The organism is Mesorhizobium sp. WSM2240 (assembly GCF_040438645.1).
Taxonomy (GTDB): Bacteria; Pseudomonadota; Alphaproteobacteria; order Rhizobiales; family Rhizobiaceae; genus Allomesorhizobium.
Window position 1 is genome coordinate 1819067 of sequence record NZ_CP159253.1, and the last position, 455860, is coordinate 2274926.

Genomic DNA, 455860 nt, shown 5'->3' on the forward strand with positions numbered 1-455860 from the left:
TGGCCTAACAAATGGTCATTTTTGGCTCAGGATTTTCAAACTCTTGCCGATTCCGTCATTCCACTTGACCTCACTAAAATAATCGCCTTCGATGCAGTTCGTGAACGGGAGCGCAGTGGCAACGCAGCAGGCGGGGCGACGTTTCGGAAGTGGGCCGAGACGGCAATGCTGCTTTCGCACGAAAAAAAACAGGGATTTGATCCCGAACAACAGAAAAGGGTTAGTGGGTATGAAACACACTGTGAAAGTCATTCTCGGCGCGGCCGCGCTCGGAATGGCGGCCTCGGCCGCTTCCGCCGCCACGCTTGACGATGTCAAGGCGAAGGGATTCGTCCAATGCGGCGTCAACACCGCGCTGGCGGGCTTTTCGGCGCCGAACGACAAGGGCGAATGGACCGGTTTCGACGTCGATCTCTGTCGCGCGGTTGCGGCTGCCGTCTTTGGCGATCCGACCAAGGTGAAATTCACCCCGACCAACGCCAAGGAGCGTTTCACCGCGCTACAATCCGGAGAGATTGACCTTCTCTCCCGCAACACGACCTGGACGCTGAGCCGCGACACCTCGCTCGGATTCAACTTTGCCGGCGTCAACTACTACGACGGCCAGGGCTTCATGATCAACGCCAAGAAGCTGCCCGGCGTGAACTCCGCCCTGCAGCTTTCCGGCGCTTCGGTATGCGTTCAGACCGGCACGACGACCGAACTCAACCTCGCCGACTATTTCAAGGCCAATAACCTCGAATACAATCCGGTGGTGTTCGAGAAGCTCGAGGAAGTCAATGCCGCCTATGATTCCGGACGCTGCGACGCCTACACGACCGACCAATCGGGTCTCTACTCGATTCGCCTGACGCTGGCTTCTCCGGACGATCACGTTGTCTTGCCTGAGATCATCTCAAAGGAGCCACTCGGCCCCGCCGTCCGTCAGGGCGACGACCAATGGCTCGACATCGTGAAGTGGACGCTCTATGCGATGATCCTTGCCGAGGAGCACGGCATCACACAGGCGAATGTCGACGAGATGAAGAATTCGCCGAATCCCGACATCAAGCGCATTCTGGGCCAGGAAGCCGATTCCAAGCTCGGCACCGACCTCGGCCTTAGCAATGATTGGGTCGTCAACATCATCAAGGGCGTCGGCAACTACGGCGAGAGCTTCGAGCGCAACATCGGACAGGACAGCCCGCTCAAGATCGCTCGCGGCCTGAACGCGCTGTGGACCAAGGGTGGACTCCAATACGCGATGCCAATCCGCTGAGTTGAGTAAACTTGGCGATCCGGAAGGCGGAAATCCGCCTTCCGGTCTCCGTGCAAAGGAGACAATATGGCTTCGCAGGATGTAGCCGGGCGGGCTGAGAGCTCACTCGCATCGTATGTGAATGATCCGAAGATCCGCGGGATCGTCTATCAGATTCTGCTTTTCGCTGCTCTTGTGTTCTTCGTTTACTGGGTCGTCGGCAACACGGTCGAGAATCTCAGACGCTCGAACATAGCGTCCGGTTTTGCGTTCCTGAACGGTCGCAGCGGTTTCGATATCAGTCAAAGCCTGATCTCATTCTCTTCCGACTCGCGCTACTCACGCGCATTGGTCGTAGGACTTCTCAACACTCTGCTCGTAGCCGCGGTCGGTATCGTGACGGCGTCGATCATCGGCTTCATCGTCGGCGTCGGGCGGCTCTCCAGGAACTGGCTGATCCGCAAGCTCTGCATGGTTTATGTCGAGGTGTTCCGGAACATTCCGCCGCTGCTCGTCATCTTCTTCTGGTATTTCGGCGTAATCTCCGTGCTGCCGGCGCCGCGTGACAGCATCGCGCTCGGCATTCCGCTGGGTTTCGAGACCTCGCGCGGCCATTTCGGGCTGGATTATTTTCTGAGCTTCGGCTCGTATCTCAACAATCGCGGTTTCTTCCTGCCTAAGACGATGTGGGGCGAGGGCGCCTGGCTCATAGCCGCCGCAATCGTCGTCGCGATCGCCATGATCTGGTTCGTCGCCCGTAAGGCGCGCCAGCGGCAGGAAGCGACCGGGCAGCAATTTCCGGTTTTCTGGACTTCGGCAGCATTGCTCATAGGCCTGCCGCTCTTGGCCTTCGCGCTGGCCGGCTTTCCGCTGACGCTGGAGTTCCCGACACCCTCGACCTTCAACTTGGTCGGCGGTTTCCAGGTGAAGCCGGAGTTCCTGGCGCTCTACCTCGCTCTATCGTTCTATACCGCGGCGTTCATTGCCGAGATCGTACGAGCCGGCATTCTAGGTGTCAGCAAAGGCCAGACGGAAGCGTCCTACGCGCTCGGCCTGCGCTCGGGGCAGGCGCTGCGGCTGGTCATCATTCCGCAGGCGATGCGCATCATCATTCCCCCACTGACCAGTCAATACCTCAACCTGACCAAGAACTCGTCGCTGGCCATCGCGATAGGCTATCCCGACCTTGTGGCTATCGGCGGGACCATCCTTAACCAGACCGGCCAGTCGATCGAGATTGTCGCCATATGGATGGTTGTCTATCTCGGCCTCAGCCTTGCGACATCCGCCTTCATGAACTGGTTCAATGCCAAAATGGCGCTGGTCGAGAGGTAGGATCATGCAGGAACACGATCTCTCCTACGTCCGTGCCGAAATGGTGAATGCGCAGGCCGCGCCCGCCGGCGAGCGCGGCCTCGTTCGCTGGCTGCGCATCAATCTGTTCGCTACGCCGGCCGACGCTGTCATGACGCTGATCGGTCTCGTTGTCGTGGCGCTGGCGCTGCCGCCGCTCGTCAACTGGCTGTTCATAAGCGCGCAATGGACCGGCCCCGACCGCAGCGTCTGCGCCACTATCTCGCAGGGCGGCCTGCAGCCGGATGGCTGGTCCGGCGCCTGCTGGGCGTTTATCAACGCCAAGTTCGAACAGTTCATGGTCGGCCGCTACACGATCTCGGAGCGCTGGCGCGTATGGCTGGTGGCCATCATGTTCGTGGCCTTGCTCGTCCCGCTGATGATCCCGCGCGCTCCCCACAAGGGATTGAACGCCATCGTGCTTTTCGGCGTCTTTCCGATCGTCGCGTTCGTCCTGCTTGTCGGCGGCGTGTTTGGCCTGCCCTATGTCGAAACGCAGCTCTGGGGCGGTCTGATGGTCACGCTGGTCCTGTCCTTCGTCGGCATCGCCGTGTCGTTGCCGCTCGGGATAGTCTTGGCGCTTGGCCGGCGCTCGAGGCTGCCGGTGGTCAAGATGATCTGCGTCATCTTCATCGAAGCTATACGCGGCGTGCCCCTGGTGACCGTGCTGTTCATGGCAAGCGTCATGCTGCCTCTGTTCCTGCCAGCCGGCATGACCTTCGACAAGTTCCTGCGGGCGCTGATCGGAGTGGCGATGTTCGCTTCGGCCTACATGGCGGAGGTCGTCCGCGGCGGACTGCAGGCCATCCCGAAAGGTCAGTACGAAGGCGCCGATTCCCTCGGCCTCAGCTACTGGCAAAAGACCGGGCTGATCATCCTGCCGCAGGCGCTGAAGCTCGTCATCCCCGGCATCGTCAACACCTTCATCGGCCTGTTTAAGGACACCAGCCTCGTCTACATCATCGGAATGTTCGACCTGCTCGGCATCGTCCGGCAGAATTTCGCCGACGCCACCTGGGCGTCCGCTCAGACGCCGATGAGTGGATTGGTCTTTTCGGGTTTCGTGTTCTGGGTGTTCTGCTTCGGCATGTCGCGCTATTCTATGTACATAGAACGCCGGCTCGATACCGGCCACAAACGATAGAAAAACAAGGGGAACGGCCGATGGCCACAGAAAACGCTGTAAGCGCCGAAGACATCAGGGTCGACGCCGCCAAGATGCACATCTCGGAGACGGATGTCGCCATCGACATCGTCAACATGCACAAATGGTACGGCGATTTCCATGTCTTGAAGGACATCAATCTGAGGGTGATGCGCGGCGAGCGCATCGTCGTCTGCGGACCTTCCGGTTCGGGCAAATCGACGATGATCCGCTGCATCAACCGTTTGGAAGAGCACCAGAAGGGCAAGATCATCGTCGACGGCAAGGAACTCACCAATGATCTGAAGAAGATCGATGAGGTCCGCCGCGAAGTCGGCATGGTGTTCCAGCACTTTAACCTGTTTCCGCACCTGACGATCCTCGAAAACTGCACGCTGGCGCCGATCTGGGTGCGCAAGACGCCGAAGAGGCAGGCCGAAGAGATCGCCATGCATTTCCTGACGCGGGTGAAGATCCCCGAGCAGGCCCACAAATATCCGGGTCAGCTTTCGGGCGGCCAGCAGCAGCGCGTCGCCATTGCGCGTTCGCTCTGCATGAACCCACGCATCATGCTGTTCGACGAGCCGACTTCGGCGCTCGATCCCGAAATGATCAAGGAAGTGCTCGAAACCATGGTCGGCCTCGCCGAGGAGGGCATGACCATGATCTGCGTGACACACGAAATGGGATTTGCCCGCAAGGTTGCGAACCGGGTGATCTTCATGGATCAGGGTCAGATCGTCGAGCAGAACACGCCGAGCCAGTTCTTCGACAACCCGCAGCACGAGCGCACGAAACTGTTCCTGAGCCAGATACTGCATTAGCCGAACGGTTCTTCGATCGGAAGGCCGGCGCGTGAGAGCGCTGATTTTGCGCTTGCTGGCCGTCATCCAGCGGCTCGCTTCACATAGTACTTCGTCCAGGGGATTATGAGAAAGATCGCAAGACGGTTCTTCCTGATGATCTTTGCCGCGGCGTTGTCGGTTGCCTTGGGGATGCTTATCCCACGCCCAATCTTTTCCGCCGCCGAAGCCGAGGGCACCGACACAACCCGGCGTATCCTGGTGCTGACCAATCCGATCCACACCGATATCGCGGTCTCCATCGATGCCTTCATCCGAGAAAAGTTTGGATTCCTGGAGCATGCCGGTGTCCCTGCCGGACACTCGGACGCCCGCTGGCTGATCTTCGGGTGGGGCGGCCGCGCCTTCTATCTGGAAACGCCGACGTGGAGCGAGTTGAAGCCGCTGCCCGTGCTCAAGGCGCTGACGCTCGACCGCTCGGTCATGCACGTCGACGTGGCGGGCGACATCGCCGAACCGCACCCGGCGGTAACTGGCTTCGACGTGAGCGAGGCCGAGTTCGTCCGGCTGATCGACTTCATCGCAGACAGCTTTGAGCGAGGAGAGGGCGGGCCGATCGTCATTGCAGGCGCCGAATACAGCTCAGATGACCGCTTCTTCGAGGCGAAGGGGTATTTCAACGCATTTTTAGGTTGCAATACCTGGACGGCGCGAGCCTTGCGCGAAGCGGGCCTGCGGACCGGATGGTGGAACCCTCTCCCAGTGACATTGGCCGCATCGCTGCGGCTCCACAATTGACCAAGGACTACAGTTCCGGCGGCTCCCAGCCGTAGAGCCAGTCGAGGTCGACAGCGAGTTTTTCGGGCGGGCGGGTCTTCAGCACGAGGTTGCGCGCGAGCGCAACCGGCCCCGATGCGTGCCAGGCAAAACGGTTGAAGGCGCCGCGCCGCGCGACTTTTTCGACGCGCGGGCGTCGCTCGGCTTCCCATCTGGAAAGCGCGCTCGCGAGATCGCCCGGAGCAGCGGCGACGTTGGCGGCCAGTGTCCAGGCGTCCTCGATGGCCATCGCAGCCCCTTGGGCGGCGAACGGCGTCATCGCATGCGCTGCGTCGCCGATCAGGGCCACGCCGTCGGGCAAGGTCCATGGCGGTCGACGGTCGACCGTATGGATGGGCCAAGCTGTCCAAGGCCCGGCTTCGTCGGCAAGCCGGGCGAGCGCCGGCGCGGTGGTGCGCATCGCGTGCCGCAGCGGTGCCACGTCCACAGCGCCGGCCCGGTTGTCGGCAAGCCCGTCGCTCGCCGTGAAGGCAGCGAGGTTGATTGCCGCGCCTCCGCGTACAGGATAGGCGATCAGGTGGAAGCCGCTGTGGAGGAAGGCGACCACCGCTTCGGGACTAGCCGCTTCGCGCAGCGCCCGGCCGGCGGCGCTGTCGGCAGGCAGGGTGGTTCGCCAGGCGACTTCCCCCGAATAGCGGCTCTCGCGCGGCGTGCCCAAAAACGCCCGGACCGCTGATCGGACGCCGTCGGCCCCGACAAGCAGCAAACCGCCTGCTTCGGTGCGGCCAGCCTCACCGGCGATCGTCGCTGCGACGCCGACGCTTGATTGCGCAACGCCGGTTATGGCCGCGCCCGTTACCAAGCAGATGCTGGGTGTTTCGAGCACCCGTGAAAGCAAGGTGTTTTGCAGGTCTGCGCGGTGAAGCGCGAGATAGGGCGCGCGCCAGCGCTTTTCGGCGGCCTCGCCAAGCGGCACCCGGGCAAGTTCGGCGAGCGTGCGGCCATCGCGCAAGAGAACGGCGCTCGGCCGCACTGCGGTTTTCAGCAACGCCGGCAGCACGCCGAGCCGGTCGAGGATGCGGGTCGCATTGGGCGAGAGCTGGAGGCCGGCGCCGACTTCTTCCAGCTGCGGCGCACGTTCAAACACCTGGACGGAAAAGCCGCGCGACGCGAAAGCCAGCGCGGCGGCAAGCCCGGCGATGCCTGCGCCGGCAACGATGATGTCAGCGGGGCGTGCGCCGTTCACCGGACGGCCAAGTGGCCCGATCAGGCGGCGCGATGATAAAAACTGCCTTCCGGTCGGGTCTCATCGGCCTTCAGCGTCTTGTTGAACCGAAAGAGCGTGGAGCAGTAGGGGCAGACCTTTTCGTCGTCGCTACCCATGTCCAGGAACACGTGCGGATGGTCGAAGGGCGGGTTGGCGCCGACGCACATGAATTCCTTGACGCCGATTTCGATGACGGGATGGCCCGCATCGTTCTGGAAGTGGGGAATGGTGCCGCCGGCCATCGTCGTCTCCTGTCGCTTGCGCGTCGCGTCATAGCAAGCGCTTGCAGCATAGCCAATCCGTTTGCAAGCCATGTGAAATCAAACTGTCGCAAAAGCCTGTCAGAAGCTAAGCTGAGCCGGATAACGGCCGAGAAGCGATGAAGGGCAGCGGCAAACAATGAACGAGCTAAAACCGGTCCAGTCTGAATTCACCACGGTCGCGGCGGACGGCGACGCCCGGTTGGGCAATCCCGACCGGTTCGTCAACCGCGAGTTCTCTTGGCTGCAGTTTAACCGGCGGGTGCTGGAGGAATCGCTCAACTCGAACCATCCGGCACTGGAGCGCGTGCGCTTCCTGTCGATCTCGGCCGACAATCTCGACGAGTTCTTCATGGTCCGCGTCGCGGGCCTCGCCGGCCAGATCCGCGAGGGCATCACGCTCAGGAGCCATGACGGACGAACTCCGGAACAGCAGCTCGAGCAATTGCTGCTCGAAGTCGGACGCCTTCAGGAGGACCAGCAGAAAAGCCTGTCGGTTCTGATGGGCCTTCTCAAGAAGGAAGGCATCGAGATCGTCACCGCCGAGGCGATGAACAAGGACGAAAAGAGCTGGCTGGAAGACCATTTTCTGGAACAGATTTTTCCGGTTCTGACGCCACTTTCAATCGACCCGGCGCACCCGTTCCCGTTCATTCCCAATCTCGGCTTCTCGATTGCACTGCAGCTTCGCCATCGCAAGAATAGCGAGCAGATGACGGCGCTCCTGCGCCTGCCCGTCGCCCTCAAGCGCTATATCAGGCTGCCCGACCGCAAGGGCGCGGTCCGCTTCATCCCGATCGAGGAAACCGTCGGCGTCTTCATAGGCAAGCTGTTCCCGGGCTACGAGGTAAGGGGGTCGGGCACTTTCCGCATCATCCGAGACAGCGATATCGAGGTCGAGGAAGAGGCCGAGGATCTGGTGCAGCTCTTCGAAACGGCGCTCAAGCGGCGGCGGCGCGGTTCGGTCATCCGCATCGAATTCGACGCGCAGATGCCATGGGAATTGCGCGACTTCGTGGCCGGCGAACTTGGCGTTGCCGCCGGGCGCATCAGCGTGCTGACCGGCCCGCTGGCGCTCAGCCAGATCTCGGAGATCGTCGCCGTGCCTCGCGACGACCTGAAGTTCCCGCCCTACAATCCACGTTTTCCGGAGCGCATCCGCGAGCATGGCGGCGACTGCTTCGCCGCCATCCGCGAGAAGGACATCATCGTCCATCACCCCTACGAATCCTTCGATGTGGTCGTGCAGTTCCTGCGCCAGGCCGCCGCTGACACGGAAGTGGTGGCGATTAAGCAGACGCTCTACCGCACCTCCAACGACAGCCCCATCGTGCGCGCACTGATCGATGCGGCCGAAGCCGGCAAGTCGGTGACGGCGCTGGTCGAGCTCAAGGCGCGCTTCGACGAGGAAGCCAACATCCGCTGGGCGCGCGACCTCGAACGCGCCGGCGTGCAGGTGGTGTTTGGATTCCTGGAACTGAAGACCCACTCGAAAATATCGCTGGTGGTTCGCCGCGAGGACGGCCGCCTGCGCAACTACGTCCATCTCGGAACGGGCAACTACCACCCGATCACGGCGCGCATCTATACCGACCTGTCCTTCTTCACCACCGACCCGAAGATTGCCCGTGATGTGGCGCAATTGTTCAATTTCATCACCGGCTATGCCGAACCTGCCGGGGAAATGCGCCTTGCGATTTCGCCGTTTACGCTCCGAAGCCGCATTCTCCAGCATATCTCGGACGAAATAGCGCATGCGCGTGAAGGTCATCCGGCGCGCATCTGGATGAAGATGAACTCGCTGGTCGATCCCGTTATAATCGACGCACTTTACGACGCCAGCCGCGCCGGGGTGGAAATCGACCTTGTGGTTCGGGGCATCTGCTGCCTGAGACCGCAGGTACCCGGCCTGTCGGAAAACATAAGGGTCAAGTCGATCGTCGGGCGCTTCCTCGAGCACAGCCGCATCTACTGCTTCGGTAACGGCCATGGTCTGCCTTCGGACGAGGCGATCGTCTATATCAGCTCGGCCGACCTGATGCCGCGCAATCTCGACCGCCGAGTCGAGGCCATGGTGCCGATCACCAACCCGACTGTGCACGAACAGGTGCTCGGCCAGATCATGCTCGGCAACATTATGGACAACCAGCAAAGTTTCGAAGTATTGGCTGACGGTACCTCGCGGCGCGTGACGCTGGATGAGGGCGAAGAACCGTTCAACGCGCAGGAATATTTCATGACCAATCCTAGCCTTTCGGGACGGGGTGACGCGCTGAAGTCGCATGCGCCCAAGCGCATTGCGCAGTTCAAGCGCCGCAAGAAATCCATCGCGTCCGTCGACTGATGATCGCCCAATCCCAGGGCCGGCTGCAGAATCGCCGGCCGCTGTCGATCATCGACATCGGATCGAACTCGATCCGCCTCGTCATCTATGAGGGCATCGCCCGTTCGCCGACCGTTCTGTTCAACGAAAAGATGCTGGCTGGTCTCGGCCGCGGCATCGTTTCGACCGGCAAGCTCGATCCGGAAGCGGTAACCCGCGCCATCGAGGAGTTCCGCCGCTTCCGGGCACTGTCCGATCAGGCCGGCGCCGAGGAACTTTGCGTGATCGCCACCGCGGCGGCGCGCGAGGCGGTGAACGGTCCCGATTTCATCCATCGCGCCGAAAAAATCCTCGGCACGGAAATCCGCGTTCTCAGCGGCCGCGAGGAGGCCTACTACTCGGCGCTCGGAGTCATATCGGGCTTTCATCCGGCCGACGGCATCGCTGGAGATCTCGGTGGCGGCAGCCTGGAACTGGTCGATGTTGCCGGCGAAGCCATCGGCGACGGCATCACCCTGCCGCTCGGCGGATTGCGATTGCAGGACATGTCGAGGAACTCGCCCGGCGTTGCGGCCCGGATCGCTCGCGAGGAGCTTGCGAAGGCCAAGCTACTCAACGCCGGGCAGGGCAGAGTGTTTTACGCCGTTGGCGGCACATGGCGAAATCTTGCCCGGCTGCACATGAACATGACGGGCTATCCGCTAAGCGTCATGCATCATTACGAACTCGGCGTCGAAAGCTCCGCCGGCTTCCTGCGGCAGGTCGCGCGCGGCGAAATTGACAAGATGAAGGGGATCGAGGGCATTTCCAAGAACCGCCGCGCGCTGCTGCCTTATGGCGCAGCGGTGCTGCTCGAGATCATCGCCGCAATGAAGCCGTCGAAGATCGTAGTTTCGGCGCTCGGCGTGCGCGAAGGCTTCCTGTTTTCGCTGTTGTCCAAAGAGGAGCAGCGCCTCGACCCGCTGGTTACGGCGTCCCAGGAGCTTGCCGTGCTGCGTGCCCGTTCGGTCACGCATGCGCATGAGCTTGTCCGATGGACGAGAGAATCCTTCGCAGCCTTCGGCATCGAGGAGACAGAGGAGGAGGCGCGCTATCGCCACGCCGCCTGCCTGCTCGCCGACATCGGCTGGCGCGCGCATCCGGAATATCGCGGCACGCAATCGCTGAATATCATCGCCCACGCGTCGTTCATCGGCGTGGATCATCCCGGCCGCGCTTTCCTGGCGCTGGCAAATTTCTACCGTCATGAAGGGGTGTTCACCGAAACGGCGGCCGCAGAACTGAAGGCGCTGGCGACGCCCCGCTACGTGGAGCGCGCGCGGCTGCTCGGCGCGATGCTGCGCGTCGTTTACCTGCTGTCGGCTTCCATGCCAGGCGTCATTCCGAAGCTCAGATGGGAAAGCCGGGCCAATGGCGCCCTGGCGCTGGTCATACCGGCAAGCCATGCCGGGCTGGATGGCGAGCGACCGGCCGGGCGTCTGGCGCAACTGGCCAAGCTCACCGGGCGCAGGCTCGAACTTGTCGTGGGAGGCGAGCAGGCTATCTTCGCGGCCAAGTAAGTCGGACCGTCGCGGGTTAGCCGCGCTGCGCGTCGATCGACAGCGAGCCGGGTCCATGAATAGCGAGGACCAGGAAACCGCCGGCAATTGCGATATTCTTCATCAGCGCCTGCATGTTCATCAGGACCAGCACCGGATCGTCACCGCCCTGGCCGTAGTGGCCGATGAAAGCGGCCGCGATGCAGAAGGCGGCTAGCAGCCAGGCAGCCATCGTGGTCTGAAAGCCCACGAGGATACACAGTCCGGCAATCAGTTCGAACAGACCGCTGACCCATGTCATTACACCCGGCATCGGTAGGCCAAGGGCGGCGAAATAGCCAGTTGTGCCCTCGATATCGCCGAACTTGTCGAAGCTGGCGAGGATGAACATGGCTGAAAGAAGAATACGGCCGACGAGGACGATCGCGCTGCCGGTCATGGTGATTCATCCAATTGCAGATTGGGGCAAGATACCGCGTTTTCTTTTGCGGGCGAGTCACGGTTGAGCGAGCTTCTGGACGCAAAAAGCCCGGGCGAGCCCGGGCTTTTTGCTAGCGATGCGGAGAAGATCAGCCGCGGCGGCCGTCGACCGAAAGCGCTCCGGCGCCGAAGGCGGCAAGAACCGCCAGGCCACCGGCAATCGCCAAATTCTTCTGGAAGAACAGAAGCTGGACCTGATCGGCGAAGTCGAGATGCGCGATCAGCGTGGCGCCGATAGTGAAGAGCGCAAGAGCGATCGCGGCGATACGCGTCTTGTAGCCTACCAGAATGGCAAGGCCGCCGAAGAGTTCGAGCAAGCCGACGAGCACCGCAACGACCGTCGGGAAGGGCAGGCCGATGCTGCCGAACCAGCCCGCTGTTCCGGCGATGCTGGTAAGCTTGGCGAAGCCGGCAAGGATGAAGATCAGCGACAGCAAGACGCGCCCGACCGCGATCAGGGCGGCGTTGTTCGCGAGGAAGCCGCCTTGGACGACCGCGACGTTGGAAGAAGACATGGGTGATTCTCCTGAGGGGTTTGTTCCTCCCCCAGATAGACAAATCCGGCTGTTCACCAAAGTCCGGAATCTGGCGACAGATCGTTCACCACAGGAATAGTTAGCCGGGCCGCGTCATGTCCTCGGGACGAACCAGCCGATCATATTCCTCGGCGGAGACAAGGCCGGTGGCGAGCGCCTCCTCGCGCAATGTTGTCCCGTTCTTGTGCGCAGTCTTGGCGATCTTGGCGGCATTGTCGTAGCCGATCGTGGGCGCCAGCGCCGTGACCAACATCAGCGAACGATCGAGCGCGGCCTTGATGTTGTCCTCCCGCGCCTCGATGCCCACGACGCAATTATCGGTGAACGAGACCGCCGCATCGGCCATCAGCTGCACCGACTGCAGAAAGTTGTAGGCCATCAGCGGATTGTAGACATTGAGCTCGAAATGGCCTTGGCTGCCGGCGAAGGTGATCGCCGCATGATTGCCGAACACCTGAACGCAGACCTGTGTCAGCGCCTCGGACTGGGTCGGGTTGACCTTGCCCGGCATGATCGACGAGCCCGGCTCGTTTTCCGGCAGCGCCAGCTCTCCGAGGCCCGAGCGTGGGCCCGAGCCGAGGAAGCGGATGTCGTTGGCGATCTTGAAGAGCGCCGCCGCGGCCGAATTGATGGCGCCGTGCGAGAACACCATGGAGTCATGCGCGGCCAGCGCCTCGAACTTGTTGGGCGCGGTGACGAAGGCAAGTCCGGTGATCGCGGCGATGCGCTCGGCGACCTTTTCGGCGAAGCCGACGGGCGCGTTGAGGCCGGTGCCGACAGCCGTGCCGCCCTGCGCCAGTTCCATCAGTCCCGGAAGGGTCAGTTCGATCCGCTTTATCGACGAGGCGACCTGTGCGGCGTAGCCGGAAAACTCCTGGCCGAGCGTCAACGGCGTGGCGTCCTGCGTGTGGGTGCGGCCGATCTTGACGATCTCGGCGAAGTCCCTGGTCTTCTCCTCCAGCGCCGCATGCAAGTGCCGCAGGGCGGGCAGCAAGTGGTGAGCGATCCGCTCGGCGCAGGCTATGTGCATCGCCGTCGGATAGGTGTCATTCGACGACTGGCTCATATTGACGTGGTCGTTGGGATGCACGGGCTTCTTCGAACCCATGACGCCGCCCAGCATTTCGATGGCACGGTTGGAGATGACCTCGTTGGCGTTCATGTTGGACTGCGTGCCGGAACCAGTCTGCCAGACCACGAGCGGGAAATGCTCGTCGAGCTTGCCTTCTATGACTTCCTGTGCCGCCTTGACGATCGTCTCGCCCAGCGCCGGATCGAGGCGGCCGAGTTCCATGTTCGCTTCCGCGGCGGCGCGCTTGACGATGCCCAGCGCCCGCACAATCGAAAGAGGCTGCTTTTCCCAGCCGATCCTGAAATTGCCCAGCGAGCGCTCGGCCTGCGCGCCCCAATAGCGGTCGGCCGTGACCTGGATCGGACCGAACGTGTCGGTTTCGGTTCTGGAATTCTCAGCGCCCACGGCCGTCTCCCCGGAAATTTTGCAATGCCGGCAACGGCCTACCGCTTTGCACAATGGGCTTCAAGCAGAGATTGGGCGCTCTCCCGATGCAAATCGGTTCAAAGCAGCGAACGCTCTGTTCGCGCGAGCCTGAGCGTTCCCGATGGTCTGGAATAATGCCTCTCCAGGTGGGGGAGCAGGTCGCCTTGCCAAACCGCGGAATTGGCCAGTGCGGTTTCATGGCGCGCATGCGCCGCCGCGTTGACGAAGCGGAAGAATGCGACGAAGACATTTTCGTCGGTTCGGACCGGCAGACGCGGAAAGCTGTTTTCGGCGTGCTCGGTGACGAAGGCGGCGAGAAGCGGCGCGCCGAGATCGGCAAGCAACGGCGCTACCTCGTTCCGGAAAAGCTCTACGAAATCCGCTTCTCCGGCATGTTCGACATGAAAGATCCTCGCCGTGACGATCGCGTCTGCCGGGTCACGCCTGCCGCGCTTGGCGCCGGCAAGGTCGAAGGCTGAATCCGGCCAGGCCGGCGCAAGCTGCAGCACGTCGTCGGACGAGATCATCGTCGCATTGGCGGCGTCCTTGTACTCGGCCCAGACCGGCCCGCCATAAAAGGCACTCAGCGAAGCCCGCCGCGACTCCATGTCGTCGAAGCCGCGCAGCCAGACGAAGCTGTCATCCCGGTCCAGGTCACGGAACTGGCCGATGACCTTCATGCCTGTCTCTTCCTGCGTTTCGACGAGATGGTTGTCGAAGACATCGATCAGCGCATCGCGCCTGCCGGGATGAAGCGTATACTGGCGAAGTTCGACAACCGGCGAAAAGGTGGCCTGTGAGACGGCGGCGGATGCGGCTTCGTCCTGTGCGTGCTGGTGCAAACGCTTTCTCCAAAACAGGTTAATCATCCTGTTTATAACAGACCGGTTGTCCGGTTTTGTCAATGTGCTAATTTCGCGGTGAAGGAGACACTATGGCCGAAACGCGAGGATCTGCGCGCAAGCGGACAAACGATCCCGAAGGCATGCGCCAGAGAATCCTGGACGTGGCCGAACTGGCCTTCCAGGAGCGGGGCTATCACGCGACGAGCCTGGGCGACCTGATGCAGGCGGCCGGCGTGACGGGAGGTGCACTGCATCATCATTTCGCGACCAAGAAGGCGCTCGGCATGGCGGTGATCGCCGAGCGGGTGGCGGCCGCGGTCGAGGAGACCTGGCTGAGGCGGGTCGAAGAGGCTCCGTCGGCGCGCGAGGGCGTTGCCCAGGTCTTCGCGGCGGTGGCCGAGGAACTGGAGCGCCAGGGTTTCGTGCGCGGCTGCCCGCTGAACAACCTGGCGCATGAACTGTCGCTCGCCGACGATGACTTCCGTATGGTGCTTGCCGGCATTTTCGAGGCGTGGCGGACGGCCATTGCCGACAGGATGCGCCTAGACCAGGAAGCCGGGACCGAAGTAGGCGTCGACCCCGACCGCTTCGCAGCGCTGACCGTCGCGGCTTACTCAGGGGCGATGTCTATGGCCAAGACCGACCAGGATGCGGCCATGCTGAGGGTGTGCGCCGACGCCTTGGCCGCGAGGCGCTGAAACCGAGGCAACCTCCGTCAGACGAAACCCAGCTGCTGGACCGTCTGGAACAACGCCAGCAGCATGATGAGAAAGCCGACAAGCCGCAGAAGCGTCCGTTCGGCAATCGCCTTCACCATCCATCCGGCGAGCGGCGCGGCGACTATGCCGCCCACGATCAACCCCAGCACCGAACTTGCATGCGTCGACAACGCTCCCGCTTCCTGCCAGTGCCCGGTTACGAGCGCGAGGATAAAGGTGATGGACACGGCGAGCGTGATCAGGAACTCGGCGGCATTGACGGTGCCTATCACGTAACGGGGCGGCGCGCCGGCGCCGAGCAGGCCGGTCACGACCATCGGTCCCCATCCACCGCCGCCCGCCGCGTCGAGGAAGCCGCCGACGGTGCCCAGCGGAGCTATCAGTCTTCCCGGGACCGGATTGCTCGGAATCTTGCGAAACGACCGCAGGAACAGCCAGAGCCCGATCACGGCGAGATAGGTTGTGACGTAGGGCTTCACCATGTCGCCGTCGAATGAGGTCAGCACGAACGCGCCGAGGCAGCCGCCGAGGATGCCGAATGGCGCAAGCCGCCAGAACAGTTTCCAGTCGATGTTGCGGTGGTAGTGGTGCGCCGTCCCGGAAGCGGCCGTGGTGAACACTTCCGCCGCATGCACGGCAGCGGAGGCCTGCGCCGGCGGAACGCCGAAGGAGAGCAGCACGGTGGAGGAGATCGCGCCGTAGGCCATGCCGAGCGCGCCGTCGACCGCTTGGGCAAGAAAGCCGACTATGGCGAACAGAATGAATTCAGTCATTGAAAGTGCGCCATATGGCTTGTGAATTGGGCTTGCCCTTCCGCACTGTAGAGCACGCTGGCCACCTGTGGGCAAAGTACGATATTCCAGAGACGGCTGCCGGCTTGGCGGAAATATCGTGACGCCGTGCAAATTTTTGAAAAGCGAATCCTAGAGGCTCAAGGCAAAGGCAATTTCGCCGGATGGTTCGGGATTCGCCGTGCGCCATCGGTCGTGTTTGCTCATATGAAAAAGCGCCCCTCACAGCTTTTAGGTGCGGGGGGCGCCTTTTTGTCAAATTCGTTTCTTCGGATTTCTCTTCCGAAACTCCTCTGACATCGCGCTAACGCCGACCCCGGTCGTTGGTTCCAAAAAAATTTCGCAAGCGCCGAACTTTTTCCAACCGGGTTCGCCGCAAAGAAAAAGGGCGGCATCGCTGCCGCCCTTCCGAGATTTTCGAGATGCGTGGACCTTAGAAATCCATGCCGCCCATGCCGCCCATGCCGCCGCCGGGCATGCCGCCCGGCATGCCGCCAGCGGACTCCTTCTTCGGAGCCTCGGCGATCATGGCTTCGGTGGTGACCAGCAGGCCGGCGACCGAGGCCGCATCCTGGAGAGCCGTGCGAACGACCTTCATCGGATCGACGATACCCATGGCGATCATGTCGCCATACTCGCCGGTCTGGGCATTGAAGCCGTAGGTCACGCTCTTGTTGTCGAGGATCTTGCCGGCAACGATCGAGGCTTCGGCCCCGGCGTTAGCGGCGATCTGACGAGCCGGCGCCTGCAGTGCGCGCCGCACGATGTTGACGCCGGCTTGCTGGTCCGAGTTCACACCGGTCGCCTTGATGGCCAGTGAAGCGCGCAGAAGCGCTACACCGCCGCCAGCGACAATGCCTTCTTCAACGGCCGCACGCGTCGCGTTCAGCGCGTCGTCGACGCGGTCCTTCTTCTCCTTGACCTCGACTTCGGTCGCACCGCCGACGCGGATGACGGCAACGCCGCCGGCCAGCTTGGCGAGACGCTCCTGCAGCTTTTCACGGTCGTAGTCCGAGGTGGTCTCCTCGATCTGCTGCTTGATCTGGGCGACGCGGCCCTGGATCTCGGCCTTCTTGCCGGCGCCGTCGACGATGGTGGTGTTCTCCTTGGAGATCGACACCTTCTTGGCGCGGCCGAGCATGTTGAGGCCGACATTCTCAAGCTTGATGCCGAGGTCTTCGGAGATGACCTGGCCGCCTGTCAGGATGGCGATGTCTTCCAGCATGGCCTTGCGGCGATCGCCGAAGCCCGGAGCCTTGACGGCAGCGATCTTCAGGCCGCCACGCAGCTTGTTGACCACCAGCGTGGCCAGAGCCTCGCCCTCGACGTCCTCGGAGATGATGAGGAGCGGCTTGGAGGTCTGGACGACAGCCTCAAGGATCGGCAGCATCGCCTGGAGGTTGGACAGCTTCTTCTCGTGGAGCAGGATGTAGGCGTCTTCCAGGTCAGCAACCATCTTGTCAGGGTTGGTGACGAAGTAGGGGCTGAGGTAGCCGCGGTCGAACTGCATGCCTTCAACGACCTCGAGCTCGGTCTCGGCGGTCTTGGCTTCCTCGACGGTGATGACGCCTTCGTTGCCGACCTTCTGCATCGCCTTGGCGATCATTTCGCCGATGTCGGTCTCGCCGTTAGCGGAGATCGTGCCGACCTGTGCGACTTCCTCGGAAGTCTTGATCTTCTTGGTGTTCTTGTTGAGGAACGCCACTACCTCGGTCACGGCCAGATCGATGCCGCGCTTCAGGTCCATCGGGTTCATGCCGGCGGCAACGGCCTTGTGGCCTTCCTGCACGATCGACTGGGCGAGAACCGTGGCGGTCGTGGTGCCGTCGCCGGCGATGTCGTTGGTCTTCGAAGCGACTTCGCGGACCATCTGGGCGCCCATGTTCTCGAACTTGTCCTCAAGCTCGATTTCCTTGGCGACGGTGACGCCGTCCTTGGTGATGCGCGGGGCGCCGAACGACTTGTCGATGACGACGTTGCGGCCCTTGGGGCCGAGCGTCACCTTCACCGCATCGGCGAGGATGTTGACGCCGCGCAGCATGCGCTCGCGGGCGTCGCGGGAGAATTTTACGTCTTTAGCAGCCATTTTTTAGCTCCTGGGCTCAGTGCCCTTAAAGGTCTGTTGAAGAGGCGAACTGGTTTCGGCGATTCAGCCGATGATGCCCATGATGTCGGATTCCTTCATGATCAGAAGGTCTTCGCCATTGAGCTTCACTTCGGTGCCGGACCACTTGCCGAACAGGATGCGGTCGCCCGCCTTGACATCGAGCGGAACAAGCTTGCCCGCTTCGTCGCGCGCGCCGGAGCCGACGGCGATGATCTCGCCTTCCTGCGGCTTTTCCTTTGCGGTGTCGGGAATGATGATCCCGCCGGCGGTCTTCGCTTCGGACTCGACGCGGCGAACGACCACGCGGTCATGCAGCGGCCGGAAATTCGACTTTGCCATTTTTGGATGTCCCTGGTGCGGATGTTGAACGGTGCTCCGTTGCCGGAGCGGGGGTTAGCACTCATTGGAGGCGAGTGCTAACGTGGCGGTGAAATAGGCTCTCGGCAAATGCGAGTCAAGATGGGAGAGCAGCGGCGAGAAGCAAAGTTTTCGCGTGGCTGCGGCAGCGGAGGGGCGGTTTTGCGGCCCCTCCAAAGGTGAAAGCGTTTCCTGTGTTGCGGGCGGGCCGACAGGCGCAGTTTGGCTGCCAGCCGCTTGTTCCGCTGTCTCACAGCACGTCCGCCAGCACCGGCGGGCAGGTGAAGTCGGCAGGCAAGGGCTTGAACCGCAGCTGATTGAACGACCCTTCGGCGAAGAACATCGCGTGAAGATCGTCAGGACCGGCGCGCAGCAGGAAAAAAATCATGCTCATCGCCAGCGCCTGGGATCGCGGCGTGTCGGTGAGGCCGTCAGGCGACAGAGCGTCGCCGGTGAGCAGCGCCGAGAGCCGGTGCGCAAGGACGATGAGGCGCTCATAGGCCGCACCGCATTCGGGACTGAACTCGATGTCTTGTCTGCTCTTTCTGGTCATGTGTCGGTCTTTCCTTGTTTGAGGCCAAGCGGAAGCGTTCCCGCGCTTCATCTCGAAGCCGGGGTGTGGGGAGCGGCGCATGGCAGCGACGCCTAATCAATAGTTTAGTTGACGCGCTGCCATGCGCCGCCGGCGTTTTCTCCCCTGATCGCAGTCCGGCCCATCGCTCTGTCCCGGTATTTAAGGGACGGAGCGCGGGCGCTCAGGCGCGACCCGGGGCCGGAGAGACCCGCGCGACCCAGCGGGCATCGTCTCCGGCGCCACACTTGCCTGGATGCCGGTCGTGTACACCCGTCCCCACCAGCAAGCTGCCGGGAGTTAGTATGAGGGAGCGGCCGGATGTGTGAACAAACAGGAGGGTGAAGATTCCTGAAGAATCTTACATCCCATTGATCCGGAAGCAATATTTCTTCGTTTTGGCCGGAACGGGAGTGAATTCCATCCACAACGGAAGCTCGTGTGGCGGGTCAGGAGTACACGGAGAGGGGACCATGCGAAGCATGGTAGAGGGGCGAGAACGGCACCGCCAAACCGCCAACTTTGGCGATTTGCTGCAAACCCCTCAGCGCTGCGCCTCGGTCGCCATCCTGAGCGCCAGGCCGGCGAGCACCGTACCCATCAGCCAGCGCTGAACGACCAGCCAGAGCGGCCGTCCGGCCAGGAAAGCGGCGATTGAACCCGCCATGACCGCGATGATCGAATTGACGGTGACGCTGATAGTGATCTGCACCCCGCCGAGCACCAGCAGTTGCGCAAGAACGCTACCCTGCTCGGGGCTGATGAACTGCGGCAGCAGCGACAGATACATGACCGCCACCTTGGGGTTCAGGAGGTTGGTCATGAGCCCCATCATGAACAGTTTTCTGGCGCTATCCTTCGGCAGTTGCCGCACCTGGAACGGCGAACGGCCGCCCGGCCGCACCGCCTGCCAGGCAAGCCACAGGAGATAGAGCGCGCCGCCGAAGCGCAGCGCGTCATAGGCATAGGGCACGGCGAGCACCAATGCGGTGATGCCGAAGGCGGCGCAGAGGATGTAGAAGACGAAGCCCACCGCTACGCCGCCCAGAGAAACCAGCCCGGCTATCGGCCCCTGCGACAGCGAGCGCGAGATCAGGTAGATCATGTTGGGCCCGGGCGTCAGCACCATGCCCAGCGCAATCAGGGCGAAGGCTGCGAGATTCGTAAGCTCGGGCATGGAAAAATCCGGAACCGGGATTGCGGCGGGCGGATAGCCCAACCGCGCGGACCATGGTCCAGCTGCGCTCGATCCTCAAGTTCCTGGCGCGGAAAAGGATTGCGCCACGCCAGGATTGTCAAAGCCGTCGACGAAAAGCAAAACGCCCCACCGGAAGGGCGGGGCGTCGTCGTCCGCGGCTTGAAATTGCGCTATCCGACGATGCGCAGGTTCGAAAGTTCGTCGGCGATCTCCTTGAACTTTTCCGCGAGATTGCTGCCGGTGGCATTGTAAAACAGCTTCTTCGGCGTTCCATCCGCGTTTTTCTTGAAACGGGAGTCGGAGGCGCACTTGGTCAACGCCTCGATAGCCTTCTTCTCGCTCGCCACGCTGGTGCTCAAATCGAGCGAGACGGTCACCACGATGATGTTGCCTTGGTCGGGAGCCTTTGCGTTGGCGCAGACCATCTGCAACTGCTCGTCCATCGCCGCCTGATAGTTTGTGCTCGTATAGGTCGATTTGCCGACATTGCCAGACGTGTCCATGAACATGCGCGTGATGCCGGTGCCGTTGTATCCCTTGCCGGTATAGCCATAGGCCGCGTAGGTCGATCTAAGTCGGGCAAGATCATAGCCGCTGTTGTCGGATAGATCGCCATAGGTGTTTGCGCCATCGGTTAGCACGATGATGACCTTGTCATTGCCTTTCTCGATCTCGGGACGGCCTTCCGTGAAGGGCGCGCCGTGGGAGACCACGCGCCAACCCCACGCAGTTCCTTCCGGTACGTTGGTGTTGCCGCCCGGCTTCATGCTATCGATCGCGCCGAGGATCACCTTCTTGCCCTCGGCGGTCGTAACGTCGTGCAGGGGTGTTATGGGATTGGTGGTGCATGAGGAATTGGGTCCGTCGCCAGAATCCGGATTGGTGGACCCGAAAGGCTTGACCCGAAAGTATTTGCGCATGTCGGTCAGCCGGGAAACAGCGCCGGCGGTCGTGTAGGCCGTGTCGGCCCAGTCGGTCCACCAATTGTTCGAGTAGTAGAAATCGTCCGCATTGAGATCGGCGACGCCGTCACGGTCCAGATCGCGCCAAAGATGTTTGGGTTCGTCCGGAGCAAACATCGGCACGAACAGTGTGGCGGGATTGGAGCTTGTTGGCGTCGCGTCGTTGTTGTTGTAGGGAGCGGGTCGAGCCTCGATGCAACCCTGCCACGATGCAAACTGGCTTGTTATATAAGTATAGTCCCAGCTATACTGTCTGCACGTGCCGTTGCTCCACCATTTGACGCAATGACGCGAGCCGGGAACCTCTTCCCGTCCGGTTTCCGCGATTATATCGGCGTAAAGGCTGAAGCGGGTGAGCGGCTGGTCTTTTGTTTCACCCCAGCCCACGCCACGCTTGTACCAGACGTCGCCGACCTTTTCGGCGTATTTGTTCGGGTCCCTGGCGGCGGTCATAGTTGACCAGTCGAAATTTTCGTGATGGACGGGCGAAATGCCCTTCGTGTCCATCCAGGGCTCAGCATCGTTATCGGGAGCGATGTTGACCGAGGCGGCAAACGGCACCAGCCCGAACTGGACCGGCTTCGGCACCTGCTTCATCATGGCGGCCTGATTGGCCATCGTTTCGACCAGTTGCTTGGCAGCGGCCTTTAAGAGAACAATTCGCTGCTGGCCGGTGCCCGAGCCGTATTCGGCCATCGATCCGGAATTGTCGAGAACCAGCGCCACTTCGAGCGTGTTCTTCAGCCGCACTTCCGACTTGGCCGCGACATTGACCGTACTCTGATCGCGCGGCTGCCCGATCAGTTCCGTGAAGGCCGGCAGGAAGTACGGTTCATATTTCAGACCCGCCGTCAACTTAAGCGTACCGCCGCCGGCATTGTTGTTTGGCAACCCGACGGAGAGCGTGGTGTTTGTCGGCTTCACCGGCCCGAGATTGGCTACGAAAAAATCCTGGGCGTATTTCTTGATCGCCGTCTCATAGGCGACCGGGTCGGCAGAACTGACGCTGCCACTGATTATATGGGCGCCAGTCGCGACCGCCGCGGCGTCCAGCGCATTGAGGACTATCTGCCGCTGCCTGGACAGTTCCGAATAATCGACGGCAAGCGCCAGGCCGCCCAGTATCGGGACGGTTGCGATAACCATCATCATTGCAAAATTGCCGCGCTGGTCCCTCGCAAATCTGCGTAACATGTCGCACCCCAAACCTGGCCCTAGGTTCAGGCAGAATCTCATGAATCGTTAAAAAAACCGGCGCGAAAAACCGTTGAAATGGCGGGATGCGGCTCACCCGGCATTAACCAAAACGGGCCTGGAGGATTGGGGATGTCGGCCGGCGAAGTCAGAGATTTGCGAAGCGCTCGGCGGGGCCGGCTGCTTCCGGACTGTATTCGGAGCGGCTCGCAAAGCGCGGGCCGGCCATCAGGTTGACGCCGAGGTCGATCAGTCGGACGGCGTCTTCGTCGCCCGTGACATCTGTCGCGACGACCGGCAGGTTCACGGCTGCCGCGCGGCCGAGAAGTGTTTCGACAGCTTGCGCTGAGGCCGGCGGCTGGTCGAGCAATTGCGCCGCCGGGAGCTTCAGCATGGAGACACCATGGCCGCGCATCGCCTCAAGTTCCTCCGGCGAACCCGACCATCCTTCGGCTGCGAGGCGCGCGCCGGTCTCGGCAAGGAGCGCCAGCGCCTGACCGTGCTGGCCATCGGCGATAGCGGCCGCCGGCGCCGAGAGGATAATGGAGCGCGACAAAGCAGGATTCTGGCCAAGCAGGGTGAGCACGGCGGCGAATTCGGAGCCGTGGTCGAGCAGGGCGCCGGAAATGGCGACGTGCAGCGGCATCGCCTCGCCGGAATGGCCGGACCGGCGCTGGACGGCCGCGGCCGCCGCAAACACCATCAGCCGCTCGCACGAAGCCGCCGAAATGCCGGGCAGGTCGAAATCGGCGCGACCGAGCCGGACCGGTTCACCGCCAGCCGGCTCCACCAGCCCGACCGCCTCGTGCCCGACCGCCATGCCTTGCGATATCGAGACGATCGGCTGCAGGTCGAGTTCGATCCGATCTGCAGCCAGAGCCCGCTGGATGGCCGCGCGAAGGGCGGTGTTGGCAGCCGGCCCGGCCTCGACCGGCTGTAGCCGAATGGCCGGATGCGGCACGACTGTTGCGCTTTTCGTCGTCGCCGGCCGCGGCTGGCGCGCGGCCAGGCTTGCCGCGAGCGCATCGAGCCGGCGCGACAGGGAACCGTCGATCTCGCTAATGGTGACGGCGTCGCCGTCGCTGCGCGCCGAAAAATCGCGCAGCGCCACCTCGACCGAAAGCGCCACGCGGCGGATCTCCTGGTTGGAGACGTTGGCTCGCACGAGCGCCATCAGGCTGAAGGCCGCCGCGACTACCGCAAGCGTGAGTGCCGCCGCGCAGGTGGCGAGCACGATCTCCTCCAGCGCGCGGCCACTGCCGACCATCCCCTGCAGGAAATAATAGCACAGGCCGCACAGCAATGCGGCCGAAGCGACGACTGACAGTCCGCGCGACATATTTTAGAACTTCCCCAAAAGCGCCCTGGCGCTTCTTCGCAAACCCCTGACATTGGATGAGCCTATGCCGACGCCTAATTTCGCATGGCGCGCGGCGGCTGTCAGCCGAAAGCTCGTGACAGGGTGAAGAGGTTCGGTTAATTGCGCATCGGCCCGGCCGGGCATCCGGCCTGAAACCGATGAGCGAACGGACGAGGAAGATCATGGCGGCTTCGCCCGAAAACATCGCATCGCTGGATGCTGTCGCCGGCAGATATTCGGCGCTGCTCTGCGATGTCTGGGGCGTCGTCCATAACGGGGTTGATGCCTTTCCCGACGCCAGCGCGGCGCTTAAGCGGGCGCGCGAAAAGGGCGTCGCTGTTGTGCTCATCACCAATTCCCCGCGTCCGCATGAAGGGGTAGAGGCGCAATCGCGCACGCTCGGCGTGCCGGACGATGCCTGGGACCGCGTTGTGACTTCCGGCGACGTAACGCGCGACCTGATCCGCGAGGCGCCGCGAAAGCTCTTTCATCTCGGGCCGGAGCGCGAACTCGCGATCTATGACGGCATCGATGTCGAACTGGTCGAGGAATTCGAAGCGCAGGCCGTGGTCTGCACCGGCCTGTTCGACGATGAGACGGAGACGCCGGAGGAGTACGCGGAAATGCTGCGGCGGTTCCGGTCGCGCAACCTGCCCTTCATCTGCGCCAATCCCGACATCGTGGTGGAGCGCGGCGAGCGGCTGATCTGGTGCGCCGGCGCGCTGGCCCGCGACTATTCGCAGCTCGGCGGCCGCACGCTGGTTTCGGGCAAGCCGCACCGGCCGATCTACGAGGCGGCGCTGAAGGCAGCGAGCGAGGTGCTCGGCCGCGAGATCGTACGCTCCGAGGCGCTGGCGATCGGCGACGGCATGCTGACCGACATAAAGGGCGCGGCCGACCAGGGCATCGGCGCGCTCTATGTTTCCGGCGGCATCCACGCCAGCGACTATGGCCATCCGCTGGCGCCCGATCAGGAACGCCTTGCGGCTTTCCTGCAAAAGCACGGCGCCACGCCCGTCGCCGTCATTCCGCGTCTGCGCTAGGCGGCTAGGTGATGGGCGACGGCTTCAGGCGCATTCCCGGAGATGAAAGGTTGCCAGCCGCCCTGCGCGGCGGCGTCGTGGCGATCGGCAATTTCGACGGCGTGCATCGTGGGCATCAGGCCGTGCTGCAGCGCGCGCTGGACGAGGCGCGCCGCCGCGGCGCGCCGGCCCTGGTGCTGACCTTCGAACCACACCCGCGCAAGGTCTTTCGGCCCGACGTGCCGCTGTTCATCCTGACGCCGCCGCCGATGAAGGCGCGGCTGCTGGCGCATCTGGGCTTCGACGCGGTCGTGGAGCAGGCGTTCACGCGCGATTTCGCCAGCCTCGACGCCGAGGAGTTCGTGACGCGGGTGCTGGAGGAAAACCTCGGCATCAGCCATTCGGTGACCGGGTTCGACTTCCATTTCGGCAAGAACCGCCAGGGCGGCCCGGCCTATCTGATGGCGGCGGGCGAGCGGCACGGTTTCGGCGTGACGCTGGTCGATGCCTTTCGCGACGAGGGCGCCGAGATCGTTTCCTCCAGCCGCATACGCGAGCTGCTTGCCGAAGGCGACGTGGCGCAGGCGGCGGGCCTGCTCGGCTACCGCTTCACGATCGAGGCGGAGGTGACCCAGGGAAAACAACTCGGCCGCACGCTGGGCTTCCCGACCGCCAACATGGTCCTGCCGCCGGAGGCCGAACTGAAGCATGGCATCTATGCTGTGCGGCTGCGCCGCTCCGACGGCTCGCTGCATGTCGGCGTCGCCAGTTTTGGCCGCCGCCCGACAGTGGACGAGGACGGCGCGCCGCTGCTCGAAACGTTTGTGTTCGACCATTCCGGCGACTTTTACGGCGAGACCTGCCAGGTATCGCTGTTCGGCTACCTGCGCGGTGAGGAAAAATTCGACGGGCTCGAAGCGCTGGTGGCGCAGATGAAGCGCGACGAGGAAGAGGCGAGGGCGCTGCTGGCGGGCGTCAAGCCTCTCAGTGACCTGGACGCCAAGGTGGCGTTCGGGTGATGGGCCTGTACAAACAGAGCTTCGCAAAACCCCTTTATTCCCGGCCGCGCCTCCGCTAAAAGCGCCGCCATGACATTTTTCGCGCGCTTCATAGCTGCCATACGAATTACTAGCCCGGTCTTCCGGGCAGGCTGAGCGCTCGCTCGCCTGCCGGAGGCTCCGGGAGTTTTTTGGCGGCGCACCCTCGCGCTTTTTCCAGATCGTGATAGTTGAACGCCCGAGGCCGCGCGGGGCCGGGCAAACTCATGGCTAGATGATGACCGACACGTCCGAAAAGATCGATTACTCGAAAACGCTCTATCTGCCGCAGACGGAATTTCCGATGCGCGCCGGCCTGCCCGAAAAGGAGCCGCTGCTGGTCAAGCGCTGGCAGGAAATGGGCATGTACAGGCGCCTGCGTGAGGACGCCGCCGGCCGCGAGAAATACGTGCTGCATGACGGTCCGCCCTACGCCAACGGCAACATCCATATCGGCCACGCGCTGAACAAGATCCTGAAGGACGTCATCACCCGCTCGTTCCAGATGCGCGGCTACGATTCCAACTATGTGCCCGGCTGGGACTGCCACGGCCTGCCGATCGAATGGAAGATCGAGGAGGAGAACTACCGCTCGAAGGGCAAGGCCAAGCCCGACCTTTCCGAGCCTTCGGCGATGATCGAATTCCGCAAGGAATGCCGAGCCTATGCACAGCACTGGATCAAGGTGCAGACGGAAGAATTCAAGCGGCTCGGCGTCGTCGGCGATTTCGAGAACCCGTATCTGACGATGGCCTTTCACGCCGAGGCGCGGATCGCCGGCGAGCTTTTGAAATTCGCCATGAGCGGCCAGCTCTATCGCGGTTCCAAGCCGGTGATGTGGAGCGTGGTGGAACGCACCGCACTGGCGGAGGCCGAAGTCGAGTACGCCGACTACGAGAGCGACACGATCTGGGTACAATTCCCCATCAAACATTTTGACGGTATGGTCGAGGAAAAGATCATCCGAGAGACTTTCCCGGTAGAGCAGATCAGCTACGGATTTGACGACTACAGTCTCAAGGATGCTGATGTCGTCATCTGGACGACTACGCCGTGGACCATTCCTGGTAATCGGGCGATCAGTTACTCACCTCGCATTCCGTACGGGCTGTACGAGGTTAGCGTGCCGAATTTCGACCCTGCGACATCGAGTAGTGCGCCAACGCGCCTTAAGCGGATCGTCATCGCTGACGCACTTGCGGACGATGCCTTTGCGAAAGCGAAATCCGACGAGCATCGGCGCCTCAGAACGGTTCTGAAGGAGGAACTTGCGGCCATTCTTTGCGCCCATCCGTTCGCTGACATGGGCTATGGATTTTGGGTGCCCCTTCTCCCCGGCGAGCACGTCACCGACGATGCGGGCACCGGCTTTGTGCATACCGCTCCCAGCCATGGCCGCGAAGACTTTGATGCCTGGATCGATGCGGCGAAGGACCTGCGCGAGCGCGGCATCGACACGGCCATCCCGTTCCCGGTCGACGATGCGGGATTCTTCACCAAGGACGCACCCGGTTTCGGCCCGGACCGGCCGGGCGGGGCGGCGCGCGTTATCGATGATTCCGGCAAGAAGGGCGATGCCAACAAGGCCGTCATCGACGCGCTGATCGAGAAGAATATGCTGTTCGCTCGCGGGCGGCTGAAGCACCAGTATCCGCATAGCTGGCGGTCGAAGAAGCCGGTTATCTTCCGCAACACGCCGCAATGGTTCGTCCACATGGACAAGGAATTGGGCGGGTTTGGGCTCGCGACCTCCTCCCCCGCAAGGGGGAGGGAGGGCGCCAACCCCGACACGCTCCGCTCCCGCGCCCTTGCAGCCATCGACGCTACGCGCTTCGTGCCTGCTGCAGGGCAGACGCGGCTGCGCGCCATGATCGAGGAGCGGCCGGACTGGGTGCTTTCGCGCCAGCGCGCCTGGGGCGTGCCGATCTGCGTCTTCGCGGACGCCGACGGCAATGTGCTGAAGGACGAAGCGGTGAACGCCCGCATCGTCGATGCCTTCGAGAAGGAGGGCGCCGACGCCTGGTTCGCTGAAGGCGCGCGCGAGCGCTTCCTCGGCTCCCGCGCCAACGAGCCGTGGACGATGGTCAAGGACATCCTCGATGTCTGGTTCGATTCGGGCTCGACGCACGTCTTCACGCTGGAGGACCGGCCGGACCTCAAATGGCCGGCCGACGTCTATCTGGAAGGCTCCGACCAGCATCGCGGCTGGTTCCACTCCTCGCTGCTGGAAAGCTGCGGCACGCGTGGCCGCGCGCCTTACGACACAGTCGTCACCCATGGCTTCACCATGGACGAGGACGGGCGGAAAATGTCGAAGTCGCTCGGCAATACGGTCGTGCCGCAGGACGTGATGAAGCAGTCGGGCGCTGACATCCTGCGCCTCTGGGTGATGACGACCGATTATTGGGAAGACCAGCGGCTCGGCAAGAATGTGCTGCAGACCAACATCGACGCCTACCGCAAGCTGCGCAACACGATCCGCTGGATGCTGGGCACACTCGCCCATGACGAGGGCGATGTCGTCCCGCTGAAGGAGATGCCCGAACTGGAGCAGCTGGTGCTGCACCGGCTGGCGGAGATCGACGAGATCGTGCGCGCCGGCTACGACGCGTTCGAGTTCAAGCGCATCACCCGGGCGCTGATCGATTTCATGGTGGTCGAACTCTCGGCCTTCTATTTCGATATCCGCAAGGACGCGCTGTACTGTGAGGCGCCGTCGAGCCTGAAGCGCAAATCGGCGGTGCAGGTCGTGCGCCATTTGTTCGAACGGCTGACGACATGGCTCGCGCCCATGTTGCCCTTCACCATGGAGGAAGCCTGGCTCGAGCGCTATCCGGATGCGGAGTCGGTGCATCTCGAACAGTTCCGCCAGACGCCGGCGGAATGGAGGAACGAGGCGCTGGCCGAGAAGTGGAGAAAGGTCCGCCAGGTTCGGCGCGTCGTTACAGGCGCGCTGGAGATCGAGCGTGCGAAGAAGACGATCGGCTCGTCGCTGGAGGCGGTGCCGGTGGTCTATATGGCCAACGCCGCGCTTGAGGCCGCCATCAGCGATGTCGACATGGCCGAAATGGCTATCACCAGCGACCTCATCATCTCGCATGAGAACGCGCCCGCGGCCGCCTTCAGGCTGGACGATGTGGCCGGCGTTGCGGTGGTAGTCGAAAAGGCGGCGGAGCGCGGGCTGGTCAAATGCGCGCGCTCCTGGCGCTATACAGATGATGTCGGCAGCGATCGGGAATTTCCGGACGTTTCGGCGCGCGACGCGGCCGTACTCAGGGAATTGCAGGCGCTAGGCCGGCTTTAAGCGGTGCAAAAAGGCAACGGCGGGCGGGGCATTGCCGCCCGTGCGTTGCCGTTAACAAACGGTTGAGGTACAAGCGCGAAACTCGGGCCGACAAATTGTCGCCGGATTTTCGTCGGATGGACATAGCCGGCAAGGCTCGGCTTTTGGGTCGCCAACAATCGCGAGGCGGGGGTTCAGTGAAGTTTTCTGGCATGATCGAGAGAAATCGGTTGGTGCTGATTGCGCCGCTCGTCGTCTCGGGGCTCGCGCTTTCGGGATGCATGAGCTCTCCGACCTATGGCACCGACAAGACCGCCAGCGAGCAGCTTGTCGGCGACGTGACCGGCATTCTTTCGCTCGGTCCCAAGGAGCGCCAGAAGATCGAATACAAGCCGCGTCCGGAACTGGTGAAGCCGTCCCCCGCCGCAGTCGCCAATCTGCCCGCCCCGCAGGCGCCCGCCACCGCCGAAAACCCGAACTGGCCGGAATCGCCGGAGCAGAAGCGGGCGAGGGTTATTGCCCACGCCACCGAGAACCGCGACAAGCCTGGTTTCAGGCCCGAAATAGTAAACGACATTGCTGATGGGCCGGCATCGTCGACCCCGATCGGCGGCAATGCCAGGGCCCAGGATTCAGGCCTGTTGTCGGCTGTCAACAAGGATCAGCAGCGCGAGGCGTTCAACAAGCGCCTGGCCGAAACGCGCCAGGGCAGCGAGACGTCGCGCAAATATCTGAGCGAGCCGCCGCTGGTCTATCGGGCGCCTTCCCCGACCGCGCCGGTGGACGATATCGGTGAAGATGAGCTCAAGAAGGAACGCCGGCTCAAGGCCGCGGCCCGCAAGAGTGGCGACTGGTCCTGGCGCGACCTGATCCCGGGCGTCTAGGGTGTATTGATATTCAGGTGAGGCCGGCCTGCAAACGGCGGCTTTCTGCGCTTCCGGTGCTCACGGACCCGAACGTCCGCTCCGCTCCGGTTCTCGAAATCCACCATTTTCGGCACGGCCTGACCTGAATCTCAACACACCCTGGCTAGTTTGATCCGGCGTGATTAGTTGTCGCGCCGCAATCTGAAGAAATCGCGTAGGATCGCCGAGGCTTCCCGCTCGGCAATGCCCGGATAGATTTCGGGCGCGTGGTGGCAAGTGGGCGAGGAAAAAAAACGCACGCCGCTGACCACCGCGCCGCCCTTCTCGTCGGCTGCGCCGAAATAGAGCCGCCTGATGCGGGCAAACGAGATGGCGCCGGCGCACATGGCGCAAGGCTCGAGCGTCACGTAGAGATCCACGCCGCCGAGCCGTTCGGACGAGAGTTTTTTCGAAGCCTCGCGGATGACCAGCATTTCGGCGTGAGCGGTCGGGTCGCTGAGTTCGCGGGTGCGGTTTCCGGCGCTGGCGACGACTTCGCCGTTGCCGGCGATGACCGCGCCGACCGGCACTTCGCCGCGCGCGGCCGCGGCCTCCGCTTCGGCCAGCGCCAGGCTCATGAAATCCGGACGCTTCACGTTTCGCCCATCCCTGATTCTCCTCGCAACCCCACGACGTTCCTGTTATCTACCGCCCCGGAAAGGCAAACGCCACATGGCCGACGACGACAAGAAATTTACCCGCAAGAGCGGCCCGAAACCGTCCGGCCCGCGCGGCGGCCCGAAGAAGGGCGGCAAGCCCGGCTTTGCCGGCAAGCCGCGTTTCGAAGGCGGCAAGCCGTTCGAGAAGCGCGACGGCGCGGCCAAGAAGCCGTTCGCCAAGCGCCGCGACGAGGCAGCCGGCGACGAGCGCCCGAAGCGCGAATTCAGGCGCGACGACCGCCCGCGCGCGGCTGGCGATGCTCGGCCGGAGCGCAGCGGCGCGCCGTTCCGCAAGGGCCCGCGTCCTGAAGGCAAGCCGTATCAGAAGCGCGAGGACGGCGCGGAAGCACGCCCCGGCCGGTTCGAACGCAGCGCTCGTGAGGGCCAGCGGACGGAGGGCGGCGAGAGAACGTTTCGGCCACGGCCGGACGGGAAGCCATTCGCCAGGCGCGATGAGCGTGGCGAGGAAGCCGGCGGCGAGCGGCCCGCCCGCCGCCTCGACCGTGCGCAAAATGCGCGCGACGGCGCTGCCGACAGACGCCCGAGGCCCGAGGGCTTCAAGCCGGGCGGCGACCGCAAGCCGTTTGCCAGGCCCCGCGAGACGGCCGAGGATGCGCCCGGCGAGCGCATTGCCAAGCGGCTCGCCCGCGTCGGCATCGCCTCGCGCCGCGACGCCGAGGAACTGATCGCCGCCGGCCGCGTCAGGGTCAACGGCAAGGTGCTGGCGTCGCCGGCCTTCAACGTGATGCCGGACGACACGATCGAGCTTGACGGCACCGCCATCCCGCCGATCGAGCGCACCCGGCTGTTCCTGTTCCACAAGCCGGCCGGCGTGGTGACCACGAATCGCGACCCGGAAGGGCGCAAGACCGTCTTCGATCTGCTGCCCGACAATCTGCCTCGCCTGATGACGATCGGCAGGCTGGACATCAACACCGAGGGCCTGCTGCTTCTGACCAATGATGGCGGGCTGTCGCGCGTGCTGGAGCTGCCGGCGACGGGCTGGCTCAGGCGCTATCGCGCGCGGGTGCATGGGAAGGTCGACGAGAAGCAGCTTGCCGGCCTGAAGGACGGCATGGCCGTCGACGGTGTGTTCTACGGCTCGATCGAAGCCTCGCTCGACCGTGAACAGGGAACGAATGCGTGGCTGACCATCGGTCTGCGCGAAGGCAAGAATCGCGAGGTGAAGAATATCCTCGGCGCGCTCGGCCTCGACGTGACGCGGCTGATCCGCTTCTCCTACGGGCCGTTCCAGCTCGGCGAGCTGCCGGAAGGCCATGTCCAGGAGATCAGCGGCCGCATGCTGCGCGACCAGCTCGGCGAGCGGCTGGTCGAGGAGTCGGGCGCGAATTTCGACGCCGACATCGTAAAACCGTTCTCGAACAAGCCGGTACGGCGGGAGTACGCGAAACCGGTTGAAGTGGGTCCCGATCGCAGGCCGTCGCCGCGGCGGCCGGAGCGGATCGGCGAGGGCGGCCTGATCAAGAACCGCAGGCGCGACAATGAGCGCCACCGCGAGGACATGCTCGGGCGGCTGCAGACGAAGCCGGATCGTCCCGCGCGACCGGATCGCGGCGAACGACCGGAGCGCGGACCGAAGCCGGGATACGGCGACAAGCCGCGCGGCAAGAAAGCCGGCGAGCGCGAGTCGCGCCCGATCGAACCGCCGGGCGGGCGGAAAGCCAATGTCTGGATGGCGCCGGGCGCGAGGCCGATCGGCAAAGGCCGGGCCGCAGCGGAAAAGGCCGAGCACGAGGCCCGCAAGGCGAGCAAGGCAAGCTACGGCAAGCCGGGCGGCGGCAAACCCGGTTTCAGCAAGTCTCGCGGCGAGGATGCCAGGGGCGGTGACAGGCCGCCGCGCGGCGATCGGCCGTCGGGGCCGCGCAAGGGAAGGCCCGATGCGGATCGTCGGCGGTGAGTTTCGCGGCAGGCCGCTGGCCACGCCGCGCACCAATGCCATCCGCCCGACCACCGACCGTACGCGGGAGGCGGTGTTCAACGTCCTGGCGCACCGTTTCCCGGACCGGCTTCAGGGCGCGCGCGTCCTCGACCTGTTTGCCGGAACCGGCGCGCTCGGGCTGGAGGCGATGTCGCGCGGCGCGTCGTTCTGCATGTTCATCGAGGATTCGGCAGAGGGCCGCGGCCTGATCCGCGACAATGTCGAGGCCTTCGGGCTCACCGGCCGCACCAAAATATTCCGGCGCGACGCGACCGGCCTCGGCGAGGCCGGGACAGTGCAGCCTTTCGGCCTGGTCTTTGCCGATCCGCCCTACGGCAAGGGGCTGGGCGAGCGGGCGCTGCGCTCGGCGCGAGCCGGCGGGTGGCTTTTGCCAGGCGCGCTTTGCGTGGTGGAGGAAGCGGCGACCGCTTCATTCGATCCCGGCGAGGGCTTTTCGGTCATCGACGAGCGCGACTATGGGGAAACCACCATACGCTTCGTCGAATACGCGTGAATCCGGCCCTCTCAGTTCCCACATGACGAACAATTAACTTTCCGTGGGCTTGCCGCACTGCATATACCCGTCCCAGCTATTGATGCGCAGGAGCCGCCGATGAATTTCAATGCTCAATCCCTGCCACAATCCGGTCGGCGCATTCTTGCCGGTTGCCTGCTGCTGGCGGCGGCATTTGCGCCGGCAGCGGTTGCCTTTGCCGAAACGGCGAGTCAGCCTCAGCAGCAGCCCCAACAGCAGCAAGTCGAGAACTTCCTGCTCGGCAACGGGATGGAAGTTGTGGTGATCCCGGATCACCGCGCCCCGATCGTCACCCATATGGTTTGGTACAAGATCGGCAGCGCCGACGAGCCGGCCGGCAAATCCGGCATCGCGCATTTCTTCGAGCATCTGATGTTCAAGGGGACCTCGACGCACAAAGCCGGCGAGTTCGGCCGAAAAATCGCCGAGATCGGCGGCAGCGAGAACGCATTTACCTCCTACGACTACACCGCCTACTACCAACAGGTTTCGCCCGAAGCGCTCGAGACGATGATGTCGTTCGAGGCCGACCGCATGCGCAATCTGATCCTGACCGATCAGGTGATCGGCCCGGAGCGAGACGTGATCCTGGAGGAGCGGCGCTCGCGCGTCGACGGCAATCCGGAAGCGCTGCTCAGCGAGGAAGTCCAGGCGACGCTCTACCAGAATCATCCCTACCGCATCCCGGTCATCGGCTGGATGCATGAGATGGAAAAGCTGAACCGTGACGATGCGGTGGCCTTCTATGACCGCTACTATGCGCCCAACAACGCGATCCTGGTGGTGGCCGGCGACGTCGAGCCGGCGACGGTGCGCACCCTGGCCGAAAAGACGTATGGCGAGGTGCCGCGCGGCCCGGACCTGCCGCCGCGGGTGCGTCCCCAGGAGCCTGAGCAGAACACGAAGCGCACCGTGACAATGACCGACGAGCGTGTGTCGATCCCGAGCGTCTCCAGAAACTGGGTGACGCCTTCCTACACCAGCGCCGAGCCCGGCGAAGCCGAGGCGCTGGACCTTCTGTCTGAAATACTGGGCGGCGGCACGCGCAGCCGGCTCTATCAGGAGCTGGTGGTGAAGAATCGTATCGCCGCCGGTACCGGCGCCTATTTCAGCGGAACGATGCTCGATTCATCGAGCTTTACCGTCTACGGTGCGCCGCATGACGCGGAAGGTCTGGAAAAGGTGGAAGCCGCGATCGAGGCGGAGATAGCCCGGATCATCAGCGGCGGGGTGACCGACGCGGAACTCGACGCCGCCAAGGACCGTTTCGTGCGCAGCATGATCTTCGCGCGAGACAACCAGTCAAGCATGGCCAACATATATGGACAGACGCTCGCCACGGGCGGAACGGTCGAGGACGTGCAGGAATGGCCCGACCGGATAAGGGCCGTGACCGCCGACCAAGTCCAGGCCGTAGCGGCGAAATATCTGAAGCCGGACGTGGCCGTGAGCGGATATCTGCTTCCCGAAGAGACAGCGCGGAATTGAGCTTCAAATGAACGGCATGACATCCATTGCGGATCTGCGATTGCGGGCGAACGCGCTTGCCGCGACCTTCTTCCTCTCCTTGATATTCCTCGTGCTGCCGGCTGTGGTGGCCAAGGCCGAGGTCCAGATCCAGGAGGTGACGTCGAAGAGCGGCGTCACGGCGTGGCTGGTCGAGGACTATTCGGTCCCGATCATCGCCATCCGCTTCGCCTTCGAAGGCGGCAGCACGCAGGACCCGCCGGGCAAGGAGGGGCTTGCGAACCTGATGACGGGACTGTTCGACGAGGGTGCGGGCGATCTCGACAGCGAAGCCTTCCAGATCCAGCTCGACAATGCCGGCGCCGAGATGCGGTTCAGCGCGGGCCGCGACCATGTTTACGGATCGATGCGAATGCTGGCCGACCGCAAGGACGAGGCGCTTGCGCTTCTGCAAGTCGCGATCGAGAAGCCGCGTTTCGATGCGGCCCCAATCGACCGCATTCGCAGCCAGATCGTCTCGGGCATCGTTTCCAGTCAGCGCGATCCTGAAACGGCAGCACAGTATCAATGGGCGGCCGCACTCTACGGCGACCATCCCTATGCGCGCCGCGACGAGGGCACGGAGGCGTCGCTGGCCGCTATCAGTGCCGAGGATCTTAGGGCATTCCACAAGGCAAACTTCGCCCGCGGCAATTTGCATGTAGCGGTGGTGGGCGCAATCGACGCCGAGACACTCGCCAAAGAACTGGACAGGCTGTTTTCCGGCCTGCCGGAGAAGCCGGCGTTGAGGGCGGTCGACTATGTAAAGCCGAAGCTCGACCAGGAAATCCGCGTCGAATATGCATTGCCGCAGGCCTCACTGCAGCTTGCCTATCCCGGGATCGAGCGCGAGGAGCCGGAATTCTTCGGAGCCGTGCTGATGAACCATGTGCTCGGCGGCGGTTCGTTTTCGTCGCGTCTGTTCGAGGAAGTGCGTGAGAGGCGCGGCCTCACCTACGGGATCAGCTCTTCGATCGTCAATCGCGAGCATGCCGCGGCGCTGGTGATCGGCACCTCGACCCGCGCCGACAAGGCGGACGAAACGCTCTCTGTCATTCGCGACGTGGTGCGGAAGATGGCCGAAGATGGGCCGACCGAGGCTGAACTCGAAGCGGCGAAAAAGTATCTGATCGGCTCCTATGCCATCAACAATCTGGATTCGTCGGCGGCAATCGCGGCCACGCTGGTGGAGTTGCAGATAGAGGATCTCGGCATCGACTACATGGACCGGCGCGCCGACCTGATCAATGCGGTGACCCTGGACGACGCCAAAGCGGCGGCTCGGAAGCTGCTCTTGGCTGAGCCCGCCGTGCTGATCGTCGGGCCGGCAGTGACGGACGGGAACAAGGAATGAACCCGACCTTCGCGATAGCTTTCGGCGGCGGCGGAGCACGGGGCCTCGCCCACATTCATGTCATCGAGGCGTTGGACGAACTTGGCATCAAGCCGGTCGCAATATCGGGTTCGTCGATCGGCGCTATCATGGGCGCGGGGATGGCTGCGGGGATGACCGGCAAGGAAATCCACGACTTTGCCCGCTCGATCCTGTGCCGGCGCACGGAGGTGGCGAGCCGCATGTGGCGCGCCCGTCCGGGCAGCTTCGCCGAAGTGATGGAAAGCGGAATACGCGTCAGCCAGTTCAACATCGAACGCATTATCAAGGCGTTCTTGCCCGACGCGATCCCCGATACCTTCGCCGAACTGCAGATTCCGCTCAAGGTCACCGCCACCGATTTCTTCGGCCATAGCCTGGAAGTTTTCAGCGAAGGGGACCTTCACTCGGCGCTCGCCGCGTCGGCGGCGATACCGGCCATATTCCGTCCGGTCCGCCGCAACGGGCGGCTGCTGATCGATGGCGGAATTTACAATCCCGTCCCATTCGACCTCGTGACCGGCGAGGCCGACATCGTGATCGCAATCGACGTCGTCGGCGCACCGGACGAAAACGGCCGCAAGAAACCCAATTCGATCGACCTGATGTTTGGCGCGTCGCAATTGATGATGCAGTCGATCATCGCCGCCAAGCTGCTGCAAAGTCAGCCCGATATATTCCTGCGGCCGCCGGTTTCGCGTTTCCGCGCGCTCAATTTCCTGAAGATCGACGCTGTGATGCACGAGACGGCGGCGATCAAGGACGAACTGAAACGCGCGGTGGAGAAGGCGGTCGGCGTGCGCGAAAAGGTGGCGCAGTTATAGGCATCGCGCGGTCCGAACCGGCCATCCAAGACGAAATGACGAGCCATCGCCGGTGACGGCCTGTGGCTTCTTGCGCCATTGCACAAGCAGGGGCAGGGCAATAGATGGTTCTGGCAAGCGCACGCGCCGCTCTGCGAACCGAACAGGAATGACCAAATGAACGAAGCGCCCGATGCCGCGAAACTGACCGACCAGGTCGCGGCCCTGGTGGAGGCCGCCAAGACGGCCGGCGCCGACGCAGCGGATGCGGTCGCGGTGCGCGGCCGCTCGACCAGTGTCTCGGTGCGTCTCGGCAAGGTCGAAGGAACCGAAGCTTCCGAAAGCGATGATGTTTCGCTGCGGGTCTTCGTCGGCCAGCGGGTCGCCAGTGTTTCGGCGACCGCAGCTTCCGATCCGAAGACGCTTGCTGAACGAGCCGTGGCGATGGCCAAGGTTTCGCCCGAGGATCCGTATCAGGGCCTTGCCGACGCCTCGTTACTGGCCTCGAAAATACGCGATCTCGATCTCTTCGACCCGACTGCCGTCTCAGCCGAAAAGCTGAAGGAGGATGCGCTCGCCGCCGAAGAGGCGGCGCTGGCTGTGCCCGGCGTCACTAATTCGAGCGGCAGCAGCGCGAGCGCCGGCCTTGGCGGGTTGGTGCTGGCTACATCGCACGGCTTTCTCGGCCATTATGTCGGTTCGCGCTTTTCGCGCTCGGCCAGCGTCATCGCCGGCGAGGGCACTGGCATGGAGCGCGACTACGAGTTTTCCTCGCGCCAGCATTTTGTGGACCTCGATTCGCCGCAATGGGTTGGACGCCGGGCGGCCGAACGTGCGGTGCGCAGGCTGAACGCACGCAAGGCCAAGACCGGGCCAGTGGACGTGGTGTTCGATCCGCGCGTGGCGCGGGGCATTGCGGGCCATCTCGCCAGCGCGATCAATGGCGCGTCGGTCGCGCGCAAGACCAGCTTTCTGCGCGACATGATGGGCAAGCAGGTGGCGGCCTCCGCCATTACCGTGATCGACGAACCGCTCCGTGTGCGGGGCCAGGCCTCGCGGCCGTTCGACGGCGAGGGAGTCGAGGGACAGAAGCTGACGATGGTCGAAAATGGGGTGCTCATGCACTGGTTTCTGTCGACCTCGGCGGCGAAGGAACTCGGGCTCACGACCAATGGCCGCGGCGCCCGCAGCGGCTCGTCGGTGTCGCCGTCCTCGACAAACCTCTCGATCGAGCCGGGAGAAAGAACGCCGGAGGAACTGATCGCGTCGCTGAAGACCGGCTTCTACGTCACCGAAGTGTTCGGCCAGGGCGTCAACATGATCACCGGCGAATACAGCCGCGGCGCTTCGGGCTTCTGGATCGAGAATGGCGAGCTCGCCCATCCGGTTTCCGAGGTGACTATCGCCTCCAACCTCAAGGACATGTTCCTGAACATGGCGCCTGCGAGCGACCTCGATCGCAATTTCGCCACCGCCGCGCCGACGCTGCTGATCGAAGGAATGACCCTTGCCGGTAGTTGATCGAGTGGACGCGGCCGAAACGACCAGCGATCTGCCGCTGTTGCGGGAGGCGGCGCGCGAGGCCGGCAAGATCGCGCTGCGTTACTTCAGGCAAAGTCCGGAAGTGTGGATGAAAACTGGCCAATCCCCAGTCAGCGAGGCCGATTTCGCGGTCGACCGCTATTTGCGAGAGACGCTGCTGGCGGCGCGGCCGGACTATGGCTGGTTGTCTGAAGAGACGCTCGATTCGGCAGAGAGGCTTGGCTCGCGGCGTCTCTTCGTGGTCGATCCGATCGACGGAACACGCGGCTTTCTCGATGGCCGGACCGCATGGTGCGTCAGCATCGCTGTGGTGGAGGAAGGCGCGCCGATAGCGGGCGTGCTCGAATGCCCGGCGCGCGACGAAACTTTTTGGGCCGCGCCAGGCATGGGCACCAGGAAGAACGGAGCGGCGCTCGAAGTGCGCGACATCGGCGATGCGCCTGAAATCGCCGGCCCCAAGCAGATGATCAATGCAATGCCGCAGAACTGGCGCGACCGTTGCCGGCCGATAGCCTACATACCATCACTGGCCTACCGGATAGCGATGATCGCCGACGGCAAGCTCGATGCGACATTCATCAAACCGAACGCCCAGGACTGGGATCTCGCCGCCGCCGACCTGATATTGCGCGAGGCCGGCGGCAAGGTGCTGACCTACAAGGGCAAGCCGCCGGTCTATGGCGGCGCGGTCACCACGCATGGCAAGCTCGTGGCCGGCAGCGGCAGGTTGCTGGACGTGATGGGCCGCGTGATCGCCGAGCAGGCGTAGGTGTGTCGAGATTCAGGTGAGGCCGGCCTGCAAATGGCAGATTTCTGCGCTTCCGGTACTCACGTATCAAACGTACGCTCCGTTCCGGTTCTCGAAATCTACCATTTTCGACTCGGCCTGACCCGAACCTCGATACACCCTGGCGGGTACAGACCAAACCAGCTGGAAATAGTTTCAAACCGAACCGAACTGCTTTAGACAGTTGCCGTTTGCCGAACATGGATTCAAGGAAGACGATGCCCGAGAACGACGGAAACAAACAGCTTTTGCATCTGGTGTTCGGGGGCGAACTGAAGTCGCTGGGCTCGACCGAGTTCCGCGATCTCGACGCGCTCGATATTGTCGGCATCTATCCCGACTACGCGTCGGCGAAGTCGGCCTGGAAAGCCAAGGCGCAGGCCAGCGTCGACAACGCTCACATGCGCTATTTCGTGGTCCATCTGCACCGCCTGCTGCAGCCAGAGGCCAAGGCATCCGGTTCGAGCTGATGACGTCCGGACCAGGCGCGCCGACGGCCATCCGGGCCAAGGCCAAGAAAAAGCGCGACGCCGGTGCGCTGAAGACCTTCTGGCGCAAGGCGCGCAAGCCGCTGGCGCAGTCGCGCTTCGTCAAAGGCGCCATCGCCACGATGCTGGTGCATTGGCTGCGGCTCGTCAGGTTCACCAATCCGCTGGCCAAGGGCTCCGCCGACCTGGAGAAGGCGAACGCCGAAATGGCGCCGGCTATCGTCGCGATGTGGCATGGCCAGCACTTGCTCGCGCCGGCGGTCTATCCGCGCGGGCGAGGGCTGGTGGCGATGGTTTCGCGCAGCGCCGATGCCGAGCTCAACGCGCTGGTGGTCGAGAAATTCGGCCTGCAGGCGGTGCGCGGTTCGGGCGGCCGGGTCGACAAGCGCCATCTCGACAAGGGCGGCGCGCGTGCGCTCATCGCCCTGAAAAAGGCGCTCGATGCCGGCATGAATGTCTGCATGATCGCAGACATTCCGCATGGGACACCGCGTCAGGCCGGACTCGGCATCGTGACGCTGGCGCGGCTGACCGGTCGGCCGATCGTTCCGGTGGCGATAACCACCAGCCGCCGCAAGGTGCTGGAGAAGAGCTGGGACAAGACGACCGTCAACATGCCGTTCGGGCGCTGCGCCGTGACGGTCGGCGAGCCCGTCCTTGTTTCCGCTAAGGCGGACGAGGCCGAGATGGAATTGAAGCGCCAGGAGGTGACCGCCTCGCTCAACGCCGCGACGGAAGACGCCTACCGCATCGCCGACGGTGCCCGATGAGTGAACGCTGGGCGCGCGCATTGCTGTCGAGCTACCGCCTTGCGGGCGCCGCCGTCTATCCGCTGATCGGCACCTATGTCGCCTGGCGCGCCTCCAAGGGCAAGGAAGACCGCACTCGCCGCCGTGAACGCTACGGCCTGGCGGGCAGGGAACGCCCAAGCGGGCCGGTGATCTGGGTGCATGCCGCGAGCGTCGGCGAGACGATCGCCGTCGTTCCACTGGTGCAGCATATACTGGGCTACGGCGTGAACGTGGTGCTGACGACCGGCACGGTAACCTCCGCGCATGTGGCGGAAGAGCGCCTGGGAAACAGCATCATCCATCAATATGTGCCGCTTGATCTGAAGCCGGCGGTAAGCCGCTTCCTCGACCATTGGCAGCCCGATCTCGCCATCATTGCCGAATCCGAAATCTGGCCGATGACCATACTGGAACTCGGCTCGCGGCGGGTGCCGCAGGTGCTGGTCAATGGACGGCTTTCGGACCGTTCCTTCAAATCGTGGAAGAAGCGCGCCTATCTGGCCGAGGCGCTGTTCGAGAATCTGGCGCATGTGGTCGCCCAGTCGGAGGCGGACGGCGAGCGCTTCCAGGCCCTGGGCGCCAGGCCGGTCACCGTGTCGGGCAATCTGAAGGTCGACACCGTGCCGCCGCCCGCAGACGGAAAGGCGTTGGCATCGCTGCAGCGTCAGATCGGCCGGCGTCCGACCTGGGCGGCCGTCTCCACCCATGACGGCGAGGAGGCGGTGGCGGCGGAGGTCCATGCGATGCTGCGCGGACGCCATCGCGGCCTCCTCACCGTCATCGTACCACGCCATCCCGAACGCACGGACGCGATCGCCGCCCAGTTCACCGCCATGGGCCTGAACGTCGCCCGGCGCAGCGCCGGCGCGAAGGTAACCGCAGACACCGACATTCTGCTCGGCGACACGATCGGCGAGATGGGGCTTTACCTCCGCCTGACCGAAATCGCCTTTGTCGGGCGCTCGCTGACGTCGGAAGGTGGACAGAATCCACTGGAGCCGGCGATGCTCGACACCGCCGTCCTGGCAGGCCGCAACGTGCAGAATTTCCGGGAAGCCTATCAGCGGTTGATCGACAGCGGCGGGGCGAAGCTGGTGCGCGACCGCGACATGCTGGCCGGCGCGGTCAATTACCTGCTCGTCAACGAGGTCGCCCGCCATGAGATGATGGCGGCAGCCGCGGCGACCGTCGACCAGATGCGCGGCGCGCTCGCCATCACGCTCAGGGCGCTCGAGCCGTTCATCCAGCCGCTGGTGGTCAAGGCGCGGCTCGAAAGGCCGGGCAGGTAGTATGACCAGCGAAGCGCCTCCCTTCTGGTGGCAGAAGCCGGACTGGCGCGCTTATGCGCTGTCGCCGGTTTCGGCGCTTTATGGATACGTGGCGAGCCGCAGGATGGCGGCGGCGAGGCGGGAGAAGGTCGGGCTGCCGGTTCTTTGCATCGGCAATTTCACGGTCGGAGGCACCGGCAAGACCCCGGTTGCCATCGCGCTGGCCAGACAGGCGAAGCGCATGCGGCTGAAGCCCGGCGTCCTTTCGCGAGGCCATGGAGGCAGCTTCGCCGAGCCGCATATCGTCGATCCAGCGCATGACAGCGCCAAGCATGTCGGCGACGAGCCGCTGCTTCTCGCCGAACATGCGCCGGTGGCCGTGACGCCGAACCGGGCGGCCGGCGCGGGGCTGCTCGTCGAACAGGGGTGCGATTTCCTGATCATGGATGACGGCTTCCAGAGCGCGCGCATCCATATCGACTACGCGCTGTTGGTGGTCGATGCGCGCTACGGTCTCGGCAACGGCCATGTCATTCCCGGCGGCCCGATGCGCGCGCCGCTTGTGGATCAGCTGCGTTTCGCCGACGCTCTCCTAAAGATGGGAACGGGCAGCGGCGGCGATGAGGCGGTGCGCAAGGCCGCTCGCGCCGGCAAGCCGGTGTTCGAGGCGGCGACGCGGCCGAAGGATGCCGGCCGGTTTTCCGGTAAGCGGTTCCTTGCCTTCGCCGGCATCGGACATCCCGAAAAATTCTTTGATACCGTCGCCGATGCGGGTGGCGTCGTCGCGCTGACGCGCGCATTTCCCGACCATCATTTCTACAGCGACGACGAATTGCAGGAACTTGCCGCCACCGCGCGCGCTGGACAGTTGCGGCTGGTGACGACCGCCAAGGATGCGGCCAGGCTGCGCAATGGCGGAGCGCCGGCGGATTTCCTGAAGCGTCTGGATGTCCTGGAGATCGAAACGGTGTTTGACCTCGACCACGCGCCTGCACGCATCATCGAAGAGACGCTGGCCGCCTGGCGTCGGCGGCGCAACGGCGGCTGAGCCATACCTACCGTTTGCGCAGGCTTGGATCGGACTCGATCTCGCGCGTCAGCGAGGCTGCGGCGTTGAGGTAAGGCTCCTGCCGCGCGACGCTCCAGTATTTGAGCTCATCGAGCGGGATCTGCTCGCCGGTCACAGCGCAGCGGACGAAGGATCCAGGGCTGGTGACCTGGAAATCTCCGTCGAGGTAGCGAATGCGGGCTTCCCTGGCGCCGGGGCCTTCGAAGCGGTTCATCATCGGACGTACTCTGGCGCTGTCACCCGTTTCTTCCGCCACAAATCCAGGACGAGGTCAAGGCGAGACGCCCACGGCGGCGACATTTATGCTCTCCGGATTCCGGCCGCGCGAAGTGGTGATCAGGCTGCTCTGATCCGGCCCGGCACCGGGTGCCTTGGCTCGTAGAGCCCAAGCTTTCCGCCGCCAGGAAGCGGGACATGAGTCAGCAGACCCCATCCTTCGTCGGTTACCGCGGTGCATTCGACATTGCTCGAATTCAGCTCACGGACGGCGGCGTTGATGTCGTCGCACATCAGGTAGAGTTCGTGGGTCTCGCTCTCCGCCGTCGGGTGGATCGCGACTTCGGCGGGAGGCAAGGCGAATATCAGCCAGCCGCCGCCGGCATCGACACCGGGAAACCGCAAAGTATCGCGGAAGAACGCCCGGTCGGCATCCGCGTCGTTGCTGTAGATGATCACATGCGCACCCGTAATCATGGCTCTCCTCCGTCATGCCCTGAGGGAGGATGTAGCGCGCCGGCGGGTTGCAGACAGATCGGGCGTTTCAGCGCCGCCCGAACAGCCGCTCGAGGTCAGCGAGCTTCAGCTCGATGTAGGTCGGGCGACCGTGGTTGCAGGTGCCGGAGCCCGGCGTCGCCTCCATCTGTCGCAGGAGCGCATTCATCTCCTCCGGCTTCAGCCGCCGGCCGGAGCGCACCGAGCCATGGCAGGCCATGGTCGCGGCGATGCGGTCAAGCCGGTCCTTCAGCGTGTCGGTGGTGTCGTTGTCGGCGATTTCGTCGGCGAGGTCGCGGACGAGCTGCTGCACATTGGTCTCGCCGAGCATGGAGGGGGTCTCGCGCACCGCGACGGCGCCCGGCCCGAAGCGCTCGACGCCGAGCCCGAATTTCTTCAGCATGTCGGAATGCGCCGCGATGCGCGAGGCGTCGTCCTCGGGCAGGTCGACGATCTCCGGCAGGAGCAGCATCTGCGCGGGAACCGGCCGCGAATGCAGCGCCTGCTTCAGCGCCTCATAGACAAGGCGTTCATGCGCCGCATGCTGGTCGACGATGATCAGCGAATCCTGCGTCTGCGCGACGATGTAGTTTTCATGCACCTGTGCTCTTGCAGCGCCCAGCTGCGCCTGCAGCAGCTCTTCCGCCACTTCGCCATGGCCGCCGCGCGAATCCGCACTGGCGAGCGGGCCTGCGTCGAAGGCCGTCTGCGCCGGCTCGGCGAAGCCGTCGAGCGGGCGGTGCGGCGAGCGCCTCGCCTCGAAACCGGCCGAGGTCGAGGCGCGGAAGCCCGGATTGAAGGAGCGGTGGCCATTGGCCGGACCGGGATGGCCGTAGGGCGCCGGACCCGGGCGGAACGCGCCCATCATCGCCGCCGCCCCCGAGGTTGCCGCGCGCATGCCGGCATTGGCGAGCGCCTCGCGGATCGCGCCGACGATCAGCCCGCGCACCAGGCCGGGGTCGCGGAAACGGACATCCGCCTTGGCAGGGTGGACGTTGACGTCGACGGTCGCCGGATCGAGCGTCAGGAACAGCACCGTCACCGCGTGGCGGTCGCGCGGCAACACGTCGGCGAAAGCGCCGCGAATGGCCGAGGCGATCAGCTTGTCGCGCACCGGGCGGCCGTTGACATAGGCGTATTGCTGCAGCGCGTTGGCTCTGTTGTAGGACGGGATCGAGACATGCCCCGTAAGCCGCACGCCTTCGCGCACAGCGTCGATTGCGATCGAATTGTCGGGGAATTCCGCGCCCATGACCTGCGCGATGCGGCTGAGTCGGCCCTCGGCGCTGTCGTCGGCGGCCGGAAACTCCAGCGTCGAGCGATCCGGGCCGGAAAGCGTGAAGCGCACCGCCGGAAAGGCGATGGCGATGCGCCTGACGATATCGGCCGTGGCCGTGCTCTCGGCGCGTTCGCCCTTCATGAATTTGAGGCGCGCCGGCGTTGCGAAGAACAGATCGCGGACCTCGACCGTGGTGCCGCGATTGGCTGCGGCCGGACGCACCGGCGCGAGGCGGCCGCCCTCGACCGCGATCTCGGCGCCGCTGTCGCTTGTCGCCGTGCGCGAGCGGATCGTCAGCCGCGCTACCGAGCCGATCGAGGGCAGGGCTTCGCCGCGAAAGCCGAGCGAGCGTATGTCGTGTATGTCGGTGGAGAGCTTCGACGTGCAGTGGCGCGCCACCGCCAGTTCCAATTCGTCTTCCGGAATGCCGGAGCCGTCGTCGCTGACGCGAACCAGATTGAGCCCGCCGCCGGCCGTGACGATCTCGACGCGGGCTGCCCCCGCATCGATGGCATTTTCCACCAGTTCCTTGACCACGCTCGCCGGACGCTCGATGACCTCGCCGGCGGCGATCTGGTTGATCATCGTTTCTGAAAGCTGGCGTATCGGCATGGCCGCATCATATGCGGATTCTGCGCTTGAGCGAAAGCGCCTCACGCCTGCGCGGCGAGCCAGTCGCGCACCTTTCTCGCGCTGGCCGACAACTCGCGATTTTTCGGCCAGACGACGTGGAAGGCCTTGCCGGTCCTCATCACATGGTCGGTGACCTGAACCAGCAGACCGCTCTCGACCAGCCTGTCGGTCAAGTGCCGCCAGCCGAGCGCGATGCCCTGGCCCCCCATTACCGCCTGGATGACGGGGACATAGTCATTGATGAGCAGCCCGCGATTGGCCACTGCGCCGTTGATGCCGGCCGATTGGAACCATTCATTCCACGTCGCGGCCTCTCGGAACGGCTCCTCGAGGTGGATGAGACGGTGGCGCGTCAGCTCGGCAACCGATTTAGGCGCGCCGTTGCGGCCGGCATAGGACGCGCCCGCCACGGCGTAGATCTCCTCCTGCGCCAGTGGCAGGCACTCGTAGAATGGAAAATCCGCCGGCGCCCCGCCGCGAATGCCGAGCGGGATGCCTTCGGCGATGAGGTCTATGTCCCGGTCCGAGGTCTGGATGCGCAGATCGGTGCCGGGCAGGTCGTCGCGGAACTGCTGCAGCCGCGGCATCATCCAGAAGGAGGCAAAGGCAGTGGACGCCGAGAGCGTCACATGTCCGCCGCCTGCGAAGGCGCGCAACTCTTCGGCCGACTTGCGAATATGCGAGAGACCGAGCGTGACGTCGGCGAAGAAGCGCTCACCGGCCTCCGTCAGCCGCACCTGACGATGCTTGCGCAGGAACAGGGTCACGCCGAGTTGCCGTTCCAGTCCGCGGACAGCGTAGGAGACGGCGGCCTGCGTCATGCCGAGCTCTCGCCCGGCGGCGGTAAAGCTGCCAAGCCTTCCGGCAGCCTCGAAGACAATGAGGGCGCCCGCGGAGGGGAGGAGATGGCGGAGGCTTTGCATAAGCGCAGCTTATAGAAGCCATGAGGATTTTCCAGCGTCACAACGACAGAACGTGCGGCTAGCTTCATGAAAACAAGGTCGATGATTTGCCGGAGGCGAAATGGCCGAAACGACGGGCGAAATGATTGAGAAACCGGCGCCCCGCCGCGAGCGCGGCGGCGGCAGGGTCGCGCGGCGCGAACTTCGCTCGCACGGCAGCCAGGGCCACGGCCGGCCCTATATCGCCCGCAACATCCCGACCTACGATATTTTGTCCGAGGAGAACTTGCTTCGCATCGAGGCGACGGCAGATCGCATCCTGGCCGAGATCGGGATCGAGTTTCGCGACGACCCGGTTGTGCTCGACCACTGGAAGCGGGCGGGGGCGAACATCAATGGCGCGCTGGTGAAGTTCGAACCCGGTATGCTGCGCGAGATATTGAGGACAGCGCCGGCCGAATTCACGCAGCATGCTCGCAATCCCGCCAATTCGGTGAAGATCGGCGGCAAGAATGTGGTCTTCTCGCCGGCCTACGGCTCGCCCTTCGTCATGGACCTCGACAAGGGCCGCCGCTACGGCACGATCGAGGATTTCCGCAATTTCGTGAAGCTGGCGCAGTCGTCGCCCTGGCTGCACCATTCCGGCGGCACGATCTGCGAGCCGGTCGATGTGCCGGTGAATAAGCGCCATCTCGACATGGTGTATTCCCACGTCAAATATTCCGACCGGGGCTTCATGGGGTCGGTGACGGCGGAGAGCCGGGCGGAAGATTCGATCGACATGGCGCGCATCGTCTTCGGCGAGAAATTCGCCGACGAGAACTGCGTCATCCTCGGCAACGTCAACGTCAACTCGCCGCTGGTCTGGGATGCGACGATGACGACGGCGCTGCGCGCTTATGCCCGCGCCAACCAGGCGGCGGTGATCGTGCCGTTCATCCTCGGCGGCGCCATGGGGCCGGTGACCAACGCCGGCGCCATCGCCCAGTCGCTCGCCGAAACCATGGCCGGGTGCGCGCTGACGCAGCTCGAACGCCCCGGAGCGCCGGTGATCTTCGGCAATTTCTTGTCCTCCATGTCGCTCCGCTCGGGCTCGCCGACCTTCGGCACGCCGGAGCCGGCAATCGGCTCGATGGTGATCGGGCAGCTTGCGCGGCGGCTGAACCTGCCGCTGCGCTGTTCTGGCAACTTCACCACGTCGAAGCTGCCGGACGCGCATGCGATGAACGAGGGCACCATGTCGATGCTCGCCGCGGTCCATTGCGGCGCGAATTTTATTCTCCACTCAGCCGGTTTCCTCGACGGGCTTTTGTCCATGTCCTACGAAAAGTTCGTCATGGACGCGGATTTCTGCGGCGCGCTGCACACCTATCTCGACGGCGTCAGGATCGACGACAACCAGCTTGCGCTGGACGCCTTTAAGGAGGTTGGGCCGGGCAGCCACTTCTTCGGCTGCGCCCACACCATGCAGAACTACGAAACCGCGTTCTGGGATTCCGAGGTCGCTGACAATGAGCCTTTCGAGAAATGGGAGGCGGCGGGAAGCGAAGACGCCGCCATCCGCGCCAACAAGCGCTGGAAGAAGGCGCTCGCCGAATATGAGGCCCCGCCGCTCGACGAAGGGATCGACGAAGCCCTGAAGGACTTCATGGCGCGCCGGAAGGGCCAGATGGACGACGCCTGGTACTGAGGCGGCGAGCACAAGCAACAAGGGAACATTGGGAGGAACACATGGCATTCTTCAGGAGCAATGAAGACCGCGTCCCCGCGGTCATCGAGCAAATGGCCGAGGCGGCTCGGGCCGGGCGCATGGATCGGCGCGAATTCCTGGCGATGGCGAGTGCGATGGGCGCATCGACCGCATTCGCCTATGGCATGATCGGGCTGGCCGCTCCCACGCGGGCGCTGGCCCAGGAAGCGAAGAAGGGCGGCGTGCTGAAGGTGGCTATGGCCGTGAAGGCGCAGAAGGATCCGCGCACTTATGACTGGGTGGAGATGGCGAACATCACCCGGACTTTCCTGGAACCGCTGGTCAAATACACGCGGGAATTCACTTTCGAGCCGGTTTTGCTCGAAAGCTGGGACGTGAATGACGAAGCCACCGAATATGTCCTGCACGTCAGGAAAGACGTGACCTGGAACAATGGCGATGAGTTCAATGCCGACGACGTGATCTTCAACCTCAACCGCTGGTGCGACAAGGCGGCCACGGGCAACTCCATGGCCGCGCGGGTGGGCTCGCTGATCGACGAGGCGACCGGCCGTGCCAGAGAAGGCGCCATCACCCGCGTCGACGACCACACGGTGAAGCTGGCGCTCAATAACCCGGACATTTCGATCATTCCCAACCTGACGGACTATCCGGCGCTCGTCGTGCACCGGAACTTCGAGGCGGACGGCGCCGATCCGATCGCCAAGCCGATAGGCACCGGGGCGTTCGAACTCGTTTCTTACGACGTCGGCTCCAAAGCCGTGGTCAAACGCCGTGAAAATGGAAGCTGGTGGGGCGGGGAGTCGCTGCTGGACGGAGTCGAATTCATCGACTACGGCACCGATCCGGCGGCGATGCTGAATGCGTTCGAATCCGGAGAGATCCAGGCCAATTTCGAGACGCCGGCCGATTATGTGGACATACTCGACGGCATGGGCCTGGTGAAATCGGAAGTGGCGACGGCGACAACGCTGGTGGCGCGCACCAACGTGACCCACAAGCCATACGACGACCAGCGGGTGCGCAATGCCCTGCAGATGGCGGTGGACAATAATGTGGTGCTGCAACTCGGCTATAGCGGCCGCGGCACGGTGGGAGAAAACCACCACGTCAGCCCGATTCATCCCGAATACGCGGAACTGCCGAAGAAGCAGCGCGATCTGGAAGGTGCAAAAAAGCTTCTGGAAGAGGCCGGGCAGATCGATTTCGAGCACGATCTGATAACCGTCGAGGACGACTGGCAGAAGAACACAGGCGACGCCATCGCGGCGCAACTCCGCGAAGCCGGAATCAAAGTGAAGCGCACGGTTCTGCCGGGCTCCACCTTCTGGAACGACTGGACGAAATATCCCTATTCGATGACCATCTGGTACATGCGTCCGCTAGGGGTGCAGGTCCTGGCGCTTGGCTACAGGACGGGAGAGGCCTGGAACGAGAGCGGCTACTCCAACCCTGAATTCGACGCCAAGCTCAATGAGGCGCTTGCGATCGTCGATCCCGAAAAACGCCGCGAGGTCATGAGGGAGGTCGAGCAGATACTCCAGGACTCCGGCGTCATCATCCAGCCATTCTGGCAATCTCTCTATTGCCACATGGCCGAGGCGGTGAAGGATCATGGCATCCATCCGACCTTCCAGATGGACCTGCAGAAGGTTTGGCTTGAGACGGCATGACGGCGCCGTGATTGACGGCGCTCTTGGGCGGCGATCGACGACCCGCCGCAGGGCTGAGTGACGCTTGGTGTTGAGGGCTGTGCGATGAAGATCACCAATATCCGCGTCACCCATGTCAACGTGCCGCTGGATGCCCCCTTCTGGTGGACCGCCGGCCTCTATGGCGGCGCCTCGAAATCAATCGTCGAGGTCGAGACTGACGCAGGCGTGGTGGGTCTGGGCGAAGCGCCGTGGTGGCATTTCGGCGAGGTCATAAAGGCCGAGATTGCGCCGGCGCTGATCGGCGCCGACCCTCTCGACCTCGCCGACTGCGAGGCACGCTGCGTGCCGCCGTGGCAGATCACCGCCAACACCGGGGAGAACGCTTCCTCGGTTGCCTTCGGCGCGGTCGAGCTTGCGCTCTGGGACATCCGCGGCAAGGTTTTCGGCATGCCGCTTTACAAGCTTCTCGGCGGCGCGGTCCGCAAGGACATCCCGTTTTCCGAATATTTCGCCTTCCGTCCCGCGCATGACGGCGCCGGCGGCGAGATGACGCCGGAGGCCATCGTCGATTATTGCCTCAAGATGCGGGAGGAGCATGGCTCCACGATTTTCGAGGGCAAATTGATCATGGGCGATCCGGGGCTGGAGATCCGGACCGTCAGGAAACTGCGCGAGGCGCTGGGGCTGGATGTCCAGCTCAAGCTTGATTCCAACATGCAGTGGTCGCTCACGACGGCGCGCCGGGTGCTTCGCGAGATCGAGCCTTACGACATCCGGAACTACGAAGACCCGGTGGCTACTTTCGAGGAAATGGCGGCGCTGAGACAGCACTCGACCATTCCTTTCTCAACTCATATCCCGGATTTGAGGCGGGCGGTGGCGCTCGGTGCGCCCGACTATTTCGTCTGTAACTTCGCGGCGCTCGGCGGGTTGTCAAAGACGCTCAAATTCATCGCCGCCTGCGAAGCGATGGGAAAGGGCTTCTGGTGCTATTCCAACGATCTCGGCATCATGACCGCCGCCTATCTGCACGTCGTCGCGGCGACGCCCTGGATCACGGAGGCATCGCAGTCGCTGTTTCGCTGGCAGATCGGCGATGTGGTCAGAAATGGCCCTTTCCGCCAGACGAACAACACAGTCCGGGTGCCGGAAGGCGACGGGCTAGGTGTCGAGCTTGATCCGGAAGCGATGAGCCGCTGGGCGAAGCATTTTGCCGAGAATGGCCCGATGGGCCATTTCAGTGATCCCGACAATCCCGGCCGCTACCGCCGGCTGCCGCTGCACTGATGTAGGCGGGTTCGCAGATGCTTAGAGCCTCTCCCCTTGCAGTGCTGGTGCCCCTGACGCTGCTTGGCGCGGGACTATGGTCGGTTGGTTCCGAGGCGATTGCGCGTGTGCCGCGGGCGGTTCTCAGGCCGCCGGCTGATTTTCCCCTCGAAACGGTTGCCCTCGCCGACCTGGCGCGTCCTGAACTTTCCGGATGGGTGGCCGAGCGCCCCGGCAGCTGCGCTGTTGTCGTGCTTCTCCATGGACGAGGTGCGAGCAAGGCCGACATGGTCGCGCGCGCAAAGCTGCTTTTTGCCTTCGGCTATTCGGTCGCGCTTTTCGATCTCTCCGGCCACGGCGAAAGCGCCGGGACCATGCGCGGCTTTGGCTATGCAGAGGCTGAAGATGTGCACCGCATCCTTACTTTTGCGAAGGGCCGCTTTGACGGGCAGCGGATCGGCGCCGTCGGATCATCCCTTGGCGCGGCCGCCTTAGTCTTTGCCGCCGACAAAGAGCCAGCGGACGCCTACGTTCTGGAACAGCTCTACGCGACGCTTATCGAAACAACCGCCTTACGGTCGCCAATCCCCTTCGCCCGCAAGCTGCAGGCATGGCTGCTCCTTTCGCAAATGCCGCTGAGACTTGGCTACGGCGCGGCGGATGTCAGGCCAATCGACCATATGGGCGGGATCGGCGGACCGGCACTGCTACTTGCAGGCGCGTCCGATCCCTTCATCGATCCGAGCCAGACGCACGCGCTGAAGCAGGCTTCGCACCTGCGTGCGGAGTTGGTGTGGTTCGAGGGCGCCGGGCATGTCGATCTCCAGCGCTATGATGCGGGCAAATACCGCAATGCGGTTGTTCCCTTCCTCGAGAAAAATCTCTGCCGGAACGGGGTAGATCCGAAATGACGGGCAGCGTGGCGCACCGCTTAACCCCGCCCGCGATAGGGCGCGACGCCGGTATCCGGCAGCCAGGCGCCTTCCGGCGGGGCGCCGGTCTGCCAGAACACGTCGATCGGAATGCCGCCGCGCGGATACCAATAGCCGGCGATGCGCAGCCACAGCGGCTTGGTCGCCTCGATGATGCGCCGGCCGATCATGACAGTGCAATCCTCGTGAAACGCGCCGTGATTGCGGAACGAGGTCAGAAAAAGCTTCAGCGACTTCGATTCCACGAGCGCGGCGTCGGGTGCGTAATCGACGACGATATGCGCGAAATCGGGCTGGCCGGTCACCGGGCAGAGCGAGGTGAATTCCGGGCAGGTGAAGCGCACGATCGCCGGCGGACCGTCGCCGCGCGTATACGGCACGGTCTCCAGGGTGGCGGTTTCCGGCGAGGCAGGCGTTTCCACACGCGCGCCGAGTTGGGTAAGGCTGTCGGTTTCGGTCATCTTCTGCTCCTCTCATTCCTATGCAACCGGAATGAGACTTGTTGATTGGCCGCATGATCTCGTCCGGAAAGTCTGCGGGATCATGCTTTAGCGGGCGCTTATAAGCATATTGTGTCGGAACAAAAGACCATGATGAGCAACGATCCGCTTCTTCAGCCCTATCAGCTGAAACACCTGACGCTCAAGAACCGCGTCATGTCGACAGCGCACGAGCCGGCCTATTCCGAAGACGGCATGCCGAAGGAACGCTACCGGCTCTACCATGCCGAAAAGGCCAAGGGCGGCATGGCGCTGACCATGACGGCGGGCTCGGCGATCGTGAGCAGAGACAGTCCGGCGGCCTTCGGCAATCTCCAGGCTTATCGCGACGAGATCGTGCCCTGGATGCGCGAGCTCGCCGATTCCTGCCATGAGCACGACTGCAAGGTGATGATCCAGCTCACCCATCTCGGCCGCCGCACAGGCTGGAACAGGGCCGACTGGCTGCCGGTGCTCTCGGCTTCGCCGGTGCGCGAACCGGCGCACCGCTCGTTTCCGAAGATCGCCGAGGATTGGGATCTGGACCGCATCGTCGCCGACTATGCGTCGGCCGCGCAGAGGATGCAGGCGGCAGGCCTCGACGGCCTGGAGTTCGAGGCCTACGGCCATCTGATGGACGGGTTCTGGTCGCCGGCCACGAATTTTCGCGACGACGAATATGGCGGATCGCTCGACAACCGGCTGCGCTTCACCTGGCGGGTCATCGATGCGGTGCGCAAGGCGGTCGGCGATGAGTTCATCGTCGGCATCCGGATGGTGGCGGACGAGGATTTCGAAAAGGGCCTGTCGAAGGACGAGGGCGTCGAGATCGCCCGGCGGCTGGCGGCGTCCGGAAAATTCGATTTCCTGAATATCATCCGTGGCTCGATCCAGACGGACGCCGCACTGACCAATGTCATCCCGATAACCGGCATGCGCTCATCGCCGCATCTCGATTTTGCCGGCGAGGTGAGGGCGGCGACGAAATTTCCGACCTTCCATGCTGCCCGCATCGCCGACATCGCGACGGCGCGGCACGCCATCGCGGGCGGAAAACTCGACATGGTCGGCATGACCCGCGCGCATCTCGCCGACCCGCACATCGTCCGCAAGGTCATGGAAGGCCGCGAACACGAAATCCGCCCATGCGTCGGCGCCACCTACTGCCTCGACCGCATCTATGAGGGCGGCGAAGCGCTGTGCATCCACAACGCCGCGACCGGCCGCGAGGCGACTATTCCGCATGTTATTTCCCGAGCGGACGGTCCGCTGAAAAAAGTCGTGGTGGTGGGGGCAGGCCCGGCGGGGCTCGAGGCGGCCAGGGTGGCGGCCGAGCGCGGCCATTCGGTGACGGTGCTGGAGGCGTCGGGGCAGGCGGGTGGCCAAGTCAGGCTCGCGGCGCAGAACATGCGCCGACGGGAACTGATAGGCATCGTCGACTGGCGGCTATCCGAACTGGAGAGGCTCGGAGTCGAAATCCGCTACGACACATGGGCGGAAAAGGACGACGTGCTGGCGCTTAAACCCGATGTGGTGATCGTCGCCACCGGCGGCCTGCCGCAGAACCCGCCGCTGGAAACGGGCGACGACCTCGTCACCTCGAGCTGGGACATCGTCGCGGGCAGCGTGAAGCCGGCCGAAAACGTGCTTCTCTACGACGACAATGGCGGCCATCAGGGCATGACCGCGGCCGAACTGATCGCCAATGCCGGCTCGAAGCTCGAACTCGTTTCGCCGGAGCGGTTCTTCGCGCCGGAAATGGGCGGCATGAACCACGTGCCCTATATGGGCGCCTTCCACGAGAAGGGCGTGACCATCACCATCAACACCCGGCTTCATGCGGTACGGCGCGAAGGAAATCAACTGGTTGCGACGCTTTCCTCGGATTTCGCCAAAGGCTGGCGGGATGAGCGCCGCGTCGACCAAGTGGTGGTGGAGCACGGCACGCTGCCGCTCGACGACCTCTATCTCGCGCTGAAGCCGCTTTCGAGGAACGGCGGCGCGGTCGACTACGAGAAGCTGGTCGAGGGCGGCGAGATTTTCCCGCTGAAAAGCCTCGATGCCGGCTTCACGCTGCTTCGCATCGGCGACGCGGTTGCAGCGCGCAACATACACGCGGCGGTCTATGACGGGATCAGATTCGGGATACGAATCTAGCTCCTCAGCGGCCAGAGCGATCTATTGCGGTAGATTCTCCGCGATGAAGTCGCCGGTCTTGACGATCAGTTCGTCGACCGTCTTGGCGTCCTGGAAGGCGTTGAAGACGTGGTCCATCGGGCGGACCCACAGTTCTTCCGGGCCGTCATGGTAATCGAGCAGCACTTGGCCTGCCGCCGGTTGCGGGAAGACGACGTCGTCCTTGGTGCCGACCGCGACCAGAAGCGGCCCGTCATATCGGGTGATCTCCGCCACGGGGTCGATCGCATAGAGGCTATCGAAGAAGCCGGTCTTGAGCGAGACCTCGGCGCCCCAGGGCAGCTTCGCGCTCACCGGCTGGCCGCCGCTGGCGAGGCCCTGTTTGACGGTCTCATGGCCTAGTACGAAGGCCATCGAACCGGCCATATTGGTGCCCGGCGCCCAGAGCGAGACCGAGGTAAGCTCGTGTTCGGTACGGCCGGCGACTGCAGACGCAACCGCGCCGCCCATGCTCCAGCCGACCAGTGCGATCCTGTCCTTATCGACTTCGCCGCCGGCTGCAAGAAAATCGAGCGCTGCCAGCGCGTCCTTTATCTGCCCGTCGAGCGTGGTGTCCTCGAACTTGCCTTCGCTCTCGCCGCTGCCGCGGAAGTCTATACGGAGGCTTGCGATGCCTTTGTCCGCCCACATGCGGGCGGCGCGCTCGAAAATGCCCTCCTTCTCGGAAGGGATCTCCAACTCGTCGCGGCTGCCGGTAAAGCCGTGCAGAAGGAGGACGGCCGGCGGCGCTGTGACGCCGTCAGGCAACGCCAGAGTGCCGATCACCTTTTGCCCGTCGACAGTGAAGTCGACCATCCGTTCCGCGGATTGCGCGGCCGGCGCAAGAAGGATCGAGGCGGCGAGGACGACGAAATGGGCATTCAGCTTCGGCATGATTGTTCCTCTTGAAGACGGCTTCTTTTCCGTTCGCCTCTAGCGGTAGCATGGCCCGCCTCGTGGGCAAATCCGATCGTGGCAGCGGAATTGCGATGCCAGCATGTCAGGAACATCCAGTCTCGGCGCGCGTTGGCCAAATTCGAAAAAAACCACGGGAGCGTTGAACATGCTTACCCGCATCCGTCCATCGCAGGTCGCGCAATCGAGATCGGCCGCGCTCCAGGCAATGGCCGTAGGCGCGGTAGCGGTCGGCGCGCTCGCCTTCGGGGCTATGGCAATCGGCCGTCTTTCAATCCGCAAGGCGCGGATACGATCACTGGAGGTCGATGATCTGACGGTGCGCAATCTCAACATCGTCGAAGGCGCACGGCCCGGCGGCGGGGCTCGAAAGCGGTAGAGCACGGCACATAGCGGACAGCACCCGACACAGGATAGCGATTGGAAGGTCTCGCTTGACCGAATTTTTCGGTCCCGAGCGAATCCTTTCGCATGTCCCGGACGTCTTTTTGGCAAGACACACAAATGGAGCAACTTGCCATGAAACGAACTTTGGTACGATATCGGACCAAGCCGGAAAGCATCGCGGAGAACGAGCGCCTGATAAAGGATGTGTTCAAGGAGCTTCACGCTCAAGCGCCGGAAGGCATCCGCTATATGGCCCTGAAGCTCGCTGACGGTTCTTTCGTGCATCTGGTGGAGAGCGACGGCGGCGACAGTCCTCTCCCCAAACTGGATGCATTTCGAAAATTCCAGGCCGATCTCAAGGAGCGTGTGATGGAGCAGCCGCAGGCGAACGAGGCGACCATAGTCGGCGACTATCGGATGCTCGGCGCGTGAACGAGAGTCCCGCCAACGCGCCGCGGGCCGACCAGCCGGAGGGAAGCGAGGCTTTTGCCCGGCTGTTTCGCGAATTGCGGCCAAAGCTGCACCGCTATTGCGCGCGCATGACCGGCTCCGTCATCGACGGCGAGGACATTTTGCAGGAGGCGCTGCTGCGGGCCATGGAAGCCCTGCCCAAGGCGGGACCAATCGCCCGGCCGGAGGGCTGGCTGTTTCGCATCGCGCACAATGCGGCGCTCGATTTCCTGCGCCGCCGCGCCCGGCGAGACGCCGTCCAAACCGACGAGGAAACGGAAATGATCGCCGATCCTGTATCCGCCGTGGACGATCGCCAGGCCGCCGCGGCAAGCCTGCGCACCTTCATGCGCCTGTCGGTGGCGCAGCGCAGCAGCGTCATCCTGATGGACGTTCTCGGCTATTCGCTGCAGGAAATCGGCAGCGTTACCGGCCTGACCATGCCGTCGGTCAAGGCGTCCCTGCATCGCGGCCGCATGCGGCTGCGCGAACTGGCCGGCGAGCCTGACGACCTTGCGCCGCCTGTGCTGGAGGAGCGCGAGCGCAGGTGCCTTGCGCTTTATGTCGACCGCTTCAATGCGCGCGACTTCGATGCGCTGCGCGACCTGCTGGCCGACGAGGTCCGGCTCGAACTCGTCAACCAGAGCCGGATGAACGGCCGGCGCGAGGTGGCTAACTATTTCGGCAATTACGCGCGAATCGCCGGCTGGCGTCTCGCTGCGGGTTTTGTCGAGAGGCGTCCCGCGGTGCTGGTGTTCGACGACGCCGACCCTTCCGGCGCGCCGAGCTACTTTATCCTGCTGCAATGGTCGGGTGGCGAGATCCTGAACATTCGCGACTTTCGCTACGCCCGATATGCCATCGCGGATGCGGATGTGATCGCCGTGGATTAATCGGCGAGAGCAATCGGTTCGCTGAGCCTCCGAGCGCCGCTACTTCAGCCATCCTCCTTACTTGCAGCCCGCCCTAGGCCGCCGCCTCGAGAGGCTGTAGTATTGCGCCGTTCCCGTTGAATGAGGTGAAGCGATGGATCGACGCTTGGCCGCCATTCTCTCTGCTGACATTGCTGGTTACAGCCGTTTGATGGGAGAGGACGAGGAGGGTACCGTCCGCGCTCTGCAGGACCATCAGGCTGCCGTGCTTCCGGTGATCCGGGAAAATGGTGGACGTGTCATCAACGTTGCTGGAGATGGCATGCTGGCCGAATTCGGCAGCGTGTTGGGCGCGGTCCGCGCCGCAGTCGCAATCCAGAAGCTGCTAGCCGCGCGCAACGCCGAAATCGCTGTATCGCGCCGTTTGGAGTTCCGGATCGGCGTCAACCAGGGCGAAATCGTAGCCGACAGTAACGAGGTCTATGGAGACGGCATCAATGTCGCCGCAAGGCTTCAGGCGTTGGCTGAACCCGGAGGAATAGCAATTTCGGGCCGCGTTCATGAAGACGTGGCCGGCAAGCTCGACCTAATATGGCGGGATTCCGGCAAGCAAAGCCTGAAGAATATCGCCCGGCCGATACGCGTCTGGCAGTGGTCGGAAGCGGGCATACCCGAACCGCCCCGCCTGCCGCTGCCGGAGAAACCGTCCGTCGCTGTTTTGCCGTTCGACAATCTGAGCGGAGGGGGCGGCGATACATTCTTCAGCGACGGCATAACTGAAGACATCATCACCGGACTTGCACGGTTCCGTTCGCTTTTCGTCGTCGCCCGCAATTCGTCATTCGCGTTCCGGGGCAAGTCGGTCGGGCTGACTGAGATCGGCCGGCAGCTTGGCGTGTCCTATCTTCTGGAGGGAAGTGTCCGGCGTGCTGGAGAGCGCATCCGCATCACGGCGCAGCTTGTCGATGCGGCGAGCGGCGTTCACGTCTGGGCCGACCGCTACGATCGCGATGCAGTCGAAATCTTCGAAGTGCAGGACGAAGTCGTCGCGATGATCGTATCGACCCTCGTCGGAAGGATAGAGGAAGCGAATTATCAGCGATCCGTACGCAAGCCCCCGACGAGTCTCGCCGCCTACGATCTTCTTCTGCGCGGCATCGTCCATTTCAGGGGCTATGCCGACGACGACAACAGCCGGGCCTGCGACTGCTTCGAAAAAGCCATTGCCTTGGACGAGCGATACGCTCTGGCCTATGCATATCTCGCGCTCGCCAGATTGGCCCTGCATGGTTACATTGCCGCTTCGGCCGACGTGAAGAAAACATCATGCGCAACGGCGAGGCGAGCGGTCGAACTGGACCCGCAAGACGGACGCTGCCATCGCGCGCTGGGGCACATTCTGCTCTATGTTCGCGACTATGACCTTGCCGAACATCATACAAGGCGGGCCGTCGATCTGAACCCCAGCGACGCCGACTGTGCGGTATCCATGGGTTTCCTTCTGGCGGTCCGAGGGCGCTCGGCGGAAGGTGTGGTGTGGATCGAAAAGGCAATGCGGCTCAATCCGTTCCACCCGCCATGGTACCATGTGCAACTCGGGGTGGCGCTTTACTCGCTCCGCCGATTCTCTGACGCTGCACAGGCTTTCAGGCGCACGCCGCATATCGGCGGATGGTCCTACCGGCTTGCGGCATGCTACGGCCAGCTCGGGCAGGCTCGAGAGGCAGCGGAAGAGGTGGAAGCTGTCCTGCGGTCCAACCCGGATTTCTCGATCGACCGCTTTCTGGAGAACTATACCCTGCTCGAACGGCTAGAGGATCGTGAACTTCTGCGCGAAGGAATGATCAAGGCGGGCCTACCAGAATAACCCTAAGCCCGGCTCCCCTGCAGCACCGTCAGAACGGGCCTTTTCGGCGCGCGCGACATCAGCCATTCGCGCGCCTTGTCGTCTGGCATGGGGAAGGCGATGTGGTAGCCCTGGACCTGGTCGCAGCCGATCGACACGAGGGAATCGAGCTCGGCCTCGGTCTCGGCGCCCTCGGCGATGATCGAGATGCCGAGCCCGCGCGCGAGTTCGGTGATGGCGCGCACGATCTTGGAGTTGTCGCCGTTTGAGTTGATGTTCTGGACGAAGCGCCGGTCTATCTTGAGGCGGTCGATCTCGTTGGGATTGACGTGGCTGAGCGAGGCGTAGCCGGTGCCGAAATCGTCAAGCTCCAGATGCACGCCGGCCGAGCGGATGTGGCGCAGTTTCGCGGCGATGCCGGTCTTTTCGTCATCCAGGATGACGGATTCGACGATTTCCAGCGACAGTTTTTCCGGCGGCAGCCCGGCTCTTTCCAGGGTCTCGAACAGGAAGCTGTCGAAGTCGTTCTCGCGCAGCTCCGAGCCTGAGACGTTGATGGCTATACGGCCGAAGCCGATGCCGGCGCGGTGCCATTCGGCCGCCTCGTTGATCGCCTTGCGCACGATGATGCGGCCGATCTCGGCCATCAGGCCGGATTTTTCCGCTACCGGTATGAACTCGCCCGGCGAGACCATGCCGCGCTCGGGGTGCTTCCAGCGCACCAGCGCCTCGACGCCGGTGATCGTGCCGTTCGATATCGAAACCTGCGGCTGGTAGTAGACGCTGAACGATTCCAGCGCGATCGCCGCCTTGAGGTCGGCTTCGAGCTGCTTGCGGTGCTCCAGCTCGCGACGCAGCTCCTCCGAGAAGAAGGAGAACGCGCCGCCGCCAAGCTTCTTGGCGGAATAGAGCGCGAGATCGGCATGCACCAGCAGGTCGGCCGCATTGTCGGCGTCGACCGGATAGACCGCGATGCCGGCGCTGGCGCCGGGGTGGATGGTCGCACCCTGGAAGCTGATCGGCTCGTTGATGCATTCGAGAATGCGCTTGGCGACCATGTTGATGTCTTCGGTGGCGCCGGCGCCGTTCAGGATCATGACGAATTCGTCGCCGCCGAGCCGAACGCAAAGGTCGGAGGCGCGGCAGGAATCGCGCATGCGCTGGGCGGTCACCACGAGCACGTAATCGCCTGCGGCGTGTCCGAGCGTGTCGTTTATCTGCTTGAACCGGTCGAGGTCGATCTGGACGACGGCGAGGCGTTCCTGGCGCCGGTGCGCGCCCTTTATCAGCGTGTCGAAATGATCGGTCAGGAAGGTGCGGTTGTAGAGGCCGGTCAGGCCGTCATGAATGGCGATGAAAGCCATGGAATTGCGCGCGTCGACCAGTTCGTGGGTCCGCCGCAGGATGACGTCCGACATCGGCCGGAAGATGAAGAGCGCGACCATGACGATGATGCCGATCGTCGTGTAGAACAGCGTGCGGTGGAGGTCGAGCAGGCTTTCCAGGCGCTGGTCGGCATTGAAGGCGATGCGCTCGCCAAGGGCTGCGTAGCCGTCTAGCGTGGCGCGAGCGGCGGTCTCGTCGAGCCGCGCGCGCTCCCGGCCGGCCATGTAGTCGACGCCGGAAGTGCCGATGCCGAGCTGCGATTCGAGCGCGGCGACGAAGCGCCAGCCATTCGCCGCCAGGCCCGCCGAGAAGAAATCGAGGTGGTGCGGTTTGGCAAACAGCACGGCTTCAACCGACTGCGGGTCGTGACGGGCCGGAGACAGCGGATCGGCCCCGGTGCGCGCGAGCAGCAGGTCGTAGTTCTTCTCGAACTCGTTTGTCGCCTCCTTCAGTAGGCCGACCAGCGCCGGCTGCTCGTTGCGCGGCGCGGTCTCGGCGGCGTTGGCCAGGAACACGATGCGTTGCGAAAGCGCTTTTTGGGTGCCGGTAAGTGCCAGTAGCGCCTGATCGTGCTGCTGCGCGGCCATCAACTGCTGCAGAACCATGAAGGAGGCCATCGCCATCGCCGCGATGATCAGAAGCGCGATCCAGTAGGCGCTCTTGAAGTGCAGGATAAGCCTTCGAGCGCTGGTGTTTGCCGGCTGCTGCGACATGTGAAAATAGCCCCTGAAACCCAATGCCCCGATACGTCATTGGACCATGTCCGGCAAAGGGTTAACAGGTCGGCAAATCAAGCCGGAGCAGCGTCGCCGTTCGCTGCAAACACGGATGCTGGTTAGCGATGCGTTGCGGGAATAGGGAGGATTTGGCGGATTCGCGGCGGCGTGCCTCGATAATAGGCATTTCACTGCCGGACATTACCCATTAAACTGTCCGTCGAACCCCAAGAAAAATTTCGGAAATGATCATGAACATTGAAAGCAGGACGGCCAAGGCCGCCGCGTCCTTCGTCTGGAACGACCCATTCCTCCTCGAGGATCAGCTCTCCGAGGAAGAGCGGATGATCCGCGACGCGGCCGCAAGCTTCGCCGCCGACAAGCTCGCGCCCCGCGTCGAGGAAGCCTATCTCAACGAAGTCACGGACCCGTCGATCTTTCGCGAGATGGGCGAGGCGGGCCTGCTCGGCATCACCATTCCGGAGGAATATGGCGGCATCGGCGCCGGTTACGTGACCTATGGGCTGGTTGCGCGCGAGGTCGAACGCGTCGATTCCGGCTACCGCTCGATGATGAGCGTGCAGTCGTCGCTGGTGATGTATCCGATCCACGCCTACGGCTCGGAAGAACAGCGGAAAAAATACCTGCCGAAACTGGCCTCGGGCGAATGGATCGGCTGTTTCGGCCTGACAGAGCCGGATGCGGGCTCCGATCCGGGCGGCATGAAGACGCGCGCTGAGAAGACCGCGAACGGCTACCGTATTTCCGGCTCGAAAATGTGGATCTCCAACTCGCCGATCGCCGACGTTTTCGTCGTCTGGGCCAAATCCGCCGCGCACGACAACCAGATTCGCGGCTTTGTCCTAGAAAAGGGCATAAAAGGGCTCTCGGCGCCGAAGATCGGCGGCAAGCTCTCGCTGCGGGCGTCGATCACCGGTGAGGTGGTGATGGACGGCGTGGAAGTCGGCGAGGAGGCGCTTCTGCCTAACGTCTCGGGCCTGAAAGGGCCGTTCGGCTGTCTCAACCGCGCGCGCTACGGCATCTCATGGGGCGCGATGGGCGCGGCCGAGGATTGCTGGCACAGGGCGCGGCAATATGGCCTTGACCGCAAACAGTTCGGCAGGCCGCTGGCGCAGACGCAGCTTTTCCAGAAGAAGCTCGCCGACATGCAAACCGAAATCGCGCTCGGCCTGCAGGGGTCGCTTCGCGTGGGCCGGCTGATGGACGAGGGCAAGATGGCTCCAGAGATGATCTCGATCGTCAAGCGCAACAATTGCGGCAAGGCGCTCGACATCGCCCGTCAGGCCCGTGACATGCATGGCGGCAACGGCATTCAGATCGGTTATCACGTCATGCGCCACGCGCAGAACCTGGAAACGGTCAACACCTACGAGGGCACGCACGACGTGCATGCGCTGATCCTCGGCCGTGCGCAGACCGGACTGCAGGCGTTTTTCTGAGTCGCAATCGCTCCGCGTTCTAAAGCTTGGCGACGAAGATCGGGTCACCCAGCGCCGCCGTATCGACCTCGACGCCAAGTCCCGGCCCGCCGGGCGGCGTCATTGCGCCGTCGGCGATGCTGAACTCGGCCCGGGCGTTCGAGACGGTCACCCAATTGTGGAAATCGACCGTGTGCTGCCTGAGCGCCTCGGGCGTCGACAGCATCAGCCCGGAATAGGCTGCGGTATCGATCTCTGCGCCGCCGGTGTCCTCGATCGTAACCTTGATGTTGCGCGCGATGGCGATATCGCGCAGCAGTTTTGATTTGGTCAGCCCGCCGACGCGGGCGAGTTTTATTGTGATGCCGTCGGCAAGCCCGTCAGCAATGGCGCGCAGCAGAACGTCCGTGCCGTCGATGGTTTCGTCGAGCACCAGCGGCCGGTCGCAGGCGCGGCGAATGGCGAGGTTTTCCTCATAGCTCGCGCAGGGCTGCTCAAGCGTATAGTCGAGATGCCGCGTCGCCATGAGGAAGCGCCGCGTCTCTGCGGTTCCCCAGCTCGCATTGGCGTCGCAGAACAGCACGGTGCCTGTCGGGACTGCCGCATGGGCCGCTTCAAGCCGAGCGATGTCCTCGTTTACATCGAGCCCCACTTTCACCTGCAGCCGGCGATAACCTTCCTCAGCATATTTTCGCGCCCGCGCCGCCATATCGTCCGGCGATTGCTGGGCGATCGAGCGGTAAAGCGCGATACTCTCGCCTTCCGCGCCGCCGCCCATCGCCGCGAGCGACAGGCCGCTTCGCCTGCCGGCGAGATCCCACAGCGCCATGTCGATGGCCGATTTCGCGTAGGGATGGCCCTTGAGCAGCAGGTCCATGCGGCGGTTCAGCGCCTCGATGCCTCTTGTCTCGCAGCCGAGAAGCTGCGGCGCAAGCTCGCGCATCGCCGCCCGCGCGCCCTCGGCGAAAGCGGGGTCGTAGAAGCTGCCGAGCGGCGCCACCTCGCCATGGCCGCGATGGCCGTCACGAGTCATGATCTCGACGATGGTCGAATCGAAGCCCTCGGCGCTGCGGCCGCCGGAACAGCGATAGGTGCCGTCGCGAAAGGGCTGCCACTGACGGTAGAGGGTGATGCTGGCGATCGTCACGCTTATGGTCCCCGGTTTTGACCTGAGACGAGGCTAGACGGAATCCCCGTAAAATGAAGCCAGGGAAGCGTCGCGGGCGCCGGTCGCATTTGTAACAGCGCGGAGCTCCCCTACTTGGTCGTCGCCTGGAACTTGCTCATCAGATAGGGACCGGACAGAACCGGCTTGTATTTCGGCGATTCGCCGGGCGCGAGGCATTGTTCGAGGCAGACGATCTCGGCATCCCAGTTGGGCTGGTGGAAGAACGCCAGCGACTGTCGGCGCGCCATGCCGCCATCCTGCGGCGACGGATTGACCACCCGATGCATGGTCGACACCCAGCGGTCGTTGGTCCAGCGCGCCATCAGGTCGCCGATGTTGATGATGAAGGCGCCGGGCACCGGCGGAACGGGCGTCCAGGCGCCGTCCGGCGCAACGATTTCGAGGCCTTTCGATCCCTCCTGCGGCAGAAGGATCGTGAGGCTGCCATAATCGGTATGCGCGCCGGCCCGCAGTTGGCCGGGCTTAGGGGCGACCGTCTGTTCGGGATAGTTGAGCGCTCTCATCGCGCTGATCGGCGTATCGATAAAGCCGACGAAATGGTCTTCCGGCAGTTTCAGCGCGACTGCAAACAGGCGCATGATCCGCGCCGCGAGATCTTCGAGCGCGGCATAATAGGCCTTCCAGGCCTCGACGAAGCCCTCCGGGGCTTCCGGCCAGATCGTCGGCGCATAGCAGAAAGCGAGCGCGTCCTTGTCCGTCATGCCGGCGGGCGCGGAGGCAGGCCCGCCGTTAAAACTTTCCTTGAGGTCGGGCGGGCTGTCCACGTCACGAGACCTGGCCAGCGCCTCGAGTTCCGGCCCGAGATAGCCATAGGGATAGCCCTTGTAAGGCGCCTTCGCCCGCTGTTTGACCTCGGCGGGCAGGTCGAAGAAGTCACGCGCCTTGCGCCAGACGCCGTCGATCACCGCCTGCGGCACTCCGTGATTGGCGATGGCCAGGAAACCGGTCGAGCGGCAGATTTCGTCGACCTTAGCTCCCATTGCGCGCCGCTCTTTCGAAGCCGCGCGTTCGAAGCGGGCGAGGTCGAATACGGGAAAGGTCGAAGCGGACATGGCGGACTCCGGAGCGCGGGATTCGTTCATGCTAGCTGCCGTCCGGTCGTTTCTCCAGCCGATTGACCTATATCCGCCAGCAGCGGCTGCTGCCGGACATTGCTCGGCGCGCCGCGAACACCTGCAGCATGGCCGGCGGTCGTATTTCCGATAGCTTTCTGCCATATGTGGCGCGAATGTCGGACGTGACTTCCAACAAGGCGGTTTTTCATGAGCGGCGCGTTTCTCTCCCATCTGTCATCTGAGCTCGACGGGCTGAAGGCGGCCGGCCTCTACAAATCCGAGCGAGTGATCACTTCGCCGCAATCCGCCGAGATCGAGGTCGGCGGCAAGGCGTTGCTGAATTTCTGCGCCAACAATTATCTCGGCCTCGCCGACAGCGAGGAGCTGCGCGAGGCGGCGAAGTCGGCGCTCGACCGTTATGGCTACGGCATGGCCTCGGTGCGCTTCATCTGCGGCACGCAGGAAGAGCACAAGCAGCTGGAAGCGAAGATCTCCGGCTTCCTCGGCATGGAGGACACGATACTCTACGGCTCGTGCTTCGACGCCAATGGCGGCCTGTTCGAGACGCTTCTCGGCGAAGAGGACGCCGTCATTTCCGACGCGCTGAACCATGCCTCGATCATCGACGGCGTCAGGCTCTCCAAGGCAAAACGCTTCCGTTACGCCAACAACGACATGGCGGCATTGGAGGAAGAGCTGAAGAAGGCCGAAGGCAGCCGCTTCAAGCTGATCGCCACCGACGGCGTCTTTTCCATGGACGGCATCATCGCCAATCTGCGGGGGGTGTGCGACCTGGCCGAGAAATACGATGCCATGGTGATGGTCGACGACAGCCACGCGGTGGGTTTCGTCGGCGCCAATGGCCGCGGCTCGGCCGAGCATTGCGGCGTCGAGGGCCGCGTCGACATCATCACCGGCACGCTCGGCAAGGCACTCGGCGGCGCGTCGGGCGGATATACCAGCGGCAAGCGGCAGGTGGTTGACTGGCTGCGCCAGCGCTCCCGGCCCTATCTCTTTTCCAATACGCTGATGCCGGCGATCGCCGGTGCCTCGCTGAAGGTTTTCGACATGATCGAGACGGGCGATGGGCTGCGGAAACACCTATATGAGAATGCGATGCGCTTCCGCGCCGGCATGGCGAAGCTCGGCTTCACGCTGGCGGGTGCCGATCACCCGATCATACCGGTGATGCTCGGCGAAGCCACGCTGGCGCAGCAGATGGCTGAAAAAATGCTGGAGCGCGGCATCTATGTGATCGGCTTCTCCTTTCCCGTCGTGCCGAAGGGTCAGGCGAGGATCAGGACGCAGATGTCGGCCGCGCATTCGCCCGAAGACATAGACCGGGCGATCGAGGCGTTCGGAGTGGTTGGAAAAGAGTTGGGCGTCATTTCCTGACGCCGAAAGAATTCTGGATCAAGGATTCGGAGAAAATTTGTATGTCCAACATGATGCGCGCCCTGGTGAAGGCAAAGGCCGAGCCGGGAATCTGGATGGAACAGGTGCCGGTGCCGGAGATCGGCCCCAACGACGTGCTGATCAAGGTGAAGAAGACCGCGATCTGCGGTACCGATGTCCACATCTACAATTGGGACCAGTGGGCGCAGAAGACGGTGCCGGTGCCGATGGTCACCGGCCATGAATTCGTCGGCGAGGTCGCCGATTTCGGCAAGGCGGTGACGGAATACAAGATCGGCCAGCGTGTCTCAGGCGAAGGACACATCGTTTGCGGCCATTGCCGCAACTGCCGCGCGGGCAGGGGGCACCTCTGCCGCAACACGCTCGGCGTCGGCGTCAACCGGCCGGGCGCGTTCGCCGAATATCTCGCCATTCCGCAACACAATGTCGTTCCGATCCCCGACGATATTCCCGACGAGGTGGCTGCGATCTTCGATCCGCTGGGCAACGCCGTCCACACGGCGTTGTCATTCGACCTGGTCGGCGAGGACGTGCTGGTCACCGGCGCCGGGCCGATAGGCATTATGGGAGCGCTGGTGGCGCAATGCGTGGGCGCGCGAAAAGTCGTCATCACCGACATCAACCCGGCGCGTCTTGCACTGGCGAGGAAGCTAGGCGTCCATCATGTCGTCGACGCCTCGAAGGAAAAGCTGCGCGACGTGATGCGCGAGGAGGGCATGACCGAGGGGTTCGACGTGGGCCTCGAAATGTCCGGCTCGGCGGCCGCCTTTCGCGACATGATCGACACGATGAACAATGGCGGCAAGATCGCCATTCTCGGTATTGCGCCGACCGGCTTCGAGATCGACTGGAACAAGGTCATCTTCAAGATGCTGATCCTGAAAGGCATTTATGGACGCGAAATGTTCGAGACCTGGTATAAGATGATCGCGCTGGTGCAGGGCCCGCTCGACGTCACCGGGCTTATTACGCACCGCATCGGCATCGATGACTATCAGGCCGGCTTCGACGCTATGCGCAGCGGCAATTCGGGCAAGGTGGTGATGGATTGGTGAGGGTCAGTCCGATTCCGCGAGGCAGCCCCATTCTCGGACTGGTTTAGTCGAAAATTCCACCCTAGCCAAAAATTCGGAAAACCTTGCGTTGCAAAAGCCTCGTGACGATTGCTAACGAGGCGGACTTTCGCTCCGGATCCGTGCATGCGCCGCCACATTCGAACCTTTACCGCCAGGCATGAGCCGGGCGGACAACTCATCCTGCACCTCAAATCCGGCTCCGGCGCCGTCGCGGGCATGTCGCTGGTTGGCGCACTCGCTTCCTTCACCGGGTTGCCCATGCTGATTGCGCCGCTCGGGGCGACGGCGGTTCTGCTGTTCGGCCAACCGGCAAGCCCGCTTGCGCAGCCGATAAACATTTTCGCAGGCTACCTCGTCGCCTCCCTGATCGGCGTCGGCGCCGCCATCCTGTTTCCGGGGCTCTGGGTGGCCGCCGCGGTGGCGGTTGGCCTGTCGATTGCGCTGATGCTGATCCTGCGCGTCACGCACCCGCCGGCCGGCGCCATTCCGCTGGTCGCGACCGCGTCTCCCTATCAGGGTTCGACGCTGTTCGTCGTGGTTCTGCTGGGCTGCGTCAGCCTGCTGGCGCTGGCGCTGGTGCATCACCGGATTCCGCCTCGGGTCCAGTATCCGCGAAGCCTGGATTGAAGCGCGAGACGGCTTTTTTGCGGCGTCGGCTGCCCGCGCTTGCGATTCATGATCCTGTCGACGGCTTCCCATCAGTTCGATCTGCCTCGAGCGCTTCGAGCGCCATTGAAACGGCGTCCCTCTGCGCTGCGTTCATCTTCCGCAGTAGATTGGCCTCGAACGCTTTCGCTATCGGCACCATCTCCCTGTAGGTGCGCAGGCCCTCCGCCGTCAGCGCGAGATGCTCCACCCGCCGATCGCCTTCATCGGCCGATCGCGTCAGCCATCTGCGCTTTTCCAGGGCCGCGACGGCGCGCGAAACCTTGGTCTTGTGCATGGCGGAATGCGCGCCGACCGCGGTTGCGGTCATCGTGCCATACTGGCCGAGCGTCGCGAGCAGCCTCCATTCCGGCCGGGTCAGGCCGTAGCGATCGCGATAAATCCTGGAGAATTCGCGGCTCACCGCGTCGGCAAGCCGGTTGAGCCGGTAAGGCAGAAAGGATTCGAGAGCGAGGATTTCGTTTTCCATGCTGTTCCGCCCCCGGAGTGGGTGGTTTTGGTGCGTCCTTGATAGTTACATTTTTGATGGTTACAAACGCAACCATCTGCTGTCAATCGACGGAGGCGCGCCATGAGCTATTCCTATATGCCGGGCTTCGGCAATGATTTCGAAACCGAGACGCTTCCCGGCTCGCTGCCGCAGGGCCGAAATTCGCCGCAGCGTCCCGCCTACGGCCTTTATGCCGAGCAGCTTTCCGGCTCGCCCTTCACCGCGCCGCGCGGAACCAATGAAAGGTCGTGGCTGTACCGCATCCGGCCCAGCGTAAAACATACCGGCCGCTTCAAGCGGACCGATTTTTCCGACTGGAAGACCGCGCCATACCTTCCCGACCACGAACTGGGGCTCGGCCAGTATCGCTGGGGACCGGTGGCAATGCCGACCGTGCTGACGGATTTCGTTTCCGGCGTCCGAACCATGACCACGGCCGGCGACGCTCTCGGCCAGGCGGGGATGGCGGCGCATCTCTATACCGCCAATGCCGACATGGTGGACGACCATTTCTTCAACGCCGACGGCGAATTGCTGGTCGTGCCGCAGGTCGGCGGCGTCCGCTTCGTCACCGAGATGGGCGTGATGGAAATCCGGCCGGGCGAGATCTGCGTGCTGCCGCGCGGGCTGGTGTTCAAGGCCGAGCTGATCGATGGACCCGTGCGCGGCTATATCTGCGAAAATTACGGCGCGAAGTTCACGCTGCCCGACCGCGGTCCGATCGGCGCCAACTGCCTCGCCAATCCGCGCGACTTCAAGACGCCGGCCGCCTGGTTCGAGGAAAAGGAGACGCGGTGCCGGCTGATCGTCAAATGGTGCGGCAAATTCCACGTGACGGAGCTCGACCACTCGCCGCTCGACGTGGTGGCGTGGCATGGCAACTACGCGCCTTACAAATATGATCTTGCTACCTATTCGCCGGTCGGGGCGATCCTGTTCGACCATCCCGACCCGTCGATCTTCACCGTGCTGACGGCGCCGAGCGGCGAGGAGGGCACGGCCAATATCGACTTCGTGATCTTTCCGCCGCGCTGGCTGGTGGCTGAAAACACCTTCCGCCCGCCCTGGTATCACCGCAACATCATGAGCGAGTTCATGGGCCTGATCCACGGCCAGTACGACGCCAAGGAGGAAGGTTTTGTCCCCGGCGGCATCAGCCTGCACAATCTGATGCTGGCGCATGGTCCCGACGCTTCCGGGTTCGAAAAGGCGTCTCGGGCGGAACTGAAACCCGCAAAGCTCGAAAACACCATGGCCTTCATGTTCGAGACGCGCTTTCCCCAGATGGTCACGCGCTACGCCGCCGAACTGGAGACGCTGCAGAAGGACTACATCGACTGCTGGGCCGGCCTGAAAAAACGCTTCAACGGCACGCCGGAAGGCGAGTGGTCTTGAGCGCCAATCCGGCGGGAGATCGCCTGGTTCTGCTCGGCTCCAAGGGAGGTCCGGCGATCAGGCCCGGCGGGCCCAGGCCGACCTCGTCGCTGCTCGAGATCGGCGGCCGGAACATCGTCGTCGATTGCGGGCTCGGCGTAACGCGGGCGCTGACCGACACGGGCGTGGGCCTGAAGGCGCTCGACCTGGTCTTCGTCACGCATCTCCATTCCGACCACATCCTCGAGCTCGGTCCGCTCATCCACACCGCCTGGACCGCCGGGCTGGCGACCTCGGTCAGGGTGTTCGGGCCCGCCGGTACGCGGGACTATTGGCGGAATTTTCTGCAGGCGATGGCATTCGACATCGACACGCGCATTGTCGATGAAGGCAGGCCGGATATTCGCGATCTGGTTTCGGTTGCGGAATTCGGCCAGGGCGTCGTGCTGGAGGAAGGCGGGCTGGTCGTAACGAGCCTGCGCGTCGATCACCCGCCGGTCACCGACTGCTTCGCCCTGCGCTTCGATTGTAGCGGCAGGAGCGTCGTCTTCTCGGCCGACACCGCATACTTCCCGCCATTGGCCGGCTTTGCTCAAGGCGCGGATATTCTGGTCCACGAGGCCATGCTGGAGGAGGGCGTCGACAGGCTGGTAGCCCGCACCGGCAATGGCGCCAGGCTGAAAGAACATCTGATGGCGAGCCACACGCTGGCGGCCGATGCCGGGCGGATCGCCGCGTCCGCCAACGTCGGCCGCCTGGTGCTCAACCATCTCATTCCGGCCGACGATCCTGGGGTCGGTGAGGCCGACTGGATCGAGGCTGTCAGGAAAACATGGGATGGAGCCTTGACGATCGGCCGCGATGGCCTTGTTGTGGCTCTTGCGGACGCTCCGCGCATGGCCCTGAAAAGTTGAAGATTTTTTCGAAGGATCATGCGGAGCCAGAGCTGCGTAACGGGAGGACTGCATGAAGCTTGCAACGCTGAAGAATGGCACTCGCGACGGGAAACTCGTCGTCGTCTCGCGCGACCTGACGCGGTTTACCGACGCGTCCTTTCTTGTGCCGACGCTGCAGGCCGCTCTCGACGATTGGCAACGGATTTCGCCACATCTGGCGGCGATGGCGGAATCGCTGGAGGCCGGCGCGGTGCCCGCTTCCCGCTTCCACGAGCACGACGCCCACTCGCCTCTGCCGCGCGCCTACCAATGGGCCGATGGCTCGGCCTACGTCAATCACGTCGAACTTGTGCGCAAGGCGCGCGGCGCGGAAATGCCTGAAAGTTTCTGGACGGACCCGCTGATCTATCAGGGCGGCTCGGACGCCTTTCTGGCGCCGCGCGATCCGATCGTCGCGGCCGACGAGGCCTGGGGCGTCGACATGGAGGGCGAGGTCACGGTCATCGTCGACGACGTCCCAATGGGCGCGAGCGTCGACGAAGCGCGCGAGGCGATCCGGCTGGTCATGCTGGTCAACGATGTGTCGCTGCGCGGGCTGATCCCGGCCGAACTGGCGAAAGGTTTCGGCTTCTACCAGTCCAAGCCGGCCTCCGCCTTTTCGCCGGTGGCGGTTACGCCGGACGAACTGGGCGGCGCCTGGGACGGCGGCAAGGTGAGCTTGCCGCTCTGCGTCGATCTCAACGGCAAGCCGTTCGGCCGCGCCAATGCCGGCGTCGACATGACCTTCGATTTTCCGCAGCTTATTTCGCACGCGGCAAAGACCAGGGCGCTTGGCGCTGGCTCGATCATCGGCTCGGGCACAGTCTCCAACAAGCTCGACAGCGGCCCCGGCAGGCCGGTTTCGGAAGGCGGCGCCGGCTATTCCTGCATCGCTGAAATCCGCATGATTGAAACGATCGCCGGCGGGACAGCGACAACGCCGTTCATGCGCTTCGGCGACACCGTGCGTATTGAGATGAAGGACCGCGCTGGCCATTCGATCTTCGGCGCCATCGAGCAGACGGTGCAGAGATACGAAGGCCAGTGAAATTTGGGGAGGTCAGGAATGGATCTCGTCAGTCACAACCGAAAAATGGCGCGGAACAATCGCTGGTCCAACGACCGTCTTTACCGGGCCGTCCTCGCCTTGCAGCCCGGCGAGTTCGAAGCTGCGCGGACGAGTTTCTTCCCGTCGATCAGGGAAACGCTCAACCACATGCTGGCGGTCGACCTGCTCTACCTGGGTTTCCTGGAAGAAAGCCGCGTAGGCGCCGCCGCTTACGACGATTTTGCCGGCTATGACGACCCGGCGAAGCTCGCCGAAGCGCAGGCGGCAGCCGACTGGCGGCTGATCGCCTTCTGCGACGGACTGTCGGAAAGCGATCCCGATCGCCGCGTCGTCACGGACCGGCGCGAGAATGGCATGATCCCCGAACGCATCGCCGATCTTTTGGCGCATTTGTTCCTGCACGAGATCCACCATCGCGGGCAGGTGCATGCGATGCTCTCCGGCACGACGGTGGCGCCGCCGCAACTCGACGAGTTCCTGCTCGATTATGACCTGCATTTGCGCCGCGAAGAGGTGGAGCGGCTGGGGCTTGGAGATTCGGGCCGCAGCAAGCAGCCCTGAATGCGGCCGAGGCAAAGCGCTGTGTACAGGCAGGATGAAGGGATCGCCCCAAGATTCCCGCAGCGCTGTGCCGGTTTCGTCTCCGCCCTACGTGTCTCCGCCACTTCCATCCACGATGGTTGGCTTGGGTGCAGGGGTGTTGCCTGAGACGCGCCGACGAGAAACAAGCCGCGCACCCGCAAAGTGCGCGCGACATGGTTAAGAAGTCGTTTCCATAGATAGAAAACGACGCCGTACCTCGGGGCTGCGAGATGCTTTGGCTTTGATGGGGATTGTCGGGGAATTTGGTCGGAGTGGCCGGATTCGAACCGACGACCCCTTGACCCCCAGTCAAGTGCGCTACCGGGCTGCGCTACACTCCGGACCGCGAAAACCCCTATATTCTCAAGGGTTGTAGTGCAAGGGTCAAAGTGACGCTTATCAAAGGAATCGGAACAAAAGGCGTCCTGGTATCCCTTTGATGACTCAAAGCCACACCGGATACCAGTTGTTGCCCGACATCTTTTAACGCGTTCGACTCGAACGATAACCGGACCGGGCCCCCAAAAATCGAAACGTTACCAGTCGCTTGGCCGAGTATGATGATCCCGGGCTGAGGAACGCGGCCGTCGCGATAGCAGCGAAGGGACAGGTCTCTCTCGCCTGCGGCGAAACCTCGACCAGCGCGCCGTTGTGTTTTTCGTCTCTGGTGGGTTGACCTTTTCCGAGGGATACGCGAAAGGCGCGTAATTGTATAACATACATTTGGAGTCCGTAATGCATATCGCACGCTTGCTTGCCGCCGCCCTTGTGATCGGCTTCTCGGCTGTCGGAAATTCGGGCCAGGCTCAGGCTCAAGTCCTCAAGGTGGCCGGCCCTTGGGAGATCGGTGGCATTGACCCGGCGCAGACAGGATATGTGTTCAGCCGCCTGCAAGTGGCCGAGACGCTGGTCAGCGCAGATCCCAGCGGCAAACTCGTTCCGGCCCTGGCCGAAGCATGGTCGGTCAGCGATGACGGCCTCACCTGGCGTTTCACCATGCGCACGAACGCGATCTTCCATGATGGCACGCCAGTGACGGCGGAAGCCGCCGCCGCAGGCTTGAAACAGGCCCATGCGGGCGTTGGCGTTCTCACCCAGGCCCCGATCTCCAAGATTGCAAGCGACGGCAGGGACGTCGTCATCCAGCTGGAAAAGCCGTTCGCTGCCTTGCCCGCCTATCTCGTCCACTTCAGCACGATCATTCTTGCTCCCTTGTCCTTCGACGATTCCGGCCGCGTTGCGAAGATCATCGGCTCCGGCCCGTACAAGGTGAAGAGCCTGACGCCGCCGCTAAAGCTCGAGTTGGAAGATTCGGGGAAGTGGTGGGGCGGCGCGCCCGGCATCGGTGACGTGAGCTATCTTGCCGTCGGCCAGGGCGAGACGCGCGCCCTGATGGCCGAAGCCGGCGCGGCCGATCTCGTTTTCTCGATGCTGCCCGTCTCCGTTGACCGTCTGAAGCGCAATCCCATGCTCGACGTGCGGATCGCCACCATTCCCCGCACGCGCATCCTGAAGGTGAATGCGGGCTCTTCCTTCTTCGACGATGCGGAGGAAAGACAGGCACTCAGCTACGCCATTGACCGGGCGGGGATCACGAAGGTCATCCTGCGCAACGCGGAACTTGCCGCCACTCAGCTCTTTCCGCCCGCGCTGCCGGGCTGGCACATGCCTGATCTGCAACCGCTTACGCGCGATCTCGACCGTGCCAGGCAGTTGCTTACCGAAGCAGGCTGGACGCCCGGCGCCGATGGTATTCTCGAGCAGGACGGCGAACGCTTCAGCGTCACGCTGCTGACCTATTCCAGCTGGCCGGAGCTCCCGCCCATCGCCACGGCGCTCCAGGCGCAGCTGAGGGAAGTGGGAATCGACGTGAAGGTCTCCGTGGGCAACAGCTCCGAGATCCCCAGCCGGCATCAGGACGGGACGCTGGAAATGGGCCTCATTTCCCGCCTCTACTCCATCGTGCCGGATCCGGTCGGAACCCTGCTCCAGGACTACGGCCCGGGCGGCAGCGACTGGGGCGCGATGGGCTGGTCCAACGACGAACTCCATTCCGTAGTGGAGCAGCTTGCCGTGACTACCGATCCCGAGGAGCGTGCGCCCCTCCAGCGCCGGGCGGTCGAGATCCTGCAGGAGGAGCTGCCAAGCATCCCGGTCACCTGGTCGGAACTCGCGGTCGTCGCCAACAAGCGCATCACCGGCGTGCAGATCGATCCTCTAGAGGTCAATTACGGGCTCGCCTCCATCCGCTGGGCTGAGTGACGGAACGGCTCTGATGAGACGCTTTCTTCTTACGCGCCTGGCGCAGGCCGGCATTGTAGCGCTCGTCGTCGGTGCGCTTTCCTTCGCGCTGATGCACGCGCTGCCCGGAGATCCCGCAATGCGCATCGCGGCGGGGCGATACGGCCCCGACGCGCGGATCGTGGATGCTGCCGAAAAGGTGCGGCTGGAACTCGGCCTGGACCGACCGTGGGCAGTTCAGCTCACGGACTGGATTGGCAGTCTCGCCCGCTTCGATCTCGGCCACTCCCTCGTCACCGGCGCTCCTGTTCTCGAGGAACTGAAGGTACAGCTCGGAGCCTCCGTGTGGCTGGCCGGTGCCGCGCTGCTCCTTTCGCTCTTGATCGGCCCGACCATCGGCGTGTTCTCAGGCCTAAGGCCTGGCAGCCTAACCGACCGCCTTGGCCTTGTCGGCGCGGTGATCCTGCGCGCCATGCCGCCCTTCGTGCTCGGCCTCATCCTGATGCTCGTCTTGGCGATTTGGCTCGGCTGGCTTCCGCCGGCGGGCTTCGGATCCTGGAGAGAACTCCTTCTGCCGGCTTTGACGCTGGCGCTCGGTCTCGCGGCAGTCTCGAGCCAGGTGACGCGCAACGCGATCGCCGCCGTGGCAAAGGCTCCGTATTTCGCTTTCGCAAGGCACAAAGGCCTTCCGGAAGCTGTGGTCGTGCGCCGGCATGGATTGCGCAACGCGGCCATTCCGGTCGTTTCCTTTCTCGGGTTGCAGGCGATCTACCTGGTTGAAGGCGTTGTGGTGGTGGAATCCATCTTCGCCTATCCCGGAATCGGACACGCGCTGGTCCACGCGATCATTGAGCGGGACGTGCCTATGGTCCAAGGGACGGCGCTCGTCATGGGACTGATGTTCGTCGTCCTCGCGGCGACCGTCGACCTGGCTTCGGCCTGGCTCGATCCGCGGCTGAGGAGCACGCAATGAGCACCGACATTGCTTCTGTTCCTCTCTTGCGCCGGCCACTCAATGGCGCCCGTCTCTTCGGCTCGGCACTCCTTGTCGTCCTCGCGGGCTTCGCGATCCTCGGCCCTTGGCTGGTTCAGGCGGATCCTGCCACGCAGGACTTCGGCGCCAGCCTTGCTCCGATCGGCGGCGACTATCTCCTGGGTGCGGATCACTATGGCCGCAGTCTGCTGGCGCGGCTTGCCTATGGCGCCAGGCTGTCCTTCGGCATGGCCTTTCTTACTACGCTCGCCGCCGCAATTCCCGGCGCTCTGCTCGGCCTTGCGGCTGCCTGGTACGGCGGCTGGATTGAACGCGGGCTCGAACTCCTCGCGACCGTCGTGCTGGCGCTTCCCGGTCTGATGCTCGTCCTTCTCCTCCTCGCCTTCGCGCCCGGCAATTTCGGGCCGCTCTTCCTCGGCCTGGCGCTTACCTTGTGGGTCGAGTTCTACCGGGTGACGCGCGCCACGACGGCGGCGATCCTAAGACAACCGCATATCGAGGCGGCGAAGCTTCTGGGCTTCGGGTCCGGCTATATCCTACGCTGCTATATCATGCCTGTTATCGCCCCCACGATCGCGACGCTGGCCGCATTCGCCATGGCCACCGCGATCATCGCAGTCTCCACGCTGAGCGCCATCAGCGTCGGGCTGCAGCCGCCGACGCCCGAACTCGGCAGCATGATTGTGGAATTGCTTCCCTACTATGCCGAGGCCCCGGTCCATGTCCTGCTGCCGGCAGTGCTCATTTTCCTGCTCGTGCTCGGCCTGCAACTCGTCGCGCAAAGGAGCGACCGATGAACGCTCCCGTCAGGCTCCGCGAACTCACCGCAACCGCGCTCGCCATCCACGCCGGTGCCGGGCACATTGTCTCGGACGTCTCCTTTTCCGTCCGGCCGGGCGAGCCGCTGACGCTGCTCGGCGAGAGCGGGTCGGGGAAATCCCTCGTGGCACAGGCCGTGATGGGGACCTTGCCGCCGGAGTTGAAGGCGTCGGGAACAATCCACCTCGACGGCGCAGATCTCCTTGCGGAACCGCTACAGGAGCGACGCAAGCTCTGGGGACGCTCGATCGCGCTCCTCCCGCAGGAGCCGTGGCTCGCGCTCGACCCCACCATGCGCATTGCTCCGCAGCTGGCGGAAGTCCACCGCTTCGTCGGAGGAAAGACAGTGCGGGACAGCGATGCTCGCGCCCTGGACAATCTCGGCGAGGTCGGTCTTGACCACGCTGGTTCGCTCTATCCGTTTCAGATGTCGGGCGGCATGTGCCAGCGCGCGGCGATTGCCATCACCCATGCTGCCGGCAGCGGGCTCCTCATCGCCGACGAGCCGACAAAAGGCCTGGATGCCGAGCTGCGACAAGGCGTCGTCACGCGGCTCAAGCAGGAGGTCGAGGCCGGCAAGCTCCTTCTGACCATCACGCACGACGTCGCGGTGGCCCGGGCACTCGGCGGGACGATCGGCATCATGCTGGACGGCCGCATGGTGGATTATGGCCCGGTAGATGAGGTGCTTGCCGCTCCAAGCCACCCTTACAGCCAGGCGCTCCTGGCCGCCGACCCCGAGACGTGGGACCGCCGGGCGCCGGCGGCATCAGGAGACGTGGTGCTGGCGGGCCGCGGCCTCGCCAAGGCATTCGGCGATCGCGTCCTGTTCGGTGACCTGGATCTGGAGGTGCGGAAGGGCGAGATCGTTGCCGTGGTCGGCCCCAGCGGATGCGGCAAGACCACGGTCGGCAATATCCTCCTCGAGCTGGTCAAGCCCGATGCGGGGAACGTGGAGAGGCGCTCGGGCATCTCGCCGCTGCGCTTCCAGAAACTCTACCAGGATCCGCCGGCGGCCTTTGCGCTGCACCAGCCGATCAGCAAAGGATTGCGCGATCTCGTGAAGCTGCACCGGCGCGAGTGGAGCGACGTGGAGAGGCTGCTTGCGCGTCTTCGGCTGCGCGGCAGCCTGCTCGACCGTTTGCCCAGCCAGATCTCCGGAGGCGAACTGCAACGCTTCGCGCTTCTCCGCGCATTGCTGCTCGAACCGGTTTTCCTGTTTGCGGATGAGGCCACATCGCGCCTCGACCCGGTCGGCCAGAAGGAGGTGATCGAATTCCTGCTTGAGATCGTGCAAGAGACCGGGCTAGCCGTTTTTCTGGTCACGCACGACCAGGCGCTTGCCGAAAGAATTTCCACAAGGATGCTGCACCTGGCTGGCGGTGAGATTTGATTAAAGGCTGAACGGCCGCCGACCGGAAAGAGGCCGCTGCGGGACAGGCAGGCTTCTCTAACCGGTAAGCAAGCCACGCTGATAGCGATACTCAAGCCCCATGCCGGCCCAGATCAGACCCAGCAGCAGGTAGAAATGCCGCCAGTGATCGGTGTCGATGACCGTGCCGAGGGCGATGTGGCCGATGAAAACTACATAGGCGCACAGCACATAAGGCTGCCACGGCCGGTTGCGGAACAGGATTCGGAAGCCGCCGGCAAGCGTCCAAGCGATCAGGATGATGTAAGAAGCAAAGCCCAGCCAGCCATAATCGAGCAGCGCCTTCAGCCAGATGTCGTGCGTGTCCTCGCCGAGCATCTGGCCGAATACCAGCGGGCCGATGCCGAACGGGTACTCCATCGCCATCTGGAAGCCGATGCCGAAGCGGGCAAAGCGCCCCAGGCGCGCACTGTCATAGTCCTGGACGAGTTGGGCGCGGGCGGTGAACAGTTCCGCAACAGCCGGAATCTGCAGGGCGACCAGAAGTGCGGCGGTCAGAAGAACGGCGGCGGCGATGCTCATGACGACGATTCGCAGGCGGAACGAGCCGCTCGAACTCTGTAGGAACAGCGTCGCTGTAAGCAGCACGGCCGACGCGCCGAACAGCCCCCATGCGCCACGCGAGAAGGAAAGGAAAATGCCGCCTACGATGATCAGCAATGGCACGGCGTAGAATGCCATCTTCGCGGGGCTGCCCGTCAGCAGGCGGTAGAGCAGGTAGATGCCGGGGAGCGTCAGGAACGGACCGAACACGTTCGGATCCTGAAAGGCGCCGGCGGCGCGTTCGAACTTGGTAAACATCTCCGCGCCGGGGAAGGCGTGAAAATAGCCGAGGATGCCGAGTGCAGCCGTGCCGATGGCGGCTATCACCCAGGCTATGAAGATCACGCGGTAGAGGCCGGGCTGCCGCTCCACGGCGGCGGCGAAGAACACGGCTGTCAGTGCCAGGAACAGCGACACGGCTATGTAGAGCGGCGCGTCCTTGAGCGCCGACATCTGCGTCATGGCAATCATGCCGCCAATGTTGAAGGCGACGAGCAGCACCAGCAATGGCGCTATGGTGCGTGAAATCCTGAGGCCGAACAACGCCCATACCGCGATCAGCCCGGCCATATAAAGCTCGTAGGGGGCAGGCTCACGGATGACGAAACCCGACAGCAGGACGCCCAGCGAGATCGCGCCGGCCGAGATCAGCGCGACGAGCTTGGCGTTGACCGCCTCGCGCGGCAGCTCATGCGTGATCGCGGTCAATAGGCATTTTCCGTGTTCAGCAGGCGGATCGGTGTCAGCAAGAGGATCTTCAGGTCGAACCAGAGCGACCAGTTCTCGATGTAGTAGAGGTCGTATTCGGTGCGTTTGCGGATCTTCTCGTCGGTGTCCATCTCGCCGCGCCAGCCATTGATCTGAGCCCAGCCGGTCACGCCGGGCTTGACCCGGTGGCGGGCGAAATAGCCGTCGACCACCTCGTTGTAGAGGAGGTTGTGCGACTGCGCGGCGATCGCATGCGGACGCGGGCCGACCAGCGACAGCGAGCCGAATAGCGCATTGAAAAACTGCGGCAGCTCGTCGATCGAGGTCTTGCGGATAATGCGGCCGACGCGGGTGACGCGCGGATCGTTCTTGGTCACAGCCTGCCTGGCGCTCGGGTCAGACAGTTCCGTGTACATCGAACGGAACTTGTAGACCTCGATCACCTCATTGTTGAAGCCGTGCCGCTTCTGGCGGAAAATGACCGGGCCCTTGCTGTCGAGTTTTATCGCGATCGCGGTGATCAGCATCACCGGCGAGAAGATAGCGATGCCGATCAGGCTGAGCACGATATCGAAGGCGCGCTTGGCGACAGAGTCCCAGTCGTTGATCGGCTTGTCGAAAATATCGAGCATCGGCACCGAGCCGATGTAGGAATAGGAGCGGGGGCGGAACTGCAGCTGGTTGGAATGCGCCGACAGGCGGATGTCCACCGGCAGCACCCAGAGTTTCTTGAGCAGCGCCAGAACGCGCGTCTCGGCGGTGATCGGCAGCGACACGATCAGCATGTCGATGCGGGCGATGCGCGCGAACTCGATCAGCTCGGCTATGTTGCCGAGCTTCGGGTAGCCGGCCACGATGGACGGCGAGCGCTTATCGTCACGGTCGTCGAAGATCCCGCAGATGCGGATGTCGTTGTAGGGTTGCTGCTCGACCGAGCGGATCAGCGCTTCGGCGGCCTTGCCGCCGCCGACGATGACGGCGCGCCGTTCCATCGCGCCGTTGCGCGCCCAGCGGCGGATCATGTTCGACAGCACCAGCCGCAGTCCGAAGACCAGCGCAAAACCGATGACGAACCAGCCGCCGAACAGAAGACGCGAAAATTCCTCGGAAACCTTCATGAAGAAACCGGCCAGCGCCAGAAGCGCGAAGGCGCCCGACCAGACAAGCAATATGCGGCCGAGATTGCGCACTGGCCGCATCAGCGCCTGGACCTGGTAGCAGTCGCTCAATTCGAGCAGGATGACGGTGGCCAGCGACACCGCTGCGATGATTGCCGCATATTCCCAGAACAGGTGTGTGTTGAGACCGACGCGATAGGCGAACAGTACGAAGCCGGAGGCGAACAGCAGCGCGAATTCGACGAGCCGCAGCACGCCGCTGACCATCACCGGGGACATGGTGTCGCGGCGATATTGCGAGGCGACCTGGCGCGCGACCTTGTTCAGCCGGCCGACGGGTTCGCCACCCGTGCCCTCTACCTTTTGCACCGCATCCAGCGAAAAACGATTTGCCGGGTCGATCTCGTTCATTGGCCATGATCCTTGAGCCTGGATCCTTACGAAAGAGGAGCTAAGAAACCCTTGCGTGGACCGTTCGCTTTGAAGCGGTCGGGCAGAAGCTTTTCGGAAGATTTCTCGGCACAGGTGTGCCACGGTTGCGGAAGGTCCACCGGAGGTGCAGCGACGCGATGTCGTTTACTCAATCTAGAATTTGCAAAGGCTGCTGGCAGCAGATGCGTCTGCCTGTGCCGCTTCGTGGACCGGCTTCTATCCCGTTTCGCGCCTTCGGCATCCGTCCGAGCCGGATGAATCCGAACACCTGCACGATTTGCGAACTCATGTTTACGCGCGTGATGAAAGCCCGCCAGATCAGGGTGGACGTGTCAGTGCTTTTTGTGGATCTGAGAGGTTATACGACGCTTTCGCAGTCGCTTCCGGCAAATACCGTTTCGTCGCTGCTGGATGATTTCTACGATGAATGCGCAGCAGCGATCTGGGAGTATGACGGGCTTCTCAACAAGACCGTTGGCGACGCAATTATGGCGATATTCAACTTCCCGGTCCGCCATGACGATCATGTTCAACGCGCCGTGGGCGCTGCGCAGGAGATCCAGCGCCGCTGCCGCCATCTGAATGAGCATCATATATCCGAAGGTGCTGAAGGGAGTGGAAGCGGGTTCGGCGTTGGTATTGGCATAGATGCCGGCGAGACGAGCTTTGGGGAATTCGGCCGGTCGCACCGCGACCTGACCGCCATCGGGACGGTAGTTAACACTGCGGCGCGTGCGCAGTCAGTTGCCGAGGCAGGCTGTATTCTCGTCACCAAGGCCGTTTGCGATCGGGCTCCTCAACAAACGGCCGAGAGACGAAGTCGGGAATACCACCTGAAAGGCTTCGAGAAGCCAACCGAACTTTACGCAATCTGAGCAAGTTCCGGGTCAAAGGCCATTTCTACCGCCTGAGCGCGGCGAAATAGGCCCTCTCGATCGCGGCCGCCATTACATCGGCGCCGAACCGCGCCTTGAGTTCTGCGGGAGCGGGCATCAGGGTATGGTAAGATGCCGGGTCGGCCAGCGCCTCGGCCATCTTTTCCGCAAGTTCGCCGGCATCGGGATGGACCAGCGCCGGTGAGTTCTGCCCGAAAATCTCCGGAATGCCGCCGACGGCGGTCGCCGCCATCGGCAAGCCGGCGGCCAGGGCTTCGAGGACTATGTAAGGCATGGCCTCGGCGCGGGAGGGAACGACGATCAGCCTGCCGAGCGCGAAGGCGTGGCGTGCCGGCATGGGATCGAGGAAGCGCACCCGGCCGGCGAGGCCCTGCCTGTCGACCTCGCTCTTGTAGCGGGGCAGATCCTCGCCGTCGCCGACCATGACGGCTGTTACCTCGCGGTCGAGCCGCGCTTCGACTTCCGGCAGCGCGGCGATGAACAGGTCCGGGCCCTTCAGGTCGCGCATCATGCCGATATAGAGGAGGTCCGCGGCGTCAGCCTCGGCCCGCACCGGGTCGAATTCCGGCGCGGTCAGGCCGTTGTAGACCAAGCTGTTGGCCACGCGCGGCGGTCCGATCTTGCGGACGAAGGTACGCCGCTCATAATCGGAGACGAAGAGCAGATGGTCGGTGAAACGCTCCATCAAGCGTTCCAGACCGAAGAACAGTTTCCCCGTCGTCGTCCCTTCGTCATAGTGCAGGCTGCCGCCATGCGGCGAATAAAGGCGGGCTACGCGAGACCTTGATACCCGCAACAGTGAGCCGAACATCCGTGCATAGACGCCGCCTTTGGCGCCGTGGCCGTGCAGAACGTCCGGCTTCAATTCCTTGATGATCCTGTAGGTTCGCCAGGCCGAGGCGATGTCGCCCGGACCGACATGGCGCTGCATCGGCGTGCGCGATACGCCGAGCGCCAGCATCTCCTTCATCTCCGCGAACAGGCGCTCCTCGAAATCGCCGCCGGTCGTGGAATCGCAGACGATGCCGACCGCATGGCCGGCGGCCACCTGCGCCTGGGCAAGATCGCGCACATGCCGGAAGATGCCGCCGACCGGTGAGCGGAAACAATGGACGATGCGCAATTTTTCGGTCACGGCCGGCCCGCTGGCTCTAGAAGAGACGCTCGCGAACAAAAACGGTATCGCCGGGAAGAAGCGGGTCCGACGTCAGCACCCGGCCTGTCATCACCTTGCCGTTGATGGTGCGGGTAATGTCGACATTTGCCTGATTGGCGCGGGGGGTGAAGCCGCCGGCGATCGCCACCGCCTGGTGGACGGTCAGGCCCGGCACGTATGAATATTGCCCGGCCGCACCCACTTCGCCCATGACGAAGATCGGGCGGTAGCGGTCGACTTCGACGGAGACGTCGGGATCGCGCAAAAAGCCTTCACGCAGCTTGGCGGCAAGGGCTGCCTCGACCTGCTGAGCGGTGTGGCCGCGCGCCGGCACCGATCCGACCAGCGGAAAGGCGATGTAGCCGGACTGATCGACGGCGTAGGTGTTGGTCAGGCCTTCCTGTTCGAAGACGGTGACGCGAACACGGTCGCCTGCGCCCAGAATGTAAGGCTGGTCGAGCACTTCGTGAAAAGCGGCAGGCGCCGGCCGATAGCTCGAACACCCGGCTACCAGCAGTGCAGCGGCAAGCGCGTGGAAGACGGGCAGGGGTCTTTTCATGGCCTTACACGTACCTTTGACGAATCTTCCCCGGAGACGGGCGCCGGTAACCTTTGCTCGAAGCGGTTATCGTCCTGTTAGGGTTAATGGCCGGTAAAGGCAGCTTGTCCGGGGCGGATTGCAGGCGGGAATTGCGGGATTCTTCCCCGCTTTAGCGAATATCGTCGACCCACTTTCCAGGCGACGGCGCTCGCATCCCGCGTCTTAACCCCTGAGTTACCATAGTTGTTTACGGTGCCTTCCGTTACGTCCCGGAGTAGGAATGCAATGTCAGGCGTCCAATCCACCGCCAGCGATATCGATGTCGATCTGGGCCGGCTGTTTTCCAGCCTGGCGCGGAACTGGTTGCGCATACTGACCGCAGCGCTCACTGTCACGGCGCTGGCTTTCGTTCTCGCATGGACGGCGACGCCTCATTACAAGGCCGAGACGCGTATCCTGATCGAGACGCGCGAATCCGTGTTCACGCGGCCGCAGGGCAGCGGCGAGAACGAGCGGCCGATCCTCGATGAGGAGGGGGTCACCAGCCAGGTCGAGGTGATCTCGTCGACCGATATATTAAAGCAGGTGGCCAGGGAACTCGACCTTGCCAGCCTGCCGGAGTTCGACCCGGCTGCGAGCATGTCGCTGGTCGGCAAGCTCATGGTCATAGCCGGGCTGAAGAGCGACCCGGCCGAAGTGCCGCCCGAGGAGCGCGTGCTCAAGGCGATGCGTGAAAAGCTTATTGTCTACCGCGTCGAGAATTCGCGCGTCATCGTCATCGAATTCTCTTCCGAGGACCCGAAGCTGGCTGCTGCCGTGCCAAACGCCATCGCCGACGCTTATCTGGCGGTCAGCCGTGACGCCAAGCTGCAGTCCAACTCGGCGGCTACCGACTGGCTGGAGCCTGAAATCGCCGATTTGAGCAGACGGGTGAAGGAAGCGGAAGCGCGCGTCGCCGCGTTCCGCTCGCAATCCGACCTCCTGGTCGGCCAGAACAATTCGGTCCTCGCCACGCAGCAGCTTTCCGAGCTCTCGACCGAATTGTCGCGGGTGCGCGCTAACCGCGCGGCGGCCGAAGCGACTGCGCAGGCGGTCCGGGCCGCGCTCGACAGCGGCGGCTCGCTGGACGCGTTTCCGGAAGTGCTGTCCTCAAGCCTGATCCAGCGCCTGCGCGAACGGCAGGTGCAATTGCAGGCAGATATTGCCGATCTCTCCACCACGTTGCTCGACAATCATCCCCGCATCAGGGCGCTGCGGTCGCAGCTTGCCGATCTCGACCGGCAGATCCGGCAGGAAGCGGAAAACGTGCTGAAGGGGCTTTCGGCCGAGGCCAAGACCGCGCAGGCGCGCGAGCAACAGCTTATAGCTGACCTGAACACGCTGAAGGCCGAATCGTCGCGCGCCGGCGAGGAAGAGGTGGAACTCAGGGCGCTGGAGCGGGAAGCCGCGGCGCAACGCCAATTGCTGGAATCCTACCTGACCCGCTATCGCGAGGCGTCGTCGCGCCGCGACGGCAACTATCTGCCGGCTGATGCGCGGGTGTTTTCGCGGGCCATCGTGCCTTCCGAGCCGTATTTCCCGAAAATCCTGCCGATCGTAATCGCGACCTTCGTCGCCACGCTGATGATTATGGCGATCCTCACATTGCTGCAGGAGCTGTTTTCAGGGCGCGCGATGCGGCCGGCCTCCGGCGCGCGCTTCGCTCCGGTCGAGCAGGTGGTCATGCCCGCGCCGGCCGGACCGGCCGAGATCGTCGCCGAGCACATCGAGCCGCAGCCCGTCGCCGGCAATTTCGAGCCGGAGCCGGAATCTGAGCCTGAGCTGGAGCCGCAGCCCATCATGCCGGGCCTCGGCGAGATCGACATAGCGGGTGCGGCCGAAAAGCTGATTGCGGGCGGCGCGACGCGGGCGTTGTTCATTTCGCCGGAGGGCGACGAGGCGGCGGCGACCGCCGTGCTGGTTGCGCGTGAAGTCGCCGATGCCGGCCTGCGCGTACTCCTGCTCGACCTGACCGCGTCGGGGGCGGCGTCGCGGCCGATGCTCGACAGCGGCCGCTTTCCCGGCATCACCAATCTGCTCGCCTCCGAGGCGCAGTTCACCGACGTGATCCACGCCGACCGCTATTCGGACTGCCACGTCATTCCGGTCGGCACCGCCGATCCGGTCCACGCCATGCGCGCAGCCGACCGGCTGCCGATCATTCTGGAATCGCTGACCACCGCCTACGATGTCGTGATCGTCGAATGCGGCCCCGCCGACGCCGCCGGTATCGGGCGGCTGGTGGCCGAGGGAACAGAGATACTGGTATCCGTGCTGTCGCCGGCTGATGAGGTGCTGGCCGCCCGCGACGACCTTGAGGCCAGCGGCTATGGAAGCCCGATCCTCGTCACGCCCGAGGGCAGCGAAAGCCCGATGTCGCCGGTTCCGGGAAGGAGCGCCGCCTAGTCGTCAGCGGAAGGGGCCGCCTGCCTCGCAGCCTTCCTGCGCAGCGCCTTGGTCAGCTTCCAGATCGTCGGATTGGTTTTGACGAAGGCTTTCAGCCGCGCTTTGAGCCGCATAGAGCCCGCGAAGGCGCGGCCTTTCAGCGTTAGCGGCACGACCACGTCCATCTGGCGCGTCTCGATATCGCACCAGAGCCGTTTGTAGGGTTCGTCGCCGACGCTGAAATCATAAACCGAAAAGCCTTGCGCGCAGGCCTCTTGGATATTGTCGAAGAACAGGAAATCGCCGGGGCTGGCATGCGCCAGCTCGTCCTCTGCGATGGCGCCGAACTCGCAGATCAGCCGCTTTCCCGAGCGGCTTGAGCCGGTGACCGCGCGCAGCCTACCGTTGACCTCCAGCGCGTGCAGCACGAAGTGCGGCGGCGAGGCTGCGAGCGCGTCAGTGAACAGCGTGCGGAAGAACGCCTGCACCCTGGCCTCGCCGAAGACGTTGACGATGCCGGCCCGGCGGAAGCGGTCCTCCTTCATGATGAAGAACGCGTCGAGCATGCCCGCAACCTCGGCGGGTGACGTCGCCTCGATGCGCCTGAATCCGCCTGCCGCCTCGAATTTGCGGGTCTGCGAGCGGTGCTTCTTTCGTTTGCGCTTGCCGCTCGCCCGGTCGAGCAGCGCGTCGAAGCCGCCGTCGAGGCAGACGGCCAGCGACAAATTGGGGCTAGGGTAATGAGCCAGCGCCAGCAGCGGGTTGGCCAGGCCTTCCAGGTCGGGCAGCAGGCGTTCCAGCGCGACGATGTCGACGTCTGGCCGCGCCCGGCCGATTTCGGCGGCGAGCGCCTTCATCTCCGCAGCGCCGGCTGTCGCCAGCCAGGAAGGGTCGGCCGCAGCGAAATTGCCGTTGGCGTGCGAGCCGCCCATGAAGCGGGCTATCCCCACGGGGCCGGCATGGACGATTTCGAGCGCCAGCGCAAACACCAGGCGTCCGCTGGAAAAAGCCGCCGCAAAGACTTGATCTATCTCTGTTTTCGCCGTCCAGGCCTCGACCCATTCCGCGCTCTGCGCAGGTGCGAATGCGCCCGTCCGGCAAAGCTCCTTATATCGTCCGAGAATTTCCGGGGTGGCGCTGCAGATCGTCACGGAAAAGGCCGGGGCCGTCTCGCGGCTCGAAACGGCCAAGGCCCTCTTGGCGCCAATTGACCGGGCCGCGTCAACCATCCTTCAATCCTTCGGGCGTAAGCATTGCGCCGTGGGGCTTCGCGTCACAGCGTTCCATGATGGGACGAGACTAGCCGCTAAAGGTGAAGGAATGATCGACGGGGGCGAAGCGATCCGCAAACTGGCTCTCAACGTGGCCAGGTTTACCGGATTGGCGCCCCTGGCCAGATCGCTGGTCGGCGGCGTCGGCGCGATCCTGATGCTGCACCGGGTCACCGCCAATCCCGAAAAGCCGCTCGGCGTGAACCGGCATTTGAACATAGCGCCTGATTTCCTCGACGCTGTGCTGTCGGACATGAAGGCGCGCGGCTACGAATTCGTGACGCTGGACGAGGCGATCGAGCGCCTGCGCAAAGGCGGCAATACCGGCCAGTTCGCCACCATCACCGCAGACGACGCCTACCGCGACAATTTCACCGAGGCGTTGCCGGTGCTGGAGACGCATCGCGCGCCGCTGACGATCTATGTGGCGCCTGCGCTGATCAGCGGCGACGCCGATCTCTGGTGGGACGTCGTCGACGAGATCGTCGGCAAGGGCGAGCCGATCTCGCTGGAGACGAGGCGCGGCCGGGAAATCATCGACTGTTCTACGCCGGCCAAAAGATTCGCTGCCAATGCCCGCCTGCACGAATACCTGACCGCCGATGTGCGCGAGGAGGATCAGCGCGAGGTCTTGCACGTCCTGGCGCGGTCGAGCGGCGTCGATCCGGACGCGCCGCGGCGCAAGACGCTGATGGACTGGGACGAGATTCGCCGGATCGCCGCGCATCCTCTGGTGACGATCGGGGCGCATACGGTGCACCACTATAATCTGATGCGGCTCGACCAGCAGACCGCGCGGCGCGAATTGGCCGAGGCCATGCTGATGCTCGAAGCCGAGATTGGGCAAAAGCCGAAACATATGGCCTATCCCTATGGCTATGCGAGCGCGGTCGGCGCGCGCGAAGTGGCGTTGGCGCGCGAGGCCGGCTACGCCTCGGCGGTGACCACCCGCCACGGCGTGCTGCGCGCCGAGCATGCGAGCCATCTCCATGCCCTACCGCGCATATCGGTCAACGGCCGCTACCAGCGCGTGGCGCACATCCGCACCATGCTGTCAGGGGTGACCACCCCGCTCGCCAATGCCGGCAGGATGGTGGTTACGGTTTAGGGTGAGGCTAAGGCAGTTCAGGGTGGACTACTGCCATACCAGCTCGCCAATCGGATGGGCAATAAGCGCCAAGTTCCTGACTTTCGGAGGTCTCGTGAGCGGAGCGAGGGCTTCGGACCGGTCTCATGCGACGCACAGCTGCCGCGTGATACGCATCGGCCTTTGGCGGCTTAACGCCCTCCGAATTCTGCGGCGTGAGGTAGCGATCATCCAAGCGTCGTGGGCAGAGTTTAGAGAAGGTACGGGATGATCATCTTGGTTTTCTGCCGATAAATGGCGTAGCGCCCGTCAAACGTGCGGCTGAGCAGTTTCTCCTCCGCGCGGGCGCGCCAGGCGAAGGTCGGGCCAACTCCGAACAGCACAATAAGGAAAGCTGGCCAGCTGCCGAAGGCGAGCGCTGCGCCCACGGCGAGCAGTGTGAGGCCCAGGTAGATGGGGTGGCGCACGAGGCGATAGGGGCCGGTTGTGACGAGGCCAGTGCTCGGATCTGTCTTAGGGGTAAGGCTCCATGCGGCACCGAGCTCGGCCCGGGATCGGAGGACAATGGTGGCCCCCGCGAGGGCGAGAAGGCATCCTGACAGCGCCAGCGGCAGCGCCATGGGAGCCTCGGAGCTGCCGGAAAAAATCAGGAGCGAAGGGAAGAACAGGCCGAATGCGGCGAGGTTCGCCACCAGCGGTGCCTGGTCGCCTCCACCGTGGCGTGGCCGCGCCCTGCGTCCTCCGGCCCGCCGGCCGATGCCCAACAGCGACATGGGCCCCGCAAAGGCGACGAGGGAGACCGCGCGGAGAAGGATGACGAGCGTCGACATTTGTTAGGCGCGGAGCCGGATGAGATAGAGGGCGAGAGGCAGCAGGAGAATGGGGACCACGTAGCTCACTACAAGGGCCAGGATCGGTTGGTCCGCCCACCCAGCGCCTATGGCTGCAAACGCGAACCCCGTGGGCACGCTTCCGACGGTCAGCGCCGCCATGAATTTTCGCAACGGCATGCCCGCAAGTCCGGCGAGGAAGACCATGGCCTCCGGGACGCTGTATGGAAGGCTGCGGGTCAGCACGATCGCCCAGGCGCCGCCACGGTCGAAGAAGCTCTCCATCCTGTGCAGAGACCGGGGCCCGGTGAAGCGCTGAGCGAAGCGTCGCGCGGAGGTGAGCATCAGGCCGTAGCCGAGAAGGCCGCCGGTGATCAGGGCGAGGCTGCCGAGCAATCCGCCGAGCAGTGTTCCATAGATGATGCCAAGCGCGGCGATCACGGCGGTCTGCGGGACCGGCAGCACAATATCGACCCAGATGAGAGCAATGCCGACCGCCCAGGCCCAACTATCGTAATCCCGGAGCGCCAGTACGGCGTCATTGGCCTCCTCGGGTGTCGGCATCTTCGCGCAGGAGGCGAGCACGGCCACCAGAATACCGACGATCAGGGCTGATCTCATTTCGGCCTCCTAACGCGTAGAGCCGGCGCTCCTGCCCGACGGCTACAGCCATCGGCGCACACGGGCTTTGTAGTCCCGATAGGCGTCGCCGAATCGCCGCTCCAGGTACGCCTCCTCGCGTGCGACGACGCCGTAGCGGATCGCGATTGCCAGAGGCAGCGTAAGAATGAGGAGCCACGAGCTTTGTGCGGCTACGCCGACGCCGCCGTAGATGAGAAACATGCCGAGATAGATGGGATTGCGGGTCCAGCCGTTGATGCCGGTCGTCACCAGCGCGCGGGTGGGTTCGTTGGTGGGTATCGGCGTCCCCGCTCGTAAGAAGTTGCGGACTCCCGCGGCAAAGATCGCAAGTCCGATGAGGATCAGCGAGCCGCCGATGCTCCAGTAGACCAGGTCGCCCCCGGGAACCGGGAACGACAAAGGCAGCAGGCGATCCAAGACGAAGCCGATCAGAAGAGCGGCAAGGAAGAGGAGGGGCGGTCTCGCGATGACGCCTGCGGTTCCGGTGTCAGTTAATTTCGGCTCGGCAGAGTCCATATCCGTCCTCCTTCCGCTGGGGCCGTACGGCCCAGCTTCGCCGGAAATGACAACTAAGGTGTCATTCTAGAAGTTGACAACTTAGGTGTCAATTGGAGATATTTGGCGCAGGACATGAAAACGGAAGCGAAGCGATGGCATCAGCAAGACAAAGGACCCAGGTGGCCCGAGCAACGGCGGCGGGGCCTAACCCCGACAACAAGGCAGAGGCGGTCGCCGAATTGATGCTCGAAGTGGCCCAGTGCTTCTTCAAAATTCGGGCTCTCGGCCAGAAGACAGGACTCATCACGAGTTGGGGCGGTGGTGCGTTCGGCTTCATGCGAAGCCTCGCGCTGCTTGGTCCGCTCACTGTGCCGCAGCTCGCCCAAATGCGCCCTACCAGCCGCCAGCGCATGCAGCGACTGGCGGACGAGCTTGCGGCCGAGGGGCTCGTGGAATTCATCGACAATCCGAAGCACCGGCGCTCGAAGCTCGTGCGGCTGACGCCCAAGGGTGACGCGCGCTACCGGGAGTTCAACGCCCGGCTCCTCTCGATCGCTTCGACCATGGGCATCGCTCTCAGCGAAACGGATATCCGCAAGGCGATCGAAACCGTGCGGCAGATGAGTGATGACGTGAAAGCGCGGTCGGAGCAACTGCCGTAGCCTTCCGCAGTCCCGCGAGATTCGGGACCTTACTTCAGGAGAGCGGAATAAGCTTTCGGATGTGAATTACTTGGCAGGTGCAGTGCGGAAGATCGCGGCGGCGGCGGCCACCAGGGCGGCATTGTCGAACGCGATCGTTCCGTCCGCGAGATGCTTGCCGTCTTCCAATCCGACCCGCGTCGACCATCGCCGTTGACGCGCAAGCTCGACGAACTGCCAAACCGTCGCGTCGAACCCGTGCAGGAGGATGGGTCGCCTTGTGCCCGCGCGTTCAAGCACGTTGGCGATTCCGTCTGTCATCTCTCGCGCGATTGCCGGATTCTGTTCCTCGATTTCTATGAGGACGCGGAAAACCCGTTGGTGATCGGAAAGGTTTACAAGACGCTCTGCGTCGGCAACCGAGGCAAGTCCTGCCTCTATCCCGATCCCGCGATGCCGAAGCAGTTCCATGACGGCCGGCGCATCGGCTTCCGACAGATTTACGGAGGCATAATCCGGAAGCTCGCTCCACCTGGCGATGGAATCGCGGGTTTGTTTCTCATCATTCTCGATCCAGGCCCCTGTGGACACGCCGATAAGCGTGCCGGGGCAGGCGCGGCGAACGGCTGCAATGGTCGCGTCCACCGCAGCCAGGCTTTCCTGCCCGTTCGGTCCGCGCGGGTGAATGTGCAGTTCGGCCGCCCCAGCGGCTACGCAGGACACGCCATCGCGCGCCATTGCTTCCGCCGTGAGTGGAAGTCGAGGGTGGAAGTTGTTAGGACGCGCGCCGTTCAGGCAGGCTTGAACGATCATGTGGCTTTCCGATCAACGACAGGTACAGTCACTGCGTACCGGAAATCTGCAAGTCGGCTCCGGCATTCAGTGCCGAGTATAAACATCGAATTGCGTGTTAATCACCTACCGGCCAGCCTTCGGCGGCAGGATCATCCATTTGATGATCGCCATGGCCGGCAGGATCCACAAAAGCCCGCTGAGCAGGAAGAAGACGAAATGCGTCAGCGGCCCGGATTCGGCGAGCTGCGCCACCGCGACCGTCGTCGCGGCCAGCGCATAGACGATCACCAGCAGGATCAGGAGAACAGTTCCGATGAGCTTCTTCAGGCGAACGGGCATTTTTCCGGTCCAGTGTCGAGGTTCCGCATAGAGCCTTGCCGTGCGCGGCACAAGGCGGCCGCCATTTCCCTGGCGCGGCGCGACGGCGTGCCGCGCCCGCAAAAGCCTTGAAAGCGCCGCGCCATTGGTCCACCACTCGACCGAAATATTCGGGAAATGGGCTTGATGGCATCGATCACGACAGGCGGCGAACCGATCGCTACCCGCGACCGCGAACTGCACAACCGGGCACTGGTGCGCGGCTGGCTTTATTGCGTGCTGGTGGTGCTGTTTGCGCTGGTGCTGGTCGGCGGCGCGACGCGGCTCACCGATTCCGGCCTGTCGATCACCGAATGGAAGCCTATCCACGGCGTGATCCCGCCGCTTTCCGATGCCGACTGGCAGGAAGAGTTCCAAAAATACCGGCAGATTCCGGAATATCAGCAGATCAACCAGGGCATGAGCCTCGACGCCTTCAAGCGCATTTTCTGGTGGGAGTGGGCTCATCGCATCCTTGCGCGCGGCGTCGGCTTCGTCTTCGCGCTGCCGCTGCTGTTCTTCTGGGTGACCGGACGGATCGAGCGCGGCCTGATGCCCAAGCTTCTGGGCATTCTGGCGCTCGGCGGCCTGCAGGGCGCGATCGGCTGGTGGATGGTCGCTTCCGGCCTGGTCGAGCGCGTCGACGTCAGCCAGTACAGGCTGGCCACGCACCTGACGCTGGCGGCCGCCATCTTCGCCGCGACCATGATCGTGGCGCGCGGGCTTGCGCCGCATTCAGAGGCCGGGGCCGGGCAGGCGACGAGGCGCTTCGCCGGCCTGCTGGTGCTCTTGACGCTCATCCAGATCTATCTCGGCGGGCTGGTGGCCGGGCTCGACGGCGGCATGAGCTACAACACCTGGCCGCTGATGGACGGAAGGCTCATGCCCGGCGACATGTTCATCCTGGAGCCCTGGTGGCGCAATTTCTTCGAAAACCCGAAGACAGTGCAGTTCGTCCATCGCCTTGGAGCCTACATCGTATTTGTCGCAGCGCTCTGGCACATGATTTCCGTGCGCCGCCGCGAGCCCGGAACGACGCATGCCCGCCGGGCGCTGGTGCTGTTCCATCTGGTGCTGGCGCAGGCCCTGATCGGCATCGCCACGCTGGTCATGCAGGTGCCGATGCACTGGGCGCTGCTCCACCAGGGTTTCGCGCTGATCGTACTCGGCTTCGCCGCCGCCCACTGGCGCGGCACGAAAGGCGCCTATCCGCTGCCGGGCGAAGCGGTCAGGAATTAGCTCGCGCCGCGTATCGCTGCCGCGATCGACAGTTCGCGGCGCTCGTCTACTTCGTTGCGGTCCTCGCCATGCCACGCCGCCGACAGGCAGCCATAGGCGACAGCATGGTCGAGAATGGAGCGGACGTCCTGTCCGAGCGTGCGAGCGAAAATTTCGGCCATGGAGGCGATGCGGTTCGGGTCCAGGCAAAGATCGTCGCGATCGAGCGGGTTGTAGAACATATTTGCGGCGTCGAAGCCCGGATCGCCCAGCACGCCTTTCGGGTCGATCGCCAGCCAGCCGCGCGGGCCGTGCATGATATTTTCGTGGTGCAGGTCGCCATGCAAGGGACGGACGTCGCGCGGATCGGCGAGCAGCCTCTCCGCGAGCGTGGCCGCCTCGACGTAGAAGCCATCCCGGCCTGCGTCGCGATCGGCCTTCGCTCGTTGGAACAGGCTCTTAAAACGCTCCCGGAGCGGCTGCAGGTCGCCGGGAATAGGAAGGTCTGACGGCGCGAAGAGCCGCGCCATCACTTCCGCTGCGATCTCGGTGGCGACGCTGTCACCATATGTGTTGAGGTCGTCGACCAGATGCCGCTCGCCGGCGTATTCGAGCAGCATCTTATTGCTGTCGAAGCCGAGCAGCTTTACCGCGCCGTCGCCGTTCCGCCAGGACAGGAAATGCGCCCCGCGCAACTCGTCCTCGACGTCGTCGAAGGGCTTCAGATCCTTGACCACGGCGGGCTTGCCGTCGTCCAGCCGCACCTTCCAGATGCGGCTGCTGAAGGTCTGGGCAATAAGGATAGGATCGCTGACGTTCCAGCGCGCTGGAAAGGCAGGCTGATCCATTCAGTGCTTGAGGCCCAGCATAATATCCATGTTCTGGACTGCGGCGCCGGAAGCGCCCTTGCCGAGATTGTCGAGCAGCGCGACCAGATTGACCTGCCCCTGGCCTTCGGTGCCGAAGACGTAGAGCTTCATCAAATCGGTGTCGTTGAGTTCCGTCGGGTCGAGGCGCGTGAGCTTCGCGCTTTCCGCCAGCGGTACGACCTGTACGATCTCCTGGCCGGCATAATGCGCTTCAAGCGTCGCGTGGATCTCGCCCAGCGACGCTACGCCGTTGAGGTCGGACAAATGCAGTGGCGCCTGCACGATCATGCCCTGCGCGAAGCGGCCCACGCTCGGCGAGAAGATTGGCCGGCGTTCGAGCAGCCCGTGCTTCTGCATTTCGGGCACGTGCTTGTGCTGCAGCGTGAGGCCGTAGAGGAAATGCGGCGCCGCGACATAGTCGTCGCGCGAGGCGTCTTCCATCTGCGCGATCATCTGCTTGCCGCCGCCCGTATAGCCGGACACGGCGTTGACCGTGATCGGATGATCGGCAGACAGAATGCCGGCCGCCACCAGCGGGCGGATCAGCGCGATCGCGCCGGTCGGATAGCAGCCAGGATTGGCGACCAGCCGCGCCTCGGCGATCTTGTCGCGCTGTTCAGAATCCAGTTCGGCGAAGCCGTAGGCCCAGTCGGGATGGACGCGGAACGCCGTCGACGTGTCGATGACACGGGTCGAATTGTGGCCTTCGAGGATGGCGACCGCCTCTCGCGAGGCGTCGTCGGGCAGGCACAGCATGGCGATGTCGGCCGATTTCAGGAAATCGGCGCGCATGTCCATGTTGCGCCGCTCCGCTTCCGGAATCGACAGAATGTCCAGGTCGGCGCGGCGGGCGAGGCGGGCGCGGATCTGCAGTCCCGTCGTGCCGTGTTCGCCGTCGATGAAGATCTTTGGTTTCATGCCTGCCGTTCCGTGCAAATCTAGATGTCGCTGCCGTGGTTCACAGCAGTATTGTTGTTCAGCGCCTCGAGCCTGGCCTTACGCTCCGCCAGCAGCCCGATATAGTACAGCGCCACCGACGCGCCGGCGATCGCGGTAATATCGGCATGGTCGTAGGCTGGCGCAACCTCTACGACATCTGCACCGACAATGTCGATCTGCGTCATCTGCCGCAACACCGAAAGAATCTTGGCCGAGGAGGGCCCGCCGGCGACCGGCGTGCCGGTGCCGGGCGCATAGGCGGGGTCCAGGCAGTCTATATCGAAGGTCACATAGGTCTTCCTGCCGCCGGTACGCTCGGCGATGGCGTAGGCGATATCGGCCGCGCGCATTTCCTCGATCTCGTAGCCGTGCAAGATCTTGATCCCGAATGTATCGGGCGCATGGGTGCGCACGCCGATCTGGATCGAGCGGTCGGGATCGATGATGCCATCGCGCACCGCGCGCGCGACGAAGGAGCCGTGGTCGATGCGCTTGCCGTCGTCGAACCAGGTGTCCTGATGGGCATCGAACTGCACCAGCGCCAGCGGCCCGTGCAGCGCCGCATGCGCCTTGAGCAGCGGCCAGGTGACGAAATGATCGCCGCCAAGCGTCAGCAGGAAAGCGCCTGAGGAGATCAGCCTTGCGGCCTCGCGCTCGATGGTCTTCGGCGTCTTTTGATGGTTGCCGTAGTCGAGCAGGCAGTCGCCATAGTCGACGACGCCGAGCTTGTCGAACAGGTCGAGATGGAAGGGATATTGCGGATCGTTGTCGAAGATCGCCGACGCGCGGCGGATCGCCTGCGGCCCGAAACGCGATCCAGGCCTGTTGCTCACTGCGGCGTCGAACGGAATGCCCCAGACCACGACGTCCGCGCCTGTCACGTTTTTCGTGTAGCGGCGGCGCATGAAGGAAAGCCCGCCGGCATAGGTCGGATCGCTCGCGGCGCCGGTATTTCCGCGCGCGGTGAAGGCGTGATCGATCGATCTGGCTGGCATCGTGCGGGGTTCCCCTCTGTTTTGCGGAGGCAAGCTATTGGCCGGATATGACGCAGGTGCAACCAAAAAGACGGCCCATCGCGCGCAACCGGCAGTTTCGGCAGGGTTTCGCCGCCTTCATTTGCCTGTCATGACCGGCCGCTAATCCGTCGCTCGACCATTCGGCCACGGAGCGAATCGCATGCGCATCATTTCCCTGAGCGCGCTCATTCTCGGACTTCTGGCGGCCCAACCCGCCGCCGCTGAAGGCCCGCGGATGCGGCAGATCATTGATCGGCTCGAAAACGCCAATCAGTGGCGCGACCATGTGATGATCGTCGCTCATCGCGGCGGCTGGAAGGAAGGCGGAAAGATCCGCAACGCCGAAAACTCGGTCGCGGGCGTCAAGCGCTCGATCGAACTCGGCGTCGAGATCGTCGAACTCGACGTGCAAAAGTCGAAGGACGGCGAGTACATCGTCCTGCATGACAGCTGGCTCGACCGCACCACGACCTGCAAGGGCAGGGCGGTCGAGAGGACGCTGGCCGAGCTGAAGGGCTGCCGGCTGGTGGTGGAAGGAACCGGCGAGGTCACGGCCGAAAGCGTGCCGGCGCTGCGCAACATGTTCGCCGTCACAAAAGGCCGCGTGATGGTCAACATCGACAACAAGATGGAAGTCGAGGAGCTTGCCGGCGTCGCCGAAATCGCTCGGGAGATGGGCATGGCCGACCAGGTCATCATCAAGCACAATCTCTGGAATTCCGAGAAGCTCGGCGCGATGACGAAAACAATGACCGCGATCGGCGAGGGTGTCCGCTTCATGCCGATCATCGCGGATGATGCGGTCGACGATATCAGCTTCATCGAAAAGGTGGGCCGGACGTTTTCGGCCGATGTCATCGAGATGATCGCATGGCGCGGCGAAGGCCAAAGCATGCCCGAGAATGGCGGCGCGCTGTTCAGCGCCCGCAGCCGGGCCGTGTCGGCGCGCGGCGACTGGCATCTCTGGGTGAACACCTTCACCATCGTCAACAAGCCGGGCGGCTATCTCGCGGGCGGGCGCGGCGACGAACTGGTGCAGGCGAACTATCCGCAGGAGACGTTCGGCTTCTGGGCCGAGCAGGGCGCGACGATCATCCAGACCGACGAACCCAAAGCGGCGATCGAATGGCTGGAGAAGAACGGCTACCGCGTTCCCTATGCCGAGCGGATCGAGCCCGCCGACACCGCCAGCATCAACTGATCGCAGAATCGAGCGCGGCAACCCTCGAAGGACGCACTGAGCAGAAATAACAAGGCCGCCCGGAGGCGGCCTTGTTGCAGTCGAAAATGATCGCGTTTAGCGCTTCGAGAACTGGAAGCTGCGGCGGGCCTTCGCCTTGCCGTACTTCTTGCGCTCGACGGTGCGGCTGTCGCGGGTCAGGAAGCCGCCCTTCTTGAGCACGCCGCGCAGGCCGGGCTCGTAGTAGGTCAGCGCCTTGGAGATGCCGTGGCGAACCGCGCCGGCCTGGCCCGAAAGGCCGCCGCCGATGACGGTGGCGACGATGTCGAACTGGCCTTCACGGGCTGCCGCGACGATCGGCTGCTTCAGGATCATCTGCAGAACCGGCCGCGCGAAATAAGCCGCGAATTCCTTGTCGTTGACGACGATCTTGCCGGAGCCGGGCTTCACCCAGACGCGGGCGATGGCGTCCTTGCGCTTCCCGGTGGCGTAGGCGCGGCCCTGCTTGTCCAGCTTCTGGACATAGACGGGCGCGGCCGGCTGCGCGGTCGGGGCGACCGTGCCGAGATCGGCGAGCGAGTTGAGATCGGCCATATCAGGAAACCTTCTTGTTCTTGCCGTTCAGCGCGGCGACGTCGAGTGTCTCGGGCTGCTGGGCGACGTGAGGATGGTCGGCGCCGGCATAGACGCGGAGATTCTTCATCTGGCGGCGGCCGAGCGGGCCGCGGGGGATCATGCGCTCCACGGCCTTTTCAAGCACGCGCTCGGGGAAGCGGCCTTCGAGCAGCTGGCGCGCGGTGCGCTCCTTGATGCCGCCGGGATGGCCGGTGTGCCAGTAATACACCTTGTCGGTGTACTTCTTGCCGGTGAACACGACCTTGTCGGCGTTGATGATGATGACATTGTCGCCATCGTCGACATGGGGCGTGAAGGAGGGCTTGTGCTTGCCGCGGAGACGGTTGGCGACGACGGTGGCGAGACGGCCGACGACGAGACCCTCGGCGTCGATCAGCACCCACTTCTTCACCACGTCCGCAGGCTTCTGCGAAAAGGTTTTCATGGATTTTGCTTTCTTACAGGGACCTTCCGGAGAAGGCGTTTCTTGTTGCTTGGATTTGGAGGAACGGCTTTTCCGGTCCGCCAAAAAGAAACCGCGGCCGGTGGGCCGCTGTTTCGTGACGGCTTATAGGGGAGGGCGATGGTGACGTCAAGCCGCGAAAAGCGGATAGAGAAGCAATAACACTCATAAAAACAACACTTTAAGGTGAAGGTATTATTTTACCGCAAAGCTTGATCGTCATAGACCGGTGCGCTTCGGCGGGATCGAATAGGTTCCGGTCGCGTGCGCCACCGTCTGGCCTTCCGGCCCCGCGACGATGTCTATCTCGAACATCATCAGGGCTTTGCCGAGTTTCAGGATGCGGCAATGGCCATCGATCGGCCCGGCCTCGGCCTTGCGCACGAAATTGATGTTGAGGTTCGTCGTTACCGACAATGCGTCGGGCCCGGCATGCGAGAGCACGCAGACATAGCCGCCAATGTCGGCGAGCGTGAAGAGCGAGGGGCCAGAAACCGTGCCGCCGGGGCGCAGATGCCGCTCGTCTGCGTTGAGCCGGACCGTGCAGCCGCCGGGAAAGACGTCCACGGTCTCGTAGAAGGCGAATTTGTCGTTGAGCTGCGGATAGACGGATTTCAGCAGCTCATTGACCTCGCCGGCCGTCATCATCGGTGTGAGGCCTGCTTGAACCGGCATTTCGCGTCTCCGTCGCTTCAGTGATGGCGGCCAGGCCGCTTCCGTTTGCGTAAACGGAAGCCAGAAAACACGCGCCGCCCCTGTTCATCAACCCGGTGCGTGATATTTATTCGTCGAACGAGCGCCTCGGAGCGCCCCCAGATAGGTCGAGGTTGAAATGGCGGAAGTAGTAGCGATCAAACGCGCTCCGGAAGGACCGGTCGTCTCCGCGCTGGAGAACAGCATACTGCGCATCACGCTGGCTCGGCCACCGGCTAACACGCTGTCCATCGCGGCCATGGAGTCTCTGCAGGCGGAGCTCGACCGGGCGCGCGACGATGATGCGGTGCGCGTCATCGTGCTGGCCGCCGCCTCCGGCAAGGTTTTTTGCGCCGGCCATGATTTGAAGGAGATGAATGCACGTCGAACGGATGCCGACAAGGGCCGGGCGTTCTTCGAGGAAACTTTCGCCATATGCTCGCGGCTTATGCAGTCGATCGTCCGGTATCCCAAACCTGTCATCGCCGAAGTCGATGGCATCGCCACGGCGGCAGGCTGCCAGCTCGTCGCGTCCTGCGACCTTGCCATCTCCTCCGACCAGGCAACATTCGGGGTCAACGGCATCAATGTCGGACTGTTCTGCACGACGCCGGGCGTGGCCCTGGTGCGCGGAGTGAAACCCAAGCACGCCATGGAAATGCTCTTGACCGGCGAAATGGTCGACGCGTCGACGGCGAAGGACTTTGGCCTGGTCAATCGCGTGGTGCCGCGCGAATACTTGACGCAGATTGTGACGAAATATGCCCAAACGATTGCAGCGAAATCACCTTTGACGCTGAAGATCGGCAAGGAAGCGTTCTACGCCCAAGCCGAGATGGGCCTGTCCGAAGCATATGAATACGCCTCGAGGGTCATGGTCGAGAACATGCTCGCCTGCGATGCCAAGGAAGGCATCGACGCATTCATAGGCAAGCGCGACCCGAAATGGACGGGGGAATGACATGGAGCCGCGCATCTCGATCATCACGATCGCAGTCGACGATCTCGATCGTGCGGCCGGATTCTATGAGGCCATGGGGCTAAAGCGCCATCGCATTACGGACGGTGTGGCCTTCTTCCAGATGGGCGGCGTGATCCTGTCGCTTTTCCCGCGCGAAAGCGCCGAGGAGGATTCCGGCGTGCGTTTCGGCGATGGGCCTTCGCGTGTCTACCTCGCCTACAACACGCGCTCCGACGCGGAAGTCGACGAGGTTCTGGCCAAGGCGGAAAAGGCTGGCGGCCAGGTGATAAAGCCGGGGCAGCGTGCCTTCTGGGGCGGATGGTACGGCTATTTCGCCGATACCGAGGGCAATCTTTGGGAAGTGGCGCACAATCCGGACTTCCCGCTCGACGCGGAAGGCAGGATTTCACTGCCGGGATAGCAAGGCTGATCCTCCTGCGAGCGGGGGAGACCCCGAGGCGGTGGAGCGGGCGGGCCGCGATCCACTCTTCACCGTGTCTATACGGAGCCGCCGCCACTCGGATGGGGATAAACCCACCGCCAACAGCGGAAATAGCGGTCATTTCAATGGCTGGCGAGAAAAATACGCGAAATTTGTACATCACCCCCTGACCCTCCCGCATAATCACCGGCAGTTTCTCCCGCGGGAACGCCGGTCGCGACGGTGATCTGTGGGGAGGAACCGGCGCCTCCGTCCTGCCGCCAACGTAGCCGGGGACAGTTACTTTCTTTCCGCGGCAAGGCGGCGGCAGTCGAGGCGTTCGCGCCAGCGGAAGTAAACTGTCCCCTGCGGGGAGCGTGCCGGCCCTCCAGGAACAAACTCGTCCGGCTGCCGTTGTCGCTCGGGAGCATTTCGATGCGAGGCCCGGTTGCTCTTTTGCGTGCCAGGAAACGCGAAAAAGCGCCAATCTTAGGCGGTCTGAGAGGGAGAGCCGACATCCGGGGAACGACGAAACGGAGCGGTCGGCCATATGTGCAAGCGCGGCGCTGCGGTCTCGCGCTGCCCTTGCTTGTGCTTGGCGGCTGTTCCGGTATCCAGTCGGCGCTCGATCCGGCGGGCGACGAGGCGGCGACCGTCGCCCGCCTGTTCTGGGTGATGGCTCTCGCCGGCGCCCTGATCTGGTCGGCGGTTATCGGCACGCTGATCTATGCCACGCGGGAGCGCCGGCGGGTCCAGAGCGACCACGCAGCGGGGCTTCTGATCCTTTGGGGCGGCGCGATCGTTCCGGCGTTGCTGCTTGGATTTCTGCTGGGTTATGCGCTCTGGCTGATGCCCAATATCAGGCCGTGGTCCGCGCCGGATGAGCCGGCCGGCCTTCGCATCGAGGTCGTGGGCGAGCAGTTCTGGTGGCGGGTCCGCTACCACCCCGCCGGCGGTCCACCCATCGATGCCGCCAACGAGATCAGGCTGCCGGTCGGCGAGCGCGTCGAATTCACCTTGACCGCCAGCGACGTGATCCATTCCTTCTGGATCCCCGTTCTCGGCGGCAAGATGGACATGATACCGGGCCGGACCAACCGGCTGACGCTCAGGGCCGCCAAGCCCGGGATCTATCGCGGCCCCTGCACCGAATTCTGCGGCACGTCGCATGCGCTGATGGCGTTTTCGGTGGTGGTGATGGAGCCGGACGCCTTCCGTGCCTGGCTCGCCTGGCAGGCAGAGCCCTCGCAAAGCGCCGGCGCTCCAGGCAGCGAACTGTTCTTGGCCAATGGCTGCCCCGCCTGCCACACGATCAGGGGCACCGAGGCCGCCGGCCGCGTCGGCCCGGATCTGTCGCATGTCGGTTCGCGCGAAACGCTTGCCGCCGGCATTCTGCCCGTCAACGCCGACGCCATCGCCCGATTCATCGAACGGCCCGACATCATCAAGCCCGACTCGCACATGCCCGCCTTCCGCATGTTGCCCGAGGCCGACATCGCCGCCATCGCCGCCTATCTGGAGGGGCTGAAATGAAGCCGCCTCCAATAGCCTCCGAGGAAGTTCGCCGCGACCAGGAGAAGCGGCTGCGCGCCGTCTGGGAAACGCCGGCCGGCTGGCGTTACTGGACTTCGGTGAACAACACCCAGGTCGGCGTCTGGTACACGGGCACCGCCTTCGCCTTCATGTTGTTTGCCGGCGTTCTGGCCCTGCTGATGCGGACACAACTCGCCGTGCCGGACAATGATTTCGTCTCGGCGGATTTCTTCAACCAGGCGTTCACGCTGCACGGCACGGTGATGATGTTCCTGTTCGCCGTGCCGATGTTCGAAGCGGTCGCGATCTATCTTCTGCCGCAGATGCTCGGCGCGCGCGACCTGCCGTTCCCGCGGCTGTCGGCCTTCGGCTTCTGGAGTTTTCTGATCGGCGGCGTCTTCGTCTGCGGCTCGATCTTCTTCGACGCCGCGCCCAACGCCGGCTGGTTCATGTATCCGCCGCTCGCCACCAACAAGGAGTATTCGGGCATCGGCGCCGACATCTGGCTGCTCGGCCTGTCCTTCATCGAAGTCGCCTCGATCGCCGCTGCGGTGGAGCTTATCGTCGGGACGATGAAGTGCCGCGCACCCGGTATGCGCGTCAACATGATGCCGCTCTTTGCCTGGTACCTGCTGATCGTTGCCGGCATGATCCTGTTCGCCTTTCCGCCGCTGATCGCCGGCGACCTCCTGTTTGAACTGGAGCGCATGTTCGGCTGGCCGTTCTTCGACGCGACGCGCGGCGGCGACCCGATCCTCTGGCAGCATCTGTTCTGGATATTCGGCCACCCGGAGGTCTACATCATCTTCCTGCCGGCTATCGCGCTGATGGCGATGATCGTGCCGACGTTCGCGCAGCGCCCGATCATCGGTTATTCCTGGATCGTGCTCGCCGCCGTCGGCACCGGCTTCCTCTCCTTCGGCCTGTGGGTCCACCACATGTTCGCGACCGGCCTGCCGCAGATTTCGCTGGCCTTCTTCTCGGCGGCCTCGGAAGCGGTGGTGATCCCGACCGGCGTGCAGATATTCGTCTTCATCGCGACGCTGCTCGCGGGCCGCGTCATCTTCGCCGTGCCGATGCTGTTCGGGGCGGGCGGGCTCGCCATCTTCATCATCGGCGGGCTGACGGGGGTGATGGTGGCGCTCGCGCCTTTCGACTGGCAGGCGCACGACACCTATTTCATCGTAGCCCACCTGCATTACGTGCTGATCGGCGGCATGCTGTTTCCGGTCGTCGCCGGCCTCTATTACTTTTACCCTCTTCTCGACGGCAAAAAACTGTCCGACCGGCTCGGCAAGATCGCCTTCTGGCTGATGTTCGTCGGCTTCAACGTCGCCTTCTTCCCGATGCATCTCTCCGGCCTGCGCGGCATGCCGCGCCGCGTATTCACCTATCCCGAGGGCCTGGGCTGGGACTGGTTCAATCTCATCTCCACGGTCGGCGCCTTCATCTTCGCCGCTGGCGTGCTGGTCGTCGTCTTCGACGTGCTGCGGCCCAAGAGCCGTCAGCCCCAGCTCCAGCGGAATCCGTGGAATGCCGGGACGCTGGAATGGATCGCCGACCCGAACGAGAATTGGGGCGTGCGCTCGGTTCCGCCGATCGAAGGCCGCTATCCCGTATGGGACCAGCAAGACCTGATCCGGCATACCGACGAGGGCCGCTTCTATCTGCCGGACGCGGAGGAGGGGCGGCGCGAGACGCTGGTGACCTCAGTGCTCGACGCCGAGCCGATCTACTGCATGCGCGTCGGCGGAAATGCCGTCTCTCCGATCGTCGCCGCCTTCGCGCTGGGCGCGGTCTTCATCGCACTGACGTTCGAATGGTGGATCGCCACCGCGGCAAGCGCCGTCCTGACGCTCGGCGCGATCCTTTTCTGGGCCTGGACCGGCACCGCGGAAATCCCGGAAAAGCCGGAAAAACATGTCGGCCTCGGCCTGATCTTGCCGCTCTACCGGTCGGGGCCGGAATCGGTCGGATGGTGGGCGATGTTCATCACCATGGTCGGCGACGGAACGGCTTTCGGTAGCCTCGTCTTCGGCTATTTCTTCTACTGGACCGTCCATGAGGATTTCACCGCCGGGTTGGCCGGGCCTGGCGTGCTCTGGCCGATGGTCGCTCTGGCATGCTTCGTGGCGGCATGGGCGCTGATGCTGGCCGCGCGCGGCGCGAATACGCGCGGCTCTGCCGTCGGAATGCGGCTTGCTATCGGTGCGGCTCTGGTGCTGACGGCTGCCGGAAGCCTCGCCGGCCTTTACGGTCCCTGGATCTATCGAATGGAGCCGACGGCGCATGTCTATCCCGCGATCGTCTGGGTGCTTGTGGGGTGGACGGCGGTGCACGGAGCCGTGGGGATCGTCATGCAGCTCTACTGCCTGGCGAGGAGCTTTGCGGGAAAGCTCACGCCCACTTACGACATCGACATCCACAACGTCGTTCTCTTCTTCCACTTCCTGACCGTCACGGCGGTGACGACCTTCGCCGTCGTCGGCCTGTTTCCATTGGTGTTGTGAGGCGACAATGCGGTTCCTCCCCAAGGAAATCGAAACGCTCTGGACGCTGTTCACCGCTCCCGTCGTGTGGGCGCTGCACTTCCTTGTCTGTTATGTCGGGGCCGCCCTTTACTGCGCCAAGGAAGATGCGGTCGATTTCGGCTTCGGCGTGGTCCGGGCGGGCATCGGCGCGGTCACGGCGGCGGCGCTGGCGATGATCGTGCTTTCGGCCTATCTCGCCTGGCGGCAATGGGGTTTCGGAACCTACGAGCCGCCGCATGACGACCCGACCCAGCACGACCGCAGGCATTTCCAGGGGTTTGCGACGCTGCTGCTCTCCGGCCTTAGTTTCGTCGCCGTGATTTATACGGGGATGGCTGCGCTGATGATCTCCGGGTGCTTTCGATGAAGCGCGCGGCGCTCATCATCGGCCTGCTGTTCCTCGCGATCATCTGGGGCGGTCCGCTGTTTGCCGCCGATGAAAACTCCTTCACTGCACACATGTTGGCGCATATGGGCGTCGTCGCTGTCGCCGCACCGCTGATCGCGCTGGGAATTGCGGGAACCGAATGGGATTTCTCGCGGCGCTTGCGGCTTTTCTCGCCTGTGCCTGCATCTCTGCTCGAACTGGTAGTGGTCTGGATGTGGCACGCGCCGGCGCTCCGCGCGCTGGCCGAAACTTCACCGGCCGCCGCAACCGCCGAACAGGCGAGCTTCCTGGCGGCCGGGCTGATCCTCTGGCTGTCCTGCACCGGCCATAGCGGCCATGACAGAAACGAAAGAAGCGCTGCCGGCGCGTTCGGGCTGCTGTTTACCTCGGTTCACATGACGCTGCTCGGCGCGCTGTTGGCGCTGACGCCGCGTCCGCTCTACAGGGCGGGCGAGGTGACCTGTCTCGGCGTGACGCTCAGCGCCGGCCAGGACCAGCAACTCGGCGGCGTCATCATGCTCATGGTCGGCGCGGCCGTCTATCTGATCGGCGGGCTGGCGCTGCTGGCGCGGCTTCTGGCCGCCCATGATGCGCGCGGCCGAACTGATCGGAGGCTCGCGCGATGATTCGGTTCCACTGGAGGCAAATCGCAATCGCGCTGGCGATTCTGCCTTTCGCGGCGGTGTTCGTCGCCTGGATCGGCTTCTTCAATATCGGAGCATCGACCGGGCACTGGAAGATCACCGAGTGGTTCCTGCATTTCGCCATGCGCTCGGCAATACGCACCTACTCGCTCGCCGTCGAGGTTCCCGAGCGACTGCCCGTCGAGGGCATTCAACCGGCGGCGGGACATTTCGCACGCGGCTGCGCAATCTGCCACGGCGCGCCGGGCGAACCGCGCTCGCCGGCGGTCCTGCAGATGCTGCCGCGGCCCCCCGATCTGGCGTCGGTTGTCGGCAGCTGGAGCGACGCCGAGCTCTTCCGCATCGTCAAATACGGGGTGCGCTTCACCGGCATGCCTGCATGGCCCACCCAGGAGCGCGACGACGAGGTCTGGGCGATGGTGGCGTTCCTGCGCTCGCTGCCGCAGATGGACGCCCGGACCTACCGCGAACTGGCATTTGGAGGCGAGGGCGCTGCGGTAACGCTTGCGAACGGTTTTGAGACCGCGCTCGCCGACTGCGCCCGCTGCCACGGCCGAGACGGGCGCGGCCGCAGCGCGGGCGTGCCGATCATTTCGGGCCAACGCGAAGAATATCTTCGAGCAAGCCTCGAGGCGTTCGCCGAAGGAAAGCGCCCGAGCGGCGTCATGGAGCTCGCGGCCGTCGAGACCGATCCTCGCCTGTTTGCAGACCTTGCCCGCCATTTCGCATCGCAACCGCCCGTTTCCGCGTCTGCCGCCGGCTCGAGCGACGCCGCACGTGGGCGCGAAATCGCCGAACGCGGCATTCCCGAAAAAAGGGTGCCAGCCTGCCTGAGTTGCCATGGCGGTGCGCCCCGTAACCCGGTCTATCCGAAACTCGACGGCCAGCACGCCGACTACCTGAAGATGCAGCTTCGTCTCTTTGCCGAAGGCAAGCGCGGCGGAACGCCCTACGCCCATCTCATGGAAAAGACGGCAAGATCGCTGGAAGCCCGTGACATAGAGGATCTCGCCGCCTATTTCTCGTCGGTAAAATGAGGGTATTCGCCGATTGGCATGGCGGACGCCGTTCGTGCTAATACGGCTCAAAGCCGGGCCTACGGCCGGGGCGCGCCCGCAGTTCGATTACACGAGACCGATAGCAATGAGTGAGATCATAGGGAGCAGGGGAGGAGCGCTATTTACGGCCACCCTGTTCTGGCCGTCGCGCCGATGATGGATTGGGCGAAAAGCGCAGGAATTTCAGCGTGTTATTGAAGTCACCGTGCAATTTCGGTGCAGCAAGAGAGCGAAATTGAGCCGATCTTGGCGTGCTCTTTGGCGTCGTCGGGTCCTACGCCGACGGCGCGCTTCCGAGCAGAGGGACCTTGCTCTCCTTAAGATCAAATGGCCGCAATGCGCCGCAATGTCAGCCATAGAGCAAACTTTGCCTCCGCCCGGAAGCAGACATCGCGGGTGACCATACTGCAGGTCACAGTTGCGCCAGAGACATTAGCGGTGCTTCTCCAGAGCTGACAATTCGTCCACCGGCAGGAGTCCACCCGTGTGAGAAGTTCATCGCAGCGCCTGTTTTGATGCTTTTTGATGCAGCGCTTCATTTGCCTTGCCCCAGCTACCCCGCTAGCCCTCCCTTGCCGCAGAAACATGCAATCAAAATGCCTGATTCTGGCGCTGTTCGATCACAAACATGCTTTTCATATCAATATAATCATGAAATAGTCGACGCCGGATCGACTGGGGATGCGGTAGATGCGCAACGTTGCCGGCCACGGCAAGAAGCTGTCCTATTACGATTTCGGGCACACCACAGTGTATGCCTCGCGGTTTGATCAGCGCTTTCCCTATTGCGCTTACGTGCCGCAGGATTACGACGAGGACGGTTCGAAGAGTTATCCGCTGGCCGTGATCGTTCATGGAACTGAACGCGGCATGCTCGCTTACCGGGACGCCTTTGCCGATTTCGCGGAAGCGAACGGCGTCATCGTGCTTTGCCCGCTGTTTCCGGCGAACATCTGCTTTCCCGGCGACCTTTCATCCTACAAGATGCTGCGCGCCGGCGATCTGCATTACGATGCGATCATGCTCGATATGATCGAGGAGATGCGGGAACGCTACCGGATCAATGGCGACCGCGTCATGATGTACGGCTTCTCCGGCGGCGGGCATTTCACGCATCGATTCCTATACCTCCATCCGGAACGTCTTCTGGCGGCCTCGATAGGCGCGCCGGGCGTCGTCACCCTGCTCGATTTCGAGCATGATTTCTGGGTCGGCGTTCGCGATTTCGAGAAGGTGTTCGGCAAGCCGGTCGACCTGGAGGCCATGCGACGCGTCGCGGTGCAGATGGTCATCGGCGCCGATGACCTGGAAACATGGGAAATCACGATCACTCCTAACGACGCGTTGTGGATGCCTGGAGCCGAACTCGCCGGCGCCACGAGGAACGACCGCATCCGCATGCTGAAATCCAGTCTCGAAAACCACGGCGTCGCGGTCCATCTCGATGTGGAGCCAGAGGTCGCGCATGACGACCGCATGCTCCTCAAGCACGTCAAGGACTTCTTCGCAAACACGCTGCAGAAGTGCCGCAAGGCGGCCTGAGGAGCCGACGAACAAAGCAGAACCGAACAGAACAAAGGGGTAAAGAAAATGGGAAGATTGACCATACGAGCACTGTTGGCCGGAGCGGCAATGCTGTTCGCCCTTCCAGCGTCGGCGCAGGAGCCGGTCCAGGGCGGGACGCTTACGATCAGGATCAACGCCGATCTTCGCGCGACGGACGGGCTTAACCGCGACTCCAACACCGACACGATCCTTCATCATATTTTCGAGACGCTCGTCGGTTTCCGCGACGACCTGTCGATCGGGCCGGTACTCGCGGAGAAATGGGAGGTTTCCGACGACGGACGCACCTATACCTTCACGCTGCGCGAAGGAGCGACCTTTCACAATGGCGACCCGGTCACGTCTGCCGACGTGAAGTGGAATTGGGATCGCAGGGTCGCGGCCGGGGAAGAGTGGTTCTGCAATCCATTCTTTGACGGCAGCCAGGGCCTGAAGGTCGAGGCGGTCGAGACGCCGGACGAGCGCACCGTCATTTTCAGGATCAACGAACCCAACGCTCTATTCCTGGCGCAACTTGCGAACGTCCAGTGCAATGGCTGGATCGCCAGCCCGAAGAACGCCGGTCCTGACGGCGCGTGGATCGCTGATTCCGCAATCGGAAGCGGCTCTTTCAAGCTGAAGGAATGGCAGAAGGGCCAGTTCGTCAAACTGGAGCGCTATGCCGACTACAAGCCGCTCTCCGAGAAAGCGAGCGGCCTTGCAGGCGATCGCACTGCCTACGTGGACGAGGTGAACTTCCTGATCATCCCCGACACTTCGGCGGCCGAGACCGCACTGTTTGCGGGTGAGATCGATATTCTGCCCAATCTTGAGACGAGCCGCATCGAGGAAGCGAAGAGCCGTGGCGTCGAGGTGAAATCGACTCCTGGACTGGCCTGGACGCCCATTCTCATCCAGACCTCGGATCCGCTGATGTCGGACGTCCGCATGCGGCGGGCAATCGCGCATGCCATCGACTTCAAGCAGATCGCGGAAGTCCGCACCAGCGGCCTTTCGAGCTTTAACCCGTCCGGCGTTGCGCAGGCGAGCGCCTATTTCGACGACGACTTTTTAGCCTGGCCCGAATACGATCCGGCGAAGGCGCAGGCCTTGCTTGCGGAAGCCGGATACAAGGGTGAACCGATCAAGATCCAGACGAACACGCGTTATCAGGGCATGTACGAGAATTCGGTCATGGTCCAGGCCATGCTGCAGGCCGCGGGCATCAGGGCCGAACTCGAGGTGCTGGACTGGGCGGCGCAGCTCGACAATTATCTCGCGGGCAAATTCCAGATCCAATCGTTCGGCTATTCGGCGCGTCTCGATCCGTCGCAGCTTTACGGCATCCTGATCGGCAAGAAGGAAGCAGCGCCCACTCGCCAGTGGGAAAGCGACGAGGCCTACGCGCTTTACCTGAAGTCGACGCAGACCACCGATTTTGAGGAACGCAAGGCGATCTTCAAGCAGATCCATGCGCTCATGGCCAAGGACGTGCCTATCCTCGGCCTCTACTATGAGGCCGTCACCGACGCAGTCGCGACTGGCGTGAAGGGATATGATGTCTGGCCGGCGGACAAAACCCGCGCCTGGGGCGTGTGGAAGAGCAACTGATTGTCAGCCTGCGATCGATGCAATGGGCGGTATCATCCCGCCCATTGCGGCTATTGAGGTGGAGCACCGATGAAGACCGAGCTGCTTCCTATCGTAGATTGCGCCGGCTCGCCCCGTCAGCGGGGACGCGCTCACGGTGAAGCGCTGCGTGCCGTCATCGTCGAGAAGACGGCGCGCTGGCGCGATGCCATCGGCGAAGCCTACGGCATCCCCGCCGAGACGTTTCTCCCGCGCTTTCTGGCGGCGACTCGCTTCGGCGATGCGATCGAGCGATACACGCCGGATCTTGCCGAAGAGGTGGCCGGCATAGCGGAAGGCTCGGGTATCGGAAGCGAGACGGCCTACGCGCTGCAGCTTATGGACGAGGAGTGGTGGTTCGGCGGGTCGGCCGGAGACGGACATTGTTCCAGCCTCGCCATCGCGCCTGGCGGGGCCAGGCCGACGATCGTCGCTCAGACGATGGATCTGCCGTGCTGGCACGACGGCGCACAGGCACTGCTGAGAATACAGGATCCGGAAGCCGGCGAGACCATGGTCTTTACATCCGCAGGCATGATCGGCCTTATGGGCGTTTCCCAGCGTGGCGTCGGCATCTGCGTCAATACGCTGTGGCAACTCGCCGTCAGCCCGGCAGGGCTGCCGGTCGCCTTCGCCATGCGGGGCGCTCTTAACCACTCGACGGTTGCGGAAGCGGTCGCATTTCTTCGCGACGTGCCGCATGCATCCGGCCAGAACTACCAGATTGGAGACCGTCAGGGCATCGCGACCGTCGAATGTTCGGCTGGCGCAGCGTTGCCGCTGACGATTGCTTCTGGACGCTCGCTGCACACCAATCATCCGCTCGCAAACGAGGATAAACTTTCCCCGGCAGTCTCCCTTGCGGGAAGCGACAATTCGCGCGCCCGCCTCGAAAGCCTGCGCATCGATCTCGAGGGCGTGGACGTGACGCGGGATCGCGTCAAGGCGGCGCTGGCTGCATACCGGTCCGGCGGCGAGGTTTCTATCGCCGCCCAGCAGGATGCGCCTGCGACGGAAGCGATGACCGTCGGCGCGGTCGTCTATGAGATCGGCGAACCCACCAGCCTGTCGGTCTGCGCCGGACCGCCGAGCATCGAGGCTTGGCGCGAGATCACGCTGGGAACCTGACCTCGTCGCCGATCCGGATCGATCCGGCGGACTCCACCGAACACAGCACGCCAAAGCCGCCGTCGCCATGCTTCGCGATCTGGTGCAGAACCGCGGGCTCGAAGGAAAGCTCGCCCTGCGCCAGCGCCGTGAACGAGCAGCGCGCGCACGGTTCGCTTATGGCTATGGTCACCTCGCCGATAGTCAATCTGGATCCGACGAGCTGCTGCTCGGCGAACCCGTCGAATTCATGCCCCGTTTCCACCACGAGGTTCGGCCGGAAGCGCCGGCTGTCGATTTCGCCCGGATTGCCGAGCAGATCCGCCAGCTTCCGCATGGAAGCCGTAGTCACCAAGTGGAGGTCGGCGCGTGCATAGCGGGGAGCCACATGTCCCGGCATGGTTGTTTCATGTGGAGTGTGTGGCATCAGCGCGGCCGGAAATCCGAGATGTGCCGACAGGAGAGACCTCGCCTCGGCGGAATCCGCGGGCAGCCAGGGCTCGTCACCGCTGCCGATCTCCGGTCCGGCCTCGCCCATGCGGGAGGACAGGTTCGGGAGCGAACGCCAATGACGGCGCTTTTCCGGCGCGGCAACTTCGCCGTCGCGCGTATCCACCACGCCCCAGAGACGGTCGGCGACGACACCGCCCGGCCCCACCTTTACGCTCGTCAGGCGTTCTCCGCCCACAGAGCTGACCGGATAACGCCAGATCTCGGAGACGTGTCCCAGGACCCTCACGGCCTCTCATTCTCCTTCGCGTGAGACTGTTCCAGCACCTTGGCGAACCATTTCTCGACAAGGGGCAGCATCAGCCTGCCGTCATGCGCCGCGCCCGCAACCACGTCCTGTTCGACCGGCACGCCGTTGTCCTCGAGACTCGCGCGCAGCGCGGCCATCCTTTCGATGCGGTTCGCCTCTGCAAGCGCCTCGGCCCCTTCCATCCACCAACTGTCCGCCGGCGTCAGTCTTATCTCCCAGGTCTCTGTATCATCCGCGCCGATCACCATATGCACGGGAACTTCGCGTATCCTTTCCAGCTCGAGCGGCTTTCCGAACACGGCTTCGAAGTCGCGAGTACCCACCCAGAAATCGTGATGTGGATCGAGCAGCGTGACGATGCCCGGCGCGCCGATCGAGCAGCCCAGCAACCGTTCGGGGTGGATCAACAGGAAGCGATGCGCGAAATGTCCGCCGCCCGAGAAGCCGTGCAGCAGGAAGCGGCGAGATCGCAGTCGATACCGCTCGGCCACCTCCGCGACCATGTCGAGCAGGATCAGATCGTAGGCGATCCAGCCGTTGCGGATCAGTTTGTAGCTCGACAGTTCGCGATCGGCCGTCATGCCTGCGGGAAATAGAGGCGCCAGGATCACAGCGCGATGCGTGAAGGCAAAGTTGGAAAAGGATCTGCGGTAGTGTTCCGCCCATCGCGCCGTGCCATGGACGAGCACGACCAAATCCAGCTCTTCATCGCCGTCCTGATCGTAATCCTCCGGCACATAGAGGCAGTAGGAGAAGCGCTGATCGGCCTGGCTGGCGAAATACGGCGTAGCCCCGAGATCATAATAACCGAGACGGCCCGGCGCCCGGCCCTCGGCGATCTTCGGCCTGCTCACGAGACGACGCTCCGCAGTTTGTGGGGCTCCGCCCCCGCGAAACGTCGGTCGAGCAGCATCGCCGCATCCAGGAGCCGGCGCGTATATTCGTGCTGCGGCCGATCGAAGATATCGTCGCGGTGACCCACTTCGACAATGCGGCCGTTCTCCATTACGGCGACGCGGTCCGCAACCTGTTCCACCGCGCCGAGGTCGTGCGAAACGAACAGGCACGCGAAGCCGTAGCGCTCCTGGAGGCTGCGGATCAAAAGCAGTATCTGCTTCTGGACGGTCATATCCAACGCGGAAACCGGCTCGTCGGCGACGACGAATGCGGGCCGTCGCACGATAGCGCGCGCAATCGCCACGCGCTGGCGTTGGCCACCGGAAAGCTGGTGAGGCAGCCGGCGCAGGAAATCCAGGGACAGGCCGACGTCTCCGCAGACCTCCTTCACGCGCTCCTTGCGTTCCTTTCGCGCCATGCCTCGATCGAGCTTCAAGGGCTCCTCGACAATGTCCTCGACGCGCTGACGCGGGTCGAGCGACGAATACGGGTCCTGGAACACGATCTGCATGTCGCGGCGCTGCCTTCGCGCCGCTTCGCTACGCCCGCCCTCGATCTGTTCGCCTCGGAAGCGAATCGTGCCAGCGCTGGGCTGCACCAGCCCGACAATGGCGCGGCCGAGCGTCGTTTTGCCGGAGCCCGACGCGCCGACCAGCGCCAAGGTTTCGCCGCGGCCGACCGTGAGGTCCACACCATGCACGGCGCGCTTTCCTTCGGTTTTGCCGAAGAGTCGCGTTCGGCCCGGATAGTCGATGACCACGTCCTCGACGTGGAGAAGCGGTTCGGACGTCCCTTTCGTCCGCGCACCGCCGGCGCTGCGGCGCGGCAGGGCGTCCACGAGCCTGCGGGTATAGTCCTGCTGCGGCGCGCGCAGCACCTGCTCGGTGCGGCCTTGTTCCACCGACCTGCCATCGCGCATCACGAGGACGTCGCGCACGTAATGCGACACCATGCCCAGATCGTGGCTGATCAGCAGGACAGCGGTGCCCTTTTCCTGCGTGAGTTCGACCATCAGGTCGAGCACATCACGCTGGACCAGCATGTCAAGCGCCGTCGTGGGCTCATCCGCGATGAGCAATTTCGGTTCCAGCAGCATCACAGAGGCGAGCATGATGCGCTGGCGCATGCCGCCGGAGAATTCGTGCGGATATGCGGCGAGGCTGCGCTCCGGATCGCTGATCCGTATCCGCCTCAGCATCGCCAGGGAGCGCTCGCGGATCTCGTCGCTGCCCATGCTCCGGTGTAGCCGCAGCCCCTCGGCCATCTGCTCGCCGATGGTCATCGACGGATTGAGCGAAACCATAGGTTCCTGGAAAACCATGCCGATTTCGCCGCCCCTGATCTGCCGCAGGGCCGCCGTCGGCAGCTTCGTCAGGTCCCGGCCTTCCAGAAGGACCTCGCTGTCCGCCGTCATGACCAGCGGCGGCGGCAGCAGGTTGAGGATCGCCCGTGCGGCCATCGTCTTGCCCGAGCCGGACTCCCCCACCAGCGCCAACATGTCGCCTGCGGCCAGATCGAAGGAAAGCCCGTCGACGATGCGCTGGCCGGAAGGTCCTATCGAAACCGAGAGATCGCGGATGCTGAGCATGGGTCCTGGGCCTCTTCCGGATCTAGACCTGCATCTTGGGGTCGAGCCAGTCGCGCACCGCGTCGCCGAGCAGGTTGACTCCGAGCAGGGTGATCGAGATGCAAAGCCCCGGCAGGATGATCAGATGCGGCGCCTGGTTGATATAGGGTCGCGCCGTCGACAGCATGTTTCCCCAGCTGGGCGCCGGTGGCGGCACACCCAGGCCCAGGAATGAAAGCGCACTCTCCGACAGGATGATCCATCCGAACATGGTGGTGGCAAGGACGGTTACAGGCGCCACGCAGTTCGGCAGGACGTGACGGATCATCGTCACCAGTTCGCTGTTGCCCGTCACGCGCGACGCCTCGACATATTCCCGCTCCCGGATCGACATTACGGTGGCGCGCACGACCCGCACGACGACAGGCATGTAGGCGAGCCCGAGCGCGATGATGATGCCGTTCCGGCTGGCTCCGAACACGGCCATGTAGCCGAGCGCGAGAAGCAGGCCGGGGAAAGCCAGGAAGGCGTCGTTGACCATCATGATGACGCGGTCGATCCAGCCGCGCAGGAAACCTGCGAGCGTTCCAAAGACAGTTCCAGTGAACAGCGCAAACGCTACGGTCGACAGCGCGATCCAGCCACTCGTTCGCGCGCCTGTGATCAGGCGGCTGAGGATGTCTCGGCCGAATTCATCGGTCCCCAGCCAATGATCAGGCCCGAAGCCGCTCATCCGGGCCATCAGATTGAGGCGCAAGGGGTCGTGCGGGACAATGAGCGGGCCGAAAACGGCGGCGATGAACAGCAACGCAACCACCAGGCCGCCGAATACCGCGTTGAAGCGCAGGCCGGGTATCCCGAAGGCACGCGCAATCATGCCGTCACCCTGGGGTCGAGCAATGGATAGACGAGATCGACGATCAGGTTGACGACGACATACATGGCGGCGATGTACAGCATGCATCCTTGGACGACCGGATAGTCGCGGGCGTAGATGCCGTCGACGAGAAGCCTCCCCAGCCCCGGTATCGTGAACACGGTCTCGATCACGGCGATGTTCGCCAGCAGGCTCCCCAGAATAAGGCCGATCAGCGTCCAGGTTGGCGCGAAAGCGTTCTTGAACGCATGCCGCCACATCACGGCCGGTTCGGACAACCCTTTGGCACGCGCATGCGTTATGTATTCCATGCGCGAGACTTCGATGGTGCTGGCGCGGGCCATGCGGGCGATCGATCCCGATTCAGCCAGAACGAGAGTCGCGACAGGCAGTATGATGTAGAGCGCGGCTTGGGAGAAATCGCGACTGAACGGGACGTAGCCGACGACCGGGAGCCAACCCAGCCAGAGTCCAAAAACCAGAAGCAACATCAGCCCGAGCCAGAAGCTTGGGATCGACAGGAGGACCGTGGCGACGGCGATCACCGATATGTCGCTCAATTTGTCCTGCCGCCATGCGGCTATCATGCCTGCCGGCACTGCGATGAGGGCCGCCAGGAAAACGGACAACAGCACGATATTGGCCGAGACGAGGAAGCGGTCCCAGATGAGTGGCAGCACCGGCTGCCTTGTTGAGATCGACGTTCCGAAGTCGCCCGTCAGGACATTGCCGAGCCAGATGAAGTACTGGACGATCACGGGCTGATCCAAACCCATTTTCTGCTTCATCGCCCCGACCTGGCCAGGCTGGGCTAGGTCGCCCAGCATCAGCGTTGCCGGGTCGCCCGGGATCATTCGCATGAGCACGAAGATCGTCAGCGAGACGATCAGCAGCGTCGGGATCGCGCTTAGGGTTCGGGTAATGAGGAAACGCGCCATTCCGTTCTTTCCTGCTTGCGCCGGCCCCTTTGCCTTTAAGCAGCCCGCGCCGCGGCGGGCGCTTCCATGGCGAGCTCATATTTGGCGAAGGTTCTGTTTATCGCCGGAAGCGGCGCGATCTCCATCACGCCTTCAGACGGCGTCATGATGATCATCGCAACCGTTGCGGACAGATTGCCGCCTTCCTTTCGCATGGGCGGGCGGCAGACGCAGAAGGGGCTTGCGAAATCATCGAAAAGCGCGGCCTGCAGATCCTCCTGTGCAAGGTTTCCGCCTCCCGCCTTCAGTATCTTGCGGACGCGGGCATCGCGATAGAGGCTGTCCGGAACGTCGGCAAGACCTGTCTCCTTCAGCTTCGACAAGGCGACCGGGCTGAGCCAATGGTTGGCATGCACGATTATCCCGCCTTCCGGATGAAGCGCGAACGATTCATCCGGTGCACACTCCAAGTCGACGGCATAGCCTTCCGCCGTGCTCAATATCATGTTGTTGGAGCCGGATTTGGGCGTGATGGCGACCACCCGCAGCGCCAGCGCGAAGTGCTGCGCCTCGAGCGCGCGGCGGCGGATGAAAGGCAGCGGAATTCCGAGCTCGCGATAGTCCCGGTCGGACTCTAGATAGTTCGCCGTGATGGCGATGCCTGCCGCGTTGAAGCCGCTGCGCGCGAGACCGCCCGCCTCGGTGAACGTCAAAATGTCGGGACCGTCGTCGCGCAGGATGCGCAGAACAATCGATGTCTCGGCGCACTCGGCCTTCCAGTCCCAGTTCTGGCCATGGATGAGTATTCCCGCCCGCGTCTGTTCGGGCAGGATCACTGCGCCGGTGCAGCCGTCAGGCTCGTTGTCGGCGACACCCTTCTCGCGCCGTGCAAGTTGCAGCACCTCGGTGCGTGCATTCACCAGCATGATCGAGGAGAAATCTAGCGCCGCGCCTTCGGCGATGCCCTCCATTTCCTCGACGAGATCGGGCGCCCAGGCCTGCAGCCGAGGCCTGAAGACCGCTGTGAAGCGTCGTACCTCTTCCTCGCAGAAGCCGAGCCGGCCGAGGCTGCCGCCATAAAGATCGACCGAACCCCTGATCCGGTCGCGCGCTGCCTCGCCATATGCGCGCCCCCTCTCGCGTGGCGCGCCGCTGACCTCTACGAGCGGAAAGGGCTGGACAGTCATAACGTGGTGATCCCCGAATTTGCGATTGCCATCACGATAATGCATTTTGCTGCAATGAAAAGCATTTCTTTATCGTTATGGACCACTATGCGCTGCGGCATGGCCGACTATAATCCGCGCCGGGAGGCACCATGGACATTACCGACGATCACGATACGGCAGCCGCTGATGGGGCTAGCCCCCTGCAGGTCGATCTCGCGCGGAGGATATTCGAGCGCATCCGCGATCTCGGGTGGGGTGTCGGCACGCGCGTTTCGGTGCCGGAACTCGCGCGAGCCTTCGGCGTGTCGCGTTCGCCGGTGAGCGCCGCCCTCGATCTTCTCGTTGACAGAGGCGTGCTACAACCGCTGGAGACGCGCGGGCTGCAGGTCGCCTGCGATTTGGCGAGTCTCGATCCCGAAAGCATTCTCCCGGCGTCCCCGCAAGAGACGCTATATCGCCGCATGATGCGGGAAAGGGCGCGCGGGGAACTGCCGCAGGACGTCTCCGAGGCCGAATTGATGCCCCGGTACGGCGCATCGCGCGGCGTCGTGCGCAAATTGTTGTTGCGGTTCGCGGCGGAGGGATTGGCCCAACGCCTGCCGGGGCATGGCTGGAGGTTCGTTGACACGCTTGTCGGCGAGGACGCCTACCGCGAGAGCTACGAGTTCCGGATGATTGTGGAATGCGCGGCGTTGCGCTCCCCCAGTTTCCACATAGAGCCACAGCAACTGTCGCCGATCCGTAGTGCGCATCAGCGGATCCTGGCCGATGGCGGACGGACCACCGGCGGCAACGAATGGTTTCGAATCAATTCGAGCTTCCATGAGAGCCTTGCCGCCTGCTCCGGCAACCGTTTCCTAACCGAGGCCGTGCGCCAGCAGAACAATCTAAGGCGTTTGCAGGAATCGGCGGGTTTCGAGGAGCTTCCGGCTGAGCGGATCGAGCAGTCCTGCCGCGAGCACCTGGCGATTCTGGACGCAGTGGAAGCGGGAGATGTCGAGTGGGCGGAAGCACTGCTTCGGCAGCACTTGCGTCAGGCCGCGGAATTCAGCTTCCGCAGCGGTGAAATACCTGGTCGCTCACTTTAAGCGTGTCGTGATACGACTGATCGTGTTCGACAGGCGGCATGTCCGTATGGAAACGACCGTTCTGGGTCCGGAATTCCGGTTCCGCTGGATGTCAGCTGTCGGGAAGGCACGTCGGCTGAGGAACGTCGGCTTAGGGGTCATGAGCGCTGGTCGTCGCGCTCAAATGTTCGGTGAGGACCCGAGCTTCGAAGCTGCGCGCAGGCGAAGCGGCAGTTGTCCCCTGTCGAAACGGCGTCATTCACACGCTGCAGAGCAGGATTCCAGCTGGAGGCGCGGTCGGAATTGACATCCGATCCGCGTTGGTGGAGTTCGGGCGAGCAGCTATTGGGCGCCGGTGCCTTCCAGATAGATGATGATGGCCGTCCGCTGTCCTGCATTTGGGACTGTCATCGACGTGCCGGGCACCGTCTGGCGGGGCGCGGCAAGGAAGGCGCCGAGCGACTGAACGTCCCGGACGATGCCTGGATTCCGCATCGCGGCCGAATAGCGCGCGCCGTCAACGCTGCCAGCGGTGCGGCCGACGATGCCGGACAAATGCGGGCCGGCTCGGTTCTGGCTAGGGTCCATCGTGTGGCAGGCGCCGCCACTCTGGCGAGCGTCGCGCGGAGAGCAGGACACACGGGGGAGGCTGTAAAAAGTCGGCGGCTCCGTTCGGTTCGACAAATGCGGCTTTCGGGTGCAGGCGGCACGGCTGCGCCCGGCTCAGCGGGTCGTGGATCAGACCGGCAACGATCTCAGACCCGCGGGCTTCGAGGCTTCGGGGGCCGGCGCTGGTGCAATGTGCCTTGCCATATCGATCAGCGGCAGCCTGATGACGGCGCGCAGGCCCCCGTTCAGGTTCTCGAGCACGATGTCGCCGCCGTGATGACGGGCAATCGCCCGGGCGATCGACAAGCCGAGCCCAACGCCCCCGGTCTCGCGATTGCGCGACTGCTCCAGGCGGAAGAAGGGGGCAAAGACCTGCTCCATATCGGCGGGCGGAATGCCCGGCCCTGAGTCCTCCACCATGATGTCCAGGCTGTCGGGCTTCCTGATCACGCTCACGGTCGCGCGCTCGCCGTAGCGGACGGCGTTCTCGACAAGATTTCGGATGGCCCGGCGCAGGGAGTCCGGGCGGCAGCGATAGAGCACCTTGGGCTCGTCCATCACGGTGACGTTCTGGCCGAGCTCGGCGAGGTCGTCGCACAGGCTGCCGACTAGTGCGGAAAGATCAACCGTCCGCGTCGCCTCGACCGTGGCGTCCTCCCGCGCGTAGGCGAGCGCGGCTTCGGTCATCGTCTGGATCTCCTCGATGGTCTTCAGCATCTTTTCCTGAAGATCGTGATCCTGGACGAACTCGGCGCGCAGCCTGAGCGATGTCAGCGGCGTGCGCAAATCGTGGCTGATCGCCGCCAGCATGCGCGTACGGTCCTCGACAAAGCGCTGCAGGCGCTCCTGCATGCGGTTGAACGCCTCGGCGGTCCGGCGGATATCGTCCGGCCCGGATTCCGGCAGCCGCGGCACGGTCTCACCGCGGCCGAACAGCTCGGCGGCGTTGGCAAGGCGGCGCAACGGTCGGGCGATCGCCCGCGCGCCGAAGATGGCGATGGCGGAAAGGATGACTGCGGTTAGCGCCAGCGATATCGCGGACTGCGACGTCCAGAAGGTGTTCGGCATTGCCTTGGCGAAGGCGGCGTTCAGCCAGGTGCCGTCCTCGAGGCGGACGGACAAGCCCATGCCATTGGGAGCCGCATCCATATAGAGGAACTTGGCCGGCCGCGAAAACGGCGCGCCATTTTGCGAAAGATCCAGCATGCGCGGCGGCACCGAGGGGTCGGCGGTCTCGACCCCGGTCGAAGCCTGTCCGTTCATGTAACGGGCATATTTGGCGGCGATGCCGGGCAGGGGCTTGGCGAGCTGGGCGAATGCTTCCTTCTGCCAGGCGAGGGGATCGCTCGGTCCGTCGCTGGACGTCCAGAAGCGCGTGTAGGCCGTGCCGCTCACGTCCAGTATGTCGGGCCGAAGGGACGGCGGCGTCGTCTCGAGCAAAAGGGCGAGCGAGGAGGTGCGGCTCACGAATTCGCCTTTTGCCGCCGCATGCAAAGCCTGGCCGCGTTCTCCCCATGAGATCAGGAAGGTGATCGCCTGCGAAAGGGCGAGCGCGAGCAGTACCAGCATAAGGAAGCGGGCCGCCAGGCTGCGTCTCCATATGAGCATCATGCCTGGCCCACCTCGGCCGTAAAGCAATAGCCGCCGCCCCAGTGCGTCTTGATCAGCACCGGATTGCGCGAATCGGCCTCGATCTTCTTGCGCAGCCGGCTCACCTGGTTGTCGATTGCGCGGTCGAAGCCGTCGGCGGTGCGCCCGGCGGTGAGATCGAGCAGTTGGTCGCGGCTGAGCACGATGCCGACATGCTCGATGAAGGCGGTCAGCAGGCGGAACTCGGCCGTACTCAGCGCAACCGCTACGCCATCGAGGCCGACAAGCTCACGGCGACCGACGTTCAGCGTCCACCGATCGAAGCGCAGTGCGCTCGACTTCAGCCGGCCGCGCTGTGGCGGCAGGCTGTTCACCCGCCTGAGGACGGCCTTGATGCGCGCCAGCAACTCGCGCGGGTTGAAGGGCTTGGTTAGGTAATCGTCGGCTCCGATCTCCAAGCCTACGATACGGTCGATCTCTTCGGCCATTGCGGTCAGAAAGATGATCGGAATGTCGCCGGTGCCGCGCACATGCCGACAGGCGGCCAATCCGTCCTCGCCCGGCATCATGATGTCGAGCACGATGAGGTCTGGCAGGCTGCGGTCGAGCAGCCGCTTGAGCGCCGCCGTGCTGTCGGCGACGCTGACGCGATAGCCCTGCTGGGTGAGGTACTTCCCCACCAGATCGCGAATGTCCCTGTGGTCGTCGACGACCGCGATGTGCTGTGCCGCTTCCATGCAATGCTCCAGGCCCGCCGAATAGTCGGCCAGCACCGACGATATCCAGTCGGCGTCTACGGATGTTCACCTTCCGCGCCATGACGGCAATCTCGCGGCACTTCAACAAAGCGTGAGAAATGTAACGAAATGTATCAGCCGCTTCTGCCTGCGACAGCTTGCGATGAACTGCCGGTGACCGGGACAAGGTTCTGCGACAGCTTCCACCTAGCTTGGCCGGGTCGCTAGCTGGAACTTCCCCCTGCCGCCCTGCCACGCCGCGCGGCCTGGTCGGTTGATTCCCCCACCAGCCTTGATCGAAAGGAACGCAAATGGCCAGACTGACCATCAACGGAACCTCACGGGATGTCGATGTCGATCCGGATACGCCGCTGCTGTGGGTGATCCGCGAGCAGATCGGGCTTACCGGGACGAAGTACGGTTGCGGCGTGGCCGCCTGCGGTGCCTGCACCGTCCACATAGACGGCGTTGCCACGCGCTCCTGCGTGCTTCCGGTGAGCGCGGTAGAGGTGAGCCAGCAAATCACCACGATCGAGGGGCTTTCGCCGGACAGTTCGCATCCGGTCCAGCAGGCCTGGCTGGCGCTCGACGTGCCGCAATGCGGCTATTGCCAAGCCGGCATGATCATGGCGGCGGCGGGCCTGCTGTCACAGAACCCGAATCCGTCCGACGAGGACATCAACGCCGAGATCACCAACATCTGCCGGTGCGGCACCTACAACCGGGTGCGCGCCGCCATCAAGCTGGCCGCCAATGGCGGCGAAGCCACACAGCGCGGTTGAGGAGGATGGTCATGAACGCGACAATCGTCATTTCGCGCCGCAGTTTCATCGTCAGCGCGGCCTCCACCGCCGGCGCCCTGTCGCTCGGCTTCAATGTGCCTTTCCTCAAATCCGCGCTCGCGCAGGGTGCCGAGACCACGCCCGAGGTCAACGCCTGGGTGGTGATCCGGCCCGACGATACGGTGGTGATCCGCATCGCCCGCTCCGAGATGGGGCAAGGGACGCTGACTGGCCTGGCGCAGCTCGTAGCCGAGGAGCTGAACTGCGACTGGTCGAAGGTCACGACTGAATATCCGTCGCCGGCCCAAAATCTCGCCCGTGACCGCGTTTGGGGTAATTTCTCCACAGGCGGCAGCCGCGGCATCCGCGAATCGCATGAATATGTGCGCATGGGCGGCGCGACCGCCCGCGAGATGCTGATAGCGGCCGCTGCCGCCGAATGGGGCGTGCCGGCCAGCGAATGCGCGGCGAACATGGGCATGGTCACGCATGCCGCGTCGGATCGTGCGGCCAGCTACGGTCAGCTGGCGGCGGCTGCCGCCCAGATGACGCCTCCGGCCAACGTCCAGCTCAAGGATCCGAAGGACTGGACCATCGCGGGCAAGCCGCTGCCCCGGCTCGATACGGCCGACAAGCTCAATGGCTCCCAGGTCTACGGCATCGACCTGAAGCTGCCCGGCATGCTTAATGCGGTGGTCCGCGCCTGCCCGTATTTCGGCGGCAAGGTTGCGGGATTCGACGCCGCCGCGGTTGCCGACATGCCCGGTGTTCGAAACATCGTCCAGGTCGACGAGACGGCCGTCGCCGTGGTCGCCGACACATGGTGGCAGGCGAAGACCGCGCTCGACGCGCTTCCAGTAACCTGGGACGAGGGTCCCAACCGGGAAGTGACGAGCGCTTCCATCGCCGCAATGCTCTCGGAAGGACTCGATGCCTCCGACGCCTTCATCGGGGCCGAGGCTGGCGACGCCCGCGCGGCGCTGTCGTCGGCGGCCCGCACGGTGACGGCGACCTACGCCTTCCCCTACCAGAACCACGCCACGATGGAGCCGATGAACGCCACGGCGCTCTACACGCCGGATCGCTGCGAGGTGTGGGTGCCGACACAGAACGGCGAGGCGAGCCTGGCCGCGGCTGCCGAGGCCGCAGGCCTGCCGGTGCAGCAATGCGAGGTGCACAAGATCCATCTCGGCGGCGGTTTTGGCCGGCGCGGCAATTTCCAGGACTATGTGCGCCAGGCCGTCGGCATCGCCAGGCAGATGCCGGGTACGCCGGTCAAGCTCATATGGTCGCGCGAGGAGGACATGCTGCACGGCGCCTACCATCCGACGACGCAATGCAAGCTGACCGGCGCGCTCGACGCGGACGGCAATCTGACCGCCCTGCACATGCGCATATCCGGCCAGTCGATCCTGGCGTCGGTGCGGCCGGAAGGCATGCAGGGGGGCATGGATCCGGTGGTCTTCCAGGGCCTTGTCCTCAGCGGAACGGAAGGCACGCTGGGCTATACGGTGGACAACCTTTTGATCGACCACGCTATGCGCAATCCGCCGATCCCGCCGGGTTTCTGGCGCGGCGTCAATCTCAATCAGAACGCCGTCTACATGGAATGTTTCATGGACGAGCTCGCCCATGCCGCAGGCCTGGACCCGCTCGCTTTCCGCCGCAAGCTGATGGCGAACAATCCCAAGCACCTCGCCGTGCTGGAGGCAGTGGCGGAGCGGATCGGCTGGGACACGCCGCCGGCGGCCGGCATCCATCGCGGCCTGGCGCAGATCATGGGCTTCGGCAGCTATGTCGCGGCGGCGGCCGAGGTATCGGTCACCGACGGACAACTGAAAATCCACCGTATAATTGCCGCCACCGACCCCGGTCATATCGTCAACCCTGCGCAAATTGAACGGCAGGTCGAAGGCTCCTTTGTCTACGGCCTCTCCGCCTGCCTCTACGGCGAATGCACGGTCAATGGCGGCCGCATGGAGCAGGAGAATTTTGACAGCTACGAGGTTGTGCGCATGGCCGACATGCCGGCGGTGGAGACGATCATTATGCCGTCCGGCGGTTTTTGGGGTGGCGTCGGCGAGCCGACCATCGCGGTGGCGGCACCGGCAGTCCTCAACGCCATCTTCGCGGCCACCGGAAAACGCATCCGCACGCTGCCGCTGAAGAACCATGAGCTGGTGTGATCTCACGAAGGGCAGGCGCGGACGATTTTCCGCGCCGGTCCTGCTTGCGGCGGTCGCGGCGAGCGCACCGGCTTTTGCCGGTGCGCCGCCCGGCGCGACGGCCTGCACCGGTTGCCACGGGCCGGCGGCTCTCGATACGGCGATACCGTCGCTCGACGCTCATGCGGCGGCCGACATCGTTGACCAGATGCAAGCGTTCCGGACCGGCCAGCGCGACGCTACGGTGATGGGCCGCATCGCAAAAGGATTTTCCGACGAAGAAACGCGCGCCATCGCCGAATGGCTCGCCCAACCGGAGGCAGCACGCCATGCCGAGCCGTAGAGCTGTCCTCGGCGTCGCTGCGGCCAGCGTCGCTGCGGCCGCGTTCCCCTTGCCGCAGCTGCGCGCACAGGCCCGACCCCGCGTGGTCGTGATCGGCGGCGGCTTTGCGGGGGCGAGCTGCGCCCGTGCACTGAAGCAGATGGACCGGGACCTGGCAGTGACACTGGTCGAACCGGAGGCGGCCTATGTCGCCTGCCCATTCAGCAATACCGTCCTTGCCGGACTGCGCGGCATCGAAGCGCAGACGTTCGGCTATGACGGACTTGGCGACGTCGGACTCATCCGCAAGCGCGCAGTCGCAGTGGATGCTGAGCGCGGCCGCGTTCGTCTGAATGATGGCACGAACATCGACTATGCCCGGCTGGTGCTGGCGCCCGGCATCGAGCTCAACTTCGACGCGCTACCCGGCTATGACGCGGCCGCCGCGGAGATCATGCCGCATGCCTGGAAGGCAGGGCCGCAGACGCTGCTTCTGCGCGACCAGCTCGCGGCGATACAGGACGGCGGGACCGTCATCCTTTCGGCGCCGGCCAATCCGTTCCGCTGCCCGCCCGGGCCGTATGAGCGGGCGAGCCTGATCGCGCACTACCTCAAAACCAGCAAGCCGCGCTCCAAGCTGATCATCCTCGATGCCAAGGACGCCTTCTCCAAGCAGCGGCTTTTCGAGGCGGCGTGGCAGGAGCTTTACCCCGGCCTGATCGAATGGGTGCCGCTGTCCGCGGGCGGCCAGGTGACGGAAGTCGATGCGGCGACCAGGACGTTCGTGACCGAGTTCGGCAGCCACAAGGCCGATGTCGCCAGCGTCATCCCGCCGCAGCGGGCGGGCGCGATCGCGCAGGTCGCCGGCGTCGCCGATCAGACGGGCTGGTGCCCGATCGATCCGGTCACCTTCGAGTCGCAGCTCCGGCCCGGCATCCATGTCATCGGCGACGCGGCGATCGGGGGGGCGATGCCTAAATCGGCCTTCAGCGCCAACGCCCAGGCGAAAGCCTGCGCGGCGGCGGTCGCGGCCCTCCTGCGCGAGCGGGAGCCGACCCAGCCGAAGCTCATCAACACCTGCTACAGTCTGGTGGCGCCGGACTACGGCATCTCGATCGCCGGCGTCTACCAGCCACGCGACGGCTTGCTTGCTGAAGTCGAGGGCGCCGGCGGCACCAGCCCGCTCGACGCGGCCAAAGAAGTCCGTGAGCTCGAAGCCGCCTATGCCGAGGACTGGTTCCGGACGATCACCAGCGAAGTGTTCGGATGAGCAGGATGGCAGGTCTTGCTCTGGCGATCACGATGCTCGCAGCCTCGCACTCTGTCGGCGAGGAAGCGGGACCCTATGTGGTGACCGGCGACGGGATTCTTCAGCCGCTCACCGGCGCAAAGGGCGAACCGGCGCGTGGAGCCGCGCTGATCACCGACCGGCAACGCAGTCTCTGCACGCTCTGCCACAGCGGCCCGTTCCCCGACCCGCATCTGCACGGCACGCTGGCGCCCAACTTCGCGGGCGTAGGCGCGCGGCTCTCCGAAGGCCAGATACGGTTGCGCGTCGTCGACATGAAGCGGCTGGTACCGAACACGATCATGCCGTCCTACTACCGGATCGCCGACGAGGAGGGCCAGCGCGTCGCCGCCGGCTGGCGCGGCAAGCCGATCCTGTCGGGCACAGAGATCGAGGACATCGTCGCCTATCTGGCGACGCTGAAGGGGTGAGGATGCACGATCTACGCCGAAGTCACGGTCTCTCGTTTCCTGTTCGACGGCGGCAGGTGCTGGCAGCCGGCATTGCCGGCCTTGTGGTGCTCAGCCTGCCGCGGCGGGCGCTCGCCCGGCCGAGTCTCGAAGAGGCTATCAACACTTTCACCGGCGGAGCCGAGGTGCTGGAAGGCCGCGTCCGGCTGGAGCTGCCGCCGCTGGTCGAGAACGGCAATGCCGTCGGGATCACGGTCACCGCCCAAAGCCCGATGACCGCGGCCGACCATGTGCGGCGCATCGGCGTCTTCAACGAGAAGAACCCGGAGGCGAGTGTCGCCGTCTTCCGTCTCGGCCCGCGCTCCGGGCGCGCAGAAGTCTCGACGCGCATCCGGCTGGCGACCTCGCAGGTCGTCGTCGCCGTCGCCGAGATGAGCGACGGCAGCTTCTGGTCCAGCCGGGCGAGCGCCATCGTCACGCTGGCCGCCTGCATCGAGGATCTTTCGTGATGGCGCGTGCACTCATTAACGTGCCGGAGACGGCCAGGCGCGGCGAGATCGTCCAGGTCAGGGCGATGATCGCCCATCCGATGGAAACCGGCTACCGCATGGGCACGAACGGCGCAAACATCCCGCGCGACATCATCCGCCGCTTTATCTGCGCCTATGACGGCGAGGAGGTGTTTTCCGCTGAGCTCTTTCCGGCGGTGTCGGCGAATCCCTTTATCGCCTTCACGCTTGTCGCCACGACGAGCGGCACCATTACCTTCGCCTGGACGGACGACGCCGGCGAGACGCAGACTGCGTCGGCCGAGATCGCGGTGAGTTGATGCGCGCCCTGCGGGGCTTTGCGGGTATGGCCGCTGCCTTGATCTGCAGCGTGGTCGCCGCTGCCGAAATCGAAGATGGGGACAGGCGATCCGGCTTCGACTTCATGACGCCGGAGACACAGGCGCTGCAGGCCGACGACATAGCCAATCCAGGCATGCTGTGGGTGCTGCAGGGCGAGCAGCTCTGGCGACAGGCTGACGGCCGAGTGAGCATTGCCTGCTCCCGCTGTCATGGGGATGCGGCTCAGTCGATGCGCGGCGTCGCCGCCCGCTACCCCGCCTTCGACGAGGCGACAGGGAGGCCGATCGACCTTGCCGGACGCATCAATTCCTGCCGTGCCTCAAGGCAACAGGGCGAGCCACTGGCGTCGGAGTCGGACGAGCTGCTGGCTCTCACCACCTACGTCGCGCACCAGTCGCGCGGCATGCCGGTGACGCCGGCAGCCGACCCGCGGCTCACCCCGTTTCGCGACAATGGACGGCGCCTGTTCCAGGCTCGCATCGGCCAGATCGACCTCTCCTGCGCTTCCTGCCACGACGACAACTGGGGCAAGCGGCTGGGCGGCGCCGTCATTCCGCAGGCACATCCGAACGGCTACCCGCTCTACCGGCTGGAGTGGCAGGCGGTCGGCACGCTTCAGCGGCGGCTGCGCAACTGCATGATCGGGGTGAGGGCGGAGCCGTTCGCCTTCGGCTCGGCCGAATTCGTCGACCTGGAGCTTTACCTGATGGAGCGGGCGCGCGGACTGCCGATCGAAGCGCCGGCCGTGCGGCCGTGACGCCCGATCGCTCCTTGCTGGCTCAAGGGAATGATAGCCGAGTGGTCGGCGGCCGCGGAAACGGTTGGTGACGGTTTGCCGCAGACTCCCGCTGCCAGCAAACAGCCGGCCAAAAAACGGCGGTCGAGACAGACGGATACAACTTCACCCCTGGATGGCAAACTCCTGCGACAAGCGCGGCTTATGGTCCAGCGGTATGAAGTGGAGTCTAAAAAATGCGTCATTTGCCCGATTCTGAGCGACCGCCTTATGTGTCCGACCGCTTGTCGGCGGTCAGCCACGTCCCAATGCAGTTTCTGATGAGCATTGGCATAGGAGCGGTCATGCTGACCGCGATCTCGCTTGCTGATTTGGCGCCGCCAAAGGAGGGAGCCGCCGGGTTCGTTAGCGCTGAGCATACCAGTTCCGTCGACCTACGCTCGACGTCGACCTGCTCTTTCCCAACGCTTTCGGCGCTGCAACTGGGGCAGACGCGGCTATGATCTAGCAGCCTCCGCCATCGAGCAGCGCCGCGTCGCCGCCGTTCGATCTGGTTGAATTTTACAGGCGGCAAATCGGCAGCGACCGGGTTAGGCGTCTTGTTGGCGATGTCTTGGCCCGTAGGTTTGGGGGCCGGTGTCGTGCTGGCTATTTCTCGGATTGTTTCCCCCGGTTGCCGCCGGTGATGTAGCGCTGGGCGGTCTCATACGGACTGGGAGCGAGCGGAAGGACTGCTGTCAGGATTAAGACAGACAGCGAGATCGATCGATGTTTTCGATGTCCTCGCAACGTTGCGAAGACGCCGCAACTTCGACGTTTCATGGTTAGAGACGAGACCTGAAAGCTCGCGCCGGCTTGGTCGCGCGGATCGCGTAGCGATGCTGCGTCGAGCGTTCCAGCGCCTTGAAGAACCCCATGTGCCGCGCCTGCGCGCGATGAATCGCGCCGAGCCTGGTGTCTGTCACAGGCGCCTCGAAGCCCGCCTCCACGAGATGCGCGCAGACCTTGTCTGCTTTGGCGCCGCGCGAAAAGTGGAGCCGTGAAAGGATGTTGCGATGACGCTCTGCCATCGCCTGGTCCAGTCCGCCGGACGGCTCGATTGTCTGGCGGCCAGTGATCTTTCCAAGGGCGGTGCGGAGACGGGCCGCCCAAGTTTCGGTGACGAAATCACCGTCGACGATCAGCAGCCGACCGCCGGGCTTGAGCAGCGCGAACCATTCGGCGAACGCCGCTTGTGGATCGACCAACGTCCAGACTAGATGACGGGTGACGAGGACGTCGTAGCTTTTCTTTTCTTCGAGCGTACGCTCCGCGTCGCCGAGCAGGAATCGGATATCGCTCTCCCTCTGCGCTGCCTTCGCACGCGCTTTGGAAAGCATGGCCTCAGACCAGTCGAGCCCCGTGACGGCATAGCCCAGATCGTGCATGAGATGGGAGACGACGCCCGTACCGCAGGCGAGGTCCAGCGCTCGTCGCCCCTCACCGGGACCCAGATGCCTGAGAATCAGCCCGTGCCACGCCGTGCGCTCCCGCTGGGAGAAGATTTCATGTCCCACCGAGAGGTCGAAGGTCTCGGCACGCGCCGACCAATAGTCGCGTATTTCGTCCCGCAGCGAATAGTTGGTTTCGCCCGCCATTTCGAACCCTTGTTGCCGTTCCAGTTTGGAACGGCTCTAAAAGATATTTCTTGATAGGTGAAGTCATCTTTTATAAGCCGCCTCTGGCAATCCACTTCAAGAGAGGGCGCGATGAATTTCCGAAGGTTGGCAGCAGTTACGATGGCGGCCGCCATCGTCGGCCTGTTGATGACGCTGGCCGCAAGGGCCGAAATGGTCACAGTGACTGACATCACGGGCCGCCAGGTCGAGGTGAACGTCCCGGTCGAGAGGGTAATCCTGGGTGAAGGCCGGCAAGTCTATCTCGTCGCGGCGCTCGACACCGAGGATCCGTTCAAGCGCATTGTCGGCTGGCGCGAGGACTTCAGCCAAGCGGATCCGGACAATTACGCTGCCTATCTCGAAAAATTCCCCGGGGTGGCGAAAATCCCCACTTTCGGCGGTTTCAAGGACGGCACCTTCGACGTCGAGCAGGCGGTCTCGCTTAAGCCCGACGTCATCCTGATGAACATCGAATCGAAGCAGGCCACCGAAGACGCCAAATACATTGAGAAGCTCGCCGCCGCCGGCATTCCGTTGGTCTATGTCGATTTCCGGGAGCGCCCCTTCACCAACACGGAACCCAGCATGCGTCTGTTCGGCAACCTGTTCGGCAAGGAGGAGCGCGCCGAGGAGTTCATCGCCTGGCGGGCCGCCGAGATCGCGCGCGTTACCGACATCATCGAGAAGGCCAATCCTGAGAGGCCCAAGGTCTTCATCGAGCGCGCCGGCGGATACTCGGAAGATTGCTGCATGAGCTTCGGCGACGACAATTTCGGCAAGTTCGTCGAGATGGCGGGTGGCGACAACATCGCCAAGAACATCATTCCCGGCACATTCGGCACGCTCAATCCCGAACAGATTATCGCCTCGAACCCGGATCAGATCATCGTCACCGGCGGCTGGTGGGAAGCCTATGTGCCGGGCGGCGCTTGGGTCGGCGTTGGCCCCGGCCGCGACGAGGACGAGGCGCTGCGTAAGCTGAAGGCGCTCACTGAGCGGCCGGCGCTGACAGGCGTGAAGGCCGTCGAGAACAACCAGGTCCACGCCATCTGGCATCAGTTCTACAACAGCCCCTATCAGTTCGTCGCGATCCAGCAGATGGCGAAGTGGCTGCATCCGGAACTCTTCGCCGACCTCGACTCAGATTCGACCTTCAGGGAGTTGCATGAGCGCTTCCTGCCCGTCGCCTACAGGCCCGGCCACTGGGTCTCGCTGACCGATGTCGACTGATACGAGGGCCGTCGGCGCCACAATCGGCCGCACCGAGGGACAAGGGCGTTACCGCGCCCTCGTCTGGCGGCGGCAGCTCATTCTCTTTGGCCTCGCCGTCGCCTTGCTCTTCAGCCTCTGCGTCGACCTTGCGATTGGTCCTGCCCGCTACGGACTCGGTGAGGTCGTGCGGGCGCTTCTTGTTCCCGAGACGGTGCCGCAGCAGGTGCGCGTCGTGCTCTGGGAAATCCGCATGCCGGTGGCGTTGATGGCCATCGTCGTTGGGGCGTCGCTCGCCGTGGCTGGCGCGCAGATGCAAACGATCCTCAACAATCCGCTGGCGAGCCCCTTCACGCTCGGCATATCAGCCGCCGCGAGTTTCGGCGCAGCACTTGCCCTGGCCTTCGGAGTAAGGCTTATCCCCGCCGCGGTCGGATATGTCGTGCCGGTCAACGCCTTCGTCATGGCGATGCTCGCCGCGTTCCTCATTCACATGCTGAGCGTCAAGCGTGGCGTCAACGTGGAAACCATCGTTCTGCTCGGCATCGCGCTGGTCTTCACCTTCAATGCACTGCTCGCGCTGGTCCAGTTTTTCGCGTCGGCGGAAGCGCTGGCGGCGGTCGTCTTCTGGACCATGGGCAGCCTCACCAAGGCCACCTGGCCCAAGCTTGCAGTCACCACATTTATTCTCCTCGCGGTCCTCCCCATCTTGGCGCGGCGCGCCTGGGCGCTAACCGCGCTGCGGCTTGGTGAGGACAAGGCGGCCAGCTTCGGCGTCAAGGTTGGCCGCCTGCGGCTCGAGACGCTGATTCTGGTGAGTCTTCTCGCCGCCATTCCCGTCGCCTTTGTCGGCACCATAGGTTTTATTGGCCTTGTCGGCCCGCACATTGCTCGGATGGTCATCGGCGAGGACCAGCGTTTCTTCCTGCCGGCCTCGGCCTTGTCGGGTGCGCTCATCCTGTCAGCCAGTTCGGTCGTCAGCAAGGCGCTCATCCCGGGCACCGTCTTCCCGATTGGCATCGTCACCTCGCTCATCGGCATCCCGTTCTTCATCTCACTCATCCTGTCCAGCACGAGGCGCTCATGGTGACGATCCGGCTCGAGGCGCTCGGCGCGCGCTACGGCAAGAGCCTCCGGCTTCGGGATGTGACGACGCCTGCGTTCAAGGGCGGGGACATCGTGGCCGTGATCGGTCCGAACGCCGCCGGCAAGTCGACGCTCTTCCGGCGCATCGCCGGCCTTCTGCACGGACCGGGAGCCGTGCATGTCGAAGGCGCGTCCCGAGGGAAGAACGGCATCTGCTACATGCCGCAGGACACATCCGCCAACGCGGTGCTCACCGTCTATGAGTCAGTGTTGCTCGCCCGTAAGCAGGGAATGGGCTGGTCTGTAGGCGACGACGATCTGGCTCGCATAGACGAGACCCTTGCCGCGCTCGGCATCTCCGATATCGCCTTCCGGAACATCGGCGAGCTTTCCGGCGGCCAGCGGCAACTCGCCAGCCTGGCACAGACGCTGGTGCGGGAGCCGGAGATCCTGTTGATGGACGAGCCAACATCAGCACTCGATCTGTCGCGGCAGGTGGAAGTGCTCGGCCTCATGCGGGAACTTGCCCGGATACGAGGCATGGTCGTGCTGATCGCCCTGCACGACCTCAATCACACCCTGCGCTTTAGTGATCAGACCATGGTCATCGCGGACGGCCGACTGGTCGCCTGCGGGTCATCGCCGGAGGTCATCACATCCGATCTGCTGCGGGATGTTTATCGCGTCAATGCGCGCATCGAGCCGTGCTCCCGCGGCATCGGCCATGTTATTGTGGATGGCGTGGCGGATGGGGCGTCGGACGGTTATTATGTCGGCAGCGGGAACCGCGTCGCGGATGCCGGAGAGATCAGGAGCGGCAGCAGTTCCGGCCGCATGACCGCAACCGCCTAACGCCGCTTGAGGCGGCGGACATGAACTTGCACTCAGCTCAACGCGTGGCCGGCCAATCCATAAACCCATGGTCCATTGTCTTCCCGGTTCAGGAACCGGCGGCCTTTGGACATTGTCGTCACGGTTTCGGCAATGCCGAGGCCGCTCTGCTGAAGAAACTCGGCAAACACGCCATCCCTCTCGCGCGTATCGACGCGCGTGAATCGGCCTGCCAGCTTTTTCAGATGGACGGCTGTGAGATGCACCGCGTCCTGGTCGTTTCGGGCTACTGTGGGCCCAATCACAAAGCCGCGCCCGAACTCGCGACACATGGAATAGCCAACGATCTCGCCGCCACGGCTCAGAGTGGCTATCGAGGCATCCGCTGCGAGTAACGCAAGTAGCCTCGCACGATCTGTCCCGAATGCGCGCTCGTCCAGCGCGGTAATCTCGCCGAGCCTGTCGCTGGGCAAGTCACTCAGTTCCCCGTCCAGAGCCGACATTGCCGGGAGGGTTTGTGGGGCCTCTCCCTGGCGCATGTAAACGATCGCCTCGCTCGTGAAGCCGAGCGAAACATAAAGAGGATAGGCGGCATGGGTGGCGTTCAGCGCGAGATTGCGATCTCCACATCGCTCGAGGATCTGATCCATGAGCCATCGGCCACCGCCCTGCGCCTGAGCGCGGGGTGTCGTGATCACCAGTCCGATGGTGGCAAAGTCGTCACCGTGAGGAAACCACATCGCGCTTCCGAACACGCGCCCAATACCGTCAACGGCAACAATGCCGTGGCCGGCGCGACGCAGCAGGTCCCAGTCCTTCGGCCGATGCGGCCAGCGAACCGAGATCGACAGCGCATGCAGTAGCTCGACGTCGACATCGTTGATGTCCCGCGCAAACAGTTCGAAGGATTTCAGGCGCACTGATCTCTGCATGTCAGTCGATCCGCTCCTTCAACCGATGCACCCGGGGTTGCGCGCAAGCGGTGTTGATCCTGCCGCCGATTGCCATGTTTGTGACAGTCCTCTTTTGCCGCAACTTTACATCGGAAGGCCAGCAGGTTCCGCTGGTTCGAGACGCTTTTTCGCAATCTTCGGCCGAAGCACGGCGCGATTCGGCAGGGAACACTCCTGCCGGTAGTTACACTGGTGGCGTCCGCCGAGTTGCAAGCAGAAGTAGCCGTCATGAACGTGGAAGAGATTCTCGCGAGGCTGATTGCATTTCCCTCTGTTGTGGGCACGCCAAACGGCGCGATTGTAGATTGGATCAGCAACTACTGTCGAGCAGCCGGAGCCGACGTAACGGTTCTCCCCGGCCCCGAGGGCGACCGGTCCAACCTCTTTGCCACAATCGGCCCGAGTGAGGGCAGGGGTTACATCATCTCCGGCCACATGGACGTCGTGCCGGCGGGCGAGCCGGAATGGAGCTCCGATCCCTTCGTTCTGCGCCGCGACGGCGACAGGCTTTACGGCCGCGGCGCCACCGATATGAAGGGCTTTCTTGCCTGCGCATTGGCCGCGCTCCCAGAACTTGCGGCGATGAGCCTGCGGCATCCCATCCATCTGGCCTTCTCCTATGATGAAGAGGCGGGCTGCCGCGGCGTGCCGCATCTCTTGGCTGCGTTGCCTACCCTATGCGAGCCGCCGCTCGGCGCGATTATCGGCGAGCCGAGCCGGATGCGGCCTGTGCTGGCGCACAAAGGGAAGATGGCCACGCGGCTGGAGGTTATCGGAAGATCCGGCCATTCGTCGCGCCCCGATCTCGGCCTCAATGCCATCCAAGCCATGGCCGGGGTCATCACCTACGCGGTGGGCTATGGCCAGTCTCTCGCCGACGGGCCGCTCGATGGCAATTTCGAGCCCCCATATTCTTCCCTGCAAGTGGGCGTGATAGCTGGCGGACAAGCCGTCAATATCATCCCCGACCGCTGCACTGCCGATATCGAAGTGCGTGCCGTCCCGGGCGTTTCTCCCTCCTCCCTGCTCGAGCCGGTGAAGGCCCGGCTTTTCGCACTGCGCGACAGCGGCTTCGAGGTGGCCTGGCACGAGATGAGCGCCTATCCCGCCCTTGCGCCCGTCGAGGAGAGCGGACTGGTTGCCGTTCTGGCCGAGCTCACGGGGGAGAAGCTGCTCACGGCAGTCAGCTATGGAACTGAAGCCGGGCTTTACCAGCAGGCCGGCATTGACGCGATCATTTGCGGTCCTGGCGAGATCGGCCGCGCCCATCGTCCGAACGAATACATCGAACTCGGCGAGCTCGCGGCATGCCGAAAGATGATCGAGGACCTCGGCGCACGACTTGCGGCGTGACAGAAGGGCGGTTTCGATGGCGTTTCTCTTCAATTCCGATGCAGCCCGCAGTTCTGTCTTTCGCGAGGTCTTCGCGCGGGAGCTGCCGGACCTCGAATTCTTCCAGTCCGGCCACCGCGTGGAGCCCGAGAAGGTCCGCTATCTCATCACCTGGACGGTGCCGGACGACATCTCGCGGTACAGCAATCTTGAAGTGCTGTTTTCCATCGGAGCGGGCGTCGATCAGTTCAAGGCGGATATCGTGCCCGGCCATGTGAAGTTGGTTCGCATGGTCGAGGACGGCATCATCCGCATGATGCAGGAATACGTCGCTCTCGGCGTGCTGGCGCTTTACCGCGACCTGCCTGCCTACCTCGACCAGCAGAGAAGGCACGTCTGGAGGGGCATTCCCGCGCGCCAGGCCCATGAGTGCCGAGTTGGCTTTCTGGGGCTCGGCATGTTGGCACAGGCGGCGATCGAGCGCCTGAAGCCGCTCCAGTTTCCGCTGGCCGGGTGGAGCCGTAGCCAAAAGCAGATCGACGGCGTCACCTGCTTTCACGGCGCGGATCAGTTGCCCCACTTTCTGAAGCAGACGGACATTCTTGTCTGCCTGCTGCCGCTGACTGACCAAACACGCGGCATTCTAAATGCGCAGCTCTTCGCCCTGCTGCCCGCCAGGGCGCGTCTGCTGCATGTCGGCCGCGGTTCGCAACTCGACCAGACCGCGTTGGTCGAAGCGCTCGACAGCGACCGACTTGCGGCGGCGATGCTCGACGTCACCGATCCGGAGCCGCTGCCGGAGAACCATCCGCTGTGGTCGCATCCCAAGGTGATAATCACCCCGCACATCGCGTCCGTGACCCAGCCGCATACGGCGGCGCAATCGGTCGTCGAAAACATCCGGCGCCACCGCGCCGGGGAAGAACTGATCGGCCTCGTCGATCGGACACTTGGCTACTAACAGGAACCCTCACATGTCACTTCTGATCACGATCGACACGAATCCTTCCTTCGCTCCCAAGGAGTCATTGCCGTTGCCGGAGCGGCTCATTTCCGGCGCTCCATCCTTCAAGAGCTGGCCGCAGGATGCCTCGAAAGGCGAGAAGGTTCTCAGCGGCGTCTGGGAAGCGACGCCCGGCGAGACGCATTCGATCAAGGGCACCACCTACGAGTTCTGCCACATCCTTTCGGGCGTGATCGAAATCGAGGAGAAGGGCGGAGAGACCAAGACCTACCGCGCCGGCGACAGTTTCGTCATGAAGCCCGGCTTTGTCGGCGTCTGGCGCACGATCGAGACCGTGCGCAAGATCTACGTCGTCGTTAATGACTGAACCCAACGCCAGTGGTCCGGCCGCATAGAGCGCGCCGCGACTGCGGAATGATCGACTTCCAAAGGGCCGTCTGACGCAATTCTACGCAGTCAGGCGGCTCATCCTCGACGAAAAATGCGGCGCGCGGTCCCCTATTGTTGCGACGAAGCCTTCCGACCGGCGGATATAAGCATTCCGGGATCGGCAAGGCTCCCGGTCGCGAGGCCTGTCTCGCCCCTCGCAATCGAGAAGCGTGCTCATCGTCCTCAAGGTGCCGTCCATGAAAACCTACTCCATAGCGCTCATTCCCGGCGACGGTGTCGGCAAGGACGTGACTGACGCGGCATGGCAGGTGCTGCTGGCGGCGGCACGGCGAGGCGGTTTCGCCCTCGACGGCACGAACTTCCCGTGGTCCTGTGCCTACTATTTGGAAACCGGCGCAATGATGCCGCCGGACGGCATCGAGACACTGCGGAAATTCGACGCGATCCTCCTCGGCGCTGTAGGCTGGCCAGCGGAAGTGCCGGATTCGGTATCGCTTCATGGACTGCTGCTGCCGATCCGGAAAACCTTCACGCAATATGCCAACATAAGGCCGCACAGGTTGTTGCCGGGAGTCGAAGGCCCCCTCCGCTCGGAGGGCTTCGACATCCTTTGCATCCGCGAGAACACGGAAGGCGAATATTCCGGCGCCGGTGGGCGTGTTCATTCCGGCACGGACAACGAGGTAGCGATCGAGACGGCAATCTTCACGCGTCCGGGCGTCGAACGGATTCTCAGGTTCGGTTTCGAACAGGCGCAGGCGCGCCGCAAGAAGCTCGCATCGGTCACGAAATCCAATGCACAGAAACACTCCATGGTGTTCTGGGACGAGGTCACGCGCGAGGTGGCGAGGGACTATCCCGATGTGGAGGTCTCGCCTTACCACATCGACGCCATGGCCGCGCGGATGGTCCTGGCGCCGGATAGCCTCGACGTGGTCGTCGCCTCGAATCTGTTCGGCGACATCCTCACGGATATCGGAGCAGCCATCCAGGGCGGGCTGGGTTACGCCGCCTCGGCCAACATCAATCCCGATCGTAGCGCGCCTTCGATGTTCGAGCCGGTCCACGGTTCGGCGCCCGACATCGCACATCTCGGTATCGCCAATCCAATCGCCGCGATCTGGTCCGGCGCGATGATGCTCGAGCATCTGGGCGAGGGGCATGCTGCAGCCGAAGTGATGTCGGCGATCGCGTCCGTAACCGCACGGGGAATAGGCACGATCGCGGGCAAGGACAGGACAGAGACAATCACGCAAGCCGTGCTTGCGGCATTGAGCTGAAAAGGGGAGAGGCTGATGAATGCAATAACGAAGATTGGCGTCTTTAACGATGCTGACCTGTTGCGGCAGCAGGCGCTGATTGGCGGCATCTGGCGGGATGCGGATACGAAGGCTGTCGTCGATGTCATCAATCCTGCCAGCCTGACCGTTCTTGGCGCCGTTCCCGATATGGGCGGCGGCGAAACCAGGGCCGCAATCGACGCCGCGGCAGAAGCATTCAAAAGCTGGAAGAAAAAGACCCACGCCGAGCGTGCCGCTCTTCTCGAGCGCTGGCACGACCTGATGCTGGAGAACGCAGAGGATCTGGCGCTCCTCCTGACATTGGAACAGGGCAAACCGCTTGCCGAGGCGCTCGCGGAAATCCGCTATGGCGCCTCCTTCGTGAAATGGTTCGCGGAAGAGGCGCGCCGCATTGGCGGATCGACCATTCCGTCGCCTACTTCCGATCGCCGCATTGTCGTGCTGAAGGAAGCCGTCGGCGTGTGCGCCATCATCACCCCGTGGAATTTCCCGAACGCGATGATCACCCGCAAGGTGGCTCCGGCGCTGGCCGCCGGCTGCACAGTTGTCATCAAGCCATCGGAATTCACGCCGTTCTCAGCGCTGGCGCTCGGCGTTCTGGCGGAGCGCGCGGGCATTCCGGCAGGCGTGATCAACATCGTCACCGGCATGCCGGCAGACATCGGCAAGGAGCTGATGGCCAACGAGACGGTGCGCAAGATCTCCTTCACCGGTTCCACGCGGGTCGGCGCGCTTCTGATGAAGGGCGCCGCCGATAGCATCAAGCGGCTGAGCCTCGAACTCGGCGGCAACGCGCCCTTCATCGTCTTCGACGACGCCGATCTCGATCTCGCCGTGGAAGGCGCGATAAACTCGAAATTCCGCAATGGCGGCCAGACCTGCGTCTGCGCCAACCGCATTCTCGTGCAGGCAGGAGTCTACGAGGCGTTTGCCGCGAAGCTCGCCGACCGAGTTGCCAAGATGAAGGTCGGCTCCGGAACGGATGAAGGTGTTGCCATCGGGCCGATGATCAACGGTGCCGCCATCGAGAAGATCGAGCGGCACATCGCCGATGCCCTTGAGAAAGGCGCAAGGATTATCGCCCAGAGGGATACGGTGCCGGAGGGCCGGCAATACGCCCGTCCCATTCTGCTCGGCGAGGCGACGACCGAAATGCTGCTGGCGTCGGAAGAGACGTTCGGACCGGTAGCGCCGCTTTTCCGCTTCGAAACCGAGGAGGAAGCCATCGCGATCGCCAACGGCACGCCCTTTGGTCTCGCCGCCTATTTCTTCACGGAGAATCTCAAGCGGTCCTGGCGCGTTGCCGAGGCGCTGGAGTTCGGAATGGTCGGGCTCAACACTGGCCTGATCTCCACCGAAGTCGCACCATTCGGTGGCGTGAAGCAGTCGGGGCTCGGACGCGAAGGATCGCAGCTCGGGATCGAGGAGTATCTCGAGGTGAAGGCGCTGCACGTCGGCGGACTGCACTAGAGGCTTTGCCGGCGCGAACAGCGCGGACTAGCAATGAGAAAGGGGCGGTCGAACCGCCCCTTTCTCATTCGATGCTTCAGATGCCCCGATGCAGCGGGAGGATGGCCGGCCTCAAGCGATCTTCCGGACCTGCTCCAGGCCGACGGCGGCGGCGAGCCCGCCGATATCCTTGACCTCGGTGTATTCGTAGAACGGGTTAGCCGGCTCATGGCCGCGATTGATCCAGACCTTGCTCTTGATGCCGAGGTCGTAGGCGGTCATCAGGTCGTAGCGGAACGAGGAGGAGACGTGGGTGATATCCTCCGGCCCGCAGCCCAGCTTGTCGAGCATGTATTCGAAGCCCTTCATCTGTGGCTTGTAGGCGCCGGTCTCCTCCGCCGTGATGACCATGTGGAAGGGCGCGCCGAGTTTCTCGACATTTGACGGGATCTGGCTCTTCATCGCGTTCGACAGGATCACCAGCGGGATCTCCTTAGCGACCTTGGCCAAGCCAGCCGGCACATCCGGATGCGGGCCCCATGTCGGTACTTCTTCATAGATCCGCTGGGCATCCTCCGGGCGGAATGCGACACTGTGGCGCTTGCACGTACGCTCGATGGCATTGTGCACGACCTCGGCGTAGGGCTTCCAGGCACCTAGCACCTCGTCCAGGCGATAGGCTGCGAAATCCTTGATGAACTGCGTCATTGCAACCGCGGACAGTTGGGAGCCGTAGACGCGCTTCGCGGCACCGGCCATGTCGAAATTGGTCAGCGTGCCGTAGCAGTCGAAGGTGATATATTTCGGTCTGAACTTGGTCATAGCGACCATCCTCCTAATCCTCTCGGCACAGCGTGCCTGTACCGCAAGCACCATAGTCAGCCGCTGGGAAGACTAATCGCCGCATTTCATGCGATCCGAAGCAGATCGTTTTGTATTCCATCGCTGCTTTGGCAGAGAGTTGCGCCAGCCGTCCCCCTCCGGCTTTGGCGGGGCGGGCTTGTGGGCCATGCTTCGGCAGAAGATGCGGCGCGGGCGGCGATGGATAGCGAAAACGCGTTGCGCATGGACGGCGGTCGGGACGAACTGCTGCCTTCCGCGGTTTAGCCTATGCACCTCAGGCACTCGGTTTATCTGGAGGAAGAAATGCTTGCGAATTCGCTGATCGAACTTGATCGCGCGCATCTGGTTCACCCGGTTGCGTCCTATCGCAGCCATGAGGCGATGGGCGTGCGGGTGCTGAAATCCGGCAGGGGCGCGACTGTCACCGATGCCGCGGGACACAACCTGCTCGACGGGTTCGCCGGTCTGTGGTGCGTCAATGCCGGATACGGGCAGGACAGCATCGTCGAGGCTGCTGCCAAGCAGCTGCGCGAGCTTCCTTATGCAACCGGTTATTTCGGTCTGGGCTCCGAACCGGCCATTCGGCTGGCGGCCAGGCTGGCGGAACTGGCGCCCGGCGACCTGAACCACATCTATTTCACTCTCGGCGGCTCCGACGCGGTGGACAGCACGATCCGCTTCATCCGCTACTACTACCACGCTAAGGGGACGCCGCAGAAGGACCAGTTCATCTCGGTCGAATATGGCTACCACGGATCATCGACTACGGGGTCCGGCCTGACGGCAATTCCGCTGTTCCATGCAGGTTTCGGGGTACCTTACGACTGGCAGCACAAAATCCCCTCGCACTATGCCTACCGCAATCCTGCCGGCTCCGAACCGCAGGCCATCATTGACGCTTCGGTCGCCGCCCTGCGGGGTAAGATCGCGGAAATCGGGGCGGACCGCGTGGCCGCCTTCTGTGTGGAGCCGATCCAGGGCTCGGGCGGCGTGCTCGTTCCGCCGGCGGGCTGGCTGAAGGCCATGCGCGCGGTCTGCACGGAAAATGGCGTCCTGTTCGTCGCCGACGAGGTCATCACCGGCTTCGGCCGCACCGGTCCGCTATTCGCCTGCGAGGAGGACGATGTGGTTCCCGATCTTATGACGACCGCGAAGGGATTGACCTCCGGCTACGTGCCGATGGGAGCAGTCTTCATGTCCGACCACGTCTACAACACGATCGCGGACGGGGCCGGCAAGGCACTCGTCGGCCATGGGTACACCTATTCCGCACATCCCGTGAGCGCGGCGGTCGGCCTCGAATGCCTGCGCCTCTACGAAGAGGGCTTGCTGGACAACGGTCGGAGAGCCGGGAAGCGCCTTATGGAAGGTCTTCATTCGCTGGCCGATCACCCGCTGGTCGGCGACGTACGCGGTCGCGGCATGCTGGCCGCGGTCGAACTGGTGACCGACAAAGAGCGCAAGACGCCCTTGCCGCCGGAGGCCGACCCTGCGCGCCGCATCTTCGACCGCGCATGGAACAACGGCCTTGTCATCCGCGCCTTCGCCAATGGCGTCCTGGGCTATGCGCCGCCTCTCTGCTGCACGGATGAGGAGATCGACGGGATCATCGAACGCACCCGATTGACGCTCGACCAGACGCTCGAAGACAAGGACGTGCGGGCGGCGATGACAAGATGACTGGCGGGGCTGCCGCCGCGCATGGGCGGGGCAGCCTCTTCCTCATTGGTCGAATATGGCGTCGAGCGGAAGGTGAGACTTCACGATGGGGGACTTCAGCACGACAAAGCTGAAGTACTTGTCGATGCCGATATCCATTTCGATCAGGCGCTCCATGATCGTCTGGTACTCCGTAATTCCCGCCGTGATGAACTTCACGAGATAGTCGTAGCCGCCCGAAACGAGATGGCATTCGATAACGGAATCGATCTTTTCGACCGTCGCAAGAAACCGTGCGAAGTCGTTCTGCCGATGGTTCCTGAGCGTGATCTCAGTGAAGACGGTTAGCGTTTGCCCAAGCTTGGAGACATCGATCTGCGCTGAATAACCGGTGATGAAGCCCTCCGCCTGAAGCTTCTTGACCCGCATCAGGCAGGGGCTCGGTGACAGATGCACCAGGTCAGCGAGCTCCACGTTGGATATGCGGCCGTTCTTCTGCAATTCGGACAGGATCCTGATGTCGATATTGTCGAGCTTCATGAAGAGACCCCATCAAACCAAGATCTGCGGATGGCCCCGCGGACAGCGTCCGTCATTACTTGAGAGGGCCGGCAACAAACCCGCGTTGAGCTAGCTGGCGCTGATCGGATCGGGCTCTGAAGCTTTGGAGTCATGCGCTTATCATAGCATCGACCAATATCTTGTCCCATCTGGCAAGCGGGAACCGACACCTGCGTTTCGCGCCAAGAGTGCGGCCGCCCCAGGCTCTGATCAGAATTCCGCGACCTTGCCCCACGCAGCCGTCTTCAGACGCTCTGGCAGGTATGGACGCGGATCGACGATCGGCTCGCTGCCTGTGATGATGTCTGCAATCATATGTCCGGCGCCCGGGCCAATTCCGAAGCCGTGACCGCTGAATCCTGCCGCCAAGATGAAGCCAGGAATCCCCTCCACTTCACCGATGGCGGGAATTCCGTCGGGGGTGCTGTCGATATAGCCCGCCCAGACATCGGCAATAGTGACGCGGCGGAACTCGGGGATCAGCTCGCAGGCGCGCCGATAGGTGAGACTGATCTGACCCAAGTCCGGCCGCGGATCGAGTATCCGGGTCCGTTCCATGGGTGTCACCTCACCAGGCGACCATTTGGCAAGCGTTTCATGACACTGCCGCCAGCCCTCCAACCCGCCCGGCGTCAGGCTCCGCCAGCGGCGCGCGAACATGGGCACGAACTCCCGGCCGAACCTGAATTGCTGCGGCGTCGGGTCGACGCGCGCTCGCCCGCTGATGGCCAGCGTGTATCCGCCGTTGCCGCGCCGCGTCAGCGAGGCGCGCGCGGTATGCAGGGCATCCGGCACGCCGTTAGCTCCGGGCGCCACGGCGAGAATCGACTGGCGCACGGAAGCCTGCGGAAAACGAATGCCGAGCTGGTTACAAAACGATGATGCCCACGCGCCTCCGGCCATGACCACGGTCTTCGTGCGGATGGCGCCTGCTTCGGTCACCACAGCGCTCACCCGGCCGGCGCTCAGTTCCAGACCGCGGGCCGCGCAGTGCTGGTGTACAGTTCCGCCCGCCGCCATGATGCCGCACGCGACAACTGGCACGGCCTTGGAAGGATCGGCGGTTCCGTCCGTCGGGGAGAACACGCCGCCTTTCCATTTCCGACCGGTCGCCCTGCCTCGTTCCGTCGCCTCCTCCGCGCTCAACACGTGCGTTGTGACGCCGACCGTCCGGGCAAAGTCGCGCCACTTTGCCCACCCTGCCACTTCGTTGTCGTCCTCAGAGAGATAAAGCAGCCCACAGCGGCGGAAGCCGGTGTCCTCGCCCGTCTGCTCTGCCACCTTCTCCCAGAGATCGAGGCTCTTTGTTGCCATGGGCAATTCGCGTGCGTCGCGGTTTTGCTGGCGGCACCATCCCCAATTGCGGCTGGACTGTTCGGCGGCCACGCGTCCTTTCTCAAGCAGGGCGACGCTGACGCCGCGGCGCGCCAGATAATATGCCGTAAACACTCCCACCACACCGCCGCCGATGACGACGACGTCGACCTCCCGGGGCAAGGACGGGCTGGACTCAATGTTCATGAGCGGCGCGGGCATGGACGAGGCTCCGGTGTTTTGAAGCATCCTAACCTTCGGTCCGCGGAGGCAGGCTGCGGAGTTCGTGCCTGAACGGAATATCCTGCCGTTAGCCGCGTATAGGACAGGCATTTGTTGCGCGAAAGCTCCCACCTCACCGGGTCCAAGCAGGAGTACACTGCGTGCAGCCGCGTCATCTGCATGGGCTTTTCGGAACGAGGCGCGCAACGTCCACCGTGGTCCGAGTACCCTTGGACGACATTGCGGTGTGCCGCGCGAATCCAACCGCTCGATGGCATCGCCATGCAGGCAGGCGCGCACTACCGGATGAACGACACGGCGGTCTGATCCCGGTTTCTAGGCTGGAACAGGTGCAGAGTGAAATGCCGATCTGGACGGTTCATTCAGAAGTTCCTGCTGCCCGAGGGCCAAGTTCCGATGACTCTGCGGAAGCAGAACAGCCAGACTGGCTGAAAGAACGGAGCAACCCGTCTTGATTGCGGGCAGGCTCCAGAGGACTTCCGGCAGGCAGGCTTTGTCCCCCGGCGAGTTCTCCAAGAAAAGGGAACAGTGTCCGGTCTGCGGCCGGGCTAACCTAGGAGCGCCGGAATGAGCAGAACCCGTCTCTCGCAGTTCCAAGGCGCGAAGAGTCCAGATGGCGAAACCATGGCCCCTGCGGTGACGTGCTTCTGCTCAAAGGGCGCCGATGCGGTCCGAAACCAGGTGGACCCACTCCGTTGAAAAGGGAGGTGATCGCGATGGTCGCAAGCATCCAACCAGTAGCCGCCCACAATGTGGCGCTTTCGGTGCGCGACCTCACGGTCACCTTGCCGCAAGGCATGGAACGGACCCATGCGGTCGAGAACGTCTCCTTCGATCTGATGCGCGGCCAGATCCTGTGCATCATTGGCGAATCCGGATCGGGAAAATCCGTTACGGCCAATGCGATCATGGGGCTTCTGCCCAGGGTGATCCGCGTCACCTCGGGCGCCATCCATCTGGATGGCACGAACATCATAGGTTTGCCGCCCGAAAAGCTGCGCAGCTTGCGCGGCCGAGTGGTCTCGATGATCTTTCAGGACCCACTCTCGGCTCTGAACCCGCTGATGACCGTGGGCGCGCAGATCGACGAGATCATGGCGGCGCATTGCATCGGCTCCCCGAAGTCCCGGCGCAACCGCGCTCTCGAGTTGCTGACCGAGGTGGGGCTGCCTGACCCAGAACTCATGTACCACCAGTATCCGTTCCGGCTCTCGGGCGGTCAGCGCCAGCGGGTGATGATCGCCATGGCGCTGGCGCTCGAGCCGACCATCCTGATCGCGGATGAGCCCACGACCGCGCTCGACGTGACCACCCAGGCGCAAATCCTGGCGCTGATCCGCGATATCCAGCGCCGCAAGGGAATGAGCGTCATGTTCATTACCCACGACTTCGGGGTGGTGGCGGAGATCGCAGATAGCGTCGTGGTGATGGAGAAGGGCCGCATTATCGAGCAGGGCAGCGCCCGGCAGGTCCTGAAGTCCCCCAGCCATCCCTATACAAAACGCCTCATCGCTGCCGTCCCGCGCCTGACCGGCGAGGACCGCGTTCCTCTGGCGCCGGCCGACAATGAGCCGATCCTGAAGGTCGAGGGCCTGGTGAAAACCTACCGCAGCGGCAGTGCGCTGTTCGGTTCACAGCGGATCGTCCCGGCGGTGAACGAGGTATCGTTCGATCTGGCGCCGGGGCGCACGCTGGGCGTTGTCGGCGAAAGCGGTTCGGGCAAATCGTCGCTTGGCCGGCTTTTGATCAAGCTGCTGGACAGCGACGGCGGTGGGATTCTATTCGAGGGCCGCGACATCGCCAGGCTATCCGAAGCCGAGTTCCGCCAGCTGCGGCCGCGGGTCCAGATGATCTTCCAGGATCCCTTCGCCTCGCTCAACCCGCGCTCGACGATCGGCCACATCCTGACCGTTGGCCCAGTCGCGCACGGGACGCCCTATGCCCGGGCGCGTGAGGAGGCGAAAGCCATGTTGGCTCATGTCGGGCTCGATGCCGGCGCCTTCGGCCGCTATCCGCACGAATTTTCCGGTGGGCAGCGCCAGCGCATCGGCATCGCCCGCGCGCTGATGTTCAAGCCGAAGCTGCTGATCGCCGACGAGGCGGTCTCGGCGCTCGACGTGTCGATCCAGGCCCAGATCCTGCAGCTTCTGGACCAGATCCAGCGAGAGACCGGCGTATCGATGATCTTCATCACCCACGATCTGCGCGTCGCCAGCCAGATCTGCGACGAAATCGCGGTGATGCAGAAAGGGCGGATCGTTGAACGCGGACCACCCTCGCAAATCTTCCTCGACCCGCAATCGGCCTACACCCGGGAACTGGTGGCGGCGATTCCGGGAGAGCAGCCGGGAGCCGTCCGGCCGGCTGCGGCGAACGGGTGAAAACCAAACAGGACAGCATCAAGCAAAAGGGGAATTCCGATGACCGAATCTTCCAAACCAAGAATGAGCTACTCGCGTCGCGATGCTCTTCGGATGCTAGCAGTAGGCGGAGCTGCGGGCCTCCTCGCACCGAACGTGCTGGGCAAGCCCGCCTTCGCCCAGACCCCGTCGGCGAGCCCGACCGGCCGCGTCGTTGTCGGATTTTCGCAGGAACCCACCGTCTTCAATCCATTGATGCCGCATACCGAGTGCGACGACGCTGTGCATTTCTCGGTGTTTGATGCACTCGTTCGAATGGATCCCAAGGGCGTTCTTCAGCCCAATCTTGTGGTCGAAGTGCCGAGCCAGGAGAACGGCGGCATCTCGGAGGATGGACTTTTGTGGCGCATCCGCCTGCGTGATGATGTTCGCTGGCACGATGGCCAACCCTTCACGGCCGACGACGTGAAGTTCACGCTTGAGCTCATCACCAATCCGAAATTCCGCGCGTGGCGCACGGCGGGCCATTCGCTGGTCCGCGATATCAAGGTGGTCTCTCCAACCGAGCTCACTTGGCGGATGGAGGAGGCTTTCGCCCCTTACCTGTCGTTTCTCGCCGAAACCTTCATGGTGCCCAAGCACATCCTCGAAAAAGAGGCCGACCCCAACGCCGCCGCCTTCAATCAGGCGCCTGTCGGCACTGGCGCATTCAAGTGGGCGCAGCGCATCGCCGGCGATCACATCGAACTCGTCGCGAACACGGACTATGCCGGGGAGGGTCCCTATTTGGAGCGGCTCGTCTTCAAATACATCCCCGACATGACAGTGCTCTACACGCAGTTCAAGAGCGGTGACATTGATCTTGTCGACCAGGCATTCATAACCGCCGACAACTATGCGGAAGCCAGCAAACTACCGGATCGCGTGGTCATGTTGGAGCGCGGAGCATCGGTCGAGTCGATCTATCTCAATCTTGAGAAGCCGCAATTCAAGGACCCTGCGGTTCGCCAGGCGCTCTACGCCGCAATAGATAGGAACGCGATCCTCGAAGGACTTTATTACGGGGTCCACAGCCCCACCGAGACCTTCATGCCGCAGAATTCCTACTACTACAATCCGAACCTGCCGGCGCAGGAGTTCAACATCGAGCGCGCGCGCCAGATCCTCGACGAGGCCGGATGGGTACCCGGATCCGATGGAATACGCGTGAAGGACGGGGTGCGTCTGTCGTTCGCAAACTCCACCACCTCCGGCAACCACCTGCGCGAGCAGACGCAGCAGTTCCTGCAGCAGACATTCGCCGAGATCGGAGTGGAGATGACCATTTCGAACCTGCCTGCCGCCGTCATGTGGGGCGATTTCTGGCTCAAATCGCAGTTCGAGTCAGCCATCTCCGGTGTAACCAATGTCATCGCGGGCGACCCCGACGTTACCAACCGCCTGCACACAAAAGCGATCGTCGCGAAGGGCGGAAAGGGCTCAAACACAGGCCAATACTCCAACCCGGAGGTTGATGCGCTGCTCGACAAGGGCACCCGCACCTTCGATCGGGAAGAGCGGCGCGCCATCTATCTGCGCGTTCAGGAAATTGTTCGTCAGGATCTGCCGTTCCTGCCTCTCTTTGCCTACGCCAATGTGTTCGGCCGCAAGGAAGGGCTGGAGGGTTTCGAGGCAAATTCCAACACCCGCGTCGCATCCTGGCATGCCGCCGGATGGCATTGGAAGGACTGAGATACTTACGCCGCCGCCGCCCTGCGGCGGCGGCCAATCATAGGCGTTGTCTCGGAAGAGGAGAGTTGAATGCGCGGCTTCCTGCTCAACCGGCTCTCGCAGAGCCTCATCCTGCTCCTGATCGTGTCGGTCATCGGGTTCGTTGTCCTGAACCTGCTACCGGGGGGACCACTGGCGCAATTCGGGCTCGATCCCGGCATGACGCAGGACGATCTCGATCGCCTGAAAGAGCAACTAGGGCTCAATCGACCGCTGTGGATGCAATATCTCGACTGGATCTGGCGGCTTCTCCAGGGCGACTGGGGCAACTCCTTCCGCGATGGCGCGCCGGTGCTATCAGTTATCGGCCGGCATCTCTTCGCCACGTTGCTGCTGATGGGGACTTCCACCGCGATTGCCATCGCCATCGGCACCTGGATCGGCATCCGTGGCGCCACGCACCGCTATTCGCTGTTCGACCATTTGGCGACGGTCGGTGCCATGGTCGCGCTGTCGATCCCGACGTTCTGGTTCGGGCTCGTCGGCATCTACATCTTCTCGCTCAAGCTCGGCTGGGTGCCCGCGGGCAACATGTACACCATCGGAGACGGTTCGGTGCTGAACTATCTGCATCACCTGATCCTGCCGAGCGTCGTGCTGTCGCTGGTGCATGTGGCGATCTGGAGCCGCTACATGCGCACCGCCACCCTCGACGCCATCAGCCAGGATTTTGTCAAGACTGCCCGCGCCAAGGGTTTGAGCGAGCGCCGAGTCATAATGAAGCACGTTGTTGGCAATGCACTGTTGCCGATGATCACGCTGGCAGGGGTGCAACTTCCCAGCATTCTGACCGGCGCGCTGGTGACGGAGACAGTGTTTACCTGGCCGGGCATGGGGCGGCTGTTCCTCGATAGCCTCGGCTACAGCGACTACCCGGTCGTGATGGGACTGCTGATGTTCTCGGCCATTCTCGTCGTTCTGGGCAACCTGATCGCAGATATCGCGGTGGCCATCGTCGACCCCCGCATTCGTCTGGGTTGAGCGCACAACCTCACGCCCGACAGGAGGCAGCAAAAATGACCGCTCTCGCCGCAAATGCAGGACAAAGCCGCTGGTGGCGCAGCCGCACGGTGCGCCGTTTCACCAGCCATCATCTGGCGCTGCTGGGGCTGGCGATGATCACCCTTCTCACGCTGGCATGCGTCTTCGGCCCCTATCTTCTGCCCTATGATTCGCTCTACATCGATTTGCGCGCCCGGTTTTCCCCACCGCTGACCGGCCACCATTATCTGGGGACAGACCCGCTGGGGCGCGATCTGGCAGCGAGATTGCTCATGGCGGGAAGGATCTCGCTGGCGGTGGCCTTCTTCGCCATGTTGCTGTCGACGCTGATCGGAACGCTCGTCGGCGTAATCGCGGGCTATCGCGGCGGCTGGATCGGCGCGGCGCTGATGCGCACGGTCGACGGTTTTCTGTCGTTCCCGTCGATCTTCCTGCTGCTGGCCTTGGCCGCGGCGCTGAAGCCGAGCCCGGCCATGGTCACCGTCATCATCGCCGTCACCAGCTGGATGGAAGTGGCCCGAATCGTCGAGGCCGAGGTCCGCTCACTGCGCGAGCGCGAGTTCGTTCTGGCCGGGCGCATGCTGGGACTGAGCGGGACGCATATCATGTTCCGCGAGATACTTCCCAACGCCATTGGCCCAATCATCGTCGCCGCTACTCTAACGGTCGCTCACGCCATCCTGCTGGAGGCCTACATCAGCTTTCTTGGATATGGGATTCAGCCGCCACTGGCCAGCTGGGGCAACATGCTTGAGGGGGCCCAGCAATATCTGGCGAGCGCGCCCTGGCTGGCGATCATCCCCGGCGCCGCCATCACTATCGCCGTAACCAGCTTCAACTTTATCGGTGACGGACTACGCGACGCGCTCGATGTTCGAGATGACCGTGTCTGATTTCGTCAGCAAACGCGACTCACTGCAGATCCCAACAACGCAACGGGAAGTAGCGCACGTGCATCAGGAGAAAGTCGCCGATAAGAACACGCCCTACTGGTGGGAAGCCGCACCTGTTAGGCCGCTGCCGTCGCAGCCCCTGGCAAAGCGGCTCGACGTGGCAATCGTCGGCGCTGGCTATGCCGGGCTGTCCGCCGGGCTGGTCCTGGCCCGCGAAGGGCGTTCCGTTGCGGCCTTTGATGCGATGAATCCCGGCGAGGGGGCCTCGTCACGCAACGGCGGCATCACCAGTGGAACCATCCGCCCGGACTACGCCGCGATCGCCCGGCGCTTCGGTGAAGAGAAGGCGATGGCGATCGAGGCCGAGGGCAAGATCGCCCGCGATTTCTTGTACGACTTCATCAAAACCGAAGGGCTCGACTGCGATTTCCGGCTGGTTGGCGCCTTCAAGGGGGCCCTCGGATACAACCAGTACGAGACAATGGCCCGCGGCGCCGAGAGATTGGCTAAGGTGCTGAGGATCGAGTGCTACGCCGTTCCGCATCCCGAGCAGCGCAACTATATTGGCACCGACTTCTACCGCGGCGGCACGGTCCGGATGGACATCGGCGGACTGCATCCGGCCAAGTTCCACGCCGAGCTTCTGCGGGTGGCGCTTGCCTCCGGGCTGGCTGTCCATGCGAACACGCCTGTTTTTGCAATCAAAAGGGAAGGCGACGGGTTCCGGGTCACCACATCGGCCGGCCCGGTGCAGGCGCGGCAGGTGCTGGTCTGCACGAACGGGTATACAGATGGCGCAGCGCCCTTCCTGCGGCGTCGCCTGGTGCCCGTGCGCAGCCGGATCATCGTCACAGAGGAACTTGCGCCCGAATTGATGGCGCGGCTGATGCCGAAGCTGATGATGATGGGCGAGAACCGTCAACTGGGCTTCTACTACCGCCCCACGCCGGACGGCAGGCGTATCCTGCTCGGCGGACGCGACAGCTCCCGCACCGGCGATCCGGCCGCGCCATCGCTCAGATTGCGCAACGGGCTGGTGGAACTCTTTCCCGAGTTGGAGAACGTTCGCCTTTCGCACAGCTGGTTCGGCAATGTGGCGATGAATCGCGACATGCTGCCCCGCATCTTCGAGAAGGATGGCCTGGTCTATGCGGCCGGATTCTGCGGTTCCGGCGTGGTCTGGGCGCCCTGGCTCGGCATGCACGCGGCGCACAAGCTGATGGGTCGCGCGCAAGACGCCGGCACGGCTTTCGACTTCCGACCGCCAGCTTCCATCCCTTTCTATAGGGGCGAACCCTGGTTCTTGCCGGCGATCATCAAGGGCTATGCGCTGCAGGACAAGATCGCCTGGTGGCGGGCCCGCCGCTGACGGCCCGGTCGAGAGGATGAACCGCACGATCAAGGACGCCACGGTCAAACGCTTCTACTACGAGAGCCACGATCAGCTCAGGTAACACCTCGCCACTTCGTTGCCGCTTACAACTTCGCTCGCAGGCTCAAGACCCTCAAGCGCGATCCGACGCACTCGCGAGCAGGTGCCGCTCTGCGCGGAACTGGCACTCGATCGGGCTTGAGCAGCTCGTATCGATCAAGCGATCAAAAACCTGCATATCTGGCGAAGTCCTGGATGATTTCGGCACATTCTTTCGAACGCACGATGCGATGAAGGGCTGATCGGAACTTTGCTTCCGCATTCTTGGCAGCCGAGGTTGGTTGGAACATGTCGCCCCGAGTCGAACGCATTCACAGCGATGAGCGTCTCCCGGCCGAGGTCGACGTCGTCATCGTCGGCGGCGGCATCCTCGGCTCTACGGCCGCCTATTTCTTGGCGAAGCGTGGCCTCTCTGTGGCTCTGCTCGAGAAGGGCCACGTCGCCTGTGAACAATCGAGCCGAAACTGGGGTTGGTGCCGCCAGCAGAATCGCGATCGGCGCGAACTGCCGCTCTCGGTGATCTCCATGCGACTGTGGGACGAGCTCACGCGCGATATCAATCGGGACCTTGGATTTCGACGCTGCGGTCTCGTCTATGCCACCCACGACGAGGCTGTGCTCGCCGGCTGGGAAAGGTGGCGCGAGGTCGCCAGGGAGTACGAAGTCGAGACCCGCTTGCTGAACCGGGCGGAAGTGGCCGAGCGCGTTCCCGAAGCGCGCGACAAATGGGTCGGCGGGACCTATTCGGACCGGGACGGTAAGGCCGAACCTGCGCTCGCCGCGCCGGCTATCGCCGATGGGGCCAGAGCTCTGGGCGCCACGATCCACCAGGGATGCGCCGCGCGGGCGCTCGACTTGGCCAATGGCAAGATCGCGGGCGTGCACACGGAGAAGGGCTACATCAGAACCAGCGCGGTGCTGTGCGCCGCTGGCGCTTGGTCCTCGCGCTTCTTGAGGCCGCTCGGAATCAGTTTCCCCCAAGCGAGCATCCGGCAGACCGCGCTGCGTTCCACCCCGACAATCAACATAGGCGAGGCGGTATCCACACCCTACTGCACGATCACGCGCCGACTGGACGGCAGCTATACGCTTGCGATCAGCGGCAAGGCGAACCTCGAATTCACGCCCCGGGCTATTCGGTATAGCCGGGAATTCATGCCGCAGTTCTTGCGTCGCCTGAAGAACGTCAGGCTCGGCATCGGCCAATCGTTCGTTTCGGGGCCGGATTCATTGCCGGCGCTCCTGACCAGCGACGATCGGATCTTCGAAAAGAATCGCGTGTTGGATCCTCCACCCTTGAAATGGCTGGTAAGCCAAGTGGTGGAGAGTGTCCGGAAAACCTTCCCTCAACTCGGCGATATAGAGATCGATAGCGCCTGGGGCGGCTTCGTCGATTGCACGCCGGACGCAGTGCCTGTGGTGTCGCAGGTGGACGGGGTGAAAGGCCTCGTCCTCGCGGCGGGCTGCTCGGGCCACGGCTTCGGTTTGGGCCCGGGGCTTGGCCATCTGGCCGCAGAGCTCGTCGTAAACGACACGCCTTGCGTCGATCCTACACCGTTCCGCCTGTCGCGTCTGGTAGACGGCTCGAAGCTGGACATTGCCGCTATCTGAAGGTCAGCCGGAAGTCAGGCCTGACGCGCACCATCCCTCCACCCCTCGGTGCCGCGCCCAACGGAAATTCGCTTCTACGACCATCACTTTCTGATCGTTGAAGCCGCATCGGCGGGGTTGGGCGTTGTCCTCAGTCCCATGGTCCTCGCAACCGACGACATAGATAGAGAGCGGCTCATCGCACCGGTCGGCTTCGATCCCGACGGAAGCGACTACGGGCTCATATGGACAGGAGAAACTGAACTGTCTGGGAAAGCCCACAATCTTGCTCGATGGCTGGAAGCAGAATGCAAGATTTCGTTTGGCTAAGCAGGTATGCAGTAGATGTCGGTCAAATCCCACGTGCGCTAGATCAACGGTGGGACGCTTTAGCGCGGATCAGCGCCTCGGCCATGTAGAGATCCTGTAGGGATATGCCGGAACTGTCGAAGACGGTGATCTCCTCGTCGGAACGGCGTCCCGGCCCACGGCCTTCGATCACATCGCCGATTGGCGTCACGATGAGTGTGCCCGCTTCGACTGACTCGCGCACATGCTGGAACTCACCGATTTGAATGGACTGGGAAGGCAGGTCGCAAAACAGGCTGGCCCTCGACAATAATTCGCTCGTCAATTCGCGCTTGCCCGGGGCATCCGAACCCATGCTCACGATATGAGTCCCGGGTTTCACCCACGTCGCATCGAACAGCGGTTGGCGCGAGGGTGTCGCCGTCACCACGATGTCGGCCGCGCGTACGGCTTCTTCGGCCGGTACGGCGCGTGCAGTCAGGCCGTGGTTCCCGATCCGGTCTACGAAAGCGTCGCGGCGTGGTGAGGGACTGGCCACGACCAACACGGTCTCGATGGGGCGGATGCGAGCAAGGGCTGTCACCTCGAAACCCGCCTGATTGCCTGCGCCGAAGATCGCCAGAACCTTGGCTTGTCGGCGCGCGAGAAGGTCCGCCGCAACCGCGTCGGCGGCGGCGGTCCTATAGGCATTAACCTTGCCCGCCTCGACCACCGCGCCGAGGCGTCCTGTGTCCTGGTCGAGCAGCACGATGATCGAGTTGTGACGGGGAAGGCCACGTGCCGGATTGCGCGACCAGAAGGAGCCGATTTTCACGCCGGTAAGGTCGTTCGACGAACCGGATTTGATTGAGAAGGTATTGGTCGCCTCCCGTGCACGCCCGAGAACCGCGGGAAAGACCAGGCTCTGTTTCGAAGCGGCAGCAACGAGAGCTCTCCGCACGGCTTCGAAAGCCAGTTCATGGGTGACCAGGGCGACTGACTCCTCTTCGCTGATGTAAATCATCCCGAATACCTCCTGAGCAACAAGCGGTTCATCGATGGGGAGTGTTGCGACTGCGATTGCGAGGGCTTGGATCGCATTCATTGTGAATCGTGCGGGCGCGACACGGATCACCAAACGATCAAAGCGAGGCGATACGAGGTGCCGGATATACTTCGCCCGCTTTGCGCAGTTTGGTATGCCGGGGAATGGCCCAAAACGAATAATCTCGCTGATCTGAGCGGGCAAAACAGCAGCGAAATCTGCGCGCCGGACGCCACCTTGAGATTCGATCTCTGGGTAAATTGAAGGCGTCTTGCGCATGGCCGTTGGGCTTAGCATAGACATCGTCGGCGATCCGACCGAGCTGACCGCGTTCGAGACCCGCCATGTGCCGGGCGCGCTGAAGCTGTCGCAGGAAATGGGCTGGCCTTACCGCAGCGAGGACTGGGAGTTTGCCGCCAGGGCGGGCGAGGGCCTCGTCCTTGAGCGTTCAGGCGAGGTGATCGGGTCGGCCATGTGGTGGAACTACGGGCAGGCCTATGCCTCGGCCGGGATGATCATCGTCACCCGCTCCGCGCAAGGCGGCGGCAATGGCTCGCGCCTCTTCAACGCGTTGCTTGAGGCGACGGAAGGTCGCAACGTGCTGCTCAATTCGACCGAAGATGGGCTTACGCTCTACAGGCGACGCGGCTTCACCGTGTGGGGCACCGTGCTTCAGCACCAGGGCCAACTGAACGTCCCCGTACCCGCGAAGGCCTGCGCCGACATCAGGCCGGCGACGGTATCGGACCTGCCGGCACTCCGCGCCTTCGACGAACGGGCCACCGGAATGCCTCGCGGGCCGATGGTCGCTGCGCTTGCCGATGTGGGCGACGTGGTGGTGATCGACCGCCGTGGACGGGTCACCGGTTACGCGATCGCCAGGAAGTTCGGGCGCGGCTACGTTGTCGGCCCAGTGGCCGCCGAAAGCGCCGAAGACGCGCAACGCCTGATCCTAGACCAGCTTTCGAGGCTCCACGGCCAGTTCGTGCGCATCGACGTCTATGCCGAGCATGGATTGGGCAACTGGCTGGAAAGACTGGGCCTTGTCAGGGTCGGTGGGGCCACCGCCATGGTCAAGGGGCGGCGACCAATGCCGGACGGTGCGGCCTGTATGTACGCCCTGGCGAACCAGTCCTTCGGTTAGTGATGAGGAACATCGAGAACATGGAAACGAACGCGAAATCGCTGGAACCGGTCCAAAAGATCGATGGCCTTGTCACACCGGCGCTGCTGCTGGATCGCGGGAAGCTCGAGCGCAACATAAACCGGCTCGCCGACCACGCCAGGGCGCTGGGCGTCGTGTTGCGCCCGCACATGAAGACGGCCAAGAGCATTGACGTCGCCCGACAGGTCTTCCCCACTGAACCCGGCCCGATCACGGTCTCGACCATCGCCGAAGCGGAATACTTCGCCAGCCACGGCTATCGCGACATGACCTATGCGGTCGGCCCGTCGCCGGCCTCGGCTCTGCGTGCCTCGGAGCTCTGCCGCCGCACCGGCGTCGACCTGAAGCTGCTGCTTGATACCGTTGAACAGGCCGATGCCCTGGCCGATGTGCGCAAGGCCACGGGCGTTACTCCATCCGTGTTCATCGAACTGGATTGCGACGACCATCGCGGTGGACTGAAGCCGGACGACCCCAAGCTCATCGAGGTCGCCGACCGGGTGGTCGCGGCGGGCGCCCACCTCGTCGGCGTCCTCGCCCATGCGGGCGAGTCCTATGGTTTGAGCACGCCCGATGCTCTGGTGAGGGCAGCCGAGAACGAGCGTTCGGCTACCGTGCGAGCCGCCGAAATTCTGCGCGCTCGAGGCCATGCCTGTCCGATCGTCAGCCTCGGCTCGACGCCCACTGCACACTTCGCCGAGAATCTCGATGGCGTCACCGAACTGCGCGCCGGTGTCTACATGTTCTTCGACCTCGTCCAGCACGGAGTCGGGGTCTGTGCCGTCGACGACATCGCGATTTCAGTGCTGGCCACGGTGGTCGGCGTTAAGCCGGAGAAGGGCTGGGTGCTTGTCGACGCGGGGTGGATGGCGCTCTCGCGCGATCGCGGCACCGCGAGCCAGCGGGTAGATCAGGGTTACGGCTTGGTATGCGACGAGGCGGGTCGCGTGCTCGAAGACGTGATCGTGTCACAGGCCAGCCAGGAACACGGCATCCTGGCGATCCGCAGCGGCTCGGCCAAGAGCATGCCAGACCTTCGGGTCGGTACCCGGGTGCGGATCCTGCCAAACCACGCCTGCGCGATGGCCTGCCAGCACGATTTCTACAGCGTCGTCAACGGAGGAAGTCCGGAGATCGACGCGCGGTGGGAGCGGATCCGCGGCTGGTAGAAGTTCCGCTGGCCGGCGATCCCCGGATATTTCGGGCGTCCCCGGTTCTTGCCGATCCTCGGCGCCTACTATCGGATGAAGGACCTCGTGACATGACCACGCCCCTCGAGCACCTGTCTCGCAACGGCCGCCTCGGCACATTCTTCATCGACGGCGAATGGCGCGAGCCAAAGGGTACCGCCAGGGGCGTCGTGGTCAATCCGGCCACGGAAGAGGTCCTGACGCAATTTCCGCTCGGAAATGGCGAGGACGTGGACGCGGCCGTTTCCGCGGCCCGCCGGGCATTCGCCACCTGGGGCCTGACCGAGCCGGATTTCCGCGCGAGCTTGCTCCATCGTCTGCAGGCGCTGCTCGAGGAGCGCCGTGAACTCATCGCACAATGTCTGACCCTCGAAATGGGGGCCGCCATCGGCTATGCGCGCACGGCGCAGGTTCCGCTGGCGATCGCCCATGTGAAAACCGCTCGCGATGTCCTGACAGCCTTCACCTTCGTCGAGCAGCGCGGCCACACCGCCGTCACCCGCGAACCGGTCGGTGTCTGCGCACTGATCACGCCCTGGAATTGGCCGCTCTACCAGATCACCGCCAAGGTAGCGCCGGCGCTCGCCGCAGGCTGCACGATCGTCTTGAAGCCAAGCGAGCTTTCTCCCTTGAGCGCCCTTCTGTTCGCCGAGGCGATTGAGGAAGCCGGGTTCCCGGCCGGTGTTTTTAACCTGGTGAATGGCGACGGGCCAGGCGTGGGTACAGGGCTTGCCTCCCATCCGGATGTGGATATGATCTCCATCACCGGCTCGACCCGCGCGGGCATCGCAGTTGCGCAGGCGGCGGCGCCGACGGTGAAGCGCGTCGCGCAGGAACTCGGCGGCAAGTCGCCGAACGTGATCCTGCCCGACGCCGACTTCGATCGCGCCGTCTCTCTGGGCGTAGCCGCCGGCTTCCGCAATCTCGGCCAGTCGTGCAGCGCGCCGACGCGCATGATCGTGCCGCGGGCGCGGCTTGCCGAGATCGAGTTGATCGCCGAGCGCGCCGCGGACGAGATCGTCGTCGGCGATCCTCTCTTGGAGACCACCACCCATGGTGCGATCGCCAACCGTGCCCAATTCGACCGGATCCAGGCCATGATCGGCGTCGCCATTTCGGAAGGCGCGAAACTCGTCACCGGCGGCGCGGGCCGTCCGGGCGGCCTGAACGCCGGGCTCTATGTTAGGCCGACGATCTTTTCGGAGGTGCGCACTGACATGCACATCGCCCAGGAGGAGATCTTCGGCCCGGTTCTTTGCATCATCCCCTACGACACCGTGGACGAGGCAGTCGCTATCGCCAACGACACGGTCTATGGCCTCGGGGCCCATGTGCAGGGCAGAGATATGGACCGTGCCAAAGACGTCGCGTCACGCATCCGCGCCGGTCAGGTGCATCTCAACTACCCGGCCTGGGATCCCCACGCGCCGTTCGGAGGCTTCAAGCAATCCGGAAACGGACGCGAGTACGGTCTCGAGGGCATTTTGGAGTATCTCGAGGTCAAATCCATCCTCGGCTATTTCTAGGCTCCTGCCTTGTGCACAAACGCTGGCCCTTCATGCTTATTGTGTCGCGATCAGCTGTCTTTTTTGGGAGACCTTCGAAGAGCCTCTGCCGTCCGAATGTGGGGAGCGCTGGTCAGCGCTGATCGAGCAGCTTGATCTGGAGATCTTCCCAGTGCTCCTTGAAGGCCTCCCGGGCGGTGTCGAAGTGGCGGCTTCTCAGACTTTTGACAAGTCGCTCATGCTCCAGCGCCATTTCCTCGGCGGTGCCGTAGAAGGCCTGCCGCTGGACAAGAAGAAGCTCGATCTCCCCTTCGAGGTTCGAATAGGCTCGCTTCAGGCGGGCGCTCCCGCTCGCTGCGATGATGGCGCGATGGAAGTCGCGGTCCGCAGTAACCAGCGCCGACCTGTCTGAGGATAGGGTCGAGGCATGCATGACCTCGACCGCCTCGAGCGCCAGGGGCGGAATGACTCCGGTCAGCACGATCAAACGAATGGCTTCGCCCTCTATGGCGCCGCGCACCCGTGTGATGTCGACAATGTCGTCCGGTCCGAATTCGGGCAGCATGAAGCCTCGGTTCGGGATCTGGCGCAGCAAGCCCTGTGTGACGAGCAACTGGGCCGCCGCAGGGAACGTGTGCCGTGAGGTCGAGTGCTCTTCGCACATCCTGGCGTCGCGGAGGAATTCGCCAGGCTGGAAATCTCCCGACAGGATGCGGCATCGCAAGTTCTGCGCCAGGATATCTACAGCGCTAACGGGGACGGGTTCAGCGTTGGCGTCAAGGTCCTGGACTTGCTTCATGGGCCGGGTCGTTGATGATGTTGCGCGTGCAGCTGCGTCAGGTGCCGCAGCGCCGGCAAAGGATCCTATTGCATCCGCTCTTAGGTCTGCACCGCCCGCAGCGCATTGTCGACACCTTCGAGCAGACGTCCCGCATTCGCTGATGTGAAGACAAGAGGCGGCCTGATCTTGAGAATATGCGCATCTGCTCCGGTCGCGGAGATGAGAATGTGCTGGTCGCGCAGAGCATTGACGGCCGCAAGCGCACGATCCATGTCCGGAACCTTTCGGTCGCGGTCCTTGACGAGTTCGACGGCAAAATAGAGGCCCGCCCCACGCACATCGCCGACGAATTCGTATTTGTTCTGCAGGTTGCGGAGGCCGTCGAGGACTTCACCGCCGACCCTGGTCGCGTTGTCCATCAGATTCTCTTCGAAGATCGTATCGAGCACGGCCTGCGCGGCGGCGATAGCGACGGAATTGCCGCCGAACGTGTTGAAATAGCGCATGCTGGCCCCGAACTCGGCTACAAGCTCTGGTCGCACCACCAGACCCGCAACCGGATAGCCGTTGCCCATGGGTTTTCCAAGGGTGACGATATCCGGATCGACCTTGTGACGGGCGTGCCCCCAAAGGTGGGTGCCGGTCCGCCCGAAACCGGATTGTACTTCGTCGGCGATGAACAGGCCGCCGGCCTTGCGTACGACTTCCGCCACCGGCGCCAGCACGTCCGTGGGCTCGACATAGAGACCGTCGGAAGAGAAGACGGAGTCGGCGATGAACGCGGCCAGGCCGTGGCCATGCCTTTCGAGATCGGCAATCTGTCGCGCAACATCCTCCGCCATCCGCCGGCCGATTTCCGCGACGGGCAAGCGGTATGAATCCGGGGCGGCGACCGTTCGAACATAGGGATCTAGCGCCGATTTCTTGCCGAGCGACGGCGAGATTGCCGCCACCGCGCCGCTATTGCCGTGATAGGCTTCGGCCGTGACGATGACGCCGGTCCTGCGTGTGTGATAGCGGGCGATGCGCAAGGCGAGATCATTGGCTTCGGAGCCGGTGCAGGTGAACATCGCGCATCCGGTCCGGCCGAGTTCGCCACCCAAGGTATTGATCAGGGCTTCGGCATAGTCCAGCAGGGATTCCTGCATGTAACGCGTGTGGGTGCAGAGGATTTCGAGCTGTTTCTGAACAGCCTCGACGACGTGTGGATGAGCGTGACCCAGCGATACAACATTGTTGTAGGCGTCGAGATATTCGTTGCCATGCTTGTCATAGAGGAAAACGCCCCTGGCGCGGGAAATCTCCACCGGCGTCTTGTAGAAAAGCCGATAGGCGGGGCCAAGCAGCCTTTGCCGCCTGGCCACATGCGCGGCGGCTTCACTTGGGAGATGAGCCGCGTCCTGAGGGTTGAAGCCATTCGCCATATCGCCACGGAAGCCCTTGGGCAGGGTGGTCGCTTGCTTGGACATTACGGTTCCTCTCGTGTCAGAAGGTCTGATATTTGTGCGACCGACAACGAATTGAACCACTCGAGGTGAGCTCAACCCGCTTCGGTGTTGCGCAGGATGTAGCGGCTGTTCTCAGGGAAAAGTTCGGCGCGCCAGCAAGTCAGCAGCGCGCGAACCGCAAGTCGGCCCTGTGCCAGGAAGGGGATGAGCCGGAGCTCCTCGTCCGTCAGATCAGCGTGGCGGAGATAGCCGCGCAGAACGTCGCGGGGTTCGTCGAACAGGTCACGCCGCTTCCCACGGTCGAAGGTTTTGGGCATCTGGTTCATCAACGCCGTGGAGACATCGACGGCGATGGCAGTACGAACCGCATCGCCGAAGTCGATGACGCCGGTCAGGAACTCCGAGCAAGTGTGATCAACGACAAGGTTGGACGTATTGAAATCGTTGTGAAGCACCTGCCGCCGGCACAGGTCGAGCTGCGGCTTGATCTCTGCAAACCGCTCCAGCGCACGAATGGTCCATGCGCGCTTGCCGCCCGCTGGAATGAAGCCCAGCAGATCGGAGAGATCGAGCAGGTGGGTGACATCCCATGCCAAGGTTCGACTGTCCGCGGGATGGGAAAAAACGGCCATGGCGAGGCGTAGTCTCGCCAGGATCTCGCCGATCCGCTCGCGCTGCCGGCCGGTAGAGGTCGTCCGGTCGAGCGGGGTGCCACTGAGAAAGGTGATGAGCCGCACCACGCGCCGCTCGCCGGCGCTAGTCGTGACGATGGGCAAATCACTGCCGTCGACGTCGCGATGGGCACGGGGAATGGGCAGGTCCGGAGCGCGTCCCTCGATGTCGCAAGAGCGCCACCTGGAAATCGAGTTCCTCCACCCGCTCGGAGGGATGAGCGATTTTCAGGACGAACTTGCCGCGGTCCGCGCAGTCGAGGAGAAACGTGTCGTCTTTCTCGGTCTCAAAGCGCGTGGCCGAGCCGCGAATATCATAGAGACGTTCGGCGATTGCTTCAGCTTCCGCTGCACCGACGGGATGGCAGGCTTCGGAAAGCTCCGACGCGCGGGCTGGCTTGGTCTGTCGAAAGTAGCCCATTTTCCACTCAGTTCAGGTGCCGCCGAAACAGGACTCAACGCCGCAGGCTTCCGTGTCGCGTACCCAGTTTTGTACAACAATCTGCGCGCGCTAATTCAAGATGGGCTTCTGGTTTAACAGGAAGCGCAGGGGAAGCCTCGACTCATTTTGGGCTTGCAATCCGGCAGATGTCGGGTCCAGTGCCATCACCACGAAATGTTGAGAGAATATTTGCCTTTGATGGAGCCAGCGGTCCTTTCGTGTGACGCGGACATCAAGGTGTGCGCCTTGCACCATCATGCCGTCGATGGCGGACCGGCGCCGAGTTCGCTCTCATAAATTGTTGTACAATACTCCGTAGTAGGGTAGCCCGGAATGCGGTGCGAGCGGATCGTTCGCCTGCGCGGGGGTGTCGATCGTGACGGCACGCTTTGGCCACCCTTCCGGCCTCAGGGCGACAGATTGTGCCTAAGGAGCGGCCAAATTCAGTACAATGCACTTCAAGCGGCGAACGTTCGAAAAGTTATGCTCCACTGTTCGCACAATTATGGCGTGCCGAGCGGCCAGTCTGGGTCGTCAAATTGAAAGGAACGCACGCCATGACCAAATTTAGGTCAAAATATATCACCTTCGACTGCTATGGTACGCTGACCAACTTCGACATGGCTGGTGCAGCGCGGCGTGTCTATGCCGGGCGTCTTTCTGCTGAGGTGATGGCCAACTTCGTCGAGGCTTTCAGGGGCTATCGCCTGGACGAGGTCCTGGGAGCCCTGGAAGCCTTTCGCCGAGGTGGTGCACAATGCCGTCGAACGCAGCTGCAAGCGCATCGGTATCCAGTTCAAGCCCGAAGACGCGCAGCACATCTATGACGAAGTGCCGACCTGGGGCCCGCACCCAGACGTTCCGGCAGGGCTCTCCAGGGTGGCCAAGGAAATTCCGCTGGTGATCCTGTCGAACTCGATGAAAAACCTGATCATGTCGAATGTGGAAAAGCTCGGCGCGCCCATTCACACCGTCATCACCGCCGAAGAGGTTGGCGCCTATAAGCCGCTGATGAAGGGCTTTGAGTATTTGCTCGACAAGCTCGGCTGCGGTCCCGAAGACATCACCCACGTCTCCTCCTCTTTTCGCTACGACCTGATGCCGGCCTATGATCTGGGGATCAAGAGCAAGGTCTGGGTCAACCGCGGCCACGAACCCGCCAATCCGTTCTATGAATATACCGAGGTCAAGGATATCGGCGGACTAGCCGCCGCCGTCGGCCTGGAACCGGTCCTGAAGCGCGCCTGAAAAACCAGCGCTCAGGCACTGTTGCTACGATGAGACCGGGGCGGTTCATTCGCCCCTTCTCTTTATCGTTCGAACGGGAGCAAGCATGGCCTTTTGGGGACCCCTTCCGCACGAGTGACCTGCTGGCGTCAGAAACCGGTGTGACCGAACGTGACGCCACGACACGTCGGGCCCGAATGTGTCGCCCGGATAGGCGACGTCAGTCGTCCGATAATTTTCTTGGATCACATCGAAGAAAGTTTTCTGGTGTCCGAACACGACCGAATATGGCCATAGAATGTTGATCCAGGAATCCCCGTCGGCGCAAATCTTCGGACCGACGGCCTCCCTCAGCGACCTCCATCGCCATGAGGTTCTCTCTTCCGTGAGGTATTCATCGTAAACTTGTTTTGGGGCGAGCGCCTTTCCTCTACTGTCCTAGACATCATAAACGAGACAAACGGACGGGTTCTTCTCCATCCGAAGGTTTGCAAGAGTTTGCTTTGCAGGCGCACTTTTGGTATTTGGCAGGTCTTCCTCCCTCAGTTGCACAATGCCACAACCTGCAACTCCGCGTGCCCAATATCAACAGGTCGCGTCTTGAGTTCGATGTCGAAGGTACAAGCCTAGCGGAAATCCTAAAGCCCGTTACGTCGCAGGAGTTAGCAGCTAAAGTCGTCACAGGTTTGGGGATAATTGCGAAACTGACCCCGAGGAGACGCGATGAGTGCAGGAGATGAAGCCGCAGGCCCCGCTTCTAAGCCCAGCGAATTCGAGATATGAGCGTTGATGACAAGTGAGGGTCCGCCACCTGCATCCCTGGCACGTTTAGGTTTGCTTGGCGCACCCCGAGCGACCGCGCCGGAGTCCACGCTTGTTAGCAGCGCAGTTCTGCCAGATACCGAGCCGGGAAACCGGAGAGGAACGAATGCGAAAGACGAAGGAGACTCATCATGCCTTATATTGAAGGATTCGTTGCCGCCGTGCCGACCGCCAACAAGGATGAGTATGTGAAGCATGCCAAGGAGGCTGTGGCATATTTCAAGAAGCTCGGAGCCACGCGATGCGTGGAATGCTGGGGCGACGACGTGCCCAAGGGCGTTCTTACCGACTTCTACAAGGCCATCCAGGCAAAGGATGATGAGACGCCCGTTTTTAGCTGGATCGAGTATCCCGACAAAGCCGCGCGAGACGCAGCCAACAAAGAAGATGAGCGAAGACCCGGACATGGCGAACATGCAGATGCCGTTCGACGGCAAACGAATGTTCTGGGGCGGCTTCGAGCAGATAGTGAACGAGTAGCCAGTTGCCACCAAGCTGTTGCTACGGCCTTCCTGGGCAGTGCGGTCGCACTACGTTGGAAACGACCGCAGCAGTCCCCAACATAGATTGAGGAATGACAGTTTCGGGGTGGGAAGCTGCCAGTCTGCTTTCGGAGAACAACGTAGGAAAGCTGACGTTCGGCTTGTACTTCTCTTGTCCCGCTCTCGGCACCCACGCCCAACATCCAAAATTGGGCGAGATAGACTCAAACTGCCGGCGCGAGGATGCGATAGACGTTCGACCGCAGCGCCTCAATCACCGATCGCAGGGTTTCCTGCCGGTGTTGTCCAGTGACGGGGAGCACATGGGCCTCGTATGGCCCAAGATCGGTGAATTGGGCATGAAGGTCTGCAACGACCTGTGGATCGCTCAGGCTATCTCCGCCGCGCGCCTCACCAGAGATTCAGAGTGCCGGGATTGAGCAACTTATTCCAGAGATAGACTGCTAGATCATATCCGAGCCAACCAGGACCGATGCACCGGAGACGTCACAGCTCTGCAAAAACGGTCGCGGTATGGATTACCACTGTGGCACTCAGTCGGCGAATGCACTTGCAGATTTTCTGGCGGCCTCATCACCGACAAGATGCGAATTCGTCGAGCGGGATCAATACAGCCGCTTCGTCGGCAATTGCTCTCGGACAGACGGCGAGAGCGTTCAGCGGTGGCTGGTTCGTGGCGGCCACGCGATGGACTGGCCCCGATAGAGCCACGGTGCATTCGCCCAGGAGCAGTCGGCCGCTAGGTTCGAAGGAATTGGCATCTGGCAGGGTGAGTTCCAGCCGCCGTGGGAATGGCGAGCCGCCAGCTTGAACCGACAGTCCCCTCGGCCGTGCCCTTGATGACGAGTTCGGCCGAAGTCGGATGCGATATCAAGGGCAACATCTCCTCAAAGGGCGAACGAATCTATCACGTGCCGGGGCAGGAACATTACGCCCGCACCAAGATATCGAGATCCAAGGGCGAGAAGTGGTTCTGTAGTGAAGAAGAAGCGCAAGCCGCAGGATGGCGACGCGCTAGACTAGAAGGTAATCTCAACACTTCCATCACGCGTCCGAGTACCGCGGCGGCAGCGACCACCCTCAGAGTCGAAAGAGAGGTACAGCGCACCTTCGCTGCAAACGCAGGTGCGCAAAATCGGAGGCCTGCCGATCAACTTGTATGAAGTTGGGTCCTCTTGGCGCAGCCGTTGCCGTCTCCCGGGCCTGCTGCAGCCGGCGCGATGGCGAACAGGGCGATGAGAACAGCGACGAGAATGCGCATGGTCAGAACTCCTGCTTTTCAGACTGCCCGAACTGTAGCGCGTAACTGCCGCCCGACGAGGGCAGGAAGTTCAACATTTTGAGAGCAACTTCTTCCGCCGAAGAACGCAGCGGCTACTTTTGAGCCGATCGTAACTTTCAGCTGCTGGCCGGTGAAGGGGCCGGGGACAACGGCCGGGTCCAGGGCCGGTGGCGACCAAGGGCGTCTGGACTCGCCTGCTTGAAAGAGGTCCGCTAAAGGTTCAGTCATTGCTGTGAGATTGAATGCCGTCGGCGGCGCAGCGGGCGGAGGAACGCCTGGTGATTGTTTGGATTTCGGGTCCGACTGGCTCGGGAAAGAGCACTGTGGCCGGGCTAATGGGTGGAACAGGCTATCGAGTCATTCGCGAAGAACTCCCCCAAGACCTGTTCCAAGCCTTTCGGCGTGATCCGGCACGTCACTGCGCCTCGCTGCAAGAAGCCATCATTCTGTCCCGAGCGACGCAGTGGCGGATCGCCGCCGGGCGCAAAAACGTGGTGTTCGATCGCAGCGTAGACGAGGACATAGACGTCTTCTGCCGGATGCACCACGAGCGCGGCCTTCTGGAATACAGCGCCTATGCACGCCTTCGCTTCCTGGCCGAGAACATCATTGCGGAATTGCCGAAGCCGGACCTGATAATTTACCTGTCGCCACGCCTGGACGTGCTTACCACTCGCGTCATTGACGTCGGACACCCTCAGTTCATCGCAGACAACCTCCAGCGCCAGGTGGCGCTGTATGAGGAGTGGTTTCGCAGACAAAACGGGGCAGCGATCAGAATCGACAATTCGGCTTGCGACCGGGGAACGCTCGAGAGCCTCTTCAAACTGGCGGCTGGGCATCACTCCTGACGGAGACAATCGCCTGCTTTGACCGGCGCAGAACCGTGGTCGGATACTCGCTAGCGAACAAGCTCGATGGACGGCAATGCCGCGATATCAAACCATTGGGCTATGCTCACCGCATTCATTCTCGGCGGAACCGGCCAGATCGGCCTCGCCGTTGCGAAGCGCAGGCAGGGTAAAGTAAATTTCACAACCTGACCCCGCGCCAGTACGCTACCGTCGATCCGGATTTAAGGAGGCGGTTATGGCCCACAACGAACGCTCACAGCACATCACCCGAGGCATCGCCCGTTCGCCGAACCGGGCGATGTATTACGCACTGGGTTATGAGAAAGCCGATTTCGACAAGCCGATGATCGGCATCGCCAATGGGCACTCCACGATCACGCCATGCAATGCCGGGCTCCAGCCGCTCGCGAACGCGGCCGTGGACGCCATCAAGGCGGCCGGGGCCAATCCGCAAATCTTCGGGACGCCCACCATCTCGGATGGCATGTCCATGGGAACGGAGGGCATGAAGTATTCCCTCGTCTCGCGTGAGGTCATCGCAGACTGTGTAGAGATTTCGGTGCAAGGACAGTGGATGGATGGCGTTCTGGTGATTGGGGGCTGCGACAAGAACATGCCCGGCGGCATGATCGGGATTCTCCGCGCCAATGTTCCAGCCATTTACGTCTATGGGGGCACCATCAAGCCCGGCCATTGGAAAGGCCAGAGCCTGTCCATCGTGTCGGCTTTCGAGGCCGTTGGCGCTTATATGGCGGGAAACTTGAGCGAGGAGGATTTCGAAGGCATAGAGCGCAACGCCTGTCCGACAACCGGCTCCTGCGCCGGCATGTACACCGCCAACACCATGAGTTCCTCCTTCGAGGCGCTGGGCATGTCGCTGTTCTACTCCTCCAACATGGCTAATCCCGACCAGGAGAAGATCGAGGGGAAGCATGCCTTGGGGGGCTCGCTTCGAGGGCAAAGAGAACGTGCGAAAAGCGCTGGCAATGCGTTTTGAAGGTCTCCCCGACGTCCACTACGGCAAGGATGAGCATTTTTTTGATTCGACTGCCGACACGGGAATCTCGAAATGGACACTCACGGGCACCACTCCCGACGGGACGCCAAAGGAGGTCCAAGGGTGCGACTTCTACACGTTCCGTGACGGTAAGGTCATCCGCAAAGACTCGTACTGGAAAATCGTGGAGTAATGGCGCGCGCCGACCGTTTCACACATGAGCAGACAGTCAGACCCATGTTCGGCAATGACTACAATGGGGCCGGATGCAGACCGGCAGCTTTCGGATCCGCAACGAAGATTGCAGACGCTCAACCTATGCGACCGAGGTCGCGATTTGATCCCCAAAGCCGACCTTGCGACCGGTCACGGATTCGGCCTCAAGCGTGCGGCCGTCAGCCCGAGGGTTTGCGACCGCTGGCGATAGTGATAACCGCGATGATGATCACACCGGTGAGCACCATCCTGATGCCAGCTCCGAAGCCATAAGTGTTGAGCATGGTGACGAGCAGGAACAGCAGCATGGCTGCGCCCCACAGGCCCGGCAGATTGGCGAAGCCACCCGCCACCGAGGTCCCGCCGATCACCACGACGGCAATCGAGGCGAGCAGGTACTCCGCGCCCATGTTGAGCGCGGCGCCGCCGGAGAAACCTGAAACCACATAGCCCGTCAGGCCGGCGAACATGCCGCACATGACATAGGTGGCGAAGCGCACGCGGTCGACTGGCAGGCCCGCAAGCCGCGCGGCGCGCGCGTTCTGGCCGATCGCCGTTACGGTCCGCCCGAACACCGTACGGTGCAGGATCACGCTCATCACGAACGTGATGAGCATGCCCGCCACGGCAAGGATCGGGATGCCCCACAGGATCCACGTGGTGAAGTCGGCGAGCAGTGGTGGCGGCTTGATGCGCAGGCCCCGGCTGTATGAGATGGCGGCGGACAGAAACAGGAAGCTGGACGACAGCGTGGCGATGATTGGCGGTATGCGAAGCAACCGGATCAGCCCGTAGTTAAAGACGCCGACGCCGGCGCCGCAGCCGAGCGCGATCGCCAGCCCCGGCACGATCATCGCGTTGCTGCCGTCCATGATCTTCATTGAGACCGCTCCGGCGAGTGTCATGGTGGCGGGAATGGAGAGGTCGACGTTGCCCGGACCGAGCGTGATGACATACATCTGCCCGATGGCTACCAGCACCGAGAAAGTGGCGAAGGACAGCGCAGCGGTCAGCACGCCGCCGCCGCCGAGCCCCTCGGTGAAGGCGATGGTGGCGAGCCAAATCGCCAGCGCCCCGGCATAGGCGCCGATCCACGGTTTCCTAAGCAGTAGGCGCAGTGCCGTCATGTGCCACGCGCCTCCGCCCGGTTGATGATCACGCGCAGCGCCAGTACCAGGATGAGGATGGCGCCCTGCGCGCCGATCTGCCAGTCGGGATTGAGCCGCAGGAAGGACAGGAAGGAGCCGGCAAGCGTCAACGTCATGGCGCCGATGACCGCGCCGACCGGCGAGATGCGGCCGCCGGTGAATTCGCCGCCGCCGAGGATAACACCGGCGATGGAGAGCAGCGTGTAACGCAAGGCGATGTTGGCGTCGCCGGAAGTAGTGAGCCCGACCAGCGACAGGCCTGAGCACATGCCGAACAGCCCGGCCAGCGCAAACATGATCATCTTGGCCTTCAGCAGCGACCAGCCGGCACGCTCGACCGAGCGTGGATTGCCGCCCACACCGCGCAGCACCGCGCCCAGGGCGGAGCGCATCAGCCAGAAGTGCACGACCACCGCGAGAGAGAGCAGGGCGTAGATCGTGAACGGCACCAGCGGCGTCTTCCAGGTCATCAGCGCTCGCAGCCAGTCCGGTGCCTTGCCGCCGGGCGTCGGCAGCACGAGGATCGCCAGGCCGAGCCAGACGAAGGACATGCCAAGCGTCACGACGATGGATGGCAGGTTCCTGAGATGGATCAACGCGCCGACCGCGGCATAGATCAGAATGCCGCCTGCCAGCGCCGCCATCCCGAGCAGCGGCTGCTCGTTGAGCCATGTGGCGGCGACGCAGGCGACGAACCCAACATAGGCGCCGAGCGACAGGTCAAGATCGTTTACTGTGATGACGAACATCTGGGCGATGGTCGCAAAGGCGATCGGCAGCGCGAGATTGAGCAGTAGGTTAAGGCCGACATAGCTCATGGCGCGTGGCTGCAGCCAGAATACCGCCAGCAGGATGGCGACGAAGGACAGCATTGGCAGCAGGATGCGGGCGTTGCGGGCCAGGAATGAAACTGGCATCAGGCGGCAGCCTCGAAAGAGGAATGCAGCACCCGTTCCTCAATGATGGAGTCGCCGGAAAGCTCGGCGACGATGCGCCCGTTGCGGAACACATAAACCCGGTCGCAATGCTTCAACTCGTCCATCTCGGTCGTGTACCAGAGGAACGTGCGCCCCGCCGCCGCTTCCTGCCTCAGCATGCCGTAAACTTCCTGCTTCGTGCCGATGTCGACACCGCGCATAGGATCGTCCATGAGAATGATGTCGGCGTCAGAACCGAGGGCGCGGGCGAACAGCACCTTCTGCTGATTGCCGCCGGACAGGGAGAGGATCGGATTGGCAATGTCCGGCGTACGGATGCCGATCTTCTGCTTCCACTCCTCGCCCATGCGCGCTTCCGCGCGCGGATCGATTAGCCACCCTTTGGTCAGACGCGTCAGAGAACTGATGGTGGCGTTGCCGCAAATCGACCAGAGCGGAAACAAGCCGTCGGTCTGCCGGTCGCCGGCAACCATTGCCGTGCTGCCGGACACTGTGACGCCGGCCTGCGCCTTGCGTTGACCTTGGAAGATGCGGACCAACATATCGGCCTGGCCATGACCGCCGAGACCGGCTAGGCCGATCACCTCGCCGCGATTGGCCACCAGCGTGGTTGAGTCGCCCTGCGCCTCGGGTACCGCCGAGACCTTGAGTTCAACGGCGGCGGTTGCCGAGCGCTGCTCGCGCGGAGCCTGTTCCTGTGCCACGCTGCCCATGCTCTCGACGAGCGTGGCCCGTGTGAAGTCGCGCGCCACCCGGTCTGCGACAACGCCGCCGTCGCGCATGACCACGATGCGGTCGGCGGTAGTCAGGATTTCGTTGAGAAGGTGCGAGATGAGGATCACTGCGCCGCCGCTGGTGACGAAGTTTCGCACAAAGGCGAGCAACTGGCCGGCCAGCACGCCGTCCAGCGACGAGGTCGGCTCGTCAAGGATAACCAGCCGGACCGGCGTGTCGGTTGCCGAGAAGGCGCGGGCGATCTCGACCATCTGCCGCCTCGCGATGGACAGGTCGCCTACGAGCTGTGACGGGTCGATGTCATGGCCGGGAAAAATTGAGTCGAGCATGCCGCCGATCAGCGTTGCGGCGCGGCGGCGCCAGCCGATCCCCTTCAGCGGCGGATGCATGATTCGAGCGTTCTCGGCGACCGACAGGTTCGGGCAGAGCGACAGCTCCTGGAAGACACAGCGTATGCCCAAGCGGTTCGCGGCGGTGACTCCATAGCGCTCGGAAACATCGTCGCCCGAAATCAGAATGCGGCCGGCCGACGCCGAGAGCGTGCCGGCGAGGATGTTCATCAGCGTTGACTTGCCGGCGCCGTTGTGCCCGACAAGGCCGAGGCACACGCCGGCCGGCATCGCGAGGCTGACCCGCGCAAGCGCGCGAACGGCGCCGAAACTCTTTTCGACGCCATCCAGATGAATGAGGACGTTATGGTCGTTCTGCATCCGCGTCGGCGGGCCGCCTGTCGAGTGGCCGCCCGCCCGGTCCAATATTACATGCCGCCGATGACCTTCTGCGCGTCCTCAAGCGAATATTCGGTGTTGGCCACGCCGCCCGCTTCCGTATTGGCGAGGTTCTCCTCGAGATTCGCCTGGTCGATGCGCAGGAATGGCACGGTCAGGTCCTTGGGTACGTTCTTGCCGTCCAGGATCTGCTGGGCAACCCAGAACGCCAGTGTCGAGACGCCGGGAGCGATCGACACCGACATGGTCTCGTAGCCGTTAGCGTCCTTCTGTTCCTTCCACCAGGCGAGTTCATCCTGGCGGTTGCCCATGATGATGAGCGGTGTCGGCCGTTTGGCGGCTTTGAAGGCCTGCGCCGCACCGTAGCCGTCGCCGCCCTGCGTCACGACCGCCTTGATCTCGGGCAACGAAGGCAGGATGCCGGCAACGGCCTTCTGCGCGACATCCTGCGCCCAGTCGCCATGCACCGAGCCGACGATCTTAAACTGCGGGTTCTCCGCCACGCCCTCGTGGATACCCTTCGAAATCTCGTCGTCGACGAAGACGCCGGCGAGGCCGCGGATCTCCAGCAGATTGCCGCCTTCTGGCATCTTCTCCTTAAGGTAGAGGACCTCATCCTTGCCCATCTGCTTGAAGTCGACGGCAATGCGCCATGCGCAGGGCTCAGTGACGATGCCATCGAAGGACACGACCGTTATGCCGGCGTCGCATGCCTCCTTCACGGCGCCGTTGAGCGCGTCCGGCGAGGCCGCGTTGATGACGATCGCATCATAACCCTGGAGGATCATGTTCTGAATCTGCGCCGCCTGCTCGGTTACCTGGTTCTCGGCCGTGGTGAAGGCGTCAGCCGCAGCGACGACCTTGTCGGCGACTGCCTGTTTGGTGACCTTGTCCCAGCTCTTCAGCATGGCCTGGCGCCATGAATTGCCGGCATAGTTGTTGGAAAGCGCGATCCGCTTGTCCGAGGTATCGGCTTGAGATGCGGTTGCCGCGAGGATGAACCCCGTGGCCAGAATTGCCCGATGCACAACTTTGTTCATTACTTCCTCCCTTTGGCGTCGTCGTCGCTGTTGGCGTGATCGACTGCCGGTTTGCGGCCTAATTGCGGATTTGGGTAAATTGCCCGAACCCCTCCACTTCGGCCCGGGCCAAGGCCGCCATTGGCACGCGGCAATCAACCTACTAACATGCCAGTATGGGCGCAACTGAAGAAACGGATCTGAAGGTGGGCTCCCCTGTAGTGCGCATGACGCGGCCCTCCGGGGCTACAGCTCGGGTCGTCGACGGGCTACGCCGTGCCATCGTCAACCTGGAATTTGAACCCGGGGCCAAACTGGACAAGGCCGAGCTGACGCGCCGATTCGGTGTGTCGCGTTGCCCCGTCGCCGAGGCGTTGAACCGCCTCAAGGCGGAGGGTCTGGTGGACATCCGCCCGCAAAGCGGATCGATCGTTGCGTGCATACGCCTTGCCGATGCGCGCGAGAATATGTTCCTCCGCCGCGCCCTGGAAGGGGAGGCCGTTGCGCACCACGCGCAACACCGCTCGAAAGAGCTGCTTTCAGCATTGCGGCTCAACATGCGCCAGCAGAAAGCAGCGATCGCTGCGGACGATCGTGCGCGCTTCCACCGGCTCGACCTGGAATTGCACGACCTGTTTGTCTCAGTGGTCGGCTTTCCGCGCGTACGGGCGGTGGCGGAGGGCGCGCGATTGTCGCTCGACCGCGCCCGCCGGTTGCTGATCACGCCGAGGCGGATTGCCCTGACCTGCAGGGAACATGCCGCAATCGTCGCGGCGATCGCCGCCGGCGATGCCCTTGCTGCCCGAAACGCAATGTCGGCCCATCTCGATTCGGTGATTGGGGAACTGGAAGACTTCGCCAGGGAATACCCGACGCTATTTGACGGCAACTGACTGGTGCACGGCCCCCGCTCAGGCTCCACCAGCGAATATCTTGACGTGCTGAGCGCATTCGTCGGACAGGCTTTAACGCGCTCGAAATCCTCCCAGTTGCATTGCGGCAGCCACAACGGTCAGTTCCTTTTTGTGGAATTCGGATCCATGAATTCGTGCCAGCATTCCATGCCTGTCTTTCCTGCGCTGCTGATCAAACTGTGAAGATACATGTCATTTCTTCTTCGGCTGCCATGGGCCGTCAGCGAACCGGCAGCTTCAGGCTGCAAATCTTCAGGAGCGGACATTCAGGTCGGCGTGGGGATCGTCGTGACCTGACCCAAATACGCCATTGAATAGCCGTTTCACCAATGACCGCTTTCGCATGCGGAAGGCGCCTTAAGCACTCGACAAAGCGAGTGCTGGACGACGCACGGTCGCCGGTCTGACATATCTTGGGATTCGCTGGCCGCGGCTCCGCTGTTCTGTCCATGCCGTGGATGCCCTGGCCCGACGCAGATGCTGCCGCAGGTGACGCCATTGACGCCACCGAAATGCGACCTGAATAACTCGGCTTTCGCATCGTGCCTTTCGAGATGCCGAAACAGATGGCGCCTAGGTGGTCGCCAAAATGCGCGAGATTCCGCTCGCTTCGGATCGTGAGAATGGTGTTGGTGCGCGAGACCGTTATGAACGCATGGCATCGCTGACGGCACGGCGAGCTTTGCGGCTGCGGTTCCAGCCGCCAGCATATTGTCGTCGACCACTTCACCGAAAGGCTGAGGCGGCACAGGGATCTGTGCCGCCTCAGATGAACCGGTTACTTGAGTGCTGCTTTGTCCAGGCCGAACTTGCCGTCTGCCGATCCAGGCTCGGTCTTGAAGCCGACGTTCAGACGGTTCCAGGAGTTGACCACCATGACGACGAAGGACAGATCGGAGATTTCCTTCTCCGACAGCTGGGTGCGGACGCGGTCATAGATATCGTCCGGAACGCCTTGCTCTGGCAGCTTGGTCAGAACTTCCGTCCAGGCCAATGCAGCACGCTCACGCGGAGCGAACAGAGTGGAGTCTCTCCACACCGCCAGATGATAGAGGCGCAGTTCCCGCTCGCCGTGGATTTTGGCCTGCTTGACGTGCATGTCGAGGCAGAAAGTGCAGCCGTTGAGCTGCGCAGCGCGAATGGCGACGAGATCCCGGATCGGCTCTTCGATCGAGCTTTCCCGGGTGGCGGCAAGAAGCTCGGTGAATTTCTTGAGCAGCTCCGGCGACTGCTCGGCGTAGTTGATGCGAGGTCCCGCGATTTTCTGCGCTCCGGCACCGGCAGGCGTTTTGGTAGCGATGTTCATGTATGACTCCTTGAAGGCGGTTTAGGTTTGTCGCCTAAAAATCATGCCGGGCGCGGCGGAACCAAGCCATCATGCGAGAGGGCCATGTCTCCGCCCGGGTGGTCTAGAAAGCATCATCCCGAAGGCTAGGTAGGTACGCTTCGGCTCGCCACCGTCTCATGGATTTCCATGAGGTGCGGCTGGGTTCTGGCGGGAGTAGGGTGGGGCGTGATTTCGCCAGCCAGCCAGAATCGAGCACAAGTGCTATCCGAAGCGCTGACAATCCCCAGGCTTTCTTTGTTTGGCAGGAGAGGCCAATGACGACAGCATTCAACTCGCTTGGCGAAATCGACTCCGAAGCGTTGCGAGCGGCTCGGGTCATCGAAAGCGTGGTTGGTAACGCATGGGCGACCGACGCCGCCGGTAAATTCACCTATGTGACTCCGGCGGCGTTGTCGCTCCTTGGCATGACGCTGGAGGAATTCAATTCGCCTTCGGAAGAGGGTCCTTCCGGTTGGAGGCGGATAATCCATCCAGACGATTATGACGGCGCCGTCGCCACATGGCGTCGCTGCCTGCAAACAGGTGAGCATTACAATGTCGAACACCGCCTATTACGCGCGAGCGGTGCTTACGGTTGGAGTCGAAGCTCGGGACAGCCATTGCGTGACAGCCAAGGTCGTGTCCTTGCATGGTACGGCACAATTATTGACGGCGATTTTCCCTCCGTCGCCAGTGCTGCGCTCGAGGAAAAAGCTGCGCCCGACGCACCGCATTCGCTGAGCCTTATTCATCCGGATGACCGGACTGCGGCGGCTCATGCGGCCGCCCGCGCCTTCTGGACGGGCGTTCCCCAAGTCACGAGACATCGGCAGCTCCAGGCCGACGGTAACTATCGTTGGACCGAGACCCGATCGGAGCCGGGGTACAGTGTAAGTGTCGACATCGATGATCTGGTGACAGACAGGGAGCCGCTAACTACGACAGGGTTAGATCCATTGGGTGAAAACGAAGCCGAACCAATCCGGTCGGCGAAGGCCATCGAGAGCATATTCGGCAACGGATGGGCATTCGATGCGGCCGGTAGATGGATCTACCTGCATCCGTTTGCCCAGAATTCCCTCGGGGTGACGCCGGAGGATTTAAATGCTTCTTTGAAGGAGGGTCATACCGCCTGGAAGCGGCTGCTTCATCCGGACGACTATGACCAGATCGCCGCCGCATGGCGACACTGCCTGGAGACCGGCGATCATTTCAATGTCGAGTTTCGCTTTCGGCGTGCGACCGGCATGTATGTCTGGGCTCGAACCGCCGCACGACCAACGCGCGACAGCCAAGGTCGTATCACGGGATGGTTTGGCATCGCGCTTGACATCGACGTTTACAAGAAAACCGTGGCGGCGTTGCGCGATCGGGAGCGGGAGCTCTCGCAACTCGTGGACATGGTTCCGATCCAAATCGCGCGGCATTCGCCCGATGGCCAGCCGACCTTTTTCAACAAGCGCGCGAAAGACTTTTTCGGCTTCGATCTGGCCGATCGCGAAAAGCCGGGCATGAGCCGACTGGCGGCCGCCATCGAGACCGCCGTCCATCCCGATGATGCAGCCAGCTTGACGGAACAGTTCAACCACTGCCTCGTCACCGGCGAACCCTTCTCCAATAAGCACCGCCTGCGTCGCGCGGACGGCGTGTATCGCTGGACGGAGTGCCGTGCGGAGCCGATGCGCGATCAGGATGGAGCGATTGTGCAATGGTACGCAGTCACTCTCGACATCGACGAAGAGGTGCGTGCACAGCAGGCATTGCGCGAAAGCGAGCGCTCGCTGCGCGAGCTCGTTGAAACGCTTCCCGCACGCATCTGGTGCACGACGCCGGATGGCGAGCCGTTCTACTTCAGCAAGCAGTTGCGTGAGTTCTACGGCTTCAACATGGATGCAAGGGATGAGCCCGATAGCACGCGGCTCTCCAGCATACTCGCTGCGACGATCCACCCGGACGATCTGGAGGTCGTGGGAACGCTGTTCGCCCAGAGCCTGGCCACCGGGGAGCCGTACATGGTCAGGCATCGCCAGCGGCGGTTCGACGGCGTGTATCGATGGGTTCAGACGCATGCCACCGCAATGCGCAACGCTGACGGTGCGATTGTGCGGTGGAATGGCGTGAACTTCGACATCGATAACCTGGTGCGCGCACAGGAAGCGCTGCGCGACCGGGAGCGGGAGCTCTCTCAGCTTGTGGATATGGTTCCGAGTCTGCTCTGGCGGCTCTCTCCGGAGGGAGAGCCGACCTTCTTCAACAAGCGCCTGATAAATTTTCTCGGCCTGGACATAGCAGATGCCGACAAGCCGGGCTTGAGTCGGCTGGCGGCCCTCATCGAAGCTGCCGTCCATCCCGATGATGCGTCCAGCCTTGCGGAGGCGTTCAATCATTCCTTTGTCACCGGCGAGCGCTTCTCCAAACGGTATCGCCTGCGGCGTGCCGATGGCGTCTACCGCTGGGTGGAAGCCAGCGCGGTTCCGCTGCGGGATGAGAGCGGTCGCATCGTCCAGTGGTACGGCCTCTCACATGATATCGACGATCAGTTGCGCGTCGAGGAAGCGCTGCGCGAGAGAGAACGCTTCCTCTGGCAGCTCGTCGAAACGCTGCCGGCCATGATCGATTGCGCCGCGCCGGATGGCGAGCCGGTCTATCGCAGCCAGCAGCTTCGCGAATTCCTCGGGTACGAGCTTGAAGAATTGGACGGCACGGGAAAGTCCCGGCTGGCGGGCACGCTCGACGCCGGCGTTCATCCTGACGACGTGGCGGGCGTCAAGGAGAACTATGCCCATTCGTTGGCGACCGGCGAGCCGTATGCGCGCAGGCATCGTCTGCGGCGCTTCGATGGCGAATATCGCTGGGTCGAGACGCGCGCTGCGCCGATGCGCAACGCCGAAGGTGCAATTGTACAGTGGAACGTCATCTGCCTGGAAATTGAAAGTGAGATTCGGGCGCAGGAAGAGCTGCGTCTGGCGCGAGAGGGGCTTGCACGGGCGAGCCAGGCGGCGAGCCTTGCGGAACTTTCGGCTTCTATCGCGCACGAGGTGAACCAGCCACTGGCGGCGATCGTCGCCAACTCACACGCCTGCCACCGTTGGCTTTCCGCCGAGCCTCCGAATGTCGAGCGCGCGAAGGGCACGGCCGATCGCATCATCCGGGACGCCAACTCGGCGGCGGATGTCGTCAGCCGCATCCGTGCATTGTTCAGACAATCTGTGGAGCCGAGGAACGACACGGCGCTCTCGAGCGTGATTGCCGAAGCACGTAATCTCATCGTCGAGGAGGCGGCGCGGCGGCGCATCCGCATGGACGTCGACGTCGACAGCGATCTTCCCTTGGTCGCGCTCGATCGCATCCAGATCCAGCAGGTTCTGGTCAATCTCATTCGTAATGGAATGGATGCGATGGACTCGGTTGCAGGCGAGAGAGTTCTTGCGGTGCGGGTGCGCCGCATGGGGGATGTGGTCCAGACCGAAATCAGCGATCACGGCCTGGGCGTGGAGTTTCCCGAGAGGATATTCGAGCCGTTCTTCACGACGAAAGAGCACGGGATGGGCATGGGGCTCGCGATCTGCCGTTCGATTGTCGAGTCTCACGGCGGACGGCTATGGGCGGAGAAGAACGAATCGCACGGTGCGACGTTCATCTTCACGCTGCCGGTAGAAGTGAAAGCTGCAGCATGACGATGGATAACCATATCGTCTTCATAGTCGATGATGATGCGCGCATTCGGGAGGCGCTCGGCGAGCTACTTGCCTCACACGGCATGTGCGCCATCGCGTTCGGATCGGCCGGCGACTATGTAAGCGCGGAAAAGCCGGATGTTCCTGCCTGCCTCATCCTCGATGTCGAGTTGCCGGATATCAACGGTCTCGATCTGCAGAGGCAGATCGCAGAGGGCAATCATCCGCCGATCGTCTTCGTAACAGGGCACGGCGACATCCCGTCCTCGGTGCGTGCGATCAAGCACGGCGCCGTGGACTTCCTGACCAAGCCTTTCAGCGATGCGGATCTCATGGTCGCGATCCACACGGCGATCGCCCAAGATCGGGAAAAGAGATCGGAGCGCGCTGAACTCGGCGTGCTGAGGCAACGCTATCTCGAGCTCACGCCGCGCGAACGCGAGGTGCTGCCGCTGGTTGTGAGCGGTCTGCTCAATAAGCAGGCCGCCGCCGAACTGAGGATCAGCGAGGTCACACTGGAAATTCATAGAAGGAACGTGATGCAGAAAATGATGGCGGCGTCGCTCGCCGATCTCGTGCGTATCGCGGAGCGATTGGAAATACCCATCACCCACTCGCGTCGAGGGGGGAACCGGGCGTGAGCAAGGTAAGACCAGTCGTGGCGGTTGTCGATGACGATCCAAGGCTGCTCGAGTCACTCGAGGATCTTCTGGAGTCCGCGGGCTATGTAGCCCGCAGCTTCTCGTCGGCGGGATCGCTGCTCGCCAGCGGGCTGTCGGGCATAGACGTTCTCATCACTGACATTGGGATGCCTAGCATGGACGGTTTTGAACTTCGCGACGTGGTGAAGAACGCGCGCCCGGAGCTGCCGGTGTTCCTGATCACCGGCCGCCACGAAATAGCCGATCAGCATCGCGCCCAAGGTGTCAACAGATGCTTTCGGAAGCCTTTCGATGCAAAGATCCTGCTGGCGGCCGTCAGCGATGCCTTACGCAACCGAGAAACTGGAGGGTGAGCATGAGAAATGACCAGCCGCTCGTGCGGAGATCGGCACCACGGTACTCGCAAGAGACCCGCGAGGCGGAACAGCCGCTTGTCATCATCGTTGACGACGACGCATCCGTCCGGGAGGCGTTGTCGGAATTGATCCTGTCGGCCGGCTTCCAGCCCGCGAGCTTTGCATCCACGCGTGAATTGCTCGACGCCGACTTACTGGACAAGCCCGGATGCCTGATCCTGGATGTTCGCATGCCAGGCGCGAGCGGCCTCGACCTGCAGCGTCAACTCGCCGGGAACGGCAATCCAAAACCGATCATCTTCCTGACCGGGCATGGCGACATTCCCATGACCGTTCAGGCGATGAAGGCCGGCGCCGTCGATTTTCTCACCAAGCCGGTCCGCGACCAGACGCTGCTTGACGCCGTGATTGCGGGCATTGCCATCGATGCCGCGCGGCGGGTGGAGGCCGTGGTCGTGAAGCGTAATGTCGAACGCCTCGAGACGCTGACGCCGCGCGAGCGCGAGGTCCTGCATCAAGTAGCGCGCGGGCGCCTCAACAAGCAGATCGCGTTCGACCTTGGCATCAGTGAAGTGACGGTGAAGCTGCATCGCGGCAATGTCATGCGCAAAATGGAGGCCGCCTCCATCGGCGAGCTGATCCGGACATGGGAAACGCTGCCTGCGCCGATGCGCGAGGCCGGCGCGACCAAGGCCGTGGCTTGAAGCCGACAGCAAGCCCCGCGGCGACCTCGTCTCGATTCGTGGGTGATGTTATGTTCCGCATGTTGGTCCTGTGCCAAGTTTGTGGATGACATCCTCAAGACGGAAGCGCCACAGCGCTTCGATCACTACGGCTCGGGATACGGTCTGAGGACGTCAAGAATACCGATATATCTTTGATAATCATCATCAAAGGACGGTAACGCCTTCTTGGAAGCATTTCGTTGGATATGCGAGATGTCGATCGTTTGAGCGGGAGGCGCCGCTAACGTTCTACCCGAGATAATGGATGGGGCAGTCAATAACAGGCCGGCTACGATTCCCAGAGATATCGAGATCAGAGTGAGTCTATTCGTTATGATAGCCTCCGTGATTTTGCATGTCTCTGGCTTGCTCAGCCGAGACTAAATAAATGATATGGTAGTATGTGAAGCAAATTTGGCCGATCACATTGAGAGATAGAGCCGGCAATACCTAAGAATAGGTTGGATTCACAAAAATTGGAATGATGATTATCTTACGAGTATTATGTACTGGAAAGAATTAATCGAATTTTCCTGGGTGAAGGCCACGGGAAGTCAGCCGACTGCGTCCCAAGGGCATTGATGTGCCATCGGTTTTGGTCGCAGAAGGTGGCTTGGCGCCAGCGCGTCATTGCCTGGCGATCCGCTACATCATCGAAGATCTGGGCGGGCGGTCATGTGAGGCCCAGACCTCCGTCGACGGCGATCACCTGCCCGGTTACCCACTCGGACGCCGGATCGGCCAGATGGACAATCCATCTGGCAACGTCGTCCGGAGTGCCGCGCCGTTTGAGCGGTATTTGCTCGCGCTCCGCTTCCTCGATAACCGCAGCATGCTCCGGCGAGAGTCCCATCATGCGTGTCAGCGCGCCCGATTCGGTCGGGCCGGCAGCGACGGCGTTAACGCGCACGCCCTGAGGCGCGAGCTCCAGCGCCCAGCAGCGGGTCAGGTGCTCCAGCGCTGCCTTGCTGGCGGCGTAATGCGAGAGACCAGCCCCGGGCTTGTGGCCGAACGTGCTCGATATATTGATTATCGTTCCCTTCGTCGCCGCCAGATGCGGAAGGGCGGCCGCTGCCAGCAGGCTGGGACCAACGACATTCACGGCGAAGATGTTCGTGATCAACTCGGCGGTAGCATCTTTGAGAGACAAGAGAGCGCCTGCGCCGGCATTGTTGACCAGCACGTCCAGGCGGCCCCATGTGTCGACTGCTTTCGCAATTGTCCGCGCCGCGTCCTCAGGTGCCGCAACGTCGGCGACGAGGCCCCTTATGTTCGGGTGCTCCGCGACCACTTCGTCCAGCATCGCCGAGCGGCGTCCCGTTATGACGACCTTCGCGCCTTGCCTCGCAAAGGTCAGCGCTGCCGCGCGGCCGATGCCGGAGCTTCCGCCGGTGACGATGACGACCTTATCATCCAGCATGGACATGATTTCGCTCCTCACGAATGGAGGACACTCGTTCATTGTCGATCAACGAGATCAGGCCCTCTTGCCGCATGGCGGCTTGCACTGCCGGACGGCTCGCCATGCGGTGGCGGAGCGCAACGAAAGATTCGGGGATGCGCACATCAAAACGCTCGGCCCACAACAGCATCACAAACAGATAAAAATCCGCCACACTGGGCGCTGCACCAAACAGGTAGTCGGTCACAATGCCGTCGGCCAGATTGTCCAGCAGTCTGGAAATGGTCGCTCTTGCTTGTGCCTTCTGGGCTTCGGTTCCCCCATGCCACATCGGCTTGAAGCTGCGGTGCACCTCAGTCGAGATGAAAGCCAGCGCTTCCAGAACCCGCGTGCGACCCAGGCTCCCCGGAACGGCAAGAGCTGGATATTCCATGGCAAGCCAATCGAGAATGGCGATGTTCTCGGTAAGAATCTCTCCGCTGTCCAGCACCAGTGCCGGAACGTAGCCCTTAGGCGTTACGTCGTTGAAGTCGGCTCCCGAAGCTGTCCGTTTCGTCTTGAGATTGACGCCCTCCCGTTCGAAGGGCACTCCCGTCTCGAGCAAGGCGATATGATCAGCCAGGCTGCAGGCAAAAGGGCTGTAGTATAATTTCATAATTGGGATCCTTTTGACGGGGACATTCTTCTAGGCGTCGTGCCGTCACTGCAGAGGAATGAGCTAGCGGTAACCGACGCCGGAGACGTAGTTGAACAGCATCCGCTCCTGCATTTCTTCTTGCTCGAACAGGACTTTCATCGCGTCGCGTATGTCCAGTATGCCGCGGGGCCTGGCGCCGACATCGATCACGGGAATGTTCTGCAGACTTCGCGCTGCCATGATCTGCCATACGTCATGGACGTCGTCCTGCGGACTGCACGAGACGATGGATCTGCTCATCAGGGCCGATACCGGTGGCGCCGACGAAGTCGGGCTGGTGAGATGGCGGACGAGGTCGGATTTGCTAAGCACGCCTTCCGCACCTCCGCCGACATTGCACACCACAACGAGGCCGATGCCGGGCCTGGAAAGCGAAAGAGCGGCCGCTTGTACGGTTGCATTGAAATCGATCACGGCAAGACGTGACGACGTCAAAGCATGCAGTTTGTCGATAGGCATTGCGGCCGTCCTTGGTTGGGTGGCCGTGCCGCCGAACTCTTCGGCGGGCGGCGCTCTTTCGTTCAAACAGGGCGATGAAATCCCAGCATCATTCGTCGTAGGGCAGCACCAGTTCCGTCTCGTTAGTGTCGACGACGAAGACGGCCAGCAGCCGGGCGGGTTCGGTTGCGCTGGCATTCTCGCTAACACTGTGACGATCGCCAGGAAACTCGGACCAGCTTTCGCCAGCGCGATAGGTGACCACCGGGCCATCATTGACCTGGCTCTTAATCGCCCCTTCAAGGACCGTGGCGTAGATGAAGGCGGATTTGGGATGGAGATGCGCGGGCGACGTGCCGCCTGGCTCATATTCGACGAGCACGCCTCTCATGCTCTTGCCGGGCACGTTCGGAAGCGGTTGGTCATAGACCAGAGTGACTTTGCCGGCGGCTAGCGCGCCGGACGCGAGGCTGACTGCCAGGGCGGCGGTGCATAGGATGATCCTGATCATTGTCTTGGCTCCAGTTTGCGGTTGAGGATGGATGGATGATCGCCGGCCGGAGGGGCGGCGCCGGCCGGCGATCTGGCTCTCGCTTGAGGAGGGTGCAGCTCGAGCCTATGAGTTGATGAAGGCAAGCAGGTCGGTGTTGACCTGATCCTGATGCGTGGCCGTGATGCCGTGTGGAGCGCCGGGATAGTAGACATCCTTGGCGCCCTTGATCAGCTTCGCCGACTTCCGGGCCGAATCCTTGACTGGGACGATCTGATCGTCTTCCCCATGCAGGACCAGCGTCGGGACATCGAATTTCTTGAGGTCTTCGGTGAAGTCCGTCTCGGAGAACGCCTTCACGCATTCATAGGCGTTCTTCATGCCTGCCTGCATGCTCCACAGCCAGAATTGATCCAGCATGCCTTGCGAGACTTTCGCGCCCGGCCGGTTTGCGCCGTAAAAGGCGACCGCCAGTTCCTTGTAGTATTGCGACCGGTCGCCGGCGACGCCGGCACGAATACCGTCGAAGACCTCGATCGCCAGGCCCTCCGGATTGGCCTCGGTCTTCAGCATGATCGGAGGAACGGCAGCAATGAGAACCGCCTTGGCGACCCGCTTGGTCCCGTGCCGACCGATGTAACGAGCGACCTCGCCGCCGCCTGTGGAGTGACCCACCAAAGTGGCGTCCTTGAGGTCGAGCGCCTCGATGACGGCGGCGAGATCGTCGGCATAGCCGTCCATGTCGTTCCCGGAGGAGGCCTGGCTCGACCGGCCGTGTCCGCGCCGGTCGTGTGCGACCACGCGGAACCCGTTCCGCACGAGGAAGAGCATCTGTCCGTCCCAGGCGTCAGAATTCAGCGGCCAGCCGTGAGAGAATGTTATGACCGGGCCAGCGCCCCAGTCCTTGTAGTAGATTTCCGTACCATCTTTGGTGGTTATCGTGCTCATCGTCTTGTTCTGTTGCTTGGGTGGGAAGCCTGAGGCCCGCGCGGCATCGGGGTGACGCGCGCGGGCCGCGGCGGATGCGGATCAGTGTCACTGGAGCGCAGCGTGGCTGAACCAGTCCTCGAAGCGCGTTGCGCCGATGCGCGGGTTGTCGCCGGGGACAAGCGACCTGTCATCGAGTTCCGTGCCGAAATAGCGCGCGTGGGGATCCGCAATCACCTTGCGCGGATCGTTGGTCGCTTTCAGGAACCGCGCGACAAGGTCGCTCATGCGGACCGGTTCGGGCCCGGCGATCTCGATTACGCCGTTGGTCGGCGCGGAGAGCGCCACGTCGGTCATGATGTCGGCGACGTCGTCAGACGCGATCGGCTGAAAATAAGCGGATGGCAGGGCGGCGGTTTCCCCGATCGTTGCCGACTGAGCGATGCCGCCCAGGAATTCAAAGAACTGCGTCGAGTGGACAATGGTATAGGGAATCCCGGAATCCCTGATCAGCTTCTCCTGAACCATCTTGGCGCGCAGATAGCCGCTGTTAGGCAGGCGCTCAGCCCCTACGACGGAGAGCGCGATGTGGTGTTTCACACCAGCCGATGCTTCGGCAGAGAGCAGGTTCCGGCCGGATGTCTCAAAGAACTCCAGAACGGCCTCGTCCTCGAACGAGGGCGAATTCGCCAGATCGATGACGACCTGGGCTCCCGCCACGGCCTCGGCCAGGCCCTCGCCAGTGATCGTGTTGACGCCAGAATTCGGCGATGCCGCCAACACTTCGTGGCCCTTCTTGCGCAGCCTCTCAACGGTCTTTGATCCGATGAGCCCGGTGCCGCCTATGACGACGATTTTCATGTCGAACCTCCTTGTTCGCTTGTTAAGGTTGGGTTGCCTCACTTAGCCGACCATGCGGCAGGCGCTCTTTCACTCTGCCTTCGCGGCGTCCTCGATGAGCGAGGCGACCTTGTCGGGATGCGAAACCATCAGTGCGTGAGATGCGCCCTCAACGACCACGGTCTTCACCGCATGCGCACGCTCGGCCATGAACTTCATGACCGCCGGCGGGATATTGCGATCGGCCGAGCCGTAGATCGCGTAGGACGGAATTGTCTTCCAGGAGGCGGCGCCGGAGGGCTCGGCCAAAGCGGCGTCCGTGACCGGGCGCTGGGTTGCCGCCATCAGGCTGGCTTGCGCCACTGAGACGTCGGCGGCGAACTGCTCGTGAAACTTTTCCGGCTGGATGTAGAGGTCCCGTACTCCATCGGCCCGTGCCACCGGCAGAAGCGCATCGCCCAGCGTACTGCCCGGGAACTTTCCGGCAAGCGTAAGGCTGGACTCACCGGTATCCGGCGCGAACCCGGCCACATAGACCAGCGCCTTCACATTGTTCTTTCCGTTCGCTGCCTCGGTTATGACCGGGCCGCCATAGGAGTGCCCCACCAGCACGACCGGTCCGGGGAGTGATCCGACGATGGCCGAAAAGGCCGCAGCATCGCCCGAAACACTGCGGAACGGGTTGGCCGCGGCGATCGTACGGTAGCCATCCTTGTTGAGTTCGGCGATGACACCGTTCCAGCTCGCTGATTCCGCAAAGGCCCCGTGTACCAGCACGATCGTCGGCTTGCTCTCAGCGACTTGCGCAGAGGCGCTTCCGGCAAGAGCAAGCGACGCAGCGAGCGTCATCGTTCCTATAAGTTTGCACATCGTCTTCTCCGCATGGGCCGGGGTGGCCAACGCTGTAAACAATGCGACGGAGGCGCCGGCCAAACTATCCGACGGAAGCATCTGTCGTGCGATGCGAAGGTCTAGGACCGCTGCACCAAGAGTTGGGAAACTCTGATCGGCAGGTAAGCCGAGGGCAGTATCCCAGGTATTGGTCGATCGGACATTGGGCAAATGGTCAGCACCGAACTCTGCGAGGTCCGCGCTGGCAGTTTGATCACTTCCATCGGCAGGAGCGCCCATCGCTCGCAACGCTGATGTGACGGGCCAATCCACCGAGACTGCAGCAAGACATATACCGCGGTATGGCTAGCCCTCACCCTCGATCCAATCGACCGCAAATCCCCGCCAATATAGCGTCTTCACATGACTAAGCCGCTAAGTGTCGACCGATCAAAAGGGATCTCATACCGACAGGGCGATGGCCGCTGAAACCACTCAGCCGCAGAAGAACGCGGCGCACAATTTTGAGGGGCTCGCAAATGAATGCGAACGTCATCGAAAATACTCAAGAAAGTCGTTTCGAGCTGCCGATCGCCGACGGAGCGCTCGCTGCGGCCTACTACCGGGTCGAGGACGGGCGAATTGTTCTGATCCACACGGAAGTTCCGTCGGAATTTTCTGGGCAAGGGATCGGATCGCGATTGGCGCACGGCACGTTCGAGCTGCTCCGCAAAACTGGCCGCAAGGCGATTCTGAAGTGCCCGTTCATGAGCCGGTTCTTCGTCAAGCACCCGGAGCACGCGGACATCGTCGCTGGATGATTGCAGGCGAAATTGTTGCTGTTTGGAAATAGGGTGAGCGAAAATGAGCGATGAATATAATTTGCAGAGGTTCGTCCGTGCACAGAACCGAGTCTACGGCGATGCGATCCGTATTCTACGTCGAGGAATGATGTGTACCCCCTACATGGAGTTCATCTTTCCGAGGCTGGCATGCAAACGAAGCGACGCGGCGCCTGAACCTTTCGCCATTACGTCCCTCGATGAAGCCAGCGCCTACCTCTCATCTCCGCTGCTGGGAGGTCGCTATCGGGAATGCGTTGGTACACTGCAACGGCTCTCGAACGTAAGTGCTGGCGCCGTCTTCGGCGATGCTGACGCGCGGAAATTGCACGCGTCACTGACGCTGTTTTCCGAAGCAAGCAGCGACGAGTTCCTGCTGGAGACTATGTTTGACGTCTGGTTCGACGGTCTGCTCGACGAGGAGACCATGATCCAGCTCAACCTGATGTCGTAGTGTCCGACCTCTGCCTGGTGGCCGCATTCCGTAATCTGGAAAGCGGAGAGTTCGTATTCGGTCCGTGATCATATCAGGACGGCTTGATCAAGCATCGATATTCAGCCCAAAACGCGCCTGAACTGCACGGCGCGAAAAACCGTCTGAATGGTTTTGTGCAGCGCAAATTTCGAACTCATGTGTGGTTGTCCGGCGGCGTCGCTGTCCCCGAAGCCCGACATCCTGTTCGACAGGATCGCCGCAAGATCTTCAGCCATTTCGGGCCGATCGAGTAGCAATGGAGCAAAGCTTTGCTGGTCGATTTCGTAGACCACGACGTGGCTCATTGCCCGCAATGTCGACGTCTCGCCAATGCCGGCGAGCAAACCCGTCTCACCGAAGAAGTCGCCCGGCGCAAGTCGACCGACTTCCTGCATGCGAGCATCGTCCTCGCCCCGTTGTCGGACGACGACGCCTGCCCGGACGATCATCAGAGACGGTAGCATCTCGCCCTGCCGTGCGATGATTTCGCCCTTACGGTAGGTGCGAACCGAGGTCGTTGCGGCGAGAGCCTCTTGCTCGTCCTCCGTCAGCATCGAGAATATCGGTATGGCCCTTATGAGTTCGATCGGGGTGATGCGCGGAGGATGCGCCGTCTCTTCGGTAGGCAACTCGCCCATGACAATCGATGAGGAAGGCGGCATAGCCAGCAGCAATCCAGCCGACTTGGAATGGCGATAGACGAGATCGAAAATTTCGTTTCTCGCTGCAATGCGCTGGCCAACATTTGCGACACGAAAATACAAGCCGACCTCGATCGCTGTCGCGTCCAGACCTCTGACAGCGACCACGGGCGGCGGCTCCTTCAGGATCGTGTTGCTGCTCTGTAAAGCCGCATTCATGATTTCTGCGACGATGGCCGGCATCTTGGTCGGCGCCAGCCTTATGGTGAGGGACAACCCATGGCTCTCCTCGGGGCTGCTGACGTTGGTCAAGCCAAGCTTGGCGAGAAAACTGTTTGGAAGCGCTACGACGTTATGGGCTAAGGTGAGCAGATGGGTCGATCGCCAATTGGTTTCGACAACGCGGCCTTCGGTACCGTCGCTCAGAACGATCCAGTCCCCAAGCACATAGGGGCGGCCGAGATTTAGCGCGATGCCTGAAAATACGTCGCTCAGCGTGTTCTGGAGTGCCAGCCCCAGGATGATGGCGAAGACGCCCGACGTGGCGATCAGCGTTCTGACCGGCGCGGCGAAGACGAATGCGAGGATCGACAGCAGCATTCCAACGTAGACGGCGCCGACGACCAGATCCTGCAGAAGACGTGCCTCGCGCGGCTTCCCCTCGAAGACGAGATAGAAGCGGACAAAGCCGATCAACGCCCAGGCGAGGTGAAGCCACCAGAGCACTTTGACCGATCCGATGAGGATGGCTCCGGCGGTTGTCTCATTATCCGATGTCGGTTCGTACGGGACGACGGCTCCGTCAAGAAGCATGGCCGACATCGTAAGGAAAAAGGCGATCTGAGTGATCAGCCTCGCGTTGGAGAAACGCTCCGGAATAAAGCGCCAGACGACAATTCCGGCGAGGCCGACCAACACGACATAGATAAGGGGAGCGTTCCACCCGTTCTTGACCGGAAGCAGTTCGACCATCAGCGTATGGTCTCCGGCCCGGCCGTCACGCCCGGCTGGTCGGCCTTTTTCTCGATAACTGCTTCGGTTATCGAGTTCGGCAGCCGACGCGGCGTCTCGATCAGACCAAGCAGCGGCATGGCGACGATGAAGAAGGCGAAATAGTAGAGCGTCGCCAACTGGGACAAGACAACATAGATGCCTTCCGCAGGCCGCGACCCCAGCCAGCCAAGGAAGATGGCGTTCGCGACGAACAGCCAGAAGAGCCATCTGTACCAGGGCCGGTAGACCGCCGAGCGCACTTTCGACGTGTCGAGCCAGGGGACGAAGAACAATACGGCGATGGCGCCGAACATCGCAAGCACACCGCCGAGCTTGGAGTCGACAGGCCCGATGTTGAAGGTGATGGCGCGCAGGATCGCGTAGAACGGCAGGAAGTACCATTCGGGCACGATATGGGCAGGGGTCTTCAGCGGGTCGGCGACGTTGTAGTTGTCAGGATGCCCGACATAGTTCGGCATGTAGAAGACGAAATAGGCCAGAACGAGCAGGAAGATCAGAATCCCGAAAACGTCCTTGACGGTGGCGTAGGGCGTGAAGTCCACGACATCGGCCGTCGACTTTACCTCGACGCCGGTTGGATTGTTCTGGCCGACTACGTGAAGCGCCCAGATGTGCAGGATTACCACGCCGGCAAGCATGAACGGCAGCAGATAGTGCAGCGCAAAGAAGCGATTGAGGGTCGGATTGTCGACCGCGAAGCCGCCGAGCAGCAGCTGCTGGATCCAGTCGCCGACCAGCGGGATGGCGGTGAAGAAGCTGGTGATGACGGTAGCGCCCCAGAACGACATCTGTCCCCAAGGCAGCACATAGCCCATGAAGGCCGTCGCCATCATCAACAGAAGGTTGGTGCAGCCGAGAACCCACAGCAGTTCGCGCGGCGCCTTGTAGGAGCCGTAATAGAGGCCCCGGGAGATGTGGATATAGACCGCGATAAAGAAGAACGACGCGCCGTTTGAATGCAGGTAGCGCAAAAGCCAGCCGGAATTCACGTCGCGCATGATCTTCTCGACCGCATTGAAGGCGAGCGTTGTGTCGGCCGCATAGTGCATCGCCAGCACAACGCCGGTGACGATCTGCGAAACCAGCATGATCGAAAGAATGCCGCCGAACGTATAGGCGTAGTTCAGGTTCCGCGGGACGGGATAGACGATGAAGGAATCGTACACCAGCCGCGGCAGCGGGAGGCGAGCATCGAACCAGCGCTCGATTCCGGTCTTGGGCGTATAGGTCGAATGTCCACCGCTCATCGCGTTGCTCCCCCGTTTTCTGAATTCCAGCACCGACCGCTGCGAGGTTTCTTGGCCAGTTGCCCTTCCAAGACAGCGGAGACGACTTATTCGCGAGCCGTGAGACGGCTGGGGGAGACGGAGACTTTGACCCCGCCGAGTATGTAAGTTCGCCGGGTCGCCGCCCTGGCAAACTCGTCCGGGCTACTGTCGCGACCCGCCAACGGTATTTCTGTCTCGACGCCCCAGAGTCTCAAACCGATCGGCAGCAACTTCGAAAGGGCGAAACGTAGCGTCATTTCCGACTTCCTTATGCCGGGTTGCAGACGACCCAACCATGCCATCCTTTCTGAGGTGTGAGCCATCGTGCCGAGGACGCGTGCGCTCGATGCCTTGGTTTGTAATGTCCTGATTGAAGGTATGGGGTCGACTGTCGGGGACACCATGCAAACCGGATCATCGATGAATGGCCGCGCCGCCGATATACGAACTTGCCGCAAGTCGCCTCGACGTCCGCGATGACGGCCTGGTCGATGTCCGTCCGGTAGTTGGTTAGGCGTAGGGGATAAGGCGTGCCCTTCAGCGCTCCGGTCTGCTGTGCCGTCGGACCTGACTGACACGAACTTGGCCTTCTGGTTGCTCGCATTCCCCCGGGATCGTCCAGTGTCGTGGTACTCCTCGACCGTGCGCCAGCGCCTCGGACGTCAGAACGCAACAACCAACCCTTTCAACGATCGGCGTGCGTTCTTCGAAGGGCAAATGATCCGCCGCGGGAATCCGGCGACAAACGCCGGCGAAACAGAAAAAAAATAGTTTCCTTCCAAAGACCACGAATTGCATTGTCCGCTAACGATGCACATTCCCGACGCCGAGGCGATCCGGGACCAACGTCTTCCAATGGCGCGACCACGACCTCCCGCATGGTCACCCGCGATGTCTGCTTCCGGGCACGGCCAAAGCTTGCCTCTATGGCCGACATTGCGGCGCAATGCGGCCTTAAATCATCTGGTCGGAATGGTTCGCCGGGTCGATCGAATCTGCATCGAAATGAGGTCGATTTGGAGCGAAGGCGGCGGGCACGCGGCGCGCTGGGCCGCCCGTTGCACTCCGCCAATTCGTCTGTTAAATACTGAACTACATGGTTCAGTATACCCAGGCCCGCTTAGATGCCTCGTTCGCCGCGCTCTCGGACGCCACCCGACGCGGCGTTCTGGAGCAGCTCGGACGTGCAGACGCTTCGATCACGGAGCTTGCCGAGAAGTTCCACATGACCCTCACGGGCATGAAGAAGCACGTCGGCGTCTTGGAGCAGGCGGAGCTCGTCACCACGGAGAAGATCGGCCGCGTGCGGACCTGCAAACTCGGCCTGCGCAGACTGGAGGAAGAGGCGGCATGGATCGAGAGGTACCGCCAGCTCTGGGACGCACGCTTCGACGAGTTGGACAAGGTGGTCGAGGAATTGAAACGGAAGGAGAAACTCGATGGACGAAAAAAGAGATAGTGAGCCCACCCCCATGAAGAACCGCACAACGGTGGAGCGGAAGTCCGATCGTGAGCTGGTCGTTACGCGAACCTTTGACGCCCCGGCGCGCATCGTGTTCGAGGCGTGGACCAAGCCCGAATTGTTCAAGCGGTGGTGGGTGCCGAAGTCGATGGGCATGTTCCTGCGTTCGTGCGAGATGGATGTTCGTGTCGGGGGCCGGTACCGTTTGGTGTTCGGCCACGATGCCTCAAAACCTGACGAGTTCTTCGGTAGGTATATCGAAGTGACACCGCACTCGCGCCTCGTATGGACCAATGACGAAGGTGGCGACGGTGGACCCGTCACCACGGTGACCTTCGAGGAAAAAGGTGGCAAGACGCTGCTGGTCATGCACGAGCTCTATCCCTCGAAGGAAGCTCTCGACGCTGCCGGCACCGGGGCGGCGGACGCGATGGCCGAGACGTTCGAGCAACTGGACGAGCTTCTCGTCACGCTGGGCGTGGGACAGTCATGAAGTCGTCGATCTCGCGGTCGGCCGCCTGGCATTTGCTACGCGGAGGAGGACCGACGAGGTCGTCGTCCTTCTCGACGACAAGACCGCGGCTCGGATCCGCGAGCTCGAAGCCCTGCATGGCGACGTTCGGCACGCCATCCTATGCTGCAACTGGATGGTGGATCGGCGGCATTTAACGCGTAGGCCGAAATAATCTGCTGGCACTCGGACAGGTCATAGGCACTGTCCGCTCTTGGAGATCGGCGAACGCAGCTTTGACGACGAGATTTGTGCGCGTTGCTGGCTGGCGGCCGTTGGGCCCGAGCGGACCGTCTGCATTGGAGCGCCATGCCGGAAATCCGGTCGCCTGTTCAGGTTGCTGGCCAAGGACAGCTACCGACTCATTGCGAATGAGGTGGGTGGCTCCCTTGGCTCGTTGTCGCGACAGCTTCCACACTTTTGGCATCAAGATGCCGTGAGCAGGAGCCGTCCACACAGGACCTTGGAGCATCAGTACCATGCGGTATGGAACGCGCCTTCCTCCTCCAGCACGAGCGGCACGACACTCAGCATGCAAAAGGCCATTGGCGTCTACTCGGTCATTTGGATCTTGATGTGCAGCCACTCAAATTCCGCCGGCTTGAGCGGCGCGAAGCCGATTTCGACGATCAGCAACCCAGATTCTATGTCAGCCTGTGTTGTCGTCTCGCGATCACATTTAACGATGTAGGCTTGCTTTGCGGTGACTCCGCGGAATGCGCCCTGTTGGAATAGGCCGTGCATGAAGGCCCCCGCGCTCAACCGGATCTGCGCCCACAACGGCTCGCTGTTTGGCTCAATCGCAGCCCATTGCAGTCCACGATAGAGGCACTCTTCAACGAACAATGCCGTTCGACGGACGGGAATATATTTCCATTCGGAAGCAAGGGTGTCAGCCCCAGCGAGCGTTCGAGATCCCCAAACAACGTTTCCATGAATAGGGAAATTGCGCAGCGCATTCAAACCCAGAGGGTTGATTTCACCTTGGTCGGCGTCAGTCAGGCCATAGCCAAGTCCTGCGACACCTCTGATTGCCGCCTCGGTACCAGCGGGCGCTTTCCACACGCCGCGCTGCTGATCCACGCGCGCATAGACGCCCGCGATGGCGCCTGAATTTGCGAATGAGCGAACCTGCCCCCCTTGTGCCGGGTCCTGCGCTAGAATGCGGGGAAAGTAAGCGGCGGAATTAGCATGCCGCGAGGCGCCATTGTGGGAGATCCAGGACTTGGCCTCCGCAAGAGTGTCAATCTCCCCAGGCAAGTCGAGGATAGCAAACGCGCGTCGCCGCTCGGCGTACGCAATCATTGCGCTTCGGACGGCAGGTTCGGATCGATCGGGAATTATCAGGAGGTTGAATAGATCGACCTTGTCCAGCGCAAACATGCCGCTCTTGTCGTGTTGGGAGCCTATAATTTCGGCGGCGGATGGGTCAGCTGCGTTGCCCGCTCCCACGACTCTCGCGATCCAAGCCTCAGCGCCACCATTCAGAAAGAAATGGGCGACCGAATACGAAAGACCGCTGGCAGGGTCGGTCGGGCCGAACGTCCCTTCGAAATCGGCAAGGCTGAGGATCCGAACCGGGTCATTGACTGGGCCTTCGTTTGTATAGCCAACAAATGCGGCGACGGACGTCGAGACCCCTTTAATCGATTGAGCCACGTTGAAACCTTCCGATGTAAGACCTAGACCCGATAACATGCGTCGGCATGAACCAAGAATTTACCTTGGACGGCGGCACCTCTATTTAAAGATCAAACCAGACCATGTTAAGTCTATCGCTCGGAGTCGATTGGTCCGCACGGCTGTCACCTGTCGGACTCGCCGGAGGCTTTGGTCATGAGAAAATGCGAACCGGACTTGGTGCGTGAGGCTGACCGGAGTGACAGCAACGGGCTGGGATTGAACTTGCGCGACAGATTGGAGGGAGGTCCGAACCTCAAGCGCCCAACGCTCTCATGAGTGCTCGACGTGCACGCCGAGTGCTGGAGGTTGAGCCACACCGGTTCGCCGACGGTCTTAACTTGCTTGAGGCGTATCAAGAAAGCGGCCCTAAACTCGCGGCAAAGCCGACAATCTTCGTTGACCTAATTCGCCCTGAGGATCTCGTCGCCTTCAGTGTTGCAGCGGTTGGCTGCGAGTTGGTGGCGGGCAAAAAGCCGGTACTTCGACCGCTCGCCGGTGAGACTGAAGCACATCTTGTGATGCGCTTCCCGTTCCAACACCTGGCGGAGCAAGCCTCGTATGAAGGCGGGAACATTGCGGCTCCAAACCCTTTCAATCCCGCCGAGGCGCCACTATCGGGCACAACCATCGCTGATCCCCGCCCGCAGACGCCCGTTGCTGCGCGCGCGGCGAATGGAAGCAGGCTGGTTTTTGCATTTCCGCCAGGCGAAACCATTCCCTTCAGCACATCCGGCATCCTTGCCGCAATGTCACGCCTTAAGCCGCTGGTGCACAAGCTGGCTTTGCCGGGCGCCGCCCCGACAGGGCAGTCGAAGCTGAGTAGCGAATTGCTGGACGACGTCAGACTGATTGCTCTGCCGGGCGGTCTCGTCGGTGTACTTTCGGGCACTTCGCTTTTTGCGCGCAAAGCAAAGCGGAGTGAAATTCGCGGCCTCGACGGCCCGAGGACCAGCGATGAAATCGGTTCGATCCGCTATCATGCCAATGCCTCGCGGCGGGCGCGCCGCGTCTTAAATGACCGTACGGCGCTGCTGGACCACAAGACCACGGCTCCTTCGCAGGCGGAAGACAGGGTCACAGTCAGGATTGGCAACGAGGAGGTTCACGTCAGCGCTATCTTCGGCCCGGCGGGGCTGATTGGCGAGCACCTGTCGCGGTCGCGCGTGCTGCGGAAGTACAGCTATCCCCCCGGCGCATTAGAAACGGCGATCGAGGCGCCGTATCGCTTGATAATTTCTCCGAGTGACGAGGGGCGGTGGTCGCATTCGCTGGAGCCTGTCACCAGCAAAAACGCCAGCCATGTCGAGCTGTGGCACAGTCGGCTCGGCCATTTGAAGCTCGATGCAGACGGCAATAAAAAAATCGACGAGCGCAATGCCGGGCGACGTATCGTTAGAGCCGTTTGGGCGCGTGACCGCGACCGTGTCACACCCAATGCCTGGCGGGACCCCGACTTCCTGGCCTCGGCGTCCCACTACCCGTTCCGTATGTCGCTCAGTCCACTCGATCGGCACATGCTTGTCCGCCAAACGTCGGAGACGATTCCCGGAGAAACTCGGCCGATCGAGCCGCTTCCGCTCGCTGCGCGGGCGCTCTGGCTGTCCGGGCTCGGCGCTTGGCTGAAGCTCGACGGCAGTTGGAACACGAAGCCTTACTCGGATGCGTCTTTCCCCTCGATCCTATTTATGAATTATGCGGCGCCGCTTGGCCGCGACCAGCATGTGGAAGTCGCCTATCCGGGCTATTTGTTCCCATTCGGCCACAGCGCGACGCTGGTTAAGGTGACCGACCGCAAGATGAAGGCAGCGTCGCCGTCGCTGGCGGCTCTCTATCAACGCAAGTTCCTGGTTATCGGCGAACCACGCAGAATCTACGCCGACAGACGAGATTTGCCTTTCAGCCAGATCGAGATCCGTCCCTTGGTGACTCCCACCCTGGACGATCCAGGAACATCGCCGCTGCTGTTCTGGCCCACGGTGGGCGGCCAGCCTTTCAACTTCATTATCGAGGCACTCGATCAGGAAATGCAGCCGGCAAGGCTGCAAATGCCACTGATGTGGGTCGCGGAGCGAAATCGCAATTTCGGGCTTATCGAAGCGGAATATATCAATGCAAACTTCGGCGGCCGTCCGCGCCGTGAGGTTCCTGCGTTTGGCCAGCTGGTCGCGTTTGCACCCTCGGTAGCTGGGGCGGTGGCGACCCTGCCAACAAGCACCCTTCGTTTCCTGGGGGAAGCCACGAGGGGCGGCTCAATTCCGAGAATGAGCAGCGCCGAAGTGGTCATCCCCGCCGTTCAACAATTATCCGCAGGACCGCCAATCCCGATCACGTATCACCCGCTATACAAGAGCAAGGGTTTCGGCGGCACTGACAACAAGGCCGAATTGTGGGCCCAAGTTCTTGTTGACGGGGAAGTGGCGCCGGAGGCGAAGGGGGATCTGCCCATCACGCTCCCGCAGCTTGGTTACGGGCTTGGTGGGGCCTCGACGGAGAAGAGCGGGGGATTCCTGGCGCCATCCATGCCGCTACGCAGCTTGTCCCGTGTGAACGGTGCCATGGGCAGCGCCGACAGCAACGCGGCGAAACAGAAGTTCAATCCAAAAGAATATTTCAACGGGACCGAGCCGAAATTGTTCGGCTTGATTCCTCTGTCGGACCTAGCGGTGTCGGTCGACAGCGACCTCCTCCGGATCCCCAAGCTCGTCTCGGCATTTGTGTCACGTGTCGAGGCACTGACCCAAGACATCGCGCGTGCTGCCTCAGTCGTCGCCGACGCGGCCGAAGAGGCCAAGCGAATGATGAGCCAACCGGGCGAAAACGCTGCCGAATGGGTCGTCAAAATCAATCAGGCGCTTCAAGAGGCAGAGGATATAAAGAACGCGTTCAAAGACATCCCCGATCAGTTCAAGGACGCGCTGACGACGATGAAGTCGCAGGGCAAAAACCCGGCAAAGACCTTCGTCGACAAACTGAAAACGCAGCTCGAGAAGACCATCAAACAGCTGGACGACCTCGCGGCCAAGTTGCCGCTATTCATTGGCGATTTGCTGCGTTCAATCGCCGGTTTGCTGCGTACTTCCGTGCACGGGACAATCGATCTCATTGAAGACATGTACAATTACGTAAACGGTCTTGCCGAGAGCGGTGCACTGGCGCGTGTGCAGTTCGAGTGGAAGCCACGGGTTCAATCGTGGCCCAAGGGCTCGCCATTGCTGGCGGTCAAGGAGAACAGTCTCGTCTTCGCCATCGGCGCGCAAGCTGGGATCAACGGCAAGAACGAAACCTACGCCCTGGCGCAGCTGGTGGATTTCACGCTGCACTTGTTTCCCGACGCCGAGCTGATTCATCTCGATTTCGATCGTTTCGCCTTCAAGTCGAGCGGCGGGAAGTCCGAAATTGATATCGTCTTTAGGAACATTGGCTTCCACGGCGTGCTGAAGTTCGTCGAAACAATCAAGGAACTGATCCCCCTTGACGGATTCTCGGATCCCCCAAACGTAAATGTTACCGCCGAAGGACTGACAGCCGGCTTCGGCCTCGCTCTGCCCGATATCGCAATGGGCATGTTCAGCATCACGAACATGTCACTCAACGCCGACGTTCAGGTGCCCTTCTTGGGTAAGGCGGTCACAGTCGGCTTCAGCTTCTGCACGAGGGATCGGCCGTTCACGATTGCAGTTGCGTTTATCGGCGGTGGCGGATGGTGCGGTATTCGCCTGTCAGCCAACGGCTTGGAAGTGCTGGAAGTCGGTCTGGAAGCCGGAGCCTGCATTGCCGTCGATTTCGGTGTGGCCTCCGGTTCCGTTTCGGCAATGCTCGGAATTTACATTCGCCTCGAGGGCGAGGCTGGCTCATTGGCCGCATATTTCAGGCTTCGCGGCGAAGTGGATGTCCTCGGCTTGGTGTCAGCCGCCATCGAGCTTTACATGGCGCTGCTCTACCATTTCGACAGCGGCAAGCTAATCGGCGAAGCGAAGATCACCGTGAACGTATCGGCGGTCGGCATCTCCAAGGAAGTCCACATCTACGCGCAACGCACCTTCAAGGGCGCAAACGGCGACCCATCGTTCAGGGACGTCATGCTCGAAGCGAACGGAAGTTCGCCAGCGTGGACGGACTACTGCCAAGCATTTGCGGAGGAGTAGGACATGGCTCAGGAATATGCTGTCGTCTGCGCTCTTCCTCACTCGCTAAGCAGTCAGAGGCCTTTCCAGGTATCGTTGTTTCTTTCGCCGACAATCGAGTCGCCCGAAGAGACGCGGCTCGACGAATGGGAACTGTTCCCGGACTGGGCTGAAGCGGCGTCCGGCCTGAGAGTAGAGCTGTCCGACCAGCAGGGCGTGATCGAGTGCGAACCCCAGCTCAACCCGATCAAGCCTGACCTATGGCGCGCAATGTTCCCTGGCTCCGTGCCGGTGCGGGCGCCCAGAGTTTCGAACTGGTCGGCTCGCAAGTGGCGCAGCTTCTCCGCCAAGCGCGTGCATGACATCGCGCTCGGCATGCATATGGCGACCGTCATCGCCGATCCTGCAAACCCGCCTGATCCGAGCAATCATCCATTGAGCGGGGACGTGCTTGAACTCGCGAGGAAAGCAGGCTGTTTTCGCCTGCGGGAGTCCGAACGAGAGAGGCGGCTGTTGTACGACGAGTCCCGCGCGACTGCCTACCTCGACGAAATCGTTGAAAGCCGTGAGTCGCTCGCAGTCGTCGAGAGGCGAATTGCCGGAGAGCGCGACTGGGTTAAGCACTTGGCGCTCGAGCTGCATCGCTGCCGGCGGTTCTACGAACGCCCCGAAGCGCAGTGGCCGTACCGACCCGATCCAATTCCCGGCGCCAAGCCACCGCCAACTCCAGATAATGAACCCGAATTCCACGCTCGATGCGCGCTTCTTGGAGATCATTCCGAGCTTCTCCGCCAGCTAGGCTTGGTCATCGATCTGGTGGCAGACAGAGAGCGTTTGCGTAGCGCGAAGTGGCTCTCTGCAGCGCTCTATATTATGGATACATCCGTCAGCCGCCCGACCCGCGTTCGCTGCCATGCTCGGGCCGATGTGTTCACCACCGTCTCGCAGACGGCGGACTGGGACGAGGGGGCTCTCCGCCTTGGAGATCCGGCGCGCTTTTCCGTACTGACGCTGGACACCGACGGGAGCGCACTCAAAGCGGACCGCTTCTTGTGGACATTGCCGCGGCTCATCGCGATTGAGCAGAACGGCGATCCCGTCAACGCCGCGACTCCTGCCCAGCGTTCGCCCGGCTTCACCGTGGCCGGCGCCGCACAGGCAGTCAGGACGCAGACCGACCTTTTACGACAGGCCAAGCTCGCGGATAATCTGAGACGCGGTCGAAACGTCGACCTGGACACGGAAGATTTAGTGCGCGGACTCCGAGTGGAAGTCTGGGACGACAAGAGCCGGGCGTGGCACTCGTTGCACAAGCGACTGAGCACCGCCACCGTCGATGGCTTCGGCAGTGTTTACGAGGACCACCCGGAAGAAGGGTTTATCCAGGGCACGGCCGCGCACGAGAACTTCCGCGCGACGGACGCACCCGTGCAGGTCCACGAGGCATTGTTCGGTTGGGAAGGCTGGAGCCTCTCGGCGCCGCGCCCGGGCAAGCGGATTTGGGAGAAAGATGGGGAACAGGCACTGCTGGCGCCCCAGGAGCCCCCTTCGCCCGACACACCACACCCCTTCCACGTCAGCGGCCACGTCGAGAACGTTAGCCTGCCGCGGCTGCGTTACGGTCGATCCTACTCCTTCCGTGCGTGGGCAGTGGATCTCGCCGGCAACTCTCGACCACATGACCTAAATCCGCGCGCTTTCGGCCCGGCTGATGTTTCCGGGCTCGACAATGGAGGCTCTGCAGCGGCGCCAGCCGATTGGACGACATCTCGGCTCATGAATGCAGCCCGCATGGCCTTGGAGCGTCGTTTGGAGCGCAACCCGGCCGACGAAATTGCACCGGTCTCGAGCGATGAACTGCTCCAGTCTCAAATAATGCCAGAAGTGACGCCGCACCTGCGCCTGAGACGTTCGAGCCATTTTTCGGGCAGGCTGCTCGGAGCTGGAACGAACCGGGCAGCAGGGCTGCCCACAGCCGTCTCCGAAGCACTCCGCTCGGCAAATATGGCGGGCTGGCCAGTGACTCAGCCACACGCGCCGAGCGATCTATCCGCGCTGATCGGCTCGCATGTAAGCGCCCTCGCGCCGGGTCGAGAAGCCGAGTCCGCTGTCCTCAAGAAGGCGCTCGAGACGGTGACCAAGCCGCAACGGTTTCTCCGCTGGGAGCCCATTTCCAGTCCCGCACTCGTTCCGCGCTGGCGCTACACCGAAGGAGAGTCGCTAACGGTGCTGGTGATCCGATCGGGCGTAACCCAGGACCCAACCACGCTGGCGATTGCGGTAGAGGAACCGGGAGACTATGTGGCGACCGCCTCCGCGATCGTTCCCAAGTGCGGCTATCACTCCACCAGCCAGCGCCATCTCGCGCCGCCCAAAGTCACGCAAGTTCAGGCCGAACTACACGGGATGTTCGATCTCGCGATCGGGTCGACGGCGGCCGTCGATCAAAGCCGGATGCTCGGCTGGGCGCTACGGGCGGACGGCACATTTGCCGATCGCGAGAGGGCCGACATCGACAACCCGCCCGAGAAGATCCCGCAGCCGGGCATGTCGATCGTCCATGTCGGTGTGCCTACCGAAAACGCAAAGAATTTGCCTCCCCTGCCGGGCGAACCGCAGCCTCCTGCCGAGAGGATATTGCAGTCTGGCGATCCACCAGCTCCAGGGCAAACGATCATCCATGATGTCGATGATCTCTCACTTCCTTATTTGCCAGATCCGATGGCGAAAGGAGTCGCGATCTACTTTCCGGAGGCTGGGCGAGAATGGGGTCTTCAATTTCCTTACGCGGTCGAGGGCTTCACCGTTTCTTATGGAGGTGACTGGCCCGAGTTGGAGCCATTCCGGCTGGTCGTTGAAGGTGGTGCCGCGCTGGCCGCAAAGGTTGAGGGGCGGCTGATCCGGATGCTACTGCCACCCGGTGACAAGCAGCTCCTGCGGACATCGAGTTCGTTGCCAAAGGACAAGCTCGAACTCATGGGCCCGTGGCAATTTCTGCCCGAAGCGGTGCGCACGAAGACTCAGGTCGCGGAAGCTGCGGCCGATGGCATGCTGTGGGGCCTTTCGCCTTTTGAGCAAATCACGTTGGTCCATGCCGTTAATCGCCCCATTGAGGCGCCCCGGCCGATTCGGATCACTCCGTTGCGGACCATCGGATCGACAAGCGCCACTCTCGCCGGAGCCGTCGATCTCCACGGGCCCAGCACAGGTACGTTGTCCGTCGAGGCGACATGGGAGGAGCCGCTGGACGACATCACCCTCCCGGCGTGTATTTTCCGAAAATCAGGCGGAAAGGCTTCCGAGACTATCATCCAGCCGGATGAAGACATCGCATTGCTTGGCGGATCGGACCAGAAGCTTAGCCTGCCGGACATTGGGCTGGTGAGAATCCATCGTGCTGTGCACGAGTTCAGCGACAACCGGCATCGTGTGATTGATTATACATTCCGCGCGTTCACTCGCTTCCGCGAATTTTTTCACCTTGACCTGCTAAAAAATGCGGAAGGCAACCCGACCGACGACATGCACAGCGTGGTCGCGCCGGTGCTCCGAGTGTCCATTCCTTCGTCAGCCCCTCCTGCGCCGCCAATTGTTCATTCCGTGCTGCCGATGTTCCGCTGGTCCGACGACATCGAACCCGAGCAGCCGATGGCATGGCGCCGGACCCGCCGCGCAGGAATTCGGCTGTATCTGGACCGTCCATGGTTTTCGAGCGGCGAAGGTGAACTTCTCGGCGTGCTCATTGCCCGAGGCGGGGACGATAGCCACTATCCAGACCTGAAGGATGGTTCCGGCTTCCCATTTGTCAGCAAGTGGGGGGCCGACCCGATTTGGCATGCGAGGGACGTCGACCGTCGCGCGCTTCCAATGCTGAGGCTGGATGATCTTCTTCGGCTCACCGCTGTCGATGACCGCCAAGAGCCGGCACGGCCCAGCATGCCGCCAATGGATCTCCCGCTGGCGGCTATTGACGGCCAACCTACGGTCACGGTGCTGGGCTATACGCCGCAGTTCAACGAAAACCGCGGCCTGTGGTTTGTGGATATCGCGATCGACCCAGGTCCGCAGTTCTGGCCGTTCCTGCGGCTCGCTGTCTCCCGCTACCAGCCCGAGAGCATCAGCGGGTGTCACCTCTCGGCACCGGTGCAATGCGACTTCGTCCAGCTTCCGCCGGAACGTACTGCGGCCATTAGTCGAACCGACGACCGCCACGTCCGCGTCCTCGTTAGCGGGCCCGTGGGCTCCCGCATAGTTGCGGACGATATCGATCCATCTGAGCGAATCCAGCGCAACCGACGCCTTGTTGCGCGCTTACAGCGGCGCGATCCGGCGATTGGGTCAGATTTGGGGTGGAAGACGGTCTCGGTCGAAAAGCTCGGCCTGCGCGGGCTTTCGTCGGACGGATATACTGCAACCTGGATTACCGAATTGGATTCACTCAGCGTCATCCACCTATCAAAACCTGGGGTTTTGGAAAGCGACTGGCGAGTGGCCATCGAGGAATGGGAGCTGCTGGAAGCGGACGATCTCATCGTGACCGTAGCGGGGCATGACCGCGGCGTTGCGCACACGGAGCGCCGACTCGTGTACGCAGATAACATCGCCATATAGGAGGCGCAGCAATGAAAACGCATTTCATGCTTGAGGTTCGCGGCTTCAACGCTGGCGAGACGGATATACGTGATCGTCTGGCGCGCGATCCAATTCTGGCGGCCGATCCGCAGCTCGCCTACGTCTACGAGGCTGTTTACGAAGCGGTATATGACAATCCCGATGGGCTGAAATACTGCGCGGTACTGTGCATCGGTCATGCAGATCGAGTGCCTGCAGGATCAGAAGACAATCGTCGCGCCGAGGAAGAGAAGGCCGCGCAAGAGCGCGCTGACAACGCTCGATCCTGGATACTCGAGATGGTCAACGATCTCGCCTACTCTGCTGGTTATTCACCGCAGCAAGACTGGCCGAACGTTGAGCGCGCCGTTGCATATCAAGTTGGAGTAGGTGCAGCCAGCCTTGCAACCCCACCAGGAACTCTGTCAGCCGGTCTGAAGAATCGTCGGGTCGAAATCGTGATCGCGGGCGTGAATGTGGACGTTATCGATACCTATGACGACCAGAAATTCGTCCTGGGTGTCTGATATTTGAGTTCCGGTTCGAGCACTGCGACAAGGAGGCGGGCCGGGCAATTCTGCTATCTCGCGCCGATTGCCTTGCTTCCTTTGTAGTGCTGAGCTTAGTTAACGCATCTGTTCAAGCAGCCTCGTTTTCCAGCCTTGGACGGAATAAAGCAACGTGCCCGAGCGACCACTATACGGCGGGAGCTGTCGCGCTGCTTTCCCAGATCACGGGTCTCCCCACCACAGGTAGGCCAGCGGTAGGCGCCGCAGGTGCTTCGAGGTCAAAGTCCGCATTTCTTGAACACGGAACGTGAGCTTGTGGCGCAACTACGATGTCCAGGATGATCGCCGGCAAACGTCTGCTATCAGGCAACGGCAAAGATCACCGGAACGGCTAACATAGGGCGCGAAGCCGTCATTTAGTGTGTGCGGAAATAGAGATTGGTTTCGGGTCAAAACCCTGGGGCTATCATTTGAAGAGGTGCTGGAGCCGCACTAAAGAGCGGGAATCGCTAGAGACAAGGGGACGAATTTTGCGCGTGGAACGACCCGAGATCATTCCTCTTTCTGATCATTAGGTTCGCCAGACCATATGAGAGAATACGAGGGAAACGGGTTGGCGAACCAACCGCTAACATTTTGATTTTCTGTATAAGACGTTGACCCTCCGGGCCCACCATTTTGGAAATGATAGGCCAACAAGTCACTAGCCGTCAGCAAGAGTGCGCAAGAATTCCTCTTCGGTCGCCTGACCCTTCGTCTGGTGCTTGTGCAGATCCTCCGGCTTGAGGTTCGTATAACGTCGCAGCATTTCCAATCACGATGGCCAGTGACGAGCGCAACACGCTCAATCGATAATCCCGCTTCAAACAGCCTGCTCGTGACTTCGTGACGCAGATCGTGAAAGCGGAGGTCATCGATTTCCAATCGTTGTCGAGCGCGCCAGAAGGCGGTGCCAACAGATTGGTGATGATAAGGGAAATAACGGCCTTTTCCCGCCAGTTAGTACATTTTGCTCAAGCATGAGGTGCCATGCATCGAAGCCAGTGAGGTTAAGCAGAGGCACCTTCTGGTGATTTCCATCCTTGCGGCGTGGATCCTTGCGGTCTCGGATCAGCACAACTCGCTTGTTCAGATCAACATCGCTCCATTCGATCTTACAGATTTCTTCCTGGCGCATTGGTGGCAATCGCGAAGCGGACAATCCGGCCCATCGGATGATGGTGTTGATGCTTTTGTCGAAGTAATCGAGCAGGGCCTCGATCTCGGCTTCGGTGGGCCGGCGATCCCGTTCGTGCGAGCGGCCAACAAGACCCAGCCGGGTAAGTGCGGCTCGCGCAAGGCGGATGCTTTCGGTGTCGACCGAAATTCCATGGATAGCAGCGGCGTGGGTAAGCACCGTTCTCAGATAAGAGAGGTCAACCGAAAGGGTCACAGGGCCGGCACCCTGCTTCGCGCGGCGTTGCCAGTACTTGATGATCGTTGCTCTATCGAGCCGATCGATGCGTGTTGCGCCCGGGTCGCGTTTCAATGCTTCCATGACCGCTTGCTTAGATCGCCGTAATGGGCGCCCGACTTCGTGCAGGTCGGCGATATGCAAATCGACGAGATCAGCGATTGTCCTGAGGTCCCGAATTCGATGACTACTGGGCTCGCCGCCGAGATCGATTAGCCGCTCGGTTTCAACCGCCCACTCGTTCGCGAGCGTCTTAAGTCGAAGGGTCTGCGAAGCGTACTTGCCTTTACGCCGGACTTGCACTCGCCAGTTCCCTTCCTTAGTTCGAACGATGGTTGCCATGATGGGGCCCGTGCAGTCCTTCAAATCCGTGCGATTTCCGTGCACGGCGAGATCAAAAGAGGTACAAACCCGTGCAGTTTGGTCGTATTTGAGCGCATGGGTTCACGATGTGATCTGGTTGAAATGTATCACAAATCATTGAAAAACAAAGAAAAAATTTTTTCTGTTGCCCCGATGATGGACTGGACCGATCGCCACTGCCGGTTCTTTCACCGGCAGTTGACGGATCGGGCGCTGCTCTACACGGAAATGGTCGTAGCCGACGCGGTCATCAAGGGTGCGCGCGGGCACCTGCTCGGCTTCCACCCCGACGAGCATCCGGTGGCGCTGCAACTCGGCGGGTCCGATCCTGCGAAGCTCGCCGAAGCGGCCGCGATCGGCGAGGCGTTCGGCTACGATGAAATCAACCTCAATGTCGGCTGCCCGTCGGACCGTGTGCAGTCGGGTACTTTCGGCGCCTGCCTGATGAAGACGCCGTTTCTTGTCGCCGAAGGCGTCGCGGCCATGAAGGCGGCGACGAAAATTCCGGTGACGGTGAAATGCCGCATCGGCGTCGACGACCAGGATCCGGAGGAAGCGCTCGACACAATCGCGGAGGCGGTTTTCGCGGCCGGCGCCGATGCATTGTGGGTACATGCGCGAAAGGCCTGGCTCGAAGGATTGTCTCCGAAGGAGAATCGCGAGATTCCGCCGCTCGATTTCGGCCGTGTGTATCGCCTGAAGCAGAACTATCCCGATCGCTTCATCGGCATCAATGGCGGTATCCAGACGCTGGAGGAAGCCGCCGGTCATCTTGCTCACACCGACGGCGTCATGCTCGGGCGCGCCGCCTACCACACCCCTGGCATTCTCGCCGGGGCGGACGCATTCATCTCGGGCGAGTCGCCATCGGGATTCGATTTTGCGGCTCTGATCGAGACGATGGCAGACTACGCCGCCGCCCACATCGCAGCCGGCGGTCGTCTCGGCCGTATCACGCGCCACATGGTCGGCCTGTTCCACGGCCTGCCCGGGGCCCGCCGCTTCCGTCAGATCCTGTCCACCGACGCCAACCTGCCGGGCGCCGGTCCGGAAGTGCTGCGCAAGGCTTTCGCGGTGGTCGATCTTGAGAGTGTCCGCCAGGCCGCCTGAGCCGCCCAACACTCCATCCGGTTTACAACGCAGATCGTGCAGGTTAGCGACGGTCCGGGTCTTCTCGGGGATTACGAATGCCGGCTCTAGACATGGGGTGGGGCGAGATTGCCGGTTTCGCCGCCGCGATCGCCGCCGCGATCGCTGCGGCGGGCGCGGTTTCGGGCCTGCTGGCCGGCCTATTCGGCATTGGCGGCGGCGCGGTGCTCGTGCCGGTCTTCTATCAGGTTTTCGGCCTGCTTGACGTGGACGAAAGCGTTCGCATGCACGTCTCGGTCGGATCGTCGCTGGCCATTATCGTCCCGACGGCGATCCGGTCTTTCATGGCCCATAGGGCGCGTGGCGCCGTCGACATGGATCTCCTGAAATCGTTCCTGATCCCCGTGCCGGTGGGCGTCCTGCTTGCCTCGCTCGCCGCCGCCTCGATCTCCAGCGAGGGGTTGCGCATGATCTTCGCGGTGCTCGCGCTGCTCTTTGGCATCCGCCTTCTGCTCAACCGCGAAAGCTGGCGGCTCGGCGGCCGCCTTCCCGGTAATCCCTGGCGCGCGCTGGCCGGTGTGGTAATCGGCTTCTTCTCCACCCTTATGGGTATTGGCGGCGGCATTATGAACAACACCTTCATGAGTCTCTACGGCCGGCCGATGCATCAGGCGGTGGCCACCTCGTCCGGCGTCGGCCTGCTGATCTCCGTACCGGGCACCGTCGGCTACATCTGGGCAGGGTGGAGCAATCCCGATCTCCCGATCGCCTCGACCGGCTACATAAACTGGATTGCGGTGGCGCTGGTTATCCCGATCGCGCTCATCGTAACGCCCTATGGCGTGCAACTCGCCCACTGGCTCAAGAAGCGTCACCTCGAAGTCGGCTTCGGACTGTTCTGCCTCTTCGTGTCGGCGCGATTCTTTGTGAGTCTGGCTTAATCCCGCAGGATCATTCGGTCGCCGCGAACGTCGAAGCCCGACAGGGTGCCGATGAAATTCATGCCGAGCAGGCTTTCGGAAAGCGTCCCGTCGGCGGCGACGAGCACCGGCAGATTTCTCCGCGAGATCGCCCCAACGGTGATCTCGCGGGCCGTGACCCTCGCCGCCTGCGCCACGCCGTTGGCCGTCGACACCGGGATCGAAAAATTGAGCTTGTCGGGATCGAAGCCCGCTAGCCTTGCGTCGGCGGAAGTCAGCACCGTGGCGCTCGCGCCCGTATCGACCATTGCCATGATCTTTGCGCCGTCGACCGCAATCTGCGCGCCGAAATGCCCGCTGGGCAGCTTGTCCAGCGTCACCGTTGTGCGGCCTTCCGACTCAGTGATCGACAGAGGACTGCCCGGCACTAGGCCCGCCGTGACGCGGCTGGCGACGTCCTGCAATTCGTAGCGGTACTGGTATCCGGCTACCAGGACCAGAACGACCAGCAGCCAAATCGCGAAGTTACGCAGCGTATCCCCGAACATGTGGCGCGAGCGCCAGATGCCGGCGGCGATGACAGCGCCGAGAACGCCGAGATAGAGCAGTCGGCTAAAATCCTCATTGGCCAGGCCGAGCGTCTCGCCGCTGGAATCGTTGATGATCAGCAGGATGAGTCCGCCGCCCAGAACGGCCAGTGCGATCCAGAGCAGTCTGTTTGTCATCCGATTCAAGCCAGTGTGCCGCGCTCGCGCGCCATGCGGCTGCGCCGCGTTTCCCGGCGCGGGCGGCGCTCGACGGCCTCGAGACGGGCAGGCAATTCGGCCATCACTTCGCGGCGTCTTTCCGGGGTCATGTCGATCCAGGCCTCGATTTCATCGCGCGTGCGGCCGCAGCCGAAGCAGTAGCCGGTTTTCATGTCTATCGCGCAGACGAGAATGCATGGAGATTCTATGGCGCTCATTGCGGTTTCCGTTTGCTCGTCACACATGGGACAGGCCGGCTCCCAATGCAAGATATCCCCATTGTGCCATGCCGCGGTGGCGGCTATGCGCTGCGCAACGACCAAGTCCAGGAACTGAAACGACATGACGAGCGCGCATCCCTTCGACGACTTCCGCAAATTGCTGGCTGCGCTGCCCGCCGGCGACGCGGTTGCAGGCGAGCGCGTCCGGGCGCAGTTCGCGCAGGCGGAAAAGCCGCAAGGTTCGCTCGGCCGGCTGGAGGACATAGCGGCCTGGCTCGCAACGTGGACAGGCCGGCCACCGGCCGTGACCAAGCCGCTGGTGGCCATCTTCGCCGGCAATCACGGCGTCGCCCGCCATAAGATATCGCCGCGCCCCATCGAAGCCACAGCGCGTGCGGTCGAGCTATGCGCCGCCGGCGGCGCGGCAATCAACCAGCTTTGCCTGGCCTATGATCTCGGCCTGAAGGTGTTCGACCTTGCCCTCCATCTGCCGACCGCGGACATCACCGAGGAGGACGCGCTGGACGAACGCGGCTGCGCCGCCACCATGGCCTTCGGCATGGAGGCGATCGCAGGCGGGACCGACCTGGTCTGCATCGGCGATCTCGGCGTCGGCAATTCGACGGTTGCGGCCGCCATGTTTGCCGCTCTGTTCGGCGGAACCGGAGCCGACTGGGTCGGGGCAGGCTCGGGCGCCGACGCGGAAATGATTGCGCGAAAGGCGGAGATCGTAGACGCGGCGCTCGCCCGGCATGCCGGCCATCTCACCGACCCGTTGGAGGTGCTGCGCCGCATCGGTGGACGCGAATTCGCGGCGATTGCCGGCGCAATCCTCGCCGCCCGGATGGAGCGCATTCCGGTGATCCTCGACGGCCATGCTGCGACTGCCGCCGCTGCTGTGCTTCAGGTGATCAATCCGGCCGCACTCGACCACTGCGTCGTCGCGCATTTTCCAATCGAGCCGGGGCATCGAAAGGCGGTCGAGAGGCTCAGCCTCGAGCCGCTGCTCGATCTCAGGCTGGCGCATGGCGAAGGGGCAGGGGCGGCCCTTGCCGCGGGCCTGGTCAAGGCCGCCGCGCTTTGCAGCACGGGTATGGCCGCCGCGCTCTAAGCCGAAAGTCAGCGCCGCCGCGTTCCGGTCGCCGCACTGACCGTCGGGATCGCCGGCAACTCCTCCATGACCCGTGCAGCCGGGAAGATGGCGATGGCCTCGGTGCCTTCCCGCATCTTCGAATGCAGCTCGAATTCGCCGCCATGCATGGCGAGCAGGCCCTGCACGATCGGCAGGCCGAGCCCGGTGCCCTGTTCGGCGCTCTTGATGGCGATCGAGCCCTGGCCGAAGGCCGAGAGCACGACCGGGATTTCTTCGGCCGGAATGCCTGGCCCGTTGTCCTTGATGGAGATGTATTGCCCGCCGCCGGCGGTCCAGCCGACCCGCACCAGTATCTCGCCGCCGGTCGAGGTGAACTTCACCGCATTCGACAGGAGGTTGAGCGTGATCTGGCGCACGGCGCGCTCGTCGGCAAAAAGGCGCGGCAGCACGCTTTCGAACTGCTGGACGATGCGGATGTCCTTGTGGCGGGCCTTCAACTCCATCAGATGGCAGCATTCTTCGACGATCTGTAGCAGGTTCGTCGGCTCTTCGTTGAGCTGATAGCGGCCCGCCTCGATCCGAGACAGGTCGAGGATCTCATTGATCAGGTCGAGCAAATGCTGGCCGGATTCATGGATGTCGTTGGCGTAATCGCGATAGGTGCCGTTGCTCATAGGCCCGAGCACCTCGTTGCTCATCACTTCCGAGAAGCCGAGAATGGCGTTGAGCGGCGTGCGCAATTCATGGCTCATCGAGGCGAGGAAGCGCGATTTGGCCAGATTGGCTTCTTCTGCGCGGCGGCGAGCCTCGTCCGACATCGACTTCGCCGTTTCGAGTTCGGCGATCAGCCCGTCCTTTTCCGAGCGAAACGAGAGGAGCATCAGCGACGATCGGTTGAGATGTTCGGCGACATAGGAGAAAAACGGCAGCGCCAGCACCAGCAGACCGACCATGACCGCTTCGACCGTCGTCCAGGCGCTGACGCCGATCACCGTATAAATGGCGACTGGAAGTGCAAAGGTTATGACCAGGGCCCCGCGCAGCGATGAGGCGATCAGTGCCGTCGCCGCCATGGCCAACAGCAGAACCACCGCCTTGATCACCGGAAACTGCTCGACCTGGCATTGCGCGCACTCCAGCGAAGCGAAATAGGCCCAGCCGAGGCCGCTGACGAAATGGGCGGCGAAAAAGCTGGTTCTGGCGCGGGCAATGTTGATCTCGCCGGCTTCCGTCCGGTCGATACGCTGTGCGACCAGCGTCAGGCCTGCGTAGCTTGTCACCGTGATCAGCGCCCAGATCAGGATCGAGCCTTCCATGCCCGCAAGTAGGCCGGCGGCCGCGATCACCAGTACCAGAAGCGGGATTGCGGTTGCGCTCGACACCATGGCGCGGGCATGGAGCTTCAACAGTTCGCGGTCGAAGGCGAGATTGCCAGGTTGCTGCGAAAGACGGTCGCGCGTCTTGCGCACCGCGCGCGCCACATCGCTGTTGCGGTGCGGTTTCCTGCGGTCCACAATGAATTTGTCAGCCGTGTGCGAGCGTATCAACGCCATTGCGGTTTCAATTTATGCGGGCATCTAATTTCGCCTCGCAGGCTAGTTCCGAATGATTAAGAGACTGTTTGCCATATGAGCCGACCATGGCGCGGACCCCACCGCGCGGCGGTTTCGCGCCGCAGGCGCAGTCTTCTGCGCAGGCTTTTCGACTGGTTTCTCGCAATCGCAATTCTCGGCCTGCTCATCCTCCTGTCGGCGCGGCTCGACCGCTGGGAGTCGCGACTTGCCAGCGGCTTGGCCATCGTGAATGACGGCGACACCATCACTGTCGGCGCCGAGCGGATCAGGCTGCGCGGCATCGACGCGCCGGAATATGGGCAGACCTGCCGGAAGAACGGGATCGACTATGCGTGCGGCCACGCCTCGCGCGAGGCTGACGCGCAACAGGGCGGTCTCTTGCTCGGGCCGTCAGCACGACCGCTACGGCAGGCTTCTTGGCGATTGCAAAGCCGGCGGCGTCAATCTCAACAGCGCCCAGGTCGAGGCGGGATGGGCGGTCGCCTATGGCGACTTCGAGGCGGAGCAGGAGCGAGCCCGCCAGCGCGCGGCCGGCCTTTGGGCGGGTTCGTTCGAGGAACCGCGCGCCTGGCGCGATGCGCATGGCGGCATGATCGAGAGCGATCGGGACCACGGCAGTTCTTTCCTCGATTGGCTCCGACAAATCCTTCGATTTTTCTGAATCGTGACCATATAGTTCGGGTACTCAACAATTCTGGTGCAGCGACTATGAAACTTTTCGACGGCGGCCGTGCGCCGAACCCGCGGCGCGTACGGGTGTTCCTGGCCGAGAAAGGCATCGAGGTTCCGCTGGCGCCCGTCGACATGGGCGCGATGGAGCACAGGAGCGCCGAGATCGCCTCGCGCAACCCGCTGCAGCGGCTGCCGGTGCTGGAGCTCGACGACGGCACGGTGATCTGCGAATCCGTCGCCATCTGCCGCTATTTCGAGGAGCTTCATCCTGAGCCGGCTTTGTTTGGGCGCGGCGCGGTCGGCAAGGCGCTGGCCGAGATGTGGCAGCGCCGCATGGAGTTCAATCTGCTCACCCCCGTGTCCCAGGCCTTCCGCCATATCCACCCGGCAATGAAGGAATGGGAAGTGCCGCAAATTCCCGAATGGGGCGAAGCCAACAAGCCGAAGGCGATAGAATTCCTGCGCCTGCTGGACTCCGAACTGGCCGGCCGGGAGTTCGTCGCCGGTGACGAATATTCGATCGCCGACATTACCGGACTCATCGCCCTCGACTTCATGAAGCCGGCGCGCGTCCAGGTTCCAGACGAGTTGGCAAACGTGCTGCGCTGGCGCGCCGCGATCTCCGGCCGTCCGAGTGCGGCCGCCTGAGCATGGCTGACGGTCTCGCCAGCCTGGCCGCGGACATCCGCGCCTGTCGCGCTTGCGTTGAAAGCGCTTCCGGGCGGCCGCTGCCGCATCAGCCGCGGCCGGTGGTCGTGCCGTCGGCGACGGCCCGGATTCTGATTGCCGGGCAGGCGCCCGGAACGAAAGTTCACGCCACCGGCCTGCCGTTCAATGACGCGTCCGGAGACCGTCTGCGCGCCTGGCTCGGTGTTTCTCGAGACGAATTCTACGATCCCGAGAAATTCGCGATCGTGCCGATGGGCTTCTGCTTTCCGGGCCAGGACGCCAACGGCGGCGACCTGCCGCCGAGGCGCGAATGCGCCCCGGCCTGGCGAGCGCGGCTGCTCGCGTTGATGCCGCAGATCGAACTCGTGCTGGCGATCGGGCTCTACGCGCACTCCTGGCATCTCGGCGCGTTGCGTCGCGCCTCGTTGACCGAAACAGTGATGGACTGGCGCGCGATCCACGATGCCACTTCTGCGCCCAAAGTACTGCCGCTGCCGCACCCGTCCTGGCGAAACAGCGGCTGGATCAAGAAAAATCCCTGGTTCGAAACGGAATTGCTGCCGTTCCTCCGTTCGGAAATCGGGTCCCGATTTTCCTGATTTTTGCGCAATCGCGTTCTCCGGACTTGGCCGGCCCGGAGAATTCCTTTCTTGTGGAAATCAACGGCAGGACCGATTATGCCGGAATGAAATTCTAATGGAGCCGTCATGGACCGCCTCGATCGGAAAATTCTTCGCCTTCTGCAGGAGGACTCCACGCTCGCCGTGGCTGACGTAGCGAAAAAGGTCGGCCTGTCGACGACGCCCTGCTGGCGGCGAATCCAGAAGCTGGAGGAGGAAGGCGTCATCAAGCGGCGCGTGGCTTTGCTCGATCCGGCGAAGATCAACGCCCGCGTCACGGTGTTCGTGTCGATCCGCACCAATTCGCACAGCCACGAATGGCTGCGCCGATTTTCCGAGGTGATCCAGGAATTTCCCGAGGTGATCGAATTCTACCGCATGAGCGGCGACGTCGATTACCTGTTGCGCGTCGTGGTGCCGGACATTGCCGCCTATGACGCCTTCTACAAGCGGCTGATCGCCAAGATCGAGATCCGCGACGTGTCCTCGGCTTTCGCCATGGAGCAGATCAAGTACACGACCGAAATGCCGCTCGACTACATGGCGCTCGACAAGGAAAGCGGCTCCCTCAGCGCGGGAGCCGGGATCTGACAAGCCGCTGCGCTTCTGCTTGAGGCGCAGCGGCCGCTTCAGAGTTCAGCGCTTGGCGATGGCCACGAAATCGCGCTGTGGATGGCCGGTATAGAGCTGGCGCGGCCGGCCGATCTTCTGGTGCGGATCCTCGATCATTTCTTTCCACTGCGAAATCCAGCCGACAGTGCGTGCGACCGCGAACAGCACGGTGAACATGGTGGTGGGGAAGCCGAGCGCCTTCAGCGTGATTCCCGAATAGAAATCGATGTTCGGGTAGAGCTTCTTTTCGATGAAATATTCGTCGGTCAGCGCGATCTTTTCCAGTTCCATGGCGACGTCGAGCATCGGATCGTCCTTGATGCCGAGTTCGCCGAGCACCTCATGCGTGGTCTTCTGCATGATCTTGGCGCGCGGATCGTAATTCTTGTAAACGCGGTGGCCGAAGCCCATTAGCCGGAAAGGATCGTTCTTGTCCTTGGCCCGGGCGATGAATTCTGGAATGCGGTCGACATGGCCGATTTCCGACAGCATGTTCAGCGCAGCCTCGTTGGCGCCGCCATGCGCCGGGCCCCAAAGGCAGGCAATGCCCGCGGCGATGCAGGCGAACGGATTGGCGCCTGACGAGCCGGCAAGCCTGACGGTCGAGGTCGAGGCGTTCTGCTCGTGGTCGGCGTGCAGGATGAAGATGCGCTCCATGGCGCGCGCCAGCACCGGATTGACCTTGTACTCCTCGCACGGCACCGCAAAGCACATATGCAGGAAGTTGGCGGCGAAGTTCAGCTCATTCTTCGGATAAACGAAAGGCTGGCCGATATGGTATTTGTAGGCCATGGCCGCGATCGTCGGCATCTTGGCGATCAGCCGGATCGATGCCACCATGCGCTGGTGCGGATCGGAAATGTCGGTCGAGTCGTGGTAGAAGGCCGACAGCGCGCCGACCACGCCGCACATCACCGCCATCGGGTGGGCGTCGCGGCGGAAGCCGGTGAAGAAGCGCGACATCTGCTCGTGCACCATTGTATGGCGTGTCACGCGATAGTCGAAATCGTCTTTCTGCGCCTTGGTCGGCAGTTCGCCATAAAGCAGCAGATAACAGACCTCCAGGAAATCGCTGTGCTCGGCCAACTGGTCGATCGGATAGCCGCGGTGCAGCAGGATGCCCTCGTCACCATCGATGAAAGTGATCTGGGATTCGCAGCTTGCGGTGGAGGTGAAGCCCGGGTCGTAAGTGAACGCGCCGGTGTCGCGGTAGAACGTGCTGATGTCGATGACATCTGGTCCAACTGAGCCGCTGCGCGCTTTCAATTCGAGAGTTTTGCCGCCAAATTCCAGTTTCGCTGTCGATTCGGTCATCAAAAACTCCCTTCGTTCATGCGGCGCGAGAGCGCCAAGTTCGGCAACGCAGCAACCGCCCGTGGAATGCGCGCTTGTGCTAGCGCATTTGCCAGGCCCTGCCTAGTTATTCGATAGCAGCAATGTTGCACCGCAACACACTGCTTTCAATGCCGTTCGGTTGAGCCAGGAGGCTTAATCGATTTGATCCGCTATGCGCGCCAGGCTCTCCTCGCGGCCGAGCACGGACAGCACGTCGAACACGCCGGGCGAGGTGCTTCTGCCCGTCAACGCCGCGCGCAAAGGCTGCGCCGCCGCGCCGAGCTTCAGGCCGTTTTCCGTGGCGAATTCGCGAATCGCCGCCTCCGCCGAAGCCGCATTCCAGTCGCCATTCACGGCTTCCAGCGCCGCAAGCGCGCCGGACAGCACGGTGCGCGGCTTCTCGCCCAGGAGTGCTGCAGCCTTCTCGTCCATCGCCAATGGCCGCTCGGCAAACAAAAAGGCCGCCCCGTCAGCAAGTTCGACCAGCGTTTTCGCGCGCTCCTTCAGGCCGGGCATCGCCGCCAGCAACTGCTTTTTGCGCGTGTCGTTCATACCCTCGATCAGGAGCGTGCCGTTTGGTAGATAGGGCAGGGTGGCGATCAGTGCGTCGGTAAGCTCGGCATCATCCATCTGGCGCATGTGGATGCCGTTCAGCGCCTCCAGTTTCTGGAAGTCGAAGCGCGCCGCGCTCTTGTTGACGTCGTCGATATCGAACCAGCGGATCATGTCGTCGAGGCTCATCACCTCGTCGTCGCCATGGCTCCAGCCGAGCCGCACGAGATAATTGCGCAAGGCCGCCGGCAGATAGCCCATCGAGCGGTAGGCCTCGACGCCGAGCGCGCCATGACGCTTCGACAGCTTGGCGCCGTCCGCCCCGTGGATCAGCGGGATATGCGCCATGACCGGGATCTCCCAGCCCATGGCGTCATAGATGATCTGCTGGCGCGCGGCGTTGGTGAGGTGATCGTCGCCGCGGATGATATGCGTGACGCCCATGTCGTGATCGTCGACAACAACAGCGTGCATGTAGGTCGGGTTGCCGTCCGACCGCAGGATGATGAAATCGTCGAGATCCTTGTTGGGAAAGCGCACATCGCCCTGAACGCGGTCGCGCACGATCGTCTCGCCCTCGGTCGGCGCCTTGATGCGGATCGCGCCTCTGACGCCGGCAGGCGCCTCGGAAGGGTCGCGGTCGCGCCAGCGGCCGTCATAGCGCGGCGGCCGGCCCTCGGCACGCGCGCGTTCGCGCATTTCGTTGAGCTCTTCCGGCGAGGCGTAGCAGTGATAAGCCTTGCCCATCCGCACCAGTTCCTCGGCGACTTCGCGGTGGCGCGGTGCGCGTTCGAACTGCGAGACCGGCTCACCCTCCCAATGTAGGCCGAGCCAGGTCAGCCCGTCGAGGATCGCGGCGGTGGCGGCATCGGTCGAGCGCTCGCGGTCCGTATCCTCGATGCGCAGCAGCATCGTGCCCTTGGTGTGACGGGCATAGAGCCAGTTGAACAGCGCCGTGCGCGCGCCGCCTATGTGCAAAAAGCCGGTGGGCGAGGGTGCAAAGCGGGTGACGACGGTATCGGGCATTATATTTCCAGGAAATGGCGGCTTTCCGCGGGTGGGATCGGCCCGTGGCGCGCATGGCAATTCGGTGCCGTTCATGTAGCATAGAGGGTCGAGGGTGCAAGGGGCAGGGACTGAAGCTTCATGACGCTGCTGGCGTCAGGTGCGGCCGGTCTCGGGGGATCTCGGATGGCCGGCGAGACGGCGGCAGGCGATGTCAGCGAGCGCATGCTGTTTGCGCCGACGACTGATGCCGAGTCGCTTGTCCCGGTTCAGCCCCCGGTCGCACTCTCGCCCGCAAGTCGCCGGTTTTCGCTTCCGGCGTTGCCCGACGGTCTGTTTCCAAAAGCGCTGCTCCCGGCCTCAACTGCCTCCCTCCAGTTCATGTCGCGCACATGGGGCCGGGATATCGCCCTGGAGATCGACCGCGGCGCGGCATTTCTGCTTGTCCCGGTCTTCCTGGCTTTCGGCGCGATCGTTTATTTCGCGCTGCCTTTCGAACCCGCCTTCGCGCCGGCGCTAGGGGGAACGCTCGCCATCGGTCTTGTTCTCGCGCTGCTGCCGTCGCGCGGCGTGACCCACTTCGCGCTGGCCGCCGTCCTTGTCTGCCTTCTCGGCTTTCTGGCGGCAAAAGTCGAAACCTGGCGGGCCGGCACGAAAATGCTGGGCGGCGAAATATCGACAGTCGTCACCGGCCGGGTGGCTGCGATCGACCACCTCGCTAATGGCCGCACGCGGTTGACGCTCGACGTCACCGCCACCGCCCGCCCGAAACTGCGCTATGCGCCGGACCGGATTCGCGCCTCGGCGGTAAAGATTCCTGCCGGCCTCGCGGTCGGCGCGGAGGTCACCGGCCTCGTGCGGCTGATGCCGCCTTCCGGCCCGGTGCGGCCGCAAAGCTATGATTTCTCATTCGAGAGCTACTTCGACCGCATCGGCGCGAGCGGTTTTTTCCTGCGCACACCGCAGCTCACGACAGCGGCCGCGCCGCAGCCTGCAGGGACGGAGAAAGTAAGACAGAACAACCAGCTGCTGAATGATCTTTACGTATTGAAACCGCACCTGCCCTTCTCGGCGCGCATTTCCGCTTGGGTCCAGAACGGCCGCAACGCCATCGCTGACCGTATCCGGGAGAGCATCGGTGGCCCGGAGGGGGAGATCGCCGCAGCTCTGGTCGTTGGCGTCCGCGCCGGCATCCCTGAGGTGGTCAATGAATCGTTGCGGCGAACCGGCCTTTACCACGTCATCTCGATATCCGGCCTGCACATGGCATTGGTCGCCGGCACGATCATGGGTGGCCTGCGGGTTGGCTTCGCATTGTTTCCAGGCTTCGCGTCGCGGCGGCCGGTCAAGAAGTATGCCGCGGTTGCGGCCCTCGCCGCGATTGCCGCTTATCTCTTTATCTCCGGCGGCGAAGTCGCGGCGCAGCGCAGCTTCATCATGCTCGCGGTGATGTTGACGGCGCTGCTCTTCGACCGCGCCGCGCTGAGCATGCGCAATCTGGCGATCTCGGCGATCCTCGTCATCGTTATTTCGCCGCATGAGGTGGTGGGTCCGAGCTTCCAGATGTCTTTCGCCGCCACCGCCGCGCTTGTCGGAGCCTATGCCTGGTGGTCGGACCGCAGGCAGGCCAATTCCAACACCACAGCCCGCCCGCCCGCCCGGTCGCCGGCCAGGAATATGCTACGGAAGGTACTGGTGCTTGCCGTAGGTCTGGCGGCGACCTCGGTCGTGGCCGGCTTGGCGACCGCAGTGTTCGGCGCATACCACTTCCAGCGCGTCTCGCCGCTCAGCTTGGTGGCGAATCTTGCGGCCATGCCGATCGTCTCGGTGCTGGTCATGCCATTCGCGGTTATGGGCGCTGCCGCCATGCCGTTCGGCCTCGACGCGCCGTTCTTCTATATTATGGGCAGGGGACTTTCGGCCATGATCGTCGTTGCCGACTGGTTTTCCGTCCGCTCGCCGCTCGACGCGGTTGGCCTTGTCTCGGTCCAGGCCGTCCTGCTCATCGCCATTGCCTTGGTCTTTGCCACCATGGCGACGACCAGGCTTCGGCTGGCGGCCCTGCCGTTTGCCGTGCTTGGTGCCTTAGCGCTAGTCGGCGCCAAGACACCTGATGTGTTTGTCTCGGAAGACGGGCGTTTGGTTGCGCTCCGTAATGGAGAGGGAGAATTGGCCGTCAATCGGGCGCGGCCTAACCAGTTCACGATCGACAGCTGGAAGCGCGCGCTGCGCGCTGAAACCATCGTCCCGCCGGAAAAATCCGCGGATTCCCGGGTGCAGTATTCCGAGGAGCCGGCTTCATCCGGCTCGTATGCGGCAGCATCACTGCTTGGGACGCTTGTAGCGAATGCATCTGAAGCCGATGAGCCATCGCTCAAGCCGGCGAGCCAGCCCGCCGAGACGTCGCCGCCTTCCAAGAGCATTCCAGGCACCCGCTTCGACTGCGACCCCGAGCGATGCGTAATCCGCCACCCGTCGGGCCAAATCATCGTTCATACGGCCAATGCCGCCGCGGCTCGAAGTGCCTGCGACTACGCATCCCTGATCATTATCGATGATGCTACGGCCGAGCTTTCCTGCAAAAGCCCCGCCGTAGCGATCGTCACCAAGCGCGACCTCGCTAGGCACGGAAGTGCTGCTATCCACTTCGCCGCACAGGGCTCGAAACCCGAGATCCGCTATGCCGTGGCCAAGCCCTACCGGCCCTGGCATGCGCAGCGCCAATTCTCGCGCGCAGCGCGCGGCATGCCACCCTATCTGCGCAAACCTACGCCTGAGGCCAAGACGCCGCCCAACCAGCCGGAAGACGCCGCCGCCGGCGAATCGCCTCAATAACGCCGGATTAGCCCGACGAGCTTGCCTTGCACCTTGACCCGGTCGGGCCCGAAAATCCGTGTCTCATAGGCCGGATTGGCGGCTTCGAGCGCGATGGACGCGCCCTTACGGCGGAAGCGCTTCAGAGTCGCTTCCTCCTCGTCCACCAGGGCGACGATGATCTCGCCGGGATTGGCCGTATTGGCGTTGCGGATGATGACCGTGTCGCCGTCGAAAATACCGGCCTCGATCATCGAATCGCCCTTCACCTCGAGTGCGTAGTGCTCGCCGCCCGAAATCATTTCCGGCGGAACGGCGATCGAATGGGTCTTGTGCTGGATCGCCTCGATCGGCACGCCGGCCGCGATGCGGCCCATGACCGGGATCGATATTGAAGCGCGGGCGTCGTCATCATTGCCGGCTGCGGGCACGCGCGACGGCTCGGGCGGGCGGCGGCCGAGGCTGCCTTCGATGACGCTCGGCGAGAATTTCCGCGCCGCATTCAAGCCCGGCGCTATCGAATCGGGTAGCCGCAGCACCTCCAGCGCCCGCGCGCGGTTGGGCAGGCGGCGAATGAAGCCGCGCTCCTCGAGCGCTGTGATCAGCCGGTGGATTCCGGACTTCGAGGCTAGATCCAGTGCGTCCTTCATTTCGTCGAACGAGGGAGGGATACCGGCCTCTTTCAACCGTTCATGGATGAAGAGCAGCAGTTCATGTTGTTTGCGCGTCAGCATCACAGCTCCCAAGAATCAAACGGAAAACAAATCCAGAACAAACACTATCTGTTCCAGTTGTGTTCTGCAACCTTTTAAATTTTAATGAACGCGTTGACGATTTGTTCAGCGTAACATCAGAACGTCGCACGACGCGCCGACATCTGCGGCGGCTGCGAACGGCTCGCGCACGATCAGCGCGTTGGCGTCCGCGAATATCTTCAGCATCGAAGAATCCTGGATGCCGAACGGCGCCGCGATAAGCCCGTCCGGAGTGGCTTTCACCACGGCGCGAATATAGTCCTGGCGCGTGTCGTTGGCGGGCAGGGCGGTGGCGAGCCTCGCCCGGCGCAGGTCGGGTTGGTGAGGCACGCCCCCGAGTTGCGCCAAGAGCGGCTTCAGGAACAGATGCGAGCAGACCAGGCCCGCCACCGGATTGCCGGGCAGGCCGAGGCAGCGCGTGGCGCCGAGCCGCCCGAACATCAGAGGCTTGCCGGGCCGCATGGCGATCTTCCAGAAATCGAGCACGACGCCTTCGCTGGTCAGTACGTCGTGGATGAGGTCATGGTCGCCGACGGACGCCCCGCCAAGCGTGACGATCACGTCGGCCTGCGCATCCATCGCCCGCCGGACCAGCGCCGAAATCGACTCCTTGCTGTCCTGTGCTATGCCGAGATCGATTACGCGGGCGCCGGCCGATTGCACGATCGCCCCGACGCCGAGGGCGTTGGAGGCGATGATCTGGTCCGGTCCGGGCTCGCTGCCTGGCGGCGCCAATTCGTCGCCCGTCGCGATGATCGCCACCAGCGGCCGCTTGACTACGCGAAGCGTCGCATGATTGGCGGATGCGGCGAGCGACAGCGCAGCCGCATCGAGCACGCGTCCGCGTTCAAGCAGCAGGTCGCCCTCGGCGAAATCCAGCCCCTTGCTCCTGATGTGGTGGCCGGCGGCTACCGCTTCCGTCACTTCGACGCCATTTTCGCCAACGCTGCTCGTATTCTCCTGAATGACGATCGTGTCGGCGCCCTTCGGCATCGGCGCACCGGTAAAGATGCGCACCGCCTGTCCGGGACCGACCTTGCCGGGAAAACGCCGCCCGGCGGGAGCGGCGCCGATGATTTCGAGCTGCACCGGCACATTTGCAACATCCGCGGCGCGCACGGCGTAGCCGTCCATGGCCGAGGCGTCGAAGGGAGGCTGAGTCCGCAACGCCTTCAGCGGCTCTGCCAGCACTCGGCCCGCAGCATCGGCCAGCGGCACTGTCTCCGTTTCGCGAGGCCTCGCGCCGTCCAGCAGCAGCCGCAAGGCGTCCGCGACCGGCAGCAGCGCCATTACCCACCCGTCCGGTAGTCGCCGGATTTGCCGCCGGTCTTTTCGACCAGCCTTATCCCGGAAATCTCCATGCCGCGGTCGAGCGCCTTGGCCATGTCGTAGATGGTCAGGCAAGCGACCGACGCCGCAGTCAGCGCCTCCATTTCCACGCCTGTCTTGCCGGTGACGCGGGCGAGCGCGATGACCCGCAGGCCGGGCAGGGCCGGCTCCGGCTGGATGTCGACGGACACTTTGGTGAGCAGCAGCGGATGGCAGAGCGGGATCAGCTCATGCGTCCTCTTGGCGGCCATGATGCCGGCGATGCGCGCCGTGCCGAGCACGTCGCCCTTCCTGGCGTTGCCGGCCATGATCATGCGCAGCGTCTCGGGCAACATGGTGACGATGCCCTCGGCGATTGCCGTCCGCTCGGTCTCGGCCTTTGCCCCGACATCGACCATATGCGCCTCGCCCTGGGCACCGAGATGGGTGAGCTTCTTGCCACCGGCCATGGACTACCCCTCGGCGGCGATGGTTTCGCCGGTCAGGAGCGCGCGCGTAGCGGCCGCCACATCCGCCTGCCGCATCAGGCTCTCTCCGACCAGAAATGTGCCGATGTTGCTTCGCGCCAGCCGCCGGCAGTCCTCATGCGAGAAGATGCCGCTCTCGCCGACCAGGTGCCGGTCGGCCGGCATGAGCTTGGCCAGCCGCTCTGAGGTTTCGAGGCTGACGTCGAATGTCCGCAAATCGCGGTTGTTGACGCCGATCAGCCGCGACGACAGGTTCAGCGCGCGCTCAGTCTCGGCCTCGTCATGCACCTCAACGAGCACGTCCATGCCGAGCTCGAATGCTGTCTCCTCGAGCGCACGGGCCTCGCTGTCCCCGACGCTCGCCATGATGATCAGGATAGCGTCCGCCCCCCAGACTCGCGCCTCGTAAACCTGATAGGGATCGAACAAGAAATCCTTGCGCAGCGCCGGCAGCTTTGTCGCCTTTCGCGCCGCCGTCAGGAATTCCGGTGCACCCTGGAAGGAGGGCCGGTCGGTCAGCACGGAAAGGCACGCCGCGCCGCCCTGTTCATAGGCGCTGGCGAGCGCCGGGGGATCGAAGTCGGCTCGGATCAGCCCTTTTGAAGGGCTGGCCTTCTTGATTTCGGCGATCAGCGCGAATTGCCCGGCTTTGCGCTTCGCCTCGAGCGCCGCCAGAAAGCAGCGCGTCGCGTCCGCGTCGCGTGCTGCATTCTTAAGCTCCGAAAGCGGCATGCGCGTTTTGGCGGCGGCAATCTCGTCGCGCTTATAGGCCTCGATCTTTCGCAAAATGTCGGCCACGGCGCTATCCGTTCGATACTTTGACGAGCGCGTCGAGCACGCCCGCGGCGCGGCCATTGTCGATCGCGGCCGCTGCCTGCCTGACGCCGTCGGCCAGCGTTTCCGCTTTGCCGGCGACTACCAATCCCGCGCCGGCATTCATCAGCACGGTGTCGCGGTAGGCGCCCGGCTGGCCATGCAGCATATCGCGCAACGCCTTGGCGTTGAAAGCCGCGTCGCCGCCGCGCAGATCCTCGCGGACGTGACGCTTCAGGCCAAGTTCTTCGGGCGTGAGCACGAAATCGCGCACCGCGCCGTCGTTTAGCTCGCTGACACGGGTCTCGCCGGTCGCGGTGATTTCGTCGAAGCCGTCGCCATGTGCCACCCAGGCCCGCTCCGCGCCGAGTGTCTTCAACGTCTCGGCCACCGGCCCGACCCATTCAGGCGAAAACACGCCGACCATCTGGCGCTTGACGCCGGCCGGGTTCGACAACGGCCCCAGCAGGTTGAAGATGGTACGGGTGCCGAGTTCGGCCCGGATCGGCCCGACATGGCGCATCGCCGGATGATGCGCCGGCGCGAACATGAAGCCGACTCCGGCTTGGCGAATGCAGTCGCCGATCGCCTCGGCGGTCAGGTCGATTTTGATGCCAAGGGCGGTCAGAACGTCGGCCGCGCCGGTCTGCGAGGAAAGACCGCGATTGCCGTGCTTGGCCACCGGCACGCCGCATCCGGCGATTACGAAGGCCGACGCGGTCGATATGTTGACGCTGTGCGAGCCGTCGCCGCCGGTGCCCACGATGTCGATAGCCTCCGCCGGCGCCTCGACCCGCAGCATCTTCTCGCGCATCGTCGCGACCGCGCCCGAAATCTCGGCGACGCTTTCGCCGCGCACCCGCAGCGCCATCAGGAAAGCGCCGATCTGGCCGGGCGTCGCTTCGCCCGACATGATGATGTCGAACGCTTCCTTCGCCTCCTCGAAGGTGAGGGCGCTGCCGGTGGCGGCCTTGGCGATGTGCGGTTTCAGCGTGGTCATGGCGTGTGTTAGAAGGCCAGCGCCTGGTCGATCGCGGCGCGATTGACCTCCACCTCGTATTGCGTCTGCAGGCGCGCCACCAACTGGTCGAGCAGATCGTTGGCAAGGCCGGACGAGAACGAAGCCTGCGCGTCCTCGGGCACGGATTCAGGGCTGGCGCCAGCCGGCTCGAACACTTCCGTCACCTTGAACAATATCTGCGCGTCGCTCGTCGGCGCCTGGATCACGCCGCTGCCGCCTTCCGCGACGGCGAAAACGGCTGCGACGCCTTCCTTGCCGAAATCGGCGTCGTCGGCTTCGCGCTTCAGGCCGCGCTTGGTCTCCTTTTCAAGCGAGAGTTCGGTTGCCAGCGCGTCGAGCTCGGTTCCGTCCTTCAGTCGCTTTTCAAGCTCGGCAGCCTTTGCCGCCAGCCTTTTCGTGGTCTCCTCGGCGATCCAGTCGGCGACGACCTTTTCACGCACCTCGTCCAGTGTGCGATCGCGCGCCGGCGTGATGCCCTCCACTTCGAAGAAGACAAAACCATTCGAGCCTATGTTCACCGGCGGGTTTTCGACATTCGCCTCGGTCTCGAAGGCGGCCTGCAGCAGATCGCGCGACTGCGGCAGGTCGCCGTGGACGCTGCCGTTGGGCAGTCGCTCAGCGCGATCGATTGCCTCAACCGTCACCACATCGAGCTTCAGTTTCGCCGCAGCCTCCCGCAGCGATTCGCCCGCCGCGCGCGAATCCTCATAGGCGTCATGGACGTCGAGCAGCACGCGGTTGGCCTCGGAGAGCGCCAGATCCTTACGAATTTCAGGGGCGACTTCCGCCAGCGGACGCACCGTTTCCGGCTTGATTTCGGTCACGCGCAGCAGCACCGGACCGAACGCGCCCTGGACGATCGGGCTGACTTCGTTCTCGGCAAGCTTGAATGCCGCCTCCGCCACCGTCTTGTCGGCGACCTTGTCCTTGCTGAGGGTGCCAAGCAGCGTATCGGCCTGCGTCTTGCCCTCGGCCGCTACAATCTTCTCGAAAGTCGCGCCGCCCTTCAGCGAATCGAGCGCTGTCTGCGCGGCTTCCGGCGTCTTGAAGACGAGCTGTTCGATCGCACGGGTTTCCGGCGTCGTGTAGCGGGCTTTGTTCTGCTCGTAGTCGGCCGCGACCTGCTCGTCGGTAATCGCGCTCTCGTCGGCGATGTCCTCGGGCTCGAGCTTCACATATGAAATCTTGCGGTATTCCGGCGCGGCGTAGTCGGCCTTGTTCTCCTCGAACCAGGCCGTCAGCACCTCATCCGACGGCGGCTCGACCGGCTCCACCAGCGCCTTCGGCAGCACGACGTATTCCGCCGTGCGGTCTTCGCCCCGATAGAGCGCGACTGCTCTGAGGAACGTGTCGGGGGCTTCCAGCCCGTCCGAGACCGCCTCGACGATCTGCTGGCGCACCGCCACCTGGGCGCGGTTGTTGAAATAGTCTTCCGGCCGCATGCCGATCTCGCGCAGCACATAATCGAACTGCTGCCGGCTGAACTTGCCGTCGGGGCCGCGGAAGGCAGGATCTTCAGCGGTCAGGGAGGCGAGGCGGTCCTTGGACAAGCCGAGGCCCAGCGTGCGCGCCTGCTCATCCAGCACTGCCCCGGCGACGAGTTGGCCGAGAACCTGATTGTCGATGCCGAGCGCAGTCGCCTGTTCGCGGGTCAGCCGCTGCCCGAACTGCTGGGACAGCACATTGATCTGGCGGTCATAGGCGAGGCGGTATTCGACGGCCGGCACGGTCGTGCCACCAGCCGTGACAACGGCGTTACCGCCGATCACGCCGAGCATCGATCCCGAAATCCCCCAGACCGCAAAGCTGATGACGAGAATGACGAGCAGCAGCTTGGCGACCCATGTTCCGGCGGCATTTCGCAGGCTATTGAGCATATTCACTTCCGATTTTGGCGCATTCCTTGAGTGTTGCGCCCGGTCGAACGGCAATAACCTTCCCGCCGTCAAAACTCAATGAGGATGTGGGCGCGTGTCTATGGCGGCTTATCGCCGGCCCGATCCTCCATCATGGAAAGAACCGGAAGGGTGGAAAACGGTTACTGCCACCGTTGCTTCGCACGGCTCTCATGCGTCACTAGCAGACCTACTTCAAATCGGCGATCGCAGTGTGGCCCTTGCCAAGTGTCTCGGCGGACCTGTGATTTGCCGGGCTTTGCTGAAAACCCTCGTGGGTTGGAATCAACCCGATCTGGTCCAGCCATTTGACCCGCGAGCGAGTCATCACCTGAGCGCTAGGCTGATATTCGTCCGGACTGGTCATTGTGGCGGCGTGCACATGAACCTCGAGGGGCCACCTGTCGGATCGGAAATAAAGTCTCGTACCGCATGATGGACAAAACCCTCTGAATGTTCCGGGACTACTCTCATAATGCACGACTTCACCCGACCAGGTCAGTTGCTCGGGGCTCACACCCAGGAATGCAGTGAAAGGGGCGGAGGTGGCACGCTGACAATCGGTACAGTGGCAAACCAGGTTGCGAATGATCTGTCCGGAGCAGGTCCAGGTAACCGCCCCGCACATGCAACGTCCCCTGAAATTTGCCATCGCTCCCCCTGTCCGACGTCATGTCCGTCACAAGCCATCTCACAATCGCCAATCGACGCGCCCTTGTCGAGCATATCGGGCGACACGGGCTTCAGAACGAGCCTTTTCGCCGCGATCAACGATAGAAATAGACCAACTCTCGGGTCGGTATGTTTTTCGCTGGTGATCCAGTTGGCCGGTCACATCCTCAAGGAAGCATGAGCCCGCCAATGGCGGGTTTGACACCGGATATCGCATGTTGGCGGAGGACGAGACTTGGACGACGTCCGCTTTGGGTCGAAGGCGGCCTTGCCGGCTGCTGCTGCCGAATTGCATTGCCCTTCCGCGCCGATTGCTTTGTGAGCTGATTTTGATAGTGAGGGCGCCAGCCGGTGCTGCTTATCTGGAGGAAACGATCGCCATGACGCCTGGAGTCCGCCCGCTTGTCGCCGGCAACTGGAAAATGAACGGCACCAGCGCCTCGCTGAACGAATTGCGGGCGATCGGCCACGGTTTCCTCGGCGGCCTCGATTCCGAGACGGAAGCGCTGGTCTGCGTTCCCGCCACGCTTCTGGCCCGAGCCGCCGAAGTCCTTTCCAGCACGCCTGTGCGCCCCGGCGGCCAGGACTGCCACGCCGAGCCGAATGGTGCGCATACCGGCGATATTTCCGGTGAAATGCTGAAGGACGCCGGCGCCACCCACGTCATCGTCGGCCATTCGGAGCGCCGCGCCGACCACGGCGAGACCGATGCAATGGTGCATGCCAAGGCCGAAGCGGCGTGGCGCGCCGGCCTGGTTGCCATCATCTGCATCGGCGAGACGCGCGACCAGCGCGACGATGGCGAGACGCTGACGGTGCTGTCGCGCCAGGTCGCCGGTTCGGTCCCGGCCTCCGCCACGCCCTCCAACGCCATTGTCGCCTATGAGCCGGTCTGGGCCATTGGCACAGGGCTGACGCCCACGGCGCTCGATGTCGCCAAGGCTCACGCCCATATCCGAACTGAGCTGGCCGCAAGGATCGGACCCGAGGCGGCCGGAAAGATGCGTATTCTCTACGGCGGCTCGGTCAAGCCCTCCAACGCGGTCGAGCTTCTCGGCGTCGATAATGTCGACGGTGCGCTGGTGGGCGGCGCCAGTCTCAAGGCCGCGGATTTCCTCGGAATCGCGGAAGCCTATCTTTCGATGTAGCCTCGGAAGGGCCTTGCGAAGGCTAGGCTTTCCCAGATGGCGCGGACGCAGCGCATTGCAAAGGCGCTGCCGTTCCCCATATTCCGGGCGGGCTTGGAAATGCCACGAAAGCATTGTATTGAGCCGCCTCAAATCGCGGGCCACAGCGCCGCCAATCAATCCTGCCAGGTGAATTCATGGAAACTGTAGTCATCGTCGTTCATCTGATGATCGTGCTTGCCCTCGTCGGCGTCGTGCTTCTGCAGCGCTCCGAAGGCGGCGGTCTCGGCATTGGCGGCGGCTCCGGCTTCATGACCGCGCGCGGCGCGGCCAACGCGCTGACCCGCGCCACCGCGATCCTGGCGATCGCCTTCTTTGCCACGTCGCTCACGCTTTCGGTCATCGCGCGCTATGGCGAGCGGCCGATCGACATTCTCGACCGCGTGCCGGCCGCCGGCCAGGGCGGCGGCGCGGGCGTGCTCGACCAGCTCGGCGGCTCCGACGCCGCGCCCACAGCAGTGCCGACCGGCGATGACGCTGCCGTGACCCCGCCTGCCGCTGCGCCTGCGGTGCCGACCGGCGACGACGCCGCGACCTCGCCTGCAACTACACCCGCGGAGCCGACTGGAAACGGTGCCGCCGCAACCCCGCCGGCCACGCCCGCTGCTCCGGCTGCGCCTGCCACCCCGCAGGTCCCCAACCAGTAATCGCGCCGTCGTACACTGCCACTGTGATCGATTAGGCACAGTCGCGGCAAATGCCGTGCGGCTAACGCCGTTTCGGCGGTTCGGAACGGCTCAAGCCATTGAGCCGCCGGTCTTTAATCGGTTATAAAGCGCGTGGCGGCAGTGTTGGCACTTGCAAGCGCATTTTCTTGCGCCGGCACAAAACCGCGTCGACACTTTCGGGATCGCATCCATGCATATTCGCAGCCTAATTTTCCTGGGCCTCTGCGCCGCTATCGGCATGTCCGCACCGGCTTTCGCCGAGGCGCCGGCCAAGACATACCTGTTCTCCTCCAAAGCGAAGGCCGCCGAAGCGGAGGCCAAGGCGGCGGAAAAGGCTTCCAATAAAAAGCTGACTGCCAAGGAAAAAGCCAAGCAGAAGGCGCTGGCGAAAGCCAAGGCCAAGGAAGAGGCCAAGATTGCCGCCGTCGCCAAGGCCGAGGAAGAGGCCAAGGCTGCGGCGAAAGCCAAAGCCGTAGCGGAAAATAAACTCGCCAAGCAAAAAGCGCTCGAGGCAAAGCAGCTAGCCGCCCGCGCCAAGACCGATGCCGCTGCGCAGCGCAAGCTGGCGAAGGCGCAGGCCGCCGAAAACGCCAGGCAGGCCGAACTTGCCAGGCTGACTTCGCTGGAAGTTGTGTACACCGGCAACAATGGCGAGTTGCGCAGTGAGGCAGTGGAGCAGCCGCGGCCCGGCTTCTTCCAGGCGCTGTTTGGCGGAGCGCCGCAGCAGAGCCGCATGCTTCCGCAGACCCGTGCGCTCGACGCCGTCCTCGAACAGAAGCAGGCCAACAGGAAGTTCAGGGTGAAGTCGGACTTCGAGCCTCAGTCCGTCGCCTTCTCCGGCTATAGCCCCGGCACCATCGTCATCGATACTTCCACTCGCTACCTTTACCTTGTCGAATCATCCTCCAGCGCCCGCCGCTACGCCATCGCGGTCGGCCGCGAGGGCCTTGAGTTCAAGGGCACAGCCAAGGTCGGCGACAAGCAGGAATGGCCGCGCTGGATCCCGACGCTCGACATGCAGAAGCGCGAACCCAGGAAGTACGGCCAATACAAGGACGGTATGCCCGGAGGGCCCGAAAACCCGCTCGGCGCGCGCGCCATCTACCTCTACCAGGGCAAGAAGGACACGCACATCCGCATCCACGGCACCAACCAGCCGCAGACGATCGGCACCAATTCGTCGAACGGCTGCTTCCGGATGGTCAACGAGCACGTCATGGACCTTTACGGCCGCGTGAAAGTGGGCACCCAGGTCGTCGTCATGTGAATACCGCTTCCGCGGCAGCGAAGGGCCGGCGACACCGCCGGCCTTTTTGTTTGCGCGGGCAAATCCCATACAGCGCCAGCAGGAAAAACCGTTTCCGAAGGATTTTCCTCTGGCGGAATCAATCCCGGAGCGTTAAGCGATAACTCCCATGGCGCGATATGTATTCATCACCGGCGGCGTGGTTTCCTCCCTTGGCAAAGGCATTGCGGCAGCGGCTCTAGGCGCGCTGCTGCAGGCGCGCGGCTATCGCGTGCGGATCCGAAAGCTTGATCCCTATCTGAATGTCGACCCCGGAACCATGTCGCCATACCAGCATGGCGAGGTGTTCGTGACCGACGACGGGGCCGAGACAGACCTCGATCTCGGCCATTACGAGCGCTTCACCAACCGCTCGGCCAATCAGAGCGACAACATTACCACCGGCCGCATCTACAAGAACATCATCGAACGCGAGCGGCGCGGCGACTATCTCGGCGCGACGGTGCAGGTCATTCCGCACGTCACCGACGAGATCAAGAACTTCATCCTGGACGGCAACGAGGACTACGACTTCGTGCTTTGCGAGATCGGCGGCACAGTCGGCGATATCGAGGCGATGCCGTTCCTGGAGGCGATCCGCCAGCTCGGCAATGATCTCCCGCGCAACAATGCAGTCTACGTCCACTTGACGCTGATGCCGTATATCCCGACCGCCGGCGAGTTGAAGACCAAGCCGACGCAGCATTCGGTCAAAGAGTTGCGCTCGATCGGCATCGCGCCCGACATTCTTTTGGTGCGCGCCGACCGCGCCATTCCCAGGGAAGAGCGCAGAAAGCTTTCGCTGTTCTGCAACGTCCGCGAGAGCGCCGTCATCCAGGCGCTCGACGTCGGCCACATCTACGACGTGCCGATGGCCTATCACAAGGAAGGGCTCGACTCGGAAGTTCTTGCCGCCTTCGGCATTGATCCGGCGCCCAAGCCGCGCATGGAGCGCTGGCAGGAGGTTTCGAGCCGCATCCACAATCCGGAAGGCGAGGTCACGATTGCTGTCGTTGGCAAGTACACCGGCCTCAAAGACGCCTACAAATCGCTGATCGAGGCGCTCGCCCATGGCGGAATGGCTAACAAGGTGCGTGTGAAGCTCGACTGGATAGAAAGCGAGATTTTCGAGAAGGAAGACCCGTCGCCCTGGCTCGAAAAGGTCCACGGCATATTGGTCCCCGGCGGTTTTGGCGAACGCGGCTCGGAAGGCAAGATACTCGCGGCCAAATTCGCCCGCGAGCGCAAGGTGCCGTATTTTGGCATCTGCTTCGGCATGCAGATGGCCTGCATAGAGGCGGCGCGCTCGCTGGCTGGTGTCGGAAATGCCTCCTCCACCGAGTTTGGCCCGACGGAAGAACCGGTTGTCGGCCTGATGACGGAATGGTTGAAGGGCAACATGCTGGAAAAGCGCCGCGAAACCGGCGATCTCGGCGGCACCATGCGGCTCGGCGCCTATGAGGCGCACCTCGGCAAGGATACCAAGATCGCCGAAATCTACGGCGACACGGTTATTTCCGAACGCCATCGCCACCGCTACGAAGTCAATGTCGACTACAAGGAGCGGCTGGAGGAATGCGGACTCGTCTTCGCGGGCATGTCGCCTGACGGAGTGCTGCCGGAAACCGTCGAGTATCCCGACCACCCCTGGTTCATCGGCGTCCAGTACCATCCCGAGCTGAAGAGCCGTCCGATGGAGCCTCACCCGCTCTTCGCCAGCTTCATCAATGCGGCTGTGGAGCAATCCAGGCTCGTTTGAGGCCCCGCCTGGCGCGGTTCCTGTTAGGTCAGACGACTTGCTCGGCGGCCGACATCAATTCCTCGCGGCTCGGCGCTCCGAACATCCGGCGGCCACCTTCAGGAACCTCTGTGAAGCTCCAGCGCACGACACCGTCGCGGTCGAGCAGGAATTGGCCGAACAACTGGCCTTGTCCCGTAGCGATCATCTGCTCGTCGTCCTCGGTGATTTCATAGCCGTCCTTCTCGTTGAGGACCTCGGACGCGGTTATCGGATCCATCGGCTCCGGCAGTTCCGGCAGGTCCATCTTCATCGACATGGCGGTGCCAACGCTCATCTTGTACGGCCATTCGGTTTGGTTCTCGGTGAATTCGAGGTTCGGCAGACCGAAGGCGCGGTGCGAGGTCCGCTCGGGATCGGACGCCGCGAGCAGATCGGGCATCGGCCGATAGCGGAAATAAAGGCGCGCGCGCTCGATCGGCGTGTTGACGACAGCCAGCGATTCAACCCCTCTTTCGCGCAAAGCCCTATCGATTTGCGCCTGTGCTGCGATGTGGCGCCGGCAGAATGGGCAATGCAGACCGCGGAACAGGCCGATCAAGAGCGGCTTTTGCCCACGGTAATCGTCGATGGCGATCTTCCCGTCACGGGTAATCGCCTCGAGCACGATATTTGGCGCGCGGTCGCCCGGCTGCAACGGGCCTTCGGAATGACGCTCGGACATATCCAGTTTCCTCTACCCGGCTAATCGAGAAACGGCAGCACGACCAACCCTTCGGGATCGAGCCCGTGCTGGGCGCATACATCCTGCGCCAGGGAAAAATACCGCTCGGCCTCGGCCATTTCGCCTATGTCGAGGCTCAGCGTGGCAAGGCCATCATAGCACGGAAAAAGCATCTGCGGCTCGCCTGTTTCCCGTGCCACCTCCAGCGCCTCATTGTAACAGCGTGCAGCGAGATCGGGCTCGGCATGGCATTGATGGATCTGCCCGAGAACGATCAGCGGGACAGGCAGGTGCTCGCGCTGGTCGAGTGCGCGGTCGAGTTCGATCGCCTTTTTAGCGGCGGGAACGCCCTCGCTGCCACAGCGGTCGGTGAAGGTGCAACTGGCGACAGCGAGATTGGCGAGAAGGCGCGCCTGGAAACCGAAATCGCCGATACGGCGCGCCACGTCGAGGCCTCTCCGGCACACCTCCATGGCCTGCGCCGGATCGATCACAGTGTAGAGCACGCCAAGATTCGTGTAGCCCCGGCAGGCCGCGCTGAGCAGACCGGCGGCTTCGGCGACCGCGACGCTCCGCTCGACCTCCCGCAGGGCTTCGCGGCTCCGTCCGAGACGCGCCAGCGCGACCCCTTTTGTGTTGAGCGCCTCTGCCGTTGCGTGCGCCGCCTCTAGCTTGGTCTCCTCGTCGGCATCCAGCGGCAGCGCTTCGGCGTGGCCGAGCGCGTCATCCGCCCATTTGACGGCGGCGGCGTGCTCGCCGATACGAAACGCCAGGCGGCCACGCTCCTGGAGCAGAAGCGCCTGCTCGATTCGCGCATCCGTTCCTTCAAGCGACAGAGCCGCTTCGGCATAGTGCGCCTCCGCCTGGCTTCGCTTGCCGGCTTCCCAAAGCAGTCGGCCGAGTTTTCGCAGTATCCGCGCCGCCCCGGCGCGATCGCCCGTGGCCCGGCAAGCCTCGAGCACCGTCCGGTAGTGTTCATAGGCCGCACCGCGCCGGCCCGTCGAGCCGCAAAGGTCGGCGATGCGCTCGCATAGGGAAAGCCTGAGCTCCATGGATTCCGGATCATTGACAATTGCCGTCAGCGCTTGCTGGTAATGGCGGATAGCGTCGTCATTTGCGTAAATCGTGCGCGCCCGGTCGCCGGCCGCGCGTAAATAGCGCGCACCTTTTGGCCTGTTCGCGCTCAGGCTGAAATGATGGCCGAGCTGCAGCAGGTCTTCGAGGTGCTCTGGCTCTTGGCCGCATGATTGTTCCAATGCCGTCCCGACCTGCCCGTGCATTTCGGTGCGCCGCCGCAGAAGAAGGTTTTGGTAGATCACGTCCTGGAGCAAGGCCTGGGTGAAACGATAGGATTGCGACGCGATCGAGCTAATGTCGGCCACCTCCTCGATGATTTCGGCATCGCAGAGCAGATCGAGCCCTGTCTCGATTTTCTTCGGGTCGGCCGAAACAGCGGCAAGCAGCGTTGCGTCGAAACGCGGGCCGAGGACCGCTGCTTCTTGGGCCAGCCTGCGCACTTCGGGCTGCAGCCTGTCCATCCGAGCGAGCAGCATCGCCTGAATGCTCGCCGGAATTTCAGCCGCAGTTTCACTCGCTGCAGCCCGCCAATGAGGCCCATCGCGCACTAGAACCCCGCTCTCGATGAAGCCGCGCACGATCTCCTCGACGAATAGCGGGTTTCCGCCGGCACGTTCGAGAATCCGGCTGCCGAGAGTGTTTAACGTCTTGTTCCAGCCTTGGCCGAAAAGTGAGGCGAGCAGCTTGCGCCCATCATTATCGTCGAGCGGAGCGAGGCGGAGCGTCGTATGGCTGATCCGGCTTGAATCGAGTTGTTCCACCTCGAATGTCGGGCGATGGGTGAACACCAGCATCAGCCGCCGCCGCTCCAGCCGGTCCATCAGGAATTGCAGCGCCTCCAGCGACACCGCATCGGCCCAGTGCAAATCCTCCACCACTATCAGCAGCGGCCCGAGAGCCAGCCGCCTTTCGAAAATGGTGCGGATGGCAAAGAAGATCTGCCTGCGGAGTTGTTCAGGTTCGACATGCCGTAGGGCGCCGTCCGGATCGCCGAGGCCGATGACATGGAACAGAAGCGGCGTCAGACGGGTCGCCTCCTCATCGTCCAGGCCGAGTTCGCCCAGCAGGTCGGAAAGCCTTGCCCTGGTTTCAGCTACGGGGCCGCCTTGCGGCATGCCGGCGGCGCTCCGAACGACGGCGGCAAGCGTACCATAGGACTGCTCTCCGAGCGGCGAGCAGGCCGCCTGTCTGATCGCGACCCCGGTAAAGCGCTCTTCTTCGCGGATGCGGGCGATGAATTCGTTGACCAGCCGCGACTTGCCGATGCCCGCTTCTCCGACCAGCCGCACCAGCTGGGCCGAACCCCTGCATGCGAGATCGAGGCTGGCCAGCATCCGCTCGAGTTCGGCGTCGCGCCCGATCAGTGAGGCGCTGAGGCCCAGCGCCTCCAACCCACGCGCCGGACGCGGGGCTTCGCGCAGACCCTGCAGGCGGTAGACCGGTGTGCTTCCGGTCTTGCCGCGCAGAGTGGTCTCGCCGAGCGTCTCGAAGGAGAAGGCGTGCCGGGTGAGACGCTGGGTCAGTGGACCGACCAGCACCTCGCCGGGTGGCGCCATCGATTGCAGCCGTTGGGCGGTGTTCACCGTATCGCCGGTCACCGAGTAGGATTTGGCGGTTCCCGCACCGAAACCGCCGGTGACCACCGGCCCGGTGTTGACGCCGATGTGGAGGACCGGCGGCGAGCCGGCCCGCGCCTGCCAGCGCTCGCCCATGCGCGAGGCCCGCGCGACCATGTCGAGGGCGGCGCGAAGCGCGCGCTCCGGGTCGTCCTCATGCGCGACCGGCGCGCCGAACAGCGCCAGCAGCGCGTCACCGATGAATTTGTCGACGAAGCCGCCGAAACTCTGCACCGCTTCGGTAAGCTCCTCGAACAGATCGTTTTGCAGGGCCCGCATGAGTTCCGGGTCGATCTGCTCGGAGAGTGCGGTGAAGCCGCTGAGATCGGCGAACAGAACCGTGACGGTGCGGCGGTCGGCATCCGCGGCGGGCAGGGCGGCTTGCTTAACCTTGCCCGCCGGCGCTGGCGCCGCCGCACGGCTAGAAAGGCTTCCGGCAGCCCCGGTATTGTCCGTCGGGGTGCCGCATTTCGGGCAGAAAGCAAAGTCGGGCGGACACGGATAGCCGCAGCCAGAGCAGGCTTTTGGTTGCCTGATGCCGCATTTCGGGCAGAAGGCAAAGCCGCTCTGGACCTCGAAACCGCAACCCGCGCAGTTCATCGATCGACCTCACAGGATCATCGATGGACCCCGGACCAGTGTCCGAAGCCCTTCAAATCCGCGAATGAGAATGGACCTGTAAGGGTAAACGGGCAAGCAGCGTGGATAAAACTCCCCCTGGCGGGACGCCACGATGCGCAGAAACCAATGTGAAATAAAAGACTTATCGAACCAGAGTGCCTGCCGGCCGATGAAATTTGTTCACAGGGCCCTATCCGGCCGTCTTTAGCCAGCGCCTTGCCGCGTAAAGCGACACCGCCGCGGCATTCGAGACGTTGAGCGAGCGGATCGCGCCAGGCATGTCGAGACGGGCAAGTGTGGTCACGGTCTCGCGCGTCCGCTGGCGCAGGCCCTTTCCCTCGGCGCCGAGCACGAGCGCAATTTTTCCGCCGGAAAAACTTGGCTCCAGTTCGGCCGGTCCGTCCGAATCGAGCCCGATCGTCTGGAAGCCTGCGTCATGTAGCTGGCCGAGAGCGTCGGCGAGGTTCTTCACCTCGATCTGGTCGATATGTTCCAGCGCACCCGACGCTGCCTTGGCCAGCACGCCGGATTCCTGCGGGCTGTGCCGCGCCGTCGTGATCAGGGCGCCTGCGCCGAAAGCGACCGCCGAGCGCATGATCGCGCCGACATTGTGCGGGTCCGTCACCTGATCGAGCACCAGCGCCAGTTTCGTGTTGCCGAGCGCGTCGAGCCGCTTCGGCTTCAGCGGCTCGGCCTCGATGAGCACGCCCTGATGTACGGCGTCGCTGCCGGTGATCTTGTCGATATCGCGCGGCTCGACGATCTCGGCCGGGAAGGGCAGGGCTGCGATGTCGCCGATCTCCAGCCGCTCGGCGGCGTTGCGGGTCACCAGCATCCTTTTGATCTTGCGGCGCGGATTATCGATCGCCGCGCGCACCGTATGCAAGCCGTAGAGCCTGAGCAGGCCGTCGGCAGCTGGCTCGCCGGGCGGAGTGGAAGGGCGCGGACGAAAGGCCGGGGGACCGCCCGCCTTCTGGTCGCGGAAAGTCCGCCGCAGCTTGGCGTAATGCGTGTCCTTGGGCGTTTTGGCTTTCTTGTCGTCGCTCATGGCCGTTCCTATATCCGCGGCCCGGCGCTTTGGATAGGCGGAGCAAACCAAGCCGGCGGAATTTCGCGGCGAAATGCCTGCCCTGCGGTTGACAGGATTTTGTCGTGCCGCCATAAGGCGCTTCGCGATGCCGGGCAGGTCATTGATCTTGTTGCCGGTCCCGCGAAAAAATGCCTCGCAGCATGGCTCCCGGCAGCAGTTTGGAGAGGTGCCCGAGTGGTTAAAGGGGACGGACTGTAAATCCGTTGGCTCAGCCTACGTTGGTTCGAATCCAACCCTCTCCACCACTGCCGGCCCGGAAGCCCAGTGACGGTCCGAAAGCGGTATCGCTTTTCGGAACGGATCATGCGAAGACAGCACGGCGCGGGTGTAGCTCAATGGTAGAGCAGCAGCCTTCCAAGCTGAATACGAGGGTTCGATTCCCTTCACCCGCTCCAAAATCCCCCTTATGAACGTAAGACCGCATCCGGACTGCACATCTGCAGGCGGTTACCGAACGGATCGTGAAAACTGGCGAAGGTGACATAGCCCGGAAAGACCTGCGGGTCGTCGCAGGTCACACCGCGGCGGCGAAGCTCCTCGACGGCCGCGTGGCAATCTTCCACATCGAGCACCAGCGTCGTTCCGGTCGACGGCCGCCAGCCCGGTTCGGCCAGCGTGACCGAGACGTTGCCCGCGCCCTCGCGGCCTGACGAGAACTCGATCCAGCCGGCTTCCGGCAGATCGTAGAGCGGCTCGCCGAACCCGAGAACATTGCGATAGAAATCGCGGGCGCGGTCGAGATCGCTGACCGGGATCGATACGACATTGATGCCTTTGAAGAGGTTCATGCTGGATGCCTCCTGGAATACTTATACGTCAGCGCCTAGGCGGGTGGGGCCTTCCGCTCGGAGCCGCCGACACTATATAGCCGCTTTCGGCTGCGGAGCCGATTTCCAGAGCGACGGGAAGCCCGGCCAAAAGGCACTTGTCTTTTTTGGCTGTTCTCGCTAATCGCCCCGCATTCGAACGAGCTAATCCCTGTTGCCAAGGAAAGAATACAATGGCCAAGAGTAAATTCGAGCGCACGAAGCCGCATGTGAACATTGGCACGATCGGCCATGTCGACCACGGCAAGACGTCGCTGACGGCTGCGATCACCAAGTATTTCGGCGAGTACAAGGCCTACGACCAGATCGACGCGGCGCCCGAGGAGAAGGCGCGCGGCATCACGATCTCGACGGCGCATGTCGAATACGAGACGCCGAACCGGCACTATGCGCATGTCGACTGCCCCGGCCACGCCGACTATGTGAAGAACATGATCACCGGCGCCGCGCAGATGGACGGCGCGATCCTGGTGGTTTCGGCCGCCGACGGCCCGATGCCGCAGACTCGCGAGCACATCCTGCTTGCCCGCCAGGTCGGCGTGCCTTCGATCGTTGTGTTTCTTAACAAGGTCGACCAGGTCGACGACGCCGAGCTGCTTGAGCTGGTCGAGCTGGAGGTGCGCGAGCTCCTGTCGAAGAACGAGTTCCCCGGCGACGACATTCCGATCATCAAGGGCTCGGCTCTGGCCGCTCTCGAAGATTCGGACAAGAAGATCGGCGAGGACGCGATCCGCGAGCTGATGGAAGCCGTCGACAGCTACATCCCGACGCCGGAGCGTCCGATCGACCAGCCCTTCCTGATGCCGATCGAGGACGTGTTCTCGATCTCGGGCCGCGGCACGGTGGTGACCGGGCGCGTCGAGCGCGGCGTGGTCAAGGTCGGCGAGGAGCTTGAGATCGTCGGCATCCGCCCAACCACCAAGACGACCTGCACGGGCGTTGAGATGTTCAGAAAACTGCTCGACCAGGGCCAGGCCGGCGACAATATCGGCGCGCTGTTGCGCGGCGTCGACCGCGAGGGCGTCGAGCGCGGCCAGGTTCTGGCCAAGCCCGGCTCGGTCAAGCCGCACAAGAAGTTCAAGGCCGAGGCCTACATCCTGACCAAGGAGGAGGGCGGGCGCCACACGCCGTTCTTCACCAACTACCGTCCGCAGTTCTACTTCCGCACGACCGACGTGACCGGCATCGTGTCGCTGGCCGAAGGCACCGAAATGGTGATGCCGGGCGACAATGTGACGGTTGATGTCGAGCTGATCGTGCCGATCGCCATGGAGGAGAAGCTGCGCTTCGCCATCCGCGAAGGCGGCCGCACCGTCGGCGCCGGCGTCGTCGTGACTATCACCGAATAACAAATAACCGATCTGTCGCGGGCGGGACTTCGCCCGCGCCGCGCCAGAACAAGGAAAAGACGAATGAACGGCCAGAATATCCAGCGTGGCCGTGACGCTCGTCGAGCAAGAGCAGCGTTGGCTTGAAGGCCGAGCGAGGCGATGAAATCACTCATCGCCTCTCGTTTGAGGTACATGCCATTGGCAGAAGTGACCGGCATCATTCAAAGCGGTGCCAATGACGCTCATACTTCCAAGCTGCAGATGGTGATGTTTCATGCCTTTGCGGCTTCGGACCCTGCCGCCGAAGAACAGATCCAGCTCGCGGCGCGCTCCGTACGTCTGCACTATCCCGAGGCTGAAATTTTACTGCTTACCAATCCTGAAGGCGATAGGGCGACGCTCCCTGGTTGGATCGGGCGAAAGTCTCGTCCGATCAACCTTCAGCAGATAATGTTCGAACGGACGCTGGCGTATCGTGACCATGTGAAATCGGTCGAGTCGGGAACCAGGATCGTGTTTCTCGACACCGACATGCTGGTGATTCGGCGGTTCGATGAATTGCTGACGCCGGGGGCGGACCTTTCCGTCACGATACGCCAAATACTTCCGGCTCCGATCAATGGTGGGCTGATTATCGTCGATACCACGCGGCATGATAGTGTAGCGTCGTTCTTTGATGACTTGGTAAGGTGTTACGAGCGTCTCCCGGCAGCCGAAAGACGGTGGGACGGCGACCAAACCGCGCTAAAGCAGTTGCTAGATCCGCCCGTGCGCCGAATCACTCAGATCAGAGTGGTCGAGCGTAGCGGGTTGGTGGTGCGCTTCGCGCCCGCACAGGTCTTCAACCACACGCCGCGCAGGTTATTTCTGAAGCTCGGCTTGTTTCGTCCGGGCGCGCGTCTACTGCACTTCAAAGGTGGACGGAAAGGGCGCATGGCAGCCTATGCCGATCGCTACCTGTCGCCAGCTTATCTCGCCTATCTGCGGTTAACCGGCCGGGCGAAGGGCGGTCGTTAACTGAGGGCCAACTCTCCCATTGCGTTCCGATTTCAGGCCGCGAGGCCGAACCAGCGCTTGATCCTCCCCAGTGGCGACCACTGGTTTCCAGATGGAATTTGGGAAGCGATCTCAATCCATGACTGTCGAAGTGGCAGAAGAACTTGCCGATCGTCGAAATCGCTCCAGGCCCGTTGCGTGGATCGCGCCGCAGCTTGAGCCCACTCCTCATCTGACCACTTTTCGGTCGCTTTGATAAGTTGCACGGCTTGATCCTCGTCGGCATAAACCTTTCCCGCGTTGCCCAGAAAGGCGCGAGCCCCGTCGACGTCGCGGGCGAAGACCGTGCATCCCGCCGCCATGGCCTCTGCGATGGATACGGGCATTCCAAATGACACGTCGGGGTTGTAGGTATGGAGATAGATACCAGCCTCGGCCAGATAGGCAGCGACCTCACGGTGGGTGATGTCGCGCACCATCTCGACCGGGCTGCCAAGATCGCGGTTGAGTTGTTCCAGTTCACGGTAATGGTCGTTAGGGCCCAAGCTGCAAAGAACGAGCACACAGCGATAGCCGTTCAAGCGGCTGGCGATCCGAATAAAGCAGTCGAGATCCTTGCTCTTCTTACAAGCCGCGGTACGCACGATCATCCGACGGTTCTTTTCAACTTTGGGTGCAAGCCATTCCTCGTGGAAACACGCGTGCATTGGGCGAATCTTGCTGGCAATGCTGCCGTATCGCTTGGCCAAGTGGGGGAACATGTACAGGCGGACGATTGTGTTGTCTTTCTCCAGCTTGACGAGCTGATCCGGTATGAAATGCCAGTGACCGCGCGCGGTCATTGGTTTGCGCATGCGCTTGGCCGCGTCGCGGTATTTGATCGCACTTTTGGTCCAGTGGGTGTGAACGATGTCTGGCTTCACCTTAGCGATGGCGTCTTCCAGCTTCCCGCGGTGGATGGTAACGTCGCACTCGCCGCCTTCCGACTTCGGATCCTTGTTCGACCAGACTTCGATGTGGAATCCCCAGCTCTGCATCCGGTTTATTTCCGCATCGATATAGGACTCGGAAAGTTGCGGGAACTGATCAAGCGCGTAAAGTACGCGCACGGGCGTACCATCCGGCTTCAGAGGGAGGGCAAGAGAAGGGTTGGTGTCGGGGATTTTCAGCATAGAAGCCTCGCTGGGCTGGATACTCCTCCCCAGAATTACATTCAACCGGCAGCGCCAGCAAGAAACTATCGACAATGCAGTCGGATTAAGTGCCGGAGCCTAGTATTCAACCTGTGGTGCGCAGATCCTGCATAAATCCTTCCTGCACAAGTTTGTGCGAGCCTTCAAATGCACGGGAATTCGCGTAGCGCAGATCGGCTTCGTCCGAAAAATCCGACCGAGCAACGATCGTCTTATAGAACGCGGATTTGCCTGAATGCGTCCCGCGCCTCGCGATCTCCCGAAAATCTTCAACCGCGCCGGCCGGAAATTTATGATGGAGGAGTACGGCGTGTACGGGGCCGAAGTTGCGGGTAAGCGGCAGCGGACCGTGGTGGCTGCCACCGGCGAACTGGGTAGCCTTGTCGGCATAAATAAGCGGAAATTTAGTCATGCGCATCTCCACACCGTACAGACGCTTACGCGGACCGCCGCGCACGGCAGTGCCAAACATTTCGTGGCCGATCGTGTAGTTGGAGCCGTCGTAAAGCGGGGATGTGGCGGTTGGAGGCGCGTCGAGGGCGGCGACCGATCTTGGGGCGCCGAGCGGAGAGTCGGGATAGATGTCGATCATCGCCGCATGGGCGCGCTTCAGCTTCCTTCGCTCAAGATCATTGATGAAGCTCGCCAGCGGCCGGTTTTCGTACCCTGGATAGACCAGGTATTCGTCACAGTCGATCGAGAGAAACCAACGGTTGCGGCCATAATGCTCAACCAGCATGTCGCGCCAGATATTTCCGCCGTTTGCTGATTTGAAGCCTACGTCGGATTCAAACAAGTCGACATCATCCTGCGCCAGCAGGATGGCCCGGGTATCGTCGCATGAGCGGTCGTCCACGAACCCAAAACGCGTCACGCCCAAATGTCGGTAGTGTCGAAGAAGCGACGGCAGGTATTTTGCGGCATCCTTGGTCACGCAAATCAAGACTGGCTCGGTCTGGCCGAGTGACGCCGAAGCGATGTTCAGGGCTGACAGGGCAGGTCGGGAATAGCGTCTCCCTCGGCGCCGATGGCGCAAGGTCCGAAGAACCGCCATGACCCTATCGATGACTGAAACGGTTTCAAGCGATTTCCAGGCTCCGGGATGCTCCACGGGATAGTCCATGTCTTCAGCCTTCCGTTCTATTCGCCACCCGTCTCTTGCTCACCGCCAAATGTGAGCGGGAACTCTGGCAGAGTACGTCCCAATGCCCGTTCGCAGGCGTGTCCACGGCAAAAGAAGGCTGTCCGTTTACGGAGTTGCGTTTTTGTTGTCTAGGCGATAGCGGGAAGGCATGTTTGTTGTCTAGGTGATAGCGGGAAGGCATGACAAATTCAGGCATATCGCAGCTGTGTTCCGATCCGCAGGGCTTCTTTTCGAGCTTCGATGCCATTGTCCTTGTGGCCAACAGCCGTGATGCTGCGGGGGTGCTGGCAGCGCCGGAGATTACGGGCCGGCCGCTGTTTGTGTTCTTCAACCGCGTTTATCGCATACTTGACCGTCGCTTCGACCGCGATTGCATTTTGATCTCGCGGTCCTCACCGGTTGGGGCCAGCCTTATTTACCGCAAAGAGCTTGACGACGTCCTGTCGTTGCTGAAGGGCCCAAAATTCCATGGCATTTTGAACGTGCGGGCGGAAGCCCGTGAATTGTTCAGCAAGCCGGAGGAGTTCAAGGGTAATCCGGTCGGGTTCCTCGACCTCGTGGAATGGGCCCAGCAGATGTACCCTATTGGCCGCCGGATGCCGAGCACCGGCTTTGCGGTGGCTGTATGGCTGGCGGAGCAGAAGCTTTCTTTGCCCATTTTCCTGTCCGGTTTTTCAGGGGTACGTGAAGCCGAGTGGCGGGTCTATGACGGGCACGATTGGACTTGGGAGCAGATCGTGTTGAACCTGCTCTACAAAATGGGAAAACTGCATGAATACCGCTATGGTAAGTTCTCCGACGCCTGGCCGGTCAACTCGCTGCTTGCCCGCTTTTCCGATATCTCGCCAGGCGACCTTTCCATTACGGCAGCTGAGGTATTATCGCATCGTCTGGCCGGAACCAACCGAGTGATAGATCATATTTATTCCGGATTGCGTATACAACTCGCCGTCCGGGATTTCGTGCGGTCGCTGCGGCCGCAATCCTGGAAGGCCAAGGAGCGGGCGCGTCTCCTTGAAAACCTCAACAGCCTGAACAACAAGAGCTGACGCCGTTTCGGCTGGAAGAGAAGCGGGCGAGAAGAGACTTGCAAAATCGGACGCAACTTACTAATCGGTGTCCGCGCTAGGGGTATAGCTCAGTTGGTAGAGCGGCGGTCTCCAAAACCGCAGGTCACAGGTTCGAGCCCTGTTGCCCCTGCCAGGCGGCGGTCACGCCGCCATGAAATGAAAGACATAGCCGGTTGCGGGACGATTGGATGGTTCCGGAATTGTGCGTTTGGCAAGTAGGACGGATTTTTTGGCACTTGCGCTGCCGGGGAATCGGTTTTATGTAGGTGTAACAGACACGCGACGCGTGGAGCTGGCGATCCGGCTTTACGCGTCCGAAATGTATGGGCGGAACATAAACGGCGATTCGCCGGGTTCCGGTACCATGCAGCGGCATCTCCCGGCCAACGGGAACATCCAAAGGCCCGGCTTCGCCGGCCTTGAAAGCAGGCGGCACATGGCATCGAAAACCACCAACCCCTTCACCTTCCTCCAGCAGGTAAGGTCGGAGACGGCGAAAGTGACTTGGCCGTCGCGGCGCGAGACGGTGATTTCGACTATCATGGTTCTGGTTTTCGCGGTCATCGCGATGATCTTCTTCTTCGCCGCAGACCAGGTGATGGCCCTCGGGGTCGAGCTGATCCTCGGCATCGGCCGCTGATACCGGCGAATACGGAGAGTTTTTTGATGACTGCGCGCTGGTACATCGTCCACGCCTATTCGAACTTCGAAAAGAAGGTCGCCGAAGACATTGAGAACAAGGCCAAGCAGAAGGGCCTCGGCGATCTGATCGAGCAGATCATCGTGCCGACCGAGAAGGTTGTCGAGGTGCGCCGCGGCCGCAAGGTCGACGCTGAGCGCAAGTTCTTTCCGGGCTATGTGCTGGTGCGTGCGACGCTGACCGACGCGGTGTTCTCGCTGATCAAGAACACGCCGAAAGTGACCGGGTTTCTAGGCGATTCCAAGCCGGTCGCGATTAGCGACAAGGAAGCCGAGCGTATCCTGCATCAGGTCCAGGAGGGCGTCGAGCGGCCAAAGCCGTCGGTCACCTTCGAGATCGGCGAGCAGATCCGGGTTTCGGACGGCCCGTTCGCCTCGTTCAACGGCTTTGTCCAGGAAGTGGACGAGGAGCGGGCGCGGCTCAAGGTGGAGGTTTCGATCTTCGGGCGTGCCGTGCCCGTCGATCTCGAATTCGGACAGGTCGAGAAGAGCTGATCCGATTTGCCGGTTTGCCCTTCAGGCAATCCCGGCAGGCGGCGGGCAACGAGCTTCGCTGCCGAAGCGGTGGGAGGAAGACGCGGACTTAGCCGGCCGCGGCGACCGGACCACCAGACTGCAACCGCCGGCAAGTCCGGCATGAAAACAAGGCAGGAAAGAGATGGCTAAGAAAGTTGCGGGCCAGCTCAAGCTCCAGGTTTCCGCGGGTTCGGCGACGCCGTCGCCCCCGATCGGCCCGGCGCTTGGTCAGCGTGGCATCAACATCATGGAATTCTGCAAGGCGTTCAACGCCCAGACGCAGGAAATGGAAAAGGGCTCGCCCGTTCCGGTCGTGATCACCTATTACCAGGACAAGTCGTTCACCTTCGTCATGAAGACGCCGCCGGTGAGCTACTTCCTGAAGAAGGCCGCGAACCTGAAGTCGGGCTCCAAGGAGCCGGGCAAGGTCAGGGCCGGCACGGTTTCGCGCGACAAGGTGCGCGAGATCGCGACCGCCAAGATGAAGGACCTGAACGCAAACGACGTTGACGCGGCAATGCGCATGGTCGAGGGCTCCGCCCGCTCCATGGGCCTGGAAGTGGTGGGCTGAGATCATGGCAAAAGTTGCAAAGCGCGTAACCAAGTCCCGCGAAGGCATCGACCGCAACAAGGCCTATGCCCTGTCGGAGGCGATCAAGCTCCTGAAGGACCGCTCGACCGTCAAGTTCGACGAGACCGTTGAAGTGGCGATGAACCTCGGCGTCGACCCGCGCCATGCCGACCAGATGGTCCGCGGCGTGGTCAACCTGCCGAACGGCACCGGCCGCACCGTGCGTGTTGCGGTGTTCGCCCGCAACGAGAAGGCCGATGAAGCCCGCGCAGCCGGCGCCGATATCGTCGGCGCGGAAGACCTGGTCGAGATCGTGCAGAAGGGCGAAATCAATTTCGACCGCTGCATCGCCACGCCGGACATGATGCCGCTGGTCGGCCGTCTCGGCAAGGTCCTCGGCCCGCGCGGCATGATGCCGAACCCGAAGGTCGGCACCGTGACCGCCGACATCGCCGGAGCCGTGAAGGCCTCCAAGGGCGGCGCCGTCGAGTTTCGCGTCGAGAAGGCCGGCATCGTGCATGGCGGCGTCGGCAAGGTGTCGTTCGACGTCAAGGCGCTGGAGGAAAACATCCGCGCCTTCACCGACGCGGTGAACAAGGCCAAGCCGACGGGCGCCAAGGGCGTCTATCTCAAGAAGGTGTCGGTAACCTCGACCATGGGCCCTGGCCTGAAGGTCGATCTGGCGACCATCAGCGCGGCCTGACGCAGCGCATTAGGATCAGCAGGCAAGAGGCTGGTCCACGAAAGAATTCCGGGGCCTCCAAGAGATTGGAGGGCCTGGAGTCCGGGAGCCAAGGCTTCCGGACATCCTGTCCGAGATTGCAGGCGGCTTGAGCCTTAATCACTTCAAGCCTGCATGAGACGGGTGAAGACCTGACAAGAGAGCGAATGCTCCGCTGAAAGGTTCGAACCGTGTTTGCCTTTTGTCTGCGCACCGAAACCCAAGCAATCGGGCCGGTGTGGCGAAAGGGGGCAGGATCCTCAAGCGCCGTTCGGGAGATCTGGAAGTTCTGGATAGCCCGCCCGGCAAAAGGCAACCCGACAGCCGTTTCACAGGGAAACGGCCGTCAACTGGAGATAGGCAGTGGACAGAGCGGAAAAACGCGAACTCGTCACGGGCCTGAATGAAGCGTTCTCGAACGCGGGTTCAGTCGTCGTGGCCCACTATGCCGGTATCACCGTTGCGCAAATGAACGACCTCCGGTCGAAAATGCGCGCTGCGGGCGGCACCGTCAAAGTCGCGAAGAACCGTCTCGCCAGAATCGCTCTTCAGGGCACGGAATCCGAAGGAATCCAGGATCTGTTCATCGGACAGACGCTGGTTGCCTATTCGGACGATCCGATTACAGCGCCTAAGGTCGCGTCCGATTTCGCCAAGGGGAATGACAAGCTGATCATTCTCGGCGGCGCAATGGGCTCGACCGCGCTCAACGCCGACGGTGTGAAGGCCTTGGCCACGCTCCCGTCGCTCGACGAGCTTCGCGCGCGCTTGGTTGGCATGATCGCCACCCCGGCAACCAGGATCGCCCAGGTCGTCAACGCGCCGGCAGCCCAGCTTGCCCGCGTGTTCGGCGCCTACGCCCGGAAGGACGAGGCGGCATGAGGCCGTTCCTCGCTATCAACAATCGTTCGAACTTTTTAGAAGGAACTGAAAAATGACTGATCTCGCAAAGATCGTAGACGACCTTTCGAAGCTGACCGTCCTCGAGGCGGCCGAACTGTCGAAACTGCTTGAAGAGAAGTGGGGCGTTTCGGCCGCGGCTCCGGTTGCCGTCGCCGCTGCCGGCGGTGGCGCCGCCGCTGCTGCTCCGGTCGAAGAGAAGACCGAATTCGACGTCGTTCTCGCCGATGCCGGCGCCCAGAAGATCAATGTGATCAAGGAAGTGCGAGCCATCACCGGTCTTGGCCTGAAGGAAGCCAAGGATCTGGTGGAGGCCGCTCCGAAGCCGGTCAAGGAAGGCGTCAACAAGGCGGACGCCGACAAGATCAAGGCCCAGCTGGAAGCAGCCGGCGCCAAGGTCGAACTGAAGTAAGCGTTGCGAGTTCGGCGGGCGGCCAAAAGCCGTCCGCCGGTCCCCGCGACGGGACAAGTATTGGAAAACCTCTTTCCTGAGGGCCGGAATCGGCTCTGAGGAAACGGGTTTTCACCCGTTTCTGGACGGACCGCCTGCGCAGGCGGTCGAAAAATTGCAAGGCGAGCCCGGCTAAGGCGCGCCCCAAGAGAGGCAGCAAGGAGCGACGATGGCCCAGACCCAGACTTTCAATGGCCGCAGACGCGTACGCAAATTCTTCGGAAACATACCGGAAGTTGCGGAGATGCCGAACCTGATCGAGGTTCAGAAGGCATCCTATGACCAGTTCCTGATGGTGGACGAGCCCAAGGGCGGCCGTCCGGACGAGGGACTGCAGGCCGTTTTCAAGTCGGTCTTCCCGATTTCCGATTTTTCCGGCTCGTCGATGCTGGAATTCGTGAAGTACGAATTCGAGGGACCGAAATTCGACGTTGACGAATGCCGTCAGCGCGACCTGACCTATGCCGCGCCACTGAAGGTGACGCTGCGCCTGATCGTGTTCGATATCGACGAGGATACGGGCGCGAAGTCCATCAAGGACATCAAGGAGCAGGATGTCTACATGGGCGACATGCCGCTCATGACCTTGAACGGCACCTTCATCATCAACGGCACCGAGCGCGTCATCGTCTCGCAGATGCACCGCTCGCCGGGCGTCTTCTTCGACCACGACAAGGGCAAGTCGCACTCCTCGGGCAAGCTCCTGTTTGCCGCGCGCGTCATCCCCTATCGCGGCTCGTGGCTCGATATCGAGTTCGATTCCAAGGACGTCGTGCACGCCCGCATCGACCGCCGCCGCAAGATCCCGGTGACGTCGCTGCTGATGGCGCTCGGCATGGACGCCGAGGAAATCCTGTCGACCTTCTACAATAAGATCGAGTACCGGCGTTCGGGTGACCATTGGCGCATCCCGTTCTCCATCGATCGTTTCCGCGGCCTCAAGGCCGTGAACGACCTGGTTGATGCCGATACGGGCGAAATCGTTGTCGAGCAGGGCAAGAAGATCACCGCGCGCCAGGCCAAGCAGCTTGCCGACAAGGGCCTGAAGGCGATCAAGGCGACCGAGGACGACCTCTACGGCAGCTATCTCGCCGAAGACATCGTCAATCATGCGACAGGCGAGATCTATCTCGAGGCCGGCGACGAGATTGACGAGAAGACATTGAAGGTCCTGCTCTCGACGGGCGCAGAGGAATTCCAGGTCCTCGACATCGACCACATCAATGTCGGCGGCTATATCCGCAACACGCTCGCCGTCGACAAGAACGAGAGCCGTCAGGACGCGCTGTTCGACATCTACCGCGTCATGCGCCCGGGCGAGCCGCCCACGATCGACACCGCCGAGGCGATGTTCAACTCGCTGTTCTTCGACGCCGACCGCTACGACCTCTCGGCTGTCGGTCGCGTCAAGATGAACATGCGCCTCGATCTCAAGGCCGAGGACACCGTGCGCGTGCTGCGCAAGGAGGACATCCTCGCCGTGGTCAAGACGCTGGTCGAATTGCGCGACGGCAAGGGCGAGATCGACGATATCGACAATCTTGGCAATCGCCGGGTGCGCTCGGTCGGCGAGCTCATGGAAAACCAGTACCGCGTCGGGCTGCTCCGCATGGAGCGCGCGATCAAGGAGCGCATGTCGTCGATCGAGATCGACACCGTCATGCCGCAGGACCTGATCAACGCCAAGCCGGCCGCCGCCGCCGTGCGCGAGTTCTTCGGTTCCTCGCAGCTCTCGCAGTTCATGGACCAGACCAACCCGCTGTCGGAGATCACCCACAAGCGCCGCCTTTCGGCTCTTGGACCCGGCGGTCTGACCCGCGAGCGCGCTGGCTTCGAGGTGCGCGACGTGCATCCGACGCATTACGGCCGCATCTGCCCGATCGAGACGCCGGAAGGACCAAACATCGGCCTTATCAACAGCTTGGCCACGTTTGCTCGCGTTAACAAGTACGGCTTCATCGAGACGCCGTACCGCAAGATCGTCGACGGCAAGGTGACGATGGACGTCAGCTACCTCAGCGCCATGGAAGAGTCCAAGCACTATGTCGCGCAGGCCAACGCCCAGCTTGATAAGGACGGCCGCTTCGTGGACGAGTTCGTCATCTGCCGGCACGCCGGCGAGGTGATGATGGCGCCGCGCGAAAACGTCGACCTGATGGACGTGTCGCCGAAGCAGTTGGTCTCGGTCGCCGCCGCACTGATCCCGTTCCTGGAGAACGACGACGCCAACCGCGCTCTGATGGGCTCGAACATGCAGCGTCAGGCCGTGCCGCTGGTGCGCGCCGAAGCGCCGTTCGTCGGCACCGGCATGGAGCCGATCGTCGCCCGTGACTCGGGCGCCGCCATCGGCGCCCGCCGCGGCGGCATCGTCGACCAGGTCGACGCGACACGTATCGTCATCCGCGCGACGGAAGATCTCGATCCGGGCAAGTCCGGCGTCGACATCTACCGGCTGATGAAGTTCCAGCGTTCGAACCAGAACACCTGCATCAACCAGCGTCCGCTGGTCCGCATGGGCGACCGCGTCAACAAGGGCGACATCATCGCCGACGGTCCGTCCACCGATCTCGGCGATCTGGCGCTCGGCCGCAACGTGCTCGTCGCGTTCATGCCGTGGAACGGCTACAACTACGAGGACTCGATCCTTCTCTCCGAGAAAATCGTGTCGGACGACGTCTTCACCTCGATCCACATCGAGGAGTTCGAGGTCATGGCCCGCGATACCAAGCTCGGGCCTGAGGAAATCACGCGCGACATTCCGAACGTCTCGGAAGAAGCGCTGAAAAACCTCGACGAAGCCGGCATCGTCTATATCGGCGCGGAAGTGCTGCCGGGAGATATCCTGGTCGGCAAGATCACGCCGAAGGGCGAAAGCCCGATGACGCCAGAGGAAAAGCTCCTGCGCGCCATCTTCGGCGAGAAGGCTTCGGATGTCCGCGACACCTCCATGCGTATGCCGCCCGGCACTTACGGCACGGTCGTCGAAGTGCGCGTCTTCAACCGCCACGGCGTGGAGAAGGACGAGCGCGCAATGGCGATCGAGCGCGAGGAGATCGAGCGTCTGGCGAAGGACCGCGACGACGAGCAGGCGATCCTCGATCGCAACGTCTATTCGCGCCTTTCCGACATGCTTGACGGCAAGGAAGCGATCGCAGGGCCGAAGGGCTTCAAGAAGGGCTCCAAGCTCTCCAGGGAGACGCTCGGCGAGTACCCGCGTTCGCAGTGGTGGCAGTTCGCCATCGAGGACGAGAAGCTGCAAAGCGAACTCGAGGCACTGCGCGGCCAGTACGACGATTCCAAGAAGGCGCTCGAGCAGCGCTTCATGGACAAGGTCGAGAAGGTGCAGCGCGGCGACGAGATGCCGCCCGGCGTCATGAAGATGGTCAAGGTCTTCGTGGCCGTGAAGCGCAAGATGCAGCCCGGCGACAAGATGGCCGGCCGTCACGGCAACAAGGGCGTCGTTTCGCGGATCGTTCCGGTCGAGGACATGCCGTTCCTCGAGGACGGCACGCATGCGGACATCGTGCTCAACCCGTTGGGCGTGCCTTCGCGCATGAATGTCGGCCAAATCCTGGAGACGCATCTGGGCTGGGCCTGCGCCGGAATGGGCCGCAAGATCGGCGAGATGATCGAAGCCTACAAGGCGGACGGCAACATCAAGCCGCTGAGGGCCGAGATCGAGAACCTGATCCCGGAAAACGACCGCAACGAGCCGGTGCGCAACTTCGACGACGAGTCGATCGTTCGCCTCGGCGAGCAGATGAAGCGCGGCGTTTCGATCGCCACGCCGGTGTTCGACGGCGCGCACGAGGTCCACATCAACGAGATGCTGGAACGGGCGGGCCTTCACACCAGCGGCCAGTCGCAGCTCTATGACGGGCGCACCGGTGAGCCGTTCGATCGCAAAGTGACGATGGGCTACATATATATGCTCAAGCTTCACCATCTGGTCGACGACAAGATCCACGCGCGCTCTATCGGGCCATACTCGCTCGTCACCCAGCAGCCGCTGGGCGGCAAGGCGCAGTTCGGCGGCCAGCGCTTCGGCGAAATGGAGGTCTGGGCGCTCGAAGCCTACGGTGCCGCCTACACGCTGCAGGAAATGCTGACCGTGAAGTCGGACGACGTGGCGGGCCGCACCAAGGTCTACGAAGCGATCGTCCGCGGCGACGACAGCTTCGAGGCGGGTATTCCCGAGAGCTTCAACGTTCTCGTCAAGGAAATGCGCTCGCTCGGCCTCAATGTCGAACTGGAAAACACCAGGATCGACGAGCTGCCGGCGCGTCTGCCCGACGCTGCGGAGTAAGAAAAAATGCGCGCCGCGGAGGTTCACTCCGCGGCTGCGTCGCCTAGATATCCGGTCGCCCGGCGACCGACTGCACGGATCCGGCTGCGCCAGCGAAGCGGCAGCGCCAGAGCGGATCGCCAAGGGGTGAAATCGCCCACAATTGTTCGAAAGGGACCATTCGGTCCCACAAGGAGAACGGCATGAACCAAGAGGTCATGAATCTCTTCAACAACAACGCCCCGGCGCAGGTGTTCGATTCCATCCGGATTTCGCTCGCCAGCCCGGAAAAGATTCTGTCCTGGTCGTTCGGCGAGATCAAGAAGCCTGAAACGATCAACTACCGCACATTCAAGCCAGAGCGCGACGGCCTGTTCTGCGCGCGTATTTTCGGCCCGATCAAGGACTACGAGTGCCTGTGCGGCAAGTACAAGCGCATGAAGTACAAGGGCGTCATCTGCGAGAAGTGCGGCGTCGAGGTCACCTTGTCGCGCGTGCGGCGCGAGCGCATGGGCCATATCGAACTCGCCGCGCCGGTCGCCCATATCTGGTTCCTGAAGTCGCTGCCCTCCCGCATCGGCACCCTGCTCGACATGACGCTCAAGGACATCGAGCGGGTTCTCTATTTCGAGAACTACATCGTCACCGAGCCGGGCCTGACGGCGCTCAAGGAGCACCAGCTTCTTTCCGAAGAAGAGTACATGATCGCCGTCGACGAGTATGGCGAGGACCAGTTCACCGCCATGATCGGCGCTGAAGCCATCCATGACCTGCTTGCCGGCATGGACCTGGAGAAGATCGCGGGCGATTTGCGCTCCGAGCTTGCCTCGACCACGTCGGAGCTGAAGCAGAAGAAGTATCTGAAGCGGCTGAAGGTCGTCGAGAACTTCATGGAATCCGGCAATCGTCCGGAATGGATGATCATGAAGGTCGTGCCGGTGATCCCGCCGGACCTGCGCCCGCTCGTCCCGTTGGATGGCGGCCGCTTCGCCACGTCCGATCTGAACGATCTCTACCGCCGCGTCATCAACCGCAACAACCGTCTGAAGCGGCTGATCGAGCTGCGCGCGCCGGGCATCATCATCCGCAACGAAAAGCGCATGCTGCAGGAGGCCGTCGACGCGCTGTTCGACAATGGCCGCCGCGGCCGCGTCATTACCGGCGCCAACAAGCGCCCGCTGAAGTCGCTGTCGGACATGCTGAAGGGCAAGCAGGGCCGGTTCCGTCAGAACCTACTCGGCAAACGCGTCGACTATTCCGGCCGCTCGGTCATCGTGACCGGTCCGGAGCTCAAGCTGCACCAGTGCGGCCTGCCGAAGAAGATGGCGCTCGAACTGTTCAAGCCGTTCATCTACGCCCGTCTCGACGCCAAAGGTTACTCCTCGACCGTCAAGCAGGCGAAGAAACTGGTCGAGAAGGAAAAGCCGGAAGTCTGGGATATCCTCGACGAGGTTATCCGCGAGCATCCGGTGCTGCTCAACCGCGCGCCGACGCTGCACCGCCTCGGCATCCAGGCGTTCGAGCCGATCCTGATCGAAGGCAAGGCGATCCAGCTTCACCCGCTGGTCTGCACCGCATTCAATGCTGACTTCGACGGCGACCAGATGGCCGTTCACGTGCCGCTGTCGCTCGAGGCTCAGCTTGAAGCCCGCGTGCTGATGATGTCGACCAACAACATCCTGCATCCTGCTTCCGGCGCACCGATCATCGTGCCGTCGCAGGACATGGTGCTTGGCCTCTACTACCTGTCGATCGTCAATCAGAACGAGCCGGGCGAGGGCATGGTGTTTGCCGACATGGGCGAACTCCAGCACGCGCTCGAGACCAAGGCGGTGACGCTGCACGCCAAGATCAAGGGCCGCTTCCGGACCGTGGATGCGGAAGGCAACGTCGTGTCGAAGATCTACGACACGACGCCCGGCCGCATGATCATCGGCGAGCTTCTGCCGAAGAACGTCAACGTGCCGTTCGAGATCGCCAACCAGGAGATGACCAAGAAGAACATCTCCAAGATGATCGACACCGTCTATCGTCACTGCGGTCAGAAGGAGACGGTCATTTTCTGCGACCGCATCATGGCGCTCGGCTTCAGCCACGCTTGCAAGGCCGGCATTTCGTTCGGCAAGGACGACATGCTGATCCCCGAGGACAAGGCGGAACTGATCGCGCAGACCGACACGCTCGCGAAGGAATACGAGCAGCAGTACAATGACGGTCTGATCACCCAGGGCGAGAAGTACAACAAGGTGGTCGACGCCTGGGCCAAGTGCTCGGAAAAGGTCGCCGACAAGATGATGGCCCGCATCAAGGCGGTCGAGTTCGAGGAGAACGGCCGTCAGAAGCCGATGAACTCGATCTACATGATGAGCCACTCCGGCGCCCGCGGGTCTCCGACCCAGATGCGCCAGCTTGCCGGCATGCGCGGCCTGATGGCCAAGCCTTCGGGCGAGATCATCGAGACGCCGATCATCTCGAACTTCAAGGAAGGTCTGACCGTTCTTGAATACTTCAACTCGACCCACGGCGCCCGCAAGGGCCTCGCGGACACCGCGCTGAAGACCGCGAACTCCGGCTACCTGACCCGCCGCCTCGTCGACGTGGCGCAGGACTGCATCGTCAACTCGATCGACTGCGGCACCGAGAAGGGCCTGACCATGCAGCCGATCGTCGATGCTGGCCAGGTGGTCGCGTCGCTCGGCCAGCGCATCCTCGGCCGCACCGCGCTCGACGACATCAATCACCCGATCACGGGCGATCTGATCGTCAAGGCGGGCACGCTGATGGATGAGCGCGACATCGAGCAGATCGAAAAGGCCGGCATCCAGTCGGTGCGCATCCGCTCGGCGCTGACCTGCGAGGTCAGGACCGGCGTTTGCGCGGTCTGCTACGGTCGCGACCTGGCTCGCGGCACGCCCGTCAACCAGGGCGAAGCCGTTGGCGTCATCGCGGCGCAGTCGATCGGAGAGCCGGGCACGCAGCTCACCATGCGCACCTTCCACATGGGCGGCACGGCGCAGGTCGTCGACAGTTCGTTCCTGGAAGCGTCGTATGAGGGCACGGTCGAGATCCGCAACCGTAACGTGGTTCGCAATTCCGACGGCCAGCTGATGGTCATGGGCCGCAACATGGCGGTCCTGATCCTCGACGAAGCCGGCAAAGAGCGCGCCACGCACCGCGTCACTTATGGCTCTCGCATCTTCGTGGACGATGGCGACAAGGTGAAGCGAGGCCAGCGCATCGCCGAGTGGGACCCGTACACCCGTCCGATCCTCACCGAAATCGAGGGCAGGGTGGTGTTCGAGGATCTGGTCGACGGCATCTCCGTGCAGGAAACGGCCGACGAGTCGACCGGTATCACCAAGCGCGAGGTCATTGACTGGCGCTCGACGCCGCGCGGCTCGGATCTCAAGCCGGCGATCGCCATCCATGACGCCAAGGGCAAGGTCGGCAAGCTCGCCAAGGGCGGCGAAGCCCGCTTCCTGCTCTCGGTCGAGGCGATCCTGTCGGTGGAACCCGGCGCGATGGTGCGTCCGGGCGACGTGATTGCGCGTATTCCGATGGAAAGCGCGAAGACCAAGGACATCACCGGCGGTCTGCCGCGTGTGGCCGAGCTCTTCGAGGCACGCCGTCCGAAGGATCACGCCATCATTGCCGAGATCGACGGCACGATCCGGTTCGGCCGCGACTACAAGAACAAGCGCCGCATCATCATCGAGCCGCATGACTCGACGCTCGAGCCGGTCGAATACCTGATCCCGAAGGGCAAGCCGTTCCATCTCCAGGACGGTGACGCTATCGAGAAGGGCGACTACATCCTCGACGGCAACCCGGCGCCGCACGACATCCTGGCGATCAAGGGCGTGGAGGCTCTGGCTTCCTACCTCGTCAACGAGATCCAGGAGGTCTACCGGTTGCAGGGCGTGTTGATCAACGACAAGCACATCGAGGTGATCGTTCGCCAGATGCTGCAGAAGGTCGAGATCACCGCGCAGGGCGACTCGACCTACATTCCGGGCGACCACGTCGACGTGATCGAGCTGGAAGAGATCAACGATCGCCTGGTCGAGGAGGGCAAGAAGCCCGCCGAAGGCCAGCCGGTGCTCCTCGGCATCACCAAGGCCTCGCTGCAGACGCCGTCCTTCATCTCCGCCGCCTCCTTCCAGGAGACGACGCGGGTGCTGACGGAAGCCGCGGTGGCCGGCAAGACCGACATGCTCCAGGGTCTCAAGGAAAACGTCATCGTCGGCCGCCTCATCCCGGCGGGCACGGGCGGGCAGATGAGCCAGATCCGGCGCATCGCGACCTCGCGCGACGAGCTGATCATCGACGAGCGACGCAAGTCGTCGGGCGCCGAGACGGCCGAGCCGATGCTGGCCGACATGACCAACGCCGCGGAATAATCGCGGGGTTCATCAGGAACGAAAAGCCGCCGGGGCGACCCGGCGGCTTTTATGTTTTTTTGCATTCTATCGGCAGGGGCTGTCGTCTCAAGGCGCTCAAACACTCTCCTTGAACGTCACGATCGACACTTCGCCCTCCAGCGCGCCCTGCCAGGCCGAGAGATGCGGCTCCTCGTCGGGTTCGCCCTGCATGTCGCCGATCTGGTCGAGCTCGGCTTCGGCGTAGCCCTCCTTGGCGAGCGCCCCGAGCGCCGTCCGCACGGCGGAATCGTCGTCCGGCGCGACCAGCATCACATGCACGCCATCGGACTTGCCGCCCTTCCTGCGCCACACCCGCCCGGTGATGATGGTGACCGGCCTTTCCTCATTGTCGTTCATGTTGTGATTCCCGATTCTCTTGTCCCGAAGGCCGCAAGCGCCTATCTGACGCCCTGAAGCGGGTTTTTGCATGAAGCTCCGCCGACTGACAGACAAAACCGCGTCACTTTCTATTTCGCAACTGCGAAATGACGAAAGATAATGTCGCGGCTGCCGGTGTCGTCGGCAAAGTCCCGGTTTCGCTAAGATTATCTCCGATGCGGGGTTGACGGTACGGGGTGTTGCGAGTATTACCCGCGGCGTCTGAACCGATGTGAGGTTTGGCTTTCCAGGGCGTCGCGCCCCGGAGTTTGCCTCAAACAAGGTTCGTTTTAAGAGCGAAAACACATTTCCGGCGTGCATGAAGCGGCTTCCGCTTCCTCTGCTTTTTTGTTCGGGCAGGACCGCGATTAGCGGTTTGGGGCCTGAATTTGCGTATGGAAACGACGCTTGAAGCCGCCCGTGAATGGGCTCGAGACACGGAATTAGAGACAAGAGGGTTTAATGCCTACCGTCAACCAGCTGATCCGCAAGCCGCGCATAGCGCCGGTGAAGCGCAATAAGGTTCCGGCCATGCAGGCCAATCCGCAGAAGCGGGGCGTCTGCACGCGCGTCTACACGACGACGCCGAAGAAGCCGAACTCCGCGCTCCGCAAGGTCGCGAAAATCCGCCTGACCAACGGCTTCGAGGTGATCGGCTACATCCCCGGCGAAGGCCACAACCTTCAGGAGCACTCCGTGGTGATGATCCGCGGCGGCCGCGTGAAGGATCTTCCGGGCGTGCGCTATCACATCATCCGCGGCGTGCTCGACACGCAGGGCGTGAAGAACCGCAAGCAGCGCCGTTCGAAGTACGGCGCCAAGCGTCCGAAGTAAGGTTACAGGCTCAGGCTTCGCCGCCGAGCTTTGCAGTTGAGAGACGAGAACCATGTCCCGACGTCACAGTGCAGAAAAGCGTGAGATTAACCCGGACCCTAAGTTCGGCGACCTGATCGTCACCAAGTTCATGAACGCCGTCATGTATCACGGCAAGAAGTCGGTCGCTGAGACCATCGTCTATGGCGCGCTCGACCAGGTTCAGGCCAAGACCAAGCAGGAGCCGGTGACGGTGTTCCATCAGGCGCTCGACAATGTCGCGCCGCATGTGGAAGTGCGTTCGCGTCGTGTCGGCGGCGCCACCTACCAGGTTCCGGTCGACGTGCGCCCCGAGCGCCGTCAGGCGCTCGCCATCCGCTGGCTGATCACGGCTGCGCGCAACCGCAACGAAACCACCATGGTCGAGCGTCTTTCGGGCGAACTGATGGATGCTGCGAACAATCGCGGCACTGCCGTCAAGAAACGTGAAGACACCCACAAGATGGCGGAAGCCAACCGCGCCTTCGCGCACTATCGCTGGTAAGCGCGCGGAAAAGAGACTGAGAGGCATCCACCATGGCACGCGAATACAAGATCGAAGACTATCGCAACTTCGGCATCATGGCGCACATCGACGCCGGCAAGACCACGACCACGGAGCGCGTGCTCTATTATACCGGCAAATCGCACAAGATCGGCGAAGTCCATGACGGCGCCGCGACCATGGACTGGATGGAACAGGAGCAGGAGCGCGGCATCACCATCACCTCAGCCGCGACCACGACCTTCTGGAAGGGTCGTGACGGCAAGCTGCGCCGCTTCAACATCATCGACACGCCCGGCCACGTCGACTTCACCATCGAGGTGGAGCGTTCGCTGCGCGTTCTCGACGGCGCGATCGCGCTGCTCGATGCGAATGCCGGCGTAGAGCCGCAGACCGAGACTGTCTGGCGCCAGGCCGACAAGTACCGCGTCCCGCGCATGATCTTCTGCAACAAGATGGACAAGGTCGGCGCCGACTTCTATCGCTCGGTCGAGATGATCGGCTCGCGCCTCGGTGCGCAGGCCGTCGTCATGCAGTTGCCGATCGGCGCCGAGACCGAGTTCAAGGGCGTCGTCGACCTCGTCGAGATGAACGCGCTGGTATGGCGCGACGAGTCTCTGGGCGCTGCCTGGGACGTTGTCGAGATTCCGGCCGACCTCAAGGCGCGCGCCGAAGAATTCCGCGAGAAGATGATCGAAGCCGCCGTCGAAATGGACGAGACCGCGCTCGAGAACTACCTCGAAGGCAAGATGCCGTCGAACGACGAGATCCGCGCTCTGATCCGCAAGGGCACCATCGCGGTGAAGTTCTTCCCGATGTTCTGCGGCTCGGCCTTCAAGAACAAGGGCGTGCAGCCGCTGCTCGACGCCGTCGTGGAATACCTGCCTTCGCCGCTCGACGTGCCGGCGATCAAGGGCGTCGACGCCAAGACCGATGCCGAGATCGAGCGCCATGCCGATGATAGCGAACCGCTGTCGATGCTGGCCTTCAAGATCATGAACGACCCGTTCGTCGGTTCGCTGACCTTTGCCCGCATCTATTCGGGCAAGCTCACCAAGGGCGCGTCGGTCGACAATACGGTCAAGGGCAAGAAAGAGCGCATCGGCCGCATGCTGCAGATGCATGCGAACTCCCGCGCGGACATCGACGAGGCTTACGCCGGCGACATCGTGGCGCTGGCTGGTCTCAAGGACACGACCACCGGCGATACGCTGTGTGATCCGGCCCATCCGGTGATCCTCGAGCGCATGGAATTCCCCGATCCGGTTATCCAGATCGCCATCGAGCCGAAGACCAAGAACGACCAGGAAAAGATGGGTCTTGCTCTTCATCGCCTGGCTGCTGAGGATCCGTCCTTCCGCGTCAAGACCGACGAAGAATCCGGCCAGACCATCATTGCCGGCATGGGCGAACTGCACCTCGACATCATCGTCGACCGCATGCGCCGCGAGTTCAAGGTAGAGGCCAATGTCGGCGCGCCGCAGGTGGCCTATCGCGAGACGATCACCCGCTCGCACGAGCAGGACTACACCCATAAGAAGCAGACCGGCGGTACCGGCCAGTTCGCCCGTGTCAAGCTGCTCTTCGAGCCGGATCCGGAAAGCACCGAGTTCCAGTTCGAATCGAAGATCGTCGGCGGCGCCGTGCCGAAGGAGTACATCCCCGGCGTCGAGAAGGGCATCAACAGCGTCATGTCGTCGGGCCCGTTCGCCGGCTTCCCGATGATCGGCGTGAAGGCCACTCTCATCGACGGCGCCTTCCACGATGTCGACTCGTCGGTTCTGGCGTTCGAAATCGCTGGCCGCGCCTGCTTCCGTGAAGCTGCGCCGAAGCTTGGTGTGCAGCTGCTCGAGCCGATCATGAAGGTCGAGGTGGTGACGCCGGAAGATTATGTCGGCAACGTCATCGGCGATTTGAACTCCCGCCGCGGCCAGATCCAGGGTCAGGAGACCCGCGGTGTCGCCGTCGTCGTCAACGCGATGGTGCCGCTGGCCAACATGTTCAAGTACGTCGACAATCTGCGTTCGATGTCGCAGGGCCGCGCCCAGTACACGATGCAGTTCGACCACTATGAGCCGGTGCCGACCGCGGTGGCTCAGGAAGTCCAGAAGAAATACGCGTAGTTCCAGGGAACTGCGTCAGTCGCTTAATCAGTTGCCTTAACCGGGCTAGGAATGGAGACCTCACATGGCCAAGAGTAAATTCGAGCGCACGAAGCCGCATGTGAACATTGGCACGATCGGCCATGTCGACCACGGCAAGACGTCGCTGACGGCTGCGATCACCAAGTATTTCGGCGAGTACAAGGCCTACGACCAGATCGACGCGGCGCCGGAGGAGAAGGCGCGCGGCATCACGATCTCGACGGCGCATGTCGAATACGAGACGCCGAACCGGCACTATGCGCATGTCGACTGCCCCGGCCACGCCGACTATGTGAAGAACATGATCACGGGCGCGGCGCAGATGGACGGCGCGATCCTGGTGGTTTCGGCCGCCGACGGCCCGATGCCGCAGACCCGCGAGCACATCCTGCTTGCCCGCCAGGTCGGCGTGCCTTCGATCGTTGTGTTTCTTAACAAGGTCGACCAGGTCGACGACGCCGAGCTGCTTGAGCTGGTCGAGCTGGAGGTGCGCGAGCTCCTGTCGAAGAACGAGTTCCCCGGCGACGACATTCCGATCATCAAGGGTTCGGCTCTGGCCGCTCTCGAGGATTCGGACAAGAAGATCGGCGAGGATGCGATCCGCGAGCTGATGGAAGCCGTCGACAGCTACATCCCGACGCCGGAGCGCCCGATCGACCAGCCTTTCCTGATGCCGATCGAGGACGTGTTCTCGATCTCGGGCCGCGGCACGGTGGTGACCGGGCGCGTCGAGCGCGGCGTGGTCAAGGTCGGCGAGGAGCTTGAGATCGTCGGCATCCGCCCAACCACCAAGACGACCTGCACGGGCGTTGAGATGTTCAGAAAACTGCTCGACCAGGGCCAGGCCGGCGACAATATCGGCGCGCTGTTGCGCGGCGTCGACCGCGAGGGCGTCGAGCGCGGCCAGGTTCTGGCCAAGCCCGGCTCGGTCAAGCCGCACAAGAAGTTCAAGGCCGAGGCCTACATCCTGACCAAGGAGGAGGGCGGGCGCCACACGCCGTTCTTCACCAACTACCGTCCGCAGTTCTACTTCCGCACGACGGACGTGACCGGCATCGTGTCGCTGGCCGAAGGCACCGAAATGGTGATGCCGGGCGACAATGTGACGGTCGATGTCGAGCTGATCGTGCCGATCGCCATGGAGGAGAAGCTGCGCTTCGCCATCCGCGAAGGCGGCCGCACCGTCGGCGCCGGCGTCGTCGTGACGATCACCGAATAACAAATAACCGATCTGTCGCGGGCGGGACTTCGCCCGCGCCGCGCCAGAACAAGGAAAAGACGAATGAACGGCCAGAATATCCGCATACGCCTGAAAGCGTTTGACCACCGGGTGCTCGATGCCTCGACGCGCGAGATCGTGTCGACGGCAAAGCGCACCGGCGCCAACGTCCGCGGCCCCATTCCGCTGCCGACGCGGATCGAGAAATTCACGGTCAACCGCTCGCCGCATGTCGACAAGAAGAGCCGTGAGCAGTTCGAGATGCGCACGCACAAGCGGCTGCTCGATATCGTGGACCCGACGCCCCAGACGGTCGATGCGCTGATGAAGCTCGATCTCGCAGCCGGCGTCGATGTCGAAATCAAGCTCTGAGAGCTGACATGAGCCGGCGGGCGAAGACCCAAAGGCTCCTCTGAAGGAAAACGAACCGATGCGTTCAGGTGTTATAGCACAGAAGTTGGGCATGACCCGCGTCTACAACGACGCCGGCGAGCATGTTCCGGTCACTGTTCTCCGCATGGAGAACTGCCAGGTCGTGGCTCAGCGCACGAAAGAGAAGAACGGCTACACCGCCGTCCAGCTCGGCGTTGGTCTGGCCAAGGTCAAGAACACGTCGAAGTCGATGCGCGGCCATTTCGCCGCCGCCTCGGTCGAGCCGAAGTCGAAGGTCGCGGAATTCCGCGTCTCCGATGAAAACATGCTCGACATCGGCGCCGAGATCACGGTCGAGCACTATGTGCCCGGCCAGAAGGTCGACGTGACCGGCACCACGATCGGCAAGGGCTTCCAGGGCGTCATCAAACGCCACAATTTCGGTGGTGGACGCGCGACCCACGGTAACTCGGTGTCGCACCGCACGCACGGCTCGACCGGCCAGCGCCAGGACCCGGGCAAGGTGTTCAAGGGCAAGAAGATGGCCGGCCACATGGGCTCGACCCGCGTGACCACCCAGAATGTCGAGGTCGTTTCGACCGATACGGACCGTGGCCTGATCCTGATCCGCGGTGCGGTTCCGGGTTCGAAGGGCGCGTGGATCCTGGTTCGCGACGCCGTCAAGGAAGCGTTGCCTGAAAACGCGCCGAGGCCCGCCGGCATTCGCGCCGCGGCCAAGAGCGCAGCTCCGGCCAATGAGGGAGCGGAATAATGGATCTCAAGATTTCAACGCTTGGCGGCGAAGACGCCGGCAAGGTCAAGCTCTCGGAAGAGATTTTCGGCCTTGACCCGCGCGAGGACATCCTGCAGCGCGTCGTGCGCTGGCAGCTCGCCAAGAAGCAGCAGGGCACGCACAAGACCAAAGGCCGCGCCGAAATCGCGCGCACCGGCGCCAAGATGTACAAGCAGAAGGGTACGGGCCGCGCCCGTCACCATTCGGCTCGCGCTCCGCAGTTCCGCGGCGGCGGCAAGGCTCACGGCCCGGTCGTTCGCAGCCATGAGCACGACCTTCCCAAGAAGGTCCGCGCTCTCGGCCTGAAGCATGCGCTGTCGGCCAAGGCCAAGTCGTCCAGCCTGATCATCGTCGATGATCTGAAGCTGACCGAAGCCAAGACGAAGGCGCTGGTGGCAAACTTCGAGAAGCTCGGCCTGACCAACGCACTGATGATCGGCGGCGCCGAGCTTGACGTTAACTTCAAGCGCGCGGCCACGAACATCCCGAACATCGACGTGCTGCCGATCCAGGGCATCAACGTCTACGACATTCTGCGCCGCGGCACGCTGGTCCTTTCCAAGGCCGCCGTCGAGGCCCTCGAGGAGCGCTTCAAATGACGGATCTCCGCCACTACGACGTGATCGTCAGCCCGGCGATCACCGAAAAGTCGACCATGGCTTCCGAACAGAACCAGGTCGTGTTCAACGTCGCCAAGAAGGCGACGAAGCCGGAAATCAAGGCTGCCATCGAGGCGCTGTTCAGCGTCAAGGTGACGGCCGTCAACACCCTGATCCGCAAGGGCAAGGTGAAGCGTTTCCGCGGCACGGCAGGCCGGCAGAGCGATGTGAAGAAGGCGGTTGTGACGCTGGCCGAAGGCCAGTCGATCGACGTCGCTACGGGTCTCTGAGAGGCGCGAGGACAGTAAAATGGCATTGAAGAATTTCAAACCGGTAACGCCCAGCCTTCGTCAGCTGGTTCTCGTCGACCGCTCGGCCCTCTACAAGGGCAAGCCGGTCAAGGGCCTGACGGAAGGTCTGACCAAGTCGGGCGGCCGCAACAATTACGGCCGCATCACCGCCCGCTTCATCGGCGGCGGCCACAAGCGTTCGTATCGCATCATCGACTTCAAGCGCCGCAAGTTCGATATGCAGGCGACGGTCGAGCGGATCGAGTACGACCCGAACCGCACCGCCTTCATCGCGCTGGTCAAGTATGATGACGGCGAGCTGAACTACATCCTGGCGCCGCAGCGTCTGGCCGTCGGCGACAAGATCATCGCCGGCGAGGCGGTCGACGTGAAGCCGGGCAATGCGATGCCGCTTTCGGCCATGCCGGTCGGCACGATCGTCCACAATGTCGAGCTGAAGCCCGGCAAGGGCGGCCAGATCGCGCGTTCGGCCGGTTCATACGCCCAGCTCGTTGGCCGTGACCAGGGCATGGCGATCCTGCGCCTCAATTCGGGCGAGCAGCGCGTCGTCAGCGGCTTGTGCATCGCCACCGTCGGCGCGGTCTCCAATCCGGACCACGCCAACATCAATCTCGGCAAGGCCGGCCGCAAGGTCTGGCTCGGCAAGCGCCCACACAATCGCGGCGTGACCATGAACCCGGTCGATCACCCGCATGGCGGCGGCGAAGGCCGCACCTCCGGCGGACGCAATCCGGTGTCGCCGTGGGGCAAGCCGACCAAGGGCAAGAAGACGCGGTCCAACAAGGCGACCGACAAGTTCATCCTGCGCTCGCGTCATCAGCGCAAGAGCTAAAGAGAGGTAGGCGGAAGTGACCCGTTCAGTTTGGAAAGGCCCGTTCATCGACGGCTTTCTCTTGAAGAAAGCCGAGAAGGTGCGCGAAGGCGGCCGTAGTGAAGTGATCAAGATGTGGAGCCGCCGCTCTACCATTCTGCCGCAGTTCGTCGGCCTGACCTTCGGCGTCTACAACGGCCAGAAGCACATCCCGGTCTCCGTGTCGGAAGACATGGTCGGCCACAAGTTCGGCGAATTCGCCCCGACCCGGACCTATTACGGTCACGGCGCGGACAAGAAAGCGAAGAGGAAGTAACATGGGCAAGGCCAAAGCTCCGCGCAGGCTTGCTGACAACGAGGCGCGCGCGGTTCTCCGCACCATCCGCATCAGCCCGCAGAAGCTGAACCTCGTTGCCGCGCTTATCCGCGGCAAGAAGGTGGCGACTGCGCTGTCGGATCTCGAATTTTCGCGCAAGCGCATTTCCGGCACCGTCAAGAAGACGCTGGAATCGGCGATCGCCAATGCCGAGAACAATCACGACCTCGACGTCGACGCCCTCGTGGTGGCGGAAGCCTATGTCGGAAAGTCGATTGTCATGAAGCGTTTCCATGCCCGTGGCCGCGGCCGCGCCAGCCGGATCGAAAAGCCGTTTTCGCACCTCACGATCGTCGTTCGTGAAGTCGAAGAGAAAGGGGAGGCCGCCTGATGGGTCAGAAAATCAATCCGATCGGTTTCCGCCTCGGCATCAACCGCACCTGGGACTCGCGCTGGTACGCAAACACCGGCGAGTACGGCAAGCTGTTGCATGAAGACATCAAGATCCGTGAGTACCTGAAGAACGAGCTTAAGCAGGCCGCGATCTCCAAGGTCGTCATCGAGCGTCCGCACAAGAAGTGCCGCGTCACCATCCATGCCGCCCGCCCTGGCCTGATCATCGGCAAGAAGGGCGCCGACATCGAGAAGCTTCGCAAGAAGCTGATGGAGATGACGAAGTCGGAGACGCACCTGAACATCGTCGAGGTGCGCAAGCCCGAGATCGACGCCATCCTGGTCGCGCAGTCCATCGCCCAGCAGCTCGAGCGCCGCATCGCGTTCCGCCGCGCCATGAAGCGCGCCGTGCAGTCGGCCATGCGTCTCGGCGCCGAAGGCATCCGCATCAACTGCTCGGGCCGTCTCGGCGGCGCTGAAATCGCGCGCATGGAGTGGTACCGCGAGGGCCGCGTGCCGCTGCACACGCTGCGCGCCGATGTCGATTACGGAACCGCCGAAGCGCAGACCGCCTACGGCATCTGCGGCGTCAAGGTCTGGGTGTTCAAGGGCGAGATCCTCGAGCACGACCCGATGGCTTCGGAGCGCCGCGCCACCGAAGGCGATCATTCGCATGCAGGCGACCGGGGCGAGCGCAGCCGCCGCCGCGAAAACGCCTGATAAGCATTAGGATTTGGAGTAAAGAACGATGCTGCAGCCAAAGCGCACAAAGTTCCGCAAGCAGTTCAAGGGCCGCATCCACGGGCTTGCCAAGGGCGGCACCAATCTGGATTTTGGCGGCTTTGGTCTGAAGGCGATGGAGCCGGATCGCGTCACCGCGCGCCAGATCGAGGCGGCCCGCCGCGCGATCACCCGCGAGATGAAGCGCCAGGGCCGCGTCTGGATCCGTGTGTTCCCGGATGTGCCGGTGACCTCCAAGCCGACCGAAGTCCGCATGGGCAAGGGCAAGGGCGCGGTCGATTTCTGGGCGTGCCGCGTCAAGCCGGGCCGCATCATGTTCGAGATCGACGGCGTCTCCGAGGAAATCGCCCGCGAGGCGCTGCGTCTCGGCGCGGCCAAGCTCTCGGTCAAGACGCGCTTCGTTCAGCGCATCGCAGAATAAGGGAAGGGCTGATCATGAAAGCCTCTGACGTCAGGACCAAGACCCAGGACCAGCTCACCGACGAACTGGCCTCGCTGAAGAAGGAGCAGTTCAATCTGCGCTTCCAGAAGGCGACCGGCCAGCTCGAGAAGACCGCGCGCGTCAAGCAGGTCCGCAGGGACATTGCGCGCATCAAGACCATCGCCGCCGAAAAATCGGCCGGCAAGAAGGCTTAAGGACGAAAAACATGCCAAAGCGCATTCTGCAGGGCACCGTCGTCAGCGACAAGAACGAGAAGACGGTCGTCGTCAAGGTCGAACGGCGCTTCACGCATCCCGTGATGAAGAAGACCGTGCGCCAGACCAAGAAGTACAAGGCGCATGACGAGAACAACGCGTGCAAGGTAGGCGACCAGGTCTTCATCCAGGAGTCGGCTCCGATCTCCAAGGACAAGCGCTGGGTCGTCATCACCGAAGCCCAGGCTCAATAACGAAATTTTTGGACAAGCCGGGCAGGGCGCATGACGCCACTGTCCACGAATAAAGAAGGCGGCCAGTCATGATTCAGATGCAAACAAACCTCGACGTCGCGGATAATTCCGGCGCCCGTCGTGTCATGTGCATCAAGGTGCTGGGCGGTTCGAAGCGGAAATACGCTTCCGTCGGCGACATCATCGTGGTGTCGATCAAGGAAGCCATCCCGCGCGGCCGCGTTAAGAAGGGCGATGTGATGAAGGCGGTCGTGGTTCGCACGGCCAAGGACATCCGCCGCCCGGACGGCAGCGTGATCCGTTTCGACAAGAACGCGGCCGTTCTTGTCGACAACAAGAAAGAGCCGATCGGCACGCGCATCTTCGGCCCGGTTCCGCGCGAACTGCGCGCCAGGAACCACATGAAGATCATCTCGCTCGCGCCTGAAGTGCTGTAAGGAGCCGGAAAAATGCAGAAGATTCGCAAAGGCGACAAGGTCGTCGTCCTGGCCGGCAAGGACAAGGGCCGTACCGGCGAGGTGCTCAGCGTAGCACCGAAGGACGACAAGGCCGTCGTTCGCGGCGTCAACATGGTGCGCCGCCACCAGAAACAATCCCAGACCCAAGAGGGTGGGATCATTACGAAGGAAGCGCCGATCCATTTGTCGAACATCGCGCTGGCCGACCCCAAGGATGGCAAGCCGACCCGCGTCGGTTTCCAGATCCAGGACGGCAAGAAGGTGCGCGTGGCAAAGCGCTCGGGAGAAGTGATCAATGGCTAAGGCAGAATATCAGGCCCGCCTGAAGACGGTCTATAACGAGACCATCCGCAAGGCGCTGCTCGAAGAGTTCAAGTATGAGAACGAGATGGAGGTCCCGCGCCTCGACAAGATCGTGCTCAACATGGGCGTCGGCGAGGCGACTGCGGATTCCAAGAAGCCTTCCGTTGCGGCTGCCGACCTGGCGCTGATCGCCGGTCAGAAGCCGGTCATCACCTACGCTCGCAATTCGATCGCCGGCTTCAAGGTCCGCGAGAAGATGCCGATCGGCACCAAGGTGACGCTTCGCAAGGAGCGCATGTACGAGTTCCTGGATCGCTTGGTCAACATCGCGCTGCCGCGCGTTCGCGACTTCCGCGGCCTGAACCCCAAGAGCTTCGATGGCCGCGGCAACTATGCCATGGGCATCAAGGAACACATCGTGTTTCCGGAGATCAACTACGACAAGGTTGATCAGATCTGGGGCATGGACATCATCGTTTGTACGACTGCGAAGACGGACGACGAAGCCCGGGCGCTGCTCAAGGCTTTCAACTTCCCCTTCCGCCAGTAACGGCAGCGAGCAAAGGAAAATCTGAAATGGCAAAGACCAGCTCAGTCGAGAAGAACAACAGGCGCCGCCGGCTCGTCGACCAGAAGGCCGCGAAGCGCAAGGCCCTCAAGGCGACGATCATGGACAAGAACGTCCCGATCGAGGAGCGTTTCCGGGCGCAGCTGAAGCTCGCGGCGATGCCGCGCAACTCGGCCAAGATCCGTATCCGCAATCGCTGCGAAGTTACCGGCCGTCCGCGCGCCTACTATCGCAAACTGAAGATGTCGCGCATCGCGCTTCGTGAACTTGGCTCGCTGGGCGCTGTGCCCGGTCTCGTCAAGTCGAGCTGGTAAGGAGGACATAACATGTCATTGAGTGATCCTCTCGGCGATATGCTGACCCGCATCCGCAACGCCTATGGCCGCAAGAAGTCCAAGGTTTCGACGCCGGCTTCGCGTCTGCGCGCCCGCGTTCTCGACGTTCTGAAAAGCGAAGGCTATATCCGCGACTATACGCAGACCGACTTCGACAACGGCAAGTCCGAGATTGAGATCGAGCTGAAGTATTTCGACGGCGCCCCCGTCATTCGCGAGATCGCCCGCGTTTCGAAGCCCGGTCGCCGCGTCTACGTGTCGGTTAAGTCGATCCCGCAGGTCGCCAACGGCCTCGGCATCTCGATCCTTTCGACCCCGAAGGGCGTGATGGCCGATCATGAAGCGCGCGAGCAGAATGTCGGCGGCGAAATCCTCTGCCAGATTTTCTGATTTGGCGGTCGTGAAGTAAGGACAAGAAAATGTCTCGTATTGGCAAGAAACCCGTTCAGCTGCCGCAAGGCGTGACCGCTACCGTCGACGGCCAGACCGTCACGGCGAAGGGTCCGAAGGGCGAACTGAAGTTCGTGGTCAACGACGAAGTCCTGGTCAAGATGGAGAATGGCGAGATCGCCGTTCAGCCGCGCGACCAGAGCAAGGTCGCGCGCTCCAAGTGGGGCATGTCGCGCACGCAGATCGTCAACATCGTCGAGGGCGTGAAGCAGGGCTTCGAAAAGCGGCTTGAGATCAGCGGCGTCGGCTATCGTGCGGCGCTGCAGGGCAAGAACCTGCAGCTCGCGCTTGGCTTCAGCCACGATGTCGTCTATCAGACGCCCGAAGGCATCACGATCACCGTGCCGAAGCCGACCGAAATCGTGGTCGCAGGCATCGACAAGCAGGCGGTCGGCCAGGTTGCGGCGGAAATCCGGAAGTATCGCGGACCCGAGCCCTACAAGGGCAAGGGCGTGAAGTACGCCGGCGAGAAGATCGTCCGCAAAGAAGGCAAGAAGAAGTAACGCCACGGTGCGTGGTCGCGGGAGGCATTGCGCCTACCGCATATGGCCGCGCCCGTTTCACAAGGCAGGGAATAAGTACCATGGCTTCCAAGGAATCCACCCAGCGCCGCGCGATGCGCGTGCGGCGTCAGATCAAGAAGGTTTCGGGCGATCGCCTGCGCCTTTCGGTCTATCGCTCGTCGAAGAACATCCACGCGCAGATCATCGATGATTCGAAGGGCCACACCGTGGCTGCCGCTTCGACGCTCGAGAAGGATCTGAAGGGTGCGCTCAAGACCGGCGCCGACGTTGCGGCCGCCGCGGCCGTCGGCAAGCTGCTTGCCGAACGCGCCACGAAGGCCGGCATCAAGGATGTCGTGTTCGACCGCGGCCCATATATCTATCACGGACGCGTCAAGGCGCTGGCCGATGCCGCCCGCGAAGCGGGCCTGAGCTTCTAACTTTCGCCCCGGCGTTCGAATGTGATGCCGGATCTTTGTAGAAACCGTGCTTCCGGAAAAAAATAAGGAACAGGATAATGGCACAAGAACGTAGGGATGACCGCCGCGGCGGTCGTGACCGCGAAGAGCGCGACTCGGAATTCGTCGACAAGCTCGTCCACATCAACCGCGTCGCCAAGGTCGTCAAGGGCGGCCGGCGCTTCGGCTTTGCAGCTCTCGTCGTCGTCGGCGACCAGAAGGGCCGCGTCGGCTTCGGCCACGGCAAGGCTCGCGAAGTGCCTGAGGCGATCCGCAAGGCGACCGAGGCCGCCAAGCGCGAGCTGATCTTCGTGCCGCTCCGCTCGGGCCGTACGCTGCACCACGACGTCGAAGGCCGTCATGGCGCCGGCAAGGTTCTGCTGCGCGCAGCCAAGGCCGGTACCGGCATCATCGCCGGCGGTCCGATGCGCGCCGTTTTCGAGACGCTGGGCATGCACGATGTCGTCGCCAAGTCGATGGGTTCGTCGAACCCGTACAACATGGTGCGCGCGACGTTCGATGCGCTGAAGAGCCAGATGCATCCGAAGGATGTGGCGGCCCAGCGCGGCATCAAGTACTCGACGCTCCAGGCGCGCCGCGGCACTGCCGTAGCGGCCGAGGAATAGTCGTTCGAGCTCAGGGATCACGACCATGGCAAAGAAAGCAACCAAGACCGTTACGGTCGAGCAGATCGGCAGCCCGATCCGCCGTCCGAAGGAACAGCGCGCGACGCTGGTCGGCCTCGGCCTGAACAAGATGCATCGCCGCCGCACGCTCGAAGACACCCCTTCGGTGCGCGGCATGATCGCGGCGGTACAGCATCTCGTCCGCGTCGTCGACGAAAAGTAGGCCCGGGCGCAGGAGAAAGACAATGAAACTCAACGATCTGCGCGACAATGAGGGCGCGACCCATTCGAAGAAGCGCCTCGGGCGCGGCATCGGCTCGGGTTCCGGCAAGACTGCCGGCCGCGGCGTGAAGGGCCAGAAGGCGCGCTCCGGCGTCGCCATCAACGGCTTCGAGGGCGGCCAGATGCCGCTCTACCGGCGCCTGCCGAAGCGCGGCTTCAACAACATCTTCCGCAAGGATTATGTGACCGTCTCGCTGGCTCGCATCCAGACGGCGCTCGACGCCAAGAAGCTCGACGCCAAGGCAACCGTGAACGCCGAAGCGCTCGTCAAGGCCGGTGTCATCCGCCGCCCCAAGGACGGTGTGCGCCTGCTCAGCGACGGCGAGCTGAAGGCCAAGCTGGCTTTCGACGTCGCCGGAGCTTCCAAGGCCGCGATCGAGAAGGTCGAGAAGGCCGGCGGCTCCGTGAAGCTGCCCGAAAAGGCCGCCGAAGCCGAATAAGCTTTTGACAGGCGGCCGCCTCCGTGGCGGCCGCTTGCATCTTTGCTGTCCGGAGCCTATCTCGTGGCTTCGTTGACACGTGCCGCCCGGCTTCGGGCTTTCGAGCGTGACGAAGCGGAGACTTCCATATGGCATCGGCTGCTGAACAACTTGCATCCAATCTGAATTTCGCAGCCTTCGCCAAGGCCGAAGACCTGAAGAAGCGCATCTGGTTCACTCTGGGCGCGCTCCTGGTCTACCGGCTCGGCACTTATATTCCGCTTCCGGGCATCAATCCCGACGCATTCGCTCAGGCCTTCACGCAGCAGTCAGGCGGCGTGCTTGGCATGTTCAACATGTTTGCCGGCGGCGCGGTCGAGCGCATGGCGCTGTTTGCGCTCGGCATCATGCCCTACATCTCGGCTTCCATCATCATGCAGCTGATGACTTCGGTCATCCCCACGCTCGAAGCCTTGAAGAAGGAAGGCGAGCAGGGCCGCAAGGTCATCAACCAATATACGCGCTACGGCACTGTGCTGCTCGCGATCGTCCAGGCCTATGGCATCTCGGTCGGGCTTGAGAGCGGCGCGGGCATTGTCACCGATCCCGGTATGTTTTTCCGCGCCTCCACCGTCATCACGCTGGTCGGCGGCACCATGTTCCTGATGTGGCTCGGCGAGCAGATCACCGCGCGCGGCATCGGCAACGGCATTTCGCTGATCATCTTCGCCGGCATCGTCGCCGGCCTGCCGTCGGCGATTAGCGGAACGCTGGAACTCGGCCGCACCGGTGCGCTGTCGACCGGCCTGATTCTCGCGATCATCGTGCTCGCCATCGCCGTCATCGCGATCATCGTCTTCTTCGAACGCGCCCAGCGCCGGCTTTTGATCCAGTATCCGAAGCGCCAGGTCGGCAACCGCATGTTCCAGGGCGATACCTCGCACCTGCCGCTGAAGCTCAACACTGCCGGCGTTATCCCGCCGATCTTCGCCTCCTCGCTGCTGCTCCTGCCGGCGACCGTCGCCGGATTCTCGGCAACAACAACAATGCCGGGCTGGGCCAACACCATCCTTGCCGCCCTCGGTCACGGACAGCCGCTTTACATGCTGCTCTACGCAGCCATGATCGCCTTCTTCGCCTTCTTCTACACGGCGATCGTGTTCAATCCGAAGGACACGGCCGATCAGTTGAAGAAGCATTCCGGCTTCATTCCCGGCTACCGTCCGGGCGAGCGTACCGCTGAATACATCGACTACGTGCTGACTCGCATAACCGTCGTCGGCGCCATCTACCTCGTTCTCGTCTGCCTGCTGCCCGAGTTCCTGATCTCGGCCACTGGCGTGCCGTTCTACCTTGGTGGCACTTCGCTTCTGATCGTGGTCAGTGTAACGCTGGATACGGTTGCGCAGATCCAGGGTCACCTGATTGCCCACCAGTATGAGGGACTGATCAAGAAGTCGAAGCTGCGCGGGGGCAAGAGAGGCAGATGAGGTTGATATTGCTCGGACCGCCGGGAGCGGGCAAGGGGACGCAAGCACAGAGACTGGTCGAAAAACACGGCATACCTCAGCTTTCCACCGGTGACATGCTGCGGGCGGCGGTCGCGGCGCAGACGCCGATCGGCCTGAAGGCCAAGGCCGTGATGGACGCCGGCGAACTCGTCTCCGATGAGATCGTCAACGCGATCGTTGCCGAACGCATCGACCAGAAGGACTGCGCCGAGGGTTTTATCCTGGACGGCTATCCGCGCACGCTGGTGCAGGCTGACGCGGTCGAAAAGATGCTCGAACAGCGCCGGCTCAAGCTCGACGCGGTCATCGAACTCGTGGTCGATGACAAGGCGCTGGTCGGCCGCATCGCCAAGCGGGCGGAAGAGACCAAGGCCGCCGGCAAGCCGGTGCGCAAGGACGACGATCCGGTTGTGTTCCCGGAACGCTTGCGCGAATACTACAAGAAGACGGCGCCGCTGATCGGCTACTACTACGCCAAGGGCCAGCTCGAGCAGGTCGATGGCATGGCCGATATCGACAGCGTGACGAAAGAGATCGAGGCGGTGCTGAAAAGGCCGAAATAAGTAAGTAGTCATCCACTGCTCGCTCGAGCGGATCCGAATGCAGGTCTTCGAGACTATAGATCGGTTGAGTGAACTAGCGTCGTCGAAACCCTTTCGGCGCAAGTCTGAAGCCTGCTTTCTGCTGGTGTCTAAAATCGTGCCATTCTATAGCCGGTACGCTTTTGCGGACAACGCCGGCCGGGCGCTGTTCCCTCTTCGGGACCATATCCTGTTCCTGTGGTCGCAATACTGCGTCGGCTCGACCGTATCGGCCCTGGACGCATTGCAATTAGAGTTGCACATCCCAGATGTGGATAGCCCCGGAACATCAGATGGCCGGCTCGTCGTCTATGCCCAAAATGCCCTCATTTGCGCATTGCACCTCACGCGGTACTCGGCAAGGAGCGACGACGCGCATGTGAAAGGATGTGTCGTCAACTATTTTGACCATGTCGATTATCTCGTTCAAGAGAGAGTTGGTGCAGATAGCAGGGTCCCCGATCTAACGGATCTGCTGGTAGCAAGATCCCGACTGTTTCAGCAGGAGACTGATGACTTCCAGGCCGCGCTGCTTAGGGATGAACGAGAAAGTATCGTAAGCAGGCCGCTCCTGATCGCGAATATGGACCGCGACGTTTCGGGCTATCTTTGACGAATTCAGGCAGCGCGGCTTTCCTTATTGACTTTTCCAGTTTCCTCGACTATGTGCCGCCTACATTCCAATCAGGTCTGTAGCTGGCCGCCCTTGCAGGGCAGGCCGGTTTTTTGATTGGAAGATACCCGCAAGGGCCGGCCTCCACCGGACGCGGGTCAACCCAAACGCCGGCTCGACCGGCCCACATGGAGAAGAAGATGGCCCGTATAGCAGGCGTCAACATTCCGACCAACAAGCGCGTCATCATCGCGCTGCAATACATTCACGGCATCGGCAAGAAGTTCGCTTCCGAGATCGTCGAGAAGGTCGGTATCCCGGCCGAGCGTCGCGTCAACCAACTGACCGACGCCGAAGTTCTGGCCATCCGCGAGACCATCGATCGCGACTATCAGGTCGAAGGCGACCTGCGCCGCGAAGTGTCGATGAACATCAAGCGCCTGATGGACCTCGGCTGCTATCGCGGCCTGCGCCATCGCCGCTCGCTGCCGGTTCGCGGCCAGCGCACGCATACCAATGCGCGCACCCGCAAGGGCCCGGCCAAGGCGATTGCCGGCAAGAAGAAGTAATTTAGGGGAATATGGGAGTAGGGGAGTAAGGCAGTAGGGAACCACCGCAAGGTCGCGTATTTCCCTACTCCCTTACTGCTCTATTCCCTGCTCCCTTACGAAGGTGGAGCCGCTGGCATTACGGCGGTGTAGAGATCAACTGAAAGGACCATCATGGCCAAGGAAGCCACGCGCATTCGCCGTCGCGAGCGCAAGAACATTTCGTCGGGCGTCGCCCACGTCAACTCGACCTTCAACAACACGATGATCACCATCACCGACGCGCAGGGCAACACGATTGCCTGGTCGTCGGCGGGCGCCCAAGGCTTCAAGGGTTCGCGCAAGTCGACCCCGTTTGCTGCACAGATGGCTGCCGAGGACGTGAGCAAGAAGGCCCAGGAGCACGGCATGCGCATGCTCGAGGTCGAGGTCTGCGGTCCGGGTTCGGGCCGTGAATCGGCACTGCGCGCGCTACAGGCAGGCGGCTTTACGATCACCTCGATCCGCGACGTCACGCCGATCCCGCACAATGGCTGCCGCCCGCGCAAGAAGCGCCGCGTCTGATTGCTGCTTAACCGCCGCGTGAGCGTCTTTTGGCGCCTGCGCGGCTTTCCATATCGCCTGCCACGATTGGATGGTGGCAGGATATCGGAAGGAAGATAAAATGATCCAGAAAAACTGGCAGGAACTGATCAAGCCCAACAAGATCGAGTTCTCGTCGAAAAAGAAGACCCTGACCACGCTGGTCGCCGAGCCGCTCGAGCGCGGCTTCGGCCTGACGCTCGGCAACGCGCTTCGCCGCGTGCTGCTGTCGTCGCTGCGTGGTGCTGCCGTGACTGCCGTGCAGATCGACGGCGTTCTGCACGAGTTCTCCTCGATTTCGGGCGTCCGTGAGGACGTGACCGACATCGTGCTGAACATCAAGGAAATTGCCATCAAGATGGAAGGCGACGGCCCCAAGCGCATGGTCGTGCGCAAGCAGGGACCGGGCGCCGTGCATGCCGGCGACATCCAGACCGTAGGCGACGTCGAGATCCTCAACCCCGACCACGTCATCTGCACGCTGGACGAGGGCGCCGAGATTCGCATGGAGTTCACCGTCGACACCGGTAAGGGCTATGTGCCGGCCGACCGCAACCGCGCCGAAGACGCGCCGATCGGCCTCATCCCGGTCGACAGCCTCTATTCGCCGGTCAAGAAGGTCTCCTACAAGGTCGAGAACACCCGTGAGGGCCAGGTTCTCGACTACGATAAGCTGACCATGACCATCGAGACCGACGGTTCGATCTCGGGCGAGGATGCGATCGCGTTTGCCGCCCGCATCCTGCAGGACCAGCTGGCGCTGTTCGTCAATTTCGAGGAACCGCACAAGGCAGCGCCGGAAGAGGCCGTGACCGAGCTGGCGTTCAACCCGGCGCTCTTGAAGAAGGTCGACGAGCTCGAGCTTTCGGTGCGTTCGGCCAACTGCCTGAAGAACGACAATATCGTCTATATCGGCGACCTGATCCAGAAGACCGAAGCCGAGATGCTGCGCACCCCGAACTTCGGCCGCAAGTCGCTGAACGAGATCAAGGAAGTGCTTGCCGCGATGGGCCTCCATCTCGGCATGGAAGTGGCCGACTGGCCGCCGGAAAACATCGAAGATCTCGCCAAGCGTTACGAAGACCAGTATTGAGCCTGATCTCGGGAGGTTTGACCTCCCGGACATGCTCTGATGAAATCAGAGGCCATGGCCTCGAACCAGGATTTGAAGGAGAAGAGCCATGCGCCATGGATTTACCGGCCGCCGGCTGGGCCGCAGTGCAAGCCACCGCAGCGCGATGTTCGCAAACCTCGCCGTCTCGCTGATCGAGCATGAGCAGATCGTCACGACGCTGCCCAAGGCGAAGGATCTGCGTCCGATCGTCGAAAAGCTCGTCACGCTTGGCAAGCGCGGCGACCTGCACGCCCGCCGTCAGGTGATCGCACAGATCGGCAATGAAGGCGTCGTAAAGCGCCTGTTCGACACGATCGCCCCGCGCTACGCCACCCGTAATGGCGGCTATCTGCGGATCATGAAGGCCGGCTTCCGCCACGGCGACAACGCCCCGCTGGCCGTCATCGAATTCGTCGATCGCGACACCTCGGCAAAGGGCGCCGCCGACCGCGCCCGCATCGAGGCAGAAGAAACCAATTCGGAAGCCGAAGCGGCATAAGCCGACAGCTTTCAAGGACATCTAACAAAGGGGCCCGACGTGGCCCCTTTGGCATTTCTGGACAGGCAAAAGTTCCGGTGAGAGTGGATACGAGTACCGATAGCCAGGGCGCACGCGGACCTCAGGAGTCTTCCAATGAAACTTCTCTATCAGACACACTCTCCTTACGCGCGCAAAGTTCTCGTCGCCGCGCATGAGATCGGTCTCACCGACAAACTGGAGGTTGTTCATCAAGAGACGAGTCCGACCCGGCGCAACGAAGATGTCATTTCGCTAAACCCTCTCGGCAAGGTGCCGGTGTTGATCTGCGATGATGGTCTCGTGCTTTTCGACTCCACCGTCATCTGCGAATATCTGGACAGCATGAACCAAGGTCAAAAGCTGATCCCGGCAAGCGGCAAGGCGCGCTGGCTTGCACTGAGGCTTCAGGCGCTTGCGCAGGGGATTGCCGATTCAGGCATTGCGGTCCGCTGGGAAGCCGAGAGGCGGCCTGAAGCGCTGCGGTGGCCGACCATGCGAGATGCGCAATTGCAAAAGATTGCCGAAGCCTGTGACTTTGTCGAGCAGGAGGTCGAACTCAAGGGATCGCCGGACATTGGCGAGATCGCATTGGCGACGACGCTTAGCTGGATTGCGTTCCGCGACGTCTATTCGTTCGGGACTGGAAGGCCTCGGCTTTCGTCGTGGTACGATAGCTTCTCCAAGCGCCCGTCAATGGCCGCTACGACCCTTTCGGGAGAGACGCAGGACTAGGCCGTGGAAATTGGGCCAACCTCGGCATGAGTTTCCTCGGCACGCCGCAATGGATTTTGTCCTGGCCACATCTGAGCACATGAACACCACGCAAAGCCTTTCATTCCGCACAATCTTCACGACAATGCGCGCGACCATTGTTTTGGAGGATTCGCATGCTTGCGAAGAAATTGCCGCACTTTCTGATGGCCGTTGGGCTGGCCGCAGCAATGGCGCTTTCGGCCATGCCGGCACGCGCCCAGGAGGCGCCCGCGGCGCAACCGGCGCCAGCGCCCAAGGAGCAGCCGAAGCCGAAGGAGGATCCCGGCCTCAAGGACGTGCTGAACGAACTCTTGAGCGGCGGCGAAGAGCCGCTGCCACCGCCCGCGCTCCAAGGCCGACGCCTGCCGTTCGGGCGCACCGAGATCCAGCTCTCCTTCGCGCCGCTGGTCAGGGAGACGGCACCCGCCGTGGTTAATGTCTATGCGTCGCAGCAGGCGCGCCTGCGCTCGCCTTTCGAGGGCGATCCATTCTTCGAACGGTTCTTCGGCCGCCAGGCGCCGCCACGCGCGCAATCGGCTCTTGGTTCCGGCGTGCTTGTCGATCCGAGCGGCATCGTCGTCACCAATTATCACGTCATCCGCGATGCCGACGCTGTGAAGGTAGCAACCGCCGACGGGCGCGAGTTCGAGAGCAAGGTGCTGCTCAAGGACGAATCGCTCGACCTCGGCGTGCTCAAGATCGAAAGCGACGATCCGTTTCCGGTGATCCCGATCGGCGATTCCGACGCGCTGGAGGTGGGCGATCTCGTCCTGGCGATGGGCAATCCGTTCGGCGTCGGCCAGACCACAACCAGCGGCATCGTCTCCGCACTTGCCCGCACGCATATCGGCGTCAGCGATTTCGGTTTCTTCATCCAGACTGACGCGGCGATCAATCCGGGCAATTCCGGTGGTCCGCTGATCAACATGACCGGCCAGCTCGTCGGCATCAACACGGCCATCTACAGCCGCAGCGGCGGCTCGATCGGCATCGGTTTCGCCATTCCCTCCAACATTGTGCGCGCCGTGACCGAGGCGGCCAAGCAGGGCCGCGATTTCTTCGAACGCCCGTTCATCGGCGCGACATTCGAGCCGGTCACCGCGCAGATCGCCGACGCGCTCGGCATGGCGCGCCCTTCCGGCGCGCTCGTTGCGGCGATCGAGCCGGAAGGGCCGGCGGCGCGGGCCGGTCTGAGGCCGGGTGATGTAATCCTAGCCATGAACGATGTCGCGATCGAACATGTCGATGCGCTGGGGTATCGCCTGGCGACGAAGCCTGTCGGCAGCAAGGCCAGCCTCAGGGTGCTCAGCCAGAACGAGGAAAAAGCGGTCGAGATCGGCCTCGAGCGTGCGCCCGAGGGAGCGTCGGCCAAGGAAGTCGTGATCCGGGGACGCAGCCCTTTCTCGGGGGCGAAGGTCGTCGAGCTTTCGCCACGCCTGGCGCAGCGCCTCCGGCTGCGGACCGACACCAAAGGTGTGACGATCCTCGACGTGGACCGCAACTCGCCGGCGGCCGGTTTTGGCTTCCAGCCGCGCGACATCGTGCGCGAAGTCAATGGCGAACTGATCGACACTCCCGATAAGCTGGCGGCGGTTGCCGCGCAGCAGACGCGCTGGTGGCGCTTTACGGTGGAGCGCGACGGGCAGTTGCTGCACCAGATGCTGCGGTACTGAGTGGACTATGGCTGACCTGTTCAACGCCGACGAGCCGGAAAAAGCGCCACCCGGGCGGCCTTTGGCCGACCGGCTGCGTCCGGCGAGCCTTGGCGAAGTGGTCGGCCAGGAGCATCTGACCGGCGAGGATGGTGCGCTGACGCGCATGATCCGCTCGGGCTCACTCGGCTCGATGATCTTCTGGGGACCGCCGGGCACGGGAAAGACAACAGTCGCCAGGTTGCTGGCCGGCGAAACCGGCCTTGCCTTCGAGCAGCTTTCGGCAATCTTCTCGGGCGTCGCCGATTTGAAGAAGATGTTCGAGATGGCGCGGCTGCGCCGCTCGCAGGGCCGCCAGACGCTGCTTTTCGTCGACGAGATACACCGCTTCAACCGCGCTCAGCAGGATTCTTTTCTCCCGGTCATGGAAGACGGCACGGTCATCCTGGTCGGCGCGACCACGGAAAACCCGTCCTTCGAACTCAATGCGGCGCTGCTGTCGCGGGCGCGGGTTCTGGTTTTTCACTCGCTGGGCGAGGACAGCATCGAAAGACTGCTCGCCCGCGCGGAGGAGGCCGAAGGCAAGGAACTGCCTCTGGACGAGGAGGCGAGGGCGGTTCTCGTGCGCATGTCGGACGGCGATGGGCGCGCGGCGCTGACGCTGGCGGAAGAGGTCTGGCGCGCCGCCAAATCCAAGGAAGTGTTCGACGCCGAAGGCCTGCAGCGCGTCGTGCAAAGGCGGGCGCCGATCTACGACAAGGGCCAGGACGGCCATTACAATCTGATCTCGGCGCTGCACAAATCGGTGCGCGGCTCCGATCCTGACGCCGCACTCTACTATCTGGCGCGCATGTTCGATGCCGGCGAGGATCCGCTCTATCTCGGCAGACGGCTGGTGCGCATGGCAATGGAGGATATCGGGCTCGCCGACCCGCAGGCGCTGGTCGTCGCCAATGCGGCCAAGGATGCCTACGACTATCTCGGTTCGCCGGAGGGCGAACTCGCTTTCGCCGAGGCGACCGTCTATCTCGCCACCGCGCCCAAATCCAACGCCGTCTACACCGCATTCAAGAGCGCGACGCGTGCGGCCAAGGAGAACGGGTCGCTGCTGCCGCCGAAACATATTTTGAACGCCCCGACCAAGCTGATGAAGGACGAGAGCTACGGCAAGGGCTACGAGTACGATCACGACACGCCCGAAGCCTTTTCTGGCCAGGACTATTTTCCCGAGAAGATGGGCCGCCAGACGTTCTACGACCCGCCCGAGCGCGGGTTCGAGCGTGAGATCAGGAAGCGGCTGGAATACTGGGCGAAGCTCAGGGCAGAACGATCGAAGGAAGGCGGCTCATAGCCGGTCGCCTACGGCTGAAGAAGCACCGAATGCTTATTCCTGCCAGGGTTCCGAGCTCTTGAACTCGACGCCGACGCGCTCGCTCTTTCGCCAGCACACAACGATCCGGTAGGCTAAACCGTCCGATGGCACATGCAGCAGGAAACGGCCGGGCAGTTCGGTTTCGGCAGTGACATTCAGTTCGGCACCGCCGGAATGAATGTTGCGGACGATGCAGGGAATGCCGGCATTGTCACCGACCAGGATGACTGCGTTCTTCTGGACGGCGGGCCGCGGCTGGCTGCGGCGTTCCGGCTGGTGGGATGGGGGCATGTCTGCTCCGGAGGGCGGCGACGCTCGTTATCTTTGAACCTGCTTATAAACCAAAACCAATCGGCGGAACGGGGTCAAGCGTTTATCGCCCAATGCACCGGAAACTCCGCGGCAGGCCCATTTCGCTGCCGAACGGGAACGTCTTGGCGCTTCGTCAGTTTGGAGCCGCTTTCGATTCCAATGGAGAACGGAGATTACCATGAAAATCCATCTTACCAGCGCTGTTGCCGGACTTCTGCTGCTTGGCGGAGCGGGCTTTGCCATCGCGCAGGATGTCGTCATCGCCCCCGAACAGGAGACGGTCATCCGCGAATATGTCACGACGCAGAAGGTCGCGCCGGCCGAAGTGCCTGCAGACGTCCAGATCACGGTCGGCTCGACGCTCCCGGATACGGTCGAACTGCATACGCTCGACGTTCCGGATGTGAACTACAGCTATGTCGTGGTCGGCGGGCAGACTGTCCTGGTCGAGCCGGACACGCGCAAGATCGTCCATATCATGCAGTGAGTGCCCCACTCATTGTGGGTGCTTCCGCCGGACCGAAAGGCCCGGCGGTTTGCTTTGAGCGCTCTTCAAGACATTGGTTGACGAACCCGGCCGCTGCGGGCAGGAAGCGACTGGATCACTGGGCGAAACTCAGACACGAAAGCCAAGACGGAAGCGGCACGTCTTGAACCTCACTTTTGCGAGACCGTGTGCCTTGCGGCTATGAATAGATCGGTCGCAGGCCTGGCCGGCGACGCGCGGCTGTCGGGACGGGTTGATGCAGGAATTGCTTGGCACTTTGATGTGGGTGGCGCTTGGCAGTGCCTTTGGCGGAATGGCCCGGTTCTTTCTCTCCGGGTTTGTTGGCCGCCGCATCGGCGAGACATTTCCCTGGGGCACGACGGTCGTCAATGTCACGGGCGCCTTTGCAATTGGATTATTTGCTGCTGCGGCGGATGGAAAATTGCTTTTCGATACCCCTGCAGCCTGGACTTTCGTCATCACCGGTTTTCTCGGTAGCTACACGACAGTTTCCTCATTCAGTTTGCAGACGCTGACGCTTGCCCGCGACGGCGACTGGCTGCAGGCCGGCGGTAACGTGCTTCTGTCGGTTGTGCTTTGCCTTTGCGCAGTCGCGGCCGGCTTCGCCATCGGCGCCTCGACGTTCGGAGGTGGTATACTTTGACCCAGCCGCTGACCGACCATCGCCAAAAGCCGGATGGACAGTTGGCGATACCGGAACCGCATGCCGGAAAAGCTCCCGTTGGCTCCCGCTGGCACAAAATTCGCGATGCTTCGATGCTGTATGCGCTCGTGGCGCTGGGAAGCACGGTCGGCAGCGTGCTGCGGGCTCTCGCCTCGATGGCGAGCGTCAGTCTTCTGGGACCCGGTTTCCCCGTGGGCACGCTCTTTGTGAACGTGCTTGGCTCCTTCACCATCGGCTTCTACGCTACGCTGACCGGTCCCGGCGGCCGCGTTTTTGCCGGTCCTCGCTCGCGCCAATTCGTGATGGCCGGCATTTGCGGCGGCTTCACCACCTTCTCGATCTTCAGCCTCGAGACGTTCGATCTCCTGCAGGACGGGCGTCTGCTCGCGGCGGGACTGAATATAGGAATTTCCGTCACGGCCTGGCTCGCCGCCGTCTGGCTTGGCCACATGGTCGCATCGCGGCTCAACCGTTTGAAGGGATATTGAACCATGCAAATACCGAAACAGGCACAGTTGCTGCGGGTATTCATCGGCGAGAATGATCGGGATAATGGCCGCCCGCTCTATGAAACGATCGTGCTCAAGGCACGCGAGATGCAGATCGCGGGCGCGACTGTCATGCGGGGCGCGATGGGATATGGCCATTCCAGCCGGCTGCACACGACAAAAATCCTTCGTCTGTCGGAAGATCTGCCGCTGGTCATCGAGATCGTCGACAGCGAGGACAAGATCAATGCCTTTCTGCCAGTGCTTGATGCGATCATGACGAGCGGGTTGATCACGCTGGAGAAGGTCCAAGTCGTCCAGTATGGGACCAACGGACATTGACCCGCTTCCGATTTGCTGTTTTCGGATTGTGGCTCGTAAGAAGCCTCGGCTGATGCTATTGCGCCCGATCGGAACCGGATAAGAAACCACGATGGCAGGCGTTGAACAGATCAAGGTCGAGGCCGGCGAGACGGGCATGCGGCTCGACCGCTGGTTCAAGACGCATTTTCCCGGCCTGGGCTTCGGCCATTTGCAGAAGCTGCTGCGTTCGGGCCAGATCAGGGTGGATGGCGGTCGCGCCAAGGCCGACACTCGCGTCGAGCCGGGCCAGATGATCCGCATCCCGCCGCTTGGCGTCGATCAGAAGGGCGCTGGCCCGCTGACCACAAAAACCATGCGCAATCAGGACGATGGCGACGTTCTTTCGCAGATGCTTCTCTATGAGGATCCGAAGGTCTTCGTCTTCAACAAGCCGGCCGGGCTTGCCGTGCAGGGCGGCTCGGGCGTGGTGCGCCACGTAGACGACATGCTGGAGGCCTGGCGCAATTCCAAGGGTGAGAAGCCGCGGCTGGTGCATCGCCTTGACCGCGACACGTCGGGTGTGCTGGTTGTCGCCCGCACCCGCCTTGCGGCGATGAAGCTCGCCGAGGCGTTTCGCGGGCGCGACGCCAAGAAGACCTACTGGGCGCTGGTCAAGGGCGTGCCGAAAAAGCGCGAGGACAAGATCTCGACCTGGCTGGTCAAGGAACCGACGCCGGACGGCGACCGCGTGCGGGTAGCGCAGCATGGCGAAAAGGACGCCGACCACGCGGTTTCGTATTATCGCGTGCTCGAACAGGCCGGGCAGACGCTGTCCTGGCTGGAGATGGAGCCGCATACCGGCCGCACGCATCAACTGCGTGTCCATGCCGCCCATATTGGCTGCCCGATCATCGGCGATCCGAAATATTTCGAGGCCGACACCAACTGGGATTTTCCCGGCGGCATCCAGAACCGGCTGCACCTCCACGCCAGGCGCATCCGCATTCCCCATCCCGACAAGGGCGTGATCGACGTCACCGCGCCGATGCCGCCGCATATGCGCCAGAGCTGGAACCTGCTTGGCTTCGACGAGGCGAATGCCGGAGAAGACAGTTGAGCGGCGCAGCCGGCGCCTTCGACCGGCGCGACGCGGTCGATCTGGCCGCGGCGGCGATCATGATCGGCCTGACCTTTTCATGGGGGCTGAACGGCGTCGCCGCCAAGATCTCCTATGCCGGCTTCAGTCCGGTCTTCGTCGCCGTCGCGCGCTCGGCTATCGGCGGGTTGCTGGTGTTCCTGTGGTGCCGCTATCGCGGCATACGGCTGTTCGACAGCGACGGCACGCTGTGGCCGGGGCTGCTCGCAGGTTTGCTGTTCGGTGGAGAATTCCTGCTGATCTTCGTCGGCTTGGAGTTTACCACGGTGGCGCGCAGCACGCTGATGGTCAACACGATGCCGTTCTGGGTGCTGGTCGGCGCGCACTTCCTGCTTGGCGAACATATGACGCTGCGCAAATGGACGGGCCTCGCTCTGGCCTTCGCCGGTGTCGTGCTGGTGTTTTCCGACAAGCTTAGCCTGCCCGGCCCGGAGGCGATCACCGGTGATATTATGAGCCTGGGCGCAGGAATTCTGTGGGCCGCGACAACGCTGGTCATCAAGAAGAGCAGGCTTGCCACGACCAGCGCCGAAAAGCTGCTGCTCTACCAACTGGCGGTTTCGGCTGTGATGGCCCTGCCGCTGCTGCCGCTTGCCGGCCCCGCCTTGCGCGAATTCTCGGGACCGGCCTACGCTGCCCTGCTGTTCCAGGCTGTCTATGTCGTCGCCTTCACCTATATTCTATGGTTCTGGCTGATGCGGCGCTATCCCGCGGCCGGGTTGTCGAGCTTTGCCTTCCTGACGCCGGCCTTCGGTGTTCTCTGTGGCGGGCTTCTACTTGGTGAGCCGCTGAGCATAAGGATTTTCGCCGCCCTCGGCCTTATCGCGACGGGGCTGGTTATCGTCAACCGACCGCCGCGCCGGCAGCTTTTATGAGGCAACTATGCGCGATCTCCTGAACGATCTCGACGCCCAGAAATATCTGTCCGACCCGGATCCTATCCGGCGCGCCCAGAGTCAGATGAAGACGCAACTGCCGAAGCGCTTCTATAAGGACGTTTCAATTGCGCCGACGGGCGAAGGATTTGGCGTCCACCTCGACGGCCGCCCGGTACGAACGCCGGGCAAGGCCATTTTGGCGTTACCCACCGAGAAGGCGGCCAAGCTGGTGGCGGAAGAGTTCGCCGCGCAGGGCGAAAAGATCGACCCTTCGACTATGCCGGTCTACCGTCTCGTCAACACGGCGATCGACGGTGTTGCTGCCGATCCCGCCGCGGTGCGCGACGATGTTGCGCGCTTCGCCTCATCCGATCTGCTCTGCTATCGCGCCGACGCGCCAGCCGGGTTGGTGGAGCGTCAGGCGACGGCCTGGGATCCGGTTCTCGACTGGGCGCAGCGGGCGCTCGGCGCGCGGCTCTTGCTTGCGCAAGGCGTGATTCATGTCGAACAGCCGCGCAAAGCTGTCGAGGCAATCGAAGCGCACCTCGCGCTGCGCCAGAATCCGTTGAGGCTCGCCGCACTGCACCTGATGACGACGCTCACTGGTTCGGCGCTTCTGGCGATCGCGGTCGAAGCCGGCGAAATCGACGCAGAGACGGCCTGGTCGGCCGCCCATGTCGACGAAGACTGGCAGACGGAGCAATGGGGCCAGGATTCCGAGGCGATGGCTCGTCGCGCGTACCGCAAGCACGACATGATGGCAGCCGCGCGATTGCTGGAAGCGTTGGAACGATAATATTACGACACGCCGAGCGCCCGCAGGACGTTCGGGACGGCGGGCAGGGTGAGCAGCACGACCCCCGCGAGCCAGATTGTTCCGGTGATCGTCGATTTTGGCTCACCCGCCAAACGCTCGTACAGCGCCGCCGGCACGCCGGCTATCATCAGCGTCAGGGTCGAAAGGATCAGCGCGCTCGCCATATAGACTGGCTGCGTCATCATTGGCGCCCAGGTCGGGTACCAGACGGGATAGAGCAGGAATACGGCGAGCACCCAGGGCGAGAAGATGCCGTTGACGATGGCCACCGCCATGATCGGCACGAGCGCGTTGCGGTCCATCATGTCAGTTCCCCGCAGTGGCGACCGGCGCAAGGCCGAGATTGAGGAGAAGGATGAGATAGGCGACGCGCAAGGCCATCAGCCACAGCGCGCCGAACACCAGCACGATCGTCTTGGATAGAACCTGCGGCGTTATCAGCCGCACGAGATTGGCGACCGGATCGGTGACCTTCTTGAAGAAGCGCCAGATGTAGTTGTCCCAATCCTCGGCGACAAAGAAGCCGAGCAGGAGCCGTCCAAGCATCGTGTACATGATCGCGGCGAGGATGAAGTTCGGTATATGGAAATACCAATAGGTCCAGAAACTGCTCATTCAATGGTCGCCCCGACGCCCCGATCTCGCTGCTTATGGCAGCGGATGCCTAGAAATGAAAGCGGGGTCCGTTGCCGGACCCCGCCTCGTTTTGTCGACCAACCCGAAAATCAGGCAGTCTTCTCTTCCATCAGCGTCTTGCCGCGCGGAACGCGGATTTCATCGATGAAGTCCTGCATCTCGCGCGATGGCGCCTTGGTCAGCAGACTGACGACGATCATGACGGCGAAGCCGAGCGGCAGGCCGAACGCGGCGGACGAGATGTTCTTCACACCCCACCACAGCTCCATGTTCGGCGTCGACTTGTCGAAGTCGGCGCCGTACTGCGTCATCACGAGGTAGAACAGCGTGATGCCGAAGCCCGCGATCATGCCGGCGACCGCGCCCGCTGATGTGGCGCGCTTCCACCAGACACCGAGTACCAGCGCCGGGAAGAGGCCGCCCGCGGCCAATGAGAACGCCCACGAAACCATCGACAGGATGTCGGAAGGCTTGGTCGACGCGGTGTAGGCCGCCAGAACCGCCACGATGACGAGCAGGACGCGCGACACGACCAGACGGCGGGCGGTCGGAGCGTTCGGATCGATCATCTTGTAGTAGATGTCGTGGCTGAGCGCGTTGGCGATGGCAAGCAGCAGACCATCGGCCGTCGACAGCGCAGCTGCGAGACCGCCGGCCGCGACGAGGCCGGAGATGACATACGGCATGCCTGCCATTTCAGGGGTGGCCAGCACGATCATGTCGGCGTTCAGGTTGATATCCTTGAACGCGAGCGCGCCGGTGACGCCTTGCTCGGCGCAAGCCGCGGCAATCGCGGCGGCATCGAGCGCCGCCTTGCCGCAGATCTGCACCAGCGAGTTGTCGGCCGCCGCCCAGCGCATCATCCATCCGGCTTTTTCGGCAATGTTGTCGGGCGTGAGGCCGGAAGCCACCAGGTCGAGCATGGTCCACTTCGCGAAGGCGGCGTAGGCCGGCGCCGTGAAGTAGAGGATGAAGATGAAGAGCAGAGACCAAGCGACCGAGAGGCGCGCTTCACGGACGGACGGCGTCGTGAAGTAGCGCATCAGAATGTGCGGCAGCGAGGCGGTGCCGACCATGAGGCAGAAGATCAGCAGGAAGTAGTTCTTCGCGTCATAACCGCCATGTGCGAAGGGGGTTGCGTGCCCCGGCACGATGTTCTGCGCGGCTTCAAGTGCTGCGATGCCCTGCAGCGCCTGTCCCTGCATGAGTTGGGGGATCGGAACGCCGGTCTTGGCCGTCGACATCCAGATGGCGGGAATGAGGTAAGCGATGATCAGCACGATGTACTGAGCGACCTGTGTCCAGGTGACCGCGCGCATGCCGCCGAGCATCGAGCAGACCAGGATGCCGGCGAGGCCGACATAGACCGCGATGTTGAAATCGAGGCCGAGGAAGCGTGCGGAGATGATGCCCGTCGCGAAGATCTGCGCCACCACATAGGTAAAGGAGCAGGAGAACAGAACGACGATGCCGATGAATCGGGCCAGGTTGCCGCCATAGCGGGCCGACAGGAAGTCAGGCACCGTATAGGCGCCGAACTTGCGCAGATAAGGTGCGACGAGCACTGCCACGAGAACATACCCCCCGGTCCACCCAAGGACGAAGGCGAGACCGTCGTAACCGAGCAAGTACAGCGAGCCCGCCATGCCGACGAACGACGCGCCGGACATCCAGTCGGCTCCTGTGGCCATTCCGTTATAGAGGGCAGGAACCCTGCGCCCGGCGACATAGTATTCGCCGACCTGCATCGTGCGGCTCATGATGCCGATCACCGCGTAGATGATGATGGTGAAGCCCATGAACAGATAGCCGATTACGCGATTCGGCACGCCGATCCCGCTGAGGATCGCCATAAGCACAATGAAGGCGATGAAACCGCCAGTATAGATCATGTAGATGCGGCCAAGGCTGGACGTGAAGTCCGAGCCGGAACCGCTTGCTGTGGTGTTGGCCATTGATCAAATCCCCCCGATCAGTCTTCGGCTACGCCATGCTCTTCGTCGATCGCGTTCTGTTTGCGGGCAAACACGAACAGCATGATGACGAAGGCAATAAGCGATCCCTGCGCGGCCATGTAGTAGCCAAGCGGAAAGCCCAGAATGACGATACTGTTGAGCGGAACCACAAACATGTGGACGACGTATCCGAAGAAGAACCAGAGGGCCAACATGACGTACATGAGGCTCCTGGTTTTGTTCCAGTAACTTACGCGGTCTGGCGTCGCCATCGCGTCTTCCCTCCTCCAATTCGGCCCGGCAATCCTCCTCGACTCACGGACCTGGTTGCCCTGTCGTTCCAAACCTTGCGAAGGTGGAGCGACACATCGGAGGACGGCGTGCGGCGCGCGCGCGAATCCGATGTTGGCCGAACGTAACACCGCTTGCCGCCTGCTGTTCATAGGACTTTAGAATCAGTCGCGGCGCCTTCGACGGTCATTGGTGCCCGGCCGAAATAGGACTAAGCTTGGGTCTGGAAATGCGTGGGGGTGGCCGTGGGTTTGTTTGACAAGGTTGTGGCAGGTTTGTTCGGCAAGTCCGAAACAATAGCGGACCGCCAGGCGTTGGCCGATTTCATGGATTCGCGGGCTGCGTTCCTCTGCCAGAAATGCGTGGTGGAGTTCTGCCGGGTGCGGGCGGGCGTTTATTGGCAGAAGCTGTTCAGCGAAGCTGAATTCCAGGAAAAGCTGCGCCAGTCGCGCTGGCAAAGCTATCCTCCGGCCTTCGCCATGGTCGCCGAAATGGTGGAAGGTGCAACCAGGCAGTTTGCTGGACAAAGGCAAAGGCAGTTGCCGGCGGCGCTGGAGGCGGTGACGGCTGAGGTGTTCCAGCGCTACCCGGTACCCGACGGCGCGCCGGCAGATTTCTGGGATGAGGCGCTGGTGCTTGTCCGGGAGCGGCTCCAGGCGACGCAGGCCGGACCGCCTCGGCCGGTGAAGGACATGACCAGCCCCACGGCGCGGATGATCTTCGAGGCGCTGCCGTTGCACAAGGAAATCGTCACCCACGATTTCGACTACATCCGCAACAATCTGCGCATGAACCTCCTGCGCTTCCACGAGGATTTCGTGGCGGCGGCGCGGTTCGAGACGCTGGTTCCCTCGCTGCTGGGCGAGGAGTAGCCAAAACACAAATCGCGTAGCCAAACAAAAACCCCGGCCTCGCGGCCGGGGTTTTGCATCGCTGATCCGAAGGATCAGACCGAATAGTACATGTCGTATTCGACCGGATGCGGGGTCATTTCGAAGCGCATCACCTCGGCCATCTTGAGTTCGATATAGCTGTCGATCTGGTCGTCGTCGAAGACGCCGCCGGCCTTGAGGAACCCGCGATCCTTGTCGAGGCTCTGCAGCGCTTCGCGCAGCGAACCGCAGACGGTCGGGATCTTCTTGAGTTCCTTCGGCGGCAGGTCGTAAAGATCCTTGTCCATCGGCTGACCGGGGTGGATCTTGTTCTTGATGCCGTCGAGGCCGGCCATCAGCATGGCGGCGAAGGCGAGGTACGGGTTCGCGCCCGGATCGGGGAAGCGGACCTCGACGCGCTTCGACTTCGGCGACGAGCCGAACGGAATGCGGCAGGAAGCCGAGCGGTTGCGCGCCGAATAGGCGAGCAGCACGGGTGCTTCGTAGCCCGGCACCAGACGCTTGTAGGAGTTGGTCAGCGGATTGGTGAAGGCGTTGATCGCCTTGGCGTGCTTGATGATGCCGCCGATGTAGTAAAGGCAGGTCTCCGAAAGGCCGGCATATTCATTGCCGGCGAAGGTCGGCTTGCCTTCCTTCCAGATCGACTGATGGACATGCATGCCCGAACCGTTGTCGCCGAAGACCGGTTTCGGCATGAAGGTCGCCGTCTTGCCGTAGGCGTTGGCGACCTGGTGCACGACATACTTGTAGATCAGCATCTTGTCGGCGTTGCGGACCAAAGTGTCGAACTTGATGCCGAGCTCGTGCTGGGCGGCCGCCACTTCGTGGTGGTGCTTCTCGACGCGGACGCCCATTTCGGTCAGCACGGTCAGCATTTCCGAGCGCATGTCCTGGGCCGAATCGATTGGCGGAACCGGGAAGTAGCCGCCCTTGATGCGCGGGCGGTGGCCGAGATTGCCTGTCTCGTAGTCGGTGTCGTCATTGGACGGCAGCTCGGTCGAATCAAGCTTGAAGCCGGTGTTGTAGGGATCGGCCTTGTACTTCACGTCGTCGAATACGAAGAACTCGGCTTCCGGGCCGACATAGATGGTGTCGCCGATGCCTTCGGCCTTCATATAGGCTTCGGCTTTCTTGGCGGTGCCGCGCGGGTCGCGGTTGTAGGCTTCGCCCGAAACCGGATCGAGGATGTCGCACAGGATAACCATGGTCGACTGGGCGAAGAACGGATCCATATGGGCCGTTTCGGCGTCGGGCATCAGAACCATGTCGGATTCGTTGATGGCCTTCCAGCCGGCGATGGACGAGCCGTCGAACATGACGCCGTCGGCGAACATGTCTTCCTCGACCTCGACGACATCCATGGTCACGTGCTGCAGCTTGCCCTTCGGATCGGTAAAGCGCAGATCGACGAATTTTACGTCATTGTCCTTGATCTGCTTCAAAATGTCTGAGGCTGTCGTCATGTCATGTTTCCTGTGTGATGACGTTGAAACGAAAATGGATGAGGTGGTGCAATCAGATTGCGTCGATGCCGGTCTCGCCGGTGCGGATGCGCACGACTTCCTCGATATTGGAGACAAAGATCTTGCCGTCGCCGATGCGGCCGGTTTGCGCCGCCTTGCGGATCGCCTCGATGGCGCCTTCGACGGATTCGTCGCCCAGCACCACCTCGATCTTCACCTTGGGAAGGAAATCGACAACATATTCGGCGCCGCGGTAAAGCTCGGTGTGGCCCTTCTGACGGCCAAAGCCTTTCGCCTCGGTGACGGTGATGCCTTGCAGCCCGGCCTCCTGCAAAGCCTCTTTCACTTCGTCGAGTTTGAACGGTTTGATGATCGCTTCGATCTTTTTCATGAACTGTGTAGGCCTCCGCTAGGGCAAAATACGGGCTGTCGGCCCCGCTTGCGTCTCTAAAAGCACGATCCATGCCAATCCGGCGACGCTGCAACGAATGAGCGCCAGATCGAGCCGAAGCGCAAAAATTTGCTTGCGGGGCGTCATTGCCCCGGTTCCGTGCAAGTTGATGGCGGGCGACGCCGGTGATGAATTTTTCGGCAGGTCAAAGATTGGGCAGCCAGCCTAAAAAATAGGCACCGTGATCGCCTGACGCGACGCACGGCGGCGCGCCTATTCAGGCGCTGCTTCTCATGTGCTACCCGTTGCGGCAGGTGGAGCGCATGTCGGCAATGTCGAACGAAATCCTGACGCCGCGTGAAATGGCCGAGGCGGACCGGCTGGCGATTGCCGCCGGCCCGTTCAGCGGCATCCAGCTCATGCGCAATGCTGGAGCGGCGGTTGCGGCGGAAGTGCTGCGGCGCTCGCCGGCGGCGATCCGTGTGCATGTGCTGTGCGGGCCCGGAAACAATGGCGGCGACGGCTACGTCGTGGCCAGACTTCTCGCCGACACAGGAGTTCGCGTTTCGGTCTGGGCCGAGGGTCGGCCAAAAGCCGGCAGCGATGCGGTGCAGGCGGCGACCGAATGCCCAATCGAAGCGCAGCCGATTTCCGGCTTCAGGCCCGAAAGCGGCGATGTAGTCGTCGATGCGCTTTACGGAGCAGGTCTTTCCAAGCCGCTCTCGCCGAATGTGGTTGCGGCGATCCACAAATGCCGAGAGGCCGGAATCCCGGTCGTTGCGGTCGATCTTCCGTCGGGCATTTCCGGCGAAACCGGTCACCCGGTTGGGAACGAAGCTTTCGGAGCCGATGTCACCGTCACCTTCGCTCGCAAAAAGCCCGGCCATCTGCTGTTGCCGGGACGGCAGGCTTGCGGAAACATTATCGTCGCGGACATAGGCATCGGTGCTGACATTGTCGGTGCGGTCGGTCCGAAATGCTTCGAGAACGGTCCGGCTCTGTGGTGCGGCGCTTATCCGATGCCGGCGGCGGACACGCATAAATACCGGCGCGGCCATGTCGGCGTCTTTTCGGGCGGGCCATCCTCGACAGGCGCCGCGCGGCTTTCCGCATTTGCCGCGGCGCGGGCAGGGGCGGGGGCAGTTACCGTTCTTTCCCCCGGAAGCGCGCTGGCGACCAATGCAGCCCATCTGACCTCGATCATGCTGAGGCGGATCGATGACATCGATGGTGCACGTGCCTTCATCTCCGATCGCAAGCCGTCCGCGCTCGTGCTGGGGCCAGGCTTCGGTGTAGGCGAGCCGTTGCGGGAACTCGCTTTGGCGATCCTCGAGACCGCAGGTGTGGAGGCCTCGCTCGTGCTCGATGCCGACGGCATTACCTCCTTTCACGATGCCCCGGCCTCGCTCTTCATCACGGCGGGAGCCAAGGACGCAGCGGCGCTGGTGCTGACGCCGCACGAGGGCGAATTCGGCCGTCTCTTTTCGGATATCGCCAGGGATACCGAACTCTCCAAGCTCGAAAAGGCCCGCAAAGCGGCGGCGCGCTCGCATGGCGTCGTCATCTACAAAGGCCCGGATACGGTGATCGCATCGCCGGACGGGCGGGCGGCAATCAATACGAACGGCACACCCTTGCTGGCGACCGCCGGCTCCGGCGACGTGCTCTCGGGTATCGTTGCGGCGCTGCTCGCGCAGGGTATGCCGGTCTTCGAGGCCGCCTGCGCTGCCGTCTGGATGCATGCCGAGGCAGCTCGGCGCTTTGGGCCGGGGCTGATTGCCGAGGATCTGCCGCTCGCGCTTCTTCCCGTGCTCCGCGATCTGCTGGCCGAGGTTGCGGGCGGTTCAGGAGGATAGGCATGATCGCGTGGTTGAGGCGGTTTCTCGTGCTCGTCGCGGTTCTTGCGACGACCGCGGCCCGCGCCGAGGGTCCGGTCCTCATCGTCGAAGATGCCGGCATCCTCGCTACGCTCGAGCAGCGTGGCTACGACTTTGCCGGCCTGTTCGGCGCCGAGCGTGATGGCGATCTCGAAATGCTCTACCGCGACGCGCCAGCCTATCGGACCATCGTCGACATGATCGGCGCTGATGTCGCGGCGCTGCGGGACGAGATGAAGGCGGGCGGACGAACGCTCTACGAAGTCACAGACGGCAATGTCGGCCGGATCATGGACATGCGCTGGCTGAAGACGAACGCCGCGCGCTTCCGGCTGGTCGGCATCGTCAACCGCCTCGACCGCCGCGATTTCTCGGCGCTGCGCGGCAGGGCCGATTGCGGCGAGATCCGGTTCGTCTATCGGTTGGCCTACAGTTTTCGCAAAAACGGCCGGGGCAAGCGGCTTTCCTCGCGCATGCCGTTCAATTTCAATGCGGTGCATTCGGTGCTGCCGGACGCCGACGGCGGCTGCACCGGCGTTGCGCTGCGCTGGACGCCCGGGATCGACGAGACGGCCGACGCCGGCTGGCTGGCCGGCGGGCCGCTCGATCGGTCGGAGCTCGTCTTTCGCCAGCTCGAACTCAATGCGCAGGTGGTGCGCTTTCCGTCCGGCCAGGAGACCGAGTTCGGCGGGCAGGCGGCCTATCTGATGCGGATCTTCGGCATGGACGGCGAGATCGTAACCGAGTTGCCGCTGGAAAACACGCCGGACGCTGAAAGGCTTGCATCCGACGCGGCGCTGAAGGCGAAACTCGCCGGCTATGTCACTGAAAACGCAGCGGCGATCGATGCGGGCGTCTATCGCATCCCGGACGAGTTCCTGGCCCGCAAGTCGGTTTCCTATTCGACCTTTGGCAGCATACGCCAGGCCAACCATCCCTTCGCGCCGCTGTTTCAACCGGAAAAGTTTTCGGGACTCGACTTCTCCGGCAAGCGGCTGCTGCGCTCTCCCGAGGCGTTGATCGAGCGGCTGGACAATGGCTCGTGCCAGGGCTGCCACCAGGCGGGCTCGACCGCCGGATTTCATTTCATCGGGCTCGACGATAAATCGACCTCGCCGCTGAACCGCCTGCAGGTCGGCATTTCGCCGCATCTCCATGCCGAGCTTGCGCGGCGCGCGGCTTATATCGACGCGGTGGCTGAGGATCGCGAGCCCGAGCGCTTCCGGCCGCTATCTTCCGCACCGCCGGCGAAATGGACGGAACACGGCCTGGACTATGCCAAGGCGGGAGTGGCCATGCCGTGCATGATGCCTGAGGATGCGAGGCATTTCGGCGAGGCGTGGCAATGTGCGGGCGACACCGTTTGTACATCCATCACCACCGCGTCCGGCCTGCGCATGAAGCTGGCGCAGTGCCTGCTGCCAAAGGGCAGCGCGGGCATGTTTTCGGGCCATCCCTGCCTGGCAGGCGAGATCGCCACCAATGCCGCCCAGCCATTCAACGACCGCTACAGGATCACCGGGCAGTTCACCGCCTTTGCCCCGGTGATCAACCGCGAGACCTATAATTGCCGGCCGCCCAAGATCGGCGTGCCGGCCGGCGCCGCCTACCGCGCCTGCAACGACAACGACCGGAAGTTCGCCGGCTTCCAGCCGGGCAAGCCGATGCCGCGCGAGATCTGCGGGCTCGCCGGTGGCAAGGCTTTCGACATTTGCGTGGCCACCAACAATTTCGACCAGTGTCTCGGCGGGGCGGTGGTGCGCGGCAACCGGCCGAGTTGCTCGGCCGACAGCTTTTGCCGCGAAGACTATATGTGCCAGGCGTTCCCGCCCGACACGCCGGGCCTCGCCAAGGTCAAGGGCGTCGGCTTTTGTTCGCCCACTTATTTCATTTTCCAGATGCGCATAGACAACCACACGACGCCGTGGTGAGGGGGCAGAGGAGATGACGCGTTTTTCCGTTGCCACGCTGCGTTTCCGTCCTGGCCATTGACCCTTCGACAAGCTCAGGAGTCGGGAAGACGGGCGGGCAAGAAAGCACCGCACGAATTCGTAAGACAAGAACAGGCACTCCCATGCCCGCCCGTCCGGTGTATGTCGCCACATCGACCGGTCACGCGCCCCGCTCCATGTTCTTTCCATGGACAATGACGCGCGGATGATCCGCCTTCCTTCAACCAGGCATTAGCGCCTGGCCTCCGGAATGCCGGCCCGTCGGACGCCCTCGGAGTCATGGGTTCCGATCCCATGGCGGGAGGTCACCGCCATCCTGCCAGATACCCGGTGCGCACCACAACGGCATCTCGTGTGGCGGGTCAGGAGCGCGGCACGCCCCTCACCGCTTTCCATCACGCATTTGCGCCGCCATCGATGGTCAGGGCCGAGCCCGTCACGAACCGGCCCTGCGGCCCGGCCAGCCAGGCGACCAGCCCGGCAACGTCTTCCGGCGCGCCGAATTGCGGGATCGCCATCAGGCTGCGCTGGGCGTCGGCATATTCGCCGTCGGCCGGGTTCATGTCGGTGTCGGTGGAACCGGGATGCACGACATTGACGGTGATGCCGCGTGGGCCGAGATCGCGCGCAAGACCCTTGGTCAGCCCGACGAGAGCCGCCTTGCTCGCCGAATAGAGGCTGGTTCCGGGAGCCGGCACGCGTTCGGCGAGATTGCTGCCGATCGAGATGATCCGGCCGCCTTCGCTCATCACGGCCGCCGCGGCCTTGGAGGCGACGAAGGGCGCGCGGAAATTGACGGCCATGGTCTCGTCGAGGGCTTCGAGTGTCATCGTCTCGATCGGGCCGGCGTTATAGATGCCGGCGCTGTTGACCAGAATATCGAGACGTCCGAACTCCCTGACGGCAGCCGCAACCGCCGCGTCGACTTCGGCTGCATCGAGATTGTCAGCCTTGATCGCGAAGCCGCGCCGGCCCAATGCTTCGATCTGCTTCACCACAGCGCTGGCTTTATCGGCGGACCGCGCATAGGTCAGCGCGACATCCGCGCCTGCGCGCGCCAGCCTCATGGCGATCGCTGCACCTATGCCGCGGCTGCCGCCGGTCACAAGCGCCGCCTTGCCCTGAAGTTCGCCGGCATCATTGTTTGAATTGCTGTCGTGCATCGTTTTTCACCATTTTGTATCAATCGATACACATATTGGTGGCAGGCTTGCCGTGCTCCGTCAAGCCATTTATGTAATGGTCATGACAGAAAGCATTCCAACAAGCTCGAAAGGCCGGCCGCGAGGCTTCGACCGCGCTGCGGCGCTGCGGCAGGCGATGCGGCTGTTCTGGGCCAAGGGTTATGACGGCGCCTCGCTGGCGGACCTGACGGCGGCGATGGGCATAAACCCGCCCAGCCTCTACGCCGCGTTCGGCAGCAAGGAAGCGCTGTTTCGCGAGGCGACCGATTTGTACAGCGAGGAGGAGGGCGTCGAAATCTGGCGCAGCCTGCATCAGTCGGCGACGGCGAGGCAGGCGGTGGAGGGCTTTTTGCGCGAATCGGCGGCCGCCTTTTCACGCGCCGGCGACCCGCCGGGCTGCCTGATCGTGCTCGGCGCGCTCAATGCCAACGGCAATAACGCCGCCATCTGCGAGGATCTTCGGCAAAGGCGGGAGGCGAACGTCGCCGAGCTCAGGACGCGGCTGGAGGCCGCGGTGCGGGAAGGTGAGTTGCCGGCGGGCATCGATTGCGAAGCGATCGCGGTGTTCTACGTGACGGTCCAGCAGGGCATGTCGATCCAGGCGCGCGACGGAGCTTCGCACGCCAGGCTGCTTGCGGCGGCCGACGGCGCCATTGCCGCCTGGGACGCACTGACGGTGGGAGCGCCGGCCAGGAACGACGCGTAGGGCGGATGCAAGCCGCTCTAAACGTCAGTCGTTCACCCGCTGCATCAGCGCTATCGCGCCGTGCGGTGCGCGCACCTTGCCGGACGTGATGAAATAGATGAACACGTCGCGCGGCTTGGCCGGAGCATCGCTCGACGGGTCGGCGCGCGACAGATCTTCCGGCGTTCCGCCCTCGGCCCAGATTTTCGCCCGCGCAGCCCATGCGTCGAGCGCGCTCGGCTTGTAGCAGGTCTCGACCTCGTCCTCGCCGGTCTGCAGCCGGGCATAGACGAAATCGCCGGTGACGTCTGCGATGGCCGGATATTTTTCGTGGTCGGCATAGACGAGGGTGACGTTGTGCTCTCGCAGGAGCGCGACGAACTCCGGCACGGCGAAGGACGGGTTGCGGACTTCCACCGCGTGGCGCAGCGGCACGCCATCTTGCTTTTCGGGCAAAAGCTTCAGGAAGGCGCCGAAATCGTCGGCGTCGAATTTTTTGGTCGGGGCGAACTGCCATAGGATTGGGCCGAGCTTGTCGCCGAGTTCGGAGACTCCCGAGCCCAGGAAGCGTTCGACGGACTCACCGGCTTCCGCCAGAACCCTGCGGTTCGTAGCGAAGCGTATTGCCTTCAGCGAGAAGATGAATCCGTCCGGGGCTTCGCTCGCCCATTTGGCGAAGGTGGCCGGCTTGAACGTCGAATAATAGGTGCCGTTGACCTCGATTGTCGGCACCTGACGGCTGGCGTACTGGAGTTGCTTCGCCTTCGACAGTTTCTCGGGATAGAAGGAGGTGTCCCACGGCTCGAAGGTCCAGCCGCCCATGCCGGCGCGGATTTTTCCAGAATTGGTCATAGGTCAAGCTCCGATTGTACGCAGTTTACCTGCGAGCCGACTTATCGCGCCCGAGGGCAGTGGATGTCCACATAGCCCGCGGCCGAACTGCCATGCTCCTGACAGTTGTTGTCCGGCGACGCTGGAACCGGTCGAGCCCCACATCTCGTTTCCGGTCTGTTAAGCATGACTCGCTGCGAGCGGGAACCCGCTTTTGCAGTTTCCGGTTCAAGGACATGACAGCAATTCTGTCTTTCAGGAGACCGGCATGTTCAAGCGCGGCATTTTCCGTGCAGCTTCCGTAGTCATTCTCGCCGGAGCGGCGATATCAGGAGCTTCGCCGGCTGCTGCCGGCGACTGGCGCCATCATCGCGCGGTCGAAATTGTCCGATACGATGACGCGTATGGCTTGCCCTGGTACCGCCAGCATCCCTGGCTGGGGACCGGACCCGGCCACTACTACAGCTATCACCCCGACCACGTGCCGAGCTATCCCGATCCACTGAGAGGTTATCCCGTGCCCATCTACGACGTGAATCACCGGGTTTCCGCGCCTGTTGTCCGGACCTATCGCGTCGTCTCAGGTGCGCATGTCGAGTGGTGCACTGCTCGCTACCGCTCATACGATGCCCCTACGGACACCTACCAGCCCTATCACGGGCCTCGCAGACTTTGCCGGTCACCGTTCCGCTGAGCCCGTCGCTTCTGGCGCGGGTTGCATCGAGAGGGAAGAGGAGGACCGTTGGGGATTTATTCGTCGATTTGCAGGGCGTTCCGAAGATAATGAGAGTCTTCGCCCGGCGGCTACTGCGGGATGTCGCGGTGGCTCGGCGGCACCGCAAAAGTCTCTTCCTCGCGAACCGAGGCGACGCCGTCCATCTGCTGCACCCGCTGGATCACGGAATCGTCGGAGACGGCGCCGACGATGGTTCTCATGCCGCGCATGACGCGCTCTACGCGTACACCGCATTCCCGCACTGCTGTCGCTACGGAATCCAGACGGTGCTGTTCGTCGACAAGCACCATCACATTCTTGGTCGGCATATCTCGTCCTCTCGCGTCGCCGTGCGCACATGATATAGGCGAAGCGGCCAGCAAGTCCATCGACACTGCTTCACGGCGCGATCACCAGCCCCGAGCCGACATCGCGCGCCGGATGGCCGATATTGCGCGCGCCATGCTCCAGCGCCGTCCACAGCGCCTTGCCGCGCAGGCTTTTGTCGGACTGCGCCAAAAGGGCGGCGATGCCTGCGACATGCGGCGTCGCCATCGAGGTGCCGGAAAACCGGTCATATATGCGCGGCATCGGCACTGTGGAAAGCACGTCGACTCCCGGCCCGGCGACGTTCACCTCGCCACCGGCCGGGTTGACGCCGCCGCACGAGAAATTCGCGACCTTCATCTTCGCGTCGATCGCCGCGACCGCCATGATCGAGGCGGCATTGGCCGGCGAGGTGACCGGCCTGATGGAATTGTACTGCCGCCAGCTTTCATTGCCCGCCGCCGCGATTATCAGCGATCCGTTCTCAAGCGCGTATTCGCCGGCGCGCTCGTAGAACGGGTCCGGCGGCTCGCCCGGCTGCACGGCGCGTCCGAGCGACATCGAAATGATTTCGCATTTGCTTTCGACCGCCCACTCGATGCCGGCAAGTATCCAGCGCTCGGTGCCGGAGCCGGCATTGTTCAGGACCTTGCCGGCATGGATTTCCGCCTCGTAGGCTATTCCGTAGCGGACCTGCTCGGCCGGCGAGAGCGGCCCGCAGGCCGTGCCGATGCAATGGGTGCCGTGGCCCTGGACGTCCTGGACATCCTCGTCCGGAACGAAGCTTTTCGAGACGATGCTGCGCCCGGCAAAGTCCGGATGAGTGAGATCAAGTCCCGTGTCCAGCACCGCGACCTTTATGCCGGCGCCGGAAAAGGTCGACCGGTCCGCGCCAGTGGCGGTGAGCCCCCACGTTGCCGACACCTGCTCTGTGACCGGCAAGAATGATGGCGCGGCAATGCCGCCCGGAGGCAGCAGCTCGCGCAGTGCGGGGTCCGCCAGAAGCGAGAGGCCGTCGCGCACCCAGGCGGCGTAGCGCTCGTCCCATCCGGCGAATACATACATCCAGAATTCCGGACGTACCTCGATGACCTCCTTGCGGGCGCGCAGCATCGTTGCAGCAACCGATATGCCGTCGCCCTCGGGAGCCTTTATTACCGCGATGCCGAGACGATCGAGGCTGAGCGCGCCTGCCTCAGCGAAAGCTTCCGCGAAATCAGCACCGGGAGCCCGGAAGTCGCGAGAATGCACGACCTTGGCGCCTACGACGTTGGAGATCAGCCTTTCGATCTCCTTCGGCTTCCGATTCGGCTGGAATATCACCAGCATGTTGCCGGTGGGCTGAGGCGGCGGCGACGCTGCGATATTGTCCATTCGATCTCTCCGGCCTGCGATCACGGCGAGTATGCAGGCGAAAATGCGCAATTAAAACGCGCAATTTTGGAAAGGCAGGTTGCGCGCCCGCGGTCCGGCTCCCTATTCCGCCGCTTCCGCTTTCCGCCCCGGCCTTCTCCATCTCGACCTCCGTTGCAAGGGATGGCCGCGAAAATGCGATTGCCGGGCGCGCTTGTCCACCCGGTGAGCGACGGCTCCTGACAGGTGAAGGGAGTAGGGAATAGCGAATAGGAAGTAGGGCAGGAGAGTGACGCGCGAAAGCGCGCGCGGCAATGCAATGCCGCGTTCCGCTTTTCCCAGCAGCAGCGGGGTTGGGTCATGACGTGTCGGGGTACTGCAAAGCGTAGAGGGCCAGCGCATGGGCGTGAGCCAGGATTTCATCGACCTCGCGGACGTTGCGGGGTGCATTTCTTCCTTGCGCGCGTGCGGCGTCGCGGTAGGCGGATGGATCGAAACGGGTGAGACGGCCGCCCGGCGGACGTCCTCTTCGCAGCGGCGAGATGCGCCGGATACGGCCGGGAGTGTTTCCACGCGTGTTGCGCGCCTGCCAGCGGGCAAAGCGTTTTGCCTGCCCCGGCAGGTCGTCGAGCGCGGCGGCCAGCGCGGCGAGGCGGAGGCCGAGGCGCGTGGCGTCGACCGGGTCGTCGGGGGATGGCGGCGGCGGGAGGGGAAACGGCTCGACGACGCCGGGAAACAGGATGCGCGGGGCGGCGTGTGCGGGGACAGTGCGGCGGCCCTTTGACCCGTTCGACCCTTCGACAAGCTCAGGGCTCATGACGCGCCGCGGCGGATCGAACAGCGGCAGGCATAGGGTACGCGGGCGGGCGGCACGGGCGACGGCGGTTCGCCTGGCCGCGGCGTCGCGTGCAAGATCGGCGGGAGACATCACGACGGCGATGCCGAAGCGGCGCAATAGGGGCTCTACCGCTATAGGATTCGGCCTGGGTTTTCGCCGTGGCGGCAGGGGCGCGACCAGACCGCGCGCGGCCGCGATGATCAGCCGCCGCGCGGCGGCTTCGGCCGGACGCAGCAGCCGCAATATGGCGAGCCGAAGATGGCGGGGCAGGGTTCTTCGAGGCTCCCCTTCGACAAGCTCAGGATCGGCTGGCACCTCAGGATGAGGACCGAGCCCGGCCATGGCGACAAGGCAGGCCAGGATGCGCTTCAGCGCCTCGAGATTTATGTTTATCGCTGCCGTTCCGTCCATCGCCGCCTTCTTTCAAGGCGGTGGGATTAAAGGGCGGGTTGGAGGGGCGTGGATGAAAGAAGTCAAAAAAGCTTTGCAGGAGAGTACGATATCGCCTCGCGAAGGACGGCATACATAGCCGCCGTCATCCTCGGGCTTGTCCCGAGATCCGCCGCCAAGGGAATTTGCTCAAGAAGCAATTGGCTCTGCCTCCTCCCGAGTGCGCAGATCCTCGGGACAAGCCCGAGGATGACTATCCGCGATATAGGCAGCGCTCAGCAGCGATTCGACCGGATGCTTGCGGCTCAGGCGGTGGTCGAGAGGCTGACGCTGGTGTCGAAGGACAGGTGGCTGAGGGAATTGGGCGCGGAGACGGTGTGGGGATAGGCGCAAGAGGACAATGCTGCCCCGCCGCCGGCGAGAGCGGCCAGTCAGCCCTTAAACCAAGCGAGCAACGAGCTGAGCCAAGTCCAAATTGGAATTGTCGCCTGATCTCCATGAGGCTCTAAAGCAACGATCTTTTGGATTGCATCATTGCGAAGGTAAGCGACCGTCCCTTCGTTTTCAGAAAGGAAGGCGCTTGTTTCAGCGAACCGCACCAGAAGCGCGGCGGTGGCACAGGTGCCATCACTTAGACAGATTTTGTGCTTCGGGAGGGAGCGACCGTCTATCCTCAAAATCGGACCTGCCGTTGCAATATAGCCGCCCACGAAGTGAATCACCCCTATAGCCATAACAAATGCGAGCATTATCATCCAGCGCGGGATCAGGTCGCGACGAGCACGTTCAACTGTGATGTTGAATAGGAAAACCGGGCCGAGCATTAACGAACATATAACGAAGTTTGCACCCAGCGACGGCGGCACGGACAGGAACCCGACGAAAAACAGCAGCACGGCAAACCGCAATCCAACCTTGCTCGCGCGGTAACCTGGAACAATAGGATTAGGCTTGTCGCCCCAGCCCTGAACAGACCGAAAGAAAATAAACCCCGCGAAGATGGCAATCGCGAGCGGGGCGCGTTTGACTGCCTCCACGCCAATATCCGATACGGTGAGGAACTCGGCACCTAGCGCGCCAAGGCCATATGCCTTGCCTGTCAGCGAAGCCGCTCCAAGCAGCAAGGCGACGGCCGCAACGCCCGCACTAACCTGCGGTATCGACCGGAGTATCGGCAGCAATGCGTCCTGTTCAGCAGCCTTTACACCTTCCGTTGCTGGGTCGTTCATGGACATCACCCGAGAAAAAGGCCTTCGCTGCGTGGACACCATTCACGCTCGCGCCAGCTGCGACGATGCACATCAGAGCACTAGCGCCACAGGAACCAAAAGGGAACATGTCTTGTCGCCCAGCGACAATTGATGCATGATGTTGAACATGAATCGCAACCCCCCTACGCCTGAGAGCAAGACCGATAAACCTGCCGCCCATGAGGCGCCAGCTGCCGAGGAAGATGGCGGCACGTTCACGTTCTTTCCTATTGCCTCATTAGAAGATAAGAACAACTACAAGCAGTATTACTTTATCTTCCCTGATGGAAAGATACAGAAACGCGTTTTCCTCGATACGGTTGATGATCGTCATCGCGAGCTGCTCATTTGCATTCACTACATAATGTGGTCGGCGAAATATTTTTTGAAAGAAGGAGACGGGATCAATATCGTTGATCGTGACTGCCCGTGGGATTTCGAACTGTCGGTGAATGACAAAGACAATTTCTTTGTCGAAATCACTGCTATCGCGGACAATAAGACGCTGCACGTCATAAACAAGCGCGAGCAGCGGGTGGCGTCAGTTCGGCACAAAGAAGCGATAACGCTACGCGAACTCAAGAAGCTGAACGAAATGTTCCCGAACAGCGAGACCGATGAAGAGATTGCTCGTTACCAACACGCGGGATTGACCAACGATCACAAGGTGGCGAACCCATGGTTCGGCACAGGAAAGCAGCTATTCACCAGCTTTCTGCCGCCGCCGGATAAGTCGCTGAGCGAGATCATTCGGTCGGCAATTCAAAACAAGACGGGGAAGGGCCATGAGGGAAAGGAGCGGACTGTTTTAATTCTCGACAACCGCACCAGCCTCTATGACGGGAAGGACGTGCTTGCCGCATCAGAGGAGTTGGGTGAGTTCTTGGCGGCCTCTCCGTTTCGGGAAATATGGTTCTACACCGGTTTTTTCTCAGACAATGACGGGCAAAACTCTGAGTTCAGTTATATTGCTGTCAAGCTACCCCCGGATCAGGAGCGTCGGTTCTTGGAAACGGCGGCAAAGCGAGTCCCTGATAAACGGGGGCGTTATCTGATGACCCTCTGATGCGGAGCTATAGTCACAACCGTACGGTTGTGCAGGTGACGCATCAGCTACGCCTGAGCAATAAGTACCCAAGAACCTCGGTATAGGAAGCTGTTCGGTACCTCTGCATCCTCGTGCGCACCTCGAAAGCTCATCAATCCGTGTCTGACCGCTTGAAACCAGTTGTATCCATCCTTGTACTTAGCGGCCGCGTCGGTTGCCGTCCGCTCGGCTTCGTCAGAGGAAAATTCTCGCTCGATGTGCTGGATGTGCCGGTACACTGCGACCCATATTCTCCTGCTCTTGTACAGATCAGAGAGCTTTCCTCTCCTCAAACCGGATGTCACCGACTCCCAAATCTCCCCGTCACCAAGGTAAGTTGCGACGTGGCTGAATGGCCCTTGTGTGGTCCAAGCTATTAGCCTGCTCAAGATATCAACTTCCCTTGCGATGAAGATCGTATCCATCGGGCGCGCCGTAACAAGAAGGTCGCTCCAAGCTCGATCGAACTCGGAATCAGACACATAAGTCGGGCGGCATGGAAACAAGTGGCCCCACTCGAAAGGCTGGAGGTTGCCTTGCAGCAACGCCTTTTCACCTGCTTCGAAATGATCGTGAAGCTTGACGTGGTTCAAGAAAAAGCGTGCGATTCGGTCGCGATGGTCGTCGTAGGGATTTGAGCGAAAATGCAGTTCAGGCATTTTCAACAACGCTTCCCAAGGAACTCGGGTCACGCGCGATCGACGGCGAGCGAGTGCGCCGTGCTCGTCAACGATGATCGCCCACTGATTGCATCCCGTTTCGTCGACAGGTCTTTGGCACTGCCGGTCAAAGTACAAGGCAATATCGGCGGGGCCAAGCTCTGGTATTTGCGGGTCTGACGATTCCGTGATCACTCCGCCGCCTGTGCCCTTTTCCCCGGCCGACGTCCCAGCAGCTCCTTGAGGAACTGCCCCGTGTAGCTCCGCGGCTCGGCGGCGATTGCTTCCGGCCGGCCGGCCGCCACCAGCTCGCCGCCGCCGTCGCCGCCCTCCGGGCCGAGGTCGAGCACCCAGTCCGCGGTCTTGATCACCTCCAGATTGTGCTCGATGACGACCACCGTATTGCCCTGGTCGACGAGTTCGTGCAGCACTTCAAGAAGTTTCGCCACATCGTGGAAATGCAAGCCGGTTGTCGGCTCGTCAAGGATGTAGAGCGTCTTGCCGGTCGCCTTGCGCGACAATTCCTTGGCGAGCTTGATGCGCTGCGCCTCGCCGCCGGAGAGCGTGTTTGCCTGCTGGCCGACATGGATATAGCCGAGGCCGACCTTGGCCAGCGTCTCCAGCTTGTCGCGCACGCCGGGCACCGCGGCGAAGAACTCGACGCCTTCCTCGACGGTCATTTCCAGCACGTCGGCGATCGACTTGCCCTTGAAGGTCACGTCCAGCGTCTCGCGGTTGTAGCGCTTGCCGTGGCAGACGTCGCAGGTCACGAAGACGTCGGGCAGGAAGTGCATCTCGATCTTGATCAGGCCATCGCCCTGGCAGGCCTCGCAGCGCCCGCCCTTGACGTTGAAGGAGAAGCGGCCGGGCTGGTAGCCGCGCGCCTTGGCTTCCGGCAGGCCCGCGAACCAGTCGCGGATCGGCGTGAAGGCGCCGGTATAGGTCGCCGGGTTCGAGCGCGGGGTCCTCCCAATGGGCGACTGATCGATGTCGATGACCTTGTCGAGGAATTCGAGCCCCTCGATGCGGTCGTGGTCGGCCGGATGCTCTCTGCTGCCCATGATGCGGCGCGACGCCGCCTTGAACAGCGTCTCGATCAGGAAGGTCGACTTGCCGCCGCCTGAAACGCCGGTGACGGCCGTAAACGTGCCGAGCGGGATTTCGGCGGTTACGTTCTTCAGATTGTTGCCGCGCGCGCCGACGATTTTTATCCGGCGGTTCTTTTTCAGTTCGCGCCGTGAAGGCGGTGTTGGGATTTCCAGTTCGCCGGTCAGATATTTGCCGGTGATCGAGTTCGGATTGGCCATCACCTCGGCCGGGGTGCCCTGGGCGATGATCTCGCCGCCATGGATGCCGGCGGCCGGGCCGATGTCCACGACATAATCGGCGGTCAGGATCGCATCCTCGTCATGCTCGACGACGATGACGGTGTTGCCGAGATCGCGAAGGTGCTTGAGCGTATCGAGCAGCCGCTGGTTGTCGCGCTGGTGCAGGCCGATCGACGGCTCGTCGAGCACGTAAAGCACGCCGGTCAGTCCCGATCCGATCTGCGAGGCCAGACGGATGCGCTGGCTCTCGCCGCCCGACAGCGAGCCGGAATTGCGCGACATTGTGAGATAGTCGAGGCCGACATCATTGAGGAAGCGCAGGCGCTCGCGGATCTCCTTGAGCACGCGCACGGCGATCTCGTTCTGCTTGGCGTTGAGCGCGGCGGGCAGCTCCGCGAACCAGGAATTGGCCTTGCGGATCGACATTTCCGAAACCTGGCCGATATGGAGGCCGGCAATCTTCACCGCCAGCGTCTCCGGCTTGAGGCGATAGCCGTTGCAGGCCGGGCAGGGGCTGGCCGACATGAAGCGCTCGATCTCCTCGCGCATCCAGGCGGATTCGGTTTCCTTCCAGCGGCGCTCGAGATTGGGAATGACGCCCTCGAACGTCTTGGTCGTCTTGTAGGAGCGCAGGCCGTCATCATAGTCGAAGGTGATCTGGCGCTCGCCGGTGCCGTTGAGCACGGCGTCCTTCGCCTCGTCCGTCAGATCCTTGAACTTGTCGCCGAGCTTGAAGCCGTAGACCTTGCCCAGCGCGTCCAGCGTCTGCGAGTAATAGGGCGAGGTCGATTTCGCCCACGGGCTGACCGCGCCGTTGCGCAGCGTGACGTTCTCGTCGGGAACGACAAGGCTGGCGTCGATGGCGCGCTGGCTGCCGAGCCCGTCGCAGGCCGGGCAGGCGCCGAACGGGTTGTTGAACGAAAACAGCCGGGGCTCGATTTCCGGAATGGTGAAACCGGAAACCGGGCAGGCGAATTTTTCGGAGAACAGGAGGCGCTCATGCGTGTCGTTCTTCGATTTGTTGGCGGAGTCCTCGGAAGTCTCGCTGGCAGGCAGCGGCTTGTCGGCGAATTCGGCCACGCATAGCCCTTCGGCCAGCTTCAGCGCCGTCTCGATGGAGTCGGCAAGCCGCGAGGCAAGGTCGCCGCGCACCACGATGCGGTCGACCACGACGTCGATGTCGTGCTTGTATTTCTTGTCGAGGGCCGGCGCGTCGGCGATCTCGTAGAACTGGCCGTCTATCTTGACGCGCTGAAAGCCCTTCTTCTGCAGTTCGGCCAGTTCCTTGCGGTACTCGCCTTTGCGGCCGCGCACGATGGGCGCCATGATGTAGAGCCGCGTGCCTTCCTCCAGCGCCAGCACCCGGTCGACCATCTGGCTGACAGTCTGGCTTTCGATCGGCAGGCCGGTTGCCGGCGAATAGGGCACGCCCACGCGCGCGAAAAGCAGGCGCATATAGTCGTAGATCTCGGTGACGGTGCCGACCGTAGAACGCGGATTGCGCGACGTGGTCTTCTGCTCGATGGAAATGGCAGGCGACAGGCCGTCGATCTGGTCGACGTCCGGCTTCTGCATCATCTCCAGGAACTGGCGCGCATAGGCCGACAGGCTCTCGACATAGCGGCGCTGGCCCTCGGCATAGATCGTGTCGAAGGCGAGCGAGGATTTGCCCGAGCCGGACAGGCCGGTCATCACGACCAGCGAGTCGCGCGGCAGGTCGAGATCGATATTCTTCAGATTGTGTTCGCGTGCGCCGCGAACGGAAAGATATTTGTGATCGGCCATGCCGGTCCGCCGCCTCAATCAAAAATGTTTCGGAGTGGCTGGTTGTCCGGCCATCCCGTCATGTAGGTATTCTTGCCGCTCATTCGAGGGCAGCCAGTTCCCTCGTGTCAGGAGGGTTTAGCCGCCTTTGCCGTGGTGGGGCAAGCGAAAAGAACAAAGGGGAAACAGGCTCCTGACAAAGTTGTGGCGGAGCTGTGGCGGGACCTGCGATCACATTTTTTGTAACCGGCAACTGCGCGGGTTGACGTAGCGGAATGAGGGGTGCACCATGCGATCCGTCAGCCGGAGCCGAGCGTCTACGAGATGCTCTTCGCTGGCATTCGGCCCGTCTGCGAGACGCCGCAGGCAAGCGGATAGGCGCGCCGGCAGGCACAGGATTAACGGATATAGGAGTGAGGCATGACTCCACCGGACAGTTCCGAAAGGCTCCACTAAGGTGTGGAGCCGCAGCAGGCAAAAGTGCCTGAGTTCGCTCGGCAGACTTTGACCCGCTGATCCCTTCACAATCAGAGACTACCAGTCGGATCGTCGGCTGAACGCCGCGTTGCATCCGAAATCAAAACTGGTCGAGGACGACCAGTAGAACGGGCAGAGACCCAAAAAAGGCCCTGCGAGCTTCCGACGAAGCGGCAGGGCCGAATTTTTGGCGGATATGGTCTTGTGGACCGGTTCCGAAAGCTATCGACCGGTGCGCGGCGCAAATGTCCCGATATCGATGGTGACGCTGCCCGATATCTTCACGTCCCAGTCGCCGATGCGGACAAAACCGTTGGCGTCGGCTTGGGGCGTCCCGGTGAGAGACTCGCCGACAGGCCTGATGCGCGTCTGGCCAACCGCCTTGCCGTCGACGCCGGGAAGTCCGGACGGGGTACGCTCCTCCGCCTGGAGCGCGGGAATGGCGGCTGAAAGCATGACGGCCGCGAGCGCCACGGCATAGGTGTTTCGTTGCGGCTTCCGATGGTTCATCCCGGCATCATAGAAGCGCTGCCGGAAAAACGCCAAATTCGCTTCGGCGATTAAATAGATTCCGGGAATGACGAACGTTTCATCGAGAGGCTTTGCACTTGCGCGGCGCATGGCGGCATGTTAGGAACAAAGAGCGAACAAAACTATTTGTGGACAGCAGGCCTTTTTGAGGTGCGGGCGGCGCATGTCGGAGCGCCGATCGGCTAGAGTGCGGCCTGTTTTGGTTTCGGATGAGCGCGGAGCGGTGTCATGGCGGGTAGCGTCAATAAAGTCATTCTGGTTGGTAATCTTGGCGCGGACCCGGAAATCCGGCGGCTGAACTCGGGCGATCCGGTCGTCAACATCCGTGTCGCGACCTCGGAAACCTGGCGCGACAAGAATTCCGGCGAGCGCAAGGAAAAGACCGAGTGGCATAATGTCGTGATCTTCAACGACAACCTCGCAAAGGTGGCCGAGCAATATCTGAAGAAGGGCATGAAGGTCTATGTCGAGGGTCAGCTGCAGACCCGCAAATGGCAGGACCAGAGCGGCCAGGACCGCTACACGACGGAAATCGTGCTGCAGAAATTCCGCGGTGAGCTGCAGATGCTCGACGCGCGCGGCGGCGGTGAGGGCGGCCAGGTCGGCTATGGCGGCGGCCAGGGACGCAGCGGCGGTTCCGATTTCGGCCAGTCGGGGCCGACCGACGTTTCGCGCGGCGGCGGCAGCCGGGGCGGCGGTGGATCACCTCGCGACCTCGACGACGAGATTCCCTTCTGAGGATAGCGGAGTCCTTCGTCGCCGGCGGCATAGGCTGTGTGAAATGGCAGGTCTACCGCCGGTCGCAGCAGCGCGGCCTCTCCGCCGCGGCCCCTCGGCATCGACTGGCTGAAAGCTTGACCGAAAAGCACATCCCTGAGCCGCCGGCCTGCTATTGCGGCTGCTGCAGCGCAGGGGTCACGCGCCCGTCAGGATTCTGAGCCTCTGGTCGGGAAAGCCTTGCCGCCAAGAGGTTGCGCATGCTGGTCACGCCGCCGCGCCGGCATCCTGTTCCTCGTCTTCGGCCGGCGGAGCATCGACGCTGAGAACGTGCAGCTCGTGACGGCGGCCATCGCGTGCGGTCCAGCCGATCGACTGGCCGGGTGCCAGGCCGAGCAGCGCTGTGCCGATCGGCGTCAGCACCGAAATCTTGCCGACCGAAATGTCGGCCTCGCCGGGATAGACCAGTTTGACCGTGCGGGTTTCGCCGGTGTCGGGCTCATATTTCACGCTCGAGCCCATCCGCACCACATCGTCCGGAACCCGGTCGTCGTTCACCACGCGGGCGCGCTCCAGCTCCAGCAGCAGATCCTCGGATGCATCCGGGTTTTGCGCGGCGATGGTGTTGGCGAAGACGAGGAGCCGGTCGTGTTCCGACCTGGCAACGGTGATGACCGGCTTGCGGCCTGCTTTGGCGGTTTTCGGCATTTCAATACCTGTTATTCTTCGGCGGCGATGCCGGGGCATGGCCGCTCTTGTTCTCTGGATGATTTGCGCCGCGGTCCGACGGACCGGTCAGGGTCTGGATGTCATGGACTGGTGATGTGCCTTCCCCCGCGGCTCGGGGGCGCAAAGGCCGAGCCGGGGGTTATGATCCCGCGATGGGACAAACCCGGAAGGGAAAATCGCTCGCGATTTTGGCTGCACGGAACATGGATGGGATTGTCGGCGACCTGCCCTGGGATGTCAAGGCAAGCGCCCTGGCGGCCATCCTGCCGGCTTCCATTCCCGCCCCGAGACGGACACAATTGCCAGATGCACGGCAAGTGCATCATCGCCGGCTGCGAGGCGGGAGATCCTCCGGAAATTCAGTCGGGCAGCCCCGCCTTCCGCAAGGCGTTGGCGAAGGCATCCATCAGTTGCGGGCGCACGAAGTCCATCTGAACAAAGCCGCCGATCGTCCAGCCGGGGGCAACCTCAAGAAGCTGCTCGGCAGCCATTCGAGCAGCGTCGAGGTGCCCTAGATTGGCATGGCTGGCTACGAGGGTGGCGTGGAGTAAGCTGAAGCCCGGATTCGATTGGATTGCCAGTGCCGAATAGTTTGCCGCTTCCTCGAAATGGCCGGTGAACAGATTGACCCAGGCCAACGCCAGATAGGGATGGTAGTTCAACGGATCAAACGGGCTAAGCCGTAACGCTCTCTGTGCGTGATCGACTGCGCGTTCGTACTGTTCGCAAAGCATGTTGACCAAGGCGCTGAAACCAAAGGCGAGCGCAGAATTGCTGTTCAACTTCAATGCCTGGTCGAGCGCACCCAATGCACGGGCGTAGTCATGGGTGATCATTGCATAGACGAACGCTCCCATGCTCAGCGCCTGTGGATCGTCCGAGCCCATGACCATAGCTGCATGGGCGTGCATCAGCGCCGCTGACCTGTCCTCGGGGTGAAATCCGCCGCGAAGAAAGCGCTGCTCATGGCCCCATGCCGCATAGCCATGGGCGGCGGCATAGTTGGGGTCGAGACGCAGAGCCTCATCGAGAAGACGCAATGCTTCGTTTGTGTTGGCTGATGTGTTTGCATGCGTATGCGGCATGGCGCGCAGGTAGAGATCATAAGCGTCAAGCCTGTCCGGCGCCTTGCGGCGCGCCCGCTCTATCTCAGCGCGCCGGATCGAGGGTTCGATCGCTCCGACGATGCTCTCCGTCAGCCGATCCTGCAGATCGAAAACATCTTCGACAGCGCCCTCGAACTTGTCGGCCCAGACATGGGTCGCGTCCGTCCCCTCGACGAGCTGGCCTGTGATACGCAGACGGTTCGCGGCCTTGCGGATGCTCCCTTCCAGCACGTAGCGCACCCCCAGTTCCTTCGCGACCTGGCGGATGTCCGCCGCCTTTCCTTTGTAGACGAAGGTGGAATTTCGGGCGATCACGAAGATGCCGGGCATCTTCGACAGGCTGGTGATCAGATCTTCGACCAACCCGTCGGCGAAGTACTCCTGCTCCGGGTCGCCGCTCATATTGGTGAAGGGCAACACCGCTATCGAGGGCTTGCCCGGCAAGACTAGCGGTTTGGCCAGCATCGTGGGGATTGGGCCGCCGATGACGACGCGATAGGCGTGCACCGGCTCCGCGATGTTTTTGACCTGCTGCTCGCCCATCGATTCGAATGCGAAGGCGAGCTTCTTCTCGACCTCGCGCGCCACCTTGCCGGAGACGCATATGCTGCCGGGTTCGGCCAGTTGTTCGAGCCGCGCGGCGACATTGACGCCTTCGCCGTAACAGTCCTCACCCTCGATGATGACTTCGCCGAGATTGACGCCGATCCGAACCTCCAAGCGCTGGTCTTCCGCAACATTGGCGTTGCGTTCCGCCAGACCGCGCTGCAGCGACACGGCGCATTCGACCGCATTCACGACGCTGCCGAATTCGGCAAGCAGTCCGTCGCCCATCAGCTTGAAGATGCGGCCGTGGCGCTTTTCGATCTCCGGTTCGAACAGTTCCCTGCGGCTGGCTTTCAGGCGGTCGAACGTTCCCGCCTCGTCGCGCTCCATGAGAGCCGAGTAGCCGACCACGTCGGCAGCGAGAATCGCCGCGAGCTTCCGCTCCATGAAGGCCCCCTCAAGGGCAGGATCAATCGATAATAGAGTACGACACGTGCGTACGGAAGAGCGCCTGCTCTTCAAACCGCCATCAGTTCCCTGACGCCGTCGGCGACGAACTGGACGGCAAGCGCAGCCAGGATCACGCCGAGCAGGCGGGTCAGGATGGAGCGCCCGGTCTGGCCAAGGAGCCGGTCGATGCGCTCGGCGAGAATGAAGACCAGATAGGTCAAAAGCAGGCAGACCGCGATGATGCCGACCAGCGCCGCCTGGGCGGCAACACCCTGGAACGAACCCGACAAAAGGACCGTGGCCGAAATCGCGCCGGGGCCGGCGATCAGCGGGATCGCCAGCGGGAAGGCGGCGATGTTGTGGATATGGTCCCTGGTGATCGCCACATCCGAGATCTTCTCCTTACGGTCCTGGCGCTTTTCGAACACCATCTCGAAGGCGATGAAGAACAGGAGCAAGCCGCCCGCCACCCGGAAGGCGGGCAGGGTGATGCCGAGCACCGACAGGATCAGCGCGCCGGCCAGCGCAAACAGCGCCATCACCGAAAAACCGATGATCGAGGCGCGGACGGAGACCTGCCGGCGCTCGTCGCGGTTCATGCCGCGCGTGACGGCGAGAAACAGCGGCGCCAGGCCCGGCGGATCGATGGTCACCAGAAGCGTAACGAAGGCGTTGAAGACGCTGTCGTAACTCGGCATTGCCAGCTCCCCGCCCTTCTGCCCGCAATCGGTAATAGAACAAGGCAAAGCGGAGCGCCAGCATGCGCTATTCGGGTAGTGGGCCGGTTTGAAATCTGACCTTTGAACTGACGCCTGGCGAGCCATATTGAGGCATGAAAGAGCCGAAACTCGCGATGGCCGCTGGCGTCACTGACAAGCTTTTGGGAGATTGGTGAAATCGTTGCGTTGATCGAGGCAAAGGAAGCCGAGAAGCCGTTGGTTCGCGGACCATATAAGAAATGGACCACGCAAAAATCCAGGCGACCGTTATGGGGCCGCCTGTTCAACCTGCCAATGGTTCGGACTTGAGTCCAGATTCCGCTTGATGTCCTCGGGCTTCATGACGCCCTCGTTGAACAGGTCCATGATGCGTTTCGCCAAGCGGTTACGAGCTGGCGCGTTATTTTCGATGCCAATTTCCTTCGAATAGTCCTCCAGGAGTTTGGTGAGTTCGGCCAATTGCGGGCCACTGGCTATGCCCCAGTCGTCCATCTTGCATCTCCCATGATTGGGCGAAAGCGTGATGGTCTCTTCCAAGCGCCCGATTGCCGGAATGTCACGGGCGACCAACAGAGCATTGCACGTCTGATCTGGAAACGCGAATCACGAAGCGCTTGCCGTTCCAATTTCAAACTGACCCACTACCGCTGTTCAGTGCGGCTGGACAGACCGGTCACCCGGTTTTGCCGCAATAGGCCTCCAGCCGATAGCCGTCGGGATCGACGACGTAGGCTGCATAGTAGCCTTCTCCATAGTCGGCGCGCAGGCCGGGCCTGCCATTGTCGCGGCCGCCGGCGGCAAGGGCGGCGCTATGGAAGCTGTCGACGCTTTGGCGCGATGGCGCGGTGAAGCAGAAATGCAGGCCGGAACCGGCATCGTCGGGCACGGGAGTTTCGACGCGGCTGATCCAGAAACCGACGGCGTCCTTGCCATAGCCGAGCGAGCCGTCGGATGCGCTGAGGCAGGAATAGCCGAGCGGTGCGAGCGCTGCGTCGTAGAAGCGTTTTGCGGCGGCGATATCGCGAACGCCGATCGAGACATGGTCGAGCATGGTTTTCTCCATCGCTATGATTGAGCGGACCGGCGGGCAAGGAACTCCACTTCCAGCCGCCAATTGGCGCCGTTGTCATGCGAACGTTCGCTGGTCCAGCGGAACGCGTCGTCGGTGATGTCGGTAAAGCTCCAGCGGACGGTCGAGCCTGTATCGTCGGCGCCCTGCTGGACGATATTGTCGCCATCCGCGCGGCCGAGCTGACGGCTGTAATACTGGGTGCGCGGGTCGCTCCAGATAATGTGCCAGGCGTCGAGGCCGGGGTCGTAGACCCGCAAAGTCGTGCCGTAGAAGGTCCAGTTCCCGAGCGACGGTGAAGGGCCGGCGTCTCTGGCGGGCAGGATCCAGACGTCCTGGATCGCGCGGCCTTCGAGCACCCAGCCGAATTGGATTTCGCCGCGGCCGGTCAGCACCTTGCCGTCTTCAGTGAAACGCTTGGCGTCGAACGACCATGCGCCGACGAAGCGGCCGTAGAGGTTCAGCTTTTCGGCATGGCCGGCTGCCGGACCGGCAGCGTGCAGGGCTTCGGCAAAGGAATTGGCCTGGGACATGATATAGCTCCCGGATTGTCAGCAGATGCGGCCATGATGGCGGCCGGCCGCTTTATCGGCTTGGGAAAAATTGCTATCTTTTGCCGATGACAGTGACCGCCCATTTACTTGCGTCTGGTCCGGGGTGGCGGGTCCACGATTTGATCTGCCGCGCCGGCGTTCACGACCGTCCGTTCGAGGAGCAGCACGGCGACTATTGCATCGCGGCCGTGACTGACGGGACCTTTCGCTACAGCGCCGCGCAGGGGACTGCGGTGCTCGCGCCCGGCTCGATGCTGCTCGGCAATGCCGGCTCCTGCTTCGAATGCGGACACGAACACGGGGTGGGCGACCGCTGCCTGTCTTTTCACTATTCGCCGGAGTTTCTGGAAGACGTCGTTGCCGAGACGCCGGGGGCGAGGAATATCGGCTTCGCTGCGCCGCGCCTGCCGCCGCTGAGAGATTTCGCGCGCCTGTTGGCGGAAGCGGAGATCGCGCGGGACGACAGCGATGCCGGGGCTTTGGGTGAAATCGCCTTGCGGCTGGCCGGCGGCGTCGCGTCGACGCTTGCCGGCACGGCGGCGGATCAGCCGCGCCGGCCGAACCGTTTCGACCAGCGCCGCGTCAGCGAGGCGGTCCGCCGCATAGAACTGGCCGCTCACGAACCGCTCGCGCTCGCCGATCTGGCCAGCGGGACGGCGACCAGCCCGTTCCACTTCCTGCGCTCGTTTCGCCAGATGACCGGCATGACGCCGCATCAATATGTGCTGAGAACCCGCCTGCACCGCGCGGCGGTGCGGCTGCGGCTGTCGGACGAGCCGATTTCGGCCATCGCCTTCGACGCCGGCTTCAACGACCTTTCCACTTTCAACCGGCGTTTCAGGCGGGTCATGGGTGTGACGCCCGGCGCATTCCGGGCGCGCCATCGCAGTGGCGGCGCGGGCGCTTCAATCCTGTAAGCCGGGACAGGAACAGCAGACTTTCGCGCCAGCCGCCTGCGATCCCGGCAGACATGTCGTCGCAGTCTCAGAAAACCGCTTCTATCCGGTTGATTTAAATCGAAAAAGCAACTCTGGATATCGGCCGGATTTCGCGTCCGAGAGTTGGAGATCGCCAGTCACTTCCTATATAAGGAGCAAGTGATTCCCCATATTGCGTGATCCGATTTGACCGACATCAAAACTCCGCGCGGCCCCGACGGCCCATCCGGCGTCGAGCCGATTTCCATTATCGAGGAGATGGAGCGCTCCTTCCTCGATTACGCCATGAGCGTCATCGTGAGCCGTGCGCTGCCCGACGTGCGCGACGGCCTGAAACCGGTGCACCGGCGCATTCTGTTTGCCGCGCATGAAAGCGGCTACCACTGGAACCGCAAATATGTGAAGTCGGCGCGGCCGGTCGCCGACGTGATGGGTAAATACCATCCGCATGGCGACGCCTCGATCTACGACGCCTTGGTGCGCATGGCGCAGGACTGGTCGATGCGCGTGCCGCTCATCGACGGGCAGGGCAATTTCGGCTCGATCGACGGCGATATGCCGGCGGCGATGCGCTACACGGAATCGCGTCTCACCAAGGTCGCGCACGAGCTTCTGGAAGACATCGACAAGGAAACCGTCGATTTCCAGGATACCTATGATGCGTCGGGCCAAGAGCCACGCGTCCTGCCGGCGCGCTTCCCCAACCTTTTGGTCAACGGTTCCGGCGGCATTGCGGTCGGCATGGCGACCAACATCCCGCCGCACAATCTGAGCGAGGTGTGCAACGGGGCCATCGCGCTGATCGATAATCCGGCGATCGAGCTGCCGGCGCTCATGGAAATCATTCCCGGCCCGGATTTTCCGACCGGCGGCATCATTCTCGGACGTTCCGGCATCTACAACGCCTATTCGACCGGTCGCGGATCGGTTGCCATGCGCGGCCGCGTCTCCATCGAGGAACGCGCCAACGACCGCGAAGCCATCATCATCACCGAGGTTCCCTACCAGGTGAACAAGGCGACGATGATCGAGAAGATGGCCGATCTGGTGCGCGAAAAGCGCATCGAGGGCATTTCCGACATCCGCGACGAGAGCGACCGGCAGGGCTACCGCGTCGTCATCGAATTGAAGCGCGACGCCAATGCCGACGTCATCCTGAACCAGCTCTACCGTTTCACTCCGCTGCAGACCTCGTTCGGCGTCAATATGGTTGCGCTGAACGGCGGCAAGCCGGAACTGATGAACCTGATCGACATACTGAAGGCGTTCGTCGCCTTCCGTGAAGAGGTCATCAGCCGCCGGACGAAATTCCTGCTGCGCAAGGTGCGCGATCGCGCCCACGTCTTGGTCGGCCTAGCGATCGCGGTCGCCAATATCGACGAAGTCATCAAGCTGATCCGGCAGGCGCCGGACCCGCAGACGGCGCGCGAGCAGTTGATGGAGCGTCGCTGGCCGGCGCAGGACGTGGAATCGCTGATCCTCCTGATCGACGATCCGCGCCACCGCATCAATGACGACGGCACCTACAATCTGTCGGAAGAGCAGGCCCGCGCCATCCTCGAACTGCGCCTGCAGCGCCTGACCGCGCTGGGCCGCGACGAGATTTCGGACGAACTAAACACGATCGGCGCGGAAATCGCCGATTACCTCGACATTCTGTCGTCGCGCGTCCGCATCCAGCAGATCGTCAAGGACGAACTTGCCGCGGTTCGCGATGAGTTCGGCACGCCGCGGCGCACCGAGCTTGCCGAAGGCGGCGCCGACATGGACGACGAGGACCTGATCCAGCGCGAGGACATGGTCGTCACCGTCACGCATGAAGGCTACATCAAGCGCGTGCCGCTCTCGATCTACCGGGCGCAGGCGCGCGGCGGCAAGGGCCGCTCGGGCATGTCGACCAAGGACGAGGATTTCGTCACGCGGCTGTTCGTGGCCAACACCCACACGCCGATCCTGTTCTTCTCCTCGCGCGGCATCGTCTACAAGGAGAAGGTCTGGCGCCTACCGATCGGCACGCCGCAGTCGCGCGGAAAGTTCCTGCGCAACATGCTGCCGCTGGAGGCCGGCGACCGCATCACCGCGATCCTGCCGCTGCCGGAGGACGAGGATAGCTGGGGCGATCTCGACGTGATGTTCGCCACCACACGCGGCACTGTGCGACGCAACAAGCTTTCCGACTTCGTCCAGGTCAATCGCAACGGCAAGATCGCCATGAAGCTGGAGGAAGAAGGCGACGAGATCCTCGGCGTCGAGACCTGCACGGACAATGACGACGTGCTTCTGACCGCCAGCTCGGGCCAGTGCATCCGCTTCCGGGTCAGCGACGTACGCGTCTTCCAGAGCCGCGCCTCACTCGGCGTTCGTGGCATCTCGATGGGCGAAAGCGACCGCGTCATCTCGATGGCGATCATCGAGCATGTCGACGCGCCGCCGGCTGAACGCGCGGCCTATCTGAAGCGTTCGGTCGCCGAACGCCGGCTGGCTTCGGCAGAAGGCGAGGGCGAGGAAGAGATCGCGCTGACCAATGAGGAGGTCGCCGAAGAGGCGGACCTTTCAGACGAGCGCTATGAATTCCTGAAGCAGCACGAGCAGTTCGTGCTGACCGTCACCGAATACGGCTACGGCAAGCGCTCCTCATCCTACGATTTCCGGCTCACCGGCCGCGGCGGCAAGGGCATTCGCGCCACCGACGTGTCGAAGGTGGCGGAGATCGGACGTCTGGTCGCGACCTTCCCGGTCGGGCAGGATGATCAGATCATGCTGGTTTCGGACGGTGGGCAGGTCATCCGCGTGCCCGTCCACGGTATCCGCATCGCCAGTCGCGCTACCAAGGGCGTCACGATCTTCAACACTGCCGACAGCGAAAAGGTGGTCTCGGTCGAGCGCATCTCAGAGCCGCAGAGTGATGAGGACGTGGAGGAGATTATCGCTGAGGCTGCCGTGCCTGGCGAAGTTTCGGAAGCCGGAGACGGCGGTACGGAAGAATAAAATACTTTCGGTCGCGGCGGAAACTGCCGCGACAACCAAGGCGAGACCGTCTAGCGCTGGCGCGGACCGAAACCCCGTGAGCGGTCGTTGCGCTCTTCGAGGCGGATGCGTGCGGCTTCCTGATGAAGACCGAAGGCCGTGGCGATCAGCATGGCGATGGTCATTGCGGCGGCGAGCATGTAGATCAGCATGATGTCGTTCTCCTGATCGTTACAATGATTAGATGGCGATTTGGTTTCCGACTTTGTAGAGGCGGTCTATCTGCGGCCGGTTGAACCTTTCGTGATGCGGCCGTTCATCTGCGGTTCACCTTGCACTTGCCAAGCAGCGGCGACTCCGCCCATGCGAATTGCGTTTGACCTTAGGCCCGGCTAGAAGCAGCTTCCATGAAACGCATCACTATCTACGCGGGATCGTTCGATCCGCTGACCAACGGCCATCTCGACGTGCTGAAGGCGGCGCTGGCCGTCGCCGACACGATCTACGCCGCAATAGGCGTTCATCCCGGCAAGAAGCCGCTGTTTTCCCTGGAGGAGAGGATCGAGCTCATAGAGCGTGCGGCGCGCGCCGAGTTCGGCGCCGACGCGGAGCGCATCAAGGTCATCTCGTTTGACGGGCTGGTGATCGAAGCGGCGCGCAAGCATGGCGCATCGACCATGATACGCGGCCTGCGCGACGGCACGGATCTCGACTACGAGATGCAGTTGGCAGGTATGAACGAAACCATGGCGCCCGAACTGCAGACCGTTTTCCTGCCGGCGAGCCCCTCCGTCCGCACCATTACCGCCACACTTGTCCGCCAGATAGCCAGCATGGGAGGCGACATCCGCCCCTTCGTTCCGGCCGTGGTCGCTGGCGCGCTCGTCGAAAAATTCGCTCATTGAGGAAAAATCCATGAAGCTCAGGAAGCTTGCTTCGTCCCTGATTATTGCCGCGGCCCTGTTTGGCGGCTCGGCCGCAATAGCCGCCGAACCCGAAAACACCATGATCATCACGCTGGAACAGGGCGATGTGACCATCGCGCTCAGGCCCGACCTCGCGCCCAAGCATGTCGAGCAGATCAAGGCGCTGGTGCGCGGCGGCGAATATAACAATGTCGCCTTCCACCGGGTGATCGAGGGCTTCATGGCGCAGACCGGAGACGTGGAGTTCGGCGACATGAAGGACGGCTTCGATCCGGACCGCGCCGGCACCGGCGGCTCAAAGCTGCCCGATCTGCCCGCCGAGTTCTCAGCCGAGCCCTATGTGCGCGGCACCGTCGGCATGGCGCGAGCGCAGAGCCCGGATTCGGCCAATTCGCAATTCTTCATCATGTTTGCGCCCAATCCGGGCCTCGACGGCCAGTACACGGTCGTCGGCACGGTAGAGAGCGGCATGGAACTGATCGACCAGGTGAAAAAGGGCGACCCCGCCATGAATGGGGTTGTCAGCGAGCCGGATCGGATGATCAAGGTGCGCATCGCCGCCGACGGCAATTAATCAATTAAAGCAGAAAAGGAATTCGGGATGGCCGAGATCAAGGATCGCGAAAACGCGCTCGTCATGGAAACCACCAAGGGCAAGGTCGTGATCGAGCTTCTGCCCGATCTGGCGCCGGGCCATGTGAGCCGCATCAAGGAACTGGCGCGCGAGGGCGCTTATGACGGCGTCGTCTTCCACCGCGTCATCGACGGCTTCATGGCGCAGACCGGCGACGTGAAGTTCGGCAATTCGACCAAGCCGACGTTCGATCCTTCCCGCGCCGGCATGGGCGGTTCGGACAAGCCCGACCTCAAGGCTGAGTTCTCCAACATGAACCACAGCCGCGGCACCTGCTCGATGGCGCGGGCCCAGAACCCGAACTCGGCGAATTCGCAGTTCTTCATCTGCTTCGACGATGCGGCTTTCCTCAACCGGCAGTATACGGTTTGGGGCCAGGTCATCGAAGGCATGGACAATGTCGACAATATCAAGCGCGGCGAGCCGGTGCAGGATCCCGACAAGATCGTGTCGATGAAAGTGGCGGCGGACATCGCAGCCTGAGCGGTCTACCTCCGCCGAGGAGGTCGCCGAGCGAAGCGAGGCGGGTGGGGTGTAGTGCTCCAACGCCGATCCTGCTTCTTGGACATCCAACCTGTGAAATTGAATGGTAAAACCCCCACCCGCCCGGCCAAACAGCCGGGCGACCTCCCCACAAGGGGGAGGTAGAGGTGCGCGTCGACCTGTTTGATTTCGATCTCCCCGAAGACCGGATCGCGCTTCGCCCCGCCGAGCCGCGCGATGCGGCGCGGCTGCTCGTGGTCAGGCCGGGCGATGGCGTTGAAGATCGCAAAGTTGGCGAGCTGCCGGCGCTGCTTCAGCCCGGCGATGTCATGATCTTCAACGACACCAAGGTTATCCCGGCTCAGCTAAGGGGCATCCGGCGGCGCGGCGAAGCATCGGCGCAGGTGGACGCGACGCTGCACATGCGTGTGGCCGCGGATCGCTGGCTGGCTTTCGTCCGGCCGGGAAAACGCGTGGCGCCGGGCGATCGCATCCATTTCGGCCATGACGGTAATTCGTGCTTCCTTGGCGCGCTCGAGGCAACCGTCGTCGAGAAGCGCGAGGGCGGCGAGGTGCTGCTTGCCTTCGACCTATCCGGCCCGTTCCTGGACGAGGCGCTGCACGCAGTCGGCCATATCCCGCTGCCGCCCTACATCGCGTCGAAACGCGACGACGACGAGCGCGACCGCACGGACTACCAGACGATCTATGCCGAGGAGGAGGGCGCGGTCGCCGCGCCCACGGCCGGCCTGCATTTTACGCCCGAACTGTTCGCGGCGCTCGATAAGCGAGGCATCGAACGGCATTTCGTCACTTTGCATGTCGGGGCTGGGACTTTTCTCCCGGTCAAAGCGGACGACACCGCCGACCACAAGATGCATGCCGAAAGCGGCAGCGTGTCGGCTGAGACCGCAGCCGCTGTGAACGCCGCCCGGGCGCGTGGCAGCCGCGTGGTATCGGTCGGCACGACTTCGCTCCGGCTGCTTGAAAGCGCTGCACGCGATGACGGAATGCTCGCCGAGTGGTCTGGCGCGACCAGCATCTTCATCACGCCGGGCTACCGCTTCCGGATCGTCGACGTGCTGATGACCAATTTCCACCTGCCACGCTCGACGCTGTTCATGCTGGTCTCGGCGTTCAGCGGGCTGGAGACGATGCGCGCGGCCTATGCGCATGCGGTCGCAAACGGCTACAGGTTCTACTCCTACGGAGACGCGTGCCTTCTGTTCAGGACTCAGAACCAGTAGTCGGAGACCTTACGGCCGTCGCGAGGCAAATCTTCGAACGTGCCGAACCCGTCGAAATGGTCGATCGGTATGTCCGCGACAGCCTCGGGCTCGGCGAGCCTGACGTTCACGGCCAGGCGTCGCCGGCCATCCTTGCCTGTGCGGCTTCCTCGCCACCATGCGACGCAGCCACATTCCGGGCAGAAGTGCCAGCTCAAGTGTTTTTCGCCCCGCGCATAGGCCCGCGTCGGCCCGGACACGGTGATCTCGTGGCCTTCATAACCGTAGATCCACAGAGCCCCGTGGCGGCGGCAGACCGTGCAGTTGCACGCCGTCGCTCCCTCCGGCTCTCCCTCGAAACGCCAGCGCACCGCGCCGCAATGGCACGCGCCCTCGATCGTCTTCATTCGGTCAGGTCCAGCATTTTCAGCGTGCGTCAGCGTAGAGCGCCTATTTTGACCGATCAAGGCTGAAGCAGCTCTTCGCCGTGATCCGATTGTCTTGGCGCGTTGTGGCCGCTAAGGGCAGGGCATGAATCAGACATTCTCCTTTTCCCTCCTTGCCACCGACGGCAACGCCCGCCGCGGCGAGATCTCGATGCCGCGCGGCACAATTCGCACGCCGGCTTTCATGCCGGTCGGCACCGGCGGCACCGTCAAGGCCATGTATATGGACCAGGTGCGCGGCGTCGGCTCCGATATCATCCTAGGCAACACCTATCATCTGATGCTGCGGCCGGGCGCCGAGCGCGTTGCGCGGCTCGGCGGTTTGCACGAATTCGCCCGCTGGCCGTATCCGATCCTGACCGATTCCGGCGGCTTCCAGGTCATGTCGCTGTCGAAGCTGCGCAAGCTCAATGAGCAGGGCGTGACCTTCCGCTCGCATATAGACGGCGCACCCTACGAAATGTCGCCGGAACGCTCGATCGAAATACAAGGCCTGCTGGACTCAGACATCCAGATGCAGCTCGACGAATGCACCGCGCTGCCGGCCAAGGAGAGCGAGATCGAGCGGGCGATGGAACTGTCGCTGCGCTGGGCCGAGCGCTGCAAGGCGGCCTTCGGCGAGCAACCGGGCAAGGCGATGTTCGGCATCGTGCAGGGGGGCGACAATGCGCTGCTGCGCGTGAAATCAGCGCAGGCGCTGGCGGCGATGGACCTGAAGGGCTACGCGGTCGGCGGCCTGGCGGTCGGCGAGCCTCAGGCGGTGATGCTCGAAATGCTGGAGACAACCTGTCCGGAACTGCCAGCGGGTAAGCCGCGCTACCTGATGGGCGTCGGCACGCCCGACGATATATTGAAATCGGTCGCCCGCGGCATCGACATGTTCGATTGCGTGATGCCGACGCGCGCCGGCCGCCACGGCCTTGCCTATACGAGGCGCGGCAAGGTCAACCTCCGCAACGCACGCCATGCCGACGATCCCCGTCCGCTCGACGAAGAGAGCGACTGTCCGGCGGCGCGCGACTATTCCCGCGCCTATCTGCACCATCTGGTACGCTCGCAAGAGGCGCTGGGCGCCATGCTTTTGACCTGGAACAACCTTTCCTATTACCAGAGTCTGATGGGCCAGATCCGCGACGCGATCTCGGCCGGCGCGTTCGAGGAGCGCTCGGCGGAGATCAGCGAAGGCTGGGCCAAGGGCGACCTGCCACTGCTTTAGAACACGGACGGCTTCCGTCAGAGGCTCATTTCCTGCGCTGCGGATAGATCGTTTCGCCGCGCTTGAGCATCTCGACGAAGGCCGCGATCCTCTTCTTTCGGCCGGCTTCCGTCTTCATGTTGTGGGTGCGGAAGGCGAGCGCAAAACGGTTCTGCGCGCTGAGTTTCGCAAGCATTTCCCTGGCTCGGGGCTCGGCGTCTATTGCCGCCTGGAGATCGTCGGGGATCTTCATGTCTTTGCCGCTCTTGTAGGCGCGGTCCCAGCGCCCGTCGGCCTTGGCCGCCTCGACTTGAGCGAGCCCGTGCTCGGTCATCCGGCCTTCCTCGATCAGCCGCGCGACATTGTCGACATTGATCTGGCTCCACGTGCTCTTTCTGCCTCGCGGCGTGTAGCGCTGCAGATAGCTTTTGTCGTCGAAGCCCTTGCGGATCGCGTCGATCCAGCCCCAGCAAAGGACGACATCGATGGCCTCGGTCGGGCTGATCGACTTCAGTCCCGAGCCCACCTTGTGGATCTTGATCCAGACCTCGGCTTCCTTGTCGTGGTGCTTGCCGAGCCAGTGGTAAAAACTCTCGGCGTCCTTGAATTCATGGACCTTGCCGGGATCGACCTTGAAGGGCGCCATCGGAATATTCGCTCTCTATGCTCAACGTATTTGATGACCGCAGGCTGACGCCGCGGATATGGGCCGCTGCCGAAGCCGTGCTGATTCCATCATATTATACGTGGATCGGAGTCATAATTTCAGCGGCATGTCGAAAACCGGCGCCGCTTCCGCGGCTTGCCACCTGCTTCTGCCCAATCCGATTCCAATCGTGTAGGCAAGCTGCCGCGAAATTGGGCAGAGCCCACAGATGCTTGGGCCCTGAAGCGATTGGGCTTGCTTTTCCTGACGGACGCAATTGAAATACTGGTACAGGGGAGTGCGTGCGTGGTCGCTTTCGACGAGATGCTGCCGGAACCAACCGGATTGCGAAGGCCATATACCGGATATGACAGCTGGCTGAAGAAGCAGGATCCGGCGCGATTGACCGAAAAGATGCGCGACGCCGAGCGGGTCTTTCGCAAGACCGGCATCACATTCGCGGTCTATGGCGAGGAGGAGGCGGCGGAGCGGCTGATCCCCTTCGATATCGTGCCGCGCATCATTTCCGGACATGAATGGCGGCGGCTGACCCAGGGCATCGAGCAGCGCGTCCAGGCGCTGAACGCGTTCCTCGACGACATCTACCACCGCCAGGAGATATTGCGCGCCGGTCGCGTGCCGAAGGAACTAGTCGCCAACAACGAGGCGTTCTTGTCCGAAATGATCGGCGTGCGCCCGCCGGGCGGCGTCTATACCCATATCATCGGCGTCGACATCGTGCGGATCGGCGAGGACGAGTTCTACGTGCTCGAGGACAATGCGCGCACGCCTTCCGGTGTCTCCTACATGCTGGAAAACCGCGAGACTATGATGCAGCTCTTTCCGGAGCTGTTCCAGAGGATCAAAGTCCGGCCTGTCGAGAACTATCCGCAACTCCTGCGGCAATCGCTGGCGGCCGTGCGGCCGGACGGGGTCAAGGGAACCCCGACAATCGCGGTGCTGACGCCCGGCAGCTACAACTCCGCCTATTTCGAACACGCCTTCCTCGCCGATCAGATGGGGGTCCAACTCGTCGAGGGCCATGATCTGCGGGTCGTCGACGGCCATGTGGCTATGCGCACGACCGAGGGTTACAAGCAGATCGACGTGCTCTACCGGCGCGTTGACGATGCCTTCCTCGATCCGCTCACCTTCAATCCGGATTCGGCGCTCGGCGTGCCAGGGATCATGGACGTCTATCGCGCCGGCAACATCACCATCGCCAACGCGCCCGGCACCGGCATCGCCGACGACAAGGCGATCTATTCCTATATGCCGGAAATCATCGAGTTCTATACCGGCCGCAAGGCGATCCTGGGCAATATCCCGACCTGGCGCTGCTCGGAGCCCGACAGCCTGAAATATGTCCAGGAACACCTCTCCGAATTGGTGATCAAGGAAGTGCACGGCTCCGGCGGTTACGGAATGCTGGTCGGGCCGGCGGCGAGCAAGAAGGAGCGCGAGGATTTCGCCAAGAAGCTTGCCGCCAAGCCGTCCAACTACATCGCCCAGCCGACGCTGTCGCTGTCGACCTGCCCGATCCTGACGGAGAAGGGCTTGGCCCCGCGCCATGTCGATCTGCGTCCCTTCGTGCTGGTCTCCGACCGCATCCAGATCGTGCCGGGCGGGCTGACGCGCGTCGCGCTGAAGGAAGGCTCGCTGGTCGTCAATTCATCGCAGGGCGGCGGGACGAAGGATACGTGGGTGTTGGATGATTGAAGGTGAGGCAGTGGGCAGTAGGGGAATAGGGAATAGGGAATAGGGAATAGGGAATAGGGAGGGGTTCCTGACAGCAATTAATTCTTACCGGGACTTGCTGGTGTGGAAGGCGTCGATGGAGGTGGCGGTCTCCTGTTATGCACTAAGGCAAGCGTTCCCCAAGAGCGAAGTCTACGGAATGACCTCTCAGATTCGAAGGGCTTCAGCGTCAATTGCCGCTAACATCGCGGAGGGGCACGGGCGTGAAAACACCGGGTCGTACATTCAGTTTCTGAGGATGGCGCAGGGTTCTCTCAAAGAGTTGAAGACACATGTGATTTTGTCCGGAAGGGTGGGTTTGGTGCAGGAGCGCGATGCGGCCCGTTTACTCGATCAAACTCAAGAAGTCGGCAAGATGCTACGTTCATTGATAAGAAATCTGCAAAGTAAATCATGACGATGGCCCAATCTATTCCCTACTCCCTATTCCCAACTTCCTACTCCCCCAGCGGCGGAGCCGCCTAATGCTCCTCGGTCGCACCGCCAACGGCCTCTACTGGATGAACCGCTACATCGAGCGGGCCGAGAACATGGCGCGGCTGGTCGATGCGGGATTGCGCATGGCGCTGACCAGGACTGCGAGTTCGGCTGAGGAATGGACTTCCGTACTGCTCAGCGCCGGCTGCGAGACCGAGTTCCGCAACCGCTACGACGATCTGTCGGCAGCACCAGTCGCCGATTTCCTGCTGCGTGACACTTCGAACCCGTCCAGCGTCATGTCGTCCATCGAAACCGCCCGCAGCAACGCGCGCATGGTGCGCACGGCGCTGACGCGGGAAACCTGGGAGAGCATCAACGAAGCCTGGATGTCTCTGAAGCGCATGCTTGCAGACCCGATCGACGAGCGCGAGTTGCCGAAGGTGCTCGACGCCATCAAGCGGGAGACGGCGCTGATACGCGGCGCCTTCTACGGCACCATGCTGCGCAACGAGATATTTGACTTTTCGCAGATCGGGACGTTCATCGAACGTGCCGACAACACCGCCCGCATCCTCGACGTGAAATATTACGTGCTGCTGCCGTCGATCTCATGGGTCGGTTCGTCGCTCGACAATTATCAGTGGGAGTCGATCCTGCGCTCGGTCTCGGCGCACCGCTCCTATCGCTGGGTCTATGAGGCCGACTACCGCCCGACCAACATTGCCGATTATCTGATCCTCGATGGCCGCATGCCGCGCTCGCTGGCCTTCTGCTACCGCAACATCTCGCAGAGCCTGAACTATCTCGACGAGGCGTACGGCATGCGCCATGTGTGCCACAAGACCGTCGCCGAGACGCTGGCTAAGCTGAAGGTCGGATCGATCAAGGAGATATTCGATTCCGGCCTCCACGAATTCCTGATGGACTTCATCCGCGACAACTACCGGCTGGGTGACGAGGTCGCCGAGCATTACCGGTTTCACTGATGGCGGGTGGTCCGATGCGTCTGAAGATCACCCACCGCACCGAATACCGTTATGACTTTCCCATCCAGTACGGGCTGCAGCGGTTGAGGCTGGTGCCCAATGGCGGCGCCTGTCAGTCGGTGCAGTCCTGGTCGCTCAACATCGAAGGCGCGCGCGAGGAGGCTCGATTCACCGATCAATTCGGCAACGACACGCGGCTGGTCAGCATAGAAGGCGAGCCGCGCATAGTCAGCGTCGAGGCCGCGGGCGAGGTGCTCACGCACAACAAAGCCGGCGTGACCGGCGCGCATCAGGGTTTTGCTCCACTCTGGCTGTTCGAACGGCCGACGCCGTTGACCGAGGCAGGCGAGGGCATACGCGACCTTGCCGGTTCGATAAGCGGCGGCTCCGATATCGAGCGGCTGCACCGCCTGATGAATGTGATCGGCGAACGCGTCGCCTATAGAGCCGGCGTCACCGACGCCGCCACCGCAGCCGAGGCGGCGCTGGCGCTTAAGACCGGTGTCTGCCAGGACCATGCGCATATCTTCATCTCGGCGGCGCGGCTGCTCGGCTTTCCCGCCCGCTACGTCAGCGGCTATCTGATGATGGATGCCGCCACCGAGCAGGCGGCCAGCCATGCCTGGGCCGAAGCCCATGTAAAATCGCTCGGCTGGGTTGCCTTCGATGCCGCCAACGGTATCTCTCCCGACGAGCGCTATGTGCGGCTGGCGACCGGCCGCGACTATCGCGACGCCGCCCCGGTGTCGGGGATTAGGATTGGACAGGCGGCGGAACAGCTTGCGGTCCGCATCACTGTGGAGCAGTAATTTCCGGCAAATTCGCCGCCGGAAGAGATTCGATGACCTATTGTGTCGGCCTCAAGATCGATCGCGGGCTTGTGTTCATGTCGGACACCCGCACCAATGCCGGGATCGACTCGATATCGACTTTCCGCAAGATGAAGGTCTGGGAAAAGCCGGGCGAGCGTGTCGTGGTTCTGATGTCGGCCGGTAATCTGGCGACCACGCAAGCCGTGGTGAGCCTGCTCGACGAACGTATGAAGGCGGTGAAGGATCGTACACCGACGCTGCTCGCGACGCCTTCGATGTTCCAGACCGCGCGGCTGGTCGGAGACACCGTCAAGGAGGTGATCGCCAGTTCGACGCCCGAGGGGGAAAGGGCCGATTCCTATTTCAACGCCTCGTTCATTCTCGGCGGCCAGATTCGCGGCTCAGAGCCGCGCTTGTTCATGGTCTATCCGGAAGGCAATTTCATCGAATCGACCGCCGACACGCCGTTCTTCCAGGTCGGGGAGACCAAATATGGCAAGCCGATCATCGTCAGGGCCTACGATCGCGCCATGAGCTTCGCCGAAACGGTCAAGCTGCTCATGGTTTCGTTCGATTCGACGATGAAATCAAATCTGTCGGTCGGCCTGCCGCTCGATCTGCTGTTCTACGAGAAAGATTCCTTCCGGGTAACGCTGAACAAGCGCATCGGCCATGACGATCCATATTACCGGACGATTTCCGATGGCTGGTCGAACGCGCTAAAGCTGGCCTTCAAGAGCCTGCCCGATTTTCCCGAGTAGATGCGTCCGGCCAGGGCCGGCGGAGGAGGGTGTTTGGACCGCGACGAGTTCCGAAAATGGTCGCATGTTGCGGCCGAATGGGGCGCCGATTACCGCGAAACGCTGCGCGACAGGCCGGTACGGGCGCGCACACAGCCCGGCGCGATTGCGGCGCAAATCGCGGCCTCGCCGCCCGAAGAAGCTGAGCCTATGGAGGCGATCTTCGCCGATTTCGAGGAGCAGATATTGCCGGGCATGACGCATTGGCAGCATCCGCGCTTCTTCGCCTACTTCCCGGCCAACGCCGCTCCGGTTTCGGTCGTGGCCGAATATCTGGTCTCGGCGATGGCCGCGCAATGTATGCTTTGGCAGACCTCGCCGGCGGCCACCGAACTCGAAACCGTGATGATCGACTGGCTCCGCCAGGCGCTCGGCCTGCCCGAAGGCTTTTCCGGCGTCATCCAGGACTCGGCATCCTCGGCGACGCTCGCGGCGGTTCTCACCATGCGCGAGCGCGCGCTCGACTGGCAGGGCAACGTCACTGGATTGTCGGGGCACAAGGCTCTTCGCATTTATTGCTCGGAGCAGGTCCACACTTCGGTCGACCGCGCCATCTGGGTTGCCGGCATCGGCAGCGACAATCTGGTGCGCATTCCGACCGGCGGACGCCAGCGGTCGATGGACGTCGCAGCGCTCGACGCCCAGATCATCCGCGACCGGCAGGCAGGCTTGCTGCCGGCCGGGATCATCCCATGCGTTGGCGGGACCAGCGTCGGCGGCACCGACGACATTGCCGGTGTATGCGCGGTGGCGCGCAAGCAAGGACTCTATGTCCATGTCGACGCGGCCTGGGCGGGCTCGGCAATGATATGCCCTGAATTCCGGCATTTCTGGGCAGGCGTCGAGGAGGCCGATTCCATCGTCTTCAACCCGCACAAATGGCTCGGCGCCCAATTCGATTGCTCGGTACAGTTCATCCGCGAGCCGGACAGTCTCGTGAAGACGCTCGCCATCCAGCCGGAATATCTGAAAACGCATGGCAAGGACGGCATCATCAACTATTCCGAATGGTCAGTGCCGCTCGGCCGCCGGTTCCGCGCGCTAAAACTCTGGTTCCTGCTACGCGCCTACGGGCTCGAAGGATTGCGGACGAGGATCCGCGACCATGTCCGCTGGAGCGAGGCGCTGGCGGCCAGGCTTAGCCGTGAGCCGCGTTTCGAGATCGTCACCGAGCCGATGCTGTCGCTGTTTTCGTTCCGCCATCGCGCGCCGGAAGGCCGCGACGGCGACGAGCACAATCTGCGGCTCGTCAACGCCATCAACGATGCCGGCCGCATCTACCTCACCCAGACCCGCGTCGACGGGCGCGTGGCGATCCGCTTCCAGGCCGGCCAGTTCGACACGACGCAGGCCGACGTGGACGCGGCTTTCGATGCGATCATGGATGCGGCCGCATTGCTGAATTGAGCGAGCCGGCTTTTCTATTAGTCAGCTAAGTTATTTCGGCCGAATTCGGCTGCGGGAGGATTGACAGCCGACCGCTTTCGTTTTCGTATGAGTAAACCAAAAACGAAAGCGGAGGATCGGAAATGTATCTGTCGGCGCGGCATTCCGAAATCGTGCAGATGGCCAAGGACAATGGCCGCGTGCTCGTCGACGATCTCGCCACCCATTTCGGCGTGACGCCGCAGACGATCCGCAAGGATCTCAATGATTTGTGCGACCAGCGCCTGCTCAGTCGCATCCATGGCGGCGCGCTTTTCCCCTCCGGTATAGAGAACATGGAGTACGAGGCACGGCGCAAGATCGCTTCGGACGAGAAGGAGGCGATCGGCAAGGCGGCGGCGCGGCTGATCCCGGACAACGCCTCGCTGTTCATTAACATCGGCACCACCACGGAAGCCGTCTCGAAGGCGCTGCTCGATCATGTCGGGCTGATGGTCATCACCAATAACATCAATGTCGCCAACAGGATGCGCGTATATCCCGGCATCGAGGTGGTGATCGCCGGCGGAGTGGTGCGCGGCTCGGACGGCGGCGTGGTCGGCGAGGCGGCAGTCGATTTCATCAAGCAGTTCAAGGTCGATTACGCGGTCATCGGCGCCTCGGCCATCGACCATGACGGCGCGCTTCTCGATTTCGATTTTCGCGAAGTGAAAGTGGCGCAGGCGATCATCGCCAATGCCAGACACGTCATCCTGGTGTCCGACGCGACGAAATTCGAGCGCACCGCGCCGGTGCGGATCGGCCATCTTTCGCAGGTCGATACCTTTATTACCGACCATTGCGACATCGCGGCGGTGCGCCGCATCTGCCAGGATTCGGAGGTGCAGCTCATCGAAACCTCGCGCGGGATGGCGGTCCCGGCCGGGCAAAAGGCAAATTCTGTTTGACGCTGATTTTCGTTTGACATTCGTTCCAACTTCGAAATAATTCCCCTACGGTTTCGAAACGGCATGAAAATGCTGCACTGCGAAACTCGGGAGGAATTTCTCTTTGGACGCAGTTCCCATCCATGACATCTTCGTCATCGGCGGCGGCATCAATGGCTGCGGCATAGCCCGCGACGCGGCGGGCCGAGGCTATTCCGTGTTCCTCGCGGAAATGAACGATCTCGCCAGCGGCACGTCCTCCGGCTCGACGAAGCTGATCCATGGCGGTCTGCGCTACCTCGAGCATTACGAATTCCGCCTGGTGCGCGAGGCGCTGATGGAGCGCGAGGTGCTGTGGAAAGCGGCGCCGCATATCATCTGGCCGATGCGCTTCGTGCTGCCCTACGCCAAGGGACTGCGCCCGGCATGGCTGATCAGGCTCGGGCTTTTCCTTTACGATCACATTGGCGGGCGCAAATTGCTGCCGCCGACGCGAACGCTCGACATGACGCGCGATCCTGCAGGCAAGCCGCTCAAGCCGTTGTTCCGCAAGGCTTTCGAATATTCGGACGGCTGGGTCAACGACGCCCGGCTGGTGGTGCTCAACGCCCGCGACGCGGCCGAGCGTGGCGCCATGATCCGGACGCGCGCCAAGGTGGTGCGGGCGCGGCGGGAGAACGGCCACTGGACCCTCTCGGTCGAGAATCTGCGCGACAAAACGGTCGAGACAGTAAAGGCCCGCCTGATCGTCAACGCGGCCGGGCCGTGGGTGGACAGGGTGCTCGCCGGAACCGTGGGGCAGAACGACGTCCACAATGTCCGCCTAGTGCAGGGCAGCCACATCGTCATTCAGAAGAAATTCGATGATCCGCGCGCCTATTTCTTCCAGAACAAGGATGGGCGGATCATCTTCGCCATTCCCTATGAGGGCGATTTCACGCTGATCGGCACCACCGATCAGGACTATGTCGGCGACCCTCGCGAAGCGAAGATCACCGACGCGGAGATCGACTATCTTTGCGCGGCGGCCAGCGAGTATTTCGCCGAACCGGTGCGGCGCAAGGACATCGCCTGGACTTATTCCGCGGTGCGCCCGCTCTATGACGACGGCGCGTCGAAGGCGCAGGAGGCGACCCGCGACTATGTGTTGAAGTCGGACGCGCCGGGCGGGCAGGCGCCGATCATCAACATATTCGGCGGCAAGATCACCACCTACAGGCGCTTGGCCGAATCCATGCTGGAAAAAATCGGAGAGCATCTCGGCAAGCGTGGCGAGCCCTGGACCGCCAGCACGCCGCTGCCGGGCGGCGATTTCCCTGTCTCCGGGTTCGATGCGGAAGTGGCGAAGCTGAAGGCCGCTTATCCGTTCATCGACCTTGGCCATGCGCAACGGCTGACCAGGCTTTACGGCACGCGGGCCAAAACTCTGCTAGGCTTGGCCAGGTCGCAGGCCGATCTTGGCCGGCATTTCGGCGCTGATCTCTACGAGGCCGAAATCCGCTATCTGATGAGCCAGGAATGGGCGGTAACCGCGGAAGACATTTTGTGGCGCAGGACCAAGCGCGGGCTCAAGGTGACGCCGGAGCAGACGGACGCTCTCGACCGCTACATGAACGGCTTGAGCGGCGCGATAGCGGCCGCCGAATGAGCAACGCAATGGGCAGGATGGCCTTGGAGGAGGCGCAATGCTGGAACTGAGAAACGTAACCAAGACGGTGGCCGGCGTGGACCACATCAGCGATGTGTCGCTGACGCTCCAGCACGGCTCGCTCAACGTGCTTCTCGGGCCGACGCTTTCCGGCAAGACCAGCCTGATGCGGCTGATGGCGGGGCTCGACGCGCCGAGTTCAGGCTCGGTCTGGTTCGACGGCGTTAACGTGACCGGAGTGCCGGTTCAGAAGCGCAACATCGCCATGGTCTACCAGCAGTTTATCAACTATCCGGCGATGACGGTTTACGAAAACATCGCTTCGCCGCTGCGCGTCGCTGGCGCCAGCCAGGCGACGATCGACAGCGAAGTGAAACGCGCCGCCTCGCTCCTGAAGCTGACACCCTATCTCGACCGCACTCCGCTCAACCTGTCCGGCGGGCAGCAGCAGCGCACCGCGCTCGCTCGTGCGATCGTCAAGAATGCCGGCCTGGTGTTGCTCGACGAGCCGCTCGCCAATCTCGACTACAAGCTGCGCGAGGAACTGCGCGCCGAACTGCCGAAGATCTTTGCCGAAACCGGCGCGATCTTCGTCTACGCCACCACCGAACCGCACGAGGCGCTGCTGCTAGGCGGCAACACGGCGACGCTTTCGGAAGGGCGCGTCACGCAGTTCGGGCCGACGATCGACGTGTTCCGCAAGCCAAACGATCTGCTGACCGCGATGACCTTCGCCGATCCGCCGCTGAACACGATCGTGCTCAGGAAGAGCGGACCGCACTTCCTGCTCGATGGCGGCGTCAACCTTCCGGTTCCGGCCGAGATGGAGCACGCGGAAGACGGCTCCTATACGATCGGCTTTCACCCGCATCACCTTGCGCCGCGCGCCAGGACGGCGGCGGCGGTGCCGATCACCGCCAAAGTCTCGATCACCGAAATCACCGGCTCGGAAAGCTTCGTGCATCTCAATTTCGCCGATGCGCGCTGGGTCATGCTGGCGCATGGCATACGCGTGTTCGAGGCCGACGAGACCATCGAGGTGTTCATCGACCCGCGTCATATCATGGTCTTCGACGCCGGCGGCCGTTCGGTCGCGGCTCCCCAAAGAATGGCGGCGTAAGAACATGGCGCGCATCGATCTGAACCACATCCGCCACGCCTACATGCCCGATCCGAAGTCGGATGCAGATTATGCGCTGAAGGAAGTGCACCATACATTCGAAGATGGCGGCGCCTATGCACTGCTCGGCCCGTCAGGCTGCGGCAAGACCACGCTGTTGAACATCATTTCGGGCCTGCTGCACGCCTCGCATGGCGAGCTGCTGTTCGACGGCAAGGATGTCACGCGGCTGTCGACGCAGGAGCGCAATATCGCCCAGGTGTTCCAGTTCCCGGTGATCTACGACACCATGACCGTTTACGACAATCTGGCCTTCCCGCTGCGCAACCGCGGCGTGCCGGAGGCCGATGTCGACCGCAAGGTGCGCGAGACGCTGGAAATGATCGACCTCGCCGACTGGGCGAAGCGGCGGGCGAGGGGGCTGACCGCCGATCAGAAGCAGAAGATATCACTCGGCCGTGGCCTCGTGCGCTCGGACGTCAACGCCATTCTGTTCGACGAGCCGCTGACCGTCATCGACCCGCACATGAAATGGGTGCTGCGCTCGCAGCTGAAGCAGCTTCACAGGCGCTTCGGCTACACCATGGTCTATGTCACGCACGACCAGACCGAAGCGCTGACCTTCGCCGAGAAGGTCGTCGTCATGTATGACGGCGAGATCGTGCAGATCGGCACGCCGGCCGAGCTGTTCGAACGCCCGAAGCACACATTCGTCGGCTATTTCATCGGCTCGCCGGGCATGAACGTCATGCCGGTCGAGATCGACGGCGGCAACGCTCGGATCGGTACGCAAACCATTGCGCTGCCGGGTGTGCTGATGGCCAAGGCAGGCGGCTCGACCGAACTCGGCATAAGGCCCGAATATGTCCGGCTTGGCAGCGAAGGCATGCCGGTCTCGGTCAGCAAGGTCGAGGATATCGGCCGCCATAAGGTCGTGCGCGCCAGCCTCGAGGGCCGCGAGATCGCCGCCATTCTTGGCGAGGACGAAAGCATTCCGGCCGACCCGAAGATCACCTTCGACCCGGCCGGCATCAACATCTACGCCGACTCCTGGCGCGTTGAGACAGGGAGCTGACCATGGACAAGACCTGGAACAACAAGGCCTGGTTCATGGTGCTGCCGGTGCTGCTGCTGGTGGCGTTCTCGGCCCTGATTCCGTTGATGACGGTCGTCAACTATTCGGTGCAGGACACGTTCGGCGCGAACGAGTTCTTCTGGGCCGGCACCGCCTGGTACGAGGAAGTGCTGGAATCCGACCGCTTCTGGAATTCGATGGCGCGCAATCTTCTGTTCTCCGCCATCATCCTCGGCATAGAGATCCCGCTCGGCATCTTCATCGCGCTCAACATGCCGCGAAAAGGCTGGGGCGTGCCGGTGTGCCTGGTGCTGATGGCGCTGCCGCTGCTCATTCCGTGGAACGTCGTTGGCACCATCTGGCAGGTGTTCGGCCGCATCGATATCGGGCTTCTCGGCTATACGCTGTCGGCGCTTGGCTTGGACTACAATTATGTCAGCGATCCGTTCGACGCCTGGGTCACGGTCATCGTCATGGACGTCTGGCACTGGACGAGCCTGGTCGTCCTGCTCTGCTATGCCGGGCTGGTTTCGATCCCCGACGCCTATTACCAGGCGGCCAAGATAGACGGCGCCTCGCGCTGGGCGATCTTCCGCTACATCCAGCTGCCGAAGATGAACCGCGTGCTGCTGATCGCCGTGCTGCTGCGCTTCATGGACAGTTTCATGATCTACACCGAACCCTTCGTCGTGACCGGCGGCGGCCCGGGCAACACCACGACTTTCCTGTCGATCGACCTGGTCAAGCTGGCCATCGGCGAGTTCAATCTCGGCGAGGCGGCGGCGATGTCGATCATCTACTTCCTGATCGTGCTTCTGCTGTCATGGATCTTCTACACGGTCATGACTAGCTACGATGCGGAGCGCTGAGATGACGGTGCGCGAACAGACGACTGCTGCAAGCGCGGAAGCGCTGATGCGCCGGAGCCAGGCTGGAGCCGAGGCGCATCCGTCCAACGTGGCTCTGGCGCGCAAGATGCGCCGGCGCGGCGAGGAATCGCGCTTCTGGTGGCTGGTGCCGACGATCTACATCATCTTTCTGATGCTACCGATCTACTGGCTCATCAATATGAGCTTCAAGACCAACCAGGAAATTCTGGGAGCCTTCTCGCTGTGGCCGCAGAATCCTACGCTGCGCAATTACGCGGTGATCTTCACCGACCCGTCCTGGTACAAGGGTTACATCAACTCGATCATCTATGTGGTCATGAACACGGTGATTTCGGTCAGCGTTGCGCTGCCCGCCGCCTACGCTTTTTCGCGCTACCGCTTCCTCGGCGACAAGCACCTGTTCTTCTGGCTGCTCACCAACCGCATGGCTCCGCCGGCGGTGTTCGCGCTGCCCTTCTTCCAGCTCTATTCGGCTTTTGGGCTGATCGACACGCATATCGCGGTCGCGCTAGCGCACTGCCTGTTCAACGTGCCGCTGGCGGTGTGGATACTCGAAGGCTTCATGTCGGGCGTGCCGAAGGAAATCGACGAGACCGCCTATATCGACGGTTACTCGTTCCCGCGCTTCTTCGTGAAGATTTTCACGCCGCTGATCGCAAGCGGTATCGGCGTCGCGGCCTTCTTCTGCTTCATGTTCTCCTGGGTCGAACTGCTGATCGCGCGCACCCTGACCACCACCGACGCCAAGCCGATCGCCGCGATCATGACCCGCACCGTCTCGGCCTCCGGCCTCGACTGGGGCGTGCTGGCGGCCGCCGGCGTGCTCACCATCATTCCGGGCGCGCTCGTGATCTGGTTCGTCCGCAACTACATCGCCAAGGGCTTCGCCCTGGGGAGGGTGTGATGCGCTTGAGGTGGCTAATCGCAGGTTGGGTTGCATGCATCGCCGGTATGGCTTTGTTACCGGGCGTCTACTTGCAATTTGGCGGCAGTCCGCTCACGGGCGCCATCCTGTTGGCAGGAATTACGCTGACCTTTGGCCTCGCCCTCGCACCTTACATGTTGGTTGGGATTTTCTGGACGCCCATCGCACTTTGGACCGGTAGTTCTCTCAACTTAGAAGTCTGTTGCACGCAAAGTCAAAGTGGCCACGCCGAGCGCATGTTCGGCAACATGATCGGGGCACCGATCGCGATTTTGATTTATGTGGTTGTTGCTCAACTCTTGCTCAAAAGGTCGGCTAATCCGGGCGTATCTTTCGCCTTTACGGCAATCCTGTTCGTCGGGTGGATGGCGCTGATCGAGCGGGCCGATGCCTATGCCATGAATGAGCTTTGTCCACCGATCTGCAAAGGAGATGCATGATGCTCGACCTCTCCTGGATGGCCGGAACCTGGCCGATCACCATCATTCCGGGCGCGCTCGTGATCTGGTTCGTCCGCAACTACATCGCCAAGGGCTTCGCCCTGGGTCGGGTTTAGGGAGTAGTGCGATGACCAACACCCGACGCTGGCAAATTCCCCTGATCGCAGTGCTAGCCTTGTACGGCGCGGTGGTCTGGCTGCTGACCAGCCTCTTGCCGGCCAAGGACGGCGCGACCGACTGGTTCGCGCCGCTCAGGGCCGGCGGATGGATGGCCTGGTCGTTCCCGACCGCGCTGTTTTTCCTGACGATCATGCTGCTGCTCGCCCTTATGGCGGTCTGGGAATACGCCTCGCCCGGCGGCAATCCGCGTGTCGGCCTGTTGCGCTTCGAGACGACGCGCGGCGACCGCCTTTTTATATCGCTGCTCGGCAGCGCCTACATCCATCTCGCTTGGCTGGGTCTCGTCGGACCCAACCTGTGGTGGGCTCTCGCCCTTTCGGTGGTCTACGCGATCGGCGTATTCCGCTTCGTCTAGGGCGGGCATTGATCGGAGCGCGAACGCTCTGATGGAACTTGTAACTGTAACGGGAGGAAACCCATGCGAAGGCAATTTCTGACATCTACGACCGCCCTGGTCCTGCTCCTCGGAGCCGGCCAGGCCTATGCCGGAATGGACGAAGCCAAGGCGTTCCTGGACGCCGAGATCAAGGACATGTCGACGCTCGACCGCGCTGCACAGGAAGCCGAGATGCAGTGGTTCATCGATGCCGCGAAGCCTTTCGCCGGCATGGATATCAAGGTGGTCTCGGAAACCATCACCACCCACGAATACGAATCCAAGACGCTGGCCAAGGCGTTTTCCGACATCACCGGCATCAAGGTCACGCATGACCTGATCGGCGAAGGCGACGTTGTCGAGAAACTGCAGACACAGATGCAGTCGGGCGAGAACATCTACGACGCCTACATCAACGATTCGGACCTCATCGGCACCCACTGGCGCTACCAGCAGGCGCGCAACCTGACCGACTGGATGGCCAATGCCGGCAAGGACGTGACCAATCCGAACCTCGACGTCGACGACTTCATCGGCAAGTCGTTCACCACGGCGCCGGACGGCAACCTCTACCAGCTGCCCGACCAGCAGTTCGCGAACCTTTACTGGTTCCGCTACGATTGGTTCAACGACGAGAAGAACAAGGCCGACTTCAAGGCGAAGTACGGCTACGACCTCGGCGTGCCGGTCAATTGGTCGGCCTATGAGGACATTGCCGAGTTCTTCACCGGCCGCGAGATCGACGGCAAGAAGGTCTATGGCCACATGGACTACGGCAAGAAGGACCCGTCGCTGGGCTGGCGCTTCACCGACGCCTGGCTTTCCATGGCCGGCAATGGCGACAAGGGCATCCCGAACGGGCTTCCGGTCGATGAGTGGGGCATCAAGGTCAATGAAAAGTCGCAGCCGGTCGGCTCCTGCGTGGCGCGCGGCGGCGACACCAACGGTCCGGCCGCGGTCTACTCCATCGAAAAATATCTCGAATGGCTGAAGGCCTATGCGCCGCCGGAAGCTCAGGGCATGACCTTCTCCGAATCCGGCCCGGTGCCGGCGCAGGGAGCCATCGCGCAGCAGATCTTCTGGTACACGGCGTTCACCGCCGACATGGTCAAGGAAGGCCTGCCGGTGCTCAACGAGGACGGCACGCCGCGCTGGCGCATGGCCCCCAGCCCGCATGGCGTCTACTGGAAGGACGGCATGAAGCTCGGCTACCAGGACGCCGGTTCGTGGACGCTGATGAAGTCGACGCCGGACGACCGTGCCAAGGCCGCCTGGCTTTATGCGCAGTTCGTCACCTCCAAGACCGTGGACGTGAAGAAGAGCCATGTCGGCCTGACCTTCATCCGCGAATCGACCCTGCAGCACCAGAGCTTCACCGACCGTGCGCCGAAGCTCGGCGGCCTGATCGAGTTCTACCGCTCGCCGGCCCGCGTGCAGTGGACCCCGACCGGCACCAACGTGCCGGACTATCCGAAGCTTGCGCAGCTCTGGTGGCAGGCGATCGGCGACGCGTCGTCGGGCGCCAAGACCGCGCAGGAGGCGATGGATTCGCTCTGCGCCGAACAGGAGAAGGTGCTGGCACGCCTCGAGCGCGCCGGCGTGCAGGGCGACATCGGCCCGAAGCTCGCCGAGGAGACTTCACTCGAGGAGCAGAACGCAGCCGCGGTCGCGGCCGGCAATCTCGCTCCGCAGCTGAAGATCGAGAACGAGAAGGAACAGCCGCAGACCGTCAACTATGACGAGCTGGTCAAGAGCTGGAGCGAGTAGTAACGGCGTCTGCCGCGATCGATATGAGGGGAGGCGGCGCGAATGCCGGCTCCCTTCTTCTATAGTGTAAGGGGAGGGATGATGACCGGCTTTATTCTCGCCATCGACCAGGGGACGACGTCCAGCCGCGCCATCGTCTTCGACGGCTCGATGAAGCCCGTGGGCTCCGGCCAGAAAGAATTCGCCCAAAATTTTCCGGCTTCCGGCTGGGTCGAGCACGATCCGGAGGAGATCTGGTCGACGGTGGTCTGGGCAGTGAAAGAGGCCCTGAAGAAGGCCGGCCGGGCGGCAAGCGACATTTCTGCGATCGGCATCACAAATCAGCGCGAAACCGTTGTGATCTGGGACAAGACAACGGGCGAGCCGATCCACAACGCCATCGTCTGGCAGGACCGCCGCACAGCCGAGCTTTGCCAGAAGTTGAAGAGCCAGGGGCTGGAGCCGAAATTCACCCAAAAAACCGGGCTGCTGCTCGACCCTTATTTTTCGGGGACGAAGATCGCTTGGCTGCTGGATAATGTTGATGGCGCGCGCAAACGTGCCGAGGAAGGCGAGTTGCTTGCCGGCACAATCGACAGCTTTTTGATCTGGCGGCTGACCGGCGGCAAGGTGCATGCGACCGACGCCACCAATGCCTCGCGCACGCTGGTCTACAACATCGAGAAGAACGAGTGGGATGCCGAGCTTCTCGACATCCTGCGCATTCCGGCGGCGCTTCTGCCCGAGGTGAAGGATTGCGCCGATGACTATGGATTCACAGAAAAATCCCTGTTCGGCGCTGAAATCCCGATTATGGGAGTGGCCGGCGACCAGCAGGCGGCGACGATCGGCCAGGCATGCTTCGAGCCGGGCATGATGAAATCGACCTACGGCACCGGCTGCTTTGCGCTGCTCAATACCGGCGGCGATCTCTGCCGCTCGAACAACAGGCTTCTGACCACCATCGCCTACCGGCTGAACGGCCAGACCACTTATGCCTTGGAAGGCTCGATCTTCGTCGCCGGGGCGGCGGTCCAGTGGCTGCGCGACGGGATCAAGGTGATCGGCAAGGCGGAGCACAGCGGCGAACTGGCGGCGAAAGCCGACGAAACGCAGAACGTCTATCTGGTGCCGGCTTTCGTCGGGCTCGGCGCGCCGCATTGGGACGCGGATGCGCGCGGCGCGATCTTCGGACTGACCCGCAACACCGGGCCGGCAGAATTCGCCCGAGCGACGCTGGAATCGGTCGCATTCCAGACCCGTGACCTGCTGGACGCGATGAAGAAGGACTGGAAGAGCGGCAACGGCAAGACGGTTCTGCGCGTCGACGGCGGCATGGTGGCGTCGGACTGGACGATGCAGCGGCTGGCCGATCTGCTCGACGCGCCGGTCGACCGGCCGACCATCCTGGAAACCACTGCGCTCGGCGCGGCCTGGCTCGCCGGGTCGCGTGCTGGCGTCTGGCCGAATGCAAAGGAGTTTGCTGAAACCTGGGCGCTCGACCGGCGGTTCGAACCGAAAATGGACGAGGCTCTGCGTTCGAGCAAGCTGAAGGGCTGGCGTGACGCGGTCAGGCGTACGCTGAGCCATTGATCGGAGCTGTATCGTGAAAAACCCGCGCCGGGGCGGCGCGGGTTTTTCGGATCAGCTGAACGCGGTCCGATCAGCTATAGGGCGAGTAGCACTGCCTGCGCGGGCCGTTATAGGGCTGAAAGGTGTTGTCGTAGGCGCGATACGAGCGGTAGCGATCGTAGCACCACTGGACATGAGCATTGCCGCCGCGCACGACCACTCTCGGGCTGTCGTTGATCGCGCCGCTGATGATCGCACCTGCCGCGAAGGCGGCCAGCGGGAACCAGAAGTCGCCATGGCGGCGATAGCCGGGGCGATAGTCGCGGTAGCCGCGGTGACCTCTGTACCAGCCATACCTGTCATTACGATCCCGACGGAAAGCGCGCCTGAATTCGCGCCGGTCACGACGATCCCGCCGTGCCTCGCGGCGGAAGTCGCGGCGCAACTTGCGCCACTTCCGCTCCTGCATCACCTCACGGCCGCGCGACTGGACCTGGATGACGTCGGATTGAGCAACCGGAGCCTGAGGGACGAACACCGGCGCGGCGTTTACCGGCACGGCCGACGCAATCGCGAAGGACGCGGCCAGCGTTGTGGCGCAAAGGCCGGATAGAAGTTTTCTCATGAGCTTTCTCCTCATAGGGCTGTGCCTGTCCCTTATGGCGGTTGAACGACCGAGCCATGCCATGGTTCCGGTAAAAACGCCAAGTTACTGATCTGTAATGTCTCTTGCCGCCGCAGGGGAACCGGCGATGGGGCCTCGCGCGAGCGCTGCAAGCCGGAGCTTTTTCCGGTTGACCGGCCTGAACACTCTCCCTATGTTCCGCCGCACTTTCGAAGGGCGCTTGAGCGCCCTGAAAGCCGGCAGCCACAGAGCGCCTGACCTCGATGGTTCTGCCGTTGAACCGGACGGCTAGGTCAGGCGCATAATCTGCGCAACAGCTGCGGCGAGTGGTGAGGGCGGGTAGCTCAGTGGTAGAGCATTCGACTTTTAATCGAATGGTCGTGGGTTCGATCCCCACCCCGCCTACCAGGCTAGCAGTTCACGACAAGCCTGCGACACGGCGCCCGGCCACGCAATGGTGATTGGAGACGCATCGGCCGAGCGTCTATAGGCGGACAGACAAGTCACGCGGCAGGCAATATGGCGATCGATATAGGGTTTCTCAGCGCAATCGGGGCGGGCGCGATCTCGTTCCTGTCGCCGTGCGTATTGCCGCTGGTGCCGCCTTATCTCTGCTATATGGCAGGCGTGTCGGTCGAGGATTTCCGCGCCGATGCGAGCGCGGCTGGTAAATCCGGCACCCGCACCGCGCTGCTTGTCACCTCATTCGCCTTCGTGCTCGGCTTCACCACGGTTTTCGTAGCGCTCGGCGCCGGCGCTTCCACCATCGGCCGGCTGTTGCGCGTCTGGCAGGAACCGTTGGCGATGGCGGCGGGCGTCCTCATCATCCTGATGGGCCTTAATTTTCTCGGGGTCCTGCGCATTCCGTTCCTGTCGCGCGAGGCGCGCTTCAAGTCGCAGGGAAAGCCCGCCAGCACGCTTGCCGCCTATGTCATGGGCCTCGCCTTCGCCTTCGGCTGGACGCCCTGCATCGGGCCGGTTCTCGGGCCGATCCTGACGCTGGCGGGCGGGCGCGAGACCGTCGGCGAGGGCGCGGCTCTGCTCGCCGCCTACTCGCTCGGGCTCGGCATTCCCTTCCTCGTCGCCGCGCTGTTTTCAGGCGCGTTCATGCGGTTTCTCGGGCGTTTCAGGGTCCACCTCGGTCGCGTGGAAAAGGCGATAGGGGCGATGCTGGTTGTGGCCGGCGTGTTTTTCCTCACCGGCGGCATGCAGGCGGCATCCTACTGGCTGCTGGAGACTTTTCCGGCGCTGGGGCAGCTTGGCTGAGCAGCTGATCAAGAGTCAGCTGCTCCAGGCATCGAAATCCAGCCTCATTGGAAGGCGATGCGAGCGGTGCTAGAAATATGCACGAATCCCGTCCTCGCTCCGGATGCTCCATGACAAAGAGAACCTGCCTGTCGATCATTCTTGCCGCCGGTGAAGGCACGAGGATGAAGAGCGCGCTGCCCAAGGTGCTGCACAAGATTGCTGGCCTGCCGATGGTCGCGCATGTCGCCAAGGCGGCCGAATCAGCCGGCGGCGAGATCGCGCTGGTCATCGGCCATGGCGCCGACCAGCTACGTGCGGCCGCGCAGTCCTTCGCCCCCAACGCCGAAATATTCGTTCAGGAGAAGCGGCTTGGCACTGCACACGCGGTTCTCGCCGCGCGCGACGCCATCGCGAAAGGCTATGACGACCTTCTGGTGATGTTCGGCGACACGCCGCTGATAGAGGCCGACGCGTTGCTGCGGGCGCGGGCGGGGTTGGAAAATGGCGCGGCTGTTGTTGTTGTTGTCGGCTTCCGCACCGCCGATCCGACCGGCTATGGCCGGTTGATCGAGGAGAACGGCGCGCTTGTCGCCATTCGCGAGGAAAAGGACTGCACGGAAGCCGAGAGGAAGATCGGCTTCTGCAATTCCGGCATGATGGCGATTGCCGGAGAGCATGCATTGGCGCTGCTCGACGCTGTCGGGAACGCCAACGCCAAGGGCGAATACTATCTCACAGATATCGTCGAGATCGCCCGTAAACGCGGTCTGCAGGTCGTGGCGACCGAGGCGAGTTTCGAGAATGCGCTGGGCATCAACAACCGCGCCGAACTGGCCGAGGCCGAGGCGATCTGGCAGCGCCGCCGCCGCCGCGCAATGATGCTTGCGGGCGTGACGCTGATCGCGCCCGAGACTGTTTTCCTTTCGCACGACACCGAGATCGACGCGGAAACGATCGTCGAGCCCAACGTGTTCTTCGGACCCGGCGTGAAAGTTGCCTCCGGCGCGAAGATCCACGCCTTCTGCCATCTCGAAGGAGCGGAGATCGGTGCGGGTTGCGATGTCGGTCCCTTCGCCCGGCTGCGTCCTGGCGCGAATCTCCGCGAGAAGGCGAAAGTGGGCAATTTCTGCGAGGTCAAGAAGGCCGTCATCGAGCCGGGCGCGAAGGTCAACCATCTGACCTATATCGGCGATGCGCGCGTCGGCGCGGGGGCGAATATCGGAGCCGGCACCATCACCTGCAACTACGACGGCTATTCGAAATTCTTCACCGATATCGGCGCCGGCGCATTCATCGGATCGAATTCCTCGCTGGTTGCGCCGGTATCGATCGGGGCCGGCGCCTATGTCGCCTCCGGCAGCGTGATCACCGAAAGCGTGCCTGACGACGCGCTCGCTTTCGGCCGTGCGCGGCAGAAGACCTTGCCGGAAAAGGGGCGCGAGTTGCGCGAACGGCGGGCCGGCGCAGCGAAGAAGTAATTCGTCGGGCAGATGACCGGCTGCGGCCGGTCTGACATGAAAAGTCACCGAAAGTGACTTTCGCCGGGACGCCGGACTTCTTAAACAGCGACTTGGGTTTGGGCGTAAACGGGGGCTGGGCATGTGCGGTATCGTCGGAATTGTAGGCCGCGCGCAGGTGGCGCCGCTGATCGTCGATGCGCTGAAACGGCTGGAATATCGCGGCTATGATTCGGCGGGCGTCGCAACGGTCGCGGCCGGCGAACTCGGGCGCAGGCGCGCCGAGGGCAAGCTCGTCAATCTCGAACGGCGGCTGAAGGACGAGCCGCTCGACGGCACGATCGGCATCGGACACACGCGTTGGGCCACGCATGGCGTGCCCAACGAAACCAACGCCCATCCGCATTTTTCCCACGGCGTGGCGATCGTCCACAACGGCATTATCGAGAACTTCGCCGAGCTTCGCGCCGAACTCAAAGCCGACGGTTTCGAATTCGCCTCGCAGACGGACACGGAAGTCGTCGCCCATCTCGTAGCGCGCGAACTCGCCCGCGGCATCGGACCGGTGAAGGCGGCGCATCTGGCGCTGAAACGGCTGGAAGGCGCATTCGCGCTCGCGATCATGTTCCAGGGCGACGAAGACCTGATCATCGGCGCTCGCAACGGGCCGCCGCTGGCCGTCGGCTATGGCGAGGGCGAGATGTTTCTCGGCTCCGACGCGATCGCGCTGGCGCCCTTCACCGATTCCATCACCTATCTCGAGGATGGCGACTGGACGGTGGTCCGCCGCAACGAGGTCGGAATTTTCGACATGGACGGCAATCCGGTCGACCGCAAGCGCCAGCAATCGCTGAGCACCAGCTACATGGTCGACAAGGGCAACCACCGCCATTTCATGGAAAAGGAGATCCATGAGCAGCCGGAGGTGATCTCGCACACGCTGGCGCACTATCTGGATTTTGCCGGCGGCGTCTCGCGACAGCTCGACCTGCCGTTCGATTTCGCAAAACTCGACCGGCTCGCCATCTCGGCGTGCGGAACGGCGTTCCTGAGCGGTCTCATCAGCAAATATTGGTTCGAGCGCTTCGCGCGCCTGCCGGTCGACATCGATATCGCCTCGGAATTCCGTTACCGCGAAATGCCGATTTCGCCTGACAGCGCCGCGCTCTTCGTCTCGCAGTCGGGGGAGACAGCCGATACGCTGGCCTCGCTTCGCTATTGCCGAAAAGCCGGTATCCCGATCGGCGCGATCGTCAATGTCCGCGAATCGACGATCGCGCGCGAATCTGATGTCACGTTGCCGACGCTGGCCGGCCCTGAGATCGGCGTCGCCTCCACCAAGGCGTTCACCTGCCAGCTTTCGGTGCTGGCGTCGCTGGCCATCCGCGCCGGTGTCGCCCGTGGCAATATACCGCCGGAAAAAGAAAGGACGCTGGTGCGCGAGCTTTCCGAAGCGCCGCGCTTTGCCAGCCAGGTGCTGCGTCTCGACAAGCAGATCGAAAAAGTGGCGCGCGAGCTCGCGCACTATAAGCACGTGCTCTATCTCGGCCGCGACACCAACTACCCGCTCGCCATGGAAGGCGCGCTGAAGCTCAAGGAAATCTCCTACATCCACGCCGAGGGCTACGCCGCCGGCGAGTTGAAGCACGGGCCGATCGCGCTGATCGACGAGAACATGCCGGTCATCGTGATTGCGCCGCACGACCGCATCTTCGAAAAAACCGTGTCGAACATGCAGGAAGTGGCGGCGCGCGGCGGCAAGATCATCCTGATCACCGACAAAAAGGGCGCTTCGCTTTCCTCCGTCGAAACGATGGAGACGATCGTGCTGCCCGACGTGCCGGAGATCATCGCGCCGATTATCTACGCATTGCCGGTCCAGATGCTCGCCTATTTCACGGCTGTGTTCATGGGCACGGATGTCGACCAGCCGCGCAACCTTGCAAAGTCGGTGACCGTCGAATAGGCCCGCCGGCCGGGCATGCAATTCGGTTGTCCTTCGCCGTCAATCCCGTCTAGATAAGTGCAGTGCACAAGTCTTGGCGGGGCAAATGTCGGATCACACAGGCTCACATCCGGGGATAACGAGGCTCAGGAATTATTTCCTGACCGGCTTCGTCGTCTGCGCCCCTTTGGCGATCACCGTCTACATAGCGTGGTCGTTTGTCGGCTGGGTCGATTCCTGGGTAAAGCCCTATGTGCCGGCGAGATACAATCCGGACAGCTATCTGCCGTTCGTCATTCCCGGTTTCGGGCTGATCGTGGCCCTGGTCTTGATCACGCTGATCGGCTTCCTGACCGCCAATATCATCGGCCGCACCATCGTGAACTATGGCGAGTATTTTCTCGACCGAATGCCGCTGGTGCGCTCGATTTATCGCGGCCTGAAGCAGATTTTCGAAACGGTGCTTTCCAACAAGGCCGACAGCTTTCAGAAGGTCGGCCTGATCGAGTATCCGCGTCGCGGAACCTGGGCGGTCGTTTTCATTTCGAGCGAAAAGGAGAACGAGGTCCACGACAAGCTCAAGGGACACGCGGACAACATGATCGCCGTCTTCATGCCCTCGACGCCGAACCCGACCACCGGCTTCCTGATGTATGTGCCGCGCTCGGATGTGGTTGAACTCTCGATGTCCGTGGAGGAAGCGGCCAAGCTGGTGATATCGGCGGGTCTGGTCGCGCCGGAAGACCACAAGAAGACCAAGGCGCTTGCAGACGAAGCTCGCGCGATCAGGCCGGCTGCGAATTCTTCCGTGCCGGAAACGGATCAGCCGGCGCGCAAGAGCCGCACCGCCTCGTCGCGTCCGAAAAGATAGAGCAGCATCCTGACCGCCTGGCCGCGCTCCGATTGCAGGTCCGGATCGCGCGACAGAAGAAGCCGTGCATCGTCGCGGGCGATCTCCAGCAGATCGGCATGAGTGTCGATGCGCGCGACCTGGAAGCCCGGCGTGCCCGACTGGCGGGTGCCGAGCAACTCGCCTTCGCCGCGCAGCTTCAGATCTTCCTCCGAGATCAGGAACCCGTCCTCGGTCTCGCGCATCACCGATAGCCGCCGTGCGGCGGTTTCGCCGAGCGGCGCCTGGTAGAGCAGAACGCAGGTCGACGCCTTCGAACCCCGGCCGACGCGCCCGCGCAACTGGTGCAGTTGCGCGAGGCCGAAGCGCTCTGCGTGTTCGATGACAATGATCGTCGCGTCCGGCACATCGACGCCGACCTCGATGACGGTGGTGGCGATCAGGATGCGCGTTTCGCCGTCTTTGAAGGCGCGCATCGCCGCATCCTTTTCCGCGCCCTTCATGCGGCCATGCACAAGCCCGACCGCATCGCCGAACATCGGCTGCAGCGAGGCGAAACGCTCTTCCGCCGCCATCAGTTCGACTTCTTCGGACTCCTCGACCAGCGGGCAGATCCAGTAGACCTTCTGGCCGTCGGCGACGGCGTCGCTTATGCGGCCGATCAACTCGTCCAGCCGCTCCAGGGGGAGGGTGACCGTGCGGATCGGCTGGCGACCGGCCGGCTTTTCTGTGAGTTTCGAAACTTCCATGTCGCCGAAGGCGGTAAGCACCAGCGTGCGCGGGATAGGCGTTGCGGTCATGACCAGCATGTCGGGTGCGTCGCCCTTGGCGGTGATCGCAAGGCGCTGGTGCACGCCGAAGCGATGCTGTTCGTCAACGATTGCCAGACCCAGATCGCTGAACCGCACGCTTTCCTGGAACAGCGCATGCGTGCCGAGTACAATATCGATCTCGCCGCTTTCAAGCCCGGCAAGGATTTCGGCGCGTTCGCGGCCCTTTTCCCGGCCGGTCAATACCGCGCTTTTCAGTTCTGCCGCTTCCGCCAACGGCGCGATGGTCGCAAAGTGCTGGCGGGCGAGGATTTCGGTCGGCGCCATCAGCGCCGCCTGCCGCCCTGCCTCGACGGCGCGGCCCATCGCCATCAGCGCAACCACCGTCTTGCCCGAACCGACATCGCCCTGCAAAAGCCGCAGCATGCGCTCCGGCTTGGCCAGATCGTCGTTGATCTCGGCCAGCGCCTGTTCCTGCGAATTGGTGAGCCCGTAGGGCAGGGCGTTGCGCAGCGCCGCCACGATCCGCCCGTCACCGGTGAGCGGCCTGCCCGAAAGCCTGCGCACCTTCGTCCGCACCAGCGCCAGCGATACCTGCCCAGCCAGGAACTCGTCATAGGCGAGGCGTCGCCACGATGCGCTGTCGGGCGAGATGTCGATCGGGTCGGAAGGATTGTGGAGCCGCCTCAGTGCCTCGGCGAAGCTTGGAAAGCTCTGGCGGCGCGCTACATCCTCATCCAGCCATTCGGGCAGCGCTGGCACGCGCGCCAGCGCCTGGGCGATGGCCCGGCGCAGTACCTTTGCCGAAAGCCCGGCCGTCAGCGGATAGACCGGCTCGACCAGTGGCAGGTTTTCAGCCTCGTCGGCGCGCGCAATATGGTCCGGATGGACCATGGACGGGCGGCCGTTGAACCATTCCATCTTGCCGCTGACGACCATCTTTTCGCCGACCGGCATGGATTTTTCCAGCCAGGCATTGTTGGCGTGGAAAAAGGTCAGCGCGATCTCGCCGGTATCGTCATGCGCAAACACCCGGTAGGGGACCGATTTGTTGCCGCGCGGCGGCGGCTGGTGTCGGTCGATGCGCACGTCCAGCGTCACGATCGCGCCTTCGGCGCCATAGGCTATGCCCGGCCGGCTGCGCCGGTCGATCACCGAATGCGGCAGCGTGAACAGAAGGTCTCCGGCGCGCGGCTCGCGGTCGGAGACATCGGCCGGAACGATCCTGGCGATCAGCTCGCCGACTTTCGGGCCGACCCCGGCAAGCGAGGTGACCGGCGCGAAAAGGGGATCGAGAAGGGACGGGCGCATGATGTCAGCTTATGCGGCGGCGAGGCATGTGCAAGGCTGACACGCCGATCCATCCACGCTATATGCGCGCCAGACCAAATGGATGGCACTTATGAGCGGCACGACGCGGTCAGGCGCGGAACTCGATGCGCGGCGGCGCAAGCTTCTGTTCCGCTCGTGGCATCGCGGCATCCGCGAGATGGACCTGATTCTCGGCGGTTTCGCGGACTGCGCCATCGCCGAACTCTCCGACCGTGAGCTTGACGAATACGAGACCCTTCTTGAATTGCAGGACGCCGACATTCTTTCGTGGATCACCGGTGAACAGCCTGTCCCGACCACCCATGACACCCCACTTTTCCGGAAAATCGCGGCCTCGCGCCCGGCAATGAGCATCTGAGCATCTAAGATGAGCCTTATCGATCCCATCGGCCTGCCGAAAGGCCGTCCCGGTCTGTTTGTGGTCGACGGCGTCGCCGACGGCTATGAAGCCTTCGCGCTGGCGGCCGCCGCCGGCTAAATAGCCGGCGACCGGCCGATCCTTTTCGTCGCGCGCGACGGCCAGCGCCTGCCGGCCATCGTCGATGCACTGGCCTTTGCTGCGCCGGACCTGCCGGTGCTCGAATTCCCGGCATGGGACTGCCTGCCTTACGACCGGGTTTCGCCCGGTTCGGACGCGGCCGCGCGGCGTCTCGATGCGCTCGCCGCAATGATCTCGCTGGCAAAGAACCCGCACCGAGCCGTGGTGCTCACCACGGCGAACGCGCTGCTGCAGCGCATCCCGCCTGCCGAAATAATCGAGGCGCAGACCTTCCATGCCCGGCCGGGCAATCAGATCGACATGAAGGAGATGATCGCGCGACTGGAGAATTCAGGTTTCGACCGCGTTCCGACCGTGCGCGAAGTCGGCGAATTTGCCGTGCGCGGTGGCATTCTCGACCTTTACGCGCCAGGTTCGCCGGAAGCGCTGCGGCTCGATTTCTTCGGCGACACGCTGGAATCGATCCGCTCCTTCGACGTCGCCACCCAGCGCACCACCGGCCAGCGCAAATCCATGACGCTGCAGGCGATGAGCGAGGTGGCGCTTACGCCCGACACGATCAGCCGCTTCCGCCGCTCTTACATTGACGCGTTCGGCGCGCCGTCTCCCGATGACGGGCTCTACGCCGCCGTCAGCGAAGGTCGCCGCTTCGCCGGCATGGAGCACTGGCTGCCGCTGTTTTACGAGAGGCTGGATACGGTGTTCGACTATCTGCCGGATGCGCCGGTTGTGTTCGACCATCTGGCGCGCGAAGCGCTCACGGAGCGCCATACGCTGATCGAGGACTATTACGAGGCGCGCAAGAGCCAGGCCGGTGGCATGCTGAAGGAAGCCGTACCCTACAAGCCGGTGCCGCCGTCGACGATGTATCTATCGCCCGATGATGTGAGCGCGGCTCTGCCCGGCCGTGCGTCGGTCGAGTTCACGCCCTTTGCCGCCCCCGATGCAGGGTCCGCGAAGATCTATCACGCCGGTGCGAAGGATGGCCGCGGCTTCGGGCTCGAACGCGCCGATCCGTCGGCAAATGTGTTCGAGGAGGTGGTGAAATATATCGGCGATTTGCGGGCTGCGCGCCGCCGCGTGATCGTTGCCGGCTGGACGGAAGGTTCGCTCGACAGGCTGGGCCAGATTCTTGCCGAGCACCACCTCGGCAACATGAAGGCTGTCGCCACGCTCTCCGAGGTGGAAAAGCTCGAAGCGGGACAGGCGGGCTTGGCAGTGCTGCCGCTGGAAACGGGCTTCGAAACGGAAAAGCTCGTCGTTGTCGCCGAGCAGGATATTCTGGGCGACCGCTTGGTGCGCCGCTCGAAAAAGCGCAAGCGCGCCTCCGATTTCATCGCCGAGGCCTCAGCGCTGTCGGCGGGCGACATCGTCGTTCATGCCGACCACGGCATCGGCCGCTTCATCGGCCTGCGCACCATCGAGGCGCTGGGCGCACCGCATGACTGTATCGAAATCCACTATGCCGGCGACGACCGGCTGTTCCTGCCGGTCGAGAATATCGAGCTTTTGTCCCGCTATGGTTCGGATGCCGCCGAAGCTACACTCGACAAGCTCGGCGGCGGCGCGTGGCAGTCTCGCAAGGCGAAACTGAAGCGCCGGCTGCTCGAAATGGCGGGGCAACTGATCCGGCTTGCCGCCGAGCGCCAGATGCGGGCCGCGCCCGCGCTCAACCCGCCCGAGGGCCTCTACGGCGAATTTTCCGCGCGTTTCCCGTACGAGGAAACCGACGACCAGCAGCGCGCCATCGATTCGGTCATGGACGACCTTTCCGCCGGCAAGCCGATGGACCGCCTGATCTGCGGCGATGTCGGCTTCGGCAAGACCGAGGTGGCGCTGCGCGCGGCCTTCATCGCCGCCATGGAAGGTTTTCAGGTCGCGATTGTGGTGCCAACCACGCTGCTTTCGCGCCAGCACTTCAAGACATTCACCCAGCGCTTCGCTGGGCTGCCTCTGGTGGTCCGCCAGGCCTCGCGGCTGGTCGGCTCGAAGGAGCTGGCCGAGACCAAGAAAGGTGTCGCCGAAGGCACGGTCGACATCGTCATCGGCACCCATGCGCTGCTCGGCAGCTCGATCTCGTTCAAGAATCTCGGCCTTCTGATCATCGACGAGGAGCAGCATTTCGGCGTCAAGCACAAGGAGCGACTGAAGGACCTGAAGACCGACGTGCATGTGCTGACGCTGTCGGCGACGCCGATCCCGCGGACGCTGCAACTGGCGCTCACCGGCGTGCGCGAACTGTCTCTGATCGCCACGCCGCCGGTCGACCGCATGGCGGTGCGTACCTTCATCTCGCCCTTCGACCCGCTGGTGATCCGCGAGACTCTGCTGCGCGAGCGCTATCGCGGCGGCCACAGCTTTTATGTCGTTCCGCGCATTGCCGATCTGTCGGAGATTCATCAGTTCCTTCAGGAGCAGGTGCCCGAACTCAAGGTCGCCGTCGCCCATGGCCAGATGCCGCCCGGCGAACTCGACGACATCATGAACGCCTTCTATGATGGCCAATACGACGTGCTCCTGTCGACGACCATCGTCGAATCCGGCCTCGACATCCCGACCGCCAACACTCTGATTGTGCATCGCGCCGACATGTTCGGCCTGGCGCAGCTTTATCAGCTTCGTGGCCGCGTCGGCCGCTCCAAACTCCGCGCCTATGCGCTGTTTACGCTGCCGGCCAACAAGAAATTGACCGACACCGCCGACCGCCGCCTGAGGGTGCTTCAATCGCTCGACACGTTGGGCGCGGGTTTTCAGCTGGCAAGCCACGACCTCGACATACGCGGCGCCGGCAATCTGCTCGGCGAGGAGCAGTCCGGCCATATCAAGGAGGTCGGCTTCGAGCTTTACCAGCAGATGCTGGAGGAGGCGGTGGCCGAAATCCGCGGCACCGGCGAGGTCGTCGACGGAGGCTGGTCGCCGCAGATCGCGGTCGGCACGGCGGTTATGATCCCGGAAAGCTATGTGCCCGACCTGCAGCTGAGGCTGGCGCTCTACCGCCGGCTTGGCGATCTGGAGTCGACCGAGGAGATCGATGGCTTCGCCGCCGAACTGATCGACCGCTTCGGGCCGCTGCCGGAAGAGGTGCAGCACCTGCTGAAGATCGTCTTCATCAAGGCGTTGTGCCGCAAGGCCAATGTGGAAAAACTCGACGCCGGGCCAAAGGGCGTCGTCATCCATTTCCGCAAGCGCGAATTCCCAGACCCGACGGCCCTTGTGCGCTATATCGGCGAGCAGGGCTCGATGGCGAAGATCAGGCCGGACCAGAGCGTTGTGTTCATCCGCGACTGGCCGAACGCCGACAAAAGGCTGGCCGGTGCGGCTGTGGTGATGACGCAACTGGCGCGGCTGGCGACGAAAGCCGCGGCTTAGCGAGCGAGTCTATCCAGGCCCCCGCTTCGGATCGGGGAACAACAGCGCCCGAGCGCCGCTGCGGTCGAACGGCTTCCATTGCCCCTCCGGTTGCGCCAGGCGGTCGGAAACCGCGAACACCGCGGCCGGATGATGACCAAGCCCGCAATGGCTGGCGTGGACCTCAATGTTCTCGGCAATCGCGCTCTCCCTCTCCACGCAATTCTGCCAGGCGCAGATCCCGTCGCTGCGGCTGAAGATCGCTGTGGTAGGCACCGGCGGCGGCAGGCCGAGCGGGCCGCCGAGATGGCTTTCGCGGTCGTCAACCTTATGGCCCGATTTGCGTTCGTAGAGCCTCCAGGCGTTGGTGTGGCGCGGATCGCCGCTGAACGGGCTGCCCAGCGTGATCACGCTGCGCACCTCGTCCGGCGCCACTTTCGCCAATTGCCGCGCGTAGATGCCGCCGAGGCTCCAGCCGACGAGGCTGACCCTGCGGCCGTGCGTGTCGGCGAGTTGCTTGACCCGGTCGAGCATCTTTTCCTCGACGCCCGGCCGCGGGCCGAAATTGCGGCCCTGCTCCCAGCCGAAGGTGGCGTAGCCCTTCGATCTCAGGAACATCCGCAGCGGCAAGGTCACGCTGTCGCCGGTGATGAGACCGGGCAGCACCATCACCGGGTGGCCGTCGCCGCGCGGCGCAAGCGCCGTCAGGAGCGGCAGCGCGGCGATGAACCCGCCAAACTCGGGCAGGGTGCGAAGTTCGAGCGCGAAGAGCAGCCTGGAAGGCGGTTTCAGCGTCTGTTCGGTTATCGTCATTCCGTTTCCGGTCGAATGTCTTTGGGTCGAAATGGCCGGGTTCAACTCCCAATTTACGAGTTTGTTTCGCCAATCGCACGGTTTTGATGCAGGGCTGCCTGGGTCGAAATGGTGCTGCGCCGTGCTCCTTGCAATAGTTTGCCGGGAAATCGAAAAGTGCGGGACTGTTTTAGGAAGCCGGCCTCGGGTGCGACGCTTCCGCGGACAACGCGCACCTGCGTTCGAACGCTGTGTCCATAGATGCGTTCATGAAGTTGGTCAGGAAGACCATCAAGCTTAGCCACAGCATGCGATGGCGATCTGTGGCATTGGCCGCAATGTGAAGATTGTCACAGACAATCTGGCGCCGGAATGAGAAATCCGGGACCGTGAGCAGTCCTTTCAGGCGTGCGGGTCAACGTCATCTGCGAAATATCCCGTGCAGTTAGGTGCTGCTCCTTCCGGAGCACGAGCAGACGATGGGCGAAGTTCTGTTTTTCGAACCGCAGCGTTTCGGGCAGCGGCATGCAGCGGCCGGCGATCGAGACTTGCCGTCGACCGCGGTGGTCATCATTTTCCCCGGTGTCCGTTACGAGCGCCTGGACGAGGCTGATTTGCACGCGCATCCCAAGCCTGGAAAGCGAATGTCCGACAAGTCCAAGCCGCGCCCCTCCCGTCGTTGACGGATTGCCGGAGCTCTCGACCACAGGCTGAACTGCCTATGACGGCGGAGCCGGAGGCGGCAGTCCCAATTGCGGATTTGCCGCGCAGTTTTCTCTGAATCCGCCTCAGCAGATACGGGACATCTCCACAGATGGAGCTTTTCTTATGCTTCAGCTACATCTAATGTCTTGAACGAGGAGTAAGGAGGAGCGGGGCTCCAAGCACCGGCCCTCCTTTTTGATGGGAATTTAGCTTGAAGCCGGGGACGACACCCGGTCTTAAAGATGCCCGGAAGGGGTGAACCGATGGCTGATTGGCACTACACCCGTCAGCTAGCTACCATCATTTCAATAGACGCGGTTGGCTTTTCGCGGCTGATGGGCCTCGACGATGTGTCCGCCGTGGCCGCGTTCGAGGAACGACGCAACATCATAATCGAAAGCTGCGGCGTGTTTGGCGGCAGGACGTTCGGCGCGGCCGGCGACAGCATCATGGCGGAATTCGGCAACCCAATCGAAGCGCTGCGCGCCGCGTTCCATTTTCAGGACAGGATCGCCACCCTCAACGCCTCGGCGGACGACAATATGCGGATGCCGTTCAGGGCCGGCATCAACACCGGCGACGTTATCGTCCGGGACGACTGCCTCTATGGCGACGACGTCAACATCGCGGCCAGGATCCAGGAATTCGCACCTCACAACGGCATCGCAATCTCGGAAACCGCCTGGCAACATGTGAAGGACAAGTCCACGGCCGAGTTTACCGATCTCGGCGAATTCCTGCTCAAGAACATCGCCCTGCCGGTTCGCGTGCTGATCGCAGCCCGTGGTGGAAATGGAGGAGCGCCGGCCAGGCCGCGAATGCTCAGCCATCTGGCAGCTTCCCCGCAAGGACATCTTTCAAGCGGCCCTCCTGCAATCGCGGTGCTGCCGTTCCGCAACGACAGCAACGAGCGCGACATCGATTACATTGCCGACGGCATCGCCGAAGACATCATTTACGGCCTGTCCAACACAAGATGGATCTCGGTGATCGCCAAGAGCTCCAGTTTCCAGTTCCGTGATGACGCGCTTGGCGCCCCGGCGATCGGCAATGTGCTCGGCGCCCGCTACGTGGTTGGCGGCGGATTGGGCCGCAGCGGCGGGAATATCCGGCTGAATGCAAGCCTGGTGGATGCGTCGAACGGCAGGCTGGTGTGGTCGCGGCGTTTCGAACGCGAACTGGTCGACATTTTCAAGCTGCAGGACGAGATCGGCAGCGAGATCGTCTCCATGCTCGAAAAGGAGGTCGACCGGGTCGAGCAGACGCGCACTTTCCAGGTGCCCTGGGAAAGCCTGGAAACCTGGCAATTGGTCCGGCGAGGCCGCTGGCACATGAGCCGTCGCACGCGCAAGGACACGGAACTCGCCCGCGAATTCTTCGAAAAGGCCTATCTCGAGGATCCCAATTCCAGCGCGGTTCTCAACGAACTGGCCTGGTGGCACTTCTGGCGCGCCTGGCTTCGCTTCGGCGACAGCGATGAACTCGAGAAGGTTACCAGCTATGCGCGCAAGGCGCTGCTTGTGGACAGCCAGGATGCGCGCCCACATGCATATCTCGGTGTCACCGACATCATGCGTGGGCAGCCGAAATCGGCGCTCGACCATCTGGAGGATGCGCTTCACATCAATCCCAGTTTCGCCTTTGCGCGGTCGGCCAAGGGCAGCGCCCATCTTCTTCTGGGGGAAGCCAGGAAAGCGATCCCGCTCTTTCAGGACGTGGAGCGGTTGAGTCCGTTCGACCTTTACGCTTTCCACAATCTGGGAGAACTGGCCGTCGCCTATTGCTTCATCCATGACTGGACTTCGGCAATCGAAACGGCCGACCGCTCCCTCAGCCTTTCGCCCGGCTATTTCTATGCGAGGTTCGCCAAGATCGGCGCCCTGATGCGAAGCGGCCAGCGCGAGGCGGCCGTGCGGGAATTGGCGGTATTCCAGACCAGGCATCCGGACTTCTCCAGTCAGCGGGTGGGCTGGATTCCGTTCGTCGACAAGGCAGCGAATGAGTTTCTGATCGAGAATTTCGAGATGGCGAGAATGGCTGCGCCGCACGAGGGAAACCGCCTGCAAATCGAGGATGCCGGCCATTTGTGAAACTGTTCACATACGCGGGGGGCTAGCGTTTCTATGTCAACTCTGACTGGCATTGAGTGACTAAGGCGCTCGGGGGTGGCGGATGGCTGGAATCAAGTATTTCGAAGGGGTCCGCGAAGCGCAGAAGGCTCAGAAGCCGCTTTCGGAATTGCCGAAATTCGACTTCGGGCGGCTTCGCTCCAAAGGACTGGCGAGCAGGATCACAGGCTGGCTTCTTGAGGACCCCCGCTGGGCGTTTTCGCTGCTCCGGCGGTTCTGGCCGATCGTCCGTATCGGCAATTTCGTTCTGGTGACGAGGAACGACGACGTCCGCGACATTCTCGAGCGTCAGAACGAATTCGAAACGCCGTATGGCCCCGAGATGAGCGAGATCGCCCGCGGCTCGAATTTCATTCTCGGCATGCAGGATGGTCCCGACTATCGGCGGATGAAGTCGTCGGTGCTGAGCGCGTTTCCGCCGGACGAGGTGGAAGCTGCCGTCAGGCCGATAGCCGCCCGCCATTCGCGCGAGATCATGACCCGCGCCGCTCCGGGTTTCGACGCTGTGCGCGACCTTCTGAAGATCGTCCCCGTGCATATCTGCCGGGAATATTTCGGCATGTTGATAGACGACGAGAACGAGTTCGCCGACTGGTCGCTCGCGCTCAGCGCACTGTTTTTCTCCGATCCTGGCGGTAGTTCCACGACCCGCGAAACCGCGGTCGTCGCCGCGGACCGGATGATCAAGTCGATCGACCGATCGATCGAAGGCGTCAGGGACGGCAGGACAGGGAGCAACACGCCGTTGGGCAGGCTGGTCGCAATGCTCGATCGCGGGAAGCTTGCTCTCGGAGACATCCATTCGATAATGCTAGGGATGATCGCCGGGTTCGGTCCCACGAACCTGCTAGCCGGCGGCAATTGCCTGGACGTCATCCTCTCCCGCGCCGACGCCCGGGCGGCGGTGGAGCAGGCGCTTGCCGCCGGTGACGACGAACTGCTCGACCGGACAATTCTCGAGGCGATGCGTTTCAAGCCGATCTGGATCGGCCCGTTCCGCTATGCCCCCCGCGATACCGTCATCGCTAAAGGAACCCCTCGTGAGCGCGTGGTCAAGGCGGGAACGGTGGTTATGCCGGCGACGCTATCGGCGATGTTCGATCCCGACGCCGTGCGGCAGCCGGATACCTTCGATCCGACCCGCCCTTATCGGGACTACCTCGTATTCGGCCACGGCATTCATCTGTGCATCGGCTCGGCAATCGCCAGAATCCAGCTCGGCGAGAGCCTGCGCGCCCTGTTCGCGAAGAAAAACCTGCGCCGCGCCAAGGGCAAGGCCGGCAGGCTGACACGGATTGCCGCCTATCCGGACAGCCTGAAGGTCGACTTCGAACCGTCTCCTCTTTGCCGTGCGGTCAAGCATTCCATGGTCACGGTCGTCTGCCCGGTAAAGCCGGCATTGTCGCTCGCCGGCATACGCAAGAGGATCGCGGCTCTCGGCAATCCCGCCGGTCCGGAAATCCGCGCGGCGCTCGACGCGAGCGGCGTCATCCATTTCGCAAGCCTTGCCGTTGCCGCCACAGAAAACAGCAATGGCAAGCCGGATCGCGATGGCGCCCATCTGGTGCTCGAACTGTCGGGAGATGGCAGCAATGACGAGGTCATCGACGCCTTCGCCAGCCATGCCGGGCCTTTGGTTCGGGAGATTTTTGAAGCGGCCTGCAATTTCCCTGGAGATCAGAAGCTGACTGACTTCATGCGCAAGCATGCGGTGGAGATTTCTCCGTACTTCGGCAGCAGTGCCGGCCTTGTCTTCTCGGGCACGCCCGGATTCTCGGTCGGGCGCATCCACGCCGAGGCCGATCTGGCGGAGATGGCGCGGGCCGTTGTCGAACAGCCGCGGAGCAAGGCAGGAGCCGCCACGACGCTGCATGAAGTCAGGCAGCACATCAAGAAGAGCGATGATCTCTCCTGGGCGTTCGAGCCGGCGGAAAATCAGCTCGAAAGGCCGAAGGGAAGCCTCTGGCGAGCGGCGATCACCACGTTGAAGGCGCCAGCCGTACTCGCAACGGTTTTAGCCGTCCTGGCGGTCTGCAGCTGGATAACCTACACTTTCGTCTTCGGCTATGCGCCCGGCTTCTTCCGCAACCTGCTGGTGGCCGGCACCTCCCTCGTCCTGACGGTAATCGGCGTGACGTCGCTGATCACGATTTTCATCGGCCTCTGCTTCCTTTCGCTGCGCCGGCTTGAGAAGCGCGATGTGCCGAGCGACGAGATGATCGATCTTGCCTCGCTGGAGGCCATTCTCGAGCGCGAGGATCGGACCGCCCAAAACCATCTGACGGCGATTTCGACGATGAAGCACGGCACGTTGCGAAGGCTCGCACTGCGCCTTACCTTCTACCTGATTTCGATTTCCGCCCGGAAGGTCTTTCGGCCGGGGTTTCTCGCGGACATCAACACCATCCTTTTCGCACGCTGGGTGCTTGTGCCTGGCACGAACAAGTTGATGTTCTTCAGCAACTACGGCGGCAGCTGGGAGAGCTATCTCGAGGATTTCGTCGCCAAGGCGGCTTCCGGCCTGACCGGAGTTTGGAGCAACACCGAGGGCTTTCCGAAAACGCGCTGGCTGTTCCTGGATGGCGCCCGCGACGGCGACCGGTTCAAGCGATGGGCGCGGCGGCAGCAGATACCGACCCTGTTCTGGTATTCGGCTTACCCAGACCTCAACACCTCGCGGATACGCATCAACTCGAAGATCAGACAGGGCATAGCCTGTGCGACGGACAGCGAGGCCAATGACTGGCTCCGCCTTTTCGGCTCGATGCCGCGTCCCGAACCGGTAAAGGAGAGCGGCAAGCTGGTCGGTCTCTTCGAGCCTGTTCCGCCGCCGGTGGAAACGCTCGAGAGCGGCGAGATCCAATCTGTTTTCTTCAGCGCCCTCGGCTCGCTGGGGCATGCGCGCATGCTGGCTATCCGGATTCCGGAAAATCTGGGACGCGCCAAGCGGAAGGCATGGCTCGAATTCGTGACCGCCAGGACCAGTTTCGGCGAAGGCGTCCCGGCGGAGCGGGCAATGATGGTTGCTTTCGGACCGGACGGCCTTCGCCGCCTTGGGTTGGAAAGCGATCCCGATCATGATCCGCTGACCAAATTTCCATTGGCGTTTCGTCAGGGCATGGGCAGCGCGGCGCGGAGCCGCATTCTCGACGATGTCGGGGAAAGCACGCCGGAGAACTGGCAGTGGGGTTCCCCGGCCAAACCGGTGGACGCCGTAGTCGTCTGCTACGCGGCAAGTCCCGAAGCGCTGAAGGCGGATGTCGCCGGGTTCACGCGGCAGGTGAAAGCGGCCGGAATGGTCCTCGTGGCGCAACTGCCTCTTGCGATCCGCCGCAACGGCAAGAAGGCCGTGGAGCAGTTCGGCTTCGTCGATGGAGTGTCGCAACCGATCGTACGCGGGACGCCCCGCTCCAGCTCGTCGGTCGCTGCGCAGCATATCATCTCGGCCGGGGAATTCCTGTTCGGCTACCGCGACGAACATGGCTTCTACCCGCCCACGCCGACGGTGCGTCCTTCGCACGATAGATGCGGCGTCCTGCCGGCGCTCCGCGCGGACAACATCACGTCCGATGGCGCCGGGCTGCGTGATTTCGGCAGGAACGGGTCGTTTCTCGTCGTGCGGCAGTTTGAGCAGCACGTGGACAGCTTCAAGGAGTATTGCCGCGCGGCGGCGGAGAAAGAGAACGATCCGGAAATTACGCCACGCTGGATTGCCGCCAAGATGGTCGGCCGTTGGCCCGACGGCACCTCGCTCGTCCGCAATCCGGACGGACGCCCGGGGCGGAAACCCGACAATGATTTCACCTTCGGCGCTGAGGACCCGCAGGGACTGCGATGCCCGCTCGGTGCTCACGTCCGCCGTTCGAACCCGCGCGATTCGCTGGGGGAGGACCATGAAACGCAAATCAGGATCGGCAAGCGCCACCGGATCCTCCGCATCGGCCGCACCTATGAAAAGGAAAGCAGCGACGGGACCGAAAAAGGCCTGCTCTTCATGTGCCTGAATGCCGACATCGAGCGCCAGTACGAGTTCATGCAACAGACCTGGGTGTCGTCAGCCTCGTTTCACGGCTTGCTTGCGGAGAAGGACCCGACGATCGGAGCGCAAGTCGGCGAGGGCCGGTTCTCCATCCCGCGCTGGGAAGGCGCCGTTGTGCTCAAGGGGATTCCGAGTTTCGTCACCACGCGTGGCGGCGGTTATTTCTTTCTGCCAAGCCGCGGGGCGCTGCGTTATCTCGTGACGCGGCTGTAAATTCAGTCGTCTTCGGCATCGGCCACGTGGCGAAGCGCGCCCGGATTTTCGATGTGCAATCCGCCCCGCCGGATGGTGATGATCGAGCGGCTGCGCCAGTCATTGAGCGTCTTGTTCACGGACTCGCGCGTTGCCCCCAGGAATTCGGCGAGCTCGGATTGCGAGATCGGTATCCAGCCTGACGGGTCGGCCATGGTTCCCGACAAGAAGATCAGCCGTTTGGCGAGCCGCGCTTCGATTCCGAGGAATGCCTGATCGCCGAGCTCGCCGCTTATCCAGCGCAAGCGCGCGCACAGCAGTTCGATCATAGCGCGTGCGAGCGGCGGGTGTTTCTCTATCCGGTCGAACAGCTGCGCCCGGCTCAGTGAGACGAGTTCGCAGTCGGTGAGGCATCTCGCCGTCGCCGTGCGGGGACCGCCGTCAAGCACGGCGATTTCACCAACCAGACTTTGTGCGAGCTCGATGTTTGCGACGAGCTTTTGCCCGCCAGGCGAATAGATCGAGATCTCCACGGTTCCGGCGATGACCCCATATATGCGATCGGCGACATCTTCCTGGACAAAAAGATGCTGGCCGGCTGCATAGCGCTCGGCTTTGCATCCGCCGAACAGGAGTTCGAACAATTGTGGACTAATCCTCGCGAGCCGCGGCAACTCGCGAAGGTCATCGATTTTTGCTGCCGGAGAGGCGGCCATGATGGTTCCCTGTTGCCCTAGGATCTACCTTCTACGGCAAAGGGCGTCCCGATCAAAGGCCGTCATTTCGTCGGGAAGCGATGTCATTTCGCGGCACATGTGGTGAGCCTGCAGGATCCGGCGGCGCCTCGTCGCCGGCAATCGCCCTTGATCGGCGGATCGGTGGGCAGGCTCGGCGAGTGGACGGTGTCTTAGGGCAGACCTCGAAGGTGTTGATGCTGTCATAGCGTCTGATCCCTTCCGCCAGCCGGTATGTGGGATATTCCACAGACGGCACATAGAAGAAACTCCTACGTTTGCTCGACTTTCCTCCCGAAGGTCCACCTAAGCCCGGCCGACAACGCCCCGTTCGGCCGGGTCCATTTTTGCTTGGCCCGCATCGGCACGCGCGGGATCGATGTCGAGAAGGCGCTCGCCGAAAGCCAGCGTGTGGCGGGCGCTGCGCAACGCCCGCAGGGGCTGCAATAAAGGCTGCCAAGCCAATCACAGGGCAGACTGCGCCGATCACGCAGGCTTAGGATATGGCGTCCGGATCATCCCCAGCCACCGAAGCCTGGCGCGCCAACCGGGTGGGAAGCGAGCGCTAGTTGCATTCGACGGTGTCATTCGGCGTCACAACACAGCTGGGCCGACTCTGGCACCCCGCGAGTACAAGTAGAACGAACAGAAATAGCGATGCTGCCCTCAATAACCTCATCCCTGCCGATCGGTGATCGTGGTGACCGGTATGCTGGCGGAGGGAGTGGGATTCGAACCCACGGTGGGCTTGCACCCACGCCGGTTTTCAAGACCGGTGCCTTAAACCGCTCGGCCATCCCTCCAAGTGGTTGCTTTGGTTGCGCTTTTGTCGCATCTGCCATTCCGAAAGATGGCCATTTGCTACGCGCTTTGCAACTATTTGGCTTTTCGACTCGCGCTTATAGCTGCCTGCAACGCGGCGTCAACTTGCTCGGCGGCGTCCGCCTGCATTCCAGGCATGACGTGGCTGTATAAATCCAAGGTGATGCCGATCGTCGAATGTCCAAGCCTCTCGCTGGCAACCTTCGGGTGGACGCCGGCCGCAAGCATTTGCGAGGCGTGGGTGCCGCAGATCGTGGAAGCGGATACGGGGCAGGCGGTCTTGCCGAGGATGCGCACCTATTCGTATGTGAGCGAACGCGGTTGTATCGGCTGCCCGTCATATTGTGCGACCACAAAGCTATCGTCGTCGGGGCGAATGCCGAGGCGAAGCTGCTCTTCAGCTTGCCGCGCGCGATGCGCCTTCAGTTCGGCTAAGACCGTCGAGGACAACGATACGGTGCGGGCGCGGCCTGACTTCGGCTCTTTGTAGCGAACACCGTCCTTCGTCTGCTCGGCACTCTCCACCACGGACAACTGGCGCCGAAACCGTCATCTCCCGGCAGTTCGAGAGGAGGAAGCCGAGGCCTTCATCGCCAAGTGCGAGGCGATTGGAAGATCAGATCGCGGAACTAGCCCAGGAAGACAAAAAGCTCCTCGATGTGATCAAGGAGCGCTCGGAGCAAATCGAGCCGCGTGTGTTCTCCTCTCGGAAGAAATAGGCGGCTGTCGCCCCACTTCATCCAAGCCCATGATCTGGATAAGTTTTCGGCGCGTGTGATCGGACAGGTTCAACAGAATGTGGTTCCTGTCGCGATAGAGGAACTCGCCATCGACCTCGCTGACGCAGCGACCTCCGCGACACATATTGACATTGATCGGCAGGAACCGTGCGCCGGTTTCTTCCGCTGCCATCCGCAAGACCCTGTTTGTTGCTGCGTGGCGACTATACATATCGGCCGCAGTCATGAAGAGGTCTTTGTCGCGGCAACCCTCCCTTAGCAGGCCGGAAACCTTGGTCACGGCGCATGGATTGGGATCACGCTTGAAATAGGGAATGTCTGCCAGGAGGATCAGTTCGTGCCGGGATGCGTCTATTTCCCCGATGGTCTTCTTCAATCCAGATTTCATTAGCTGCAGCCCGAGAGGGGAGGAGCGCACCGTCGGATCACTGCTGTAGAGTGTGCCCGAAACCCCGGCCCAGGAAGCTGACATTGCGACAATGTCAGGCTGTTCACGGCGGATCCAATCGAGCGCCTCTCTTCGCGAGCGGCTGCATTTTTCCGAGTAATCGGGGTGTTTGGAATAGACGCGCCTGACCAGTTGGTTGTCGATGAAGGGCGGGCAAGCATGCCAAATCGCCATTGCGATACCGTTCTCTTTCCCCACGACATCGAGAAGCGGAGCCAAATGGACGGCGTTGCTATCGCCCCAAACAAGAGCCTTGCGCTCTGCTGTTTCCCACGTCGCCCCTACGACGCAGTACAGGTTGCCCTCTAGTCCTTCAATGTGAATGTTCTGGGGGCACGTCCACTTCCACATTTCCTGAAAGCTGCTCAGGGCATGGGCGTTGGCCGGCAGGCGGCTGACGAAACCCTCCGCTATCACGATAGTCGCCCCAAGGCAGGAGGCGGCTATGACGGAGAGGGCGCCGGCGCTCACCACCAGACGAGGGTCGCGCCGCCTCCCCATTGGCTTCTCCACAAACCGCCAAGATAGCCAGGAAAGCAGGAGAGAGACTGCGATCAGCGCGGCGGCTTCGGTATGGCTCGGCACGTCCCCATTCTTGTAGTGCCGGAAGAATACAAGCACCGGCCAATGCCATAGGTAGAGAGAGTAGGATAAAAGGCCGATAAAGACCGCAGGCTTTAACGAGAGCATCCTTGCGACTGCGGTGTGGCCGGATTTCGGCCAGATGACCAGAGCGGCACCTGCGCATGGATACAATGCCGCAAAGCCGGGAAACGGGTCGGCCGCCGAAATGGTGAGCATGCCCAGCAGGATTGCCCCTAAACCGGCCGTTGCAGCTCCTTCGGCAAGGATCCGATTTTTCAGCGGAGGAAGGAACACCATGAGCGCGCCGATCGCCAGCTCCCAAGAACGGGAAGGCAGCATGTAGAAAGCCACGTCCGGCTCCGTTCTGACCGCGTATTCCGCGTAGGCGAGACTGACGCTGATCATGGCGACCAGCAGAGCGCCAATCGCCTTTGTCGACTTTCGCGATAAGTAGGCGGCCTTTGCCAGCAATAGCGGCCAGACGAGATAAAACTGCTCCTCGACCGCAAGAGACCACATGTGGAGCAGAGGCAGCATGTCGGCCGCCTGATCGAAGTAGCCGGTATTATTCAGGAAATAGAAGTTCGCAATGCCGAGCGCCGAGTAGGCGGCTTGTTCGCCAAGCGCTTCATAGTCGCCGGGTATGAGAATGAAATAGCCGGCAACGATCGAAGCGATCAGCACAACGAGGAACGCTGGCAATATCCGACGCACGCGCCTGTCGTAGAAGCTAAGAAGCGAAAAGCTACCGCTCTTGATGTCTCTGTAAAGAAGCGAAGTGATCAGGTAACCAGAAATGACGAAGAAGACATCCACGCCCAGAAAGCCGCCCGGCAAAGCGCTGAATCCGTAGTGGTAAAGAACGACGGCAAGCACTGAAATGGCGCGAAGACCGTCAATGTCCGCGCGGTAATCGTCCCGTCTGGCAGTCAGCAAAGTTCGCGCCCCAACTGGCTTTCACCACGCTCATCTGGCGCAATCGAATGCGCCCAAAGCAGCGGCCACACTCCACTGACGATGATCTGCGCGTTCTCGCCTAACAGGACGGCGCAAAACCGCTTTTCGTCCGCCGACACGACCTCCCAGTAGCGAGCAAACCGGTCGGGACCGATCACCTTAACCAGACCTCCCGGAGACCATTCCTCCGGCGAATCCTCGACGTGCTTGACGTGAACGCATGTAAAGTGTGTCATTAGTGAGAAGCCCCCGGCATTAGGAGGGCGCACACAACCAGACCGAGCGCAGACGCGCAATCCACATCGAAAGCATCCGGCGAACACCGTAGGTATCTTACCGGAAAAGGTTGGGCGGCTCGGGGTTTACAAGACCGTCGAGCGAACAGTTCTTCCTGTGACGTGGTTCCCTGAACCGGCTTCCGCCGCGCCCGGCGCTCCTCTCGCACAAGCTTTCTGAAAATTCAACGCTGACCACGCTGCTGGCGTGCCCACCTCACCGCCTCTGCCCGGGTCGGCTGAGTAGGCGGCCGATCAGGCGGTCAACTGCGACTATGACGGCAATCATCACCAGCGCGCCCAGCCAAAAGCCAACATCTATGTAGGTGACCACTGGCATGCTCCTGAAGAAGCGCCCCCCATGCGCCGGGGGCACCTCTCGCACGCCCGCTCCTTAAATTCAACGCTGAATGGAACAGCAATGACCGTGCTCGCTTTGCAGCGGCGGCTGATCGCGCTTCGTCAACCGCGCAATTGGCGGCGAGCGTGGCCAGACCCCTTTGCGCTCGCGTTGCATCTGCTTCCGGCTCCGATTGCTTTCTGTGCCGACTGAACGGCCGTTCGCTCCGCGACACCCATCACTGCGCCGACGAACTGCGCAAGTGGCTTAACCGCTAACCAGAGGAAACCCTGACATGGACAAGACCGTGCCTGCCGGAGCGGCGCTGCTGCTCGACTTCATCTATCGGACAGAGACGAAGAAGCGGGCGCCGGAATGCTATGAGGTCATTTTCGACAACCGTCGACGTTGCGGGGGCTGATCGAGGAGCTGGGCCTGCGCGGCTCGAAGAAGCTCGACGCCGATCTGCAGGACCGGCTCGGCTATCACCTGCTGAAGCGTCGTGGCTATGAGGGCTTCATGGCGGGCACGATCAGCCGAACCGAGTTTGGCAAGCGCCTGGCGCAGGAGTGGGCGTCGTTTCCGGTGCTCGCCAATACCAAGGGCGCGCACCGCAGCGTGAAACGCGGCCAGAGCTATTATGCTGGCGACGGGCTGAACAAGAGCCTGACGGCTCCAGAGACGGTGGAGGCAGTCCTTGACCGGGTGAAGGCGGCCGACAACTCGATTGCCGTGCGCGAAGAGCCCGTCATCGTCGAGAAGCCGGTGGTCAAGGATCCGGAAGAGCTCGACAAGCCGCTCACCGGGTCCAAGACGATCTGGACATACATCACGGTCATCTTCACCGCGATCGCGTCGATCTTCGAGCGGCTCAACTTCATCGATCTCGACTGGCGGGTGCAGATTTTCATGCTGGCGGTGGTTGTCGGCCTCGCTGGCTACGGCATTTATCCCCGCCGCCGCATCGCCCGCGTGTATCGCGAGCTGAAGGCCGAGTTCGGAGGCGCATGATGGGCAATCAGGTGATGCAACCGCTCGTGCTTCTGTTCCTGGCCGGCGTATACGCCTTCGGCGTCCTCAGCGGCGCACTGGTCGCATGGGCGGTGTTTTAGATGTTCGGCCTCAACTGGATCTCGGCAGCAGCTGGTGCTGCCCTTGCAGCCGCGGTGACCTTCGGCGCCATGACGGCCTGGACGCAGATGGTGACTGTTCCCGCCGAACGGGCCGATGCGGCGGCCGAAAAGCGCACGCAACAAGCCCGTGGGGGCGGTCATAGTTACTCCCGGAACCGGACGCCGAGCCCGCCGCTCGAGACTTGGCCGTGATCAAGAAGTTCAACGCCGGCCGCACGAAGGGCCGACCGGATCGCGTCCATGGTCTCAAGTCGGCCGCGAACGACTTCGGCGCCGAACCTTTCGAAATTTCGGATCGTATTGATTCCGATAGAGGCGGCAGCCGCCAGGTCTTCTTGGTTCATGCCGGCTAAGGCTCGGGCGGCTTTTATTTGGTTCCCAGTCACCGGCATATGGCCCTCAAAAATCGGTTGTTGTGTTTTTTACACAAAACATGCTTAACGGGCAAGTGGCAAACAAGCATATGGTTAAATTACCCAAAACAAGGGTAGCTGAAACCATATCGGAGAAAATCCATGCCGAACAATGCTGTTCGGGCAGCCGCCGAAGGCATGCCCGAAATAAACCGCCGCCGCCTGCTGCTCGGCCTCGCATCGGCCCTTCCTCTCTACTGGGAAGCCGTCGCCAATCTGGTGCGAACTCCTGCCCCTGATGCCGCTGCCGTGATGTGGAAGCGCAAGCTTAACCCGAACTACCTGCTCATCACTGCCGAAGAGCTGGCCGAAGCCATCGCGAAAGACGAAGCCTTTCTGGCCGCTCATCCGGCCAAGATGAAGCGCGACGGGAGGTGAACGCCTCGAGCAACTGCCTGATGATGCCAACCCCGCCACGGTTCGCCCTCTGGCGGGCCTTTTACGGGCTTCGATAGAAAAATGGCCCGGCCAGATAAGGGGCATTAGTGCGGCCGGGCCTCTAAGTTCGGCGTATTAGCAATTGTGAATATGCCCGGCTGTCGCAAGAGCTGTCATTAACAAAAGACATAGTGGCAGCGTCTGTCTGAAAGTAGACAAACCAAAACCCGCCACGGTTCGCCTGGCGGGCTTGTCTTATTGGCGTGCAGTCAGCGGCGCGGGGGAAGAAAGGCCGCCTAGCGGGGGCGCTAAGCGGCCAAGCCGCTATCGCCTCCGGGGGTGGGGGCTATGGGGTAGATAACGGGTAACGAAATGTATCACATTGAAACACCTGCGGCGACGTTAAGCAGGTTGTAATTGTCGGAAATCGCTTGCCCAACGAGCACCACCGAATGCACTGGAAGGGTGGTGGTGGGCGTCTTCATGTCTGTGGCAGCAAAGTCACACCACTCGAATATGCGGTCCTTCAACCGCCGCGCGCTTATTATCCAGCTAACCGAGGGATATCGTAGTGAACGGGCAAAGGGGCAAAGACACTGACCGCGCACCAGTCATCCATAGGGGGTGGATGCCGGGCATTCTCCTCCCGAACTAGCGCCCGCCACTCACAGTGGCGGGCTTTTTCATTGCCCGTCTCAATTGGAAATCAACGGGAGCGCCACAGCAGATCAGGCGGTGATGCGCACACCGCCGGTGCTGTCGGGGCAGTTTCTTCCCTCCGCGTCGCCTTAGTAACCGCCGCCGTCCGTGCCGCCACTCATGCCGCTACTGTTCCCGTTCGATGAGGAAGCGGCTTGAGGTGCGGGTGGAGAGTCGCCGCGTGATGCTGTCATACAGGCAGTCAAAAGGAATACCGAAAGCAGGATGAGCAGGCGCATCGTTATGACCTTTCACATTGCTCTCGATAAACGTCTTAGCCGCCGTTGTTATTCCGTTAGTTTGACCGCAGATTGTGAGAGGTGGTGGACTAGGCCACTAGTCGTCGCGGTCGCCATAGTGGAAGGCTTCCTTGCCGTCCGGGGTATAAACCAAACCATTGCTGACGTAATAGGCAGCGGCCCCGCTGCCTTGCATCCGGTACCACCAGCCGTCGACTCGAAGAACTCGCAAGTCCCGGTTTGTGGTGCGTAGACATGCTGGCCCTCCTGACAATAAGCGGGCTTCCTCTCAGTGTCATATATCCAGCGAACGGCCAATCCGGTCCCTTCCCGGAGCCGAAACAACACCGGACAGATTGCTACGCTTTTTGCAACTCAACTGCGTAGCAGAAGGCGGGACAGGGCAGGACAGAACGTTTCAGAAGCTCGCCTAAAGCCTTGAAAAACCGGCACATGGCGGAACGAAGCGGGACAGCGCAGGATGGTCGCAAGCGAATTTCAAGACCGGTGCCCTAAACCGCTCGGCCATCCCTCCAGCTAGCCGCTCTATGCGCGAAGACGCCTGCTTTTTCAAGGCGCGGGTTTCGCGGGCGCCGGTAACCGGTAAGGTGAGTGTTTGTCGGTCGGGCAGGATTTTCAATCGCCCGTCGGCGGAACAGTGCATAGGGCTCCCGCACGCTGCCATGCCACATTCCCGCCCGTTTCCCGACATAATCGGTTAATAGCGTGTCAAACTATTCCGGCATACAGTGAGAGGCCGGGCAGGGGTGCCGGAAGAGTTCGCATGCGCCAATCGCCGCCGATCCGCTCGGCGCGCGGCGGGCAGATCTGAAAAGTCGGGGATAAATCGCATATGCTCAATCTGGCGCTGACGCGTCCTGGTCGCGCTTCCGCTGTCGCCGCGTTGGCCATTGCAGCGGTATTTCTTGCCGCCTGCGGCGCCCCGCAATCCAAGGGCATGGTCAACACCAAGAACAAGCGCTCCAAGGAATATTTCGCCGAGTCCGAGTATGGCGTGAAGGCGAGCCCGCGCGTCACCACCAAGAAATCGAACCTGCAGCGCGGCGGCGGCCGCGACCAGCTCGGCCGGCCCTACAAGGTGCGCGGCAAGATGTATTACCCGAAGGAAGACAAGAACTACAAAAAGGTCGGCGCGGCTTCCTGGTATGGCGACGCTTTTCACGGCCGGCTCACCGCCAATGGCGAAGTCTACGACATGACGCATCTGACCGCAGCGCACCCGACCATGCCGCTGCCGAGCTACGCCCGCGTCACCAATCTGAAGAACGGCAGTTCCATTATCGTGCGCGTCAACGATCGCGGCCCCTATTCGCATGGCCGGCTGATCGACCTATCGAAGCGCGCCGCCGAACTGCTCGACTACACCCATATCGGCACCGCCAAGGTGCAGGTGGAATATGTCGGCCGCGCGCCGCTGCACGGCCGCGACGACCAGTACCTGATGGCTTCCTACCGGCCCGGCAACCGCGCTCCCGATCCGTCCGACGGCCTCGCCAGCGGTGTCATGATCGCCATGAACGGTCCGACGCCGAGCGCCGATGCCGCTCGATCGGCAGCCTTTCCGGGTGTGATGTCCGACAGCGCGCCTGCCGCGCAGCCGCAGGTCCAGCCGGTGATGGCGGCCAACGCCGGCGCGTTCGGCGATCTCGCGCTGCCGGCCTTCGGCCCGATCGCGCCCGAGCGTCCCGGCATCGACATGATCTTCGAAACTCAGGTCGCGCTGGCGACCATGTCCTACGCACCCAACCAGCGGCTGCAGAGCGCGGCGAAGGCCTTCGCGGCCCTCGAACGCGGCGCCATGTCGCCCGACGATGTCGCGCAATCCTGGAAGCGGCTCAACCCGGCAGGAGCGGACGCCGCGTTGCAGCCCTATGTCGCCGCCGGTTCCTTCGCCACGCTGGCCGAGGCCCAGAAGGTCGCGCGCGTGCTGTCCGGCTTCGGCCGCGCCACGCTGGAGACCTCCGAGATCGACGGCGCTCAGCTCCATTCGGTCAACCTCTATTCCGATGGCCGCAACGGGCTCGACGCCATGCTGGAAGCGGCGTGGGCGAACGGCGCTCCCGACGCCATGACTATCCGCGACTGAAGGCTGCCATCTCCGGCCGCGCGTATAGCGCGACCTTGCCTATGTTGATTCAGCGTCTAAATCCCTGTTAGCCTTGCCGTCGTGCATGGCATGCACAAGGGCAGGGCTGCGATGTTGATGGAATTTCGCCGGGCGGCGTTGGCTTGGATTCTGGGTTTCATGGCGATGCTCGGCGCCGTTGCCCCGGCGCAGGCGCAGCTATTCGAGACCAAGGCGGCTCAGGCCTTCATGATCGATGCCGAAACCGGCACGATCCTGTTCTCAAAAAATCCGGACCAGCCAATCCCGCCGGCCTCGCTTGCCAAGCTGATGACCATGGAGGTGGTGTTCAACGCCATCAGGGCCGGGCGCTATACGCTCGACGATAAATTCGTGGTCAGCGAGAACGCCTGGCGCACCGGCGGGGCGGGTTCGGGCGGCTCGACCATGTTCGCCGAACTGAATTCGGAGATCAGGCTGGAAGATCTGATCCAGGGCGTCGTCGTGCAGTCGGCCAATGACGGCTGCATCATCATCGCCGAAGGCATGGCCGGCAGCGAGGAGAATTTCGCCGCACTGATGACCGAACGTGCCCGCGAACTAGGCCTCACCGAATCGGTGTTCAAGAACTCCACCGGCCTGCCTGCCGAGGGCCAGGTGGTGACGGCACGCGAACTGGTCAAGCTCGCCCTGCACATCTTCAACGAATATCCGGACTTCTACAGATATTATTCCCAGCCGGATTTCACCTGGAACAAGATTACCCAGCGCAACCGCAACCCGTTGCTGACGATGAACATCGGCGCGGACGGCATGAAGACCGGCTACACCGAGGAATCCGGCTATGCGATCGTCGGCTCTGTGGCGCGCAACGACAGACGTCTCTTCGTCGCCTTGAGCGGCATGGCCTCCGAGCGCGAGCGCGCGGAGGAAGCGCGCAAGATCGTCGACTGGGGGATGCGAGCCTTCGAGAAGAGCGAGCTCTTCGCCGAGGGCGAGACGGTCGGCGAGGCGCAGGTCTATGGCGGCACAAAATCCGGCGTGGCGCTGAAGGCCAAAGGTCCGATCTCCATTTTCGTGCCGATTACCAATCGCGACCGGCTGACGGCGCGCATTGTCTACCAGGGGCCGGTGATCGCGCCGGTCGAGGAGGGCGCCCCCATAGGCTCGCTGCGCGTCTCCATCGGCGATACGCTGAGCCAGGAAACACCGCTCTACGCCGCCGAAAGCGTCGAAACCGGAGCGCTGCACCAGCGTGCTCTCGACGCTGTCGGTGAATTGCTGGTCGGCTGGCTGCGCTGACCTCCTTCAGCGTGGACTTTTTCCCCTCGCGGGCTATTACCGGTGTTCTCAGAACGCAGGCAGAGGATCGGGCCAGTTGGCGCGCGGATTTTTCATAAGTTTCGAAGGCGGGGAAGGGGCGGGCAAGTCGACGCAGATCGCCCGGCTCGCCGCGAAGCTGCGCGCCAAGGGCTATGATCTTGTCGTCACTCGCGAACCTGGCGGCTCACCTGGCGCCGAGGCCGTGCGCCACGTCATCCTCTCGGGCGCGGCCGAGCCGTTCGGGCCGGAAATGGAAGCGCTGCTCTTCGCCGCCGCCCGCTCCGATCACGTCGAACAGCTCATTGCGCCGGCGATCGCGCGCGGCAGCGTCGTACTGTGCGACCGCTTCCTCGATTCGTCGCGGGTCTATCAGGGCGGGGCGGGGGACCTCGATCCCGGCTTTATGACCGCGCTGGAGCGCGTCGCCGTCAACGGCACTGTCCCCGACATGACGCTGATCTTCGACATCGACCCGGTCGAGGGGCTGACGCGCGCAAACGCCCGGCGCGGCGACGAGACGCCGGACCGCTTCGAGAAGGAGACACTGGCGGTCCATCAGCGCCGCCGCGAGGCATTTCTCGCCATTGCCCGCAGCGAGCCGGAGCGCTGCGTCGTCATCGACGCCTCGGCAGGCCCCGACGAGGTCGAAGATGCTGTGACCACGGCGGTCTTTGCCGCGCTCGAAGCACGGGCCGAACCGCGCCGTTCGAAGGAGGGCTGATGTTCGAACGTATTGCGCCGGAACAGCACGACACACTCGAAGGCGTGCCCGAGCCTTCGGAAAACCCGCATCTGCATGGCCATCGTGCGGCGTCGAATATGCTGGCCGCAGCCTATCGCACCGGCAAGCTGCCACACGCGCTGCTCTTTGCCGGGCCGCAAGGCGTCGGCAAGGCGACGCTCGCCTTTCACCTCGCTAACCACCTTCTTCGCCATCCGTCGCATGGCGACGCGCCGGCTGAACTTGCCGCACCCGACCGGGCATCGCCGCTGTTTCGGCAGGTGGCGATGGGCGCGCATCCCTCCGTGCTGCATCTGACGCGCCCGTTCAACGATAAGACGAAAACCTTTAAGACAGTGGTTACGGTCGACGAGATCCGCCGCGTCAGCCGCTTCCTGTCGATGACCTCGCATGACGGCAGCTATCGCGTCGTCATCGTCGATCCGGCCGACGACATGAACGTCAATGCCGCCAACGCGCTCCTGAAAAATCTGGAGGAGCCGCCCGCCCGCACGATTTTCGTGCTGATCGCGCATGCTCTCGGAAGCCTGCTGCCTACCATCCGCTCGCGGTGCCAGATCGTCCGGCTGGGACCGCTCGAGCCGGACGAATTGATGGCGGCGCTGGAGGGCGCCGGCCAGGAGCCGCCGCAGGAAGCGCGCGCCCGCGCGGCGCTCGCGACAAGGGCGGGAGGCAGCGTGCGCGAGGCGATCCTCCTGACGCAATATGGCGGGCTGGAGATCGCCGAGGCGATGGACAGGATAGTGGTCGCGCCAAAACTCGATATCGCCGCAGCCCACAAGCTCGCCGAAGTCGCCGGCGGCCGCGGCCAGGACATTCCGTTCGACATCTTCAACCGGCACGCGCTCGACCTTCTTGCGGATGCGGCGAGCCGCGCGGCACTTGAAGGCCAGGGGCCGCGCGCCAACCGGCTCACCGAGAGCTGGCATCAGGCGCTGACGTCGGTGACCGAGACCGAGACCTACAATCTCGACAAGAAGCAGCACGCGCTCGGCATGATCATCCGCCTCAAGGAGGCGCTTCGAATGTGACGCTGTCGCCTTGCCGTATGGCAATCGCCGGCCCGATGCGTTATCTCACCGCCACGCTTCCCAAGTCGCCATTTCGAACGGCCTTTCATGTCACGCGAAAAATTCTACATCACGACCCCGATCTTCTATCCGAACGGCAAGCCGCATATCGGCCATGCCTACAATGTGATTGCTACCGACGCGATGGCGCGGTTCCAGCGGCTCGACGGCAAGGACGTGTTCTTCCTGTCGGGAACCGACGAGCACGGGCTGAAGATGCAGCAGACAGCCGATCAGGAGGGTGTGGCGCCGAAGGCGTTGGCCGACCGCAATTCGGCGATCTTCCGGGAAATGGAGGAAGCCGTCGGCGCTTCCAATGACGAATTCATCCGCACCACCGAGGCGCGCCACTACAAGGCCTGCCAGGCCATTTGGGAGCGCATGGCGGCTAACGGCGACATTTATCTCGACCGCTACAGCGGCTGGTATTCGGTGCGGCAGGAAGCCTATTTCGACGAAAAGGAAACCACGGTCGGCGACGACGGCGTGCGCCGCGAGCCGCTCGGTTCGCCGGTAGAATGGAACGAGGAAGAGACCTATTTCTTCCGGCTCTCCGCCTATCAGGACAAGCTTCTCGCGCTGTACGAGCAGCGCCCGGATTTTGTCGCGCCCGCCGAGCGCCGCAACGAGGTGATGAGTTTCGTCAAGTCGGGCCTGAAGGATCTTTCGATCTCGCGCACCACCTTCAATTGGGGCGTGCCGGTGCCGGGCGATCCGAAGCATGTCATGTATGTCTGGGTCGACGCGCTGACCAACTACATCACCGCCGCAGGCTTTCCCGATACAGCCGGCGAAAAATGGGATTTCTGGCCGGCGACGCACATCATCGGCAAGGACATCGTGCGGTTCCACGCGGTCTACTGGCCGGCCTTCCTGATGTCGGCCGGCATCGAACTGCCGAAGCGGGTTTTCGCGCACGGCTTTCTGTTCAACCGCGGCGAAAAGATGTCGAAGTCGGTCGGCAATGTCGTCGATCCCTTCGCCATGATCGAGCATTACGGCCTAGACCAAGTGCGCTATTTCTTCCTGCGCGAAGTGCCGTTCGGACAGGACGGCAGTTATAGCCACGACGCCATCGTCAACCGCACCAATGCCGACCTCGCCAACGACCTCGGCAATCTGGCGCAGCGCTCGCTGTCGATGATCGCCAAGAACTGCGGCGCCGTTGTGCCGGCGCGCGGCGTGCTTGCCGATGCCGACCGGGCAATCCTGGCAATGGCCGACGAAGCGCTGGCCACCGCACGCAGGACCATGGCCGAGCAGTCGGTCCATCAGGCGCTGGCGGCGATCTTCGGCGTTGTGGCCGAAGCGAACCGCTACTTCGCAGGCCAGGAGCCCTGGGCGCTGAAGAAGACGGACCCGGCGCGCATGGAGACGGTGCTGCACACCACCGCCGAAACCATCCGGCGCGTCGCGCTGATGTGCCAGCCCTTCATGCCGACATCGGCGGCAAAGCTGCTCGACCTCCTGGCCGTGTCGGCCGATGAGCGCGCATTCGAGCATGCCGGGGAGGCGCATGCACTGAAGCCGGGCACCCCGCTGCCCACGCCGGCGGCGGTGTTCCCTCGTTATGTCGAGCCGGCGGCGGCGGAACAGTAAGGCTTCCGAGAGCATGCTTGTCGACAGCCACTGCCACCTTGATTTTCCGGACTTCGCCGACGAGCGCGCGGCGATCGTCGAGCGTGCGGCGGCGGCAGGCGTGGCGCGCATAGTGACGATCTCGACGCGCGTCAGGCGGTTTCCCGACGTGCTGGCGATCGCAGAGGCTTTCGACGCGGTCTATTGCTCGGTCGGCACGCATCCGCACAATGCCGCCGAGGAACTCGATGTGACCGCCGACGAACTGGGCCGGCTTTCGGCCCATCCGAAGGTGGTGGCGATCGGCGAGGCCGGCCTCGACTACCATTACGATAAATCCCCGCGTGACGCCCAGGCGAAAGGCCTCCGCACCCACATAGCCGCGGCGCGGCAGACGGATCTGCCGCTTGTAATCCATGCGCGCAGCGCCGATGCCGACATGGCCGCGATCCTCGAGGAAGAAACTGAGAAGGGCGCTTTCCCCTTCATCCTGCACTGCTTTTCGTCGGGGCGAGAACTCGCCGAGACAGGCGTCAGGCTTGGCGGCTATGTCTCTTTTTCCGGTATTTTGACCTTCAAGAACTCCAGCGAGTTGCGCGATATCGCAGCCGGCGTGCCGCAAGACCGCCTGCTGGTCGAGACTGACGCGCCCTATCTCGCGCCGATGCCCTATCGCGGCAAGCGCAACGAGCCCGCTTATGTGGCCCAGACAGCCGCGGTGCTCGCCGAAACGGTCGGGGTGAGCGCCGCCGAGATCGCGACGATCACCACTGACAATTTCTTCCGGCTGTTCACCAAGATGCCGCGCCCGGCCGGGAACGCCTGAGCGTGGCGGGCCTGCTGCGCTTCACGATTCTTGGCTGCGGCTCATCGCCCGGCACGCCGCGCATCACCGGCGATTGGGGCGATTGCGACCCGCTGGAGCCGAAAAACCGCCGTTTGCGCGCTGCGGCGCTGGTGGAGCGCATTGCGCCGAATGGCGGGAAGACGACCGTCGTCATCGACACCGGGCCTGATTTCCGCGAGCAGATGCTGATGGCCAAGGTCCGCCGCGTCGACGCCGTCGTCTACACCCACGCCCATGCCGACCACATACACGGGATCGACGATCTGCGCAGCTACTGGCTGGAGCAGCGGCGGCTGATCCCCGTCTATGGCGACAGCCCGACGCTTGCGCGGCTGCGCGAGGCCTTCGACTACTGTTTCGCCACGCCGCCGGGCAGTTCCTATCCGCCGATCGTCAGCGCCAACCTCATCGAGCACGGCGTCCCGTTCACGATCGAGGGCGAGGGCGGGGCGATCACCTTCGAGCCGCTGCCGCAGATTCACGGCGATGCCATTTCACTGGGTTTCCGCATCGGCCCGATCGCCTATTGCCCCGATGTCAGCGGCTTTTCCGAAGCGACGGCGGCGCGGCTGACCGGCCTCGACGTGCTCGTCATCGACGCGCTGCAATACCGCCCGCATCCTAGCCATTTGTCGCTTTCCGAGGCGCTCGAATGGATCGAGCGCCTGGCGCCGGGGCGCGCGTTGCTGACCCACATGCACGTGCCGCTCGACTATGCGACGGTGATGCGCGAAACGCCGGACAATGTCGAACCGGCTTATGACGGAATGGTGGTTGAAATGCCATTGGAATCAGACCGATGGACGACAAGCCTGATGTAAGCGGCAGCATTGCGCGGGTTACCGAGGCCGCGCGTGTTGCCGGTCTCGATATCGAGATCCGCCGCATGGGCGCCTCGACCCGCACGGCCGCCGAGGCGGCAGAGCAATGCGGCTGTTCGGTCGCGCAGATCGTCAAATCCCTGATCTTCCAGGGCGAACGCAGCGGCCGGCTCTTTCTGTTCATGCTCTCGGGAGAGCACCAGCTCGACCTCGTCAAGGCGGCGGCACTTGCGGCCGAGCCGCTGCAACGCGCCGACCCGCGCCACATCCGCGAAGTCACCGGCTTCGCCATAGGTGGCGTCTCGCCGATCGGCCATATCGCCGCCATTCCGGCGTTCGCCGATGAAATGCTGCTGCGCTTTGATCGCGTTTGGGCCGCCGCCGGAGCGCATGACGCAGTATTCGCTGCCGAGCCCCGCGCTCTGATTGTAGCGGCCGGCGCGACCGTTGCGAGCCTTGCCAATCAGGAAAGTGCCATATGACATCGTCGATCATCGACTTCATGCTGAAGCGCAATTCCGCGCCGATCCCGGAACTGCGCGAACCGGCGCCCGGCGACGACGAGATCGCGACGATGATCAGGATCGCCACGCGCGTGCCCGACCATGGCAGGCTCGCGCCGTGGCGCTTCATCCTCTATCGCGGCAAGGCGCGCGAGGAGATCGGCGAAAAACTCGCCGATCTTGCCGAAAAGCGCGAAGGCCCGCTGACTGAAGCGCGCCGCAACCAGGAACTGACGCGTTTCTCGCGCGCGCCGCTGGTCATCGGCGTGATTTCGAGCCCGAAGGAGAACCCGAAGATCCCGCAATGGGAGATGTTCCTGTCCGGCGGCGCGGCGGCGATGAGCCTGGTGCTCGCCGCAAATGCGCTCGGCTACGGCACTAACTGGATCACCAACTGGTATTCCGATGTCGAGGAGGGCAGGCGCATCCTCGGCCTCGCGCCGCATGAACGCGTGGTCGGTTTCGTGCATATCGGCTCCTATGAAGGCCCGGCGCCGGAGCGTCCGCGTCCCGATCCGGCGGCGCTCTATGCCGATTATGCTGGTCCGTGGGAGGGATAGAAACTTTGTTCTACGAACCAGCCAAGGGCCACGGCCTGCCGCACGATCCGTTCAAGGCCATCGTCGCGCCGCGCCCGATCGGCTGGATTTCGACCGTGGCCCTTAACGGCGACGTTAATCTCGCACCCTATTCCTTTTTCAACGCCTTCTCGACGAACCCCTTCCTTGTCTGGTTCTCGTCGGAGGGCGAGAAAGACAGCGCCAGCTTTGCGCGCGAAACCGGCGAATTCGTCGTCAATCTGGTCGGGCGCGATCTCGCGGAAAAGATGAACCGCAGCGCCGTCGATGCGCCGCGCGGCGTCAACGAATTCGCCTATGCCGGCCTGACCCCCGCGCCTTCGCGGCTGGTCGCGCCGCCGCGCGTGGCTGAAGCTCCGGCCGCGCTCGAATGCAAGGTAACGGAAATCCTGCGCCCCAAGGCCCTCGACGGCAGCGATGCCGGCGTGTTCGTCGTCACCGGCGAGGTGGTCGGCGTCCACATCGACGACGAAATGCTCACCGACGGCCTGTTCGACACCGTCAAGGCCGGCAATGTCGCCCGCCTCGGCTACATGGATTATTCCATGGTCAACGAGACTTTTCAGATGCGCCGCCCGCGCTGGGGCAAGGATTAGAGACTCGCAGCCTGCGCCCTCGCCAGCAGCCGCTCGGCGCGGCGCAGATGCGGCCGATCGTACATCTGGCCGTCAATGCCGACGACGCCCGGGTCTCCCGCCGCCCGGAATGCTTCGACCACCGCTTGCGCATGCGCCACCGCTTCCTGAGATGGCGTGAACGCCTCGTTGATGACCGCAACCTGGTCGGGGTGGATCGCCATCTTGGCGGTGAAGCCGTCGCGCTCGGCTTCCAGGCATTCCGCGCGCAACCCCTCATTGTCCCGGAAATTCACGAACACCGTATCGATAGCCGCGGTCTCGGCGGCCGAGGCTGCAAGCACCGTCATCGCCCGAGCCAGCCGGAAGACATCGGTGTAGCGGCCGCGCTCGTCGCGTGTGGCCCGCGCGCCGATCGCGGCGGAAAGGTCTTCCGCACCCCAGGTCAGGCCGGCAAGACGGGCGCTGGCGTTGTAGCTCCCGGCGGCCAGCAGGCCGGCCGCCGTCTCGGTGATGATTGGAATGATCTTCGTGCAGCCATCTGCCAAGCCGTTTTCGGCCTCGCGGACGCGCAGTTTCGCAGAAAGCTGCTGCACATCGGCGAAGCTGTTGGATTTCGGCAGCATGATGCCGTCAGGCCTCGCCGGCATCAGCGCTGCGAGATCGTCATCGGTCAGCCCGGTGGACAGATCGTTGACGCGGACATAGACCGCAGCGCCCGTCGGCGCCCTCCGTTCGCGGATGAAATCCGCAGCGACCCTGCGCGCCGCTTCCTTGTTGCCGGAAGCGACCGAATCCTCGAGGTCGACGATGATGACATCCGCGCCTGCCGAAAATCCCTTCTCCAGCTTCCTTTCCGAATCGCCCGGCACGAACAGAAGCGAGCGCATCAGGCCGGCCTTTTCAGCATCATCGCCTGACGGGTGCATTTGGCGACCAGCACGCCATGCTGGTTGAAGGCGCGGTGCTCGAACTCGACAATGCCGCGGTCGGGCTTGGATTTCGATTCGCGAACCGACAGCACCTCCGTCTCGACGCTGATCGTATCCCCATGGAAAACGGGATGCGGAAATGTCGTCTCGCGCATGCCGAGATTGGCGACGGTCGTGCCGACAGTTATGTCGTTCACCGAGATGCCGATCATCAGGCCGAGCGTGAACAGCGAATTGACCAGCGGCTTGCCCCATTCGCTCTTGGCGGCGAAATCGAAGTCGATATGCAGCGGCTGCGGGTTAAGCGTCATCACCGAAAACAGCATGTTGTCGCTTTCGGTGACGGTCTTGCGGAGCGTGTGCTTGAACGTCCGGCCAGGCTCGAACTCCTCAAGATACAGTCCAGCCATGCGGTTCTCCTCCATTGCACCCCGTTGATAGGCGTTGCGGTTCCGGCGGACAAGCTCCAGGAAACATGGTGAACGCTTCGTAAACCATTTGTGCCTAGCGTCCTTCCGGGGGTCGGAGTCATGTCCGGCAGGGCAGCGAGTGAACATTCATGGTTGTTGTTGGGCATTTCCTTAAATGGATAGGCACGGCCCGCGTCTCCGAAAGGGCCGCGGCGGCCAACGCGCTGGCCCGCGCCTATGTCGAACGCGACCTGCCATTCGAGGACCGCTGCGCGGCCGAGGCCGCACTGACGCTGCTGCTCGACGATCCTTCCGCCAAGGTCCGCATGGCAATGGCCGAAGCGCTGTCGATGAGCCGGCATGCGCCGATCCAGATCATTGCCGCGCTTGCGTCCGACCAGCCGGACGTCGCGGCCTTCGTGCTGGCGCGCTCGCCGCTTCTGACCGACGCCGATCTGATCGACCGCGTCGCGGCCGGTTCAAAAGCGACGCAGAAGCTCGTAGCCGGGCGCCCGTCAGTGTCGATGGCGGTCGCCGCGGCCATCGCCGAGATCGGCGAACCGGAAGCCTGCGTCGAACTCATCGCCAATTCCGGCGCGGCCATCGCCGCCCTCAGCTTCCGGCGCATGGCCGAGCGCCACGGCCATTTGCCTTCGGTGCGCGAGGCGATGATCGCCGATCCGCGCCTGCCGGCGGATTGCCGCCATATGCTCCTGGTCAAGCTCGGGGATGCGCTGAAACAGGCGCCGCTCGTCGCCGCCCTTATGGGCACGGCGCGCGCAGACCGCGTCATGCGCGACGCCTGCGTGAAGGCTTCGCTCACCGTCATCGAGAACACGCGCCCCGAGGAACACGGCGCGCTGATCGAGCATCTGCGCCTGCGCGGCGACCTGACGTCGAGCTTCATCATTCGCGCCATCGCCCACGGCAAGGTCGATTTCTTCGGCTCGGCCATGGTGGCGCTCACCGGACAGGCCGAGCACCGGGTGAGGGCGCTGCTCTCGGGCGGCCACGACTCGGCATTGGCGGCGCTGTTCCGCAGCGCGGGACTTGCCGCGAGCACCCATGCCGTCATCCTGCGAGCGCTGAAAATCTGGCGCGAGGTCGCCAACGGCAAGCGGGTCGCCGGCGCGCAGGAAGTCACTTGGCTGATGCTGAAGGAACTCGGCGGGCAGGCGGCGTCGGGCGATCTTGCCGGCCTGCTGAAATCGATTCATCTCGATGCGCTGCGCGAGAATGCGCGCGGCCATGCACTGGCGATTGCCGCGGCTTGAGCCGAGCGGCTCTCATCGACGGAGATTATGTTGGCGTTCAAATGCGAAGTACCTGCGATGCCTACAGTCCAGCTGGATGACAGTGCTGTGAGAATCACGCGTTGGGACTTCGAGCCGGGTGCGGCTACCGGATGGCACGAACATGGGTGGCCTTATTTTGTCGTCATGTTGACGGCCGGAACCCTTCGAGTTCACGACGGGATCAATGTCGCCGACGTCGCTCTCGCGGCAGGCCAGGCATACCGAAGACCGTCTGGAATCAAGCACGACGTGATGAACGGCTCGGAACACCCGATTGCGTTCGTCGAGATCGAGATCAAGCAACCCGACGCTCTCGGAAAGTGAGCACTCGGCTCAGACTGCGCACGGCTAGGCTCCGTCCCTGCTCAGCGCCTCCACAAACCGGATGATCTCCCCGGTCATGCCCTCGTTCCAGAGATCGTTATGGCCATAGGCGTCATGAACCAGCATCTCCTTGGGCTCGGGTGCGATGGCATAGAGCGCCTCGCCTGATGACAGCGGGATGATATTGTCGCGCCGGCCATGGATGAACAGCTTCGGCTGCGTGACCTTCGCTATCCTGAGATCGGACCGGAAGGGGTCCTTGATCAGTGGCGCGACCGGAAGGAAAGGATAGTGCGTCTGCGCGAGAGACAGCACCGACAGATAGGCGGAAACGAGGATGACGCCTGCCGCCGGCCTTTGCGCGGCCGTGTTGACGGCGACGCTACTGCCCAGCGACTGCCCGAGCACAACGATTTCGCCTTCAGTGCGGGCTGAAAGCCAGTCGAACGCCGCCAGGCCGTCCGTCAGCAGCCCTTCCTCGCTTGGTGAGCCGGTCGAGCCCGCATAGCCGCGATAGGAAATGGCCAGCAGACCGATGCCGCGCGCTGCCAGCGCCTCCGCCAGGAAGCCGTAATTGCCGACCCAGTCGGCATTGCCGAGGAAGAAAAGCACTGACGGCTTGCCGGTTTCGGCCTGGCTGTAGAGCGCATGCAGAGTCTCGCCGTCGGGCGTTGCGATGGAAACCGTCTCGCCCCATTCGGCTCGGGACGCCGGTTGAAAGATCGCGCCGGCGCCCGGATAGAGGAGGGCGCGTTGGGAGAAATACATCAGGCCGACAAGCGCCAGATAGGCTAGAACCGCGGCGAGCGGCAGGATAAGCAGGAGTTTGGTGGCGCTCATGAGGTGCCTACCCAAAAACCCTCAGATGTCGAGTTCTTCCGCGTCGGCGAACTCGGCGCGTTCCTGGATGAAGCGGAAGCGCGCCTCGGGTTTGGTGCCCATCAGCGCCTCGACTGAGGATTTCGTTGCCGCTTCGTCGTCCAGCACGTCGACACGAAGCAGCGTCCGCTTCCTCGGGTCCATCGTGGTTTCCTTGAGTTGCGACGCCATCATTTCGCCCAGCCCCTTGAAGCGGCCGATCTCAACCTTGCCGCGGCCGGTGAACTCGGTTCGCAGCAATTCGTCCTTGTGGGCGTCGTCGCGTGCATAGGCGATCTTGCCGCCTTGCCGGATGCTGTAGAGCGGCGGCACGGCCATATAGAGATGGCCGCCGCGTATGAGGTCCGGCATCTCCTGATAGAAGAAGGTGATCAGAAGCGACGCGATATGCGCGCCGTCGACATCGGCGTCGGTCATGATGATGACGCGGTCGTAGCGCAAATCCTCGTCGCGGTATTTTGAGCGCGTGCCGCAGCCCAACGCCTGGATCAGGTCGGAAATCTGCTGGTTGCCGGCGAGCTTGTCGTTGCCGGCGCTGGCGACGTTGAGGATCTTTCCGCGGAGCGGAAGAATGGCCTGCCTCTGGCGGTCGCGCGCCTGTTTCGCCGAGCCGCCGGCCGAATCGCCTTCGACGATGAAGAGCTCGGCGCCTGCGGCGGCATTCTGCGTGCAGTCGGCGAGTTTTCCGGGCAGCCGCAATTTGCGTACCGCGCTCTTGCGCGACACTTCCTTTTCCTGGCGTCGCCGCACCCGTTCGTCGGCGCGGGCGATCACCCATTCGAGAAGCTTCGAGGCTTCCTGCGGATTGTCGGCGAGCCAATGGTCGAACGGATCGCGGATCGCGGTCTCGACCAGCCTTATCGCCTCGACGGTGGCCAGTTTGTCCTTGGTCTGGCCGACGAATTCCGGCTCGCGGATGAACACGGACAGCATGCCCGCCGCCGAGATCATCACGTCCTCGCTGGTCACCACCGAGGCGCGCTTGTTGCCGGTGAGGTCGGCATAGGCGCGCAGGCCCCGGGTCAGCACGTTGCGGAAGCCGGTCTCGTGCGTGCCGCCTTCGCCGGTCGGGATGGTGTTGCAGTAGGAATTGACGAAGCCGTCGCCGCCGAACCAGGTGACGGCCCATTCAATCGAGCCGTGCCCGCCCTGCTTTTCGCTTTTGCCGGCAAAGATTTCGCGCGTGACCTGGAATTCGTCGCCGAGCGAGGCCTTTAGATAATCCTTCAGTCCGCCGGGGAAATGCAGCACCGCCTTGGCGGGGGTAGGGTCCTTTTCCTTGATCAGCAGCGGGTCGCACGACCAGCGGATTTCGACGCCGCCGAACAGATAGGCCTTCGAGCGCGCCATGCGGTAGAGCCGGGCCGGCTCGAAATGTGCGCCCTTGCCAAAGATGTCGGGGTCGGGGTGGAAGCGGATCTTTGTACCGCGGCGGTTGTGGACGTCGCCGAGCGATTCCAGTCCGGCCTGCGGAATGCCGCGTGAAAAGCGCTGGCGGTAGAGTTGACGGCCGCGCGCCACCTCGACTTCTAGCTGGTCCGAGAGCGCGTTGACCACCGAAACGCCGACGCCGTGCAGGCCGCCCGACGTCTCGTAGACCTTGGAATCGAATTTGCCGCCGGCATGCAGCGTGCACATGATGACTTCGAGCGCCGATTTCTTCGGAAACTTCGGGTGCGGATCGACCGGAATGCCGCGGCCATTGTCGGTGACCGTCAGGAAACCGTCGGCCCCAAGCTCCACGTCGATGAATGTCGCGTGGCCGGCCACCGCCTCGTCCATCGAATTGTCGATGACTTCGGCGAAGAGATGATGCAGTGCCTTCTCGTCGGTGCCGCCAATATACATGCCCGGCCGCCGCCGCACCGGCTCCAGGCCCTCCAGCACCTCGATATCGGCAGCGCTGTAGCCTTCGCTGCCGTCCTTGGCCTGCGGCGTCGCTCCGCGCTTGGCGACGGCGGCTTGCACGAGCGGATCGGCCGGGCGAGTTGGCGTGCGCTGGCTCGACTTTTCCAGCCTGGCGAAGAGATCGTTGCTTTCGTCCATGGAGTGGCAGGTGTTCCGGTGATTCGAATAGGCTGGGATACTGCCCGTTTTTTCCGGCGCGCGACAGAGGTTCGCGTTCCGTTCGGCCGTCGATCAGGACGCCGCGGCAGGCGCTGTATAACGCCGGCGAACCGCGCCGACAACGCGCTTGCGGCTTTCTTCGGCGGAAAGCGCTGGATCGGCCTCGACTTGAGCGACCTCATCCGCCAGTGCGTCGTCGCGGATCTGCCTGCGGAACCACTCGGAATAGTCCCCGTTGCGGAGATGGTGCTGCCAGGTTTTGTCGTCGATGCCTTCGGCGATCTGGACGAACATCATCAGATTGTGCGCTCTCAATTTCATAGCGTCGTCGGGACCGCGAAAATAGAAGCTGCCTGCCTCGTCGAGCAGTCCCTCGGCATATTTGCGCGTGTGCCGCTTGCGTGACTGCTTTGGCTTTTCCGCCTTGATCAACTTGGCTGCTTCGCCGGATTTTGGCCGCCAGAACAGCACGCGATCGTCTTCCGGCGCGACCAGCCCGTCGGGTGGCTGCATACCTGTCTCGCGGCAGAACACCCTGATCACCTCGTCCGCCTGCGATCCCAGAGCGATCACGGCGGAGACGAGACCGAGCGCGTTGGTCGCTACCGCGTCAGGGTGAACGGTGATGAGAATCGTGCCCGGCAGCTCCATCGAAAGCACGAGCGGCGTGTCGGTTCGCCGCTTCGGCAACAGGTGATGCACTTCGTCCACGATCAGCCAGTGCGGCCTTGCCGTGCGGGAGCGGAAACGGCCGAGTTCGGGCAGGAAATCGGCGAAGAAATCCGGACGCTCGTTGACGTCGAGAGTGAGTGTGCTGAGCACGACATTGTCGACCGGCTTCTCAAGCAGCTTCATCGCCTGGTCCAGCGTCGGCGGGACCGAGCCGTCGCCGACGGTAACCGCGCCTTCCAGGTCGTGATAGTCGCCCTCGGGATCGAAAACGCAAAATTGAAAGTCTTGTTCGACGAAGCGTTCGGTCAGCGCGGTTGCGAGCGTCGATTTGCCTATGCCGGACCTGCCGGCAATGAGCACGGTATCCGTCGGCCACAGATGAACCTCGTTTCCGCTCTCTTCCGTGCCGACAAGAATGCCATTTCGACGGCTGAAGCCGAGGTCCCAATCGCGCGCGATCAGCTGCTCGACCAGTTCTTCCAACCCTTCTCCCCGCGCCCCGCGCGTGACGAGGTCCGCCGTGTCCTTGACGGCGGGCAATGCATTGGCGACCGCGACGCTGCAGCCGCAGGCGCGCAGGAAGGCATGGTCGTTCTCGGCGTCGCCGACACCGACGACATTGTGGGCCGACAGTCCGAGATCTTCCAGCCCGGCGGCGAGGCCGGCCGCCTTGTTGATGCCGCTCGGCAGGATCATGACCGCGCCCTTGTTGAAGATGATTTCGAGTTCGAGCCCGAGCTCCTTGATCGTCTCGAGCGCCGTGGTCTGGTGCGGCTCCCAGGTCGCCACGACGGAGCGTCCCACCGACAATGGCGCAACCCCGCGCCGCTCCAGCGCGTCGACGAATTCGCGCGGCGGAGCAGGCGAGATCGCACGCTCCTCCTCGCTGGCCGGCGTGTAGATCAGCGCGCCGTTTTCAGCCACGACCTTGTCGAACATGCCAAGGTCCGGAAACACATGCTTCAGGTCCGGCAATTCGCGCCCGGTGACGAGAATGAGCTTCCGGCCGCTTTCCTTCAGACGTTTCAGTGCTTCGAGCGAGGCGTCTGTAACCAACCCATTGTGAGCCAGCGTGCCGTCGTAATCGGTGGCAAGCGCGATGAAATACATCTTTCAGCTTTCAGTCTGCGTTCGAATCCAAGGGCCGGATTCGGGTTGAAATCGACAGGATAACGAACAACACGGATTGACCGTTCCGTGCGACCAGCGAACTCCCTCTCAGGAAGGTTGGATTTTGCTTCGCCGGCCGCTTCCGGCTCTATCCGGGGCGGTAGAAACGAAAAAGGCCGGCGCGGCGCCGGCCTTTTTGCTTCGAAATGCCCGCACTCAGCTGGCCAGAGCCTCGATCGGCGGGCATGAGCAGACCAGATTGCGGTCGCCCGCGACATTGTCGATGCGCGAGACAGGCGGCCAGTACTTCGCCGCACTGTCCTGATCGCCGCCCGGATACGCGGCTTCGAGCCGTGTGTAGGGATGCGTCCAGTCGGCGGCGAGCGTTTCGGCGGCCGTGTGCGGCGCGTTGACAAGCGGATTGTCGCCGGCCGGCCATTCGCCCTTGGCCACCCGCTCGGCTTCCCCGGCGATCGAGATCATCGCCTCGCAGAACCGGTCGATTTCCCCCTTCGGCTCCGATTCCGTCGGCTCCACCATCAGCGTGCCGGCCACCGGCCACGACATGGTCGGCGCATGGAAACCGTAGTCGATCAACCGCTTGGCGACGTCTTCTACACCGATGCCTGCGCTCTCCTTCAACACCCGCGTGTCGAGGATGCATTCATGCGCGACACGTCCGTTGCGGCCCTTGAACAGTACCGGATAATGCGCCTTCAGCCGCTCGGCTATGTAGTTGGCGCTGAGGATCGCCAGCTCCGTTGCCTGCTTCAGGCCCGTGCCGCCCATCATGCGGATGTACATCCAGGTGATCGGCAGGATCGAGGCGCTGCCATAAGGCGCCGCCGACACCGCATGTTCCGTTTCCGCCTCGACATGGCCGGGCAGGAACGCGGCCAGATGCGACTTGACGCCAATTGGCCCAACGCCGGGTCCGCCGCCGCCATGCGGAATGCAGAAGGTCTTGTGCAAATTCATGTGGCAGACGTCGCCGCCGATGTCGCCCAGCCGCGCCAGCCCGACCAGCGCGTTCAGGTTGGCGCCATCGAGATAGACCTGGCCACCATGCTCGTGCACCAGCGCGCAGATGTCCTTCACGCCTTCCTCGAACACACCATGCGTTGATGGATAGGTGATCATCAGAGCCGCGAGGTTCTGTGAATACTGCTCCACCTTCGCCTTCAGGTCGGCTACGTCGATGTCGCCTTCATCCGTGCAGCGGACGACGATGACATCCATGCCGGCCATGTGAGCGCTCGCCGGATTGGTTCCGTGCGCCGAGGACGGGATAAGGCAGACCTTGCGGTGCGCCTCTCCGCGCGAATGGTGGTAGCGGCGAATGGCGAGCAGGCCAGCGTATTCGCCCTGGCTGCCGGCGTTGGGCTGTAGCGAGACCGCGTCGAAGCCGGTGATTTCGGCGAGCCAGCCCTCCAGCTCGTCGGTCATGGCGCGGTAGCCCTGCGTATGCTCCGCCGGCGCGAACGGGTGCATGTTGGCCACCTCCGGCCAGCTCACCGGCATCATCTCGGCCGCCGCGTTGAGCTTCATCGTGCAGGAGCCGAGCGGGATCATGGTGCGGTCGAGCGCCAGATCCTTGTCGGCCAGTCGCCTGAGATAGCGCATCATCTCGGTTTCGGAGCGGATCTCGTGGAATACCGGCTGCGTCATGAAGTTCTCGCCGCGCCGCCCTTCCGGCAGCATCAGCTCGGCTTCCGAAGGCGGCGTGGCCCCGAACAGGCCCGACAACGCCAGCAGGTCTTCCTCGACCGAAGTCTGGTCGAAGCTGATGCCGACACGGTTTTCGTCGATCACCCGGATCAGCCGGCCGGTGAGTTCGGCTTCGGCGGCGATTCTTCTGGCCTGGCCTTCGACCGTCACTGTAACCGTGTCGAATATCTTCTTGCCGGCGACCACAAATCCGGCAGCCGTGAGCCCGGCCGAAAACCGCGCAGCCTGCGCATGAATCCGTCGCGCCAGGATCTGCAGGCCCTGCGGTCCGTGCCAGATCGCGAAAGCGGCCGCCATATTGGCGAGCAGCGCCTGCGCCGTGCAGATGTTCGAGGTCGCCTTGTCGCGCCTGATATGCTGCTCGCGCGTTTGCAGCGCCAGCCGGTAGCCGGGCCGGCCCTTGGTGTCGGTCGACTGGCCGACCAGCCGGCCGGGGATCAGCCGCGTCAGCCGGTCCGAAACGGCGAGATAGGCGGCGTGCGGACCGCCATAGCCCATGGGCACGCCGAAGCGCTGCATCGCGCCGACAGCGATGTCGGCGCCCTGTTTCCCCGGCGCTTCGAGCAGAGTGAGCGCAAGCGGGTCGGCAACGACGATGACCAGCGCGTCGACAGCCTTTGCCTTGGCGATCATTGCCGTGTGGTCGTGGAAGACGCCGAACGTGTCCGGCCAAGGCACGATGACCGCCGCGGTGTCTGCGTCGACCTCGCCGCCATTGACCGCCATGCCCAGCGGCTCGGCGCGGGTTTTCACCACATCCATTATCTGCGGGTGCAGTTCTCCGGCCGTGACGACGCGGCTGCGCTTCTCGCGGTGGTGGCGGAAGGCGATGCCCACGGCTTCCGCCACCGCCGTCGCCTCGTCGAGCAGCGAGGCCGATGCGACGGGCAGGCCCGTCAGTTCGGTGACCAGCGTCTGGAAATTGAACAGGAGTTCGAGTCGCCCCTGGCTGATCTCGGCCTGGTAGGGCGTATAGGCAGTGTACCAGGCGGGGTTCTCGAACAGATTGCGCTGGATCACCGGCGGCACCCGGCAGCCGTGATAGCCCTGGCCGATAAAACTCTTCAGCACATGGTTGCGGCCCATCTTCTCGGAGAGCTCGGCCAGCGCCTCGGCCTCGGTCGCCGGACCGGGCAGATGCAGCGGCCGGCCGAGCCGGATCGATTTCGGCACGGTCTGCGTGATGAGCGTTTCCACCGAGGGCAGGCCGAGTGCGGCGAGCATGGCCCTCGTATCGGCAGGACCGGGCCCGATATGGCGGCCGGCGAATTCAGCGCGGTTGTCTGTCATGTCCAGTTCCTCAGCCGATCATTGCCTTGTAGCCGGCCTCGTCCATCAGGCCGGACAGTTGGCTGTCGTCGGACAGCTTCATCTTCCACAGCCAGCCGTCGCCGGCGGGCGACGAATTGACCAGCGCCGGGTCGGAGGAGAGCGCGGTGTTGGCCTCCACGATCTCGCCGTCCGCCGGCGCATAGACGTCGGACGCCGCCTTAACGGATTCGACGACGACGGCGACGTCGCCCTTGGCGAGCCTGCGCCCGGCCTCCGGCAGTTCCACGAAGACAAGGTCGCCCAGTTGCTCCTGCGCATAGTCGGTGATGCCGACGGTCGCGACGCCGCCATCGACGCGGATCCATTCGTGATCTTCGGTGAAATAGGTGGTCGCCATGAGGAACTATCCTTTGCGGTAGCGATGCTGCGTGAAGGGAAGGGGATGTGTGTCGACGGCGATCTTGGCGCCGCGCACATCTGCGAAAAGCTTCGTGCCGGGCTTGGCCAAGCCGGCCGAGACGTAGCCCATGGCGACCGGGTGTCCGACCGAAGGACCGAAGCCGCCCGAGGTGACCCGGCCGGCCGGATTGCCGGCGTCGTCGAAAAGCTGCGCCCCGGCGCGCACCGGCTGGCGGCCTTCCGGCTTCAAGCCGACCCGCTTTTCCGCCGGTCCGCGCGCAACGATCTCGCGCAGCGCTTCCGCGCCGACGAATGCGCCGGTGGCGCGGAGATCCTTGGGAATGGCCCACATCAGCGCCGCGCTCGCCGGATCGGTCTCGGGCGTGATGTCCTGTCCGTGCAGGCATAGCCCGGCTTCAAGCCGCAGGCTGTCGCGCGCCGCAAGCCCGATCCACATGACGCGGTCGTCGGCCAGCAGCTTCTCCACCAGCACCCGTGCGTCGGCTTCCGGCATGCCGATCTCGAAGCCGTCCTCGCCGGTATAGCCCGATCGGCTCATGAACCAGTTTTCGCGCGGCTCGACGCCGTGCATGAAGGTCAGCGATCCCGTCTCGATCCCGGCGCGGGAAAGCACCGCCCAGGCCTCCGGTCCCTGAATGGCCAGGAATACGCGCTCGAGCGGATCGACCTTGCAGTCGAAGTCCTTCGCCAGATTGCGCAGATGCGCCTCGTCGGCTGCCGCATTTCCGGCATTGGCCACGACCATGAAGCGGTCGGCGCCGAGCCTGGTTACGATCAGGTCGTCGAGGATTCCGGCCTGATCGTTCAGGAAGAAAGTCAGCTTCGACTGGGAAACGTCGAGGCCATTGGCATGGAGCGGGCAGGCCTTCGACAACAGCGCCGCGGCGTCGGGTCCGGATACTTCGAACAGCTTCATGTGAGAAATATCGAACAGGCCGGCCTGTTCGCGCGTGTGAAGGTGCTCCTTCATCACGCCGGCCGGATAGGTCAGCGGCATAGACCAGCCTGCGAACGCTCCGAAGCGCGCGCCTGCCGACCTGTGCAGGTCTTCGAGGGGAAGTGTTCTTGTCGAACCGTCGGTCATGACTTCTCCAGAGCGCACGCAAGCGGCCGCTATGGCGGCCATTCCGTGCCCCTCTGTCTGAAGCCTGAGAGACTCGCGCAACCGGAACTCTGTCGGCGACGCTTACACCTTCGGCGCGGGATTTTTTGGTCCCGACTTTCCAGAGTGTCTTTCCCGTCTACGGTTCTTTTTGCCTGAGAGATTTCGGGCGATTTCCCCTTCGGCGGCAGCTCTCGCTGCTCTCTCCCGCAAACAGGTAGAGCCGGTAAAGGCCCTCGACGGCCCGTGTGTAGCCCATGCCCGACACTTTGTCACGTGCCTGCGACATGGCTTTCAACAACCCTTCGCTAACCACGCCCTTTACCGGTTCTTCAAACCAATGCTGCTAGTCTTGCTCCCGGCTTGGAGGCGGTAATGACCGCTTTCGTTGGTTTGGGGACGGGAAATGGGCGAAGGCATCGTGGCTGCACCCGTTGGCGGACTTGCAGCGAAAAATCGCATTACCGCTGAGGACGTGCTCCTGCTGCGCGGCCAGGTGTTCCGCAACGGCGTAGTCACGCCCGAAGAGGCCGAATCACTTTTCGCGCTCGACGCGTCCGCGACCGGGAAATGCGCGGAATGGCCGGTTTTCTTCATCGAGGCGGTAACCGACTACATCGTCCATCAGGAAAAGCCCTCCGGCTATATCTCGGCCGCCAATGCCGAATGGCTGATCCGTGCCGTCTCGCGCGACGGCATGGTCGATACGCGGACCGAACTCGAACTCCTGGTGAAGGTGCTGGAAAAGGCGAAGTTTTCGCCGGAGAAGCTTTCGGCCTATGCGCTGCAGCAGGTCATGCATGCGGTCGTGGACGGCAAAGGCCCGTTGGCAAAGGTCGGCGAGCTTGAGCCGGGCCGCATCACCCGGGACGAAGTCGATTTGCTGCGCCGGATCCTCTACGCCTTCGGCGGCGACGGCAACATCGCCGTCACCCGCGCCGAGGCCGAGGTGCTGCTGACGATCAACGAGCGTGTGGCCGACGCGCCGAACGATCCGTCATGGAACGACCTTTTCGTGAAGGCGATGGCCAATTTCGTCATGTGCGGATCGGGCTATGAGGCGCCGACGCGCGAGAAGGCGCTGCGCCAGGATGCTTTTGTCGACGGGCCCGAAGCTGGCATCGGAAGCTTTTTCGTGCGCATGGCCGCCGGCGGCGTCGCCGGCATACTCGACTCCTACAGCCCCTCGGCAAGCATCGACACGGATTGGGAGGCCCACAATCTGTCGCGCGAGGTGCAGGCCCGCCGCGCCCAAGCGATCGACGCCGGCGAAGCCCGGTGGCTGGTCGAGCGGATCGGCGGCAAACCGGTGCTGCACGAAAATGAGCGCGCTCTGCTGAGATTCATCAAGCAGGTGTCGCCATCGATCCACCCCGACCTCCTGCCGCTCATCGACAGAGTCGCCTAGGCGGCCAGTTCAGCGGGCGGCGCTCATCCGTTCCATGTCGCTTTGAAGGCGGCTGATAAGCTGACCGGTTTCGGCATGCAGCAGCACCAGCCGGTCGAGTTGTGCGTTGAGCAGGTCGGCCCTTTGCGACGCCTCCATCTCTTCGGAGGGCGCGATGCCGACGCCGTGCAGTATCCATGAAAGGCTGACGCCAAGGAGGCCAGAGAGTTTCGTCAGCCGGTGCGATCCCGGCTGCGAGCGGTCGTTTTCCCAGGCCTGAATTGTCGCGATCTTAACCCCGAGCCGCATCGCAAGCTGCTTGACGCTCATGCCGCTTGCCTCGCGGGCCCGCGACAGACGGCCGCCGATCGTGTCTAGATCCGGCGCTTCTTCGTAAATGTTCGTGGTGTCGGACACCCGATATACCTCCTGTGGTGGCTGGAATCGCCGCGCCCGGGATTGGACGCGGGACGGGGCAAGCATGGAGGAGGGAAACCCAAGGCGCAAGGCATCCAAACAGATTATTGAACAAATGCTTGTATTTAAGGGGAATTCTTCCATTGCCGGACACAGCTTTGGAGCGTCGCGCGCAGATTTACGCGCGCAGCCGGCGGTGAATTTTCGCGAGTCGGCGTTACGTGCCAAGCCGCTCAGCATGCCACTTCAGATGATCGTCCATGAAGGTCGAGATGAAGAAATAGGAATGGTCGTAGCCTTCCTGCATGCGCAGCGTCAGCGGAACGCCGGCCCTCTCGCACGCCGCCTCGAACAGCCAGGGCCGCAGCCCATCTTCGAGAAAGCCGTCGGCGGTTCCCTGGTCGACCAGGAATTCCGCAAAGCGGTGACCGTCCTCGACCAGCGCGCAGGCGTCATAGGCACGCCATGCGGCTTCGTCCGGTCCGAGATATTTCTCCAGCGCCGGTTTCGACCATCCGGCAGTCATCGGGTTGACGATAGGCGCGAAGGCCGAGCAGCTCTTGAAGCGGTCGGGATTCCTCAGCGCCATCGTCAGCGCGCCGTGGCCGCCCATGGAATGGCCGAAGATCGCCTGCCGGCCCATGTCGACCGGAAAATTTTCAGCGATCAGCGCCGGCAGCTCCTCCATCACATAGGAGTACATGCGGTAGGTCCGGGCGAACGGCGCTTGCGTCGCGTCAACATAGAAGCCGGCGCCGCAACCGAACTGCCAATTCTCCTTCTCGTCGGGCACATCCGCGCCGCGCGGACTGGTGTCGGGGCAGACGACGATCAGCCCGAGCTCGGCGGCGATGCGCCGGTATTCACCCTTGTCCATGACGTTCTGGTGCGTGCAGGTCAGGCCGGACAAATACCAGACCACGGGGCAGTGCTGTTCCACCGCCTGCGGGGGAGCGAACACGGCGAAGGTCATGTCGCAGGCGCAGGCCTCGGACGCGTGAGAGTAGACGCCCTGGATGCCGCCATGGGATTTTGCGAGAGAGATTGGTTTCAAGGTTCCGGTCCGATCAGTTGCGTGTCGATGTTGAGCTTTTGCGCCAGTGCGGCCAGCCGCTTGTCCGCCGTCGCCAGCGGCTCGCCCCGCTCCAGCGCCAGCGCGAGATAGAGGCAGTCGTAGATCTTGTGGCTGCTTCGCGCCGCAATGCCAAACGCCATCGGCAGCAGCGCTCGATCTTCTGTTAGATCAGGGACTACGACGCGAAGCTGCCGTAGGGCTGCTTCGATCTCCTCCAGAGAAATCTTTGCAAAGCGGTGGTATTTCAGAAGCACGTTCGCTGTCTCGACCAGCAGAAGCGCCGGCCCACGCCGCGCGGGGGGCTGCAGCTTCCGCGAATTGGTGGAAAACGGCGTTTCGATCAGCCAGGAGACGGCGACGCTCGCGTCAATGATCATCGTCTGCCTTCGGATGCCAGGAACGGTTGTCGCGTTCGTCGCGCGCTTCGTCCCACAGCCTCTGCCAGGTTTCCATGTCGACGGGCTTACTCCTTGCCCTTATCGCGTCGATCTCCGCCCAGGCTTCCTCGACCGTGGGTCCGGCTCTCTCGGAAATTGCTTCACGGGCAAGCTGTTCGGCGGATTTGCCGTCGAGCTTCGCGCGCCTCTGGAAACGCTCCATGACGTCGTCTGGTATGTTTCTGATCACCATGCTGGCCATGGGCCGCATCTCCATTGATATCAACATGATATCAATCCAGCCTCGCGAACGCAATTCACGACGGCTCAATCAGCGGTAATTCCAAGTTCGGCGGGCGGCAGGACGAGAACTGTCATGGCGCGCTTTTCGATTTCCGCATCGATCTCCTCGATCGGCGGATTCTCGGCCTCGATCCACTCGATCATCTCGGAAAATTCCTCTCGCGGCATGGTGCGCGAGAAATTCAGCGTGCCGCCCCTCTCGACCACGGTGCGGCCGTTGATGTCGATGGCTTCTCTCGCCACCGACCAGCTCGGTCCGAAGGTCTTGACCATGGTGTACATGGTCTTTGCCTTCACCGTCCCGACGCCGCCCGCCAGGCAGGCTTGGTAGAACATCAGGTGCGTCGCCGCCGCGGGGCGGGTCCGCACCTCGCAATAATAATCGTGGAGCACCGAAGCGCGGCGGTAGTCGCCGATGAAGGGCGACCCGAAAGTCGACCAGAATATCTGCGGTATCGAGGCGCCGTTTACGATCGCATTCCTCTTGGCGGTCCAGACGAGCCCGCCGGCATCCTCGAAGCCGAAATCCTGGGTCAACTTCATATCGCGGTCGGCGCCCGCCTGGGTAAGCCACGAGACGGAGACCGTTCCAATGAAACGCACGGGCATGAAAGTCCTCCCATCGCTTAAGTTGCAAGCTCAGACCTTAATCCGGATCGCGGGCGACGTAGAGAATTGTTCGCAACTGGCCGGTGTTCGACCTAGCCGCTACTCAGTGGCCTTGACCGCCTTCCGCGCCATCTGGTCCAGCGCGCCCAGAAAGCGCGAGCGATCGGCGGGCGAAAATGCGGCATTGTAGCCCTTGCTCTCGCCCGTTTCGCGTAGATGCTGCTTCAGGTCGCGCATGGCCACCGCCATGCCGATCGTCTCGGGCGTGAACGGTTTTCCGGTCGGGCCGAGCACATGGGCTCCCAGCGCCACCGCGCGCGCCGCCAGCGGAATATCGGCCGTGATAATGATATCGTTGGCCTTCGCATTCTCCACGATCCAGTCGTCTGCTGCGTCGGCGGCGGTCTTGGGCACCACGACATGCCTGATCATCGGGTCGCGCGAGGGTCTCAATCCGCCATTCGACACGAAGGTGACGACCAGCCCGAGCCGTTCGGCGACCTTCTCCACCTCCGCCTTCACCGGGCAGGCGTCGGCGTCGACATAGATGACCGGCTGCTCCATCGCCATCTACGATTGGAAGTTCCTGGCAAGCGCAGCACCCGTGCCGAGCGCGCGCAGCTTTCCGGTTGCGACCGCGCGCGACAGCGGCGCCATACCGCAATTGGTGCAGGGCTGGATGCGTTCGGCGTCGGCATATCCCAGCGCCTCGCCGATGGTAGCGGCGACCTGTTCCGGCGTTTCCACAATGTTCGACGCCACATCGATCACGCCGACCAGCAATTCCTTGTCAGGCAGCAGCGAAATCAGCGAGATCGGCACGTGGGAGTTGGCGCATTCCAGCGAGACCTGGCGGATCGAGGACGCATTGATGGCCGGAAATATAGCCTCATATTGCCGCCATTCCGAACCTAATGTTTCCTTCCACCTCAGATTGGCTTCGATGCCGTAGCCGTAGCAGATATGCACCGCCGTCGCGCAGCGCAGCCCCCGCGCGGCTCGCTCCAACGCGGCGATGCCCCAGTCGTTCACCTCGTCCATGAACACGTTGAAGGCCGGCTCGTCGAACTGAATCACGTCGACGCCCGCCGCCTCCAGCTCCAGCGCCTCCTCGTTCAGGATCTCCGCGAAAGCCATCGCCATGTCGGGCCGCCGGCCGTAATGCGCGTCGGCAAGCGTATCGCAGATGGTCATCGGGCCGGGCAGGGTGAATTTCAGGCGCTTTTGGGTGTGCCCGCGGCAGAAGGCGGCCTGGTCGCCGTGCACCGGGCCGCTGCGCCGCAGCTTGCCGGTAACGGTTGGCACATCCGCCTCGTAGCGGTTGTTGCGGATGCCCTTTTTGGTCATCAGCTTCCAGTCTATGCCTTCCACCGTCTCAAGGAAGCCGTGGACGAAATGCGTGCGGAACTGCTCGCCGTCCGACACCGTCTCGATGCCGGCATCCTCCTGCTCCTTGATCCAGATCAGCGCAGCGTCGCGCTTGGCGTTGTCGAGCTCTTCGCCCTCAAGCTTCCATTTCGGCCAGAGCTTTTGGGTCTCGGCCAGCCATCCGGGCTTTGGAAGGCTGCCTGCGATCGTCGGTGGAAACAGCATTGATCTCTCCCCTCGATGTGCTCCGTCCGGGGTGGCGAAGCTGGCTATTGCGGCAGGTGGCAACGGACGAGCTGGGCCTCGCCGTCGGCGCCAGGCGTGGAAATACGCAGGGCGTTTTCGTCCTGCATGGCGAACCGGATCTGCCGCTCCTCGGTATTGCCCTCTGCAATGCAGGAGGCGGTCACGGTGGCTTCGCCGTCCGTCAGATCCTGGGCAGCGAAGTTGCAGACGCTTTCGTAGCGGCGGATTGTCGTCGGCGTGATCACGGCGAAAAGCTGGACCGGCTCGACATCGATCCGCGCGCAGGAAGCAGCATCCGCCGCCCACACGCCGACATAGTCAGGGCCGATGCCGGCCGGACGCGCCCGTGCGGCGGCGCGGGTGTCGGAATTGAGCTGGTCGGCCGGCGCCAGTACGGCGTCCGGGTCGCCAGTCGGGTCAGCCGGGGTGCCGGCCGCTTCGTCGATCCGTTTCTCCAGTTCGGCAACCGCGGTGTCGAAGTCTTCCTGCGCCTGTTTGATGATCTCCTCGACGCTCCGGCCGATCTCCCTGGCGATCTCGCCGGCGCGCTCCAGTGCCGGGCCGGCATCTTTCAGCGCTTCCTGGCCCTGCTCGGCCAGATTCTGCGCTCCTTCGCGCAGCGCCTCGCCGGCTTCGCGCAGTTCGCGTCCGACATCCTCGGCCGTGCCGGGCGCAGGTTCAGGCTGTTCGGGCGCGCCTTCCTCGGTCTGCTGGGCGGTATCGGCCGCCTGCTCCTCGCCGCACGCCGTGAGCAGGAGCGCGGACGCCAGGGCGGCCGGTAGGATCAGTCGGGACGTACGCACCGCGCCGACGATCGTTGATGAAAAAAGCAAGTTTCTACCTCCAAAATGCTCAGCGCCTTGTCACGCCGGCTCGGTTTCGATGACCGCTTCGTTCTCCAGCATATGTTCGGCGAGCAGGCGATCGACCACCTGTAACGCCTTGTTCAAGTAAGTATCGCGCACCAGAAACGATATTTCGTCAGTCGCTTTGTCGATTTCATTCAAGTCGATCCGCACGCGGCTGTTGCTTCTGAGCGCAACCCACAGGTGTTCGCCAAACTGCCAGCTCGTCATACTAAGAGCCTCGCTATAGTTCGGATAACGAATACGAACCCGGGTTAGGGCCTCCTTCAATAGATCACCACACTTCTGATGCTCTCTCCCTTGTGCATCAGGTCGAAACCCTTGTTGATGTCGTCGAGCGGCATTGTGTGGGTGATCATCGGGTCGATCTGGATCTTCCCTTCCATATACCAGTCGACGATCTTCGGCACGTCGGTGCGGCCGCGGGCGCCGCCGAATGCCGTGCCCATCCAGGTCCGCCCGGTGACAAGCTGGAACGGTCTGGTCGCGATCTCCTGGCCGGCTCCGGCGACGCCGATGATGATGGACTTGCCCCAGCCGCGATGGCTCGCCTCCAGCGCCTGGCGCATGACTTTCACATTGCCGGTGCAGTCGAACGTGTAGTCGGCCCCGCCGATCTGGTCGGCGCCGCGCTTTGTCATGTTGACGAGGTAGGGCACGATGTCGCCGTCGATCTCCGTCGGATTGACGAAATGCGTCATACCGAAGCGTTCGCCCCATGCCTTGCGGTCATTGTTGATGTCGACGCCGACGATCATGTCGGCGCCTGCAAGCTTCAGCCCCTGCAGGACGTTCAGTCCGATGCCGCCAAGCCCGAACACCACGGCCGTCGCGCCGATCTCGACCTTGGCCGTGTTGATCACCGCGCCGATGCCGGTGGTGACGCCGCAGCCGATATAGCAGATCTTGTCGAAAGGCGCGTCCGGATTGACTTTTGCCAGCGCGATCTCCGGCAGCACCGTGAAATTGGAGAAGGTCGAGCAGCCCATATAGTGGAAGATCTTCTCGCCGCCGATCGAGAACCGGCTGGTGCCGTCCGGCATCAGGCCCTGGCCCTGAGTGGCGCGGATCGCGGTGCAGAGATTGGTCTTGCGCGACAGGCATGACGGGCACTGCCGGCATTCCGGCGTATAGAGCGGGATGACATGGTCGCCCTTTTTCAGGCTCGAAACGCCGCGGCCGACATCGACCACCACGCCCGCGCCCTCATGGCCCAGGATCGCCGGAAAGATACCTTCCGGATCCGCGCCCGACAGCGTGAACTCATCGGTGTGGCAGATGCCGGTCGCCTTGATCTCGACCAGAACCTCGCCCTCGCGCGGCCCCTCCAGGTCGACCTCCATGATCTCCAGCGGTTTTCCGGCCCCAACGGCCACGGCGGCGCGTGTTTTCATTTCTATCTCCAGTTCAGATTCGGTCGCAAAGTTTCAGCTTTTCACCACACGATCAAGCGCCACACAGGTGTGGAGCGCCAGCTTTAGCACGTAGCGGGTGCGCGGTTCCCGCGGTAAGCATCTGCCATGGCGGCAAATCTCCTGCTTGCAGCGATTCTGAACCTCTTGACCTTCCTCATTCACGCTATGGGGCTGGTCGCGCTCACCCGCCTTATGGATTTCCTCGCTGCGCGCCCCGTCCTGGAAGGCCGCCTATGGGCCAAGGTGGCTGCGCTGCTGGTGCTGGCGTCCGGCCTCATGGTTCTGCTCTGTGCGGAAATAGCCCTATGGGCGGTGGGGCTGGTCGGCGTCGGTGCGTTTCCCGACTTCGAAACCGCGTTCTACGTCTCGACTTCCTCGTTCGCCACCATAGGTTTCGGCGACATCCACCCGGCGGCAACATGGCGGCTGCTGGTCGCGATGGAAGGCGTCACCGGCTTCCTTATCATCGGCTGGTCGGCGGCCTATCTGGTCACCTCCGGCATCCGTTTCGGCCCGTTCGAGCGTGATATGCATTTCTAGACCTGCCGCTTGAGACATTCCCGCTTAGCCCATAGAACGGGGCGCTACGCCGGGAGGGACGCCGCTCGCATGTTCAAGAAAATCCTGATCGCCAATCGCGGCGAGATCGCCTGCCGTGTCATCAAGACCGCCAGGAAAATGGGCATAGCCACGATAGCCGTATATTCCGACGCCGACCGCGACGCGGTCCATGTCGAGATGGCCGACGAGGCGGTGCATATCGGCCCGGCGGCTGCGTCGCAAAGCTATCTCCTGCCGGAGAGGATCATCGAGGCTTGCAAGGCTACCGGCGCCGAAGCGGTGCATCCGGGCTACGGCTTCCTTTCCGAGCGCGCATCCTTCTGCGAGGCGCTGGAAGGACAGGGCATAATCTTCATCGGGCCGAAGCCCAAGGCGATCCGCGCCATGGGCGACAAGATCGAATCGAAGAAATTCGCCAACGCCGCCAAGGTCTCGACCGTTCCGGGCTTTCTGGGCGTAATCGAAGACGCCGCCCACGCCGAAAAGATCGCCGGTGAGATCGGTTATCCCGTCATGATCAAGGCCTCGGCGGGCGGAGGCGGCAAGGGCATGCGCATCGCCTGGTCGAAGCGCGAGGTGCGCGACGGCTTCCAGTCATCGAAAAACGAAGCCAGGAGTTCGTTCGGCGATGACCGCGTCTTCATCGAAAAGTTCATCGTCGACCCGCGCCACATCGAAATCCAGGTTCTTGGCGACGCCTATGGCAATTGCGTCTATCTCGGCGAGCGCGAATGCTCGATCCAGCGCCGCAACCAGAAGGTCGTCGAGGAAGCGCCGTCGCCTTTCCTCGACGAAAAGACACGGCGCGCCATGGGCGAGCAGGCGGTGGCGCTGGCGAGGGCGGTCGACTACCAGAGCGCGGGCACGGTCGAGTTCATCGTCGACGCGGAGAAAAACTTCTATTTCCTTGAAATGAATACGCGTTTGCAGGTCGAGCATCCGGTGACGGAACTTGTCACCGGTATCGATCTGGTCGAGCAGATGATCCAGATCGCGGCAGGCGAGAAGCTGGCGCTAAAGCAAAGCGAGGTGAAACTGATAGGCTGGGCGGTTGAAAGCCGGCTCTATGCCGAGGATCCCTACCGCAATTTTCTTCCCTCCATCGGCCGGCTGACAAGATACCAACCGCCCGCGGAGGGAAAATCCGGCGAGATCGTCATCCGCAACGACACCGGCGTCACCGAAGGCTCCGAGATTTCGATGCATTACGATCCTATGATCGCAAAACTCTGCACCTGGGCGCCTGACCGGCTGCAGGCCATCGACGCGATGTCGGAAGCACTTGACAATTCCGTGGTCGACGGTATCGAGCACAATATCCCGTTCCTCTCCGCCCTGATGCGGCATCCGCGCTGGCGCGAGGGCCGGATCTCAACGGCCTTCATCGCGGAGGAATATCCGGACGGCTTTGCGCCGATCATTCCGGATGCCGATGAAAAGGCGGTGCTGGCCGGGGTGGCGACGGCCGTCGAGCTTCTGCGCCGTGACCGGCTCGACCGGCTGTCGGGCCGGCTCGCTCCACATTCCGGCACGCTGAAACCCGACTGGGTGGTCCGCCTCGGCCATGAATATCTGAACGTTGCGCTCGGCGAAGGCATGGTGTCGATTCCGTTCGAAATGGACATGTCGGTGGAGGAGGGCGCTCCGCTGACGGTGGTGTCGGACTGGCGGCCTGGAGAGCCGGTCTGGCGCGGAACCATCGGCGTCCGGCAGGTCGCCGCGCAAATCCGCCCGGTCGAGAACGGCGTCCGCATCGCCTGGAAGGGCATGGCGGCGACAGCTCGTGTCATGCGCCCGCGCACGGCCGAACTCGACCGTTTGATGCCGGCGAAGATCGCGCCCGACACTTCGAAGCTGCTGCTCTGCCCGATGCCGGGGCTGGTCGTCTCGATACTCGTCGCCGAGGCGCAGGACGTGAAGGCCGGCGAAATGCTGGCGGTGGTCGAGGCGATGAAGATGGAAAACGTGCTGCGCGCCGAGCGCGACCTGACTGTCGCGAAGATTAATGCAAAACCCGGCGACAGCCTGGCCGTCGACGCGGTGATCATGGAGTTTTTATAGGATGGATGCATCGCCGGACCGCCAGGCCATTCTCTTCGACCTCGACGGAACCCTGACGGACCCGTTGGTCGGCATCACCAGGTCGCTCGGCTATGCGCTGGAAAAGCTCGGCTGCGCCGCGCCGGCAGCTGATGAACTGCGCTGGTGCATCGGCCCGCCGATTCAGTCCTCCTTCGCCGTGCTGCTCGAAACCGAAGACGCTGCGATCGTCGGCGAGGCCGTCCGGCTCTACCGCGAGCGCTACTCGGCAATAGGCAAATTCGAGAACACGCTGATCGAAGGCGTTCCCGAGGCGCTGGCCGAACTCGTCGCCGAGGGCTTCTATCTGGCGGTCGCTACCTCGAAGCTCAAGACCTATGCCGGCGAGATCATCGACCATTTCGACCTTCGCCGCTATTTCAGCGTGGTATACGGCTCCGAGTTCGACGGACGAAATTCCGTCAAGGCCGAACTGGTCTCCCACATACTCGCCGTCGAAGCCCTCGACGCCCGCCGCACCGTGATGATCGGCGACCGCTCGCACGATGTGGCCGGCGCCAACGCCAACGGCGTCTTTGCCATCGGCGTGCTCTGGGGCTATGGCGATCGGCAGGAACTCGAGACCGCCGGCGCGGCCCGCATCGTCGCCAGTCCCGCCGAACTGCGGGGATCGATCGCCGCGCTGCTGGAGCCGGTGTGATCTGCGACGGAGTCTTGCTGAGGCTGAGACTGCCGGCCTATTCGGGCCATTCTCCGGCAGGCCAATCCCGGGCCATGTGGATGACCCGCAGGATCGAAATGACTTCGCGGCCGCCCTTGCTGGTGATCGAATAGGCGACAATGTAGGGCAGGCCGATCACAAGCTTTTCGTAAGTACCGGCAACCCTTCCCGGTCTGCCTGTCGCAAATTGGCTCAGCTCGTTTCCTGCTTCTTCGATGGCATCGACAATCCTCTCGGCGGCAAAGGGATTATCGCTCGCTATGTAGTGAAGGATCTCAAAATAATCCTGCCGCGCTTCTTCCGACCAGAAGACCGGCCTCATCCTCGGGCTGTCTTCTTGTGCGACTTTTTGGCATTCGCGATAATCTGCCGGGCCTCTGCCATCGCCTCGGCATGAGGAACGACACGCCCGGCCTCCACGTCGGCCAATCCGCGCTTGATGCCCTCGATGATCTCGAATTCACGTTCGACATAGGCGGAAACGGCCTCCGCGGCGAGGAAGGACTTGCTGCGCCTGGTGTCATGCGCCAGCTGTTCCAGTTTTTCCTTTAAAGTCTCGTCGATGCGAATAGTCATGGTGGTTGTCGTCATGGTGAAAGCCTTGTGCTCATTTGTGTACAAGCTAGCACATCCCCGACGCATCCAAAAGCCTGTGACCGGACACCATTCAGGCTGGACTGGCGCTGCGCGTTCCCAGACAATACATCCCACCTTTCCCTGAGTCCTTCGAGCGGCAAAAAACCATGGCGGATGAGAGACTTCCACGCGATCCGCTGATGCGGGAGGCGATGGCCAGGACGGCGGCGCCGGCTCCAGCCAGCCGCGCGTTCATCCATCTGCGCGTCCATTCCGCCTATTCGCTGCTCGAGGGCGCACTGCCGATCGGCAAGATCGTCGGCCATGCCGTCAAGGACAGCGCGCCGGCCATCGCCATCACCGACACCAACAATCTGTTCGGCGCGCTCGAATTCGCCCAGAAGACGGTCAAGGAAGGCATCCAGCCCATAATCGGCTGCCAGGTCGACCTGTTCTTCGCCGGCGAAGCCAACGAAGCCTCGCGCGGCAACGGCCATCGCCGCCAGGGGCCGGACCTCTACCCCGTCGTCCTCATCGCCGCGACCGAGGCCGGCTACGGCAATCTGGTGCGCCTGGTCAGCCGCGCCTATCTCGACACGCCGCCCGGCGAGCCCGTCCAGATCACCACCGAATGGCTGGCCGGGATGTCGGACGGGCTGATCTGCCTGACCGGAGGCCCGCGCGGGCCGATCGGGGCGGCGCTCAAGGCCGGCCATGCCGACCTGGCCGAAAGCCGGCTGCAATCGCTGATCTCGCTGTTTTCCGACCGGCTTTATGTCGAGCTCGAGCGTGTTTCCGGCTACGACCGCGCTCTCGAAGCGACGACCGTCGATCTCGCCTACCGCCTGGCTTTGCCGCTGGTCGCCACCAACGAGGCGTTTTTCCCCGCCCGCGAGGATTACGAAGCGCATGACGCGCTGATCGCGATTGCCGACGGCTCCGTCATCGCATCCGACGAGCGGCGGCGGCTCTCGCCCGACAATTTTCTCAAAAGCCAGAAGGAGATGGCGGAGCTTTTTGCCGACCTGCCGGAAGCGATCGACAACACGGTCGAGATCGCGATGCGCTGCTCCTATTATCCCAGGAAGCGCGCGCCGATCCTGCCGCGTTTCACCGGCGGCGACGAGGCCGACCCGACCGCGGCCCTCAAGGCAGAGGCCGACGAGCTGCGCCGCCAGGCCCGAGAAGGCCTGCAGATGCGCTTCGAGACCGCCGGGCTGACGCCGGGCTACACCGAGGAGCAGTACCGCGAGCGGCTGGAATTCGAGCTCGGCATCATCGAGCGGATGAAATTCCCCGGCTACTTCCTCATCGTCGCCGACTTCATCAAATGGGCGAAGGCCCAAAACATTCCGGTCGGCCCCGGCCGCGGCTCGGGCGCCGGCTCGCTGGTCGCTTATGCGCTCACCATCACTGACATCGACCCGCTGCGCTTCTCGCTGCTGTTCGAGCGCTTCCTGAATCCCGACCGCGTCTCGATGCCCGACTTCGACATCGATTTCTGCCAGGACCGCCGCGAGGAGGTGATCCGCTACGTCCAGGGCAAATACGGCCGCGATCAGGTTGGCCAGATCATCACCTTCGGAACGCTGCAGGCGCGCGCCGTGCTGCGCGACGTCGGCCGGGTGCTTCAGATGCCCTACGGCCAGGTCGACCGGCTCTGCAAGATGGTGCCGCAGAACCCGGCCAATCCGGTAAAACTCGCCGATGCGGTTGCAAACGAGCCGCGCTTTGCCGAGGAGGCGGAGAAGGAGCCGATCGTACAGACCCTGCTCGACATGGCGCAGAAGCTGGAAGGCCTCTACCGCCATGCCTCGACCCACGCCGCCGGCATCGTCATCGGCGACCGGCCGCTGTCGGAGCTGGTGCCGATGTACCGCGACCCGCGTTCCGACATGCCGGTCACCCAGTTCAATATGAAGCTGGTCGAGGAGGCCGGCCTCGTAAAATTCGACTTTCTCGGCCTGAAGACGCTCACCGTGCTGGAGACGACGGTCAAGCTGCTGCGCCGCCGCGGCGTCGAGATCGACCTGGCGAAACTGCCGCTCGACGACGAAAAAACCTACGCCATGCTGTCGCGCGGCGAGACGGTCGGCATCTTCCAGGTGGAATCGGCCGGCATGCGCAAGGCGCTGATCGGCATGAAGCCCGACCGCATCGAGGACATCATCGCCCTGGTGGCGCTCTACCGCCCCGGCCCGATGGAGAACATCCCGACCTACAACGCCAGAAAACATGGCGAGGAGGAGATCGCCTCGATCCACCCGATGATCGACCATCTGGTGAAGGAGACTCAAGGCGTCATCGTCTACCAGGAACAGGTCATGCAGATCGCGCAGGAGCTTGCCGGCTATTCGCTCGGCGAAGCCGATCTCCTGCGCCGCGCCATGGGCAAGAAGATCCGCGCCGAGATGGACAAGCAGCGCGAGCGTTTTGTCTCCGGCGCGATGCAAAAAGGCCTCGCCAAGCCGCAGGCCGACTTCATCTTCGACCTGCTCGCAAAATTCGCCGATTATGGCTTCAACAAGTCGCACGCCGCGGCCTATGCGGTGGTCTCCTACCAGACCGCCTACATGAAGGCGCATTATCCGGTCGAGTTTTTGGCCGCCTCGATGACGCTCGACATGTCCAACACCGACAAGCTGGCCGATTTCCGGCAGGACGCGATGCGGATGGACATAGACGTCGTGCCGCCCTCGGTCATGACCTCGTTCGGCGATTTCGAGGTCGAGGAAAACCGCATCTTCTATGCGCTGGCGGCCTTGAAGGGCGTCGGCGAGGCGGCGGTCGAGCACATTGTCGAAAGACGCCGCGAAAAGCCCTTCGCCAGCCTCGCCGATTTCTGCGAGCGCATTGACCCGAAGATCGTCGGCAAGCGCGTCTTCGAAAGCCTGATCACCGCCGGCGCGCTCGACTGCTTCGGCCATGAGCGCGCCGCCATGATGGCGGGCGTCGAGCGCATGATGGGGCTGGCCGCCCGCGCGCAGGAGAACGCCGCTTCCGGCCAGGCTGACATTTTCGGCGCCTCGCTCGCCGGCCAGTCGGAAACGCTCATCCTGCCCGCCGCCGACCCGTGGCTGCCCGCCGACCGTCTGCACCGCGAGTTCCAGGTCGTCGGCTTCTACCTCTCGGCCCATCCGCTCGACGAGTACAAGACCGTGCTGGAGCGGATGCGGGTGCAGAACTATGCCGATTTCTCGCTGGCCGTGAAGCGCGGCGCCTCCGCCGGCCGGCTCGCCGGCACCGTCACATCGAGACAGGAGCGGAAAACCCGCACCGGCAACAAGATGGGCGTGGTGGCGCTGTCCGACACCACCGGCCAGTACGAGGCGGTGCTGTTTTCCGAAGGGCTGGCGCAGTATCGCGACCTCCTGGAGGCCGGCCGCTCGGTGGTCATCACCGTCGCCGCCGAAGATAGGCCGGAAGGCATCAATCTGCGCATCCAGACCGTGCATTCGCTGGAGGACGAAGCGAGCCGCGTCCAAAAGGCGCTGCGCATCTTCGTCCGCGACGACCGCCCGATCCCCGCGCTCCAGTCGCAATTGACGGTCAAGGGCGACGGCCAGATCAGCGTCGTGGTGATAAAGCCGGAAGGGCAGGGCGAGATCGAGATCGGCCTGCCCGACCGCTACCGCATCTCGCCCCAGATCGCCTCCGCCATGCGCGCCGTGCCGGGGGTGGTTGAGGTGGAGTTGGTGTGAAGGCGAAGACTGCCTCAAAGGCAATCCTTAGACCCTCTGGCCGCCATACTGGCTGGCTGATGCGCCAGACGCCTCTTCTGTGCCATTTGCTGAGCTAGAATCAGACTAGCGCCTCCCGATCGGGGAGGCGCTAGCCGTCTGATTATTGCGCGAGAGGTGAGGCGAACCAGGCGGTTCCCTATACAATCACGCCGGGCTGGATGATCCTGGCGACTTCGAAATGCATGCCGTCCGGCCGCTTTTTGAAATGGCCGCCCCAGGCGAAACCGAACCGATTTGCGATCGGGACCAGCTCTCGCACGCAGCCTTTCTCTCCGATGTCAGCGGGCGTATGGCCAAGCGGGTTGAATTGAGCGTTGATGTCGAAAGCCGTTCCGAATGCATGGTTGCTAAGGGTGCTTGTGCTTCCGCGAATAAACCGCGGCACAAATGCGCCATCGAAGGTCAGGATGCGGTCCAGAAGTCCCTCTTTCTCCCACTCGAGCCACATGGCAACCAGTTGGTCGGCGGCAAGCTTGTGGAATTCGAACTCGAGCGGGCCGTTCCGGCCAAGGACGGACTTAACGGGTATGCTCACCTTGATGATGTTCTTTTCCGGCCAATCGTTTGTGATCCGGATGTTTTCTCTGTTTCCGGGCTTCGGATCGGCAACGAACGTGAAGGTACCGAACAGTCTTTGGCGTTCTTCGGTGCTAACCAGCGGAGCCAGGTCGAGGTGCGGTGAAGAGCCGGCCCGGCCAGCGCCCTGAACACCCAGCGCGGACGCGAAGCTGGGGACTGTCGGGTCAGTCGCCCAACCATCCTCTGCCGCCACAACCATGCAATCCGAGAACCAGGCCACGAATTTGTCTATGTGCTTGCCGGTGCCGCGGGGGAAGCAGACCAGCTTCCAGCGATTTGCGTCCGCATCGTCACGGCGCAGCGAGCCGGCGTTGTATGCGGCCGCGACCAAGGGAGGATCGAACCATGTCGAGCCTCTCTGCTGGGCGATGTAGGCTGTTCCCGCTTCGATGGAGCTTCGGGGATCCAGCAAGTCGTCGCTGCGCAGGTTCTTTCGACCGGTGGCGCTTCGGGCCGTGGCGACGAGCGTCTGCATCAACCCGACGCTCTCGTCATTGATCTTCGGTTCGGATCGTCGTGCATTTGCATCGCCGGAACTCTCGGTCGCGATCGTCGCGACGATCAGCTCGACCGGAACGCCGTACTGCTTTGCAGCCGCGGCACAAAGCGCTCCATAGCGTTGCCAGATCGTTCGGACAGTCGTCGGTTTCCCGGGCGTTCCCTGGGCTGGCGCTTCATCGATCGAGACGCCCCTTGGTGAAAGCGCCCAGCTTACGCCGTCAGGGAAATGGCGGTGCGGCTTCACCAGTTCGGGGATGAGCTCGCCCAACAGGCCGGGAGCAGCCGGCTTGACGGGATCTCCGGCCGGTTCGCTGTCAGGCTCCTTCTCCGGAAGAGCCGGCTTTGAAGGGGGCGGCAGGTCAAGGGTGGAGGAGCGACGGACAACAACATCGGTCGCTCGGTTGAGGACTTCCGAGGCCTGAACGGATTGTCTGGTCTGAATCTGGGCGACGAGCTGATCTTTCGATTGAGAACTCTGGGAAGAGCCGAGCCAGAAGCTCATCACGGTAGCAAACGCCGCGGTCAGCGTTCCGACGCAGATATTGATTATCTGCAGCACGAAATCGCTGCGAACCGGAGGAACCGCCGCAAACTGGGCGTTCGTCAGACCAGCAAGCTCGATACCCGCCGGAATCACGGGCATCGAAGTGAGTTCAAGACTGTTTTTGTTGAAGATGAACAGGCCCAGCACCACAAAGAAGCCGACCGTCACTATCAACGAAAGCGTCGGAGCAACCCACGCCACGGGCGATCGTGCGGAACTCAGATCTTTCTGTAGGTTTCGGGCGCCACCGCGGTCCTCCCCGTCAACCCGGCGGCTGTCGATCTCGGCCTGGCGCTTCTGGGTCTCGACCTCGGCGCGGATTTTCAGTTCCCCGAGCGCTGCCTCGCGCTGGCGCTGCTCGTCGTCGAGCTTGATTCTGGTCTGCTCCAGCGCGATCTGCGCGAGTTTCTCGCGCAGATCCTCGGCAAGTTGCGGATCCTGCGCCAGCTGCTTTTGTGCCTGGACCGGGTTGTTCGTCTTGACGGAAGCGGTCACCGCCTTGGTGACGCTGTCCGCCACGGTGCCGGCTTTGTCTCCAGCGATTGCCTTGATGATCTCGGGAAACAGAGTGGCGGCAATTGCGACAAAGGGGTTCATAGCTCATCCTCACGGAAATCGGGTTGCGATCACCGAGGCCCTGGCCCGGGCCATGCCTCGGGGCTGTTGATGCGCGCTTTGGCTACTCTCCGGGCGGAGTCGCCGGAGCCAGTGGGGCATTCACGGAAACTCCAGCGCTCCCCCTCGCATGAGTTCGAGGCGGATCTCGTCGCTGCGGAGGGTTGGGCGCTGTTTCGGCCTGGCGCTTGCAGAGAGCGGCGCACGCGAACGCCATCGACGCCGCCGATACGTTGATGATGACCATCAAGGTCGCGAGGTCCGCGCCATTGGGACCGAACGGCACGTTGAACTTGTGCTGCACCTGCGCGGCTGCGTAAAAAAGCGACGCTAGGGCCACTCCCGCCGCCAGCAGCGAGAGAGTGGATGCGATCCTCCACCGCCCCGCGCCGTCGTCCATATACCGCAGCAGCACGAAGCACACGAACAGCGATATGAACGAGTGCAGGAGGTATATGGGCAGGCTGACCTGCACCAGGGCTACGAATTCCCTGGTCTTTCCAAGCTTATAGGCTCCATGATCGAAGAATGCCTGGAAAATGTCGAACAGCAAAATGACGATCACGGTTAAGGCAAGCAGGCCCGCGTGGCGGTTCAAATGATCCGCCAGCCCGCGAACGGGCCGGGGTTCCTCGACCGCCGCCATCTGGGCCTGACCGAAGGCGCTGACCCACATCGCCAATGCAATGCCGGTGGTCAAAAAAATCGGCCCGGCCTGCGCTATGAGGTACTGGCCCGAGAATTCGAGATTGCTTGGCCAGAAATCATATAAGGCCCCCGCGCTCAGGAACCGCGCCGCTAGGCCGTCGAACGCGGGAATGAGGTTCCACAGGAACGTCATCGCGATGAAGAGAATGCCGCCCGCAAGGAAAGCCTTCGGCCAGCCGCGATTGGGCAGCATGGAAACGTGAAGGTCGCCGGCGAGGCGCGAAAGAGACGCAACGCCGCTCTCCCGCACCGTCGCGAGCGTGGCAACGTCGACGAGCTGCCGCGTGAGGATTTTAAGTTCCCGCCGTGTTCCTTTCGAAAGCTCGGCTTCGTCATCGAGCTTAAGCCGCGCGAGGTGAGCACGGTAGAAATCCGCGTCGGCATAGGCTTCGATGCGTTGCACGAACGCGTCGCTGACCAAAAGCTGAAGCTCCTTGGCCAACCGCTTCGTATCCTGACTTCGCGTAAGTATCTGGGTGGCGAAGAAGCTCGACGTGCTCATGACTCTGGTGGGGACACCCATCCAGGCATGAAACAGGTTTCGCTGCACGTTCCCGATGTTGGAGAGAAAAGGAATCCCAGGCTGGGTAAAGCCGATGTATGCGGCCGCGATATAGAGAGGATAGTTAACGGTGTCGATGAATGTCCTGAGTTCCTCGTCAAGTGTCGCTCCGGATACCTGGGCCCAGCCGAACAGGATGGTGGGAGATATTTTGCACAGGATGAAATAGATGAGGAGTGTTGCGGCCAGGAAAGCCGCCAGCGTGGCGAAATAGGTCAGCCGCCCGGCAAAGTCGATCGCGCGCAGATTTGGGAAAAGGGCGGATCGCGCGGCGAAATCCGGGTCCGGCGAGCTGAGTTCGCTGAACTTGGCGAATTGGTAGGCGCTAAGCACGGCGGCGCCGAACCAGAACTCGCTCGATAGCAACGGGTCCATGGCATTGTCCCCCCTCGCTCTCTAAGGACAAACGCCGTTCGGGCACTGCTGCGCGTAAGCTTGGGGCGTTGCGTCGAGCAGGGTCACCGAACCGATCAAGGCGGTCAGGAATCCCAAGATGACAAAGGTTTTGAACGATCTCATGCCAGCCTCCCTTCGAGGTGCACGGGGCCTCGATAAAATATAGTAATGAGCATGCGAGGATCGGGCGCGGACAAATCATTCCGCCGGACCTTGGCATGTCGAACTATACGGTCTTAGTCTCTAGCGGTCTGTGAGATTTGCCACACATATTGGCCTTCTAAGGTTCGGCATAAGCTGGCAAAAAGTTGACTTTTACTATCGATGGCGTGCGATGTAGCTATAATTCGACTACGATTATAGAGTGAAAAGCAGTCGCTTTCTTTGTCTCCTGCCAATGCGCGAACGTCCGCTTTCGAGATGCACGACAAATGGCTGGAATGGCTACAACGTGGATAAAGCCAACGTCATTTGGGCCTGATCGAAAGAATTTCTTCTTATAAATCAATTGGATAAAAGATCTCAGAACTTTCTTTTATCCATCAATGCCCGGCCCTCCCGCATAATCATCGGCAGTTTCTCCCGCGGGAACGCCGGTCGCGACGGTGATCTGTGGGGAGGAACCGGCGCCTCCGTCCTGACGCCAACGTGGCGACAGGCCCGGGCAGGTTCCGTCCAAGGGTCTCTTTCCGCGGAAGGGCAGCGGCAGTCGAGGCGTTCGCACGGGCGGAAAAAAGTAAACTGTCCCCTGCGGCAAACCGGAGATGGCGATGAACAGGTGCGTCTCCTGAGCTTGCCGAAGGGCGAGCCTCGCTTCGCTCGCACCTCAGGATGAGGACCGTGTGGTGAGGGCTGACCTTCGAGATTGGCGGTTAGCACCAACTTCCTTCATCCTGAGCTTTCGAAGGACGCACCCCTCAAATCCGCTCCCATGGATGCCGCACCTCGGATTCGTCGTCGTCTTCCGGACTGGTGGGGCGGCCGCGGTGGCCGCGGCCGAACGTGTATCCCGTCTCCACAGCGCGCCCGCCGAATTTTTCACGCAAGCGGTCGATCGCACCCTCGGCCATGGCGCGCTTCCTCGACTGCACATCGACCAGATCCGGCGGGTCGGCCTTTTCCGAACCCGAAAGGTCGGAAACGCCGATGCCGAGCAGCCGGTATTTTGTCCCGTCGGTTTCCTTCTCCAGCAGCTGCAGGCCGGTCTGAAAGATCCGGTCGGCGAGCCTGGTCGGGTCGCCGAGCTGGCGATTGCGGGTGCGCAGCTTGAAATCCTGCGTCTTCAGCTTCAGCACCACGGTGCGCCCGGCAATCCCCGCCTTCTTCAGCCGCGCCGAGACTTTTTCCGACAGCGCCCTGAGGATCGGCACGAGATCGGCGGGTGAGGCGAGGTCGGTGTCGAACGTCGTCTCGGCCGACACGCTTTTGGCGCCGTGCTCAGGATGAACTCGGCGCTCGTCCATGCCGCGCGACAGGTGAAAAAGCCGGTCGCCCATTACGCCGTAGCGGCGCATCAGCTCGCCGCGCTCCAGCCGCTGCAACTGCCCGATCATGCGGATGCCGTCGCGCTCCAGCGTCGCCGCGAACGCCTTGCCGACGCCCCAGATCAGCGTCACCGGCTGCTCCGCCAGAAAACCGACCGCCTCGGCCTCGCCGATGATGGAAAAACCGCGCGGCTTACGGAAGTCGGACGCCACCTTGGCCAGGAACTTGCAGTAGGAGAGTCCCGCCGAGACGGTGATGCCGATCTCCTTCTCGACGGCCGCCGCGAAACCTGCCAGCACCAGCGCCGGCGGCCTGCCATGCAGCCGAGCGGTGCCGGAAAGGTCGAGAAATGCTTCGTCTATCGAGATCGGCTCGACCAGCGGGGTGAGCGCAAGCATCATTTCGCGCACCTCGCGCCCGACGCGGACGTATTTTTCCATGTCTGGCTTTATCACCACCGCCTCGGGGCAGGCCTCCAGCGCCTTGAACATCGGCATTGCCGAGCGCACGCCATGGATGCGGGCGATGTAGCAGGCGGTCGAGACAACGCCGCGCTTGCCCCCGCCTATGATCACCGGGCGGTCCTTCAGCTCCGGATTGTCGCGCTTTTCCACCGCCGCGTAGAAGGCGTCGCAGTCGATATGCGCGATCTCAAGCGAATAGAGCTCCGGATGCCGGGCGAGCCGCGGGCTGCCGCAGCTTGCGCAGCGCGTCGTTGCGCGCGGCTGCGCGGCGAGGCAGTCGCGGCAGAAACCATGCATGGGATCGTTGACAGGAAGGGTCATCGCTGCGAACATATACGGAACATCGCAAATGGTAGGATAGCTGACGCCCGCCGGCAAGGCGGCGGCCGCGGAGGTGTTTCATGGTCCCCGACATTCGCCCGCTCACCCCCGATTTGTGGCCCGATTTCGAGGATCTGTTCGGCAAGCAGGGCGCCTGCTACGGCTGCTGGTGCACCTATTTTCGCCTGCCGCCGGCAGCGCGTCGCGAGAGCAGCAGCGTCCGCAACAAGGATTTTATCCGCGCGCGAATCGAATCGGGACCGCCGCCCGGCCTGCTCGCCTTCGAGGATAGCGTTGCCTGCGGCTGGATGCAGATCGGGCCGCGCGCCGACGTGCCCAAGTGGAACAACAAGGGCAGGGGCTCTGCGCCGGTCGATCCGGCCGATGCCGCCGATCCCGGGGTCTGGGCAATCTCCTGCTTCTTCATCCGAAATACGGCGCGGGGCAGGGGCCTCACTCACCATCTGGTCGCCGCCGGCGTCAATCTCGCCAGGAAAAACAATGCGCGCTTCCTCGAAGCCTGCCCGATGGACCAGTCGAAGGATTCTCGCTCCCTCGGGCTTTTCGTCGGCTCGACGCGCGTCTTTGAAAAGGTCGGCTTCGAGCGTCTGGCCGAGCGCAAGGCAGGTCGGCCGCTGATGCGGCTTGTCCTGTGACTTGCGGGCGGCTCTCAGGTCGAGATGTCGTGGCGGTCGTCGCCGAGCGGCAGGTGGCGGATGGCTTTCGCGACATCTTCGGGTGGCACACCCGATTCGTCCGCGAAGCGCAGCAGCGTCGGCTCGTGCGCCAGGATGAACTGCAAGACGCCGGCCAGAAATCCCGGCTCGCTCGCCGCCTGGCGGATCGCCTGCGCCTCGATGCCGGTGATCGCCAGGAAGCGCGGCAGAAGCTCCGGATCGGCGGCCACGAAGCCCAGTGCCTCAATAGCGATACTTTCGGCGTTCTCGGGAGTTGAGCGATTGTTGGCCATGTCGGCTTTCGTGGTTAGAATGGAAACTCAACTTCGCACTATCCGCAACCGCCCGATCCGGCAAGGTCGCCGGCCCGCCCAATCATCGACGAGTAAGCCCGATGCGTTTCGGCATGCAGGTTTCCGTTTCGTCAATCATCTTGAGTTAGCCTTGCGGCGGGCTTTGATGCACCTTGGCGGGTGCATGGTGGTCGCGGATGCGAAAGCAGCGATCGGGACGGGAATTCTATGACCAAGAAAGTGATGATCGTCGAGGACAACGAGCTGAACATGAAGCTGTTTCGCGACCTGATCGAGGCCAGCGGCTACGAGACCGTGCGCACCCGCAACGGCCTGGAGGCGCTTGATCTCGCTCGCCTGCACAAGCCCGACCTGATCCTGATGGACATCCAGTTGCCCGAGGTCTCCGGCCTCGAAGTGACCAAATGGCTGAAGGAGGATGACGATCTGCACGTCATTCCGGTCATTGCGGTCACCGCCTTCGCCATGAAGGGCGACGAGGAGCGTATCCGCCAGGGCGGTTGCGAGGCCTATATTTCCAAGCCGATTTCGGTGCCGCGCTTCGTCGAAACGATAAAATCCTATCTGGGCGACGCCTGATGCCCAAAAAAGAGTTCGCCCGGAGCTTAAAATGACAGCCCGCATCCTCGTCGTCGACGACATTCCGGCCAATGTGAAGCTGCTCGAGGTCCGGCTTCTGGCCGAGTATTTCGAGGTGTTGACCGCGACCAGCGGGCCGGATGCGATCGAGACCTGCGAGAACGGCAAGGTCGATGTCGTCCTGCTCGACGTCATGATGCCCGACATGGACGGTTTCGAAGTCTGCCGCCGGCTGAAGAACGACCCGGCCACCTCGCACATCCCGGTGGTGATGATCACCGCGCTTGACCAGGTTTCCGACCGCATCCGCGGTCTTGAAGCCGGCGCCGACGATTTCCTGACCAAGCCGGTCAACGACCTGCAGCTGATGACCCGCGTGAAGAGCCTGGTCCGGCTGAAAATGCTCACCGATGAATTGCGGCTGCGCGCCTCGACCACGCGCAACATCGGCATCGAGGAACTGCTGAGCCGCAAGCCCGCCGCTGAGGAGACGCGGCCGAAGGTGCTTCTGATCGACGAGCGCCAGTCCTCCTGCGACCGCATCAAGAAGATGCTGCGCGAGACCGCCGATCTCGATGTCGCCACCGATCCGCATGCCGGCTTCTTCCAGGCGGCGGAGGAGCCTTATGAATGCGTCATCGTCTCCACGTCGTTTGCCGATTTCGATCCGCTGCGGCTCTGTTCGCAGCTGCGCTCGCTCGACCGCACGCGCTTCCTGCCGATCATCCTGCTCGCCGAGGAAGGCGAGGATGCGCGCCTGATCCGCGGCCTCGAACTCGGCATCAATGATTACCTCATCCGCCCCATCGACCAGCAGGAGCTGATCGCCAGGCTGCGCACCCAGGTCAGGCGCAAGCGCTACAACGACCATCTGCGCGCCAGCGTCACCCAGACTATCGAGATGGCCGTAACCGACGGGTTGACCGGTTTGCACAACCGGCGCTACCTCGACAGCCATCTGCAGACGCTGTTCGACCGCGCCGTGGCGCGCCGGCGGCCGCTTTCGGTGATGATCACCGACCTCGACCGGTTCAAGCTGATCAACGACACGCATGGCCATGACGGCGGCGACGACGTGCTGCGCGAATTCGCCAGGCGCCTGCGCAAGAATGTGCGCGGAATCGATCTCGCCTGTCGTTTCGGCGGCGAGGAGTTCGTCGTGGTGATGCCAGACACCGATGGCGGCGTCGCCGAAAAAGTGGCCGAGCGCATACGCGCCGAGATCGCGCAGACGCCGTTTCCGGTCGGCAAGTCGGGCCAGACGATGGATGTCACCGTCAGCGTCGGCGTCTCGTCGCTGAAGCGCGGAGCCGACACGGTCGAGGCGCTGATGAAGCGGGCGGACCTTGCGCTCTACGAGGCCAAGACCGGCGGCCGCAACCGGGTGGTGGCCAAGGCCGCCTGACGCCGCCCGCCAGCGGGTAAAGACGAGCCTGCTAAGGACGATAATTTACCTTGTTCCAAGTGATTCGGCAGGCGTGGTTAAGAAACTATTGATTTTTAAAAGCTCTTGAGCAAATGTCTTGTGGAAGCGCCGGTGCGAGGGACGTTGCCGCGGCGCAAGCAGGATGCCCCATGATGCTCAGGTCCGCCGCATCTCCTGGGTCCATGGGGTTGGCCGGCCGGCACTGACACATAGTGGCCTCCTCGTACCGCTGTCAGATCGCTGGCCGGCCCCCTTTTCCGAGAACCGACGCAGATCCATACGCTCGCTGCGGGCCGGCTAGAGCGTGCGTTCTCTTGGACGCGCAAAGGACGCTTCAAGGCTTGCGCGGCAGTTTTGGATCGGCTTTTTGTCGGCTGGCTTGAACTTGAGGGGGCGCCTTCATGAGATCGTTGTTGCTTGGCCTTTCCTTATTGCCGACCGCGCTGCTGGCAAACTTGCCGCTGTCTGGCATGGCGCAGGCGGAATTGATCGAAAGTCAGAAGATTATCACGGCTGTGACTGGCGACTGGAATGGCGACGGCGCCGTCGATCTGGCGATGATTGTCGAGACCGAGCCGACCGATCCCATGGACATGCATTTTTTTCTCAAGGACAAGGAGCACAATTTTCTCCGCCCTGCCGAGGTCGTGCGCGGGCAGATCTTCGCGGAATGGAACGGCTACGACCGACCGGGTTACGAGAACTCCGACACCGAACCGGATCTGACGGCGCTGCCGAACGGCTCGATCAAGCTCTATATGCCGGCCATGCCGATCGGCAGCGAACGCACTAACGAGACGCTGACCATCGCCTACCGCAATGGCGCGTTCGTAGTCGCCGGCTTTGCATATGATTATAAGAACTACCAGCGCGACAATGTCGAAAGCGCCTGCGACTATAATGTACTGACGGGCAAGGGCACGAGCAGCAAAAGGCAGCCGGACGGCACAACAAAGCAAAGGCTGGTATCGGTTGAAGGCCGGATCATCGCCTTCAAGGACTGGAATCCCGGCGCCGGCTTCTCCGCGTGCGGAGAGTGAGCCAGACTGGCCAATGTCGGCCGACCGGAGCGCGCGTCCTCTTGGATGCGCAAGGACGCTTCAAGAGTTGAACTGCGCTTTTCGAAAAACCGGTTCCGGTTTCGAAATTATGCGCCAGGCTAGCTCGCCCGATGAGCGGTGATGATCCACGCCCGCGAGTCAAAAAGCACACCGTCCACAGTTAAATGGGCATCCAGCAAATTACGCAACCGCTCCAGCGCTTGATCGGCCGCCGCCGCGTCGACGCCAACGACAGCGTCGTTCACAAACCCCAGGCCAATCACAGCATCATACGCCGCATCGACGTCTGGACCATAGAAGACCGGTTCGTGCACCTCGGCAAAGCCGACCGAAGTGAAGCCAGCCGTGGTCAGAATACCCGTAGCGACCGCAGGATCGGCGAGTGAGAATGCGGCGGCGCTCGCCGACGCGACGGCTTTCGGATCCAGCGCTCGCTGAATGGCGGTAGCCCATTCGTTGCGATCCCGGCTCTGCCACATCATCAGCACGAGACGAGCCCCAGGTCGCATCGCCCGGCCAATATTGGCAAACGCAGCGGCCGGATCGGCAAAGAACATCACGCCGAATCGACTGATACACAGGTCGAAATGGGCAGCCGGGAACGGGTGGACCTGGGCATCGCCCAACTCGAACCCGACGTTCCGCAATCCCTCATCGGCGGCACGCCGGCGGGCAACCTCGAGCAGCTCTGCCGACACATCGACGCCGACCACGCGACCCTCCACCGCGGCGCGGGCAGCTTCGCGACTGGTTTGCCCTGCGCCGCAGCCGATATCGAGCACGCGGTCCCGTATTCCAGCATCGACGGCAGCACGAAAGTGCTCATTGTGCCGCCGTAACTCCGCGTCGTAGAAGTCAGCGCGATTCAACGCCATCACGTGCACCTGTCTTGGCCAACGGATAGGCAACATAGCGCGAGGCCAGATGGCGCAGCAATCAGCCCTTGCGACGCGTGAAGGCGAGTGATCGTTTTTCGAGTTCAGATTGTCAGGCGGAACCGGCATTTTCCGCCATATCGTCCAGGTCCTTGAGCGCATCATCCGACAGATCGATTTCGGCCACGGCGATGTTCTCACGCAGATGCGCGACGGACGAGGTGCCGGGGATCAGAAGGATGTTGAGCGCGCGATGAAGCAGCCATGCGAGCGCGACCTGCATCGGTGTCGCGTCAAGGCGCTTGGCGACCCCGGATAAGGTGGACGACTGCAATGGCGTGAACCCGCCGAGCGGGAAGAAGGGGACATAGGCGATGCCGTCGCGAGCGAGATCGTCGATCAGGGCGTCATCAGCGCGATGCGCCAGGTTGTAGTGGTTCTGAATGCAGACGATGTCGCAGATCCGGCGTCCTTCGGCAACCTGCGCAGGCGTGACGTTGCTCAGTCCGATATGGCGCACGAGGCCTTGTTGCTGAAGCTCGGCCAGAGCCGTGAGCGGCGCCTCGATCGACCCTTCAGCAGGGCCGTGCGCATCGAACATGATGCGGAGGTTCACCGCCTCCAATACGCCGAGCCCGAGATTGCGCAGATTGTCATGCACCGCCTGCGTCAGTTCTTCGGGCGAAAAAGCAGGGAGCCACGATCCATCCTCGCCGCGTCTTGCGCCGATCTTCGTGACGATGACGAGATCGTCGGGATAGGGCGCGAGCGCCTCGCGGATCAGCCGATTGGTGACATGCGGGCCATAGAAGTCGCTGGTGTCGATGTGGTTCACGCCAGCCGCCACGGCATCGCGCAGCACGGCCACTGCCGCGTCGTGATCCTTGGGCGGGCCGAACACGCCGGGCCCGGCGAGCTGCATGGCGCCGTAGCCGAGGCGCTTTACGATGCGGTCGCCAAGCATGAAGGTTCCTGACTGGTCGATGCTGGTCATGATCTTTTCCCCTTGTCTGACGAAGCACAGATAGGCGTTGCTGGAATGCGCGATAACCCGATACAATCCGCACGGCCTGTGCGGATTAGCGAACGATGAAGGTGGATCTAAGCGATTTGAACGCTTTTGTGGCGGTGGCACGCGCCCGCGGTTTCCGCGACGCCGCGCGCCAAAGCGGCGCGAGCGCATCGGGCCTCAGCGAAGCGGTGCGGCGTCTGGAAGCCCAGCTCGGAATCAGGCTGCTGCACCGCACCACGCGCAGCGTCGTGCCGACCGAGGCCGGAGCGCGCCTCCTCGAACAGCTTGGTCCCGCATTGCGCGAAATGGAATCGGCGCTCGACGTGGTGAACGGCTTTCGTGACAGGCCGGCGGGCACGCTGAGGCTCAATGTGCCGGTCAGCGCGGCGCGGCTGGTGTTGCCACGCATAGTCCCTTCCTTCCTCGCCGCCTATCCCGACATCCGGCTGGAGGTGATCACGGAGGAAAGCTTTGTCGACGTGCTCGCGGCCGGGTGCGATGCCGGGATCCGCTACGAGGAGCGGCTGGAACAGGATATGATCGCGGTGCCGATCGGGCCGCGCGTGCAGAGCTTCGCCGCCGCGGCCTCTCCCGCCTATCTCGACCGGCACGGCCGGCCCGAGCACCCGCGCGATCTGCTCGACCATGCCTGCCTGCGTCACCGCTTTCCCAGCGGCGCGATGCCGCCATGGGAGTTCGAACGCGAAGGCGAGCAGATCCTGATCGATCCGACCGGCCCCTTGATCGTGTCGGCCGGTGGAGCAACCGACCTTGCCGTAGATGCAGCGATCGCCGGTCTCGGCATTGTCGCAGTATTTGAAGACTGGCTGCGGCCGCATTTCGACAGCGGCGCCCTCGAGCCCGTTCTGGAGCCCTGGTGGGAGCGCTTCTCGGGGCCGTTCCTCTATTACCCTGGGCGGCGCCTCGTGCCCGCCCCGCTGCGGGCGTTTATAGACTTTATTAAAGCATCGGCCGGCCAACCCGGACGTTCGATGAACTAGTAACGAGGGAATGGCCACTTTCAGGGTGCCGTCATGGTCCTGAATGTCGATTGCCTTCGGGCAAGCGGAGATTCAGCGAACCGCTCTTAAGAACCGGATTTATGCGTACACGCCCTAGGCAACAAAAAAGCCGCCCGAAGGCGGCTTTGCATTACCGTGCAGGGCGAAGATTACTTGATCTTCGTTTCCTTGAATTCGACGTGCTTCTTGGCGACCGGATCGTACTTGCGGAAGGACAGCTTGTCCGTCTTGGTGCGGCTGTTCTTGCTGGTCACGTAGAAGAAGCCGGTATCGGCGGTCGACAGAAGCTTGATCTTGATGTTTGCGGCTTTGGCCATGATTTTCGTCCGTTAATGTGTCTGGAGTTCGAGCCGGCGGAGCACGGGCGATCACCCGGACGCGGAAAACTTGGCGCGACACATAAAGAACGTTGCCGGAATGTCAAGCCTACGTCCGGGCTCACGACATATGGGACGGCGGCGGGCTCTGCCTATCGCCGGCTCGCGATGATCCGGCTTCCGGCCAGCACGATGTAGGCCGCGAAGAACAGCGCCAGCGACCAGCCGAAGCCGTCGGGTCCGAACAGATCCATGCCGATGCCGATCGCCTGCGGGCCGAGCACCATCCCGAGCCCGTAGCACAGCACGAAGGCGGCATTGGCGTTGGCGAGGTCGTGGCCGGAAAGCCGTGAGCCGAGATGCGCCAGTCCGATCGTATAGAGCGCCGCCACCACGCCACCCCAGACGAACAGCAGGGCTGCCATCAGCGCCCAGTTGCCTGCAACCAGCGGCAGCACGACCATGCCGGCAAGCCCGACCGTCGCGCATGCGAGCAGCAAATGGCGACGGTCGCGAATGCGGTCGCTGACCATGCCGAGCGGGATCTGCATGAAGACGTTGCCGAGCCCGATCATAGTGAGGAGCAGGGCAGCGTCGCCTTCCGAATAGCCGATACGGCTGCCGTAGACCGGAAACAGCGCGAAGCCGCCGGTCTCCACAGCGCCGAAAACCAGCACCGCGGCTGTCGCGGTCGGCACCAGCCAGATATAGCGGAAGAAGTCGCGCGAACCGTTGCCGTCGGCGATGATCTTCGGACTTTCGCGCCATGCAGCCAGCACCGGAATGGTGGCCAGCATGACCAGCACGAAGACCGCTCCGAAGGGAAGAAAGCCGCTGCTTCCCATCTGCGCGAACAGCCAGGGTCCGGCCGCGAAGCCGAGCGACAGCACGGTCGCATAGATGCCGAGCACAAAGCCGCGCTTTTCGGGCGGCGCCGAGGTGCTGATCCAGAATTCGGACAGGATGAAAAGCACCGTCAGTGCGATGTGCAGCACCACGCGCAACGGAAACCACATCCAGAAGGCGGTGGCGAAATAGAACCCGACAAAGGCGAGCGCGCCGGCGACGATCATCGCCAGCATCGTCCAGACGACGCCGAAGCGCACTGCGAGCGGCGTAGCGAGCGGCGCCGCCGCGATCGAGGCGAAGCCGGCGACGGCGGTGTTGAGGCCGATCATGCTGGCCGAGTGGCCGCGTGTCTCCAGGATGATGCTGAGCAGCGGCATACCGAGCCCGATGGCGATGCCGACAACGCTGATCGAGGCGATGGCCGCCGAAATCGACAGCCAGCGCATGCGCGCATCTTCGGCCTGCGGTTGAATGCTCTCGGACATTTTTGTTTGGGAAAGCTAGAGGACGTCGCGGACGAAGCGGTTGCGGACCATGCGGTAAAACGGCACCCGCCCGCCCGGCCTCAGCAGCGGATCTTCCGTCAGCCGCCTTTCGAGTTCGTCCAGCACCGTCTTGGTTATTGTCGGGATATCGGCCTCTTTGGCCGCCCCGAGCGGCAGCCAGACAAGTTCCTCGAGTTCGTTGGTCGGCCCGCCATCGGCGAGCTCGACCGCCACGTCGCTTCGCCATGCCGCCAGGAAGCGCGTGTCGAAGCGGCGCACCCGTCCGGGCGGGGTGATCGCTCGGACGACGAATCGCAATACATCGAGCGAGGGCTGCACGCCTTGCTCGACAAAGCCCTGCCAGTCGGATTTGGAGGTGGCGAACGGCCCTTTGCGTCCGATCAGCAGGCCGGCTTCCTCATAGGTTTCGCGTATCGCCGACATGGCGATGGCCCGGGCGCGGGCAGGGCTGGTGCGCCCCGGCGCCCCGGTCAGCTTGGCTTCCTCGTCGGGATGAAGGTTTTCGGCGACAGGCACGCGGCTGTCTGCCGGGTCGGTGCGGCCGCCTGGAAAGACGAATTTTCCGGGCATGAAGGCGTGGCGTGAATGGCGCCGGCCCATCAGCACCCGGATTTCTCCGCCCTCTTTGTCGAGCAGAATGAGGGTCGCCGCATCGCGCGGCCGCAACGGTCCGGGGCCGAGCGCGAAATCGCGCGATTCGGCCCTGTCGACCTGCTTTCTGGTCATTCCGTCCATGCAAAGTTCCTACCGTGCCGCCCGCCGGAACGGAATTGTCCCACCCGATTGACTGTTGTTCCAGCGCCCGGCTGGAAAGCACAGAACCGGCTTGTCAGAAGCCCGCTGCTAGCCGGCGGGCATTTTAGTCTGCCGGCCATTTCTCCAAGAGGTGAAGGTGCAGCAGATGCGCCCCGACAAAAGCCAGTGCGATCACGATGAGCGTCCAAAATTCAGTATCTGGCTTGCTGGCGAGCACATTCGCAATAGTAAACAAGACCACAGTCGCCAGCAGCGGCGTGAATGCCAATGCGATATGGCGAGGGGCCGACCAATTCACGGTTCTATTCAGGGACCATTGCATTGGTAGCCTGTCCCGGTCACGGAACTTCCGGTTTGCCATGATCGACATGAGCGCGAGAATTAGAACACCTATCGCTGCGATTGAAAAACCTGTCATGGTCACAAGCCTGCCTGCAATCGAACCGTCGCCGTGCATCTTTATGCCTCGGGATGCGACTCGATACGATCCTCTTCACCGCCGAAACCGTGCATGTAGTATGCCCATTGCAGGCCGATGACAGCGCCCTTGATCGGTCGCAGCAGCGCCAGCGAGGAGATGATGGTCAGCGGCGCCCAGATGGCGAGATGCTGCCAGGTCGACAATGTGCTGGTGGCTTCGACGCCCATGAACGCGCCGATGATGACATGGCCGACGATGACGACGACCAGATAGGCGGGCAGGTCGTCGGCGCGGTGATGATGCATCTCCTCGCCGCAATGCTCGCAGCGCTCAACGGCCGTCAGGAACGACGAAAACAGCTTTCCCTCGCCGCAATGCGGGCAGCGCCCGAGAAAACCGCGTTTCATGGCCTCCCACAGCGACCTTGCCGGGCGGCCGGTATGGTGTACTCCGCCGAATAGCTGTTCTTCCATCATCGTCTCCTGTCGGAGCCCCGGCGCGGTTGCGATGCGCGGGCCCGCGATCTCTGGCCCTTCGCCTTGTGAAACGACCGCTTGGACCCGGGCAGGGGTTTTGGATCGGTCAGCATCTCAAAGCGCATGGCTCCTGCCAGCGGTGCGACCTCGACCAGGCGAACCTCGACTCGATCTGCAAGCTGAAAGCCCTTGCCCGTACGCTCGCCGAAGAGCGACCGGCCGGCTTCGTCGAATATATAGTAGTCGCCTTCGAGAGATGACACAGGAATAAAGCCGTCAGCGCCGTACTGCGGCAATTGGACAAACAGCCCGGCCTTGGTGACGCCGGAAATGCGGGCGTCGAAGGTGTCGTTGAGCCGTTCGGCGAGATAGGCGGCGATCAGCCGGTCGACCGTGTCGCGCTCGGCTGCCATGGCGCGGCGCTCGGTTGCCGAGATCAGTGCCGAAATATCCTCCAGCCGCTCTTCCTCGCTTCGCGTCAGCCCGTCCTTGCCGAGCCCGAGCGCGCCGATCAGCGCCCGATGCACGATCAGATCCGAATAGCGGCGGATCGGCGAAGTGAAATGGGCGTAACGCCGCAGGTTCAGGCCGAAATGGCCGAGGTTTTCCGGCGAGTAGATCGCCTGGCTCTGCGAGCGCAGCACCACTTCGTTGACCAGGGCTTCATTGTCCTCGCCACGCACGCGCTCGAGAATGCCGTTGAACTGGCTCGGCCGCATCTGCGCGCCGCGCGCCAATGACAGGCCGATCGTCGCCAGGAACTCGCGCAGCGATTCCTGCTTGGCCAGCGACGGCGCGTCGTGCACGCGGTAAACCAGCAACTGCTTCTTGGCCTCCAGCGTCTCGGCCGCCGCGACATTGGCCTGGATCATGAATTCTTCGATGAGCTTATGCGCATCGAGCCGGTCGGGCACGATGACGCGGTCGACCGTGCCGTCGGGCTTGAGCAGGATCTTTCGCTCGGGCAGGTCGAGTTCCAGCGGCTGGCGGGCGTTGCGGCCGCGCTTCAGCACATCATAGGCCGCCCAGAGCGGCTTCAGTATGGTTTCGAGGATCGGTCCGGTCGTCTCATCCGGCGCGCCGTCAATCGCGGCCTGCGCCTGACGGTAGGCGAGGCGCGCCGCCGAGCGCATCATGATGCGATGGAAGGAGTGGCGGATCTTGCGGCCGTCGGCTGCAAACACCATGCGAACGGCAAGCGCCGGCCGGTCGACCTTTTCCTTGAGCGAGCATAGATCGTTGGAGATGCGCTCCGGCAGCATCGGCACCACGCGGTCGGGAAAATACACGGAATTGCCGCGCTTCAGTGCCTCGCGGTCGAGCGCCGTGCCCGAGCGCACATAGGCGGCGACATCGGCGATCGCCACGGTCGCCACCACGCCGCCGGGATTCTTTTCATCCGTGTCCGGCTCGGCGAACACCGCGTCGTCATGGTCCTTGGCGTCGGCCGGATCGATGGTGATCAGCGGCAGGTCGCGCCAGTCCTCGCGGCCGGCGAGGCTCGCCGGCCTCACCGCCTCTGCTTCGGAAATCACCTCCTGCGGAAAGATATGCGGGATCTCGTGGGCATGGATGGCGATCATCGAAACCGCCTTCTCGCTGGTCAGCGAGCCGACCACCGTCAGCACCTTCGCCCGCGGCAGGCCGTAGCGGCCGGCGCGCACCGGCTCCGCCTCGACCAAATCGCCCGGCTTGGCGTCATTCAAAAATTCGGCCTCGACGACGAGCTCCGCCTGCCGCCGCTCCACCGGCTCGATGCGGAACGTGCCGTCATGTCCGACCCGCAGCACGCCCAGCACCGCTTCGCGCTGCCGGTCGAAAATCTTCATCACCCGCGCCGTATAGGCAGGGCCGGTAGGGTCGTTGGTCGGGAATGTCTTGGCGAGCACCCGGTCGCCGACGCCCGGCGCCGGTCCGCTGGCGTCGCGGCGCAGCTTGATCGACACGATCGGATTGAACTCGTCATCCTCCGTCGCGCGTTCTGTCGGTCTTGCCAGAAGCCCGCCTTCGGCATCGCGTGAAAAGATGTCGAGCACCACGACATGGGGCAGGGCGCCGCGGCGGATCAGCCGCTTGCGGTCCTTCTTCAGCAGGCCCTCATCCTGCAGGTCGCGCAGCATGTCCTTCAGCCACAGGCGGTCTTCGCCCTTCAGCGAATAGGCCTTGGCGATGTCGCGCTTGCCACTCTTTTCGGGATTGGAGGCGATGTAGCGAAGGATGTCGTCGCGAGACGGGCGAAAATCACGAGAAACGCTTCCGGAGGCGGGCGTGTCGGAGGAGCGGGTTTTCCCGCCGCCGCCCTTGCGTCCGGAAATGCTTCTCGCCAATTCGTCTTAGTCCTTTTTCTTCGCCGCCGGCTTCTTGGCCGCTGATTTTTTCGCGGCCGGCTTCTTTGCCGCCGCCTTCGCGCCGCGCGCAGGCTTCCTGCCGCCGCCGCCCTTGGCTTCCTTCTCGGCGATCAGCGCCACCGCATCCTCGACCGTGACGGACATCGGATCCTTGCCTTTCGGCAGCGTCGCATTGACTTTGCCGAAATTCACATAGGGCCCGTATTTGCCGTCGCGCACGGTGATCGATCCGCCGCCGTTCGGATGCTCTCCGAGATCCTTCAACGCCGCCGGCGTGCCGCCGTTCCGGCCGCCTCTGCCCTTGGACTGTTTTTCGGCGATTACCGAAACCGCTCGGTTCAGGCCGATCGAGAACACGTCCTCGATGCTTTCCAGGTTCGCGTAGGTGCCGTCATGCAGCACGAACGGCCCGTAGCGTCCGAGGCCGGCGGAGATCATCTTTCCGGTTTCGGGGTGCTTGCCGACGTCGCGCGGCAGAGAAAGCAGCGCCAGCGCCTTTTCGTGGTCGATCGAATCTGGAGTCCAGCCCTTGGGCAGGCTGGAGCGCTTTGCCTCTTTGCCTTCGCCGCGCTGGATGTAGGGGCCGAAGCGGCCGCTGCGCAGCGTGATCTCTTCGGCCGTATAGGGATCCTTGCCTAGCGCTTTTGTGCCGTTTTCGCCTTCGATGCTTTCGCCGTCGCCATTGGCTGCCTCGCCGAGCTGGCGCGTATAGCCGCATTCGGGATAGTTGGAGCAGCCGACGAATGCGCCGTATTTGCCGAGCTTCAGCGACAGGTTTCCGGTGCCGCATTTCGGGCAGATGCGCGGATTGGAGCCGTCTTCGCGCGCGGGGAACACCAGCGGCGCAAGCTCCTCGTTGAGCGCGTCGAGCACGTCCGTGACGCGCAATTCCTTGATGTCGTCGACGGAAGCGGAAAAATCCTTCCAGAAGTCGCGCAGCACGTCCTTCCAGGCGAGCTTGCCGTCGGAAATCTCGTCGAGCTTCTCCTCGAGCGAGGCGGTGAAGTCGTACTCGACATATTTCTCGAAGAAGTTTTCCAGGAACCCGGTCAGAAGCCGGCCCTTGGAATGCGGCACCAGCCGGCGCTTGTCGATGGTGACGTATTCGCGGTCCTCGAGCGTCTTCAAGATCGCCGTATAAGTCGATGGGCGGCCGATGCCGAGCTCTTCCATCTTCTTGATCAGGCTTGCTTCCGAATAGCGCGGTGGCGGCTCGGTCGAGTGCTGGGTGGCGAGGATTTCTTGGCGTTGAAGCTGCTCGCCCGCCCGGATCTCCGGCAGGCGCTTGTTTTCCTCGTCCTCCGAATCCTCGTCCTTCTGCTCGGTATAGGCGGCGATGAAGCCGTCGAAGCGGATCACCGAGCCCACCGCGCGCAGGCCGGCGGTGCGGCTGCCGTTCGTCGCCTCGATCTCGACCGTGGTGCGCTCGATCTCGGCTGGCTGCATCTGGCTGGCGATGGCGCGCTTCCAGATCATCTCGTAGAGCCGCGCCTGGTCGGCGTCGAGATATTTGCGCATCTCGTTCGGCGTGCGCGAAAAATCCGTCGGGCGGATAGCTTCGTGCGCTTCCTGCGCGTTCTTGGCTTTCACTGAATAGTAGCGCGGCTTTTCCGGCAGGTATTTGTCGCCGAATTCCTTCACGATCGCCTTGCGAGCTTCCGTCAGCGCTTCCGGCGCCATCTGCACGCCATCGGTTCGCATATAGGTGATGAGGCCGGCCGTTTCGCCGCCAATGTCCATGCCTTCGTAGAGCCGCTGCGCCACCTGCATTGTGCGCACCGCCGAAAAGCTAAGCCGCGACGATGCTGCCTGCTGCAGCGTCGAGGTGGTGAAGGGCGGTCCGGGATTGCGCTTGGTGGGCTTGGCCTCGACCGACAGCGCCTTGAAGCTCGCGCCTTCCAGCATCGCCTTGATATCGTCGGCCTGCGCCTTGGACGAAATGTCGAGCTTCTGCAGCTTCTTGCCTTCGAAGGCCGTCAGCCGCGCCTCGAACTTTTCCAGGCGCGGGGTGTCGAGAATGGCGGCGACCTGCCAGAATTCTTCGCGGACAAAACGCTCGATCTCGGATTCGCGGTCGCAGACCAGCCTGAGCGCCACCGACTGCACCCGGCCGGCGGACCGCGCGCCCGGCAGCTTGCGCCACAGCACCGGCGAGAGCGTGAATCCGACCAGGTAATCGAGCGCGCGCCGCGCCAGATAGGCGTCGACCAGCGGCGCATCGATCTGGCGCGGATTGGCCATGGCGTCGAGCACGGATTGCTTGGTGATGGCGTTGAACACCACGCGGCTCACCGGCTTGTCCTTCAGCGCGCGCTTCTGCTTCAACACCTCCAGCACATGCCAGGAGATCGCTTCGCCCTCGCGATCCGGGTCGGTCGCCAGGATCAACCCGTCCGCCGCCTTCACTGCGTTGGCGATCTCGGTCAGGCGCTTCGAGGACGGCCCGTCGACCGCCCAGGACATGGCGAAATCATCGTCGGGCTTCACCGAGCCATCCTTGGCCGGAAGATCGCGGACATGCCCGTAGGAGGCCAGAACCTTGTAGTTCCGTCCAAGATATTTGTTGATCGTTTTCGCTTTTGCCGGCGATTCGACGACGACGACGTCCATGAGCGCTCGTATTTTCCTGAGTGGCGCGAGAAGAAGAACCGCTGCGCGCGACGGATAGCTTGTCGATTGGTCTCGTCACATGGCCGCGGTTTTCCGTTCGGTCAAGGGGAACGGCTGAAATTCGTGCCTCGCTATCTGCTGCAACTTTCGCGATAGGTGTTAATTTCTTGCAACTTTAAGTAAATTAGCTAAGATTCATGCAACCCAGTCTGGCGAATTTCGCTGGCCGGGTCGGGGAGGGAGTTGGCGGCTGTTTGACCTGCCGGCTGACGAGGAGCACTGGGCATGGGCCGCAACGATAGCAGGAAACGAACCGAAACGCTCGATTACATCCAGTCCATGCTGGGGCAGTTGCGCGTCATGGCCGAGAACGAACGCTGCGACATGCTCGCTTACCTGATCGAGATGGCATTTCTCGAGGCAGGCGAGGTCGCCCGCGGCGAACGTCCGTCACGGGCAGGCCGGGACAAGCGGGACAGCGCCGCGTAAAAACGTTGAATGCCCCACCACGTAGATAAGTCGCCGAATTGAGTCTACCCGACCAGCGAAACAGCCCCGCCCGCATGCCGCTCCAGGCGTCCGGCAAGGTCGAGTTCCAGCAGGATCATGAACATCTGCGCCGGATGCAGACCGGTATGCCGGATCAGTTCATCGATGCCGGTGGGCGTCGGGCCGAGAGCTTCGACCACTCGGGCGCGATCGTCGTCGCCGGGAGGCGGCGTGGCGGAGAAATCCGGCGGCTCTTCCAGCGGACCTGTCGGCGGAACCGGCCTGCCGGTGAGCGGCGCGAGCGCCTCGATGATGTCTGCGGTTTCGGTGACGAGAATCGCCCCGTCCTTCAAAAGCCCGTTTGCCCCCGCCGCGCGCGGATCGAGCGGCGAGCCGGGCACGGCGAAGACCAGCCGTCCCATCTCGCCGGCTAGCCTTGCACTGATCAGCGAGCCGGATCGCTTGGCTGCTTCGACCACGACGAGACCCAGCGCTATGCCGGCGACGATGCGGTTTCGGCGCGGAAAATCCTGCGCGCGCGGCTCCCATCCGAACGGCATTTCCGAAACGATCGCGCCGCCATTCGCGGCGATCTCGTCGCAGAGGTCTGCGTTTTCGGGCGGGTAGGGTCGATCGAGGCCGCCGGCCAGCACGCCGATCGTGCCGGTCGAAAGGCTGCCCTGATGCGCCGCCGTGTCGATGCCGCGCGCCAGGCCGGACACGATAGCGTGGCCTTCGCGGCCGAGATCGGCGGCAAGCATGCGCGCCATCTTGATGCCGGCCAGCGAAGCGTTGCGCGCGCCGACGATCGCGACAGCGGGGAGAAAAAACACCGCGCCGGTCCCCTTCACCGCCAGCAGCGGCGGCGGATTATCCATGCGCCGCAACATCGACGGATAGTCCGCCTCGCCGATGCAGACAATGCGCGCACCCATCCGCCGCGCGGCCTCCATCTCGGCCTCGGCTTCGTTCTGGGAAGGTATGCGCAGGCTGCGCTGCGCGCCGCCATTAGTCATCAGTTCGGGAAGCATCTCCAGCGCGGTCTCGGCCGAGCCGAAGCGGTTTATCAGGTCGCGGAACGTCGCCGGCCCGACATTCGGGGTCCGTATCAGCCTCAGCCAGCTCAGCCGCTGCCGGTCGCTCAGGCGGGGACCGGCGGCAGGTTCGGTCATCCTCTGGCCCCGATGCGGGATTCGGAGCCGGCCAGCAGCCGTGAAATATTGGCCCGGTGCTTGATGAAGACGATCACCGTCATCACGGCGAACAGCACGGCGTAGTCGATGCGGCCGAGATATAAGAGTGTGAGCGGGACTGCCACAGACGCAAGTAGCGCCGCGAGCGACGAATAGCGCATGATGAAGGCGACGGCGAGCCAGACGGCGGCGAAGACCAGCGCCACCTTCCACGCCAGGCCGGCCAGCACACCGAGATAAGTCGCCACGCCCTTGCCGCCCTTGAAGCCCAGCCAAACAGGGAAGAGATGTCCCAGGAACGCGCCAAAGCCGGCAACCAGGGCAAGCTCCGGCCCGTAAATCCCGGCGATCAGCACCGCTGCGGTGCCCTTCAGCGCGTCGAGCAGAAGCGTCAGCGCCGCCAGGCCCTTGTTGCCGGTGCGCAGCACATTGGTCGCGCCGATATTGCCCGAACCGATATTGCGCACGTCGCCCAAGCCGGCGGCGCGGGTGATCAGCAGGCCGAACGGCACCGAGCCGAGCAGGTAGCCGAAGGCGAGAGCGGCGAGCAACTGCGTGTATAACATGGTGTCCCCGGGTTTTGGCCGATCTCGCTTGCCGGCCTAGGCCGAAAACACTGTGCGGCCCGCAACCATCGTTTGCAAGACCTTGCCCTGCAGCCGCGCCCCTTCGAAACACGTGTTTTTCGAGCGCGAGCGGATGCCGGCCTCGCTGACGACCCACGGCTCGTCGAGATCGACCAGAACAAGATCGGCCGGCGCTCCGGGCTTGAGTGTGCCGCCGGGCAGTCCGAACAATTTTGCCGGCGCGCTCGACAGCGCCTCGATCAGCCTGATTAGCGGGACCTCGTCATTGTGATGCAGCCGGAGCGCTGCGCCGAGCAGCGTTTCGAGTCCGATCGCACCGTCCGCGGCGTCGGCGAAGGGCAGGCGCTTGGTGTCGACATCCTGCGGATCGTGCGAGGAAACGATGATGTCGATCGTGCCGTTTCGCAGCGCCTCGATCACGGCGAGGCGGTCGTCCTCGGTGCGCAGCGGCGGCGAAAGCCGAAAGAAGGTGCGGTATTCGCCGACATCGTTCTCGTTGAGCGACAGATGGTTGATCGAAACGCCGGCCGTCACCTTCGCGCCGTCGGCCTTTGCCCGGGCCACGGCTTCCGCCGACATGGCCGTCGAGATTTTTGCCGCGTGATAGGCGCCACGCGTCAGGCGTGCCAGCATGAGGTCGCGCTCGAGCGGGATAGTCTCGGCCTCGCGCGGTATGCCAGGCAGGCCGAGCCAACTGGCGTAAAGCCCCTCATTCATCACGCCCGACGAGGCGAGGTCGCGGTCCTGCGTCTCATGCGCAACGACCGCGCCGAAATCGCGGGCATAGGTAAGCGCGCGGCGCATGGTCAGCGCATTGGATATTGTGTGCCGCCCGTCAGTGAAGGCGACTGCGCCCGCCTCGCGCAGCAGGCCGAATTCCGTCATCTCGCGGCCTTCGAGCCCCTTGGTGATTGCCGCCGCCGGAAACACATTGACCAGCGCGGTGTCGCGCGCAGCCCTGAGCACGAATTCGACCAGCGCGACATTGTCGATGACTGGATCGGTGTCGGGCATCATCACGATCGAGGTGACGCCGCCGGCCGCCGCCGCGAGGCTCGCCGACGCGATCGTCTCGCGGTGCTCGCCACCCGGCTCGCCGATGAACACCCGCCCGTCGATAAGACCCGGAATGATCGCCTTGCCGCGGCAATCGATGATCGTCGCGCCTTCCGGTGCGCCCTGGTTCGACGCTGAAGCGCTAGCCGCTGCGATCTTCTTACCGTCGACAATAACCGTGCCGGTCTCGTCGATACCGCGCGACGGGTCGACGATGTGCGCTTGTTGAAAAACCGTGACGCTCATGCCGAATGCCTGTCGCGGTTGCGGCGCGGATCGAGCAGCGCTTCCATCACCGCCATGCGCACCGCAACCCCCATCTCGACCTGCTCCTGAATGACGCTTTGCGGCCCGTCGGCGATCTCCGAGGCGATCTCGACGCCGCGATTCATCGGGCCGGGATGCATCACCAGCGCGCCGTCCTTCGCCGCCTTCAGCTTTTCGGCATCGAGGCCGAAATAGTGGAAATATTCGCGCACCGAAGGCACGAACGAGCCCGCCATGCGCTCGCGCTGCAGCCGGAGCATCATCACCACGTCGGCATCCTTCAACCCGTCGGCCATGGTGCGCGCGACGATAACGCCCATCTTCTCGATGCCCGAGGGAAGCAAAGTCGAAGGCGCCACCACGCGCACTTGGGCACCGAGCGCGTTGAGCAGGATGATGTTCGAGCGAGCGACGCGCGAATGCAGTATGTCGCCGCAGATCGCAACAATCAGCTTGGACAGCGACCCCTTGGCGCGGCGGATGGTCAGCGCGTCGAGCAGTGCCTGCGTCGGGTGCTCGTGCGCGCCGTCGCCGGCATTGACCACCGAGCAGCCGACCTTCTGCGCCAGAAGCGCTGCGGCGCCCGCCGACTGATGGCGGATGATCAGAATGTCCGGCCGCATCGCGTTGAGCGTCATGGCCGTGTCGATCAGCGTTTCGCCCTTCTTCACCGAGGAGCTCGCCACCGACATGTTCATTACGTCCGCCCCGAGCCTTTTTCCGGCGAGCTCGAAGGAGGATTGCGTGCGCGTCGAGGCTTCGTAGAAGAGATTGATCTGGGTGCGTCCACGCAGCGTCGAGGTCTTTTTCTCGGGCTGCCGCGAGATAGACACTGCGGCGTCGGCCCGGTCGAGCAGAAGCTCGATGTCGGAGGGAGACAGGTCCCTGATGCCAAGCAGATGGCGGTGCGGATAAAGCGGCAGGGACGGAGCGTCGGTCATTAAAGGGGTGCTATAGGCCGCCGTCCCGCCCGCTGCAAGCGGCCGGCTCCGATTGTAGCAATTGTCCCCAGCGCGATTCCGCGTGTCGTCCCGCGAAAAGCTCGGATTCGGCGTCGCAGGCAACTGGTCAAAGCGCGCAGGGCTTGGCACAGTCGCCGGAATCAGGAGTTTTTCCATGGCCAAAAATCCCGCCCCGAAATTTTCCAAGCCGAAGCCGTGGACAGAGGTCGCACCGCTGCTGGTCGACGTGGCGACCGGCCGCCGGCCGGCCGACCTCGTCGTGCGCAACGGCCGTTGGGTCAACGTGCATTCGGGCGAGATCATCGCCGGCACCGATATTGCCATCGTCGCAGGGCGCTTCGCCTATTGCGGGCCTAACGCCTCGCACGCCATCGGCAAGGGCACGAAAGTGGTCGACGCCGGCGGGCGTTATCTTGTGCCCGGCCTTTGCGACGCGCACATGCATGTCGAGAGCGGCATGGTCACGGTCACCGAATTCTGCCGCGCGGTCATCCCGCACGGCACCACCTCGATGTTCGTCGACCCGCACGAGATCGCCAACGTGCTCGGCCTGGAAGGTGTGCGGCTGATGCATGACGAGGCCATGGCGATGCCGGTCAATGTCCATGTGCAGATGCCGTCCTGCGTTCCCTCCGCGCCGGGCCTGGAGAATGCGGGCGCCGCGCTAAGTGTCGCCGACGTCGCCGAGGCGATGACCTGGGAAAACATCATCGGGCTCGGCGAGGTCATGAACTTTCCCGGCGTTATCGCCAACGACCCGGTCATGGCCGGCGGGATCGCCGAGACCGTCAAGGCCGGCAAGACCGTCGGCGGCCATTATGCCTCGCGCGATCTCGGCCTGCCTTTCCACGGCTATGTCGCCGGCGGCCCGGAAGACGACCATGAGGGCACGCGCATCGAGGACGCGATTGCCCGGGTGCGGCAGGGCATGAAGGCGATGCTCCGTCTCGGCTCGGCCTGGTACGATGTCGCAACGCAGATCAAAGCGGTGACGGAGGAGGGGATCGATCCGCGCAATTTCATCCTCTGCACCGACGATAGCCATTCCGGCACTCTGGTGCATGACGGCCATATGGACCGCGTGGTGCGCCACGCCATCGCGCAGGGACTGAAGCCGGTCACCGCGATCCAGATGGCGACGCTGAATACCGCGCAACACTTCCGTCTTGAGCGCGAGCTTGGCTCGATCGCGCCGGGCCGGCTCGCCGATTTCCTCATCGTCTCCGACCTCGCCGAGATGAAGATCGACGAGGTTTTTGGCCGCGGCATGCGCCTGGCCAAGGGCGGCAAGCTCGAAATCGACATTCCCGCCTATGATTATCCCAAAAGCGCCCGCAACACCGTCAAGCTCGGCCGCAAGCTGAAGGCCGTCGACTTCGACATCGCTGCGCCGAGAGGCGCCAAGGAGGTAAAGGTCCGCGTCATCGGCGTCATCGAGAATCAGGCGCCGACGCGCGCGCTGGAGGCCGAACTGCCGGTCGAGAAAGGACTGGTGGCGATGGACCGGCGCAACGACGTCTGCCAGATCGCGCTGGTCGAGCGCCACCGCGGCACCGGCGGCGTCACCAACGGTTTTGTTTCGGGCTTCGGCTACATGCAGGATTGTGCCATGGCGTCCACGGTGGCGCATGACAGCCATCACATGATCGTCGTCGGCACCGACAAGGACGACATGGCCAAGGCCGCAAACCGGCTCGGCCAGGTCGGCGGCGGCGTCGTCATATTCTCCAAAGGCAAGGAACTGGCGCTGGTCGAAATGCCGATCGCCGGCCTGATGTCGGATGAGCGCGCCGAGACCGTCGCGGCCAAGGCGGAGAAGCTGACCGAGGCGATGCGCGCCATGGGCTGTTCGCTCAACAACGCTTACATGCAGCACTCGCTTCTGGCGCTTGTGGTGATCCCGGAATTGCGGATTTCCGACGTCGGCATCATCGACGTGACGAAATTCGAGAAAGTGGATCTGTTCGTGTAACCACCCATTCAGGTTGTTTCGCCTCCCTTACGGGCGGAGACACAAATTTATTGGACGCCGGAACGGCCCGCTCTAGCGTTACGCGCGGAGCGGACCTTAGTCGGAGGAAAAACCATGAAATGCATCCCGAAACTCCTGCTCGGCGCGGTTTCGGCGCTGGCGATCGGCGCGCTGCCGATCAGTCTTGATTCGGTGGCATCGGGCGGCTTCGAACCTGCGGCCGCTCACGCCAAGGGCGGCAATGGCGGTGGGAATGGCGGCGGCAACGGTGGCGGAAACGGCAATGGCGGCGGCAACGGAAAGGGCGGTGCGGGAGAACGCGGCAAGTCGGCCGACGCGAATGGTCACGCGAAAGCCCCGGGCGCTGGCAAGGCGGCCGGCAGCATGTTGGGGGCGGTGTTCGGCAAGGAGCGTTCGCGTATAAAAAGCTCGGGCGCCAGGACATCCCCGGCCAAGACGAAAACGGCGAAATCGTCGAACAAGGCCGTAAAGATGGCAGCGCTGCCGGCCAACGCGCCGCTGCCCGACGCCAAGCCAAAGAATTTCAATGCCAAGCTCGCCGGGCTCAACTCCCTGAAGCGCAATTATCATGCATACATCAACAGCCAGTCGCCGCGCATGGCGGCCATCCGGGACTTCGTGATGGCGTCCGCCGAGTTTGACCTTGCGCAGGAGAACGTGGCCGAAGCGACGGCTGCGCTGGCCGAGGCCCAGGCCGATTTCGCCGCCGCGGTAAACGCCGCGGCCTTGACGCCATATGACGGCGCGGTCGGCGTCTACGATGATCCTACGGTCGACAGCCTGGAGGATCGGCTCGCGGATCTGACCGCCGCTGCCGCAACTGTTGCGCCGGAGGATCAGGCTGCCTTGGATGCGGAGATTGCCGCCGTCGAAGGCCTGCTCGACAGCACGGAGGCGACCGCCGTCGCCGAGGCGGAAACATCGCTCGACGAGGCGGAACTGGCGGCCGAGACGGCTGCGGTCGGCACCGACGACGAGGCGCTCAGGGCGGCGCTGCTCGATGCCGCGAACGACAACCGCGTCGCCGAATATGGCGACGACTATGTCGACCAGGAAATGATGGACTGGGCCAAGGATCTGCTTGGCGTCGGCGATGCCTACGGCAAGATCGACCAGGTTCGCGAGACGCTGCAGCCCGCAAGCGAATAGCGTTCGTTTTAGGCGGTCCCGTTCCGGAGCGGGCGGGCTGCCGACAATCTCCAAGCGGGACTGCCGCTCTCCGGCTGCATTCGAGGGCGGTTGGAATATGCCTCCGCCAATCTCCAGCGTTGGTGATTTGCGGAAGCACCCTATGAACCGTCATTCCCGACCTCATGAGCGAGGAACGAGCGGAGAGTGTCGGGAATCCATATCGGAACTTGGAAGACCTTGAAGCGCTGCAGAACTGCCGCCGGAAATCTGCGCAGGCGAAGCTTAGTCTGGCGGGATACCCAATTCCTGGCGAAGTTTCTTCGTGAGCCCTGCTGCGACAAGCCGGTAGGATCGATGCAGATAGGCCTCGACTTCGCCGTCGCCGAGACCAGCCTCCTTTGGAACGCACACCCATTGCCGCTTGGCGAAGTAGGGCGCCTGCTTGACGCCCTCGATCCCGGTCAGCACGACAAAGCTTTCCTCCGGACACTTGAACACGATGCCGTGCAGGTCCGGGGATGTCAGCCTGAGAAGCGCAAACACCTTGCCGCCCACTTTCGCGACCCGGGATTCCCACTGGTCGACGAGGGAGACACCCGGAAGCGACGTCGTAAAATCCTCGAAGCTTTCGGGTTCGAACAGGCTCATGACTGTGTCAGCCTTACTTCTTCGCCCCGACATTCCCGTGGCCGACCAGAAGCCGGACTATCTGGACATCCTTCGGAAGCTCGATCAGGAATTCCGCATCCCGTTCGAGGTGGTGGATGCGCGTCGGGTCGCTGCCGGCAAATACACTCATCGCCTCGACGCTCTCCCAATATGAAATCGTGATGAACTCGCTTTCGCCGTCGCGATCCTCCCGGAAGGTCTGCACACCGAGCGCCTTTTCGATCAGCGGCTTGACCCCGGCTTCATAATTATAAGCCTCGTATTCGTCGGCCAGTTCGGATCGGGTGCGGCCGCGCCAGATGCGTGCGATCGTCGGACGCTTGACCTCCGCCATTATCTTCCTCCGTTCAGTTTCCTCCGACCACCACATTCAGCACTTCGAAGGGCGTGGTGATGACGATGTCGGCGGCAGAGGTCAGCGTTTGGCCGATGCCGCCGGTAAGCTTGCCGATGCGGTCGGTCACGTCGCGGTCATCCGCGCCAAGGCTGCTGTCCTGGCGCAGCCGCTCGCCGAGCAGGGTCACCAGCGTAGGATTGTCCGCGAACTTGGCATGGTTGAGGCGGTCGCCGGCGTCCACCTTGGTCAGGTCGATGGCGACGACGCCGTAGCTCGCTATGTCGGCAGCGTCCTCATAGCCGCCGAGGCGCGGTCTGTTGCCGGCGATCAGTCTCGAAATCTGCAGCGCGTGGTCGTCGCCGGAAAGAAACAGGATGAACGGTTTGTCGGGCTTGCCGTAACGGCTCATCTGCGCCTTGAACACATCCACGTCGATGTCGGGTGAGGCCAGCACCACGTCGCCGAGCTTGCCGTTGAGATCGCGATCATTGGTGATGGCGAGCTGCCGCAGCGCTTCCATCGTCACCCAGTTTCCCATCGAGTGGGCGATGATGTCGACGCGCTTCGCGCCCGAGGCTGCAACCAGCCGCAGCGTCCGCTCGAGCTGGTCGCGGGCGGCGGTTGCGCTGTTGTTGTCGTAAACGTAGTCGACCGTCTTGCCGCCCGATGCCCATGAGAACAGCACCGGCGTGCCGGAATATTTCGCGTCGTGGGCGATCTGCGTCATGCGATAGACAGCGCCGTCGAACGAGGTGTTGTAGCCGTGGATGAACACCAGCGCGCGTCCTCCGTGGGCGGCGATGTCGGCGCGCAGCGCCTTGGAAAACGCCGCGTCGTCCTGATAGCCGGCAACATCGGCTGCCACGAAAAACTTGGCCGGGTCGGCCCGCTGATTCTTCTTGCGGCGCTCGATCTCACCGATCTTGTGGATGGCCGGAACGGTCATGTCGACATGCGCGTAATGCAGGTCGGGTGATCGGCCGCCGCTGAATACCTCTCGTCTGTCATCCGCCTCCGCCCGCGTGGTGGCGACGAAGATCCGGTGCCTGCCGGCAATCTCGGAAGCGGGCGCCGCAATCGTCGGGCTTGCAATCAGTTCGCGGGTGTGCTGGCCGGCGCAGCCGCTCAGGAGCAGTGCGAGAGCAAGTATTCGAAAGGGCGCAGCTGCCGAAAATGCCATCAATTAGATCCGTACAGCCTCCCCTGGCCGCCCTTGTTTTGTGATAGAGGCTGGTTGCGATGTCGTCTAGCCGCAGGCTCACGCGAGATTGAGGTTGAGGTCGGGCTGAGCGACCAAATGGCGCGTCAACGCGCCCAGAAGGTCGGCGTGAAAATCACCAGCACGGCGAGGATTTCTAGGCGGCCAAGCAGCATCCATATCGGGAGTAGCCATTTTGCAGCTTCAGGGAGGGTCGAGAAATTCCCGGAGGGGCCGATGATATCGCCAAGTCCCGGGCCGACATTCGTGAGGGCGGTCAGAACCGAACTCATCGCCGTCACCAAATCGAGTCCCGTGGCGGCAAGCAGGATCGTACCGATCGCCCAGATCACGAAGAAGGCTGAAATGAAAAGCACGACAGCCCGCTGCATGTCTGGGTCGACCGTGCGGTCGCCGTAGCGGACTGGCAGGACCGTGTGTGGGTAGACCAGGCGCCGCAGGCCGTTGGACATGAGCTCGAACACGATCAGGAACCGGTATGCCTTGATCCCTCCAGCGGTCGATCCCGAACAGCCGCCAAGGAATGTGGCGACGAAGATGCAGGCGACCGCAAACGGCCCCCATTGCAGGTAATCGGCGCTTGCATAGCCGCATGTCGTAATGATCGATACGAAGTTGAACGCGGCATGGGTGAAAGCGTCCAGGAAGGGCATGTCGGCGTTCACCCGCAGATATATCGCCACGCCGACGATGAAAACGGTGCAATAGCCGGCGAAGACCCGCATTTGCGGGTCGCCCAGAGCGTCGAGGCGACCGCGCACCAGAAAAAGGATCAGGATGGAAAAGGGCAATCCGCCAATGAACATGAACAGCGTGCCGACCCAAAGCACCGCCGGTTTGTCTGCATAGAAGCCTAGCGAGGCGTCGTGCGTAGAAAAGCCGCCGGTGGCCAGCGTCGTCAGCGAATGGTTCAGCGCGTCGAAGCCGGTCATGCCGGCCATGGAGTAGAGAATTGCGCAGGCGAGCGTAAGCCCGGCGTAGATGGCGAGGAAGCTCACTGCATAAGTGGAGAAGCGCTCGAAGGGGCGATCCTCGATGTCCGAAGATTCGATCTTGAAGTAGGACACGCCTCCCACATTGAGAAAGGGCAGGATGAACACGCCAAGCGCGATGACGCCAAGTCCACCGAACCACTGCAGGATCGACCGCCACAGCAGCAACCCCGGCGGCATAGTGTCGAGACCGGTGAGCACGGTCGAACCGGTCGTGGTGATCGCCGAGACCGATTCGAAGATCGCGTCGGCAACACTGATGCCGACGGAAGAGGCGGCAAGGGGCACTGCTCCTGCAATCGCCATGGTCACCCAAAGCAGGTTGACCAGAAGGAATGCAAAACGTGTAGTCACCTGCGGTGCGCGGCCTTGGGTTGCGAGCGCCACTGCCATGGCCAGGCCGCCCATGAACAGCGCCGAAAAGGCAAAAACCCGCCAGTCCCTGTTGCCGAAATAAAGATCGACCGCCGCCGGAACCAGCATCGCGACGGAGAGATAGATGGCGAAGACGGCTGCAATGTGGATCGCGGCGCGAACGGCAATTCTATTCACGTGGACGGGACCCCAGACGTGACGCGCCGCAGTCGAGCAGGGCTCGGAAGGGGCGTCGGAGGCCGAACAGTGGCTTCATCGGCACGAATATGCAATAGGCCTGCCGATCTGGCCCACAGCTATTGCCGGTTGCGCTGATGCGGGGAATTTAGCGAATGACGAACTTCGCCGAGAAAGTCGCGGCAGCCGCCGGCGGCCTGCGCGAACTCTTTCCAGAGACGCCGCTGCAGGAGAACGATTATCTGTCGAAGAAGACAGGCGCACGCATTCTGCTGAAGCGCGAGGATCTGACGCCGGTACGCTCCTACAAAATTCGCGGCGCGTTCAATTTCTTCCGCAAGGCGCTGGCCGCCGGCAACTATGCCGACCTGTTCGTCTGCGCCTCTGCCGGCAATCACGCGCAGGGTTTTGCCTTCGTCTGCCGCCATTTCGGTAAAAAGGGCGTCGTGTTCATGCCGGTGACGACGCCGCAGCAGAAGATAGACAAGACCAAACTGTTCGGCGGCGAATTCGTCGAGATCAGGCTGGTCGGCGATTTCTTCGACGACTGCTATCGCGCCGCGCTGGATTTCACCGAGACCGCCGGCGCGCATATGGTGCCGCCCTTCGACCACAGGGACATCATCGAAGGCCAGGCGACGGTGGCCCTGGAGATCGCCGGCCAAATGCCGGACGGGAGAGCGCCGGACATCATCGTGCTGCCGGTCGGCGGCGGCGGCCTCTCGGCCGGGGTGACGCGATATTTCTGCGAACAGCAACGCGAAACCCGTTTCGTTTTCTGCGAGCCTTCGGGGGCGCCGAGCCTCAAGCAGAGCCTGGAAACCGGCAAGCGGGTGAAACTTTCGAAGGTCGACAATTTCGTCGATGGCGCCGCCGTCGCGGAGATCGGTCGCGAGAATTTCCGCCTGCTCAAGGACTTTCCCGCTGAGGCGGTGCGCGAAATCCCGGAGAACCGGCTCTGCGCCACGATGATCGAGATGCTGAACGTCGAGGGCGTGGTGCTGGAGCCCGCCGGGGCGCTCGCCATCGACGCTCTCAAGGATTTTCCGCGCAAGGAGATCAGGGGCAAGACCATCGTCTGCGTCGTCTCCGGCGGAAATTTCGATTTCGAGCGCCTGCCGGACGTGAAGGAGAGGGCGCTCCGCTTCGAGGGCCTGAAGAAATATTTCGTATTCCGTTTTCCCCAGCGCCCCGGCGCGCTGCGCGACTTCCTCGAATTGCTCGGCCCCGATGACGACATCGCCCGCTTCGAATATCTGAAGAAGTCGGCGCGCAATTTCGGCTCGGTGCTGATCGGCATCGAGACGAAGGACCGCAAGAATTTCGAGGTGCTGGCCAGACGCTTCCACGAGGCCGGCTGGGCCTATCAGGACATCACCGACAACGAGACGATCGCGGGGCTGGTGATATAAACGAAAACGGCTGGGCGGGCGTTGCGTCCCAACGCATCAAGGCGATATCGGCGTCGTGACGGCGTTGCGAACAAATCCGGCAAGGGACAGGCGCCGTTCTAGCCTTTGCCCTTGATTGCAAATGCTTTTATTCGTGCGCTTGAAGAGCGGGAGACGATTTTGTCCACATATATCATCCTCTTTCGCGGGGTAGGAGGCGCGACGCAGCTACCGACGAAGCCGCTGCGCGAGGCGCTGACGGCGGCCGGATTCAGCAATGTCGCGACCTACATCAACAGCGGCAATGCGGTGCTGAAAAGCAAGATTTCGCGTGAGAAAACAATCGCTTCGGTGGCCGAGATCTGCAAGCGCGAGTTCGGTTTCACCAAGGACATCTATGCGGTCACGCTCGACGAGTGGTCGGCGCTGATCGCAGCCAATCCTTTCCCCGAAGCGGTCGCCGTACCCAAATTCCTGCACGCCGCCGTACTTGCGACTCAGCCGGACAAAACGAAAGTCGAAGCTTTGCAGGCATTTGCGTCCAAGGGCGAACGCATCGCTGTAGTCGGCAAGGTAGCCTATCTCCACACGCCGGAAGGCTTCGGCACCTCGAAACTCGCCGAAAAATTCGACAAGGGCATCGGCGTCCCCAACACCGCGCGCAACTGGAATACGGTGCTGAAGCTCAGGGAACTGGCGGAAAAGGTGGATTCCTGAGCTTCGAGCGCGTGATTGTTGCGCTGCACAAACTATTCGGTTGCTATTTGCGCTGAATTCCCCCATATGCCGGTTCATAGGCGCTTGGGCCGGATTTCCGGCTTTCCCCTCCGATGGGACTGGTTGCGTCTGTTTTCTCCCTCACCGAACGAAACGGTAAGCGGCGAAAGAGCCTTGCGGACATGACGTCGGCGGGCACGACAGCGCAGCCGAGCGGACAGGAATGTCCGCCCGCCTTGTCGTTTCCACAAAGAATTTCGCCGGCAGGTAGCGCCTTGCCGCGAGTGTTGTTGCGGCTAAAGAGCCGCGTGAAAGATGAATAAATTGACGAATGAAAACAATGCGGACCTTCAAGGTTTCGCCAAACTTGGAATTACCGGTGCGCTTCTGAAAGCGACTCATGTCGCTGGCTTCGATATGCCGAAGCCGGTGCAGATCCAGGCCATTCCGGCGCATCTGGCCGGCCGCGACGTGCTCGCGGTGGCGCAGACGGGCTCGGGCAAGACGGCGGCTTTCTCGCTGCCGATCCTGACCAAGATCGTGGCGCTCGGCACCAAGCGCCTGCCCAAGACGGCCCGTGCGCTTATCCTTGCGCCGACCCGCGAACTCGCGGTGCAGATCGAGGACACCATCCGGGTGCTGGCCAAGGGCCTGCACGTCTCGACCGCGCTCGTGCTCGGCGGTGTGTCGCGCTACAGCCAGGTCAAGAAGATGGCGCCCGGCGTCGATGTTCTGATCGCTACGCCCGGCCGGCTGACCGATCTCGTCCGCGAGGGCGAGGTTAATTTGTCCGACACACGCTGGCTGGTGCTCGACGAAGCCGACCGCATGCTCGACATGGGCTTCATCCATGATGTGAAGCGGCTCGCTAAAGCGACCCATAAGGACCGCCAGACGGCGCTGTTCTCCGCTACCATGCCCGCCGAGATCGAGGCGCTGGCCCGCGGTATCATGAAGGATCCGGTGCATATCGAAGTCGCGCCGCAGGGCACGACCGCGGCCGAGATCAAGCAGAGCGTCGTGCTCGCCCGCGTCAAGCAGAAGCGCCAGGTGCTGTCGGCGATGCTTGCTGACGAGACGATGCGTTCGGTGATCGTCTTCACCCGCACCAAGCACGGCGCCGACCGCGTGACCCGCGACCTCGAGCGCGACGGTTTCGACGCGGCGGTCATCCATGGAAACAAGTCGCAGAACGCCCGTCAGAAGGCGCTCAACGGCTTCCGCGACGGTTCGGTTCGCATTCTGGTGGCGACTGACATCGCCGCGCGCGGTATCGACGTGCCGGGCATCAGCCATGTCGTGAACTACGAGTTGCCGGACGAAGCCGAGAGCTATGTCCACCGCATCGGCCGCACCGGCCGCAACGGCGCCGATGGCATCGCCGTCACGCTCTGCGATCCGGGCGAGAACGCCAAGCTTCGGCAGGTCGAAAGAATCATCCGCATGAAGCTCAACGTGACGGCGGATCATCTCGGCCAGCCCGACCCGAAGGCCGAGCCGCGCAACAACGACCGCGCGCCCAGGGAAGCGGCCAACGATCGCAACGGCAACAACCGTCCGCGCGGCGAGCAGAAGCCGCGCAACGGCTTCGGAAAGAAGCCGTTTCAGGGCAAGCCCGGCGAGGAGCGCAAGCCGTTCCGCGGCAAGCGCCGTTCCTTCGGCTCCGGGAAGCCGGCTTCGCGCGCGGCGTAAGAAACTGGGCCGCAATTGACCGGATTTGGTCCAATTGCGTGAACCTTCATGATGCGATAGGGCGGCCGTGGCGATTGCTTCGGCCGCCCTTTGCATTTTGACGGGATTTTCATGGCCGGCATCGCAGCGCTTGCAATCGCCTATGTGCTTTCGCAATTCTACCGCTCCTTCATGGCGGTTCTAACCCCGGTCCTCACCGACGAGCTCGGCGCAACGAAGGCGGAACTATCGCTGGCCTCCGGCGCCTTTTTCATCAGCTTCGCGCTCTCGCAATTCGCCATCGGTGTGTCGCTCGACCGTTTCGGCCCGCGGCGAACGGCGGCTGCCCTGCTTGCGTTTGGCGGCGGTGGCGGGGCGTTTCTGTTCGCGGCGGCAACCAAGCCGTGGATGATAACGGCAGCGATGACGCTGATCGGCATCGGCTGCGCGCCGGTGCTGATGGCGTCGCTGTTCATCTTCGCGCGCATCTATTCGACGGCCCGCTTCGCGGTGCTGACCTCTTGGCTGGTCGCGTTCGGCACCGCCGGCAATGTTATAGGCGCTTCGCCGCTCGCCAATGCGGCGGAGGCTTTCGGCTGGCGGCCGGTGATGGCCGCGCTGGGCCTGGTTACGCTCCTGACGGCGGCGGCGGTGATGGTGCTGGTGCGCGACCCCGACAGGCCGCAAGGTGTGCATATCTCGGGCACAGGCTTCGCCGGCTATGGCGAGCTTATGCGCATGCGCGTGTTGTGGCCGATCATTCCGCTGACCGCGATCAACTACGCGGCCACCGCCGGCATACGCGGTCTTTGGGCCGGACCTTATCTGGCCGATGTCTATGGCGCCGACACGCTGGTCATCGGCGAGGTCACCCTGTTCATGGCATTGGCCATGGTCGCAGGGTCATTCGTCTATGGGCCGCTTGACACGATCTTCCGCACCCGGAAATGGGTGGCGGTCGGCGGCAATTTCATCAGCCTGCTGGCGATCTCCTACCTCGCGGTCAACACCGTCACCGGCATCCCGTCGACCACACTTGTGCTTGTCGTGATTGGCGTCTGCGGCATGGGCTACGGCCTCCTGATGGCGCATGCGCGCGCCTTCCTGCCGCCGCATCTGATCGGCCGCGGCGTGACCCTGATGAATTTCTTCTCCATCGGCGGCGTCGGCGTCATGCAGTTCGCGACGGGCGGCGTCGTCACCGCAAGCATCCTGCCGGGAGAGCCCGCCGCGGCCTATACGGCGCTTTTCACCTTCTATGCCGTGGTGCTCGGCCTGGCGCTCGCGATCTACCTGCTGGCGCGCGACGCCAAGCCGGACAAGGCCTGACCCAGGTCCGGGCCGGCCCAATTCGCTGATTTCCTCGACTGCGGATGCATTGATGCAGGCTTGACGGGCCAATGCACTCGCTTTATTTAACCGGTAAGATAATTAACTGAGCGGTATAACAGCAATGCCACCAAACCAACTCGACGCCACCTTTGCCGCTTTGGCCGACCCGACGAGGCGGGCGATCCTGGCGCGACTCGCTTCAGGGGAGGCCTCCGTCAACGAACTGGCCCAGCCTTTCGCCATGAGCCTCCCGGCGGTTTCCAAGCATCTTAAGGTGCTGGAGCGCGCCGGCCTCATCTCGCGCGGCCGGGAGGCGCAGTGGCGGCCATGCCGGCTCGAAGCCGGTCCGCTCAAGGAAGTCTCCGACTGGGTCGAGAATTATCGCCGTTTTTGGGACGACAGCTTCGATCGTCTCGAAGGCTATCTGCATGAACTGCAAACCAGGGAGAAACCCGATGGCCCACGCAATTGACAAGGCGGGAGAAGCCGAATTCGAGCTAGCCATCACCCGGATCTTCGATGCGCCGCGCAGCCTGGTGTTCAAGGTCTGGAGCGCGCCGGAGCATCTGATGCGCTGGTGGGGTCCGAAGGATTTTACCTGCACGCTGGCCAGGACGGATTTCCGCCCCGGCGGAGCCTGGCGAACCTCCATCCGCTCGCCCGAGGGGACCGATCACGGCGCGCGGGGCGTCTATCGCGAAATCGTTGAGCCGGAACGCCTTGTCTTCACCTTCGCCTGGGATGGCAGCGGAGAGACGCTGGTCACCGTGACGTTCGAGGATCACGACGGCCGGACGAAGCTAACCTTCCGCCAGACGCCTTTCGACACGATAGAAAGCCGCGACTCGCATCAGGAAGGCTGGGGCGAATGCCTCGACCGGCTGGAGGCATATCTGGCGTCCGCGCCATCTGCATGATGCAACGTCTGGAGGAACCGCAATGTCGCAACAGCTTCATTCAGCTTCTGTCCCGGAACTGCCGCGCCCGATTTTTGACTACTATTCGCAGCCGGAAGGCATGTCTGACGCCGGCAAGTATGCCGGGCTGCTGCAAGACCTGCCGGGCGACGTAGCTGCACTGACAGAAATCGTGCAGGGATTGGCGATCCATCAATACGCCGCGTCCTATTACGGCGTGACCGTTCCGGAGGCTCGGAAGCGCGAATCCCATCTTCGCTCGGTCGAGGCGATCCTGGATGGAATCCTCGCCTTGGACGGCCGCCCGCTCGCCGAAGCGCGGCCGCCTGAAAAGCGCGTTGTCGGCGTCTGCCATCATTTCGCGCTGCTGCTCGTTGCCATGCTGCGCGCCCACGAAATTCCCGCGCGTTATCGCTCAGGCTTCGGTTCCTATTTCAACGCGCCGTATTTCGAGGATCATGTGGTCTGTGAGTATTGGGACCTGGACAAAGGTCGCTGGTCGCTGGCCGATCCGCAATTCGACGAGAAATGGCGGGCGGGCGCCAAGATCGACCACGACGTGCTCGACGTGCCGCGCGACCGCTACCTGATTGCCGCCGACGCATGGTCGCAATGCCGCTCAGGCAGGGCCGATCCGTCGAAGTTCGGCATCTTTGCCGGTGAGCAGCGCGGCTTCTGGTTCATCGCCGGAGATCTGGTGCGCGATGTGGCCGGGCTTAACAAGGCCGAGATGCTGCCTTGGGATTGCTGGGGCGCGATGCCTCGGCCCAAGGAGCTTTCGGAGGATCAGTTCGGCTTCTTCGATCGGCTCGCCGAGCTGACACACGACCCGGATGCTTCGTTCGACGAACTGCGCCAATGCTACGTAGGCGACGAACGCCTGCGCGTGCCGAAAACCGTGTTCAACGCGGTGCTGCAGCGGCCGGAAGCCGTCGAGGCAGCATGATCCCGACATCGGATAAGGACAAAGTGAAATGAAGAAGAGCTATCACGGTAGTTGCCACTGTGGCGCTGTACGCTTCGAATGCAAGCTCGACCTCGCACCGGCCGGGCGCCGCTCCGAGCCGGAACTGCCCGGCGTGTGGTCGACATCGACCTTTCGCTGCAATTGCTCTTCCTGCATGAAAACCCGGTTATGGAAGGGTTTTGTCCGCGCGGGCGACTTCCGCCTGATCGAGGGGCAGGATGCACTTGCCGACTATCGATATGCCAGCAGGGAGATTCACCATTCCTTCTGCCGGAACTGTGGGGTCCACCCGTTCGGCAATGCCAGCTTCGAGCAGATGGGCGGAGAATTCTACGCGGTGAACATCTACTGCCTCGACGACGCCAGCGACGCCGAACTTGCCGAAGCGCCGATCATCTATGAGAATGGCCGCGACGACGACTGGGAGCATGCGCCCGCCGAAACGCGATATTTCTGAGCCGGCGGGCTGGAACGTGGAGGCACCATGAACGACGAAGCGCTCGCGAAAACCTTGCCCCGTGCGCTGCTGGTTCTCCGGATCACGCTCGGCCTGTTCCTGCTGCAATGGGGCATTGAAAAGTTCGTCGTGCCGGAAAACACCGTCGGCATCTGGGGCTTTTTCTATGGCATCAACGTGCCGCAGATGTCGGCCTATGTCTTCGGCGTCATTGAGATCGCCATTGCGATCTGCCTGTTCTTCGGTCTGTTCCGCACAATCGCCTACGGCGCGGCGATGATCCTTCACGCGGTCAGCGTCGTCGTGTCCTGGCCGTTCCTGATCAACCCATGGGCCGACCCGGCCGGCCATTTGTTCATCGCCGGCGTGCCGGTGCTGGGCGGCTTCGTTGCGCTGTTCCTCCTGCGCCATTGGGATCGTGGCCTGCTCGACCGCTGAGCGTCGCCTGCCGCAGCAACAACTGTTTATCGGGGGATTTTCGTCGCGCGCCCGGCGCCGGTTCGGCTATAAGCCTTGCACGGCGCATCCGGATTCGGTGTGTACGCCCGGAAACTGTTGAAGGACGTTGCGTGACGCACGAGGTGACAAACCAGCCCCCGCCTCTGACGGGAAGCAACGCCTGGCGCGGCGATCCGCTGCTGGTGCAGTTGGCCGAGGATTTTTCCGAACCGGTGCGCAAGGAACTTGACCAGATCGGCCGCTTCGTCCTCACGCACGAGGCGCAGGAACTGGCCCGGCTCGCCAACACCGAAACGCCGAAGCTCCGAACGCACGACCGGCAGGGCAGGCGCGCCGACATCGTTGAAGCCCATCCGGCCTATCATGCGCTGCTTCGGCGTTCCGTGGCCAATGGGCTGCATTCCTCGATCTGGGAGAACGGCAGCGCCGAGACCGGCAAGCGCCATCAGGTGCGTGCGGCGCGCTTCTACCTGACGGCCGAACTGGAATCCGGCCATCTCTGTCCGATCACGATGACCAGCGCCTCCCTGGCTGCATTGATGGCCAGCCCGAAACTGTTTCGCGAATGGGCGCCTCGCGTCACCACCCGCAAATACGACCAGAGCCAAAAGCCGCCGGTCGAGAAGACCGGGCTGACGCTCGGCATGGGCATGACCGAGAAGCAAGGCGGCACCGATGTGCGCGCTAATACCACGCGCGCCGAACGCGCCGGCAGCGGCTTCTACCGGCTGACCGGGCACAAATGGTTCATGTCCGCGCCAATGTCGGACGCCTTCCTGGTGCTGGCGCAGGCCGGCGAGGGGCTTTCCTGCTTTCTGGTGCCGCGCCTGCTGGGCGACGGTTCCGGCAACGGCTTCCGCTTCCAGCGTCTCAAGGACAAGCTCGGCAACCGCTCCAACGCCTCGTCCGAAGTCGAGTTTGTCAACGCCATCTGCGAGATGGTTGGCGAGCCCGGGGCCGGCATCAAAACCATCATGGACATGGTGACGCTGACCCGTCTCGATTGCGCCGTGGCGTCCTCGGCGATCATGCGCGCCGGCCTTGCCGAGGCAGTCCATCACACCAGGCATCGCCAGGTCTTCGGCGCAAACCTGATCGACCAGCCGCTGATGCAGCGCGTGCTGGCCGACATGGCGCTCGATGTCGCCGGCGCCACCGCTTTGTCGCTGCGGCTCGCCCGTTCTTTCGACGAGGCCGCCAACGACCGCGGCGAGGCGGCTTTTGCAAGGGCCATGACGCCGGTGGTCAAGTATTGGGTTTGCAAGATCGCGCCGGCGCTGCTCTACGAGGCGATGGAGTGCCTCGGCGGCAATGGCTATGTGGAGGAAATGCCGCTGGCGCGATATTATCGCGAAGCGCCGGTCAACGCCATCTGGGAAGGCTCAGGCAATGTCATGGCGCTCGACGTGCTGCGCGTACTCGGCCGTGCACCGGGGCTTTTCGACGATGTGCTTTCAGGCATAGAGCGCGACCTTGGAGCAAGCGGGCGCGGCACGATCGGCGTTTTGCGCGCGGCCATGCAGGTCGCATCCTCGGACGAGGGCTCGGCCCGCATCCTGACCGAACAACTGGCGCTGTCTGCCGCCGCGGCAGAGCTACGACGGCTGGGGGCAGGGCGTATCGCCGACGCCTTCATCGAGACCCGGCTCGCCGGCCAGTGGCGCGGCACTTACGGCATGATAGATGCGCGTCACGATGCGCGTATGATCATCGACACGCTCTATCCGGCCAATTGAGCGGTGACCGCCAGAACCATCGGTATCGTGAAGAAGGCGATGACGGTCTGCAGGGTGGTCGCGGCGGCGTAGAGTTCGGCGTCGCCGCCGAGCTGGCGCGCCAGAAGATAGCCGTTCATCGCAGTCGGGACAGCCGCACAGAGCGCCAGATAGGAGAGTTCCGGGCCCTCCACGCCGAATGCGGTCGCAATCGCGATCAGCAACGCCGGGAAAAATGCAAGTTTCAGCACCACAGGTACAATGATTGGCGCTCGCGGTCGCAGCAGGTCGTGAACCTTGAGCCCGGCCCCGATCGTCACCAGCCCCATGCCGAGCGCGGCGCGGCCGAGCAGGTCGAGAGTCTCGTTGAGCGGTCCGTAGAGCCCTAAAGGCGAGGCGCGCATCAATATCGCCGAAAGCGACGCCAGGATGAGCGGATTGGTCGCCATGCTGCGGCCGATCTTCGTCCAGTTCGCGGAGCGATCGGCGAAGCGCGTGACCACGAACACCGACGCCAGATTGATCGGGATGATGATCACCGCCATCACCAGAGCCACCACCGCCATGCCCGCCGGCGGAAAGATCTTCTGCGCTATGGCCAGCGCGATGAAACCGTTCCAGCGCACCGAGGTCTGGAAGATCGAGGAAAACTCGCTGGCCTTGGCCAGGCCGACGCGTTCGAGGATCGGCCACAGGCAGAACGTCAACGCGCACATGGCAAGCACGGCCACGAGCAGCGCCGCGATCATCGCGTCGAGCCCAAGTCCGGAAAAATCGGCGTTCAGGATCGTGATGAAGAGCAGCGCCGGGTAAAGCACCCAGTAGCCGAGTTGTTCAAGGCCGCTCCATGCAGCCGGGTCGACCAGCGGCAGCCGCCGAACGATGTTTCCCGCCAGGATGAGCAGGAAGACCGGCAGGATGCTCTCGAAGATCGCCAGCATTCGGGAATGTTCCGGTGGGAAGAAGGAAGGAGGGGTGAAGGAACGCCTATAGGACGGATGTGTTTGGCTTATCAACAGAGGAGCGGCGGGCATTAACCTTAATGAATGGTTTCCGTTGCGGGCGGCGCCTGCAAGTCCCACTGTCTTTCGAGACGAAGCAGGATTCCCATGCCGCGTGTTCTGACATCCTTTTTGACCTTCCATTGGGCCGCGGCTTTCGCCCTCCTGGCGATGGCATGCGTCATGGGTGGTGATGGCGGCGCGGCACAAGCTCTGACCATGCTGGGGCTGGCTGAGAGCAGCTTCGTTGATTCCGCCAATGACTCCGCCTCGATATTTCTCCCGCTGGCTTCGGCAATCTGCGCAATGCTTTTCTTCTGGGCCTTCGCCACGTGCATGTTCAGCGAACCGGAAGCCGAAGGCGACGGCGATGTATTGCGCATGGCATTCGCATCGGCGGCGTTGCTGATCTCATTGTTGATGATCTGCGGATCTGTGAATTTCGTTGCCGGGCTCTATCCGGCCGTCGCCGTCCATCTGGCGGCGCTGCTCGCTTCCTATCTGGCGATACAGGCCGAGCGCCTTGCTGCGATGATATCGGCTGCTCCGAGCCAGGGCGACATCCGCGCCGCCGCCCGCCTCATGGCGCTCGGCGCCGCCCATATTTCCACGCTGTCGCGCCTCTCCGGGCGTGCCGACGCAAATTTCGGCGGAGGCCGCTAATGCGCTATGTTCTCGCGCTCTGGGCCCTGCCGCTGATCATATTCTGGGGCTGGTACGGTCTTTCTTACAACAACATCCATTTCGGCTATGTCATGCTGACCCGCGAGGCACATAACCTCGTCTTCCAGCTTTACGGCGACACGCTCGGCATCGATCCGGAAATCATCCCGGGAATGGTGGCGAAGGCATGCGTGGTCGATACGCTTTTTCTGCTCGCCATCTACGCTTTTCGTCGCCGCCGGCAGATTACCGCCTGGGCAAAGATCCGCCGTGAGCGCTATCTTGGTGTGATTTCCTCACCCAGTGCGTGAAGCCGATCCAGCACGCCTTGCAGGATGAAGGCGGCCGCCGCCGAATCGATCTTCGTCTTCCGCTTGGCACGCGACATGTCCATTTCGATCAACGTGCGTTCGGCCGCGACCGTCGACAGCCTCTCATCCCAGAAGGCGAAGGGCAGGTCGGTCACCCTTGCGATGTTGCGAACGAAGGCACGCGACGCCTGAGCGCGGGGTCCTTCGCTGCCGTCCATGTTGACCGGCAGGCCGATCACGACCGCGCCGGCGTTTTCCTGCTTCAGAAGGTCGAGCAGGGCCGCGGCGTCGAGCGAGAATTTTTTGCGGACGATGACTGAGCGCGGATGCGCGAAGGAAAGGCCCCGGTCCGATACCGCCACGCCGATGGTCTTGTCGCCGAGGTCGAGCCCGGCCAGCGTCTTGCCGCCGGCGAGGTGGGCGGGTAGTTCCTCGATCGTCGAGATGCTCAAGGCGCTTTGGCTTTCCTTTGACTTGGACCGCCTGCGTTCTATCCTTTCGGCGAGGAAAAATCGAGGAGACGCCCTGCCATGAAACTCACCTGGTTCGGACATTCGGCCTTTCGCGTGGAGGCGGGCAGCGCCAAGATCCTGATTGATCCCTTCCTTACCGAGAATCCCTCATGGAAAAAGCCGTGGCTAGGTCCCGCCGAAGGCATCACCCATGTCCTGCTCACGCATGGCCATAGCGACCATATCGGCGACGCCGCGGAGATCCTGAAGGCGACCGGCGCAATGCTCGTCGCCAATTTCGAGGTCTGTATGTTTCTGGTCGGCCAGGGAGTCAGCGGCGACAGGATAAATCCGGGCAATCTCGGCGGCACGGTCGATTGCGGCGGCTTCACCACCACATTCGTCCAGGCTCTGCATTCCTCGTCATTTCCGGGCGAGGGCGGCCAGAACACCTATCTCGGCAACCCCGGCGGCCTCGTCCTGCATTTCCCGGACGAGCGCACGCTCTACCATATGGGCGATACAGATATCTTTTCCGATATGGCGCTGATCAACGAGCTGCACGACCCGAAGATCGGTATCGTGCCGATCGGCGACCGCTTCACCATGGGCGGCGCGGTGGCGGCGCTGGCCTGCCGCCGCTTCTTCAAGTTCGAGACCGTGATTCCCTGCCACTACGCCTCCTTCGGCATCATCGACCAGACCGCCGAAAAATTCACGGCCGGCATGGAAGGCTCGGGCGTGGAGGTCGTTCTGCCGAAGGTGGGCGAGGCGAGGGACGTTTAGCCCGGAACGGGACTGAACCGGACATCAATGTTGCGCACCGCGCGCCGCGCCGGTATAGCGCGGGCGACCGATCCCCTTTCTTGCCGAGGCACGAATGTCCGTTGATCTTCAGACAGTGAAGCGCGTTGCGCATCTCGCCCGCATTGCCGTGACCGAGGAAGATGCCGAGCGGATGACCGGTGAACTCAATGCCATATTGGGGTTCGTCGAGCAGTTGAACGAGGTCGACGTGACTGGCGTGGAGCCAATGACCTCGGTCACTCCGATGGAGATGAAGAAGCGCGCGGACGTTGTCACCGATGGCGGCAAGGCCGGCGACATCGTCGCCAACGCCCCTGCTACCGACGAGAATTTTTTCCTTGTGCCGAAGGTCGTGGAGTAGCGCATGGCCATCGAGATCGCGCCCGAAAGCCCGCTGCAGGACGAAGTGCGCGTGCTGATCGCCGAACTGAATGCGACCCTGCTCGATCTGACGCCGCCGGAATTCTGCTTCCACATGACAGCCGAGCAGATGGCCGGCCCGGACACTACCGTCTTTGTCGCTCGTGAGAACGGCCAGGCCGTGGCCTGCGGGGCGTTGAAGCGTCATGAGGGCGGCATTGGCGAGGTCAAGCGCATGTATACGAGGCCGTCGCATCGAGGACGAAAGATCGGCGCTGAGATCGTCGCGCGGGTGGAGAACATTGCCAGAAGCGAGGGCATCCAACGGCTTGTGCTCGAAACCGGAGATCGGCATCCGGCCGCTTGGACGGTTTACGAGCGCGCCGGCTTCAAGCGCTGCGGCCCGGTGCTCGACTATCCGGATTCGCAATGGTCGGTGTTTTACGAAAAGAAAATTGCGGGCTGAACGGATTTTTTTTATGACCGACCTGACCAGACTGACAATCGCCGAAGCGCGCCAGAAGCTGCGCGGCAAGGAAATCTCGGCTTCCGAGCTGACCGAAGCCTATCTCGGCGCGATCGACGCCGCCAATCCGGCCTTCAACGCCTATGTCGCAGTCACCCACGACAAAGCGCGGGAGATGGCGAGGGCCTCCGACGAAAAGCTTGGCCGGGGCGAGGGAGGGGCGCTCGAAGGCATTCCGCTCGGCATCAAGGACCTGTTCGGCACGGAAGGCGTGCATACGCAAGCCTGCAGCCATGTGCTGGACGGCTTCAAGCCACGCTGTGAATCGACCGTCACCGCGAACCTTTGGGCTGACGGCGCTGTCATGCTGGGCAAACTCAATATGGACGAGTTCGCCATGGGCTCCTCCAACGAGACCTCCTACTACGGACCGGTGAAGAACCCTTGGCGCGCCAAGGGCTCGAACAAGGATCTCGTACCTGGCGGCTCGTCGGGCGGCTCGGCGACGGCCGTGTCCGCATGGCTGTGCGCCGGCGCCACTGCGACCGACACCGGCGGCTCGATCCGCCAACCGGCGGCTTTCACCGGCACCGTTGGTATCAAGCCGACTTACGGCCGCGTCTCGCGCTGGGGCGTCGTCGCTTTCGCCTCCTCGCTCGATCAGGCGGGCCCGATCGCGCGCGACGTTCGCGACGCCGCCATCATGCTGAAATCCATGGCTTCCGCCGATCCGAGGGATACCACGTCGGCCGACCTGCCGGTGCCCGACTATGAAGCCGCAATCGGCCGCCCGATAAGAGGCATGAAGGTCGGCATTCCCAAAGAATACCGCGTCGACGGCATGCCGGAGGAGATCGAGGCGCTCTGGCAGAAGGGCATTGCCTGGCTGAAGGACGCCGGCGCGGAGATCATCGATATTTCTTTGCCGCATACCAAATACGCGCTGCCGGCCTACTATATCGTCGCGCCGGCCGAGGCCTCGTCCAACCTCGCGCGCTATGACGGCGTCCGCTACGGGCTGCGTGTGCCCGGCAAGGACATCACGGACATGTACGAGCAAACCCGCGCCGCCGGTTTCGGCCGCGAGGTCAAGCGCCGCATCATGATCGGCACCTATGTGCTTTCAGCGGGTTACTACGACGCGTATTATTTGCAGGCGCAGAAGGTCCGCACGTTGATCAAGCGCGACTTCGAAAACGTCTTCGCCGCCGGCGTCGACGTCATCCTGACGCCGGCGACCCCGTCGGCCGCCTTCGGCATCGCCGACCAGGACATGAATGCCGACCCGGTTAAGATGTACCTGAACGACATCTTCACCGTGACCGTGAACATGGCCGGGCTACCGGGCATCGCCGTGCCCGCAGGGCTTGACGCACGTGGCCTGCCGCTCGGATTGCAACTGATCGGCCGGCCCTTCGATGAGGAAACGCTGTTCCAGACCGCGCATATTGTCGAGCAGGCGGCGGGGCGGTTCGAACCGGAAAAGTGGTGGTAGAAATCGCCCGCCGCCATCAGTGAGGTGACGGGATGTTCTTCTACCTCTCGAAGATATTCGGCTTCTTTATTCAGCCGCTGAATTTTTCAATCCTGCTGCTTGCGGCGGGCCTGCTCGCCATCCTCCTGGGCTGGAGGCGCACCGGTTTGATACTGGACGTGGCGGCCGTCCTGATTCTTGTCCTGTCGGTCTGGACGTCATTCGGCGCCGTTTTGCTCAATCCGCTCGAGGAGCGTTTTGCCCGGCCGGCCAACTTGCCCGTAGCAGTTGACGGCGTCGTCGTCCTGGGCGGCGGCTTCGAAGGCGCGGTCAACCTGGCGCGCGGCGGCTATGAGATGAACAGCGGTGGCGACCGCTTTGTCGAGGCAGCCATTCTTGCCCGCCGCTATCCCGGCGCAAAAATCGTCGTCACAGGTGGCACCGGCGCGCTGATTCTAGAGGGCGAGGGCGACGCAGATACCGCGCCACGGCTGTTGACGGCGCTCGGCGTCGCGCCCGAGCGCTTGATCCTCGAGAAGAGGTCGCGCAACACCCACGAAAACGCGGTGTTCACGAAAGAACTGGTGACGCCGCAGCCGGGCGAGACCTGGCTACTGGTCACCTCGGCCTTCCACATGCCGCGTTCAATGGCGCTGTTCGGAAAGTCGGGTTTCGAGGTGCTGCCCTGGCCGGTGGACTATCGCACGTCGGGCAAGGAAGGGTTCGGCGTGTTTCGCGACAACGCGGCCGATGCGCTCCAGAACACCACGGTCGCTATCCGCGAATGGGTAGGTCTTCTGGCTTACTGGTTGTCCGGCCGGATCGACGGGCCATTCCCCGGACCGGCCTGAACGCTCTCGTCAACCACTGCTAGCCTTGCCGCCGAAAAGAACTGCCGGCGCAAGAGCACGGCAAAGAGAAGCGTCGTCGTCAAAGCGAACGCCTCAGGGCCGACGAACCAGCCGAGATAGCCGAGCGAAAAGAAGACCCCGCGCAAGCCGGCGTTGAAATGCCGGCCAGCCAGAACGTTCATCCGCGTTGCCCGGCCTATCGCCACCTCCATGGCGGCGAGATCAGCCGCGCCCTCCTTGTGCATCGGCACCGCGCCGACCAGGATTGAGCAATAATTGAACAGCCGGTACGACCAGCCAAATTTGAAGAAGGCATAGGCCAACAGCGCCATCAGCCCGAGCACCTTGATCTCGAATACCTGACGCGGCGGCGCATCCGCCAGCGGCAGGTCCGAGAGCACCGACAGCACATCGTTTGACGCGCCAAGCAGGGCGAAGCAGCCGCCAAGCGCCAGCAGCGAACTGGACGCGAAGAAGGCGGTACCCTGCTGCAGCCCGACCATGATGCTGGTGTCGATCATGCGCAGTTCGCGTTGCGCCATCGTGCGCATCCAGGCTTCGCGCTGCGCGTTCATGGCGGTCGTCAGCGACATCCGGCCGACCAGCTTGCCATTGGCGGCGAGGCCATGCACCAGCCAGACCGCCAGGAAGTACGCCAGCGCCGCAAAGTCGGCGCCTGTCAGGAACAGAGAATCGCCCATGGCGAATCCCTAGCACGAACGGTCCTCAAAATCCGCTTAGCCATGCCGTCCGCCGGGTCGCAATCCGGCCACAGGCGTTGCCAATGCGTTTACGCCAAATTGCACCTAAGCCTCTGATTTGATTAAAATGCCTAGCATGACTGCATGGCTGCCATGCGGAATCTGCCCTGCTTTCGCCATTTTTCCCGTTGCGAAACGCCCGGTGAAGGCTTATTTACACCCTCCAGAAATGGGGCCGGGAACAAGACGGTGAAAACGCCGCATCCCCGGGGGCGATAGTAAACAGGAAAATCATGGACGATGGCATTCAGAAGTCCTGCTGGGGCGTAACCGCCAAAGCAGTTGTCGGGTTTGCAGGTATACTTCTCCTGGCTTGGCTCATCGGCGGTCCGGAAACTGCGGCGGTCCTGGCAGCAAGCTGATCCCGGCATCGACGGAATTTGCAAAAGACGCGGGGCCCGGTCCCGCGTCTTTTTCTTTGGCCGGAGCACGGGCCGCGTCGTAGGTGGAGCAGACGGGGTCGGCTGTCGGGAAGCCCAGCCGCTCGAAACAGCGGAAACATCACAATAAATGCGATACGCTGAGTAAATCGCTGCAGGAGCGCCAAGCTTGTTCCTTTCGGTATTCGACCTGTTCAAGATCGGCATCGGCCCGTCGAGTTCGCATACGATGGGGCCGATGACGGCCGCCGCACGCTTTCTGTCCGAAATCCTCGGTGATGATTGGCCCCGGCCGGCAGGCGCGAAGGTCGACCGCATCGCCGTCAGCCTGCACGGCTCGCTCGCCTATACCGGCATCGGCCACGGTACGGACCGGGCGGTGATTCTCGGGCTAGCCGGCGAGACCCCGGAGACGGTCGATCCTGACGTCGCTGACGGCATCGTCGACAAGATCAAGGCCGAGCGCCGGATCTCGCCGCCCGGGCACCCGTCCTACCGCTTCGATCCTGCCTCCGACCTTGTGCTCGACAAGAAGACACCGCTGCCCGGTCACGCCAACGGCATGGCGTTCTATGCCTATGATGCTGACGACCGCCTGCTCCTTAAGCGCATCTATTATTCGATCGGCGGCGGTTTCGTCGTGGCCGAGGAAGAGTTGCAGCGCATGAAGACGCGCGCGACGGCCCCCGCCGGCGCAAAAGTGCCGTACCCGTTCAGGAATGCGGTCGAAATGCTGGACATGGCAAGACGCAGCGGTTTGTCGATTGCCGAGATGAAGCGCGCCAACGAGGAAGTCCACCTGCCGCGCGAAAAGCTGGATGAGGGGCTCGACCGCATCTGGGAGGCGATGCGCGGCTGCATCGAGCGCGGCCTGTCGCAGGACGGCATCATGCCCGGCGGCCTGAAGGTTCGCCGCCGCGCGCGAATGCTGCACGACAAGCTCCAGGAGCAGTGGAGCCAGAACCGGCCCAATCCGCTGCTGGCAAACGACTGGCTGTCCATCTACGCCATGGCCGTCAACGAGGAGAATGCCGCCGGCGGCCGCGTCGTCACCGCGCCAACCAACGGCGCCGCCGGGGTGGTGCCGGCCGTCATGCGCTATTGGCTGCATTTCCATCCCGAGGCCGACCAGGCCAGCATACGCGACTTCCTTCTGACCGCCGCGGCAGTCGGCGGCATCATCAAGACCAACGCCTCGATCTCGGGTGCCGAGGTCGGCTGCCAGGGCGAAGTCGGTTCGGCCTCGGCGATGGCGGCGGCCGGGCTCTGTGCGGTCATGGGCGGCTCGCCCGAGCAGGTCGAGAATGCCGCCGAGATCGCGCTGGAGCATCATCTCGGCATGACCTGCGACCCGGTCGGCGGGCTTGTGCAAGTCCCCTGCATCGAGCGCAATGCGCTCGGTGCGGTCAAGGCGGTCACCGCCGCCTCGCTTGCCATCAAGGGCGACGGCACGCACTTTGTGCCGCTCGACGCCGCGATCGAAACCATGCGCCAGACCGGCATGGACATGAACGAGCGCTACAAGGAAACCAGCCTCGGCGGCCTGGCCGTGAATGTGGTGGAGTGCTGAGGCATTAAGCGTCGTCGAGCACGAAGGTAACCTTCATATCGACGCGGTATTCGGAGACCTTGCCGCCATCCACCTTGGCGACTATCTCCTTGACCCAGACCTGCTTGACGTTTTTCAGCGTTGCGGTTGCCCGGTCGATGCCATGGGCGATGGCCCCTTCGATAGTCGAGCCGGATGCGGTGATCTCTGTGTTTTTTGCTACTGACATGGAATCCTCCTGTTTGCCTGCGCACTCCGCCGTGCGCAAACATGTGGACCCAACGCACCCAGGTCTTTTTCGTTTCCAATTTGCGGCGTAGTAACGCTCAATGGCCCTGAACCTGATAAAACTCTGCGTCGGCTGTGACAGCGTCGAGGATCTGGAAGAGTGGATCGCCTTCCGGCTAGACGAGCGCCGCCGCGCCGGCGAACCCGTCGAGCAATTCCATACGACGCGCATGATGCCGACGCGGGGCAGCGAACTTCTGCAGGGTGGCTCGCTCTACTGGGTCATCAAGGCGCAGGTCCAATGCCGCCAAAGGCTGCTTGAAATCCGGCCGTTCGTCGATTCGGAAGGCATTTCCCGTTGCCATCTGGTCCTCGATCCCACGGTCGTGCGGACAGAATGGCAGCCGCGCCGGGCTTTCCAAGGCTGGCGCTATCTGAAACAGGCCGACGCTCCTGCCGATATGGGAGCCTCGCACGCCGAGCTGATGGCAATGCCACCCAAGCTGCGCCGCGAACTGGCCGAACTCGGCCTGCTTTAGAGGCCGCAGCGCCTCCCGGCACTGCCATCATGCTCCGGGCTTGCAAGCAGGCCGGGTTCGCCACATCTTGATGTGCATGAGCGACAAGAAAACGCCAGCCAGGATCGACGATCCCGCGCCGCGCTCGGCGTCGGGAGACATAGAAGCGTTCGTCCGCCAGGCGCGAGCCATCGGCGCCGTTGCGGGAAAAGGGCAGGGCCGCCTCGTGCTTGCGCTCGACGCCACGATGAGCCGGCAACCGACCTGGGATCTCGCCTGCTCGTTGCAGGCCGAGATGTTCGATGCGGTCGGCATGACCGGGGGGCTCAAGGTGCAGCTGATCTATTTCCGCGGCCTCGACGAATGCCGCGCTTCGGGTTTCGTGACCGATACAGCCGGACTGAAGCGCCTGATGAGCAGTA

Annotated in this window: 426 protein-coding genes, 6 tRNA genes, 8 pseudogenes and 1 riboswitch (1 of these 441 only partly in view); of the genes and pseudogenes, 266 read left to right on the forward strand and 174 right to left on the reverse strand. The window is 62.8% G+C overall.

Going from position 1 to position 455860, the window contains the following annotated elements; genetic code table 11:
* The first annotated feature begins 229 nt into the window (after positions 1–229).
* The 5 genes from ABVK50_RS08730 to ABVK50_RS08750 all read left to right on the forward strand — a co-directional run bounded on the left by ABVK50_RS08730 (position 230) and on the right by ABVK50_RS08750 (position 5335).
* Positions 230–1258, forward strand: coding sequence for an amino acid ABC transporter substrate-binding protein (locus ABVK50_RS08730; RefSeq protein WP_353641938.1), 1029 nt, complete (start codon positions 230–232; stop codon positions 1256–1258).
* Between the two features lie 66 nt (positions 1259–1324).
* Positions 1325–2572, forward strand: a complete 1248-nt coding sequence (locus ABVK50_RS08735; RefSeq protein WP_353641937.1) for an amino acid ABC transporter permease — start codon at positions 1325–1327, stop codon at positions 2570–2572.
* Between the two features lie 4 nt (positions 2573–2576).
* Positions 2577–3734: an amino acid ABC transporter permease gene (locus ABVK50_RS08740; RefSeq protein WP_353641936.1), complete on the forward strand. Its 1158-nt coding sequence runs from the start codon at positions 2577–2579 to the stop codon at positions 3732–3734.
* Positions 3735–3754: 20 nt separating this feature from the next.
* Entirely contained in the window at positions 3755–4558 is an 804-nt protein-coding gene (locus tag ABVK50_RS08745) for an amino acid ABC transporter ATP-binding protein (protein ID WP_353641935.1), read from the forward strand.
* Positions 4559–4663: 105 nt separating this feature from the next.
* Complete coding sequence (locus ABVK50_RS08750; RefSeq protein WP_353641934.1) at positions 4664–5335, forward strand: TIGR02117 family protein; 672 nt, start codon at positions 4664–4666, stop codon at positions 5333–5335.
* 7 nt (positions 5336–5342) lie between these two features.
* On the opposite strand, the gene ABVK50_RS08755 is transcribed toward ABVK50_RS08750, so the two are convergent.
* Entirely contained in the window at positions 5343–6560 is a 1218-nt protein-coding gene (locus ABVK50_RS08755) for an FAD-dependent monooxygenase (protein WP_353641933.1), read from the reverse strand.
* A gap of 20 nt (positions 6561–6580) precedes the next feature.
* On the reverse strand, positions 6581–6823 hold the full coding sequence (locus tag ABVK50_RS08760) for a zinc-finger domain-containing protein (protein ID WP_353641932.1): 243 nt from the start codon (positions 6821–6823) through the stop codon (positions 6581–6583).
* Between the two features lie 157 nt (positions 6824–6980).
* Between ABVK50_RS08760 and ABVK50_RS08765 the strand changes: the two genes are divergently transcribed.
* Both ABVK50_RS08765 and ppx read left to right on the forward strand, forming a co-directional pair.
* Positions 6981–9185, forward strand: a complete 2205-nt coding sequence (locus tag ABVK50_RS08765) for an RNA degradosome polyphosphate kinase (protein ID WP_353641931.1) — start codon at positions 6981–6983, stop codon at positions 9183–9185.
* The gene (ppx, locus tag ABVK50_RS08770; RefSeq protein WP_353641930.1) at positions 9185–10723 is read left to right on the forward strand and encodes an exopolyphosphatase; all 1539 of its coding nucleotides are present in this window, start codon (positions 9185–9187) and stop codon (positions 10721–10723) included. The genes ABVK50_RS08765 and ppx overlap by 1 nt, the downstream gene beginning before the upstream one ends.
* Positions 10724–10739: 16 nt before the next feature.
* On the opposite strand, the gene ABVK50_RS08775 is transcribed toward ppx, so the two are convergent.
* From ABVK50_RS08775 to ABVK50_RS08790, 4 genes are all read right to left on the reverse strand, one after another.
* On the reverse strand, positions 10740–11141 hold the full coding sequence (locus ABVK50_RS08775; RefSeq protein ID WP_353641929.1) for a DoxX family protein: 402 nt from the start codon (positions 11139–11141) through the stop codon (positions 10740–10742).
* Between the two features lie 130 nt (positions 11142–11271).
* On the reverse strand, positions 11272–11697 hold the full coding sequence (locus ABVK50_RS08780) for a DoxX family protein (protein ID WP_353641928.1): 426 nt from the start codon (positions 11695–11697) through the stop codon (positions 11272–11274).
* A gap of 100 nt (positions 11698–11797) precedes the next feature.
* Positions 11798–13195, reverse strand: coding sequence for a class II fumarate hydratase (gene fumC / locus ABVK50_RS08785; protein WP_353641927.1), 1398 nt, complete (start codon positions 13193–13195; stop codon positions 11798–11800).
* Between the two features lie 98 nt (positions 13196–13293).
* Positions 13294–14058, reverse strand: a complete 765-nt coding sequence (locus ABVK50_RS08790; protein WP_353641926.1) for an NIPSNAP family protein — start codon at positions 14056–14058, stop codon at positions 13294–13296.
* A 92-nt stretch (positions 14059–14150) separates the two neighbouring features.
* Here ABVK50_RS08790 and ABVK50_RS08795 point away from each other — a divergent pair, with 92 nt between their 5' ends.
* The gene (locus ABVK50_RS08795) at positions 14151–14759 is read left to right on the forward strand and encodes a TetR family transcriptional regulator (protein ID WP_353641925.1); all 609 of its coding nucleotides are present in this window, start codon (positions 14151–14153) and stop codon (positions 14757–14759) included.
* 17 nt (positions 14760–14776) lie between these two features.
* Here the strand turns inward: ABVK50_RS08795 and ABVK50_RS08800 are convergent, their stop codons facing one another.
* From ABVK50_RS08800 to ABVK50_RS08830, 7 genes are all read right to left on the reverse strand, one after another.
* A complete protein-coding gene (locus ABVK50_RS08800; protein WP_353641924.1) occupies positions 14777–15553 on the reverse strand; it encodes a sulfite exporter TauE/SafE family protein in 777 nt (258 codons plus the stop codon).
* A 451-nt stretch (positions 15554–16004) separates the two neighbouring features.
* Positions 16005–17657, reverse strand: a complete 1653-nt coding sequence (gene groL / locus ABVK50_RS08805) for a chaperonin GroEL (RefSeq protein ID WP_353641923.1) — start codon at positions 17655–17657, stop codon at positions 16005–16007.
* A 63-nt stretch (positions 17658–17720) separates the two neighbouring features.
* Positions 17721–18017, reverse strand: coding sequence for a co-chaperone GroES (gene groES, locus ABVK50_RS08810; RefSeq protein ID WP_023802596.1), 297 nt, complete (start codon positions 18015–18017; stop codon positions 17721–17723).
* 268 nt (positions 18018–18285) lie between these two features.
* Positions 18286–18588: a hypothetical protein gene (locus ABVK50_RS08815; RefSeq protein WP_353641922.1), complete on the reverse strand. Its 303-nt coding sequence runs from the start codon at positions 18586–18588 to the stop codon at positions 18286–18288.
* A 562-nt stretch (positions 18589–19150) separates the two neighbouring features.
* Entirely contained in the window at positions 19151–19783 is a 633-nt protein-coding gene (locus tag ABVK50_RS08820) for a LysE family translocator (protein ID WP_353641921.1), read from the reverse strand.
* Between the two features lie 191 nt (positions 19784–19974).
* The gene (locus ABVK50_RS08825) at positions 19975–21960 is read right to left on the reverse strand and encodes a pilus assembly protein TadG-related protein (protein ID WP_353641920.1); all 1986 of its coding nucleotides are present in this window, start codon (positions 21958–21960) and stop codon (positions 19975–19977) included.
* 148 nt (positions 21961–22108) lie between these two features.
* Entirely contained in the window at positions 22109–23299 is a 1191-nt protein-coding gene (locus ABVK50_RS08830; protein ID WP_353641919.1) for an EAL domain-containing protein, read from the reverse strand.
* 203 nt (positions 23300–23502) lie between these two features.
* On the opposite strand from ABVK50_RS08830, the gene ABVK50_RS08835 reads away from it, so the two are divergent.
* The 4 genes from ABVK50_RS08835 to ABVK50_RS08850 all read left to right on the forward strand — a co-directional run bounded on the left by ABVK50_RS08835 (position 23503) and on the right by ABVK50_RS08850 (position 29546).
* A complete protein-coding gene (locus ABVK50_RS08835; protein WP_353641918.1) occupies positions 23503–24363 on the forward strand; it encodes a TIGR01459 family HAD-type hydrolase in 861 nt (286 codons plus the stop codon).
* A gap of 11 nt (positions 24364–24374) precedes the next feature.
* Positions 24375–25361 carry a bifunctional riboflavin kinase/FAD synthetase gene (locus ABVK50_RS08840; protein ID WP_353641917.1) on the forward strand — a complete coding sequence of 329 codons (987 nt, stop codon included), beginning with the start codon at positions 24375–24377 and terminating at the stop codon, positions 25359–25361.
* 256 nt (positions 25362–25617) lie between these two features.
* The gene (ileS, locus tag ABVK50_RS08845) at positions 25618–28683 is read left to right on the forward strand and encodes an isoleucine--tRNA ligase (protein ID WP_353641916.1); all 3066 of its coding nucleotides are present in this window, start codon (positions 25618–25620) and stop codon (positions 28681–28683) included.
* 191 nt (positions 28684–28874) lie between these two features.
* A complete protein-coding gene (locus ABVK50_RS08850; protein WP_353641915.1) occupies positions 28875–29546 on the forward strand; it encodes a hypothetical protein in 672 nt (223 codons plus the stop codon).
* A 164-nt stretch (positions 29547–29710) separates the two neighbouring features.
* Here ABVK50_RS08850 and ABVK50_RS08855 read toward each other — a convergent pair whose 3' ends face one another.
* Positions 29711–30163, reverse strand: a complete 453-nt coding sequence (locus tag ABVK50_RS08855; RefSeq protein WP_353641914.1) for a nucleoside deaminase — start codon at positions 30161–30163, stop codon at positions 29711–29713.
* A gap of 76 nt (positions 30164–30239) precedes the next feature.
* Here ABVK50_RS08855 and ABVK50_RS08860 point away from each other — a divergent pair, with 76 nt between their 5' ends.
* The 11 genes from ABVK50_RS08860 to lpxK all read left to right on the forward strand — a co-directional run bounded on the left by ABVK50_RS08860 (position 30240) and on the right by lpxK (position 42305).
* Positions 30240–32144: a pseudouridine synthase gene (locus ABVK50_RS08860; RefSeq protein ID WP_353641913.1), complete on the forward strand. Its 1905-nt coding sequence runs from the start codon at positions 30240–30242 to the stop codon at positions 32142–32144.
* Positions 32125–32679, forward strand: a complete 555-nt coding sequence (gene rsmD / locus ABVK50_RS08865; protein ID WP_353641912.1) for a 16S rRNA (guanine(966)-N(2))-methyltransferase RsmD — start codon at positions 32125–32127, stop codon at positions 32677–32679. Before ABVK50_RS08860 ends, rsmD begins: the two co-directional genes overlap by 20 nt.
* A gap of 99 nt (positions 32680–32778) precedes the next feature.
* Complete coding sequence (locus ABVK50_RS08870; RefSeq protein WP_353641911.1) at positions 32779–34188, forward strand: pitrilysin family protein; 1410 nt, start codon at positions 32779–32781, stop codon at positions 34186–34188.
* Between the two features lie 7 nt (positions 34189–34195).
* Positions 34196–35560: a pitrilysin family protein gene (locus tag ABVK50_RS08875; protein ID WP_353641910.1), complete on the forward strand. Its 1365-nt coding sequence runs from the start codon at positions 34196–34198 to the stop codon at positions 35558–35560.
* Positions 35557–36402 carry a patatin-like phospholipase family protein gene (locus tag ABVK50_RS08880; protein ID WP_353641909.1) on the forward strand — a complete coding sequence of 282 codons (846 nt, stop codon included), beginning with the start codon at positions 35557–35559 and terminating at the stop codon, positions 36400–36402. Before ABVK50_RS08875 ends, ABVK50_RS08880 begins: the two co-directional genes overlap by 4 nt.
* 156 nt (positions 36403–36558) lie before the next feature.
* Positions 36559–37902: a TldD/PmbA family protein gene (locus tag ABVK50_RS08885; protein ID WP_353641908.1), complete on the forward strand. Its 1344-nt coding sequence runs from the start codon at positions 36559–36561 to the stop codon at positions 37900–37902.
* Entirely contained in the window at positions 37889–38692 is an 804-nt protein-coding gene (locus tag ABVK50_RS08890; protein WP_353641907.1) for a 3'(2'),5'-bisphosphate nucleotidase CysQ, read from the forward strand. Before ABVK50_RS08885 ends, ABVK50_RS08890 begins: the two co-directional genes overlap by 14 nt.
* Positions 38693–38928: 236 nt before the next feature.
* Positions 38929–39180 carry a DUF4170 domain-containing protein gene (locus ABVK50_RS08895; protein ID WP_353641906.1) on the forward strand — a complete coding sequence of 84 codons (252 nt, stop codon included), beginning with the start codon at positions 38929–38931 and terminating at the stop codon, positions 39178–39180.
* Positions 39180–39968 (forward strand): lysophospholipid acyltransferase family protein, encoded by a 789-nt coding sequence (locus ABVK50_RS08900; RefSeq protein ID WP_353641905.1) that lies wholly within the window; start codon positions 39180–39182, stop codon positions 39966–39968. Before ABVK50_RS08895 ends, ABVK50_RS08900 begins: the two co-directional genes overlap by 1 nt.
* Positions 39965–41278 (forward strand): lipid IV(A) 3-deoxy-D-manno-octulosonic acid transferase, encoded by a 1314-nt coding sequence (gene waaA, locus ABVK50_RS08905; protein WP_353641904.1) that lies wholly within the window; start codon positions 39965–39967, stop codon positions 41276–41278. The genes ABVK50_RS08900 and waaA overlap by 4 nt, the downstream gene beginning before the upstream one ends.
* Position 41279: 1 nt before the next feature.
* Positions 41280–42305 (forward strand): tetraacyldisaccharide 4'-kinase, encoded by a 1026-nt coding sequence (lpxK, locus tag ABVK50_RS08910; protein WP_353641903.1) that lies wholly within the window; start codon positions 41280–41282, stop codon positions 42303–42305.
* A 7-nt stretch (positions 42306–42312) separates the two neighbouring features.
* On the opposite strand, the gene ABVK50_RS08915 is transcribed toward lpxK, so the two are convergent.
* The 4 genes from ABVK50_RS08915 to ABVK50_RS08930 form a co-directional block, all read right to left on the reverse strand.
* Positions 42313–42543, reverse strand: coding sequence for a DUF2093 domain-containing protein (locus ABVK50_RS08915; protein WP_353641902.1), 231 nt, complete (start codon positions 42541–42543; stop codon positions 42313–42315).
* Positions 42544–42662: 119 nt separating this feature from the next.
* Positions 42663–43019 (reverse strand): extradiol dioxygenase, encoded by a 357-nt coding sequence (locus ABVK50_RS08920; RefSeq protein WP_353641901.1) that lies wholly within the window; start codon positions 43017–43019, stop codon positions 42663–42665.
* A 67-nt stretch (positions 43020–43086) separates the two neighbouring features.
* Complete coding sequence (gene mutL / locus ABVK50_RS08925; protein WP_353641900.1) at positions 43087–44928, reverse strand: DNA mismatch repair endonuclease MutL; 1842 nt, start codon at positions 44926–44928, stop codon at positions 43087–43089.
* 41 nt (positions 44929–44969) lie between these two features.
* Positions 44970–45872 carry a LysR substrate-binding domain-containing protein gene (locus ABVK50_RS08930; RefSeq protein ID WP_353641899.1) on the reverse strand — a complete coding sequence of 301 codons (903 nt, stop codon included), beginning with the start codon at positions 45870–45872 and terminating at the stop codon, positions 44970–44972.
* 100 nt (positions 45873–45972) lie between these two features.
* Here ABVK50_RS08930 and ABVK50_RS08935 point away from each other — a divergent pair, with 100 nt between their 5' ends.
* From ABVK50_RS08935 to ABVK50_RS08950, 4 genes are all read left to right on the forward strand, one after another.
* A complete protein-coding gene (locus tag ABVK50_RS08935) occupies positions 45973–47541 on the forward strand; it encodes a trimethylamine methyltransferase family protein (protein ID WP_353641898.1) in 1569 nt (522 codons plus the stop codon).
* Positions 47542–47582: 41 nt separating this feature from the next.
* Positions 47583–49235: an ABC transporter substrate-binding protein gene (locus tag ABVK50_RS08940; RefSeq protein ID WP_353641897.1), complete on the forward strand. Its 1653-nt coding sequence runs from the start codon at positions 47583–47585 to the stop codon at positions 49233–49235.
* Between the two features lie 84 nt (positions 49236–49319).
* A complete protein-coding gene (locus ABVK50_RS08945; RefSeq protein ID WP_353641896.1) occupies positions 49320–50504 on the forward strand; it encodes a mandelate racemase/muconate lactonizing enzyme family protein in 1185 nt (394 codons plus the stop codon).
* Positions 50505–50521: 17 nt separating this feature from the next.
* Complete coding sequence (locus tag ABVK50_RS08950; protein WP_353641895.1) at positions 50522–51394, forward strand: alpha/beta fold hydrolase; 873 nt, start codon at positions 50522–50524, stop codon at positions 51392–51394.
* A gap of 20 nt (positions 51395–51414) precedes the next feature.
* Here ABVK50_RS08950 and queF read toward each other — a convergent pair whose 3' ends face one another.
* Complete coding sequence (gene queF / locus ABVK50_RS08955; protein WP_353641894.1) at positions 51415–51876, reverse strand: preQ(1) synthase; 462 nt, start codon at positions 51874–51876, stop codon at positions 51415–51417.
* Positions 51877–52005: 129 nt separating this feature from the next.
* On the opposite strand from queF, the gene ABVK50_RS08960 reads away from it, so the two are divergent.
* Positions 52006–54051 (forward strand): NADH:flavin oxidoreductase, encoded by a 2046-nt coding sequence (locus tag ABVK50_RS08960; RefSeq protein WP_353641893.1) that lies wholly within the window; start codon positions 52006–52008, stop codon positions 54049–54051.
* A 21-nt stretch (positions 54052–54072) separates the two neighbouring features.
* Here ABVK50_RS08960 and ABVK50_RS08965 read toward each other — a convergent pair whose 3' ends face one another.
* Positions 54073–54963, reverse strand: a complete 891-nt coding sequence (locus ABVK50_RS08965) for an alpha/beta hydrolase (protein ID WP_353641892.1) — start codon at positions 54961–54963, stop codon at positions 54073–54075.
* Between the two features lie 169 nt (positions 54964–55132).
* Here ABVK50_RS08965 and ABVK50_RS08970 point away from each other — a divergent pair, with 169 nt between their 5' ends.
* The 4 genes from ABVK50_RS08970 to ABVK50_RS08985 all read left to right on the forward strand — a co-directional run bounded on the left by ABVK50_RS08970 (position 55133) and on the right by ABVK50_RS08985 (position 58560).
* Positions 55133–55363 carry a hypothetical protein gene (locus tag ABVK50_RS08970; RefSeq protein ID WP_353641891.1) on the forward strand — a complete coding sequence of 77 codons (231 nt, stop codon included), beginning with the start codon at positions 55133–55135 and terminating at the stop codon, positions 55361–55363.
* A gap of 140 nt (positions 55364–55503) precedes the next feature.
* Positions 55504–55803, forward strand: a complete 300-nt coding sequence (locus tag ABVK50_RS08975) for a hypothetical protein (RefSeq protein ID WP_353641890.1) — start codon at positions 55504–55506, stop codon at positions 55801–55803.
* Positions 55800–56714 carry a sigma-70 family RNA polymerase sigma factor gene (locus ABVK50_RS08980; protein ID WP_353641889.1) on the forward strand — a complete coding sequence of 305 codons (915 nt, stop codon included), beginning with the start codon at positions 55800–55802 and terminating at the stop codon, positions 56712–56714. Before ABVK50_RS08975 ends, ABVK50_RS08980 begins: the two co-directional genes overlap by 4 nt.
* Positions 56715–56847: 133 nt before the next feature.
* Positions 56848–58560: an adenylate/guanylate cyclase domain-containing protein gene (locus ABVK50_RS08985; protein ID WP_353641888.1), complete on the forward strand. Its 1713-nt coding sequence runs from the start codon at positions 56848–56850 to the stop codon at positions 58558–58560.
* 2 nt (positions 58561–58562) lie between these two features.
* Here ABVK50_RS08985 and ABVK50_RS08990 read toward each other — a convergent pair whose 3' ends face one another.
* Positions 58563–60638, reverse strand: a complete 2076-nt coding sequence (locus ABVK50_RS08990) for an EAL domain-containing protein (RefSeq protein ID WP_353641887.1) — start codon at positions 60636–60638, stop codon at positions 58563–58565.
* 248 nt (positions 60639–60886) lie between these two features.
* Between ABVK50_RS08990 and ABVK50_RS08995 the strand changes: the two genes are divergently transcribed.
* Entirely contained in the window at positions 60887–62101 is a 1215-nt protein-coding gene (locus ABVK50_RS08995) for an acyl-CoA dehydrogenase (RefSeq protein WP_353641886.1), read from the forward strand.
* Positions 62102–62120: 19 nt separating this feature from the next.
* Here the strand turns inward: ABVK50_RS08995 and ABVK50_RS09000 are convergent, their stop codons facing one another.
* Together ABVK50_RS09000 and ABVK50_RS09005 are read right to left on the reverse strand one after the other, a co-directional pair.
* The gene (locus tag ABVK50_RS09000; RefSeq protein ID WP_353641885.1) at positions 62121–63227 is read right to left on the reverse strand and encodes a mandelate racemase/muconate lactonizing enzyme family protein; all 1107 of its coding nucleotides are present in this window, start codon (positions 63225–63227) and stop codon (positions 62121–62123) included.
* A 110-nt stretch (positions 63228–63337) separates the two neighbouring features.
* Positions 63338–64321, reverse strand: a complete 984-nt coding sequence (locus ABVK50_RS09005; RefSeq protein ID WP_353641884.1) for a 2-oxoglutarate and iron-dependent oxygenase domain-containing protein — start codon at positions 64319–64321, stop codon at positions 63338–63340.
* 210 nt (positions 64322–64531) lie between these two features.
* On the opposite strand from ABVK50_RS09005, the gene ABVK50_RS09010 reads away from it, so the two are divergent.
* The 3 genes from ABVK50_RS09010 (at position 64532) to ABVK50_RS09020 (ending at position 67443) form a co-directional block, all read left to right on the forward strand.
* Entirely contained in the window at positions 64532–65719 is a 1188-nt protein-coding gene (locus ABVK50_RS09010; protein WP_353641883.1) for a glycine C-acetyltransferase, read from the forward strand.
* Between the two features lie 41 nt (positions 65720–65760).
* Entirely contained in the window at positions 65761–66795 is a 1035-nt protein-coding gene (gene tdh / locus ABVK50_RS09015; RefSeq protein WP_353641882.1) for an L-threonine 3-dehydrogenase, read from the forward strand.
* Positions 66796–66939: 144 nt separating this feature from the next.
* A complete protein-coding gene (locus ABVK50_RS09020; protein ID WP_353641881.1) occupies positions 66940–67443 on the forward strand; it encodes an HPP family protein in 504 nt (167 codons plus the stop codon).
* A 46-nt stretch (positions 67444–67489) separates the two neighbouring features.
* Here ABVK50_RS09020 and ABVK50_RS09025 read toward each other — a convergent pair whose 3' ends face one another.
* Positions 67490–67951: a MarR family transcriptional regulator gene (locus ABVK50_RS09025; protein WP_353641880.1), complete on the reverse strand. Its 462-nt coding sequence runs from the start codon at positions 67949–67951 to the stop codon at positions 67490–67492.
* A gap of 102 nt (positions 67952–68053) precedes the next feature.
* Between ABVK50_RS09025 and hmgA the strand changes: the two genes are divergently transcribed.
* The 4 genes from hmgA to ABVK50_RS09045 are packed head-to-tail and all read left to right on the forward strand — an operon-like array spanning position 68054 to position 71911.
* Positions 68054–69367 carry a homogentisate 1,2-dioxygenase gene (hmgA, locus tag ABVK50_RS09030; protein ID WP_353641879.1) on the forward strand — a complete coding sequence of 438 codons (1314 nt, stop codon included), beginning with the start codon at positions 68054–68056 and terminating at the stop codon, positions 69365–69367.
* Positions 69364–70260, forward strand: coding sequence for an MBL fold metallo-hydrolase (locus ABVK50_RS09035; protein WP_353641878.1), 897 nt, complete (start codon positions 69364–69366; stop codon positions 70258–70260). Before hmgA ends, ABVK50_RS09035 begins: the two co-directional genes overlap by 4 nt.
* A 52-nt stretch (positions 70261–70312) precedes the next feature.
* The gene (locus tag ABVK50_RS09040) at positions 70313–71329 is read left to right on the forward strand and encodes a fumarylacetoacetate hydrolase family protein (protein ID WP_353641877.1); all 1017 of its coding nucleotides are present in this window, start codon (positions 70313–70315) and stop codon (positions 71327–71329) included.
* An 18-nt stretch (positions 71330–71347) separates the two neighbouring features.
* Positions 71348–71911 carry a DinB family protein gene (locus tag ABVK50_RS09045; RefSeq protein ID WP_353641876.1) on the forward strand — a complete coding sequence of 188 codons (564 nt, stop codon included), beginning with the start codon at positions 71348–71350 and terminating at the stop codon, positions 71909–71911.
* Between the two features lie 285 nt (positions 71912–72196).
* Here the strand turns inward: ABVK50_RS09045 and ABVK50_RS09050 are convergent.
* Positions 72197–72273 (reverse strand) — tRNA-Pro (locus ABVK50_RS09050).
* A gap of 409 nt (positions 72274–72682) precedes the next feature.
* On the opposite strand from ABVK50_RS09050, the gene ABVK50_RS09055 reads away from it, so the two are divergent.
* Genes ABVK50_RS09055 through ABVK50_RS09070 form a run of 4 tightly spaced genes read left to right on the forward strand, consistent with a single transcriptional unit; the run spans position 72683 to position 77379 of the window.
* Positions 72683–74194: an ABC transporter substrate-binding protein gene (locus ABVK50_RS09055; RefSeq protein WP_353641875.1), complete on the forward strand. Its 1512-nt coding sequence runs from the start codon at positions 72683–72685 to the stop codon at positions 74192–74194.
* A gap of 13 nt (positions 74195–74207) precedes the next feature.
* Positions 74208–75146: an ABC transporter permease gene (locus tag ABVK50_RS09060; protein WP_353641874.1), complete on the forward strand. Its 939-nt coding sequence runs from the start codon at positions 74208–74210 to the stop codon at positions 75144–75146.
* Complete coding sequence (locus tag ABVK50_RS09065; RefSeq protein WP_353641873.1) at positions 75143–75964, forward strand: ABC transporter permease; 822 nt, start codon at positions 75143–75145, stop codon at positions 75962–75964. Before ABVK50_RS09060 ends, ABVK50_RS09065 begins: the two co-directional genes overlap by 4 nt.
* Positions 75961–77379 carry an ATP-binding cassette domain-containing protein gene (locus tag ABVK50_RS09070; RefSeq protein WP_353641872.1) on the forward strand — a complete coding sequence of 473 codons (1419 nt, stop codon included), beginning with the start codon at positions 75961–75963 and terminating at the stop codon, positions 77377–77379. Before ABVK50_RS09065 ends, ABVK50_RS09070 begins: the two co-directional genes overlap by 4 nt.
* 57 nt (positions 77380–77436) lie before the next feature.
* Here the strand turns inward: ABVK50_RS09070 and ABVK50_RS09075 are convergent, their stop codons facing one another.
* Complete coding sequence (locus ABVK50_RS09075; RefSeq protein ID WP_353641871.1) at positions 77437–78669, reverse strand: O-antigen ligase family protein; 1233 nt, start codon at positions 78667–78669, stop codon at positions 77437–77439.
* On the reverse strand, positions 78666–80198 hold the full coding sequence (locus tag ABVK50_RS09080; protein WP_353641870.1) for an undecaprenyl-phosphate glucose phosphotransferase: 1533 nt from the start codon (positions 80196–80198) through the stop codon (positions 78666–78668). The genes ABVK50_RS09075 and ABVK50_RS09080 overlap by 4 nt, the downstream gene beginning before the upstream one ends.
* A 158-nt stretch (positions 80199–80356) precedes the next feature.
* Here ABVK50_RS09080 and ABVK50_RS09085 point away from each other — a divergent pair, with 158 nt between their 5' ends.
* Positions 80357–81094: an adenylate/guanylate cyclase domain-containing protein gene (locus ABVK50_RS09085; protein WP_353641869.1), complete on the forward strand. Its 738-nt coding sequence runs from the start codon at positions 80357–80359 to the stop codon at positions 81092–81094.
* Between the two features lie 25 nt (positions 81095–81119).
* Here the strand turns inward: ABVK50_RS09085 and ABVK50_RS09090 are convergent, their stop codons facing one another.
* On the reverse strand, positions 81120–82250 hold the full coding sequence (locus tag ABVK50_RS09090) for a glycosyltransferase family 4 protein (protein ID WP_353641868.1): 1131 nt from the start codon (positions 82248–82250) through the stop codon (positions 81120–81122).
* Positions 82251–82266: 16 nt separating this feature from the next.
* Entirely contained in the window at positions 82267–82830 is a 564-nt protein-coding gene (locus ABVK50_RS09095) for a polysaccharide biosynthesis/export family protein (protein ID WP_353641867.1), read from the reverse strand.
* Positions 82831–83097: 267 nt separating this feature from the next.
* Here ABVK50_RS09095 and ABVK50_RS09100 point away from each other — a divergent pair, with 267 nt between their 5' ends.
* Complete coding sequence (locus ABVK50_RS09100; protein WP_353641866.1) at positions 83098–85257, forward strand: exopolysaccharide transport family protein; 2160 nt, start codon at positions 83098–83100, stop codon at positions 85255–85257.
* Here the strand turns inward: ABVK50_RS09100 and ABVK50_RS09105 are convergent.
* Positions 85254–86465 carry a GNAT family N-acetyltransferase gene (locus ABVK50_RS09105; RefSeq protein ID WP_353641865.1) on the reverse strand — a complete coding sequence of 404 codons (1212 nt, stop codon included), beginning with the start codon at positions 86463–86465 and terminating at the stop codon, positions 85254–85256. The two genes, ABVK50_RS09100 and ABVK50_RS09105, sit on opposite strands and share 4 nt — an antisense overlap.
* Positions 86466–86556: 91 nt before the next feature.
* On the opposite strand from ABVK50_RS09105, the gene ABVK50_RS09110 reads away from it, so the two are divergent.
* Positions 86557–87615 carry a polysaccharide deacetylase family protein gene (locus ABVK50_RS09110; protein ID WP_353641864.1) on the forward strand — a complete coding sequence of 353 codons (1059 nt, stop codon included), beginning with the start codon at positions 86557–86559 and terminating at the stop codon, positions 87613–87615.
* Positions 87616–87845: 230 nt separating this feature from the next.
* On the opposite strand, the gene ABVK50_RS09115 is transcribed toward ABVK50_RS09110, so the two are convergent.
* The 3 genes from ABVK50_RS09115 to ABVK50_RS09125 are packed head-to-tail and all read right to left on the reverse strand — an operon-like array spanning position 87846 to position 89582.
* The gene (locus ABVK50_RS09115) at positions 87846–88424 is read right to left on the reverse strand and encodes an isoprenylcysteine carboxylmethyltransferase family protein (RefSeq protein ID WP_353641863.1); all 579 of its coding nucleotides are present in this window, start codon (positions 88422–88424) and stop codon (positions 87846–87848) included.
* 3 nt (positions 88425–88427) lie between these two features.
* Complete coding sequence (locus ABVK50_RS09120; RefSeq protein ID WP_353641862.1) at positions 88428–89045, reverse strand: VTT domain-containing protein; 618 nt, start codon at positions 89043–89045, stop codon at positions 88428–88430.
* Between the two features lie 42 nt (positions 89046–89087).
* On the reverse strand, positions 89088–89582 hold the full coding sequence (locus ABVK50_RS09125) for an isoprenylcysteine carboxylmethyltransferase family protein (protein WP_353641861.1): 495 nt from the start codon (positions 89580–89582) through the stop codon (positions 89088–89090).
* A gap of 134 nt (positions 89583–89716) precedes the next feature.
* Between ABVK50_RS09125 and ABVK50_RS09130 the strand changes: the two genes are divergently transcribed.
* Positions 89717–90226 (forward strand): MarR family transcriptional regulator, encoded by a 510-nt coding sequence (locus ABVK50_RS09130; protein ID WP_353641860.1) that lies wholly within the window; start codon positions 89717–89719, stop codon positions 90224–90226.
* Between the two features lie 66 nt (positions 90227–90292).
* On the opposite strand, the gene ABVK50_RS09135 is transcribed toward ABVK50_RS09130, so the two are convergent.
* Together ABVK50_RS09135 and ABVK50_RS09140 are read right to left on the reverse strand one after the other, a co-directional pair.
* Complete coding sequence (locus tag ABVK50_RS09135) at positions 90293–91018, reverse strand: 3-keto-5-aminohexanoate cleavage protein (RefSeq protein ID WP_353641859.1); 726 nt, start codon at positions 91016–91018, stop codon at positions 90293–90295.
* Between the two features lie 105 nt (positions 91019–91123).
* A complete protein-coding gene (locus tag ABVK50_RS09140) occupies positions 91124–91339 on the reverse strand; it encodes a DUF2842 domain-containing protein (protein ID WP_353641858.1) in 216 nt (71 codons plus the stop codon).
* 156 nt (positions 91340–91495) lie between these two features.
* Here ABVK50_RS09140 and ABVK50_RS09145 point away from each other — a divergent pair, with 156 nt between their 5' ends.
* Positions 91496–92596 carry a COX15/CtaA family protein gene (locus ABVK50_RS09145; RefSeq protein ID WP_353641857.1) on the forward strand — a complete coding sequence of 367 codons (1101 nt, stop codon included), beginning with the start codon at positions 91496–91498 and terminating at the stop codon, positions 92594–92596.
* On the opposite strand, the gene ABVK50_RS09150 is transcribed toward ABVK50_RS09145, so the two are convergent.
* Genes ABVK50_RS09150 through speB form a run of 3 tightly spaced genes read right to left on the reverse strand, consistent with a single transcriptional unit; the run spans position 92593 to position 95378 of the window.
* Positions 92593–93423, reverse strand: a complete 831-nt coding sequence (locus tag ABVK50_RS09150) for an aminoglycoside phosphotransferase family protein (protein WP_353641856.1) — start codon at positions 93421–93423, stop codon at positions 92593–92595. The two genes, ABVK50_RS09145 and ABVK50_RS09150, sit on opposite strands and share 4 nt — an antisense overlap.
* Complete coding sequence (gene argC, locus ABVK50_RS09155) at positions 93424–94362, reverse strand: N-acetyl-gamma-glutamyl-phosphate reductase (RefSeq protein WP_353641855.1); 939 nt, start codon at positions 94360–94362, stop codon at positions 93424–93426.
* A gap of 20 nt (positions 94363–94382) precedes the next feature.
* Positions 94383–95378, reverse strand: coding sequence for an agmatinase (gene speB, locus ABVK50_RS09160; protein ID WP_353641854.1), 996 nt, complete (start codon positions 95376–95378; stop codon positions 94383–94385).
* 181 nt (positions 95379–95559) lie between these two features.
* Between speB and ABVK50_RS09165 the strand changes: the two genes are divergently transcribed.
* Positions 95560–96600, forward strand: coding sequence for a glycerophosphodiester phosphodiesterase family protein (locus tag ABVK50_RS09165; RefSeq protein WP_353641853.1), 1041 nt, complete (start codon positions 95560–95562; stop codon positions 96598–96600).
* Between the two features lie 96 nt (positions 96601–96696).
* Here ABVK50_RS09165 and rpsI read toward each other — a convergent pair whose 3' ends face one another.
* The 3 genes from rpsI to ABVK50_RS09180 form a co-directional block, all read right to left on the reverse strand.
* Positions 96697–97173 carry a 30S ribosomal protein S9 gene (gene rpsI, locus ABVK50_RS09170; protein ID WP_165029480.1) on the reverse strand — a complete coding sequence of 159 codons (477 nt, stop codon included), beginning with the start codon at positions 97171–97173 and terminating at the stop codon, positions 96697–96699.
* A gap of 1 nt (position 97174) precedes the next feature.
* On the reverse strand, positions 97175–97639 hold the full coding sequence (rplM, locus tag ABVK50_RS09175) for a 50S ribosomal protein L13 (RefSeq protein WP_008837623.1): 465 nt from the start codon (positions 97637–97639) through the stop codon (positions 97175–97177).
* 237 nt (positions 97640–97876) lie between these two features.
* Positions 97877–98332 carry a PaaI family thioesterase gene (locus tag ABVK50_RS09180; RefSeq protein ID WP_353641852.1) on the reverse strand — a complete coding sequence of 152 codons (456 nt, stop codon included), beginning with the start codon at positions 98330–98332 and terminating at the stop codon, positions 97877–97879.
* Between the two features lie 157 nt (positions 98333–98489).
* Here ABVK50_RS09180 and ABVK50_RS09185 point away from each other — a divergent pair, with 157 nt between their 5' ends.
* The 10 genes from ABVK50_RS09185 to ABVK50_RS09230 all read left to right on the forward strand — a co-directional run bounded on the left by ABVK50_RS09185 (position 98490) and on the right by ABVK50_RS09230 (position 110188).
* Positions 98490–99311, forward strand: coding sequence for an enoyl-CoA hydratase (locus ABVK50_RS09185; RefSeq protein ID WP_353641851.1), 822 nt, complete (start codon positions 98490–98492; stop codon positions 99309–99311).
* A 1-nt stretch (position 99312) separates the two neighbouring features.
* Complete coding sequence (locus ABVK50_RS09190; protein WP_353641850.1) at positions 99313–99732, forward strand: VOC family protein; 420 nt, start codon at positions 99313–99315, stop codon at positions 99730–99732.
* A gap of 552 nt (positions 99733–100284) precedes the next feature.
* Positions 100285–101265, forward strand: coding sequence for a cytochrome c oxidase subunit II (coxB, locus tag ABVK50_RS09195; RefSeq protein WP_353641849.1), 981 nt, complete (start codon positions 100285–100287; stop codon positions 101263–101265).
* Positions 101262–103775 (forward strand): cytochrome c oxidase subunit I, encoded by a 2514-nt coding sequence (gene ctaD / locus ABVK50_RS09200; protein ID WP_353641848.1) that lies wholly within the window; start codon positions 101262–101264, stop codon positions 103773–103775. Before coxB ends, ctaD begins: the two co-directional genes overlap by 4 nt.
* A 7-nt stretch (positions 103776–103782) precedes the next feature.
* The gene (locus ABVK50_RS09205; protein ID WP_353641847.1) at positions 103783–104163 is read left to right on the forward strand and encodes a hypothetical protein; all 381 of its coding nucleotides are present in this window, start codon (positions 103783–103785) and stop codon (positions 104161–104163) included.
* Positions 104160–104810: a cytochrome c oxidase assembly protein gene (locus ABVK50_RS09210; protein ID WP_353641846.1), complete on the forward strand. Its 651-nt coding sequence runs from the start codon at positions 104160–104162 to the stop codon at positions 104808–104810. The genes ABVK50_RS09205 and ABVK50_RS09210 overlap by 4 nt, the downstream gene beginning before the upstream one ends.
* Positions 104807–105865, forward strand: coding sequence for a c-type cytochrome (locus ABVK50_RS09215; protein ID WP_353641845.1), 1059 nt, complete (start codon positions 104807–104809; stop codon positions 105863–105865). The genes ABVK50_RS09210 and ABVK50_RS09215 overlap by 4 nt, the downstream gene beginning before the upstream one ends.
* Positions 105866–106576: 711 nt before the next feature.
* Positions 106577–107428: an alpha/beta hydrolase gene (locus tag ABVK50_RS09220; RefSeq protein WP_353641844.1), complete on the forward strand. Its 852-nt coding sequence runs from the start codon at positions 106577–106579 to the stop codon at positions 107426–107428.
* Positions 107429–107518: 90 nt separating this feature from the next.
* Positions 107519–109042, forward strand: coding sequence for an ABC transporter substrate-binding protein (locus tag ABVK50_RS09225; RefSeq protein ID WP_353647023.1), 1524 nt, complete (start codon positions 107519–107521; stop codon positions 109040–109042).
* 69 nt (positions 109043–109111) lie between these two features.
* Positions 109112–110188, forward strand: a complete 1077-nt coding sequence (locus ABVK50_RS09230; protein ID WP_353641842.1) for a C45 family peptidase — start codon at positions 109112–109114, stop codon at positions 110186–110188.
* On the opposite strand, the gene ABVK50_RS09235 is transcribed toward ABVK50_RS09230, so the two are convergent.
* The 6 genes from ABVK50_RS09235 to ABVK50_RS09260 are packed head-to-tail and all read right to left on the reverse strand — an operon-like array spanning position 110172 to position 116372.
* Positions 110172–110906 carry an MOSC domain-containing protein gene (locus ABVK50_RS09235; RefSeq protein WP_353641841.1) on the reverse strand — a complete coding sequence of 245 codons (735 nt, stop codon included), beginning with the start codon at positions 110904–110906 and terminating at the stop codon, positions 110172–110174. The two genes, ABVK50_RS09230 and ABVK50_RS09235, sit on opposite strands and share 17 nt — an antisense overlap.
* On the reverse strand, positions 110903–111781 hold the full coding sequence (locus ABVK50_RS09240; protein WP_353641840.1) for an alpha/beta hydrolase: 879 nt from the start codon (positions 111779–111781) through the stop codon (positions 110903–110905). The genes ABVK50_RS09235 and ABVK50_RS09240 overlap by 4 nt, the downstream gene beginning before the upstream one ends.
* On the reverse strand, positions 111778–113412 hold the full coding sequence (locus tag ABVK50_RS09245; protein ID WP_353641839.1) for an ABC transporter ATP-binding protein: 1635 nt from the start codon (positions 113410–113412) through the stop codon (positions 111778–111780). Before ABVK50_RS09245 ends, ABVK50_RS09240 begins: the two co-directional genes overlap by 4 nt.
* A gap of 22 nt (positions 113413–113434) precedes the next feature.
* Complete coding sequence (locus tag ABVK50_RS09250) at positions 113435–114268, reverse strand: ABC transporter permease (protein WP_353641838.1); 834 nt, start codon at positions 114266–114268, stop codon at positions 113435–113437.
* Positions 114265–115206, reverse strand: a complete 942-nt coding sequence (locus tag ABVK50_RS09255; RefSeq protein ID WP_353641837.1) for an ABC transporter permease — start codon at positions 115204–115206, stop codon at positions 114265–114267. The genes ABVK50_RS09250 and ABVK50_RS09255 overlap by 4 nt, the downstream gene beginning before the upstream one ends.
* A 35-nt stretch (positions 115207–115241) precedes the next feature.
* Entirely contained in the window at positions 115242–116372 is a 1131-nt protein-coding gene (locus ABVK50_RS09260) for a C45 family peptidase (protein ID WP_353641836.1), read from the reverse strand.
* A gap of 131 nt (positions 116373–116503) precedes the next feature.
* On the opposite strand from ABVK50_RS09260, the gene ABVK50_RS09265 reads away from it, so the two are divergent.
* Positions 116504–117442: a GntR family transcriptional regulator gene (locus ABVK50_RS09265; RefSeq protein WP_353641835.1), complete on the forward strand. Its 939-nt coding sequence runs from the start codon at positions 116504–116506 to the stop codon at positions 117440–117442.
* Between the two features lie 321 nt (positions 117443–117763).
* Here ABVK50_RS09265 and ABVK50_RS09270 read toward each other — a convergent pair whose 3' ends face one another.
* The 3 genes from ABVK50_RS09270 to ABVK50_RS09280 all read right to left on the reverse strand — a co-directional run bounded on the left by ABVK50_RS09270 (position 117764) and on the right by ABVK50_RS09280 (position 120357).
* The gene (locus ABVK50_RS09270) at positions 117764–118009 is read right to left on the reverse strand and encodes a hypothetical protein (protein WP_353641834.1); all 246 of its coding nucleotides are present in this window, start codon (positions 118007–118009) and stop codon (positions 117764–117766) included.
* A gap of 150 nt (positions 118010–118159) precedes the next feature.
* Positions 118160–119641: an ATP-binding protein gene (locus tag ABVK50_RS09275; protein WP_353641833.1), complete on the reverse strand. Its 1482-nt coding sequence runs from the start codon at positions 119639–119641 to the stop codon at positions 118160–118162.
* Positions 119638–120357, reverse strand: a complete 720-nt coding sequence (locus ABVK50_RS09280; protein WP_353645971.1) for a response regulator — start codon at positions 120355–120357, stop codon at positions 119638–119640. Before ABVK50_RS09280 ends, ABVK50_RS09275 begins: the two co-directional genes overlap by 4 nt.
* Before the next feature lie 311 nt (positions 120358–120668).
* On the opposite strand from ABVK50_RS09280, the gene ABVK50_RS09285 reads away from it, so the two are divergent.
* The 9 genes and pseudogenes from ABVK50_RS09285 to ABVK50_RS09325 all read left to right on the forward strand — a co-directional run.
* Entirely contained in the window at positions 120669–121139 is a 471-nt protein-coding gene (locus tag ABVK50_RS09285) for a (2Fe-2S)-binding protein (RefSeq protein WP_353641832.1), read from the forward strand.
* Positions 121140–121144: 5 nt separating this feature from the next.
* On the forward strand, positions 121145–123325 hold the full coding sequence (locus ABVK50_RS09290) for a molybdopterin cofactor-binding domain-containing protein (RefSeq protein WP_353641831.1): 2181 nt from the start codon (positions 121145–121147) through the stop codon (positions 123323–123325).
* On the forward strand, positions 123312–123647 hold the full coding sequence (locus ABVK50_RS09295) for a c-type cytochrome (RefSeq protein WP_353641830.1): 336 nt from the start codon (positions 123312–123314) through the stop codon (positions 123645–123647). The genes ABVK50_RS09290 and ABVK50_RS09295 overlap by 14 nt, the downstream gene beginning before the upstream one ends.
* Entirely contained in the window at positions 123634–124896 is a 1263-nt protein-coding gene (locus tag ABVK50_RS09300) for an NAD(P)/FAD-dependent oxidoreductase (RefSeq protein WP_353641829.1), read from the forward strand. Before ABVK50_RS09295 ends, ABVK50_RS09300 begins: the two co-directional genes overlap by 14 nt.
* Before the next feature lie 5 nt (positions 124897–124901).
* A complete protein-coding gene (gene soxX, locus ABVK50_RS09305; RefSeq protein WP_353647024.1) occupies positions 124902–125345 on the forward strand; it encodes a sulfur oxidation c-type cytochrome SoxX in 444 nt (147 codons plus the stop codon).
* A gap of 2 nt (positions 125346–125347) precedes the next feature.
* Positions 125348–125833 carry a SoxY-related AACIE arm protein gene (locus ABVK50_RS09310; protein WP_353641827.1) on the forward strand — a complete coding sequence of 162 codons (486 nt, stop codon included), beginning with the start codon at positions 125348–125350 and terminating at the stop codon, positions 125831–125833.
* Positions 125833–126153 (forward strand): thiosulfate oxidation carrier complex protein SoxZ, encoded by a 321-nt coding sequence (soxZ, locus tag ABVK50_RS09315; RefSeq protein WP_353641826.1) that lies wholly within the window; start codon positions 125833–125835, stop codon positions 126151–126153. Before ABVK50_RS09310 ends, soxZ begins: the two co-directional genes overlap by 1 nt.
* Positions 126153–126932: a sulfur oxidation c-type cytochrome SoxA gene (gene soxA, locus ABVK50_RS09320; protein ID WP_353641825.1), complete on the forward strand. Its 780-nt coding sequence runs from the start codon at positions 126153–126155 to the stop codon at positions 126930–126932. The genes soxZ and soxA overlap by 1 nt, the downstream gene beginning before the upstream one ends.
* A 521-nt stretch (positions 126933–127453) precedes the next feature.
* Positions 127454–127579: pseudogene (locus ABVK50_RS09325) on the forward strand (glycerol-3-phosphate acyltransferase); the annotation flags it as partial.
* A gap of 156 nt (positions 127580–127735) precedes the next feature.
* Here the strand turns inward: ABVK50_RS09325 and ABVK50_RS09330 are convergent.
* Positions 127736–128548 (reverse strand): class I SAM-dependent methyltransferase, encoded by an 813-nt coding sequence (locus ABVK50_RS09330; RefSeq protein WP_353641824.1) that lies wholly within the window; start codon positions 128546–128548, stop codon positions 127736–127738.
* A gap of 111 nt (positions 128549–128659) precedes the next feature.
* On the opposite strand from ABVK50_RS09330, the gene ABVK50_RS09335 reads away from it, so the two are divergent.
* The 3 genes and pseudogenes from ABVK50_RS09335 to ABVK50_RS09345 all read left to right on the forward strand — a co-directional run.
* Positions 128660–129799 (forward strand): ABC transporter substrate-binding protein, encoded by a 1140-nt coding sequence (locus tag ABVK50_RS09335; protein ID WP_353641823.1) that lies wholly within the window; start codon positions 128660–128662, stop codon positions 129797–129799.
* Entirely contained in the window at positions 129789–130868 is a 1080-nt protein-coding gene (locus tag ABVK50_RS09340; RefSeq protein WP_353641822.1) for an iron ABC transporter permease, read from the forward strand. Before ABVK50_RS09335 ends, ABVK50_RS09340 begins: the two co-directional genes overlap by 11 nt.
* A pseudogene (locus tag ABVK50_RS09345) lies at positions 130862–131611 on the forward strand (ABC transporter ATP-binding protein); the annotation flags it as partial. The gene ABVK50_RS09340 and the pseudogene ABVK50_RS09345, both read left to right, overlap by 7 nt.
* Positions 131612–131748: 137 nt before the next feature.
* Here ABVK50_RS09345 and ABVK50_RS09350 read toward each other — a convergent pair.
* Positions 131749–132627: a GNAT family N-acetyltransferase gene (locus ABVK50_RS09350; protein WP_353641821.1), complete on the reverse strand. Its 879-nt coding sequence runs from the start codon at positions 132625–132627 to the stop codon at positions 131749–131751.
* Positions 132628–132876: 249 nt separating this feature from the next.
* Here ABVK50_RS09350 and argE point away from each other — a divergent pair, with 249 nt between their 5' ends.
* The 5 genes from argE to ABVK50_RS09375 all read left to right on the forward strand — a co-directional run bounded on the left by argE (position 132877) and on the right by ABVK50_RS09375 (position 138105).
* The gene (gene argE, locus ABVK50_RS09355) at positions 132877–134001 is read left to right on the forward strand and encodes an acetylornithine deacetylase (RefSeq protein ID WP_353641820.1); all 1125 of its coding nucleotides are present in this window, start codon (positions 132877–132879) and stop codon (positions 133999–134001) included.
* Between the two features lie 16 nt (positions 134002–134017).
* Positions 134018–134941, forward strand: coding sequence for a glyoxylate/hydroxypyruvate reductase A (locus tag ABVK50_RS09360; protein ID WP_353641819.1), 924 nt, complete (start codon positions 134018–134020; stop codon positions 134939–134941).
* A gap of 13 nt (positions 134942–134954) precedes the next feature.
* Entirely contained in the window at positions 134955–135311 is a 357-nt protein-coding gene (locus ABVK50_RS09365; RefSeq protein ID WP_353641818.1) for a cupin domain-containing protein, read from the forward strand.
* Between the two features lie 259 nt (positions 135312–135570).
* The gene (locus ABVK50_RS09370) at positions 135571–136614 is read left to right on the forward strand and encodes a tartrate dehydrogenase (protein WP_353641817.1); all 1044 of its coding nucleotides are present in this window, start codon (positions 135571–135573) and stop codon (positions 136612–136614) included.
* 15 nt (positions 136615–136629) lie between these two features.
* Complete coding sequence (locus ABVK50_RS09375; RefSeq protein ID WP_353641816.1) at positions 136630–138105, forward strand: NAD-dependent succinate-semialdehyde dehydrogenase; 1476 nt, start codon at positions 136630–136632, stop codon at positions 138103–138105.
* Between the two features lie 111 nt (positions 138106–138216).
* Here the strand turns inward: ABVK50_RS09375 and ABVK50_RS09380 are convergent, their stop codons facing one another.
* Positions 138217–138906, reverse strand: a complete 690-nt coding sequence (locus ABVK50_RS09380; RefSeq protein ID WP_353641815.1) for a haloacid dehalogenase type II — start codon at positions 138904–138906, stop codon at positions 138217–138219.
* Positions 138907–139230: 324 nt separating this feature from the next.
* On the opposite strand from ABVK50_RS09380, the gene ABVK50_RS09385 reads away from it, so the two are divergent.
* Positions 139231–140607 carry an aspartate aminotransferase family protein gene (locus ABVK50_RS09385; RefSeq protein WP_353641814.1) on the forward strand — a complete coding sequence of 459 codons (1377 nt, stop codon included), beginning with the start codon at positions 139231–139233 and terminating at the stop codon, positions 140605–140607.
* Between the two features lie 42 nt (positions 140608–140649).
* Here the strand turns inward: ABVK50_RS09385 and ABVK50_RS09390 are convergent, their stop codons facing one another.
* Both ABVK50_RS09390 and ABVK50_RS09395 read right to left on the reverse strand, forming a co-directional pair.
* On the reverse strand, positions 140650–141126 hold the full coding sequence (locus ABVK50_RS09390; protein WP_353641813.1) for an Lrp/AsnC family transcriptional regulator: 477 nt from the start codon (positions 141124–141126) through the stop codon (positions 140650–140652).
* 231 nt (positions 141127–141357) lie between these two features.
* Positions 141358–142683 (reverse strand): FAD-binding oxidoreductase, encoded by a 1326-nt coding sequence (locus tag ABVK50_RS09395; RefSeq protein WP_353641812.1) that lies wholly within the window; start codon positions 142681–142683, stop codon positions 141358–141360.
* Between the two features lie 737 nt (positions 142684–143420).
* Between ABVK50_RS09395 and ABVK50_RS09400 the strand changes: the two genes are divergently transcribed.
* The 7 genes from ABVK50_RS09400 (at position 143421) to ABVK50_RS09430 (ending at position 152081) form a co-directional block, all read left to right on the forward strand.
* A complete protein-coding gene (locus ABVK50_RS09400; protein WP_353641811.1) occupies positions 143421–145085 on the forward strand; it encodes an ABC transporter ATP-binding protein in 1665 nt (554 codons plus the stop codon).
* 39 nt (positions 145086–145124) lie between these two features.
* The gene (locus tag ABVK50_RS09405; protein ID WP_353641810.1) at positions 145125–146795 is read left to right on the forward strand and encodes a peptide ABC transporter substrate-binding protein; all 1671 of its coding nucleotides are present in this window, start codon (positions 145125–145127) and stop codon (positions 146793–146795) included.
* Positions 146796–146864: 69 nt separating this feature from the next.
* Positions 146865–147815: an ABC transporter permease gene (locus ABVK50_RS09410; RefSeq protein WP_353641809.1), complete on the forward strand. Its 951-nt coding sequence runs from the start codon at positions 146865–146867 to the stop codon at positions 147813–147815.
* A gap of 35 nt (positions 147816–147850) precedes the next feature.
* A complete protein-coding gene (locus ABVK50_RS09415) occupies positions 147851–148729 on the forward strand; it encodes an ABC transporter permease (RefSeq protein WP_353641808.1) in 879 nt (292 codons plus the stop codon).
* Between the two features lie 58 nt (positions 148730–148787).
* Positions 148788–150098, forward strand: a complete 1311-nt coding sequence (locus tag ABVK50_RS09420) for an FAD-binding oxidoreductase (RefSeq protein WP_353641807.1) — start codon at positions 148788–148790, stop codon at positions 150096–150098.
* A 351-nt stretch (positions 150099–150449) separates the two neighbouring features.
* On the forward strand, positions 150450–151772 hold the full coding sequence (locus tag ABVK50_RS09425) for an FAD-binding oxidoreductase (protein ID WP_353641806.1): 1323 nt from the start codon (positions 150450–150452) through the stop codon (positions 151770–151772).
* 48 nt (positions 151773–151820) lie between these two features.
* A complete protein-coding gene (locus tag ABVK50_RS09430) occupies positions 151821–152081 on the forward strand; it encodes a LysR substrate-binding domain-containing protein (RefSeq protein ID WP_353647025.1) in 261 nt (86 codons plus the stop codon).
* Between the two features lie 43 nt (positions 152082–152124).
* Here ABVK50_RS09430 and ABVK50_RS09435 read toward each other — a convergent pair whose 3' ends face one another.
* A complete protein-coding gene (locus ABVK50_RS09435; protein ID WP_353641805.1) occupies positions 152125–153363 on the reverse strand; it encodes an ornithine cyclodeaminase family protein in 1239 nt (412 codons plus the stop codon).
* Here ABVK50_RS09435 and ABVK50_RS09440 point away from each other — a divergent pair.
* From ABVK50_RS09440 to ABVK50_RS09450, 3 genes are all read left to right on the forward strand, one after another.
* A complete protein-coding gene (locus tag ABVK50_RS09440; protein ID WP_353641804.1) occupies positions 153362–154228 on the forward strand; it encodes a GNAT family N-acetyltransferase in 867 nt (288 codons plus the stop codon). The two genes, ABVK50_RS09435 and ABVK50_RS09440, sit on opposite strands and share 2 nt — an antisense overlap.
* A 20-nt stretch (positions 154229–154248) precedes the next feature.
* On the forward strand, positions 154249–155418 hold the full coding sequence (locus ABVK50_RS09445; RefSeq protein ID WP_353641803.1) for an alanine racemase: 1170 nt from the start codon (positions 154249–154251) through the stop codon (positions 155416–155418).
* A 92-nt stretch (positions 155419–155510) separates the two neighbouring features.
* Complete coding sequence (locus tag ABVK50_RS09450) at positions 155511–156965, forward strand: aldehyde dehydrogenase family protein (RefSeq protein WP_353641802.1); 1455 nt, start codon at positions 155511–155513, stop codon at positions 156963–156965.
* A 112-nt stretch (positions 156966–157077) separates the two neighbouring features.
* Here ABVK50_RS09450 and ABVK50_RS09455 read toward each other — a convergent pair whose 3' ends face one another.
* The 3 genes and pseudogenes from ABVK50_RS09455 to ABVK50_RS09465 form a co-directional block, all read right to left on the reverse strand.
* Entirely contained in the window at positions 157078–157743 is a 666-nt protein-coding gene (locus ABVK50_RS09455) for a GntR family transcriptional regulator (protein ID WP_353641801.1), read from the reverse strand.
* 80 nt (positions 157744–157823) lie between these two features.
* A complete protein-coding gene (locus ABVK50_RS09460; RefSeq protein WP_353641800.1) occupies positions 157824–159194 on the reverse strand; it encodes an aspartate aminotransferase family protein in 1371 nt (456 codons plus the stop codon).
* Positions 159194–160265: pseudogene (locus tag ABVK50_RS09465) on the reverse strand (phosphotransferase). Before ABVK50_RS09465 ends, ABVK50_RS09460 begins: the two are co-directional and overlap by 1 nt.
* Before the next feature lie 578 nt (positions 160266–160843).
* Between ABVK50_RS09465 and ABVK50_RS09470 the strand changes: the two are divergent.
* The 5 genes and pseudogenes from ABVK50_RS09470 to ABVK50_RS09490 all read left to right on the forward strand — a co-directional run bounded on the left by ABVK50_RS09470 (position 160844) and on the right by ABVK50_RS09490 (position 166164).
* A pseudogene (locus ABVK50_RS09470) lies at positions 160844–161534 on the forward strand (haloacid dehalogenase type II).
* 932 nt (positions 161535–162466) lie between these two features.
* A pseudogene (locus ABVK50_RS09475) lies at positions 162467–162815 on the forward strand (DUF1428 domain-containing protein).
* A gap of 1547 nt (positions 162816–164362) precedes the next feature.
* A complete protein-coding gene (locus ABVK50_RS09480) occupies positions 164363–164971 on the forward strand; it encodes a deoxynucleoside kinase (protein WP_353641799.1) in 609 nt (202 codons plus the stop codon).
* A 238-nt stretch (positions 164972–165209) separates the two neighbouring features.
* Positions 165210–165899: pseudogene (locus ABVK50_RS09485) on the forward strand (dihydroxy-acid dehydratase); the annotation flags it as partial.
* A 61-nt stretch (positions 165900–165960) separates the two neighbouring features.
* Positions 165961–166164, forward strand: coding sequence for a nuclear transport factor 2 family protein (locus ABVK50_RS09490; RefSeq protein WP_353647044.1), 204 nt, complete (start codon positions 165961–165963; stop codon positions 166162–166164).
* Positions 166165–166366: 202 nt separating this feature from the next.
* Here ABVK50_RS09490 and ABVK50_RS09495 read toward each other — a convergent pair whose 3' ends face one another.
* Genes ABVK50_RS09495 through ABVK50_RS09510 form a run of 4 tightly spaced genes read right to left on the reverse strand, consistent with a single transcriptional unit; the run spans position 166367 to position 170776 of the window.
* Positions 166367–167314, reverse strand: coding sequence for an ABC transporter permease (locus ABVK50_RS09495; RefSeq protein ID WP_353641797.1), 948 nt, complete (start codon positions 167312–167314; stop codon positions 166367–166369).
* Positions 167311–168252, reverse strand: a complete 942-nt coding sequence (locus ABVK50_RS09500) for an ABC transporter permease (RefSeq protein ID WP_353641796.1) — start codon at positions 168250–168252, stop codon at positions 167311–167313. The genes ABVK50_RS09495 and ABVK50_RS09500 overlap by 4 nt, the downstream gene beginning before the upstream one ends.
* Positions 168252–169718, reverse strand: coding sequence for a sugar ABC transporter ATP-binding protein (locus ABVK50_RS09505; RefSeq protein ID WP_353641795.1), 1467 nt, complete (start codon positions 169716–169718; stop codon positions 168252–168254). Before ABVK50_RS09505 ends, ABVK50_RS09500 begins: the two co-directional genes overlap by 1 nt.
* Positions 169719–169765: 47 nt before the next feature.
* Positions 169766–170776 carry an ABC transporter substrate-binding protein gene (locus ABVK50_RS09510; RefSeq protein ID WP_353641794.1) on the reverse strand — a complete coding sequence of 337 codons (1011 nt, stop codon included), beginning with the start codon at positions 170774–170776 and terminating at the stop codon, positions 169766–169768.
* A gap of 155 nt (positions 170777–170931) precedes the next feature.
* Between ABVK50_RS09510 and ABVK50_RS09515 the strand changes: the two genes are divergently transcribed.
* A complete protein-coding gene (locus tag ABVK50_RS09515) occupies positions 170932–171648 on the forward strand; it encodes a GntR family transcriptional regulator (RefSeq protein ID WP_353641793.1) in 717 nt (238 codons plus the stop codon).
* A gap of 799 nt (positions 171649–172447) precedes the next feature.
* On the opposite strand, the gene ABVK50_RS09520 is transcribed toward ABVK50_RS09515, so the two are convergent.
* Positions 172448–172975: a carboxymuconolactone decarboxylase family protein gene (locus ABVK50_RS09520; protein ID WP_353641792.1), complete on the reverse strand. Its 528-nt coding sequence runs from the start codon at positions 172973–172975 to the stop codon at positions 172448–172450.
* Positions 172976–173271: 296 nt separating this feature from the next.
* On the opposite strand from ABVK50_RS09520, the gene ABVK50_RS09525 reads away from it, so the two are divergent.
* From ABVK50_RS09525 to ABVK50_RS09540, 4 genes are read left to right on the forward strand one after another with little or no spacing between them, the layout of a single operon-like run.
* Positions 173272–176673, forward strand: a complete 3402-nt coding sequence (locus ABVK50_RS09525; protein ID WP_353641791.1) for a PAS domain-containing protein — start codon at positions 173272–173274, stop codon at positions 176671–176673.
* The gene (locus tag ABVK50_RS09530) at positions 176670–177314 is read left to right on the forward strand and encodes a response regulator (protein ID WP_353641790.1); all 645 of its coding nucleotides are present in this window, start codon (positions 176670–176672) and stop codon (positions 177312–177314) included. Before ABVK50_RS09525 ends, ABVK50_RS09530 begins: the two co-directional genes overlap by 4 nt.
* Positions 177311–177688 (forward strand): response regulator, encoded by a 378-nt coding sequence (locus tag ABVK50_RS09535; protein ID WP_353641789.1) that lies wholly within the window; start codon positions 177311–177313, stop codon positions 177686–177688. The genes ABVK50_RS09530 and ABVK50_RS09535 overlap by 4 nt, the downstream gene beginning before the upstream one ends.
* A 2-nt stretch (positions 177689–177690) precedes the next feature.
* Complete coding sequence (locus ABVK50_RS09540; protein WP_353641788.1) at positions 177691–178395, forward strand: response regulator transcription factor; 705 nt, start codon at positions 177691–177693, stop codon at positions 178393–178395.
* A gap of 694 nt (positions 178396–179089) precedes the next feature.
* Here the strand turns inward: ABVK50_RS09540 and ABVK50_RS09545 are convergent.
* The 7 genes from ABVK50_RS09545 to ABVK50_RS09575 form a co-directional block, all read right to left on the reverse strand.
* Positions 179090–179842 carry an SDR family oxidoreductase gene (locus ABVK50_RS09545; RefSeq protein ID WP_353641787.1) on the reverse strand — a complete coding sequence of 251 codons (753 nt, stop codon included), beginning with the start codon at positions 179840–179842 and terminating at the stop codon, positions 179090–179092.
* Positions 179826–180473, reverse strand: coding sequence for a glutathione S-transferase C-terminal domain-containing protein (locus tag ABVK50_RS09550; protein WP_353641786.1), 648 nt, complete (start codon positions 180471–180473; stop codon positions 179826–179828). The genes ABVK50_RS09545 and ABVK50_RS09550 overlap by 17 nt, the downstream gene beginning before the upstream one ends.
* 63 nt (positions 180474–180536) lie before the next feature.
* A complete protein-coding gene (locus ABVK50_RS09555; protein WP_353641785.1) occupies positions 180537–180974 on the reverse strand; it encodes a CBS domain-containing protein in 438 nt (145 codons plus the stop codon).
* 88 nt (positions 180975–181062) lie between these two features.
* Entirely contained in the window at positions 181063–181464 is a 402-nt protein-coding gene (locus tag ABVK50_RS09560) for a cupin domain-containing protein (RefSeq protein ID WP_353641784.1), read from the reverse strand.
* Positions 181465–181569: 105 nt separating this feature from the next.
* On the reverse strand, positions 181570–182391 hold the full coding sequence (locus ABVK50_RS09565; RefSeq protein WP_353641783.1) for an alpha/beta hydrolase: 822 nt from the start codon (positions 182389–182391) through the stop codon (positions 181570–181572).
* An 87-nt stretch (positions 182392–182478) separates the two neighbouring features.
* The gene (locus tag ABVK50_RS09570) at positions 182479–183231 is read right to left on the reverse strand and encodes an SDR family oxidoreductase (RefSeq protein ID WP_353641782.1); all 753 of its coding nucleotides are present in this window, start codon (positions 183229–183231) and stop codon (positions 182479–182481) included.
* A 69-nt stretch (positions 183232–183300) separates the two neighbouring features.
* On the reverse strand, positions 183301–184080 hold the full coding sequence (locus ABVK50_RS09575; protein WP_353641781.1) for an alpha/beta hydrolase: 780 nt from the start codon (positions 184078–184080) through the stop codon (positions 183301–183303).
* 500 nt (positions 184081–184580) lie between these two features.
* On the opposite strand from ABVK50_RS09575, the gene ABVK50_RS09580 reads away from it, so the two are divergent.
* Both ABVK50_RS09580 and ABVK50_RS09585 read left to right on the forward strand, forming a co-directional pair.
* Positions 184581–184862, forward strand: coding sequence for a GNAT family N-acetyltransferase (locus ABVK50_RS09580; RefSeq protein ID WP_353641780.1), 282 nt, complete (start codon positions 184581–184583; stop codon positions 184860–184862).
* Positions 184863–184905: 43 nt separating this feature from the next.
* The gene (locus ABVK50_RS09585) at positions 184906–185337 is read left to right on the forward strand and encodes a DUF1810 family protein (protein WP_353641779.1); all 432 of its coding nucleotides are present in this window, start codon (positions 184906–184908) and stop codon (positions 185335–185337) included.
* 101 nt (positions 185338–185438) lie between these two features.
* Here the strand turns inward: ABVK50_RS09585 and ABVK50_RS09590 are convergent, their stop codons facing one another.
* Positions 185439–186971, reverse strand: a complete 1533-nt coding sequence (locus ABVK50_RS09590) for a mechanosensitive ion channel family protein (protein WP_353641778.1) — start codon at positions 186969–186971, stop codon at positions 185439–185441.
* Complete coding sequence (locus ABVK50_RS09595; protein WP_353641777.1) at positions 186971–188260, reverse strand: cytochrome b N-terminal domain-containing protein; 1290 nt, start codon at positions 188258–188260, stop codon at positions 186971–186973. Before ABVK50_RS09595 ends, ABVK50_RS09590 begins: the two co-directional genes overlap by 1 nt.
* 1117 nt (positions 188261–189377) lie before the next feature.
* On the opposite strand from ABVK50_RS09595, the gene ABVK50_RS09600 reads away from it, so the two are divergent.
* Together ABVK50_RS09600 and ABVK50_RS09605 are read left to right on the forward strand one after the other, a co-directional pair.
* Positions 189378–189740 (forward strand): helix-turn-helix domain-containing protein, encoded by a 363-nt coding sequence (locus tag ABVK50_RS09600; protein WP_353641776.1) that lies wholly within the window; start codon positions 189378–189380, stop codon positions 189738–189740.
* Complete coding sequence (locus ABVK50_RS09605; RefSeq protein ID WP_353641775.1) at positions 189721–190236, forward strand: SRPBCC domain-containing protein; 516 nt, start codon at positions 189721–189723, stop codon at positions 190234–190236. The genes ABVK50_RS09600 and ABVK50_RS09605 overlap by 20 nt, the downstream gene beginning before the upstream one ends.
* 570 nt (positions 190237–190806) lie before the next feature.
* On the opposite strand, the gene ABVK50_RS09610 is transcribed toward ABVK50_RS09605, so the two are convergent.
* Complete coding sequence (locus ABVK50_RS09610) at positions 190807–191913, reverse strand: phage tail sheath subtilisin-like domain-containing protein (RefSeq protein WP_353641774.1); 1107 nt, start codon at positions 191911–191913, stop codon at positions 190807–190809.
* Positions 191914–192233: 320 nt separating this feature from the next.
* On the opposite strand from ABVK50_RS09610, the gene ABVK50_RS09615 reads away from it, so the two are divergent.
* Genes ABVK50_RS09615 through ABVK50_RS09625 form a run of 3 tightly spaced genes read left to right on the forward strand, consistent with a single transcriptional unit; the run spans position 192234 to position 201199 of the window.
* Positions 192234–196082 (forward strand): hypothetical protein, encoded by a 3849-nt coding sequence (locus tag ABVK50_RS09615; RefSeq protein WP_353641773.1) that lies wholly within the window; start codon positions 192234–192236, stop codon positions 196080–196082.
* Between the two features lie 3 nt (positions 196083–196085).
* Positions 196086–200672 (forward strand): hypothetical protein, encoded by a 4587-nt coding sequence (locus ABVK50_RS09620; RefSeq protein ID WP_353641772.1) that lies wholly within the window; start codon positions 196086–196088, stop codon positions 200670–200672.
* Between the two features lie 11 nt (positions 200673–200683).
* Positions 200684–201199, forward strand: coding sequence for a hypothetical protein (locus tag ABVK50_RS09625; RefSeq protein ID WP_353641771.1), 516 nt, complete (start codon positions 200684–200686; stop codon positions 201197–201199).
* Positions 201200–201733: 534 nt separating this feature from the next.
* On the opposite strand, the gene ABVK50_RS09630 is transcribed toward ABVK50_RS09625, so the two are convergent.
* On the reverse strand, positions 201734–202105 hold the full coding sequence (locus tag ABVK50_RS09630; protein ID WP_353641770.1) for a hypothetical protein: 372 nt from the start codon (positions 202103–202105) through the stop codon (positions 201734–201736).
* Positions 202092–202976: a site-specific integrase gene (locus tag ABVK50_RS09635; protein WP_353641769.1), complete on the reverse strand. Its 885-nt coding sequence runs from the start codon at positions 202974–202976 to the stop codon at positions 202092–202094. The genes ABVK50_RS09630 and ABVK50_RS09635 overlap by 14 nt, the downstream gene beginning before the upstream one ends.
* A gap of 123 nt (positions 202977–203099) precedes the next feature.
* Between ABVK50_RS09635 and dusA the strand changes: the two genes are divergently transcribed.
* Together dusA and ABVK50_RS09645 are read left to right on the forward strand one after the other, a co-directional pair.
* On the forward strand, positions 203100–204107 hold the full coding sequence (dusA, locus tag ABVK50_RS09640) for a tRNA dihydrouridine(20/20a) synthase DusA (protein ID WP_353647026.1): 1008 nt from the start codon (positions 203100–203102) through the stop codon (positions 204105–204107).
* 77 nt (positions 204108–204184) lie between these two features.
* Complete coding sequence (locus ABVK50_RS09645; RefSeq protein ID WP_353641767.1) at positions 204185–205027, forward strand: sulfite exporter TauE/SafE family protein; 843 nt, start codon at positions 204185–204187, stop codon at positions 205025–205027.
* Here the strand turns inward: ABVK50_RS09645 and ABVK50_RS09650 are convergent.
* Positions 205024–205731: a TIGR02281 family clan AA aspartic protease gene (locus ABVK50_RS09650; RefSeq protein ID WP_353641766.1), complete on the reverse strand. Its 708-nt coding sequence runs from the start codon at positions 205729–205731 to the stop codon at positions 205024–205026. The genes ABVK50_RS09645 and ABVK50_RS09650 overlap by 4 nt on opposite strands.
* A gap of 5 nt (positions 205732–205736) precedes the next feature.
* Positions 205737–205970: a DUF1289 domain-containing protein gene (locus ABVK50_RS09655; RefSeq protein ID WP_353641765.1), complete on the reverse strand. Its 234-nt coding sequence runs from the start codon at positions 205968–205970 to the stop codon at positions 205737–205739.
* Between the two features lie 124 nt (positions 205971–206094).
* Between ABVK50_RS09655 and ABVK50_RS09660 the strand changes: the two genes are divergently transcribed.
* Complete coding sequence (locus tag ABVK50_RS09660) at positions 206095–207084, forward strand: nicotinate-nucleotide--dimethylbenzimidazole phosphoribosyltransferase (protein WP_353641764.1); 990 nt, start codon at positions 206095–206097, stop codon at positions 207082–207084.
* Between the two features lie 8 nt (positions 207085–207092).
* On the opposite strand, the gene ABVK50_RS09665 is transcribed toward ABVK50_RS09660, so the two are convergent.
* Positions 207093–208619: a HAMP domain-containing sensor histidine kinase gene (locus ABVK50_RS09665; protein WP_353641763.1), complete on the reverse strand. Its 1527-nt coding sequence runs from the start codon at positions 208617–208619 to the stop codon at positions 207093–207095.
* 349 nt (positions 208620–208968) lie between these two features.
* Between ABVK50_RS09665 and ABVK50_RS09670 the strand changes: the two genes are divergently transcribed.
* The 4 genes from ABVK50_RS09670 to ABVK50_RS09685 all read left to right on the forward strand — a co-directional run bounded on the left by ABVK50_RS09670 (position 208969) and on the right by ABVK50_RS09685 (position 211192).
* Positions 208969–209301, forward strand: coding sequence for a thermonuclease family protein (locus ABVK50_RS09670; RefSeq protein WP_353641762.1), 333 nt, complete (start codon positions 208969–208971; stop codon positions 209299–209301).
* Between the two features lie 47 nt (positions 209302–209348).
* Complete coding sequence (locus tag ABVK50_RS09675) at positions 209349–209960, forward strand: glutathione S-transferase (protein ID WP_353641761.1); 612 nt, start codon at positions 209349–209351, stop codon at positions 209958–209960.
* A gap of 2 nt (positions 209961–209962) precedes the next feature.
* On the forward strand, positions 209963–210580 hold the full coding sequence (locus tag ABVK50_RS09680) for a uracil-DNA glycosylase family protein (RefSeq protein WP_353641760.1): 618 nt from the start codon (positions 209963–209965) through the stop codon (positions 210578–210580).
* A gap of 108 nt (positions 210581–210688) precedes the next feature.
* The gene (locus ABVK50_RS09685; protein ID WP_353641759.1) at positions 210689–211192 is read left to right on the forward strand and encodes an Lrp/AsnC family transcriptional regulator; all 504 of its coding nucleotides are present in this window, start codon (positions 210689–210691) and stop codon (positions 211190–211192) included.
* A 45-nt stretch (positions 211193–211237) separates the two neighbouring features.
* Here ABVK50_RS09685 and gltA read toward each other — a convergent pair whose 3' ends face one another.
* Both gltA and gltX read right to left on the reverse strand, forming a co-directional pair.
* On the reverse strand, positions 211238–212527 hold the full coding sequence (gltA, locus tag ABVK50_RS09690; protein WP_353641758.1) for a citrate synthase: 1290 nt from the start codon (positions 212525–212527) through the stop codon (positions 211238–211240).
* Between the two features lie 174 nt (positions 212528–212701).
* Entirely contained in the window at positions 212702–214126 is a 1425-nt protein-coding gene (gene gltX, locus ABVK50_RS09695) for a glutamate--tRNA ligase (RefSeq protein WP_353641757.1), read from the reverse strand.
* Positions 214127–214291: 165 nt separating this feature from the next.
* On the opposite strand from gltX, the gene ABVK50_RS09700 reads away from it, so the two are divergent.
* Positions 214292–216940 carry a ComEC/Rec2 family competence protein gene (locus tag ABVK50_RS09700; protein WP_353641756.1) on the forward strand — a complete coding sequence of 883 codons (2649 nt, stop codon included), beginning with the start codon at positions 214292–214294 and terminating at the stop codon, positions 216938–216940.
* Here ABVK50_RS09700 and lexA read toward each other — a convergent pair.
* The 7 genes from lexA to ABVK50_RS09735 all read right to left on the reverse strand — a co-directional run bounded on the left by lexA (position 216934) and on the right by ABVK50_RS09735 (position 223851).
* On the reverse strand, positions 216934–217653 hold the full coding sequence (lexA, locus tag ABVK50_RS09705; protein WP_353641755.1) for a transcriptional repressor LexA: 720 nt from the start codon (positions 217651–217653) through the stop codon (positions 216934–216936). The two genes, ABVK50_RS09700 and lexA, sit on opposite strands and share 7 nt — an antisense overlap.
* A gap of 105 nt (positions 217654–217758) precedes the next feature.
* Positions 217759–218964: a gephyrin-like molybdotransferase Glp gene (glp, locus tag ABVK50_RS09710; protein WP_353641754.1), complete on the reverse strand. Its 1206-nt coding sequence runs from the start codon at positions 218962–218964 to the stop codon at positions 217759–217761.
* Positions 218964–219452 (reverse strand): cyclic pyranopterin monophosphate synthase MoaC, encoded by a 489-nt coding sequence (moaC, locus tag ABVK50_RS09715; protein WP_353641753.1) that lies wholly within the window; start codon positions 219450–219452, stop codon positions 218964–218966. Before moaC ends, glp begins: the two co-directional genes overlap by 1 nt.
* Positions 219453–219455: 3 nt before the next feature.
* Positions 219456–220268 (reverse strand): indole-3-glycerol phosphate synthase TrpC, encoded by an 813-nt coding sequence (trpC, locus tag ABVK50_RS09720; RefSeq protein WP_353641752.1) that lies wholly within the window; start codon positions 220266–220268, stop codon positions 219456–219458.
* Between the two features lie 4 nt (positions 220269–220272).
* The gene (gene trpD / locus ABVK50_RS09725) at positions 220273–221283 is read right to left on the reverse strand and encodes an anthranilate phosphoribosyltransferase (RefSeq protein WP_353641751.1); all 1011 of its coding nucleotides are present in this window, start codon (positions 221281–221283) and stop codon (positions 220273–220275) included.
* An 8-nt stretch (positions 221284–221291) separates the two neighbouring features.
* The gene (locus ABVK50_RS09730; protein ID WP_353641750.1) at positions 221292–223181 is read right to left on the reverse strand and encodes a SurA N-terminal domain-containing protein; all 1890 of its coding nucleotides are present in this window, start codon (positions 223179–223181) and stop codon (positions 221292–221294) included.
* A gap of 208 nt (positions 223182–223389) precedes the next feature.
* Positions 223390–223851, reverse strand: coding sequence for a GFA family protein (locus ABVK50_RS09735; protein ID WP_353647027.1), 462 nt, complete (start codon positions 223849–223851; stop codon positions 223390–223392).
* A 400-nt stretch (positions 223852–224251) separates the two neighbouring features.
* On the opposite strand from ABVK50_RS09735, the gene tpiA reads away from it, so the two are divergent.
* The 4 genes from tpiA to ABVK50_RS09755 all read left to right on the forward strand — a co-directional run bounded on the left by tpiA (position 224252) and on the right by ABVK50_RS09755 (position 228770).
* The gene (gene tpiA, locus ABVK50_RS09740) at positions 224252–225019 is read left to right on the forward strand and encodes a triose-phosphate isomerase (protein ID WP_353641749.1); all 768 of its coding nucleotides are present in this window, start codon (positions 224252–224254) and stop codon (positions 225017–225019) included.
* Between the two features lie 176 nt (positions 225020–225195).
* Complete coding sequence (secG, locus tag ABVK50_RS09745; protein ID WP_353641748.1) at positions 225196–225705, forward strand: preprotein translocase subunit SecG; 510 nt, start codon at positions 225196–225198, stop codon at positions 225703–225705.
* A gap of 211 nt (positions 225706–225916) precedes the next feature.
* Positions 225917–226993, forward strand: coding sequence for a L,D-transpeptidase (locus ABVK50_RS09750; RefSeq protein ID WP_353641747.1), 1077 nt, complete (start codon positions 225917–225919; stop codon positions 226991–226993).
* Between the two features lie 148 nt (positions 226994–227141).
* On the forward strand, positions 227142–228770 hold the full coding sequence (locus ABVK50_RS09755) for a CTP synthase (protein ID WP_353641746.1): 1629 nt from the start codon (positions 227142–227144) through the stop codon (positions 228768–228770).
* A gap of 28 nt (positions 228771–228798) precedes the next feature.
* Here the strand turns inward: ABVK50_RS09755 and ABVK50_RS09760 are convergent, their stop codons facing one another.
* The 3 genes from ABVK50_RS09760 to ABVK50_RS09770 form a co-directional block, all read right to left on the reverse strand.
* Entirely contained in the window at positions 228799–229473 is a 675-nt protein-coding gene (locus ABVK50_RS09760) for a peroxiredoxin-like family protein (protein WP_353641745.1), read from the reverse strand.
* A gap of 20 nt (positions 229474–229493) precedes the next feature.
* Complete coding sequence (locus ABVK50_RS09765) at positions 229494–232766, reverse strand: adenylate/guanylate cyclase domain-containing protein (protein WP_353641744.1); 3273 nt, start codon at positions 232764–232766, stop codon at positions 229494–229496.
* A 211-nt stretch (positions 232767–232977) separates the two neighbouring features.
* Positions 232978–233835, reverse strand: a complete 858-nt coding sequence (locus ABVK50_RS09770) for an RNA methyltransferase (RefSeq protein ID WP_353641743.1) — start codon at positions 233833–233835, stop codon at positions 232978–232980.
* Positions 233836–234037: 202 nt separating this feature from the next.
* On the opposite strand from ABVK50_RS09770, the gene ABVK50_RS09775 reads away from it, so the two are divergent.
* Together ABVK50_RS09775 and ABVK50_RS09780 are read left to right on the forward strand one after the other, a co-directional pair.
* Positions 234038–234122, forward strand: a tRNA-Tyr gene (locus tag ABVK50_RS09775).
* A 76-nt stretch (positions 234123–234198) separates the two neighbouring features.
* Positions 234199–234272, forward strand: a tRNA-Gly gene (locus ABVK50_RS09780).
* A 9-nt stretch (positions 234273–234281) separates the two neighbouring features.
* Here the strand turns inward: ABVK50_RS09780 and ABVK50_RS09785 are convergent.
* The gene (locus ABVK50_RS09785) at positions 234282–234665 is read right to left on the reverse strand and encodes a VOC family protein (RefSeq protein ID WP_353641742.1); all 384 of its coding nucleotides are present in this window, start codon (positions 234663–234665) and stop codon (positions 234282–234284) included.
* A 212-nt stretch (positions 234666–234877) separates the two neighbouring features.
* On the opposite strand from ABVK50_RS09785, the gene tuf (ABVK50_RS09790) reads away from it, so the two are divergent.
* On the forward strand, positions 234878–236053 hold the full coding sequence (gene tuf / locus ABVK50_RS09790; protein WP_353641728.1) for an elongation factor Tu: 1176 nt from the start codon (positions 234878–234880) through the stop codon (positions 236051–236053).
* A 141-nt stretch (positions 236054–236194) separates the two neighbouring features.
* Positions 236195–237052, forward strand: coding sequence for a hypothetical protein (locus ABVK50_RS09795; protein ID WP_353641741.1), 858 nt, complete (start codon positions 236195–236197; stop codon positions 237050–237052).
* A 32-nt stretch (positions 237053–237084) separates the two neighbouring features.
* Here the strand turns inward: ABVK50_RS09795 and ABVK50_RS09800 are convergent, their stop codons facing one another.
* Positions 237085–238203 carry a glycosyltransferase gene (locus ABVK50_RS09800; protein ID WP_353641740.1) on the reverse strand — a complete coding sequence of 373 codons (1119 nt, stop codon included), beginning with the start codon at positions 238201–238203 and terminating at the stop codon, positions 237085–237087.
* 106 nt (positions 238204–238309) lie between these two features.
* On the reverse strand, positions 238310–239347 hold the full coding sequence (locus tag ABVK50_RS09805; RefSeq protein ID WP_353641739.1) for a glycosyltransferase family 2 protein: 1038 nt from the start codon (positions 239345–239347) through the stop codon (positions 238310–238312).
* 200 nt (positions 239348–239547) lie between these two features.
* Here ABVK50_RS09805 and ABVK50_RS09810 point away from each other — a divergent pair, with 200 nt between their 5' ends.
* The 10 genes from ABVK50_RS09810 (at position 239548) to rpoC (ending at position 252981) form a co-directional block, all read left to right on the forward strand.
* On the forward strand, positions 239548–240417 hold the full coding sequence (locus ABVK50_RS09810) for a 3-deoxy-manno-octulosonate cytidylyltransferase (protein ID WP_353641738.1): 870 nt from the start codon (positions 239548–239550) through the stop codon (positions 240415–240417).
* A 78-nt stretch (positions 240418–240495) separates the two neighbouring features.
* Positions 240496–240571, forward strand: a tRNA-Trp gene (locus ABVK50_RS09815).
* 303 nt (positions 240572–240874) lie between these two features.
* A complete protein-coding gene (secE, locus tag ABVK50_RS09820; protein ID WP_040586979.1) occupies positions 240875–241078 on the forward strand; it encodes a preprotein translocase subunit SecE in 204 nt (67 codons plus the stop codon).
* Positions 241079–241104: 26 nt separating this feature from the next.
* The gene (gene nusG / locus ABVK50_RS09825; RefSeq protein ID WP_353641737.1) at positions 241105–241632 is read left to right on the forward strand and encodes a transcription termination/antitermination protein NusG; all 528 of its coding nucleotides are present in this window, start codon (positions 241105–241107) and stop codon (positions 241630–241632) included.
* 163 nt (positions 241633–241795) lie between these two features.
* Entirely contained in the window at positions 241796–242224 is a 429-nt protein-coding gene (rplK, locus tag ABVK50_RS09830; protein ID WP_165033477.1) for a 50S ribosomal protein L11, read from the forward strand.
* Between the two features lie 4 nt (positions 242225–242228).
* Positions 242229–242927 carry a 50S ribosomal protein L1 gene (rplA, locus tag ABVK50_RS09835; protein ID WP_353641736.1) on the forward strand — a complete coding sequence of 233 codons (699 nt, stop codon included), beginning with the start codon at positions 242229–242231 and terminating at the stop codon, positions 242925–242927.
* A 381-nt stretch (positions 242928–243308) separates the two neighbouring features.
* A complete protein-coding gene (rplJ, locus tag ABVK50_RS09840) occupies positions 243309–243827 on the forward strand; it encodes a 50S ribosomal protein L10 (protein WP_353641735.1) in 519 nt (172 codons plus the stop codon).
* Positions 243828–243879: 52 nt separating this feature from the next.
* Positions 243880–244257, forward strand: coding sequence for a 50S ribosomal protein L7/L12 (rplL, locus tag ABVK50_RS09845; RefSeq protein WP_353641734.1), 378 nt, complete (start codon positions 243880–243882; stop codon positions 244255–244257).
* A 208-nt stretch (positions 244258–244465) separates the two neighbouring features.
* Positions 244466–248602, forward strand: a complete 4137-nt coding sequence (gene rpoB, locus ABVK50_RS09850; protein ID WP_353641733.1) for a DNA-directed RNA polymerase subunit beta — start codon at positions 244466–244468, stop codon at positions 248600–248602.
* Positions 248603–248784: 182 nt separating this feature from the next.
* Positions 248785–252981, forward strand: a complete 4197-nt coding sequence (rpoC, locus tag ABVK50_RS09855; protein ID WP_353641732.1) for a DNA-directed RNA polymerase subunit beta' — start codon at positions 248785–248787, stop codon at positions 252979–252981.
* A gap of 96 nt (positions 252982–253077) precedes the next feature.
* Here rpoC and ABVK50_RS09860 read toward each other — a convergent pair whose 3' ends face one another.
* The gene (locus ABVK50_RS09860) at positions 253078–253359 is read right to left on the reverse strand and encodes a transcriptional regulator (RefSeq protein ID WP_353641731.1); all 282 of its coding nucleotides are present in this window, start codon (positions 253357–253359) and stop codon (positions 253078–253080) included.
* A gap of 483 nt (positions 253360–253842) precedes the next feature.
* Here ABVK50_RS09860 and rpsL point away from each other — a divergent pair, with 483 nt between their 5' ends.
* The 35 genes from rpsL to ABVK50_RS10035 all read left to right on the forward strand — a co-directional run bounded on the left by rpsL (position 253843) and on the right by ABVK50_RS10035 (position 276953).
* A complete protein-coding gene (rpsL, locus tag ABVK50_RS09865) occupies positions 253843–254214 on the forward strand; it encodes a 30S ribosomal protein S12 (protein ID WP_008837709.1) in 372 nt (123 codons plus the stop codon).
* 52 nt (positions 254215–254266) lie between these two features.
* Complete coding sequence (gene rpsG, locus ABVK50_RS09870; protein WP_353641730.1) at positions 254267–254737, forward strand: 30S ribosomal protein S7; 471 nt, start codon at positions 254267–254269, stop codon at positions 254735–254737.
* A 32-nt stretch (positions 254738–254769) separates the two neighbouring features.
* Positions 254770–256860 (forward strand): elongation factor G, encoded by a 2091-nt coding sequence (gene fusA, locus ABVK50_RS09875; RefSeq protein WP_353641729.1) that lies wholly within the window; start codon positions 254770–254772, stop codon positions 256858–256860.
* A gap of 64 nt (positions 256861–256924) precedes the next feature.
* Complete coding sequence (tuf, locus tag ABVK50_RS09880; RefSeq protein WP_353641728.1) at positions 256925–258100, forward strand: elongation factor Tu; 1176 nt, start codon at positions 256925–256927, stop codon at positions 258098–258100.
* 63 nt (positions 258101–258163) lie between these two features.
* Positions 258164–258472, forward strand: coding sequence for a 30S ribosomal protein S10 (gene rpsJ / locus ABVK50_RS09885; RefSeq protein ID WP_006205468.1), 309 nt, complete (start codon positions 258164–258166; stop codon positions 258470–258472).
* A 58-nt stretch (positions 258473–258530) separates the two neighbouring features.
* On the forward strand, positions 258531–259244 hold the full coding sequence (gene rplC / locus ABVK50_RS09890; protein WP_165028820.1) for a 50S ribosomal protein L3: 714 nt from the start codon (positions 258531–258533) through the stop codon (positions 259242–259244).
* A complete protein-coding gene (gene rplD / locus ABVK50_RS09895) occupies positions 259244–259864 on the forward strand; it encodes a 50S ribosomal protein L4 (RefSeq protein ID WP_165028818.1) in 621 nt (206 codons plus the stop codon). Before rplC ends, rplD begins: the two co-directional genes overlap by 1 nt.
* Positions 259861–260154: a 50S ribosomal protein L23 gene (locus ABVK50_RS09900; protein ID WP_165028815.1), complete on the forward strand. Its 294-nt coding sequence runs from the start codon at positions 259861–259863 to the stop codon at positions 260152–260154. The genes rplD and ABVK50_RS09900 overlap by 4 nt, the downstream gene beginning before the upstream one ends.
* A 19-nt stretch (positions 260155–260173) precedes the next feature.
* On the forward strand, positions 260174–261007 hold the full coding sequence (rplB, locus tag ABVK50_RS09905; RefSeq protein WP_008837717.1) for a 50S ribosomal protein L2: 834 nt from the start codon (positions 260174–260176) through the stop codon (positions 261005–261007).
* A gap of 16 nt (positions 261008–261023) precedes the next feature.
* Positions 261024–261302 carry a 30S ribosomal protein S19 gene (gene rpsS / locus ABVK50_RS09910; protein WP_008837718.1) on the forward strand — a complete coding sequence of 93 codons (279 nt, stop codon included), beginning with the start codon at positions 261024–261026 and terminating at the stop codon, positions 261300–261302.
* Position 261303: 1 nt separating this feature from the next.
* The gene (rplV, locus tag ABVK50_RS09915) at positions 261304–261693 is read left to right on the forward strand and encodes a 50S ribosomal protein L22 (protein ID WP_008837719.1); all 390 of its coding nucleotides are present in this window, start codon (positions 261304–261306) and stop codon (positions 261691–261693) included.
* The gene (rpsC, locus tag ABVK50_RS09920; protein ID WP_008837720.1) at positions 261693–262415 is read left to right on the forward strand and encodes a 30S ribosomal protein S3; all 723 of its coding nucleotides are present in this window, start codon (positions 261693–261695) and stop codon (positions 262413–262415) included. Before rplV ends, rpsC begins: the two co-directional genes overlap by 1 nt.
* A 28-nt stretch (positions 262416–262443) precedes the next feature.
* A complete protein-coding gene (rplP, locus tag ABVK50_RS09925; RefSeq protein ID WP_353641727.1) occupies positions 262444–262857 on the forward strand; it encodes a 50S ribosomal protein L16 in 414 nt (137 codons plus the stop codon).
* 14 nt (positions 262858–262871) lie between these two features.
* The gene (gene rpmC / locus ABVK50_RS09930) at positions 262872–263072 is read left to right on the forward strand and encodes a 50S ribosomal protein L29 (RefSeq protein ID WP_353641726.1); all 201 of its coding nucleotides are present in this window, start codon (positions 262872–262874) and stop codon (positions 263070–263072) included.
* Positions 263073–263083: 11 nt separating this feature from the next.
* The gene (gene rpsQ / locus ABVK50_RS09935) at positions 263084–263326 is read left to right on the forward strand and encodes a 30S ribosomal protein S17 (RefSeq protein ID WP_008837723.1); all 243 of its coding nucleotides are present in this window, start codon (positions 263084–263086) and stop codon (positions 263324–263326) included.
* Between the two features lie 68 nt (positions 263327–263394).
* The gene (rplN, locus tag ABVK50_RS09940) at positions 263395–263763 is read left to right on the forward strand and encodes a 50S ribosomal protein L14 (protein WP_353641725.1); all 369 of its coding nucleotides are present in this window, start codon (positions 263395–263397) and stop codon (positions 263761–263763) included.
* Between the two features lie 12 nt (positions 263764–263775).
* Positions 263776–264087 (forward strand): 50S ribosomal protein L24, encoded by a 312-nt coding sequence (rplX, locus tag ABVK50_RS09945; protein WP_353641724.1) that lies wholly within the window; start codon positions 263776–263778, stop codon positions 264085–264087.
* The gene (rplE, locus tag ABVK50_RS09950) at positions 264080–264637 is read left to right on the forward strand and encodes a 50S ribosomal protein L5 (protein WP_008837725.1); all 558 of its coding nucleotides are present in this window, start codon (positions 264080–264082) and stop codon (positions 264635–264637) included. Before rplX ends, rplE begins: the two co-directional genes overlap by 8 nt.
* Before the next feature lie 26 nt (positions 264638–264663).
* A complete protein-coding gene (gene rpsN, locus ABVK50_RS09955; RefSeq protein WP_353641723.1) occupies positions 264664–264969 on the forward strand; it encodes a 30S ribosomal protein S14 in 306 nt (101 codons plus the stop codon).
* A gap of 12 nt (positions 264970–264981) precedes the next feature.
* Positions 264982–265380 carry a 30S ribosomal protein S8 gene (rpsH, locus tag ABVK50_RS09960; protein WP_353641722.1) on the forward strand — a complete coding sequence of 133 codons (399 nt, stop codon included), beginning with the start codon at positions 264982–264984 and terminating at the stop codon, positions 265378–265380.
* 29 nt (positions 265381–265409) lie between these two features.
* Positions 265410–265943 carry a 50S ribosomal protein L6 gene (gene rplF / locus ABVK50_RS09965; RefSeq protein WP_353641721.1) on the forward strand — a complete coding sequence of 178 codons (534 nt, stop codon included), beginning with the start codon at positions 265410–265412 and terminating at the stop codon, positions 265941–265943.
* Positions 265944–266023: 80 nt separating this feature from the next.
* The gene (rplR, locus tag ABVK50_RS09970) at positions 266024–266383 is read left to right on the forward strand and encodes a 50S ribosomal protein L18 (protein WP_353641720.1); all 360 of its coding nucleotides are present in this window, start codon (positions 266024–266026) and stop codon (positions 266381–266383) included.
* Between the two features lie 77 nt (positions 266384–266460).
* Entirely contained in the window at positions 266461–267027 is a 567-nt protein-coding gene (gene rpsE / locus ABVK50_RS09975; protein ID WP_008837730.1) for a 30S ribosomal protein S5, read from the forward strand.
* Between the two features lie 25 nt (positions 267028–267052).
* Positions 267053–267250 carry a 50S ribosomal protein L30 gene (rpmD, locus tag ABVK50_RS09980; RefSeq protein WP_008837731.1) on the forward strand — a complete coding sequence of 66 codons (198 nt, stop codon included), beginning with the start codon at positions 267053–267055 and terminating at the stop codon, positions 267248–267250.
* A 22-nt stretch (positions 267251–267272) separates the two neighbouring features.
* A complete protein-coding gene (rplO, locus tag ABVK50_RS09985) occupies positions 267273–267749 on the forward strand; it encodes a 50S ribosomal protein L15 (RefSeq protein ID WP_353641719.1) in 477 nt (158 codons plus the stop codon).
* Between the two features lie 128 nt (positions 267750–267877).
* The gene (gene secY / locus ABVK50_RS09990) at positions 267878–269218 is read left to right on the forward strand and encodes a preprotein translocase subunit SecY (protein WP_353641718.1); all 1341 of its coding nucleotides are present in this window, start codon (positions 267878–267880) and stop codon (positions 269216–269218) included.
* Entirely contained in the window at positions 269215–269802 is a 588-nt protein-coding gene (locus ABVK50_RS09995) for an adenylate kinase (protein WP_353641717.1), read from the forward strand. Before secY ends, ABVK50_RS09995 begins: the two co-directional genes overlap by 4 nt.
* A gap of 37 nt (positions 269803–269839) precedes the next feature.
* Positions 269840–270433 carry a hypothetical protein gene (locus ABVK50_RS10000; RefSeq protein ID WP_353641716.1) on the forward strand — a complete coding sequence of 198 codons (594 nt, stop codon included), beginning with the start codon at positions 269840–269842 and terminating at the stop codon, positions 270431–270433.
* Between the two features lie 200 nt (positions 270434–270633).
* Positions 270634–271002: a 30S ribosomal protein S13 gene (gene rpsM, locus ABVK50_RS10005; protein WP_353641715.1), complete on the forward strand. Its 369-nt coding sequence runs from the start codon at positions 270634–270636 to the stop codon at positions 271000–271002.
* A 153-nt stretch (positions 271003–271155) separates the two neighbouring features.
* Positions 271156–271545 carry a 30S ribosomal protein S11 gene (gene rpsK / locus ABVK50_RS10010; protein WP_353641714.1) on the forward strand — a complete coding sequence of 130 codons (390 nt, stop codon included), beginning with the start codon at positions 271156–271158 and terminating at the stop codon, positions 271543–271545.
* A gap of 100 nt (positions 271546–271645) precedes the next feature.
* Positions 271646–272656: a DNA-directed RNA polymerase subunit alpha gene (locus tag ABVK50_RS10015; RefSeq protein WP_353641713.1), complete on the forward strand. Its 1011-nt coding sequence runs from the start codon at positions 271646–271648 to the stop codon at positions 272654–272656.
* Positions 272657–272744: 88 nt separating this feature from the next.
* A complete protein-coding gene (gene rplQ, locus ABVK50_RS10020; protein WP_353641712.1) occupies positions 272745–273176 on the forward strand; it encodes a 50S ribosomal protein L17 in 432 nt (143 codons plus the stop codon).
* 135 nt (positions 273177–273311) lie between these two features.
* Positions 273312–273929 carry a glutathione S-transferase family protein gene (locus tag ABVK50_RS10025; protein ID WP_353641711.1) on the forward strand — a complete coding sequence of 206 codons (618 nt, stop codon included), beginning with the start codon at positions 273312–273314 and terminating at the stop codon, positions 273927–273929.
* A 155-nt stretch (positions 273930–274084) separates the two neighbouring features.
* Positions 274085–275623 (forward strand): DegQ family serine endoprotease, encoded by a 1539-nt coding sequence (locus tag ABVK50_RS10030; RefSeq protein WP_353641710.1) that lies wholly within the window; start codon positions 274085–274087, stop codon positions 275621–275623.
* Between the two features lie 7 nt (positions 275624–275630).
* On the forward strand, positions 275631–276953 hold the full coding sequence (locus tag ABVK50_RS10035; protein ID WP_353641709.1) for a replication-associated recombination protein A: 1323 nt from the start codon (positions 275631–275633) through the stop codon (positions 276951–276953).
* A 33-nt stretch (positions 276954–276986) separates the two neighbouring features.
* On the opposite strand, the gene ABVK50_RS10040 is transcribed toward ABVK50_RS10035, so the two are convergent.
* A complete protein-coding gene (locus ABVK50_RS10040; RefSeq protein ID WP_353641708.1) occupies positions 276987–277265 on the reverse strand; it encodes a PilZ domain-containing protein in 279 nt (92 codons plus the stop codon).
* A gap of 199 nt (positions 277266–277464) precedes the next feature.
* Between ABVK50_RS10040 and ABVK50_RS10045 the strand changes: the two genes are divergently transcribed.
* The 7 genes from ABVK50_RS10045 to ABVK50_RS10075 all read left to right on the forward strand — a co-directional run bounded on the left by ABVK50_RS10045 (position 277465) and on the right by ABVK50_RS10075 (position 282079).
* On the forward strand, positions 277465–277773 hold the full coding sequence (locus ABVK50_RS10045; protein ID WP_353641707.1) for a DUF1236 domain-containing protein: 309 nt from the start codon (positions 277465–277467) through the stop codon (positions 277771–277773).
* A 256-nt stretch (positions 277774–278029) separates the two neighbouring features.
* Complete coding sequence (gene crcB / locus ABVK50_RS10050; protein WP_353645968.1) at positions 278030–278437, forward strand: fluoride efflux transporter CrcB; 408 nt, start codon at positions 278030–278032, stop codon at positions 278435–278437.
* A gap of 113 nt (positions 278438–278550) precedes the next feature.
* A complete protein-coding gene (crcB, locus tag ABVK50_RS10055) occupies positions 278551–278946 on the forward strand; it encodes a fluoride efflux transporter CrcB (protein WP_353641706.1) in 396 nt (131 codons plus the stop codon).
* Positions 278947–278949: 3 nt separating this feature from the next.
* Positions 278950–279288, forward strand: a complete 339-nt coding sequence (locus ABVK50_RS10060) for a DUF190 domain-containing protein (RefSeq protein ID WP_353641705.1) — start codon at positions 278950–278952, stop codon at positions 279286–279288.
* 91 nt (positions 279289–279379) lie between these two features.
* On the forward strand, positions 279380–280366 hold the full coding sequence (locus ABVK50_RS10065; protein WP_353641704.1) for an RluA family pseudouridine synthase: 987 nt from the start codon (positions 279380–279382) through the stop codon (positions 280364–280366).
* Positions 280363–281280, forward strand: a complete 918-nt coding sequence (locus ABVK50_RS10070; RefSeq protein ID WP_353641703.1) for a DMT family transporter — start codon at positions 280363–280365, stop codon at positions 281278–281280. The genes ABVK50_RS10065 and ABVK50_RS10070 overlap by 4 nt, the downstream gene beginning before the upstream one ends.
* A gap of 7 nt (positions 281281–281287) precedes the next feature.
* Positions 281288–282079, forward strand: a complete 792-nt coding sequence (locus ABVK50_RS10075; protein WP_353641702.1) for an ATP12 family protein — start codon at positions 281288–281290, stop codon at positions 282077–282079.
* Between the two features lie 2 nt (positions 282080–282081).
* Here ABVK50_RS10075 and ABVK50_RS10080 read toward each other — a convergent pair whose 3' ends face one another.
* The 4 genes from ABVK50_RS10080 to ABVK50_RS10095 form a co-directional block, all read right to left on the reverse strand.
* The gene (locus tag ABVK50_RS10080; protein ID WP_353641701.1) at positions 282082–282405 is read right to left on the reverse strand and encodes a hypothetical protein; all 324 of its coding nucleotides are present in this window, start codon (positions 282403–282405) and stop codon (positions 282082–282084) included.
* A 1-nt stretch (position 282406) separates the two neighbouring features.
* Complete coding sequence (locus ABVK50_RS10085; protein ID WP_353641700.1) at positions 282407–282715, reverse strand: hypothetical protein; 309 nt, start codon at positions 282713–282715, stop codon at positions 282407–282409.
* Positions 282716–282825: 110 nt separating this feature from the next.
* Positions 282826–284691, reverse strand: a complete 1866-nt coding sequence (locus ABVK50_RS10090; RefSeq protein ID WP_353641699.1) for a sodium:solute symporter family protein — start codon at positions 284689–284691, stop codon at positions 282826–282828.
* Positions 284692–284708: 17 nt separating this feature from the next.
* On the reverse strand, positions 284709–284963 hold the full coding sequence (locus tag ABVK50_RS10095; RefSeq protein WP_353641698.1) for a DUF4212 domain-containing protein: 255 nt from the start codon (positions 284961–284963) through the stop codon (positions 284709–284711).
* Between the two features lie 264 nt (positions 284964–285227).
* On the opposite strand from ABVK50_RS10095, the gene ABVK50_RS10100 reads away from it, so the two are divergent.
* Positions 285228–285854 carry a hypothetical protein gene (locus ABVK50_RS10100; RefSeq protein WP_353641697.1) on the forward strand — a complete coding sequence of 209 codons (627 nt, stop codon included), beginning with the start codon at positions 285228–285230 and terminating at the stop codon, positions 285852–285854.
* Between the two features lie 74 nt (positions 285855–285928).
* Here the strand turns inward: ABVK50_RS10100 and glnA are convergent, their stop codons facing one another.
* Positions 285929–287338 carry a type I glutamate--ammonia ligase gene (gene glnA, locus ABVK50_RS10105; protein ID WP_353641696.1) on the reverse strand — a complete coding sequence of 470 codons (1410 nt, stop codon included), beginning with the start codon at positions 287336–287338 and terminating at the stop codon, positions 285929–285931.
* A 52-nt stretch (positions 287339–287390) separates the two neighbouring features.
* A complete protein-coding gene (locus ABVK50_RS10110; protein ID WP_008837753.1) occupies positions 287391–287729 on the reverse strand; it encodes a P-II family nitrogen regulator in 339 nt (112 codons plus the stop codon).
* A gap of 332 nt (positions 287730–288061) precedes the next feature.
* Here ABVK50_RS10110 and ABVK50_RS10115 point away from each other — a divergent pair, with 332 nt between their 5' ends.
* The gene (locus ABVK50_RS10115) at positions 288062–289585 is read left to right on the forward strand and encodes an NAD(P)H-hydrate dehydratase (protein ID WP_353645967.1); all 1524 of its coding nucleotides are present in this window, start codon (positions 288062–288064) and stop codon (positions 289583–289585) included.
* Between the two features lie 2 nt (positions 289586–289587).
* Positions 289588–291537 (forward strand): hypothetical protein, encoded by a 1950-nt coding sequence (locus ABVK50_RS10120; protein WP_353641695.1) that lies wholly within the window; start codon positions 289588–289590, stop codon positions 291535–291537.
* A 416-nt stretch (positions 291538–291953) separates the two neighbouring features.
* Here ABVK50_RS10120 and ABVK50_RS10125 read toward each other — a convergent pair whose 3' ends face one another.
* Complete coding sequence (locus ABVK50_RS10125; RefSeq protein WP_353641694.1) at positions 291954–292721, reverse strand: SDR family oxidoreductase; 768 nt, start codon at positions 292719–292721, stop codon at positions 291954–291956.
* A 76-nt stretch (positions 292722–292797) separates the two neighbouring features.
* Here ABVK50_RS10125 and ABVK50_RS10130 point away from each other — a divergent pair, with 76 nt between their 5' ends.
* Positions 292798–293448, forward strand: coding sequence for a TetR/AcrR family transcriptional regulator (locus tag ABVK50_RS10130; RefSeq protein WP_353641693.1), 651 nt, complete (start codon positions 292798–292800; stop codon positions 293446–293448).
* Positions 293449–293472: 24 nt separating this feature from the next.
* Here the strand turns inward: ABVK50_RS10130 and ABVK50_RS10135 are convergent, their stop codons facing one another.
* On the reverse strand, positions 293473–294279 hold the full coding sequence (locus ABVK50_RS10135; protein ID WP_353641692.1) for a DUF72 domain-containing protein: 807 nt from the start codon (positions 294277–294279) through the stop codon (positions 293473–293475).
* Between the two features lie 247 nt (positions 294280–294526).
* Here ABVK50_RS10135 and ABVK50_RS10140 point away from each other — a divergent pair, with 247 nt between their 5' ends.
* A complete protein-coding gene (locus tag ABVK50_RS10140) occupies positions 294527–294952 on the forward strand; it encodes a BA14K family protein (protein ID WP_353641691.1) in 426 nt (141 codons plus the stop codon).
* A gap of 110 nt (positions 294953–295062) precedes the next feature.
* Here ABVK50_RS10140 and ABVK50_RS10145 read toward each other — a convergent pair whose 3' ends face one another.
* The 3 genes from ABVK50_RS10145 to ABVK50_RS10155 form a co-directional block, all read right to left on the reverse strand.
* Complete coding sequence (locus tag ABVK50_RS10145; protein ID WP_353641690.1) at positions 295063–295302, reverse strand: hypothetical protein; 240 nt, start codon at positions 295300–295302, stop codon at positions 295063–295065.
* A 70-nt stretch (positions 295303–295372) separates the two neighbouring features.
* A complete protein-coding gene (locus ABVK50_RS10150; RefSeq protein ID WP_353641689.1) occupies positions 295373–296674 on the reverse strand; it encodes a S8 family serine peptidase in 1302 nt (433 codons plus the stop codon).
* Positions 296675–297011: 337 nt separating this feature from the next.
* On the reverse strand, positions 297012–297902 hold the full coding sequence (locus ABVK50_RS10155) for a hypothetical protein (protein WP_353641688.1): 891 nt from the start codon (positions 297900–297902) through the stop codon (positions 297012–297014).
* Between the two features lie 228 nt (positions 297903–298130).
* On the opposite strand from ABVK50_RS10155, the gene ABVK50_RS10160 reads away from it, so the two are divergent.
* Positions 298131–298268 carry a hypothetical protein gene (locus tag ABVK50_RS10160; RefSeq protein ID WP_353641687.1) on the forward strand — a complete coding sequence of 46 codons (138 nt, stop codon included), beginning with the start codon at positions 298131–298133 and terminating at the stop codon, positions 298266–298268.
* Positions 298269–298312: 44 nt separating this feature from the next.
* On the opposite strand, the gene ABVK50_RS10165 is transcribed toward ABVK50_RS10160, so the two are convergent.
* Positions 298313–299110, reverse strand: coding sequence for a hypothetical protein (locus ABVK50_RS10165; RefSeq protein WP_353641686.1), 798 nt, complete (start codon positions 299108–299110; stop codon positions 298313–298315).
* 148 nt (positions 299111–299258) lie between these two features.
* Between ABVK50_RS10165 and ABVK50_RS10170 the strand changes: the two genes are divergently transcribed.
* The gene (locus ABVK50_RS10170) at positions 299259–300197 is read left to right on the forward strand and encodes a hypothetical protein (protein ID WP_353641685.1); all 939 of its coding nucleotides are present in this window, start codon (positions 299259–299261) and stop codon (positions 300195–300197) included.
* A gap of 47 nt (positions 300198–300244) precedes the next feature.
* Here ABVK50_RS10170 and ABVK50_RS10175 read toward each other — a convergent pair whose 3' ends face one another.
* The 3 genes from ABVK50_RS10175 to ABVK50_RS10185 all read right to left on the reverse strand — a co-directional run bounded on the left by ABVK50_RS10175 (position 300245) and on the right by ABVK50_RS10185 (position 304956).
* Positions 300245–301072, reverse strand: a complete 828-nt coding sequence (locus ABVK50_RS10175; protein ID WP_353641684.1) for a hypothetical protein — start codon at positions 301070–301072, stop codon at positions 300245–300247.
* Positions 301069–303990, reverse strand: coding sequence for an excinuclease ABC subunit UvrA (uvrA, locus tag ABVK50_RS10180; protein WP_353641683.1), 2922 nt, complete (start codon positions 303988–303990; stop codon positions 301069–301071). The genes ABVK50_RS10175 and uvrA overlap by 4 nt, the downstream gene beginning before the upstream one ends.
* A gap of 678 nt (positions 303991–304668) precedes the next feature.
* Positions 304669–304956 carry a hypothetical protein gene (locus ABVK50_RS10185; protein WP_353641682.1) on the reverse strand — a complete coding sequence of 96 codons (288 nt, stop codon included), beginning with the start codon at positions 304954–304956 and terminating at the stop codon, positions 304669–304671.
* A 249-nt stretch (positions 304957–305205) separates the two neighbouring features.
* On the opposite strand from ABVK50_RS10185, the gene ABVK50_RS10190 reads away from it, so the two are divergent.
* Complete coding sequence (locus tag ABVK50_RS10190; RefSeq protein ID WP_353641681.1) at positions 305206–305715, forward strand: single-stranded DNA-binding protein; 510 nt, start codon at positions 305206–305208, stop codon at positions 305713–305715.
* A 246-nt stretch (positions 305716–305961) separates the two neighbouring features.
* Here ABVK50_RS10190 and rnk read toward each other — a convergent pair whose 3' ends face one another.
* The 6 genes from rnk to ABVK50_RS10220 all read right to left on the reverse strand — a co-directional run bounded on the left by rnk (position 305962) and on the right by ABVK50_RS10220 (position 310846).
* On the reverse strand, positions 305962–306402 hold the full coding sequence (gene rnk, locus ABVK50_RS10195) for a nucleoside diphosphate kinase regulator (protein WP_353641680.1): 441 nt from the start codon (positions 306400–306402) through the stop codon (positions 305962–305964).
* A 380-nt stretch (positions 306403–306782) separates the two neighbouring features.
* Positions 306783–308522 (reverse strand): adenylate/guanylate cyclase domain-containing protein, encoded by a 1740-nt coding sequence (locus tag ABVK50_RS10200; RefSeq protein ID WP_353641679.1) that lies wholly within the window; start codon positions 308520–308522, stop codon positions 306783–306785.
* A 71-nt stretch (positions 308523–308593) separates the two neighbouring features.
* Complete coding sequence (locus ABVK50_RS10205; protein WP_353641678.1) at positions 308594–309223, reverse strand: MarC family protein; 630 nt, start codon at positions 309221–309223, stop codon at positions 308594–308596.
* A gap of 288 nt (positions 309224–309511) precedes the next feature.
* The gene (locus ABVK50_RS10210; RefSeq protein ID WP_353641677.1) at positions 309512–309736 is read right to left on the reverse strand and encodes a hypothetical protein; all 225 of its coding nucleotides are present in this window, start codon (positions 309734–309736) and stop codon (positions 309512–309514) included.
* Positions 309737–309917: 181 nt separating this feature from the next.
* Positions 309918–310295 carry a VOC family protein gene (locus tag ABVK50_RS10215; RefSeq protein ID WP_353641676.1) on the reverse strand — a complete coding sequence of 126 codons (378 nt, stop codon included), beginning with the start codon at positions 310293–310295 and terminating at the stop codon, positions 309918–309920.
* Between the two features lie 14 nt (positions 310296–310309).
* On the reverse strand, positions 310310–310846 hold the full coding sequence (locus ABVK50_RS10220; protein ID WP_353641675.1) for a hypothetical protein: 537 nt from the start codon (positions 310844–310846) through the stop codon (positions 310310–310312).
* Between the two features lie 86 nt (positions 310847–310932).
* Here ABVK50_RS10220 and ABVK50_RS10225 point away from each other — a divergent pair, with 86 nt between their 5' ends.
* Complete coding sequence (locus ABVK50_RS10225) at positions 310933–311784, forward strand: AraC family transcriptional regulator (RefSeq protein ID WP_353645966.1); 852 nt, start codon at positions 310933–310935, stop codon at positions 311782–311784.
* Positions 311785–311991: 207 nt separating this feature from the next.
* Positions 311992–314793, forward strand: a complete 2802-nt coding sequence (gene gyrA / locus ABVK50_RS10230; protein ID WP_353641674.1) for a DNA gyrase subunit A — start codon at positions 311992–311994, stop codon at positions 314791–314793.
* A gap of 50 nt (positions 314794–314843) precedes the next feature.
* On the opposite strand, the gene ABVK50_RS10235 is transcribed toward gyrA, so the two are convergent.
* Positions 314844–314984, reverse strand: a complete 141-nt coding sequence (locus ABVK50_RS10235; RefSeq protein ID WP_353641673.1) for a hypothetical protein — start codon at positions 314982–314984, stop codon at positions 314844–314846.
* A 195-nt stretch (positions 314985–315179) separates the two neighbouring features.
* Here ABVK50_RS10235 and coaD point away from each other — a divergent pair, with 195 nt between their 5' ends.
* The 4 genes from coaD (at position 315180) to queA (ending at position 318062) form a co-directional block, all read left to right on the forward strand.
* The gene (coaD, locus tag ABVK50_RS10240) at positions 315180–315677 is read left to right on the forward strand and encodes a pantetheine-phosphate adenylyltransferase (protein ID WP_353641672.1); all 498 of its coding nucleotides are present in this window, start codon (positions 315180–315182) and stop codon (positions 315675–315677) included.
* 10 nt (positions 315678–315687) lie between these two features.
* Entirely contained in the window at positions 315688–316272 is a 585-nt protein-coding gene (locus ABVK50_RS10245; protein WP_353641671.1) for a peptidylprolyl isomerase, read from the forward strand.
* 27 nt (positions 316273–316299) lie between these two features.
* Positions 316300–316815 carry a peptidylprolyl isomerase gene (locus ABVK50_RS10250; protein ID WP_353641670.1) on the forward strand — a complete coding sequence of 172 codons (516 nt, stop codon included), beginning with the start codon at positions 316300–316302 and terminating at the stop codon, positions 316813–316815.
* A 167-nt stretch (positions 316816–316982) separates the two neighbouring features.
* On the forward strand, positions 316983–318062 hold the full coding sequence (gene queA, locus ABVK50_RS10255; protein WP_353641669.1) for a tRNA preQ1(34) S-adenosylmethionine ribosyltransferase-isomerase QueA: 1080 nt from the start codon (positions 316983–316985) through the stop codon (positions 318060–318062).
* Here the strand turns inward: queA and ABVK50_RS10260 are convergent.
* The gene (locus ABVK50_RS10260) at positions 318050–318448 is read right to left on the reverse strand and encodes a GFA family protein (protein ID WP_353641668.1); all 399 of its coding nucleotides are present in this window, start codon (positions 318446–318448) and stop codon (positions 318050–318052) included. The genes queA and ABVK50_RS10260 overlap by 13 nt on opposite strands.
* Before the next feature lie 124 nt (positions 318449–318572).
* Here ABVK50_RS10260 and tgt point away from each other — a divergent pair, with 124 nt between their 5' ends.
* The gene (gene tgt, locus ABVK50_RS10265; RefSeq protein WP_353641667.1) at positions 318573–319703 is read left to right on the forward strand and encodes a tRNA guanosine(34) transglycosylase Tgt; all 1131 of its coding nucleotides are present in this window, start codon (positions 318573–318575) and stop codon (positions 319701–319703) included.
* Positions 319704–319728: 25 nt separating this feature from the next.
* On the opposite strand, the gene ABVK50_RS10270 is transcribed toward tgt, so the two are convergent.
* Positions 319729–320328, reverse strand: coding sequence for a YdeI/OmpD-associated family protein (locus tag ABVK50_RS10270; protein ID WP_353641666.1), 600 nt, complete (start codon positions 320326–320328; stop codon positions 319729–319731).
* 306 nt (positions 320329–320634) lie between these two features.
* Here ABVK50_RS10270 and ABVK50_RS10275 point away from each other — a divergent pair, with 306 nt between their 5' ends.
* From ABVK50_RS10275 to glpK, 17 genes and pseudogenes are all read left to right on the forward strand, one after another.
* Complete coding sequence (locus ABVK50_RS10275) at positions 320635–322047, forward strand: circularly permuted type 2 ATP-grasp protein (protein ID WP_353641665.1); 1413 nt, start codon at positions 320635–320637, stop codon at positions 322045–322047.
* Between the two features lie 115 nt (positions 322048–322162).
* Positions 322163–322483: a four helix bundle protein gene (locus tag ABVK50_RS10280; RefSeq protein WP_353641664.1), complete on the forward strand. Its 321-nt coding sequence runs from the start codon at positions 322163–322165 to the stop codon at positions 322481–322483.
* A 67-nt stretch (positions 322484–322550) separates the two neighbouring features.
* Positions 322551–323492, forward strand: coding sequence for an alpha-E domain-containing protein (locus ABVK50_RS10285; RefSeq protein WP_353641663.1), 942 nt, complete (start codon positions 322551–322553; stop codon positions 323490–323492).
* A 14-nt stretch (positions 323493–323506) separates the two neighbouring features.
* The gene (locus ABVK50_RS10290; protein ID WP_353641662.1) at positions 323507–324301 is read left to right on the forward strand and encodes a transglutaminase family protein; all 795 of its coding nucleotides are present in this window, start codon (positions 323507–323509) and stop codon (positions 324299–324301) included.
* 32 nt (positions 324302–324333) lie between these two features.
* Entirely contained in the window at positions 324334–325065 is a 732-nt protein-coding gene (locus ABVK50_RS10295; protein WP_353641661.1) for a proteasome-type protease, read from the forward strand.
* 33 nt (positions 325066–325098) lie between these two features.
* Positions 325099–326511 carry a pyridoxal-dependent decarboxylase gene (locus ABVK50_RS10300; protein ID WP_353641660.1) on the forward strand — a complete coding sequence of 471 codons (1413 nt, stop codon included), beginning with the start codon at positions 325099–325101 and terminating at the stop codon, positions 326509–326511.
* Positions 326512–326633: 122 nt separating this feature from the next.
* On the forward strand, positions 326634–327437 hold the full coding sequence (locus tag ABVK50_RS10305; RefSeq protein WP_353641659.1) for a DeoR/GlpR family DNA-binding transcription regulator: 804 nt from the start codon (positions 326634–326636) through the stop codon (positions 327435–327437).
* A 103-nt stretch (positions 327438–327540) separates the two neighbouring features.
* Positions 327541–329064, forward strand: a complete 1524-nt coding sequence (gene glpD / locus ABVK50_RS10310) for a glycerol-3-phosphate dehydrogenase (protein WP_353641658.1) — start codon at positions 327541–327543, stop codon at positions 329062–329064.
* A 37-nt stretch (positions 329065–329101) separates the two neighbouring features.
* Positions 329102–330184 carry an ABC transporter ATP-binding protein gene (locus tag ABVK50_RS10315; RefSeq protein WP_353641657.1) on the forward strand — a complete coding sequence of 361 codons (1083 nt, stop codon included), beginning with the start codon at positions 329102–329104 and terminating at the stop codon, positions 330182–330184.
* A gap of 4 nt (positions 330185–330188) precedes the next feature.
* Positions 330189–331259, forward strand: coding sequence for an ABC transporter ATP-binding protein (locus tag ABVK50_RS10320; RefSeq protein WP_353641656.1), 1071 nt, complete (start codon positions 330189–330191; stop codon positions 331257–331259).
* Positions 331260–331261: 2 nt separating this feature from the next.
* The gene (locus ABVK50_RS10325) at positions 331262–332128 is read left to right on the forward strand and encodes a sugar ABC transporter permease (protein WP_353641655.1); all 867 of its coding nucleotides are present in this window, start codon (positions 331262–331264) and stop codon (positions 332126–332128) included.
* A gap of 106 nt (positions 332129–332234) precedes the next feature.
* Positions 332235–333053 carry a carbohydrate ABC transporter permease gene (locus ABVK50_RS10330; RefSeq protein WP_353645965.1) on the forward strand — a complete coding sequence of 273 codons (819 nt, stop codon included), beginning with the start codon at positions 332235–332237 and terminating at the stop codon, positions 333051–333053.
* The gene (locus ABVK50_RS10335; protein WP_353641654.1) at positions 333053–333514 is read left to right on the forward strand and encodes a hypothetical protein; all 462 of its coding nucleotides are present in this window, start codon (positions 333053–333055) and stop codon (positions 333512–333514) included. The genes ABVK50_RS10330 and ABVK50_RS10335 overlap by 1 nt, the downstream gene beginning before the upstream one ends.
* Positions 333515–333549: 35 nt before the next feature.
* Positions 333550–333630, forward strand: a pseudogene (locus ABVK50_RS10340) (carbohydrate ABC transporter permease); the annotation flags it as partial.
* Between the two features lie 11 nt (positions 333631–333641).
* A complete protein-coding gene (locus ABVK50_RS10345; RefSeq protein WP_353641653.1) occupies positions 333642–334049 on the forward strand; it encodes a DUF2160 domain-containing protein in 408 nt (135 codons plus the stop codon).
* A 63-nt stretch (positions 334050–334112) separates the two neighbouring features.
* Positions 334113–335837: an ABC transporter substrate-binding protein gene (locus ABVK50_RS10350; RefSeq protein WP_353641652.1), complete on the forward strand. Its 1725-nt coding sequence runs from the start codon at positions 334113–334115 to the stop codon at positions 335835–335837.
* 81 nt (positions 335838–335918) lie between these two features.
* Complete coding sequence (gene glpK / locus ABVK50_RS10355) at positions 335919–337409, forward strand: glycerol kinase GlpK (RefSeq protein WP_353641651.1); 1491 nt, start codon at positions 335919–335921, stop codon at positions 337407–337409.
* A gap of 70 nt (positions 337410–337479) precedes the next feature.
* Here glpK and ABVK50_RS10360 read toward each other — a convergent pair whose 3' ends face one another.
* A complete protein-coding gene (locus ABVK50_RS10360) occupies positions 337480–338013 on the reverse strand; it encodes a BA14K family protein (protein WP_353641650.1) in 534 nt (177 codons plus the stop codon).
* 333 nt (positions 338014–338346) lie between these two features.
* Between ABVK50_RS10360 and ABVK50_RS10365 the strand changes: the two genes are divergently transcribed.
* The 5 genes from ABVK50_RS10365 to ABVK50_RS10385 all read left to right on the forward strand — a co-directional run bounded on the left by ABVK50_RS10365 (position 338347) and on the right by ABVK50_RS10385 (position 343534).
* Positions 338347–338421, forward strand: a tRNA-Lys gene (locus ABVK50_RS10365).
* Between the two features lie 111 nt (positions 338422–338532).
* Positions 338533–339279 (forward strand): cytochrome c biogenesis CcdA family protein, encoded by a 747-nt coding sequence (locus tag ABVK50_RS10370; RefSeq protein ID WP_353641649.1) that lies wholly within the window; start codon positions 338533–338535, stop codon positions 339277–339279.
* 110 nt (positions 339280–339389) lie between these two features.
* Entirely contained in the window at positions 339390–340739 is a 1350-nt protein-coding gene (gene glmU, locus ABVK50_RS10375) for a bifunctional UDP-N-acetylglucosamine diphosphorylase/glucosamine-1-phosphate N-acetyltransferase GlmU (protein WP_353641648.1), read from the forward strand.
* 121 nt (positions 340740–340860) lie between these two features.
* Positions 340861–342684 (forward strand): glutamine--fructose-6-phosphate transaminase (isomerizing), encoded by a 1824-nt coding sequence (glmS, locus tag ABVK50_RS10380; protein ID WP_353641647.1) that lies wholly within the window; start codon positions 340861–340863, stop codon positions 342682–342684.
* Between the two features lie 85 nt (positions 342685–342769).
* A complete protein-coding gene (locus ABVK50_RS10385) occupies positions 342770–343534 on the forward strand; it encodes a DUF502 domain-containing protein (protein ID WP_353641646.1) in 765 nt (254 codons plus the stop codon).
* Here ABVK50_RS10385 and recG read toward each other — a convergent pair.
* Positions 343486–345594, reverse strand: a complete 2109-nt coding sequence (recG, locus tag ABVK50_RS10390; RefSeq protein ID WP_353641645.1) for an ATP-dependent DNA helicase RecG — start codon at positions 345592–345594, stop codon at positions 343486–343488. The genes ABVK50_RS10385 and recG overlap by 49 nt on opposite strands.
* A gap of 91 nt (positions 345595–345685) precedes the next feature.
* On the opposite strand from recG, the gene ABVK50_RS10395 reads away from it, so the two are divergent.
* Positions 345686–345973: a succinate dehydrogenase assembly factor 2 gene (locus tag ABVK50_RS10395; RefSeq protein ID WP_353641644.1), complete on the forward strand. Its 288-nt coding sequence runs from the start codon at positions 345686–345688 to the stop codon at positions 345971–345973.
* A 9-nt stretch (positions 345974–345982) separates the two neighbouring features.
* Positions 345983–349483: pseudogene (mfd, locus tag ABVK50_RS10400) on the forward strand (transcription-repair coupling factor).
* A 9-nt stretch (positions 349484–349492) separates the two neighbouring features.
* Here mfd and ABVK50_RS10405 read toward each other — a convergent pair.
* The gene (locus ABVK50_RS10405; protein WP_353641641.1) at positions 349493–350275 is read right to left on the reverse strand and encodes an alpha/beta hydrolase; all 783 of its coding nucleotides are present in this window, start codon (positions 350273–350275) and stop codon (positions 349493–349495) included.
* Positions 350276–350733: 458 nt separating this feature from the next.
* Between ABVK50_RS10405 and ABVK50_RS10410 the strand changes: the two genes are divergently transcribed.
* The 3 genes from ABVK50_RS10410 to ABVK50_RS10420 all read left to right on the forward strand — a co-directional run bounded on the left by ABVK50_RS10410 (position 350734) and on the right by ABVK50_RS10420 (position 357340).
* The gene (locus ABVK50_RS10410; RefSeq protein WP_353641640.1) at positions 350734–350937 is read left to right on the forward strand and encodes a hypothetical protein; all 204 of its coding nucleotides are present in this window, start codon (positions 350734–350736) and stop codon (positions 350935–350937) included.
* Positions 350938–351222: 285 nt separating this feature from the next.
* Entirely contained in the window at positions 351223–353049 is a 1827-nt protein-coding gene (locus ABVK50_RS10415) for an adenylate/guanylate cyclase domain-containing protein (RefSeq protein WP_353641639.1), read from the forward strand.
* An 82-nt stretch (positions 353050–353131) separates the two neighbouring features.
* Positions 353132–357340, forward strand: a complete 4209-nt coding sequence (locus tag ABVK50_RS10420) for a cytochrome P450 (protein WP_353641638.1) — start codon at positions 353132–353134, stop codon at positions 357338–357340.
* Positions 357341–357342: 2 nt separating this feature from the next.
* Here ABVK50_RS10420 and ABVK50_RS10425 read toward each other — a convergent pair whose 3' ends face one another.
* From ABVK50_RS10425 to ABVK50_RS10445, 5 genes are all read right to left on the reverse strand, one after another.
* Positions 357343–358035 (reverse strand): Crp/Fnr family transcriptional regulator, encoded by a 693-nt coding sequence (locus ABVK50_RS10425; protein WP_353641637.1) that lies wholly within the window; start codon positions 358033–358035, stop codon positions 357343–357345.
* Positions 358036–358766: 731 nt separating this feature from the next.
* Positions 358767–358856, reverse strand: a tRNA-Ser gene (locus tag ABVK50_RS10430).
* Positions 358857–358929: 73 nt separating this feature from the next.
* Complete coding sequence (locus ABVK50_RS10435) at positions 358930–359172, reverse strand: hypothetical protein (protein WP_353641636.1); 243 nt, start codon at positions 359170–359172, stop codon at positions 358930–358932.
* Positions 359173–359538: 366 nt separating this feature from the next.
* Positions 359539–361584: an acyltransferase family protein gene (locus ABVK50_RS10440; protein ID WP_353641635.1), complete on the reverse strand. Its 2046-nt coding sequence runs from the start codon at positions 361582–361584 to the stop codon at positions 359539–359541.
* Positions 361578–361841 carry a hypothetical protein gene (locus tag ABVK50_RS10445; RefSeq protein WP_353641634.1) on the reverse strand — a complete coding sequence of 88 codons (264 nt, stop codon included), beginning with the start codon at positions 361839–361841 and terminating at the stop codon, positions 361578–361580. Before ABVK50_RS10445 ends, ABVK50_RS10440 begins: the two co-directional genes overlap by 7 nt.
* 674 nt (positions 361842–362515) lie before the next feature.
* Between ABVK50_RS10445 and ABVK50_RS10450 the strand changes: the two genes are divergently transcribed.
* The 15 genes from ABVK50_RS10450 (at position 362516) to ABVK50_RS10520 (ending at position 375226) form a co-directional block, all read left to right on the forward strand.
* Positions 362516–362641 carry a hypothetical protein gene (locus ABVK50_RS10450; RefSeq protein WP_353641633.1) on the forward strand — a complete coding sequence of 42 codons (126 nt, stop codon included), beginning with the start codon at positions 362516–362518 and terminating at the stop codon, positions 362639–362641.
* Positions 362629–363231, forward strand: a complete 603-nt coding sequence (locus tag ABVK50_RS10455) for a hypothetical protein (protein WP_353641632.1) — start codon at positions 362629–362631, stop codon at positions 363229–363231. Before ABVK50_RS10450 ends, ABVK50_RS10455 begins: the two co-directional genes overlap by 13 nt.
* Before the next feature lie 101 nt (positions 363232–363332).
* Entirely contained in the window at positions 363333–363545 is a 213-nt protein-coding gene (locus ABVK50_RS10460; protein WP_353641631.1) for a hypothetical protein, read from the forward strand.
* Positions 363542–363706 (forward strand): hypothetical protein, encoded by a 165-nt coding sequence (locus ABVK50_RS10465; protein WP_353641630.1) that lies wholly within the window; start codon positions 363542–363544, stop codon positions 363704–363706. The genes ABVK50_RS10460 and ABVK50_RS10465 overlap by 4 nt, the downstream gene beginning before the upstream one ends.
* A 162-nt stretch (positions 363707–363868) precedes the next feature.
* Entirely contained in the window at positions 363869–364144 is a 276-nt protein-coding gene (locus ABVK50_RS10470; protein ID WP_353641629.1) for a hypothetical protein, read from the forward strand.
* Between the two features lie 1791 nt (positions 364145–365935).
* On the forward strand, positions 365936–367189 hold the full coding sequence (locus tag ABVK50_RS10475; protein ID WP_353641627.1) for a septal ring lytic transglycosylase RlpA family protein: 1254 nt from the start codon (positions 365936–365938) through the stop codon (positions 367187–367189).
* A gap of 159 nt (positions 367190–367348) precedes the next feature.
* Complete coding sequence (locus tag ABVK50_RS10480; protein ID WP_353641626.1) at positions 367349–368470, forward strand: D-alanyl-D-alanine carboxypeptidase family protein; 1122 nt, start codon at positions 367349–367351, stop codon at positions 368468–368470.
* Positions 368471–368546: 76 nt separating this feature from the next.
* Positions 368547–369212 (forward strand): dTMP kinase, encoded by a 666-nt coding sequence (gene tmk / locus ABVK50_RS10485; protein WP_353641625.1) that lies wholly within the window; start codon positions 368547–368549, stop codon positions 369210–369212.
* On the forward strand, positions 369209–370264 hold the full coding sequence (locus ABVK50_RS10490; RefSeq protein ID WP_353645964.1) for a DNA polymerase III subunit delta': 1056 nt from the start codon (positions 369209–369211) through the stop codon (positions 370262–370264). Before tmk ends, ABVK50_RS10490 begins: the two co-directional genes overlap by 4 nt.
* A gap of 87 nt (positions 370265–370351) precedes the next feature.
* A complete protein-coding gene (gene metG / locus ABVK50_RS10495; RefSeq protein WP_353641624.1) occupies positions 370352–371902 on the forward strand; it encodes a methionine--tRNA ligase in 1551 nt (516 codons plus the stop codon).
* Positions 371903–371915: 13 nt separating this feature from the next.
* Positions 371916–372707, forward strand: a complete 792-nt coding sequence (locus tag ABVK50_RS10500; protein WP_353641623.1) for a TatD family hydrolase — start codon at positions 371916–371918, stop codon at positions 372705–372707.
* A gap of 2 nt (positions 372708–372709) precedes the next feature.
* A complete protein-coding gene (locus ABVK50_RS10505; RefSeq protein ID WP_353641622.1) occupies positions 372710–373549 on the forward strand; it encodes an MBL fold metallo-hydrolase in 840 nt (279 codons plus the stop codon).
* On the forward strand, positions 373528–374031 hold the full coding sequence (locus tag ABVK50_RS10510) for a YbaK/EbsC family protein (RefSeq protein ID WP_353641621.1): 504 nt from the start codon (positions 373528–373530) through the stop codon (positions 374029–374031). The genes ABVK50_RS10505 and ABVK50_RS10510 overlap by 22 nt, the downstream gene beginning before the upstream one ends.
* Entirely contained in the window at positions 374028–374612 is a 585-nt protein-coding gene (locus tag ABVK50_RS10515) for a nitroreductase (RefSeq protein WP_353641620.1), read from the forward strand. Before ABVK50_RS10510 ends, ABVK50_RS10515 begins: the two co-directional genes overlap by 4 nt.
* A gap of 5 nt (positions 374613–374617) precedes the next feature.
* Positions 374618–375226, forward strand: coding sequence for a flavin reductase family protein (locus ABVK50_RS10520; RefSeq protein WP_353641619.1), 609 nt, complete (start codon positions 374618–374620; stop codon positions 375224–375226).
* On the opposite strand, the gene ABVK50_RS10525 is transcribed toward ABVK50_RS10520, so the two are convergent.
* Together ABVK50_RS10525 and ABVK50_RS10530 are read right to left on the reverse strand one after the other, a co-directional pair.
* Complete coding sequence (locus tag ABVK50_RS10525) at positions 375223–376095, reverse strand: CoA ester lyase (RefSeq protein ID WP_353641618.1); 873 nt, start codon at positions 376093–376095, stop codon at positions 375223–375225. The genes ABVK50_RS10520 and ABVK50_RS10525 overlap by 4 nt on opposite strands.
* Entirely contained in the window at positions 376095–376547 is a 453-nt protein-coding gene (locus ABVK50_RS10530; protein ID WP_353641617.1) for a MaoC family dehydratase, read from the reverse strand. The genes ABVK50_RS10525 and ABVK50_RS10530 overlap by 1 nt, the downstream gene beginning before the upstream one ends.
* A gap of 149 nt (positions 376548–376696) precedes the next feature.
* Between ABVK50_RS10530 and ABVK50_RS10535 the strand changes: the two genes are divergently transcribed.
* Both ABVK50_RS10535 and ABVK50_RS10540 read left to right on the forward strand, forming a co-directional pair.
* On the forward strand, positions 376697–377821 hold the full coding sequence (locus ABVK50_RS10535) for a DUF2336 domain-containing protein (protein ID WP_353641616.1): 1125 nt from the start codon (positions 376697–376699) through the stop codon (positions 377819–377821).
* Positions 377822–377851: 30 nt separating this feature from the next.
* Complete coding sequence (locus ABVK50_RS10540; RefSeq protein ID WP_353641615.1) at positions 377852–378166, forward strand: cupin domain-containing protein; 315 nt, start codon at positions 377852–377854, stop codon at positions 378164–378166.
* A gap of 24 nt (positions 378167–378190) precedes the next feature.
* Here the strand turns inward: ABVK50_RS10540 and ABVK50_RS10545 are convergent, their stop codons facing one another.
* The 6 genes from ABVK50_RS10545 to gcvT form a co-directional block, all read right to left on the reverse strand.
* The gene (locus ABVK50_RS10545; protein ID WP_353641614.1) at positions 378191–379006 is read right to left on the reverse strand and encodes an alpha/beta hydrolase; all 816 of its coding nucleotides are present in this window, start codon (positions 379004–379006) and stop codon (positions 378191–378193) included.
* Between the two features lie 21 nt (positions 379007–379027).
* The gene (gene parE / locus ABVK50_RS10550) at positions 379028–381091 is read right to left on the reverse strand and encodes a DNA topoisomerase IV subunit B (protein ID WP_353641613.1); all 2064 of its coding nucleotides are present in this window, start codon (positions 381089–381091) and stop codon (positions 379028–379030) included.
* A gap of 93 nt (positions 381092–381184) precedes the next feature.
* A complete protein-coding gene (locus ABVK50_RS10555) occupies positions 381185–382894 on the reverse strand; it encodes an HAD family hydrolase (RefSeq protein WP_353641612.1) in 1710 nt (569 codons plus the stop codon).
* Positions 382895–383110: 216 nt separating this feature from the next.
* Positions 383111–385912 carry an aminomethyl-transferring glycine dehydrogenase gene (gcvP, locus tag ABVK50_RS10560; RefSeq protein ID WP_353641611.1) on the reverse strand — a complete coding sequence of 934 codons (2802 nt, stop codon included), beginning with the start codon at positions 385910–385912 and terminating at the stop codon, positions 383111–383113.
* A gap of 10 nt (positions 385913–385922) precedes the next feature.
* Complete coding sequence (gene gcvH / locus ABVK50_RS10565; protein WP_353641610.1) at positions 385923–386291, reverse strand: glycine cleavage system protein GcvH; 369 nt, start codon at positions 386289–386291, stop codon at positions 385923–385925.
* A 6-nt stretch (positions 386292–386297) separates the two neighbouring features.
* Positions 386298–387398: a glycine cleavage system aminomethyltransferase GcvT gene (gcvT, locus tag ABVK50_RS10570; RefSeq protein ID WP_353641609.1), complete on the reverse strand. Its 1101-nt coding sequence runs from the start codon at positions 387396–387398 to the stop codon at positions 386298–386300.
* A 150-nt stretch (positions 387399–387548) separates the two neighbouring features.
* Positions 387549–387636, reverse strand: a riboswitch (glycine riboswitch).
* 186 nt (positions 387637–387822) lie between these two features.
* Between gcvT and ABVK50_RS10575 the strand changes: the two genes are divergently transcribed.
* Positions 387823–388824 (forward strand): hypothetical protein, encoded by a 1002-nt coding sequence (locus tag ABVK50_RS10575; RefSeq protein WP_353641608.1) that lies wholly within the window; start codon positions 387823–387825, stop codon positions 388822–388824.
* 9 nt (positions 388825–388833) lie between these two features.
* On the opposite strand, the gene ABVK50_RS10580 is transcribed toward ABVK50_RS10575, so the two are convergent.
* From ABVK50_RS10580 to ABVK50_RS10625, 10 genes are all read right to left on the reverse strand, one after another.
* Positions 388834–389220 carry a helix-turn-helix transcriptional regulator gene (locus tag ABVK50_RS10580; protein ID WP_353641607.1) on the reverse strand — a complete coding sequence of 129 codons (387 nt, stop codon included), beginning with the start codon at positions 389218–389220 and terminating at the stop codon, positions 388834–388836.
* 217 nt (positions 389221–389437) lie between these two features.
* The gene (gene fghA, locus ABVK50_RS10585) at positions 389438–390274 is read right to left on the reverse strand and encodes an S-formylglutathione hydrolase (protein WP_353641606.1); all 837 of its coding nucleotides are present in this window, start codon (positions 390272–390274) and stop codon (positions 389438–389440) included.
* Positions 390271–390672, reverse strand: coding sequence for a type II toxin-antitoxin system VapC family toxin (locus ABVK50_RS10590; protein ID WP_353641605.1), 402 nt, complete (start codon positions 390670–390672; stop codon positions 390271–390273). Before ABVK50_RS10590 ends, fghA begins: the two co-directional genes overlap by 4 nt.
* Entirely contained in the window at positions 390662–390934 is a 273-nt protein-coding gene (locus tag ABVK50_RS10595) for a hypothetical protein (RefSeq protein ID WP_353641604.1), read from the reverse strand. Before ABVK50_RS10595 ends, ABVK50_RS10590 begins: the two co-directional genes overlap by 11 nt.
* A 65-nt stretch (positions 390935–390999) precedes the next feature.
* The gene (locus ABVK50_RS10600; protein ID WP_353641603.1) at positions 391000–391584 is read right to left on the reverse strand and encodes a DUF1353 domain-containing protein; all 585 of its coding nucleotides are present in this window, start codon (positions 391582–391584) and stop codon (positions 391000–391002) included.
* Positions 391585–391683: 99 nt separating this feature from the next.
* A complete protein-coding gene (locus ABVK50_RS10605) occupies positions 391684–392148 on the reverse strand; it encodes a YaiI/YqxD family protein (protein WP_353645963.1) in 465 nt (154 codons plus the stop codon).
* Positions 392149–392154: 6 nt separating this feature from the next.
* Positions 392155–393177 (reverse strand): methionine synthase, encoded by a 1023-nt coding sequence (locus ABVK50_RS10610; protein ID WP_353641602.1) that lies wholly within the window; start codon positions 393175–393177, stop codon positions 392155–392157.
* Positions 393178–393221: 44 nt separating this feature from the next.
* On the reverse strand, positions 393222–394031 hold the full coding sequence (locus ABVK50_RS10615) for a hypothetical protein (protein ID WP_353641601.1): 810 nt from the start codon (positions 394029–394031) through the stop codon (positions 393222–393224).
* Positions 394032–394061: 30 nt separating this feature from the next.
* A complete protein-coding gene (locus ABVK50_RS10620; RefSeq protein WP_353641600.1) occupies positions 394062–394274 on the reverse strand; it encodes a hypothetical protein in 213 nt (70 codons plus the stop codon).
* A 56-nt stretch (positions 394275–394330) separates the two neighbouring features.
* Entirely contained in the window at positions 394331–395458 is a 1128-nt protein-coding gene (locus tag ABVK50_RS10625) for an S-(hydroxymethyl)glutathione dehydrogenase/class III alcohol dehydrogenase (RefSeq protein ID WP_353641599.1), read from the reverse strand.
* Positions 395459–395584: 126 nt separating this feature from the next.
* Between ABVK50_RS10625 and ABVK50_RS10630 the strand changes: the two genes are divergently transcribed.
* The 3 genes from ABVK50_RS10630 (at position 395585) to ABVK50_RS10640 (ending at position 398780) form a co-directional block, all read left to right on the forward strand.
* The gene (locus tag ABVK50_RS10630) at positions 395585–396019 is read left to right on the forward strand and encodes an ion channel (protein ID WP_353641598.1); all 435 of its coding nucleotides are present in this window, start codon (positions 395585–395587) and stop codon (positions 396017–396019) included.
* A gap of 69 nt (positions 396020–396088) precedes the next feature.
* Positions 396089–398101, forward strand: a complete 2013-nt coding sequence (locus tag ABVK50_RS10635; protein WP_353641597.1) for an acetyl/propionyl/methylcrotonyl-CoA carboxylase subunit alpha — start codon at positions 396089–396091, stop codon at positions 398099–398101.
* Between the two features lies 1 nt (position 398102).
* Positions 398103–398780 (forward strand): HAD hydrolase-like protein, encoded by a 678-nt coding sequence (locus ABVK50_RS10640; protein WP_353641596.1) that lies wholly within the window; start codon positions 398103–398105, stop codon positions 398778–398780.
* A gap of 37 nt (positions 398781–398817) precedes the next feature.
* Here the strand turns inward: ABVK50_RS10640 and ABVK50_RS10645 are convergent, their stop codons facing one another.
* Entirely contained in the window at positions 398818–399123 is a 306-nt protein-coding gene (locus tag ABVK50_RS10645; protein ID WP_353641595.1) for a type II toxin-antitoxin system RelE/ParE family toxin, read from the reverse strand.
* Positions 399120–399392 carry a CopG family transcriptional regulator gene (locus tag ABVK50_RS10650; RefSeq protein WP_353641594.1) on the reverse strand — a complete coding sequence of 91 codons (273 nt, stop codon included), beginning with the start codon at positions 399390–399392 and terminating at the stop codon, positions 399120–399122. Before ABVK50_RS10650 ends, ABVK50_RS10645 begins: the two co-directional genes overlap by 4 nt.
* A gap of 152 nt (positions 399393–399544) precedes the next feature.
* Between ABVK50_RS10650 and dnaE the strand changes: the two genes are divergently transcribed.
* Positions 399545–403078 (forward strand): DNA polymerase III subunit alpha, encoded by a 3534-nt coding sequence (dnaE, locus tag ABVK50_RS10655; protein ID WP_353641593.1) that lies wholly within the window; start codon positions 399545–399547, stop codon positions 403076–403078.
* A 178-nt stretch (positions 403079–403256) separates the two neighbouring features.
* Here dnaE and ABVK50_RS10660 read toward each other — a convergent pair whose 3' ends face one another.
* The 4 genes from ABVK50_RS10660 to ABVK50_RS10675 form a co-directional block, all read right to left on the reverse strand.
* On the reverse strand, positions 403257–404912 hold the full coding sequence (locus tag ABVK50_RS10660; protein WP_353641592.1) for a transglycosylase SLT domain-containing protein: 1656 nt from the start codon (positions 404910–404912) through the stop codon (positions 403257–403259).
* A 511-nt stretch (positions 404913–405423) separates the two neighbouring features.
* Complete coding sequence (locus tag ABVK50_RS10665; protein ID WP_353641591.1) at positions 405424–407004, reverse strand: hypothetical protein; 1581 nt, start codon at positions 407002–407004, stop codon at positions 405424–405426.
* Positions 407005–407025: 21 nt separating this feature from the next.
* Positions 407026–407148: a hypothetical protein gene (locus ABVK50_RS10670; RefSeq protein ID WP_353647028.1), complete on the reverse strand. Its 123-nt coding sequence runs from the start codon at positions 407146–407148 to the stop codon at positions 407026–407028.
* 794 nt (positions 407149–407942) lie between these two features.
* Entirely contained in the window at positions 407943–409307 is a 1365-nt protein-coding gene (locus tag ABVK50_RS10675; RefSeq protein ID WP_353641590.1) for a DNA polymerase IV, read from the reverse strand.
* A 68-nt stretch (positions 409308–409375) separates the two neighbouring features.
* Here ABVK50_RS10675 and ABVK50_RS10680 point away from each other — a divergent pair, with 68 nt between their 5' ends.
* Positions 409376–409951, forward strand: a complete 576-nt coding sequence (locus tag ABVK50_RS10680; RefSeq protein WP_353641589.1) for a GNAT family N-acetyltransferase — start codon at positions 409376–409378, stop codon at positions 409949–409951.
* 14 nt (positions 409952–409965) lie between these two features.
* Here ABVK50_RS10680 and ABVK50_RS10685 read toward each other — a convergent pair whose 3' ends face one another.
* Positions 409966–410265: a DUF3572 domain-containing protein gene (locus tag ABVK50_RS10685; RefSeq protein WP_353641588.1), complete on the reverse strand. Its 300-nt coding sequence runs from the start codon at positions 410263–410265 to the stop codon at positions 409966–409968.
* A gap of 243 nt (positions 410266–410508) precedes the next feature.
* Here ABVK50_RS10685 and ABVK50_RS10690 point away from each other — a divergent pair, with 243 nt between their 5' ends.
* The 3 genes from ABVK50_RS10690 to ABVK50_RS10700 all read left to right on the forward strand — a co-directional run bounded on the left by ABVK50_RS10690 (position 410509) and on the right by ABVK50_RS10700 (position 413331).
* The gene (locus ABVK50_RS10690) at positions 410509–410865 is read left to right on the forward strand and encodes a response regulator (protein ID WP_353645962.1); all 357 of its coding nucleotides are present in this window, start codon (positions 410509–410511) and stop codon (positions 410863–410865) included.
* 31 nt (positions 410866–410896) lie between these two features.
* Positions 410897–412270 (forward strand): PleD family two-component system response regulator, encoded by a 1374-nt coding sequence (locus ABVK50_RS10695; RefSeq protein WP_353641587.1) that lies wholly within the window; start codon positions 410897–410899, stop codon positions 412268–412270.
* A 422-nt stretch (positions 412271–412692) separates the two neighbouring features.
* Positions 412693–413331: a hypothetical protein gene (locus ABVK50_RS10700; protein WP_353641586.1), complete on the forward strand. Its 639-nt coding sequence runs from the start codon at positions 412693–412695 to the stop codon at positions 413329–413331.
* 119 nt (positions 413332–413450) lie between these two features.
* Here the strand turns inward: ABVK50_RS10700 and ABVK50_RS10705 are convergent, their stop codons facing one another.
* Both ABVK50_RS10705 and ABVK50_RS10710 read right to left on the reverse strand, forming a co-directional pair.
* On the reverse strand, positions 413451–414227 hold the full coding sequence (locus tag ABVK50_RS10705; protein ID WP_353641585.1) for a class I SAM-dependent methyltransferase: 777 nt from the start codon (positions 414225–414227) through the stop codon (positions 413451–413453).
* Positions 414228–414339: 112 nt separating this feature from the next.
* The gene (locus ABVK50_RS10710) at positions 414340–415221 is read right to left on the reverse strand and encodes an aldo/keto reductase family oxidoreductase (protein WP_353641584.1); all 882 of its coding nucleotides are present in this window, start codon (positions 415219–415221) and stop codon (positions 414340–414342) included.
* A gap of 95 nt (positions 415222–415316) precedes the next feature.
* Here ABVK50_RS10710 and ABVK50_RS10715 point away from each other — a divergent pair, with 95 nt between their 5' ends.
* Positions 415317–416240: a LysR family transcriptional regulator gene (locus tag ABVK50_RS10715; protein WP_353641583.1), complete on the forward strand. Its 924-nt coding sequence runs from the start codon at positions 415317–415319 to the stop codon at positions 416238–416240.
* Between the two features lie 170 nt (positions 416241–416410).
* On the opposite strand, the gene rpmG is transcribed toward ABVK50_RS10715, so the two are convergent.
* The 7 genes from rpmG to topA all read right to left on the reverse strand — a co-directional run bounded on the left by rpmG (position 416411) and on the right by topA (position 424544).
* A complete protein-coding gene (gene rpmG / locus ABVK50_RS10720) occupies positions 416411–416578 on the reverse strand; it encodes a 50S ribosomal protein L33 (RefSeq protein ID WP_006201775.1) in 168 nt (55 codons plus the stop codon).
* Between the two features lie 152 nt (positions 416579–416730).
* Entirely contained in the window at positions 416731–417912 is a 1182-nt protein-coding gene (locus ABVK50_RS10725) for an MFS transporter (protein ID WP_353641582.1), read from the reverse strand.
* 15 nt (positions 417913–417927) lie between these two features.
* Positions 417928–418668 carry an NUDIX hydrolase gene (locus tag ABVK50_RS10730; protein WP_353641581.1) on the reverse strand — a complete coding sequence of 247 codons (741 nt, stop codon included), beginning with the start codon at positions 418666–418668 and terminating at the stop codon, positions 417928–417930.
* Between the two features lie 124 nt (positions 418669–418792).
* Entirely contained in the window at positions 418793–419146 is a 354-nt protein-coding gene (locus tag ABVK50_RS10735) for a hypothetical protein (RefSeq protein WP_353641580.1), read from the reverse strand.
* A 2-nt stretch (positions 419147–419148) separates the two neighbouring features.
* The gene (locus ABVK50_RS10740; RefSeq protein WP_353641579.1) at positions 419149–419583 is read right to left on the reverse strand and encodes a DUF983 domain-containing protein; all 435 of its coding nucleotides are present in this window, start codon (positions 419581–419583) and stop codon (positions 419149–419151) included.
* Entirely contained in the window at positions 419583–421913 is a 2331-nt protein-coding gene (gene rnr, locus ABVK50_RS10745) for a ribonuclease R (RefSeq protein ID WP_353641578.1), read from the reverse strand. Before rnr ends, ABVK50_RS10740 begins: the two co-directional genes overlap by 1 nt.
* Before the next feature lie 6 nt (positions 421914–421919).
* The gene (gene topA, locus ABVK50_RS10750; protein ID WP_353641577.1) at positions 421920–424544 is read right to left on the reverse strand and encodes a type I DNA topoisomerase; all 2625 of its coding nucleotides are present in this window, start codon (positions 424542–424544) and stop codon (positions 421920–421922) included.
* A 285-nt stretch (positions 424545–424829) separates the two neighbouring features.
* Here topA and ABVK50_RS10755 point away from each other — a divergent pair, with 285 nt between their 5' ends.
* On the forward strand, positions 424830–425033 hold the full coding sequence (locus tag ABVK50_RS10755; protein WP_353641576.1) for a hypothetical protein: 204 nt from the start codon (positions 424830–424832) through the stop codon (positions 425031–425033).
* Positions 425034–425077: 44 nt separating this feature from the next.
* Here ABVK50_RS10755 and dprA read toward each other — a convergent pair whose 3' ends face one another.
* The 4 genes from dprA to ABVK50_RS10775 are packed head-to-tail and all read right to left on the reverse strand — an operon-like array spanning position 425078 to position 429077.
* Entirely contained in the window at positions 425078–426205 is a 1128-nt protein-coding gene (dprA, locus tag ABVK50_RS10760) for a DNA-processing protein DprA (RefSeq protein WP_353641575.1), read from the reverse strand.
* Positions 426202–426792, reverse strand: coding sequence for a glycerol-3-phosphate 1-O-acyltransferase PlsY (gene plsY, locus ABVK50_RS10765; protein WP_353641574.1), 591 nt, complete (start codon positions 426790–426792; stop codon positions 426202–426204). Before plsY ends, dprA begins: the two co-directional genes overlap by 4 nt.
* Before the next feature lie 36 nt (positions 426793–426828).
* Positions 426829–428115: a dihydroorotase gene (locus ABVK50_RS10770; protein ID WP_353641573.1), complete on the reverse strand. Its 1287-nt coding sequence runs from the start codon at positions 428113–428115 to the stop codon at positions 426829–426831.
* On the reverse strand, positions 428112–429077 hold the full coding sequence (locus ABVK50_RS10775; RefSeq protein WP_353641572.1) for an aspartate carbamoyltransferase catalytic subunit: 966 nt from the start codon (positions 429075–429077) through the stop codon (positions 428112–428114). Before ABVK50_RS10775 ends, ABVK50_RS10770 begins: the two co-directional genes overlap by 4 nt.
* 175 nt (positions 429078–429252) lie before the next feature.
* Here ABVK50_RS10775 and ade point away from each other — a divergent pair, with 175 nt between their 5' ends.
* Together ade and ABVK50_RS10785 are read left to right on the forward strand one after the other, a co-directional pair.
* Positions 429253–431070 (forward strand): adenine deaminase, encoded by a 1818-nt coding sequence (ade, locus tag ABVK50_RS10780; protein WP_353641571.1) that lies wholly within the window; start codon positions 429253–429255, stop codon positions 431068–431070.
* Positions 431071–431184: 114 nt separating this feature from the next.
* Positions 431185–432240: a hypothetical protein gene (locus ABVK50_RS10785; protein WP_353641570.1), complete on the forward strand. Its 1056-nt coding sequence runs from the start codon at positions 431185–431187 to the stop codon at positions 432238–432240.
* Between the two features lie 264 nt (positions 432241–432504).
* On the opposite strand, the gene ABVK50_RS10790 is transcribed toward ABVK50_RS10785, so the two are convergent.
* The 4 genes from ABVK50_RS10790 to ABVK50_RS10805 all read right to left on the reverse strand — a co-directional run bounded on the left by ABVK50_RS10790 (position 432505) and on the right by ABVK50_RS10805 (position 435991).
* A complete protein-coding gene (locus ABVK50_RS10790; RefSeq protein ID WP_353641569.1) occupies positions 432505–432870 on the reverse strand; it encodes an MmcQ/YjbR family DNA-binding protein in 366 nt (121 codons plus the stop codon).
* Between the two features lie 13 nt (positions 432871–432883).
* A complete protein-coding gene (locus tag ABVK50_RS10795) occupies positions 432884–433225 on the reverse strand; it encodes a hypothetical protein (RefSeq protein ID WP_353641568.1) in 342 nt (113 codons plus the stop codon).
* A 13-nt stretch (positions 433226–433238) separates the two neighbouring features.
* Positions 433239–434408: an alpha/beta hydrolase gene (locus ABVK50_RS10800; RefSeq protein ID WP_353641567.1), complete on the reverse strand. Its 1170-nt coding sequence runs from the start codon at positions 434406–434408 to the stop codon at positions 433239–433241.
* A 125-nt stretch (positions 434409–434533) separates the two neighbouring features.
* Positions 434534–435991 (reverse strand): TrkH family potassium uptake protein, encoded by a 1458-nt coding sequence (locus ABVK50_RS10805; RefSeq protein ID WP_353641566.1) that lies wholly within the window; start codon positions 435989–435991, stop codon positions 434534–434536.
* A gap of 155 nt (positions 435992–436146) precedes the next feature.
* On the opposite strand from ABVK50_RS10805, the gene ilvA reads away from it, so the two are divergent.
* The 10 genes from ilvA (at position 436147) to ABVK50_RS10855 (ending at position 445638) form a co-directional block, all read left to right on the forward strand.
* Positions 436147–437403 carry a threonine ammonia-lyase IlvA gene (ilvA, locus tag ABVK50_RS10810; RefSeq protein ID WP_353641565.1) on the forward strand — a complete coding sequence of 419 codons (1257 nt, stop codon included), beginning with the start codon at positions 436147–436149 and terminating at the stop codon, positions 437401–437403.
* A gap of 159 nt (positions 437404–437562) precedes the next feature.
* Positions 437563–438099 (forward strand): DUF1697 domain-containing protein, encoded by a 537-nt coding sequence (locus tag ABVK50_RS10815; RefSeq protein ID WP_353641564.1) that lies wholly within the window; start codon positions 437563–437565, stop codon positions 438097–438099.
* A 315-nt stretch (positions 438100–438414) separates the two neighbouring features.
* A complete protein-coding gene (locus tag ABVK50_RS10820; protein WP_353641563.1) occupies positions 438415–439791 on the forward strand; it encodes a DEAD/DEAH box helicase in 1377 nt (458 codons plus the stop codon).
* A gap of 111 nt (positions 439792–439902) precedes the next feature.
* On the forward strand, positions 439903–441099 hold the full coding sequence (locus ABVK50_RS10825; RefSeq protein WP_353641562.1) for an MFS transporter: 1197 nt from the start codon (positions 439903–439905) through the stop codon (positions 441097–441099).
* Between the two features lie 124 nt (positions 441100–441223).
* Positions 441224–441574 carry a metalloregulator ArsR/SmtB family transcription factor gene (locus tag ABVK50_RS10830; RefSeq protein ID WP_353641561.1) on the forward strand — a complete coding sequence of 117 codons (351 nt, stop codon included), beginning with the start codon at positions 441224–441226 and terminating at the stop codon, positions 441572–441574.
* Positions 441558–442019, forward strand: coding sequence for an SRPBCC domain-containing protein (locus tag ABVK50_RS10835; RefSeq protein ID WP_353641560.1), 462 nt, complete (start codon positions 441558–441560; stop codon positions 442017–442019). The genes ABVK50_RS10830 and ABVK50_RS10835 overlap by 17 nt, the downstream gene beginning before the upstream one ends.
* A gap of 22 nt (positions 442020–442041) precedes the next feature.
* Positions 442042–442965 carry a transglutaminase domain-containing protein gene (locus ABVK50_RS10840; protein ID WP_353641559.1) on the forward strand — a complete coding sequence of 308 codons (924 nt, stop codon included), beginning with the start codon at positions 442042–442044 and terminating at the stop codon, positions 442963–442965.
* Between the two features lie 28 nt (positions 442966–442993).
* Complete coding sequence (locus ABVK50_RS10845) at positions 442994–443443, forward strand: GFA family protein (protein WP_353641558.1); 450 nt, start codon at positions 442994–442996, stop codon at positions 443441–443443.
* A gap of 27 nt (positions 443444–443470) precedes the next feature.
* Positions 443471–443881 carry a DoxX family membrane protein gene (locus tag ABVK50_RS10850; RefSeq protein WP_353641557.1) on the forward strand — a complete coding sequence of 137 codons (411 nt, stop codon included), beginning with the start codon at positions 443471–443473 and terminating at the stop codon, positions 443879–443881.
* A 131-nt stretch (positions 443882–444012) separates the two neighbouring features.
* A complete protein-coding gene (locus ABVK50_RS10855; RefSeq protein WP_353641556.1) occupies positions 444013–445638 on the forward strand; it encodes an acyl-CoA dehydrogenase family protein in 1626 nt (541 codons plus the stop codon).
* Here the strand turns inward: ABVK50_RS10855 and ABVK50_RS10860 are convergent.
* Entirely contained in the window at positions 445623–446558 is a 936-nt protein-coding gene (locus ABVK50_RS10860) for an AEC family transporter (RefSeq protein ID WP_353641555.1), read from the reverse strand. The genes ABVK50_RS10855 and ABVK50_RS10860 overlap by 16 nt on opposite strands.
* Positions 446559–446726: 168 nt before the next feature.
* On the opposite strand from ABVK50_RS10860, the gene ABVK50_RS10865 reads away from it, so the two are divergent.
* Both ABVK50_RS10865 and ABVK50_RS10870 read left to right on the forward strand, forming a co-directional pair.
* Positions 446727–447281: a hypothetical protein gene (locus ABVK50_RS10865; protein ID WP_353641554.1), complete on the forward strand. Its 555-nt coding sequence runs from the start codon at positions 446727–446729 to the stop codon at positions 447279–447281.
* Positions 447281–447592 carry a DUF6105 family protein gene (locus ABVK50_RS10870; protein ID WP_353641553.1) on the forward strand — a complete coding sequence of 104 codons (312 nt, stop codon included), beginning with the start codon at positions 447281–447283 and terminating at the stop codon, positions 447590–447592. Before ABVK50_RS10865 ends, ABVK50_RS10870 begins: the two co-directional genes overlap by 1 nt.
* Here the strand turns inward: ABVK50_RS10870 and ruvX are convergent.
* Positions 447559–448044, reverse strand: coding sequence for a Holliday junction resolvase RuvX (ruvX, locus tag ABVK50_RS10875; protein WP_353641552.1), 486 nt, complete (start codon positions 448042–448044; stop codon positions 447559–447561). The two genes, ABVK50_RS10870 and ruvX, sit on opposite strands and share 34 nt — an antisense overlap.
* Before the next feature lie 78 nt (positions 448045–448122).
* Here ruvX and ABVK50_RS10880 point away from each other — a divergent pair, with 78 nt between their 5' ends.
* From ABVK50_RS10880 to ABVK50_RS10900, 5 genes are all read left to right on the forward strand, one after another.
* Positions 448123–448830: a metal-dependent hydrolase gene (locus tag ABVK50_RS10880; RefSeq protein WP_353641551.1), complete on the forward strand. Its 708-nt coding sequence runs from the start codon at positions 448123–448125 to the stop codon at positions 448828–448830.
* A 94-nt stretch (positions 448831–448924) separates the two neighbouring features.
* A complete protein-coding gene (gatC, locus tag ABVK50_RS10885; protein WP_353641550.1) occupies positions 448925–449212 on the forward strand; it encodes an Asp-tRNA(Asn)/Glu-tRNA(Gln) amidotransferase subunit GatC in 288 nt (95 codons plus the stop codon).
* A gap of 3 nt (positions 449213–449215) precedes the next feature.
* Positions 449216–449677 (forward strand): GNAT family N-acetyltransferase, encoded by a 462-nt coding sequence (locus ABVK50_RS10890; RefSeq protein ID WP_353641549.1) that lies wholly within the window; start codon positions 449216–449218, stop codon positions 449675–449677.
* A 13-nt stretch (positions 449678–449690) separates the two neighbouring features.
* Positions 449691–451172, forward strand: coding sequence for an Asp-tRNA(Asn)/Glu-tRNA(Gln) amidotransferase subunit GatA (gatA, locus tag ABVK50_RS10895; protein ID WP_353641548.1), 1482 nt, complete (start codon positions 449691–449693; stop codon positions 451170–451172).
* Between the two features lie 32 nt (positions 451173–451204).
* Positions 451205–452002, forward strand: coding sequence for a YdcF family protein (locus tag ABVK50_RS10900; protein WP_353641547.1), 798 nt, complete (start codon positions 451205–451207; stop codon positions 452000–452002).
* On the opposite strand, the gene ABVK50_RS10905 is transcribed toward ABVK50_RS10900, so the two are convergent.
* Positions 451954–452703, reverse strand: coding sequence for a DUF599 family protein (locus ABVK50_RS10905; protein ID WP_353641546.1), 750 nt, complete (start codon positions 452701–452703; stop codon positions 451954–451956). The two genes, ABVK50_RS10900 and ABVK50_RS10905, sit on opposite strands and share 49 nt — an antisense overlap.
* Positions 452704–453312: 609 nt before the next feature.
* Here ABVK50_RS10905 and ABVK50_RS10910 point away from each other — a divergent pair.
* Positions 453313–454713 carry an L-serine ammonia-lyase gene (locus ABVK50_RS10910; RefSeq protein ID WP_353641545.1) on the forward strand — a complete coding sequence of 467 codons (1401 nt, stop codon included), beginning with the start codon at positions 453313–453315 and terminating at the stop codon, positions 454711–454713.
* A 4-nt stretch (positions 454714–454717) separates the two neighbouring features.
* Here ABVK50_RS10910 and ABVK50_RS10915 read toward each other — a convergent pair whose 3' ends face one another.
* Entirely contained in the window at positions 454718–454921 is a 204-nt protein-coding gene (locus ABVK50_RS10915; protein ID WP_353641544.1) for a dodecin family protein, read from the reverse strand.
* 100 nt (positions 454922–455021) lie between these two features.
* Between ABVK50_RS10915 and ABVK50_RS10920 the strand changes: the two genes are divergently transcribed.
* Both ABVK50_RS10920 and ABVK50_RS10925 read left to right on the forward strand, forming a co-directional pair.
* Positions 455022–455459, forward strand: coding sequence for a DUF1489 family protein (locus ABVK50_RS10920; RefSeq protein WP_353641543.1), 438 nt, complete (start codon positions 455022–455024; stop codon positions 455457–455459).
* 76 nt (positions 455460–455535) lie between these two features.
* Positions 455536–455860 carry the 5' portion of a VWA domain-containing protein gene (locus tag ABVK50_RS10925; protein WP_353641542.1) on the forward strand. 401 nt of this gene lie beyond the right edge of the window, so only the first 325 of its 726 coding nucleotides appear in the window; it begins with the start codon at positions 455536–455538; its stop codon lies off the right edge, out of view.

Coding starts and splice junctions, on each gene's coding strand:
- waaA (WP_353641904.1), top strand. CDS start 39,965: ATGAGTGAACGCTGGGCGCGCGCATTGCTGTCGAGCTACCGCCTTGCG.
- hmgA (WP_353641879.1), top strand. CDS start 68,054: ATGAGCTATTCCTATATGCCGGGCTTCGGCAATGATTTCGAAACCGAG.
- ABVK50_RS09295 (WP_353641830.1), top strand. CDS start 123,312: ATGAGCTGGTGTGATCTCACGAAGGGCAGGCGCGGACGATTTTCCGCG.
- ABVK50_RS10270 (WP_353641666.1), bottom strand. CDS start 320,328: ATGGCGCCCTTCAAGGTCGATCCCGGCAAGGTCCATGAATTCAAGGAC.
- ABVK50_RS09435 (WP_353641805.1), bottom strand. CDS start 153,363: ATGCGCAAGACGCCTTCAATTTACCCAGAGATCGAATCTCAAGGTGGC.
- ABVK50_RS09190 (WP_353641850.1), top strand. CDS start 99,313: ATGGAGCCGCGCATCTCGATCATCACGATCGCAGTCGACGATCTCGAT.
- ABVK50_RS08840 (WP_353641917.1), top strand. CDS start 24,375: ATGGGCGACGGCTTCAGGCGCATTCCCGGAGATGAAAGGTTGCCAGCC.
- ABVK50_RS10080 (WP_353641701.1), bottom strand. CDS start 282,405: ATGATGGACCGCAACGCGCTCGTGCCGATCATGGCGGTGGCCATCGTC.
- ABVK50_RS10280 (WP_353641664.1), top strand. CDS start 322,163: ATGGAGGTGGCGGTCTCCTGTTATGCACTAAGGCAAGCGTTCCCCAAG.
- ABVK50_RS10535 (WP_353641616.1), top strand. CDS start 376,697: ATGGTTGTTGTTGGGCATTTCCTTAAATGGATAGGCACGGCCCGCGTC.
- ABVK50_RS10600 (WP_353641603.1), bottom strand. CDS start 391,584: ATGCCCGTGCGTTTCATTGGAACGGTCTCCGTCTCGTGGCTTACCCAG.
- ppx (WP_353641930.1), top strand. CDS start 9,185: ATGATCGCCCAATCCCAGGGCCGGCTGCAGAATCGCCGGCCGCTGTCG.
- ABVK50_RS09350 (WP_353641821.1), bottom strand. CDS start 132,627: ATGCAGAGATCAGTGCGCCTGAAATCCTTCGAACTGTTTGCGCGGGAC.
- moaC (WP_353641753.1), bottom strand. CDS start 219,452: ATGGCCGGTGGCAAGAAGCTCACCCATCTCGGTGCCCAGGGCGAGGCG.
- rplE (WP_008837725.1), top strand. CDS start 264,080: ATGGCTAAGGCAGAATATCAGGCCCGCCTGAAGACGGTCTATAACGAG.
- ABVK50_RS09525 (WP_353641791.1), top strand. CDS start 173,272: ATGACGACAGCATTCAACTCGCTTGGCGAAATCGACTCCGAAGCGTTG.
- secY (WP_353641718.1), top strand. CDS start 267,878: ATGGCATCGGCTGCTGAACAACTTGCATCCAATCTGAATTTCGCAGCC.
- ABVK50_RS10170 (WP_353641685.1), top strand. CDS start 299,259: ATGAATCGCAACCCCCCTACGCCTGAGAGCAAGACCGATAAACCTGCC.
- ABVK50_RS09400 (WP_353641811.1), top strand. CDS start 143,421: ATGGTCGCAAGCATCCAACCAGTAGCCGCCCACAATGTGGCGCTTTCG.
- ABVK50_RS10155 (WP_353641688.1), bottom strand. CDS start 297,902: ATGGACGGAACGGCAGCGATAAACATAAATCTCGAGGCGCTGAAGCGC.
- ABVK50_RS09670 (WP_353641762.1), top strand. CDS start 208,969: ATGCGTGCGGCCACGCCTCGCGCGAGGCTGACGCGCAACAGGGCGGTC.
- ABVK50_RS10285 (WP_353641663.1), top strand. CDS start 322,551: ATGCTCCTCGGTCGCACCGCCAACGGCCTCTACTGGATGAACCGCTAC.
- ABVK50_RS10000 (WP_353641716.1), top strand. CDS start 269,840: ATGCAGGTCTTCGAGACTATAGATCGGTTGAGTGAACTAGCGTCGTCG.
- ABVK50_RS09665 (WP_353641763.1), bottom strand. CDS start 208,619: ATGGCGTTGATACGCTCGCACACGGCTGACAAATTCATTGTGGACCGC.
- ABVK50_RS08780 (WP_353641928.1), bottom strand. CDS start 11,697: ATGTCTTCTTCCAACGTCGCGGTCGTCCAAGGCGGCTTCCTCGCGAAC.
- ABVK50_RS10415 (WP_353641639.1), top strand. CDS start 351,223: ATGGCTGATTGGCACTACACCCGTCAGCTAGCTACCATCATTTCAATA.
- ABVK50_RS09375 (WP_353641816.1), top strand. CDS start 136,630: ATGAATGCAATAACGAAGATTGGCGTCTTTAACGATGCTGACCTGTTG.
- rpsI (WP_165029480.1), bottom strand. CDS start 97,173: ATGGCCGATCTCAACTCGCTCGCCGATCTCGGCACGGTCGCCCCGACC.
- ABVK50_RS08875 (WP_353641910.1), top strand. CDS start 34,196: ATGAACGGCATGACATCCATTGCGGATCTGCGATTGCGGGCGAACGCG.
- ABVK50_RS10250 (WP_353641670.1), top strand. CDS start 316,300: ATGGCCGAGATCAAGGATCGCGAAAACGCGCTCGTCATGGAAACCACC.
- ABVK50_RS10700 (WP_353641586.1), top strand. CDS start 412,693: ATGAGATCGTTGTTGCTTGGCCTTTCCTTATTGCCGACCGCGCTGCTG.
- ABVK50_RS09140 (WP_353641858.1), bottom strand. CDS start 91,339: ATGCCCGTTCGCCTGAAGAAGCTCATCGGAACTGTTCTCCTGATCCTG.
- rnk (WP_353641680.1), bottom strand. CDS start 306,402: ATGCCGAAAACCGCCAAAGCAGGCCGCAAGCCGGTCATCACCGTTGCC.
- ABVK50_RS10345 (WP_353641653.1), top strand. CDS start 333,642: ATGACCAACACCCGACGCTGGCAAATTCCCCTGATCGCAGTGCTAGCC.
- ABVK50_RS10030 (WP_353641710.1), top strand. CDS start 274,085: ATGCTTGCGAAGAAATTGCCGCACTTTCTGATGGCCGTTGGGCTGGCC.
- ABVK50_RS10665 (WP_353641591.1), bottom strand. CDS start 407,004: ATGGACCCGTTGCTATCGAGCGAGTTCTGGTTCGGCGCCGCCGTGCTT.
- ABVK50_RS09390 (WP_353641813.1), bottom strand. CDS start 141,126: ATGAAGCTCGACAATATCGACATCAGGATCCTGTCCGAATTGCAGAAG.
- ABVK50_RS09860 (WP_353641731.1), bottom strand. CDS start 253,359: ATGAACGACAATGAGGAAAGGCCGGTCACCATCATCACCGGGCGGGTG.
- parE (WP_353641613.1), bottom strand. CDS start 381,091: ATGGACGAAAGCAACGATCTCTTCGCCAGGCTGGAAAAGTCGAGCCAG.
- ABVK50_RS09260 (WP_353641836.1), bottom strand. CDS start 116,372: ATGACTGTCCAGCCCTTTCCGCTCGTAGAGGTCAGCGGCGCGCCACGC.
- ABVK50_RS09595 (WP_353641777.1), bottom strand. CDS start 188,260: ATGAGCGGTGGACATTCGACCTATACGCCCAAGACCGGAATCGAGCGC.
- ABVK50_RS10370 (WP_353641649.1), top strand. CDS start 338,533: ATGGCGATCGATATAGGGTTTCTCAGCGCAATCGGGGCGGGCGCGATC.
- ABVK50_RS09530 (WP_353641790.1), top strand. CDS start 176,670: ATGACGATGGATAACCATATCGTCTTCATAGTCGATGATGATGCGCGC.
- ABVK50_RS10475 (WP_353641627.1), top strand. CDS start 365,936: ATGCTCAATCTGGCGCTGACGCGTCCTGGTCGCGCTTCCGCTGTCGCC.
- ABVK50_RS08885 (WP_353641908.1), top strand. CDS start 36,559: ATGAACGAAGCGCCCGATGCCGCGAAACTGACCGACCAGGTCGCGGCC.
- ABVK50_RS10820 (WP_353641563.1), top strand. CDS start 438,415: ATGAATAAATTGACGAATGAAAACAATGCGGACCTTCAAGGTTTCGCC.
- ABVK50_RS10715 (WP_353641583.1), top strand. CDS start 415,317: ATGAAGGTGGATCTAAGCGATTTGAACGCTTTTGTGGCGGTGGCACGC.
- ABVK50_RS10205 (WP_353641678.1), bottom strand. CDS start 309,223: ATGCCGAGTTACGACAGCGTCTTCAACGCCTTCGTTACGCTTCTGGTG.
- ABVK50_RS08975 (WP_353641890.1), top strand. CDS start 55,504: ATGAAACGAACTTTGGTACGATATCGGACCAAGCCGGAAAGCATCGCG.
- ABVK50_RS10315 (WP_353641657.1), top strand. CDS start 329,102: ATGCTGGAACTGAGAAACGTAACCAAGACGGTGGCCGGCGTGGACCAC.
- ABVK50_RS08970 (WP_353641891.1), top strand. CDS start 55,133: ATGCTTACCCGCATCCGTCCATCGCAGGTCGCGCAATCGAGATCGGCC.
- ABVK50_RS10890 (WP_353641549.1), top strand. CDS start 449,216: ATGGCCATCGAGATCGCGCCCGAAAGCCCGCTGCAGGACGAAGTGCGC.
- glpK (WP_353641651.1), top strand. CDS start 335,919: ATGACCGGCTTTATTCTCGCCATCGACCAGGGGACGACGTCCAGCCGC.
- ABVK50_RS09360 (WP_353641819.1), top strand. CDS start 134,018: ATGGCGTTTCTCTTCAATTCCGATGCAGCCCGCAGTTCTGTCTTTCGC.
- ABVK50_RS10595 (WP_353641604.1), bottom strand. CDS start 390,934: ATGGCCAGCATGGTGATCAGAAACATACCAGACGACGTCATGGAGCGT.
- ABVK50_RS09040 (WP_353641877.1), top strand. CDS start 70,313: ATGAAGCTTGCAACGCTGAAGAATGGCACTCGCGACGGGAAACTCGTC.
- ABVK50_RS10410 (WP_353641640.1), top strand. CDS start 350,734: ATGGGCGAAGTTCTGTTTTTCGAACCGCAGCGTTTCGGGCAGCGGCAT.
- ABVK50_RS10725 (WP_353641582.1), bottom strand. CDS start 417,912: ATGTCCGAGAGCATTCAACCGCAGGCCGAAGATGCGCGCATGCGCTGG.
- ABVK50_RS10395 (WP_353641644.1), top strand. CDS start 345,686: ATGAGCGGCACGACGCGGTCAGGCGCGGAACTCGATGCGCGGCGGCGC.
- ABVK50_RS10350 (WP_353641652.1), top strand. CDS start 334,113: ATGCGAAGGCAATTTCTGACATCTACGACCGCCCTGGTCCTGCTCCTC.
- ABVK50_RS09385 (WP_353641814.1), top strand. CDS start 139,231: ATGCTTGCGAATTCGCTGATCGAACTTGATCGCGCGCATCTGGTTCAC.
- ABVK50_RS09455 (WP_353641801.1), bottom strand. CDS start 157,743: ATGAAGCAAGTCCAGGACCTTGACGCCAACGCTGAACCCGTCCCCGTT.
- ABVK50_RS10135 (WP_353641692.1), bottom strand. CDS start 294,279: ATGACCAATTCTGGAAAAATCCGCGCCGGCATGGGCGGCTGGACCTTC.
- ABVK50_RS09585 (WP_353641779.1), top strand. CDS start 184,906: ATGAGCGATGAATATAATTTGCAGAGGTTCGTCCGTGCACAGAACCGA.
- ABVK50_RS09300 (WP_353641829.1), top strand. CDS start 123,634: ATGCCGAGCCGTAGAGCTGTCCTCGGCGTCGCTGCGGCCAGCGTCGCT.
- ABVK50_RS10590 (WP_353641605.1), bottom strand. CDS start 390,672: ATGATCATTGACGCGAGCGTCGCCGTCTCCTGGCTGATCGAAACGCCG.
- ABVK50_RS10635 (WP_353641597.1), top strand. CDS start 396,089: ATGTTCAAGAAAATCCTGATCGCCAATCGCGGCGAGATCGCCTGCCGT.
- ABVK50_RS08730 (WP_353641938.1), top strand. CDS start 230: ATGAAACACACTGTGAAAGTCATTCTCGGCGCGGCCGCGCTCGGAATG.
- ABVK50_RS09265 (WP_353641835.1), top strand. CDS start 116,504: ATGGACATTACCGACGATCACGATACGGCAGCCGCTGATGGGGCTAGC.
- ABVK50_RS10915 (WP_353641544.1), bottom strand. CDS start 454,921: ATGTCAGTAGCAAAAAACACAGAGATCACCGCATCCGGCTCGACTATC.
- ABVK50_RS09275 (WP_353641833.1), bottom strand. CDS start 119,641: ATGATGCTCATATGGAGACGCAGCCTGGCGGCCCGCTTCCTTATGCTG.
- ABVK50_RS10125 (WP_353641694.1), bottom strand. CDS start 292,721: ATGCACGACAGCAATTCAAACAATGATGCCGGCGAACTTCAGGGCAAG.
- ABVK50_RS09380 (WP_353641815.1), bottom strand. CDS start 138,906: ATGACCAAGTTCAGACCGAAATATATCACCTTCGACTGCTACGGCACG.
- ABVK50_RS10045 (WP_353641707.1), top strand. CDS start 277,465: ATGAAAATCCATCTTACCAGCGCTGTTGCCGGACTTCTGCTGCTTGGC.
- soxZ (WP_353641826.1), top strand. CDS start 125,833: ATGGCGCGTGCACTCATTAACGTGCCGGAGACGGCCAGGCGCGGCGAG.
- ABVK50_RS08990 (WP_353641887.1), bottom strand. CDS start 60,638: ATGTCGCAGCAGCCGGCAAACACCAGCGCTCGAAGGCTTATCCTGCAC.
- speB (WP_353641854.1), bottom strand. CDS start 95,378: ATGCCAGCCAGATCGATCGATCACGCCTTCACCGCGCGCGGAAATACC.
- rplO (WP_353641719.1), top strand. CDS start 267,273: ATGAAACTCAACGATCTGCGCGACAATGAGGGCGCGACCCATTCGAAG.
- ABVK50_RS09480 (WP_353641799.1), top strand. CDS start 164,363: ATGCCGTCGGCGGCGCAGCGGGCGGAGGAACGCCTGGTGATTGTTTGG.
- ABVK50_RS10845 (WP_353641558.1), top strand. CDS start 442,994: ATGAAGAAGAGCTATCACGGTAGTTGCCACTGTGGCGCTGTACGCTTC.
- ABVK50_RS09070 (WP_353641872.1), top strand. CDS start 75,961: ATGAACGCTCCCGTCAGGCTCCGCGAACTCACCGCAACCGCGCTCGCC.
- ABVK50_RS09020 (WP_353641881.1), top strand. CDS start 66,940: ATGCGCCGCCACATTCGAACCTTTACCGCCAGGCATGAGCCGGGCGGA.
- ABVK50_RS10685 (WP_353641588.1), bottom strand. CDS start 410,265: ATGGCCAACAATCGCTCAACTCCCGAGAACGCCGAAAGTATCGCTATT.
- ABVK50_RS10680 (WP_353641589.1), top strand. CDS start 409,376: ATGGTCCCCGACATTCGCCCGCTCACCCCCGATTTGTGGCCCGATTTC.
- ABVK50_RS10800 (WP_353641567.1), bottom strand. CDS start 434,408: ATGGCATTTTCGGCAGCTGCGCCCTTTCGAATACTTGCTCTCGCACTG.
- ABVK50_RS09225 (WP_353647023.1), top strand. CDS start 107,519: ATGCTGTTCGCCCTTCCAGCGTCGGCGCAGGAGCCGGTCCAGGGCGGG.
- ABVK50_RS08740 (WP_353641936.1), top strand. CDS start 2,577: ATGCAGGAACACGATCTCTCCTACGTCCGTGCCGAAATGGTGAATGCG.
- ABVK50_RS10385 (WP_353641646.1), top strand. CDS start 342,770: ATGTCGGATCACACAGGCTCACATCCGGGGATAACGAGGCTCAGGAAT.
- ABVK50_RS10295 (WP_353641661.1), top strand. CDS start 324,334: ATGACCTATTGTGTCGGCCTCAAGATCGATCGCGGGCTTGTGTTCATG.
- ABVK50_RS10360 (WP_353641650.1), bottom strand. CDS start 338,013: ATGAGAAAACTTCTATCCGGCCTTTGCGCCACAACGCTGGCCGCGTCC.
- rplQ (WP_353641712.1), top strand. CDS start 272,745: ATGCGCCATGGATTTACCGGCCGCCGGCTGGGCCGCAGTGCAAGCCAC.
- ABVK50_RS08735 (WP_353641937.1), top strand. CDS start 1,325: ATGGCTTCGCAGGATGTAGCCGGGCGGGCTGAGAGCTCACTCGCATCG.
- ABVK50_RS08835 (WP_353641918.1), top strand. CDS start 23,503: ATGGCGGCTTCGCCCGAAAACATCGCATCGCTGGATGCTGTCGCCGGC.
- glmU (WP_353641648.1), top strand. CDS start 339,390: ATGACAAAGAGAACCTGCCTGTCGATCATTCTTGCCGCCGGTGAAGGC.
- rpmD (WP_008837731.1), top strand. CDS start 267,053: ATGGCAAAGAAAGCAACCAAGACCGTTACGGTCGAGCAGATCGGCAGC.
- ABVK50_RS09680 (WP_353641760.1), top strand. CDS start 209,963: ATGGCTGACGGTCTCGCCAGCCTGGCCGCGGACATCCGCGCCTGTCGC.
- ABVK50_RS09150 (WP_353641856.1), bottom strand. CDS start 93,423: ATGGATCAGCCTGCCTTTCCAGCGCGCTGGAACGTCAGCGATCCTATC.
- ABVK50_RS09215 (WP_353641845.1), top strand. CDS start 104,807: ATGATTCGGTTCCACTGGAGGCAAATCGCAATCGCGCTGGCGATTCTG.
- plsY (WP_353641574.1), bottom strand. CDS start 426,792: ATGTTATACACGCAGTTGCTCGCCGCTCTCGCCTTCGGCTACCTGCTC.
- glp (WP_353641754.1), bottom strand. CDS start 218,964: ATGGCGCTGCTGCCGGTCGCGGACGCCTTGCGGCTGCTGCTGGACGGC.
- ABVK50_RS10530 (WP_353641617.1), bottom strand. CDS start 376,547: ATGGCTGGACTGTATCTTGAGGAGTTCGAGCCTGGCCGGACGTTCAAG.
- ABVK50_RS10900 (WP_353641547.1), top strand. CDS start 451,205: ATGTTCTTCTACCTCTCGAAGATATTCGGCTTCTTTATTCAGCCGCTG.
- ABVK50_RS10225 (WP_353645966.1), top strand. CDS start 310,933: ATGACAGTGACCGCCCATTTACTTGCGTCTGGTCCGGGGTGGCGGGTC.
- ABVK50_RS08900 (WP_353641905.1), top strand. CDS start 39,180: ATGACGTCCGGACCAGGCGCGCCGACGGCCATCCGGGCCAAGGCCAAG.
- ABVK50_RS10865 (WP_353641554.1), top strand. CDS start 446,727: ATGCCGCGTGTTCTGACATCCTTTTTGACCTTCCATTGGGCCGCGGCT.
- ABVK50_RS09590 (WP_353641778.1), bottom strand. CDS start 186,971: ATGGTCGAACTGCTTCCGGTCAAGAACGGGTGGAACGCTCCCCTTATC.
- ABVK50_RS10705 (WP_353641585.1), bottom strand. CDS start 414,227: ATGGCGTTGAATCGCGCTGACTTCTACGACGCGGAGTTACGGCGGCAC.
- ABVK50_RS10260 (WP_353641668.1), bottom strand. CDS start 318,448: ATGAAGACGATCGAGGGCGCGTGCCATTGCGGCGCGGTGCGCTGGCGT.
- ABVK50_RS08850 (WP_353641915.1), top strand. CDS start 28,875: ATGATCGAGAGAAATCGGTTGGTGCTGATTGCGCCGCTCGTCGTCTCG.
- ABVK50_RS10790 (WP_353641569.1), bottom strand. CDS start 432,870: ATGAGCCTGTTCGAACCCGAAAGCTTCGAGGATTTTACGACGTCGCTT.
- ABVK50_RS10420 (WP_353641638.1), top strand. CDS start 353,132: ATGGCTGGAATCAAGTATTTCGAAGGGGTCCGCGAAGCGCAGAAGGCT.
- ABVK50_RS10610 (WP_353641602.1), bottom strand. CDS start 393,177: ATGCTGTTTCCACCGACGATCGCAGGCAGCCTTCCAAAGCCCGGATGG.
- ABVK50_RS09025 (WP_353641880.1), bottom strand. CDS start 67,951: ATGGAAAACGAAATCCTCGCTCTCGAATCCTTTCTGCCTTACCGGCTC.
- ABVK50_RS09785 (WP_353641742.1), bottom strand. CDS start 234,665: ATGAACCTCTTCAAAGGCATCAATGTCGTATCGATCCCGGTCAGCGAT.
- ABVK50_RS09995 (WP_353641717.1), top strand. CDS start 269,215: ATGAGGTTGATATTGCTCGGACCGCCGGGAGCGGGCAAGGGGACGCAA.
- ABVK50_RS08820 (WP_353641921.1), bottom strand. CDS start 19,783: ATGCCCGAGCTTACGAATCTCGCAGCCTTCGCCCTGATTGCGCTGGGC.
- ABVK50_RS08895 (WP_353641906.1), top strand. CDS start 38,929: ATGCCCGAGAACGACGGAAACAAACAGCTTTTGCATCTGGTGTTCGGG.
- ABVK50_RS09085 (WP_353641869.1), top strand. CDS start 80,357: ATGTCGTTTACTCAATCTAGAATTTGCAAAGGCTGCTGGCAGCAGATG.
- ABVK50_RS09280 (WP_353645971.1), bottom strand. CDS start 120,357: ATGGAAGCGGCACAGCACATCGCGGTCGTCGACGACCACAGGGACATT.
- ABVK50_RS08760 (WP_353641932.1), bottom strand. CDS start 6,823: ATGGCCGGCGGCACCATTCCCCACTTCCAGAACGATGCGGGCCATCCC.
- ABVK50_RS09210 (WP_353641846.1), top strand. CDS start 104,160: ATGAAGCGCGCGGCGCTCATCATCGGCCTGCTGTTCCTCGCGATCATC.
- lpxK (WP_353641903.1), top strand. CDS start 41,280: ATGACCAGCGAAGCGCCTCCCTTCTGGTGGCAGAAGCCGGACTGGCGC.
- trpD (WP_353641751.1), bottom strand. CDS start 221,283: ATGACCACGCTGAAACCGCACATCGCCAAGGCCGCCACCGGCAGCGCC.
- ABVK50_RS10065 (WP_353641704.1), top strand. CDS start 279,380: ATGGCAGGCGTTGAACAGATCAAGGTCGAGGCCGGCGAGACGGGCATG.
- ABVK50_RS09080 (WP_353641870.1), bottom strand. CDS start 80,198: ATGAACGAGATCGACCCGGCAAATCGTTTTTCGCTGGATGCGGTGCAA.
- rpsG (WP_353641730.1), top strand. CDS start 254,267: ATGTCCCGACGTCACAGTGCAGAAAAGCGTGAGATTAACCCGGACCCT.
- ABVK50_RS09570 (WP_353641782.1), bottom strand. CDS start 183,231: ATGAAAATCGTCGTCATAGGCGGCACCGGGCTCATCGGATCAAAGACC.
- ABVK50_RS10510 (WP_353641621.1), top strand. CDS start 373,528: ATGGACGACAAGCCTGATGTAAGCGGCAGCATTGCGCGGGTTACCGAG.
- ABVK50_RS09555 (WP_353641785.1), bottom strand. CDS start 180,974: ATGCCTATCGACAAACTGCATGCTTTGACGTCGTCACGTCTTGCCGTG.
- ABVK50_RS08745 (WP_353641935.1), top strand. CDS start 3,755: ATGGCCACAGAAAACGCTGTAAGCGCCGAAGACATCAGGGTCGACGCC.
- ABVK50_RS10640 (WP_353641596.1), top strand. CDS start 398,103: ATGGATGCATCGCCGGACCGCCAGGCCATTCTCTTCGACCTCGACGGA.
- ABVK50_RS10405 (WP_353641641.1), bottom strand. CDS start 350,275: ATGACGATAACCGAACAGACGCTGAAACCGCCTTCCAGGCTGCTCTTC.
- ABVK50_RS10825 (WP_353641562.1), top strand. CDS start 439,903: ATGGCCGGCATCGCAGCGCTTGCAATCGCCTATGTGCTTTCGCAATTC.
- rplV (WP_008837719.1), top strand. CDS start 261,304: ATGGGCAAGGCCAAAGCTCCGCGCAGGCTTGCTGACAACGAGGCGCGC.
- gltX (WP_353641757.1), bottom strand. CDS start 214,126: ATGCCCGATACCGTCGTCACCCGCTTTGCACCCTCGCCCACCGGCTTT.
- ABVK50_RS09450 (WP_353641802.1), top strand. CDS start 155,511: ATGACCACGCCCCTCGAGCACCTGTCTCGCAACGGCCGCCTCGGCACA.
- rplX (WP_353641724.1), top strand. CDS start 263,776: ATGCAGAAGATTCGCAAAGGCGACAAGGTCGTCGTCCTGGCCGGCAAG.
- ABVK50_RS10620 (WP_353641600.1), bottom strand. CDS start 394,274: ATGACGAGCTGGCAGTTTGGCGAACACCTGTGGGTTGCGCTCAGAAGC.
- ABVK50_RS09505 (WP_353641795.1), bottom strand. CDS start 169,718: ATGCAGAACGACCATAACGTCCTCATTCATCTGGATGGCGTCGAAAAG.
- ABVK50_RS08995 (WP_353641886.1), top strand. CDS start 60,887: ATGATCATGAACATTGAAAGCAGGACGGCCAAGGCCGCCGCGTCCTTC.
- ABVK50_RS09415 (WP_353641808.1), top strand. CDS start 147,851: ATGACCGCTCTCGCCGCAAATGCAGGACAAAGCCGCTGGTGGCGCAGC.
- ABVK50_RS09510 (WP_353641794.1), bottom strand. CDS start 170,776: ATGAACAAAGTTGTGCATCGGGCAATTCTGGCCACGGGGTTCATCCTC.
- ABVK50_RS10025 (WP_353641711.1), top strand. CDS start 273,312: ATGAAACTTCTCTATCAGACACACTCTCCTTACGCGCGCAAAGTTCTC.
- ABVK50_RS09545 (WP_353641787.1), bottom strand. CDS start 179,842: ATGTCCATGCTGGATGATAAGGTCGTCATCGTCACCGGCGGAAGCTCC.
- ABVK50_RS10235 (WP_353641673.1), bottom strand. CDS start 314,984: ATGCTGATCTACATGCTCGCCGCCGCAATGACCATCGCCATGCTGATC.
- ileS (WP_353641916.1), top strand. CDS start 25,618: ATGACCGACACGTCCGAAAAGATCGATTACTCGAAAACGCTCTATCTG.
- ABVK50_RS09115 (WP_353641863.1), bottom strand. CDS start 88,424: ATGTCGACGCTCGTCATCCTTCTCCGCGCGGTCTCCCTCGTCGCCTTT.
- ABVK50_RS09220 (WP_353641844.1), top strand. CDS start 106,577: ATGCGCAACGTTGCCGGCCACGGCAAGAAGCTGTCCTATTACGATTTC.
- ABVK50_RS08830 (WP_353641919.1), bottom strand. CDS start 23,299: ATGTCGCGCGGACTGTCAGTCGTCGCTTCGGCCGCATTGCTGTGCGGC.
- tuf (WP_353641728.1), top strand. CDS start 256,925: ATGGCCAAGAGTAAATTCGAGCGCACGAAGCCGCATGTGAACATTGGC.
- ctaD (WP_353641848.1), top strand. CDS start 101,262: ATGAAGCCGCCTCCAATAGCCTCCGAGGAAGTTCGCCGCGACCAGGAG.
- ABVK50_RS08950 (WP_353641895.1), top strand. CDS start 50,522: ATGCTTAGAGCCTCTCCCCTTGCAGTGCTGGTGCCCCTGACGCTGCTT.
- ABVK50_RS10470 (WP_353641629.1), top strand. CDS start 363,869: ATGCCGAACAATGCTGTTCGGGCAGCCGCCGAAGGCATGCCCGAAATA.
- mutL (WP_353641900.1), bottom strand. CDS start 44,928: ATGCCGATACGCCAGCTTTCAGAAACGATGATCAACCAGATCGCCGCC.
- ABVK50_RS10425 (WP_353641637.1), bottom strand. CDS start 358,035: ATGGCCGCCTCTCCGGCAGCAAAAATCGATGACCTTCGCGAGTTGCCG.
- ABVK50_RS09655 (WP_353641765.1), bottom strand. CDS start 205,970: ATGAGCGCCATAGAATCTCCATGCATTCTCGTCTGCGCGATAGACATG.
- ABVK50_RS10555 (WP_353641612.1), bottom strand. CDS start 382,894: ATGTATTTCATCGCGCTTGCCACCGATTACGACGGCACGCTGGCTCAC.
- ABVK50_RS10095 (WP_353641698.1), bottom strand. CDS start 284,963: ATGGCGACGCCAGACCGCGTAAGTTACTGGAACAAAACCAGGAGCCTC.
- gcvH (WP_353641610.1), bottom strand. CDS start 386,291: ATGGCGACCACCTATTTCACCGAAGATCACGAATGGATCCGCGTCGAT.
- ABVK50_RS09515 (WP_353641793.1), top strand. CDS start 170,932: ATGGGCGCAACTGAAGAAACGGATCTGAAGGTGGGCTCCCCTGTAGTG.
- ABVK50_RS09900 (WP_165028815.1), top strand. CDS start 259,861: ATGACGGATCTCCGCCACTACGACGTGATCGTCAGCCCGGCGATCACC.
- ABVK50_RS09405 (WP_353641810.1), top strand. CDS start 145,125: ATGACCGAATCTTCCAAACCAAGAATGAGCTACTCGCGTCGCGATGCT.
- ABVK50_RS09445 (WP_353641803.1), top strand. CDS start 154,249: ATGGAAACGAACGCGAAATCGCTGGAACCGGTCCAAAAGATCGATGGC.
- ABVK50_RS09635 (WP_353641769.1), bottom strand. CDS start 202,976: ATGGCAACCATCGTTCGAACTAAGGAAGGGAACTGGCGAGTGCAAGTC.
- ABVK50_RS10920 (WP_353641543.1), top strand. CDS start 455,022: ATGGCCCTGAACCTGATAAAACTCTGCGTCGGCTGTGACAGCGTCGAG.
- ABVK50_RS09185 (WP_353641851.1), top strand. CDS start 98,490: ATGGCGGAAGTAGTAGCGATCAAACGCGCTCCGGAAGGACCGGTCGTC.
- uvrA (WP_353641683.1), bottom strand. CDS start 303,990: ATGGCCGATCACAAATATCTTTCCGTTCGCGGCGCACGCGAACACAAT.
- glmS (WP_353641647.1), top strand. CDS start 340,861: ATGTGCGGTATCGTCGGAATTGTAGGCCGCGCGCAGGTGGCGCCGCTG.
- ABVK50_RS09805 (WP_353641739.1), bottom strand. CDS start 239,347: ATGGACTATCCCGTGGAGCATCCCGGAGCCTGGAAATCGCTTGAAACC.
- ABVK50_RS10735 (WP_353641580.1), bottom strand. CDS start 419,146: ATGCACGGCGACGGTTCGATTGCAGGCAGGCTTGTGACCATGACAGGT.
- ABVK50_RS10120 (WP_353641695.1), top strand. CDS start 289,588: ATGATCGCGTGGTTGAGGCGGTTTCTCGTGCTCGTCGCGGTTCTTGCG.
- ABVK50_RS09685 (WP_353641759.1), top strand. CDS start 210,689: ATGGACCGCCTCGATCGGAAAATTCTTCGCCTTCTGCAGGAGGACTCC.
- ABVK50_RS09810 (WP_353641738.1), top strand. CDS start 239,548: ATGACAAATTCAGGCATATCGCAGCTGTGTTCCGATCCGCAGGGCTTC.
- ABVK50_RS10645 (WP_353641595.1), bottom strand. CDS start 399,123: ATGAGGCCGGTCTTCTGGTCGGAAGAAGCGCGGCAGGATTATTTTGAG.
- rplC (WP_165028820.1), top strand. CDS start 258,531: ATGCGTTCAGGTGTTATAGCACAGAAGTTGGGCATGACCCGCGTCTAC.
- dprA (WP_353641575.1), bottom strand. CDS start 426,205: ATGACCGAACCTGCCGCCGGTCCCCGCCTGAGCGACCGGCAGCGGCTG.
- gatC (WP_353641550.1), top strand. CDS start 448,925: ATGTCCGTTGATCTTCAGACAGTGAAGCGCGTTGCGCATCTCGCCCGC.
- ABVK50_RS09540 (WP_353641788.1), top strand. CDS start 177,691: ATGAGAAATGACCAGCCGCTCGTGCGGAGATCGGCACCACGGTACTCG.
- ABVK50_RS10710 (WP_353641584.1), bottom strand. CDS start 415,221: ATGACCAGCATCGACCAGTCAGGAACCTTCATGCTTGGCGACCGCATC.
- ABVK50_RS10335 (WP_353641654.1), top strand. CDS start 333,053: ATGCGCTTGAGGTGGCTAATCGCAGGTTGGGTTGCATGCATCGCCGGT.
- ABVK50_RS10795 (WP_353641568.1), bottom strand. CDS start 433,225: ATGGCGGAGGTCAAGCGTCCGACGATCGCACGCATCTGGCGCGGCCGC.
- ABVK50_RS10575 (WP_353641608.1), top strand. CDS start 387,823: ATGGGCGAAGGCATCGTGGCTGCACCCGTTGGCGGACTTGCAGCGAAA.
- ABVK50_RS10150 (WP_353641689.1), bottom strand. CDS start 296,674: ATGGACAATATCGCAGCGTCGCCGCCGCCTCAGCCCACCGGCAACATG.
- ABVK50_RS09750 (WP_353641747.1), top strand. CDS start 225,917: ATGCATATTCGCAGCCTAATTTTCCTGGGCCTCTGCGCCGCTATCGGC.
- rpsH (WP_353641722.1), top strand. CDS start 264,982: ATGTCATTGAGTGATCCTCTCGGCGATATGCTGACCCGCATCCGCAAC.
- ABVK50_RS10785 (WP_353641570.1), top strand. CDS start 431,185: ATGAAATGCATCCCGAAACTCCTGCTCGGCGCGGTTTCGGCGCTGGCG.
- ABVK50_RS09340 (WP_353641822.1), top strand. CDS start 129,789: ATGTCGACTGATACGAGGGCCGTCGGCGCCACAATCGGCCGCACCGAG.
- rplL (WP_353641734.1), top strand. CDS start 243,880: ATGACTGATCTCGCAAAGATCGTAGACGACCTTTCGAAGCTGACCGTC.
- ABVK50_RS09410 (WP_353641809.1), top strand. CDS start 146,865: ATGCGCGGCTTCCTGCTCAACCGGCTCTCGCAGAGCCTCATCCTGCTC.
- ABVK50_RS08765 (WP_353641931.1), top strand. CDS start 6,981: ATGAACGAGCTAAAACCGGTCCAGTCTGAATTCACCACGGTCGCGGCG.
- ABVK50_RS10905 (WP_353641546.1), bottom strand. CDS start 452,703: ATGGGCGATTCTCTGTTCCTGACAGGCGCCGACTTTGCGGCGCTGGCG.
- ABVK50_RS10245 (WP_353641671.1), top strand. CDS start 315,688: ATGAAGCTCAGGAAGCTTGCTTCGTCCCTGATTATTGCCGCGGCCCTG.
- secE (WP_040586979.1), top strand. CDS start 240,875: ATGGCATCGAAAACCACCAACCCCTTCACCTTCCTCCAGCAGGTAAGG.
- ABVK50_RS10290 (WP_353641662.1), top strand. CDS start 323,507: ATGCGTCTGAAGATCACCCACCGCACCGAATACCGTTATGACTTTCCC.
- ABVK50_RS09605 (WP_353641775.1), top strand. CDS start 189,721: ATGGACGAAAAAAGAGATAGTGAGCCCACCCCCATGAAGAACCGCACA.
- rpoC (WP_353641732.1), top strand. CDS start 248,785: ATGAACCAAGAGGTCATGAATCTCTTCAACAACAACGCCCCGGCGCAG.
- ABVK50_RS10650 (WP_353641594.1), bottom strand. CDS start 399,392: ATGACGACAACCACCATGACTATTCGCATCGACGAGACTTTAAAGGAA.
- ABVK50_RS08825 (WP_353641920.1), bottom strand. CDS start 21,960: ATGTTACGCAGATTTGCGAGGGACCAGCGCGGCAATTTTGCAATGATG.
- ABVK50_RS10775 (WP_353641572.1), bottom strand. CDS start 429,077: ATGACCGACGCTCCGTCCCTGCCGCTTTATCCGCACCGCCATCTGCTT.
- ABVK50_RS10130 (WP_353641693.1), top strand. CDS start 292,798: ATGGTCATGACAGAAAGCATTCCAACAAGCTCGAAAGGCCGGCCGCGA.
- rplK (WP_165033477.1), top strand. CDS start 241,796: ATGGCTAAGAAAGTTGCGGGCCAGCTCAAGCTCCAGGTTTCCGCGGGT.
- ABVK50_RS10850 (WP_353641557.1), top strand. CDS start 443,471: ATGAACGACGAAGCGCTCGCGAAAACCTTGCCCCGTGCGCTGCTGGTT.
- ABVK50_RS09145 (WP_353641857.1), top strand. CDS start 91,496: ATGGGCTTGATGGCATCGATCACGACAGGCGGCGAACCGATCGCTACC.
- ABVK50_RS09550 (WP_353641786.1), bottom strand. CDS start 180,473: ATGAAATTATACTACAGCCCTTTTGCCTGCAGCCTGGCTGATCATATC.
- ABVK50_RS09065 (WP_353641873.1), top strand. CDS start 75,143: ATGAGCACCGACATTGCTTCTGTTCCTCTCTTGCGCCGGCCACTCAAT.
- ABVK50_RS08930 (WP_353641899.1), bottom strand. CDS start 45,872: ATGCAAAGCCTCCGCCATCTCCTCCCCTCCGCGGGCGCCCTCATTGTC.
- argE (WP_353641820.1), top strand. CDS start 132,877: ATGAACGTGGAAGAGATTCTCGCGAGGCTGATTGCATTTCCCTCTGTT.
- ABVK50_RS08985 (WP_353641888.1), top strand. CDS start 56,848: ATGGATCGACGCTTGGCCGCCATTCTCTCTGCTGACATTGCTGGTTAC.
- ABVK50_RS10215 (WP_353641676.1), bottom strand. CDS start 310,295: ATGCTCGACCATGTCTCGATCGGCGTTCGCGATATCGCCGCCGCAAAA.
- secG (WP_353641748.1), top strand. CDS start 225,196: ATGGAAACTGTAGTCATCGTCGTTCATCTGATGATCGTGCTTGCCCTC.
- ABVK50_RS10525 (WP_353641618.1), bottom strand. CDS start 376,095: ATGCGCTCGCTTCTGTTCGTGCCGGGCGATTCGGAAAGGAAGCTGGAG.
- ABVK50_RS10305 (WP_353641659.1), top strand. CDS start 326,634: ATGTATCTGTCGGCGCGGCATTCCGAAATCGTGCAGATGGCCAAGGAC.
- ABVK50_RS09095 (WP_353641867.1), bottom strand. CDS start 82,830: ATGAAAAGACCCCTGCCCGTCTTCCACGCGCTTGCCGCTGCACTGCTG.
- ABVK50_RS08915 (WP_353641902.1), bottom strand. CDS start 42,543: ATGATGAACCGCTTCGAAGGCCCCGGCGCCAGGGAAGCCCGCATTCGC.
- ABVK50_RS09105 (WP_353641865.1), bottom strand. CDS start 86,465: ATGGTTGACGCGGCCCGGTCAATTGGCGCCAAGAGGGCCTTGGCCGTT.
- ABVK50_RS09575 (WP_353641781.1), bottom strand. CDS start 184,080: ATGTGCAAACTTATAGGAACGATGACGCTCGCTGCGTCGCTTGCTCTT.
- tgt (WP_353641667.1), top strand. CDS start 318,573: ATGAATCAGACATTCTCCTTTTCCCTCCTTGCCACCGACGGCAACGCC.
- ABVK50_RS10165 (WP_353641686.1), bottom strand. CDS start 299,110: ATGAACGACCCAGCAACGGAAGGTGTAAAGGCTGCTGAACAGGACGCA.
- rsmD (WP_353641912.1), top strand. CDS start 32,125: ATGCGGATCGTCGGCGGTGAGTTTCGCGGCAGGCCGCTGGCCACGCCG.
- ABVK50_RS08920 (WP_353641901.1), bottom strand. CDS start 43,019: ATGATTACGGGTGCGCATGTGATCATCTACAGCAACGACGCGGATGCC.
- ABVK50_RS08960 (WP_353641893.1), top strand. CDS start 52,006: ATGATGAGCAACGATCCGCTTCTTCAGCCCTATCAGCTGAAACACCTG.
- ABVK50_RS10325 (WP_353641655.1), top strand. CDS start 331,262: ATGGACAAGACCTGGAACAACAAGGCCTGGTTCATGGTGCTGCCGGTG.
- ABVK50_RS08945 (WP_353641896.1), top strand. CDS start 49,320: ATGAAGATCACCAATATCCGCGTCACCCATGTCAACGTGCCGCTGGAT.
- ABVK50_RS09165 (WP_353641853.1), top strand. CDS start 95,560: ATGCGCATCATTTCCCTGAGCGCGCTCATTCTCGGACTTCTGGCGGCC.
- ABVK50_RS08940 (WP_353641897.1), top strand. CDS start 47,583: ATGGCATTCTTCAGGAGCAATGAAGACCGCGTCCCCGCGGTCATCGAG.
- ABVK50_RS09625 (WP_353641771.1), top strand. CDS start 200,684: ATGAAAACGCATTTCATGCTTGAGGTTCGCGGCTTCAACGCTGGCGAG.
- rplD (WP_165028818.1), top strand. CDS start 259,244: ATGGATCTCAAGATTTCAACGCTTGGCGGCGAAGACGCCGGCAAGGTC.
- queF (WP_353641894.1), bottom strand. CDS start 51,876: ATGACCGAAACCGACAGCCTTACCCAACTCGGCGCGCGTGTGGAAACG.
- rpsN (WP_353641723.1), top strand. CDS start 264,664: ATGGCAAAGACCAGCTCAGTCGAGAAGAACAACAGGCGCCGCCGGCTC.
- ABVK50_RS09700 (WP_353641756.1), top strand. CDS start 214,292: ATGGCCGGCGAGACGGCGGCAGGCGATGTCAGCGAGCGCATGCTGTTT.
- ABVK50_RS09130 (WP_353641860.1), top strand. CDS start 89,717: ATGGCATCAGCAAGACAAAGGACCCAGGTGGCCCGAGCAACGGCGGCG.
- ABVK50_RS09600 (WP_353641776.1), top strand. CDS start 189,378: ATGGTTCAGTATACCCAGGCCCGCTTAGATGCCTCGTTCGCCGCGCTC.
- ABVK50_RS09460 (WP_353641800.1), bottom strand. CDS start 159,194: ATGTCCAAGCAAGCGACCACCCTGCCCAAGGGCTTCCGTGGCGATATG.
- ABVK50_RS10085 (WP_353641700.1), bottom strand. CDS start 282,715: ATGAGCAGTTTCTGGACCTATTGGTATTTCCATATACCGAACTTCATC.
- ABVK50_RS10220 (WP_353641675.1), bottom strand. CDS start 310,846: ATGTCCCAGGCCAATTCCTTTGCCGAAGCCCTGCACGCTGCCGGTCCG.
- ABVK50_RS09250 (WP_353641838.1), bottom strand. CDS start 114,268: ATGATTGCGCGTGCCTTCGGGATACCCGGCCTGCGCTTCAACGCGGTA.
- ABVK50_RS09650 (WP_353641766.1), bottom strand. CDS start 205,731: ATGACAAACAGACTGCTCTGGATCGCACTGGCCGTTCTGGGCGGCGGA.
- ABVK50_RS09565 (WP_353641783.1), bottom strand. CDS start 182,391: ATGAGCACGATAACCACCAAAGATGGTACGGAAATCTACTACAAGGAC.
- ABVK50_RS10480 (WP_353641626.1), top strand. CDS start 367,349: ATGGCGATGCTCGGCGCCGTTGCCCCGGCGCAGGCGCAGCTATTCGAG.
- ABVK50_RS09310 (WP_353641827.1), top strand. CDS start 125,348: ATGCACGATCTACGCCGAAGTCACGGTCTCTCGTTTCCTGTTCGACGG.
- ABVK50_RS10860 (WP_353641555.1), bottom strand. CDS start 446,558: ATGCTGGCGATCTTCGAGAGCATCCTGCCGGTCTTCCTGCTCATCCTG.
- rplA (WP_353641736.1), top strand. CDS start 242,229: ATGGCAAAAGTTGCAAAGCGCGTAACCAAGTCCCGCGAAGGCATCGAC.
- coaD (WP_353641672.1), top strand. CDS start 315,180: ATGAAACGCATCACTATCTACGCGGGATCGTTCGATCCGCTGACCAAC.
- ABVK50_RS09395 (WP_353641812.1), bottom strand. CDS start 142,683: ATGCCCGCGCCGCTCATGAACATTGAGTCCAGCCCGTCCTTGCCCCGG.
- ABVK50_RS09060 (WP_353641874.1), top strand. CDS start 74,208: ATGAGACGCTTTCTTCTTACGCGCCTGGCGCAGGCCGGCATTGTAGCG.
- lexA (WP_353641755.1), bottom strand. CDS start 217,653: ATGCTGACGCGCAAACAACATGAACTGCTGCTCTTCATCCATGAACGG.
- ABVK50_RS09730 (WP_353641750.1), bottom strand. CDS start 223,181: ATGCTCAATAGCCTGCGAAATGCCGCCGGAACATGGGTCGCCAAGCTG.
- ABVK50_RS10870 (WP_353641553.1), top strand. CDS start 447,281: ATGCGCTATGTTCTCGCGCTCTGGGCCCTGCCGCTGATCATATTCTGG.
- ABVK50_RS08870 (WP_353641911.1), top strand. CDS start 32,779: ATGAATTTCAATGCTCAATCCCTGCCACAATCCGGTCGGCGCATTCTT.
- ABVK50_RS10140 (WP_353641691.1), top strand. CDS start 294,527: ATGTTCAAGCGCGGCATTTTCCGTGCAGCTTCCGTAGTCATTCTCGCC.
- ABVK50_RS09110 (WP_353641864.1), top strand. CDS start 86,557: ATGATCGACGGGGGCGAAGCGATCCGCAAACTGGCTCTCAACGTGGCC.
- ABVK50_RS10625 (WP_353641599.1), bottom strand. CDS start 395,458: ATGAAAACACGCGCCGCCGTGGCCGTTGGGGCCGGAAAACCGCTGGAG.
- ABVK50_RS09645 (WP_353641767.1), top strand. CDS start 204,185: ATGCCGGCTCTAGACATGGGGTGGGGCGAGATTGCCGGTTTCGCCGCC.
- ABVK50_RS09620 (WP_353641772.1), top strand. CDS start 196,086: ATGGCTCAGGAATATGCTGTCGTCTGCGCTCTTCCTCACTCGCTAAGC.
- rplN (WP_353641725.1), top strand. CDS start 263,395: ATGATTCAGATGCAAACAAACCTCGACGTCGCGGATAATTCCGGCGCC.
- rpsC (WP_008837720.1), top strand. CDS start 261,693: ATGGGTCAGAAAATCAATCCGATCGGTTTCCGCCTCGGCATCAACCGC.
- ABVK50_RS08860 (WP_353641913.1), top strand. CDS start 30,240: ATGGCCGACGACGACAAGAAATTTACCCGCAAGAGCGGCCCGAAACCG.
- ABVK50_RS09365 (WP_353641818.1), top strand. CDS start 134,955: ATGTCACTTCTGATCACGATCGACACGAATCCTTCCTTCGCTCCCAAG.
- ABVK50_RS09125 (WP_353641861.1), bottom strand. CDS start 89,582: ATGGACTCTGCCGAGCCGAAATTAACTGACACCGGAACCGCAGGCGTC.
- ABVK50_RS10040 (WP_353641708.1), bottom strand. CDS start 277,265: ATGCCCCCATCCCACCAGCCGGAACGCCGCAGCCAGCCGCGGCCCGCC.
- ABVK50_RS10115 (WP_353645967.1), top strand. CDS start 288,062: ATGTCGAACGAAATCCTGACGCCGCGTGAAATGGCCGAGGCGGACCGG.
- ABVK50_RS10445 (WP_353641634.1), bottom strand. CDS start 361,841: ATGACACACTTTACATGCGTTCACGTCAAGCACGTCGAGGATTCGCCG.
- rplP (WP_353641727.1), top strand. CDS start 262,444: ATGCTGCAGCCAAAGCGCACAAAGTTCCGCAAGCAGTTCAAGGGCCGC.
- ABVK50_RS08965 (WP_353641892.1), bottom strand. CDS start 54,963: ATGCCGAAGCTGAATGCCCATTTCGTCGTCCTCGCCGCCTCGATCCTT.
- ABVK50_RS10605 (WP_353645963.1), bottom strand. CDS start 392,148: ATGGAGCAGCCGGTCATCTATGTCGACGCCGACGCCTGCCCGGTGAAG.
- ABVK50_RS10755 (WP_353641576.1), top strand. CDS start 424,830: ATGGGCCGCAACGATAGCAGGAAACGAACCGAAACGCTCGATTACATC.
- tdh (WP_353641882.1), top strand. CDS start 65,761: ATGTCCAACATGATGCGCGCCCTGGTGAAGGCAAAGGCCGAGCCGGGA.
- ABVK50_RS10840 (WP_353641559.1), top strand. CDS start 442,042: ATGTCGCAACAGCTTCATTCAGCTTCTGTCCCGGAACTGCCGCGCCCG.
- ABVK50_RS09765 (WP_353641744.1), bottom strand. CDS start 232,766: ATGAACTGCGCGGGTTGCGGTTTCGAGGTCCAGAGCGGCTTTGCCTTC.
- ABVK50_RS08800 (WP_353641924.1), bottom strand. CDS start 15,553: ATGACTGAATTCATTCTGTTCGCCATAGTCGGCTTTCTTGCCCAAGCG.
- ABVK50_RS09660 (WP_353641764.1), top strand. CDS start 206,095: ATGACGAGCGCGCATCCCTTCGACGACTTCCGCAAATTGCTGGCTGCG.
- ABVK50_RS10035 (WP_353641709.1), top strand. CDS start 275,631: ATGGCTGACCTGTTCAACGCCGACGAGCCGGAAAAAGCGCCACCCGGG.
- ABVK50_RS09180 (WP_353641852.1), bottom strand. CDS start 98,332: ATGCCGGTTCAAGCAGGCCTCACACCGATGATGACGGCCGGCGAGGTC.
- dusA (WP_353647026.1), top strand. CDS start 203,100: ATGTATCACAAATCATTGAAAAACAAAGAAAAAATTTTTTCTGTTGCC.
- tuf (WP_353641728.1), top strand. CDS start 234,878: ATGGCCAAGAGTAAATTCGAGCGCACGAAGCCGCATGTGAACATTGGC.
- dnaE (WP_353641593.1), top strand. CDS start 399,545: ATGGCGGATGAGAGACTTCCACGCGATCCGCTGATGCGGGAGGCGATG.
- rpmG (WP_006201775.1), bottom strand. CDS start 416,578: ATGGCCAAAGCCGCAAACATCAAGATCAAGCTTCTGTCGACCGCCGAT.
- ABVK50_RS09255 (WP_353641837.1), bottom strand. CDS start 115,206: ATGGCGCGTTTCCTCATTACCCGAACCCTAAGCGCGATCCCGACGCTG.
- argC (WP_353641855.1), bottom strand. CDS start 94,362: ATGAAACCAAAGATCTTCATCGACGGCGAACACGGCACGACGGGACTG.
- ABVK50_RS10090 (WP_353641699.1), bottom strand. CDS start 284,691: ATGGCCAACACCACAGCAAGCGGTTCCGGCTCGGACTTCACGTCCAGC.
- ABVK50_RS09560 (WP_353641784.1), bottom strand. CDS start 181,464: ATGATCAGGATCATCCTATGCACCGCCGCCCTGGCAGTCAGCCTCGCG.
- ABVK50_RS10730 (WP_353641581.1), bottom strand. CDS start 418,668: ATGGACGGAATGACCAGAAAGCAGGTCGACAGGGCCGAATCGCGCGAT.
- ABVK50_RS09010 (WP_353641883.1), top strand. CDS start 64,532: ATGAGCGGCGCGTTTCTCTCCCATCTGTCATCTGAGCTCGACGGGCTG.
- ABVK50_RS08775 (WP_353641929.1), bottom strand. CDS start 11,141: ATGACCGGCAGCGCGATCGTCCTCGTCGGCCGTATTCTTCTTTCAGCC.
- ABVK50_RS10500 (WP_353641623.1), top strand. CDS start 371,916: ATGCTTGTCGACAGCCACTGCCACCTTGATTTTCCGGACTTCGCCGAC.
- ABVK50_RS10110 (WP_008837753.1), bottom strand. CDS start 287,729: ATGAAAAAGATCGAAGCGATCATCAAACCGTTCAAACTCGACGAAGTG.
- ABVK50_RS09490 (WP_353647044.1), top strand. CDS start 165,961: ATGCGTTTTGAAGGTCTCCCCGACGTCCACTACGGCAAGGATGAGCAT.
- nusG (WP_353641737.1), top strand. CDS start 241,105: ATGACTGCGCGCTGGTACATCGTCCACGCCTATTCGAACTTCGAAAAG.
- fusA (WP_353641729.1), top strand. CDS start 254,770: ATGGCACGCGAATACAAGATCGAAGACTATCGCAACTTCGGCATCATG.
- ABVK50_RS08795 (WP_353641925.1), top strand. CDS start 14,151: ATGGCCGAAACGCGAGGATCTGCGCGCAAGCGGACAAACGATCCCGAA.
- ABVK50_RS09290 (WP_353641831.1), top strand. CDS start 121,145: ATGGTCATGAACGCGACAATCGTCATTTCGCGCCGCAGTTTCATCGTC.
- ABVK50_RS10190 (WP_353641681.1), top strand. CDS start 305,206: ATGGCGGGTAGCGTCAATAAAGTCATTCTGGTTGGTAATCTTGGCGCG.
- ABVK50_RS10320 (WP_353641656.1), top strand. CDS start 330,189: ATGGCGCGCATCGATCTGAACCACATCCGCCACGCCTACATGCCCGAT.
- ABVK50_RS09760 (WP_353641745.1), bottom strand. CDS start 229,473: ATGTCCGAGCGTCATTCCGAAGGCCCGTTGCAGCCGGGCGACCGCGCG.
- rplR (WP_353641720.1), top strand. CDS start 266,024: ATGGCTTCCAAGGAATCCACCCAGCGCCGCGCGATGCGCGTGCGGCGT.
- ade (WP_353641571.1), top strand. CDS start 429,253: ATGGCCAAAAATCCCGCCCCGAAATTTTCCAAGCCGAAGCCGTGGACA.
- ABVK50_RS09285 (WP_353641832.1), top strand. CDS start 120,669: ATGGCCAGACTGACCATCAACGGAACCTCACGGGATGTCGATGTCGAT.
- ABVK50_RS09245 (WP_353641839.1), bottom strand. CDS start 113,412: ATGCTCAGCATCCGCGATCTCTCGGTTTCGATAGGACCTTCCGGCCAG.
- ABVK50_RS09500 (WP_353641796.1), bottom strand. CDS start 168,252: ATGCCAGTTTCATTCCTGGCCCGCAACGCCCGCATCCTGCTGCCAATG.
- groES (WP_023802596.1), bottom strand. CDS start 18,017: ATGGCAAAGTCGAATTTCCGGCCGCTGCATGACCGCGTGGTCGTTCGC.
- ABVK50_RS09755 (WP_353641746.1), top strand. CDS start 227,142: ATGGCGCGATATGTATTCATCACCGGCGGCGTGGTTTCCTCCCTTGGC.
- ABVK50_RS10060 (WP_353641705.1), top strand. CDS start 278,950: ATGCAAATACCGAAACAGGCACAGTTGCTGCGGGTATTCATCGGCGAG.
- ABVK50_RS10450 (WP_353641633.1), top strand. CDS start 362,516: ATGGACAAGACCGTGCCTGCCGGAGCGGCGCTGCTGCTCGACTTCATC.
- gltA (WP_353641758.1), bottom strand. CDS start 212,527: ATGACCGAATCGACAGCGAAACTGGAATTTGGCGGCAAAACTCTCGAA.
- ABVK50_RS09100 (WP_353641866.1), top strand. CDS start 83,098: ATGTCAGGCGTCCAATCCACCGCCAGCGATATCGATGTCGATCTGGGC.
- ABVK50_RS10695 (WP_353641587.1), top strand. CDS start 410,897: ATGACAGCCCGCATCCTCGTCGTCGACGACATTCCGGCCAATGTGAAG.
- ABVK50_RS09135 (WP_353641859.1), bottom strand. CDS start 91,018: ATGATCGTTCAAGCCTGCCTGAACGGCGCGCGTCCTAACAACTTCCAC.
- ilvA (WP_353641565.1), top strand. CDS start 436,147: ATGACGAACTTCGCCGAGAAAGTCGCGGCAGCCGCCGGCGGCCTGCGC.
- rplF (WP_353641721.1), top strand. CDS start 265,410: ATGTCTCGTATTGGCAAGAAACCCGTTCAGCTGCCGCAAGGCGTGACC.
- ABVK50_RS09580 (WP_353641780.1), top strand. CDS start 184,581: ATGAATGCGAACGTCATCGAAAATACTCAAGAAAGTCGTTTCGAGCTG.
- ABVK50_RS10880 (WP_353641551.1), top strand. CDS start 448,123: ATGAAACTCACCTGGTTCGGACATTCGGCCTTTCGCGTGGAGGCGGGC.
- crcB (WP_353645968.1), top strand. CDS start 278,030: ATGCAGGAATTGCTTGGCACTTTGATGTGGGTGGCGCTTGGCAGTGCC.
- ABVK50_RS09335 (WP_353641823.1), top strand. CDS start 128,660: ATGAATTTCCGAAGGTTGGCAGCAGTTACGATGGCGGCCGCCATCGTC.
- ABVK50_RS10460 (WP_353641631.1), top strand. CDS start 363,333: ATGTTCGGCCTCAACTGGATCTCGGCAGCAGCTGGTGCTGCCCTTGCA.
- ABVK50_RS10675 (WP_353641590.1), bottom strand. CDS start 409,307: ATGTTCGCAGCGATGACCCTTCCTGTCAACGATCCCATGCATGGTTTC.
- ABVK50_RS09330 (WP_353641824.1), bottom strand. CDS start 128,548: ATGGCGGGCGAAACCAACTATTCGCTGCGGGACGAAATACGCGACTAT.
- ABVK50_RS08750 (WP_353641934.1), top strand. CDS start 4,664: ATGAGAAAGATCGCAAGACGGTTCTTCCTGATGATCTTTGCCGCGGCG.
- ABVK50_RS09005 (WP_353641884.1), bottom strand. CDS start 64,321: ATGTCCGCTTCGACCTTTCCCGTATTCGACCTCGCCCGCTTCGAACGC.
- ABVK50_RS10015 (WP_353641713.1), top strand. CDS start 271,646: ATGATCCAGAAAAACTGGCAGGAACTGATCAAGCCCAACAAGATCGAG.
- ABVK50_RS09800 (WP_353641740.1), bottom strand. CDS start 238,203: ATGCTGAAAATCCCCGACACCAACCCTTCTCTTGCCCTCCCTCTGAAG.
- soxX (WP_353647024.1), top strand. CDS start 124,902: ATGGCAGGTCTTGCTCTGGCGATCACGATGCTCGCAGCCTCGCACTCT.
- ABVK50_RS10210 (WP_353641677.1), bottom strand. CDS start 309,736: ATGGACGACTGGGGCATAGCCAGTGGCCCGCAATTGGCCGAACTCACC.
- ABVK50_RS08815 (WP_353641922.1), bottom strand. CDS start 18,588: ATGACCAGAAAGAGCAGACAAGACATCGAGTTCAGTCCCGAATGCGGT.
- crcB (WP_353641706.1), top strand. CDS start 278,551: ATGCTGTATGCGCTCGTGGCGCTGGGAAGCACGGTCGGCAGCGTGCTG.
- metG (WP_353641624.1), top strand. CDS start 370,352: ATGTCACGCGAAAAATTCTACATCACGACCCCGATCTTCTATCCGAAC.
- rplB (WP_008837717.1), top strand. CDS start 260,174: ATGGCATTGAAGAATTTCAAACCGGTAACGCCCAGCCTTCGTCAGCTG.
- rpsJ (WP_006205468.1), top strand. CDS start 258,164: ATGAACGGCCAGAATATCCGCATACGCCTGAAAGCGTTTGACCACCGG.
- ABVK50_RS10690 (WP_353645962.1), top strand. CDS start 410,509: ATGATCGTCGAGGACAACGAGCTGAACATGAAGCTGTTTCGCGACCTG.
- ABVK50_RS10670 (WP_353647028.1), bottom strand. CDS start 407,148: ATGAGATCGTTCAAAACCTTTGTCATCTTGGGATTCCTGACCGCCTTG.
- recG (WP_353641645.1), bottom strand. CDS start 345,594: ATGCGCCCGTCCCTTCTCGATCCCCTTTTCGCGCCGGTCACCTCGCTT.
- groL (WP_353641923.1), bottom strand. CDS start 17,657: ATGGCTGCTAAAGACGTAAAATTCTCCCGCGACGCCCGCGAGCGCATG.
- ABVK50_RS10835 (WP_353641560.1), top strand. CDS start 441,558: ATGGCCCACGCAATTGACAAGGCGGGAGAAGCCGAATTCGAGCTAGCC.
- rpsQ (WP_008837723.1), top strand. CDS start 263,084: ATGCCAAAGCGCATTCTGCAGGGCACCGTCGTCAGCGACAAGAACGAG.
- ABVK50_RS10545 (WP_353641614.1), bottom strand. CDS start 379,006: ATGAGCGCCACCAAACTCCTGCTTATCCTGCCGCTCGCCGCGGTTCTA.
- ABVK50_RS10185 (WP_353641682.1), bottom strand. CDS start 304,956: ATGAACCATCGGAAGCCGCAACGAAACACCTATGCCGTGGCGCTCGCG.
- ABVK50_RS10145 (WP_353641690.1), bottom strand. CDS start 295,302: ATGCCGACCAAGAATGTGATGGTGCTTGTCGACGAACAGCACCGTCTG.
- ABVK50_RS09675 (WP_353641761.1), top strand. CDS start 209,349: ATGAAACTTTTCGACGGCGGCCGTGCGCCGAACCCGCGGCGCGTACGG.
- rpoB (WP_353641733.1), top strand. CDS start 244,466: ATGGCCCAGACCCAGACTTTCAATGGCCGCAGACGCGTACGCAAATTC.
- ABVK50_RS09370 (WP_353641817.1), top strand. CDS start 135,571: ATGAAAACCTACTCCATAGCGCTCATTCCCGGCGACGGTGTCGGCAAG.
- rpsL (WP_008837709.1), top strand. CDS start 253,843: ATGCCTACCGTCAACCAGCTGATCCGCAAGCCGCGCATAGCGCCGGTG.
- ABVK50_RS09045 (WP_353641876.1), top strand. CDS start 71,348: ATGGATCTCGTCAGTCACAACCGAAAAATGGCGCGGAACAATCGCTGG.
- ABVK50_RS09270 (WP_353641834.1), bottom strand. CDS start 118,009: ATGGACCCTAGCCAGAACCGAGCCGGCCCGCATTTGTCCGGCATCGTC.
- rpsM (WP_353641715.1), top strand. CDS start 270,634: ATGGCCCGTATAGCAGGCGTCAACATTCCGACCAACAAGCGCGTCATC.
- ABVK50_RS10830 (WP_353641561.1), top strand. CDS start 441,224: ATGCCACCAAACCAACTCGACGCCACCTTTGCCGCTTTGGCCGACCCG.
- rpmC (WP_353641726.1), top strand. CDS start 262,872: ATGAAAGCCTCTGACGTCAGGACCAAGACCCAGGACCAGCTCACCGAC.
- ABVK50_RS09795 (WP_353641741.1), top strand. CDS start 236,195: ATGAAATCACTCATCGCCTCTCGTTTGAGGTACATGCCATTGGCAGAA.
- ABVK50_RS10515 (WP_353641620.1), top strand. CDS start 374,028: ATGACATCGTCGATCATCGACTTCATGCTGAAGCGCAATTCCGCGCCG.
- gcvT (WP_353641609.1), bottom strand. CDS start 387,398: ATGACCGACGGTTCGACAAGAACACTTCCCCTCGAAGACCTGCACAGG.
- ABVK50_RS09520 (WP_353641792.1), bottom strand. CDS start 172,975: ATGAACATCGCTACCAAAACGCCTGCCGGTGCCGGAGCGCAGAAAATC.
- ABVK50_RS08880 (WP_353641909.1), top strand. CDS start 35,557: ATGAACCCGACCTTCGCGATAGCTTTCGGCGGCGGCGGAGCACGGGGC.
- ABVK50_RS09205 (WP_353641847.1), top strand. CDS start 103,783: ATGCGGTTCCTCCCCAAGGAAATCGAAACGCTCTGGACGCTGTTCACC.
- ABVK50_RS10075 (WP_353641702.1), top strand. CDS start 281,288: ATGCGCGATCTCCTGAACGATCTCGACGCCCAGAAATATCTGTCCGAC.
- topA (WP_353641577.1), bottom strand. CDS start 424,544: ATGGACGTCGTCGTCGTCGAATCGCCGGCAAAAGCGAAAACGATCAAC.
- ABVK50_RS10160 (WP_353641687.1), top strand. CDS start 298,131: ATGACTATCCGCGATATAGGCAGCGCTCAGCAGCGATTCGACCGGATG.
- ABVK50_RS09120 (WP_353641862.1), bottom strand. CDS start 89,045: ATGAGATCAGCCCTGATCGTCGGTATTCTGGTGGCCGTGCTCGCCTCC.
- ABVK50_RS09440 (WP_353641804.1), top strand. CDS start 153,362: ATGGCCGTTGGGCTTAGCATAGACATCGTCGGCGATCCGACCGAGCTG.
- glnA (WP_353641696.1), bottom strand. CDS start 287,338: ATGACGACAGCCTCAGACATTTTGAAGCAGATCAAGGACAATGACGTA.
- ABVK50_RS09735 (WP_353647027.1), bottom strand. CDS start 223,851: ATGGCAAATTTCAGGGGACGTTGCATGTGCGGGGCGGTTACCTGGACC.
- soxA (WP_353641825.1), top strand. CDS start 126,153: ATGCGCGCCCTGCGGGGCTTTGCGGGTATGGCCGCTGCCTTGATCTGC.
- tpiA (WP_353641749.1), top strand. CDS start 224,252: ATGACGCCTGGAGTCCGCCCGCTTGTCGCCGGCAACTGGAAAATGAAC.
- gcvP (WP_353641611.1), bottom strand. CDS start 385,912: ATGACAGACAACCGCGCTGAATTCGCCGGCCGCCATATCGGGCCCGGT.
- ABVK50_RS10740 (WP_353641579.1), bottom strand. CDS start 419,583: ATGGAAGAACAGCTATTCGGCGGAGTACACCATACCGGCCGCCCGGCA.
- ABVK50_RS10630 (WP_353641598.1), top strand. CDS start 395,585: ATGGCGGCAAATCTCCTGCTTGCAGCGATTCTGAACCTCTTGACCTTC.
- rpsK (WP_353641714.1), top strand. CDS start 271,156: ATGGCCAAGGAAGCCACGCGCATTCGCCGTCGCGAGCGCAAGAACATT.
- gatA (WP_353641548.1), top strand. CDS start 449,691: ATGACCGACCTGACCAGACTGACAATCGCCGAAGCGCGCCAGAAGCTG.
- ABVK50_RS09425 (WP_353641806.1), top strand. CDS start 150,450: ATGTCGCCCCGAGTCGAACGCATTCACAGCGATGAGCGTCTCCCGGCC.
- ABVK50_RS09495 (WP_353641797.1), bottom strand. CDS start 167,314: ATGACGGCACTGCGCCTACTGCTTAGGAAACCGTGGATCGGCGCCTAT.
- ABVK50_RS09770 (WP_353641743.1), bottom strand. CDS start 233,835: ATGAGCGACGACAAGAAAGCCAAAACGCCCAAGGACACGCATTACGCC.
- ABVK50_RS10770 (WP_353641573.1), bottom strand. CDS start 428,115: ATGAGCGTCACGGTTTTTCAACAAGCGCACATCGTCGACCCGTCGCGC.
- ABVK50_RS09230 (WP_353641842.1), top strand. CDS start 109,112: ATGAAGACCGAGCTGCTTCCTATCGTAGATTGCGCCGGCTCGCCCCGT.
- ABVK50_RS10330 (WP_353645965.1), top strand. CDS start 332,235: ATGCGCCGGCGCGGCGAGGAATCGCGCTTCTGGTGGCTGGTGCCGACG.
- ABVK50_RS10200 (WP_353641679.1), bottom strand. CDS start 308,522: ATGGAGCGGAAGCTCGCGGCGATTCTCGCTGCCGACGTGGTCGGCTAC.
- rplM (WP_008837623.1), bottom strand. CDS start 97,639: ATGAAAACCTTTTCGCAGAAGCCTGCGGACGTGGTGAAGAAGTGGGTG.
- rpsE (WP_008837730.1), top strand. CDS start 266,461: ATGGCACAAGAACGTAGGGATGACCGCCGCGGCGGTCGTGACCGCGAA.
- ABVK50_RS08935 (WP_353641898.1), top strand. CDS start 45,973: ATGGCCGAAACGACGGGCGAAATGATTGAGAAACCGGCGCCCCGCCGC.